Here is a 338,041-nt window from a genome sequence, read left to right on the forward strand (position 1 = left end):
ATTGTCGCATGCACGACCCTGGGTAAAGCCATAAGCATATCCCTGCCCCAGTTTGCATGATTCTGCATAATACCGTATTCCTCTGGCGTCAGGCTTCCCGGTTTTTGCAGTATCTCGTCGGGTATTTTAGCTTTCCCGATATCATGCAAAAGGCCACAGAGACCCAACGTTTTTATCTCCTCTTCAAGCAGACCAAGTCTCTTACCGAACGCAGCGGAGAGAATGGAAACATTCAAGCAATGCTCAGCGGTGTATTCATCTTTGTGCTTCAGCTTGGTCAGCAGAAGCAGGGCATCGTCATTCCTGAGGATACTTTCAACGCATCGATCAACCACTTCCCTTGCTTTGTTGACGTCCAGGGTCCGCCCGACACGCATCCCATTCATAATGTTCTGGGCGACGGATTTCGCGTCGCTGTAATGGCCCGTCGCCCTGGTAATCTCGTGACCCACATCCACTTTGTTTATGTAGGTGACTTTTCTCCGCCGCGCGACCTCGCTCGTCTGCCGATTTTCACGATTGCGCGAGGCTCCGGCTTGATCTCTGGCTCGCGATGCTTTTGAAAATATCGAAAATTTGGATGACGGTTTCGGAGTCGATGCAGGCAGGGACGGCGTTGCCTGGCCCTCGATCTTTCTTTTCCCCTCAATGACGACGCGGTCACATTGCTGCTGCAGGGCGTCCACATCCTCCTGTTTCTGGACAATAAATCCCTGCAACAGAAAGGTTGTTTCTTCCCAAGGCCTATCAAGTCGCACAACGTGCATGCCGATTCTGAGTTCGGTTACAGGAATTTCCAGTTCGACACGTTCATATCTCATCGAGGACCCAGCCATTACGTCAGGTTAACACCTAGTATACGGTTAGATTCCAACGAATGACGTAAAACATTGTGAACAGATCAGCACCATTGGCAAGACCAAAAATCAGATGAAAGTAGAGCTGTTTGCCCCACCCGATTTGCAGACGATGCAGTTGGTTTGGTGGCAGGTTTTAGGGTGCTCCCAAATCTGGCCACAACGCTTAATCAACACACCCGGCCCGAATCCTCTCACACTGCTGCCACCCACCATTTCGATCCGGATACGCCCGGGCGGAATCATAATGAAAACTCATCCTGTCCACGCCACCCACTCGCGCGTCATCAATCAGCCGTTCATCCGCATCTGCGAAGCCAGACTCACCCGGAACCTTTAACCAACGATCAAACCAAGCGACGGTATAGTGGGTAATAGAAGGTCTGCCCCACCCGCCCGAGCATGCATTGCGGGACACATCCGGGCACCAGGAAGTAGCCGGAAATTGCGGTAACAGGGAGAAATCGAAGTGTGTGGTGCCCTGGAAACCGAGCGTGTAAACCGGCACATCGGCGGCTTTCCAGGCCTCGAACGCGACCTTGGTGCCAGCTGGATCCGGCGGCACCAGATAAGGAAGCGGCGCGAATCCGTAATCCGCAAAGAATGACATGGCCGGTGCCCTGGGTGCGAATTCCGGGAGAACGCCTTGGGTGATGGCCAGCAGCAGGACGTCGTAAAGCGGAGCCGGCAGCTGCAGATTCGAAGCGGTTGTCAGGCCCTCTCCTGTGGGGGTGATTAGACTGTCCCAGGCGACTACCGCATCCACCGGGTTATTCTCATCCATCAGCCCGGGCCAGGGCTCTGCGCCTGGCGCGCCATAGCCCTGAACCACAGATACGCCGATAGCGCCGAGTGAGTGCCCCGCAATACCAAGACGCGTGTGGTCCAGCCGCGACCATTCCGGGTTATGGTCAAATACCTCGGTGGGCATTGCGTCCTTGCAGGCTTGCGAATGGGGATAACGCTGACTGGGCGTGGAGCGAAAGAAATCGATGGCATCCACCTGCCCTTCCCAAAAAACTTTGGGGTTCAGGTTGCCGCCCTGCTCCAGCAGCGGTGTCTGAAAATCGGACCTGCCTTGGCCCCTCGGGTCGTAGGTGAGCACGGCATAACCGGCCCGAACCAACGCCTGTGTTGCCCAACTGTAGGCGGTTTGCGGTGCCTGCACCGAGCCGTTGGTGATGACGATGGTCGGCACCGGGTTGTCCGCAGCCGCGTGTTTTGGCACCCAGACCGTGCCGGACAACCGGGCGCATTCCCGGTCATAAAATACCACATCGGTAACGTCCGCTTCGTTCTGGTAGAAACCCTTCCCATCTGGCCCGTTGGCTTCGGGGTACCGATACGGATCGCCCGCACAGGGCAAGCCATAGGTCGCGCACAAGGGTGAAAGCGGGGTGTTGAGAGACAGGGACAGCAGCCACGACGGGTCCAGGATGGAGCGCTGCACCAGATCCTCAACGTTGAACAGGGTTTGTTCCAGATACCGGCGCTGGAACGGGATGGAGACCTGTTCCGTTAGTGCCTCCAGGGTTTTTGCGTAGTTGGTGGCCTCACAATCGCCCCAAGCGGCACTTGGGGCGCTGGCGTCATCACAACGCGTGTCGAGGTTTTCCGGTTGAGTGGGCACCAGTCGCTGGGGTCTGGGTGAATCATCCGGCGCAACGGCTTCTTCTCCCATGACTGCCTGCGGCGGGCTCGGAGCCTCTGCCGTGGACGAAGAGGACGAGCCGCCACACCCCGCCAAAGCCAACGCTGACAGTAATAAAGCCGTCTGTTTCATATCTACACCCCGTGAATCCCTATCATCAAATCCTGCGCATAGGATAAAGCTCTTGGAGCGGGCGGCCTTTGTCCCAAGTGGTCAGTGTGATCATTATTTGGGTCAAGTGGCATCAGATAACCGGGTGCAGCACCTGGGGTTGTCACTGAAACACACTCAGTTAAGCTGGTTGGAATTCACCCAGAAAGGTAACTCGCAACCATGGGACAACTATCCGAAACAGTCAGAAGTAGCCAACCAAGCATTCCTTCACTCGACGCTGAACGCGTCTCGTTGATCGAGCGAGCGGGGTTAACGGTCAAACAGCTGGAACCTCTTGGCGTTGAAGTCTACGGGGCCGATGTTCGCGCCGGGCTTCCCAAGCCTGTGATAGAGGCGCTGGAAGTGGAGATGGCGAATCGGGGATTCATCGTCTTCAAGCAGCAAACCGATCTTGCCGCCGAGGAGCTGGTTGAAGTCAGCAAATGGTGGGGCGCTCACGAGATCCACTCAACCCACGGCGTCCACCCTGCAACACCCGGTCGAAACAGGCACATCTTCCGCTGCTCCAATGACAGCCGCCACGGAATTCTGGGTGTGGGTCCCCAATGGCATAACGATGGCAGTTTTGAGGCGGCCACATTCTCGCACTCCGCGTACTACATGGCTCGCGCGCCGGAACAGGGCGGCGGTACGCACTTCGCGCACCAGGGCGCCGCCTTTGATGCGCTTCCGAAGGAAAAGCAGGCCTTCTGGGAGCGTCTTGTGTCGGTGAATTCAGCGTCCAGCGTGACGCATCCCGTCGTCCACACGCACCCGGTGTCCGGAAGGAAGAGCGTGTGGCTTCACCTTGGGATGACCGGTGCCGTTATCGAGCGGCTGCCGGAGGACGGTGTCACGATTGATGAGCTGAAACAGCAGCCCGCGAGCGTCGACCAGTTTCGTTTGTTGACGGAGGGCGAAATGAAGACGCTTTTCAATGACTACAACGATCTGATGAATGCGTCGTTCGAGCGGGGGTACGGGATACGCTACCACTACGACACGGGTGACCTGCTCTACATCGATAACTGGGCGGTGGCCCACAGAGCCGCGCCGGAAGCGCACATGCCGGCTGAACAGCAGGGGTTGCGGATCATGGACCGTGTCACGATCAAATCAAAACAGGACCTGGCGCCACACTTTGGTTTGCCGCAATACATCAATATCAACGGGCCTCACCCGTTCAACAAGGATGGCGTCTGGCAGGCCGGTGGCGTCGGGTTCCTGTGGAAAGACGACATCCGCCTGCAAAACTGACACGGTTGGCCGAAATTCGGTATGCACTCGCCAGGCATGACGACGACAAGCCCGCAACACGAGAGCCGACCTGCCTAGCGCTCTCTGTTTGATGGTTCCTCGTTCAAATACTGCAATTGCGAGTCATACGCTGCCTGAAGCCCGGTTTCCGGCTCCTCGTCATCATCCTGTGCCTCGGCAATGGAGCGCGGATACAGCGGCGACAGGATCGATACCAGAATCCCGACCATGGCGAACAGGGCAAACCCGTTTTCGTAGCCGACTTCCTTCACCAGCATACCGACGATGGGCGATCCGGTGGCCTGTCCCAGCGAGACCGCCATGAACGGCAACACCGGACCCATGGACAGCCGCCCCGGCAACAAACGGATACTGGTCATCAGATACAGCCCGGTCAGGCTCATGTAGGCAAGACCGAAAACCAGGGCAGAAAATGCCGCAATCATCAGCTCACCGGGGCTGGCCGCGATCAATGCCAGGCTCGCGGCCAGCATCATCAGCATCAGCGCCTGGGTAATGGCCGGGTTATTGCGATCGGCCAGGTCGGCCACGGCCGCACCGCCCAGCCCTGCGATGCCAACCGCCAGCCACAACCAGCCCGTGGCGCTGGATGGCAATTCACCAACCGTAACCACAAGATCCGGCGCGAAGATCCAGTAGGCCGCAGAGACAAACCCCATAGCGAAGGCAAACAGCGCAAGCCGGAACAGCCGCGACCACTGCAACAGGCTGATGGCGGGCGCCGGTGCCGTTCTGGTGGGCGACACCCTCGACACCGACGGAATCACGACCAGTGCGGCCAACAACCCGACGATTGCCAGGCCAGCAAAGGCGCCGTAGGCAAAACGCCAGGCATCGGTCAGAAACAGCACTGCCGGCACCGCCAAAGCGATACCGATGCTGGTGCCGGCGTTCATGGAGGCGCTCACGCGACCGTGCAACGACCGTTTTACCTTCGCCTGCATGGCGGCTGTTAAGGCCGGCATCATCAGGCCCGTGCAGATACCACAGGCGAACACGCCAACGCCAAGCGACAAGGCTCCAGACGCCTGGCTGATCAACGCCAGACCGCCGGCACCAAAGCCACAGGAAAGCACTGCCGTTCTGCGGGCGCCAAGACGGTCAGCCGCCAGCGGAGCGACCAGGGTGGCCAGCAGGAAACTGACCAGTGGCAACGCACCAATAAGGCCGATCAGATCTGCAGTGAGTTCCAGTTCCTCCCGTATCGGTGGCACAAAGAGCCCGAAGGCAAAGCGGGCAAGCCCATAACTGATGGCGATCAGCGCTGCGCCGAAGATCGCAAATTTTGTGCTTGAGAGTGAGGTCATGCCGCCTCCGTCGGTTCCGTCGCAACGTCTGGCCAGGTAGGTAAGTATAGAACCAATAAACCAGAGTTTACTTACCGTGAGGGAATCCATGGGGTGATTCAATTTCGGTTTCCCGCAGGCCCACCGAGATCAGGTACTATCTGTTTTTTTATTCGGCACCGATTCCGCTTTCATTGACCACAAGAGAACTTGATGACCTATTCCATTGCAATAATCGGCAGCGGTATGGCGGGCCTGGCGGCTGCCTATCGGGCGCGCCGCGCTGGCCACCACGTTACCGTGTTCGAAGCCCGCAACAGCCATGGCATGGATGCCCATGCCCTCAGGGTGGATGGCGGCCTGGTGGATGTGCCCCTGAGGGTGATGAGTCCCGACGCCTGGCCCAGTGTGCTTCAGCTTGCTGCCGAGGTGGGTGTGGGCACCTTCCAGGTGGACGTTCATGCGTCGTGCAGTTGGACAAGTCGGCACACCTGGTTCCGCAGTGGCGAGGTACCGATCCTGGGCTGGCCCTTTCTGGGCTCCTGGCGCTACCTGAACACGCGCGCATTGGGCATGGCCAGCGGCATCTGGCAACTGAGCCGTCTGACCCGGAAACTGGCGCGGGCTGACACCGACGCCACCCTTGGCGAAGTCCTGCAGCAACAGCGCTTTGACCCGTTATTCTGGCGTGGGTTGGTGTTGCCCCTGCTCTCCACCATCTGCACCTGTGACGAGAAACATCTGCTGAACTGGCCCGCGGCGCAATTGCTCTCGGCTCTGCACGGCATTCTCTACGGTTCCGAACTCTATCGTCTCAAGGGCGGGACCGGGGCGTTGGTCGAGGGTCTGGCCCGCGACCTGCCCCTGCATTGTGGCAGCCCGGTGGCACAGGTCGAGATCAGCGACGCCGGCGTCAAAGTCTATAACCAGCGGGGCGACGGCGGTGTGTTTGACCGGGTCATTGTTGCCACCCAGGCCAATCAGCTGAGTTTTCTGAATGACAGCCAGTTTGATGACGAGCGGAGAATGCTGGAAGACATCGGCTTCGATGCCGGCGAGCTCTGGGTGCATCAGGACCCGCGCTTTATGCCCGCGAAACAGGAAGACTGGACCGCGCTGAATTTTCAGATGGACGAGGCGTTGGAGAAGCCCATGTTTACGGTATGGGTCAACAAGGTGGAACCCACACTGGCGAACAGCGCACCGGTTTTCCAGACCTGGAACCCGCTGTTCGAGCCGGACCCGGACACGGTACTGGCACGGGTGCCGCTGGAGCGCGCCGTGGTCCACTCCGGCACCGCCCGGGTCCACGACGCCCTCAACCAATGGCACCGTCAGCCCGGGCGCAAAGTGTTTTTCTGCGGTTCCTGGGCCTACGAGGGCGTGCCGCTGCTGGAATCCGCCGTGCGTTCGGCCAATGCGGTGGTGGATGCGATCATGACAAACACAAACGACGTGTTATAGCGTCGCCGTGGGCAGTTCACCACCCAGCATGTTCTCGACCACGGCCGCGTTGTAGAAGGTTTCAACGGTCTGGATCTTGTCGTCCCGCACCCGGAACCAGACCGCGAGCCGCACGTCTCCGATCGGTTCAAAGTGGGTGCGGTAGTCCAGAATGGCAAACACGTGCTCGCCGTCGGCACTGAGCTGACGGACGACGAGATCTTTCTGGATGGCCGCCATGCCGAACTGGTAGGCCAGCATGTCATCCGGGCGAAGGAAGCGCATATTCGGCCCCACGTATTCAAACCCGTCAGTCACCAGCAAGGCCTTGGCCTCTTCAAAACGCTGGGCGTGAATATCACCGATGAATTGCGCCACGATGTCTTTTGGCTGCATGTGCAGACTCCGTTTCTACGATGGGGACGATCCAGTCTTCCGGGATCCTGCTCCCGCCATGGTAGCAAAAAGTACAACGGGACCCGCAGTGCATTTTCCAAGCCGCTTGCTACCAGGGCAGCTCCTCGCCGTTGCTGTGCCAGAAAGAACCGGTATTCTCCAGATTGAGCGCTTCAATGCGCTCGGCGAGGCCTTTGGCAGACTCTTGCGGGCTAATCAGCCCACCGAAATTCACCATGCGGGTCTGTACATAGCCAGGGTGAAGCTGGGCCACGGCAATGCCTCTGGGCTGCAGATCCATCGCCAGAGATTTTCCGAAGGCGTTCAGCGCTGCCTTGGACGCACGATACCCGTATCGACCGCCGGAATCGTTGTCAGCGATGGAACCCATGCGGCTGGTGATGTTGGCAATCTTGCCGCCGGACGGAATCTGTGACACCAGCGCCTCAGTCACCCGCAACGGTGCGTAAGCGTTGATCTCCATCTGGGTGCGGATCGAATCGAAGTCGATGCTGCCGAGCTTTTCATCCTGCAGCAGGCCGGCGTTGTTGATCAGCAGATCGATGGACTGGCCTTTCAGTTCAGTGGTGAGCGTCTGGATACCGCTGTCGGTGGTGACGTCCACCCCCTCAACAACGCGGGTCGCGATGGCATTCAGTTCGTCGGATGTGTGCCGGCACACACCGATAACAGCGCAACCTTCATCCGCGTAATGACGTGCAAGCTCGAGACCGATGCCACGATTGGCACCGGTGATGACGACGGTTCTGCGATTGGCCATGGGAATCTCCTCAACGGTGAAAACGTTCATTCAAACAGAAAAGGGACGCCCTCAGGAACCCCGTTTCTCCACGTGGTCGATCCAACTTTCCGACACCCAACTGCGTAACTGGTTACCTCCCAACAAAAAAGACCGCTACTATGGGTAGCTTTGTTTTCCGTAAAACAGGTGAGCGGTGACAGCACGAAGGCACAAGCAATGGCCCGCATGGATAGCGCTGTTATCCATGGTGCTGATCTATGTGGGGCCTTTGATTACCCAGGCGCAGCTGAACCCCGAAGCCGGGCCAGCCGCCCTGAACAGCCACCACAGTGATCACCACAGCCGCGAGCACAGCCCTGCACCTTCATCCGGGCAAACGGACCATTCCGATCCACTGCAGCATCTGGCCCATGGCGAATGCGGCTACTGCGTGCTGCTCAGCAAATTGCCGGTTCTTTCCTCCCAGGGCACGGCCGTTCCATCCAGCGCGCCCGCCGTCAGCGGCACCGGCCTTCCCGGTTTGCTGTCGCCCCCCCGCGCAATAACCCGCTTTTTGAATGCGCCTGTGCGCGCACCACCGGTCATGGTCTGACTCTCTCCCTTACCCTTTTTAGTCTGTATTGAGGAAGACCATGAACGAAATCCACAATTCCAGCGCTCCGCGCTGGGGCTATGCTTTGCTTGTACGCCTGCATTTTTATGCTGGCCTGTTTGTCGGACCCTTTATTTTTGTGGCGGCGCTATCCGGCGCCCTGTTCGCCCTGACGCCGCAAATCGAAAACTGGCTCTATTACAGCGAACTGACCACCGAGACCACTGGCACGGCGAAGCCGCTGGCTGACCAGATCCTGACGGCCCGCAGCCATATCGGCGACGCAGCCACCCTCGCCGCCGTCCGTCCTGCCCCAGAGCCAGGTGAAACCACCCGGGTCATGTTTGCAGTGGACGGTTTGCAACCTTTCGAACACCAGGCGGTGTTTGTCGATCCGGTGTCTCTGGACGTCCGCGGCGAACTGGTGGTGTACGGGACCAGCGGCACCCTGCCATTCCGCATCTGGATCGATTATGTTCACCGCCACCTGCATCTGGGCGAGGTAGGGCGCTATTACAGCGAACTGGCCGCCTCCTGGCTCTGGCTGGTGGCCCTTGGCGGCCTTGCACTGTGGTGGCGCCGACGGCGCTCGAACCTTACCCCTCAGGTGGCCAACGAGCGCGGCACGCTGCGCCAGTGGCACAGCGGTATGGGCGTGGTGCTGTTGCTGGCATTCCTGTTCTTCTCAGTCACCGGTTTGACCTGGTCAAAATGGGCAGGCGCCAACATTGCCGAATTACGCGCCCAACTGGACTGGGGCACACCCGGGCTGAACACCGAGCTGATCGGCTCCACGCCTCAGCAACATCAGCACGGAGCACACGCCGGTCACGGTATGTCCCCGGTAATCACCGCAGGCGAGGATAATGCCGCCGCGTACGATGCAGTGCTGCAACAGGCACGGGCGGCCGGTATTGATGCCGGCATGGTGGAAATCAAGCCCGCCACAAACGTATCCCGCGCTTGGGTAGTGCGTGAAATCGACCGCAGCTGGCCGACCCAGGTCGACATGGTAGCCGTTGACGCCCGAACCCTGACCATCACCGATCGGGTGGATTTCGAGACTTTTCCCCTCGCCGCCAAACTCACCCGTTGGGGCATCGATGCCCACATGGGCATCCTGTTCGGCCTGGCCAACCAGCTGTTCGTGGCTGCCTGCGCGCTGGGACTGTGCGTGATGATTGTGCTGGGGTATCGAATGTGGTGGTTACGCCGGCCAATCCGCTCTGACCAACAGCGCCATCGCCCGCAACGGGTCTGGACCGAATTGAAAAAGGCACCGGCGATGGCACTGGTGGTGATGACGTTTGTTGCCTTGGGCCTGGGACTCTTCGCCCCGGCGATGGGCGTCAGCCTGGCGGTCTTTCTGGCACTGGATGCGGCCCTGGCGTTGCGGGATTCTAGGCGCTTAAAAGTGCCTTGACCTGAGCGAGCCAAAACCGGCAATCTTCAGGTTCCCGGCCACTGCGCCAGCGACTACCCAGGCGACGTATGGATTCTGAATCTCGACACCCTTCCGATGAACATCACACCCCCCCGGGTAACCCCGGGGTGGTGCCCACGGCAACATCCTCTGACATCGGCCAATTGATCCAGCGGGTGGTTCGGCGGGATCGTTCCGCCTTTGCCCAGCTCTATGAAGCCACCGCCCCGAAACTTCTGGGTACCGTGATGCGTATCGTAAGAGACAGGGCTTGGGCAGACGACGTGATTCAGGACGCCTACATCAAGGTATGGCAGAAAGCCGGGCAGTACGACGCGGCCAAAGCTTCACCGATTGCCTGGATGGCCTCCATTGCCCGCAACAGCGCCATCGACGAGCTGCGGAAGCAACCGGCACGGCGCTCCATGGGGGATGAGGAGATTGACGAAATCGCGAGTGTCCAACCGACAGCTCAAGCCGAGCTTGAAGAGCAGCAGGCGGTTAACAGCCTGAACAGCTGCATCGACGAACTCGAGAAAGACCGCCAGGACATGGTTCGCCTGGCTTATCTGAATGGCTGGTCCCGTGACGAACTGGCTGCCCACTTTGATCAACCGGTAAATACCGTGAAAACCTGGCTGCACCGTGCATTGAAACAACTGAAAAGGTGTCTGGCACCATGACCGACCATGACAATCTCGATACGCTGGCGGCGGAGTTCGTGCTGGGAACGCTGCCCCCGGAAGAGCGGGCCTCCGTGATTGCCCGCCGCGAGGATGACCAGGCGTTCGATGACCTGATTCTCGCCTGGGAAGAGCGTCTGGTGCCTTTGCTGAATGAGGTGACGCCCATTCAGCCCGGTCCGGACCTGCTTGCCCGCGTCGAAAAGCGCCTGGACGAGCTTGAGGCCACAGCGCCCGTGTCTCTTCGGAGACCGCCAACCGCAACCGTTACTGCGCTGCAACAACGGGTACGCCGGTGGCAGTGGAGTACCGCCGTGACGTCTGCCGCTGCGCTGGTCCTGGTGGCCGTGCTGGCCTTCCAGCCAGCGGAACAACCACAATCTTTCGTGGCGGTGTTCCAGCACGATGACCAGCAACCGGCCTTTATGCTGACGGTGGATCTGGACAACCGCCAGTTGAACATTCGCCCGGTCACCGCCGAGCCGGTGCAGAACAGGTCCTATCAGCTATGGATCAAGGCCGATGAGCTGGGGCCAGACCCACGCTCGGTAGGTGTACTGACCAACAACATGACCATCGACCAGTCGGCACTCAGCCAGTATGACCCGCAGCTTCTGAAAGAGGCCACCTTCGGCATCAGTGTCGAACCTGCAGGCGGTTCACCGACGGGCAAGCCGACCGGGCCGGCGATTCATGGCTACCTGTACCCCACCGCCGAAGGCAATTCGGGTCAGCGGTTCTAAAAAAAACCGGGGCAAATGCAACTTTTGAATTATCCATGCGTATCTTTCGGTACGCCCATCCGATAACAAACCAATGATGGGGATAATTGAAAATGAGGAGAACGCAATGAGCACGCACTTCAAAAAGAGCACATTTCTCACTGCAGCCCTGCTGTCCACAGCACTGACTTCCGGCGCAGCACTGGCCATGGATCACGGGAAAGTAGGCGTGAAGGCTAGCGATCAAGACGTCAGCGGTGGCACTGTTACCGCCAAGAAAGTGATGGCCGAGAAAAACGGCTGGCTGGTTGTGCACCGCACCGACGAAGCCATGAAGCCGGGCCCGGTGGTTGGCCACGCTCCCATCAAAATGGGCAAGAACATGGACGTAGCAGCGATTCTGACCGAGGAAGTAGAGTCCGGTGAGATGCTGATGCTGATGGTTCACAGCGAGGACGGTGGCAGCAAGACCGGCATCTTCGAATACACTCTCGGCGCCAAGGAAGACGGCCCGATCCGTAAAGACGGCAATCTGGTCATGAAGACCGTCACCGCGAAATAAGACTTTTCGCGACAACCCGGCGGGCTCTGGCCTGCCGGGTTGGTCATTACCGCTTTGCCGCTCCTTCCACACTGACTCTATCCCGTACCGACTGAATCCACTTGTAGAAGACGGGCACCAGTAGCGTACCAAGAATGGTCGCCGCCACCATACCACTCAATACTGTGACACCCAGGCTGACCCGGCTGGCCGCACCGGCACCGCTGGCGAAGACCAGTGGCAACACGCCAAGCACGAACGACAGCGCCGTCATCAACACCGCCCGGAACCTCAACACCGCCGCCTTTTGCGCCGCTTCAACAGTGCTCATCCCGGACTGCCTCAGCTGCATGGCAAATTCCACGATCAGGATGGCAGTTTTGGTCGATAGCCCGACCAACAGCACCAACCCCACCTGGGCGTAGACGTTATTGGCCAGCCCCAGTAACCAGAGCCCGCCCATAGCACCGAACATCGCAAGGGGTACCGCCCCGATGACCGCCAGCGGCAACGTCCAGCTCTCGTACTGGGCCACGAGAAACAGGTACACAAACACAATGGCCAACAGGAAGATCACGGTGGCGAGACTGCCCGCCTGTATTTCCTGCAGGCTCTGCCCTGCCCAGCTGAACTCATAACCCTGTGGCAATTTCTCTGCCAGGGTTGCCATGGTGGTCAACGCATCGCCACTGGCGAAGCCCGGGGCCGCCTCCCCCGATATCGTGACCGATCGCTTGAGATTGAAATGCTGGATGCTGGACGGACCGAGCACCGGCTCCAGCGATGCCAGAGTGGTCAGCGGCACCATGTCACCCTGTTGATTGCGCACCTGGTAATAGGACAGGTCCTCCGGCTTTTGGCGGAAACTCCCTTCCGCCTGCAGCAACACCCGGTAGTTCTTACCAAAGCGGGTGAAATCGTTGACGTACAGCGAGCCCAGTTGCGTTTGCAGCGTGGAGAAAATATCCGATAGCTGAATACCGAGCGCCTTGGCTTTGTTGCGATCCACCTGCAACAGATACTGGGGGATGTTGGCGCGGTAGGTGCTGTAGACCCGGGTCAGCGCCTCCTGCTGGTTGGCCTCGTAGATCAGGCCGTTCATAACCTGCGAGAGCTCGGCCACATCCCGGCCCAGATTATCCTGAAGGCGGAAATCGAATCCCGAAGACGTACCCAGCCCGGGAATGGGCGGCGCATTGAACACCATCACCTGGGCCTCCGGAACGGTCCAGAGCCTGGATGACAGCCGCGGGATCACCTGCTGCAGTCCCAGGGCCGGATCTTCACGCTCCTCCCAGTCTTTCAGCATGATAATGCCCAGACCGTTGTTGGAATTGGTCCCACCCAGCAACGAGAAGCCCGATACGGTAATGAAATCGGTCACTGCCGGATCTTCCAGTACCATGTCTGTCACTTTCTTCAGCACCACGTCGGTTCGCTCCAGCGCGGCGGCGTCCGGCAACTGCACATCCACAAACAGGAAACCCTGATCCTCCGGTGGCACAAACGCTGTGGGCACGGCCTTGAACAACCCGGCACTGGCGACCAGAACCGCCACCAATCCCACCGCCACTAGCGCGCCTTTGCGCAACAGCCGGCTCACCACACCGTCGTAACCGTTGGTTCCGCTGACGATCATACGTTCGAACGGCCTTAACCAGCGAACCGGCTGGTTTCCGCCACGCCCCAGCAAGGCAACGCACAGGGCCGGACTCAGGGTGAGCGCGTTGATCGAGGAAATGACGACAGCCACCGAGATGGTGACGGAGAACTGCTTGTACAACTCACCGGTGATACCCGGCATGAACCCCACCGGCACGAACACCGCCAGCAACACCAATGTGGTGGCGATCACCGGGCCGGAGACCTCCGCCATGGCCTTGGCCACCGCGTCGCGAATGGGCAGTTGCTCTTCCTGCAGGATTCGCTCTACGTTCTCGATCACCACGATGGCATCGTCCACCACAATACCGATGGCAAGCACCAGGCCGAACAGGGTGATGGTGTTGATGGAATAGCCCAGCACCGCCATCACCGCGAAGGTACCGATCAGCGATACCGGAATGGCGATGCTGGGGATCAGCGTGGCACGCCAGTTCTGCAGAAACAGGAACACCACCAGGATCACCAGGGCAATGGCCTGAAACAGGGTGACGATTACCTCGTCAATGGAGCGGCTGATAAATTCGGTGGTGTCGTAGAGAATGCTATAACCAACACCGTCGGGAAAACCCGGCTCGGCATCCGCCACCACCTTTTTCACCCGCTCTGCCACCTCAAGGGCGTTGGCATTCGGCAGCTGGTAGATCACCAGAAACGCCGTGTCCCGATTATTGAGCCGGGCGGTGGAGGCGTACGACCGGGACCCGAGCTCGATCCGCCCGACATCCCGCAACCGGACAAACCCACCATCGGATCTGGCGCGGAGAATGGTCTGGGCGAACTCGTCCGGGTCGGATAAGCGCTCGCGGCTCTGGATGCTGTAAACGAATTGCTGCCCCGCCGGCACCGGCGATTGTCCCAGCTTGCCAGCCGCTACGATCTGGTTCTGCTCTCTGAGCGCTGCAGCCACTTCGGCAACGGTGATGTCGAGGGATGACATGCGCTGGGGATCCAGCCAGATCCGCATGCTGTAATCCTTGGCGCCCATCACTTCCGCCGAGCCCACACCCGGCACGCGGCCCAGAGCTTCCACCAGGTTGTTGGAGGCGTAGTTGCTGAGGAAAACGCCGTCCAGGTCTGGTCTGTCAGAGGTCAGGTTGATACCCATCAACATGTTGCCGGCCTGTTTGCTGACCACCACCCCCTGTCGTCTCACCTCGTCCGGCAGGAACGGCTCGGCCAGGGCAACGCGGTTTTGCACATTGACCTGTGCAATGTCGGTATCGGTACCGCTTTCAAACGTCAGGGTGATCTTGGCCGCGCCATCACTGGATGCCGTTGATTCGATGTAGATCATCCCCTCTACCCCGTTGAGCTGCTGCTCAATCGGGCGAATGACCGCTTCCTCCACCACCTGTGAACTGGCGCCGGGCAGGGTTGCGGACACCTGAACCTGAGGCGGAGCCATATCGGGGTACATGTTGACAGGCAGCCCCCGAAGGGCCAGCAGTCCGGCCAGGGTAATCAGGATGGAAATAACAAACGCGAATTTCGGCCGCCGAATGAAGACGCTGCTGATCATTGGCTAACCTCGCCTGCAGCGGTGAGGGCACCGGTGTCCGGATCAATCCGCTTTGATACAGGGTTGACGGCAACCCCGGCGCGGACTTTCTGCAAACCTTCCACTATCACCTGCTCGCCAGCCTCCAGCCCGGTCTCGGCCACCACCATAGCACCGCGGCGGGGCCCTGTTGTGAAGAACCGCTGGGCCACCTTTTGCTGGTCGTCCACCACCAGCACGAACTTGCCTTCAATGGTTTCCTGCACCGCCACCTGTGGCACCAGGATGCGCGCCTCACCCGCCTGCCCTTCCACGTGCAGAGTCACATACAATCCGGGCAGCAGCACCGCGTTGGAATTGGGGAACACGGCTCTCATTGCAACAGTACCGGTACTGGCGTCGGTGCGGACACCCGCGAAGTCCAGCGTACCGCCCTGGTCGTAGCGCTTACCATCCGGCAGGGTGAGATACAGAGACAGGTTATTGACGATCGTCTCGGCTTGCTCACGTCCCGCCCGGCGAAATGCCACGTAGTCTGCCTCGTTGAGCTGAAATTCCACGTAGATGGGGTCGGTAACAAGAATTTCAGCAATGGCGCCACTGGCGGGGCTGACAACTGCCCCCACATCAAAATTCAACTTGCCGATCCAGCCGTCAAAGGGCGCTTTTATTTCGGTGTAACCCAGATTGTTGGCCGCCTTTTCCACGGCTGCTTCGGCTGCCTGCAACCGCCCCTGTGCCGCGCTGAAACGGTCCTTTAATTTGTCCAGATCGGACGCGGACAGGTAGCCTTTGCCTGCCACGTCCTGGCCTCGCTGGAGGTTGGTGCTGGCCGACTGCAGCTCAGCCCGGGAGGCGATCAGTTCCGCCTCGGCCTGCCTGAGATCGGCCCCAGCGTTGGTGTTCTCGAGGCGAACCAGTAGCTGCCCCTGCTCGACCCGAGAGCCTTCCTTGAACTGGATCTCCCGGATTTCCGCCTCGATGCGGGCGGATACATCCGCTTTAGCCGACGCCGCGGTTCTGGCGACAAACTCCCGCGAGGGCCTCACCTCGGCGTTCTCCAGCACCACCACCGACACAGACACCGGGGCCGCCTGCGGCGGCTCAGTGGATTCCGAGCACCCAGTAAATAAAGCAAGGGCGGCGAGAGTGAGCAGAAAAACAGATGGCTTTGATTGGACAAGCGGGCGCAAATACAGAAATCTGGACATCAAATACTTCCCTGATTTAATGGGCGGGACAGAAATGGGTGTACTGTGTTGATATAAATCATAGCCAACCCCTTAACAGCTGACCACGTTTCCGTTACGAATTCGGTCGTCAATCGATTTCAGGGACGGCGCCCTCGCCGATTACGCACAACACCACAAGGACCGCACACTATGAGCAGCCCCAAACCCAGTACCATCCGTGTCGGCCGTCGCTACCGCGCCAATCGCCTCGACGGCCCTTACGACGCTGTTGTGATCGGCTCCGGCATTGGCGGGCTAACCACCGCCGCCTGCATGAGCAAGCTGGGCAAGAAAGTAGCGGTGTTCGAGCAGCATTACACTGCCGGCGGCTTCACCCATAGCTATGACCGCAATGGCTATGAATGGGACGTGGGCGTGCACTACATCGGCGATGTGGGGGCAGACCACACCCTGACCAAGCGACTGTTCGACCACATCACCGACGGGCAACTGAAATGGGCTCCGATGGACAGTCACTTCGACCGGATTTTCATCGGCGATCGCCATGTGGATCTTGTGGCCGGCCCTGATCAGTTCAAAGCAGAACTGCTCAAAGCCTTTCCGAATGAAGAGCAGGCCATCGACACCTATCTGATCTATCTTAAAAAGGTGGCCAAGGCGATGCCGGGACTGGTCATCGGAAAGGTGCTGCCGGATCTGGCCGCTGGCCCCCTGCGCAAGCTGGTGAACCGGGCCGCGCCGTCATTCCTCAACCGCCCCACCCGTGAGGTGCTGGAGGGGCTGACCAGCAATCAGGACCTGATCGCCGTGCTGACCGGCCAATGGGGTGACAACGGCCTGCCACCGGCGGAATCCAGCTTTATCATCCACGCCCTGATCGCACGCCATTACCTTTACGGCGGGTATTACCCCATCGGAGGGGCTTCGGAGATGGCCAAGACCATCATTCCGGTAGTCCAGCAGAGCGGCGGCGAGGTGTTTACCTACGCCGACGTCACCGGAATCCTGATCGAGAAAGGCAAGGCGGTCGGCGTGCGCATGGCGGACGGCGAAGAAGTCCGCGCCCCGCTGGTGATCAGCAATGCCGGCGTGTTCAACACCTTCAACAAGTTGTTGCCGGACTCCGCGCCACACCGGGACTATTACCAGCAAAAGCTGACCACCGTGGAACGCTCCATGGCCAGCAACTGCTTGTATATCGGGCTGCAGGATACCGCTGAGAACCTCAAACTGCCGAAGACCAATTACTGGATCTACCCGGGCCCCGACTACGAGAAGCACGTCAGCGATTTCATGGTGAAGCCGGAAGATACCGACATTCCGCTGACCTACATCTCCTTTCCGTCTGCCAAAGACCCGAGCTTTGCCGAGCGCTATCCGGGTCGGGCAACGATTGAGATTGTCGCTCCGGGGCCTTACGAATGGTATGAAAGCTGGGCGGACAAAACCTGGGGCAAGCGGGGCGAAGATTACGAAGCGCTGAAAGAAGCTTACGCGCAGCGACTGCTGGCCAAGCTTTACGAGAAGTTCCCGCACCTGGAGGGCAAGGTGGATTATTACGAGCTGTCTACGCCGCTGTCCACCGACTATTTCTGCCGTTACAGCAAAGGCGAGATTTACGGCCTGAACCACACCCCGAGCCGCTTCGAGCAGGACTGGCTAAAGCCCAAAACCCGAATTCCCGGCCTGTACCTGACGGGCCAGGACGTGATGACCTGTGGCGTGGCCGGGGCGATGATCGGTGGGCTGCTGGCCACCGTTGCGGTCAGTGGCCTCAAGGGATTGCCGTTGGCGAAGAAGATGTTCGTGGGCTGACCCCGGTTACTCGTCGCCTTCTTCGGCATCACGGCGGCGCTCCTGGCGCTCCCACTCTTCCTCTTTGGCGGCGTCGATGATTTCCATCAGTTCATCGACGTTTGCCGCTACGTCACTGTGCTCGAAGCGCCCCGTCAGTTTGCTGTCCGGGTGCAACCGGCCGGCCTCATAGAGCGCCCAGATTTCCTTGCCGTAATCGGTCTTGAGCAGTTCCGGCGCAAAGCGCCCAAAGTAGCGGCGCATGTTATCAACGTCTCGCTCCAGCATGCGCTCCGCGTTGTTATTGCCGGCGGCATTCACCGCCTGTGGCAGATCGATGATCACCGGGCCGTTGCGATCCACCAGCACATTGAATTCCGACAGATCGCCGTGGATAAGTCCGGCGGACAGCATGCGGACCACCTCAGCAACAATCTGGGCGTGATAATCCCGGGCCTGCTCCGGCAACAGGGTCACGTCGTCCAGTCGCGGTGCCGCCTTGCCTTCTTCGTCCGCCACCAACTCCATCAGCAGCACGCCGTCTACAAACCCCAGGGGCTCCGGCACCCTCACGCCCGCCGACGCCAACCGGTATAGCGCGTCGACTTCGGCATTGAGCCAGGCGTCTTCCTGCTCCTTCTGGCCGTAGCGGGTTTTCTTGCTCATGGCCCGTGCCCGCCGACTGTTGCGCACCTTGCGGCCTTCCTGATATTCCACAGCCTGTTTGAAGCTGCGCTTCTGCGCCTCCTTGAACACCTTGGCGCACCTCAGGATATCGCCACAACGCACAACGTACACCTGCGCTTCCTTGCCACTCATCAACTGGTAGAGCACTTCGTCCACCATGCCATCATCGACAAGGGGCTGTAATCGCTTCGGTACTTTCATAACACTCGCTTAGACACACCATAGATTGCGGTGATCATAGCATTCCCGCTTCACAATGCCGACAGCAGGTCCGCCCGTTGCCCACTCACACCCCGAGCCGGTCCCGCAGCGCGTAATACCATGCGCCAATCGCGGTAAACGGCACCCGCAATGCCCGCCCGCCGGGGAACGGGTAATGGGGCAGGCTGGCGAAGGCATCGAAGCGCTCGGCCTGGCCCTGAATGGCCAACGCCAGAGTTTTGCCCGCTACGTGGGTGAAGGTCACGCCATGGCCGGAGCAGCCCTGTGAGTAGAAGACGTTGTCGTTCAGACGACCCATTTGCGGCAGGCGTGACAGCGTCAGCAGGAAATTACCGGTCCAGGCGTAGTCGATCTTGACACGGCCGAGCTCCGGGAACGTTTTCAGCATGTTGGGGCGCACCAGCCGCTCGACGTTGGCCGGGTCGCGGGCGCCGTACACCACACCGCCGCCGTAGATCAGTCGCCTGTCGCCGGAGAGACGATAGTAGTCGAGCAAATAGTTGCAGTCCTCCACACAGTTGTCTGCGGGGAGCAGCCGATTAGCGAGATCGTCGTCCAGTGGCGCGGTCGCGATGATCTGCGAACCGCAGGGCATGGATTTGGCCCCCAGTTCCGGCACCAGCCCGCCCAGGTAGGCATTGCCCGCCAGCACCACGAACTGTGCCCTGACCTCACCGTCCCGGGTTTTCACCGTGGCCGGCTCGCCAGGGATAATCCTGATCACTTCCGAATGCTCATGAATGACACCACCCCGGGATTCCAGCGCAGCCGCCTCGCCCAACGCCAGATTCAGGGGGTGGATATGCCCGCCCGTATGGTCAATGGCACCCCCTTCATAGCGATCGGTGCCGATACGGTCGCGGATGGCTTTCCGATCCAGCAGCTCAAGCTTGTCATAGCCGAACCGACGCCACAGCGCCTGCTGGGATTCGAGGTGCCCCAGCTGGCGCGAATTCAGTGCAGCAAAAATACCGCCTTCTTTCAGATCACAGCGAATGCCGTAATCCTTCACCCGCTGCCGGATGATCCGGCTGCCTTCAAAGGCCATCTCTGCCAGCAAGCGCAGGTGATCCGGGGCGGACTGGCGTTCGATGGTATCCAGGTCCCGGCTGAAACTGTTGACGATCTGACCGCCATTGCGCCCAGACGCACCCCAGCCTACCGTCACCGCCTCCAGCACGACTACCCGGAAACCTGCCTCTGCCAGAAACAGTGCGGTCGACAAGCCGGTGTAACCGGCACCTACCACACAGACGTCGGCCTCAATGCTGCCCTGCAGGGCCGGGCGTATCGGTGCCCGATTCGCCGAGGCGGCATAGTAGGACGGAACCGGTGGATGCTGGGTCATTTGGATGGCGCCATAGAGGATCAGGAGAGGTTCGTGAGGCGGCCGGAAACAGCGGCCGCCGACGCCAGTTTATGCCAGGCCCGAACATTCGGGAAGACACGTTCTTCTACCTATATCAGAGACCGGGATTGGCCCCGCAAGTGCTGCTATGATGGCTCAATTCCCTTGCCTGCGAGGCAGCCATGACCCAGACCAACCCTTCCGCCTCCCCCGCCGACCTGGCCGGGTGGCAAGCCCTGGCAAACCAGCTTGCGTTCGAGAATCGCGCCTATCTCAACGGTGATTACCAACCAGCGAGCGGAGGCGAAACCTTCCCGTGCATCAGCCCGCTGGACGGCCGCGAACTGACCCGGGTGGCCAGCTGCAATCAGGCCGATGCCGACCTTGCCGTTGCTGCCGCCAGAGAGGCCTTCGACAGCGGCGTGTGGAGCCGGTTGGCCCCGACCCAACGCAAGGCTGTGCTGCAGCGTTTCGCCGACCTGATCGACGCCCACGGCGACGAACTGGCCCTGCTGGAAACCCTGGACATGGGCAAGCCCATTGCCCACGCCCGCACGGTGGATGTGCCGGCCACCGCACGGGCCATCCGCTGGACCGCGGAAGCCATCGACAAGGTGTACGGCGAACTCGCTGCTACCCCCCATGACCAGATCGGCATGATTTCCCGCGAACCCATCGGCGTGGTTGCCGCTATCGTGCCCTGGAATTTCCCGATGATCATGGCCGCGTGGAAGATTGCCCCGGCCCTGGCCACAGGTAATTCGGTGGTCCTCAAGCCCTCGGAAAAGTCGCCGCTCAGCGCTATTCGACTCGCGGCACTGGCTCACGAGGCCGGTATCCCCGCCGGGGTATTCAACGTGCTGCCGGGCTTTGGCCACACCGTGGGCAAGGCGCTGGCCCTGCACATGGACGTGGACTGCCTGGTGTTCACCGGCTCCACCAACGTGGCCAAACAGCTGATGATCTACGCCGGCCAGTCCAACATGAAGCGGGTGTGGCTGGAAGCCGGCGGCAAAAGCCCGAACATTGTTTTCGCCGATGCCCCGGACCTGAAAAAAGCCGCCGCTGAAGCCGCCAGTGCCATCGCTTTCAACCAGGGAGAGGTCTGTACCGCAGGCAGCCGGTTGCTGGTGGAAAACAGCATTCGCGCCGAGTTCATCGGTCTGATCCGTGAGGCCCTGACCACCTGGCGACCCGGCCATCCCCTGGATCCGGGCACGACCTGTGGCGCCATCGTCGATCAGGCCCAGCTGGATCGCATCATCGAGTACATCGGCATCGGCCAGGCTGAGGGCGCCACGCTGGTGGAAGGCGGCCAGCGGGTGATGCAGGACACCGGTGGCCTGTTTGTTCAGCCAACGGTGTTTGACGGCGTCAGCAACGGCATGCGCATCGCCTCCGAGGAAATCTTTGGACCGGTGCTGTCGGTGATCGGATTCGACACCGCCGAGGAAGCCGTGGCCATCGCCAACGATTCCATCTATGGCCTGGCGGCCGCGGTGTGGACGTCAAATATCAACACCGCCCACAAGGTGGCCAAGGCACTGCGCGCCGGCAGCGTGTGGATCAACCATTACGACGGTGGCGACATGACCGCCCCGTTCGGTGGCTTCAAGCAATCGGGCAACGGCCGTGACAAGTCCCTGCACGCCTTCGACAAGTACACCGAGCTCAAGGCCACCTGGCTGCTCATTGAGTAGCCGATACTTACACGGTGTGCAGGTACCAGAGGTATTCAAGATCCGAGATAGTCATCTCGAACTCGTTCAGTTCGTGTTCCTTACAGGCCACGAATACATCCAGGAACGGACTACCGAGATACTCGGCCATCACGGGCGACTGCCCCAGCTCCCGCAAGGCATCCCGCAGGTTGTTCACCAACGTGGCTTCGTGCTGCTCGTGGGCATTACCCACGGTGACCGGCGGCGGCTCAATCCGGTTGGTAATGCCGTAGTGCATACCCGCCAGTACAGCGGCCATCAACAGATAGGGGTTGGCATCGGCGCCCGCTACCCGATGCTCGATACGCAGAGCCTCCGGATCGCCGCCTGGCAGGCGTAAGGATGCCGTGCGGTTGTCCACGCCCCAAGTGGCGGCACTGGGCACGTAGTATTCCGGGCTGAAACGGCGGTACGAATTGATGTTCGGGCAAAACAGCGCCATGGCGTCGTTCATGGTGGCCACCAGCCCGCCGATGGCCCAACGCAGCATGTCATTGGGCTGCTCCGCATCCCCGGCGAACACGTTGCGACCGTCCCCGTCGACCAGGCTCACATGCAAGTGCATGCCGCTACCGGCCTGGTTGTGGTAAGGCTTGGCCATGAACGTGGTGTCCATTTCGTGGTCGTACGCCATATTCTTGATCAGACGCTTGAGCAGGGTGGCGTGGTCGCAGGCCTGCACGGCATCATCCACGTAATGCAGATTCACCTCGAACTGACCGGGCGCGGATTCCGCCACCAGGGCGTCGGCCGGCAGCTCCTGTTCGTGAGCGGCATCCAGAACATCCGCCAGGAATTCCGCGTATTCGTCCAGGTCGTCAATGGAATAAGCCTGGGTACCCGCCGGGCGTTTACCGGAAATAGGCGACTTCGGCGGCTGGGGGCGACCGGCCAGGTTTTCCTGATCAATCAGGTAAAACTCAAGCTCAAAGGCGGCCACCGGGGTCAGCCCCAGATCTGTAAATCGCCTGACGATGTTCTGCAGCACCACGCGCGGGTCCGCAAAAAACGGCGTATCCCGGTCCAGCTCGTACATGGTGAGCAGTAACTGGGCAGTGGGTCGCTTCTGCCAGGGTTCCATGGTGAGGGTGTCGGCGATCGGCAGGCACACGCGATCGGCCTCGCCGATGTCCAGGCCCAACCCGGTTTCCTCAACCGTGGTGCCCTGAATATTGAGCGCAAAGATCGACGCCGGCATGGCCACACCCCGCTCGAACACCTTGGCCAGCGCCGACGGGTCCACCCGTTTGCCCCGAACAATGCCATTCATATCCGGAATCAGCAGGTCAACAAACTGCAGTTCGGGGTGCGCCTGAAGGAACGCGGCGGCGCTCGCAAAACCAGAACCCATAAGAAAAGCCTTCCACAACTCAAACAGGCCTGTGGCGAGGAGCCGGCACAGGGGTGTTCAACGCTTCTTTATCCTGTTTTCCGGGGCAATTTGCAAGATAGGGATATACCACAAGCGCAGGCAACGGCAGGGTTTCCACGTACCAAACCGTTACCCGGTCGGGGCCTCTCGTCACCAAACGGTCACGGCAACGTAACGCCCTGCTCTGATAGTGAGCATGCAGTACACTTCATCGCATAGGGAGCTTGTTATGAAATTACATGCGTTACTGACACTGGCACTGCTGGCCGTGACCTTCTCCGCCGCCGGGGCTGCCCCGGGCGGGCACGACAAGGGCAAGAGCTGGACCCCACCGGGCCTGGAGAACTGGCAGAACAAGTGGCCAGACCTCGACGGCAAACCCCACCGCGGCAAACGCCAGGTCCACTTGGGCCCACGGCCCCTGTGGCTGGTGAGCGATATGGACGAGGGCCCATTGAAAGAGACACTGCAGTCCTGCCAGGGCAAAAAATTCAAACCCACGGATTTCTCCATTGGTCACCGGGGCGCGCCGCTGCAGTTTCCCGAGCACACCCTTGAGTCCTACGTGGCGGCAGCACAGATGGGCGCGGGCATTCTTGAGTGCGACGTAGCCTTCACCAAAGACCGTGAACTGGTCTGTCGCCACGCCCAGAACGACCTTCACACCACCACCAATATCGTCGCGATTCCGGCACTGAACGCCAAGTGCACCCAGCCGTTTGTGCCGGCGGATCCGGACACCGGGACCGAAGCACAGGCCGAATGCCGCACCAGCGATCTCACGCTTGAGGAGTTCAAATCTCTGGAGGGCAAGATGGATGCCTTCAACCCGATGGCCACCACGCCCGAGGACTACCTCAGGGGCATCGCCGACTGGCGCACCGAGCTGTACAGCAGCCGCGGCACCTTGCTGACCCACCGGGAGAGCATCGAGTTGTTCAAGGCGCTGGGCGTGAAGTTCACCCCGGAGCTGAAAACGCCGGTCGTGGAGATGCCCTTTGAGGGAGATTACAGCCAGCAGGATTACGCCCGCCAGATGATCCAGGACTACATCGATGCCGGCGTGAATCCCCGGGACGTCTGGCCCCAGTCATTTCTGCTCGATGACGTACTGTTCTGGGTCAACGAGACTCCCCGTTTTGGCGCGCAGGCGGTGTTTCTGGACCAGGCGCCGCTGACGCCGGAGAACGCATCTCTGGCATGGATGGAAAACCTCTCTGCCCGTGGGGTGAAGGTGCTGGCACCGGCGCTGTGGAAAATGCTGACCCTGAACAGTCACCAGGAAATCGTTGCCTCGGAGTACGCCAGGAACGCCTCAGCCGCAGGCCTGGATCTGATTGCCTGGACAGTTGAGCGCAGCGGCCCGCTGGCCGCCGGAGGTGGCTGGTACCACCAGACCATCACCGACGCCATCAACAACGACGGTGATGTTTACACGGTGATTGATGTACTGGCCCGTGAAGTCGGTGTTATCGGCATTTTCTCGGACTGGCCGGCAACCACCACCTTCTACGCCAACTGCATGGGGCTTGCCGATCGGGGTCGCTGACCGACGATCACCCTCGCCGCTCGGTGCGGCAGCGCACCGACACCGCAGTTACCACTGTGTGACTCTGACCAACACGCATGTCAGAAATGATTCGTGAGGAGTCACCGGTGGATCTCAAAAACGAACCCCGTCCTGGGCGTTTCTCCGGCACAGGAGGGCCGCGGAGATGGAAATACGGTTAGCAGAATTTATCCGGGCACACATTGAACCGATCCTTCAGGACTGGGAGGCGTTCGCCAGAACCATCCTCCATGCCAGACGGATGGACAAATCCGGGCTGCGGGACCACGCCAGGCTGATGCTCCTGGAGGTTGCTGACGATCTCGATTCACATCAGAGTGAGCGTGAACAGGCCGCCAAATCAAAAGGTCAAGGCCCTGTTAAAGAAACGGAGACCTGGGCCGAGGTGCATGGTGGAGACCGGCACACCAGCGGTTTCAGTGTGATGGAGACCGTTTCAGAGTTTCGCGCCCTGCGCGCGAGCGTAGTGGCACACTGGACCAGAGCATATCCGACCGTTGCAGGCCAACAGCTTGAGGACCTCACCCGCTTTCATGAAGCCATAGATCAGGCCGTTGCCGAATCACTGGAGCATTACACCACCGCAAAAGAGATGGAAACCCGGTTGTTCGGTGCCGTGCTGGTGGCATCACCTGATCCGATCTGTGTGCTGAATGCAGAGGGCACATTCATTTATGCCAACGACGCCACCACTGATCTTTTGGCCCTGGAGCCCGGGGCCATCATCGGAAAATCTGTCTTCGACCTCGGCTTTTCATTCGCCGCACAGTTCCAGCGCCGGCTACAGAAAGTGACTTCTGGCAAGTCCACCTATCGCGGCAAACTGGTCCACACGTTTGCGTCTGGCCAGGGTGAACGATTCGAGTACCTGCTGGCGCCCGTGCTGGACGATGATGGCAACACGGAGGCCACCGTATGCATGTTCCGCGACATTACCGAACAGGCCCTGGCGGAAGAGAAAATCTGGCACAACGCCCATCATGACCTGCTGACCGGCCTGCCCAACCGACGGCTGTTTCTGGACCGGCTGGAACAGGAGGTCAAACACGCGAAGCGCAGCGGCCTGCCGCTCGCGGTGCTTTTTATGGATCTTGATGGCTTCAAGGACGTCAACGACTCGCTCGGCCATGAAGCGGGTGACCGCGTGCTCTGTGACGTGGCGGGACGGCTGTCCGGCTGTGTGCGAGAGGACGACACCGTCGCCCGGCTGGGGGGCGATGAATTCACCATGATTCTCACGGGTGCCCGACATCAGAGCGATGTCTCCCACGTTGCCCGCCTGATTTTCGATGCGCTCGCCCTGCCCTTCCGCACGGGACCGCGCCCGGTTCATATCTCCCTCAGCATTGGGGTGTCGTTCTATCCCGGAGACGCTGACACTCCGGTGGCCCTGCTGGAAGCCGCGGATCAGGCCATGTACAGGGCCAAACAGTCCGGGCCCAACCAGACGTGTTTTTACCAGGCAGCGGCGAGGGCGGTCGTTTAGGGCGACTACGCACAACCCCCGACCTCCTGCCCTGAAATTTGTGTAGCGCACAGGGCATTCTCGTGATACATATCGCGCGAATACGGTGGGTTCTCTCTGTTCTTCACCGCCGTTTCCAGGACAAGCCTCAAAGGAGCCGCACTGCGGCCACCCTCAGCAGACCTGCACAACACCGCGTGCGTCCTGCACGCTTTGTATCCATCCCTTTTCAGTGAGGGACAACACCGATGTTGAAGTTGTGTAAGCCTAAGGCGCTCGCCGCCGCTATTGCTGTGTCACTGGGTGCGTCTTCTGCCGTCGCGGCGGAAGAAGTGCGTGTGTACAACTGGTCCGATTACATTGCCGAAGACACGCTGGAGAAATTCACCGCGGAAACCGGCATCAAGGTAATCTACGACGTTTACGACAGTAACGAGATACTGGAAGCGGCTCTGCTCTCCGGGCGCTCCGGTTATGACCTGGTGGTGCCCTCGAACCACTATGTGGCCAAGCAGATTTCGGCTCAGGCGTTCGAGAAACTGGACCCCACCAAACTGCCCAACATGGCTAACCTGAACCCGGACCTGATGGACGACCTGGAAAAAGTCGACCCGGGCAGCCAGTTTTCCCTGCCTTACCTGTGGGGCACCAACGGCTACGGCTACAACGAAGGCCGGATTCAGGAGGTTCTGGGTGACGACGCGCCGACCGATTCCTGGGCCCTGGTCTTCGATCCGGAAGTGACCGGCAAGCTGGCCGCCGGCGGCTGCGGCATCGCCATGCTGGATTCCGGCGAAGAAATGGTGCGCGCGGCCATGGCCTACATTGGCCTGGACCCGAACAGCGTCAACGCCGACGACATCAAGAAAGGCGGTGAGGTGATCAAGGCCATTCGCCCGAACATTACCTACTTCCACTCGTCCCGCTACATTGGTGATCTGGCCAACGGCGACCTGTGCGTGGCCGCCGGTTATTCCGGCGACATCCTGCAGGCCGCTGCCCGCGCTGAAGAAGCGGAAAATGGCAACGTAATCCGCTACACCATTCCGAAGGAAGGTGCGGTGCTGTGGTTTGACATGATGACCATTCCGGCCGGTGCGCCGAACGTGGAAAACGCCCACAAGCTGATGAACTTCCTGATGCGCCCGGACATCATCGCGGACGTGACCAACTATGTCTGGTACGCCAACCCCAACAAGCCCGCCAACGAGTTTGTGGATCCGGAGATCCTCAGCGACACCAGCATCTACCCCACCGATGAGGTGATGAAGAAGCTGTACATCATGGAAGGTCGGCCCCAGGGCGTTCAGCGCCTGATGACCCGCACCTGGACCAACGTCAAGTCGGGTCGTTAAGGGGTGGATAACGGCCACAACACCTCCGCGCAAGCGGAGGTGTTACTCAGCATTCAGGGCATTTCCAAGAGCTTTGACGGCACGCTGGCCGTGGACAATGTGAGCCTGGACATCCACAAGGGCGAGATTTTCGCCCTGCTGGGTGGTTCCGGCTCCGGTAAATCCACGTTGCTGCGCATGCTGGCAGGCTTTGAGGCGCCCAACGCCGGGCATGTGGTACTGGACGGCCAGGACATTACCGCCCTGCCCCCGTACCTGCGACCCACCAACATGATGTTCCAGTCCTACGCACTGTTCCCCCACATGACGGTGGAGCAGAACATTGCCATGGGGCTGAAGCAGGACAAACTCCCCAAAAGCGAGATTCGCGACCGGGTCGAAGCCATGCTGAAACTGGTCAAGATGGAGTCCTTTGCCCGGCGCAAGCCCCAGCAGTTGTCCGGTGGCCAGCAGCAGCGCGTGGCACTGGCCCGATCCCTGGCCAAGCGCCCGAAATTGCTGTTGCTGGACGAGCCCATGGGCGCGCTGGACAAAAAACTGCGCACCGAGATGCAGTTGGAGCTGGTGGAGATTCTGGAGCAGGTGGGCGCCACCTGCCTGATGGTCACCCACGATCAGGAAGAGGCCATGACCATGGCCAGTCGCATCGCCATCATGGCCCAGGGCCGTATTGCCCAGGTGGGATCGCCAATCGATATCTACGAAAGCCCGAACAGCCGCATGACGGCGGAGTTCATTGGCTCAGTCAATATCTTCGAGGCGCACATCCGGGAAGACGAAGCGGACAGCATCACGCTGACCAGTAACGCACTGGATGCACCGGTGTTCATCGACCGGGGTGTGACCACGCCCGCCGAAACCACCAGCACGCTGGTGGCCCTGCGACCGGAGAAGATCTACCTCACCTCCGACAAGCCCGAGGGCGACACCAACTGGAGCCAGGGCACGGTGGATAACATCGCCTACCTGGGCGATATCACCTCCTACTACGTCAAACTGGCCAGCGGTCAACGGGTGCAGGCCACCATGGCCAACGTGGAGCGCCGCGGTGAACGGCCGACCTGGGGCGACACAGTGTTTGTGTCCTGGGAAGCCTCCAGCCCTATCCTGCTGTGGAACTGACGCCGTGATCAACAAGCTGATGTCCACTCCATTCATGGAGCGGGTGCGTGCCCTGCTGTTCCACCGGCGCGTGGTGTTCGGTATACCGTTCCTGTGGCTGTTGCTGTTCTTCCTGCTGCCGTTTGCGCTGGTATTAAAGATCAGCTTCTCCTCGGCGGTGATGGCCATTCCGCCCTACCAGCCGGTGTTCTCTTTCGTCGACAACACTGTGTCGGTGGTGGTGAACTTCAGCAATTATCTCTTCCTGCTGTCCGACAGCCTGTACATCGCAGCATACTGGGGCTCGGTCAAGATCGCGTTTATCGCCACCCTGGTGTGTTTGCTGATTGGCTACCCGATGGCGTATGCCATGGCCCGGGCCTCGGCCCGCATGCAGCTGGTGCTGCTGTTGATGGTGATGCTGCCGTCGTGGACCTCGTTCCTGATCCGCGTGTACGCGTGGATGGGCATCCTCGGCAACCAGGGGCTGCTGAATAATCTGCTGTTGTGGCTGGGGGTGATCAGCGAGCCGCTCAAAATGCTCAACACCAACTTTGCGGTGGTGCTGGGCATTGCCTACGCCTACCTGCCCTTCATGGTGTTGCCCATCTACACCAACCTGGTCAAGCTGGACGTGCGCCTTCTGGAAGCGGCCTCCGATCTGGGCTGTCGCAGCCTGACCACGTTCTGGGCGATCACCCTGCCGCTGTCCAAGGCAGGCATCATCGCCGGTTCCATGCTGGTGTTCATCCCGGCGGTGGGCGAGTTCGTGATCCCGGAACTGCTGGGCGGGCCCGATACGCTGATGATCGGCAAGGTGCTGTGGGAAGAATTCTTCAATAACCGTGACTGGCCGGTGGCCTCATCGCTCGCCATTGTCATGCTGGCGCTGTTGTTGGTACCGATCATCCTGTTCCACCGTTTCCAGGCCCGGGAGATGGAAAAACATGGTTAAGTCACGGACCTTCAGTTTTTCCAAAGTGATGCTGGTGCTGGGGCTGTTGTTCCTGTATCTGCCGATGCTGGTGTTGATCGTTTATTCGTTCAACGCCTCGCGGCTGGTGTCGGTGTGGGCCGGGTTTTCCACCCACTGGTACGGCGAACTGTTCCGCGACCAGCAGATTCTCTCGGCGGTGTGGATGAGCCTGCAGATTGCGTTTTATTCCGCGAGCATGGCGGTTTGCCTGGGCACCCTGTGTGCGTTCGTGATGGCCCGCTTCCAGCGTATGCCCGGGCGCACTTTGCTCTCCAGCATGATCACCGCGCCGCTGGTGATGCCGGAGGTGATTACCGGGCTGTCGCTGCTGTTGTTGTTCGTGCAGATGGCACAAACCATTGGCTGGCCGGCAGACCGGGGCATGGCCACCATCTGGATTGCTCACACCACCTTCTGCAGCGCCTATGTGGCGGTGGTGGTCAGTGCTCGTCTGCGCGAGGTGGACCGCTCGATTGAGGAAGCGGCCATGGATCTGGGCTGCACACCCCTGAAAACGTTCTTTGTGATCACCCTGCCGGTCATTGCGCCGGCGCTGGTATCCGGCTGGCTGCTGGCGTTCACCCTGTCACTGGATGACCTGGTGATTGCCAGCTTCGTGTCTGGCCCCGGCGCCACCACGCTGCCGATGGTGGTGTTCTCGTCGGTACGCATGGGGGTGTCACCCAAAATCAACGCACTGGCGGCACTGATCATTCTGGCGGTATCGCTGATCGCGTTTATTGCGTGGTATCTGATGCGCCGCAGGGAAAAACGACAAATGTCAGGGAGCTGAGCATTGAAACTGGCAGCCAGTCGGCTGCCAGTCTCTACGTGGCAAATCGCATCACCCGAGATTCTTTTTCACAAATTTCTGCACCTCACCCACGATGCCAGACCGGAAAGCAATCACGGTGATCACGAAAATCGCGCCCAGAATCGGATCTACCCAGTCTCCCAGCGGCCCCTGAGACAGCTGATACTCAAGATTCACCACAAAGGTTGCACCGACCACCGGCCCCAGCAGGGTGCCGGTTCCGCCGAGGAGGGTCATCAGGATGACCTCGCCGGACATATGCCAGTGGGCGTCGTTCAGGGAAGCCAGTTGGAAGACCACGGTTTTCATGGAGCCGGCCAGGCCCGCAAGGCCTGCGGAGATCACGAACGCGATGATCTTGTAGCGGTCAACGTTGTACCCCAGCGACACGGCGCGGGGCTCGTTCTGCTTGATGGCGTTAAGCACCTGGCCATAGGGCGAATTCACGATGCGCCGGACCAGCAGGTAACCGCCAAGGAACACGGCCAGCACAAAGTAGTACATGGCAACGTTGTTCTCCAGATCGATGAGGCCGAACAGGTGGCCACGGGGTACCCCGTGCAACCCATCCTCACCGCCGGTGAACGGCGCCTGAACAAACACGAAGTACAGCAACTGCGCCAACGCCAGGGTGATCATCGCAAAGTAGATGCCCTGCCTGCGAATCGCCACGATGGCAAACAGGAACCCCAGCACGGTGGCTGCCGCTGTACCGGCGATGATGCCCATTTCCGTGGTAAGCCCTGAATAGCTCGACAGCAGGTAACCGGTGGTATAGCCACCGGCAGCCAGGAAGGCTGCATGGCCGAAGGACAACAGGCCGGTGAACCCGAGCAGCAGGTTAAAGGCGACCGCAAACAGGGCAAAACACAGGATCTTCATCAGGAAGGTGGCGTAAATCACCGCAGGGGCGAATATCAGCAACGCCAGCACCACCAGATTAAGGATCATTTTTTTGCGTTGGTTGGCCTTGAGCTGACCCAGCATGGTTTTCTGAAGTTCAGTCTGGTTCTTGGAATTGCTCATGATTACGCCTCCGTCCCGAACAGGCCCGAAGGGCGAATCAGCAGTACAATCACCATGACCAGAAAGATCACTGCAGAGGAGAATTCCGGGTACACCACTTTGGTCAGACCCTCGATGACACCCATCAGCAGCCCGCTGATGATGGCACCGGCAATCGAGCCCATGCCGCCAATCACCACCACGGCGAACACCACGATGAGAATGTTGGAACCCATCACAGGGTTAACCGAGTAGATAGGCGCAGCCAGTACGCCGGCAAAGGCGGCCAGCATGACACCGAAACCGTAGGTGAGACTGATCAGCAACGGAACGTTGATACCGAAGCCCTGCATCAGCTGTGAATCCTCGGTACCTGCCCGCAGATACGCACCCAGTTTGGTTTTCTCGATGACAAACCAGGTACCGAAACAGACCACAAGGGCAACACAGATGACCCAGGCCCGGTAATAGGGAAGGTACATGAAATCCAGCCGGAACCCGCCTCTGAACACTTCCGGCATGGCGTAGCGCATGCCGGACACGCCGTAGATGTTGGTGAGGATGCCCTGGATCATCAGAGCCACACCAAAGGTCAGCAACAGGCTGTATATGTGATCCTGACCGCCGATTCGCCGCAGCAAGAAATACTCGATGGCCATACCGAAGCAACCAACGATCAGGGGAGCGACGAACAGCGCCACCCAATAATTAACGCCCATGACATCGAACATGATGACAGTGACCATGGCGCCCAGCATGTACATGGCGCCATGGGCAAAATTGATAATCTTGAGCAGGCCGAAGATCACCGCCAGCCCAAGGCTCAAAAGCGCGTAGAACGAGCCGTTGATGATCCCGAGCAGTAACTGGCCAGACAGCACGGCCGTGGGGATTCCAAGAATCTCGGTCATGTTACAAACTCCAAAAGCAGCGCAGCCACGAGCAGCGGTTTGCGTTTCTGCAGGTCAGGGGTCGCCTCGCCGGGACTGCGAGGCGACCCTTCAGTCAGTGCCTCAGTTACCGGACACGAGTTTGCACTTGCTCTCGGACAAGGGGCGGAACGCCTCATCGGCCGGAATAGTGCGAAGAATCTTGTACAGGTCCCACTCGTTTTCTGATTCTTCCGGAGTTTTTACCTCGGCAAGGTACATATCATGCACCATTCGACCGTCCTCACGGATCCTGCCATTGCTTGCAAACATGTCATTGATTGGCGTGTCCACCATGCGTTTGCGGACAACATCGGCGCTATCGGAGCCGGTTTCCTGAACGGCAGTCAGATACTGGATAGCGCTGGAGTAGATCCCGGCATGAACCATGGTAGGGCGAACGCCAGCCCTCTCCATGTAACGATCGGACCAGGCGCGGGCTTCCTCATTCATATCCCAATACCATCCTGTGGTGAGCTGGATACCCTGAGCAGTCCGCGCGCCAAGCGCATGTACATCGGTCAGGAACAACAGCAAGGCCGCAATGGTCTGGCCGCTTTGCGTAACGCCGAACTCGCCGGCAGTGGTAATTGCATTCGTGGTGTCGGCACCGGCATTCGCAAGCGCAACCACATCAGCCCCAGAGGATTGAGCTTGCAGGATATAGGACGAGAAATCCGATGTCGGGAACGGATGACGGCTGGTGCCGATAACCTCCCCACCGTTCTCTTCGACCACCCGGGTAACATCGCCCTCCAATGCGTGGCCGAAGGCGTAGTCAGCCGTCAGGATATACCAGCTTTTTCCGCCCTCCTGCACAACCGCCTTGGCGGTTCCATTGGCCAGCGGGTAGGTGTCATACACATAATGTATGTGGTTTGGCGTGCAATGTTCGTTACTGATACTGGATGCCGCAGAACCCGAAACCAGGCCGAGCGCGTTACTGCCATCCAGAAGTTTGGTGACCGCAATTGTGACCGATGAGGCAACCAGTCCCGCCACCATGTCGACCTTGTCATCCTCCAGCCAGCGTCGAACCGTGCTGGACGACGAGTCCGGGTTGTTGCGATCGTCGGCGCTGAGCACCTCAATGTTCGCGCCGTTAACTTTACCTCCGAAATCCTCAATAGCCATCTCGAGTGCGATCTGGCCGGTAGGACCGGCGATGTCCCGGTATGTCCCGGACATGTCCGCCAGATAACCGATCTTGACGGTGTTATCGGATATTTCAGCCTGGGCACCGCCCACAAGCAAGGCCGATGCGATGGCAGATGTCAGAAGCTTTTTTGTCATTGTCATTGTTGTGTCTCCGCTACTGTCGTTCTGTTGATGTTCAGGATTCGTTCTTGTTGCTTTTTTACATCTGTTGCACTCGTTTCTTTCTGAGCCCGGGGTTAAACCCCCAGGTACTTGTCCAGCGTCGATTGCTTGCTCTCAAGCTGTTCGGCGCTGATCTCCTCCACAATCTGGCCGTGCTCCATCACGTAGTGACGGTCTGCCAGGGGTGCGGCGAAATGAAAATTCTGTTCCACCAGGACAATGGTCAGGCCCTTGCTTTTAAGCTTGACCAGTACCTCGCCAAGCTTCTCCACGATGACCGGTGCCAGGCCCTCGGTAATCTCATCCAGCAGCAACATGTTGGCGCCGGTTCTCAGGATCCGCGCCATGGCCAACATCTGCTGCTCGCCGCCTGAGAGCTTGGAGCCCTGACTGGTGCGGCGCTCGTAGAGGTTCGGGAACATAGAAAAAATCTCCTCCAGCCCCATGCCACCGCTTCTCACCACCGGCGGCAGCGTGAGGTTTTCCATCACATTCAGGCCGGAAAAAATGCCCCGGTGTTCGGGGCAATACCCCACGCCCAGCCTCGCAATGTGGTGAGGCGCGCAGGACATGGTCTCCTCCCCGTTGATCATGATCGACCCGGTGCGGCGACCCACCATGTTCATGATGGCTTTCAGCGTTGTGCTACGGCCGGCTCCGTTGCGGCCCAGCAGAGTAACCAACTCTCCTCGTTTAACTTCCATGTCGATGCCATGGAGTATGTGAGATTCGCCGTAGAATGCATGCAACCCCGAGATGCGAAGCTGCTCATAGTCCCTGCGGGAAGCCTGGCTCATTCCGCTGTCTCCTGTTTTGTGGTCGCGGTGCCACCCATGTAGACCTCACGCACTCGTGGATCGTCGGAGACTTGCTGGTAATCGCCTTCGGTCAGGACAGCCCCCTGCGCCAGCACGGTGATCCGGTCGCACAGCTTGCTGACCACGCTCAGGTTGTGTTCCACCATCAGTACCGTGCGACCTTCCGCCGCCTTGCGTACCAGCTCCACCACCTGATCCACGTCTTCGCTGCCCATGCCCTGGGTGGGCTCATCCAGCAGCATCAGTTCCGGCTCCATCGCCAGCGTGGTGGCAAGCTCCAGAGCCCGCTTGCGCCCGTAAGCCAATTCCACGGTGATTGTGTCGGCAAAATCGGCAAGGCCGACGCTGTCCAGCAGCTCCATACAGCGTTCATTGAGCTTGTTGAGGCTGGCACCGGATTTCCAGAACTGAAAGCTGTTGCCCTCGAAGCTCTGCAGGGCCACGCGAATATTCTCAAGCGCCGTCATGTGGGGAAAAACGGCGGAAATCTGAAAGGAGCGAACAATGCCCCTGCGTGCGATGGCGGCAGATTTGAGTGAGGTGATGTCTTTACCGTTGAACAGGATCTTGCCACGGGTCGGAGGGAGGAATTTGGTCAGCAGGTTGAAAACGGTGGTCTTGCCCGCGCCGTTAGGCCCGATCAAGGCATGAATGTGGCCACGCTGAATTTTGAGATTCACGTCGTTTACGGCGACGAAACCCTTGAACTCTTTGACTAGGCCGCGGGTTTCGAGAACGAACTGGTCACTCATCGTGTCTTGCATCAGACTAGCGCTCCGGCGGAATGGAATAAGTCATGGTGGAGTGGGCCACGGGCTCCTCAATGCCCTCGGAATAAACAAACACCTCACCCACGCCCATAGTGCGCCCCACTTTCAACATGGTGGCCCGGGCCCAGATCGGGCTGTGGGCTGCCGGCTTGCGCAGAAAGTTGATGTTGAGGTTGGTGGTCACCGCCAAGGGCACCAGACCAATTCTGCTCAACAGCGCCGCGTAGAGCGTCAGGTCCGCGAGCCCCATCATGGCCGGGCCGGCAACGGTGCCACCAGGGCGCAAGTGGCCGTCGTCCACATCCAGTTTCATTTCCGCCCAGCCGTCTCCAAGCTTTTGCAGAGTGCCGTAGGCGGCTCCCTGGGGAAACTGCTGATCCAGAAAGGCCTTCAACTCCTCGAATGTGATCCTCATGCGTCGGTTTCATCCCTGGCAAGGTTGCGCAAAACGAAGCGCTGAATCTTGCCGCTGGGCGTCTTGGGCAACTCGTCGACAAACTCGATTTCCCGGGGGTAGGCGTGGGTGGACAATCTGCGCCGCACCAGTTCCTGAAGCTCGTCTTTCAGCGCCTGATCATCGGCCGGCTCCTGCCCCGCTTTGATGACAACGTACGCCTTGATGATCGACCCGCGCTTCTCATCGGGTTTGGCAACCACACCGGACTCGGCCACCGCGGCATGCTCCAGCAGCGTGCTTTCCACATCCGCGGGGCCGACCCGATAACCGGCGGTGGTAATGATGTCGTCATCCCGCCCGCTGAAGGAGAAGCTGCCGTCACCGTGGCAGATCACCATATCCCCGGTGAGGTAATAGCCTTTTACAAACGGGTCTTTTTCACCCCAGGTGTAGCCATCGAAGTGGAACAGCGGGGAGGCGTTCACATCGACCGCCAGTTGACCGATCTCGCCCTCACCCACTTCCTCGTTTTTCTCGTTCAGCGCCACCACCTTGTGGCCCGGCGACGAGTACCCCATGGAGCCCTGGCGCACCGGGTGCTCCAGACCATGGAAGTTGCAACAGGTCATGCCGGTCTCGGTCTGGCCGTAATGATCTTTGACCGGGCAGAAATGCCGGTTCCTGATCCAGTTGACCACTTCCGGATTCAGCGGCTCACCGGCGCTGCTGGCCACCCGCAGGCCGAGGTTTTCCCCTTCGGGCAACACCTGATCATTGGCTTTCAACAGCCGATAGGCGGTGGGCGCCGCGGCAAGGTTGGTGATCTTGTATTTGCGGATCATGTCGTACGTAGACTCGGGCGTGAACGCGCCCGGGTTGAAATGGGTGGCATGCCCCATCATCAGCGGGCCGACAACAGCGTAGTAGAGACCGTAGGCCCAGCCCGGGTCCGCCACGTTCCAGTATGTGTCGTTATCCCGCAGGTCGATGGCGAATCTCATATAGACGTAGAACGCCATCAGCGCCCGGGCAGGCACGGCAACACCCTTGGCCTTGCCCACCGTGCCGGAGGTGAACATCTGCAGGAACGGATCGGTGCCTTTGATCATCACCGGTTCGAACTCCGCTGGCTGTTCCGCCAGGGTTGCGGCGAAATCCGGAATGTCCGGGGCCGCTTCGGCTGCGCTGGTACAGATAACCGGAGGGCAGTTCTGCACGTCCGTCAGCTTCGGGTAATTTACCGGATCGGTCACCACCAGTTTGGTGCCGGCACGCTCCAGACGGTATTCAATGGCACCGGAACCGAATGCCGTGAACAGTGGCTGATACACAGCGCCGGCACGCAGTGCGCCGGCAATGACCACCAGCAGCTCCGGACTGCGGGGCAGCAGGCCCGCAACCCGATCACCTTTTCCGATGCCGCGGGACTTGAGGTAGTTGGCAAAGCGGGCAGATCGGGCTTTCAGCTCGGCAAAGGTGAGAACACCGTCGCCACCGCCGTCTTTCTCGTAGTAGAGCGCAACCCGCTGGGGATCATCCGCCCATTTGTCGCAGATTTCGTGGCACACGTTGAGCCCGGATTCCAGGCTTCCGTCCAGGATTTCCGCTTCCAGAGCGGCAGCGTCGGAGTTGCTGTAAACCGTTGCGTATTCCGGGAGGCTCATGACCAGCTCCTGTTGTTGTTATCATTGAATGCTGGCAGTAGGTTTAGCATAGGGTTATGTTTACGTAAAGGTAAACTTTAGGCTATACCGGCAGCCCAATAATCCCTCCCGATACGGGTCCCGAAAAGCTCAGATCCGCGCCATAACTAGGCGTCGCCGCCGGAGAGAATGTGTGTAAGGGAACCGCATTCGACCATCGGATCATCGCAATTAACGACGATGTCCGAGTGCGCGATGACATACCCCTTTCCCGTGATGTTATTGTTCACCACCTGATGATTACCCGCCTGCCCAACGGAGGTCAGCTCACCGATAAAACCGGTTTCTCGAAGGGAGACGGTTTCCAGTTTGTCCCCCGGTTGTATGCGCCCTTCATGGTTCATCAGAGCGAGTCGGGCCGACGTTCCCGTGCCGGTGGTGCTGCGGCAAATCACTCCGGGGTGTACATAGGTCGCCGAGCGGGAGCGATAATAGCCGTCTGCCACCCGCTCCACGGGCCCCATGAAATGCAGGAAGGGCAAGGGTCCGACATCGCCGAGGGTGTAGTGGGAAAACCCCCGGTCTGCCTGAATTGCCTCCACAATGGCGTGAGCGGTTTCCGCCAGCTTGCGCTCTTCATTCCGGGTCAGACTGAACCCGAGACCGGCGGCGTCAACCAGCGCGTAAAACCCGCCACTGTAGGCCACGCTGTAGGTCACCGGCCCCAGCGAGGGCACGTCGATAGACGCCTGGTAGGTATCAATATAGCTGGGCAGGCCTTCACAGGTGATGGCCTCCACCACGCCATTGTGTACTGTCGCTTCAATCTGGACGAGGCCCGCCGGGGATTCCAGCATGAAACGTTGCCGGCCTTCCCGCTTGGGTACGATGCCCGCTTCCAGCACCGCGGTTGCTGTACAGATGGTGTTAGAACCGGAGTAGATGGGATACCCCATCACCTCCATGATGATGTAACCGGCGGCCGCGCGTGGGTCCGAGGCTGGCACCAGCAGGTCCACGGACATTTCCGGGATACCGTAGGGCTCCTCCAGTAACAAGCGCCGCAAGCCGTCCGCATGGTCACGCAGGTACTCCATGCGGGCACGCACGGTATCGCCGGGCAGCTCCGCAATACCGCCGGTGACAATGCGGCTGACGTCTCCGCCTGCGTGGGTGTCCATTAACTGCAGGGTCAGTTCCGGTTTCATCATGGCCTCTCCACTGCGAATAATTTGCCGTGCTCTTGCCACTGACTGTCGGGAACAATCACGATCTTGCCAAGAAAATTGCTCGCCCGGTTCATAAAGTACTCCTCCGCACGGTGCAGATCGGACAACGCGAACGCGCCGTGCAGCACGGGCTTCAGTTGCCCTTCACGAATCCACGCCACCAGTTGCTCGGCTTCTTCACGGGTGCCATGGGACACCCCGAAAATCTGTACCTGGTAAAGGTAGATGCGGGTCCACAGGATTTCACTGATGTTGCCGCCACTGGCGCCGGCGATGCTTAACCGGGGGTAGGAGCTGCGGGCGTTCATGTCGAAGATCATGGCGTCGATGAAGATATCGGTCATCTCACCACCGACCAGGTCCATCACCGCATCAAAAGGCTTACCACCAGTTTCGGCCTTGACCCGGTCCACGAACGTGGCCATATCCGCACGGTCGAGCACGGCCTCTGCACCCAGCGTCAGCAACGCATCGGACTTGTCCTGCTGGCTCAGCGCATAGGGAATCGCTCCCAGAATGCGGCATAACTGGATCAGCGCGGTGCCCACGCCACCGCTGGCGCCGGTGACCAGCACCCGCTCACCCGCGGTGATACCCGCTGAGGTCAACATATGCATGGCGGTCTGGTAGGAACACATGCCCATGGCGGCCACTTCAGCGTCCGACAGCTCAGAGTTGGGTATGTGATGAAACTGCTCTGCGGGTAACGCGGCGTACTCGGCGTAGCCGCCGTCGGCGCCATGGCCGTAGTAGTCCGGCGTCAGGTTGATGTCGCGGCGTTCGTTGGCGTAGATGTTGAAGTCCAGCAGCCCCCGCTCGCCGAGGCGGCTCTCACTCACCCCCTCACCCACCGCCACCACACGGCCCGCGATATCGGCTCCCTGAATGCGGGGAAAACGCAGCGTGGGCTCTCCGCCCATCTGGAAAGACTGCATTTCGCCTTTTTTGGTGGGGTACAACCCTTCCCGGGCTTTGCGATCGGTGTTGTTCTTGGCGGTTGCGGTCACCTGAACCAACACCTCGCCAGGGCCGGGTGATGGCGTGGCCACGTCCCGGTACTGCAGCCGGTCGATACCACCATAACCGGTGAGCACCATGGCTTTCATGGTCGTCGGGATCATGGGCGGTGATCCTCCGTAATCGCTGAGTGAGAGGTATCACGTCAGCATAGGAAAGAATACCGCCACTGTCAGGGAATGCCGTTGGGGCCGGGCCACGCCTCAGCGGGCGATGACCCGATACACCGGCTGCAATCGGGGAATCTGTTTCAGAACCACCTGAATCACCGTCATCAGAGGCACCGCCAACAGCACGCCAACCGGGCCCCACAGCCAGCCCCAGAAAAAGATGGACACAAAAATCACCACCGGATTGATGGCCATGCGGAAGCCGTGAATCCAGGGCTCAATGAAGAAACCGACGAGCGTAGTCAGCGCCAGATAACCGAGGGGCGCGATGGCCATCATCCACAGCGCATCCAGACTGATGGCAGACACCACCGCCAGCAAGGCAATGGTGAGAATCACCCCGAGATAGGGAATAAAGCGCGCCAGGGCAGCCACGATACCCCATACCGCCGGGTCCGGAAGCCCCACCGCCCAGCTCATCAGACCGGTGGTGACACCGACCACCAGATTGCTCAAGCCCAGTACCCCAAGGTATTGCGCGATCTGGCTCTGGGAATCGCGGGTGATGCGCAGCGCAGTTTTTCGCTGGGAGCGGGGTAACTGCTTGACCAGGTTGCGGATCAGCCGGTCGCCCCCCACCAGCAGGAAATAGGTCAGGGCAAGGGCAAGCGCCAACCCGGCCACACCATTGCGGGCCTTGCTCATCAGCTGGCTTCGCCAGGATTCGGTTTGCATTACAACGGTGGTGGGTTTTTCCGCCTCTTCTTCGTCCGACAGATCCTCAACAGACTTTTCCACTTCCTTGGCGGATTCCGTCACCCGGTCGATCTGTTGCTTGAAACTGCTCTCCCCCACCAGCAACCGTGAGATTCCCTGGGGCGCTTTCTCCGCCCATTCAATGGCCGGCATGGCAACGGCAACGCCCACCCCCACGATACCGGCCAACACCATCAGCACCAGAAAAAGCGAGCTGACCATGCGCGGCACGCGCCATTTGAGGTAAGCCTTTTTGACCAGCGGTGCCAGCAGCAGACTGGTCAACACAGCAAGGATGATTGGCAGAACGATCTGATGAGCCAGGTAGAGAGTGTAAAGCACACCCAGCACGAACAACCCATGGATAGGCGTCGACAAGTCGGAAGAGAACAGGGGGCGTTGGGTCTCTGCTGCCGGATTGTGCTGGCTGGAGTGGTCGTCCATGATAGGCCCTGGTTACGTGTCAGAAAGCCGACCCGGACAATCCCGGGCCTGCAAATAAAGCGACCAGTCTACCCTGCCCAATGCGGGGCTGCACTACCACGCGAATTACGGGGGCTTAACGCCCGGTGTTCTGTCCGACGCGCTGGTACCCGCCCTGCACCAGTTGCCCGGATTGAACCAGCGTTTCTGCTTTACCGTTTCTGAGTGCCGGCACCACAAACATACCCGCGCCAACCGGGAAAAAGACGGCCCCGATGCCACCGACAATGAGTGCAATACCCCACAGCGAGAAAAAGCCATCGATACGGGCCGACTCCAGCTCACCGGGCGTGAACAGCACGCGAACGCTCTAGCCACGAGCATAACTGGCGGGATTACTGCCGCTGGAGGACTGAAACTCCACTGATCTTCCCTGCTCATCCTCAAATCGGACCACCGGATAATAGGTACCGGAGTCGCTGGATCGGGAATAGATCAGATCTGTGACAACGCCAGGCTTGGCGGTTGCCGTTTCGAGAAACGTCGAGGTGCTTTGAAAGGAGAAAAAGGCGCCAGCGAGCATGCCGAGGCCAATCAGCGTAAAGATCACCCGCAGGGTGTTGAACGTTTTCATATCAGTTCCTTTGATGGTTGTTTCCGTACCCGAGAACGGCCTGTTTTCGGGAAGTGGGGAATATACGTGGACTTGCCTACCGAAGCGCAGTGGGAATATGCCGCACGGTAGGGTGGCAGACCGTTGCGTCACGCAACCAATAACGGAGAGCTCGAGCCAGGGCGCAACATAAGTAGCGCCAATGGCCCTGCCTGGTCACTGGACGGAGATTCCCGGGAACTTCCTGACCCTCCCGGCCGTTACCAGCCTAGCCCCATCGGATTGTACGATATGTCTGGTAATGTTGCTGGATGGGTAAATGACTACTATCACGCGGACTACTACCAGAATTCAGAGAGAACCAATCCTGTGGGCCCAGCGGCCGGCAAAGCTGTTACCGTTGGCCCTGGCCTCAAAGGACCTGAGAGAGTCATGCGTGGCGGGGACTATCACGGCCAAATCATCAACAGCTCGACTGTTTCCCGACGAGTCGTGCCTGAATCGAGTGTACCTTTGAGTGGGGGGTCTCGTTGTGCGAGTATCTAATCGTGCATCACACAACAATCTTTGCTAAGTCTATTGGGCACATACACCGAAGTCGTTTATTCAGTTCCACACATAGACGCATGAGTTTTGGCACCGGCCAGGTTGCGCTTCATCAGAAAACGCACAGCATTACCAGTGATCCAGAACGAGCGCCATTGAATAGCCCCATTCCTGCGTTAGAAGGGCAAACGCCATCCGCGCGCGCGCACGCTTAAAAAAGCCGCATGCTCAAGTGTTACTCAATTGGTTCTGAGCTATTGACAACACAACGGAAGCCCTGTCTAGGCGAGTCTAACGATACGCCCGATCTTCCAAAAACCGTATCTTGCCCTCCAACTGTGTCTCCATGACCTGCCCAATCTCTTACGGTTCTCTCTCCCTTGCTTCCCGCCGGTCGTTCCGATGCGTGCGGGTTATCTCGCTCAGCAAATTGATAGAAGTCTTCGTAATACCAATCGCGGGTCCACTCCGGAACATTTCCCGTCATATCGTGAATACCCAGGGGGTTTGGGGGATAGCTTCCTACTGGCCTTCGTTCTAGCTCTACACTTGAATACACTAAACTGTTGCCCGACACAGGCGTTGATAGATCGACATACTGACTCGGCCGCCGCAAGTAAGGATCGTTCTCTAAACTACCAGTCTCAGTTGCATAAGGAACGGCATCGCCCCTGCTCCGGGCGGCATACTCCCATTGAGCCTCCGTTGGTAACGCGAACTCAAGGCCAGTCCGCTCTGCCAACCATGCGCAATAGCCCTCAGCCTCACTGAAATTCGGGCTCCGCGCTGGCTTGTGTCGGTAATTAGGTGACAAAGGGTCTGCATTGGCCGTGACCGGCAAAATCGCAGCTCTCGTAAATCCATTCTCGCTTGTGTACTGGCCAGCTCTGCCCTTGGCCCGAAGGTAAGTCATAAGTTCACCCCATGTCGTCTCATACTTGGAGATTGAATACCCATCGAGCTTGACCTTTATTGCAGGCTTATTGTTGTCCAGCAAAGAGTTAAATGGCTCACCGTCGTCGTTCCCTACGTCTCCAAAGTAGAATTCGCCACCTTCGACGTAGACGAGATTCTGTTGTGCCCGAGTGATCAAAGACTCAATCTCATCTGGGGAAGAAACATTCTCTTCAACTTGGTCTGAGCAACCGTAAACCGTAGAGAAAGCACAAACAGAAAACAAAAATGAATACCCATTAAACTTCATCAAAGACACCACTCCTTAAATCATGCAATACCGCAATTACGGCATGCAGCATGCGGATCTTGGCGCACCGGACCAACCAAATTCGCGGCTTTGCCCATCAAAATTTTTCTGAACAGATTGTAGTGCTGAGCGTTTTTTCCAATGAATGTGAACAAAGAAACGACGTTGGTATCGAAGCTATCTGGTCGAGACTCTCCGTCGGGGTTCATCCGCTTGATACTTTCCTCAAAATCTCTCCAACTCTGAAAAGATTCAAGAATTAAACCAATCGCACGGACTTTGGCTCTAGTTCCGTCCATCAGTTTCGGTGTGAGTCCGAAGTCATGAATCAACAATTCGAGGATCTGGCCCTTCACTTCTGGGGGGGAATGAAGAATGACGCTGGACTCACCTGCCGTGATATCCGTGATCAAGTTATTTGCGACAGTGGCTCCAAGCTGCTCCCTTCTCCTGGAGGTCTGAAAGGAGCCCAAAAACTCTCCATAAAATCCGTCAATCAGCTCAACGCCAGATTCCAGCATCCGAGTTGCGGCAATGGTGAACGAGACCCCCGTCCCCAGGGCATACAAAGCCAAACGACGATACCAAGTGAAAGACCTGGTTTCAGAATCGAACAGATCCAGATAACGATAATCGACATCACCAAGAGCCTTGTAAACAAAGTGAATCATTTCAAGTATGTTAGCGGGATCCACTTCCAGCGTAAAACTTCCAGACGCACCGACACCAACGACGAGGCCGGCATGAAAATTGAAGTAAAACTTTCCGGTCACCTCACTGAATCTCAGCTGAAGCTGAACCTCTCCCCCAATTCCAACTGCCCCCTCAACCTTCTTTCCTATTTCACAAAGCGTTTTCCAGTCTGACTGAGCTGAAAGAACGTCTGCCCATAGCAGTGCGCCAGCAATCTCACAGCCAGCACGGATGCCAGCAAATACACCCCCGTCAATCGATGCTCCTTGCCCACGTTCTCTGGCTGCAATGCCTTTCAGATTTGGAATGCCATCGCTGGAATCTACTTTCACATTTGCGGCGATCAGCGCAGATGCACCCGCAAACCCTGTCAACGATGCCCGCAGTCTTGCTTGAAAGTGCCCCAAAGAAATTTCTTTCCGTTCACCATCCCAGCCACCAACTCGGTAGAAAACTTTGACCTCAGACCGATTATTAACCGGGTAAGACTGTTCAACACCCACTTTGCCCTGAGCCAGAGAGTACTGCCCCTCCAGCTTAGCCTGTAGATGAACTTTACCTTTCCTCGGATCAAACTCGCCGGAAGCACTCGCGCCTGCCGCAAAGCGCATGAACTGAGCTTCCGCTGAGGCGTCAAATCCGGTTTCGTCTATCGCTTGCTGTCGAGCCTGTGCATCGCCCCAGATAGACCAGGATGCTTCATCGTAGAATTTGTTCAATGTCGTCATGAGCGCACCATTCTGATCTGGCTCCCACAACGTTGTATTGAATTTAACGTTCAATTCACTTCGAATTGCATCCCGGAGCTTTGCAGGATCCAAGCCGTTTTCGGTCAACCAACCCTGACTACGAGCTCGATCCCTCGCTGCGATGGAGTACCGACGCGGATGGTTCTTCAGCTTATCCGAGCGAACAAAAGTGACGTGTTTGTTTCCGGCCAGCCGTTTGATCTCAGTGATCGGAGGTATTGTCTGCATATCTCCAGTCAGCACCGACCGGGCTTCCAACTCCTCCGCCAGCCGCCCTTTCTCTTTCTGGACGTCAGACATAAGCTGGCCCTCACCCTCGGTAGGGCTAACTTCCGAATCCCGAGCGCCGTCATCGAGCTCCTCCAACCTTTCGTAAAATTCCCTGATTGGGGTGCACACGAACTCCTCTTCTTCGATCCACTCGGCGAGTTCTTCCTCTGTCAGCAAGATCAGTTCATCCGATCCGGTGACGTGAACCACATCCGCGATTTCCTCGCTACAGGCGGGCTCCTGAGTGACTTGGCCCACCTCGCAACTGGAGAAGTTCGCATCGTTCGCGGCAGGCAACTTCAGCGACTGCCCCGGGAATATTCTGTCCGGATTCTCAATGTCTGGATTCAACCTTAACAGGCTACTCAGTGTGGTTTGGTGACGCTGGGCGATTGCACCAAGGGTATCCCCCGATCGAACGACGTACTCAGAACTCATGAGGCAACTCCGTATGCCAAACGTTTATCCATTTCACTTAACCGCGCACTCGCCAACGTATTGGACTTCGACAGAATCTCCTCAATCTCTGCGCTATTGAGCCGCTCTCCATGGACCAGAGAGAGCTCCGCGTAGCGGCTAACATCCTTTTCAGTCCGAAAACCATGAGCATTGGCCTCGCGTATCAGACCGTCGAGGAGTGCCCGATCATCGACTCCAAGGTACTTGCCCAATCTACCCGTAAATTCATCTTTCGCGCCGATTGATAACGCCTCAATGTGCTGTTCAGCCAGCACGAACCAACCTTCGTCGGATGATTCTCGGTATTCGCCGGGACCATCTGTCGCAAATCGATGTAAGCATCCATCAAGATCGAAAGCCAGCCACTCCCCCACTGGACCACTAAAACGGGTGAGTTCCAGGTCACTAAACGCGCCCATCAGGCGTTGCAGCTGCTTGGGTGAGTAGAACCTCAAATAAGAAAACGCCCCGTCAGGCAGTTGAACACTCAATAAACTCCGCAAATGGCCAGCCACCACATCGAGCTCTGCCCCGGAGATCAGAGCGACAGCATGCCCTTGCCACTGTGCCTGCTCTTGCCATATTCGGGATGAGAGCGATGGTTTCACAAGGCAAGGACTTACCTCGATAGCGCCGTGGTGGGGCGTGCCCAGGTACAAATACTCCACTTCCGGCTGATCATCGTGCTCGTAAACAAACCTCGGTGCATCAAGAGCCGCGCCATCAAGCAGTAAGTAAGCATCTTGAATGGTGGTGTGATCGAGATCCGTCATGCAGGGCTTTCCTCGCAGGCACATTCTGCCATAGCGCAGGAACCATCAGACTGACGGCCGCATTGCTTCACCAACGCAACATCTTTCTTGGCTGCAGCCCTTAACGATGGCACAGAGCTAGCGACCGGTCCTGCGGTAGCCCTGGTATCGACCTCTGCCAGTTCCACATGGTCAGAGTTATTGCATCCCTCAACAAAGCTCGTTGGTAAAACCGTTGCCTCTGCTGCCGCGCCGGTTCCACTCCCTGGCCCACCCCCCGAATTCATCCTCACCAACGGCCCGGACACTGTCACCCCACTCGGATCCACCTTCACAAAACTGCCACCGGCCTTCAGCGTCACTTCGGCACCTGCTTCGATGACGATCTTCATGCCGGCTTTATGGTGAATTTCGCTGCCGGCTTCGATGAGCTGGTTTTTGCCCTGCTTGCTGTGGTGGCTGCCATTGGCCGTAAGGCTGTAATCGCCGCCAATGTGGTCGCGGCGTTCGCCGTCGACGGTGGAATGGTCGCTTCCTTTAATCTGAGCAAAGCGGTTGTTGTCGACGGTCAGATGGCTGTCGTTCTTGATGACTTCCCGGCGGTTGTTTTCGGTCAGCAGGTCCAGGTCTTTCTGGACGTGAACGTAGATCTGTTCTTTGTCGGCTTCGTCTTCAAACCGCAGTTCGTTGCTGCCCTCGCCCTTGTGGGTCTGGGTTTTTAATGTGGTGCGGGTTTTGTGTTCCGGCAGCGCGTACGGCGGTGTGTTGGTGGCGTGGTAGGTGCGGCCGGTGATGATGGGCTGATCCGGGTCGCCGTCCAGGAAGCTGACTATGACTTCGTGGCCGATTCTGGGCAGCGCCATAAAGCCGTATTGGCCGCCGGCCCAGCCCTGGCTAACACGCAGCCAGGCGCTTGAGTGTTCATCGTTCTTTGCGTAGCGATCCCACGGGAACCTTACCTTGACCCGGCCGTGTTCATCACAGTGGACCTCTTCGCCTTCGGGACCGGTGACAATAGCCATTTGCGGGCCATCCATCAGCGGGCGATGTTCGATCTGCGGTCGCCAGTTGCAGTCCGCGGGCACGGCCTTGAAACGGTTGCTGTAGCTGGTGGGGTCGGAACCGCCCTCTTCTTCCAGCGCTTGAGGCTGTTTGCCGGTGTGGACAATGCCGGTCAGCAGCCATTCCCGGTTCAGGGGCTCACTGTCGTGGTCGGTCAGGGTGACTTTGGCACCGGGGGTGAAATCGGCACGGTTGCTTTCACCGCTGGCGGTGCTGGCGTCGTTGCGCAGGGCATCCAGTCTCGCTTCGGTGAAGGGCTGGCCGCTGGCGTCGGCCTTGAAGCGGCCGGGGTATTGATAGCTCTGGTAATCCTCGCGGTGATTGAGGTCTGCACCGGCATTTTCGTGCATCAGCGCATAGGCGGGGTTCTTGAAGGTGTAGTCCTTCATGGCCACGGAGCTGGCGCGGACCCGTTCCTGACAGGCGAAGCGGAATATGCAGGGAGTCTTGGCACTGCCGCCGGCTGTGCCGTTGTATTCCACAGCGTCCAGTTTCGGGGCGTCGCCGTGGTGGTCGGCGATGATCAGGGCGGGTTGTTCACTGCCATCCACGGAACCGTGCTGGTAGCGGTAGTGCCAGCCTTCCTCGGCGGCCAGGCGCTCGACAAAGGCCAGGTCGCTTTCCCGGTGCTGCACGCAGTATTCCCGCTCTTCGGGCGTGCGCTTCAGATCAAACACGGTGTCGACGATGCCGCGCTCTTCCAGCAAGGTGCGCACAATGGTATCGGTGGTCTGAGTCTGGAAAATGCGGCTGTTGTGCATCAGTCCCAGGCGCCACAAGGGGGGCTGGAACACGACTTCGTAGCGGGTGCGGCGGTGGCCGCTGTCGCCGCGGGCGAATTCGTTGGCTACGCCGGTGAAGCGCCGAAACGGGACGCCGTCCTGCCACACCACCAGTTCTACGGTCTGCTCCAGCACGTCGGCGGCGGCGACCGAGGGGTCAGTGCTGGCCAGCTCAAGGTTGCCAGTGAATAATTCGGAGAGATGCTCCGTCACTCTGAAACCAACGACGGCGAAAACATCCGGGGGGAAATTGCCAATAACGGCGGTATACTGCAGTCCGCTTGCCTGAGGCATATCTTCAATCCTTGAAGGTATGTAGAGATCCTGAATCAGCCCGTCCTAGATAGCCCTGCTCCGGAGCCGGCCAGACTGATTTTACGTGCGGGAAAATTACCAGCACTGACACTGAAAATCTAGTCGCCAGTGCTGGAATTGAGGAGGGCATCCTCTCCGGACCGGGGGTTATTCCGGCGTGTAGAGCCGCTGTATGCTTGAGAAGTCCAGCGTTCCATTGCCCTGCCCGGCGTGCAGCTCGAACAGGTTGCGTGCCAGGGAGCCCATGGGGATGGCTGCATGATTCTTGACGGCATTGTCAAACGCCAGCCCCAGGTCCTTGTTCATCAGATTGACCAGGAACCCGCCCTCATAGCCCCGGGAAGCCGGAACACCCTCCATCACGCCGGGCCAAGGGTTGTAAACGTTCAACGCCCAGTTGCCGCCGGAGCTCTGCTTCATGATTTCGGACAAGACGGCGGGATCGAGCCCGTTCTTGACGCCCAGCGCCAGCGCTTCACTGGTGCCCGCCATCAGAATAGCCAGCATCATGTTGTTGCAGATCTTGGCCACCTGACCGGAGCCGTGTTCGCCGGCGTGGAATATGTTCTTGCCCATGCCTTCAAGAATGGGCTTTGCCTTGGTGAAGGTTGCTTCCGCACCACCGCAAATGAACGTCAGGGTGCCTGCCTTAGCGCCACCAACGCCGCCGGACACCGGGGCGTCGAGGAACGGAATATCCCGCGCTTTTGCGACCTCGGCAACACCGCGTGCGGTCTCGGGCGCAATGGTTGATGAATCGATCACCAGAGTGCCGGCCGGCAGGCTGGCCAGCAGGCCATCGTCACCCAGGTAGACCGCTTCCACGTGCTGACCGGCGGGGAGCATGGTAATCACACACTCTGCGCCAGCCGCTGCTTCGTGGGCCGTGTTTGCGGATTTCGCACCCTCGGATACCAGCGTTGCGACGGCGTCCTTGGACAGGTCAAACACGGTGACGTCATGGCCGGCTTTGACCAGATTGCTGGCCATGGGGCCGCCCATATTGCCAAGCCCGATGAAGGTAATTGTTGCCATAGTTCTTCCCCTTTCTTGTTGTATTCGAATGAGTGGGCCGGCTTGCGTTATTGAGTGAAAAAGTCGTCGATCCAGGCCGGGTCCATTTCCGCCAGAGAGGCATAGCGCCAGCGTGGCTGCTGATCCTTGTCAATTAGCAGCGCACGGATACCTTCGGCGAATTCGCCTTTCGTCAGGCACTTGCTGGAAAGCGTCAGTTCTTTATCCAGCACTTCCTGCAGGCTGTCGTGGCGGACGTTGTTGAGGTGCCGCCAGCACAGCGCCAGGGAAGTGGGTGAGGCCGTGGCCAGGGATCGGGTTGCTTTGGCCAGCCAGCCTTCACCGCTCGAGAGTTCGTGCAACTGGGCCACAATGTCTTCCAGCGTGTCGGCATCCGTCACCCGGTTGATGTCGTCAAAGTGGGTGCGCACCGGTGACTCCGGCAGCGCATCGGCGCTTTGTTGCTCGAACTGGCGCAGTACGCTGCTGACCACGGCATGGCTGTTCTCATCCAGCCAGTTCCGTTGTGTCAGGGCGGCCACGACTGACGCTTTCAGATCATGACGGATGAACCGGTCCGCCAGGCCCACATACAACGCGTCTGTGCCGTTCATGCGGGCGCCGGTCAGGCCCAGAAACAGCCCCGTGCGTCCCGGTGCGCGGTTCAGGAACCAGCCTGCGGCGACGTCGGGATACAGGCCAATGCTGCTCTCGGGCATCGCCAGTTTGGAGCCCTCGGTGACCACCCGGTGAGACGCCCCCGCCATAATGCCCATACCGCCACCCATGACGATGCCATGGCCCCAGCACACGATGGGCTTGGGGAAGGTATGGATGAGGTAGTCCATCTCGTATTCTTCTTCGAAAAAAGTGACTCCCTCACCCGCTCCGCTACCCGCTCCACGGGGCTCAGTCATGCTGCGATACAGGGCCACGATGTCGCCGCCGGCACAGAACGCCTTGTCGCCCTCGGCCTCCAGCCACACCGCGCACACGCTGCTGTCGTCTGCCCAACGCTTCAGTTGCGGCGTCAGCAGGCGGATCATTTCCAGAGACAGTGAGTTGAGGGCTTTTGGCATGTTCAGCCGGGCCACGGCAATGTATCCGCCGTCGGCGGTGGGCCACTCCTCGAAAACCATGGGTTGGGCAGTCATATCAACGGTTCTTCCATTCCGGTTTGCGCTTGTCCAGAAAAGCGTTGACGCCTTCCTTCTGATCCTCGGTGGAAAACAGCTCAATGAACAGTTCGCGCTCCATGCGCCAACCGTCCTCATGGCTGCGGCCGTCCCGGGCACTCATGACCAGCGTCTTGCAGCGGGCCGTTGACGACGGGCTCTGCTTGCACGCCATCTCAGCCAGTTCCAGGGCTTTCTCCAGACTCTTACCGGTGGCAACCACTTCTTCCACCAACCCGATCTGCAGGGCCTTGTCCGCCTTGACGCGCTCGCCGCACAGGATCATGCGCTTGGCCCAGCCCTCACCCACCAGCCACGGCAGGTTCTGGGTGCCACCGGCGCAGGGCAACAGGCCAACGCCGGCTTCCGGCAGCGCCATCTGGGCGTGCTCCTCGGCAATTCGGATGTCACAGGCCATGGCACACTCCAGCCCGCCGCCCATGGCATAACCGTTGACGGCAGCAATGGATACCCCGCGAAATCCGCTCAGTGCGGCGAAGGCTTCACCGAAGGCCTGGGCCATCCGGTTGGCTCGGGCTATGTCACCGTCGGCGAACGACTTCAGGTCGGCGCCGGCAGAGAAGAACTTTTCACCCTGACCGGTCACCACCAGGGCGAAAATGTCACGGTCTTCATTCAGTTCCCGGATGGTCGCCGTCAGAGCGGACAGGGAATCCCCGGTCCAGGTATTGGCCGGTGGGTTGTTGATGGTCAGTATGGCAATGTGCCCGCGTTTCTCGAGCTGAATCAGATCGCTCATGGAACTCTCCTTCTATCTGGTTTCCACGACTGCTTGAATGGTTTCGGCCCCGGTTACTGAATGGCTTCCGCCACGCCGTCATCCAGCAGTCGGCGGGCCACAATCAGGCGCATGATTTCGTTGGTGCCTTCCAGAATCTGGTGCACCCGCAGGTCCCGCAGGAAGCGCTCCAGCGGATATTCCCGGATATAACCGTAGCCACCGTGCAACTGCAGAGCGTCGTTCACCACGTCAAAACAGGCGTCGGTGGCAAACCGCTTGGCCATGGCACAATGCAGCGTGGCCTCGGGATCGCCATTGTCGAGCTTGAAGGCACCCAGGCGCACCATCTGCCGTGAGGCCACCAGGTTGGTGGCCATGTCGGCCAATTTGAATTGCAGCGCCTGGAACGCCGCCAGCGGCTTGCCGAACTGTTCGCGCTCATGCATGTAATTGCGGGCGCGCACCAAGGCCGCCTGGGCGCCACCCAGTGAGCAGGTGGCAATGTTCAGGCGCCCACCGTCGAGGCCTTTCATGGCGATGGCGAAGCCGTCCCCCTCATCGCCCACCCGGTTACTGGCGGGAATGCGAACGTTCTCCAGGCTGATCATGCGGGTGGGCTGACTGTGCCAGCCCATCTTCTCTTCGTTCTTGCCGTAGGCAATGCCCTCAGCATCGGCCGGAATGACAAAGGTGGATATGCCTCTGGCGCCGGAATCCGCTGCACCGGTGCGGGCCATCAGCACCAGCAGGTCGGTGGCACCGGCGCCGGAGATGAACACCTTACTGCCATTGATCACATAACTGTCACCCTCCCGCACGGCCTTGGTCCTCAGACTGGCAGCATCGGAGCCGGCACCCGGCTCGGTCAGGCAGTAAGAGGCCAGCCACTCACCGCTGGCCAGTTTCGGCACGATTTCCTGCTTGAGATCGTCCGAGGCGAAGCTGGCCACCATCCAGGTCGCCATGTTGTGAATGGTGATAAACGCCGCTGTGGAAGGACAGGCCGCAGCCAGCTCTTCCACAATCACCGAGGTGTCCAGCCTGGACAGGCCCATGCCACCAAGGGCTTCCGGGGTGTACATGCCCATAAAGCCCATGTCACCGGCTTCCCTGAGCACGTCTTTCGGGAAAATATGTTCTTCGTCCCAGCGCGCGGCGTGAGGCGCCATGGATTTCTCCGCAAACGCCCGGGCAGCCTCACGAAACGCCAGCTGGTCTTCTGTCAGGTTAAAGTCCATCGCTCATCTCCACTGTCCAGTCCGAAGGGCCCCCTCGGTCAGGAAGGCCCCGATCCCGTTAACGCAACTGAATGGAGAAATTGGCTTCTGTGGACGTGGCCTCACTGGAGAACCAGCGCGAGGTGACCGTCTTGGTTTCGGTGTAGAAACGCACGGCTTGCTTACCATAGGCGTGCTGGTCACCGTAGAAGGACCCCTTCCAGCCGGTGAACGAAAAGAACGGCAGGGGTACCGGGATGGGGATGTTCACACCCACCTGGCCCACATCAATCTCGTGCTGGAAGCGACGTGCACAACCACCGGAACTGGTGAAGATGGACACACCGTTGCCGTATGGGCTGCTGTTGATCAGTTCAATGGCGTCACCAAGGCTGTCCAGCTCCACGCAGGACAGCACGGGGCCGAAAATTTCCTCGTTGTAAATATCCATTTCCGTGGTCACACCGGAGAACAGCGTGGGCCCAACCCAGTTACCATCGGGCAGACCCTCCACGGTGCAGCCGCGGCCGTCCAGCAGCAGCCTGGCGCCCTGGGCTTCACCGGTGGCAATCAGTGATTCGATACGATCCTTGGCTTTGCAAGAAATAACCGGGCCATAACTGGCACCGGAGTCGCTCCAGGCACCCGGGCGCACCTTGGCCATGGCTTCTTTCAGCTCGGGGATCCACTGCTGGGCCTCACCTACAAACACCGCCACAGAGATCGCCATGCAACGCTGACCCGCGGCACCAACAGACGCGCCGACCAGGGCATTGATCACCTGTTGCTTGTCAGCATCCGGCAGGATGACCATGTGATTCTTGGCGCCAGCGAAACTTTGTACTCGCTTCATATTGCGGGTACCGGTTTCGTAAATATAACGGCCCACAGGCACGGAACCGACAAACGAAACGGCCTTGATGGCCGGATCAGTCAGCAGCACGTCCACTTGCTCCTTGCCACCATGCACCACCTGAAGAACACCTTTAGGCGCACCGGCTTCCTCGAACAGCTCCGCCAGACGCATCGGCGTTAGCGGGTCCTGCTCGGACGGCTTGAGAATAAAGGTGTTACCGCAGGCAATGGCCATCGGAAACATCCACAGCGGGATCATGGCCGGGAAATTGAACGGGGTAATACCGGCACACACGCCCAGCGGCTGAATCCAGGAGTGGGTATCCACTTCCCGGGCCACGTTCTCAACCGTCTCGCCCATCATCATGGAGGCCACGTTGGCGGCGTGCTCAACCACTTCAATACCACGCCAGACGTCGCCCTTGGCATCATCAAACGTCTTACCGGTTTCCTGTGACAGGATTTCGGCAATCTCGTCATGGTGTTCTTTCAACAATGCCTGGTAGCGCAGCATAACGCGGGCACGTTCGGACACTGGGACTTCTTTCCAGGACTTGAACATCTCGCTGGCACTGTCGATGGCCTTGCGCATTTCGCTATCGGTGGTGCACGGCGCTTTGGCGATGACCTCGTTGGTGGCCGGGTCGGTCACATCAATCCATTCACTGGCCTGGCTCTGAACAAATTCGCCGGCGAGATACAGAGGTACGTTCTTCATCATTTGTTCCCTGCTTGTTGTTGTACGGGGAAGTCGCCCGAACTGCCGCGGGACGACCACGTTTGAATTGATGCTAGCACAGGAATTCCGTACGCACCGATTGACTAAATTTCGCCCGTGATGGACTATCTTTCGATCAGAGGCCAAACAGTCGATTGATTCATGACCCAGACTTCCCAATGGCCAGTGCCGCCAGACAGCATTCGCTATGTGGTGCCTGCCCCCATTATCAGACTAATGTCGACCTACCCTCTCACCCGGGACCTGTTCCCGCTGGCATTTGGCCATTACCGCCGGGCCGCGGGCCATCACATGCACCGCGAGCACCACCACGACAATCTTTTGATTTACTGTACCGAGGGCAAAGCCTTCCTGAACGTCGAGGGTGAACCCCTCACGGTGGAGGCCGGCGATTTGCTATTGCTGCCTGCGGGCGCGACGCACCGCTATACCGCTGACCCGGACAATCCATGGACCATTCACTGGGTGCACTATACGGGACCGCTGACCGAGGACTTCCGCCATTACATGGGCTTCGACAACACCCGCATTCGACACCTTGGTCGTCAGCCCCGCCTTTTGGTGGACTTCAACGGCCTGCTGTCGGTGCGGCAGACCGGCTTTCGCACCCGCGGCCTGATCCACGCCGCCAATCGCCTGCGCCAGTTGCTGGCCGCCGTGCCCCTGAATGCGGATGAAACCAGCCACGAGCGGAAAACCGAGCTGGACACCATCCACAATTACATGAGGGAGCATCTGGATGAACGGGTATCACTGGAGCAACTGGCAGACCTGGCCGGGTTGTCGCCGGCGCATTTCGCCACCCGTTACCGTGAGCAGACCGGTACCCCGCCCATTGCCCACTTCCTGCACCTGAAGGTGGAGCGGGCTTGCCAGATGCTCGACACCACCAGCCTGAGCTTTGCCGACGTCAGCCGACGCCTGGGTTATGACGACGCTTACTACTTCTCGCGATTGTTCAAGAAAGTGATGGGGCAATCGCCGACAGATTACCGCCACACCAGCCGCCACTGAATGTAGATCGATCGGAAAAGGCGGTTCGGGCCAAGGTTGGGTCTGCCGCTATCTGCGGCTTTTGTTGCGCCCGCTGGAACGATACTCTAGGCCTTCACCTTGTATCCGTCCGCGGGACTGTCACCAAAACACGAGTAACACCATGGCTATGTACACCATTGAAATTGACGAAACCTTCAACGTACCGCGCAACCGGGTTTTCGCCCTGTTTGCCGACCACGAGCGCTTTGGCAAGCTGCTTGGCGCACCGGTAAAGCGTATCCATGACAGCGACCAGGCTGACCCCAATGGCCTGGGCTCTGTGCGCAAGATCGGCATCGGTCCCATCGGGCTGGAAGAGACGGTGATCGGATTCGAGCCGGATTCGCTGATCGAATACACCATCACCAGCTCCAGCCCGATTCGCAACCACCTTGGTCGCATCCGCTTCGAGGATTCCGGTGAGGGTCAGACCCGGGTGAACTACACCATCACTTTCGAAGATATCGTGCCGTTTACCGGAAAGGTGGTGAGCGCAGCCCTTGAGCAGGGCATCCGCAAGGGCATCAAGCGGGTACCGAAGCTGGCCTGAACCCTCGCTTTCCGCGCGATACGCATCGACCGGCTTCTGAGGGCCGGTCGGCTGTTCTGCTGCCAATGCCGGCCCGTTATAAGCACTTCCCCTATTGTCATAATGGGCCTTCGGACGAATACCTGCTGTTCTTTTCATACCAATCATGTGTACAGTCGTACACACAATAGAGTGAGGTCAGGATGACCCCTAACAAAAAACAGCCGTAGGGTTTCGTTTTTGTTTCTTTCTCTAAAAGGAGGCTCTGATATGAGCTTGCATACAAATCGTTTGATTGGTTTGACCCAGGAACGGGCGATGGAAGTAAAAACCGGCGTCACCGACCTGCACATTGGCTGGCAGAACGAGTTCGAGCAGCAACAGCAGAAGGACCCATCCGGACATAACCACCGCGCGCCGGTGGTAACCTGGAAGCGCGACGGCGTCACTTACCAGTTCGTACCGACGCTTGAATTCCGGGTGAATGTCACGGAAACGCTGTGGATTCGCCGCATTCTCGGCCTGACCGACGATCCCGACTTTTTGGTAGACAGCGAGAGCCTTGCTGCTGCCATCGAGGCCCAACTGACAAGTCGGGGCGTTACCCAACCACAGGGTCAGAGCACGGCTAGCGCCTGATCTCCCTGAAAACAGAACAGCAGCCCATCGCTGCTGTTCTGTTGCTTTCCTCTACTGATGTACTCCACTCGGCAGAATGTCCTTAACGGATACTGAGGCTGAAGGCACCGAAGGCAGGACCGCAACGGAAACGGTCATTATCCGTTAACCCTTCATGACTCAAACCTACCTTTTCACTATACATCCGATACCCGCATGTACCCGCAGACGCTGGGAAAACCGTCGTGGATCAAATGTCATCCGGAAAAGGCGGCAATTAAGCCTGTAATCCGAACGTTTTGTTCAGTAAAATCCGCCTCTTTCAGATTGATTCATGAGGCAGCGCAATGGGCAGAGCCTATCAGAACCGTAAAGAATCCATGGCCAAAACGGCCGCGGCAAAAACCAAGGTCTACAGCAAGTATGGCCGCGAGATCTACATGGCGGCCAAGTCCGGCGGTACCGACCCGGACGGTAACCTCTCGCTGCGCGGACTGATCGAGCGGGCCAAAAAAGACCAGGTTCCGTCCCACGTTATCGAGAAAGCCATCGACAAGGCCAAGGGCGGCGCCGGTGAAGATTATTCCACCGCTCGCTATGAGGGTTACGGCCCGGGCAACTGCATGGTGATCGTGGACTGCCTGACAGACAATCCCAACCGCACCTTTGGTGATGTGCGTCTGGCCTTCACAAAGACCAAGTGCAAAATCGGCACACCGGGCGCTGTCGCCCATATGTTCGACCATTGCGCCATCTTCGCGTTCAAGGGCGAAGATGAAGAGGCGGTGCTGGAAGCGTTGATGGAAGCCGATGTGGATGTAACGGACATCGAGAACGAGAACGGACTGATCACCGTGTTCACCCCGAATACCGAATACGCCAAGGCGCGGCAAGCGCTGGTGGATGCTATTGAGGGCATCGACTTCGACGCGGACGAGATTCAGTTTCTGCCCAAGACGTCAACGCCGGTGGAAGGGGATGACATCCCAATGTTCGAGAAATTTCTGGACATGCTCAACGAACTGGACGACGTCCAGAACGTGTTCCACAACGCCGAGCTGCCTGAGTAAGAGCATTCGCCGGTGTAAACACAAAAGCCCCGCTGCCTTCTCAGGCAGCGGGGCTTTTTACTGGCATTTTGGTATTACTGCGGCGTGGCGAACACTTGAGTCCAGTAGTTCTCGTAATCCACGTTAATGGCGTCCACGCGCGTCACGGCGAACTCGGTAAACCTCGGATCCATGATATTACGACAATGGCCCGGGCTTTCCAGCCAGGCGTCCATCACCGTCTCCACCTCGTCATATCCTGCTGCGATGTTCTCACCAACCACCGACCAATCGTACTCTGTTGCCGTGGCACGGGCGCCGACCCGCAAACCGTCCGATCCTATGTGACTGAAAAAGTTGTTGGTGGCCATATCCTGGCTGTGTGCCGTTGCTGCGGCTTCGATCGGGCAGTTGTAAGTCAGCGGCTGTGCCGCCGCAAACGATTCCGTACCGCAGCTGCGCGCAGTGGCACGGGCCGCATTAACCTGCTCCAGCATGGCGGCCTGGTAAATATCCACCTCGCAACCCTCGATCATCACCGTTTCGCTCTGGGTGGACTCCGTCGCGGTCGCAGAGGTCTCGGAACTGTCGGCAACGGCAGACGCTCGGCCGCTGTCGGTGCTGCTGCTGTCGCTTCCACCACCCCCCCCGCCGCATCCGACCAGCAGGAGTGCAGAGAAAGCCAAGGCTGGAACCGTCAATTTTATGGTCATATTACACCGTAATCCGCGTCAATTTGTAAGCAATGCTACGGTGTCTTTTCGGCGAAAAATGTGAGCACTTCAGCGGAACTACATTAAATTACAGAGACTTACTTTAAAGTAACGCGTCACTGCCACCGCGCTTACCCATGACACTTAAAGACAAGAATTTTCGGGGGCCACCAATGCGTTTGAGGCGGGTTGTCCAGTATGATTGTGACTTTGCGTGACACCCGAGGAGCGCCACCATGAGCCGTACCCCCGAAACCGCCCGAACGCCAAAACTGGTTATTCTGAAAACCGGCTCTACCTACCCGTCGCTCAAGGCGCAATTTGGCGACTTCGATCGCTGGTTTATGCGCGGCCTGGGCGGGGGGCTGGACATTACCGTGGTCAACGTGGCTGCTGGCGAGTCACCGGGTCACCCGGAACAGTGGGACGGTATTGTCGTGACGGGGTCGCCCGCAATGGTCACCGAGCAGGCACCCTGGAGCGAACTGACCGGGACCTGGCTCGCCCAGGCGGTTGATCAGAGGGTTCCGCTGCTGGGCGTCTGTTACGGGCACCAGCTGCTGGCTCATGCACTGGGCGGCGAAGTTGGGTATCACCCCAGGGGACGTGAGAGCGGCACCTATCAGGTGGAGCGGCTGGAGGCTGCGGAAACCGACCCGCTATTCAGGCACCTGCCCGAGCGCTTCAACGCTCAGCTCACCCATCGCCAATCCGTTCTGACATTGCCGGAAACCGCAGTGCTACTTGCCCGCAATAGTTTTGAACCACATCAGGCCTTCCGGGTTGGCCCCTGCGCCTGGGGGGTGCAGTTCCACCCCGAATTCACCGATGAGGTAATGGCGGCCTATCTGGACGTTCAGGCACCGGATCTGGAGAAAGAGCAATTGGATCCCCGGGCTTTGCGAGCGGCAGTAGCTGCGGCACCGGAAGCGAGCAGTCTGCTCGAACGCTTCGCCGAGCTGGTCCGCCAAAAGCAGTAGCACCACTCGACCTGTCAGACGACCCTCTCGCGAGAGAAATAGGCAGTCAGTGCGCGTGTGCAGTATAGTCTTCGGGGTTATGACTCAGGAGCCAGGAAGCTTGCCCATGACAGTGAAGTTCGTGATTGCCGCGTTGTTATTGCTGGTCGCCGGAACCGGCCTTTACCACACCCTGAAACCCCTCCCGAATGGCATCAGTTACAGCGGGCCCCTGGCACCGCTGGTAAACCCGACACTGCTGACCGACGTCACGGTGCACCAGGCCGACGGCAGTACCCGGCTGGAGCACACCATTTTTGACGAAGTTCTGCGCCAGATTGCCAACGCCGAACGATTTATCCTGGTCGATATGTTTCTGTTCAACGACAGCAAACCCGAGGGGGCCTCCGGCTACCGCCCCCTCGCCCGGCAGTTGACTGAGGCCCTGATCCAGCGCAAGCAAGCGCTTCCGGACATCCACATTGTGGTGATCTCCGACCCCATCAATACCTTTTATGGCGGCACCCGCTCGCCCTGGTTCGAAGCACTCAGCGAGGCCGGCATTTCCGTTGTGGAGACGAATCTCACCCGACTCAGGGACAGCAACCCCGCGTGGTCAGGGTTGTGGCGGGTGTGCTGCCAGTGGCTGGGGAATTCCCCGGATGGGGGCTGGCTACCCAATGCCCTGCAAGGCCAGCCGGTCACTCTGCGGAGCTACCTTGCCCTCCCCAACTTCAAGGCCAACCACCGAAAACTGATGGTCACGGATGACGGTGACGCGATGCGGGCGCTGGTGACGTCCGCCAACCCCCATGACGGCAGCAGCCGCCACAGCAACATCGGCCTCAGCTTCAGCGGCCCCGCCGTTGCGGATTTGCTGGCAAGCGAACGGGCGGTGCTGGAAATGTCGGGCATCGACACCGCCCTGATCAGCCGCACAATCGCTGACATTCCTGCCAGAGCTGGTGCCGCACCGGCCATGGGCGATACCGTCCAGGTGGTTACTGAATCCGCCATACTGTCCAGCGCGCTGGGCATGATCGCGTCCGCCGGCGCCGGCGATCGGGTGGATCTGGCGGTGTTCTATCTGTCCCATCGCCAGGTCGTTCAGGCACTGATTCAGGCGCATCAGCGCAAAGCCCGCGTCCGCATACTCCTGGACGCCAATAACGACGCCTTTGGCCACGAAAAGAACGGCATTCCCAACCGTCAGGTGGCGGCGGAACTGACTCGCGCCGGGATACCGGTACGTTGGTGCAATACCCGCGGTGAGCAGTGCCACAGTAAGCTACTGATAACCCGTGACAGCAGCGGCAATGCGGAAATCCTGCTTGGCTCGGCTAACCTGACCCGGCGTAATCTGGATGATCTCAACCTGGAGACCAATATCCACCTGCGGTTATCCGCTTCCTCTGCCGTCGCCACCGAAGCGATCGTTTTTTTCGAGCGCCAATGGCAGCAGGGCCCCGGTTCGACGCCGGTGATGAGCCAGCCCTATGAAATCTGGGCAGACGGGTCCGGACTCAAGTACTGGCGCTATCGGCTGATGGAAGCCACCGGGCTGTCCACTTTCTGAGGCACGAGGCCAACGTTCACATTCATGGCAGATTTTGCCGCGAACGTGATTGAAACGGCGGTTCAGGAACTTGCTGAAAAAATGGTAACCCCCTCTGCACTCCTTAACTGGCCTGAGCTCAAGCCGGATGTGCAACCTGCCTGCCCCCTCCGCCGGTTGCCATGCGGAAACCAACTGCTCTATCGTGGTCAACGGTCTATCACCAAAAAGAACAGGAGTTAGGGATGCAGGCAATTCGCAAAAACCTGAGACATGTGTCGTTCTTTCTGGCCATCCTGATGGCCATGACCACGGTCTGGTCATCCGCCGCAACAGCCGATGTGATAGGAACCGGCGAGTTGCTGACGGAACAACGGGCCGACATTGACCGCGAGTCGCTGCTCAGCATGCTTGAGCAGCAAGAGGTCAAGGACAAACTGGCCGATATGGGCGTCAGTCAGGAGGTGGTGGAAGAGCGTATCCAGAACCTGACACCGGCCGAGCTGGCCGAATTCGAGCAACAGCTGGCCCAGGCTGAAGTCGGTGAGGGCGTGGTGGGCATTATCGTGCTCTTCCTGTTGGTGTTCATCATCACAGACATGCTGTGTGCGACCAACATCTTCTCCTTCATCAACTGCATTCGCTGAGTCTACCGTGAGACTGTCAGACGGTATCCAGTGATCGCGCAACTCGCCTCAAACCTCGCCAGAACCTTCATCAGCCTTGTGCTGGTAACGGTTCTGGCCGGCTGCGCCAGCCGCCCGCAATGGCCGGCGCAACCCGCCGGCGACAGCCAGGCCAATCTTCAGCAGCGTTGGGTGCTCGATTCCGTACCCTTCTATCCTCAGGAAAAATATCAGTGCGGACCGGCCTCGCTGGCCATGATGCTGAATACCCGCGGCTTCAACACCAACCCGGACGTTCTCAAAGAGCTGGTCTACCTGCCCGAACGTGAAGGCAGCCTGAGGGTCGAGCTGGTCGCGGGAGCCCGAAGCCATGGCCTACTGGTGTATGAGCTTGATGGCAGCCTGGCCGCTCTGTTGTCAGAAGTCGCTGCTGGCAACCCGGTGCTGGTGATGCAGAATCTGGGACTGAGCTGGTGGCCGCAATGGCATTTTGCGGTGGTGATCGGCTTTGACCGGGACGAACGCAACATCATCCTGCACACCGATACCCGGGAACAACACGCCGAAAGCCTGGAGGTGTTCACTGCCACCTGGAACCGTGCCGACAACTGGGGAGCCGTCATGATGGCCCCGGACCAGCTGCCTGTCACCGCAGACCCTATTTCCTATCTGATGGCGGCCAACGACCTTGAAACCACCGGACGCACCCTGACCGCGATGACCGCCTATCAGACCGCAGAGGCTGAGTGGCCGGAACAGCCCGCCGCCATTATGGGCCAGGGCAACATTGCCTACGCCCGCTCGGACTGGCCGCAGGCCATAGGGCATTATCTGCGCATGACGGAACGATTTCCCACACTGGCACCCGGCTGGCATAATTTATCCCAGGCCCTCGGCAAGGCCGGCTGCGCCAAACAGGCCAACAAGGCGGCCAATTGTGCCGCACAGCTGACCCCGGACCGATTTCAGCCCACTGCCGGCAACAACGCGGTGGCATCTGGCGCCAGCAACACCCTATGCCCGGTCATCCAGTGCCCGGCCCCGGCCTCACCCTGAGCGGTCAGGCTTTGCGGAACAGGGCAACATCCTTCGCCGGCACCTCAAGTTGCCAGCCATGCACCCGCGCCAGCCATGCCAGAGTGGCCTCCCGGTAAAATACCACGTGGGTGGGATCCCGGCGGTAATGCCAGTTGGCAAACTGCCGGTCGTCGGTCTGGAAACAGGTCATCACGGCCAACCAGCCACAAGGCCTCACCAGCGAATCCAGTTGGCGAAAAACCTTCGCCGGCTGATGCAGGTGCTCCACCACTTCGGTGCAGGTCACAAAATCGTAGGTGTGATTCAGCGCCGACGGATCAGCATGGAAGAACGGGTCGTAGAGGCTTATCTTCATCCCGGCCTGTTCGAGCATCAACGCCAGCGCCGGGCCGGGGCCGCAGCCAAAATCCAGCCCCTGCGCACCCACTTCAAGACGCTCCAGCAGGGGCGTGGTCAGCTTTGACAGGAAGCGGCGGTAACCCGGATCGTGCGGATCGTTGTCATGCAGATCGTAGACGTCACGTTCCCGATGCGCCGTAAGCCAGTGGGCTGGGTCCATCACCGTGGCTTCACACCACGGGCAGCGATGATACGCCGTGCCTTGCACCTGCTGAAAAGGCTTTAGCCGGCCGGTTTCACACACCGGGCAGGTTTGCGGTTCGATCAAAGACGCTCCTGATAATCTGAACAAAGTTTCATTGTGATATTCGGTCATGACCCGGCAACCGTGAATCGCTCGGGATCCGGTGCCCGCTATGAGCGTGTTGAACTTACCCTGGACAATGGCGACTCCGCCTGGGTCTAACGGCTGATGGAACCGGTATTGCAGGAATTGTCGGAAGAGCTCGATGACTAGTCCGCAAGGCCTGCCGCCGCGCGCAATTGCCGATCCAGAACCTGTGCATCCAGTGCCCCGGCAGCAATCACTTCAACCCGCGACATGTCACGTGCCTCGGTGGCGATCACCGACAATGCGCCGTCAGCCACATTGACCGCCCGCCAGCCTTCCAGGCAATGCACCACGGCTTTGAAGCGCGCCAGTCGGTCGTCCATCGCCATGGCCATGAGGGTGTTTTCGTCCAGCCGCAATTCGGGATGGATCTTCCACCCGACACTGACATGGCCCTGGCCCTGGTTGGTCACCTGCTGCCAGGGCTGTTCGTTGATATCCACCGGCGTTTCTGCATCCGCACGCTGCCCGTGATGGTGGTGTGCGTGAGGGGTGGTTACCTGCGGCAAATCGGTGTTGCCCTCAAGCCACTGCGGAGCTAGCCGCCCGAAACGGGTATGAAACACCGCCCGCCGCGCCGGCTCCAGCGCTTCTGCCCACTGATCAAAGGCGGCAATCTGCTCAGCTGTGCAGACATCGGTTTTATTGGCCACCAGAATGTCACTTGCTGCCACCTGATCACGGAACTGCACATTCTCGCGCACCCGGGCGTCCTCAAGCCGCCGGGGATCCACCAGACAAATGACCGGCCCCAGAGCCAGCACGTCCCGGTAGTGCTCACTGGTCAGGGTATCAAGGATCTGGGACGGGTGGCCCAGCCCGGTGGGCTCGATCAAAAGGCGGTCGGGCTTCGACTTGTGGATCAGTTGATTCAAACCGATCTGCATCGGCAGGCCGGCGACACAGCACATGCAACCGCCGGGAATCTCCCGCACAAACGCCCCCTCCCGTTCCAACAGCGCGCCATCGATGCCGACCTCACCAAATTCGTTAACCAGCACTGCCCAGACTTCGCCCTCGGGCCGCTGGCTGAGCAAGTCCAGTATCGCGGTGGTTTTCCCGACCCCGAGGAACCCCAGGATCAAATTGGTTGGAATAGGCTGTTTCATGGGCAGTCCGCAGGCAGAGAGACGTTTTAGAATGTTATACTATAACACCTTGAGACAGTATGGGCATTCACAATTTGTGAGCCTGGCCAGCCTCAGATCTGCACCTTGCCTCGCAGAGCCTTGGTTTTACCCTTTCGGGTTTTCTTGTCAACGCGTTTGCGCTGCGACGACCTGGTCGGGCGGGTTGCACGGCGGGCCTTCTGCTGTTTGACCGCCTCCAGTATCAGTTCTTTGAGTCGCTCAAGGGCATCCTCTTTGTTCAGTTCAAGGGTCCGGAACGACTGGGCCTTGATGATAACGATGCCCTCCTTGCTGATGCGCTGATCCGATAGTTGCATCAGCCGCTCTTTGTAGAACGGCGGCAAGGTCGACCGGAGAATGTCGAAACGAAGGTGCACAGCAGAGGCCACCTTGTTCACATTCTGCCCGCCGGCACCCTGGGCGCGAATCTGGGTTATTTCAATTTCCCAGTCGGCAAGTTCTACGGCGCTGGAAATTTTCAACATGACGGCATCACGGCTTCACATAGACTTTAGAAGGCATCGGCGGCAATCCTTCACTGGAACTGGATCAGGAAGGATGGAGTATCCCCTTCCCGCGTGCCACTAACTTAAAGAATACCGGCGGATAACACAATTTTGGCGGCGCTCTCCCCGCTGCCCTGTGACTGACGCCTTACCGTGACCCTGCTATCATCCGCTGAACATCAGACACGCCTCACCGTTTAACCGTTACAGGACACCCATGGCCACCGGAACCTCCACCCGTCTCAACAAATACATCAGTGAAAGCGGTATGTGCTCGCGACGGGAAGCAGACCGGTACATCGAGCAGGGCAATGTCTACATCAACGGCAAGCGCGCCACGGTGGGCGGTCAGGTGTTGCCGGGCGATACTGTCAAGGTCAACGGCCAGGTTATCGAGCCGCGGTCTGAGGACGAACTGGTGTTCATCGCAGTCAACAAGCCCGTGGGTATTGTCAGCACCACTGACAGTGCGGAAAAACACAATATCCAGCGGTTTGTGGGACATGGTGAGCGGATTTTCCCGATCGGGCGGCTGGACAAAGACTCCCAGGGGCTTATTTTCATGACCAGCAATGGGGATCTGGTCAACAAGATTCTGCGGGCGGGCAACAATCACGAAAAGGAATACCTGGTCACCGTCGATAAACCAGTCACCAAAGCCTTTATTGAGGGCATGGCAAACGGAGTGCCGATCCTGGGCACCGTCACCAAAAAGTGCAAGGTTCACCAGGAATCGCGGTTTGTTTTCCGCATCACGCTGATTCAGGGGCTGAACCGCCAGATTCGCCGGATGTGCGAGCACTTCGGCTACGAGGTGACCCGACTGGAGCGCGTCCGCATCATGAACGTCAGCCTGAAGGGGCTGCCGGTCGGCCAATGGCGGGATCTGACCCAGAAAGAGCTGGCGGAATTGTTCGACGCCATCCGCGATTCGTCCTCGGAAGCGCCGCCCGCCGCAAACAAGACCGCCTCCCGACCGGACAAGGGCGCCACCCGGAGATCCCCCGGGAAGAGCGCCGGCGCAACGTCGAAACCCTCCAGACACAAAAAACCCGGCAACAGAGACGCGGCAAGGCCCGGAAAACGCTCAAAACAGGCCAAACCCAAACAGCGCAGCGTCAAGCGTTGATCTGGAACAGAGAAAAACCCGTCCTTAAAGACTACACTGTTGGAGTATGCTAAAGGCCAGGATTAATTCGCCGAGCCAGGCCCATCTGAGTCGGTCAATTTCCTGCTGTAAACACAGTGATGAGGATGCACCGGTGAATGATCATACCCATGGCCTGAGTGAGTGGTTCGACCTGACCTTTATGGGGCATGGCCATTGTTACTTGTGGCGTCCCGATCTCGTTTTGCTCCATTCGATTTCCGATACGTTGATCGCTGCAGCCTACTTCACCATTCCGGTTGCTCTGTATGTTCTGATGGCCAAACGAAAAGATCTGGAATATCAGTGGATGTTCGTTCTGTTTGCCCTGTTCATCTTCGCCTGTGGCACCACACATCTTCTGTCTGTTTGGAACATCTGGCATGGCGATTACTACATTTCCGGCGCCGTAAAGGCCCTGACCGCCATTGTTTCCATTCTTACTGCCATTCTGATCTGGCCGCTGATTCCCAAGGCACTCGCCCTGCCCCGCCCAATGCAACTCCAGCAGGCAAACTTCGACCTGCAGTCTGAAGTCAATCTGCGGAAAATATCTGAAGGCAACCTTCTTACCGCACGCAATGAGCTCCAGAACCACGTCAAGCAGCTGCTTGAAACCAAGAAGCAACTCGAAACAGAAATTGCCTACCGCCGCGCCGCGGAGGAGAAAGAAAAAGCCAAATCCCTTGCCCTGGAGCGGTCAAATGAGGATCTGGAACAGTTTGCTTTCATCGCCTCCCACGACCTCAGGGAACCATTGAGAAAGCTCATGTCGTTTACCCAGCTGCTTTCGTCCGGCCGCTACGGCAGCTTCGACGAAAAAGGCCAGCAGTTTGTGGCGTACATCCGGGACGCGGCCGAGCGTATGGAAGCCCTGATCAACAGCTTGCTTGCCTATAGCCAGGTCACCACACAGAACAGTGAACTCGAAGAAGTCTCTTTTGCAGAACTGACCCGGGAAACCGAGCGAGACCTACAACTCAGAATTGAAGAGTGCGACGCCCGGATCGAAAAGAACATCGAGGGCTCGGTGATGGGCAACCGTTCCCAACTTCGACAGGTGATGCAGAACCTCATTGGCAATGCGATCAAATACCGGGCTCCGGACAAAGCGCCGGTCATCCGGATTACCGGCGCCCCGGTCTCGGAGCAGACCTACCGGTTGACCGTGGCCGATAACGGCATCGGTTTTGATCCGCAGTACAAGGACCAGATATTCGAGGTTTTCAAACGTCTCCATGGGCGGGACGAGTACGAGGGTACCGGCATGGGGCTGGCTATCTGCAAGAAGGTTATTGAACGGCATGGAGGCTCCATCACCGCAACAAGCAAGGTCGGCGAAGGATCAACGTTCCAGATCGATCTTCCCGTCCATCACATGAGGCAGTTCTCCGCATGAGACCCATCACGATTCTAATGGCCGATGACGATCCTCTGGATCGCATGCTGACCCAGGAAGCCTTCGAGGAGAGCAAATCCATTAATCCACTGTATTTCGTGGAGAATGGCGAGGAGCTGCTGAAATACCTGCGCCGCCATCCGCCCTACAACGCAGAAGAACACCCGTTTCCCGATCTGATTCTGCTTGATCTGAACATGCCGAAAATGGACGGCAGGGACTGCCTGGTCGCCATCAAGAAAGACCCGACGCTGAAGCATGTGCCGGTCATTGTTCTGACCACCTCGAACCGCGAAGAAGAAGTGTTCCGTAGCTACGACCTCGGCGCCAGTTCCTTCATCTCGAAGCCGGTCGATTTTGAAAAACTGGTCAGCCAGATACGAATCTTCAACAGTTACTGGTGTTCCATCGTGGAGTTGCCTGATGCCAGCGAACACTGAATTCCACGTTGTCGTCATCGAGGATGACAGTGCCGACTTCCTCATTCTGGAAAGCCTGCTGCTGGCTTCCCAACGCTTCCGTTTTCGGCTCACCCATGTGAAAAGCTTTCAGGAAGCCCAGCAGTACCTGACCAATCCCGCTCACGACATTTTCCTGCTGGACTATTTTCTCGGGGCGGATACCGCCATCGACTTCCTGAAAGAGGCGTCGCTGCTGCACATTTCGCAGCCGGTTGTGGTGCTGACCGGTGCTGATTCCGGACGCATTGACGACGAAGTGATCAACCTGGGCGCGGCCGACTTTTTGCCCAAGAATGAGCTGTCCACCCCACTGCTGGAACGCACCATTCACCATGCCATCGAACACAAACGCGCGGAAATCAATCTGGAGCGACTGGCCAAACGCGACCCCCTGACCGGGCTTGGCAACCGCCTGCTGTTCGAGGAAATGCTGGAGGCCTCTCTGGCCCGGGCCAAACGCAAAAAGGGCAAGCTGGCGGTACTGTTCCTCGATCTTGATCGTTTCAAGGAAATCAACGATTCCCTTGGCCACCCGACCGGTGACCTTTTGCTTACCCTGATTGCCGACCGCATCCGCAAGGTGATCCGCAGCTCGGATTTTGCCGCCAGAATTGGCGGCGACGAATTCACCATCCTGGTCGACGAAATCCACGACTACGAGGACGCGGCCCTGGTGGCCACCAAGCTGCTTGAGGCCATCGCGCCCCCCACGGCGATCCGCGGACACGAGATCAACATCTCCGCCAGTATCGGCATTGCGCTGTACCCGGAAAACGGGAAAACGCCGATCAAGCTGATGCAGAAGGCCGACATTGCGCTGTATGAGGCCAAACGGCACGGCATCAACCGGCTACAGTGTTTTACGGCGCGGCTGCAAACCGAGCTTGAGAAAAACATCAAACTTGAGAAAGGGTTGCGGCGGGCACTGGAGCACAACGAATTCGAGCTCTATCTGCAGCCCAAGTGGAACCTCGCCGACCGGACCATTATCGGATTCGAAGCCCTGTTGCGCTGGATCGAGGACGAAGGTGGCGTAAAACGCTTCGTATCCCCGGCCGAGTTCATTCCCATCGCCGAGAAAACCGGCCTGATCATCCCGCTCGGAGCCTGGGTGATCGAGCAAACCTGCCAGTTGCTGAAAGATTGGGAAGCGCGCGGCATTACCCAGTTTCCGATTGCCATCAACGTATCCCCGGTGCAGCTCAAGCCCGGCAACTTCGGTGCGTCGGTCAAGGCCGTGCTCGACAGGGAGGGCATACCGTCAAGATTGCTTGAAATCGAGCTGACCGAAGAAACCATGGTGGACATCAATTCGGAAGACGATAACGCCTTGGAAGAGCTCGATCAGATCCGATCAACCGGTGCCAAGATCTACATAGACGATTTCGGCACCGGGTATTCGTCGCTGAAATACCTGAAGCATTTCCCGGCCGATTACCTGAAAATCGACAAGAGCTTTGTCTCCGTCGATGGCATGGACTCTCTGGCTGAACCGGCCATTTGCCGCGCCATTGTGACCATGGCCGAATCCTTGGGGATGCAGGTGATTGCAGAAGGCATCGAAACTGAGGAGCAACTGGCGGCCCTGACCGCAATCCAGTGTAGCATGGGGCAAGGTTACCTGATTGCCAAGCCCATGCCGGCAGAGCAGGCTCTGCAGCTGGCACTGGGCCAGCAGGGCCGGAGCTCCGAACTCTCCGGGCAGCTGTCGTCGTCAGGGGGGCGGAATCGCCAATGAACATGCCCGCTGATCCGCAAAATGAGAGACAGATTGAACCCTGCTCGCCATCGAGACCGTTCAGGATCGCGCTTCTGGCGCCCCGGGAGGAAGAACGGGAGGAACTCTGCGACGCGCTGCAGGTCAACGGCATGGGCCACGAACTCATGGTTTTCAATGACGCAGACCAGTTGTTCGAGGTCATTGAAGCGGCCAGCATTAGCCGGGGTACCCGAAACGGCGGCCTCCCGAACCTGCTGATGATCGCCGCGGCGACCGGCACCCGCTCAACCACCGACATCCTTTCGCGCATCAAGGCCACGGCGACCATCAAGGCCATTCCGGTGATCGTCTTCTGTCCTCGCGATGTGGCGTCAAGCACACCACAGCTTTACCAGCTGGGCGCAGCGTCGGTGATTCGCATGCCGCTTCAGTTCAACGGCCTGATCGAAATCATCCGCGTTATGGAAGACTACTGGTTCAAGGTCGCACTACCACCCCCGGTCTGACCGAAGGGCCGGGGGTGGTGGATGCAATCCGTGCTATTTCTTTACCCACTGACCGTCGATCAGCACGAACTGACCCGGGGGCGTTTTCTCGATTGCTTTCTTGCCGGCCACGGTTTCTACCTGGGTGACCGGGATGTTGTGTTTCTCGGCAATGCGGGTGTATTCGTCTCTGCGGGCGCTGTTGATGGCCTGCGCCACCTCACGGGCCTCGCCACCGGCCTTGACCACGTCCAGGTAACCCGCTGGCGTCTCACCCACCGCCCCCTGCTGCTTTGCGGATTCCAGCTTCTGTTTAGCCTCGTCGAGGCTCATGGCAAATGCCGGCAGAGCCAGGCTCAATGCCAGAATTACCGCACCCAGTTGCATCAATCGTTTCATTATCAACTCCTTGCAAGCGCCGGCTTCGATTAGAACAGACCCTGTTCACTGAACAGCTCGTCCACCTCTTTGTCGACCTTGACGTAGATTTCATGCTGGATCTTGACGTTAAGGTTCACCGTAATGGGCTCTTTCGGTGCAGCCATCTGCACCGTGGGCGTGCACCCGTACATCGCCAACGGCAACATCATGATCATCAACATACGCACTGCGCGCGGCCGGAACGACCGCAATCCATTCATCATGGCACTGTCTCCTGCCCGGACTACTGCCCGGATTGTTGCAGGCGTTCCCGAACCCTCTCGGTCACCGCCTCATTTACCCTGCCGCTCAGCTGCAGGCTGGTTAACAGGGCCGGAATGTCTTCTTCAAGATTAATGTTCAGCACCACCGGTTGCCCGCCGCGGACGTCGGGGTTTTCACCCTCCAGCCGCAAACCGAGCACCAGCTTACCGGTGTTATCGTAGTCTATCGTGCTATCGAGCACCGAATAGTGAAAGTTTTGCAAAGCCTCCACCACCAGCTCCATGGCCTGGCTGCTTCCCAGCATGGCCTGCAGCCGCTCAGCGGGCAGTCTCAGTAATCCGCCCGGTGCCATGGCAGACACCCGGCCCTGCTCCACCTCAACACCGGACCCGCTGACCTTCAACGGAACGCGGCCGCTGAGCGTACCGGAGCCCGCCAGCCCCTCCGTCGGGTACACCTGCAAAAGCTTCGCCAGTGACACCTCGTACACATCAATGGGCAGCCGCCAGGGTTGTCGGGCAAGGTCAAACGAGCCGGGCGCCACTCGCAAACGGCCATCCAGAAACCCGGCCGTCGCCTGCTGAATGTCCAGAACGCCGGCGGCAAGCTCAGTCCGGGGCGCCCGGTATACTGCGAGCACACGCACCGGGCCGATACCAATACCGGAGTTGATCTGGCCGATCTCCATATCCCGGACACGGGCCACCAGCGCGTCCTGTTCCAGGCTGACCAGCAGGCGCCCATTCAGGCCGGAGACAGCGGTGCGGTCAATCAGGCCGCCCACCCCGTCGAAGTCCAGTTGGCCGTGCACCGCCAAGGGCTGGCCGGGGGCCTGGTGCACCCGAGCTTCCAACTGTATCTGTCCGGCACTCAATTCCAGCGACCCGGGCCAGTCCACAAATGTGGCCGCCATCGCCTTTGTGCCCTGCCCTCCACCGAGGGCCATCATCGCATTGGCCATCAGGAACGTCCCCATCCGATGTCTCGCAGCGACCTCTGCGGTCAGACCGGAATCGGCCCTTAGTTGCCCCGCGACCCTCACGTCGCTCAAGGGCCCCCTCACCGTGCCGTCGAATTGCCAGCCCAGGGCGTTCAGGGTTGGGTGGTGCAGCGCGCCAATATTCACTGCCACTTGACCGGTTATCGAACTGCGCTCAGGCAAGGTACCCGGAGTGTCCAGGTCCACGGTGAGGGTGACATCCGTCAGGTCCACGCGCACATCATTCAGTTGCAGTCCATTACCGGCTATGTTCTGAACGATCCGTGCCGCCCGCAGGCGGGAACCGGGCTTGAAGCGGATCCGGGCCACGTTATTATCCGCGTCAACGGCGGTGACCACATCGGCATGAAGGCCGGTAAATGACCAGCCTCCGGAGTGAATATCCGGTAGCGCCAGGTCAAATTGGCCCTGCTGCAGCACCAGCGACCAGCTCATGGCAAAGACAGGCTGAGTGAGCACGAGGCACATCGCCAGAACTGCCAGGTGGACCCGGGGCTTCCATGGCGAGAGGCCATCACAAGACAACATAGTGCTCCTGTCGATCAGGGCGATGACCCCTGGCGGGTTTTCATCAAACCGAAGCGCTCCACCACGGAATAAACGGATCCCTGATCGCCCCTTTTGCTTTCAAACAGGACAAAATCGGAGACAGTAAAGCTTCCGAACGAACAGCTCTGGTATTCGTCCAGCAACGCTGCCACGGAACCCGGCTGTTTGCCAAATCTCGCCAATGTCACATGGGGGCGAAAGCCCCGTTTCTCTGGCGTGAATCCGAGGCCTGTGATGCGGGCGGCCAGCGCTTCATGCATCACTGCAATCGGATTCAGCGGCTGCACGCCAGCCCACACATGGCGAGGATTGTGTGGCGGACCAAAGCTGCCAAGGCCGTGGACGTCCAGTTCGAAGGGCTCAAGCGGGAGATCCCTGGCAGCGGCCCGGGCATTCACCGCCCTGCCAGACTCCACATCCCCAAGAAACAACAGGGTGATGTGGAACTGATCATCGCGCTGCCAGCGCGCGCCGGCAACCGGCGTAGGCACCTGCAGCAGCCGTTGCCGGATAGCGGCGGGAATCTCGAGCCCGAAAAACAGCCGGTGCATTACGCTCCTCAATCTACCCGGGTGATGTTCTGACAGGAACTCGCCATCTTGAGCCTGCACAAGTGTACGCTTTAGAGTGCCAGCAGAACGAGGCCGAGAATCGCCAGCGCCAGCAGGAACCCGCGCGCGTAGAAATCCGGTCGGCGGTCGTCATCGCCGGTCACGACAGCCTCGGGCGCCGATGCTTCGTATTCCGACACCACCTGTCTGGCGCGGTACAGGTCCTCATCCGCCACATGAACGTTGCTGAAACCGGCTGCGCCGATTTCACCCATCGCCCCCTGCAGATACAGGCCGCCAACGTACGTCTCAATGCCGTTCGCCTCGATCAGACCGGCCACAATGTGCGCCTCGGTGATATCACGGGCTCTGTAGGCTATTTGCAACGCCTTGCTCCTTCTGTGATGGTTCCGGTAGGCATCCGCCGCACCGGGCGAGTATTATCTGAAGCATAGTTGAAGAGTCGTCGAAGCATAGTTTTCCGGGGGTTACCGGATTCATCTGGATACGGGCTGCGCCATGTTATGGATTGTGATTACCATCATCGGGCTGATCATTGCGATTACGCTGGTCCTGTTTCGGGTAGAGGACTTTTCTCATTTTGATCAGGACGAGCATTCCGTGCGCGAATCGCTGCCAAGCGAGGCCCACGAACAGGTGCTCGGGCGCATCCGCGACATGGGCAATGCATCGCGTGGGTTGAGGGGCAAAGCGCGGCTGGTGGCATTGCGCCAGCATATGGACGGCCTCAGCGAAGGTCTGGCGCTTGTCTCGGAGTTCCGTTTCAACGACCAACCCCGCGGCGAGTGGGTACTGGCGCCGGGAGCGGATAGCCAACGGCGGATTCTCTACATTCACGGTGGCGCGTGGGCCGCAGGCAGCCCCCGCAGTCATCGCGCCATTACTGACCGGCTCTCTCACATCGCTAACGCAGCGGTCTTCGCACTCGACTACCGCCTGATGCCGGAGAACCGCTTCCTGGACGGCGTAAGAGATTGCCGCAAAGCCTATGCATGGCTTCTCGACCACGGCCCTGATGGCGAAGCCGCTGCTGATTTCATGGTCGTTGCCGGCGATTCCGCAGGTGGCAGCCATGCCCTTGCCCTGATTGCCTGGATTCGGGATAGCGGCCTGCCGCAGGCCGACGCGGCCATCGCCCTGTCTCCCTCGACCGACCTGACTCTGACCGCACCCAGTAATCGCACCAACATCAACAGCGACCCACTGTTGGGACCGGTATTCGGCGGTTTGTCCAAGATCCCACTGCCAGTGATCTGGTGGGCCACGCTGGCCGCCTTTCGCGTGTCACCTACCAGTCCGGTGGCGTCGCCCCTGAGAGGCAACCTGGCCAATCTTCCGCCCACCCTGATCCACGCCAGCGATACCGAGATGCTGCTGGACAACGCCCGCCGGTACGCAGCCAAAGCGCGATCCATGGCATCCCCGGTTGAGCTGCACACCTGGCCCGGCATGGTGCACGTCTGGCAGATTTTTACGCCATTGCTGCCAGAGGCCAACGATGCCTTCGACGACATCGCCGAGTTTCTGGCGCACCTGGAAGCAGCACAGGATCACAAATCGTAACCTGACATCCCGGCGAAACCATAATAATCTGACGTGATGATCAGGCAGTCAGGACTCCAGCATGGGTAGGTCGTTGCGATACATAGTGATTGTGTGCCTTTCAGCGTTAGCACTTGGCGGCTGTGCCAGTAACCAGGCTGTGCAGAAGGGATCGCCTGACGGCTACGCCCACGCACCAGAGCCGCCGCCACAGCACTCCGCCAAAGCACAGAAACTCTGGCAGGTGTTCGAGCGCTATCAGGGCACGCCGTACCATTACGGGGGCACCTCGGCCCGCGGCTTTGATTGTTCCGGTTTTATTCTCACGGCCTACCGGGAGGGCCTGGGCAAGCAACTTCCACGCACCACGTCACAGATGCTCGCTTACGGAGATGCCGTGCACCCGGGAGACATCGAGCCCGGTGATCTTGTGTTCTTTCGCATCGGCGGAAAAGAGCAACACGCCGGCATCTACATGGGCGGAGACCGGTTTATTCACGCATCGACGTCGTCCGGTGTCACCCAGTCATCGCTGAACGGGTATTACTGGAAAGGCCGCCTTACCGAAGCCCGGCGCTTTGACTGATGCCGGGGATATCCGATTAATGCGCCCTTGCCACACCTGTCTCGGGTTGATCGCCACGCTGCTCTTAAGCCTGCCTGCTACCGCAGAGGTTGAACTCACCCCCGTTGCCGGCTATCGCATGGGCGGCGAGTTCGACGTCAACAACCGGACTGACAACGAAGACCGCCGCGTGGATCTTGAAGACAGCGTAAGCCAGGGGCTGTTGCTGAATGTAGACCTGAGCGAACCCGGCAAACAGCTGGAGTTCTATCTGGGAAGGCAGGAAACAACGGCAAGAAGTTCCGAGGGTTTACTGACACCGACCAGGACCAGCGTGGACCTCACGATTACCCAGTTGCAGTTCGGCGGTCTCTATTTTCCCGGCGGCACCACCACAGGCGGGTTCGTTTCAGGTGTGGCCGGCGTCACCCGACTGGACCCGAAACCCTCAGGCCTGGACACCCATCACCGCGCCTCACTGTCACTGGGCGGTGGTTACAAGTGGCCGTTGAACGACCACCTGCGGCTGAGACTGGACTTGAGGGGGCTTTACACCGTGCTGGATAGTGGTGGCGCGGTGTTCTGTTCCGGAGGCTGCAATGTCCGCTTCGAAAGTAACGGCTTTTTTCAGGTAGAGGCGTCCGCCGGGCTCGTCGTCCGCTTCTGATCAGGCCTTCTTGCGTCTCACGTACAACACCTTGTGCACCCGTGCGACGCACACCCCGGCCTCATCAACAATATCCACATCCCACTCCGGCAACATTTTTTCGCCACTGGCAGTGGCCTCTCGGATGGCCGCCACGCGCTCTTCGGTCAGCTCGAAACGGGCCGTTACCGTACCCTTGCCCGGGCGAATGAAGTCGATGCTGGCCGACTTGTCCCATACGATGTAGTCGTCCCCCAGCTTGCGCATCAGCAGCAACATGTACATGGGATCCACCATGCTGTAGAGCGAGCCGCCAAAATGGGTACCCACGTAATTGGTGTTGTACCAGTGCTGGCGCATCTCTACCGTGGCGGAGCTGAAGTCATCAGCGAGCTGTGTCACCTTGACCCCGGCGCCCAGATACGGTGCAAAGGTAGACAGAAAACGGCGCAGGGCGCCGGCGCTGGTAAACCAGCGTCGAAGAGTGGAATTCATCAGCAAACCTCGGTGGTCGGTCGGTTTCGGAAATACTGGATAGCCGGCCATCTTCAAGACAGCTGCCAGCCATTGCAAGCCATTTCATACGACCGTTTGAATGCTAGAGACCATTTCCCAGCGCAAGGTGCAGCGCAATCGCGGTCATCATCAGGCCGATCAAGCCATCGATGATCCGCCAGGCCAGCGGCCGCGCGAGAATCGGCGCCATGGCAGACCCGCACCAGGCCAGCAATCCGAACCACAGCACGGAGGCACTGCTGGCCCCGGCGACGAAGGTGGTGGCATCCGGCTGCTGGGCACCCACTGCAGGAATCAGCAACAGAGTGTCCAGATAAACCTGCGGGTTCAGCAAGGTCACAGCCAGGGTCGTAGACACCACCGCTTTCAGGCTTCGTTTGGTCGCTTCGCCGGTTTCCAGGGCAGCCCGGCCACGAGCAGCTCGCATAAATGCCTGAGCCCCGAGCCAGCCAAGAAACACCACCCCAAGCCAGCGCAGAATGTCCAGGGCCTGGGGCATCGCCATTAATGCTGCACTGACACCGAACATCCCCAACGTAAACAGGGTGACATCCGCCACCATGCAAACACCGGCTGACCACCAGTGATGCTCCCGGCGGATGGCCTGGCTCAGCACATACGCATTCTGCGCACCAATGGCGACGATGATTCCGCCGCAGACAATCAAACCTGTCAGGTAACTCTCCAGCACGCTCTACCCCCTTATCCAGTTGCGCAAGGCTGCCGCTCTGCGACTATACTCGGACGCTCGGCCTGACGATCGGACACTTCTCAGCCACAAGGACAAACGATTGGATCTGACCACACCCGCACTCCTGTTTCCTGCCATCTCGCTGCTGTTACTGGCGTACACCAACCGGTTCCTCGTTCTGGCGCAACTGATTCGCCAGCTCAAACAGATGGACACCGAGGAGGACCATGCGTTGATTGCGCGGCAGATCGGCATGCTGCGTAAGCGCATTGTGCTGACCAAGCGCATGCAGACCTACGGGGTGCTCAGCTTTTTCCTGTGCACGGTGTCGATGTTCCTGCTGTTTCTCGGCTCTGACCTGCCGGGCGTGGTGGCGTTCGGCGCCAGTCTGGTGCTGCTGTCGTTATCACTGCTCTACTCCCTTTATGAGATACAGATTTCGACCAACGCCATCAACGTTGAACTGGCCAGCTTCGAAGCGCGGAAAAGCTCCGGCAAGGGGGGTACCGACTACTCCTGACGCCCGGGACCGCCGCGGCGAATCCGCCTGACCCCGAACCAGTGCGGAAAGCGCAGCAGGCAGAACAGGGCGATCACGTCGTAAACCGCGTGCCAGAGCATCACCAGCACGATACTCTCAGACAGCAGGTAGGCCACCCCCAGAATCAGACCCAGCCCGGTGGCGATCAGGAAGTAGGTGAACGACACCCAGTGCACCAGCCCGAACAGCACGGACGCGCCCAGCACCGCCACCGCGGCAGGGGTGTGCATCAGCAACCCGCCCTGAACCGCGCCGCGGAACAGCAGCTCCTCGCCGATACCCGCCAGCAGTGACAGGCACACCAGCACCGCGGGCGAATAGCTGACCGCGAAGTCATACAACCCCTGCATCTGCCGCTCAAGGGTGTCCGGCAGCAATCCGGGAATGCGGGTACACCAAAGCAGACCGGCATAGGTCAGCGCCGCACCGATCGCCCCCCATAACAGGCTGTGCCAGAGGCCGTGACCCAGCAGCGGAACCGGGATATCGAGCAGCACAATGACCACCAGACCGACCACACCAATGGCGCTCTGAAAAGCCAGGGCGGTCAGCGCGGGTATTCCGGGTGGACGCCGGTTGCTCATCTGCAACTACTGATCGAACAGCGGCTTCACCGGGAACAGGTCATCGTATTGCGGCGCCTGTTTCTGTGCCTTGGCCTGGAAGGTTTTCATCATGTCGGTGGGGCGGAACATGCCGGCCTGCCACGTGGCCATGTACTTCAGGCTGTCTTCCACGCTGTGGTCGCGGCTGTAATTGAGCATTTCCTTGCAACCGGTCACCGCCAGCGGCGAATTGGCGGCAATCTGCTCTGCTACCGCCATCACCGCCACCAGCAGGGCTTGATGATCCGGGTACACCGAATTTACAAAACCCAGACGATGGGCCTCCTCGGCAGCACACTTGCGCCCGGTGTAGGCGAGTTCACGCACCACACCCTCAGGCATCAGTTTTGGCAGACGCTGAAGCGTGCCCACGTCCGCGGTCATGCCCAGCTCGGTTTCCTTGATAGTGAAGTAGGCATCCTCGGTGCAGTAACGGCTGTCTGCCGCGCAGACCAGATCCAGCGCACCGCCAATACAGCCACCGTGGATAGCAGCCAGTACCGGTAGACGGATCTGCTCCAGCGACGTCAGCGTGTCCTGCAACTGCAGCACCACGCGGCGCAGATTTTCCGCCATGCGGCCCGGATCACCGCTCATGGGCACCGATTTCGGGTCACTGAACACGCTCAGATCCATGCCCGCGGAAAAATGCTTACCGGTGGATGAGAGCACGATGACCCGGGCATCGGAATTGGCTTCAATGTCCTGCATGCAGCGGGGCAGTTCCAGCCAAAACGTCTTGTTCATGGTGTTCAGCGCGTCCGGGCGACTGAACTGCACATGGGCAATGTGGTTGGACACCTCAATGGAAAAACTCTCATAAGTTGCAAGTTCTGGCACGCGGCACTCCTTTTTTACGCAGATCGGATTCGGGTCAGCGCCGATTAAACCATGTTCCCGGGTACAGCGCCCACCCCCGGCCCGTCGTGAGCGCGCTATTGGCGCCCGGAACCTTTGCCGGGTGGAAATTTCCACCAGGCGAAGAGCACGGCCAATCCGAACAGGGAATACGCGACGATGAAAACCCAGGGTGGCGCCTCGTAGTACAGCAAACGCTGCAACCAGTGCTGTACAAAGCTGCCGGTGTACCCTGCTTCGCCGGCCTCGGCGCGCAGCCACATCTCCAGTGTGGTCAGGGGGCACAACACTCCCAGCCATGCCTGCAACACCACGACCCCGATCGCCAACAGGTGGAGGTAGCGAAACCCACGCCGGTTCACCCAATGCCAGCCCAGCCGATTGCCGACCAGAATCAGCACCAGCCCGCCGACCACGAACACCACGATCGCGACGTGAACGGCCAGCACCGCATCCGCCAGAATCTGATAAGGCATGGTTCGTGTCCTGCTATGACCGCCCGGACGGCATCACCACCCACTCCGGATCCTCGAACTCCCCGAGCGGATGGATTTCGACAAACGGCGCGGCGTTGCGGATGATCTCAGCAATGCGAGGATTCTTCCCGGATTCCATCGCACCCCGGGCCGCCTTGCTTTCCCAGGTGGCGATGGCGATCAAAGCGCGGGGGTCACCGATCTTCCGGTGCAGTTCCGTTCCACGTGCGCCCGGCGCCTGTTGTATCAACTCGCTGGCCCGCACCCAGGCGTCGGCGTATTCCTCTGCGGTGTGTCCTTCGCGGATACGAACTTCAAAGATAAATTTCATCATCCCTCCCCTGTGGATCGTGCTGTTCAGCCACACGTTGCACTCAATCACTGAGCCTGCTGGTTAATGCTTATGAGAAATACCTTTGCATTCCGCTCAGTCAGGAGTATGGTGACTCTCGTTGGAAAGATTTAGCAAAGCATTTCATCAATAAGACGCTTCTCTGTAGTTCATTCGTAGTGCAACGTCCTGTTTTTGACCACGCCAGTTTTTTGTTTCCCGCACAACGCTGATCTGACGTCATCGCGACGGTCAGGCGGCACACAAAATTTAGAATTCAGGATAGTTAAACTATGTCTACTGTTACCGGTACTGTTAAGTTCTTCAACGAATCAAAAGGTTTTGGCTTCATTACTCGTGAAGGCGGCCCCGACGTATTCGTTCACTACAGCGCCATTCAGGGCGGCGGTTTCAAGACTCTGGCAGAAGGCCAGCAGGTTGATTTCACCGTGACTCAGGGCCAGAAAGGTCCTCAGGCGGAAAATGTTGTTGGTCTGTAAATAACAGTCCACGCATTAAAAAAAGGCAGCTTCGGCTGCCTTTTTTCGTTTCCCTTGCCCCGCCCTCTCCGGCAGTCTCGCCTCACCGTTACTTGCCCAGCAACTCCCCGACCGGCCGCAAATCGACAACGTGATCGCACAAGGATTTTACGATCATCAGAATCGGTGTCGCGACGATCAGCCCGATTGGCCCCCAGATCCAACCCCAGAACAGCAAGCCGATAAAAATAGATACGGTGTTCAGACTCGATACATGACTGGTCATCCAGGGCGTCATCAGATATCCCTGAATGCTGGTGATCACCAGCGACACCAGGCCCACCACGAGCACCATGTCCACCGTCCCGAACTGTAAAAACGCCGCCAGACAGACGCCAATAAACACGAGAAACGGGCCAAGGTAGGGGATTCCGCTGGCGATACCCGCCGCAACCCCCCACAAACCCGCTTCCTCCACACCGATGGCGAGGAAGGCAAGCCAGGTGGCTATGCCCACAAACAAAGCCCCGACGAGCATCACAAACAGGAACTGCCGTACCTGGTGATGAAAATCGTTCATCAGCCGGGCCGCATTGCGCATTCGTTGGAAGGATGGACCGGACAATCGAATGACCTTTCGGCGATACAGTTTGCCGATGGAAAGCATGAAAAACACCAGAAACACAACGGAGAACAATTGCGAAAACAGCAACAATGCCGCGGACGAGCCGCGCATCAGGTAGTTCCGCAAATTGAAGGAATCATCCACGATACGTACCGGCGTTACGCCAGGATCGGAGTCTTCCTCGTCGTTCTTTTTGGCTGTTGACTCAATTTCCTTTACCGCTTTCTCCGCCTTTTCCAGCAAGTCCTCTTCCCCGCCCACCGGTGTCTGGGCGCGTATACGCTCGATTTGCTTCGCGGCCAGCGGGATCTTGTCCAGCATGGCCATGGCTTCACGCTGCAGAGGGATACTGGCCGCCGCGGCCAGAGCAATCAGCGACAGGATAACGATCCCCGCGCCAATGGCACGTGGAATCCGCAACCGTCCAAAAGCAGATACCAGAGGGTCCAGCGCATAAGACACCAGAACCGCCACGACCAGAGGCAACAGAATGGCTTCGGCCCAGTCGATGAAAAATACAGTGGCGATCGTGGCCAGCACAACCAGCGCCGCATCCCTCACCTTGACCGGACTTTTCCACACCGGTTCCGCCTGATCCGATTGTACATTTCGATCCTCGTCTTCCATGGGAGTCATCCTTATTGCTCTTACCACGCCAGCCAGATTACATGGCGGGCGCCTTTGCCCGGACGGTGAGCCCGCACGGTGACCGGATCCACTGAGAGCCCGGCGCGCTTCAGCCGCTCGGTAAAGGCCGGGTCCTGCCCTGCAGACCAGTACGCCAGAATGCCGTCCGGCCGCAACGCCGCCTGGGCCGCTTCGATGCCTGCCGTGGTGTACAGCCAGTCATTTTCCTTGCGGGTCAGCCCCTCGGGGCCGTTATCAATATCCAGAAGTATCGCATCGAAGGCGCTGACTGAATCCCGGATCAGCTGCACCACATCCCCCACATGTACCCGCGCCCGCGGATCATGCAATGGATAGCCAGCGGCCGATCCCAGGTGCCCACGATTCCAGGCCTCCACTTCCGGAACCAGTTCGGCGACCGTCACTTCCGCGTTGTCGCCCAGTGACTGCAACGCCGCCGCCAGGGTAAAGCCCATACCCAGACCACCTATCAGCACCCGCGGCGCCGGGTGATCCGCAAGACGCTCGCAGGCGAGCGTGGCCAGCGCATCCTCCGACCCATGCAGACGACTGTTCATCAGTTCACCGGTGGTGCCGGCGATTTTGATGGAAAACTCGTCATTGCGCTGCAGCAGCCTCAACTGGGTTCCCTTACCCGGGATGGTCGCGATGCCGAGTAGTTCAAAACGAGCCATAAAGTGTGTCATCCTAATGATTAGAGAGCGCCTATCATACTTCACGTTCCGGCTTCAGGAGTATGGCACCGCTGCAGCAGGCGGGCCAAAAGAGCGGCGTCTGACTTCAACAAAAACAAACTGATCTGGATAAGGCGAACTCTGTGACGGAATCCTCTGTGCGAATTGTGATTTTCGGCGCCGGCAGCATCGGCTGCTACCTCGGCGGCCGACTGCTGTCTGCAGGCGCCGATGTGGTGATGATCGGTCGGCCACGATTGCAGGAAACGCTCAAACAGGTCCCCCTGGTAGTCACCGACTATCAGGGCTTCAGCGCCCGCAGCCAACTCACCAACGACCAGTACCTCTGTGAGGCTGAAGCTGCCCGGGGCGCCGATCTGGTTCTGGTTACCGTAAAATCCGCCGCCACGGTTGAAGCGGGCAAACAACTGGCACCCTGGATTCCCGCCGGCACGCCGGTCGTCAGTCTGCAGAACGGCATTTCCAACGCCGAGCATTTGCAGGCGGCCATGCCGGAGGCCAACGTGCTGGCCGGCATGGTGCCCTTCAATGTGCTGCAACAGGAACCCGGTCATTTCCATCAGGGCACTGAGGGTCATCTGGTGGCCGAGCAACACTCGTCACTCGAAGCGTTTTTGCCCTGGTTTGAAACAGCGGGACTGCCGCTGGAGCTGAGATCGGATATCGAGTCAGTGATGTGGTCGAAACTGCTGCTGAACCTGAACAACCCGATCAATGCCCTGTCCGGCGTGCCTCTGCTGGAGGAATTGTCACAGCGGGGGTATCGCCGTTGCCTGGCCATGGCTCAACGAGAGACCATGCAGCTACTGAAGGAGGCGGAGATTCCCACCGTCAAACTGACCGGTCTACCCATGCGTCTTATTCCGCCGCTGATGTCTTCCCCGGACTGGCTGTTCACCCGGCTGGCGCAGAAAATGCTCACCATTGATCCGGTGGCACGGTCGTCCATGTGGGAAGACCTGCAAGCCGGCCGGCCGACGGAAGTGGACTGGATCAATGGCGAAGTCGTGAAGCTGGCAAACAAACTGGGGCGGCAAGCCCCGGTGAACCAGAAGCTGGTGGACCTTATCCATCAATGTGAAACACAAAGGCAGACATGGCGCGCGGACCAGCTGCTCTCGGCACTGCAACACCCCTGAAACGGAGTTGAGCCGGTATGTCCTCTGTCGTGATCTTCGCCATCTTCGCCCTGACCGTGATCGGTCTGAGCGTCTTTCGCTTGTTCTTTTACCGTCGATGGCGTCGTGATCGCGAGTTGAGAAAGGCGTTTCCGGACCACTGGCGAACGCTGCTAGGCGCGAACGTGCCGTTCTACTTGCAACTGCCCGAACCTGCCCGCCGCCATCTGGAACAGCGCGTGCAACTCTTCCTCGCCGAGAAAACATTCTATGGCTGTGACGGGTTTACGGTGGATGACAGAGTGCGGGTGACCATCGCCGGCCACGCCTGCCTGCTGATTCTGGCGCGCGCCTACTCCGATTTCGATGAGGTTCGCAGCATTCTGGTGTATCCCGGCAGTTACCGGGTTGAGCACGAAGAGGACGACGGCACCGTGGTCAGCGTGCGCGAAGAAATTCGCGCCGGCGAAGCTTCCGGCTATGGCCAGGTGGTGCTGGCCTGGGAGGAGTGTCTGGAGGGCGCAGTCCATCCCGAGGGCGACCACAATGTAATTCTCCACGAATTTGCCCATCAGCTGGATTACCTTGATGGCAGTGCCGATGGTGCCCCACCGCTCCGCGGCGAGCAGGCCCGCTATTGGCAGCGCACCATGTCGCAGGCGTACGAAAATCTGCGCACTTCACTCGCGCACCACCATTCGTCCTGGCTGGATCCGTATGGCGCGACCGAGCCCGCCGAATTCTTCGCGGTGCTCACCGAAGCCTTCTACCAGCAGCCGCAACATCTCAAGAGTGAACAGCCGGAGGTTTACGCGGCATTGTGTGGTTTCTATCGCCTCGACCCGCTGCGGCCCGACCTTCCGGAAACCTCCGGCACACCGTAAAAATCGTGTAAACATCAACCAATCGTGCCTACGAATAGTAAAGTAGAGATCAAGGCATCATCGAACGGTACCGTCTAATGACCCGATACCTGCTATGGCTATCGCTGATCACGCTCAGCACCGTCGCCCAACACACACAGGGCGCCCTGCGTTGCGGCTCTTCGCTGGTCAGCGAAGGTGACTGGCCGCTGGAAGTGGAAGAGCGCTGTGGCACACCGGACTACGTGGCAGAATACCCCACGGCGACCCTTCCGGGGCTCGGCGTTGTGCAAACCGAGGAGCACTGGTACTACAACCGTGGGCCGCAACGGTTCGTGCAACGACTGGTGTTTCGCAATGGCAAACTGACCGGTGTCGAGAGCCTCGGGTATGGATTCCATACCTCCGACAACGCCCGCTGCAGTTCACGGGCTTTACGACAGGCCTCGAATGAGTACGAGCTGGTGGCCCGCTGCGGCGAACCCATCTCGAAAAACATCGAATGGCGGTTTCCACAGCAGCATCGGCACGCCAACCGCTGGCAAAGTGCGCAACCGGTTCTGGTGCAGGAGTGGCTGTACGACTTATCGCGCAATCAGTTCCGGCAGGTGGTCACCCTGCGCAACGGCAAGGTCTCCAACGTGGAATCCCGTTCTGGCAGCCACTGAGTGCCGGGTCTGGCACCCCTTCAACGACCATCCCCCTTCACGCCCAGCCGGTCCAGATACAGGTGCAGTTCCTGCTCACTGAGATCTACATACTCCAGAACCCGGCCGTACAGCATCACGGTCGGCACATTGCGGCCATCCAGCTCCCGCTGGGTCTCCTGAAGCACATACAGAATGATGCGTTCGGTCCGGGTGAGGCCGTCCCGCACATCAGGAATGGTTTCCAGCAGGGTGTTCAGCTCGTCCGGACTCAAGGTGTGCTCAGTCTCAATTCAGATGGCTTCAGTCGCCGACGGTGTAGGAGAGTATGCGGGACAGGTGGCTGTAGGGCAGCCCGGTTTCCTCATGCCAGCGAGTAAACGCCTGTTGTGCCTGAACCAGCGCTTTCTTGCTGCCCGGGGTAGCATCCAGCAACTCTTCCCGCCGCAATCCGGCGACCACGTCAGGAGACAGTATAAAACCGTCCCAGCCCACCCGGCGCAAGAAATACTGAGCCGAGTTTCCGCCCAGACGCGCTCCGTTGCGTTTCAGCCAGAGCAGCAGGCCTACCTGATCTGCAGAGGGCCAGCTGGCCAGGAACTGACCAAAACTGCCGTGCTCGCGAGCGGTATCAACGATCAGCCGGGCATTTTCAGGCACTGTGCGGATTTTCTGCATATTACGGACAATGCGTTGATCCTGTGCGAGCGCCTCAAGCACTTCCGGCGGTACCTGCTGCCAGTAAAGCGGCACGAAGCCCTGAAACGCGGCTTCAAAGTCAGGCCACTTGCGCTCGATCACCCGCCAGACGAAACCGGCCTTGAAAATGCAGCGGGTTATCTCGGACAGGTAGCGGTCATCCCCCAGTAATTCCAGTTCACCGGGCTCAGCAACCTTGGGCAGCATGGCGCGCAGCGCCACTTCTCCACCTTTGCGAGCGGACGCCTGATCGTATATGCGGGAAAAAGACATAGAGTAGTTTCCGGAATTCTGGTTGTGGTTTGCTGAACGTGTGGTCCACTATAAAGGAAACCCCACGGATCAGGGAGACACGCATATGCCGCTTATCGGATGGGTATTCATTCTGCTGGCCATCGGCCTGGTGCTCGGCAGTCTGTTCATGCTGAGAGACAGCGCCGGGAAATTCCGCATCTCGGATGACAAGATGAAGAAGATCCAGGAACGCAAAGCCGAGCTGGAGGCCGAGGAAAGCGCCGAAGACAAGGAAAACTGAGCCGGTCAGTGGTGACCGTGCCCATGCATCCCGTTCTTTTCCTGCGGTTTCAGTGGTTTGCCATCGAGGGATCGCACAGTCAGCTCCACCTTCAGGCTGTCTGCACCGTCAAAACTCAGTGTCATCGGGACCGCCTCGCCCGCTTTCAGGGGGCCTTCGAGTTGCTCCAACATCAGGTGATAACCGTGGGGTTTGAGCTCAACGGTCTCCCCGCCAGGAATCGTCAGCCCGTTTTTCAGCGGCTGCATGCTCATGACTCCGTCGTTCATGATGCTTTGATGAATGGAGACATTGGCGGCCCTCGGTGTTTCAGCCGCGGTGAAGGTGATCTCGCTGTCACCGGTGTTGGTGAGGGTCATGTAGCCAACGCCCATGGGGGATCCCGGCGGCGTGGGGCGACTCCAGGGATTCTCAATGACGACCGTACCATGGCTGTGGTGATCGGCGGTGACGTACGGTGTTGTCATTGTGGTGCAGGCCAGTAGCAGACCGGCAGCCAGGTGTTTGCGACGTGTCATAGAAGCTCTCAGTGAGTTTGTCAGGTTGTCTCGTTCTTGGATTTTGTCAGGGTTTTCCCAAAGCTTCCACCAGAGCCCCAAGAAATCGGGAAGCCTCGCCACCAGTCGCAGCGCGGTGATCAAAGGTCACCGAAAGCGGCAAGATGCGCCGTACGGTCGCTGCCCCCTTGAAGGGCACCACTTTCTCCCGGATGGTGCCCGCGGCGACGATCGCTACCTGCGGCGGTGTCACGATCGGGTTGGCATACTGGCCGGTCATGGTGCCGAAATTGGACAAGGTAATGGTGGCCCCCTGCATTTCTCCGGGGGGAATCTTGCGGGTGGCTACCGCATCGCGCAGGTTCTCGAGGCCTTGACGCAGATCTTTCAGAGACCGGTGGTTCACGTCCCGCAACACTGGCACAAACAGTCCATCCGGGGTATCCACGGCAATGCCTATGTGCACCTCATCCAGCAACTGCCGGCTGAGGTTATCGCCGTCAAACCAGCAGTTCATCGCCGGCGAGGTTTCACAGGCGTTGGCGATGGCCCGCACCAGGCGCATGGTGATGTCCGTCCCCTTTTTCCAGTCGCCAATGTCCACGTCCTCGTAGATGGACACCGGCACTACCTGCGCGTGGGACAACGCCATGTTCCTGGCCATGGTGCGGCGGGTGCCCCGCAGCGGTTCGGAATCCCCCAGCTGCTTCTGGTGACTGGCGTGTTTGTGCACGTCGTCGTTGGTGACCAGGCCGCCCGGGCCGCTGCCCTTGATCTGCTCCAGGCTCACGCCCAGACGTTCGGCCAGGGCACGTACCCCCGGTGTCGCCCGGTTCGAGCGCGCACGTTTGCTGGAGGGCGCGGCACCAACAATGAACTGATCCTGACGGGAACCGGCTTCGGCCTTTTTCAGCTCACCCACCACGGTGCCGCCGTCATCGCCTTCGCCTTCGTAGGCTAGCAACGGCTCACCGGTGTGGATGATGTCGCCCGGTTCACCGTACAGCTTGGCGACGACACCCGCCTCCGGTGACGGCACCTCGACAATGGCCTTGGCGGTCTCCACGCTGACCAGCGCCTGGTCCACGGCCACGGTGTCGCCCACTTTTACATGCCATTCCACAATTTCCGCTTCAGGCAGGCCTTCGCCCAGATCCGGCAGTTTGAAGTTCTTCATAACGCGATCACCTGTTCCACGGCCTCCACAATGTCATCCACCTGGGGCAGATAGGCTTGCTCGTTGCGGTAGTAAGGCATGATGGTGTCGTAACCGGTCACCCTCACCACCGGTGCCTGCAGGTCCAGAAACGCCGCTTCGGCAATGGACGCGGCAATCTCCGCCCCGACACCACCACTGCGACAAGCCTCATGGACGATCACAGCTCGGCCGGTTTTGGCCACCGAGCACAGCAGGGTTTCACGATCCAGTGGGCTGACCGTAGCCACATCAATGACTTCGGCCGAGATGCCCTGCTCAGTGAGTTTGTCTGCCGCCTGCAGGGTTTCCATAATGGACGCACCCCAACTGATCAGGGTGACGTCGTCGCCCTCCCGCAGTGTGAAACAGGTGTCCAGGGGCAGCGCGTCACCGTTGTCAGTGACGCTCTGGGTTACCGCACGATAGATACGCTTGGGCTCCAGGAACACCACCGGATCCGGGTTGCGAATCGCCGCCAGCAGCAGCCCATAGGCGCGCTGTGGCGAACTGGGAATCACCACGCGCAAGCCGGGCACATGGGCGAACAGCGCCTCGGTACTTTCCGAATGATGCTCCGGCGCGTGAATGCCGCCACCGAACGGCGCGCGATACACCAACGGGCAATGCAACCGGCCACGGGTGCGGTTGCGCATACGCGCAGCGTGGCTGACCATCTGCTCCATACCGGCGTAGATGAAGCCCATGAACTGGAATTCCGCCACCGGTTTCAGACCCTGGACGGCCATCCCGATGGCGGCACCGGCAATCAGGTTTTCCGCCAGCGGCGTGTCCATCACCCGCTTGTATCCGAAGCGCTCCTTGAGGCCCACCGTCGCCCGGAACACACCGCCGTTGGTGGCGATATCCTCACCCAGCACCACCACGCTTTCATCGTGGGCCATCTCCCAGGCCAGGGCCATGTTCACGGCCTCGACCAGAGTGATGTCCTTCACTTCGCTGGCACTGGACCGGGCAACGGCTTTCTGCGCAGACGCGTTCATGCGGCACCTCCCTGCCCGGTGCGGGCACGATACTTGTCAGCAATCCGTTCGCGTTGGGCCTGCAGCGCCATCGGCACAGTTTCAAACAGGTAGTCCACCATCGCGGTCGGTGGCTCAGGCTCGGTCGCCAGATAGGCCTCAACCGCCCTGTCGACCGCCTCTTTGCATTCGGATTGCAATCGTTTTTCTTGCTCCGGATCCCAGAGGCCGGTGTTGTGGAGGTAATTCTGCAGGCGTTTGAGGCCGTCTCTTTCCCAGGCCTTTTTCAGTTCCTCGGCACTGCGATACCGGGTGGCGTCATCGGCGGTGGTGTGATCCCCGAGCCGGTACGTCACCGCCTCGATGACCGACGCACCTTTACCGCCATGGGCACGCGCCAGTGCCTGATCCATGGTTTCGGTCACCGCAAAGTAATCGTTGCCATCCACCACATGCCCGGGCAGTCCGGCCCCGATCGCTTTCTGTGCAATGGTCTCGGCACTGCTCTGAACTGTGCGAGGGGTGGAAATCGCCCATTGGTTGTTGATCACCACGAACACCACCGGCAAATGCCAGGCCCCGGCCAGGTTGATGCTTTCCAGGAAATCCCCTTTCGACGTCCCTCCATCCCCGACGCAGCAGACTACGGCACGGGCTTCACCGCGAATCCGGAAAGCGGAGGCCACACCCACCGCATGACAGCACTGGGTGGCAATGGGTACCGAGATGGGCAGGTCTTCGGGGCAGTGTTTCCAGGCACTGCCACGTTCATCGCCCCCCCAGTACAGCAGCAATTCCGTGAGGCTGACGCCACGCAGGATGTGCGTTGCCTGATCCCGGTAGTAGGGTACGAACACATCGGTACTGGCCAGGCTCTGGCCGATCGCGGTGCCAATCACCTCATGCCCGAGAACCGACGGGTAGGTCCCGCATTTGCCGGTGCGCTGCAAGGCGATGGTTTTGGTGTCAAAGGCGCGGGTCAGCACCATGTTGCGGTAGGCGGCCAGGGTACGTTCGGTCTGTTCGGCCTGAGGTGGCAGCTCGCCAAGTGGCTTGCCGTGATCATCCAGGTAACGGGTGCTGTCCACGTGAAATTCGTGGCGTTGTCTCATCCCATCCTCCTCTCCCCTGCCTTTTGGTGAAGGCGCTGACTGCGAAGAAAGCCTGCTTGTGGCGGGCCGGCCGGCAGTTCTGGGGTGGCTGTTTTGTTGGAACGCGGGTTTCGCGTTGCTGGGACTTGCGCAGAGGCCCCGAAGGCGCTCTGTTTAATATTTAGACGATGACCACGAATAGTTCAATACACCCGCGCGGGGAACCGCCTGCCAGAAGCTAACAACAGCTTAATGAAAAAGGAAAAATAGCCAGTCTAGAATAAAGCGACGTATCCCATCGTGAGGAGCACCACCATGAACGTGATGAACGTGTTGAACCAGATCATGCAACAGGCCTCAGGTAGTCCCTCTGGCGGCGGATCACAGAGCGGCATGGACCTGAACAAAGTGGTTCAGAACGTTGGCACGCAGTTCCGCGGCGGACAAGGAGGCAGCCGCGGCGTGGACGTCAAGAGCCTGCTTGGCGGCGGTGCACTGGGCCTGATGCTGGGATCGAAACGCGGGCGCAAGATGGGTGGCACGGCACTGAAATACGGCGCTCTGGCGGGCGTGGGCGTGCTCGCCTGGAAGGCCTATCAGAATTACCAGGACAACGCCCGGGGCGGCCCGCAACCCATGGCCACTCACAACCAGGGACAGCCGATCGAACAACTGCAGGGGCAGGCCCAGGAGCGTCGTGGACTGGAAATACTGCAAGCCATGATCATGGCCGCACGGGCCGACGGCCACATTGATGCCAACGAGCGCACGATACTGACCCAGGAAATTGAAAAGCTGGGACCAGACGACGAACTGCATGCGTGGATTCAACAGCAATTTGATGCCCCGCTGGATGCGGCGGAGCTGGCACGCAATGCCGACTCTCCCCAGGCAAGCCGTGAAATCTATCTGGTCAGCGCGATCATGATCGACAACCAGAACCCCATGGAACGGGCATGGCTGGATCAACTGGCAAACGCGTTAAAACTGGAACCGGAACTGGCCCGGCAGCTTGACCATCAAGTCCAGAGCGCCGCCTGACCGCGGCGCTGTTCAAGTCGGTCTCAGGCTTTTTTCACAAATTCCGATTTCAGCTTCATGGCGCCAATACCTTCGATCTTGCAGTCGATGTCATGATCACCGTCCACCAGACGGATGTTTTTCACTTTGGTGCCCACTTTCACCACCAAACTGGAGCCTTTCACCTTCAGATCCTTGATCACCGTAACGGTATCGCCGTCCTGCAGCTCGTTACCGTTGGCGTCGCGGATAGTATTGCTCGCTTCGGCGGCCGCGGCTTCCGCCTCTGTCCATTCATGGCCACACTCCGGGCACACCAGCTGTTCTCCATCTGTGTAGGCGTATTCGGACTGACATTGGGGGCAAGGCGGTAGCTGGGACATGCGCTGATTCCTGTAGCGGTAAAAAAGTACGCAGTTTACCAGAAACCGCCGACACCGGTTGCAAGGCCCATCAGGTTTCGGGCGAAACCCGCGCCAGAATGGTCGGGGCCTCAGACAATGGCAGAGCAATGATGACCCCCTCGTTGGACGCCGGAAACACCCCTGCGAGCCGGGTGATATTGACCTGATGAGACACCAGCACAACCGGCAGCCCCTCACCCAGCTCGTTGACCCGCGCGATGGTCTGCTTCGTTGCCATACCGCCATCCGCCCGATTGCGGAAGAATGAATTCAGCGACGGCCACTCCGTCACCTCCCCCACATCCATCCCGCGGGCCGTTTCCAGGCAGCGGCACCACTGGCTGGTGAACACCCGGGCCTCATCAATGCCCTGATCCCGCAAAAACGGCTTCCAGGCCTTCGCCTGCGCCCGCCCCTGATCATTCAGATTGCGCTGGGTGCTGCAGTCATCCACATCGAAGTTGGCCGGATCACCGGTGCCGGGCGCCAGGGCATGACGCAGCATCAGCACGGCCCGGCCTTCTCGCAGGGCTTCCCAGGCCTCCGACTCGTCGGCATTCACGGTTTGCGGTGCCCCAATTAGCGCCATCAACACAAAAACGAAAGCAAATCGTGCCATTCCTCAGACTCCCCTGAGCTGCTGTTTAACACGGCTCGGTCGCGGAGTTTTCCGTGAAGCCGGACGGCGCTCCTGCGGATCACGTTCCAAAAATGTCGGAGGCCATGGATGGCCGGAGATCAAGCGCACACGGATGTGCTCGTAGCATTTTTTGGAAAGTGATCTGCAAGAGCGCCCCGCGCCCAACTCGCAGGCCTGATCATAAATACGCGGACCAGAACTACCAGGCTCACAACAACAAACGGTAAACTCCTCCCCAAGAGCCAAACCGACAAAGGAACCAACCATGCCAATCTGGGTCGACGCCGACGCCTGCCCCGTACCCATCCGGGAAATCCTCTGCCGTGCCGCCACCCGCTGGCAAATCCAGACCACCTTTATCGCCAACCACGCCATCACCCTGCCTCCGAGCCCCTACATCAGCCGCCGGCAGGTCCCCCAGGGCTTCGACGTCGCCGACAACGAAATTATGGACCAGATGCACAAAGGCGACCTGGTCATAACCCAGGACATCCCGCTGGCCGCCGAAGCCATCGAAAAAGGCGCAGACGTCTTCAACCCTCGGGGCCAGGCGTTCACCAAAGAAAATATCCGCCAGCGCCTCGCCATGCGTAACTTCATGGAAGAGATGCGAAACGCCGGGCAGGTTACCGGGGGCCCCGCGCCGTTCAACCAGGGCGATCGCAAGGAATTCGCAGACAAACTGGACCGCTGGTTGCAACAGAACACCCGCAAGTGATAATGATTCTCTTTTAAACGATCAGTGAATCCGCTACCCTTGCCGCCTTTACACTTGCAGGCCGCTCATTGCCCGCGCGTTTCACAGGAGAGAAGCGGAGTATGTCTTCAACCAGCCACAACACCACCAGTAGCTTTGCCGCCCTGGCACGCCTGCTCAGGTATGCCCGGGGTTACCGCCGCCAGATCATCGCGGCCGCCACCTGCTCGGTCATCAACAAGCTGTTCGACATTGCGCCGGAAATTCTCATCGGCGTGGCCATTGATGTGGTGGTCAACAAGGAAGAGAGCTTTGTGGCCGGCCTCGGGTTTGAGACCGCGCAAGAACAGATCACCATTCTGGCCATCCTGACCTTCTTCATCTGGGCCGGTGAGTCCCTGTTCGAATACCTGTTTCAGATCCTCTGGCGCAATCTGGCCCAGCGGCTGCAGTCGGATCTGCGACAGGATGCCTATGAGCATGCCCAGCGCCTGGACATGAGCTTTTTCGAGGCCCGCAGCTCCGGTCAGTTAGTGGCCACCATGAACGACGACGTAAACCAGCTGGAACGCTTCCTCGACGGCGGTGCCAACGCCATGATCCAGGTGGTGGTCACCGTGATCGCTGTGGGCGCGGTCTTCTTTGTGCTGTCTCCACTGATTGCGCTGCTCGCCTTCACGCCGATCCCGCTGATCATCTGGGGCGCGTTCTATTTCCAGCGCAAGGCCGGCCCCTTGTACGCCGACGTGCGTGAAAAGGTGGGGGATCTGTCCAGCCGCCTCGCCAACAACCTCGGCGGCATTGCCACCATCAAGAGCTTCACCGCTGAAACCCGGGAAGCCCGGCGCCTGAAAGAAAGTAGCGAAGCTTACGTGGAGGCCAATCGCCGCGCCATTCGCATCAGCTCGGCGTTTATCCCGATCATCCGCATGGCCATTCTCGCCGGCTTCCTCGCGACATTCACCGTGGGTGGCATGATGGCCCTGAGTGGCGACCTGAACGTGGGCGCCTACGGCGTGCTGGTGTTCCTCACCCAGCGCTTGCTCTGGCCGCTGACCGGACTGGCGGAAGTGATTGACCTGTTCGAGCGCGCCATGGCCAGCACCCGACGCATCCTCGACCTGCTGTCGGAACCGGTCCACGTGCGGGACGCAGCCGGCAAGGCGCTCAGCGAGCCGGTTCAGGGCGAGGTCACCCTGAACAAAGTAAGCTTTCACTATCCCAGCAGTGGCGCCGGCATTTGCGATATCGACCTGCATGTACCGGCGGGCAATACCCTGGCGCTGGTGGGCGCAACCGGCTCCGGCAAGTCGACGCTGATCAAACTGCTGCTGAGATTCTACGACCCCAGCCACGGCGATATCCGCATCGATGGCCAACCCATTCAGGGCATCAGCCTGAAATCCCTGCGTAACGCCATCGGGCTGGTGAGCCAGGATGTGTACCTGTTCGAGGGCAGCATTCGCGACAACCTGACCTACGGCAAGCCAGATGCGTCAGACAGCGAGATCATCGACGCCGCGAAGACCGCCGAAGCCTGGTCTTTTATCGAAGCCCTGCCCGATGGCCTCGATACCCCGGTGGGGGAGCGTGGCATTCGCCTTTCCGGTGGCCAGCGACAGCGCCTTTCCCTGGCCCGCGCGCTGCTCAAGAATCCGCCCATTCTGGTTCTGGACGAAGCCACCAGTGCCGTAGACAACGAAACCGAAGCCGCCATCCAGCGCTCCCTCAAGCGCATTGGCCATAACCGCACGGTGATCATGATTGCCCACCGCCTGTCCACCATCGTCGATGCGGACACCATCGCCGTTGTGGATGCCGGCACGGTGGTGGAAAGCGGCACGCATCAACAGCTGCTGGACCACGATGGCGCCTACGCGGCCCAATGGCGGGTGCAGACCGGCCAGGTCTGAACCACCGGAGCTCTGTCTTAAATTATATTGATAGTAATTCGCATTTAGATTATTCTGCAGGCCCTCGGAGCTTATCCCTCTGAAACGTCCCACAAATCCGGGAGCCTGCATGTCTGCGTTCTTCAAAGTATCCGGCCTGGGTGTGCGCATCGGTGACGCCGCCATCCTTCGCAATGTCACTCTGGACTTTCGCGAAGGTGAAGTGACGGCACTGCTCGGTCACAATGGCTCCGGCAAGTCCACGCTGTTGAAAATCCTGGCGCGTCAGATGGCGCCGTCTGCTGGCGACGTCCGTGTGCTGGGCACCTCTTTCCAACGCACCGGTGCCCGCGAGTTTGCGCGTACGGTGGGCTACCTGCCCCAGCACCCGCCGGGAACCGACGGACTGACCGTGCGCGAACTGGTTGCTCTGGGTCGCTACCCCTGGCGGGGGCCACTCGGGCGTTACAACGCCGAAGACCATCGGTTGATCGACCAGGCCATCAAGGATACCGGGCTTACCCGGTTCCAGCATCGCTCGGTGGATACCCTGTCGGGCGGCGAACGGCAGCGCGCGTGGATCGCCCTGTTGCTGGCCCAGCAGACCCGTTGTCTGCTGCTGGACGAGCCCATCTCCGCCCTCGACGTGAAACACCAGGTCGAGACCCTGCGGCTGGTGCATCGCCTCGCAGAGGAACGGGAACTCACGGTGGTGGTGGTGCTGCACGATGTGGACCTCGCGGCCCGTTTCTGCGACCGACTGGTGGCACTGAAGTCCGGGGCGTTGGTCGCCGACGGCAGCCCCCGCAACATCATGGACTCCGGCATCCTCGAGTCTATTTACGGCGTGCCCATGGGCGTGCTCGAACGCGCACCGGGCCAGTGGGTGTCCTATGTTCACTGAACACCGGCCGGTTCACCTGGTTATGGCACTGCTGTTGAGCCTGGCCCCCATGCTGGCGGGTGCGGCTACATGGCAACATGAGTACGGCACGGTCAGCCTGGATGAACCGCCAGCGCGGGTGGTAACCCTCAACTGGGCGGCCACGGAAGCGTTGCTGCTCCTAGGTGTGACGCCGATCGGCATGGCGGATCGTGACGGCTATTCCGTCTGGGTCAAGGAGCCGGAACTCCCGGAGGGTGTGCACAATATCGGCACCCGCGTGGCCCCCAGCCTTGAGGCCATTGCCGAGCTGAAACCGGACCTGATTGTCACCAGTGCCGAAATGGCACCGGCCGCAGAACTGCTGGAGCGGATCGCCCCCACCTACGTCATCAGCGTGTACCGGGAAGGCAGCCGACCACGGGAGAAATCTCGTGAAATGCTGGTGACACTGGGGCAGATGCTGGGTCGCGAAGACCGCGCAGACGCCGTGATTGCCGATATCGAGGAAACCCTGGCGATCCAACGGCAACGACTGGAAACCGCAGACCTGAGCGACCGCCCGGTGGCTCTGGTGAATTTTCTGGACGACCGCCATGTGCGGATCTACGCCCCCAACGGCCTCTACCAGACCGTTCTGGACGGCCTCGGCCTGAGCAACGCCTGGCCGCGGAAGGGCAATTTCTGGGGATTTTCCGTGGTCGGTCTGGAAGCGCTTGCGCCTTATGGGAACAGTCGCATCGTGGTGATTTCCCCCCTGCCGCCGGGGCTCGCGGACACGCTGGCGATGAGCCCGTTCTGGACCTATTTGCCACCGGTAAAACAGCAGCAGATCTATCCGGTCGATACCACCTGGCCTTTCGGCGGCCTGTTCCAGATCAAACGGCTGGCGGTTCAGCTCACCGACAGCCTGTTGGCCGGAGGCCACGACAATGTACGCTGAGTCCGCCCGCCTGCCATCGGCGCGCCCGACCATCCCGGCCACGCTGCCCTTCGCGGCGGTTGTCCTCTGGCTGGGTGCCCTGGCCGCCAGTGCCATGCCCTGGCTCAACCAGCTGCAGCCCGCTGCCCTGGTTGCCGCCTTCTGGACCTTCGATCCGGATCAGTATTCCTCGGTGCTGGCGCACTACAGCTGGGCGCCGCGGGTGTCGATCGCCGTACTGATTGGCTGCGGCCTGGGCCTGGCCGGCGCCGTGACCCAGCAGATTCTCGGCAATCCACTGGCGTCGCCCACCACACTCGGGGTGGAAGCCGGCGGGCAATTCGGGGTCACGGTGGCCACCCTGTTCGCTCCAGGCCTGCTGGCCTTTAGCCCGGATCTGGCGGCACTGGCCGGCGGGCTGCTGGCCATCGGGCTGGTGATCGCGCTGACATGGCGCCTGGGCTTTTCGCCGGTCACCGTGATTCTGGCCGGGCTGGTGATCACCTTTTTCCTCGGTGCCATGAACATGGCCTTCCTGCTGCTGAAAGGCGAGTGGCTCGGCAACCTGTTTATCTGGGGTGCCGGCTCTCTGGTTCAGAACAACTGGGGGCCGTTCATGGATCTCTGGCCGCGGGTGCTGGTGCTGGCCATGCTGATGCTGGCACTGATTCGGCCCTTGCAGTTGCTGCAGCTGGGGCAGGCCTCCGCCAGCTCGCTGGGGGCAAAAGTCGCCCTGGTCCGGATGCTGGCCCTGCTTCTGGTGGTGGTCATGAGCACGACCGTGGTCAGTCGGGTCGGTGTCGTGGCGTTTATCGGGTTGGCCGCTCCGGTGCTGGCGCGCCTGCTCGGCGCCCGCACCCTCGGCAGCCGGCTGCTGTGGAGCACCTTGCTGGGCGGCGGCCTGTTGCTGCTGGCCGACACATTGGCGCACTGGGCCTCGACCTGGGGTGACGGCTCACTGGTGCCCACCGGTACGACCACCGCATTGATCGGCGGACCGGTTATCCTGCTGGCTCTGCAGGGCTTCAGAGACACCCACCGTATGCCGGGTCAGGAATCAGGCCCCGCCAGGTTCCTGCCGCAACGCCGGTCCCCCGTGCTGATTGGGGGTGCACTGGTCACCCTGCTGCTGGCCACCATCGTGATCTCCATGGGCTGGTCACCAGGCCTGGAAGGCTGGAACTGGACCCCGATCAGCCAGTGGCACGAGGCCTGGGTCTGGCGGGGGCCGAGATTGCTGGCAGCCATGCTGGCCGGAGTCGCGCTGGGGCTGGCCGGCACGCTGATACAACGGATGACCGGCAACCCCATGGGCAGCCCAGAAATGCTGGGCATCAGCGGGGGCGCGGCACTGGTGATGGTGGTGATCGTGCTTTCCGGACTGGAGGTGGGTCGGGTGGGTCAGCTGGGCGCGGCCACACTCGGTGCCGCCGCGGCCCTGGGCCTGCTGATCCTGCTGGCCCGCAAACACCGCTTTGCCGGCAACCAGCTTCTGCTTGGTGGCCTGGCACTGTACGTGTTCATGGACGCCGGCCTGCGACTGGTGATGGCCTCCGGCGGCCCCGTTGCGGCCCCGTTGCTGAACTGGATGTACGGCTCCACCTGGCTGATTTCGGAACATGAAGCGTTCGGCCTGATGGCCTTTGTGTTGCTGATCTGCGGGCTGTTGGGCCTGGGGGTGCGTCCGCTCACCCTGCTTCCTCTTGGCGACACCTCGGCCTCATCGCTGGGGTTGCCGGTGGCTCGGGCCCGACTGTTGCTGCTGTTGGTAGCGGCGGTGCTGACGGCTTCCGCCACGGTGGTGATCGGGCCGCTGAGTTTTGCCGGCCTGATCGCGCCCCATCTGGCCCGTGTGCTGGGACAGCAAACTGTTGGCCGCCAGATGATTGTGGCGGGTCTGGTGGGCGGGCTGCTGCTTGCCGTTGCCGATTACCTGTCCCGCATCGTGGTGTTCCCGGCTCAACTTCCGGCCGGGTTGTTGGCAGCGCTGGTTGGCGGCGTTTACTTCCTGTGGGGATTAAGCCGACATGGCCGCGCCTGACACCGACAACCGGCAATGGCCGCAACGCTACCACGACCTGCTGGCAAAGGCCGGGCTGGACCGGGATGCCGAACTGGGGGTAGCGCTGAAGGGAGCAATTAAGGGAGCGCTGCAACCACAGGAGCCCCGGCAGCCTGCCCTGATGTCTCTGGCACAATGCCTCAGCGAACCGGAACGGCTGACACGACAGATCCGCGATGACTATGCAGACGCGCAAACCGCCAGAGCCGTCACCGCGCGGTTATCGGTATTGCAGCAGGATCTCGCACTCAACATTATTGCGCCGCTGACCCTGCGGCTGTTTCTGCAGGGTGAAACGCCACTGCCCGATCCGGATCGCATCTTTTTCACAATGCTCCCGACGCGCACGGCGTTCGATGCTGTGGACACGCCCCCGACACGCTGGGGGATGACAAGCAGCGGGCCCCCGGTGTCGGTGCCCGGGTTTGTCAGCGGCATGGCAGCCCTCGCCAACGACTGGTATCCGATGTTCCGCAAGGTATTGGGGATCAGCCCGGGGGCCTACTGGAGCAGCATCGGTCTCGGGCTGGGCGCCCCTTTCTCGGTGGTCTGGAACCGGGCCGAACCCACGGCCCTGTGCCAGCTGGCGCAGGCCTGGCTCAAGCAGTTCGAGTGCGATGCCAATCGTTTTATCGACTGGATTCCCACCGAGTTCAGCCAGCAGCCCTGTGCGATTCCGCAGCGCAGAGGCTGCTGCCTGAAGTATCTGCTGCCGGATGGCGGCTACTGTGGCACTTGCGGCATCTACCGCAAGGACCGTATCGCCGCGGCTAGACGCCAGCCAGTGCCGAGCCAAGCAGCAGGATACTGGCCAGCACCAGAATAGACAGGCCGCAGCTTGCGGCCAGTTTCAGTCCTTCGATGGCTTCCTCTTCCGGTGTCATTGCGCCCTCCCTAATCGCTACCTGACGTCACCCCACCAATTTACATCACAACATTGCAAATGTTAATCGTTATCATTATTATTAGCGCCGAATTAAAACCCGGCAATGTTACTTGTTCGTCGGCGAGCATCTTCCATACAGACCAAAGGTAAGCTGTCCATGTTGTCTGAAAAATGCACCCGTGCACCCCGTGTTTCCTCTTTAACTGCGTCCGCCTGGCTCACGTCCGGCCTGTTGTTGACACCGCTTCTCGCTCCCGCTGCCCAGGCCGAAACCGCCACGCTGGGCGCCATCGAAGTGACCGGCGAGCGCCTGGAAGATCCCCGGGCACCGGTCGACGGCTACCGCGCAAAAACGGCGTTGAGCGCCACCAAAACCAGCACGCCGATTGCAGAAACCCCGCAGGCCATTTCGGTCGTCACCCGTCAACAGATGGAAGATCAGGGCGTCACCAGTGTGCAGGAAGCCCTGCGTTATTCCGCCGGTGTCGGCGCTGAACAGTTCGGCCTGGACAGCCGGGGCGACTGGCAGTCCATCCGCGGTGGGGATCCGGTGATTTTCCTTGATGGCATGAAGAAGGGCTTCGGTTTCTATAACCGCCCCCGCACCGAGCCCTACACTCTGGAACGCATTGAAATCGTAAGGGGGCCTTCGTCGGTGATGTTCGGGCAGGGCAATGTCGGCGGCATCATTAACCTGGCCTCCAAACGCCCGCTCGCGGAGCAACAGAGCGAACTGAGCCTGCAGGTTGGCAACAACGGCCGCAAACAGGCCGCCATCGACACCACCGGCCCGCTCAATGCCGACGGCACCCTGCTCTATCGCCTGGTAGCGCTGGGCCGGGACAGCGACACCCAGGTCAAACAGGTGGAAGACAACCGCGTGGTCATTGCCCCGTCCATTACCTGGCGCCCGAGCGACCGCACCGACTGGACCCTGATGGCGTTGCACCAGGAGGACCGCGGTGGCTCCACCACCCAGTTCCTGCCCCACGCCGGAACCGTGAAACCGGCGCCCAATGGCCTGCCGGACATTCCCATCGACGTCTTCATGAGTGAGCCGGATTTCGACCGCTATGACACCAAGGAAGATGCGGTAACGTCCCTGTTCAGCCACCGCTTCAACGACACCTGGGCCGTTCGCCAGAACCTGCGCTACTCGGAAAGCGAAGTGACCTACCAGTCAATCTACCCGTCTTTCCCGCCCACTCTGCGGGACAACGGCGATATTTCACGGGTGGCCTACGCCAATGAACCCAACCTGAAATCGCTGACAGTGGACAACCAGGTGGAGGCGGTCTTCGGCCCCGACAACTTCACCCACACCGTCATTGCCGGGCTGGATTACCAGCGGGCCGAGAGCGACGGTCGCACCGCGTTTCTGGCGGACATCGGTGATTTGAACCTGTACAACCCGGTGTACGGTAATGACACGCGCATCACCGATGCCGATTACAGCGACATTCCGGAAAACACCGTGCGTCAGACCGGCGCGTACCTGCAGGATCAGGTGGCCATCAACGAGCGCTGGATTGCCGTGCTGGGACTGCGCTACGACAACGCCCGTAACAAGACCGAAGGCGGGGAAAGCTTTGAGGACAACGAAGTTACCACCCGCGCCGGGTTGATGTACAAGACCGGCTTCGGGCTGTCGCCTTACATCAGTTACTCCGAATCGTTCGAACCTATCAACGCGCTCGACGCCTTCAACCAGCCCTTCAAGCCGCTGGAAGGTGAACAGATCGAGCTGGGCGCCAAGTATCAGCCAAGGGGATCCGCCAGCTTCTTCACGGCAACCGTTTACGACCTGCAGGAGAAGAACCGCCGCGCGCCTGATCCGGCCAACCCCAATAATCAGATCCAGAACGGGAAAACCGAGGCCCGGGGTGTGGAACTGGAGGCCTACATGGCGCTCAATCCGGGATGGAATGTTCTGGCCAGCTACGCCTACACCGACACAGAAGTGAAAGAAGGCGCCAATGAAGGCGCACGCCTGGCCAGTATTCCCGAGCACACCGCGTCTGCCTGGAGCCAGCACGACTTCGCCATCGCCGGTATTCCGGGATTCCGTGCCGGGGCGGGCGTACGCTATGTCGGTAGCAGCTGGGACGGTGCCGATGAGCTCAAGACCCCCGCCGTAACGCTGTTTGATGCCATGATTGGCTACGGCCGGGGCAACTGGGATCTGAGCCTGAACGTTAACAACATCGAGAACGAAACCTACTTCTCCACCTGCCTGGCCCGGGGCGACTGCTTCGTTGGCACCAAGCGGACGGTGATCGGCTCTGTGACCTACAAATTCTGATACCTGCAGCGTCTCCCTTCGTATCCGATGCTAGACTGCATTCATAATGGATGTTCCGGCAGACACGAACGAAGGGAGACGGGTACATGAACCTGGCCGCTCGAATCGCAACCGCACTGACGCTCACCGGTATTGCCACTGTCAGCCACGGTGCCGCGCAAACCTTCACTTCCGACAAAGCCACGTTCCAGCTGGAAACCATCGCGGAGGGCCTTGCCCACCCGTGGGCACTGGCCTTTCTGCCGGACGGCTCGCAACTGGTTACCGAGCGTAACGGTCAACTGCGACGCATCCGCGACGGAAAACTCCAGAAAGTCCCCATCGAGGGCCTGCCCGATCTGGTGGTATCCGGCCAGGGTGGGCTGCTGGACGTCATCCTGCACCCGGATTTCGAGAACAACCAAACTCTGTTTCTCAGCTACGCCCACAAAGTCAGCCGCGAGGGTATGACCACCCGCGTCGCCCGGGCAACCCTGCAGGGAGACCGGCTTGAGGATGTGGAGGTGATTTTCGAAGCCATGCCACGGGGTGACACCAGCCGGCACTTCGCCGGCCGCATGGAGTTTGATGCCGAGGGCCGCCTCTATGTAGCCGTGGGCGACCGCGGCAAGATGGACCGGGCCCAGCTAACCGACGACGACGCCGGTGGGGTTCACCGCATTACCATTGAAGGCGACCCCGCCCCGGGCAACCCGTTCCTCGACGATTCGGCGGTAAACGATTCTTTCTTCACCTATGGCAACCGCAATATCCAGGGTATGACCATTCATCCGGAAACTGGCGAGATCTGGAGCAACGAACACGGTCCCAGAGGCGGCGACGAGATCAACATCATCCGCGCCGGCAACAACTACGGCTGGCCGACGGTGACCTACGGCATTGACTACTCCGGCGCTACCATCTCCAACAAGACCACCATGGAGGGCGTTACCGATCCCCTGCACTACTGGGATCCGTCCATCGCTCCATCCGGCATGGCGTTCTATACCGGGGAACAGTTTCCGGAATGGCAGGGCGACCTGTTCGTGGGCGCTTTGAAAATGCGCAAACTGGTGCGTTTGCGCATTGAAGACGAAAAAGTGATCGAAGAGGAGGATTTGCTGACCGACCTCGGTGAGCGCATCCGCGACGTACGGATGGGACCGGACGGCGCCTTGTGGCTGCTGACCGACTCTTCCGACGGCAAGGTCTATCGCATCAGACCCGCGAAGTAGCGGCCTGCGGGACGCTTCACCACCGGGTATCAGTTCGGGTCGTTGGTTCTTGAGGTTTTCTCGAACTGGGGAATGGCATCGGTGATCTCGAACCAGTCAGATCTGGAACCCACGTAGACGTGCTGGGCGGGTGATTTACCCAGGGGTTCGTTGATCACACCAACACGCAGGCGCAGGACACCCGGGATGGCGTCAAGGCGGCTGTAAAGATGGCTGCCACAGCGACTGCAGAACGCTCGATACTTGCCGGGGCGGGACTCGTATTCCTGTATCCGGTCCTCGCCGCTCAGAAAACGGAAGCGAACTTTCTGGACCGGAGCGCTGGCGGAAAACGCACTGCCGTGGGCGCGGCGACACTGGCTGCAATGACACAGAGCGATAGGACCCAACGGGCCTTCGTATTCAAAGGTGATGTCGCCGCAGAGACACTGGCCGGTCAGCATGATTTACCCCTTCGTTTCGCGCCGCCGTGATGGCGGGCCCGGTTGAACGGTCGCCATGATACCTGCGGCCCACTTGAAGAACCAGCACGCGGACACCACATTACAACCACAGATTTCGCACAGGAGGACATCATGTCATTCAATGCACTTCCGAAAATCGGCATGGGCACCTTTCGCCTGAAAGGCAACGACGCCAGAGACGCTGTAAAAAGTGCCTTGTCCCTCGGTTACCGTCACATTGATACCGCCCAGATGTACGAGAACGAAGCAGAGGTGGGTGACGGCATTGTGTCCAGCGGCATTCCCCGCCGCGAAGTCTTTCTGACCACCAAGATCTGGCACGACAAACTGCACGCCAGCGATCTGATCAACAGCCTCCACAGTAGCCTGGCAAGGCTGAAAACCGATCATGTGGACCTTGCCCTGATCCACTGGCCGTCGCCGGACGATCAGGTGCCCATGGCCGAATACCTTGGCGCGCTGCGAGACGCCCAGCGCGAGGGGCTGGCGGAGCACATCGGTATTTCCAACTTCACCTGCGCGCAAATGGATCAGGCCAGGGACATTCTGGGCGACGGCGCCCTGTTTACCAACCAGGTGGAGGTGCACCCGTTTCTGAGCAACCGTAAAGTGGTGGATCACGCCCGGGAGCTGGGCATTCCGGTCACCGGCTACATGCCACTGGCCGTGGGCAAAGTGATGGAAGATGAAACCCTGATCCGTATCGGCAGGGATCACAATGCGTCGCCGGCGCAGATTGCCATCGCCTGGGTTGCTGCCCGGGGTGTGGTGCCCATTCCCTCCTCAACCCGCTCCAATCACCAGAAAGCCAATCTGGACGCACTGAACATCAGTCTGAGCACCGAGGACATGGCAGCCATTGATGCCCTGAACCGGGGTGAGCGGATCGCCAATCCGGGCTTTGCACCGCACTGGGACTGAGCGCCTGCGAGCAGGCCGCCCGGCCCCTTTGTGGCAGGCCGAGCGGCCATGGGCTCAGCCCGCGTAGGTGCGGTCCAGATAGTCAAGAATGCGTGACGACTCGAACAGGCTCGCGTCGGTATTGGGATCTTCCAGGTACGGAACCTGCACTCGTTGATGCTGCTGAAAGAAGACATCCCGCTTGCCACCGGGAATCGGCCGGTAGGGTCCGGGCTTGATCCGTTGTTTGGCGGGACCGATTTCTGTCCAGTGCTCTTTGCCCAGATTGTGCAGCGTGTAGGGTATCTCCAACTCGCACAGCTTTTCCCGCACCAAGCGTGAAAAGGGGCTGCCCTCGAAGCTCCACAGGTGCAGCGGCTGCGCCGGCGCCCGGGCGGCCTCTGCCCTCAAACCGCGAAGCCCACTGGTGGCCGAGGCGATCGATCCAAGAGCGCCCTGATGGGCCCTGGCACTGTAGAAGCGCGGCACTGGCCGGCCGGCGTATTCACGGAACAGGTATTCCACAATGGCGGTCGATTCGTACAGAACCTTGCCGGTGTTGTTGTCCACCAGCAGGGGGTACTGCTGCTTACCACCCATCGCCTCGGCTTCCGGGCGGAACCGGCGACCTCCCTTCGGGCAGGGACGAATGTCCACGTCGAGATTCAACGCCGTCAGCGCCTCCCGCACCCGGCGGCAATAGGGGCAGGCTTCCATGTCGTAGAGCACCAGGGGCTTTTCCGGCTGAGCAACAGACCGGACCACCAGACATCCGCGCCAGGCGGTGAGCGAGGAGGTGGCAACCGAGCCGAGAACATTCACATTGTGAAGCAACATATTGGGCATGAAACAACCTTACTGACGATGAAACAAAGTGGCCCTCTTATTACGCAGGCCTGCGATTCTGCATGGGCTCACGGGTGCCCATCAGGTGATCAAACCAGGGTTTTGTCACGCACCAGTTGGCGTTGGGATTCGGGCCCATGTGATGATCGTAATGCCAGGGCAGATGATCACGAGCCCACTCCGGATCCAGGTGGGATTTCTTGTGCACACGGTAGTAGTTCCAGGCACAATAATACAGAGTCCCCACAAAGAATGGCGCAACCGGCATCAGGGGCGTGACCGCCGCCGCACCGGCAAACAGGGCCGCTACCTCTTTGGTCTGGGCGTTCCAGGTGAGTGGCGGTTGCCGGTAATCCTCATCCAGAAACCCGTTCTTGCGAACGCTGCGGTGGTGGTCGTGCCAGTGAAACGCCCAGAAACTGTTGCGATCCCGCCCCATATCGTGAAGCACGTGCTTGTGAAACACCCACTCAACGGCATTGGCGGTGATCAAACCCAGCGGTATTCCTATCATGGCAGCCTCCCATCTCATTGTTTTCAGGAACCATTGATGGCCATAGTTCTAGGAGACGCGTTTTGACGACCGGATTCCATGACCCCACAGCCGGTGAAAGCCGCTTAAAATTGAACGCAGAGTCATTGACAGCACCCTGATTACGTTTGGCTCACCTAACTTGCTGATTCCAAACACTACTTACATGGGGTCACAAAAGTGCTGTATAAACAATGACACTACTGGCATTTATTAACGTCATGTAGAGCTTTTCCACATAGTACACACGACGAATTTGGGCTATTGTAATGGCATAACTCATAACGGGTCCGGCCATGCGACGTTCGGCGACTTTCCACTTCCAAAAATCAGTCTCTCGTTTTCCGCTGGCAGGTGCCCTCGCCCTTGCCCTGGTGGGTAATCCGTTGTCTGCCACGGGTGATGACTCAAACACCGCCAGCGCCAAAACCTGGAGCAATCAGGTACGGGATTTCGCCTCTGAATCACTCCGCAATGACGAAGCGTTGAGTGTCGCGGCTGTTCCCCTCAATGGCCCCGGTATCGACCAGTACATCAACGCCGATGCCCTGATGAGTCCCGGCTCCATTATGAAGCTGGTCACAACCTACGCCAGCCTGGAAATTCTCGGGCCGACCCATCACTGGAATACCGACTTCTACACCGACGGTGTCCTGTCGGGCAACACCCTGGACGGGAATTTCTACGTCAAGTTCGGCGGCGACCCGAAGCTTACCATCGAGCGATTATGGAGCACCCTGCGCGAGCTTCGTGGCATGGGTGTCACCGAAATAGATGGCAACCTTGTACTCGATGGCAGGTACTTCGAAATCGCCGGCGGGCTGCCGGCCTTTGATGACAACGGCAACAACCCCTATGCGCCCTTTCTGGTGGAGCCGTCAGCCTTCCTGACCAACCTGAACCTGCTGCACTTCCAGGTTCGTGCGGACGAACGCGGCACCCAGGCCTGGAGTACGCCCGCGCTCCCGGACGTGGTGATTGATAACCGTGTCACCGCCGTTGCCGAAGGGCCCTGCCCGTCCCGCCGCGGGTTCACCTGGGAGCCGGTGTTCCATGCCGATCAGCGCGTCACCGTGCGGGTCACCGGGGAGCTGCCACAGGGCTGCCGTACCACCGCCTACTTCTCGCTGCTGCCCCATGAGCAATATTCAGCATCTCTGGTACGCTCGCTGCTGTCGGAAATGGGCATCTCGGTGTCGGGTGACAACCTCAGCGGCCAGACGCCCGAGGATGCCCGTTTGATGTTACGCACCACCTCTCCCGATCTGGTCACCATGGTGCGGGATATCAACAAGTGGAGCAGTAACGTCATGGCCCGTCAGTTACTGCTGACCCTGGGCGCCGAACATCGGGCGGAAGGCGAAAATGATGACCGCGCCGCCGGCATCCGCGTGATCTACGACTGGCTGGAGAACAAAGGCGTTAACACCGCCGGCATGGTCATCGATAACGGCGCGGGCCTGACCCGCCACGGTCGCATCACCGCTCGCCAGGGCGCCCAGATTCTGCAGCATGCGTGGAACAGCCCGTTCTCCGCCGACCTGATGGCGTCAATGCCGTTGATCGCGATGGATGGCACCATGGCGCGGCGGCTGCGCAATGTCGGTATGGATGGCCAGGGGCGAATCAAGACTGGCTATCTCGAAAATGTCCGTTCCATTGCCGGCTTCACCCGCGACGCCAGCAACACCACCTGGGCTGTCGTTGGCATTGTCAATACCGACCCGGCATGGAATGGCCAGGCCGTTCTTGATCGCGTTCTGTACTCTCTGCATCACCGTCCGCCGGTCGGCACTACCCTGTCCCGCGCCAAAGGCAACACCAACATTCAATAAGCCCGGCGCAACCGCCGGGTTCCTTTCAATTTTCTTGCCAATCCTTCATGTGCGTTACGAAACCGGGTGCTACGCTTATTCGTAGCGCGCTCCTGTGAAGTAAGTCATCTGAGTCACCCGTCGATTCTGGATCGTGGCTGTACCAGAGGGTGGCTACCGTTCGGGCAGCGCTCAGTCACTGCCCATCACTGGAAGGAGATAGTGCATGAACAAGCATACTTCGAAGGCAGGCACCGCCGGTGTCCTGTGCGCCATGATTGTGCTGGGCGGCTGCGCCAGCTCAGGCGAGCCACCCGAAAGTGAATTGCGGGCTGCTGAAACCTCGGTGCAACAGGCTGTGTCCTCGGACGCCCGGGATTACGAACCGGTGCTGCTTAACCAGGCCCAGAACAAGATCGCAGACGCGGAAGAGCTGATTGAGCGCGAGGAATATCTGGACGCGGAGCGACTTCTGGAACAGGCCGATGTGGATGCCCAACTGGCGGGCGCCCGTGCCAACACTGCCAAGGCAGAACAGGCGGTGGAAGAGATCAACCGGAATATTGATGCACTCCGCCAGCGCATCGAAGACCGCCAGTAAAGGCCGCACCGGATAAAGGAGATTGTTATGAACAAGCGCAACATGACTCTCAGTATGGCTGTGGGCTTTTCTGTCTTCATGGCCGGCTGCGCAAGCACACCGCCGGAGAATGACAAGGTGAGCGAGGCTCGCGGCATCTACGAGGAAATTCGCAACGACCCCAATGTCGCTCGCAGCGGCGACCGCCAGCTCAGGAACGCAAGAGATCAACTGGCCCGCGCCGAGAATCTTCTGGAAGAGGGTGAAGAGACCATTGCGGTGGAACACGCGGCATACCTTGCCAAGCGGCACGGCGAGATCGCCCGTGAGCAGGGCCGTCGCGCACAACTGCAGGAAGAGATTCAATCAGCCGAGGCGCGCCGCAAGGAGCTGGAACTGGAGATGAGTTCCACAGCGGCTGAACAGGCAAGGCGGGAAGCAGAAATGCTTCGTGCCCGCATGGAGGAAATGGAAGCGGAGCAGACAGACCGTGGCATGGTCCTGACCCTCGGGGACGTGCTGTTTGACCTCAACAAGGCCGACCTCAAGCCGGCCGGCGAGCAGACCATTTCGCGCCTGGCAGACTTTATGTCGGAGTATGAAGAGCGTCGCGTTCGCGTAGAAGGCTACACCGACAGCACGGGCGAAGCGTCCTACAACCAGGGACTGTCCGAGCGCAGAGCCGAAGCGGTCCGTGATGCTCTGGTGGACATGGGGATCAGCCGCAACCGGGTGGAAACGCACGGTTACGGCGAAGAATACCCGGTCGCCAGCAACGACACGTCCTCCGGGCGCCAACAGAACCGCCGTGTGGAAATCGTGATTTCCGACGAAAACGGTAACATCGAAGATCGAATGTAAAGGCTGATCACAGGCTCACGGTTCAGGACCGTGGGCCTGCCCGCCGACACGGTCGAGTCGCCGTGTACTGAGTGCCGTCAGCTTGGCTGCCACTGGCGCGATAAAGGTCACCAGCGGAAAGGCAACGGCCCATGCGACAAGAAAGGCCGCAGCCCAGCGCCCGGCAAAGCCGGCGTCGACACCGGTGTTGATAAAGGTGATGACGGCAGACATCAGCAGTGACATCATGCCAGACATATAAAAGCCGAAGACAAGCTGGCGGATACGGGCAGGTTTAACACGAGGCATGATGGCTCCTGGGAAAGCCTGCGATCACATCTGTTAACGCCGGCATATCGTAAATAAAGAAAGTACGACCTCACATACTAGTGAGCTTGCAATCTTTATTCGATACGACTTTTTACCGACCCAGGCATGCTATGAACTTCCGACACCTGACCCTTCCCAGCGTGCAGCGCATCTTCCAGTGTTCCCTCACAACACGCACTTTACTGGCGCTTCTGGTCGTTATTTTGATCGCCGGCTGCAGCTCCACCAAACTGGCTTACCGCTACGCCGACTGGGGCATCGTCTGGTGGGTGGAAGACTACGTTACCCTCACCGGCGACCAGAAGCAGCAGCTCAACCGCGATATCGAGACCCTGAGGCAATGGCACTGCCGTGCAGAACTGCCCCGCTACCGCGCCTGGCTCGACGAGCTGGAGGCGGATGTCTCCGACGGCCCACCGAGCGAGACCACCGTGACCTACCACCAGAACCAGTTATTCGATTTCTTCCCCAGCCTGCTGGAGCAGGCCACGCCGGTGGCCGTCAACTTGCTTTCGAGCCTGAGCGATGAACAGGTCCGGGAGCTTGCCGCCAATATGCAAGAGAGTCAGCAGGACATGGAGCAGGAGTTTCTTGCCGATTCCCCACAGGCTACCGCCGCAGCTCGGGCGAAACGGACCGCCGAACGGGTGGAACGGTGGCTGGGCGACCTGAATGAAGAACAGCACAACATCGTGCGGGACTGGTCCGCCAGCCGGGGAGCACAAACCGAGATCTGGCTGCAGGGCCGCCGGAACTGGCAACTCGCGCTGCTGGACTTGCTGGAGGATCGGTCTGAACCGACATTTCCACAGCAACTGGAAGTACTGATTCTGAATTCAGAGGAGGTACGGGGCGAGGCCTACCAAACCATGATGCGTGAGAGCCGTGTCGCCATGGCAGACCTGATGCATGAGCTGATCCAGGCCGGCGACCGCACGACCCTTGCTCACCTGCAGGGCCGCGCAGAGGAACTGAACGGCGACTTCGAAATCCTGAGCTGTGCGCCGGAACCCGAAGTCGCCGGAAGCTGACCGGTTAAATGGTCAGATAACCGCCGTCAGCGTTGATGCACGCACCGGTGGTGTAGCTGGATGCGCCGGACGCCAGATACAGCACGGTACCGGCCATTTCACTGGGATCGGCCACCCGCTTCATGGGAATATGGGCCATGGCCTGCTTCTTGATGGCGTCGTTGGTGGTCAGGGCGCTGGCGAATTTGGTGTCGGTCAGGCCGGGCAGCAACGCATTGACGCGGATTTTCTGCTGCCCCAACTCCATCGCGAACGACTTGGTCATGGAAATCACGGCGGCCTTGGTCACTGAGTAGATCCCCTGGAAATGGCCCGGGTTAACGCCATTGACCGACGCCACGTTAACGATGGAACCCCCGCCGTTTTTCTTCATCAGTTGCGCGCCACGGGCACACATGAAGAAATAGCCGCGAATGTTGACGTCCACGGTTTTGTGGAAAGCCCCAATATCGGTGTCTTCTACCGGGCCGAAATAGGGGTTAGCGGCAGCGTTATTGACGAGAACGTCCAGCTTGCCATGGGCTTTCTCGATGTGTGCCCAGATCTCTTCAATCTGATCCATCTCACCGATGTGGCAAGCATAGGCTTCGGCACTGCCACCGGCCGCGCGGATACTGCTGGCGACGGCTTCACAGCCGTCAATCTTGCGGCTGCTGCAGATGACGTGGGCGCCGTATGCCGCCAGGGTGCGGGCAATGCTTTCGCCAATGCCGCGGCTGGCACCGGTAATCAGCGCCACTTTGCCGCTCAGGTCAAACAGGTCTTGGTTGCTCATAGTCACCTCAATACGTTATCGGAAGGTCACCAGGGCGGGGTCTTCCGCTTCCAGGTGGCTGTAGTTGTTGAACACCGCCAGATTGCGACGAGGACCGGAGTGCAGAACCCGGGACACGCTGGTATTGGCGATGACGTTGTTCATCTCCAGCGCTTTCTGGTCGCTCAGTTCAAGCAGGTGCTGGGCAATCACCGCGATGGGGCCGCCGGACGTGGAGACCAGCGTATCGCCACCATCGGCGTATTCGATCAGCGCGTCCAGGGCGGCAATCACCCGCGCACGGAACGCCGGCCAGGTTTCGGTGTAATCGCTGTCAAACTCACCGCCGACCCATCGCGCCATGGCTTTCTCGAAGGCCTGCTGGAACGCCCGCGCCGGTTTCGGGAACGCCGCCAGGTCTGAAGCCATGCGCTGGCGGTCCGCCCACTCCGGGCGAAGACGCTCAACCACCTGCATGTGATCGAACTCGTTCAGACCCTCAACAGCCTGCATATCGGGCAGCGCGTCACCGAAACCGCTGGCGATGGCCTCTACCGTTTCCCGGTGGCGCTCCATGTTGCCGCCAAACACTGCATTGGGCTGTACCTTGCCTGCCAGCCAGCGGCCCAGCACCCGCCCCTGCTCCCATCCGCGGGGCGAAAGCTGGTCGTAATTCTCCTTACCGAAACTGGCCTGGCCGTGACGAATCAGATAAATCGTCGCCATTAAAGAGAGCTCTCTGTGATCAGACGCTGGCAGCGTTTTTCCAGGTAATTGACGGCGTGACCGAACGCGGCAAAGCGCTTGTCTTTGGTCTGGCCGTGAAAGAAGCGGTAATAGATCTGCTGGACGATCACCGCGAGACGGAACAGGCCGTAGATCTCATAGAAGTCGAAGTTGTCGACCCGGAAGCCGGACTTGTCCATGTAGTACTCCACCACCTCCTTGCGGGTCAGCATGCCTGGCCGGTGGGTGGGTTGGCGCCGCAGCATCTGGAACGGGCCATCGTCGTCCGCCTCGATCCAGTAGGCCAGGCTGTTACCCAGATCCATCAACGGGTCACCAATGGTGGCCATTTCCCAATCCAGTACGCCGATCACTTCAAACGGGTTGTCCGGGTTCAGCACCACGTTGTCGAAACGGAAGTCGTTGTGGATGACCACCTGGGCGATATCTTGCGGCATCTTGTCATTGAGCCAGCTCATCACCGCTTCGAAATCCCCGACATCGTCGGTGCGGGCCTTGCGGAAGCGGTCGCTCCAGCCGACGATCTGGCGCTGGACATAACCGGCGCCCTTGCCAAGCTTGTCGAGGCCCGCCGCGGCGGCGTCCACGGTGTGCAGGTCAACCAGTTTGTCGATCACGTTCAGACAAAGCTTGCGAGTGTCTGCCTCACTGAGCTCGAAATCCTTGGGGAAATCCTGGCGCAGAATAATGCCCTTGAGCCGTTCCATCACGTAGAAATCGCAGCCCAGCACAGCGTGGTCATCACAGATGGCGATGATGTCGGGCACATATGGGTAGACCGGCTTCAGCGCTCGCATCACCTTGGCTTCGCGGAGCATGTCGTGGGCGGACTTGGCGATCTTGCCAAACGGCGGCCGCCGCAGCACAAAGGAACGGTCACCGTAATCCACCTGATAGGTCAGGTTGGAGGCGCCACCGGGGTACTGGCGGATAGCGGGCTCACCCTGCAGATCCGGAATGGCCTGCTTCATGAAGCGGTCAACAACGCTGGCGTCCAGTTCCTCGCCTTCGCGAATGTCCACGGCCTGGTCAATCTGGGTCATTCAGGATTCTCCTGTCAGCTTTTCAATCTCGGTCAGCGGCAGCACGATCAGGCTTTTCCGCCACCCATCTTGTTCATCCAGCGCTTGCTTTCCTGGTGCATCAGCCAGTCAAAGGCCCAGGGCGCGTGGCGTTTAACCATCCACATGCGACGTTCCTTGGCGTGGGGCAGCACCCAGAAATTCTTGTCTTTAACGGCGCGAAAAATATCCTCGGCAACATCTTCAGCCGTGATCGTGGAGCGCTTCATCAGCTTGTTCACGTTCTGCTGAATGCCGGGGATATCTGAGCGCATGCTGCTGGTCAGATTGGTCTGGAAGAATGCCGGGCACACACAGCTCACATGAATCCCGGCGTCCCGCAGCTCCTGGCTCAGGGTCTCGGACAAAGCGATGACGCCAGCCTTGGTCACATTGTAGCTGTCCATCAACGGCGCCAGCATCAGCCCCGCCATCGACGCCACGTTCACAAACGCGCCGGAACCCTGCTGCTTGAACTGGGGCGTGAACGCCTTGCAGCCACGCACCACGCCCAGCACGTTGATATCGAGGATCCATTCCCAGTCCGCCATGGTGGTGTCTTCAATCGACCCCGCCGATGCCACGCCGGCGTTATTCACGACCACATCGACACCGCCCCACTTCTTGACCAGATCATCCCGGACTTTCTCGAAATCGGTCAGCCTGCGGACATCACACTCCACAAAGTAGCCTTCGCCGCCAGCCGCGTTTATCTCTTTCTCAACGCCAACGCCCTGCTCCGGGTTAATGTCGCCGATGCAGACCTTGGCGCCTTCTTTGGCGTAACGCAGTGCGATGGCACGGCCCAGCCCGCTCGCGCCACCCGTGATAAATACTCTTTGTGTCATGGTGATTCCCGTTGTATTGGATGTTTAGTCAGCTTAACTCGGAGGTATACGAGAGTGGGCGGGGCTGGCCTTCTGAAACTGTGCGGAGCCATGGATGGCGAAGCCAAGCGTACATGGACGTATTCACAGCGTGTTTCAGAAGGCCAGCGCCGCCCGCTCTGCCACCGAACTATCAGTTCTTATACTTTCTCAATTCGAGCCTGGCCACCATCGCCCGGTGTACCTCGTCAGGCCCGTCAGCCAGGCGTAACACACGAGCATAGGCGAACAACTGCGTCAGCGGGAAGTCGTCATCACTGACCCCGGCCCCACCGTGAATCTGAATGGCCTGATCCACAATCGTTTGCAGCATGGACGGAATCACCGCCTTGATCATGGAGACTTCCTGAAGCGCCCCCATGATACCCTTGGTATCCAGTGCCCAAGCGCATTTCAGAGTCAGCAGGCGGGCCTGCTCAATAGCCATACGGGCATTGGCGATGATATCCGGATTGCCGCCCAGCTTGGCGATTGGCCGCCCGAAGGCCTCACGAGTAGTGGCCCGCTTGATCAGCAACTCCAGTGTGCGCTCTGCCGCACCGATGGCCCGCATGCAATGGTGCACGCGGCCGGGCCCCAGGCGTCCCTGGGCGATCTCAAAACCACGGCCGGGGCCGGCGATGAAGGCGCTCTTCGGCAGGCGCACGTTTTCGAACGCGACAACGCCGTGGCCATAGGGCTCATCGTAGGCACCAAACACCGGCAACATGCGTTCGATGTTCACTCCCGGGGTATCCAGCGGCACCAGCACCATGGAATGGCGGCGGTGCTTGTGGGCATCCGGGTCGGTCAGCCCCATGAAGATCGCGACTTTGCAGTCGGGGTGGCCGGTGCCCGTGCTCCACCATTTGCGGCCATTGAGCACGACTTCGTCGCCCTCCACCACCGCGGTGGCTTCCATATTCGTGGCGTCAGACGAGGCCACGGCCGGCTCGGTCATACAGAATGCGGAACGGATCTCGCCGCTTTGCAGGCGCGGCAGCCACTCAGCTTTCTGTTCCTCGGAACCGTAGTGGATCAGTACTTCCATATTGCCGGTGTCCGGCGCGTTGCAGTTGAAGATTTCCGGCGCGATGAAGCTGCGCCCGGTTTCCTCGGCAATCAGGGCGTAGTCGGAGTTGAGCAGGCCACAGCCATTTTTCTCGTCCGGGAAGAACATGTTCCACAAGCCCTGGGCTTTGGCCTTTGCCTTCAGTTCCTTGATCACCGGCAACACAACCCAGCGGTTATCCAGGGCTGCCAGTTCCCGGTGGTACTGTTCCTCAATCGGGAAAATCTCATCCTTCATGAACTGCTTCACGCGGTTGAGATAATCCTGACCTTTCTCGGAAATGTTGAAATCCATAACCCTGCCCTCGTCGTTTTTGCACCGATGCGCGTCACCGGTCATTTGCCATTGACCCAGTCTAGGGGCCACATCACTATTACGCGACTGAATTATTCTTATCGTTTATCATAAGCAGTACTTATTCAAGCAGCGGAACCTTCGGCATGGCACTGAACCGGCTGGACCTTAATCTCCTGAACGTTTTTGACACCATCTATCGGGAGGGTAGCCTGACACGGGCAGCGCGGGCATTGCACCTGACGCAGCCTGCCGTCAGCCACTCCTTGTCACGCTTGCGGGATCATTTTGACGACCCACTGTTCACTCGTCAGGGCAACCAGATGATTCCCACGCCCCTGGCGCGGCGCTTTCTGGAGTCCATGCGCCCGGGCCTGACGCAGATCCAGAGCGCGGTTAATCAGTTTCACGCCTTCGACCCTGCCAGCCAGCGCAAAACGTACTCTCTCGCGCTACGGGATATCCTGGAATCAACCTTCCTGCCGCAACTGATGCAGCGGCTGGCCGACTATCCGGAACTGGAAATTGTCAGCCAGCGCATACCGAGGCGGGATATGGAAACCCAACTGGCCGCAGGGAAACTGGATTTTGCGGTGGATGTGCTGTTACCCGTGAGTAACCAGACCGCCCACGAACGCCTTCGCAAGGATCGGCTGGTGGTTCTGGCACGAAAGGATCATCCGTTGGCGGAGGAGGCGATGACTATGGAGCGGTACATTGCCGCCCGCCATGTGCTGGTATCGTCACGCGCGGAGGGGCCGGGCATCGAGGATTTTGAGCTGTCCCGGCTGGGTGTTCAGCGTCACATACGCCTGCGCTGCCAGCATTATTACGCGGCCTGCCGCGTGGTTGAGAGCACAGATCTGCTGTTAACCATGCCCGAGACCTATGCGCGCATCATTGCGGAGCGGGCCAACATCCGCATTCTGACGCCACCGGCGGACTTGCCGGATCTGGACGTGCATCTTTACTGGCACAAGGCCTACGAGCGGGAGCCTGCACTGATCTGGTTCCGTGAGCAGCTGAGCCAGATCGCGTAGGCGATGACTCAGTAGGCGCCGACCAGAGCCAGAAACCCGAGGAAACCGGCAGCGGTGATGCCCAGGGACAGGGCCACAATACCAAAGCCCCACCAGATAGCCGCGCCACCGGACACCGTAACATCCTGCCCCTGAAGCGTTCGGTAGAAAGCAAAAGGCCCAAGCACGAACGCCCCCACCACCGCGAAGATCATGCCGACACTGATACCGGCGAATGTCCAGGTGGCCAGCACGGTGGCCCGGTCAGATGTACCCTCATTCACGCCCTGACGCAGCAGAAACTGCTTACAGAAAAACCAGATCAGACCAAACAGGACGATAACAAAGACAAGTCCGCCAACGACGGTGATTACACGATAGAGCAAGATGAGACCTCGATGTCAGTCAATCCGGAAAATAAGGTTCTGGAAGGGCTTCGAATGCCGGGCGGGCAAACAGATACCCCTGAAACAGCGCAATACCCTGAGACCGCAGCCAGGCGTATTCGTTCTCGGTTTCCACACCTTCCGCAATGATTCTACCACCGAGCATGCTCATCATGGTGATGATGCCGGCCACGACAGCCTGTTTATTCGGTTCGCGATCAACGTCACGCACCAGGGCCATATCCAGTTTCAACAGATCCGGGGGACTGGCCATCATGATGTTGTATCGGGAGTAGCCGGCACCGAAGTCGTCAATGGCCGTGCTGAACCCCATCTTCTTGTACGCCGCGATGATGGAGGCGAGATGCTCGACCGAGACCAGTTCCTCGTCCTCGATCACTTCAAATATGATCTTGGAGGTGTCGAAGTTGTAGGTTTCTGCCGCAGCCAGCGTGGTCCTGATGCAATACTCCGCCTGATAGACCGCATTGGGCATGAAATTGATACTGAGCTTCGGCTCCATGCCGAGCTTGGCCGCCAGCTTGACCGCTTTGACGCGGCAAATCTGATCAAACGAATAGCGGTTCTGCTCATTGACCCGTTGCAGTACGCTCAGAGCTCCCTCGCCCTGGCGCCCCCGCACCAGCGCCTCATAGGCAAAGACCGCTCTGGTGGTGACATCCACAATGGGCTGGAAGGCGAACGAGAAGGAGAAGTCCAACCCTTCGCCGCACGCACATTGCTCACAATGGGACTCATCAAACAGGACGGCTGGCTGATTCACTGACACTCCTCCGTTACCCATAGTCGGGCAAACTGCATTTGGAAACGCTACCCCGTTTTCACTATAGCTGCGCAGCTCGTCCCGGTAAAAGATCGATGACGTAAAGCTCTGGCATCCGCAACCCACATGACTACACTGACACATACAGTGCACGACGATGATCACGCCAACAGGAGTTTTTGAATGGCTCAGAAATCGCGAATCGCAGTCACCCCCGGGGACGGTATCGGCCCGGAAGTGGTCGCCGAGGCAGTGCGCTGCCTGGAAACCCTTCGGGCCAGGCACAACCTCGCCCTGGAGTGGACACGCTTTCCCTGGCCCTCCCACGCCTGGCATGAAGAACATGGCGAGTCCATGCCGGAAGATGCGCTGGACCAGCTCAAGGCGTTCGATGCCATCCTTCTCGGCGCCCTCGGCGATCCGGGGCCGCTGGATGACCCGCAACGCTACCTGCTGCCGGACAGCATCTCGCTTGCACCGCTGCTGGACATGCGCAAGGGTTTTGATCAGTGGGTCTGCGAGCGACCCGCGCGCTTGCTGCCTGGCGCACGGCAGTATCTCGCCGATAAGCGCGCCAAAGACATCGACATGCTGGTCATTCGCGAAAACAGTGAGGGCGAATACGTCAGCCAGGGTGGTCGCCTGCGCAAAGGCACGCCGGACGAAGTCGCAACGCAGATGGAGGTGTTTACCCGCCGCGCCACCGACCGCATTATCCGTTATGGCTTCGAGCAGGCGCGCCAGCGTGCCGGGGAGCGCTCACAGCAGGACCGCCCTCGCCAGTTCCGGACCCTCGACGGCCGCACCTGCAACAGCCAGGTGTGCCTGGTCACCAAGCGCAATGCGCTGCGTTACTGGGGGGACATGTACAGCGAGGCGTTTGAGCAGATCAGTCGGGAATATCCGGACGTGGCCACCCACCACGAACTGGTGGATGCGGCCTGCATGAAGTTTGTGCAAAGCCCCTGGGCTTTTGATGTGGTGGTGGCCAGCAACCTGCACGGCGACATCCTGACCGACCTGGCGGCAGTGCTGTCCGGTGGGATGGGCGTTGCACCCTCATGCAACCTGAACCCGACCGATCCGGACATGCCCTCGATGTTCGAGCCCACCCACGGCAGCGCGCCGGATATTGCCGGCCAGGGTCTGGCGGATCCCACCGCCATGCTGTTCACCACCGCCCGTATGCTGGACTGGCTGGGCCGCAGGGACCCGGCCGTGGACGCCGCTGGCAAGGCACTGTTTGAAGCGGTGGCCGCCGATCTGGCAGAGAATGCCGGCGCCCAGCGAGGAACCCGTGAGATCGGCGACGCAATCTGCCGTCGCCTGGCCTGACCCACATACCCCCGGGCCAGGTGGCACGGGGACTATTCAGACATCACAAATTCCAGTCGCCCGGGGGCGACCCGCACATCCATCGGTACCATGCCGAACATCCGCTGGGCGAAATCCGTCTCGTCGAGACGGTACACCGGCATGGTCTCCAGCATTTGCGCCACCGCCCGCATCACCGTGTCGGTGACCGGCTTGAGATCACCCTTGAAGAACGGCGAGTCGATGCTGCTATCCAGCAGCTGCAGGCGACGAATGTATACGGCCTTTTCCTTGGCGTCATAGACCGGCGCACCCTCGACTTTCAGGGAAATATCGACCGGGAGCCTGGTCATCAGCGCATTGAGTGCCACCTGCCCGCCAAGGTCGATCACAGCAACGTCACGACCGTCCGGTCCGAGAGTGATATCCGCATTACTGAGACTGAGGCTCAGAGGTGAACCGCTCTGCAACTGATCCCGGTCAAAGGTAGCCACAGCATCCTGAAGGTGCCGTTCCAGCTCACCCTCCGAGATGGAATACGGGGACAATGTGGCACAGCCACTGATCAGGGTGACGGCCAGTATCATCAAGGCCGATAAAACAGAGGACCGCTTGGCGAACATGCACATTTCTCCGGAGTGAACACGAATTCAAGAGGGGTAGACTATGCCATCCCGACGATCGGGAAGGTTAAGGATTTGTCAGGAAGCCCCTAACTGTTTTCCGCACAGGCTTCCACGTGAGGTGTCAGGTCATCGTCCATCCACACCTTCAACAAAATAGGCTGACAGCAGACCTGGCAATCTTCCACGTATTCCTGTTCCGCCTGTACTGAGGGATCGACGCTGATATCCAGCATCTCCCAGCAGTACGGGCATTGAATCAGAACCGAGTCCAGGGCTGACATGTCTACCTCAGAACTGTTGTTTGGCCATCCATGGAATCACCCGGTCAAACGCTGCTTCAAGCTTCTCACAGGTGGTGGAAAAACTGATGCGCACGGCGTTGGTGCAGTGTTCACCGAAGGCATCCCCCGGCACCATGCACACCCCGGTTTCCTTGAGCATGCGCAATGCCAGATCGGAACCGTCGACATGGCGCGGCAGATCCGGGAACGCAAAAAAGGCACCGCCAGGCTTATATCCGGTCAGGTGCGGTGTCTGTTCGATCAGTTCAACCACCTTGTCGCGACGTTCCCGGTAGATGTCGACCATATCTTTGACGCATTGCTGATCACCGGTCAGTGCTGCCACGCCGGCAAACTGCGAGGGCGTATTGGCCACCGAGGTAGTGAACATGTGAAAGCGCCGCAAGGACTTGATGGCGGCCTGACTGGCGATCACCCAGCCGACTCTTAGTCCGGCCATGCTGTAGGTTTTTGAAAAACTGCTGATGCACATGATGTTATCCAGGTCCATCGAGCAGTTGAGGACACTGGCAAAGTCCTCGTCATCAAAAATCAGGTGGTCGTAGACTTCGTCCGCATACACCTGGATGCCACGGTACGCACATTCTTCGAGAATGGTCTCCACCGTGCTGCGGGGGTAAACCGCACCGGTCGGATTGTTGGGGTTGTTCAGAATCAGCGCGAAGGTGCGCGGGCCCATGGCCCGGATCACTTCGTCCGGATCGAGCTGATGGTTATTCTCGGCGTGGGTGGGCACGAACTTGACCTCGCCACCGTTCATCCGGATCAGCGGTGCGTAAAGCAGGAAAGAAGGATCGGTCACGATAAACTGACGGCCCGGCGCCGACGTGGCGGAGATCGCCAGATACATGGCCTCGGTCGCACCGCTGGTGATCAGAATATTGTCGCGGGTCAGCTTGCGGTTATAGCGCTTGCCGTAGTAATCCCGCAGCGCCACCAGCAGCTCCGGCAGCCCGGCGTCCATGGTGTAGCCTGTCTGCCCGGCATGCAGGGCATCAACATAGGCATCTATGACATGCCTGGGTGTCGGCAGGTCTGGCTGACCAATGGAAAGATGAATCACATCCTTCATGGTCGCCGCCATATTCACCATGCGACGAATGCCGGGCACCGGCACGGCTTGCATGGCAGGGTTCCAACTGGCCTTGGAGTTACGGTATTTCACCTTTCTCGGCTTGGACTGGCCAGTGTCGTTGTTGGCGGCTTCTGCCATAAATCTACCTCCTGCGAACAGCGCAAAAAAGAAGCTACTCCTGCAGGTTAGCCAGTATGGAGGGGGCGTACAAGACATAACCTCAGAAAGATTCCACGCCGCCTGACATTGCCTGTTTGCAGCGCTCATATCCCTTTGTCTGACGAACTCAGGTTGACCGCCCGCGCCCCGCAAACCAGACTGTGACAGACAGGGTTACACCGCCAGGCAACCAGCCACCGGCACCCCGATTCCAGGTAACAGGTCCGCGGAGGAAAGATGACTCAACACAGCAAACCGGTCGTAACCGTTCTGACAGCACCGGGGGAACAGGAACCCCCGGGCATGGACGCACTGCGGGCAAGGGCCACGGTACGGTTTGCCTATGACGAACCGACTCTGAAAGACACCCTGCCCGGCACCGATGTGATGATGGTGACCGACTTCCGCACCGAAGCCCTGGAAGCGGCCTGGCCCGCCGCCGACAAGCTGCAATGGATTCACGCCACCAGTGCCGGGGTAGACGCGCTGATGTTCCCGGCCCTGACCAAAGGCCAGGTAACGGTGACCAATGCTCGCGGCATTTTCGACCGCACCATTGCCGAGTACGTGCTCTGCACCATTCTGATGTTCGCCAAGGACTTCCCCCGCTCAATCCGCCTGCAGCTGGACCACAAATGGCAGCACCGGGACACCGAACGGGCGCAGGGCAATCAGGTGCTGGTGGTAGGCGCCGGCTCCATCGGCCGCCAGATCGGCCGCCTGGTCAGCGCCATCGGCATGAAACCCCACGGCATTGCCCGCAAGGCCCGCCGTGACGACCCGGACTTTATTGCCGTACACAGCAACGAGGAGTTGTTCGAGCAGCTGGCGCTGGCTGACTACGTGGTCATCGCCGCGCCGTTAACGCCCCAGACCGAAGGGCTGTTTGACCGCAAGGCCTTCAAGGCCATGCGCCCCCACGCCCGTCTCATCAACATTGGCCGCGGCCCCATCGTCAAAACCGATGATCTGATTGAAGCATTGCGCAGTGGCGAGATCGCCGGTGCTGGCCTCGATGTGTTCGAGGAAGAACCCCTGGCCGAAGATCACCCATTGTGGGACATGGACAATGTCATCATGACCGCCCATATGGCCGGCGATTTCATCGGCTGGAAACGTGCCCTCACCGACCAGTTCCTGGAGAACTTTGACCGCTGGCATGGTGGCGAGGAGCTGTTCAATCTGGTGGACAAGGAACTGGGGTATGCCGGGAGCAAGCCGGATTAGCCTCCGGCGTAATCCGACACCCCCTGATTAACGACGATTACTCGCCGCAAACTCTCGCTGCAACGGCAACAAATCAAATACCCGCTCCGGATGATTCGGATCCACCAACTCGGTGGACGACTTGTAAACCCGTGGCGTCGTATGCAGCAGCTTCAGCGCCGTGCCATGGGGCATGGCCATGTAACGTTCGCCATGATTGTCCTCGAGCCACTTACGCACCCTGGGTGCCATGTTATGCCCCATCTTCGGGAAGAAATGGTGCTCCACATGGTGGCTGAAGCGAAAATGCAGGCGATCCAGAAGCGCATTACTGCGCAGGCTCATGGAGTTGTCCAGCGGGTTATTGGTTGCGGTCTGCGGACGCAGGAAATGGTTGGTGAGGATGTACCCCTGCCCCAGCGCATTGGCGACCATGAACGGAATCAACACGGTAAACAACGCCAACGGCCCCGAGATCACCGCCAGTACCGCCCACGCGGCCATACAGTAGAACGTCTGGCGAATCGCTTTGCCGCGGTCCAGCCCCTGAAACTGCTTACGCCGCTTGGCCTGGAACCACAGCACCAGTTGCGCGTGGAACGTGAACGAGTAAGTCAGGAACAGATAGCTGTACCAGGTGCCTGACCCTGGCGCCAGTTTGGTGAACTTCTTCTGTTTGGGATCGGTCTTGTAACGGCGCAGCGTACCAAAGCTGTCAGGATCGGAGTCACCGGTGTTGGTGTTACCGTGATGCACCACGTTGTGCCACTTGCGCCAGAACTCCGGGGGCACAATCATCGGGCCGAAACCCAGCCAGCCGAAGACATTCTGCCAACGTTTGCTCATGCCCAGGGCACCGTGCAGTACCTCGTGCGCCAGCAATGCCTGAGCACCGATGGTGTGCCCCACCAACAAACCCAGCCCCAGATTGGCATACCACGGCAAGCCCGCCAGCAGAATCGCCGCGATGCCTCCCCAGATAATCAACTGCAACGGGAGAAACCAGATCACCCGCCAGGTCTGCGCCTGGAAAGTATCCGCCGGCAGCTCCTTTTTCATTCTGTCCCGCAGCTCACGCTCATCGGGTTGTCCAAACACGGCATTACCCATCGATTCGGGTTTCACAGCAGCGTTCATTCGTCACCTTTCATTCTGAAAATAAAATTGTCCGTTACGCCGTTATTAATTTGAGCGTACATGTGTGAGCCGAATTTACAGAATGAAAGAGCCAATAACAATGGCAGATAGATTAATTTTTAATGACTTCTGAAAAATACGCGTACAGATGTACCGAAATAAATGAAAAACCTTCGCAGACGTTCAAGGCGTCGGGCGGGTCTGGCCCGACCGGCGCTGACTCCAGCGCACGAGCGCTATTCAAGGGCATAAAAAAAGGGAGCCCGAAGGCTCCCCGTTTCATAATCCCAAACCAGGTCAGCTCAACTGCCAGACAACGACTGATCCGATGGATCGATCTCCATCTGCTGAATCGCGATCACCGCCTGGGTCCGGTTCCGCACCCCGAGCTTCCGGAACACCGCCGTAATGTGCGCCTTAATGGTCGCCTCCGACACATCCAGATCATACGCAATCTGCTTGTTCAGAAGCCCCTCAGCGAGCATACCCAGCACCCGGAACTGCTGCGGCGTCAGCGAGGCCAGCTTCTCGGAGAAATCCGTCATGTCCGAATGCATCCGCTCGATCTTGTCCGCCACCCCTGCTGGCAACCAGACATCCCCCTCCAGGACCGCCTGAATCGCCTCGGTGATGGTCGGCAGCGGCGCCGACTTAGGAATGAAACCCGACGCCCCGTAATCGATCGAACGGCGCATCACCTGCATCTCCTCCGAGCCTGACACAATCACCACCGGCAACCCCGGGTACTGCCCGCGCATGAACACGAGCCCCGAGAAGCCGTGGGCACCCGGCATATTCAGATCCAGCAACACCAGATCCGCATCCGGGTGTGACTCCACCGCCGCCTGCAGCGCCTTGATGCTGTCAACCTCAACCGTTTGCGCATCAGGAACCGCCTGATTGACCGCCTGCTTCAGAGCTGCACGAAACAGCGGGTGATCATCAGCGACGATAATTGTTTGTGCCATTCAACCGATTCCTCACAGATTTCTGGCCTGCTGACAGACCTTATTTGAACGCACGACTGCTGATCAGATCGTCCACCACGCCCGGGTCTGCCAGAGTGGAGGTATCGCCCAGCTGGTCGTGCTCGTTAGCTGCAATCTTACGCAAAATGCGGCGCATAATCTTGCCGGAGCGCGTCTTCGGCAATCCCGGCGCCCACTGGATCACATCCGGAGAGGCGATCGGACCGATCTCCTTGCGCACCCACTGAACCAGCTCTTTCTTGAGCGCGTCAGATGGCTCCTGCCCCTGCACCAGAGTGACATAGACATAGATGCCCTGGCCCTTGATCTCGTGGGGGTAGCCAACCACAGCCGCCTCGGCCACCTTCTCGTGGGAAACCAGCGCGCTCTCGACCTCAGCGGTACCAAGGCGGTGGCCTGACACGTTCAACACGTCGTCCACACGGCCGGTAATCCAGTAGTATCCGTCCTCATCGCGACGGGCACCGTCGCCGGTGAAGTACATACCCTTGTAGGCGCTGAAGTAGGTTTGCTTGAAGCGTTCGTGGTCGCCGTAGATGGTGCGCATCTGGCCCGGCCAGCTGTCTAGAATCACCAGGTTACCCTCGGCCTTGCCCTGCAGGATCTCACCATTGCTGTCTACCAGCGCCGGTTTCACACCAAAGAAGGGCACGGTCGCCGAGCCCGGCTTGAGGTCAATGGCGCCGGGCAGGGGCGAAATCAGGATGCCGCCGGTCTCGGTCTGCCACCAGGTATCCACGATCGGGCACTGGCTGTTGCCGATCACCCGGTGATACCACTCCCAGGCTTCCGGGTTGATCGGCTCACCCACCGAGCCCAGCAGGCGCAGGCTGTTACGGTTGGTGCCGTTCATGCAGGAATCGCCTTCGGCCATCAGCGCCCGGATCGCGGTCGGCGCGGTGTACAGAATATTGACCTTGTGCTTGTCCACCACCTGACCCATACGGGAGCTGTCCGGGTAATTAGGCACGCCCTCGAACAACACGGTAACGGCACCGTTAGCCAGCGGGCCATACAGGATGTAGCTGTGGCCGGTCACCCAACCGAAGTCCGCCGTGCACCAGTAAACATCGCCATCATGGTAGTCAAACACGTACTGGTGGGTCATGGAGGCATACACCATGTAGCCACCAGTGGTGTGCAGGACACCCTTGGGCGCGCCAGTCGACCCCGAGGTGTACAGCATGAACAGCGGGTCTTCCGCGTTCATGGGCTCTGGCTTGCAGTCCGCCGATGCGGTCTTCATCAGGTCTTCGTAACGCTCGTCACGGCTGTCGTTCCAGGGCACATCGCCACCGGTACGGCTGACCACGACCACTTTCTCGACCTTGGCGGCGTCGTCATTCTTCAGGGCAGCATCAACGTTTTTCTTGAGCGGGATCTTGCGACCACCCCGAACACCTTCATCGGCGGTCACCACAAAGCGGGATTTGCCGTTGGCAATACGGGCACCCAGCGCCTCTGGCGAGAAGCCACCGAACACCACCGAGTGAATCGCGCCGATACGAGCACAGGCCAGCATCGCCACAGCGGTTTCCACAATCATCGGCATGTAGATGGTGACCACATCGCCTTTCTTGACGCCCAGGCCTTTCAGGGCGTTGGCGAACTTACTGGTTTCTTCGTGCAACTCGCGATAGCTGACATGACGGGAATCAGCAGGGTCGTCACCTTCAAAAATGATCGCGGTCTGGTCACCACGGGCGTCAAGGTGGCGGTCAAGGCAGTTGGCGGAGGCGTTCAGCTCGCCATCCTCGAACCACTTGATCGAGAGATTGTCGTAATCGTACGTGGTGTTCTTCACCTTGCTGAACGGCTTGATCCACTCCAGCCGCTTACCGTGCTCGGCCCAGAACGCGTCGGGATCTTCAATGGATTGCCGATACATCTGCTCGTATTGGTCACGGTTCAGCAGCGCGTGCTTGGCAACGTCCGGACTCACCGGATAGACCTGTTTCTCAGTCATTGTGCTCCCCCTATGGTTTAGAGTCTTTTGTCATTGTGATTTTGCTGGTAGTTCAACATGTGTGCCACCACACAATGAATTAGACTAACGTCCTAATGAGACTGAACTTTTCTACGAGACAGCCACTAAAGCCACACAAAAACAACGGCTAATCACGTTGTGTGGGAGTCTGAACATAGGATAGCTGCGGCAACACGAACCGCAAGGCGGGGCACCCGGGAGGAGCAGAAAGGCAAGAGAGAGCCGCGAGCCCGGCTTACAGACCGGGCCCGCGGACCGGATCAGGCGGCTTTTTGGCGAGTTTTGGCGGAACGCAGGCTGTAGAGCTTGCGTTCCGTAAGCGCGTACTGATTCAACCCTGCCAGGTGGATCTTGCGCAGGTAGACGGCCCAGTCGATCTGCCGTGCGTCCACGGGAAACAACATCCGGTCCAGCTCGCCCATGCGAGACGCCAGCGCCTGCAGCGCATCGTTACGGAAGATGTAATCCGGAGCGGTATAGAACCCGAAAATGGTGGCCAGGGAGCGGCTGGTATCCAGATTCCGCAGCATTTTCAGCTCACGGTTCTGACCCAGCAACTTCATCACCTGCCCGGTCACACTCAGTGGTATCCGCATTCCGCCGACCACCACATCAAACAGCTTGCGGTTAACGGCGATGAACGGCTTAGTGGGCCGACGATAGAAGAGTTGATCATAGGCGGCATGATTAGACCGGGATTCGGCCATCAGGTGATCGATGAATTCGCCCAGGGTGATCGGATTGCTGCTTCCGCTGCAGCACTGGTAGATGCGCCGCTGCGCCGTCTCGGCAAGCGCTTCCGCCAGCGAGAGGATAATGGCGTTGGCCACCATATCCACCGGAATAACGTCAATCACGCCGCTGCGCTTGCCCGGGAACAGAGTGACCTTCTCGCGGGCGTAGGCCAGAATGATGGCGTCGGCCACCTTCACACCTTCAATCCAGCCCGGCGCCGGTTCCTCCAGTGCACTTTCAATAATCGACGGCCGGACAATGGTCAGCGCGCGCTCATCCAGAGCCTTCATCAGCAGCTGCTCACCCAGCCATTTGGTGAAGGTGTAGGTATCACTCCAGCCGTAGCGGTTGGCTTCCTGAATGCCCAGATCCACCAGCTTCTTTTCCAGTACCTTGCCCGAATAACGGGAGCGGACGTCGGCAATCTTGTCGTCCAGCAGACGCACCAGCTCCTCGATCTCGTAATAGCCGGCATTGCTGCGGGGGATGTCCTCACCCGCTGGCTTGATGGTCGACTCGGTGACCTGTCCGGAATTCTTGCCATTCACATAACACGTGGACACCTGGATAACCGCCATTTTCCGGTTCAGCCGGGCCAGCTGTACCACGTTATTCAGACACAGGGTATTGATGGTCAGGGCCTTGTCCAGTTCCTCCCGGAAATTCACACTGGCGGCAGAATTGATGAACGCATCCACCCGGTTAGCGAGCGCGGTAAAGCGCTCTGCCGGCAACCCGAAACGGGGTTGGGTCACCTCACCGGTGATGCAATGCACCCGCTCCTCGAGAAAGGTTTCGAACGCATCGTTGTCTTGCTTGCGAAGGTGCTCGAACACCGAGGAGGTAGCGATCTCGTGGACAAAACGATCGCGGGCGTTAGGGTGGCGCTTGTTGCCCCGGATCAGCAGGTGAATGCCGCCGATATCCGGTACTGCGCGAATGAGTTTCTCCAGCACCACCTTACCAAGAAAGCCGGTGGTACCGGTCACCAGAACGTGTTTGCCACGCAGCTGCTCAAGAACGGTGGATGATGATGCTGAAGTTTGATGCTGATCTGCCATGCCGGGAACTCCTTCTCTTAACAATCTATGGCCACGAATGCACTTGTCCGGCCCCGAGCCACCTGGTATCTCTCCATCAGAGACACTGGTTAATGCACTGCATTAAGCGGGCCATCATTCGAAATAATGAGGTTAATATTTGCACGACTTCCATGACGATGCGGTGACACAGAGCAAAGTTACGCTACATAAAGAGTAAATAAAATGACGAAAAAATAAGGATCATTCCGGCCGGAATGGGAAGAGAATGGAACGAGGAATGCAGAAGATTTGACGTCAGGAGTCGTCGGCGTCCGAACCTGACAGCGCCCCCGACAACTGCTCCACAAAAACATCAGGGAGCGGCGCGAGTGATGCACGGCGCGCGCCCCATCAGTGCACATTTCCGATTGAGCGCCTCATAACGTAGCAGCGATGTATCACCGTTGCTGCCAGTAACATGCCAGTCCCAGCACGCAGGCTGACGTGATTGAAAAACCTGGCCACCTGACCGCCAAAGTCGCACCTTCTTGCGCCCGACCTTACCCGATAATCCGATTACCCTTTTCTGACGATACATTGTCGGACAGTCTGATTATAAATGTTGACTTGGTTTGCAAAGTATTTCTTTGCGTTACTTTGTGTATCCGGAAATGCGCGGTGCTGCACATATTTGCCCAAACGCCTTCACTAGAGTGAGTTCACGAACAGAGTGAAAGCACGCAGGCGTTGTCACCGGAAAGCCGACAGGCAGTCGAGCCAACAATCACAACAACGGTGACAGCAAACCACAGGATCTGAACAGGCAGCAGTCACCATGCGCGACAAGTACAAATACATCGGCCCGGTTTACGACTTCCTCAGCAACCTCTACAGCGGCAAGAACATTCACCGCTGCAAAACCGCCATGCTCGACGTGGAAACCATTCGCCCGGGCGCCCGCATTCTTTTTGCCGGCGTGGGTCATGGCCGCGATGCCATCCGTGCCGCGGAACTGGGCGCCGACGTCACCGTGGTTGATCTGTCGGAAACCATGTTGCGCAAGTTTGGTGGGGCGCAGGAGAAAGAGGCGCCGCACCTGACCATTCGTCGCATCCACAGCGACATCATGAAAGTGGATGAGTTCGAGCAATACGACATGGTGGTGGCCAACTTCTTCCTCAATGTCTTTGACGAAACCATGATGGTACGGGTACTGGAGCACCTCATCCGTCTCGGCAAAGCCGACGCCAAAGTGGTCGTGGGCGACTTCTGCTACCCCACCGGCAACCTGATCGCCCGGCTGTTCAAGAAAATGTACTGGTACATGGCGGTCTTCATCTTCTGGCTGTTTGCCAACAACGCATTCCACAAGATCTACAACTACCCCGAGCACATGCAGCGTCTGGGGCTTCAGGTCACCGAGAAGAAGCACTTCAAGCTTCTGAATATGAACTGCTACTGGTCAATCCTTGGGCAGAAGCAGGCATAACCGGCACCCGCAAACCATGCTCTGAACAAAAACACATCGGGGAGCATCACCATGTCAGACCAGATTCTTCCACTGGACGGAATCCGCGCGCTCGATGCAGGCGCTCTCAGCTTTGCTGAGCGTGTCGGCTATCTGAAACAGTACGGCGTGCACTCGCAGTCTTTCTCCACTCTTCAGCCTGGTATGAAGTACTTTGATGTGCCGGGCATCGGTTATGTTGCCTACATGCGCAAGTGGGGGGGCACCTTCGTGCTGTCGGACCCGGTCTGCGCCCCGGAAAATTTTGCGGTGATCCTGGAACAGTTCCATACCCGTTTTCCGAACGCCTGTTATATCCAGGTGTCCAAGGCCGTGGTGGATTTCCTTCATCTGCGCTTTGGTCTGTTCGGTACCCAGTTTGGCAGCGAGTCACGGATCCGTCTGCAGGACTGGTCAGTGAGCGGCAAGAAAAAGCAGATTCTGCGCACCGCCCTGAACCAGGCCGAGAAGAACGGCATCAGTGTCAAGGAACGGTTCAGCGATGATCACACTCGGGAGATCTCCGACGCGTGGATTCGCACCCGGAAGTGCAAGAGCAAGGAAATTCGCTTTCTGATTCGCCCGATGGAAATGGACTACCGTGAAAACGAGCGCCACTTTTATGCTTACCAGGATGGCAGGGCCGTGGGCTTTATCTATTTTGATCCGATCTACCGCAACAACGAGATCATCAGTTATGTGCCCAACATTTCACGGGCCAACGCGGATTTCCGGCAGGGCATTTTCTACACGCTGATGGCACACGCCATGGACGTGTTCAAGGCAGAGGGCGTGCCCTATCTGGATCTGGGACTGATTCCCCTGTCACTGGACCCGGCCACCGAGCATCAGGAAAGCCGGCCGCTCAAACGTCTTCTCCATGGCCTCTACGAAAAAGGGAACTCCCTATACAATTTCAAAGGACTGGAATTCACCAAGTCGCGCTTTCGCGGTGACAACTTCAAGACCTACTGCTGCCACCGCAGGACCATCCCTGCGCTGGAGTTCCTCGCCATGTTCAGACTGACCCGGTTGCTGTAATACCCTGCGCGCCGGGCCATGGGCCACAAACCTCCGCCGGGGCCAGCCCCATATTGGTCATATACGCCGTCAACCCGCTGGGCACGGGCCCGGAAAACAGCACCGCCCTGACTGGCGGCCCGGCACCGGGCGATGACGACACCAGAGCTCCCTGTTGCTCCAGCAGCGATTCCGAACGACGGGCAATAGCGTCGCCCGAATCCACCCAGAAACGCACATCGGGCAGGCAGGCCTCAAGCTGTGGGCGAATCAACGGATAATGGGTGCATCCCAGCACCACCGTATCCACCCCGCTGTCGCGGAACGGCTGCAATGCGTCACTTAATGCCGGCTGCGAAATTGCCTTGCCGGTTACCGCACCTTCAATCCAGTGAACCAGAGATGGGTGACCGATGCGCTCGACCCGGCAGTCACTGGCGAATTCCCGGATCAGACCATCCAGGTAAGGCCGGCGTACGGTCGCCGGTGTGGCCAGCACGCCAATGCGGCGATTAAGGCTGCACGCCGCGGCCGGTTTCACCGCGGGCACCACGCCCACCACCGGAATCCGGGTCATGGCCCGCAGCTCGGGCAGCACAACGGTACTGGCGGTGTTGCAGGCAACCACGATCAGATCACAGGGAAAAGCCTGTAACGCCGCAGCGATCAGTGTTCGGCAGCGCCCGATAACCGTCGGCTCTGGCTGATCACCATAGGGGAAGCCAGCGTTGTCCGCCACGTACACCAGCTCCACCGAAGGAAGCCGCTGACGGATACAGGCGGCCACACTCAGCCCGCCGATACCGGAATCAAAAACCAGAATGCGCGGCATGATCAGCGGCCCCGGCCCGGCAGTTTCATTGGCCGGGCTCCTGCAATGCCTCGACCATGTCGCGTATCAGGCGTCCGGCAATGGTAGTCACCGGTGGCACGGGCGGCATGTCACTCGGCAGGAACCAGTCAGCATGGGCCAGTTCGTCCTCCTGTAAGACCAGTTCCCCGCCACAGTAATCCGCAAAAAAGCCCATCATCAACTGATGCGGGAAGGGCCAGGGCTGAGACGTACTGTAGCGAATGTTGTTCACGTCCAGGCCGGTTTCTTCCTTCACTTCCCGCACCACGGCCTGCTCAAGCGTCTCGCCTGGTTCCACAAAGCCGGCAATCAGACTGTAAAAATGCCGCTTTACCCGGGACGATCGGGCCAAAAGCATGCGATCGTCCCGTCGAATCATCACGATGACGCAAGGCGCCACACGGGGATACCAGGGAATGCCGCAAGGCTCACACCAGCGGGCTCGCTCCAGCGCATGCAGGCCGGTAACACCACCACAACGGCCGCAGTAGCGGTGATCCCGCCACCACTGCCAGACCTGGAAGGCGGTGCTCAGCATTTCGGTGGGTGCGCCCGGCATGCCGAGGATGGCGTCTCGCAGCGGGACCTCTTCCTGGTCGCCCTCGAAACCGGAATCCGCCTCTACCACAAAGCACGGCTGGCCTCCCCACTGCCCCAGGTTAACCGGCTCCACAGCCCCGGAGACCAACGGCCGCACCTGCTGCCACGGGCTCAACCAGTCGCCGTTGATCCGCAACACAGCGCTACCCCGGATGGCGAGCACCGGGCTATCCGGCTCCGGAGCACGGGTGGACCAGCCGGGTATCCAGGTTGTCATAGAGCGTATCCTGCAGCAGTGGGTGGAGAGGCCCCGGGTTCGGGACGATGCTTATCGCCGAAAATGTATCACACCAGACCGGCTGGCAGAACGCCGGGATGGCTTTGCGCTGTGACTACAACCAAGTAAACTTAGCGCCTGTTTTGGAAACCGGAGCAACACCTTATGCGAATTTTCCAGGCCCTTCGCAGCCTGATCCTCACTGTTTTCCGCAAGATTCTGTTTTTGTGGGTTCGAACGGATGTCAGTGGTAACCGGCGCGAAGCACTCGGGCTCGATCCCGACACGCCTGTTTGCTATGTGTTGCAATACAGCTCCATGTCCAGCCGCCTGGTCCTTGAGCAGGAGGTGCTCAGGGCCGATTTGCCCGGGGCAGAGTCCAGCCTGCCGGTCAAGAATGGCCCGGCACACTCCTTCTTTTTCCTCTACCGCCGCATTGGCGGAATGTTCCAGTCGCGGCAAACGCCGGTCCCCACCGCCCAGTTTCAGGCACTGGTGCGCTATGGCCTGGAACACCCGGAAAAGGATGTGCAGATCGTACCGGTATCGTTGTTCTGGGGCCGATCCCCGGACAAGGAGAAATCACTGGTCAAGCTGCTGCTGTCCGACACCTGGTCGGTGGCTGGCCGGCTGCAGAAATTCCTGATCATCATGCTGCACGGGCGCAACACCTACGTTCAGTTCAACCAGCCACTGTCGCTCAAGCAGGTCATCGACGAGTACCGTCACAGTGAGGAGCGCGCCAACCGTAAGCTGGCGCGCATTCTGCGCACTCATTTCCGGCGTGTGCGCCAGGCGGTCCTGGGGCCGGACCTGTCCCACCGGCGCACGCTGGTTGAGGGTCTGGTGCGAACCCAGGCGGTCAAGGAAGCCATCCGTGAAACCGCCCGCAAGGACGATATCCCGCCGGAAAAAGTGCGGGCCAAGGCGTACAAGTACGCCGACGAAATCGCCGCCAGCATGTCCATCGTCACCATCCGCTTTCTGGAGGTGGTGCTGGCCTGGTTATGGAACCGGATCTACAACGGCATTGCCGTTAACAACATCAACGTGGCCAAGGAAGTAGCCCAGGATAACGCAGTAGTCTATGTACCCTGCCATCGCTCTCACATCGATTACCTGCTGCTGTCCTATGTGCTGTACAAGAATGGTCTGATGCCGCCGCACATCGCTGCCGGCATCAACCTGAACATGCCCGTGGTCGGGCCTATTCTGCGGCGCGGCGGGGCCTTCTTCATGCGCCGCAGCTTCAAGGACAACCCGCTCTACGCCACGGTGTTCAATGAATACATGCACGTGATGTTCACCCGCGGCTATTCGGTGGAATACTTTGTGGAGGGTGGGCGCAGCCGCACCGGGCGCATGCTGCAGCCCCGTCCCGGCATGCTGGCAATGACCGTGCGCAGCTTCCTGCGCAATCACCGCAAGCCGATCGTGTTTGTTCCGGTCTATGTCGGCTATGAGAAGGTGATGGAAGGCCGCTCATACCTGGGTGAGCTGCGCGGCAAGAAAAAACAGAAAGAGAGTGTGTTCGGGCTGGCCAAGACCGTGCGCAAGCTGAGCAATTCCTTTGGCCGGGTGGCTGTGAACTTTGGCGAAGCCATTCCGCTGGCCGAGGTGCTGAGCGAAGTGCATCCGACCTGGCGTGACGAGGCCTATGACACAGAATACCGTCCGGCATGGCTGCCCGATGCCGTGGAAGCACTGGCCCTGAGAGTGGCGTCCAATATCAACGCTTCGGTGGCGGTCAACCCCATCGGCATGACCGCCACCGTGCTGTTGGGTGCGGAGCGCATGGCGATGGATGAAAGTCAGCTGATCCGCCTGATGGATCAGTACGCTGACCTGCTCAGGGCCTTCCCTTACGCCGACACGGTGACTCTGCCCGAAGGCAGTGGCAAAGACTGGGTGGCTTACTGTGAAAACATGGGGTTGATCTCCCGCCAGCCGCAGAAACTGGGTGACATCATCGCGTTGCAGGGCAGCAACGCCACCTTGATGACCTATTACCGGAACAACATTCAGCACCTGTTTGCGCTGCCTTCGCTGATTGCCAGTCTGTTCGAGAACAAAAACTCGCTGCAGCGGGAGAAAATCGTGTTTCTGGCCAACGTGGCCTACCCCTATCTGCAATCTGAGCTGTTTCTCAAATACCAGCCGGACGAAGTGGAAGGCGTCGTCAATCAGTGGATTGATCTGTTGATCGAGAAAGGTCTGATCTTTGAGAGGGAGGGACGGATCTGCCGTCCTGAGGAAGGCACCGACGCCATGTTGCGGCTGCGGGTGTTGTCGCGGTTCATCATCCAGACATTGGAGCGTTACCACATCGCCATCGGCATTCTGCGCAAGTACGGGTCGGGGCGAATCAGCGCGGCCGAACTGGAGGAACAGAGCACCCTGCTGGCCGAGCGGATGTCGATCCTGTTCGGCCTGAATGCGCCGGAATTCTTCGACAAATCCCTGTTCCGCAACTTCATTGCCAACATGCAGAAAAACGGCGTCATCACGACCGACGACGACGGCCTGCTGTGCTATACCGAGGGCCTGAATGAGGTGGCGGAGGATGCCCGCCTGGTGCTCAGTGTGGAAAAACGCCAGGCCATCCAGCAGGTCACCATGCTCGGCGCCTGATCAGCTGGCGCCGGGCAAGGCCCTTACCGGATAGAGGTCATAGCGGCTGCTTTTGCCCTCAATGCGGGTGGCCGGCTCCGGGCCTGCGATGGCCGCTGCCTTACGGGGCCGCTTGACCACCACACGATAGGTGACCGCCCTCAGGGCCGCCGCCAGCAGTGCTTCGGCGTCATCGTCGTCGCCAACGACGGCGCGAAACACCTGCATTTCCTTTTTCACCAGCGCCGATTTGTCCCGATGCGGAAACATCGGGTCCAGGTAGACGATGTCCGCAGCGCCCTCCGGTGCCTGCGACAACCAGTCAACACTGCTGCCCTCTTGCAGGGTCATGCGCGCGATGATCGGCGCCACCTCGGTATTCAGCGCCGCCCGTGCCAGCCCGTCGGCCAGCAACGCATGAATAAACGGATTCCGCTCAAACAGCGTGACCCGACATCCCAGTCCGGCAAGCACAAACGCGTCCTGCCCGAGGCCGGCGGTGGCATCCACGACGTGCAGGGGCGCGCGAGTCTTCTGCAGGCCGATGGCCTTGGCCACCAGTTGCCCTGTGCCACCGCCATGCTCGCGGCGATAACCCGCCTTACCGGACACGAATTCTGCTCTCACAGGCCCCGGCGCACCCTTGCCGGTCATCTGCAGGCACAGGCCCTGCTCGTCAGACAGCAGCAGCACGGCGACGTCAGCCATTTGCCGGGGTTTCACAACCCCGAGAAAAGGTACCGCGAGGCGATCCGCCAGCGCGCGCGCCTCTGCCGCATTGCCCAGAGGGCTGCAGGCCACGGCAACGGAGGCTTTGACAGGATTGGGATCAGACAACATCAGACCAGTATATCAATACCAGCCAGACTGTTTTCGCCAGACTCACCTCGGGTGGCTATGTCTGCAAAGGTCGACAGAGCCCGGGATGTGGCAAGGGGGAGCTCGTCTGCGCGGAAGCGCTCCAGGCGAGCGTCTTCGGCGGCACGGCGCGCCTCCACGCGACGCTCAAGGCTTTCGGTGTCAAGGCGGGGGGCGGCGGTTTCGTCACGACCGGCGGCCAGATCCCGGCGCACGCCGTCGGCGTTTTTTTCCGGCGCAGAGGCCGGGGCGCGGGCCACATCACTGCGCTCCCTGACCGGGCTGTTATTACCAGCCTGGAAGGCAGCGTTATTGTTCGGGTTGATACCACCGATCATGGGTTAAAACCGGAAAGAGTTAGAGTCATCGAGTATGGAACAACCTCGCCAGGATTTAAAGCCCGTTGCACAGTTCTTAACCAATCTACCACAACATAACAAACAGCAGCACACCTAACAGCAGGCGATAGATCACAAACGGCATCATCCCCAGACGCTCAAGAAATTTGAGAAACAGGTGAATACACACCACCGCACTGACAAACGACACCAGCGTACCCAGCAGAATCGCTGTCCAGTCGGTTGCGCCACCCTGCTCGGTCAGTTCCAGCGTTTTCAGCAGGCCCGCCGCCAGAATCAGTGGAATAGACAACAGAAAGGAAAAACGTGCCGCCGCTTCCCGCTTCAGCCCGAGGAACAGCGCGGCGGTGATAGTGATGCCAGAGCGGGAGGTGCCCGGAATCAGAGCCAGCGCCTGGGCCAGGCCCACCACAATGGCGTCTTTCATGGTCAGAGCCGGCAGGTCGCGAGTCTGACGGCCCACGACATCGGACCACCACAGAACCAGTCCAAAACCGATGGTCGATACGGCGATCACCAGCCCCGAGCGCAGCTCGGTTTCGATAAAGTCGTTCAACAACAGGCCCGCCAGCCCTGCGGGGATCGTACCCGCGATCACCGCCCAGGCGAGACCGCTGTCACCACCAACGCGACCCCGAACCGTGTCGCTACACCAGGCCAGGGTCAGGCGATAGACTTCCCGGCGGAAATACCACATGACCGCGGTCAGCGTTCCCACGTGCACGGCCACATCGAACGCCAACCCCTGGTCGGGCCAACCGAGCACCTGTGATGGCAGAATAAGATGGGCAGAACTGCTGATCGGCAGGAATTCCGTCAGCCCCTGGACCACGGCCAGAGCAATGATATGCCACAGTTCCATCGGCAAGATTTCCACAAAGGAGTGAGGGTTTGATCAGCGACCGGGAAGCTTTTTCCAGGTCACTTCGTCCCGGATATAAACCGGCTGAGCCTGGGCCGCGGACACCCCGCCACCCTTCGCCAGCTCGTCGCTGGCCAGGCGGGCCACGCAGCTGGCGCGGGGCACCAGCGTGTCGTCCACCACCACGGCGGCAGTCACAACACCTGACGGCATCTGATTCTTCAGGCGCCAGCCCTGTCCGGCTCCGGCCCAGTGGCCGGAGACCGGCGGCAGGCTTACAGCCTCGGGCGCACATACCTGTTCAGTACCCAGTAACCTCGGGCGACCGGCCTGGGCCTGGAAGCAGCCCCAGTAAACTTCGCTCATGCGCGCGTCGAAAGCCACGGCAACACCATCGCCGTCTTTCATGTCCAGCGTATCCATCGCCCCGAGCGCAACGGCCGCCAGTGAGGATACCGGCAGAACCGGCAGATCCAGCCCCCACGCCAGGCCCTGCACCACGCCCGTGGCAATCCGCAGCCCGGTGAACGAACCGGGGCCGCAGGCAAACGCCAGTGCATCCAGGTCCGCCGGCACCAGATTCTGTTCGCTCAGCAGCTCACGAATCATCGGCATCAACAGCCGGGTATGGCCTCGCGGCGCGAGATCGAAGCGTTCAGACACACGGCCGTCGACCAGCAGCGCGGCCGAACAGCCTTCCGAAGAGGTATCCAGGGCCAGTAACTTCACGAATGCTGCGGTTGCCTCACGCTGACGGGTTGATAACAGTGGAACCGTTACTTCAGTTTCTGAAGAATCTGATCGCGGATAGAGTCCAGGCTGCCCACACCCTCCACCCGCACATATTTCGGCGCGGCGGTTGCGTCGCGGGAGGCCCAGTCCTGGTAATAGTCAATCAGCGGCGCGGTTTGTTCATGGTAGATTTTCAGACGCTTGCGTACGGTTTCTTCCTTGTCGTCCTCACGCTGAACCAGTGATTCACCGGTTTCATCGTCCTTGCCTTCCGTTTTGGGGGGATCGAATTTCACATGATAGATGCGGCCACTGCCTTCGTGAACGCGGCGACCGGACAGACGGCTGACAATTTCTTCGTCGTCCACGGCTATTTCGACGACGTAATCGATCACGATACCCTGGTCTTTCAGGGCTTCCGCCTGGGGAATGGTGCGGGGAAAGCCATCCAGCAAAAAGCCGTTCTTGCAATCCGGCTGCTGGATGCGCTCTTCGATCAGCGCGATGATGATATCGTCAGACACAAGACCGCCGGTTGCCATGACTTCTTTGACCTGCTTGCCCAGCTCGGATTCCGCTTTCACCGCAGCGCGCAGCATGTCGCCCGTGGAAATCTGGGGAATGCCGAAGCGCTCGGTAATGAACTGGGCCTGGGTGCCCTTACCCGCGCCTGGTGCGCCTAACATGATGATTCGCATACCGCTGTGCTCCCATAGTATTTAGTCATTATCGTTTGAAAAGCTATGGCAAAAACATCTGCCTTTGCGACAGCCTCTCTGCCCTCTCCGGGGCACGGCCAAAAAATGGCGAACGCGCATTATACGAAGTCAGCCGGCTCAGAGAAAGTCGACCTCCGTATCATGCAACAGTGTGGATCAATCAGGGTCCCGCCCGAAAACGTGGCGGTCAGGATGACAGGGATGCGGCCAGGGCGTCCAGTTCTCCGGCAACCCCGTCTATATCAGCGCCAAGGGCTGCCAACGCGGCGTCATCCAGTCCCAGCGCTGCTGCCAGCGCGGGCAGATCATCGGGGTTGAATTCGTCCCCGATACCACGCTCTTTCAACAGGCCGTTGGCAAGCTGCACCATCAATACATACTGATCGTGCTCACCATGATAACCGGATTGCTGGTGCATACCGGCCGCCTTCACCACCGGATCGGGCAATTGCCAGAGGCGGTGGAGAATACCGCCGATGGCACCGTGCCCGACCGCGAGGATGTCCTGATCGTTTCCGGCACCGAATACCTGCACCTCCAGCGAGTGCATGCTGGCTTCCGGATTGGCTTCCCGCAACTTGTTGAGCTCATCAAACTCCGCCGGGAACAGGTGACCCACCAGCAGCAGGCCGAAGTTGTGCAGAAGCCCACAAAGGTACGACAACCCCTTGTCGGCATCGCACCAGGTGGCCATGCGCTGACACAGAAACGCGCAGTACAGGGAATGCCGCCAGAAACTGTCCATGCCCAGCATGCCGTGGCGCGGAACATCAAAGGCGCGAACCGAGGCAATGCCGAGGGCAATGTGGGCGACACGATCAAAGCCCAGCACGCGGGTAACCGCCTCCTGAACGGACGTGATCTGGCCGGGATAATTGAACAGCGCGGAACGCGCATACCGCATGATCTGGGCCGTCAGACTGGGGTCGAACTCAATCAGTTCGGCCAGCTCCCGGGCCGTAGCCTCGGTATTGGCCGTCAGTTTGAGAATACGAAGAGCCAGTGCCGGCATCGGGGGCAGCCGGTAAAGCTTCTGCAGTTTATCGGCCACTTCTTCCAGCGTCAGCGACTCCCGCTTATCGTTACCCTGACCACGAATAACCAGATGCCCACCCCGCGCGCCGGCCAGCGCCAGACGCAGCGCGCGACCCTCCAGTTCTATCAGGGTATGGTCGTTGCCGGCGGTCATCAGGGCGCGACCGACCTGCAGCACATCTTCATCAACCAGCACCGGAATGTCGTAGGCAGCGCCGATCGGCGGCTGGAACCCCGGGTCGCAGTCTGCGAACAGGCGGCCGCCCTGGCGGGCGGTCAACGGTTGCAGGCGACGGCCGGTGAGCTGCTGCACCGCATCCAGATCCAGAGAGCTGTCAAAACCGTGAACAGCCATCACCACGCCATTGATGTCGATCAACAGCGTGCCCCGGATAAAGTCCTCCGGGGGCAGCCCCGAAGCCATCACCGAGGCATCCTCATTGAGTGCCTGATCGATGGGCAGCTCCCGGTATGAAATGCCCTTGCGGGTTAAAAACCCTGCCAGCCGCGCCGCTACCGCCACCTGATTACTCCTGTCCTGAACACTGGTCCGTCAGCCGGTGTTGCGCATGCCGGCCGCAATCCCTGCCATGGTCACTTTCAGAGCCCGCTCCACCATCTCCGGGACCTCGCCCTTGCCCTCACCTTCCCGATCACGCCGGAGAAGCTCCGCCTGCAAGTAATGAAGTGGGTCAGTATACGGGTTCCTCACCCGCATGGAATGGGCGAACACCGGTTCGCCTTCCAGCAGGGTCTGCTGTTCCTTGAGTTCCAGCAGCCGTTCGATGCAACCGGCCAGGCGGGATCGCAGGCTTTCTCCCAGCGTACGCAACTCGTCATCATTCAGAAGGGTCTGCTCATAATAGCTGGCGATACGCAGATCTGCCTTGGCCAGTACCATCTCCAGCATATCCACGTAGGTACGGAAAAAGGGCCAGCCTTTCATCATGTCCCGCAACGCGGGCAGTCGGTCACTTCTCGCCGCCTCTTCCAGCGCGACGTCACTGCCCAGCCAGCTGGGCAGCATCAACCGCATTTGTGTCCACGCGAAGATCCACGGAATCGCGCGCAGGCTCTCCACGCCACCACTGGCCTTGCGGCGTGCCGGGCGACTACCCAGCGCCAGCTTGCCCAGCGCCTGCTCCGGCGTCACCTGCCGGAAATAGGGTACAAAATCCGGGTCTTCCCGCACCACATCGCGGTAGGCTTTCAGCGAGCGTTGCGTCAACCAATCCATAGTTTCCCGCCATGCCGGTTCCGGCTCAGGGGGCGGCGCCAACGTCGCCTCAATGACCGCCGTGGTATACAGGGTCAGGCTCTGCTCCGCCAGCCGGGGCAGGCCGAACTTGAAACGAATCATCTCGCCCTGCTCGGTGATGCGGAAACTGCCGTTCACCGATCCCGGGGGTTGCGACAAAATCGCGCGGTTGGCAGGACCACCGCCCCGACCCACCGTGCCGCCACGGCCGTGGAACAGGGTCAGATGAACGCCGTACTGATTGGCCACCGCGGTGAGCTTTTCCTGGGCCTGGTACTGGGCCCAGGCGGCCATCAACTGGCCGGCATCCTTGGAGGAATCGGAATAGCCGATCATCACTTCCTGTCGGCCCTGACAGTATTCGCGGTACCACTCCACCTCATACAGCGCTGCCATACTGTCCGGTGCTCCGGTGAGGTCATCGAGAGTCTCGAACAGCGGTACCACGCGCATCGGGAAGGTCATCCCGGATTCCCGCAGCAACAGAATCACGCTGAGCACGTCAGAAGGCTTGCTGGCCATCGAAATCACGTAGGACCCGAGCGCTTCCGGGGTTTGGCGGGCAACCACCTCGCAGGTCGCCAACACTTCCCTCACGGGCTCGGACGGCTGCCAGTTCCGCGGTACCAGGGGGCGACGCCCCTGTAGTTCCTCAAGCAGGAAACGCTGCCGCTCCTCCTCCGGCCAGGAGAGGTAGTCGCCCAGACCGAGAAAGTCGACCATTTCCGCCACGGCCTCGGCGTGGCGGGCCGCCTCCTGACGGATGTCCAGACGGATCAACGGCAGGCCGAAGGTGTGCGCACGGCGAATGGTATCCAGCAGCGGGCCGTTGGCGATGTGTTCCAGTCCGCACGCCACCAGCGAGCGGTAGCAGACCTCCAGTGGCGCGATAAAATCCTCGTTCTCGAACAGGATATCGCTGTCATCCGCAGGCTCGCCGTTCACCGCGGCCTCGGCCCAGTCACGGGTTTTGACCAGACGCTCCCGCAACCCGGCCAACACATGCCGATAGGGTTCACGGCTGTCGCCGACCAGAGCCTTGAGCTCGTCACTGGCCTGCCACATGGAGAGCTCGGCACGCAGGGCCTGGATATCCCGCAGGTAGAGATCCGCCGCCATCCAGCGCCCCAACAAGAATACCTTGCGGGTCACCTGGTGGGTCACGTTGGGGTTACCGTCGCGGTCACCGCCCATCCAGGAGGCGATGCGGATCGGTGCAACAGCCAGAGGCAACCCGTTCCCGGTGGCCTCCGACAACGACAGATCGAGACTTCTCAGGAACCGCGGCAGCGCCTGCCACAGACTGTTTTCGATCACTGCAAAGCCCCACTTTGCCTCGTCCACCGCGGTGGGGCGCTCGTGGCGAATTTCATCCGTGTGCCAGGCCTCGGCAATCAATTGCTCCAGGCGGTAGACGACTTCCTCCCGCTCCGCCGGCATCAGATCATCATGATCCAGGCGCGCCAGGCAATCGGACATTTCGTCGTATTTCATGATCAGGGTGCGACGGGCCACTTCGGTGGGGTGCGCGGTCATCACGAACTCAATACGCAGGTCCGCGACCCGTTGATGCAGCTCCGCCGCACTGATGCCCGAGGCCTTCAGGCGTTCGAACACCTCACCGAATGACTCCACCATCAGGTCTGACTGATGACCGCGCTTGCGGCGTATACCGTGATACTGTTCCGCCAGATTAGCCAGATTGAGGAACTGGTTGAAGGCGCGGGTGACCGGCAACAACTCGTCATCACCAAGCTTGCCGAGCAGACTGACCAGGCGCTGACCGGATCCGCTTTCCTGGCGCCGATCGGCTTTCGCAGCGGCGCGAATTTCCTCAATGCGGTCGAAACATTCCTGCCCCGGGTAGCGCCGGATGCTCTGGCCCAGCAATTCGCCCAGCATGCGCACGTTTTCTCGAAGATCGGGATGTAGCTCTGTCACATTGGCGTCCTTTTAAATTGACGGAGGCGAAGTAAACTAACGATACTAATAACGATTAACGCCCGTAGTCGCAAGGAGAATTCATGAAAGTTACCGATCTGCCCAAGCACTGGGAAAGCAAGAAAGAAAACGTCGAGCGGACCCACGACTACAACCTGCGACTGCCGCTGGAGGACGCCGCGCGTGTTGCTGCCCTGGCGGACCTTTACCCGGACAGAACCGAGAGTGACATTCTCAACGACATGATCGGAGCCGCCCTGGATGATCTGGTCAGACAGACCCCGTTAAAGGGAAAACTGGAAGGGAAGGATAAGTAACGCAGGCAAGTCCGTCACAGGGTGGCAACGCCACCCTGTGACCTGTCTTTACAGCGGTTGGCGTCAGCGCTTTTAGGCGACTGACTCCAACTGACGGGCTTTGAGACGCTGGATATGCTTCTGACTCAGGCTGACGAAGCGCGGTGTCATGCCCTGGTCCTCATAGATCTCGAAGCCATCCTCGTCATACGCCACGACCTTGGTGCCCTGGACGTAAGGGAAGCTGGTTTCCAGCTCGTCCAGGGACGCGGAAATCAGGTCCCGCATCAGGTCCTGCGGCGATTTCATCGGGTAAAGAGCGGCCAGTTTTTCCAGTCGCTTGTGATGCTGGTCAGACAACTCCGTAAAATAGGCATCCCGGGTCAACCGTCCCCGTGCGTGCTTATCCCAGTAATTGACCAGATCTTTTATCTTCATGGTGCCTTCACTCCTGCATCTTCTCGACGGCATACGGCGCACTGCTTCAGTGCAGCCGTTTAGGAAAGTGTAGTCGAAGGAAGCGGGGTCCGGTGCAACAAATTGGTAACGGATTGTACTTACCGAAGTCCCGCCTCAGCCCTTGTTTTCATTGCTTTTCGACGCCTTTCACCTGTTGCCAGATGGCATCCAGGGCCTCCAGGGACTGGTCATCGAATTGGCGACCCTCGTCGTTGAGGCGCTGCTCGATCGCCCGGAATCGCGCCTCGAATTTGTGGTTGGTGCGGTTCAGCGCCTGCTCTGGATTCACCCTGGTGAAACGCCCCAGATTCACACAGACAAACAGCAGATCGCCGAGCTCGTCTTCCACCGCATCGGCAGGACCGGTGCCCGCCTGCGCCGCATGCCAGGCTTCCTTGAGTTCGTCGATTTCCTCATGCAGCTTGTCAAAAACCGGCTCGATATCGGGCCAGTCAAAACCGTGGTTGGAGGCGCGCTTCTGCAGCTTTTCGGCACGCGCCATGGCCGGCAGGGTCCTGGCAATGCCATCCAGCAGGCTGGCTTGTGCGGCCTCCGGCTTGGGGGCCAGGGCCCGCTCCTCGGCTTTGATGCGCTCCCAACTGGCTTTGATCCACGCCTCATCCGGGCGGTTATCCGGATCAATCCGACTTTCCAGGGTGCCGTTGGGGAACACATGGGGATGACGACGGATCAGTTTGCGGACCAGGTTGTCCACCACGGAATCGAAATCAAAGTGCCCCTGCTCCTGCCCCATCCGGGCGTAGAAAATCACCTGAAACAGCAAGTCGCCCAGCTCATCCTCGAGGTGCGGGAAATCGGCCCGATCAATGGCATCGGCCACCTCATACGCCTCCTCCAGCGTATGGGGCACGATGCTGCCGAAGGTCTGTTTGATGTCCCAGGGGCACCCGGTGTCCGGATCCCGCAGCCGGGCCATCAGTTGCTTGAGGTGCTCGATGGAGTAGCTCATCCGCGCTTGCGCCTTACATCAATGATGTTGGGGAGATTACGAATCTGGGCCAGCAGCCGGGCCAGCTGTTCCAGGCTCGAGATTTCCACGGTTACCGTCATGGTGGCCGTATTCTCGTCCTTGTTGCTGAGCGTGTTCAGCGACAGCACATCGCTTTTGGACGAGGACAGCACCTGGGTGATATCCCGCAGCAGCCCGGAGCGATCATAGGCTTCAATTTCCACATCCACGGGATACACCGAGGCTGGCCGGCCACCCCAGCTTACCTCGATAATCCGGTTCGGTTCGAACTCCCGCAGGTTCAGGAAGGTAATGCAGTCCTGCCGGTGCACTGTCACACCCCGCCCTACGGTGATGTAGCCGCCGATCTCATCCCCCGGCAACGGCTTACAGCACTTCGCCACCTGAGTTTTGAGTTTGCCAACGCCCACAATCTGGATATCCGATTCGGTGTCGTACGGTTTGCGGCGCTGGGCGGTGAGCTTCAGGTCCAGCTGCTCGGACTTGGGCTCCAGCATCTGCTGGGCAACATTGGCCACGTGGGTCGGGCGCAGATCCCCGGCTCCGACCGCCGCGAACATATCCTCTGCATCCTGATAGTTGACCTTGCGGGCAAGATCGCCAAGGTCGACGTCGTACAGGGATAGCCGCCGGAACTCGTCTTCCAGGATGGCCCGACCATCGATGATGTTGCGGCCGCGATCCTGCTGCTTGAACCAGTGGGTCACCTTGGCCCGCGCCCGCGAGGTCTGGATATACCCCAGACTGGGGTTGAGCCAGTCGCGACTGGGTGCGGGGTTGTTGGAGGTCAGGATAAAGATCTGGTCCCCGGTCTTGAGGGGATAGATCAGTGGCACGATGCGGGCATTGACCCGCGCACCCCGGCAGGCATGGCCGACCTCAGTGTGTACCCGGTAGGCGAAATCCACCGGGGTGGCGCCCTGGGGTAAATCCACCACATGACCCTCCGGCGTGAACACGTACACCCGGTCCGATGCCACATCGCTCTTCAGGTGATCCGCCAGGCCGGACAGATCGCCCAGCTCTTCCTGCCATTCCAGCACCTGGCGCAGCCAGTTGATCTTGGCGTCGTACCCGGTCGAGCGGTTGCCCTTGTCGGTGCCCTTATACAGCCAGTGGGCACAGACCCCCAGCTCGGCTTCCTCGTGCATCTTGTGGGTGCGGATCTGCACCTCCATCACCTTGCCTTCCGGGCCAATCACCGCCGTGTGCAGGGACTGGTAGCCGTTCTCCTTGGGGTTGGCGATGTAATCGTCAAATTCATTGGGAATGTGGCGCCACAGGGTGTGGACAATGCCCAGCGCGGCGTAGCAGTCCCGCACCTCCGGCACCAGTACCCGCACCGCACGGACATCATAGACCTGGGAGAAATCGATGCCCTTGCGGCGCATTTTCCGCCAGATACTGTAGATGTGCTTGGCCCGCCCGGACAGCTCGCCTTCAATGCCGAAGTTCTTGAGTTCGGTTTTCAGGGTGTCGATCACCCGCCGGATGTAGCTCTCGCGGTCCAGGCGCTTTTCATCCAGCAGCTTGGCGATTTTTTTGTACGCGGAACCGTGCAGGTAGCGGAAAGACAGGTCTTCCAGCTCCCACTTGATGTGACCGATGCCCAGCCGATGGGCCAGAGGCGCATAGATATCGAACACCTCCCGTGCCACCCGCATGCGCTTTTCTTCTGAGCCATCCTTGACTGCCCGGATCGCGCAGGTACGTTCCGCCAGTTTGATCAACGCCACGCGAACGTCGTCGATCATGGTCACCAGCATCTTGCGGACATTGTCGAGCTGGCCCTCGCTCTGCCCCAGCACATTGCCCTTGAGCGGGTGGTGGATGGAGGAAATCGCCGCCATCTGCTGAACACCGTTGATCAGCTCGGCGACCTCGTCCCCGAACTCCTTGCGGATCGTCTCCAGGGGCACGCGCTCCTCACGCACCGCGCGATACAGTATGGCCGCCACCAGGCTGGCCTGATCCATGTGCAGTTCCGCCAGCACCTGAGCCATTTCGATCCCGGTGCGGAAACTGCTGGCGCCCTCGGCCCACAGGCGGTCTTCGCGGAACGCCTGCAGGTCAATCTCGGCGGCCGTCTCGCAGGCGCGACGGAACTGATCAACGTTCTCCAGGTGGATTTGCGACTCGATCTGCCGCACCCACCGCTCGATGTCGATCTGGCCGTCTCCTGTGACGGCGTAGTCTTCCCGAACTTTTACCATATCGGCTTTGTTATTCCCGGTTATTGATCCGGCCATCCCTGACCGGATTATCGGTTACTTGTCCACGCGCTCGAACAGCGCGATGGACTCAACGTGGGTGGTGTGCGGGAACATGTCCATCACACCGGCCCTGACCAGACGGTAGCCGTTTCGCACCATCACCCCTGCGTCCCGGGCCAGCGTGGCCGGATTGCAGGATACGTAGACAATTCGTCCGGCACCGAACCGGGTCAGGTATTCGCACACCTCCAGCGCACCGGATCTGGGGGGATCGATCAGTATTTTGTCGAAGCCTTCCCCGGCCCAGGGCTGGACGGTAAAATCCGCCTGCAGATCGGCGCCGTGGAAAGTGACATTCTCGAGGCCATTGAGTTCCGCATTTTCGCGCCCGCGAACCACCATGGCTTCATCGCCCTCCACGCCGACGACCTGCCCGGCACGACGCGCCAGCGGCAACGTAAAGTTGCCAAGCCCACAGAACAGGTCCAGCACCCGCTCGCCCGGCTGGATATCCAGCCAGTCCACCGCCCTGTGTACCATGGTGCTGTTGATGCCCGCATTGACCTGGGTAAAGTCCATGGGATGAAACTTCATGGTCAGGTCAAATTCTTCCAGCCGATAGCTGAGGCGCTCATCCTGGTTGCTGCCATCCGTTTCCGGCAGCGGCCAGATCCGGTGCACAGTGTCCGGGCCCTTGGGCTGGAGATAGATATGCAATTCATGGGCCTGACCGAAGGCAATCAGCTTCGCCCGATCCGCGTCGCTGAGTGCATCCATATTCCGGAACACCATCACCGCCACATCGTCCCCACAGGCAATTTCCACCTGTGGAATGCGGTTGAAGGCTTCCAGCCCATGCAGCAACTCCCGCAGCGGGGTGATGCGCTCACCAATACGCGGGTCCATCACCACACAGCGGTCGATGTCGGTCAGGAAGCTGTTGCGCTTCTCGCGGAAACCCACCAGTACCGACTCTCGGGCCGGCACATAACGCACCCCCATGCGCGCCTTACGGCGATAGCTGAGGGTGTCAGGGGAGCGCATCGGGGCCACCCACTGGTCCGGCTCGATGCCCCCGAAATGGGCAAAGTGTTCCCGCAGAGTGTCCTCCTTGAACCGGATCTGGGCATCCGCCTCCATATGCTGGAGACTGCAGCCACCGCACAGGTCGGCATAGTCGCACGGCGGCGTTACCCGTTCCGGGGCCGCCTCCAGCACCTCCAGGGTGCGCAGCTCATCAAACTTGCTGCGCGAGCCCACCACCTTGGCCATCACCGTCTCGCCCGGCAGCGCTCCGTCGACAAACTGGATCTTGCCGTCCTGACGGGCAATGCCCCGGCCGTCATGACTCAGGGTCTCAACCACACAACGGACCGGTTCCTTGGGAAGAACCTTCCTGCGTCTTCTGCTCATACTTAATTCTCTTGCTGCGGTTCAGGCGCCGGGGAAGACGCCGGTGGACAGGTAGCGATCGCCCCGGTCACAGATAATGGCCACGATGACTGCGTTTTCAACCTGAGCGGACAGCTGCAGGGCCGCAGCAATTGAGCCTCCGGAGGAAACACCGCAGAAAATGCCCTCTTCCCGGGCCAGGGCCCGCATGGTGTCCTCGGCTTCCTGCTGGCCAATGTCCAGCACCTGATCGACCCGTGCAGCATCGTAGATCCTGGGCAGGTAGGGCTCCGGCCATCGACGGATGCCCGGTATCGCTGCCCCTTCTTTTGGCTGCAGACCGATAATGCGGATATCGGGATTGCGCTCCTTGAGGTAGCGAGACACCCCCATGATGGTGCCGGTGGTGCCCATGGAGCTGATGAAATGGGTCACCCGGCCGCCGGTCTGCTCCCAGATTTCCGGACCGGTGGTGCGGTAGTGCGCCAGCGGGTTGTCCTGATTGGCAAACTGATCAAGCACCTTGCCCTTGCCCTCGGCTTCCATCTTCTGCGCCAGGTCACGGGCGGTCTCCATGCCTTCCTCTTTGGACACCGTCACTATCTCCGCGCCATAGGCACGCATGGAGGCACGGCGCTCTTCACTCATGTTCGCCGGCATGATCAGCACCATCCGGTAACCCTTGATGGCGGCCGCCATGGCCAGGGCGATGCCGGTGTTGCCACTGGTGGCCTCAATGAGTGTGTCGCCGGGCTTGATATCACCCCGGCGCTCGGCCTCCTGAATCATACTGATCGCCGGGCGGTCCTTGACCGAACCGGCGGGATTATTGCCTTCCAGTTTGGCCAGAATGACATTGCTGGTTTCGCCCGGCAGGCGTTGCAGGCGAACCAGGGGCGTGTGCCCGACATAATCTTCTATGGTGGGGAAATTCATACCGAAACCTTCCTCAAATCTGCCGTCACCCGACAGGCCGGGCAACCAGACCGGCCATCGCCTGTGATACACTTTCCGGTCGCATGATACGCGTTATGGTCGCCGTCTCCCAATACAGCTTGTCGCTATATCCATGACCGGCGGCTATATCCGGATCAGAGCCGCGCTGCTAACGCTGCACCGGTCTCCCGGATCATCTATTCTGACAGGGACGTACAGCCGTTGATCCGGCTGTAAACGAGACAACAGGAACACTCTATGCGGCGTTGGGGCATTCGCAAAAAAGTTCTCGTGGTGACACTCGTCCCCACGCTTCTGACCACTCTGGTTCTGGGCCTGTTCTTTACTTACAGCTGGGTCACCAATATTGAAAGCCTGCTCCAGGACCGGGGCCAGTCGCTGTCCCGCCAGCTGGCCGCCGGCTCCGAGTATGGTCTGTTCACTGCCAACCGCAGCCTGCTGAACAGCCTTTCGAACGCCCTGCTGGAAGAGCAGGATGTGCGCTCGATCACCTTTTTTGACAGCGAGCGCAAACGCCTGCTTCACACTGGCCCCGGCAGCGCCGACATCATTCCTGAAAGCGAGTTGACTCCCGAACGACCGAAACGGATTTTCCGCGCGGACAGCACGCTGTTCGTCACCCCGGTATTTCTTCAGGACCTGATGATCGAGAACATGCTGGAGCCGACCGGCAGCCAGCCACCGAACAGCCAGGGCATGCCGCTGGGCTGGGCCGCGGTGGAGATGTCACACATCCGCACCGAGAAGGAAACCTACAAAGCCCTGCTGATATCACTGATGCTGGTGCTCGGCGGCGTATTGCTCAGCCTGATCATCGCCCTGCGCCTGAGCCGCGCCTTCACCGACCCGGTATTCGAGCTCAACGCGGCAGTCGCCCGCCTCAAGGAAGGCAAGCTCGATACCCGGGTGCACACCGGCGCCGGGCCGGAGTTCGAGCAGCTGGAGTCAGGCCTCAATGCCATGGCCGAAGAGCTCAGCAAGGCCCAGGCCGAGATGCAGCAGAACATTGACCAGGCCACCGAAGATCTGCGGGAAACCCTGGAAACTATCGAGATCCAGAACATCGAGCTGGATTTCGCCCGTAAGGAGGCGCTGGAAGCCAGTCGCATCAAGTCGGAATTCCTGGCCAACATGTCCCACGAAATCCGTACGCCCCTGAACGGCATCATCGGTTTCACCGAGTTGTTGCTGAAAAGCCCGCTGCCCCGTCAGCAACGGGACCACCTGAGCACCATCCGCAAGTCTTCGGAAATCCTGCTGACCATCATCAACGACATCCTCGACTTCTCCAAGATAGAAGCCGGCAAGCTGATCCTCGACCGGGTTCCCTTCCCGCTGCGGGACATCGTCGAGGATGTCATGGTGATGCTCGCGCCGGCGGCCCACAGCAAGAATCTCGACCTTGTGCCCCTGGTCTACAACGATGTACCGGACAACATCATGGGGGACCCGCTGCGGGTCAAACAGGTTATTACCAATCTGGTGAATAACGCCATCAAGTTCACCCAGACCGGTGAAGTGGTTCTGCGGGCCAGCCTCGAGGACGAAGACAAAGAAAGCAACCGGGTTACGCTGCGCATCAGCATTACTGATTCCGGCGTGGGGCTGTCACGCGCCCAGCAGCAATCGCTATTCAATGCGTTCAGCCAGGCGGATGCCTCCACCGCCCGTCAATACGGCGGCACCGGTCTGGGCCTGGCGATCTCCAAGCGACTGGTGGAGGAAATGGGCGGCAAGATCGGGCTCCAGAGCGAGCTCGGCAAAGGCTCCACCTTCTGGTTCACGCTGACCTCGGAGTTGTCCGGCGCAGCCGATGGCAGCGCACCCCGGGACGCCCTGCGGGGCGAGCGCGTGATCTATCTCGAGCAACAGAAAACCTCCGGCCTTGCCGTGGAACACCTGCTGCGGGAATGGGGCATGGAAGTGGATACCGTGGCATCGACCGGCGCCATGCAGGAGCAGGTTGAGGAGGCCCAGCGCAACCAGTCAGGATACGCGCTTGCCATCGTCGGCATCACCCGGCATCTACTCAATTCCAGCCAGTACTGTGGCCTGGTGCGCAACCTGGAGCTGGAGCGGGACTGCCGCACCCTGCTACTGACCCCTACCCTCGACACCCACGACACGCCGCTGTCCGGTCTTGCCAGCGGGCACCTGACCAAGCCCATCTGCCGCGACGCGTTGTATGACGAAATGCTGTTGCTGGTTCACGGCATCAACTCCGGTCAGAAGACACTGATCGAGTACCCGAGCCAACCCGCGTGGCAACCGGCCGGTGATATGCCACGGATACTTGCGGTGGATGACAACGACGCCAACCTGAAACTGGTGATGACCCTGCTGCAGGACTGCAAGGTTAATGCCGAAGGCGCCTCAAGCGGTTTCGAGGCCATCAGTAAAGCCCGGAACAAGCCCTTCGATCTGGTGTTCATGGATTTGCAGATGCCCGGCATGGACGGCGTGGAGACGACCGCCCGGCTGCGCGCGATGGATACCAAAACCCACCGCACGCCGGTGATCGCGCTCACCGCCCATGCCCTGGCCGACGAGCAGGATCGCCTCGCGCGCCAGGGATTCGACGGCTATCTTGCCAAGCCGATCAGCAGCAGCCAGCTGATCGAGACCATTCGTGAGTACACCGGATATGCGTGCGAGACATTGCCTACCCACCATCGCGAAGTGGTACCGGAGGTTCGGGATACCCGCCGGGCGCTGCGCCCGTCCACCCGCAAGCTTCAGCACGACTGCGTGAGTGTTGAAGAGAGCATTCAACTGGCCGCCGGCAAAGCCGACCTGGCGGAAGAGCTGTTCAGTATGTTGCTGGAACAGCTACCGGCAGACGTGGAGAAAATTCATCAGCAGTGGGCTAAAGGCGACCTGGAACAGGTACTGGAGTGCGTTCACAAACTGCATGGCGCCACCCGATATTGTGGTGTGCCGGAACTGAGAGCGGCAGCCAATCAGCTTGAAACCGGTCTGAAATGCTCCTCTCCGGGGCTGGCCTATGAGAAGGACCAGTTGCTCGGCGCGATCGAGCGCCTGCAGATATGGAGTGAGCAAACCGACTGGCAGGCGATGTTCCGCGGGCAGACAGGCACCGATGAAAACAGCCCCGCCAACACGGACAGTCTGACCTGAGGCCTCTGTCAGGTACGTCCGCGGGCGCTTTCGAGAATCGCTTTCATTTCACGCACGGCGTCTTTCAGGCCGGTAAACACCGCGCGGGCGATGATCGCATGGCCGATATTCAGCTCGTTGATGCCGGAAATGGCCGCGACACGCTCGGTGTTGTGGTAATGCAGGCCATGGCCGGCGTTTACAATCAGGCCTTTTTTACGGGCGTAGGCGACCGCATCCGCCAGCACCCGGAACGCGGCGTCCGCCGCTTGCGGCGTTTCTGCTTCGGCATATTCGCCGGTGTGTAGCTCGATCACCGGCGCACCGCAACGAATGGCGGCGTCTATCTGGGCAGCGTCCGGGTCGATAAACAGCGACACTTCCGCACCGATTCGGGCCAGCCGCTCGCAGGCTTTGGCGACCCGAGCTTCCTGACCCTCCACGTCCAGCCCACCCTCGGTGGTCAGCTCCTCGCGCTTTTCCGGTACCAGACAGACGCATTCGGGGCGAACCTGCTCGGCAAAGGCAAGCATGGCATCGGTCACCGCCATTTCCAGGTTCATCTTGGTCTGCAACACTTCCTTGAGCATCAGTACATCCCGATCCTGGATGTGCCGCCGGTCTTCCCTGGGGTGTATGGTGATACCGTCGGCACCGGCCTCTTCGGCCAGCAGCGCGGCCTGTACCGGATCCGGATAACGGGTCCCCCTGGCCTGCCGCAGGGTGGCCACGTGGTCGATGTTCACACCGAGTAAGACTCTGGGATTCATTGGTTTCTCTCCGTCGGTTCTTTCCGACCGTGGCTGAATAGGGTTCTGCTGTGCAGGGGTTTGCCCTGCAGCAGGTAGTCCACCAGCACCCGCATGACCCGCTTGGCGGTGCGCCGGCACTCCAGTGATACGAAGTCGCCCTCTGCCAGGGCCAGTAATGCATCACCCGGCAGGTTGCGAAGACGCACTTGCTGGCTCGGCACCTGCACGATGCCCTGCTCCGGATCATAACAATAGCGCTGGCCGGGCTCGACCTCTGCACCGGTGTCACGGGCCAGATCCCACGCAAAACTGTAGCCCAGGGCTTCGACAAAGGAGCGTTCGAAACGGCGCAGAACCGGCTCTACATCGTCGTTGCCGGCCAGTTCCGCGAGCACGTCGATGTAGGCAGCAAACAGGGTGGGATGGGGGTCGGCGGCGGGCAGAATCCGTTGCAGCAGTTCGTTGATGTACAAGCCGCTGTACAGCGGCGTGGTGCCCCGCAGCACCGGGCCGCTGCGCACTTCGGTCTGGGTCAGGGTTTTCAGATCGCCGCGCCCGGTCCAGTCCAGCAGCAGGGGCTGGAACGGTTGCAACTGGGCTTTGAGCGGACTGCGGGCGCTGTTGGCACCGCGAGCAATCAGGGACATCCGGCCGGCATTCAGGCTGAACACGTCGACCTGAAGGCTGGTTTCCCGCCAGGGCCGGCGATGAAGAACATACGCCGGTTCCTGTTGCACAGCCGTCGCCATTGGCGGGCTCAGAAGTCGTTCATGCCCAGGCTTTTCAGAGCCCGGTCACTGTCGGCCCAGCCGCGCTTAACCTTCACCCAGAGGCGCAACATGACCTTGCTGTCGAACAACCGCTCCATGTCAGCCCGGGCATCCTGACCAATGCTGCGCAAACGGTCGCCCTTGTCCCCGATCATGATCTTTTTCTGGCCTTCCCGTTCCACCAGAATCAGCGCCGAAATGTGCAGGGTTTTTCCGTCGCGGCGGAACTCTTCAATTTCCACTGCCACCGAGTACGGCAGCTCCGCACCGAGCTGACGGGTAATCTTCTCCCGCACCATTTCCGACGCCATGAACCGCTCGCTGCGATCGGTGATCTGGTCATCCGGGTAAAAATGCACACTCTGCGGCAGATAACTGTAGACGGATTTCTCCAGGGGCTCGAGATTGGTCTCCTTCAGCGCCGACAGCGGAATAATTTCGGCAAACTCCCGCTTCTTCGACAACATGTCCAGATGCGGCAGCAGGGACTCCCGCTTTTCGATCTTGTCCACCTTGTTCACCGCAAGAATCACCGGACACTTCAGAGACGACAGCTTCTCAAGCACCAGCTCATCGGCGGTAGTCCACGTCAGCTGATCCACCACGAACACCACCACATCCACATCGATCAACGCCGAGGTGGCTGCCTTGTTCATATAGCGATTCAGCGCGCGCGGCTCTTCCTCGTGCATGCCTGGAGTATCGACATAGATGGCCTGCACCGACCCCAGGGTCTTGATCCCCAGCACCTGATGCCGGGTGGTTTGTGGCTTTCGCGAGGTAATGCTCAGTTTCTGGCCGAGAATGTGGTTCAGCAGGGTCGACTTGCCGACGTTAGGCCGGCCGACAATGGCCACAAAACCGCAGCGACTGTCCGGATTTTCCGGACGGGTAATATCATTCATCAATCGTTCTCCACGCCCAATTCCTTCAGGGCATTACGGGCGGCCTGCTGCTCGGCAATACGGCGACTGCTGCCAATTCCGGAGGTCTTGCGATCCAGAGACGGCAAAGCGCAGGAAACATGAAACGTCTGGGCATGAGCCTCGCCATCCACCGAGATCACATCGTATCGGGGCAATGGAAACTGACGGGACTGCAGGTATTCCTGAAGGCGTGTTTTCGGATCTTTCTGGGTGTCCTGAAGATCGAGATTTTCAAGGCGCTGCTCAAACCAGCGCAGCACCTGCTGCCGGCAGGTTTCGAAATCGCTGTCCAGATAGATGGCGCCAATGATGGATTCCACCGCGTCCGCGAGGATCGACTCGCGACGGAAGCCACCGCTTTTGAGTTCGCCGGACCCCAGGCGCAGATATTTGCCAAGCTCGAATTCGCGGCCGATTTCCGCCAGGGTCACGCCCTTGACCATGCGAGCGCGCAGGCGGCTTAACTGACCCTCACGGGCTTTCTCGAAATGCAGGTAAAGGTATTCCGCGATGACCATATTGACGATGGAATCCCCCAGGAACTCCAACCGCTCGTTGTTCTGGTTGCCAAAACTGCGGTGAGTCAGCGCCAGCAGCAAACGCTCGGGCGCTTCGAACTGATAACCGATTCGACGCTGTAACTGTTCCAGATCCGGTTGCGAACTCACTGGCCCTGCATCTCGTATTCGTGCTTGAAGTGAATAACGGTGTCCACATTGCGGAACAGGTTGTTGCGCACTTCGTAATCCACCTTGATCAACACCAGCTCGCCATCTTTTTCGACCGTAATATCCTTGGCATCAAAGCCGCGCACGTTGTTTACGCTCAGGCGTTTGTTGATCAGGCCACGAACCTCTGCCGGGCCCATCCGGGAGAGCCCCTCGGTACCGTCAAGGCCTTCAAGAGCCTCCTGAATGGTGATGTCATCCAGGTAGACCGGGCCCAACTTGATCACCAGTGTCAGCAGGCTGCCAAAAAACAGCACCATGACCAGCATTGTCAGTGCCGAAGCACCACCTTGACGCCCCATACAAGACAGGTTGTTGTTCTTCATTCCGACTGCGCTCCTTGAATGGAAACCCGCTTAATCAATTGCACCCACACGATCAAAGGATGGCAGACTGGTGAGTGATTTCCAGTGCATCCAGATGGCAAAGGCTTTCCCTACGATCATTTCGTCCGGCACCGTACCCCAATAACGGCTGTCGTTACTGTTGTCCCGGTTATCCCCCATAACGAAATAGTGTCCCTCAGGCACGGTCCACTCACCCTCACCGGAGCCTGCCGGGCGCCCCAGGGTGAGGAAGATGTCGTGCACGTTCTCGCCCAGCGTTTCGCGGCGAAGTTCCATGGGCGGCAAACGCGCTACAAAGCGGGAGTCCACCTTTTCACCGTTGATGAGCAATTCCTTACCGCGATAGCGCACATGATCGCCGGGCAAGCCCACCACCCGCTTGATGTAATTGGTACGGCCGTCTTCGGGGTAGCGGAACACCACCACATCACCGCGACCGGGATCGTCCACGTCAAGGATCTTGGTGCCGGCCACCGGCAGCCGCAGGCCGTAGGCGTACTTGTTCACCAGAATGAAATCGCCGACTTCGAGGGTGGGCAACATGGACCCGGAAGGAATCTGGAACGGTTCCACCAGAAAGGACCGCAGCACGAGAACGATCGCCAGCACCGGAAAAAAGGAGCGGCTCAGGTCTACCAGATAGGGCTCTTTAGGCGGCTCCGCCGCCTCTGCGGCCTGTTCTTGCCCGGCCTGCGCACCGGCCTCCCGGCGTTGACGCAGAAACAGCGTGTCTGCCAGCCAGATAAGCCCCGTCGCGAACGTCAATACAACCAGAACAAGAGGGAAATCAATATCCATTCAGGTGCCTTTTATTTGTCCACTTTCAGTACGGCAAGGAACGCTTCCTGAGGCACCTCGACATTACCCAGCTGCTTCATGCGTTTTTTACCTTCTTTCTGCTTCTGCAGCAGTTTTTTCTTACGGCTGACGTCACCGCCATAGCACTTGGCAGTCACGTTCTTCCGCAACGCCTTGACCGTCACCCGGGACACCACCTGGTTACCGATGGCTGCCTGAATCGCGATATCAAACATCTGCCGCGGAATCAGCTCTTTCATTTTCTCGACCAGCTGGCGCCCTTTGTAGTGCGCCACATCTTTGTGGACGATCAGCGCCAGGGCATCAATGCGCTCACCGTTGATCAGCACGTCGAGGCGCACCAGATTGGCGGTCTGGAACCGCGTAAAGTGGTAGTCCAGCGACGCAAAACCGCGACTGGCGGATTTGATCCGGTCAAAAAAGTCCATCACCACTTCTGCCATCGGCAGCTCGTAGGTGAGCTGCACCTGGGTCGACATAAAGTGCATGTTCTTCTGCACGCCACGCTTTTCCTCACACAGAGCAATGACGTTACCCAGATGCTCCTGTGGCACCAGGATGCTGGCCTCGACAATGGGCTCACGCATTTCTTCAATAGAGCCAATATCCGGAAGCCGCGATGGGTTGTCTACCGACACGGTCTCACCCTGTCGGGTAACCACTTCATAGATTACCGTGGGCGCGGTGGTGATCAGATCGATGTCGTACTCGCGCTCGAGACGCTCCTGGATGATCTCCATGTGCAGCATGCCCAGGAAACCACAACGGAAGCCGAAGCCCAGCGCATCAGAGTTCTCCGGTTCGAAGAACAGCGAGGCGTCGTTCAGGGTCAGCTTTTCCAGCGCGTCGCGGAAATCGTCGTAGTCATCGGCACTGACCGGGAACAGGCCGGCATAGACCTGCGGCTTGACCTTCTTGAAGCCCGGCAGCATCGGCGTGGTATCGGAAAACTTCTGGTGCACGATGGTGTCGCCCACCGGCGCACCATGAATGTCCTTGATGCCGGCAACCACAAAGCCCACATCGCCCGCTTCGAGAATCTGGGTGTCGGTCGGTTTGGGATTGAAAATACCCACTTTATCGGCGTTCCAGGCCTTGCCGGTAGACTTGATCACGATCTTGTCACCCTTTTTCAGAGTGCCCTCGGTAACCCGCACCAGGGAGACCACGCCCAGATAGTTGTCGAACCAGGAGTCAATAATCAACGCTTGCAGAGGCGCGCTGCGATCGCCTTTGGGCGGCGGTATCCGCTTGATCAGATCTTCCAGCACGTCGTCCACGCCCATGCCACTCTTGGCGCTGCAACGCACGGCATCGGACGCCTCGATACCGATAATGTCTTCAATTTCTGCCGCTACCCGCTCCGGCTCGGCCTGGGGCAGGTCCATCTTGTTGAGAACCGGCACAACCTCCAGCCCCTGCTCCAGCGCGGTGTAGCAGTTGGCCACAGACTGGGCTTCAACGCCCTGCCCCGCGTCCACCACCAGTAATGCGCCCTCACAGGCATAGAGCGAGCGCGACACCTCGTAGGAAAAATCCACGTGGCCCGGCGTATCGATGAAGTTGAGCTTGTATTGTTCGCCATCCTTCGCGGTGTAGTTCAGCGTCACACTCTGAGCCTTGATGGTGATCCCCCGCTCACGCTCCAGATCCATGGAATCCAGGACCTGCTCGGCCATTTCACGATCGGTCAGGCCACCACAGACCTGAATAAAACGGTCAGCAAGGGTGGATTTGCCATGGTCGATGTGGGCAATGATGGAAAAGTTACGGATTCGGCTCAGTTCAGTCACAGACGATGATTACTCATATAAGACGAAGGATTGAGCCCGGAGGGGCCGCTACCGCGATCCGGGAACGGCGTGATTTTACCGGTTAAGAGCCGCCATTGCCATGATCAGGAGATCAGCGGTCGCTCATATTGTCGGATCAGGAAGCCGATGAGGGCATCTTCGTCCAATGGGTAACTGAACAGGTTGCCCTGACACTGGGCACAGCCTGCGGTCTTGAGAAAGCTGAGCTGCTGAGGCGTCTCCACGCCCTCTGCCACCACCGTCAGGTGCAGCTTGCGGGCCAATGCTATAACCGCCGAAGCGACGTCGGTGGCACTGACGTTGTAGGGAATGTCCCGAATGAAGCGATGGTCGATCTTGATCACGTCCAGTGGCAGCTGCTGCAGCGACACCAGCGAGCACGATCCGGTGCCGAAATCATCCAGGATCAGACACACCCCGAGATCGTGGAGCGACACCAGCAGCTCCCGCAGCATTCTCGGGTCCTCATTGAGCAGTTCGGCGGGCATTTCCAGCTCCAGCCGCTCCGGCGCGACGCCGGTTTCGGTGATCACCTGGCGGATCATGTCGAGGAAGCCGGAGTCTGTTAACTGGCAAACCGACAGATTGACGGCCATATTGAGGGACTCGAAACCTGCGCGCTCCAGGGCCTGTACCTGAATACAGGCCTGTCGCAGTGCCAGTTCGCCAAGCCGTATGATCAGACCTGTTTCTTCGGCGAGGCCAATGAACTGCTGGGCGGAAACCAACCCTTTCTCTGGATGGTGCCAGCGCAGGAAGGCCTCAACGCCGATCACCCGCTCGGTCTTCAGATCCACCTTCGGCTGGTAATGCAGAACAAAGCGGTCGCCATCCAGCGCGGTGGCCAGCTCTTCCTGCTGCAACAGCCGCCGGGCGGCCTGGATGTTCATCGCCGGCGTGAAGAACTGGTAGGTATTGCGCCCCATCTCCTTGGCCCGGTACATGGCGAGATCCGCATACTTCATCAGCGTGCCGGAATCCTCACTGTCGTGGGGCACCATGGTGATACCGATACTGACGGTAATGCCCACCTCATGATCGTTCAGGCGAATGCGCTGGCATAGGCGGCGCAGAATGGTCTCCGCCACCTTGCCTGCGGCGTCCGGGCCACTGATCCGCGACAGCAGCACCACAAATTCATCGCCGCCGAGACGGGCAACGGAGTCTTCCTCGCGCACACAACCTGACAGCCACTGCGCCACCTGCTGCAGCAGTTCATCACCGGCATCGTGGCCGAGGGTATCGTTGATGCGCTTGAAGCCGTCCAGATCGAGGAACATGAGTGCCGCTGGCTCGCCGCTGCGGCGGCTTCGGCGCACCACATGGCTGAGCCGGTCCCGGAACAGCTGCCGGTTGGCCAGGCCTGTCAGCGGATCATAGAACGCCAAGCGGTGCAGCTCGGACTGGGCCGCTTTCAGCTGAGTCAGGTCCCGTAGACTCAACACCACACCGTTGACCCCCGGGACGCTCAGCATTGCCGTGTAGGTGCCTTCCATGTCACGCCAGTGCCCCTCAGCATCGCGGATGCGGGCACGGATTACCGGCATCTGCTTGCCCGGCGCATCAACGGCGTCATCAAAACCCGCCATCAACAACGACCAGTCATCCCCATGCACAATGGTTTTGAAATCCAGTGACTGCAGCTTGTTCGGGTCAAAGCCCAGTATGTCCAGGCTGGAGGGGCTGGCGTACAGCGGTTTGCCCTTACGGCTCAATACCAGAGTGACGTTGGCCGCTCCCTCGGTGATGGCCCGGTAACGCCCGGCACTGACCTGCGCCATGATGCGGGAGCGAATCAACGTGAGAACGAACAGGAACATCAGCAGGCTGATCACAATACCACTGCCCAGCACAATGGGTGGCCGCGGATCAGAGGCAAGGAAATCAAAAGCGGGCGTTGAGCGAGTCTGCAGCAGCCAGTTGCGGCCACCGTGACGAATGGTCTGACTCATCTCGAAACTGAAATCGTTGTCCAGTGAGCCGAGATTCGAGCCATACATCAGGCCATCACGGCTCACCCGTTCACCGTCGTAGATACGTACATCCAGAAACGGCGAAATCAACCCAACGATACCGTCGATCAGGTTGTTCATGCGGAACGCACTGAAAACATAACCGGCCAGCATCATTCGGCGTTCGGCACGAATGTCGGGCACCGCCCCACCCTGATAAACCGGGTAATACATCAGGAAGCTGGCCTGATCCTCGGCCACTTCCTCCTGCACCAGAATAACCTTCCCTGTGACGGTTGGCGTCGCATCATCACGGGCCTCCTCCATGGCACGCCGGTGCACGGGATCGCTGAACGCATCGTATCCGAGCGCGCGACGATTGCGCTCGGTGCCGGGCTCCAGATAGACCATGGGGTAGTAATCCGGGCCAGATCCCAGAGGGGTGACCAGATAATTCCGAACGCCCTCGGCCCGCACAGACGAAATATGATCTGCCATCCGCCGAACACCAATACGCTCGACGTAACCGATACCCTGAATGCCGGGGTAGTAACGGTCGATGTCCACTTTATCGACGTATTCACGCCACTGCTCCCGGGACACACTGCCAGCAACCGCAAACAGACCGGCACTGCCGGCCAGTACCTGTTCGTAATTCAGCAGGCGTTCTTCGATGGCGGTTTTCAGCTGCAAGGACTGGGTGCGGAAGCGGGCTTCAGTGCGGTCGTCCACCAACCGGATGGACACCTGCCAGAGCAGAAGGGTGACGGCGATACAACCGGCCAGTAACAGCCAGGCAACCCAGGCGTGTCGGAATTGCAAAAGCGTCCGGAGGGGAAATTCCTTTTTGTTCATCATTCGGGCGGGTCCGATCCTTGGCCAACATTCTTTTTTGGTCGAAGGAGTATATCAAAAGGCCCGGACCCTGTCCTGACCGGACAGGATCCCGGGACCAGACCCGAGACGGGTCAGGGTTTCATGACCAGATAGATGGCGCGTCCCTGGCGCACGATGCGAACGGAGACGGCGCGGTCCGCCGGCAGTTCGTCGATCACCCGGCCGAAGGCGGCCACGGAATCCACCGGCTTGCGGTGAATCTCGGTGATGACATCCTGTGGACGAATACCAGCCTCGCGCGCGGGACCCGGGCCCACCTCGGACACCAGCACACCGGCCTTGAGATCGGTGGAACCCGCGAGCTCTGCCGGCAGGGGTTCAACCCGCAGCCCCAAAGGTGCAGAAGCCGGCCCGTTGGTTGACCCAGACGGCGCGTTGGCGAGCTGCTCACCCGGCTCCGGCAACTTGCCGATTTCCACATCCAGGGTCATTTCCCGACCTTCCCGCAATACCGTCAGCTCAGCGGTGTCTCCCACTGGCGTGCGACCGACCATGGGCGGCAAATCCGATGACAGTTCAACCGGGTCCTCATCATACGCCAACACGATATCCCCCGACTGCAGCCCGGCGGCCTCCGCCGGCGATCCGGACATCACTTCAGCGATCAACGCGCCCCGCGGCCGCTTGAGGCCAAACGACTCGGCCAGGTCACGGTTCACTTCCTGAATCAGCACGCCCAACCAGCCGCGCGCCACCGATCCCTGGTCACGAATCTGGCGGAACACGTTCATCGCGTCATCGATGGGAATGGCAAAGGAAACGCCCATGAAACCGCCGGAGCGGGTATAAATCTGGGAGTTGATACCGATCACTTCGCCGTCGAGATTGAACAGCGGGCCACCGGAGTTGCCCGGATTGATGGCAACGTCGGTCTGGATGAATGGCACGTAGTTCTCGGTCGGCAATGAGCGGCCGAGCGCACTGACAATGCCGGCGGTCACGGTGTAGTCAAACCCGAAAGGCGAACCGATCGCCAAGACCCACTCACCCACTTTCAGGTTTTGCGAGCGCCCCACCTTCACAACCGGAAGGTCGTCGCCGTCCTCGATTTTCAACACCGCCATGTCGGATCGGGGGTCGGTGCCTACCAGTCTGGCCGGCAGTTCCCGGCGGTCGCTGAGGCGCACGACAATTTCATCTGCGCCTTCAATTACGTGGTTGTTGGTGAGGACATAGCCGTCGCTGGACACAATGAACCCCGACCCCATGGAGCGGCGAGGTTCGGAGCGCCCCGGGCTGTTACCAAAAGGTGACTGGGGACCCCGGAAAAAATCCTGGAAAAACTCCGGCAACTGCTCGAACTGGCGTTCATCAAAAGGCAGTCCCGGATAAGCGCCACCCGAGCCCCGCGTCGGCGCACTCGTGGTACTGATGTTGACCACGGCGCCGGAATTGTCCTCCACCAGTTCGGTAAAATCGGGAAGGCTGCGGGCCTGTGCCGACTGAGACCACAGCAGCGACATGACCAGGCTTAACACGAGTGCCAGGGCGGTGAGAGCACTGGCACCACTCCACATCGGCATTGCACGCTCTTTACTTCTTGTTAACATCTAACGACCCCCTGCTTATCAGAACGTTACCGTCATTTTGTGGTCACACCAACGATTTTCAACTTAAAAAACAGTAGGATTGGCCGGCGCCTCCAGCACGGTGGCGGACACAATCCGGGTCATGCGGGGCTCATATTGATCCGCTGACCTGCGCTGGGCACGCCGCGCCAGTAAAAAACCGGCGCCAAGGCCCACCCCCGCACCCACCATGGCGATGAGATCCTCACCGCCAGACAGCTGATGCCCGATCATGGCGCCGGCCACCATCAACAACAAGGGCATGGCGTAAACCAGAAGCGACGCCCTCAGCAACGCGGTCTCCTCGATGGCGAGCGTGACATCATCACCGACCTGCGCATTGAGGCGATTCAACACCCGGATCTGGTTAGCCCGGCCACCGGTCGCGCTGGCCAGAACGCGCTGACCACAACCCTGTCGGGCCGAGCAACTCTGGCAGGCGCTGTTGCGAATGGTTTGCACCCAGACCCGGTCACCATCAACCCCCACCACTTTTCCCGATTCGCTAATCATCGTTCTGCTGTCTCAAAGGCCAGGGCATCATCAATCTCCACCGATTCCGCCACGCGTTTTGCGGTAGTCGGAGGCACCTCACCCACCACCGTCACCATGAACGGCTGATCACCAGCCTGAAGCTGGTTGATATAGACGGTGGTCGCGCCGATCCTGGAGGCGCCGGTGGGCATGGAAATACGTCCTGCGGGCTCCACAAATACCGAAAATGCCGCCAGACCGTCGGAAAACGCCACCGCCTGCCCCTTGCCGGAGCGGGGGGCCGCCGCTGCAATGAAACCTTCGGGTTGCCAGCGCAGCACCCAACCGTCCATTCTGGGCGCCGGCGAAGTCACCGGTTCTTTTGCCAGATCCCGCTCGATTTCGAGCCCTCGGGTTTGCACCTCCAGCTCAGAATCAAGAATATTTTTGGTGATTTCCAGGCTGGTGAACTGGAAGTGCTCCAGCACATCGTCATGAACTGACCGCACATGACTCTTGACCAGCAGGCCACTGGATTTCTCAAGCCAGAGGCGATGACTATAACGATGCTCGTCGCGGGCTTTCAGGCCAATCTTCACCACGTCATAGCCCGCCACACGGTCTTCGCCAATCAGCTCGGGAGTGTACCAGCGGATGACCGGCGTCACCTGACTGGAAAATGCGTCCGCAAAGGGCCCGGAAGGAATCACCTGATCCAGCTGAACACGGCCCTGATCGGGCAGCACACACACCACCCGCATGCCTTTGCGCACAATCTCACCGCTGCCCCCGTCCTGCAGCACCAGGCGCTCTTCCACCATGCCATCACGGTACCGGTGCGCAATCTGAAGCGAACTGACCTGGTCGCCGCGGGCGTAAACAAACACCCCGCGGTACGACGTCATGTTCAGGGCCGGCCCCAGGCGTTCCAGCCATTGCTCGGCCGTCCGGGGCTCAGCGTCTGCGAGTTCTTCGGCCTGCACGACGGCCGAAAAACACACCACCACCAGAACCAAAGGGCGGAAGCTGATACCTCCGAAACACCGGAAAACAGACTGCCAGCTCAACATCAATCAATGCACTCCTGAATACTCACTAGTAGGCCGTTGCGGAGGCACTCGCCAATCGCGCATATCCGACCGAGCCACGCCCGGCGCCGACACTGTTGTGCTGGGCATGCTCGAGCAGATAGCGGCTCAGATGCTCCCATTGCTCCTCGTCAAGACCCTGCAGCGCGACTTCCTGCACAGGGTCGGCAGGCGCGCTGTCAGACACCGTTGTTCCGGCACTGGCAAACCCGGCAACCTCACGGTCCGGCACGGAGGATTCCCAGCCAGCGCCCGCGCCAAACCCGACAATCAGAGCGAGACTGACCATCGCCACCGCCGGCCAACGCCAGCGCCGGGAAACCGAATCAGTGCGCGTGTTGGATTCCGCGACCTCGTCCCGCCGGCCGGCCAGAGTTCGCCTGACGCCGGCACTGACATCAACCGTATCGGTGGGCACATGCCCCAGGTGCATGAGATCCCGTACCTGTTGCCAGCGTTGCCACTGGGCGCGGACATCGCTCTGTTCATCATGGGACAACAAACGCCGAACCGACAGCTCATCAGCTTCGTCATCCATCATGGCAGAGAGTGTTTCTTTGAGACGATCATCCATCGGATGCAACCTCATTCACGTCAGGGAATTATTGAGTAATGGGCCCAGCTGCTTGTCAACAGCGTCCCGGGCTCGGAATATCCGCGACCGCACAGTACCTATCGGGCATTCCAGAATTCGTGCAATGTCCTCATAACTCAGGCCATCATATTCTCTGAGCAGGAAAGCCGAGCGGAGTTCCTCCGGCAAACCCGAGATGGCCCGCCCCAGCGCCTGCTGCAACTGCTCCCGTTGCAGCAGCTTCTCCGGTGAGGCGTTATCCCGCAGGCGTGAACCATCCTCGTAGTTTTCTGCTTCGGCGGAATCGGCACTACCCTGGGGGCGGCGGCCCCGGGATTCCAGAAAATTCTTCGCCGTGTTGACCGCGATCCGGTAAAGCCAGGTGTAAAAGGCGCTGTCACCGCGGAAGCGGTCGATGGCGCGGAACGCTTTCACGAAGGTTTCCTGGGTCAGGTCCAGCACTTCCTGGCTGTCGTAAACATACCGGCTGATGATCGATGCCACCCGTGACTGATATTTGACCACGAGCAGGTCAAAGGCAGAGCGATCGCCGTGGCGTACTTTGCGTACGAGCTGGAGGTCGGTCTGACTGTCGGGCGTATCGCCGTTTTGCTGATCAGTATCCGGAGTCATGGACGGGGTGCCGGGGCGCTCTTTGTGGATGGCCAACTGGCCTGCCTGCCTGGAATTGGTTTGCGTCATGGTGCTGTCCGGCGTCCGCTCAGTGAACGGGCATAAGCCCTGCAGGGGCAAGCCCTCGTCAGGGCAAATAGACAGCAAGCGTAAAGTTTAGTTCAATACACGTCCACATTATGGCCCGCGATAACGACCCAATGCCACAGTCTCACGAATTCGATGTTCTGATCATCGGCAGCGGCGCTGCCGGCCTGACGGTTGCACTCAATCTGCCGGAGCACCTCAGTGTCTGCGTAGTCAGCAAGGCCGACATCAGCAGTGGTGCTACCCTTTGGGCACAGGGCGGCATTGCCGCGGTGCTCGACGACGAGGATTCCCTGGAAAACCACATCCGGGACACGCTGGACGCCGGCGCCGGACTGTGCCACGAAGACGCGGTGAGATTCACCGTCGAAAATGGCAAGAAAAGCATCAACTGGCTGATCGATTCCGGGGTCGATTTCACCCGCGACGAACACGCCCAATACCATCTGACCCGGGAGGGCGGTCACAGCCACCGGCGCATCATTCACGCCGCGGATGCAACCGGCCACGCGGTGTCCACCACACTGGCGGCCCAGGCCCAGGCGAAAGCCAACATTACTCTGTTTTCCGGTCGCGTGGCGGTGGATCTCATCACCAACCGCAAACTCTCATTGCCGGGCAATCGTTGCGTGGGCGCCTACATTCTGAATCTGACAGACAACCACGTGGAGCTGGTGCGCGCGCGGTTTACGGTAGTCGCTACCGGGGGCGCCAGCAAGGCCTATCGCTACACCACGAACCCTGACGGCGCTTCCGGCGATGGCATTGCCATGGCGTGGCGGGCCGGGTGCCGGGTCGCCAACATGGAATTCAACCAGTTCCATCCGACCTGTCTGTATCATCCCCATGCCAAGTCGTTCCTGATCACCGAGGCCGTGCGGGGTGAAGGCGGGGTTCTGAGGCTGCCCGACGGCACCCGCTTCATGGACCGATTCGACAAACGCGGCGAGTTGGCGCCGCGGGACATCGTGGCCCGCGCCATTGACCATGAAATGAAACGCCTCGGTGCAGACCACCTGTACCTGGACATCAGCCACAAACCCGCCGACTTCATCAAGCATCACTTTCCGACCATCTTTGAGAAGTGCCTGGAATTCGGCATTGATGTCACCCGCGAACCGATTCCCGTGGTACCGGCGGCACACTACACCTGTGGCGGCATCGTCAGTGACGAACGCGCCCGCACCGACATCAATCAGTTATATGCGGTCGGAGAAGCGGCATTCACCGGCCTGCACGGCGCCAATCGCATGGCCAGCAACTCCCTGCTGGAATGCCTGGTATACGGCCAGGCAGCCGCCGCGGACATTGCCCGCCGCGAAGCTGACATTCCACCTCCGCCCCCCGTGCCGGACTGGGACGAAAGTCAGGTGCGGGATTCTGACGAAGACGTGGTAATCTCCCACAACTGGGACGAACTGCGCCATTTCATGTGGGATTACGTAGGTATCGTGCGTACCACCAAGCGCTTGCAGCGGGCCAAACACCGGGTGGATCTGCTGTCGCGGGAGATTGGCGAGTTCTACAGCAACTACCGGGTCACCAATGACCTCCTTGAGCTCCGCAACCTGGTGACGGTATCGGACCTGATCATCTGCTCCGCCCTCCAGCGTAGTGAGAGCCGTGGGCTTCATTACACACTGGACTTCCCCGGATTGCAGAATGAGCCCCAGGACACGGTGCTGTTCCCCACAACCTACAGAACACCATCACCCTGACACAGCCGATCCGTGTCACAATCGCCGACTGAAACGAGAAGCCGAATGTCTGAAAACACCGAGTACAAACGCCTGTGGTGGCATAGCCGCCGGGGAATGCTGGAACTGGATGTACTGTTGGTTCCTTTCGTGGAGGAGGTCTATCGCGATTTACCCGCGGACGATCAGGCTCGCTATGAAAAGCTGCTGACTTGCGAAGACACCGACATGTTCGAGTGGTTCATGCAACGCAGCCGTCCTGAAGACCCGGATCTTCAGCGCATCGTGGATATGATCGTCAATCGTGTCCAGCCGGATTGACCTGCACCTCCGGCCCGAAAGTGCCAGCCCCTGGTTCTCACGGATCTTGTGCGCCTGCAATGCGGTCACCCGGCTGAAGGTCGAACAGGGTCAGTTATATGCCGGCGTCCGGGCCGGAGAGCCAAAGCCGGTGTCCGTTGCCAATGAAAGTCGCATCGGCAGGCACCTCACCCTCTTGAAAATTCGTAGTCGGGACGCCAGATCCCAGTCACATCTGGTGGTTCTGGTCGACTTTGGCCCCCATTTCCGCAATGTCGCCAGTGACGAATTCCGTCGCCTGCGGATGTGGCTACGGCTGGGCCAGACCAGACGTACACCCGCCAGCACCACCTGAACCGGGAGTGTTTTATGACAGACTCAACCAGCCAGGTCGCGAGTCAGCCGCTGCCAGCCTCGGCCTGGGCCGTTGCGGACGATCAACGACTGATCCGCATCTCCGGCCCCGGCACGGACAAGTTCCTGCAGGGACAGTTCAGCCAGAATCTGGCGGACGTCACCGCGACCTTCTCTCCCCGGGCCGCCGCCTGCACCCCGAAAGGTCGGGCCTACTGCCTGACCAGACTGGTGCGCGATGGCGACGACGTCCTGATGGCAGTACCGGACGTTCTCGTCGACACCATCAGTGCCCAGCTGCGCAAGTATCTGATGCTGTTCCGTGGCACCGAGATGCGGGTGCTCGACGACGCCCGCATCCTTGGCATTATGGGGCACGGGCTCGCCGAGCAGCTCTGCCCGGACCGGATCAGCGAGCTGGACCAACCTGGTGCCAGCCTGACGCTTGATGCCGAGCACCTGATCCGCACCGAGGACACCGCCGAAGGGCTGCTACGTTACGAGCTCTGGCAGCCGGCTGACCCTGCCATTGCCCAGCTGTCCACCGAGCAGCAGACTTCGCCTGTCAACTGGCGCGCCGCTGAAATTGCCGCCGGCATCGCCACGTTGACCCCGGACACTCTGGAAACCTATGTTCCGCAAATGCTCAACTGGCAACACGTGGGCGGCGTTCACTTCAAGAAGGGCTGTTACACCGGGCAGGAGGTTATTGCCCGCATGCACTTTCTCGGTCAGTTGAAAAAAAGCCTGTTCCGTTTTTCAGCTGAAGGCCTGGAAACCCCACCCGCGCCCGGAACGGCTGTCCTTGCTGACGGCAAGTCGGTGGGCGAAGTGATCAGCAGCGTAGTTCTTGCAGACGACTCCGCGCAATGTCTTGCGGTGATTCGCCACGATGCCGCCGAGGGGTCTCTTCACCTTGAATCCACCTCGGGGCCCTCCCTGCGCCGTCTCGGACTGCCCTACCCGGTGCCGGAGCAGAACGCCGCAAACAAATCAGATACATAAGTTGACAGGCAAGCGGTCGGGTTTTTGCTATAAGGTACTTCATATATCTGACTATTTTCGTGCCCGCCCGGCCTCCGGACGGACAGCTGGATTCCAAACGACGGACCTCAACTGACCATGTCGAATATTGTTGAAACCATCAAGAATGATCTGATCAGTGCGATCGACAACGACAAGCTGGTGCTTCCCACGCTGCCGGAAGTTGCCCTACAGGTGCGGGAGATCGCCGAGTCCGAGGACTCGGCGATTATGGATCTGGTCAAAGTGATCAGCAACGATACCGCACTCTCTGCCCGCATCATTCGCGTGTGCAACAGCCCCCTGTTCCGCGGGAGCCGAGCTATTGAGAATCTCAATATGGCGGTGAGCCGGCTGGGCATGGCCTACACCAGCAACCTGGCCATGGGGCTGGCGATGGAGCAGATGTTCCAGGCCACCTCCGACATGATCGACAAGCGCCTGCGGGCCACCTGGCAGACCAGCACAGAAGTGGCTGGTGTGTGCCACGTGCTCGCCCAGCATTACACCCGGTTGAAACCCGATCAGGCCACGCTCGCCGGGCTGGTTCACCTGATCGGCGTGTTACCGATCCTGCGCTATGTGGAAGATCAGGACATTCAGATCAGCAGCATCATGCTGGACAACGTGGTGGATGAGCTGCACCCACGCCTGGGTGCGGCAATCCTGAAGAAGTGGGATTTCCCGAAGGAGCTCCAGAACGTACCGCTGGAGTACGCCAGTTTCCAGCGTGAAGTTCCGGCTGCGGATTTCGCTGACCTGGTGATGGTGGCCAACCTGCAACTGGTGGCCGGCTCGGCGCATCCGTGGACGGAGATGGATTGGCATACCGTGACGGCATTCGGGCGGCTGGGTATTGATCCGGACACCAACATGAATGAGGAAGAGGATCTGAACGCTCAGATGGAAGCGGCTATGGCGTTGCTTCAGTAACTTTTCGGAGTGGGCTTATAGCGCCCGAATAACTCAGACCGGGTTGGAAGTGACCAATCTACAGGCTCCAGCCCCTCTTGCCTGAGCCAGTCATTGGCGCGAGAAAAATGCTTACAACCGAAAAACCCCCGGTAAGCGCTCAGCGGTGACGGGTGCGAGCCTTCCAGAACATGATGACGGCTACGGTCAATGTGCTGGCCCTTCTTTTTGGCGTAGCTGCCCCAGAGCAAAAACACCACCCCCTGCCGTTCCCGGTTGACGGTTTCAATCACCCTGTCGGTAAACGTTTCCCAGCCTTTGCCCTGATGGGCACCGGCCTGCCCCTGCACCACGGTCAGTACGCTGTTGAGCAGCAACACGCCTTGCTCTGCCCAGGGTTGCAGGCAGCCATGGTCCGGCGGCTCGATGCCCAGGTCCTCGCGAATTTCCTTGAAGATATTCACCAGTGACGGCGGCGGCGGGACGTCCGGGCGGACGGAGAAACACAGGCCGTGAGCCTGACCGGGGCCGTGGTAGGGGTCCTGCCCCAGGATCACGACGCGGACCTGGTCCAGCGGTGTGCTGTTCAGGGCATTAAAACAGTGGTGGCTGGCCGGGAACAGGGTTTTACCGGCCTGTTCCTCGGCGGCCAGGAAATCCGCCAGCGCCTGCATATAGGGCTGGCGGAACTCCGCTTCGAGATGCTCGCTCCAGCCGCGGTCGGGCCTGAGCTGACTGGCCAGCACCTCAACCAGGGCCATGGATCAGCCCTCGTCTTTGCGGGCGTCTGCCTTGTGTTCCGGACGCATGGCCGGGAACAGGATGACGTCGCGAATGGACTGAGAATTGGTCAGCAGCATCGCCAGGCGGTCAATGCCGATGCCTTCACCGGCGGTGGGCGGCAGGCCGTACTCCAGCGCCATGACGTAGTCTTCGTCGTAAAACATGGCCTCGTCGTCGCCGGCGTCTTTCTCGGCCACCTGGGCCTGGAAGCGTTCGGCCTGATCTTCGGCGTCGTTCAGCTCCGAGAAGCCGTTGGCGATCTCGCGTCCACCGACAAAGAATTCAAAACGCTCGGTAACGAACAGATCGTTATCCTTGCAGCGGGCCAGTGGCGACACTTCTTTCGGGTAGTCGGTAATAAAGGTTGGCTGTACCAGACGATGCTCCGCCGTGGCTTCGAAGATCTCGATCTGCACCTTGCCCAGGCCCCAGCCATTCTTGATGTGAATGCCCAGGTCTTTCGCTACCTGGCGCGCACCTGCTTCATCTGCGATCTGTTCCGCCGTCACGTCCGGGTTGTGACGCAGGATGGCATCAACCACGGTCAGGCGCTCGAACGGCTTGCCGAAATCGTACTCGACGGCCTCTTCTTCGCCGTCCTTGAGGGTGCGGGTGTTCACCACGGTGGTGGTACCCAGCACTTTCTGGGCGATGGTCCGCAACATATCCTCGGTCAGGTCCATCAGGTCGTTGTAGTCTGCGTACGCCTGATAGAACTCCACCATGGTGAATTCCGGGTTGTGACGGGTGGAAAGCCCTTCATTACGGAAGTTGCGGTTGATCTCGAACACCCGCTCAAAACCACCCACCACCAGGCGCTTGAGGAACAGCTCCGGCGCGATCCGCAGGTACATGTCGATGCCCAGGGCGTTGTGATGGGTCACGAAGGGTCTTGCCGTCGCGCCACCGGGGATCACCTGCAACATCGGTGTTTCCACTTCCATGAAATCCCGTTCGGTGAAGTACTGGCGCATCACGCTGATGATCTTCGAGCGCGCGTAAAACACCCGGCGGCTGTCCTCGTTGACCATCAGATCGACGTAGCGATGGCGGTAACGGGCTTCGGTATCGGTCAGGCCCTTGTGCTTTTCCGGCAACGGCCGCAGGGATTTGGTAAGCAGGGTGTACTCGTCCATGCTCACATACAGATCGCCCTTTCCGGATTTGCACAGAATACCGCGCACGCCAACAATATCGCCCAGATCCCAGTGTTTGGTGTCTTTCTGGACCTCTTTCGGCGCGTAGATCTGAATGCGGCCGGTCATGTCCTGAACCACCTTGAACGCTTTGCGATCGAGCATCATGCGGCCGGCAATGGCCACGGTGATGCCGAGGGACTCAAGCTCTTCCTTGCTTTTGTCACCGTATTTGGCCTGCAGCTCGGCAGCGGTGGCGTCGCGACGGAAGTCATTGGGGAAGGCATTGCCCTGCTCGCGCATCTCTGACAGCTTGGCGCGACGCTCGGCAATGAGCTTGTTGTCCTCGTGCAGTGCGTTCTGGGTTTGTTCAGTCATGTTGGCTCACTAAAAATCGCGAATTGTCCGGGTTAGCGTGGCGAAGGCGCCAGGTTACAGCGCCATCTTCAGGCTGGCTTCGATGAACTTGTCGATATCACCATCCAGCACCGACTGGGTATTGCTGGTCTCCACCTTGGTGCGCAAGTCCTTGATGCGGCTGTCGTCCAGCACGTAGGAACGAATCTGGCTGCCCCATCCGATATCGGCCTTGGCGTCCTCGGCTTTCTGTTTCTCCGCATTGCGCTCCTGCATCTCGCGCTCAAACAGCTTGGCTTTCAGCTGCTTCATGGCCTGGTCTTTGTTCTGGTGCTGGCTTCGGCCAGCCTGACAGGCCACCACGATACCCGTGGGGTTGTGGGTCAGCCGCACGGCGGACTCGGTCCGGTTGACGTGCTGACCGCCGGCGCCGGAGGCCCGGTAAACATCCACCCGCAGGTCAGACGGGTTGATTTCGATTACGAAGCTGTCGTCCACTTCCGGCGATACAAAGACCGATGAGAACGAGGTGTGGCGGCGGTTGCCGGAATCGAATGGAGACTTCCGTACCAGACGGTGAACACCGGTCTCGGTCCGCAGCCAGCCGTAGGCATAGTCGCCCTGAATGTGGACCGTGGCGCTCTTGATACCGGCCACTTCCCCTTCCTGTAATTCGACAATTTCAGCCTTGAATCCGCGACGCTCTGCCCAGCGCAGGTACATGCGCAGCAGCATGTTGCCCCAGTCCTGGGCTTCGGTGCCGCCGGAGCCGGCCTGGATGTCCAGGTAGGCGTTGTTGGCGTCCATCTCGCCGGAGAACATGCGGCGGAACTCGAGCTTTTCCAGTTCCTTGTCGAGGCCTTCCAGGTCGGCTTCAATTTCCGCCACGGTGCCCTCGTCCTCTTCCTCGGCGGCAATCTCCAGCAGCCCATCGGCGTCTTCGAGACCGGAGGTGAGGTTGTCGATGGTGCGCACAATCAGCTCAAGGTCCGAACGCTCCTTGCCCAGGGCCTGGGCGCGCTCGGGATCGTCCCACACCTTGGGCATTTCCAGTTCCCGTTCTACTTCGACCAGTCGTTCACTGCGCTGATCGTAGTCAAAGATACCCCCTGAGCGCTTCAGTGCGCTCACGAAGGTCTTTAATCTTCGTCACAATGGGATTAATTTCCATGAAACCCTTACTCGCTCTTGAAAATGGAGAGTAAAATCAGAGGCGGAATTCTACCGGAATTCTGTGGGTAAATCAGCAGGTCAGCGGTTCCAGATAATCTACCAGCAGCTGCAGGTTGGTTCGACCTCTGAACGTATTCGAGTCCGGCTTATAAACCACTCTGGCCCCGGTTCTGGTGTAGTCCGGCACTTCGGGACCAGTATTAAAGGCGATGGCATCGACGATGCCGTTGCCGTCCACGGGCTGGAGCACCAGTTTCAGGTGGTTTTCACCCACGATGCGCTGGCTGACCACACGGAATTCGCCATCGAACAGTGGCTCCGGGAAATGTTGTCCCCAGGGGCCCGCACGCTTGAGCAGGGTGGCGGTGTCGAGGTTCAGCTCCTGGCTGGTCAACGGACCGTCGGTGACGATGGTGGCTTCCAGGTCTTCCGCGGTAAGGGTATCCCGTACGGCTTTGTCGAAGGCTTCGCAGAAGGTATCCAGGTCTGCCCGGGCCAGCGTCATGCCAGCGGCCATGGCGTGGCCACCGAATTTTTTCATCAGGCCGGGATGCCTGGCATCCACCACCGCGAGTGCGTCACGGATATGCAGTCCGGGGATGGAGCGGGCCGAGCCTTTAATGTCTTTACCGTTGTCATCGGCAGCAAACGCTACCGTCGGGCGATGGGTCTGTTCGCGGATGCGGGCGGCGAGAATACCGATCACGCCCTGATGCCAGTCGGGATCAAACAGCGCCAGGCCCCAGGGCAGGCCCTCCAGATCCAGGGACATGGAGGCCAGCAGATCCTGGGCCTGAGCTTTCATGTCCTTCTCGATGGTGCGGCGTTCGCGGTTAAAGCTGTCCAGTTCTGCCGCCAGACGGCGCGCCTCATCCGGGCTGTCGGCCAGCAGGCAGGCAATGCCGATGCTCATGTCGTCCAATCGGCCGGCGGCGTTGAGGCGCGGCCCCACCACGAATCCCAGGTCGGTAGAGCTGATGGCCGTGTGATCGCGCCCCGCTACTTCCAGCAGTGCCAGAATACCGGGGCGGGCTTCGCCCTGACGTATGCGGCGCAGCCCCTGCTCAACAAAAATACGGTTGTTGTGATCCAGCGGCACTACGTCGGCCACGGTCCCCAACGCCACCAGATCCAGCAGTGTACCGAGGTTAGGCTGCGGTTCCGGCAACCTGCCCTGCTCTCGCAGGTGCTTGCGCAGGGCAGTCAGCACATAGAACATCACGCCAACGCCGGCGGCATGTTTGCTGAGGAACGGGCAGCCCGGCTGGTTGGGGTTCACGATGGCGTCTGCCTCCGGCAGCGTGTCGCCCGCCAGGTGGTGATCAGTAACCACCACACGAATGCCAAGCTCTTTCGCCGCGCGAACACCTTCCACGGCGGCAATGCCGTTATCCACCGTCACCATCAGATCGGGCAGTTCGCCTTCGTCCTGCAGACGATGGATGATGCCCGGCGTCAGACCGTAGCCGTCGGAGAACCGGCTCGGCACGCGGAAATCAATGCTTTTCAGGCCAAGCATCGACAGCCCGAGCATGGCGACCGCGGTGCTGGTGGCACCGTCCGCGTCGAAATCGCCCAGAATCATGACCCGTTGCTGGCCGGCAATGGCTTGCGCCAGCAGTTCGACCGCGCGATCAATACCACGCAACGCCAGCGGCGAAGCCAGGTGCTTCAAGGTGTAGCTGAGCTGATCGTCAGAGATGACGCCCCGAGCAGCGTAGAGCCGGCGAAGCAGCGGAGGCAGGTTTTGCCCCCAGCCGTTAAGAAGCTCAGGCTGGGGGCGACGCAGGATCTTTTTGGGGGTCATACCGGGTCAGGTATTCTTCCAGTTCTTGGCGATGAATTCCTGAACACCCGCGATGTTGTTGTCCAACACCGTGTAGCGCTCTTCCCGCTCGAACAGGTCCGCCATGTGGGCCGGCAATTCGGGCGTCACGCTCAGTCCGGATTCGGCAATGGCATCCGGGAACTTGGCCGGATGTGCGGTGCCGAGGGTGATCATCGGCACGGCCTGGTCACGGCGACAGTTGCGCGCTGCGCGCACACCGATGGCGGTGTGAGGGTCAAGCAGGTATTCGTTGCGATCAAAGATCTCGCGAATGGTATCGCAAGTGGCCTTGTCGTCCACCGCATCACTGTCAAACAGCTTGCGGGCATGACGCCAGCGATAGTCTTCGATGCTGACCGGGCCCTTGGTGGCGTTCTCCAGCAACAGCTTGACAGCAGCGCCATCGCGGCCGTGCAGATCGAAAAGCAGGCGCTCGAAATTGCTCGACACCATGATGTCCATGCTCGGCGACAGGGTTTGCTCAAGCTGGTGCTGCTCGTATTTGTTGCCACTCATGAAGCGATGAAGAATGTCATTGCGGTTGGTGGCGATCACCAGCTGGGAAATCGGCAGCCCCATTTTCCTGGCGAGATAGCCGGCAAAAATGTCACCGAAATTGCCTGTCGGAACCGAGAACGCCATGCTGCGATCTGGCCCACCCAGCGCCAGTGACGCCTGAAAGTAATAGACGATCTGGGCCATGATCCGCGCCCAGTTGATGGAGTTCACCGCCGCCAACTGGGTCTTGCCACCGAGGAACGACTGGTTGCCGAAGCTCTCTTTGACCATGCGCTGGCAGTCGTCAAAATTGCCGCGCACCGCGATGTTATGGATGTTGTCACCCTTGACCGTGGTCATCTGGCGACGCTGCACCTCGGACACCCGCTCGTGGGGGTGAAGAATGAAGATGTCTACGTGTTCACAACGACGGCAGCCCTCGATCGCGGCGGAGCCGGTGTCGCCGGACGTCGCCCCCATGATGACCACGTGTTGCTGGCGCTTTTCCAGCACGTAGTCCAGCAGACGACCCAGCAGCTGCAGCGCAAAATCCTTGAACGCCAGGGTCGGGCCGCGGAACAGTTCCATAACCCATTCGTTGCTGTCGAGCTGAACCAGCGGCGCCACTGCCTGATGGGCAAACACGCTGTAGGTTTCGTCCAGCATCGTGCGGAAATCATCGGCGGGGATGGCGTCGTCCACAAACGGGTACATGACATTGAACGCCAGTTCGCTGTAGGACAAGCCACGCCAGCTGCGAATTTCTTCCAGACTGAAATGCGGCAGCGACTCCGGCACATACAGGCCGCCATCGGTCGCCAGCCCCGTCAGCAGAACCTCTTCAAAGCCCAGTGCGGGTGCTTCGCCCCGTGTACTGATGTATCTCACGTGCGTACCTGTCAGTTAAAGTTTTCAGCGCGGATGCGTACCACCTGACCGTCGATGTCGGTCAGTGCTTCCAGTTCCTCAATGGCGCGGTTGATCTGCCGCTCCTGAACCGTATGAGTCAGGATAATGACCGGGATGCGGCCGTCTTTCAGCTCCGACTCTTTCTGCATGATCGATTCGATGTTGATGCCATGCTCGCTCAGGATGGACGCCACCTTGGCCAGCACACCGGGACGATCCAGCGCGGTGATACGCAGGTAGTAGGCAGACTGCACGTCTTCCATGGACAGCACGTCAAGATTTTCCAGCGCTGACGGATCGAAGCCGAGATACGGCACCCGCTGGCTGCTCTGGGCAGCCACGGTACGGGCCACATCAACAATATCGGCAATCACCGCGGACGCGGTAGCCTCGTCGCCGGCGCCCGGCCCGTAGTACATGGTCTGGCCGACAGCATCGCCGTCCACCAGTACCGCGTTGAGAACGCCGTCTACCTGAGCGATCAGGTGGCTTCGCGGCACCAGAGTGGGATGGACCCGCAACTCGATGCCATCGTCACGACGCCGGGCGATGCCCAGGTGCTTGATGCGATAGCCCAGCAGTTCAGCATGGGCAATATCGTAGGGTGTGATCTGTGAGATCCCCTCAGTGTAAGCTTTCTCGAACTGCAGCGGCACGCCGAAACCTGCTGACGCCAGAATGGTCAGCTTGTGTGCAGCGTCGATGCCTTCCACATCGAAGGTGGGGTCTGCCTCGGCGTAGCCCAGGTCCTGGGCCTCCTTCAGCACCTCGGCGAATTCGCGGCCGGCGCGCATTTCGGTGAGGATGTAGTTGCCGGTGCCATTGATAATCCCGGCGATCCAGTCAATACGGTTGGCGGCCATGCCCTCGCGCACCGCCTTGATCACCGGGATGCCACCGGCCACACCGGCTTCGTAGGCGACAATAACACCTGCTTTCTCGGCGGCGTCGAATATCTCGTTACCGTGCACCGCGATCAGTGCCTTGTTGGCCGTCACCACGTGCTTACCGTTGCGAATGGCGGCAAGCACCAGTTCGCGAGCGGTTTCATACCCACCAATCAGCTCCACCACGACGTCAATGGCGGGATCGTTGACCACGTCAAAAATGTCGGTACTGAACGGCGTGTCGCCCAGATCGATATCATCACGACGGGTTCGACTGGCAACCCGGCTGATCCGGATGTTGCAGCCGGCCCGGCCGGCAATGAGCGTGGCATTGCGGGTCAGCACGTTGAACGTACCGCCGCCGACGGTTCCCAATCCGCAGATTCCGACACTGACGTCTTTCAAACTTTCACCTCTGGTCCCGCTTGGGGGTGCTGATGGGTTTTCTTGGGCTTGTTTCAAGGGGCGATAGTATACCGGTTAAGAGCACACTGAATAAGCCCCGAATTACAGGAGACCGAGGCCCTCGGCCAGTTGCTTCGCCGGAACGTAACCACGCACCATGTTACCGTCCTCCAGGACGATGGCCGGGGTGCCGGTGACACCTACCTGGCCGCCGAGATTATACTGCTCACGCACCGGGTTGTCGCAGCTGGCGCCCTCAATCCTCTTGCCCGCCTTGGCGTCGTCCATGGCTCCCCGCTGATCCTGATTGCACCATACCGAGACGTATTTGTTGAACGATGAGGTGTTGGGACCGGAACGCGGAAAACCATAGTAGTGCACGGTGATACCATAGCGGTTCAGCTCCGGCACCTCGTCGTGCATTTTCCGGCAGTAGGGGCAGTCGATATCGGTGAACACGGCAATTTCCGCTTTTTCCTCGCCGTCCGCAGGAAAGCTGATCAAGCCCTTGTTGCCGAACGCCGCCATCTGCTTTTTGCGCTGATCGGCGCGATTCCGTTCGGACACGTTGGCGATGCCGCTCTCGGTAATCTGCAGAAGATCACCGGTCAGCAGGTAGCCACCGTCTTTGGTGGTGTAAATGGTGTCACCGTTGTTGCTCTCGACTTCGTACAGACCCGGCGCCTCAGACTCGCGCACTTCCGAAATGCGGAGGCCCGGAACGGCCTTGGTCAGCCGTTCCGCAATGGCATCCTCGGTTTCACCGGCAGTGGCAGCGGGCACGCCAATCAGACCGGCCATCAGCAACAGAATGGACAGTGTGGATTTGATCAGATTTCTGGCAAACATAGGGACTTCCGCTCTCAGTTAACAAATGCACCCGGCCAACAGACCGTGCGCCGTGACAGTCTATTGCGACACGCTGACGCCGCCAAAGTTCAGACCCCGAACCCGGGCTACCAACCTTACCCGAAAGCGGCCACTTCAGCCACGGGGATGATGAGCCTGATGCAGGGACTGTAAACGCTGACGGGCAACGTGGGTATAGATTTGCGTGGTGGAGAGGTCCGAGTGGCCGAGCAACATCTGCACCACCCGCAGATCCGCCCCGTGATTCAACAGGTGCGTTGCAAAAGCATGCCGTAACGTATGCGGAGACAGGTGCTTGCGAATACCGGCCCGCAGGGCGTAATGGCGAATCCGGTGCCAGAACGTCTGGCGCGTCATCGCCACCGGTCGGTTACCCGGAAACAGCGCGTCAGAAGGCCGACCCTTCAGTAACTCACCCCGGCCTTGCTTCATATACTGAACCAGCCAGTCGATGGCCTCCTCGCCGAGCGGCACCAGTCGCTCCTTGCCACCCTTGCCGGTGATGCGCACCACACCCTGGCGCAAATTCACCTGATCTACCCGTAACTCCGTCAACTCCGACACTCGCAAACCACAGCCGTAGAGGATTTCCAGCATGGCCTTGTCTCGCAGCTCGATGGGCTTGTCCAAATCAGGCTCCGCCAACAAGGCATCCACATCCTCCTCGGACAGGGAGTCGGGCAACCGCCTGGGCAGGCGAGGGCTGTCGATCTGCAGCGTCGGGTCTTCACGCACCACCCCCTCGCGCAGAAGGTAGCGGTAAAAACGGCGCAACCCGGACAGCCGACGAGCCGCCGTGGACGTCTTGGCACCGTCCGCCAGACCGCGGGAGATCCAGGCGAGCAAATCGAGACGACGAACAGCCGTCAGCAGAGGCTGGCCCGGCTGCTCCGCCAGCCAGGCCGCAAGACGCTCAAGATCACTGCGGTAAGCCATACGGGTTTTCTCACCCAGCCCGTCCTCCAGCCAGATGGCATCGGTGAAACGGCTGATAACGGCCTCGTCTTCGGGCCGGAGCTCTGGGCGGATTCTGCGCTTCACTACCATGGGAACACCCGGACATCGGATAAGCGATCCACTGTTTTATAACAGCCAGACGCGAAAAAGGCAGCCAGTGGCTGCCTTTTTCTCAAGCTATCTGCCCAGCGTACGCTGATCAGCCCAGCTTTTCCTTGATACGAGCTGCCTTACCAGACAGGTCGCGCAAGTAGTAAAGCTTGGCCTGACGCACGTCACCGCGACGCTTCACGCTGATGCTATCGATCAGCTTGGAGTGAGTCTGGAACGTACGCTCAACACCTACGCCATAAGAAATCTTACGCACAGTGAAGGAAGAGTTCATGCCGCGGTTACGCTTACCGATAACAACACCTTCGAACGCCTGCAGACGCTCACGGTTGCCTTCAGTTACGCGAACCTGGATAACCACGGTATCACCCGGCGCGAACGCAGGGATTTCCTTGGTCATCTGTTCTGCTTCAAGTTGACTGATGATGTTGTTCTTGCCGCTCATCGTTTGCTCCTGATACCCAATCTTTTAATGCCCTGATGATTCAGAGGCACCCGGTTCGTTTAAAATTTCTTCCAGCAGCTCACGCTCTTCGTCCGTAAACACCCGCTGTTCCAGCAGGTCGGGGCGTCGCTCCCGGGTTCGCCTCAGCGACTGCTTGAGCCGCCAACGCCGGATCTGATCATGGTGACCGCCTAACAAAACATCCGGCACCGCCTGACCTTCGTAAACCTCGGGCCGAGTGTAGTGCGGACAATCCAGCAAACCGTCGGCGAACGAGTCCTGTTCGGCCGACTGCGCATGACCCAGCGCTCCGGGGATGAGGCGTGTAACCGCATCAATCACAGCCATGGCTGCCAGTTCGCCGCCAGACAGAACAAAGTCCCCCAGCGACACTTCCCGATCGACTTCCGCCGATATCAGGCGCTCATCGACACCCTCATAGCGCCCCGCCACCAAAATCAGATGCTCTTGCGCCGCAAGCGACTCAACCACCGACTGGTTCAGGGTTTCGCCCTGCGGCGAGAGATACACCACACAGGCTTCGCCAGGTGCCGACTCCCGGGCCGCATGGATTGCATCCCGCAGCGGCTGAATTTTCATCAGCATGCCCGGGCCGCCGCCATAGGGCCGGTCATCCACTGTACGATGGCGATCGTGGGTAAAGTCCCGGGGATTCCAGCTCTTGAAGGTCAGAAGACCATCACGTGCTGCCCTGCCGGTAATACCGAACTCCGTCACCGCACCGAACATCTCCGGGAACAGACTGACTGCGCCAATCCACACCCGTCAGAACTCCGGGTCCCAGTCTACGACCATGCGCCGGGAGGCCAGATCCACGTCCCGGACCACTTGGTCCGGAAGGTAAGGAATCAGCCGCTCGCGCTGGTCGATGGAAGCCGCACTGGACTTCACGACCAGAACATCGTTGGAGCCTGTTTCGATCAGATGATGTACCGCGCCCAGACACTCGTCGTCGACGGTAAACACGTCGAGACCTTCCAGCTGATGCCAGTAATACTCCCCTTCGGGCAGCGCCGGCAGTTCAGCGGTTGGCACTCTGATCTCCGCGCCACAATATCGGTGGGCGACATCACGATCACTAATATCTTTGAGCCTGACGACGATCCCCTGCCCTTGGCGACGACCTTCCTCAAGCGTGGCCGGAATTCGCTTACCGTCCAGATCCAGCGTCCAGTCGCGGTAATTGAGAATTCCTTCCCTGGGGTCGGTGAACGAGAAGACTTTCAGCCATCCCTTGACCCCAAACACCGAGGTTATCCGGCCGATCACAGTTTCCTGCGAATGCTGTGTCATGCCTTGAACCCCGGAACAAATACGAACTTACTCAGCGCCTTTAAGCAGCTGGGCAACGCGATCGCTGGTCTGTGCACCCTGGCCGAGCCAGAATTCAACGCGATCACGGTCTACACGCAGACGCTCTTCCTGACCACGGGCAATCGGGTTGAAGAAACCAACACGCTCAATAAAACGACCGTCGCGGGATTTGCGGCTGTCGGTGACTGTCAGGTGATAGAACGGGCGCTTCTTGGAGCCGCCGCGAGCCAAACGGATTGTTACCATTTAACCAATATCCTGTTCTGTTGTACGAACTTTGTACGATTCACACTGGCCATACAGTGGCCGGCGTGAAGACCCATACTCGAAAGGGGCGCTATTCTATGCTAAAAAAGCGCCGATGAAAACAGGGAAACTCAGTGAAACCCGGTTTTCTGTGTACGGCTTTCTACATACGACCAAATGGCGGCATACCACCGCCTCCGCCACCGGGAGGCATCATGCCACCCAGGCCGCGCATCATGTTGGCCATACCGCCCTTCTTGCCGAATTTCTTCATCATTTTCTGCATCTGCTTGTGCTGCTTGAGCAGACGATTCACATCCTGAATCTGGGTACCGGAACCGGAGGCGATGCGGCGCTTGCGCGAATTGTTGATCACATCCGGATAGCGGCGCTCCTTGGGCGTCATCGAGCAGATAATCGCTTCCATCTGCCCCATGGACTTGTCATTGACCTGTTTCTGCGCCACCTGCGCCATCTGGCCCATGCCCGGCAGCTTGTCCATCAATCCGGCGATGCCGCCCATACTTTTCATCTGCTGCAACTGGTCGCGGAAGTCCTCCAGATCAAAACTCTTGCCCTTCTTGATCTTGGTCGTGAGCTTCTGAGCTTTCTTCTGATCCAGCTTGCGCTCGGCTTCCTCGATCAGTGACAGCACATCGCCCATGCCGAGAATGCGCGACGCAACCCGGTCAGGATAAAACGGCTCCAGTGCGTCGGACTTCTCACCCACCCCCAGGAACTTGATGGGCTTACCGGTGATGTGACGGACAGACAGCGCAGCACCGCCACGGGCGTCACCGTCCGTCTTGGTCAGCACCACGCCGGTCAACGGCAACGCGTCATTGAACGCCTTGGCGGTGTTGGCAGCATCCTGGCCGGTCATGGCGTCAACCACAAACAGGGTCTCCACCGGATTGACCGCCTTATGCAGGCGACCGATCTCGCCCATCATCTGCTCGTCGACATGCAAACGACCGGCGGTATCGAGAATGACCACATCGATGTGCTTCTTGCGGGCCGCTGCAATGGCGCCCTCGGCAATATCGACCGGGTCCTGGTCCGCCGAGCTTGGGAAAAACTCGACGCCCACCTCTCCGGCCAGCGTTTCCAACTGGCGGATCGCCGCCGGGCGATAAATATCGGCGCTAACCACCATGACGGATTTTTTGTGGCGCTCTTTCAGCAATCGCGACAGCTTGGCGACGGTGGTGGTCTTACCCGCACCCTGCAGGCCCGCCATCATGATCACCGCGGGGGGCTGCACTGCCAGGTTGAGGGATTCGTTCCCCTCTCCCATGACCCGCTCGAGCTCCTGCTGGACAACCTTCACAAACACCTGACCCGGCGTCAGGCTGCGCTGTACTTCCTGGCCCACGGCGCGCTCACGGACACCTTCGATAAAGGCTTTGACCACCGGCAGGGCGACATCCGCCTCCAGCAGCGCCATGCGCACCTCGCGCAGCGTGTCCTTTATATTGTCGTCGGTAAGCCGCGCCTGACCGGAAATCTTGCGCAAGCTGCCGGAAAGTCGGTCTTGAAGGTTCTCAAACATGTGGCTCTTCCGTACCCCGGATAAATTGAGTGCATGAACCCAGGAGCCGCCCCGGCTCCTTGATTCCTGTTGCATAATCGCGACATTATAACCAGACTATCGCCCTGAAACGACCAGCCCGGTCAAATCGGTGACTTGATACGCCGATCCCCAGTCAGACAGTGGTTAAAGGAAGTCATGGGAACGCTGATTCTCGCGGTCACCTCTCTTTTTCTGTACAGCATTGGCACCGCCCTGCAGGCCCTGAGCTTTAGAGGCCGCGTACACACTAATCTGGCCATCACCACGCTGATCGGCATTCTGGCCCTGACCGGGCACGGTTTGCTGATCGCCCAGACCGTGCACCGGGAAGCCAGCTTCGACTTCGGCTTTTTCCAGAGTTCGGTACTGATCTCCTGGTTGATCGTGTTTCTGCTGCTCGGCCTCAATCTTCGCAAACCGGTGCAGTCGCTGTTTCTGGTGGCCTACCCCATGGCCGGACTGGCCATCATCGTGTCGCTGGTGACGCATTCACCGTCGCGACTGGTCTCCGAAGACAGCTACGGCATGCTCTCACACATCGCCCTGTCGGTCACCGCCTACAGCCTTTTTACCCTGGCCGCGATTCAGGCCACACTGCTCTATTTCCAGAACCGCCAGCTGAAGCACAATTACAACAGTGTGCTGGTGCGCAACCTGCCACCGCTGCAAACCATGGAGTCCCTGCTGTTCGAGATGGTGTGGGCGGGGGTGGTGATGCTGGTACTGGCCATTGTCACCGGCGCTCTCTTCATAGAGGACCTGTTTGCCCAGGACCTGGCCCACAAAACCGCGTTCTCCCTGCTGTCACTGGTGGTTTTTGTGGCGCTACTGGTCGGCCGCTACACCAAAGGCTGGCGTGGCATTACAGCCAGCCGCTGGACTCTTGCCGGCTGCGCCTTGCTGATGCTGGCGTTTTACGGCAGCAAATTCGTTCTTGAGCTGGTGTTCCACCGATGAATGAAACCTCACTGACGGTGCTGTTCAGCATTCTGGTCGGCCTGATCGTATTGTCTGCGTTTTTCTCGAGCTCAGAAACCGGCATGATGTCGCTGAATCGGTATCGGCTCAAGCATATGGCGAAAACCGGCCACAAGGGCGCCAAACGCGCACAGGGCCTGTTGCAGCGCACCGACCAGTTGATCGGCGTTATCCTGATCGGCAATAACTTCGTCAACATTCTTGCCTCGTCCATTGCCACCGTTATTGCCATTCGTGTGTGGGGGGACGCGGGTATTGCCATCGCCACCCTACTGCTGACACTGGTGATCCTGATTTTCGCCGAGGTCACCCCGAAAACCCTGGCAGCGCTGTTCCCGGAAAAAATCGCGTTTCCAGCCAGCCATATCCTCGGCCCCCTGCTGAAAATCCTGTACCCCCTCGTATGGGCGGTGAACCTGTTTACCGGCGCCATTCTCAAGGTATTGGGCATTTCTCCGGACGATGCCGCCAATGATCACCTCAGCCGCGAGGAACTCCGCACCGTGGTTAATGAGGCAGGCGCCCTGATCCCGGCCAAGCACAAGGATATGCTGGTGGGCATCCTTGATCTGGAGAGCGTTACGGTCAACGACATCATGGTGCCCCGCAACGATGTCGTCGGCATCGACCTGGATGACGACCTGGACACTATTCTGCGCCAGCTTCGCAGCAGTCAGCACACGCGCTTGCCGGTTTTTCGTGGCGACATCAACAGCATTCAGGGCATTCTTCACTTGCGCAGCGCCTCCAAGCTGCTGCTGCAGGAGGACATCAACAAGGACATGATCCTGCAACTGTGCCAGGAGCCGTACTTCGTTCCCGAAAGCACACCACTGAACACCCAGCTGATCAATTTCCAGAAAGGCAAGCGCCGGTTCGGCATCGTTGTCGATGAGTACGGCGACGTGCTGGGCCTGGCCACCCTTGAGGACATCCTTGAAGAGATCGTTGGCGAATTCACCACCGATTACGCGGCCACCAGCCCGGACATCATCCCCCAGGACAACGGCACCTTTATCATCGACGGTGCCACCGCCCTGCGCACCATCAACAAAACCCTGGGATGGAAGATGCCCACGGACGGGCCAAAAACCCTGAACGGCCTGATCACCGAAACCCTGGAGAACATCCCGGAAACCAACGTGTGCCTGAAGGTCGCCGGACACCGCATCGAAGTACTGCAAATCAAGGACAACGTGGTCAAGGCGGCAATTGTCCATCCCGGCCGCCGCAAGAAGCGCGGCCGACTGTAACCCCACGCCCGGCATAGATCGTTTGGTTATATTCCGGGCCGGGTTAGAAGATCAAAATTTAACCATCTCCTTGACCGCCACCCCCATTACACCAAGACTGAGGTGGCGTGCGACATAACAACAATCACAAGGAGTCTATCCATGAGCCTGACACACACTGTTGGTCTGCTCACCCACCCTGATCGTGAATGGGAAGCCATTCGCCAGGATTCCGAGTCCGTCAGTAAACTCTATATCGGTCACATACTTATTCTTGCGCTAATACCGGCAGTAGCCGGTTTTATCGGCACCACCCAGGTGGGCTGGCAGATCGGTGATGGCGCCGTTACCCGCCTTACGGTGGCCAGCGGACTGCAACTCTCCGTGCTGTTTTACGCGGCCATGCTATCCGGCATCTATGTGCTCGGTAAATTCATCGACTTCTTTGCAGCCACCTACGAAGTCAAAGACCGCACGCCCCGAGGCGTAACCCTGGCCGCCTATACCGCCACCCCCATGTTCCTGCTCGGCGTGATCGCGGCCTACCCCAACGTCTGGGTGAACATGGCCGTGGGCCTGGTTGCAGTGAGCTATGCCGTCTACCTGCTGTATGAGGGCCTGCCGATCCTGATGAAAATTCCGGAAGACAGGGGCTTCATGTTTGCCTCATCCGTGCTGACGGTGGGCCTCGTCATGCTGGTTGCCCTGCTCGCAATCAGCGTGGTGATCTGGAGCGTTGGTCTCGGGCCGGTGTACATCAGCTGATCTCCGGCACAGCCGGCAGAGAGCATTCGACATCGGGGGACCCTTCAGGGTGCCCCTGATTTTTTTATGCAAAACGTTTTTGTGATCAATTAGTCGTGTTACCAACTGTAAAAATGCGGTAGATTTAACCGATAATGAGAATATGAGTCAGTAAGCTCGGTCATGTATCCGGTTGAGGCGCACACAGGAGTCGGCCATGAATAAGCAGTCCGGCATACATTATCTCCGCGAGCACAGGGAGGCAGGGAGTTCCCAGCCTGTCCCGGCCGAGGTCACCCGTATCCGAGACACCGTTGTCGCGGGACTGGGAGATCTGCTGCAAGGCGCATTTGACGCGGTGGATGACTCGTTGTTCGAGCTGGCCAACAACGCCCGCAGTAACAATGAACAGAACCGGTATTTTGAAGCGATGCGGGAAATCCGCATCAAGCGGAAGGGCGTTGAACGCCACTTCCAGAATGCCGTTGCCCAGATTTTTTCCAACCCACCCCGCAGCGGCAGTGTTTCCATTGACGATGGCCAGCAGGCCAACCAGCCCTCAGCGGATAATCTCGCGCTGGTGGGTAATGACGATCTTGAGGAGCAGGTTGCCCTCAATGCGATGATCACCAAGGCCAAGGCGCATTTTCAGGGCCCCCTGTTACAGCTCCAGACCCGGTTCAGCACCGTGTATCCGGGCGCCAGTGACGAGTCCCCGGTAAACCCCATGGCGCCGGAACACCTGTGCAGTGCGTTCACTGAAGTCATCCAGGCCCTGGAAATCCAGATCCGTGAACGGCTGATCCTGCTGAAACAGTTCGATCGCTACGTGGTGTCCAACCTGGGCATGCTGCTGGACGAAGCCAATCGGATTCTGATCCAGGCCGGTGTGATTCCCAATTTCCGCTACCACGGTAAGTCCGGGCAACAGCAAAGCCGCCCCCCGGAACCCTCGGTCGGCGGTGACACCAAGACCGAACAGCGGGCCGTGCAGGCCGAGCCGGAAGCTTCCGGAGGCGACAGCGGCATCTTCGAGCAGATCCGCCAGATGCTGTCATTGCAACGTGCCAACGCCGGCATGCCATCCCGGGCATCCGACCCCAACGTCCAAGTTATCGGAGGCCCCGAATTGTTCGGTTTGCTCAGCGCCCTACCCCAACAGTCCACCATGCAAGCCGGAGAGAATCTGAGCGCCGGCGAACCGGTGACGGTTGATCTGCGCCAGGTGGTGGAGCAGTTGCTGGCGCACAATGCACCGAAGGATGGAAAGACACCGGCGCTGAATGAAATGGACGAGGATCTCATCAACCTTGTGTCCATGCTGTTCGAATTCATTCTGGACGATTACAACCTCTCGGCGCCGATTCAGGTCCTGATCAGCCGCTTGCAGATCCCCGTCCTCAAGGTGGTCATCAAAGACAAGAGCTTTTTCAGCCGAGCCACCCATCCGGCACGTCGCCTGCTCAACTCCCTGGCTCGTGCCGGCATTGGCTGGAGTGACAGCGACGAAAAAACCCGCGACAAACTTTACGACCAGATCCACACCATCGTGCAACGGATTCTCAATGAGTTTGATGGCGACGTGACGCTGTTCGAAACCCTCGGGGAAGAGTTCGAGCAATATCTGGCGAGAGAGAATCGCAAGGCTTCGCTGGTCGAACAGAGAACCCGGGAATCCGAGCGCGGCCGCATCAAATCCCAAAAAGCCCAGGAGATGGTCGACCAGGTACTGAAGCAGAAAGTCGGACGCTACCGGCTGCCGGAGTCCATTCGCAACATACTGGTCAATGGCTGGAGTCGAGTAATGTTTCTCGCCTACCTGCGGGACGATGTGGAACACCGTTGGCTGGAATCGGTGCGGCTGGTGGACGATCTTATCTGGTGCCTTCATCCCCATGAAGAGGACGATGAGCGGGATCAATGGGTCCGTGTGGTTCCCGGGCTGATCAAATCGCTGCGCGCCGGGCTCGAAGAGGTGTCCTACAACTCCTCGAAACTTGACGAGATGATGGCAGACCTCAAGCATGAACTGACCCAGGCCTTCCGTGCCAACGCGCTGGTGGAAGCCCGTGAGGATGAGTCGGAAACTGAAGAGTCGGCTGACAACCCGCCCAAGACCGCGGTGGAACGTGAGCAACTCCTGGAAGAGGCGGTCATCGCGGAGTTCGTGACCCAGATCGATGCCATTGAAATCGGCAATTGGGTCGAGTTCAATCTGGTGAACGGTGCCAGCTTCCGCTGCAAGCTCTCGGCCATCATCGACGAAGCGGACTGCTTTGTGTTCGTCAATCGGATGGGTTTAAAGGTTATCGAGAAAAGCCGTACAGAGCTTGCCCATGAAATGCGCCGCGGGCGCCTGACCGTGCTGGAACAGGGAGCCCTGATTGACCGCGCCCTGGACGCCGTGGTCGGCAGCCTCCGGAGCAAGGCTGGCTAGCCTTGCTCCGAACACCCTCTGGAGTAACCGACGGCTCATGCTGGACTCTGGCAGCACCGCAAGCCCTCCGGCGCAGTATCGGATAGCGCTGGCCGTTTCGCTGGCGCTGCTGTTCCACACGCTTGTTCTCTCTGCGTTGCCCCTGCTGTTCGACAGCTCCGAACGAATCGATTCGACTCTCACGTTTGAACTGGTTGTGCCGGGCAGTCAACCTGCCCGACAAACCACCGCCAGCAGCGCGGGCCAGCCGGCAAGCCCGGTAGAGGACCGCAATCCGGATTTCCAGATCCCGCCACTTGACCCCATTCCGGTGGCCATTACGCCAGCCCGGAAAACAGCGCCACCCCCGAAAGCCGCTGCGTCAGCATCACCGCAATCGGCCCCGGCCGATGCAGAGTCAGCACCCGCTGCGGCAGGAGCACCTGCCGAGAGCCGACCTTACACAGCGACCGCGGACATTAACCGGATCACCGAAACGCCAGAAGAAACCGACGCCTACATCGTGCAACTGGCCACCCGCATTGCCGGCGAACTCAGGCGCCGCCAGATTCGCGGCATTCGTGCCTTGTCACAACCCGTGGCCATGGAAATTGAGCTGCAGTTACTGAAGAGCGGGGCGCTCACGCGGGCCCGCGTGGCCCGTTCGAGCGGTGTAGAGGAAATTGATGCAGAGACGTACAGGGCGACCCTTGCGGCCAGCCCCTATCCTGAGATACCGGAAAACGATGGTCGGAGCCGCTTCCGGGTCGAACTGATTTTCTCCCCGGAGCGTGTGGCCAATCCGTAGATCAGGCTTCTGCCTGTTTGACGGCGTCCTGAACGGACTTGGTGAGTTCACCGCTTTCGGACATTTCCAGAACAATGTCGCAACCGCCCACCAGCTCACCGCCGATGTACAGCTGCGGGTAGGTCGGCCAGCTGGAGTAAACCTTCAGGGCTTCCCGCAGCTCCTGGTTGTCCAGAATGTTTACAAACGCAAAGCGCTCACCGCAGGCCATCAGGGCCTGAACAGTCTTTGCGGAGAAACCGCACTGGGGAGCCTGGGGCGTACCCTTCATGTACAGAATGACCGGGTTTTCCTCAAGTTGGCTCTTGATGGTTTCGTTAATGTCCATGAACACTCACCTCTGATTGGAAACGGGATTGCCTGCCGGCAATGTGCCTGAACCCTATTGTACACGGGGCAGAACAACCGCACCAAACTCCCGGCTTGACCCGTCGCAAGCCGCGGCAGTGACGCCGTTGTCTTAACCCCCCCGAAGGGCTAGACTTGACCCCCTGTTTTCCAGGCAGCCAGCACAGCCCCCATCACGCTCACTCGTCGGTGCGGTTATACCGCAGTCCGGGGCGTTGTTTTTTTTCGGTGCGGCAGGTTTTCCGTATGACAAAGGGCCAGAACATGGCAGCAAGACACTTTCTGACATTGAACGACTTGGCATCCGGCGAGCTGGAAAGCCTGCTGGATCATGCCAGCAAACTGCGCATAGAGTGGCGTAGCGGCGTCACCCGGGACACCCTGAAAAACCGGGTTCTGGCCATGATTTTCGAAAAGTCATCAACCCGAACCCGGGTTTCCTTTGAAGCGGGCATGACCCAGCTTGGCGGTGCCGCCCTGTTCCTGTCACCCCGTGACACCCAACTGGGCCGTGGCGAACCCATCGAGGATTCTGCCGTGGTGATCTCGAGCATGGTCGACGCCGTCATGATCCGCACCTTTGCCCATGACACCGTGGAGCGGTTTGCCGCCGCATCGCGGGTTCCGGTCATCAATGCCCTGACAGACGATTTCCATCCCTGCCAGTTGCTGGCCGACATGCAGACCTACCGTGAGCATCGCGGCAGTATTCGCGGCGCCACCGTGACCTGGGTAGGCGACGGCAACAACATGTGCCACTCCTACATCAACGCGGCGACGCAGTTCGGCTTCAATCTTCGGGTGGCCTGCCCCGAAGGCTACGAGCCCAGTGACGCGCTGATGCAGGAGCACGGTGACCGGGTAACGATCGTTCGTGATCCGGCCGAAGCGGCTCGTGGTGCACACCTTCTGGTCACCGATGTCTGGGCGTCCATGGGGCAGGAAGACGAACAGAAAGCCCGCGAAAAAGCCTTCCGCGGTTATCAGATCAACCCCGGGCTTTTGGCCGTGGCCGACAAGGACGCCTTGTTCATGCATTGTTTGCCGGCCCATCGTGGCGAAGAGATTTCCGTCGATATGATGGAGCACCCCAGCTCTGTGGTCTGGGACGAGGCCGAAAATCGCCTGCATGCCCAGAAGGCACTGCTTGAGTTCCTGATTCTCAATAAGCTGGACTGATCCCATGAACCCACACGTGCCCCCAACCACTGACTGGCTGCTGGAAGTCAACAACCTGTCCTGCGGCTACGGTGATGGCTCGGTCATCAAGGACGTCAGCTTCGCCCTGAGCCACGGGGATATCGGTTGTCTTCTGGGCCCCAGTGGTTGTGGCAAAAGCACGGTATTGCGGTCGCTGGCCGGCTTTCTGCCACTCAATGGTGGCGAAATCAGCCTGCAGTCCCAGTCGATCAGCCTGCCGGGACGCACCCTCGCGCCGGAAAAGCGGCGGATTGGCATGGTGTTTCAGGATTATGCGCTGTTTCCCCACCTGACCATCGCTGACAACGTGGGCTTCGGCCTGCACAGGGAAAGCCGTCAGGAACGGCGGCAGAAAGTGATGGAACTGCTTACCCTGGTGCATCTGCAGGATCTGGCAGACAACTACCCCCACGAACTGTCCGGTGGTCAGCAACAACGGGTCGCTCTGGCCCGGGCGCTGGCTCCCGAACCAACGCTGATCCTGCTGGATGAGCCTTTTTCCAACCTGGACACAGATCTGCGCCGCCGGCTCAGCCTGGATGTACGGGAGATTCTCAAGACCCTGGGTATCAGTGCCATTCTTGTGACCCACGATCAGCAGGAAGCGTTCGCCATGTGTGACCAGGTGGCGGTGCTCAAGGACGGCCGCATCCAGCAGTGGGATGTGCCCTACAATCTCTACCACGAGCCCGCCAACCGATTTGTTGCCAGCTTTGTGGGCCAGGGCGGCTTTATCCCGGGCAAGACCCTGGGACCGGACACCATCGAATCGGAGCTCGGAACGATTCACGGCAACCGCGCCTACAACTGGACACCTGGCACCCTGGTAGACGTGCTGATACGGCCGGACGACATTGTGTTTGACGCAGAGTCCGACCTGAGGCCCAAGGTGGTGGAAAAAACCTTTGCCGGCACCTCAACCCTGTACCGTTTCCGCTGCTCGGAAGACACCGAGTTTGAAGCCCTGTTCCGCAGCCATCTGGATTTCCATCTTGGTGAGCATGTGCCGGTGCGGGTCGAAGCTGACCACCTGATCGCCTTCGAACGCGCCGGCTGAGCCGACGCTCAGTTGTTGCAGACCCGCTCCACCGCATCCAGCCAACCGGCGTATAACGACTCCCTCAGCGCCGGCTTCATGTCCGGGGTGAAGCGCCGCTCACGCTCCCACAATCCCGAGATCTCTTCCAGGCTCTGGAACACGCCGGTTTGCAGGCCCGCCAGGTAGGCTGCGCCCAATGCTGTGGTTTCCGTCACCCTGGGACGGTCAACGGTCACGTTCACGATGTCCGCCAGAAACTGCATGACCCAGTCATTCACTGCCATGCCGCCATCCACCCTCAAGGCCTGCAGCCTCGCTCCATCATTCTGGACGGCCCGAATCAGATCTTTAGTCTGGTAGCACACCGACTGCAATCCGGCGGTTACGATTTCCGCTATCCCGGTATCTCGGGTCAGCCCCATGATGGCACCGCGGGCGTGGGGGTCCCAGTGCGGAGCACCCAGTCCGGTGAACGCCGGCACCAGATACACCGGATTGTCCACGCCAACCTTCTCGGCATGGGCGGTGGATTCGCTGGCGTGCCGGATCAGCCGCAAACCGTCCCGTAACCACTGCATTGCGGCCCCCGCCACGAAAATACTGCCTTCCATGGCGTAACAGGGTTTACCTTTCAGGCGATAGGCCATGGTGGTCAGCAGCCGGTTTTCCGACCGCAGTGCCTGATCTCCGGTATTGAGCATCAGAAAGCAGCCGGTGCCGTAGGTGCTTTTTGCCATACCCGGCTCGAAACAGGCCTGACCAATCAGCGCCGCGTGCTGGTCACCGGCAATACCGGCCACCGGCACAGGCGCCCCCAACCATTGAGCATCGGTATAACCAAAATCAGCGGCACAGTCCATGACGTCGGGAAGCAGCGCCCTCGGCACCCTGAACAGGGCCAGGAGCTCGTCGTCCCACTGCTGCTGGTGGATATTGAATAGCGCCGTGCGGGAAGCGTTGGTGGCGTCGGTCAAATGAGACTGACCGCCGGTGAGATTCCACAACAGCCAGCTGTCAATCGTGCCGAACGCAAGCTCGCCGGCTTCCGCCCGGGCTCTCGCGCCGTCCGTGTTGTCCAGTATCCAGGCGATCTTGGTGGCGGAGAAATAGGGGTCGATCAGCAGGCCGGTGCGCTCGACCACCGCGTCTTCGTGGCCATCGGTCTTCAGCTTGGTGCACACCGAAGCGGTACGGCGATCCTGCCAGACGATGGCGTGGTGGATGGGCGCACCGGAGGCCCTGTCCCAGATCACCGTGGTCTCACGCTGGTTGGTGATACCGATGCCGGCCAGACGAGCCGCATCGACCTGCGCTTCTTCCAGGGCCTCACGGCAGACCGCCAGCGTGCTCTCCCAGATTTCAACGGCATCATGCTCCACCCAGCCGTCACGGGGGAAATATTGGTGAAATTCCTGCTGGGCGACCGCCACGCTGTTCCCACTCCCATCGAATACGATGGCGCGGGAGCTGGTGGTTCCCTGGTCTATGGCGAGGATGAAATCGGGCATGATGGTGAAAACTCCGTTGTTTTTTTGTGATTCTAACAGCGGAGAATGTTGGGGGTCTGGATGGACTGCAAAAAAGCATAAAAAAAGGGCCGGAAAAACCGGCCCTCAAATGACGAATGAAACAAGGAAAGTTCGTAAGAACTACAACCTCAAAAGTCATCCCTTACGCTTTAAATTATGCTCAACCCCACTGAGGCATTCAGTTGCGGTTGTGTATGTCGATTGTTACATCAGGTGAGGTAGTGAGCACTGGTTCACACTATGGCGTCTTCCGGTTTTTTACGGGGCCACACCAGACTGAAGCGGGCACCGCCGAGAGTCTCACTGCGACTGACAAAGGCTTGCCCACCATGCCAGTACAGAATCCGCCTGACGATCGACAAGCCAAGGCCATAGCCACCCGATGTACGGGTGCGGCTGTCATCCAGCCTGGCAAACGCCGTGAACACTTTCTCCCAGTCCTCTTCCGGAATGCCTGGGCCATCATCTTCCACATCAACGCGGCAATTGTCCTCGTCGAACTGGCAGTTCACCACCACCCGGGTGTTGGCGTAGCGGCCCGCATTGCCCACCAGATTCTGGATAGCCCGGTGTATGTAGCGGGGCTCCACATCAGACAACCCCCAGCGTTCCGATTCACTGTCGATATGGGCTGTAAACTCCAGCTCGGGGCGCACCAGTTGCTGCTCACCCATGACCTGCCGAACGATATCCGTGACCGAGGTCTCCTGCAGGGCAAACACCGGCCCCCCCTGCTCCAGCCGGGCATAGGTCAGTATCTCGTCGATCAGCTCGTCGAGCTCCTGGATATCGCCGTCAATGCCATCGAGTTGTTTCTGCAGGGCTTCCGGGGTGGTCGCGCTTTCGATCATCTGGACACCGAAGCGGATTCGGGCCACCGGCGTTCTCAACTCATGGGAAACCGCGTGGATCATTTCCCGCTGCACGCCCACCAGCCGCTGGATATGTTCCGCCATACCGTTAAAAGCCGCGGCCAGTCGGGTGACCAGCTTGCTGTCGCCCGCTTCTACCCTTGCGCCCATTTCCCCCCGGGCAATGCGTACCGCCACCGACTCCACCGCCCGCAGGTTACTGTCCACCTCTCGCAGCGCCAGGTAGAGCGCTAACGCCAGCACGCCGCCACTCACCACCAGGAGCAGCAGCACAACCGGCCACGCCCAGCTCCGGAAAGGCTCCGGCATCGTCAGTTTTACCAGGGATCCGTCATTGAGCCGGATCAGCACACTGGCGCTGTCTCCCGCATCCTGCTGGTACAACGACAACCCACGCTCCGAGACACGATTCAACACTTCAGCGTCCGGAACGGTATCCGGGTCCTGCACCATCTCCAGCGACACGCCCAGTGACGCCTCCAGTTGCACCCGGGCCGGCTCCTGACCACCCTCACCTAACCTTTCCGCGTCATCAAGATGCCAGCGGGCTATCAGCGCCGTGGCTTCCGCGACGTCCCGGTAGGTATCACGAAACCGGATGTCCAGAATGGCGCCGTCCGTCCGCTGAATCAGGAGCTGGTGTCCGATGGCCGAATTCCGCGCCACCACCTGACCGTACCCCAGGCGCTCCCGCACGACCGGGGACAGAGCAAGGTCTTCCGGTGAAGAAACGCGAAAATCGTAGAGGGAGGTGAGCCAGTGATAATGTTGCTCGGGTGCGGGCGCAGAGGCCAGCCAGCGCATCAGTGGTTCCGGATACCGCTCGCTCCAGAATTGCTCCCGCACCGAATTGATGCCGGTGAACAGGGCGGCACAGAGCAGCATAACCAGAAAGGTCAGGCCGATCAGGCGAAGGTACAGCTTGAGGAAGAACTTGAAGGGCATTGCACTAACCCTGGCAACGAACGCTGGCCCTACCTTCATCGCAGGAAAGCCAGCGCCAGAGGCTGATGGTTCAGGCTTCTTTCACAAACAGGTAGCCTTTGCTGCGAACCGTCTTGATGCGCCGGGGATGAATCGGATCGTCACCGATCTTGGGACGGATGCGAGACACACGGACATCAATGGAGCGGTCCTGCCCGTCGTACTCGATGCCGCGCAAGGCAGTGAAGATTTCCTCGCGGCTGAGCACGCGCCCGGCATTGCTGGCCAGCAGCCAGAGCAGATCGAATTCCGCACTGGTGAGATCGATACTCTGATCGTTCAGCCAGGCTTCCCGCATCGACCGGTCCACCACCAGATCGTTGAACTGCAATCGGACGGGTTCCTCGCCGTTGGCAGCATCCCCATCGCCCTGGGATCCTTCGGTGATACGCCGAAGCATGGCACGGATGCGGGCCAGGAGCACCCGCGGCTTGACCGGCTTGCCGATGTAATCATCCGCGCCCATCTCCAGGCCGAGCACCTGGTCCAGGTCATCGGTGCGAGCGGTCAGCATGATGATGGGCCCCTGGTAAAACGGCCTTACCCGACGACAAATCGATAATCCATCCTCTCCGGGAAGCATGAGGTCAAGAACAACCAGGTCAGGCTGCTCGTTGCGAATGCGCTCGACTGCATGACCGCCGTGAGTTTCCAGAGACACGGTCAGACCGTTGCTCTCCAGATATTCCCGCGTCAGTTCCGCCAGCCGTTCATCATCCTCTACAATGAGAATTCGCCAACTTTCGTTTGTTTGTTCCACGCCGTCCATCTCTGGTTTTGTTATTCCGGTTTCAGAAGAAGCATTCCGCCTCTGACAATACAGGCAACCTGCTGTTACAGCAATTATACATGCTATTCAGAAATATACATGGAACCGTCATTCCGTTACAGCCTGTGACACAGTTCCGAATCCCGATTCCGGGGAGCTCACTGTCACAGAGTCGTCACCGCAGAGTCATTCCCCTGTCACACCGGGTTCATAGCCTTGTCTGTAAACGGCAACAATGAGACGAGCTCATGAGTGCACACTCCGTTCCAGTAACGCGCCCGGCCCGCAAGCTGAAAGCCGGCATCACCAACCACCCGGCAACCGTCGAGGCGGCACAGCGCCTGCGCTACCGGGTGTTTTCCGAGGAATATGGCTCGGACCTCGGCGCCGACATTCCCGGCATCGACGCGGACAGTTTCGACCGTCACTGCGACCATCTGGTCGTAACAGACGAGACCACCGGTGAACTGGTGGCCACCACACGGATTCTCCATCAGGAAAAGATGCCGGCCGCCGGCGGCTTCTACTCAGAGGGTGAATTCGAGCTCGGCGCCTTCCACCAGCTGGAGGGAAATGTCGCCGAACTGGGGCGCACCTGTGTCCATCCGGCATACCGCAACGGCGCCACCATAACCTTACTGTGGGCATCACTGGCCGAATACATGGTGAAGCACAACGTCAGATACCTGATTGGCTGTGCCAGCATCAGCATGGCCGACGGCGGTGCCAAAGCATGGAATATCGCCCGTTACCTGCAACGCGAATTCATGGCCGATGAGGCCTTTCGCGTCACGCCGCTGCGGGAACTGCCCCACCTGGCCCACCCGGTCTCTGGCGATAAGCCGGTTGACGTGCCGGCACTGATCAAGGCGTACATGCGACTGGGCGCACGGGTCTGCGGCGCGCCCTGCTGGGACCCGGATTTCCGCTGCGCCGATGTGCTGGTGGTGCTGGAGGTAAGCCGGTTGGCAGCACGATACAGCCGGCATTTCCTGGGCCGGGTCTGACTCCGGAAACACGCTGAGCAGAGGACCTGAAGATGAGCACACTTCGTCTCGGATGGCGGCTGACACTGTTTTCCGGCTTTCTTGTGGCCACCGGCCTGATCGCAACGGTGTGCCTGCTGACTGAGGCCGTGTCTCGCCGCCGCCTCAATCGCGCCCCTATTGCCCGTTTCTGTTTTGACGGTGCCACTCGCTGCCTGGGCTTCCGCCTGAAGGTGGAGGGCGAACCGGCAGACGCGACGGTGCTGTATGTGAGTAACCACGTTTCCTGGTCAGACATACCCATACTCGGAGGTCGCGTGCCTTTGCGCTTCCTGTCCAAGGCCGAGGTGGGAACATGGCCCATCATTGGCTGGCTTGCAAGCCAGGCGGGCACTCTGTTCATCGTCCGGGGTGGTGGTCGCGCAGGCGCGGCGCGGACAGACATCGCGTCAGCACTGGCCGCCGGGCAGTCGGTCCTGGTGTTCCCTGAGGGTACCACCACCAGCGGCCTTACCGTGCTGCCCTTCCATAGCCGACTGCTGCACGCCGCCGCCGACGCCGGGGTGGACATCCAGCCCATCAGCATTGCCTACACGCGCAACGGCCAACCGGATCACTTGGTGCCGTTTATCGGCGAGGACGAGTTCCAGCAACACCTGCCCCGGCTGTTGAGGCGACCGGCGGTGGACGTGACGGTGAGATTTCATCCACCACGGACGGTTTACGCCGACCTGGCGTGGAACGATCTGGCAGCAGAGCTGAGGGACACGGTTGCACAGGGCGTGCAACAGATCTATCAGGAACAGGACAGCAGGCTCAATACAACGGCCGGCCCTGAGCGACTTCGTCCTCGGTGGCTTCGCGCTTACCGACGATCTCCAGATCGAAGTAAAGCGTGAAACCGGCCAGCGGGTGGTTGGCATCCACCTTCACCAGGTTGCCATCCATGCCCACCACCTGGACAACCGAGGCAGTGTCACCGGTATTGGTCTGGAACTTCATACCCACTTGCAAATCCTCGATGCCTTCGAACATCGAACGGGGTACCTTGCGAATCAGTTCGGGGTTGTGTTCTCCGTATGCCATGGACGGCGGCACGGTGACCTCCAGGCAGTCCCCCACGTTACGGTCCTTTACCGCTTCCTGAATGCCGGCAATGATCGCCGGGCTGCCATACAGGAAATGCAGCGGCTCGCTGCCCTCCGAGGTATCGACCAGTTCGCCGATCTTGTTCTTCAGGACATAATGGACGGTAAACACGTCTGGTTTTTGCATCAGGTTTCCTGGTTTCCTGTATCCGGTTGGGTGTCAGTTTTGCGCAGGCCGTGGATCACCAACCGCTGATCAAGCTTTGCTTTCAGACCACCGGGACGGGTCAAGCCCATCCGCTCCAGAAACGAAGCGTATCGACCCTCCTCGTCTTTCTCGCGGAGTGCCTGCCACAGGGTAGACAGTTTACCACGCCGGGTTGCGGTTGCGGTCTTCAGGGCCTTGAGGGCCTTGCCCAAGGTCAGCTCCTCATCGGTAAAGTCACAACCGAAAGGAAATGCCGGGAACGCATCGCGATCACCGGCCGCCCCGAGGGCTTCGCGCACGGCTTCCGGAGTATTGTTGCACCAGTGGGCCGGCAGCCTGAAATCCCGGGATACCTTGCCCGCCTTCTTGGCCTGCTCCAGCAGCTCCGGCTGGAAGCGGGAATCGGCGATACGAATCAGCCGCAGGTACACCTGTTCGTCGGGCTGGCCGCGGAGGTCCGCGATGCCGTATTCGGTGATGACAATGTCCCGCAGGTGTCGGGGGATCGTGCAGTGGCCGTAATTGAACACAATATTCGACACCGCCTTACCGCCGGACACGCGACGACTGCGGAGAGTCAGGATGGATCGTGCGCCCGGCAGCTCATGGGCCATGGCAACGAAGTTGTATTGCCCACCGACGCCACTGACCACGCGGCCGTCGTCCAGGCCGTCGGAAACGGCGGCGCCGCTGAGGGTATACATCATGGCCGAGTTGATAAACCGGCCGTGCACCCGCTGGGCAGCTTTCAGGCGCTGGTTGCCGAATTCATGATCGTAGAGGTGATTGATGTAATTCACACTGGTCATGCAGATACGGTCGCGATCCTTCGCAGGGAGTTCCCGCAACGCCTGATAGAATTTTTCCGGCCCGACATAGAAACCGCCGTGCATGACGATGCCACCGGTCAGCCGATCGCCCAGCGCCAGCACCCGAATGGCCTCCCTGGATTCGTCGTTGGCCAGATCCGTGTCGAGGGATTGCTCGCCCACCGTCAGACGACCACCCTTGAATTCCACATCGGCCTTGAAGATACCCAGACGACTCAGCCAGCGCACGTCCCGGGCCCGCAATGGCGAGTCAATCAGTTTCTCGCGGTGCAGCACATCGAGGGTATCCAGGGTGACACGTTGGGTAATCTCGCCCCGGTTGATCAACCCCTGCAAGCCGGCGTGATCATAGACCTCCCGGGTCAGTACGCCCGCTTCCAACAGGTAGTAGAAGCCGTCAACCATCATCTCACTGCAGCCGTACAGTCCTTTACTGAACGGCTCCGCACCACCCTCGGTGGTCACCAGCGGGAAGTTTTCCGCCACATTGAGGTGATTGAACACCGATTTCCAGCTCGCGTTGTGCCTGTGCCGCAGGATCGTGCTGTGAACCAGTGCCGCGCCCAGCGAGCCGATCCCCACCTGCAGGGTGCCACCGTCTTTGAGCAGAGCGCTGGCGTAAAATCCGATCAGGTGATCCTCAGGGCTGATAGCCATCTGCGGTGCCGAGAATAACGGGTAATCCGACGCCCGATGCTCCAGCACAATATCAAATCGCTGATCCGCAATCGCCGCATGCTGGCCCATGAACGGCATCTGCCCGTTGAGTTCCGCTACCATCGCCACGGGGGTGCCCTCCGCCTCACGCTGGCGCATCAGTGGCAGCAGGTCCAGCGACAAATCCGGGTTCGAGCTGAGGCTGACCTGGCCGGGCTGGCCATGCTCGGCACCGGGCGACACCATCTGGCCAACGACGTTGACACCCAGGGCCATCAGATCCCGCACCGCATGGGTGTAGTTGGTGCAGACGTAGTTGCGTTGCTGTTCGGTATTATTCAGGTAGGAGCCTGCCTTGAAGAAAAACTCAGACACCTTGACGTTGTCGGGCAACCGGTTGGCACTGACATCCCGGGCGTAGGTCAACTCGGGAATCCGGCCATAAAGTCGCTCGGTGAACGGCCCCATGAAGCGCTTTTCGAGAGAGGAGGCACCCAATGGAGCAAGCAGGGACAGCGCGGTCACAATGTGAAGGTTGATGGTGGGATCGTCTTTGGCACGCTGGTACAACGCATTCACGAAGCGAACCGGCTTACCAAGCCCCAGGGGCAACCCGAGAGTGATGCTCTTGCCGACCCGCTCTATGACGGCGTCCACACAGGCTTGGGTATCACTCAGGCGAAGCGGCGCATCTGCGGCCATATCCTTACTCCTTTTTAACCTTCAATGAGGGTTCCGGAGGGGATGATCACATGACGGGTCACGACAGGCAATGCGCCAGATCAGGCCGGGGTCAGAAATTCCACTTGAGGTTCAGCGCGGCACCTTCATCAAGCAGGGCCACACCGTGGTCGGGGCGGGCGGGATCGGAAGCGTAGCGTTTCTTGCCCTGATAGGAACGGACCAGACCAAGACTCAGCAGGCGAGAGCCGATTTCAGCGAAGGCTTCCCGGGCGTCTTCGTTATCGAAGTCGCCCGCCATCTGCTCCTGGAGCTGGTATACGTTTTCGGACGGCGCTTCATCGATGACAAGCTCGCCGGCTTCGGCGCGGACGACAAAGGCAACCATGTTGAGAGCAAGTAGCGCGACGAAAATTCGGATAATCATGAGACTTCTGACGACCTTTATTATTTGCGCGAAATTCTACGTTCGAGTAAGGCTTAAGTCTAATGATTGACGAACGGAAAGATGTGAATCTGCACACAATAAAGTCGACTTTTTGTCACCGGAGCGGCGCATTTTTGTCAACAAATAGTTCCCTTTGTTTCACTGTGTTATGCACCCGGGCAACCGAAGCCTGCGCCACCGCCGCACCAGTCGCCAACGGCTGACGCGGCAACACGTCTGCGACCGATTTTCACGTCATGGGCAGGGGAACGTGAAGTCGCAATGAATGGTCTCAATTGCATGGATCGCATCCGTACCGAGGCTGACACCAACCGAGCCGATATTCTCCTCCAGTTGCGGCAGCGTGGTCGCACCAATGATGTTGCTGGTGACGAACGCCCGGCTGTTCACCCATGCCAATGCCAGCTGAGCCGGCGATAACCCGAGCTCGCGGGCAAGTTCGGCATAGGCCCGGGTTGCCGCCTCACCCTGCCCGCCACTGTAACGGCTGAAACGCTCGTATAGCGTCAGCCGGCCTTTCGCCGGCCGCTGGCCGTCCAGATACTTTCCGGTCAACATGCCGAAGGCGAGCGGCGAGTAGGCCAGCAAGCCCGCCTGCTCGCGGTGGGAGACCTCGGCCATGCCCACCTCGTAGGAGCGGTTGAGCAGATTGTAGGGATTCTGGATGCTCACCGGGCGCGGCCAGCCTTTCTCCCGAGACAGCCTGAAGTATTCCATGGAACCCCACGGGGTCTCGTTGGAGAGCCCGATGTGCCGCACCTTGCCTTCCCTGACCAGCTCATCCAGAGCCGCCAGGGTCTCTTCAATCGGCGTTGACTGTTCGTCGGGATCGTGCGCGTAACTCAGCTGGCCAAAAAAATTGGTGCTCCGGTCCGGCCAGTGCACCTGGTAAAGATCGATGTAGTCCGTTTGCAGCCGTCTCAGGCTCTGCTCACAGGCCTGGCGAATGTGATCACGAGTCAGGCGCGGACCGTTGCGCAGGTAGGACAAGCCGTTGCCGGGTCCTGCCACCTTGGAGGCGATGACCAGATCGCTCCGACACCCCCGCTTTGCCAGCCAGTTGCCCAGATATTGTTCGGTCAGACCCTGGGTTTCTGCCCGCGGTGGCACCGGATACATCTCTGCAGCATCAATAAAGTTCACGCCATGATCGATAGCCATGTCCAATTGCTGGAAAGCTTCCTGCTCCGTATTTTGCTCCCCCCAGGTCATGGTGCCGAGGCAGATCAGGCTGACATCGATATCGCTGTGTCCGAGCTTGCGCTTTTCCATGGGATCTCCGGTTGAACTGATCAAAAGGTAAACAGATTGTCATGGGGCTGTCGCAGAACTGTCACAAGGACTTCCCATAGTGGAAGCATGACTCAGGGACACACAGGAAGCACCGTGACCACAGCACCCACAGCCGTCAGGCGGAACAGCCACATTACCATCGTTTCGGAAACCTTTCCTCCGGAAATCAACGGCGTGGCGAACACCTTGAGACACCTCTGCCAGGGGTTGCTGCAGCGAGGGCATCAGGTCACCGTCATCCGCCCGCGCCAGCGCCACGAACGCAAAGGAGCGTGCGCCCAGGTTGGTGACCAGCTGTTTTCCGCCGAACAGGTGGTCAGCGGCTTGCCACTGCCCGGCTACCCGGATCTTCGCTTCGGGCTTGCCAGCGCCGGCTCGCTGACCCGGCGCTGGCGGCGGCAACGACCGGACGCCCTGTATGTGGCAACCCAGGGCCCGCTCGGCGTGGCGGCTGTCACCGCCGCCCGACGCCTGGGCATTCCCGTGAGTTCGGGCTTTCACACCAACTTTCACGCCTACAGCCGCTACTACGGTGCCGGTTGGTTGGAAAAACTGCTGTGCGCCTACGGTCGGTGGTTCCACAATCGTACCGCCATTACCCTGGTGCCAACGCAGAAAATGCAACAAGTAGTCAGTGGCATGGGCATTAAGCCCACCGGCCTCTGGAGCCGGGGCGTCGACTGCCACCGCTTCACCCCTCACAAACGGGACGACGCCCTACGCGAGCAATGGGGCCTCAAGGGCAATGACCGGGCGGTGCTCTACGTCGGCCGGCTGGCATCAGAAAAAAATCTTCAGATGGCCGCCGCCTGTTTCGAGCGCATCCGCAGCCTGCACCCCCAGGCGAAATTCATCCTGGTGGGTGATGGTCCGCTGCGCAAGCAGCTCACCGCACGCCACCCGGATTACGTGTTCTGCGGCACCCGTCGGGGCGAGGATCTGGCACGCCACTACGCCTCAGGGGACATCTTTCTGTTCCCCAGCAAAACCGACACCTTCGGCAATGTGGTGACCGAAGCCATGGCCAGCGGTCTTGGTGTGGTGGCCTTCGACGACGCTGCCGCCAGCGAACACATCCGCCAGGAGGTGAACGGCATGAAGGCTCCACTGCACGACGACGAAGCGTTCGTGGACAACGCACTGCGCCTGGCCGACCAGCCCACATTGCTGAATCGTATTCGCGCCCAGGCCCGTCTGGACGCCCTGGAACTGAACTGGGCCAGCCAGATCGAGCAGTTCGAACAACTGGTATTCAATCAGCCAACAAAGGCCAACTGCCATGCCATCGACAACCAGAGCGTCTCGCTTCTTTAACCTAATCGATCAGCGTGAATACGCGCTGTGCCAGGCGATCAACCGTAGCCTGAGATTCCGGCCGGTGCAGGGGTATTTCCAGCTGGTCAGCCGCCTGGGTGACGGCTGGTTATGGTACGCGCTGATCCTCGCCATGCCCGTGCTCCGCCCCGACGACGGGCTGGCCATGGCATTGCTGATGGTGGCCACGGGACTGATCTGTACCATCACTTACAAACTGCTCAAACGCTGGCTGATCCGCGAGCGCCCTTTCATCTCATTCCCGACCATCAACTGCGGTACACCGCCTCTGGACCGGTACAGTTTTCCATCAGGCCACACCCTGCACGCGGTGTGCTTCACCACCTTGCTGGCACTGATGGCACCAGGCCTGTTCTGGCTGGTCTTGCCGTTCACCCTCAGTGTTGCGGCATCACGGGTTATTCTTGGCCTGCACTACCCCAGTGATGTGGCAGCCGGCGCGCTCATCGGCGGGTGTCTTGGGGCACTGGCGGTGGCCGGATTCGCACCCGCTGTCCTCGCCCTGTTTGCCCACTGACCTGATTCAGTCAAAAAGCCTTAATTGGGTGATTGGGGACTCATCGTTGCGGAACCTCACCCCCAGTCCCAGCAACCTTACCGGCCGCTCGGTGTCTGTGACCAGTTCGTCCAGCAAAGGGCGGAAGTCTTCCATGGCGGGCTGCTGCACCTGCTCCCTCACCCGCTCCAGCGTGTGGGTGGAAAAGTCGCTGTAGCGAATCTTGATGAACAGCTTGTGAATCGGCTTGTTGCGGGCCTTGCGACCCAGCCGCAGATTCAGATCCGCCACCAGCGACGCCATCACCGTTTCACAGGCGGCCTTGTCCGGCAGGTCCTGGGAGAAGGTGCGCTCCACGCTCAGGGACTTGGCGATGCGGGACACCACCACCGGGCGCTCATCCCGACCGAACGCCATCTCGTGCAACCGGTAACCCTGCTTGCCAAAACGGTCCATCAACACGTCCGCGCCAATGGCCTGCAGGTCGCCACAGGTCGCCACCCCCAGACCGTGCAGCTTGCCCGCCGTGACCTGCCCCACGCCGAACAGCTTTTCCACCGGCAGCTGGGCCACAAAGCCATCCACATCCTGAGGGCGAATCACGAACAGGCCGTCCGGTTTTTCCCAGTCGCTGGCGATCTTCGCCAAAAATTTATTGGGGGCCACACCGGCAGAAATGGTGATACCGACTTCCTCCCGCACCCGCCGGCGCAGGTACCGTGCCATCAGGGTAGCGCTGCCCTGATGATCGGCGACATCGCTGACATCCAGAAACGCCTCGTCGAGCGACAAGGGCTCAACCAGGTCGGTCAGCTCCCGCAGAATGGCCATGACCTGTTGCGACACAGCCCGGTACCGTGCCATGTCCGGTGGCACGGTAACCAGGCCGGGGCAGAGCCGGCGCGCCTCACCGCCGGGCATGGCGGAACGCACACCGAATGCCCGGGCCCGGTAATTGCACGTGGTCACCACCCCGCGACCGCCCTCGCCACCCACAGCGAGGGGAACCTCCCTCAGCGAGGGGTCGTCCCGCATCTCCACGGCAGCGTAAAAGCAGTCGCAATCCACATGTATGATCTTGCGCTGGCGCATTGGCAACAACTCGGGTCCACAATCTGTACATATATACAGCCTTGTATCTTACGGTAACATGCCGAGAATGTCAGGATCTCCGAAGCCAACGAGCGAGTGACTATGACACATCCTATCCCCGAACCATCCCAGACCGAAATCGAGGCCGCCGCCTTCCGCCGCCTGGTTAATCACCTGCGCGATCACACCGAGGTGCAGAACCTCGACCTGATGAACCTGGCCGGATTCTGTCGTAACTGCCTGTCCAAGTGGTATCGGGCCGAGGCTGAGGAGCGGGGTTTTGAACTGTCCGATCCTCAGGCCCGCGAGCTGATTTACGGCATGCCCTATGAAGAGTGGAAAGCGCTGTATCAGAAAGGCCCCAAACAGGACCACAAATAATGAACGCAAACGAGGCGGTGAGGATTCACCTGGCGTCACTGGCGGCGGGCCATGCCGATTTCGACGATACCCTGGCCCTGATCGAGCGCCATTTCGACTATCAGCCGGTCGGCTTTCACAACGGGCCGCTGTTTAACGCAGCGGGCGAAAACGCCGGTTCGTGCCGGGTATTTGCCCTCGGGCAGTATTGCAACCTGAATGAGGCCGATACCCTGAGCCTGTTCTCGCAACATTACCAACAGGTACTGAACGACCCCACCGGCGACAGTCATGGTAACATTCGCCAGTTCATCAGCACCGGTTGGTCCGGCATCCGCTTTGAAGGCGCTCCCCTTCGCGCACATCCTGCCGGCGCCCGGAACGATCCCAAGGAAGAGAACCATTCATGAGCGATACCGCCACCTCAGGGGTACAACACTGCTTTCAACTGAAAAGCGCCAGCGTGTCCATGACAGCCCTGGAGCTCTATTATTTCGAGAACGACGAATTCGAGGACACCCTGCGGGACAAGATCAGCCAGGCCCCGGGGTTCTTCAAAGACATCCCGCTGATCATCAGCCTGGAAAAGTACGAGGGCCTGAGCAGCGAGCTGGACTTCTTCAAGATCATTGGTACCTGCCGCCGCCACAACATCCATGTGATCGGCGTGCGAGGTGGCAATGACGACCAGCGCCGGATGGCGCGGGGCGCAGCACTGGCTCTGCTGCCCGGCGGCAGCCAGAGAGACCGTCAGGTGGACACTGCGGACAGCAACGCCACCGCCGCCAACGAACCCACCGAGTCCGAAGTCGCCGCCCCGGTTGCAGCGGCGCCTGCCGAGCCGGCACCCGCCCGCATCATCAGCCAGCCGGTGCGCTCGGGCCAGCAGGTTTACGCCCCGGAAGGCGATCTGATCATTCTGGCCCCGGTTCAGGCTGGTGCCGAAGTGTTGGCGGCGGGTAATATCCACGTCTATGGTCCGCTGCGAGGCCGTGCTCTGGCAGGCATTCACGGTGCACAGTCAGCGCGGGTTTTCTGTCACTCACTGGAGGCGGAGCTTGTGTCCATCGCCGGACACTATAAAATCTCCGAGGATCTTCAGGATCACGGCTGGAAAACTGCCGTACAGATCCAGCTCAGGGATGATCTGCTGGTGGTTACACCACTGGAACGGGCCTGATCACACTATAACGACCGGATGTTTTCGGCATAAACGACGAATCCACTGCGAAACAGGAATGTAACCTTGGCTAGAATCATTGTCGTTACCTCAGGAAAGGGTGGCGTAGGCAAAACTACCACCAGCGCTTCAATCAGCACGGGTCTGGCCAAGCGCGGCCATAAAACCGTGGTTATCGATTTTGACGTGGGCCTGCGCAACCTTGATCTCATCATGAACTGCGAGCGCCGGGTGGTGTATGACTTCGTCAACGTCATCCAGGGCGAAGCCTCTCTCAACCAGGCGCTGATCCGCGACAAACGCGTGGACACCCTCTACATTCTGCCGGCGTCCCAGACCCGTGAGAAAGAGGCACTGACCCGGGAAGGCGTCGAAAAAGTCATCAATGAACTGTCGGAAACGTTCGACTACATCGTCTGTGACTCGCCCGCTGGCATCGAGCATGGCGCTCTGATGGCACTGTACTATGCCGACGAGGCCATCGTGGTCACTAACCCCGAAGTCTCCTCGGTGCGGGACTCCGACCGCATCCTGGGCATTCTGCAGAGCAAATCCCGGCGCGCGGAGATGGGCCAGGACCCGGTCAAAGAAAATCTGCTGCTGACCCGCTACAACCCGTCACGGGTGGAGAAAGGCGAAATGCTGTCGGTGGCTGACGTGGAAGAGATCCTCGCCATTCCGCTGCTGGGCGTGATCCCGGAAAGCCAGATCGTGCTGAACGCCTCGAACCAGGGGCTGCCGGTGATTCTGGAAGCCGAAAGCGACGCCGGCCAGGCCTACGATGACGCGGTTGCACGCCTGCTGGGTGAGGAGCGGGAACACCGCTTCATGAGCGCCCAGAAGAAAGGTTTCTTCTCACGGATGTTCAAGGGGGACTAAGGAATGAGGCTCCTCGATTACTTCAAGAGCAAGAAAAGCAACAACACCGCCAGCGTTGCCAAAGAACGCCTGCAGATCATTGTCGCCCATGAGCGGGGCCAGCGTGACCAGCCGGACTACCTGCCCCAGTTGCAGCAGGAGCTGCTGGCGGTCATTCGAAAATACGTGCAGATCAGTGATGACATGGTCCAGGTGGAAGTAGACCGCAACGACAGCTGTTCGGTGCTGGAACTGAACGTCACGCTGCCGGAGAGCTGACCACCCTCATCTCACCCGCTGGCTACCAGCGGGCGAAATGGTCCTCCATCAATCCCCGTAGCCCGGCTACGGGGATTTTTTTGCCACTGTTGTCCACCAAAACCCCTTCGAACGTACCGGCATACTGGCGAAAGTTGGACGCCAGCACCCAGGCATTCAGCCGTTCCTTGCGGACACCGGAGGGCACAAATCGCAGATCCACCCGGCCATCGCTGGTCGCAACCCGCCAGGTGGCCGTGGGGTCATAACGGTCGAACTCGAAACGGGCAAAATCCAGCTTGATGCATTCACCGTTCAGCCACAGGGCGTTCTCGGTCATGCCCGATTCGTTCACCCCGGTGGCCAGATTCAACCCCACCGGTGTGCCGTCAGCCAGACAGCCGGCAAGGCACGCCCAGTTCCAGGCGGTTTCACGGCGCATGAACCCGCAACTCCAGTCGACAGTGCCGCGAGTACGCTCGTCGCAGCGCCAGATACGGTCGCCCCAGCGTATCTGGCCACTGGCCAACAACCCGGCAGACTTGCGGGTGAACACCCAACCGCTATAACCGGCCGGACTGGCAAGCCTGAGAGGGTCATGGTCGCCGTTAAGTTCAATGTCGGCTTGCACGGTGTCACCGGCGGAAACACGGATGTTGCGCCCACCCACATATGGCAGGATGCGCAGACTCGTGCCCCTGGCGGCGAAACCGGCCTCACCCCGCTCCGGATATGGCGCCATGACCGTGCCCCGGGCAAGGGGCTGGGTCAGGGATTGCTCGAACATGTCGCCGGTTTCAAAGTCGTAGAGATAGAAAAACCCGGTGCTGACCAGCTTGAGATCCACAATGGCGAGACCAAACAGCCAGTTGTCGGACATCACACTGACAAACTGGAACTGATTGAAGCGCCAGCGCCGGGCCAGCCCCGAGCGCGGCTTGTCCATGGTGGTGCGCAAATCGTAATCCCGGTAATTGATGTGATCCACCGGCTCGGCGAACACCCCCGTGCGGACACGCCCCCGGTCATCAATCAACTTGGTTTCGGTCGTTTTCATCGTCAATTCAGGCCAATTTCAAGCCGTGGATTTACAGGCAGCTACCCAGTTCACAAACCCTGGATCCGGCAGCACGCCCCTGTAAATGCCCATGATAGACTCAGGGCACCCTCTTCAAGGAAGTGTACTCTATGCGTAACCTGAGAGCCCAAGGCAATTCGGGCTGGGCCACCCGCTTTGGCGCGCTGCTTACCGGCATGACCCTCTGCGTTGTTGCACCGGCGGCAGTGCGGGCTGACCTGCCCGCGGAGGATGCCGACGGCTGGACCCTGCGCAAAGAAACCGACAACATCCGCGTTTACACCATCGAGCAGAGCGACTCCAGCTTCGAGGCATTCAAAGCTGAGGCCGTGATGGACACACCCATCGAAAACCTGATGGCAGTAATGGTGAACCCCGAATCCTGCGTGGAGTGGGTGCACAACTGCACGGAATCCGGGGCCTTCGGGGATGGCGACTTTCATGACCGCTACGCTTACTCCGTGAACAACATGCCCTGGCCGGTGACCGATCGGGATTACGTCCTGCGCATCCGCACCCACGGTAATCAGGCCAGTGGTGAAATCGTCATGGACCTCAATGCCATTCCCGATCGCCGGGATGAGGTAGACGGCCATGTTCGCGTGGACCGCTCCGACACCCTGTATCGGTTTGTTCCGGAAAACGACAAGACCCGCATGGTCTGGGTGCAGCACACCGACCCCAATGGTGCCATTCCCGGATGGCTGGTCAATAGCCTGCTGGTGGACATTCCCGTGCGCTCGATGGAACAACTGGAGCGGGTGACCCGCAAGGAGCGCTATCAGGGCTTCTCCCTGGTGTATGACGACAACGGCGAGTTAACCGGCGTGGCCCCCCCGAAGCAATCGGGGGATGACTAGCCGCAACGGACAGGATAAGCTCTGTTGAAATGGACCCTTTAACAGAACAGGACCCGGTAAATGACTGTTCTCGCTTACGAGATCATGACTCCCAGCATCAAGGCCGTACCGCAATCATGGACGATGGACAAACTGGCCCGCTTCCTCACCGACAACGAGATCACCGGCAGCCCGGTGACAGATGACACCGGCGAAATTGTCGGCATCGCGACCCTGAAGGACATCACCGAATTTCGCTGGAACGCCAGTCGTCAGGACACCGATCAAGGCTCCAAGCCCCACCTGACAGCCGACGAACAGCAGGAGGCCCGCCGCCTGCGCATGGCAATCTTCGAGGAAATGGGCAAGGTCCCGGTGGAGGTGCGCGACATCATGACCCCCAGCGTGCTGTCCGTTGATGAGCAAACGCCGGTGCGAGAGATTGCTGATATCATGATGCGCGAACACCTGCATCGGATTTTCGTTACAAAAGACGACAAAATCACTGGTATCATAACCACTTACGACATGTTAAAACTGATATCCGATAAGGAATTCACCAGCCGCTGTGCCTGAAACGATCGAGCCACCAGAGAGGTAACGCACCTTATGCCAGGAGCATCGCAAGCTCGCCGAAAGATGTACGTTCTCGACACCAACGTCCTGATTCACGATCCGAATGCCCTCCTGAATTTTGAAGAACACGATGTCATCATCCCGATGACGGTCCTCGAAGAGCTCGACAGCCTGAAATCCGGCAAACAGGCGGTAGCGGCCGACTGTCGCCAGGCCATCCGTAACATCGACAAATTGCTTGGCGACGCCAGCCCGAAAGACATCGAGAAAGGCGTTCCCATTGTCCGCGGCAAGAAAGCAACGCCGCTGGGAGCGCTTTCCATCCTGATGAGCACCGAGCAGCAGGGCAATCATGCACTGCCCGAACACCTCAACGACAACAAGATCATCAACACGCTTGCGGCGCTTCAGAACCGGCACAAATCCCGCGACATCATCCTGGTCAGTAAAGACATCAACATGCGCCTGAAAGCCCGCGGCTTCGGCGTGGAGGCCCAGGATTATCATAACGATCAACTCCTCGACGATATTGATCTGCTACCCAAGGGCTACAAGGAGTTCGCCAACTCGTTCTGGGACACCATTGAAAAGGTGGAAACCATCCAGCGCGAAGGCGTCACCGAGCACATCCTCAAGCGCGAGGGTGATCTGGCCAAACTTAACATCAACGAGTTTGTGGTGGATGAGCTGGGGTTTGTCGGCAAAGTCTCGGATCTCTCGGACACCCAGATTGTGATTCGCGACCTGCATCAGCATGACCTGATGAACGAGGAGGTCTGGGGGCTGGTGCCCCGGGACATCTACCAGGCCCTGGCCCTGAATCTGCTACTGGACCCGGACATCCATCTGGTAAACCTGACCGGGTCCGCCGGCTCCGGCAAGACCATCCTGGCGCTGGCGGCGTGTATTGAAATGACCGTCGCCAGCAAGCTCTACAAACGCATCATTGCCACCCGCAGCACCCAGGGTCTGGATGAGGACATCGGCTTCCTGCCGGGCACCGAAGCTGAAAAAATGGAGCCGTGGCTGGGTGCCATCGTCGACAACCTCGAGGCGCTCCACGAGGACGACGAGAACATGACCGCCAGCGTGGACTACATTCTCAGCAAGGTGCCGCTGCACTTCAAATCCATGAACTACATTCGCGGGCGCAGCTTCCAGCACAGCCTGATCATTATTGACGAATCCCAGAACCTGACCCCGCATCAGATCAAGACCATCATCACCCGTGCCGGCAACGGCTCCAAGGTCATCTGTCTGGGCAACCTCGCGCAGATCGACACGCCCTACCTGAGCGCGCTCAGTTCGGGACTGACCTACATGACCGAGCGCTTCAAGGGATTCCGCCACGGCGGTCACATCCACCTTCAGGGCGTACCCCGTTCGGTGTTGGCGGAATACGCCGAAGCCAATCTCTAGATCACGTGCCCGGCCGGGGTAACACCCGGCCACACGCCTCCCCCACGGAATTGCTTGGCCTTTCGGCCATACCCCGCAGGCATCTTGGCCATCGCCCATTTCCCACCGCCACCGTATTGTGACGTTTGTCACATTATGTAAGCACGACGAACAAAAACAACCAAAGGCGGGACTATGAACAAGTTGACCAGACACCTGTTGATTGGCACTGGTGCCTTATTATTGTCTGCCTGCGGTGGCGGCGGCGAAAGCAGCCCGGAACCGACGCCTGGCAGCAGCGTGCAGGGCGAATCCGACAGTCGTGCCAGCAATCCCGAGCCGACCACACGAACCATCAGCCGGCCGCTGACCGCGAGCCAGAGCGAACTCGACCATGCCTCCTGTGACCAGCAACGGGATCTCAACGGCGGGCGCAGTTACCGAGTAGAAATGCCCTCACGGGTTGACGGCGCGGCCATCGTGTTCCAGGTCTTCGAACCTGCCCAGTTTGATTGCCGTACCGAACATCCGCTGATCCTTGAGGGTCACGGCTTCAGCGGCACGCGCACCACCGAAGCGGGGGATGACCCGCTCGCACCGATTGCACCACTGGTCAATGCGGGCTTCACCGTCATCAGTATTGACCAGCGCGGTCATGGCGAAAGCGGCGGTACTATCCGGGTCATGGATCCGGATTTCGAGGGTGAGGATCTTGTCCAGATCGTCGACTGGGCAGAGACCCATCTCGATTACCTTAAGTACCGTGATGACAACCTCCTTCTCGGGAGCATCGGCGGCAGCTATGGTGGCGGCTTCCAATACCTGCTGTACAACGTCGACCCGGACCAGCGGATGGACGCCATGGTGCCCCACATCACCTGGCACGACCTGACCTACAGCCTGTACCCGGGCGATGTCACCAAGAACTACTGGCTGGCGTTCCTGTCGGTAGCGGGCGATGCCGGCAGTAGCGGATCCATGGATCCGCTACTGCGATCGTCGCTACTGGAGGGTATCGTGCAAGGCCGTTTCCCGGAACCGGCACTGGACTTCGTCCACTACCACAGCCCCAGCTATTTCTGGGAAAACGAGCGTGGCCTGGTCCTGTTCGACAGTGGCAACACCCAGGAATACCTGCTGAACCCGATCACCGGCCAGATCCCGATCACCAGCGACGGCCGCTACGTCATCAAAACCCCGCAGAAACCACCCTATCCGGTCGACGTGCTGATGTTCCAGGGCATGCGTGACAGCCTGTTTCCGTTCAACGAAGCCTGGGAGAACTACAAGGAACTGAAGGCCGCGGGGGGCGACGTGCGCCTGCTCACCTATCCGTTCAGCCACCACTATCTCGCACCGAATGCGGGCCTGATCCAGGAAACCCTGGCCAACCTCGGTTTCTATGGCGAGGCACTGCCGGAGTTGCCCAACGCGGGCCTTAACACACTGACCAATTGTGGCGACGTCAGCGCCAACCAGGCCGCCGTGGCCTGGTTCAATGAAAAGCTTTTAGGGCGCGGTGATGCCGATAATGTCATCACCACGGGCGATCAGATCTGTTATACCCTTGCGCCGGGTGATGCGGTATCCGCTCCTGAGGTGACCGTGGGCGGCACGCGCTTCCCGATCAGCTTCGATATACTCGGTGAGGCCATCGAAGTCACAACATTGACCGGTGTCGCGGGCCTGTTGCCCACCCTTGTGCCCCTGACAACACTGGAGAATGACGGTGTCATCGCAGGCATTCCCACCGCCACCCTCAAAGTCGGAGCTCCACTGTCTGATCTTGAGGCGCGTTGCATGGAGGAATCCGATCCGGTGTTTGCGACCGGCACCTGTGATGCCATTCTATTCGTCGGCGTGGGTGTGATCAGACAGGGCATGAGCCTCCCGGAACTGATCGACGAACAGGTTCAGCCCGTTCGCGGCTTCGGAGAACATGACGTTGAATTGACAGGGATTGCGGAGCGACTGAACAGTGGCGATCAACTGGTGCTGATGCTGTATGGCCAGCACCCGACGTTTGCCGGGGCATTTTCCCGGGATCTGACGGTCACGGTCGTCACTGTCGGGGGTGAGGTGTCCTTGCCGCTGCTAACATCCGACGGGCAGCAGACGCTGGCGGTGTCGTCACCGGACTGATCCGGCGCGCCATCACCATCGGCCCTGCAACGTAGCCACAATGCGCCGACCACCGGCGTGTTCACGGTGCTCGCACAGATAAATGCCCTGCCAGGTTCCGAGAGCGAGGTGGCCGTTGGCCACCGGAATCGTCAGTGAGGGGCCGATCAGTACGCCTTTTATATGGGCCGGCATGTCGTCCGGCCCCTCCTGGGTATGGACATAATGGGGCGCCCGCTCCGGTACCATCACATTGAAATGCCGCTCCAGATCCCCACGCACATCCGGATCGGCGTTTTCATTGATCGCCAAGGAGGCGGAGGTGTGCTGGATAAACAGCTGCAGTAGCCCGACCTCGCAATTGCGCAGATCCGGAGCCTGGGCCAGCACCTCGTTGGTTACCAGGTGAAAGCCCCGGGGCAAGGGCGCCAGTTCAATAAAGGTCTGATCCCAGATCATGATGTGCCTCGTGGTTACTTCTGACGATCGTCCCAGGGATGCACCGGGACCACGTCGTCCCCCACGTCACCCTCGTAGCTGCTGCGGAAATAATCCATGGCCTTCTCCGCCTCACTGAGCTCATCAAAACGGGCAACGTGGTAGATGGCCTCCCCCTCGTTCACCAGTGGCAGGTTGTTCACACAGATCACAATGCCCGAACAGGGTGACAGCACCGCCGTCTCTGACTCGCCAAACGGGTCCGCCACCATGGCCAGCTTCTGCCCCTTGCGAACCTTCTGGCCGAGGCTCGCCACCGGGCGCATGATGCCGTCGATGTCGGTGCGCACCCATTGCGAATTGGCGGCGGTTTCCGAACGTTTTCTGGGCGCTTTCGGCCCCTTCTTGGCGGGGATCATTTCCAGCTCGCGCATCACCCGGATCACCCCTTTCACGCCGCTGGAGATCACCACGTCGTCAAATCGCAGCGCTTCACCGCCCTCGAACGTCACCACCGGAATGTCCTGGGAGTCGGCGTAGGCCCGCAGGCTGCCCTCCCGCAGGCCGGCATTGAGAATGATCGGCGCTCCGAAGGCCTCGGCCATGCGGATGGTTTCCGGATTTTTCAGCTCGGCACGGATCTGTGGCAAGTTGAAACGGTGAATCGCGCCGGTGTGCAGGTCAATTATGTGAGAGACATTCTCCATAATCTGGGTGCGCAGCAGGTACGCGATACGACCGCCCAGAGAACCGGTTTCACTGCCGGGGAAGCAGCGGTTGAGATCACGCCGGTCCGGCAGATAGCGAGTACGCTGTACAAAACCGAAAATATTGACGATGGGCACCGCCACCAGGGTGCCGCGCAGATGCCGCAGCGCCGAATTGGTCAACACCCGGCGGACAATCTCCACGCCGTTAATTTCGTCACCGTGGATCGCTCCACACACCATCAGCACCGGGCCAGCCCGGCGGCCGTGCACTACTTCGACCGGAATGTGCAGCGGCGTGTGGGTGTACAACTTGGCTACCGGCACTTCCACCGTCTGGCGTGTACCGGCCTTGATTTCTGTACCGGCAATCACGAAGGGGGCACGCGCCACGTTAACCTCTCCCTTTGGTGCGGGTCTTCCAGGGCTGCTGGTTCTTCTCGATCCAGCTCACGATCATGCCCGCCACGTTCTTGCCGGTGGCCTTTTCGATGCCTTCCAGGCCCGGTGAGGAGTTCACCTCCATCACCAGCGGGCCGCGGCTGGAGCGCAGCAGATCCACCCCCGCAACGTTCAACCCCATCGCTTTTGCCGCTGTGATGGCGGTGCGACGCTCTTCCGGGGTAATGCGCACCAGCGAGGCCGTGCCGCCCCGGTGCAGGTTGGACCGGAACTCGCCCTCTCCACCCTGGCGTTTCATGGCAGCGATCACCTTGTCGCCGATAACGAAACAGCGAATGTCCGCACCACCGGCTTCCTTGATGAATTCCTGCACCAGAATGTCTGCTTTCAGCCCCATGAAGGCCTCGATCACACTTTCCGCGGCCTTGCGGGTTTCGGCCAGCACCACACCGATACCCTGAGTGCCTTGCAACAGCTTGATGACCACCGGCGCGCCACCCACCATTTTCAGCAGCTCCGGCACGTTATCCGGCTTGTTGGCAAAACCGGTCACCGGCATACCCACGCCTTTACGCGCCAGCAATTGCAGCGAACGCAGCTTGTCCCGGGAGCGGGTAATCGCCACGGATTCGTTAACGGGAAACACGCCCATCATCTCGAACTGTCGCAACACCGCCGTGCCGTAGAAAGTGACCGAGGCACCGATCCGCGGCACCACCACATCAAAATTCTCCAGTACCTCTTCGTGGTAATGAATCAGCGGGTTGGACGAGGTGATGTTCATGGAGCAGTGCAGGCAGTCAATCACGCGCACTTCGTGGCCCCGGTTAACCCCCTCCTCGACCAGGCGGCGGGTGGAGTAGAGATGTCGGTTGCGCGACAGAATCGCAATTTTCATTTGGTCGTCCTTAAGGCCGGCTCGCCGGCGAGATAGGAAGCTTCGGGATACACCAGGGAGCGCCCTGCCATGGCAGTGCGCCCCAGCAACATCCGGAATCGCATGGAATCCCGGTTGGTCAATGTCATTTCAATGGGCCAGACGGCTTCTCCGATCACCAGCCGGGTTTCAATCACCAGGCGCAGCTCCCGATGACCGCCGGAATCCGACACATTGCGCTCATCCAGCACCGCGGCGTCACACTCCACCACGTGGTGGAGATCGTTCTGCACCGGGTGGACCCAGAACCGCACCCGGCGCTCACCGTCCAGGCTGTAGGGCTCGGTACGAAAGGTGTGCAGGCACGAGGTACGTGCCCCGGTATCCACCTTGGCCTTGACCCTGCCAATATCCAGATCCGGCAATGCCACCCATTCCCGCCAGCCAAGGTTGATCTTGCCCTCCAGCGTCGGGTAGGCGGACGGCGTTGCAGGCTTATCCGTTTTCGTTGGCATCCGGCAGTTCCTTTTCGGTAGAGCTTTGCGGCCGAAGCAGTTCGACCCTGAATGGCGCGGAATGGCTTCCGGCATAAATACTGGTGTGAGGGAAAGGAATTTCGATCCCTTTCTGATCCAGCATTTTCTTGATGTCCACCATCATATTGCTGCGCCCTTCGAGAATACGCTCTCTCGGGACCCAGAACGAAAACTGCAAATCCACCGAAGAGGGTCCGAACGACGTCACCAGCACAAAAGGCCGTGGCTCCTCGAGACAGGCCGGATTTTGTTCGGCCAGCTCCAGGAGCAGTTTCTCGACTTTTTCCACATCTTCAGCGTAGGCAATCCCCACCGTCAGGTCGAGACGACGGATCGGAAAGCGGGAGCGGTTCACCACCGGCGTCTTGATCAGGGTTTCGTTGGGAATCCGCACATAGAGGTTGTCGGTGGTGCGCAATTTCACACTGAGCATATCAATACCAATAACCTCCCCCACCGTGGCCTCAACCTCGATAAAGTCGCCGATCTCGAACGGACGCTCCACCAGCAGGAACAAACCGCTGATCATGTTTGAGGCCGAGGTCTGGGACGCAAAGCCGATGGCCACCGTCAGGATACCGGCTGCGCCCAGCACCACGTCCAGTGAAAAACCCGCCTCTCGCAAAGCGGCCATGGCGAAGACCGCCACCACCACATAGAACACCAGGCGCCGGAACATCACCGTATGGTGCCGCGACGCCCGCGCCTGCATGACCCGAGACAGGCTGCGGGCGGCAAACGACCCGAGAATAATGCCCAGAACCAACAGGAACGCGGCGCTCAACCACTGCATCCAGGGTAAGGCACTGGCGACCTGAATCAGGCTGTTTTCGATGTTCTCAATCAAACTACGAGCTCCGTTGTCCGCCGCCACCGTTAACCGAACATCCGATCGAATGCCCGCACCAGCCTGCCGCGACTGCCTGTCTCACGCGCCGGCGTTATCAGCCGGCAGTCACCGGCCGCCTTGAACAGGGTCTGATCCACGTTCAGGCTGGCCGAATTCATGTCGGTCTCGCAGACCACCGTTACGCCCGGTGTCCAGAGCTGACCTTTTTCATTCATGTGAAGCGACAGCAGCGGCGTTGGCAGGCTGAACCGCTCCAGCAAAAGCGGCTCGGTGCGGCTATTCATGATGGTGACTGGCGTCACTGCCCGCCAGGGTCGCTTCGGCACCGCCTCCAGCACCAGACGCGCGTAACTGGGGGCGGAGTAGCACAACTCACCCTCCATGGTATTTTTGCCCACCCAGGTCTGGGAAGGCTCAGCCAGCGCCAGTTCCGTCAATTGCGTGCGATGGGTGCCAACGCAAATGCGCAACCACACCACCGTGCCCACGTAAATAACGCATGTCCCGCCCGCGGGAATGGTCAAAGGTTGGTAAGGGCGAATCACCGTCGGCAAACCGGCCAACGCGGGCAGAAACACCACCTCATTGCTGTCATCGGGTCGGACGAATCGCTGCAGGGGCACGTCACTGCCCGGCAGGACATGGCTGGTCTGCTCGGTCCAGCGCATGGGGTCGACCGCCGGTGCCGATGTTGCAGCACGAATCTGCCATTCCAGATCCAGCCGGGTCACCCAGAGACGCGTATGACTGAGTTCGTGAAACTGTGTCTGCCCGGATCCCAAGCTATAGGCCTGCCCCCAGACGCCATCCCGCGGCAGCGCGGGCTCCTCATTTTTGTCGACCATTTGCGTCCTGAACGTTCTGACGGTAAAACAGTGTTAACTATAATCCAATCAATGCTTTCCAGCGAATATCCCGGTTAATGAATTTACCGCCCGGGGCGTGGTAATTACCCTTACGATGCCCGCCCGGTTCTCTGCAAAGGAAGCTCAATGACCCAACTCGTCTGGTTCCGCAACGACCTCCGCCTCGCCGACAACGCCGCCCTCACTGCTGCCTGCAAGGCCGAGGGACCGGTACTGGCGTGCTTTATCGTGACGCCGGAACAGTGGCAGGAACACGACTGGTCGCCGGCGCGGGTCCACTTCACCCTGGCCCATGCCAACAGCCTGGCCCGGGAACTGGCCAGGCTGGGTATCCCCCTGAGCTTTCTGGAAGCCCGGCGCTTCAGCGACAGCATTGACGCACTGGCCGACCATTGCCGCGAGCACAACATCGAAGCCGTGCATTTCAACGAAGAATACGGCATCAACGAACGTCGGCGTGACAAGACCGTCCGGCAACAACTGGCGGCCAGTGACATTCAGGTCAACAAATACCGCGACCAGACCGTGGCGCCGGTCGGTACCATCCTGACGCAGCAGCAGGAACCCTATTCGGTGTTCACCCCTTTCTCCCGCCGCTGGCGCAGCTGGATTGATGAAACCCAGCCCACGCTGTTCGCAGCTCCCTCGCCCCGGGGTGATGCAGTCGAGCCACAGCAATACGACCGCATCCCGACCGGTTTCGAGGACGCGCCACCGGCGCTTGTGGAAACCGGTGAACACGCTGCGCACGATCAGCTCGAGGCGTTTCTCAACGAGCGTGGCGGCAACTACCGGGAAGATCGCGACTTTCCGGCTGTCGACGGCACCAGCCAACTGTCCCCTTACCTGGCCGCCGGCATCCTGTCCGGCCGCCAATGCCTGATCACGGCCCGCCAGGCCCAGGGCGCCGGCGGCAATCAGGAAGGCCTGAGCACCTGGGTCAACGAAATCGCGTGGCGCGACTTCTACATTCACATCCTCTACCACTACCCCCGCGTCAGCATGCACCGGGCCTTCAAGCCCGAAACCGAGCAACTGGCCTGGAACACCCCCGGCGAGCACTTCGAAGCCTGGAAAACCGGCCACACCGGCATCCCCATCGTCGACGCCGCCATGCGCCAACTCAACCAGACCGGCTGGATGCACAACCGCCTGCGCATGATCACCGCGATGTTCCTGACCAAGAACCTGTTCATCGACTGGCGCCTGGGCGAAGCCTGCTTTATGTCAAAACTGGTCGATGGCTTCCTCGCCTCCAACAACGGTGGCTGGCAGTGGAGTGCCTCCACCGGCACCGATGCCGCTCCCTATTTCCGGGTCTTCAACCCGGTGACTCAAAGTGAGCGATTTGATCCGAAAGGCGAGTTCATCCGGCACTGGGTGCCAGAATTGCAGAAACTGGACAACAAACGCATCCACGATCCCGGCAAAGGCGGAGTGATTCCGAGAGGGTATCCGAGGCCGATTGTGGATCTGAAAGAGAGCAGGAAAGAGGCGATCGCCAAGTTTCAGGCACTGAAGGACTGACACTGAAGTTGAGAGGAGCCGTCAGCTGACGGCGACGGCCTGCTCCAGAGTTGAAGCCTCAGTGGCCAGAACAAACAGGGCACCCTGGATCACGGGCCAGCTTCATCTCCCGCCACTCCATCCGCCAGGCATCCAGAATCAGCAACCGCCCCACCAGCGGCCGCCCCACTCCGGAGATCACCTTGACCGCCTCCATCGCCTGACTGGCCCCGATCATCCCCACCAAAGGCCCGATCACACCGGCCTCCGAACACGACAGATCCTCATTGCCCTGCTCCGGATACAGACAGTGATAGCAGGGACTGTCCGGGTTGCGGGCATCGTAAACCGACAACTGTCCCTCACCGCGAATCGCGGCACCGGACACCAGTGGTACCCTGGCGGCAACGCAGGCCCGATTCAGGGCAAAACGGGTGGCGAAGTTATCCGTGCAGTCCAACACCAGACTCGCCTCACTCACCTGACGGACCAATGCGTCACTTTCCAGACGCCGGGCAACAACCGCCACCGACACCAGAGGATTGATCCGGCGCACGCGATCCGCCAGGCTCTCCGCCTTACCGGATCCAAGCTGCTCGTGACTGAAAGCCACCTGGCGCTGCAGGTTGGCCAACTCGATAGCGTCATCGTCCACCAACGTGAGATGACCCACACCCGCGGCACCCAGGTACAGGGCTACCGGGCAGCCCAGCCCGCCGGCACCCACCACCAGTACGCGGGCGGATTTCAGCTTTTCCTGACCGGCAACATCAAATGCCGGCATCAGAATCTGCCGGCTATAGCGCATCAGTTCCTCATCGCTGAGCATCGACCACCTCTCTGTACTGAAAATGCGAGCTTGCTGAAACCCCGACGCCCCCCGACCCGGCGCCACTCGGGCTCAGCCCCGACCCGGCCACTGCCCCAGCGTCAGCCGGTCGCACTGACCGTAGTCCTTTCGTGTCTCGACGGCAGCCAGGCCCGCTTGCAGAAACAGATCGCGTACCGCCTCACCCTGATCGTAGCCGTGCTCGATGACCAGCCAGCCGTTATCACTCAACCACTCCGGGCTGGCCGTGACAATGGTACGGATATCATCCAGACCATCATCACCGGCAATCAGTGCCGTCGCCGGCTCAAACCGCACGTCACCCTCGCCCAGATGATGATCACTGCTGGCTATGTACGGAGGATTCGACACGATCAGGTCAAAGCGCCCCGGCGGCAGGCTCTCGAACCAGTGGCTCCACACCACTGCGACGGGCAAGCCCAGTCGTCCGGCGTTGACAGTGGCAAGCTCGACTGCTGCCGCCACCGCATCGCACGCCAACACCTGCCAGCCCGGGCGCTCACTGGCCAGCGCCAGCGCGATGGCGCCGGTTCCTGTTCCCAGGTCCAGCATCCGTGCCGATGGCGGGAGCGACAACCCCAGCGCAGCCTCCACCAGGCATTCGGTGTCCGGACGGGGAATCAGGGTAGAAGCATTGACCTTCAGGGGCAGCGACCAGAACTCCTGCTCGCCCAGCAGGTGGGCCACCGGATGACCGCAGGCTCGCTGGTGAACCAGCGCCTCAAAGCGCCGGGCCTCACTCGCGGTTACCTGACGCTCCGGCCAGGCCCGAAAGCCGGTACGGGACAGCCCGGTCACGAAACACAGCAGCAACTCCGCATCCAGTCGCGGGGATTCACCGGCAATAGCCACGGTTGCCCTGCGGAGCAATGCGTCACAGGTGAGCGATGGCTCACTCATCAGACAAGGATGCCAGCAGCTCGGCCTGATGCTCCTGTTGCAGGGGTACCACGACCGCGTCCAGATCACCGGAAACCACCTCATCCAGCTTGTACAGCGTGAGGTTGATACGATGGTCGGTTACCCGCCCCTGGGGAAAATTGTAGGTGCGGATGCGTTCGGACCGGTCGCCACTGCCCACCAGACTCTTGCGGGTTTCCGCCATGGATTTCTGCTGGCGTTCGGTTTCAGCGTTCTGCAGGCGAGACGCCAGCAGGCTCAGGGCCTTGGCGCGATTCTTGTGCTGGGAACGCTCCTCCTGGCATTCCACCACGATGCCCGTGGGCAGATGCGTAATGCGGATGGCGGAATCGGTCTTGTTGACATGCTGACCACCGGCGCCGGAGGAACGGAAGGTGTCGACTCTCAGATCGGCCTTGTTGATATCAATCGCCTCGGCCTCATCCGCTTCCGGCATGACCGCCACGGTGCAGGCCGAGGTGTGGATACGACCCTGGGACTCGGTTTCGGGCACCCGCTGCACCCGGTGCGCACCCGACTCGAACTTCAGTGTGCCGTACACCCCCGCGCCGGCCACCCGAGCGATCACTTCCTTAAAGCCACCGTGCTCACCGGCGCTCTCGCTGAGCACCTCCACCTGCCAGCGGTGGCGCTCGGCGTAGCGTAGGTACATCTTGAACAGATCACCGGCAAAAATCGCAGCTTCGTCACCGCCGGTGCCGGCCCGGATCTCCAGAAACACGTTCTTGCCGTCGTTGGGGTCTTTCGGCAGCATCAGGCGTTGCAGCTCTTCGTCCAGCTCATCGGTTTTCCGCTCCGCCAGCGCCAGCTCTTCCTCGGCCATTTCACGCATGTCAACGTCGCCGTCACGGGCGAGTTCACGGGCTTCCTCGATGTCCGCCAGTGACGACTTCCAGGCCAGGAAGCACTGCACGATCGGTTCGATCTCGGCAAATTCCTTGGACAGCTCGCGGAACTTGTCCTGGTTGGAGATAACACCGGCATCGCTCAATAACGCGCTGACTTCCTCGAAGCGGTCTGACAGATGCTCAAGGCGGTTCTGGATCGATGGTTTCATAGTTTTTCCGGGGTGGTGGCGTCGGCGTCCTGGGCATCCAGCTGATGCAACTCTCTCAGCCACTCGGTCACTTCGCTGCGACCTTCGGTTGTTGCCTTGCGAACCTGAATCGACGGTTCGTGGAGGAATTTGTTGGTGAGACCGCGGGCAAGCCCGCGCAACGCGGTCTCCGGATCGGTGCCGTTGCGCAGCGCTCGCAGCGCTTTCTCGGTTTCCAGGTCACGCAGGGATTCCGCGCGCTGACGGAACTGTTTGAGCGTGGAGACCGAATCCAGAGCCCGCAACTGGCTCAGAAAATCCTGAACGCCGTCAGTCACCAGGTTCTCGGCCTCTCTCGCGGCACCCTCGCGGGAGCGGATGTTTTCTTCGATCACCTGGCGCAGGTCATCCACGGTGTAGAGATACACATCCGCCAGAGACGCCACTTCCGGCTCGATATCCCGTGGCACGGCAATATCCACCATGAAATAGGGCCGGTGTTTACGCTTCTTCAGCGCCCGCTCGACCGCGCCCTTGCCGAGAATGGGCAGCGGGCTCGCCGTGGAGGAAATGATGATATCCACATCCTTCAGGTGATCGGGGATTTCCGACAGCAGAATACCCTTGCCCCCCCGGGACTCGGCAAGAGCCTGGGCCCGCTCCAGCGTGCGGTTGGCAACCAGAAAATCTTTCACGCCGGCGTCCGCCAGATGACGGGCAACCAGCTCGATGGTCTTGCCGGCGCCAATCAGCAATGCCTTGTTGCGGGACATGTCGGCGAATATATGATGCGCCATGCTCACCGCGGCATAGGCCACCGACACCGGATTTTCACCGATGGCGGTCTGGGTACGAACCCGCTTGGCCACCGAGAACGTGTGCTCAAACAGACGAGAGAGGAAACCCCCGCTGGCACCGTGCTCACGGGAAAGCGAGTAGGCATCTTTCAACTGCCCCAGGATCTGAGGCTCACCGAGCACCATGGAATCCAACCCGGCCGCCACCCGCATCATGTGGCGAACAGCATCACCATCACGGTGCAGATAGAGCGCCTGCTCAAGCTCGGAGACCTCCATGTCGTGGAAGCCGGCCAGCCAGCGCAGAATCACCGGCGCGCACTCGTCATCACCGGCGATGTAGAGCTCGGTGCGGTTGCAGGTGGACAGGATTGCCGCTTCGCTGGCCCCGCACATGGCACGGAGTTCCGAGAATGCTTCCGCCATTCGCTCCGGGGTGAACGCTACGCGCTCACGCAATTCCACCGGAGCGGTGCGATGATTGATTCCCAGCGTTACCAGAGCCATGTCAGGTATGAGTAGCCTTTTGCCAGTGTGTGAACATTTACCGCATTTTACCGAGCCGGCGTCACCGTCGCCACCCAAAACCCCCGCCAGTTCGGGAAGTGCTGACAGGTTGGGCAATATCAGGTGCTTGTGCCATCATAGGGCCTTGGCACTGCATGGTCGCCGGTACAGGAGGCTGACCGTCTCAGATGCGTTGTTTACAGGATACGGGATGTTGCATGCATAGATCTGCACGGATTTATCTTTCCTGCCTTTTCGGGCTGTCTCTCACCGGTTGCGCAGCCCTGAGCGGGGCGCCGGACGAACCCGCGGTCAGCGAGAAAGACACCCCGACGGACGCCGCCTCAATCGAGCCCGAAATCCGCTACGCCGATTTTGAGCCAGAGGTGCTTTATCTGCTTTTGTCCGGCGAAATCGCGGCCCAGCGCGGACGCTACGACGTCACCCTGGTGAACTACCTTAATGCCGCCAAGCAATCCCGTGACAAGGCGGTGATCGAGCGCGCCATGCGAATCGCTCAGTCGCTGAACGGTGACAACGCTCAGCGCCAACTCGCCAACCTGTGGCTGGACGTGGAGCCGGACAACCTGCAAGCGCAGCGGGTTGCCGCCATTCAGGCCATCAAGCAAAACGATCTGCAAACGGCCATCGGGCACATGGAGCGGATCATGGACCTGGGCGGAGACGCAGATTTTGACAGCCTCGCTGCCATGGCCACCAACCTGCCCCCGGAGCAGCAGCAGGAGCTGCTGGCACTCTATGAGCAGATGGCAGAGCGCCACCCGGAAACCCCGGAACTGGAATACAGCACTGCGCTTCTGCTGAAAGTCACCAACCAGCCAAAACGGGCGCTGGCAAGGATTGAGACCCTGCTGGAGCGCGAACCCAACTTCCAGCCTGCAATCATTCTGAAGGGCGACCTGCTGTACCAGGTGGGCGACCAGCGTGATGCCCTGGACCACCTGCTGGTCAACACCCGGCGCTTCCCGGAAAACCGCCAGATGGGCACGCTGTACGGCCGCATGCTGATCGGCGAGGGTGAGTTGCAGGCGGCGCAGGACGAATTCAACCGATTGATGAAACGCTTCCCCAACGCACCCGGTCTGCGCCTGTCCCATGCGCTGGTCGCGCTGGAGAACGGCCAGACCGAGCTGGCACGCACGGACCTGACCCGATTGATTGAGCAGGGCCACCACACCAGTGAAGCCAACTATTACCTGGGGCGGATCGCCGACGAGGACAACCAGCCGCAGCAGGCCATCGGCTACTACCGCAGCGTGGAAGAAGGCAACTACTACTTTCCGGCACTGGCCCGGGCCAGTGCGTTGCTGGCCGAGCAGGGCGAGCTGGACTCGGCGCTGGAGGACATCCGCACACTGCGCCAGTCCAACCCCGGACAAGCCGAGAATTTCTGGCTGCTGGAGGTCAACCTCCTGCTGGACCAGGAACAGCAGGCCGCGGCCCTCGACAGTGCCACCGATGCGCTGAACTCTTATCCGGACAACGTCAGAATCCGCTACGCCCGCGCCATGCTGTTCGACAGCCTGGACTCACCGGACAAAGCCGAGGAAGATCTGCGCCGGATCATCGAGGATGAACCCGACAACGCGGTTGCCCTCAACGCCCTCGGCTACATCCTTACCACCCGCACCGACCGTGTCGACGAGGCCCGTACGTTCATTGAGCGCGCCCTGACCCTGGATCCGGAAAACCCCGCCATACTCGACAGCATGGGCTGGGTGCTGTTTCTGCAGGGGCAACAACGGGAAGCGCTGGCGTACCTGTCCGAGGCCTGGGCAGCCTATCCGGATCCGGAAGTGTCCGCCCACTATGGCGAAGTCCTCTGGACCACCGGTGCCGAGGACCAGGCCCGGATCATCTGGAAGGAAGGCATCGATGTGGACCCGGATCATCCGGTACTGATTGAAACCATTCAGCGCCTGACCGGAGAGCAACAACCGTGAGCCTGCTCAGACCACGACTGCTTCTGCTGGTGGCCAGCGCACTGATGCTGGGTGCCTGTACCACCATTCAGCTGGAACCCCTGCCCGAGGGCCTGACCGACCAGCCCCCCGCTGACTGGAGCGAGCGCAGCGAACGGCTCAAACGCTTCAACGCCTGGCAACTGAGCGGCAAACTGGCGGTGAAACAGCCGTCAGACAGCGGCACGGCCATTATTAACCACTGGATCCAGAAGCAGGATGCCTACGATCTGGAACTGTCCTCGTCTTTTCTCGGTATGGGCCGAACCAGCCTGCAAGGGGTTCCGGGCTTCATCTCCCTGACCCTGCCGGATGGCGAAACCTACCGCTCCGGCGACCCGGAAGCGCTGATCCAGGCGGCGACCGGCTGGCAATTGCCGATCGACAGCCTGGTGTGGTGGATTCGCGGCCTGCCCGGTCCCGATGGCGACTTCCGCCTGCTGTTTGACGACAGCAGTCAGCTCGCCATGATTCGCCAGCAAGGCTGGGAAATCCGTTACGATCGCTGGCAAGCCTTCATCACCGGCTACCCCGAACTGCCCGCCCGCATTACTGCGGCCAAGGACGACAAGCGCGTCAGAATGGTGGTGACGCGCTGGCAAGAGACCACGGAACAAAACCGGTGAAACCGTTTACCCTGCCCTCTCCGGCAAAGCTCAACCTCTGCCTGCACATCGTTGGGCAGCGCCCCGACGGTTACCATGAGCTGCAGACTCTGTTCCAGTTCCTTGATTACGGTGACCACATCACCTTTGAACCGGCTGCAGGCGGTGCCCCGGGGATACGGCTGAAAACGCCCATACCCGGCGTTGCCGACGACGCCAATCTGATCCTGCGAGCCGCTCGTCTGCTGGCCGGAAACCGCGAACCCGAGCTGCCCGGCATTACCCTATCGGTCCGCAAGCGCCTGCCCATGGGCGGCGGCCTCGGCGGCGGCAGCTCCAATGCCGCCACGGTGCTGCTGGGACTGAACCACTACTGGCAACTGGGACGCAGCCTCGACCAACTGGCCGACCTCGGCCTGCAGCTGGGCGCAGACGTGCCGGTGTTCGTGCGGGGCCACGCCGCCTGGGGAGAAGGCGTGGGTGAACAGCTGACTCCGGCCAAGCCACCGGAAGACTGGTTTCTGGTTCTTAAACCCGCCTGCGATATAAACACCGGTAAGATTTTTTCCGAGCAAGGGTTGACAAGGAACACCCCTAGAATCAAAATAGCGCCCGCTTTTGAGGGAGACGCCTCGAGGTACCGAAATGACTGTGAGGATGTGGTTTGCGAACTGTATCCGGAGGTTAACCAGAGCCTGAAATGGCTTTCACAATTCGGACCTGCAAGATTAACCGGAACCGGGGCTTGCATATTCGGACGTTTCCCGACAGAATCCGCAGCCCGGATTATCTGGGAAAGCAAACCCTCCGGCATCACGGGGTTCGTCGCTCAAGGGGTGAATATTTCACCACTTCACACAAAGCTGACAGAGCTGGAATGATGCCAAAAAAGCACGATACTGGGGTGTCGCCAAGTGGTAAGGCAACGGGTTTTGATCCCGTCATGCGCAGGTTCGAATCCTGCCACCCCAGCCACCTTTCTCCTGCTTCTTCTGAATCAAACGCTGATACCGCGAAGGATGCCGTCGTGTCCAAACTGATGATTTTCGCTGGCAATGCCAATCCTGACCTTGCCAAAGCTATTGCCCAGAAACTCCACATTCCCATGGGTCAGGCCACCGTAGGCCGGTTCAGCGACGGTGAAACCACTGTCGAGATCGATGAGAATGTCCGTGGCCATGATGTTTTCATCATCCAGCCCACCTGCTACCCCACCAACGATAACCTGATGGAATTGATCGTGATGGCCGACGCACTTCGCCGTGCATCCGCGACACGCATCACCGCCGTAATTCCCTATTACGGATACGCTCGTCAGGACCGTCGCGTTCGCTCAACGCGGGTAGCCATCAGTGCCAAGGTCGTGGCCGATATGATTTCCAGCATCGGCGTGGACCGCGTGCTGACACTCGACCTGCACGCTGACCAGATACAAGGCTTCTTCGACATCCCGGTAGACAACATCTACGCCACCCCGGTGTTGCTTGAAGACATCGAGAAGCAGCGCTTCGAGAACTTCGTTGTGGTCTCCCCTGACGTTGGCGGCGTGGTTCGTGCGCGGGCTATCGCCAAGCGCCTGGACGACGCCGACCTTGCCATCATCGACAAGCGCCGCCCGCGGGCCAACGTGTCCCAGGTCATGCACATCATCGGCGATGTAAAAGATAAGACCTGCATCCTGGTGGATGACATTATCGATACCGCCGGCACCCTGTGCAAAGCCGCCAATGCGCTCAAAGAGCACGGCGCTGCAAGGGTTGTGGCCTATATTACCCACCCGGTGCTTTCCGGTCCGGCGATCGAGAACATCAATTCCTCCGAACTGGACGAGCTGGTGGTCTGCGACACTATTCCACTGGGTGACAAAGCGAAGAATTGTGATAGAATCCGCGTCCTCAGTATGGCGGGTCTGCTCGCGGAATCCATTCGCCGCGTCAGCAACGAAGAATCCATCAGCGCCATGTTTGAGAACGTCTGAGCAGGATCTTTCTGTTTACTCAGACAAAACAAGCAGATACAGAATCGGGAGCCTGAACAGGCTCCCGATTCTTTTAGTCAGCCGAAGAAAATATTCCGAGGCTATTCAAAAATATCACCTGTCCAAACGCCTGGTCGCGGGCAGTTCAGGTGACGATCGAGGTACATATCATGTCCCAGGAATTTGTTATTGAAGCATTTCCTCGTGGCGATCAGGGGAGAGGTGCGAGCCGCCGCCTGCGTCGTGAGGAACGGAAAATCCCGGCCATCGTCTATGGCGGTGATAAAGAAGCTGTGTCCATCTCCATCTGGCACAACGAGCTGAAAAAGGCTCTGGAGAACGAAGCGTTCTTCTCCCACGTTCTGACCATTGAACTGGACGGCAAGAAAGAAAGCGTGATCCTGAAGGATCTGCAGCGTCACCCCTATAAGCCGCTGCTGACCCACGCCGACTTCCTGCGCGTTGACAAGGATCATGAGATCCACGTTAACGTACCGCTGCACTTCCTTAACGAAGACAGCGCACCGGCCATCAAGCTTCAGGGCGGCGTTGCCAACCACCAGATCAACGAAGTAGAAGTGATCTGTCTGCCGCAGAACCTGCCTGAGTTCATCGAAGTGGACATGACCACTGTCGAGATGGATCAGGTTGTTCACCTGAGCGACCTGAAACTGCCGAAAGGCGTCAAGGTTGCGGCTCTGCTGCAGGGTGAAGATCACGACCTGCCAGTTGTGGCGATCCACAAGCCGCGCGGCGCCAAGGCTGATGATGCCGAAGACGCTGCAGAAGGCGAAGAAGGCGAAGACAAGGAGTAATCGCTCCGGGTCTGAGGAGGGCAACGGCGAATGGCTCAGGATATTGTCATGGTGGTCGGCCTGGGGAATCCCGGAGCCGACTATGAGAATACCCGCCATAACGCCGGCGCCCTGTTCGTCGAAGCTCTGGCCCGCACTGCGGGCCAGACGCTCCGCCCCGAACGCAAGTATCACGGGCTCTATGCCCGCATTCAGTGGCAGGGTCTCGACCTGCACTTGCTGAACCCCTCCACGTTCATGAATCGCTCCGGCCTCGCCATCAAGGCACTGGCGGATTTCTTCAAGATTCAGCCCGAACAGATTCTAATTGCCCACGACGAACTCGATATCCCCCCCGGTACCGCCAAACTGAAAAAGGGCGGAGGGCACGGCGGGCACAACGGCCTGCGAGACACCATTGCCCACCTGGGCAGCAACGATTTCCAGAGACTGCGCATTGGCATTGGCCACCCCGGCGACAGCCGCAAGGTCACCGGCTATGTGCTGGGCCGCCTCGGCAAACAGGAAAGCGAAGAGCTCACCGCGGTGATTGACGAGATCCTGCGTGTTCTCCCGGATGCCGCCAGCGGCAAACTGGCCGCCGCGATGAACCGGCTGCACAGCTTCAAGCCGACCCCCTGACATATCCCCCTACTCGCTTACGCCCATCGACACCGGTATAATCCGGCCAAATTTTCCAGTACCAGCAGAGGCACTCCATGGGATTTAACTGCGGCATCGTCGGCCTTCCCAACGTCGGCAAATCCACCCTGTTCAACGCACTGACCAAATCCGGCATCGGCGCGGAAAATTTCCCGTTCTGCACCATTGAGCCCAATGCCGGTGTGGTGGCCATGCCCGACCCGCGCCTTGCCAAGCTGACCGAGATTGTAAAGCCTCAGCGAGTGGTGCCCACCACCATGGAGTTTGTCGACATTGCCGGCCTGGTTGCCGGCGCCTCCAAGGGCGAAGGCCTGGGCAACCAGTTTCTGGCCAACATCCGACAGACCGATGCCATTGCCCACGTGGTGCGCTGTTTTGAAGACGGCAACGTGATCCACGTCGCCAACAAGGTGGATCCCGCCTCCGATATCGAGGTGATCAACACCGAGCTCGCCCTCGCTGACCTGGACACCGTAGAGAAAGCCATCAAGCGGGTACAGCGCGTGGCCAAGAGTGGTGACAAGGACGCCAAGGCCCAGCTCGAGATGTTCGAAAAGCTGCTGCCGGTGCTGAACGAGGGTAAACCCGTCCGCAGCATGAACCTCGACAAGGACCAGATGGCCCTGGTGCGCGAGCTGTGTCTGTTGACCGTAAAGCCCACCATGTACATTGCCAACGTCAATGAAGAAGGCTTCGAGAACAACCCGCATCTGGATACCGTGAGAAAGATCGCCGAATCCGAGAACGCCGTGGTGGTACCCATCTGCAACAAGATGGAAGCCGAAATCTCCGAACTGGAAGACGAAGAGAAAGCCATGTTCCTGGATGAAATGGGCATGGAAGAGCCCGGGCTGGATCGGGTGATTCGTGCCGGGTATGGCCTTCTGGGCCTGCAGACCTACTTCACGGCAGGGGTAAAGGAAGTGCGCGCCTGGACCGTCCGGATTGGCGCTACGGCACCCCAGGGCGCCGGTGTGATCCACACTGATTTCGAGCGTGGTTTCATCCGCGCGGAAGTGGTCAGCTACGATGACTTCGTGCAGTACAACGGCGAGGCCGGTGCCAAGGATGCCGGCAAGTGGCGCCTGGAAGGCAAGGAATACATCATCAAGGATGGCGACGTCATCCACTTCCGCTTCAACGTGTAACTTTTCAGGAAAAAACGGCCCCCAAGCCTTGACAGGAAGGGCCCAAATACTGAAAATACGCGCCTCGTTCAGGGCGATGCCCAAAGCGAAATGGCAAGGTAGCTCAGTTGGTTAGAGCACAGCACTCATAATGCTGGGGTCGGCGGTTCGACTCCGCCCCTTGCTACCAGTATTGCTAAAAGCCCGACTCGCAAGAGCCGGGCTTTTTTTGTCGATTCAGTCCCAGAGATTCCACCAGGCCTTGGCGTTTTCCTGTTTTTTAGCCTGCCCCTGCTCACTGCCTTTTGACGCCGCATCCACCTTGCGGTTTTCGTTATCCCGGTTGGCGGCCTGAGCCTGCTCCCGCTCGCTCTCACCCCGTTCTCGGATTCATGGAGACTCTCTCTTCAATGAGTTAACACCGGTATCATCCCCGGCAGGTTCAACCGCACGCAATGATAAGGATGAATGAAATATCCGGGGTACTCATTTCACGCCAGAAGCCGTGCCGTGGTTCCAATCGGTATGGCATACTCCGCTAACGAAACCGACAAACCCCATACAACAGCAAGGATCGTTGCTATGAGACCCGAAACTCTGGCTCTGCACGCAGGCTTCAAAAGCGACCCCACCACCCGGGCCGCCACCACGCCCATCTACCAGACCACGTCCTACACCTTCGATGACACCCAGCACGGTGCCGACCTGTTTGACCTCAAGGTGCAGGGTAATATCTACACCCGCATCATGAACCCCACCAACGCGGTGCTCGAAGAGCGGATGGCCGAGCTGGAAGGCGGCGTGGGCGCCCTGGCCGTGGCTTCCGGCATGGCCGCCATTACCTACGCCCTGCAAACCATCTGCAGGGTGGGCAACAACATTGTCAGCACCAGTCAGCTTTATGGTGGCACCTATAATCTGTTTGCCCACTCGTTGCCGAACCAGGGCATCGAATGCCGCATGGTGCCCCACGACGATTTCGACGCCGTCGAGAACGCCATCGACGACAACACCCGGGCACTGTTCTGTGAATCCATCGGCAATCCGGCGGGCAACGTGGTGGATATTCAGCGCTGGGCCGACATTGCCCACAAGCACGGCATCCCCCTGATGGTGGACAACACCGTCGCCACGCCGTTCCTGTGCCGCCCGTTCGAGCACGGCGCTGACATCGTCATTCACTCCCTCACCAAGTACATCGGTGGCCATGGCACCACCGTGGCCGGCGTGGTGGTGGATTCCGGCAATTTCGACTGGAAAGCCAGCGCCGCCAAATTCCCGATGCTGAATGAACCCGACCCGTCCTACCACGGCGTGGTCTACACCGAGGCCCTCGGCCCGGCCGCCTTCATCGGACGCTGCCGTGTGGTGCCGCTGCGCAATACCGGCGCCGCGCTGGCCCCGTTCAATGCCTTCCTGATCATGCAGGGCCTGGAAACCCTTGCCCTGCGCATGGAGCGCCATTGCGAGAACGCCGAGAAAGTCGCCCACTTCCTGCAGAACCACCCGTCCGTGGAATGGGTCAACTATGCCGCGCTGGCCAACAGCCCCTACAAAGCTACCTGTGACAAGATCTGCGGCGGCAAGGCCTCCGGTATTCTGAGTTTCGGCATCAAAGGCGGCCGTGATGCCGGTGCCCGCTTCATTGATGCCCTGAACCTGATTCTGCGGCTGGTCAACATTGGCGATGCCAAATCCCTGGCCTGTCACCCGGCTACCACCACCCATCGCCAGCTCAACCCGGACGAGCTGAAAAGTGCCGGAGTCAGCGAAGATCTGGTGCGGCTGTCGATTGGCATCGAGCACGTCGATGACATCCTTGCCGACATCACTCAGGCCCTCAACGCCGCCACGCCCTGACTCTACTTTGACGGAGATCAACGGGTACGACGAAAGTCGTGCCCGTTATCCCTCTTTACCCCTCTATAACCCCGTGATTGCCCTTACTCGTCTTGTAACTACCCCGCCGCCGTTTTACTCTTTAAAGCTCCCCAACGTCTTTACGAGAGTCCGGTTGTAATGAGCGACACCGCAAAGCCCCGCGTCACCAGTGGTTCCAAATTCCGCAACGAGCATGGTTTTTCAGCCATCAAGGATGGCGTCAAGCGCACATCCAGCCCGGAAGCCACGCCGTTACAGCGCAAGCCAAAATGGCTGAGGGCCCGCATGCCCGGTGGTGAGCGCTACGAAGCGGTACGCAGGAACGTCAGTGAGCATCGCCTGAGCACCGTCTGCCAGGAATCCCACTGCCCCAACATCGGGGAATGCTGGACCAACGGCACCGCCACCATCATGGTCATGGGTTCCGTATGCACCCGCGCCTGCAAGTTCTGTGCGGTCGACACTGGCAACCCCAGGGGCTGGCTGGATCCGGAAGAGCCGGAGAACACCGCCAAATCCGTGAAACTGATGGGGCTGCGCTACATCGTTCTGACATCGGTAGACCGGGACGATCTTGACGATGGCGGCGCGGCTCACTACGCCGCCTGTGTGGCAGCCATCAAACAGCGCACGCCCGAGGTGGCCGTGGAGGCGCTGACCCCGGATTTCGACGCGGTGATGACCGATGTGGAGAAAGTAGTGGATTCCGGCCTTGATGTGTTTGCCCAGAATGTCGAAACCGTGGAACGCTTGACCAGCCGCGTGCGTGACCCGCGGGCGGGCTATCGGAAAACACTGGATGTGCTGGCCCACGCCAAGACGCATCGCCCGGATGTCATCACCAAGACCAGCCTGATGCTGGGGCTGGGCGAGACCGAGGCAGAAGTTCTGGCGACCATGGACGACCTGCGCGCCATCGGTGTGGATATCCTTACCCTCGGTCAGTACCTGCGCCCCACGCCCAACCATCTTCCGGTTGAGCGCTACGTGACCCCGGAAGAATTCAATCGTTACCGTGATATCGGCCTTGAAAAGGGCTTTATGGAAGTGCCCTCCGGCCCCATGGTGCGCTCCAGCTACCGGGCCGATCGCGTATTCGACAAGAACAACCTCGGGCTTGCTGTCCCGGAAGTGCCTGTGGCTGGCGCCCAGCAAATTCCGGTCAAGGCCTTGGATTAAGACCACCGTCCGGACCGGGAATTCCATGTTAACCCTGCTCAAAAACGCCCGCCTGAAATACAAGTTCTGGCTGCTCAACATCCTGGTGTTTGCGGTGATGTGCCTGCTGGTGCTTTACGCCATCGACACCATTGCCGACATCACCGGACAAAGTTTTGCGGCCACGTTTTCAAAGGCGGCCCCGGGCTTTGCCCTGGTGGTCGCCGTGCTCATGGCACTGGAAATGGCTGGATCCCAGTTACTGATCTCCTTTATTGAGCGCCACGTTCACCGCCTCAAAGGTACCATGGTAGACGTTCAGGCCTCCGGCAATCTGAGTAAACGGGCGCAGGTGGATTCCACCGATGAAATCGGCGAGATGGGCGACGCATTCAATGCCATGCAGGACCGCACCATGGCCGTGGTCAAAAGCATGAAAGCGGCCATCGACCGGTTGCACAGCGAAGTGCGAGAACTGACCGCCGCAGCGGAGAGCCGCCGCGACGATCTGGCGCGCCAGCAATCCGGGGCCGACCGCTCCGCGGAAGTGATCGCGACCATGCTCCAGAGTTTTGGTGGTATCGCGGAACAGGCCGGCATTGCCAAAACCCTGTCCCACGAGGCGCGCAGCACGGCATTGGACGGCGGTGAACGGGTCTCCCGCAGCGCCGACTCCATTCGCCGCCTGGAGGACGTTATCCGCCATTCCGCCGCCAGTGTGGAATCCCTGGCCGAGAACAGTCATGAAATCAGCAAGGCGGTCACGGAAATCAAGGGCATTGCCGAGCAAACCAACCTGCTGGCATTGAACGCCGCCATTGAGGCCGCACGCGCCGGCGAGCAGGGCCGTGGATTTGCCGTTGTTGCCGACGAAGTGCGCAACCTGGCCCAGCGTGTTCAGGACTCCACCGGGCACATCCAGACCATCATCGACCGTCTGCTGCAGGCGATGGATACGGCTGTCCGCCAGATGACGGAAAGCTCCGCTGACGCCAGCCGCTGCGTGGATGAGTCCGAGCAGGGCCGCAAGGCGCTGGACGCCATCAACTCGGTGGTCAGTCGCATCGACGATACCAACGAGGAGATCGCCGCCATGTCTGCCCACCAGACCGCCTCCACCGGCGACGTGCTGGCCAACGTGCAGGGCATCCGCGACACCACGCAGAGTATGGTGACTCAGCTGGCGGAAAGCGCCGATATGACCCGGCGGCTGAAAAATCTGATTGATTCCCTCGAAGAGGCCTCAAACAGAGTCACAGTCAGCTAGGGGTTTGTGGCACACTCTGCACTCGTTTTTTCGCAGCGTGGACAATGTGCCGATGACCCCGATCCGCTCCCTTTATGACCGTTGGATTCTCCCCCACCCGGTCGCCGTTCTTGTGGTGTTTGCTCTCATCCTTGTTGTCGCCAGCCTGAGGCTGGACCAGTTCCGGCTCGACGCCTCTGCCGAGTCCCTGGTGCTGGAGAATGACCGCTCCCTGGAGCAGTATCGCGAGGTGAATCGCCGCTTCACCACCTCTGACGATTTTCTGATCGTTACCTATACGCCGGCAAATGATCTGTTCAGCTCCGACACACTGGATACCCTGCGGCAGCTCCGCGACGAGCTGGAAGCCCTGGAGGCTGTCAGCTCCACCAACAGCATTCTCAACGTGCCGCTGCTGCACAGCCCGGACCTGACCCTTGACACGGTGGATTCGGAGATCAAGACCATGGACGGCGATGACGTGGCCCCCGACACCGCCCGGGAAGCCCTGCTCAGCAACCCCCTGTATCCGAACCTGTTGATCAGCAAAGACGCTGGCACCACCGCCATCCAGGTCAACCTGCCGACACCGGAACGGTATTTCGAGCTGCTCAATGAGCGCGAGCGGCTGCGCGAGGCGGTGGCCGGTGACGACGCCAATGCCGACGACCAGCAGGCGCTGGAACGGGTGAGCGACGACTTCATCCGCTTCACCGAACAGCTCGGGGCAGAGCGGGAACAGACCATCAGTGAGGTGCGCAGCATTCTGGACACCTACCGGGATAGTGCCGAGATCTACCTCGGTGGTTTACCGATGATCGTTGCCGATATGATCCAGTTCATCCAGAACGACCTGTCAACCTTCGGCATCGGCGTGCTGATCTTCCTGCTGCTGACTCTCGCTCTCATCTTCCGCCAGTGGCGCTGGGTGCTCGTGCCGTTGCTGTGCTGCAGTGTCACGGTGTGGCTGGTGATCGGGTACCTGTCCTGGGCCCAGTGGCCGGTTACGGTGATCTCGTCCAATTTCGTTTCGCTGCTGCTGATCATGACCCTGTCGCTGACCATCCACCTCATCGTCCGTTACCGGGAGTTCCAGCACGACGATCCCGGAGCAGCGCCCCGGGACACTCTTCGCCAGACGGTGCTGGCGATGATCAAACCCTGCTTCTATATGGCCATCACCACCATCGTGGCATTCGGCTCGCTGACCTTCAGTGGTATCCGCCCGGTGATCGATTTCGGCTGGATGATGACCATCGGCCTCTCCGTAGCCTTTCTGGTCACCTTTATCCTGTTCCCTGCGCTGCTGGCACTGTTGCCCCCGCCGGTTGATCGCTTCGTCAGTTCGGACCACGTGCCCTTCACGGACGCCTTTGCGCGCTTCACAGAACACCAAGGCAAACTGGTGCTGGGTGGTTCTGCCGTCATCGCTGTGCTCTGCGTGATTGGCCTGAGCCGGTTGACGGTGGAGAACAGCTTTATCGATTACTTCAAATCCAGCACCGAAATCTATCAGGGTATGATCACCATCGACGACCGCCTCGGCGGAACCACACCGCTGGATGTGGTGATCACCGACGACCCGGCACCGGAAAACAGTGGCTCCGACGATCCGTTTGCCAGTGACTGCGATCCGTTCGTCGACGACTGTGGCGATGAGGCCGAATACCGGGACACCTGGTACACCTACCAGAAAATGGACCGCCTGCGGGGCGTGCACGACTATCTGGACAGCCTCGAGGAAACCGGCAAGGTACTGTCCATCAGCACGACCCTGGATCTGCTGGCCCAGGTCAACGGTGACGAACCGCTGAATGCCCTCGAGCTGGCGTTCGTGCCCTCCGCTGTGCCGGCAGACCTGCAGGACATCCTGCTGACGCCCTATATTTCGGAGGAGCACGATCAGGCCCGCTTTAGCATCCGCATTCTGGAAACCCTGCCGGAGCTACGTCGTCAGGAACTGCTGGATACCATTCACGGCCACCTCACCGGTGAGCTGGGTTTTGATGAGGACCAGGTGCTGTTTACCGGCATGACGGTGATGTACAACAACATGCTGCAAAGCCTGTTCGACTCCCAGATCAAGACCCTGGGCGTGGTGTTCCTTGCCATCATGGCCATGTTCCTGATTCTTTTCCGCTCGCTTCTGATCGCAGTGATCGGCATGGCGCCGAACCTGATTGCCGCCGGCTCAGTGCTGGGTTTGATGGGCTGGCTGAACATACCTCTGGACATGATGACTATCACCGTCGCGGCCATCACCGTCGGTATCGCCGTGGACGACACCATCCACTACATCCACCGATTCAAGACCGAGTTCGCCAAAGACGGCAATTACATTGCCACGATGCACCGCTGCCACCGCAGCATCGGTCGGGCCATGTTCTACACGTCGCTGACGATCATTACCGGCTTCTCGATTCTGGTACTGTCGAACTTCATCCCCACCATCTACTTTGGCCTGTTCACCGGCTTCGCCATGTTCATGGCCTTGGCTGGCGCTCTCACCCTGTTGCCCCGGCTGATCATTCTGATCAAGCCGTTCGGCGCAGGCTCGCCGAGTTAACCGGCCTTCTGGCGTGAGGGCCGGAACGCTTACGTCTCCCGGACCCGGAAAACCCGACGGACACAAAAAAGCCGCCAACGGCCAGAGCCGTGGCGGCTTTTCTTCAGGGCCGACGCTTACTGCATTTGCTGCTGCATCTGACGCTGTTGCTGCATCTGCTGCTGCATCTGCTGCATGCGCTTGTCGAGCTCATTGCGCTGCTCTTCAGTGAACACCGCATCGACCTTGGCCTGCATAAGCGTGGACAACGCGGTCATCTCACCGGTCAGGTCACCCAGTTTTTCTGCATTGTCGCGGATTTTTCCTTCGTCGTAGTCCGGCTTGATCTCGGCCTGGATGGACTGCTGCAATTGTCGCGCCTCAGCCTGGAGCCCCTGGATCTCGCTCTGCATTTCTTCGATGATGCCGCGGATTTCTGTTTGCTGCTCATCGCTCAGCCCGACCAGTTCCGCCAGTTGGTCTACCTGATCACCTTGTGGGGCCTGCTGGCTCATATCTTGCGCCAGGGCGGGAGTGGTCAGGCCAAAGGTCAACATGGCAATGCCGAACAGTTTTACAAGCTTCATAAATATCTCCGTTGTGTATTGCGGTTAAGAGCGTCAGACCCCACACCCTAAAACAAAACATCCCCCGCTTTCACCCCGATACCCCCTCTTTTTATACACATTTATTAATCCGGTCATCGGAATCCCGCAGCAGCAGCGGCCTCAATCAAATGTGAAAATTTAGTCATTCCGGTCCATAATGGCGCCGTTCAGCCAACACTGGAGTCACACCATGGCGATTAACTGGTTTCCCGGGCACATGCACAAGGCCCGCAAGGAGATCAAAAAAGTAATGCCACAGATGGACCTGATTATCGAGGTTCTTGATGCCCGCATTCCGTTCAGCAGTGAAAACCCGCTGGTTCCCAACCTGCGTGGCGATACTCCGCTGATCAAGGTGCTCAACAAGCGTGACCTGGCAGACCCGGACATCACCGCCCAGTGGCAGACGTGGCTGGAGAAGGAGCGGGGCGTGCGAACCATCACCCTGACCCACAACCAACGCAGCGAAGCGCTGGACATTCTCCGGCTTGCCACAGAGATGACCCCCAACCACGACCGGCAGAAGAGCGCACTGCGGGTGATGATTCTGGGCATTCCCAACGTTGGCAAATCGACCCTGATCAATACGCTCGCCGGACGGCCGGCGGCCAAGACCGGCAACGAGCCCGCAGTGACCCGCGCCCAGCAGGCCATCAAACTGCCCGACAACGTGTTGCTGTATGACACTCCCGGTTTTCTGTGGCCGAAGCTGTCGCCGGAAGCCTGCGGTTATCGCCTCGCCATCACCGGCGCCATCCGCAGCGCCGTGCTGGATTTCGAGGACATAGCCCTGTTCGAAGCGGACTACCTGCTACAGGCCTACCGGGACCTGGTCATGAAACGCTACGGATTGGATGAGACGCCGGTGGATGGCCTGGCGCTGATGGATGCCATCGCCGCCAAACGCCGGTTCTTCGCCCGCGGCGGCATACCGGACCTGCACAAGGTGTCGGAAGTGCTGCTGAACGAACTGCGGGCCGGCACCCTCGGGCGTATTTCCCTTGAAACGCCGGTCATGGTTGAGCAGGAAACCCGGGAGGCGGAAGCCGCCAGAGCCGCCAAGGAAGCGGAGCAGTCACGCTGACGGGCAACGGCACACCCGCAGCCAGCCTTTGGCAATGACCTCCGACGGCAGGGCATCAAACATCTCCCTGGCAGTCCTTACGAGGTGGGGCTGATCGTAGAATCCGGCCTCTGCGGCCACATGGGATACCGGCTTGCCCGGCGTCCAGAAGCTCAGAGCCCGGGTCATTTTCAGGTGCAGCAGGAACCGCCGCAGTGGCACGCCCGTCTGCTGGCGAAACAGGTGGCTCAGGCGCGAGTTAGACAGCCCGACCCCGGCAGCCAGCGCACTTACATCCAGTTTATCCGGTAGGTCACGCCGCAGCGACTCACAGACCCGGGACACCCGGTCATCCAGTGCCGCGGGTGGATGCCCTACCCTCCTCACCAAGCCGCTCAGGTGGTTCCTCATCGCGGCGCAGCCGGTCTCGCCTGTTGGCAGTCGCATCTCCTTACTGAATGCGATGTCGACCGAGCGGTCATCGCCCACCAGTGGCGCCAGTGCGCGCCAGAACGGGCTATCGGGGTCGAGCTGGGCAATCCACATGGCAGCGCACCCCGGGTCCAGCGCCTGGGGCACGTCGGGCGCGACAACCGCCGCCCGGGTGCGCCGCCACTGTCCATCAACCTGTAACCTGAACGACTGATCCAGACCCACCAACAACGAGGCACTGATGTGGCGGTGCGCCCGGTTCGGCATCAACTGCCCGAGCACCTGCCAGTGATCCGGCCACAGAAATAACGTGCCCCTCCCGGCTCCCATGCTGTGGGTGTCTTGCGCGGATTTCACAACCATAGCCATGACCTGACGAATTCGGAGCTGCCAAGCATAGCCCAATCCGCGGTATTCAGTGACCCCCTGAGGAATTCTCCGGCTGTGAGCCCAGTGCATGCGGAACCGGAATGCCCAACTTGGCGGCAAACTCGACACTGACGAAAATCGGCCCGATCAGCAGAAATACCAGGTCTTCAACAAACGAGGGTTTCTTGCCCTCTACTTTGTGGCCATAGACCTGCAAGGCCCAGGCCGCGATCCAGACCACCAGACTGGTCCAGAACAGCGACCAGCCGGCGGCCACCACGCTCTGAATAGCCCATACCGACAGCGCGAACCAGCCCGCCATCAGCACGAACACGGCCAGCGAGAGCTTCAGGTACACCATGCCGGACACGGCCGCCAGCAGGGTTGCACCGTTCACCCATTCCGCGGCCGCGTCAGAAAGCCCGAGCCAGTGGCCCACCGGAATCAGCCAGAACAGACCAAGGGTGGATACCAGAATGGCAGGCACACACACGAAGTGTATCCACTGGTTCAGGGGGTTCTGATGGCTGTCACCATAATCGTGAAGAAACCGGGACAGAGTGCGCACGAAAGTCTCCTTTTTGTCGTCATTGAGACCGCCCAGGGTATCAGCGGCGTGGTCCACTGCCTTGTACGTAACGGCTATTGCCGGCGACTGCCCCTTACCAAGGTCAAATATCACCACCGCGGCAAACCCCTTACACTGCCAAACAATGTCATCGATTCAATGGCGTCGCCCCAAGGGGCGATCCGTTCCAGGAGGAGCATATGAGACGCGTTGTCGTCACCGGTATGGGCATTGTGTCATGCCTGGGCAATTCCACCGCTGCGGTGCTGGAAAGCCTGAAGGGCGGGCGCTCCGGCATCCGCTTCAATCAGACCTACAAAGACATGGGCTTTCGCAGCCAGATTTCCGGATCTGTGAACGTGGACACCAGTGTGATCGACCGCAAGCTGCGCCGTTTCATGGGTCAATCCGCCATGTACAGCTACCTGGCCATGGAGCAGGCTGTGGCCTCCGCCCAACTGAGCGAGGACCTGGTATCCAGTGATCGCACCGGACTCATTGCAGGCTCTGGTGGCGCCTCCAGTGCCAGCCAGGTGGAGGCGGTGGATCTGATGCGGGAGAAAGGTGTCAAACGCATCGGCCCCTACATGGTGCCCCGCATCATGACCAGCACCGTCTCGGCGTGCCTGGCCACCGCCTTCCGCATTCGTGGGGTGAACTACTCGATGTCCTCAGCCTGCGCCACCAGCGCACACTGCATTGGCCACGCCATGGAGCAGATCCAGTCCGGCAAACAGGACATTGTCTTCGCCGGTGGCGGAGAAGAAGAAGACTGGAGCCTGACCATGCTGTTTGACGCCATGGGCGCCCTGTCCACCAAGTATAACGATGAGCCGGCGACCGCCTCGCGCCCTTTCGACAGCGGCCGTGATGGTTTCGTGATTGCCGGTGGTGGTGGCATGCTGGTGATGGAAGAGCTGGAACATGCCCGCCGCCGAGGCGCACCCATCATCGCCGAGCTCACCGGTTACGGCGCCACGTCTGACGGACACGACATGGTGGCGCCCTCCGGTGAGGGCGCCATGCGCTGCATGAAACAGGCGTTGGCCACAGTGAGCCGCCCCGTGGATTACATCAATGCCCACGGCACCAGCACGCCTGTGGGTGATGTGGCCGAGCTGGGCGCGGTGCGCAGCGTGTTCGGTGACACCCTGCCGCCGATTTCCTCCACCAAGTCCCTTTCCGGACATTCCCTGGGGGCATCCGGCGTCCACGAGGCCATCTACTCGCTGCTGATGCTGCAGCACAGGTTTATTGCCGGTACCGCCAATTTGAACAATCCGGACGAAAAGGTCGGCGACATGCCCCTGGTTGGCCCGCAAGCCCGCGACACCGGGCTGACCACTGTCATGTCCAACAGCTTCGGCTTCGGCGGCACCAACGCGTCATTGATTTTCCAGAGGGTCTGATTCGGGCACGGAGCCGCCGGCAACCATGCGGCGGCTTTCTCCGGGAATTACCTACCCCGTCGACAGCATCTATCATTGGCAAAGCAGGCCATCCGTATTAAGGTACGGTTTTGATATGAATCAATCTGGATGGTTCATCCGCCATGGCACAAGTAATCCGAATCAAGCAAGCCTCGCCGCTCAAGGCGTCCTGTCACAAGTGCAGTCTCAGCAATCTCTGCCTGCCGCTTGCGATTGAGGAAAACGACCTTGATCGGCTCGAGGACATCGTGCAGCAGGGACGCATCTTTACTCGTGGCGAACACATTTTCGAGCAGAGTACACCTTTCCGATCCTGTTTCGCGGTGCGTAGCGGTGCGGTGAAAACCTCGATCATCACCGAGGGGGGCGAAGAGCAGGTCACCGGTTTCTTCATGCCCGGCGAGCTGGTTGGTCTCGACAGCATGAGCGGCGAGAGCTATGCCAGTACCGCCAAAGCCCTGGAGCGCACCAGTGTGTGTGAATTCCCGGTAGAGAAACTCGAAGAGTTGACCGGCAAATTGCCGGATCTTCAGCACCACATGTATCACCTGATGAGTCAGGAGATACAGAACAGCCATCAACTGGCAATGTTGCTGAGCAAGAATACCGCCGAGGAGCGCATCGCCGCGCTGCTACTGTCATTATCCAGCCGCTTCCAGCGTCGACGCATGTCGCCTACCAATTTCAGCCTGCCCATGGCACGTAATGACATTGCCAACTTCCTGGGACTGGCGGTGGAAACCGTCAGCCGGGTGTTCACCCGCTTCCAGAACCAGGGCATTATCCGCGCCCGCGGGCGGGAAGTGGAGCTGTTGGATGTGGAAGCACTGCAGCTGGCGACCCGGGACTCGGCACGCCAGGGCGGCTAGTCCCTGGCAAGTACCTCCAGCTCGGCTGTCAGCCCTGATCGCCAGGGCTGCTGCTTGATGCCGAAGGTGTTGCGAATCTTGGTACAGATCAGGGTGGCGTTGGCAGGTTCCAGCGTTGCCCATTCCGGCACATCGTCCACCACGCGAATACCCGCCGGAATGCCCGGTAAGCCGGCGATGGCCAGGCCCAGCTCATACAGAGTGATTTCTTCCGCACCTGCGTACTGATAAGTGCCCCACACTTCCGCACCGCAATCCAGCTGCAGGATCACCGCCGTCATTACCCTCGCCAGGTCCCGCACCGTCACCGGCTGACCGCGGCAACGGCCCGGCAACCGCAGGGTCTCGCCGCCATAGGTGCTTTTCTGCACCTTGCGGATAAAACGCCCCAGACTCCAGCCGGTCCGCAGAATAATGTGCCGGGGCAGTAACGTCCGTAACGCCTGCTCACACTCCCACTGCCAGTTACCCAGTTCATTGCTGGGCTGCCCGGGATTAGAGGCGATGTAAGCGCTCTGTTTGCGACCATCAAACACATAACAGGAAGACAATTGCAGCAGCGCCATGTGGCGCTCACCGGCGAACTCCGCCAGCGCAACCGGCAGGGAAAAAGCGGCCAGGTGAACGCGCTCGGGGTCCCGCTCGGCCACTTCCGGGTCGGTCAGCCAGAGGGCGTTGACGATCAGATCCGTGTCCTCGGGAATCCATTCCTCCAGCGCTGACAGGTCTGCCCTGTCAGGATCACTGACCAGCAAGGGCGTGACCAGCAGCGGCGTTTCACGCAGCCGCTCCAGCAGCACCTTGCCCAACGGGCCGTAATCATGAACCACTACAACATGCACAAGCGTCCAACGCCTCCCGGAATATCACTGATGTGACGGACACCCCATTACGCTCAAGCCAATGGCACACGAGGTAACCGCCATACAATACTATGGAAATGACCAATCAGAACCCGCTGAGCATACAACAACAGGAACCGACATGCTGAAACAACAAAGCCATATCGTCGCCCCCATCTCCGATGAGCTGAGAACCCGTGCCCTCTACACCGTGGGTGAACTGCGGGAGCGAGGCAAGGCCGACAAGGAAGCCATCGATAAACTCTTCAACCTGATCGTCGAAATGACCGACGACGGCCTGGATTTCTTCTTTCTGGAGCCACTGCGCCGGCTGAATGCCAGCAGCATGATGATGGGGATGGCCAGAGTGGGCATCAGCAGCATGCTCAAAGGCAGCAAGATGGTGGTTCACAAGGTGCTGAAAAAACTGGACGATCGCAGCCTCGGCGCCATTCTCGACTTCATCGAGGAAATCATTCACGAGCCTGAGCCCGCGGCCTGACCCCCGCTGCCGGCTATCAGTACAGCCTGGGCACCCGGGCTGTAACCCCCGTCAGCAATTCATAGCCGATTGTACCTGCGTGGGCCGCCACTTCATCGACACTGACCTGCGGTCCCCACAGCTCGACCGCATCCCCCTCTCGGGCGTCCGGAGCGGACGACAGATCCACTGCCAGCATATCCATGGATACCCGGCCAATCAGACGTATGCGTTTGCCTCTGATGGCCGCAGGCGTGCCCGTGCCGGCATGCCGCGGGTAGCCATCGCCGTAGCCCACGGCCACCATTCCCATCCGGGTATCCCGGTCGGCAACCCAGGTAGCGCCGTAACCCACGCAATCGCCCGCCTGCAGCAGGCGTGTGGCTATCAACGGTGCTTCCAGTGTCATCGCGGCTTTCAAACCCAGCTCAGACCCGGTCTGACCGATCATCGGCGAACCACCGTACAACATGATGCCGGGCCGGCTCCAGTCGAACAGCGCCTGACCCTCAAGAAAATGCGCAGCGGAATTGCCCACACTCTTTTCCAGATGCGGCCACGGGGCCACGGCACGGGAAAACCGCCGGGTCTGCTCCGCCGTGACCTGACTGGCCGGGTCATCGGCACAAGCGAAATGGGTAACGAACCCTTGCAAGGCACTTTGCAGCGCCGGTTTGGCGCTAAGCGCATCCACCCGCGCCGCGAGACTCTCCGCAGGGAACCCGAGTCGGTTCATCCCGGTGTTGACCTTCAGCCAGAAGGCCGGAATCTCCGCAGCAGCGCCCAGCCAGTCCAGTTGATAATCGCTGTGAAGCACCGGATGAAATCCCCGGCGCGCGCATTCCGCCATGTCGTCGCGTTGGTGAATCCCCTGTAACAGCACCACCGGCTGGGACAATCCCGCCTCGCGAATCGCGAGCGCCTCTTCCAGACACGCCACCGCATAGCGCGGCGCCTCATCAGCCAGCGCCCGCGCGACGGCGGCGATGCCATGGCCGTAGCCATCGGCCTTGATCACCGCCATGACCCTGGCCGAGCCCGCACGCTCACAAGCCATCCGGTAGTTATGGCGGATGGCACTGGTATCAATGCGCGCGACGGTACTGCGGGGCATCAGTAATCCCCACCGTAATCGCCATAGTCCCCGTGCGCCAGATCTTCAAATTTGGTGTATTTTCCGATAAAAGCCAGACGGAGCGTGCCAATCGGGCCGTTTCGCTGTTTACCAATGATGATTTCGGCAATGCCCTTGTCGGGGGTATCCTCGTTGTAGACTTCATCCCGGTACACAAACATGATGACGTCGGCGTCCTGCTCGATGGCACCGGATTCCCGCAGGTCGGAATTCACCGGGCGTTTGTTGGGGCGCTGCTCGAGGCTCCGGTTCAACTGGGACAGCGCCACCACCGGGCAGCTCAGCTCTTTCGCAAGACCTTTGAGAGAACGGGAAATTTCGGAAATCTCCGCCGTTCTGCCCTCGGTATTGCCCGGCACCCGCATCAGCTGCAGATAATCCACCATGATCAGACCGATCTTGCCACCGTTCTCCCGTGCGATACGACGGGCGCGGGAGCGCATTTCGGTCGGGCTCAGGCCGGGGGTGTCGTCAATGTAGAGGGGCTTGTCCTTGAGCAGACTCACCGCAGACGTCAGCCGCGGCCAGTCATCCTCTTCCAGCTTGCCGCCGCGGACCTTGGTCTGGTCGATCCGGCCCAGCGAGGACAGCATACGCATCGCCAGGGCATCGGCCGGCATCTCCATACTGAACACCAGCACCGGAGTGCCGGTGCTGATCAGCGCGTTCTCCACAATGTTCATGGCAAAGGTGGTCTTACCCATGGACGGTCGCCCCGCCACGATGATCAGGTCGGCCGGCTGCATCCCGGAGGTCTGATCATCCAGATCCCGGAAGCCGGTGGTCAGACCGGTGGTTTGCTCGCCGGACTCGAACAGTTCTTCAATCCGGCTCAGCGCCTTGGTCAGGATGGGATTGATGGCCTGGGGACCGGATCCCTCCTTGGCACGGGATTCAGCAATCTTGAAAACGCTGCGCTCTGCCTCATCCAGCACTTCCGCACTGGTCCGGCCAAGGGGATTGAACGCCGAATCGGCGATCTTTCCGGACACCTCAACCAGACTGCGCAGGATCGAGCGCTCCTTGACGATGTCGGCGTAGGCACGGATGTTCGCCGCGCCTGGTGTTTTCTCCGCCAGCTCCGCCAGGTATGACAGACCGCCGGCGTCTTCGATGTCGCCGGCGCGCTCCAGAAACTCCGCCAGCGTGACCACATCGAGAGGCTCGCTCTCGCTGGACAGACGCTCTGCGGCCGCGAAAATCAGGCGATGATCCTGGCGGTAGAAATCGGCTGCGGAAATCACTTCGCTGACTTCATCAAACCGGCGGTTATCCAGCATCAGACCACCCAGTACCGCCTGCTCGGCTTCGACCGAATGAGGTGGCACCTTGATGCGGCTGGTTTCCAGGTCGGTTTTCGCAGGTTTGAGATTGGGATTGGCCATGAACACATCTTCAGTTAGGGATCGCTTCCGCGACAGTTTAAGCCCATTGCGTGCCAGATGGGAGGGGCTGTCGAAACCTGAAGCATATCAGAAAGCAACAGGCCCGGAACCCGCATCTGCGGGGCCGGGCCTGTGGCGCCATTACCGTTCGGTATTACGAACGGTAATGGCCTTTGTCACTGGTTGTGGACTCGCCCCGGCGTTGCCACCGCGACAGGAGCCCACAGCAACCGATTACTCGGCTACCACAACCAGCTTGATCTGGACGGTCACGTCGGAGTGCAGCTGCAGCTCGATGTCGTACTCGCCGATCGCGCGAAGCGGACCTTCGGGCAGACGAACTTCGCTCTTCTCGACTTCGGTGCCACCGGCGGTCACGGCATCAGCGATGTCGCGAACACCAATAGAACCGAACAGCTTGCCTTCATCACCGGCCTTGGAGCTGATGGTGAAAGACGCACCTTCCAGCGCTTCGGCGCGAGCGGTCGCTGTCGCCAGCTTGTCGGCAGCGGCTTTTTCCAGCTCTGCGCGGCGCTCTTCAAAGGCCTTCAGGTTATCAGCTGTTGCTGCAACCGCTTTGCCGTAAGGCAGCAGAAAATTACGACCGTAACCGGCCTTTACCTTGACCTTGTCACCGAGTGAACCAAGGTTTGCTACTTTCTCGAGCAGAATAACTTCCATCTCGTTAACCTCTTCGTGCTTTATTCAGCCGGCCCGGCGGGTTTGATTCGCCCCCGGATATCCAGCCAGCTATCCACAAACGCCAGAACTACCAACAGAATCATCAGGCTTGGGCCCAACAGCACCAATGCTATATAAAACAGCACCAGCCACTGGCCATTCAGATTTTTACGACCTACCACACCGTGGACCAGCGCCAGGCTTGCCAGGAACAGCGGCATACCGGCAGCCCAACCCAGCAACATGGAGTTCAGCCCCAGAAGAGGCCCCGCCACCATGGTCACTGCACAAAGCACAGCCACCACCGGAGACAGCCGGAAAGCATGAAACTCTTTCCGGAACCCGCCCGGGTTGTACAACCCAGCCTGCCAGGCGCGCGCCAACATGGTCATCGCCACCCCTGTTACCAGGTAGGTGCCTGCCATGCTGGCATTCATGGTGTCCCGAATCACAGTCTCAAGTTCATCACCCAGACTACGGGCCACCTCGGCGTTGTATTGTTCGTAAAAACTGACCCCGGTACGGACCAGATCGTCCAGCAGACCGGGGTATATCACGGGCAACATCAGCCCGATGACAATCGCCAGAAAACTCCCCGCAAGGAGTGCTTTCTCCCAGGACAGGGAAAGTCTGAGAACCGACGCCATCAGCATCACTTCCAGCAACACCGCCAGGGCCGTCGGGTCTTGCCCGAACCAGCTCCAGCCCAGTGCCGGCAATAATGCCCAGAGGCCAATTTGCAGCCCCTGACCGATACCCAGCCTGAGAATCACCAGGCCAATAACGGCAGCGCCAATCCAGAACAACAGGGGTATGGCCGATGCAACCGCCGCAACCCCGCCTGCCTGCAGGGGACCGCGCATTACAAACTGTGCCAGTGCACGCATGGTCCCAAGTCCTGTTTATCTGTTAATTAGTTATCGTGGCTGTCCGAATACGGCAGCAGTGCCAGGTAGCGGGCACGCTTGATAGCGGTAGCCAGCTGACGCTGATAACGTGCTTTGGTGCCGGTGATGCGGCTGGGCACGATTTTGCCGGTTTCAGTGATATAACCTTTCAGAGTGTCCAGATCTTTGTAATCGATCTCTTTCACACCCTCTGCCGTGAAGCGGCAGAACTTACGACGTCTGAAAAAACGAGCCATAACTTAACTCCTCAACTCCGGTTAATTACTCTTCTTCGTCCTGGGTTTCAGCCTGACGACTTTCGTCAGAATCGGCCGAACGACGGGGACGATCTTCGCCACTGGGACGACGGTCCTCGCGGGACTCAGCGGCTTTCAACGGAGACAGATCGGTAACAGCCTCATCGCGACGCAAAATCAGGTCACGGATAATGGCATCGTTGAACCGGAAGTTGTGGGTCAGCTCGTCCATAGCGGCCTGTGAACATTCAGCGTTCATCAGCACGTAGTGAGCTTTGTGAATCTTGTTGATCGGGTAAGCCAGGTGACGACGGCCCCAATCTTCCAGGCGATGTACCTTGCCGCCATCTTCAGTGATGACGCTGGTATAACGCTCGATCATAGCGGGCACCTGCTCGCTCTGATCCGGGTGTACCATAAATACGATTTCGTAGTGACGCATGAGTTCTCCCTACGGTTTGAACAGCTTCCTTTTCAGCGGGCGGCATAAAGCGCCGGAATCCGATAAATATGAAAGCAAGGAGGTGGCAGTCAAGCTGCCGGTTTCTTTTGCTTTATCAATAAGGCATGTCAGACAGACCTGATCAAAAGCGTCGCGTTGCGGCCCGGAATTCAGGCAATACAACACCGCCCCTATAAAAAGGGGTCACGTATTCTAGGCGTGTGGGTGGTTCTATGCAAGCCTCTGACGCAGAGCTTCGTAGAGACAGACGCCGGTGGCCACCGACACATTGAGGCTGTCGACGTGCCCGAGCATGGGGATATTGATCAACGCGTCGCAGTGCTCGCGGGTCAGCCGGCGCATACCCTTACCTTCCGCGCCCATAACCAGCGCCACAGGACCGGTGAAGTTTGCCTGGTACAGTGTGCTGCCTGCCTCGCCGGCGGTGCCGACCAGCCACACACCCTGCTCCTGGAGCGCGCGCAGGCAGCGCGCCAGATTGGTCACCCGCACAAAAGGCACGGTCTCCGCCGCGCCGCACGCCACCTTACGGGCAACCGGCGTCAACGTGGCAGACTTATCCTTGGGCACAATCACCGCCTGCACACCCACCGCGTCCGCCGTGCGCATACAGGCCCCAAGATTGTGGGGGTCGGTCACACCATCAAGTACCAGCAGGAACGGTGGCTCGCTGGCAGCGGCCAGCATGGCCATGAGATCGTCTTCACCCCATTCCCGGCTTTCCGATACCGCCGCCACCACACCCTGGTGCACGCCGGCGACTTTCTCATCCAGCGTCTTGCGATGCACCACGCTCCAGCGCACCCCGAGGGTGTCCAGACCATCGGTGATGGTTTTGACCCGGCGATCCTGGCGCCCGGTCTGAATCCAGACCTGCTGCAACCGCTCCGGCTCGCGTTTGAGGACGGCCTCAACCGCATGCCAACCAAATATGAACTCTCCGGACACTGATTATTTTCCTGACTTACGGGGTTTCCGTTTCTTGTCCTTGCCCAACGCCAGCTTGGCCGCCTGAGCGATCAGCTCATCCCGCGCCGACAACGGCTCGTTCGCGGAACCCGGCTCTTTTGCCGCAGGTTTGTCACGGGAGGCGTCTCTGGACTTGCCTTTGGGCTTGTCGCCCGCACTTTTCGCAGGACGCTTTTTCGCGGCGGGCCGCTCACCGGTGGCCGGCTTGTCACGGTTATCCGCGCGCCCCCGGGGCTTACCGTCGCGGGCGCCGCCCTTGCCACGCCCCTTGGTGTTGCCACGAGGCTCCTTGCGAGTCACTACCAGCGCATCACGATCGGCCTGGCGATGGCGCGGCTCACTGATCAGCTCCAGGTCGATCTTGCGATCTTCCATGCCGACACGCACCACCTTCACCCGCACCTCATCGCCAAGCCGGAAACTCTGAGCCGTGCGCTCGCCAATCAGCCGGTGTTTGGCGGCGTCGTGATGGAAAAAGTCACCATTGAGGGTGGATACGTGCACCAGGCCCTCGATGTAGACACCCGACAGCTCCACAAAGAAACCGAAAGGCACCACGGCGGCGATCACGCCGTCAAACTCTTCACCCACATGATCGCTGAGGTACTCGCACTTGAGCCAGGCCATCACGTCACGGGTGGCATCATCGGCACGGCGCTCGGCCATGGAGGTGTGCTCACCGAGCCGCTCCATCCGCGCGAAGTCGTAGGGGTAATTGGACAGCTCCGGATCACGCTTCGGCGGCTTGACCACATCCTTGGCCTGACTCTCGCCGTGAATGACGGACTTGATGGCCCGGTGGGCAATCAGGTCAGGGTAGCGTCGAATGGGCGATGTAAAGTGAGCATAGCCCGCGAAACCGAGACCGAAGTGCCCGCCCTCTTCCGGGCTGTAGACCGCCTGACTCAGAGACCGCAACATCACCGTCTGGATCACGTTGGCATCCGAGCGATCGGAAATGTGGGACAGCAATTCCTGGTAATCAGCCGAGGTGGGGCTGTCGCCACCACCGAGCTGCAACCCCAATTCGCTCAAGAACAGCCGAACCGCATTCAGCCGCTCTTCCGAGGGGCCGTCGTGAACCCGGTACAGGGCCGGCAGCTTGTATTTCTTGAGGAAGCGCGCGGTAGCCACGTTGGCGCACAGCATGCACTCCTCGATGATCTTGTGAGCGTCATTACGCTGTACCGGCACGATTTCTTCAATCTTGCGGTTGGCGTCAAACACGATTTTGGTTTCGGTGGTTTCGAAATCAATCGCGCCGCGCTCGGTGCGGGCCTTGCGTAATAGCTGATACAGACCATAGAGATTATGCAGCTGCGGCAGCACATGGGCGTACTGCTCACACAGCTTGTAGCCTTGCTCCGTATCCGGCTGCTCCAGCATGGCGCTGACCTTGTTGTAGGTCAGTCGCGCGTGGCTGTACATCACCGCCTGGTAGAAGCTGTAGCTGCTGATATTACCTGCGGCACTGATGGTCATGTCTGCCACCATGCACAGCCGGTCAACGCCTGGGTTCAGGGAGCACAGGCCGTTGGACAGCTTTTCCGGCAGCATCGGCACAACATGATCGGGGAAATAGACGGACGTACTGCGGTTGACGGCCTCATCATCCAGCGGCGTGCCCGGACGGACGTAATGAGACACGTCCGCGATCGCAACCAGCAGGCGGTAACCGCCCCGTGGGCGGGGCTCACAGTAGACCGCGTCATCGAAGTCCCGCGCGGTTTCGTCATCGATGGTGACCAGGCGAAGGTTACGGATATCCACCCGGTTCGCCTTGTCTTTCTCTTCCACTTCTTCGGCAATCTTCGCCGTCTGCTCGCCAACCGCCGGCGGCCAGCTGTGGGGAATGTCATAGGAGCGGATGGCAACGTCGATTTCCATACCCGGCGCCATGTGCTCACCGAGGATTTCCACTACTTTGCCCAGCGGCTGGGTGCGCACAGTGGGCTGACGAATGATATCGACCACCACGTACTGGCCGTGACGTGCTTCACCACAGTTCTCCTGGGGCACCAGCACCTCATGGTTGATGCGAGCATTTTCCGGCACCACAAAACAGATGCCACTCTCCTGGAAGAAACGGCCAACGGTCTGGCTGGTACGATGCTCCAGCACTTCAACAATCACGCCCTCGCGGCGCCCCTTGTCGTCAACCCGATCGACCCTTGCAGCAACACGATCGCCGTGAAATACCTGGCGCATCTGGCGCGCGGTCAGGAACAGATCGCTACCGCCGTCGTCAGGAATCAGGAAGCCGAAGCCATCCTTGTGACCTACCACGCGGCCGGTCACAAGGTCCGCCTCTTCGATGGGGAGGTAGGCGCCACGGCGGTTACAGATCAGCTGGCCGTCACGGCACATGGCAATCAGCCTGCGTCGCAAGGCCTCAATGCCCTCTTCGGATTCCTGCCCCAGTTCGTCGCAGAGCGTCTCGTGAGTTGCGGGTGCACCGCGCTCCTTGAGGTGCTCGAGAATGAATTCTCTGCTCTGGATGGGGTTGTCGTAATTTTGCGCCTCACGACTGGCGTGCGGATCTCTGTCCGTCTTTTTTCTGGAAACCATTCGGATCCTTGTCCTGTCCGCACCGAAGATGGTGCGGTTATATTGCGTGTGTTCGGGAGTATAACGCCGGATAGGTCGGCCTGCCTAACCGGCGGCGAAATAAAGCAATTAAATTCGGGAAAATAATCTTCAAAAAAATGTTTGACAGCTTTTTATCGAATCATTAAAGTACGCGCCATCGGTTGAGGCACACACCTCAACGCTGGCAGAACCGTCCGGTCCAACGACCCGCGACGTGACTGCAAATCACCTGCCGAGGTGGTGAAATTGGTAGACACGCTAGCTTCAGGTGCTAGTGGGGGCAACCCCGTGGAGGTTCAAGTCCTCTCCTCGGCACCATTTCCTTCCCCAGGAAATGAAGAACAAATTCCCGATTCAAACACAGTCCGATAATGCTCCGAGCATCCATGCGTCCGGCATATTCGATCGTGCTTTCCAGACATGATGGACCAGCGCCCGAAGGCGCCTACTCCACCAGCCCTGTCAGATACTCCGACAATCGTTGGTAGCCATAATCCACACGCCCGAAAATCGACGACGGCACGTCCTCGAATTCGCGCCCACAGGACGCCAGTGTTCTGACCTTGGTCAGATAGGCATCGGTAATCAGATCCGGCTGTTCACCCACGTAGTCGGGCGCCCCTTGCGGAGCGTAGTAAAGGGTCCAGTCGAACCCACCATTGGCGGTGACATGATCAAGGCCGGCACTCACCGGGTCGGCAAAGGTGTAGCGCAACAGTCGGAAGAAATCACCGCGGGTATCCATCTCCAACTGCAGCGACTCAAAACCGGCCGGTGCGCCGGGGGCATCAAAGCTGTAAGGCTGAATAGCCGATACTGCATGGTTTGCCGCTTTCACCCCTTCGTCCAGGACACAGGTACTGACACCACCGGAGGGTGACAGCACGACCTCCTCTACGCCGTTTACCTGCAGGCGGTAGCCGTTGAACACCGGGGACGGATCCGTTGCATCCGGATCCACGGCACTGTTGGTGTAATCCGGCGCCAGTGTGCGGGTTTCCAGTCCGGACACCGCCGACAACTCGCTGACCTGACCGTCCGTCATGACCCAGGCGTAGGTGATTTCGGCCGGCCCACCCAGCGCACTGCCATCGGCTAGACCTTCCTGACAGGACGTCGCCGTCTCGAAGTAGGCTCTCTGCTCCTCCCAGTCGAAGGTCAGGCGCTCATCCACGGCACTGCCCTCCTCTTCATAGGCGGTGCGGCTGTGCAACGACAGTGAAATGGAAGGCAACCACTGCACACCGAGCGCGGCCATTTGCCCACCGACATTGATCAATCGCGCCATTTCCGGCATCGCGGGCATCATGCAGCCGTTGGCAGAGACCGACATCAGCCGTCCGTCGGGGCTGTAGTCGAAATGCAGTTCCGCGGACACCTGAAGATTGGAGCGGTTCTCGGGCAACCCGCCATTTTCCGGGTGGGCATACACCTGCTGCACTGTCAGCAACAGCGGATCCGCCAGCTCCAGCGGCACCTCGGGAAAATCGAGGGCGGCCACATCCACATTCTCATAGCCACCCTGCGAAGCCGCGTCATCCACAAGTCCCACAAGCTCGCCCGCGTTCTGAACCAATGACAGCCCTAACAGGTAGGCCGCCCGCGGGCTCAGAATCCGTTCGGTGCCGTCGGCATCGCTGGCGGCTAACGCCTCGCTGAACGGGAACTGGCTGGCCATGAAGCGGGCAAACGCCCGCGCGTAGGCATGGGCCCGCTCATCACCAGCGAGAATGTAATCCGACAGCAGGTTGATGCTGCCAAGCGAGTCGTTGGCACTGCCGGTACCCGAAACCAGTGGACTGGCCCCCGCGAGCCGCCGATAACGCACCAGCGTGCTCAACGGCGTGATATTTCTCACCCCCGGAGGAGCCGACATCATATAGGCATCCTCAATGGTTTGATCGCCGTTGCGCCGCTGCTCGACGGTCTTGCCCGGCAACGCCATGGCGAACAGCGGGTAATCCCGCGGGTCCAGATCCGGCGCCTCTGCCGGGTCACTCAGCAGCTCACCGATATCCAGCACAAATACGCCATCCTCACCGGACAAGGCCGTCGGTTCGCCCGAGGCCAGCGTCACCAGGGTGCCGGACTCCAGCTCAACCGTCAGTGGTCCGGGGGTGAATTGGCTGTCGCCATCAAGATCTAGCCAGACCCTGGCATTGCTCAGGTAACCGTCGATGACCCGTCCGGTGTAGGGTGCGGGATCGCTGTAGCTCACGCCGTCAAAGTCACGACCGTCGACGGGCAGATCATCAGACTCTTCGCCACAACCGACGAGGGCCAGGGCAAACAGCGAAAGGAACAGGGGGAAGGAACGTTTCATGGCAGCAACCGGTTATCCTTGTTGGAGGTTGTGCCGCTACTGTAGGAGATGTGGGGAGGAGGAACCTTGATAGGTTTGGCAATTTGTAAAGTTTGGTAACCAATGGTCCCGGCAGCCATCAGCCACCGGGACCCGGATCCGGTCAGAAGGAGCGGGCAACGATCTCTTTCATGATTTCGTTGGTGCCGGCGTAGATCTTCTGCACACGGGAATCCGCCCACGCCCGGGCGATCGGGTATTCCCACATGTAACCGTAACCACCGTGCAGCTGCACGCACTCGTCCATCACCTTGCACTGGATGTCCGTGGTCCACTGCTTGAGCATGGCCGCGGTGGGGATGTCCAGCTTCTTCTCGAGGTGAAGCTCCAGGCACCGGTCACAAAACACCCGCGCGGCAGTAATCTCTGCTTTCATCTCGGCCATCTTGAAACGGGTGTTCTGGAAAGCGATCACCGGCTTACCGAAGGCTTTGCGCTCCTTGACGTAGTCCAGCGTCCACTTCCAGGCTGCTTCGGCGGCGGCAACCGCCGCCAGCGCCACTTGCAGACGCTCGGCCGGCAATTCCTGCATCAGCTGGAAAAAGCCCTGCCCTTCCATGGTACCCAGCAGGTTCTCGACCGGCACCTTCACGTCCTGGAAAAACAGTTCGGAGGTGTCTTGGGCCTTCATGCCAACCTTGTTCAGGTTCTGGCCTTTTTCAAACCCTTCCCAGGCGGTCTCGACCAGCAGCAGACTGATGCCCTTCGCCCCTTCCTTCGGGTCGGTTTTGGCAACCACAATCACCAGATCCGCAAGCTGACCATTGGTGATGAAGGTTTTCGATCCGTTCAGGACGTAGTGGTCACCATTCTTGACCGCGGTAGTTTTTACCCCCTGCAGATCAGAGCCGGCACCCGGCTCGCTCATGGCGATGGCGGTGATCATTTCACCGGAAGCCATCTTGGGCAGATAGTATTCTTTCTGCGCCTGGGAACCGTAGCTGAGGATGTAGGGTGCGACGATGTCAGAGTGCAGCGCCCAGCCGATGCCGGAGAGGCCAGCATAGGACACTTCTTCCATGATTACGGCGCTGTAACGGAAATCCGCACCTGCGCCGCCAAATTCTTCCGGAATGGCCGGGCACAGGAAGCCCAGCTCGCCACCCTTACGCCACAATTCCCGGCTGACCTGGCCGTCTTTCTCCCATTGTTCGTGGTAAGGCGTGGCTTCCTGTTCCAGGAATTTACGAACGGAATCGCGGAAGCCTTCAAGATCGGCGTCAAAGAGTGTGCGTGGAATCATGGTAAACCTCGGTGAATGACCAATGTTGTGATTGTCGTTCACCAAGTCTCTGCTGACTGGTCATTTCGCTCAATGGTGAAAACCATCAATCGGGCTGACCAAAACCATCGCTCCCGGCGCTTACTGACGCTGGTCATCGCGTTTGCCGTCAGCGCGTTCCTCGCCCCAACGCGGCATCAGATCCTGGGGCAGGTCCAGATGGTCGAGAATACGGGCCACGATGAAGTCCACCAGGTCGTTTACCGACTGCGGGTTATGATAGAAGCCCGGGCTGGCCGGCATGATCACGGCGCCCATGCGGGTCAGTTTCAGCATGTTATCGAGATGCACCTCGGAATACGGCGCTTCCCGCGGCACCAGAATCAGCTGCCGCCGCTCTTTCAGGGCGACATCGCCGGCCCGCTCGATCAGGTTGTTGCTGGCCCCGGTGGCCAGCGCCGACAAGGTGCCGGTGCTGCAGGGACAGACCACCAGCGGCGCTTTTTCCCCGGAGCCTGATGCCGGCGGGGCAAACCAGTCTTCCCGCCCGAACACCAGCAACTGGCCCGGCGCGGCGCCGGTAAACCCTGCCAGTGCAGCCTGCATGGCCGGCGGCGAGCCCGGCAGTTTGAGGTCGGTTTCCGTCGCCATCACCACCTGCGCAGCGCGGCTGACCATCACATTCACGGTGCAGCCGGCTGCGACCAGGCACTGCAGCAGACGCAGCCCATACTGGGCGCCGGAAGCGCCTGTGAAGGCCAGGTTGATGGTTCGTGGTGAGCTGCTTTGCTGCGCTGTTGTCTCTGTCATGCCGGATATTTACGCTCAAGTTCGGCAATCAGTTTCTGGTGGATGCCACCAAAACCGCCGTTGCTCATGATCACAATGTGGCAGGGACCAGAAATCTTTGCCAGCGTCTGCTCAATCAGCGCCTCCACCGTGTCCTCCACCTGGTGCTGAACCGTTTGTCCCGGGTCGGCCGACCAGGCATTCACCAGCGCCGGCAACCACGTCAGTTGATTCAGATTGGCCCAGATAACGTGGTCGGCAGCGGCAGCACTGGGCAGCAGGGCCTGCTGATGCACCCCCTGCTGCATGGTGTTCGAGCGGGGCTCGATAAGCGCCAGCACCGGCTCGTCCCCCACCTTGTGGCGCAACCCCTCCAGGGTGGTGGCAATGGCGGTGGGGTGATGGGCAAAATCGTCGTACACACTGACGCCGTTGATTTTCGCCAGCAACTCCATGCGGCGCTTGACCCCGGAGAAACGGCACAGAGCAGCCACCGCGTGGTCCGGCGTCACCCCTACATGGCGCGCGGCAGCGATGGCGGCCAGCGCGTTGCGGACGTTGTGCAGCCCGGTCTGGGACCAGGTCACCGTTGCTACCGGCTGCTCATGGTGCACCACCATGAAGCGGCTGCCATCCTCCGCCAGCAATTCCGCGCGCCAGTCGGTGGTGTGCGCCACCTCGCTGCCGATGGCGGTGCTTTGCACCCCGCTCCAGCACCCCATTGCCAGAGCGCGATCCAGGTGCACATCGCGGGCGGGGCGAACAATCAGACCGCTGGACGGCACGGTGCGCACCAGATGATGAAATTGCCGTTCGATCGCTTCAACATCGTCGAAAATATCCGCGTGATCGAATTCGAGGTTGTTCATGATCAGCGTATGGGGACGGTAGTGCACGAACTTCGAGCGCTTGTCGAAAAACGCGCTGTCGTATTCGTCCGCTTCGATCACGAAGAAGTCACTGGAACCAAGGCGGGCCGACACCGGAAAATCCTGCGGCACGCCACCCACCAGATACCCGGCGTCAAAACCGGCCTGATCCAGAATCCACAGCAGCATGGAGGTGGTAGTGGTTTTGCCATGGGTGCCGGCAACCGCAAGAACCCAGCGGTGGCGCAGCACTTCCCGCGCCAGCCACTCCGGCCCGGACATGTAGTCGATGTTGCGATTGAGCACCGCCTCCACTTCCGGATTGCCACGGGACATGGCGTTGCCAATCAGTACCAGGTCCGGCTTCGGCTCAAGATTCTCAGCGCGATACCCGTCCATCAGGCCAATGCCCTGGGCTTCCAGTTGGGTACTCATGGGCGGGTACACCCCCTGGTCCGAGCCGGTCACCGTGTAGCCCAGCTCCCGGGCCAAGACCGCCAGGCTGCCCATGAATGTGCCGCAAATCCCCAGGATATGAATGTGCATGACCGGTCTGACCCCTTACTTGGTCCAAAATAGAACGTGCCAAGCCTCCCGTATAGATCACGAGCCGTCAAGCGCTTCGTTATCCGCAATCCTGCTCATGAAAAAAACCGGCAATTGGCGTATCATCGGCGGCATTTACTGAACCAGCAGGAGGCACCAGCCCGAGATGGCCACCAAGAACGCTTTTTATGCTCAATCCGGCGGTGTGACCGCAGTCATTAACGCCAGCGCCTGCGGGGTCATCCAGACCGCGCGTAAATACCCGGATCGCATTGGCAAGGTGTATGCCGGCCGCAACGGGATTCTCGGCGCACTCAAGGAAGAGCTGATTGACACCAGCCTGGAAAGCGACGAGGCCATTCAGGCGCTGATACACACCCCCGGGGGCGCTTTCGGCTCCTGCCGGCACAAACTCAAGAACATTTCCGAGAACCGGCGCGAGTATGAACGCCTGATCGAGGTATTCCGCGCACACGATATCGGCTACTTCTTCTACAACGGCGGTGGCGACTCCCAGGACACCGCCTACAAAGTGTCCCAGCTGGCCGACAAAATGGGGTATCCGATCACCTGCATCGGCGTACCCAAGACCGTTGACAACGATCTGCCCTTCACCGACTGCTGCCCCGGTTTCGGCTCCGTTGCCAAATACATCGCCACTTCCACGCTCGAAGCCAGCCTAGACATCAAATCCATGTGTGAGACCTCGACCAAGGTGTTCATCCTTGAGGTGATGGGCCGTCACGCCGGCTGGATCGCCGCAGCCGGCGGACTGGCCGGCCAGGGCGAAGGCCAGCCTCCGCACATCATTCTGTTCCCGGAAATTCCGTTTGACCGTGAGGCGTTCCTGGCGCGCGTGGAATTCTGTGTGAAGGAATACGGCTACTGCGTCATTGTTGCCTCGGAAGGCGCCCAGTACGAAGACGGTCGCTTCCTGGCGGATGCCGGCGCCAAGGATGCCTTTGGTCATACCCAACTGGGCGGTGTGGCACCGGCGCTGGCCAACATGGTCAAGCAGGCCCTGGGCCACAAATACCACTGGGCAGTGGCGGATTACCTGCAACGCAGTGCCCGCCACATTGCCTCGGCCACCGACGTGGAGCAGGCCTATGCGGTGGGCAAGGCCGCGGTAGAAATGGCCATGGAGGGCAAGCAGGCCCTGATGCCAACCATCGTTCGCGAACAGTCAAAGCCGTATCGCTGGCACATCGGCGAGGCGCCCCTGAGCGAGGTGGCCAACCAGGAGAAGAAAATGCCGATCCACTACATCACCGATGACGGCTTTGGCATCACTCAGGATTGCCGGGATTACCTTGAGCCACTGATCTACGGCGAGAGCTTCCCGCCGTTTGACAACGGTCTGCCGCGGGTGGCAAAACTGCAGAATACCCTGATCGAAAAGAAGCTGAAGACAGGTTTCGAGCTCTGATCTCCGGTTGGGGTGCCCGGTAACAGCGACACAACCGGAGCGAAAGAAAAAAGGCGCTTGTGATTACCTCACAAGCGCCTTTTTTTCAGCAAACGATCACCCGTTTGCGTTCGCCGTTTCCTGTTCGCGTAAGTAGCGGATGAACTCGTCTGACCCTCCGATGTAGCGCTGCCCGACCAGAATCTGCGGCACAGTGTGAACCGGACGACCAATCCGATCAGCAATGTCTTCCTTGCTCAGCCTCTCCGCCACCATGTCTACCCAGGTGAAAGGAATACCTCTGGACTCACACAACTGTTTGGCACGCACACAGAAACCGCAAGATGTACGGCCGTAAATGGTCACATGCTCCATAACCTACTCCTCATTTGGCAACGTTCCGGCGGGGGCCCTCGCCACGCACTCAACAAGCTCCAATGATGACACGCCGTCATGGGATCGCAAAATTGACGCAATGAATCGCCGCCATAGCGGTGCACCATCCCCGCATCGGCCTGCGCTCAGACCCGCCGTCAGGTTTTCAGTCGGCCCAGCTCGGAATCCAGCACATCCACCTGCTGATCCAGCGCATCGCCGCTGCTGCGGACACGCTGGGCCAGTTCGCGCAGGTCGTTGGCGGCATCCCCGATGTGCGTCAGGTTACGGTTGATCTCTTCGCTGACCGAACTTTGCTCCTCGGCGGCAGTAGCAACCTGGGTGACGTGCTCGACAATGGTGCCAATCCGTTCCACAACTGCCGCCAGGGAGTGGTCGGCTTCGCGGGTGCCCTCCACCGCCAGGGTGGCACGATCCACTCCCGAACGAATGACCGACACCGCGCCGTCCACATCGCTCTGTAAAGCTTCGATCATGGTGCTGATTTCATCCGTGGATTCGCGGGTGCGTGACGCCAGCGTGCGCACCTCGTCCGCCACCACCGCAAAACCGCGCCCCTGCTCTCCGGCACGGGCAGCTTCAATGGCGGCATTCAGGGCCAGCAGATTGGTTTGCTCGGCAATACCCCGGATCACGTCGAGTATCCGGTTGATATCCTCGCTGCGCCCGGCCACCTGAGTAATCGCGGTGCTTGCCTCGCCCATGTCGCCGGACAGCGCACTGACACCATTGACGGCGGTGGTCAGGGTGTCCTGGGTGAAACGCACGCCGTCCTGGGCTTGGCGGGCGTTATCCGCGGCCTCACCGGCAAAACCGGCGACTTCTCCGGCCGCTGCCGACATCTCATTCATCGCGGCAACCACACTCTCAATGTCCTGATGCTGGCGTTCAGTCTGGGCATCGGTCTCCCGTGCGATGCCACCCACATCGGAGGCCTGTTGTCGAACCTGGCCATTCACGCTCTTGAGATCGTTGATCATGTCCCGCAGCCGCGCCAGGAAAGCATTGAAGCCACCGGCCAGTTCGATCAGCTCGGCATGGGTATCAATACTCAGCTCACGGGTCAGGTCGCCCTCGGCGCTCGCGAGGCTTTTCATGCGATCACGGATCTCATTCAATGGACGGGTGACCGAGCGCACCAGCAGCACCAGTACCAGGATCGACAGCACAGAGACCACCATACCCACCAGCGTCTGACGCCCGGCGGTAGCATCCACTTCCTCGGACAACAGACGGGTAATCTGCGCTACCTCGGCCAGCGCGGTATCTCGCGGTAACTGGATCAACAGCGACCATTGCGTGCCCGGCAAGGCAATGTCCACCGGGTAGGACACCGCCAGTGTCTCGCCGTCATCGTAGGTACCCTCACCCCGGTGCAATCGGGTAAAGTCTTCGGCAAGCTTGGGCAGCGCTTCCTGGAGCGGGCGCCCGAGATAGTCCTTGTAGTGGCTGGAGGCGGCAATGAGGCCTTTGTTGCTGAGCAGTGTCACCCGGGATTCACCGCCATACAGCTGTTGGCTGACCTCGCCGATGGTGCGTTGCAGCGTTGACAGATTGATGTCGACACCGACAACCCCCGCAAACCGCCCGCCATCCATGATGGGTACCACCAGGCTGGTCATCAGTTCGGAGTAGCCCTCTTCAATCTCGTAGTCATAGGGTTCCATAATGCACGGCTTCTTACTGTCCCTGGAGCACAAATACCACTCCGCCTCACGAATGCCGAATTCGTTGCGGGTGTCCAGGTACTTGGTGGCGGGGTCCTCGGTTCTGCTGAACACCACCTCACCCTCCGGCGAACGGTAATAATAGATTTCCAGGGTTCCCTCGTCGCTGCTGTGTTCTTCCACACCGCCGGTGAAATAGCGATCCTGGCCGTCGTAGCCATCCGGCTCGAACTGGGCATACACCGAGCTCAGACTTTTCTGCTCCTCCAGAACCGCGCCGATGGTTTCCTGCAGGTCGATGCGGCTGATGCGCCCGGAGCTGTCCGCCTGGATGTTGCGAATAATGACGTTGCGCACCACCTCCGGTGTCCGGTAGGCGGTTGCAAACAGCCCGCTGACCAGTTCTCCGTATTGCCCGGCGGTTGCGCTCAGACGCTCCATCACAATACCCTGCACGGTATCCCGGGTTTCGGTGGTGATCCTGTGCTCCATGTCGCTGAGCGACAACTGGGCGGTAACCACAATACTGATCCCCATCACGAGGAGCAGCGAGATCACCAGGGCGTAGAGTTTCAGGCGTAACGAAAGCTTTTTCATGGTGCGGGAACCTGTACGGTAACGATGTTTAAAACGAGGTAACAACGTGGCATACCTGACCCTGTTTCTGACCGCATTCGCGGCCGCCACGCTGCTCCCGGCGTACTCAGAAGTACTGCTGGGCACGCTGGTAACGCAGGGTTATTCCCTGTGGTGGCTGTGGGTATGGGCAACCGCAGGCAACACGCTGGGCTCCGTTGTTAACGGGGTTATCGGCCGGCAAGTGGATCGCTTTAAGAACAAACGCTGGTTTCCGGTATCGGAGCGTCATTTGGAGAGAGCCCGGGAGCGGTTCAATCGCTACGGGCAATGGTCATTATTGCTGGGCTGGCTGCCCTTAGGAGGCGACGCGCTGACGCTGGTAGGCGGCATCATGCGCGTGCCTTGGCTCAATTTCGTGGTGCTGGTTGCCATTGGCAAAGGCCTGCGTTACGCCTTCGTGTTGTGGCTGGTCATGGAAGCTGCTGGCGTTCCCTCCGAATCGGTACCCTGACCGTACAGATAGGCCCTCAGCAGATCTTCACCGTTGAATTCAGCGTTGAGCACCGCGATAAACGTATAGACCCCGATCAGCTTGCGATTGAGGAACACAAACTCCTTCGGTGGTACCCGAAAATACCGACTGATGGCGGAGCGCGCGGCCTGGCGCGCCACCCTGGACGGCAGATCACTCTGTTTCCAGCGGTACTGCCCCTGTTCGTTCACCGCCTGCTCGGGCCACTGGCTGCGGTCCCGGGACAGAGGTTCCAGTACCGACATGCAGACCGAACCGAACTTCTCGAGCACATCCTCGGGCCAGTCACGGCTCATAAATCGCAGCGTCACACCGCCTTCAATCACCGCTGGCAGGTCGCCCTCGTAGGAGGCGCGGATCATCTGAATTACCGGATCGAGAAACGACCGTGAGTAGGACTGCACAGCGCCAAAGTCCAGCAGCACGATCTGATCATAACCCGGATCTGCGCCCTGCTCACCGGCAATGCGGATACGGTAATTGCCGAAATTGGGGTCGGTCTGGATTTCTCCCCAGACAAACAGTTCACGGAAAAACAGCTCCAGCGCCGCCTCTCCCAGCGTGGTTCGCCGCTCCAGCGGCAGTTGCCGTACCGCCACCGAGCTTACCGAGTGGCCATGCTCGTAGGTGGAGGCAATGACGTGGGTGGTGGAAAACTCTTCAAGAACCCGAGGCACAACAAACCGCGGGTCCGCGGTCAGCATCTTGCGGAACTTTTCTGTGGTTCGGGCCTCGAGGCGGTAGTCGACCTCCCGGTGCATCATTTCCCGCACTTCTTCCAGCCAGTCATTGAACTCCGGACCGAAGGACACCAGCCGCGCTATTTTCAACAATTGCGCCACCGCGTTGAGGTCGCTGTCCACCGCGTCGGCAACGCCGGGGTACTGCACCTTCAACACCAGTTCGAGGCCATCGCTCTTGCGCCGTGCTCTGTGCACCTGGCCCAGCGAGGCGGCACCAATGGGCTCGGGATCCACCTCCAGTTGTGCCAGCCGCTCGGGGCCCAGTTCATCCTTGAGCACCCGCTCGATCGCCCCCCACTCCAGAGACGTGGTCTGATCCTCGAGGGTATGCAGGGCTTCGGTCACTTCCTCCGGCAGGAAATGCTCACCGTAAAGGGCCATGACCTGCCCGATCTTGACCACACTGCCCTTGAGCTTACCCAGCTCATCCACCAGAAACTCCGCCTGGCTGGACAGCATGGCACGATGGCGCTGATCGCGGGTCTCGCGACTGCTGAACCAGTTGGTTGCCATGTGGGATGCCATTCGCGTGCCCGCGAACAATCCGGCCCTGGTCAGCGTCAGGCGCCGCTCGAAGCTTCCGGTTTTGATTCGTGAAACCGACGTTCCCCGTTTCTTGGATACCATCAAATACCTGCGCGGTTCAGAAATTTCAGCCCCGGGGCCACTCACCACCATTATACGGACAGGAACGACAACGAGCCTCACTGGCGTGCCGCACGCCGCACGCCCTTACGGCCAATGCCTCGCATCTTGTCACCGTATATCGGTGAAATCCTTGCAACTCTTTACGTTTCTAAACAATCAGCCGCATAATTTCCGACTAGTATGGAGATGCGGCTTTTGCCATGGCCCAACAATAACACCAGAACAACAAGACCTGAAAATGACACTAGAACCCATAAAACGCGCAGACAGCGAGTTATCCCAGTATCGGGTACAGGGGGAAATTCCCGTGCCCACCCTGATCGGCTGGCTGACCCTGGCCGCCGTGCCCTTACTGATCTTTTTCGCCTACCGCTCCTCGCTGCGCGGAGATCCGCTGACGCCGGCGCTACTGCTGGCGTTTGCCGGGCTGCTCGCCGCCAACGGCCTGGTGTATCTGGGCATCCGTCACAGCATGCTCCAGCGCCGGGGATTTATTACCATCATCTCCGCCCTGTTCACTTATCTGGCGGTTCAGGCGGTCGAAGACGGCTCCGCCATCATCTGGCTGTTTGCCTATCCGCCCATCATTTTCTACATCAGCCAGGCGAGAGTGGGCGTTATCGCCTGCAGTGGCGGGCTGGCGGCAGTCGCGTTACTATTCAGTCCGCTGGGGGACCTGGTCTTCGACTCGCCCTACAGCACCAGTTTCCGGCTGACCATGCTGGCGGTGCTGGCGTTCGAGATGTCCACCTGTTACGTGCTCGACCAGAGTCGACGACGCAGCAAGCTCAGCCTGCTGAAGCTGGCCAAGGAATTCGAATACGCGGCCAAACATGATGCACTGACCGGCCTGGCCAACCGGCGGGAAGTCATGATCCAGCTGGATGGCGAATATCAGCGCTACCTGCGGAATTCGCGGGTGTTTTCGGTGCTGCTGATGGACATCGACCTGTTCAAGAGTGTTAACGACAACTACGGCCACCATGTGGGTGACGAAATGATCGTACTGGTGGCAACAACATTGCGCGAACAGTGCCGAAAAGTCGATACACTGGCACGCTGGGGGGGAGAGGAATACCTGGTCTTGCTGCCGGAAACCGGAATCGCGGATGCGGTGCATACCGCCAACCGCATCCGCGAGGCCGTTGGCAGCAAATCGGTACAGGCCGACAATCGGGCCATCGCCGCCACCATCAGCGTTGGCGTGGCCACCATCAGCGGTTCCGAATCGGTGGACCGCCTGTTGCAACGGGCCGATGAAGCGCTCTACCGGGCCAAGACCCAGGGCCGTAATACCGTCTGCGATTCAGGCAGCGCCGCGGCCTGAAGCCCCGCCCGGCTACCAGCCGCGGCGGCGCTCCACCTGATCGTGCCCTAGCCCGACCACCAGTTCGTCTGCCAGTTTGGCGGCAAAGTCCGCGACGGTGGCTCCGGGCACAAAATCCCGTACCTGACACATGGGCATGCCGGCAAACCCACAGGGATTGATACGGCGAAAAGGCTCCATATCCATGGCCACATTCAGCGCCAGGCCATGAAAGGAACAACCGCGACGAACCCGCAACCCCAACGATGCGATCTTGGCCCCATCGACATAGACACCCGGCGCATCGGGCCGTGGCGCCGCCTGAATACCCACCTCCGCCAATACCCGCACGATAGCCTGCTCAATCTCGTCCACCAGGGTCCGCACCGCGAACTGCAGCCGCGGCAGATTGATCAGCAGATAGATCACCAGTTGGCCCGGCCCGTGATAGGTCACCTGACCGCCCCGATCCACCTGAATCACCGGAATGTCGCCCGGCGCCAGGATGTGTTCGGCCTTGCCGGCCTGGCCCTGGGTATAGACCCGCGGATGTTCCAGGCACCAGATTTCGTCCGCCGTCGCCTCGTCGCGCTCGGCGGTGAAGGCCTTCATGGCATCCCAGGTTTCCAGGTACGGCTGCTCACCCAGGGAGCGAACAATCAGTTGTGGCATCGGATCACAGCACCATATGGACTCGGCCACTGGCTTTCAGCTCTTCGAACAACGCTTTGAGCTGCTCCTCGCCGGTGGCAACGATCCTCAATTGCACCGAGGAGAACCTCCCTCCACTGCTGCTGTTCACCGAGACGTCCGCCTCGGTGATGCCCGGCGCGTGCTGCTCCACCACGTCGACGACAAAGTCCGTGAAGTCCGGCGCGGCATTGCCGATAACCTTGATAACGTAGTCGCAGGGAAACTCGATTTTTGGTGCTTTCGGCTCACTCATGCCGGCGGACTCCTGAAGCCTCTCAGGCCTTGATTAGAACAACTGGATAAAGAACAGCTTGATGGCATCCCACAGACGCTTGAACAAGCCGCCCTCGGGCACGTCTGTCAGGGCCAGCACCGGTTGGTCCACAATCACCTCATCCCCCAGTCTGACCTGTACGCGACCCAGCTCATCACCCACTTTGATAGGGGCCTTGATGACCGAATCCAGATCCACGGTCGATTCCAGGGAATTACGGGAGCCACGGGGAATGGTGACGTTGACATTCTGGGTCACGCCAACCGACAACTGGTCATCACGACCACCCCAGATGCGGGCCTCGATCAGCTCCTGACCGGCGCTGAACAGGGTTTCACTCTGGTAGTAGCGGAACCCGTAGTTGAGCATCTTCTGGACTTCCTGCGCTCGCGCGCCGGTGCTGTTGGTGCCCATGACCACGGCAATCAGGCGGGTATCGTTGCGCTCGGCGGACGCCACCAGGCAATAGCCCGCTTCTTCAGTGTGGCCGGTTTTCAGACCGTCAACGCTGTCGTCACGCCACAACAGGCTGTTGCGGTTGGGCTGGCGGATGTTGTTGTAGGTGAAATGCTTCACGGCGTACAACGGGTAGTTTTCCGGGTAATCGTTGATGATCGCCTTGGCCAGCAACGCCAGGTCGTGTGCCGTGGAAAAATGATCCTGAGAAGGCAGACCGGTGGCGTTTTCAAAACGGGTATCCCGCATACCCAGCAACTGGGCCTGCTGGTTCATGATGTCGACAAAAGCGCCCTCACTGCCGGCCACGAACTCGGCCAGCGCAACCGAGGCGTCGTTGCCGGACTGAATGATCACACCTTTGAGCAGATCCTCCACCGACACTTCCGTGCCTTCCTGCACGAACGTCCGCGAGCCCTCAGTGCGCCAGGCGTTTACGCTGATGGGCACCATGTCGGGCATGGAAATACGGCCCTCATCCAGCTCCCGCTCGACGATGTATGCAGTCATCATTTTGGTCAGGCTCGCCGGAGGCAGACGCTCGTTACTGTTCTCATCCATCAGGATCTTGCCGCTCAGCGGGTCCATGAGGATATAGGAGCTGGCGGCCACCTGGGGCGGAGACGGGATCAACACCGATTGGGCGTTCGCCTGCCCGAAAGGCATCAACACCAGAAGCAGGGCTACAATGAGTACGCGGAAAACAGAATTTATCGCCATGGGTCCATTCATTCGTCGTTAAGGGTGTAATTGCTTTTTTAGTGGGAATCGGTCAGCAGTATGGTCTGGCCGAACCCCCGGTTTTCAAGCCTCATCTGGGCTTTTCGTGCGTCATCCGGATTGCTGAACGGGCCAACCTGAACGCGGTGGAACCGTCCGGATGCCGTGTCCACCTCACGGACCCGCATGGGGTCCGGAGTGGCATCGCGGGCTTTGATCAACAGGCTTTGCGCCGGGCTGCGGCTGCTGAAAGAGCCAAGCTGAACGAACATCGCCGAGCGACTGCCGTCGGGCGCCGGCTGTTCCGCCACCCGCTCGACCGGAACCGGGTCACCGCCCCCCGGGAACGGCTGACCGGCGAGTGTCATGGTACCGTCTTTCGCCACCGTAATGGCAGCGACTTCCACCCGGGCAGTGCCTTTGCTCTGGTAGCCCAGCTTCTTTGCAGCGGCGTAGGACAGGTCGATCAACCGGTCACCGTGGAAGGGACCACGATCGTTCACCCGAACCACCACCGAGCGGCCGTTGTCCAGATTGGTCACCCGTGCGTAGCTGGGGATCCGCAGGCTCTTGTGGGCAGCCGTCATGGTGTACATGTCAAATACCTCGCCATTGGACGTCTTGTGGCCATGGAATTTTTCCCCGTACCAGCTGGCAATGCCTCGCTGGACATAGCCATCGTTACTGGCAATAACCGAGTACTGTTTACCCCAGACGGTATAGGAGGATTTGTTGCCGGCCGATCGCGGCGCCTCGTATCTGGGTTTCGCATCCACCAGCCCAGAGGCGTCGAAATTTCCGTCCGGCGCCCGATCCTGACTCAGGGTGTATCTTGAAGAATGGTCTGTCTCCGGCGCGGAAGACGATGCGCATCCGGACAGAATCAGCGCTGACGCAGCCAACCACATCATCACTACTGGACACTTGATTACCACCGGTCAGGATTCCTTTGTTTTGCTGGTTTTGTCATCATCCGCGGCCAGTCCCCGGGCAAGCTCGGAGGCCAGTTCGAACACGGCCATTGCGTACAGGTGACTGTGATTGTAGCGGGTTATGACATAAAAGTTGTGGTACGTCAGCCAGAGCTCCTCACCACCCGGCCCATCCAGCAGCATGGCCCGGGCCGTGGCTTCATCCGCCACCGCCACTTCTGGCTCCAGCCCCGCGCTCCGATAGTCACTGACCGTCAGACGGGGCTTCAGTTCCCGGGTCAAAAGGGGTGAGTCGGCCGCAAGCCTGGCATCGACAGGTTCGGCAACCGGTTCACCCTTGCGCCAATGGTGTGCACCGAAGTAATTGGCCACGCTACCGATAGCATCCACCGGATTGGTCAGCAGATCGACGATGCCGTCGTCGTCAAAATCAATGGCGTAATGGCGATAGCTACTGGAGATAAACTGACCATAGCCCATAGCGCCGGCATAAGAGCCTTTCACCTCCAGCGGATCGAAACGCTGCTCCCGCGTCATCAACAGGTATTGCACCAGCTCACTGCGAAAGAAACGGCTTCGGGGCGGGTAATCGAAGGCGAGGGTCGCCAGCGCGTCCAGCACCCGGTAGTTGCCCAGATAGTTTCCATACCAGGTTTCCACGCCAATGATGGCTGCGATGATGGTGGCCGGAACGCCAAATTCCGCCTCCGCCCGGGCAAAGGCGTCTTCATGCTCGCGCAGAAACGCCAGGCCCTGCTCGATACGTGCCGGTTTGATAAAAATCTTTCGGTATTGGGCCCAGCTCAGGGTGCGTTCCGCCGGACGACTGATCGATTCCAGAATTTTGTCAACGCGTTCGGCCTCGGCCAACACCGACGCCACCCGATCCCCATCGAAGCCGTACTTCGTGACCATCTCATCGATCAACGCCCGACCGTCAGGCGTGGCCTCATAACCGGTGGCCTGCGCCTGGGGCGCAACCATCAGCATGACGGCAATCATCCACAGGAGCGGACGACGAAAACCCGGAGTTGAAACAGCTGTCATGACTTTCCCGTGAAGTAATGGCGGATCGTTAAGGCCTTTCCAGCGGGCCTTGCACGCCTGCCGGTTCGCCGCCGGGGCTACATTACCACGGAGCCCGGGAGGGGAACCATTACCCACCGTCCATGGTCAGGCGCTGATCATGCGCCGGTGCGTGTGAATCGACATCAACACGCCAAAGGCCGCCATCAGCGTGACTCCGGACGTGCCCCCGTAGCTGATCAGAGGCAGCGGCACCCCCACCACCGGGAGCAATCCGCTCACCATACCCACATTCACGAAAATGTAGATGAAAAACGTCATGGTCAGGGCGCCGGCAAGCAAGCGACTGAAGGAATCCTGAGCGGTGGCGGAGATGTACAGGCAACGCAGGATGATCAGGAGATACAGGGTCAACAGCGCCAGAATACCGACAAAGCCGAATTCCTCGGCCAACACGGCGACAATAAAATCGGTGTGACTTTCAGGCAGGAATTCCAGGTGAGACTGGGTGCCCTGCAACCAGCCCTTGCCATCCACCCCACCAGACCCTATGGCGGTTTTGGACTGAATGATGTTCCAGCCGGCGCCCAGTGGATCGCTTTGCGGATCCAGCAGCGTCAACACCCGCTGTTTCTGGTAGTCGCGCATCACAAAGAACCACATCAGCGGCGCAGCGACCGAGACCATGGCCACGAACGCCCCGATCAGCCGCCAGCTCATGCCGCCAAAGAACACCACGAACAGACCCGCGGCGCCGACCAGCAATGACGTGCCCAGATCCGGCTGCATGACAATCATGGCCATGGGCACCAGAACGATAGCCAGCGCCACGGCAACGCGCGACAATCGCGGAGGCAGGAAATGACGGGAGAGGTACCAGGCGGTCATCATGGGCACTACCAGCTTCATCAGCTCTGAGGGCTGGAAGCGCGGCAGCCCCGGAATCGCCAGCCAGCGTTGCGCCCCCTTGGCACCCACACCGACCAACAACACCGCGACCAGCGCGGCAACGCCGGCCAGGTAGAGCCAGGGCGCCCAGCGCCGGAATACCGCCGGATCCAGCTGGGCGAACACTGTCATCACCACCAGCGCCACCGCCATACGGATACCCTGGGCCTTCACCACTTCGATGTTGCGGTCGGCACCGCTGTAGAGAACGACCAGGCCACCACCAATCAGCAACAGCAGAAGGCCCAGCAGAATCGGGTCAATGTGAAAGGCCGACCACAGGCTTCGCGGCCGCGATAACGGGTGATGTGCCGGTTGTCCCAGTGCTTTGCCCAGCATCAGCGTGCGCCCTCCGTCGCGGCACCGGTCACCAGGGCCTTACTTTCATCAGGAAAGCCCAGCAACCAGGCATCAAACAATGCCCGCCCCACCGGCGCGGCCGTGCCGCTGCCACTGCCACCATTTTCAACAATGATGGCAACGGCGATCTGTGGGTCATCAATAGGCGCAAATCCGACGAACAGCGCATGGTCGCGCAGGCGTTCACGCACTTCTTCTTCCTCGTATTCCTCGTCTTCTGCCAGGCTGAAGACCTGCGCCGTGCCGGTTTTCCCGGCCATCCGGTAAGGCGCGCCGCGGGCTGCACCGCGAGCGGTGCCCTTGGTGCCATGCATGACTTCAGCCATGGAGTCGACAACGAACTCCCAGTCATCGGGGTTTTTCAGAATCAGCGGATCGTGATCGGGTGGTGGCAGAAACTCGTCTGCCGAGCGATCCCCCTTGATGTCCCTGAGCAATCGGGGTTCAACCCAGCGCCCACGATTGGCAATCAGCGCGGTCGCGGTGGCCAGCTGTAACGGCGTGGCCAGCATGAAGCCCTGACCAATCCCCATGTTGACGGAATCACCCGGGTACCAGGGTTCGTTGCGCACCGCCCGTTTCCAGTCCCGCGACGGCAGCAGCCCACTGAGGGCGCCGGAGACATCCAGTGTGGCGTCTTCCCCAAAGCCGAACTGGGCGAGGTACTCGTACATGGTGTCTACGCCCATTTCCACCGCGATCTCGTAGAAGTAGATGTCGCAGGACTCGGCCACGGCATCGGTCAGATCGACCCAGCCATGACCACTGCGCTTCCAGTCCCGATAACGACGCCCGCCGGATTGCAGCTGAAAGTAGCCGGGATCCCAGATGGTCCGGTCACGGGTGGTGGCGCCGCTGTCCAGCGCGGCCACCGCCAGCATGGGCTTGAGCGTCGACCCCGGCGGGTACTGGCCACGGAGGGCACGGTTGAACAGGGGCTTGTCGAGGTCTTCGCTGAGGGCCCGGTAATTATCGACACTGATGCCGGTCACGAACTGGTTGGCGTCGAATCCAGGCACGCTGGCGAGAGCCAGCAGACCGCCGGTGTCCGGCTCCACCGCCACAATGGCGCCACGGCGACCGTCGAGCAACTCGTGGGCCAGGCGCTGGAGCCGCAAATCCAGGTGCAGCTGAATGTCCTCCCCCGGGACCGGATTCTGGCGCTCCAACACTCTCAGGGTGCGGCCACGGGCATTGGTCTCCACGTGCTGATAACCCACCTGCCCGTGCAGAAGCGCCTCGTAAAAGCGTTCAATACCGGATTTGCCGATGTAGTTGGTACCGGCGTAATTGACGGGGTCGATCCGCTGCAGCTCGTCACGATTGATTCGCCCGACGAAGCCCAGCGCGTGGGCGGTCAGCTCGCTGTGGGGGTAATAGCGCACCAGTTCAGCCGACACTTCCACCCCCGGTAGCTCGTGGCGATGCACCGCCAGACTGGCGATTTCCTGTTCGTTGAGGTCGTATCTCAGTGGCAGAGGCTGGAACGGTCTTCGGGGCTCCCGTAACCGGCGCTGGAAGCGTTCCATGTCCTCCTCGGAAATCGAGAGAATAGAGGAAAGCTTGCCCAGGGTGTTTTCCATGCCGTCAACCCGCTCCGGTACCAGGGTAACACCGAATACCGGGCGGTTCTCCGCCAGCAGCTCTTCATTGCGGTCATAGACCAGGCCACGGGGCGGCGCCACGGATTGCACCTGGACCCGGTTCTTGTCGGAGAGCGTGGTGTAGATATCGTGCTCGACAATCTGCAACTGGTACATGCGGGCGACAAGAATGGCGAGCATGAACAGAACGAAGCCCAGCATGACGGTGGTGCGTCGCTGAAACAGCCGGCGTTCCGCGGCAACGTCTTTGAATTCTCCCCAGGGCATGACGCGTCCTAAGCCCGATGGTACGGATGGTTACGGGTGATTGACCAGGCCCGATACAACTGCTCGGCCAACAGGATTCTCACCAGCGGATGGGGCAATGTCAGGGCTGACAACGACCAGAGCTGATCGGCACGCTGTCGGCAGGGGTCTGCAAGACCGTCCGGCCCGCCGACCAGGAAGCTGACATCGCGGCCGTCCTGCTGCCAGTTTTCCAGCTGGCTGGCGAGCTTTTCCGTCGACCAGGGGCGGCCTCCCACCTCCAGAGCGACGACACGATCCCGGGGCCCGGTGGCCGCCAGAATCGAATCGCTCTCTTTTTGCATCAGCCGGGGAATGTCAGGATTCTTGCCGCGATGAGCCATGGGGATCTCTACCAGTTCCAGCGGCAGCTCCGGCGGCATTCGGCGGGCGTAATCGTTATAGCCCTGGCTGACCCAGTCGGGCATCTTCTGCCCTACACAGATCAGTCGCAACCGCATGCTTATTCGCTACCTGCAACACCCAGATCCGGCGCATCGCGCCAGAGGCGCTCGAGATCGTAGAACTCACGGGTGGCCGGCATCATGACGTGAACCACCACGTCACCCAGGTCCACCAGAATCCAGTCGCTGACGTTACTGCCTTCGACATTGCCAGCACGGACGCCCTGCTCTTTCGCTTCGGAGACAACAGACTCCGCCAGTGATTTCACATGGCGATTGGACGTTCCCGAGGCGAGAACCATGTAGTCGGTCACGCTGGTACGATTTCGAACATCAATCACACTCACATCCTGTGCTTTAACATCCTCGAGTGCACTTATCACCAGATCTTTCAGTTGCTCAGCCTGCATAATCACCCTGTCGGACGGGTGGCGGCGTCGGCGGCCACCCGAAAAGTCATATTCAAATGCAATTGTAGCACTAAAAGTTCCCGTCAGGGCATGCACCGTAAAGCCCGAGCCGGCAAATTTCCCGCCATACGGGGTCGGGCAAAAGGTAGCGCGGCGATCGCCCGCTTCCGATACGCTCACGGATGCCGGTAGCCGAGATATCGAGAAGTGGCGGGTCCAGCTCCAGAAAGTAGCCGTGGGGCGCTTCATGAAGGGCTTCCGCCCCGCCCACGCGACGCTCGCGAAGCAGCTTTGCCGGCGCTCCCCGCGGGTCGGGCAGCGGCCCCGGGCGCCGCACCACCACCACGTGGGCAAGCTGCGGAATCTGCTCCCATTCCCGCCAGCGATCAAACCCGGCGAACGCATCGGTACCGACCACCATCACCAGCGGCTCCTGGTCACCCAACTGACTGCGTAGCTGGCGCAGGGTGTCGGCAGTGTAGGAGGCGCCCTCCCGCTGCAGCTCCCGGTCATCCACCAGCAGCCCTGGCTCGCCCTCGACAGCCATGGCCAGCAGGCGCAGGCGCAGGCCACTGCCGGCACCGGGATCCTCGCGATGGGGGGGCATATGACAAGGCACCAGGGAAATCTCACCCACGCCCAGCCGCTCTTTCAGTTCAATGGCAAGACGCAGGTGGCCGTTGTGGATCGGATCGAAAGTGCCGCCATAGATAACATGCATGGGCAATCAGGTCCGGATGTGGCCGTCGCCGAACACCACATACTTCTGCGACGTCAACCCTTCGAGGCCGACGGGGCCCCGGGCATGAATCTTGTCCGTGGATATGCCGATCTCCGCACCCAGCCCATACTCGAAACCATCCGCGAAACGAGTCGAGGCGTTCACCATCACCGAACTGGAATCCACTTCAGTGATGAACCGGCGGGCGCGGGTGTAGTTTTCGGTAATGATGCTGTCTGTGTGCTGGGAACTGTAACGGTTGATGTGGGCAATCGCCCCGTCGAGGCCGTCCACCACCCTGACCGCGAGGATCGGTGCGAGGTATTCCGCTTCCCAGTCGGCCTCCGTTGCTGCATGGGCCGACGACACCAGGGCACAGGTGCGCTCACAGCCCCGCAGTTCTACACTTTTTTCCACAAAGGCGCCCGCCAACAGAGGCAGCATGTCGTCCGCAACTTCGGCGTCCACCAGCAGGGTTTCCATGGTGTTGCAGGTGCCGTAGCGATGGGTCTTGGCATTCACTGCCACATTCAACGCTTTCTCCGGATCGGCGTGACTGTCGATGTACACATGGCAAACGCCGTCCAGATGCTTGATCACCGGCACCCGCGCGTCCCGACTGATGCGCTCGATAAGGCCCTTGCCACCCCGGGGCACGATCACGTCTACGTACTCGGGCATGGTGATCAGCTCACCCACGGCGGCCCGGTCAGTGGTATTGATGACCTGCACCGCGGTTTCCGGCAGCCCGGCGGCCGCCAGCCCGGACGCCACGCAGGCAGCAATCGCCTGATTGGAGTGGATCGATTCCGACCCGCCCCGAAGAATGGTGGCATTGCCGGATTTCAGGCACAGACTTGCGGCCTCCACCGTCACATTGGGTCTCGATTCGTAAATAATGCCGATCACGCCCAGTGGCACCCGCATTTTGCCCACCTGGATGCCGGAGGGCCGATAGGTCATATCGGTAATCGCGCCGATCGGATCGGGCAGCGACGCCACTTGCCGCAGCCCCTCGATCATCCCGTCAATGCGCTCGGCGGTGAGCTCCAGACGATCCAGCATGGCCGCGTCAAGACCGTTGTCACGGCCCTGGGCCAGATCACGGGCATTGGCCGCGGTCAGCTTGCTGCGGGCCGCGTCCAGCGCTTCGGCCGTCGCCAGCAGGGCCTGATTGCGCACGGCCGTGGTTGAGCGGGCCACGGCGGTTGCTGCTGTACGTGCCTGTTGCCCGACGCCAGCCATGTAAGCTGCAATATCCATTCGATTACCTTTCGTTTTGGTGGCCAGAATTGCAATTCAGGGACTAACTTTACCTTTCCCGTTTCAAGTACGCATCCCAAACGATTATTATACCGCTGCTAACGGGCCTGCTGGCCATTCAAAGAGCACCGAAGGATGCAGGCTATTCCATGCGACCTGCGGTATGCTGACACAAACGGATGTCCGGGAGAGGATGGATACTATGGCCCAGATGGCCGAAAAATTCCTGTTGAGCCGCCTGTCGAGAGTCGGGTTCGTCGCTCTGGCCATCGTTGCCGCACTGGCCGCCTTCTCCGGAGACTCCCTCACCGCGCTCACCGCTGTGACGGCAGCGGCACTGGTGTTTACCGGCAGTACCTTCCATCCCCGCCGGGCCGAAGCGCCCTGGCCTGCCGTCAACCGTCTGATTCTTTGCGGCTTCCTTGCCTTGCTGCTCAGCAGCCTGTGGGCCGGACCCTGGAGCCTGGTGCACTGGCTCTATCTGGCGCCGCTGGTGGCGTTTGCCCTGCTCCCGCTGAGCTGGGCGGCACTGGTCACCGTGGTCTGCGCATTTTTTGCGATGATCGCTACCCACTGGTCCGCCGGCCTGCCGGAGCGCCACCAGATGATCAGCGCCTTCTTGCTGACGATCATGCTGTCTGCCCTGCTTGTGTTTCTGCGGGAGTACAAATCACGCCAGCTGGCCCCCCTGCGCCGCACCGACGAACTGACACAGGCCGCCAGCCGCGAGTACCTGTCGGCCGACCTGCACAAGGAAATCCAGCGTAGCGAGCGGGAGGGTACAGACATGTCGCTGATCATGATTGGCCTCGACACCCATCTGAGCGACAGCGACCCCGATGCTGACATCCGTTCCATTCTCCCCCGGATCGGACGCTACCTGCACTCCCAGTTGCGGGACTTCGACACCTACTACCGGGTCGCTGATCTGCAATTCCTGATCATTCTGCCCGGCATTTCCACCGCAGAGGCCGCCGTGCGCGCCGATACCATCCGCAAGGGCCTGCGAGCGCTGCTGGCCTCCCATGGACTGGAACTCACCGTCAGCGCCGGCATCTCCGGACTCAACATCGGTGACGACGCCAACAGCATGCAGCAATCGGCCGCCAATGCATTGCGGCGGGCTCAACTGCAGGGGGGCAACCGGGCGCAGTCCTACAGCACCCGGTCACAGACTGCGCCTACCCCCACTGAGCCCGAAACCGGAGGGCCTGCCGCATGACCGAAACTCGCCTGCGCACATACACCCACCTGGCCGGTTACTGCCTGGCCAGTCTGTTCATTGCCAGCCTGGCGTTCCAGAACCTGCGCTACGGCTTCTACGGGCTGTTCTACCTGGCAGCGGGCATGGCGATACTGACGGTGGCCGGTGCCGGCTACACCATTCTGTGCCGCCGCCACCAATTGTCAGCCCCCGGTCATCTGATCATTCTGACCGCGCTCAACAGCGGCCTGGTGACCGCCACCTTCGCGATGAGTGCCCCGGGCATCAGCCACTGGAGCATGCCGCTGATCTTGCTGAATCTGTTGATCCTGCCTCTGCGCCAGGCCGTCATCCTGTCAATCGCGCTGCTGCTTGCCCTCGGCACCTTTCTGCTGTTCAGCCAGCCACTGCAAACTGCCGCAACAGTACTGGCCGGTGGCCTGGCACTGATTACCATCGGCGCCCTCTACGTCTGGCACTACGATCACATGGCCCAGTCTGCGGAGGATCTCGCCATCACCGATCCGGTCACCGGCGCCCACAATGCCCGTTTTCTGGACGAAACCCTGCAAAAGGAGATCAGTCGGGCCATCGCAACCGGGCACTGCCTGTCGGTCATCACGCTGGCCATTGATTACGCAGACGAGGTGGAGGATCTGCACGGCAAGACCGGGATGCAGACACTGTTCCGCAATGTCACCCAGCATCTGTTCGGAGTAATCCGTGCCGGCGATACCCTGTACACCCTCAATAACTCCGAATTTTTCCTGATCCTGCCGTTCACGCCCGAGGAAGGCGTGCGAGTCATTGCAGAGCGCATACGTCGGACCATTGCAGAGCAGAACTGGGCGGGCGTCGGTAAAGCAACCATCAGCCTCGGCTGCACCACCCGCGGCTCCGGAGACACCCGCACCGACACCTTGCGTAAGCGCACGCACCAGGCCATGGAAGAGGCCCGCAAGCGCGGGGCGGACTCGGTGTGGTTCCTGCCGGGAGACGCCGCCGGGTCATGAGCAGTGACTGGCTGACCAGCCTATCCGCCTGGCTGTCCATCAACCCGGATTGGTTGTCCGTGGCGATGTTTGCCACCGCCTTTGCCGAGTCCCTCGCCATCGCTGGCATCCTGATACCCGGGGTAGCCATCATTTTTGCGATTACCGTCCTGGCCGGTCAGATCGGCATGCCGCTGGTGGATCTGCTGCTGTGGGCCGCCCTCGGCGCCATTCTCGGGGACAGCATCAGCTTCGCTCTGGGCAGACTCTGCCAGGGCAGACTGGACCGGATCTGGCCGTTGAGCCGATACCCGAAGATGATTGCCAAGGGCGAGCATTTCTTTTACCGGTACGGCGGCGTCAGTGTGGTGATCGGACGGTTTGTTGGGCCGGTCCGCCCTGTCATCCCCCTGATTGCCGGCGCCCTGCTGATGCCCTGGCGTCGGTTCCTACTGTTTAACCTGACCTCCGCCGTGGGCTGGGCACCCGCCTATGTGTTACCGGGGTATATGGTGGGCAGCGCGCTAACAGCGGATCTTCGTCCGCCCGTCCATTTCTATCCGGTGATCGGCGTGAGTCTGGGCGCCCTGCTGCTAATCTATCTGACCGTTTTCCGCTTCCAACTGGGGCTCGGCCACGACAGTCGCCTCTATCAATGGCTCGCCGGGAAAATGGCCGGGTACGAGGCCCCCCATCGGTTCTGGCGCCTTTACTCCAGCGAGCGACCGGCCCAGGCCGGCGAATTCCCGCTGTCATCACTGTCTCTGGCGGTAAGCTGCACCGCTCTGTTTCTGATCTGCAGTCAGCTCACCACCGGTACCCACCTGCTGACCCCCTTTGACCAGGCGGTGGCGGAATGGTTCTCCTCTCTGCGATTACCGCTGTTCGATCCGGCCATGATTTTCCTGACGGTTATGGCCGATGGTCCGGTGCTGATCGCAGCCGCTGCGTTTCTGTGCCTGGGACTGACATTTCGGGGTTTCTACGGCGCGGCCGTGCACATCGGTGCCGCGGCGGTGATTACGTTTGCGGTGGTCTGGGCGCTCAAATCCGCCACCGCCATTCCTCGACCGGAGCAGGTGCTGGCACCTCCGGTCTCCGCCGCTTTCCCCAGTGGCCACACCGCCGGCATCACCGTATTGAGCACCCTGATCGCCAACTTTATTGCCCGGGAGAATCGCCACTACCAGCGCTGGCGCATTTACCTGCTGTTCAGCGTCCCCGTTGTACTGGTCGCCCTCAGCCGTCTGTATCTCGGGGTGCATTGGTTCACAGATGTCGTGGGCGGGCTGTTGCTGGGGCTGGCGATTACCGGCTACATTCGCGCCAGCTACAGCCGCTATGACCAGGTGCCGCTGGCGCCGGATGCGTCGCTGGTAGCAACCACGCTGGCCTGGGGAGGCTTTGCTGCGATATACACCTGGCACCGCTGGCCGGAGGCGGTGCAGTTCTACGCTCCGCTCTGAGCCGATTGCGGGAGCGCGGTGCCGTTATCAGTCCTGCTCGAGGGCTTCCAGCAGGGTTTGCAGACGGCTCAGCCGCTCCAGCGGATCCTGAAGCTCGACCAGGCGCTGTTTTTCCTGCTTGTCCAGGGGCAACAGCTCAGTCAGCCGCCACCCCACATCGCGGGCGTCCTCGTAATCCACTGCCATATCCAGATCCCGGATCACCGGGTGACGGAACAGCGCCCGAAGAACCGAAGGCAGCTCGGTATAACGCTCAGGCACTTTGCAATCGGCCTCATCCATCAGGCACTCCACGTCACCCAGGTTCAGGCCATCCTCTTCCTGCCAGCTCCTGACCACGGACACCTTGCCCTGCCCTTCAACGGTGATACCCAACAAGCCGTTATCCAGTTGCTGGAAATCAATGATGCGAACGTAGGTGCCAATATCGTAGAACGCGGCTTCTTTCCTGGTTTCTACCCCTTCGCGGAGCAGCACCACCACAAAGCCGCGATCCTCCTTCAGGCAGCGCGTCAGCATATCGATGTAGCGAGGCTCGAAGAGCTGAAGGGGAATACGCCCCCGCGGCAGCACGATCGAGTTCAGCGGAAAAAGAGGTACGTTCATCTGGGCAACGGCCACCTTTGGGTTAACTCAGAATTAATCATCACGCAACGTCAGTGAATCGACAGCAACCGGTGGACCTCGTCCACCCGTGCCCGCGCTTCGGTCAGCAGTTGCAGGCTGCGCGACGCATTCAGTTCCAACTCGCCGAGCCGCCGGTAGGCCGGTACCTGGTCAAATGCCGGCAGGCTGGCATTCTGACTGGAACCGATCATCGAGTGCAACTGGGCAACAATCACCACATCCACCAACTGGGGTTCGGGCGCACGGCACTCATGGGCCCAGTCCTCGGCATGGCGCACGGCCTCGGTAAACGCCGGAGGAAACGACCAGTTCTCCAGCATCGCCGTACCCACATCGGCGCGGAGCTCCGACACAGCATGGGCAAGGTTGGCCGGATCAGCGAACAGGTTCACATGATGCTCGGCCTGAACCAGTACCGGCACCACTCCGATATCATGCAGCAGGCCAGCCAGCATGGCTTCTTCCGGGTTCAGACGGGTGGCGCTGTCGGCGAGAACCCAGCACAGGGCGGCAACCTCACGGGAATGCCGCCACAACCGGACCATTTCTTTCTGCAACGCCGGTTGCCGCGTCTTGAACACCTCCCGCATGGCAAACACGGTGACCAGCTGACGGGTGGTTCTCATGCCCAAGCGCACCACCGCTTCACGCACATTGCGGACATCGCTGAAGCCACGGTAGAGCGGACTGTTACTGGCACGAACCAGTTTCGCCGCCATCGCCGGATCGGCCGATACCGCCAGCGCTACCTGTTCGGCACTGGTGTCGTCCCGGTCCACAATTCGCCGAACTTTCCAGGCCACGTCCGACACGCTGGGCAGGTTGATCTGGTTGGACCGCAATTCCGAGTAGAACTCCATCAGCAGATGATGCTCTTCACTCTCGTCGTTGCCGAAGGCGTCCCCGGATTCCATTTCCACCTGCTTCACCGGTGCAGAGCGCAGCAATTGATTGAGAATGTCCTGCTCCACCACGAGAAACTCGCAATTGCGCACCGCCGTGACGTCGTATATCCGCGGTTGCAGCCGGGCGATCGGGTTCAGGGCTTTCTCGCTCTGGGAATCAATGGTGGCCCTGCGGCCATCCGCCGATTCCAGCTCGATCACTCCGTCAATCAGAAACAGCTCCAGACCATCGCGCACACCACGCTCCGCCACTCGCTGGCCGGGCCCGTGCACGCGTCGCTCTGCACGACTGGCCAGCACAACAAGCTGTTCATCCGTTAACCGGTTCAGCGGCTGGAACTGTTTCAGACGACTCAGCGGCAGGCTTTCCCGGCCAGCCATAGGCTTTCTCCCGATCAGGCAATCACTCCCGTACCCGAAGGCGACGGTTTCAGACATCGTTACTTATTGTAAACACGGACCCGCAAAACAACCATGCGAACAGGGTCGAATCTGGTATCCTCTGCCTTTTCAAATCTGAACACAGGCAACCAGAGAGACCAGAAACCCATGCCCCAGTATCGTTCGCGGACTTCCACTGCCGGCCGTAACATGGCCGGTGCCCGTGCGCTTTGGCGCGCCACCGGTATGAAAGATGGCGATTTCGGCAAGCCGATCATTGCGGTTGCCAACTCCTTTACCCAATTCGTGCCCGGCCACGTTCACCTGAAGGATCTGGGCCAGCTGGTCTGCCGCGAAATCGAGGCCTCCGGCGGCGTCGCCAAGGAATTCAACACCATCGCCGTGGATGACGGCATCGCCATGGGCCACGACGGCATGCTGTACTCGCTGCCGTCCCGGGAAATCATCGCCGACTCCGTGGAGTACATGGTCAACGCCCACTGCGCCGATGCGCTGGTGTGCATTTCCAATTGCGACAAGATTACTCCTGGCATGCTGATGGCCGCCATGCGCCTCAACATCCCGACCATATTTGTTTCCGGCGGTCCAATGGAGGCTGGCAAGACCAAATTGTCCGAGCACAAGCTCGATCTGGTGGACGCCATGGTCATTGCCGCTGACCCCAATGCCGATGATGAAACCGTGGCCGAGTACGAACGCAGCGCTTGCCCCACCTGCGGCTCCTGCTCCGGCATGTTCACCGCCAATTCCATGAACTGCCTCACCGAGGCTATTGGCCTGGCCCTACCCGGCAACGGCTCACTGCTGGCCACCCATGCCGACCGGGAACAGCTGTTTCTGAAGGCCGGACGCCAGATTGTGGAGAATGCGCGACGCTATTACGAGGAGGACGACGCCAGCGTCTTACCTCTGAGTATCGCCTCCATGGCCGCGTTCGAGAATGCCATGGTGATGGACGTTGCCATGGGTGGCTCCACCAACACCATTCTGCACTTGCTGGCAGCCGCCCAGGAAGGCGGCGTCCCGTTCACCCTGAACGAGATTGACCGGCTCTCCCGCAAGGTGCCGCAACTATGCAAGGTGGCGCCCAACTCGCCTAAATATCACATGGAAGACGTTCACCGTGCCGGCGGTATCATGGGCATTCTCGGCGAACTGGAACGCGGCGGGCTGATTAACACCGACCTGCCGACAGTGCACAGCAAGACCATGCACGAGGCCCTGGAAACCTGGGACATCATGCGCAAACCGCCGGCGGAGGTGGTAGAGCTCTATAAGGCAGGCCCTGCCGGCATCCCCACACAAACCGCGTTCAGCCAGAGCACGCGTTGGCCCTCCCTCGACGGTGACCGCGAAACCGGGTGCATCCGCTCGGTCGAACACGCCTACTCGGCTGAGGGCGGCCTGGCGGTGCTGTACGGCAACATCGCCCTGGACGGCTGCGTGGTCAAAACCGCCGGGGTGGACGAGAGCATCTACGTGTTTGAAGGCAAGGCGCGGGTGTTCGAGAGCCAGGATTCCGCCGTCGCCGGCATCCTCAGTGACGAGGTCAAAGAAGGCGAAGTGGTGATCATCCGCTACGAAGGCCCCAAGGGCGGACCCGGCATGCAGGAAATGCTCTACCCCACCAGCTACCTGAAATCCAAGGGCCTCGGCAAATCCTGCGCCCTGCTGACCGATGGTCGCTTTTCAGGGGGCACTTCCGGCCTGTCGATCGGCCACGCTTCACCGGAAGCCGCAGCAGGGGGGGCCATTGGCCTGATCGAAAACGGCGACCTGATCCGCATCGATATTCCCAACCGCAGCATCAATGTGGAACTGGATCAGCACGAGCTGGACCGCCGCCGCGCTGAGCGCGATGCGAAAGGCTGGAAGCCTGAGCTGTCCAGGGACCGCAAGGTCTCTGCTGCGCTCAAGGCCTACGCCCTGCTGGCGACCAGCGCCGACAAGGGTGCGGTCAGGGATCTCAGCAAGCTCGACTGATCGGGCCCGGCGGCGCTGCGGCGCCGACCATAAAAAAGCCCGCTCAGGTCACTGGCCTGGCGGGCTTTTTTATGCCGTCGGGGTCAGAACAACGACCAGCCGCCGTCATCGTCCTCTTCCACCGCGTCGTCTTCACCCGCGCCGTCATCTGACGGCGTTGCGGTGTCGTTGGCCTTCATGGCGCCCGCCTCCGAAGTCTGGGCCGACTGGGCAGCAGCAATGTCTACCGGCACCATGCCCAGTGCCGACTTGGTCGCCTCATCCAGTTCCCCGGTTACATCCAGCCCCTGATCGGTCTGGAAAGCACGAAGTGCCGCGCGGGTGCCCTTATCCATGGACCGGTTCACGTTACTGACGTCATAGCCTGCGCCATAAAGGGCGTTTTTCAGTGCGACGGTGTCGTCGGCCAGGGCGGCGGGTACGGCAGTCAGGGTCAGGGCAGTGGCCAAGGCAGCAGTGGCCAGTTGATGTCGTGTCAATGTTGTAAAGCGCATGGAATTCTCCTGGAACTCGCCTGATACCGTCCGGGGTACCAGTTCTTCTTTTTATGGGTTTGTGGAGCCCGTCCCTACAGATCAGGCTTCCACCGCAAAGCCTATCACATTTTTCGCGGCAACCGGCTTAACCGGCCCCAGGCCCGGACGTCTCCTGCACAGGTTCAGGATCGCCGGCTTCCTCGGGGTTCTCACTGAACTCGCGTATGAAAATACCCCAGAACGCCATGAACAGGGCCGCCACCAGCGGCCCCATCACGAATCCGTTGATGCCGAACATGACAATGCCACCCAGGGTCGACAGCAGCACGATGTAATCCGGCAGCTTGGTATCCCGGCCCACAAAAATGGGGCGTAACACGTTGTCGGCCAGGCCAATCACAATGGCGCCGTAGGCCGTCAGCACCGCGGCCGGCACCAGATCGCCCACCGCTGCCAGATAAATCGCCACCGGCACCCACACCAGCGATGCGCCGATCGCGGGTATCAACGATACGATAGCCATGACCACCCCCCACAGCAAGGCGCCGGTAATGCCCAGAATCCAGAAAATCAGGCCGCCCAGGGCACCCTGGATAATGGCGATGAGTAAATTGCCCTTCACGGTGGCCCGGGTAACCTCCGCGAACTTGGCAAACAGCAGCCGCTCGCGGGCATCCCCCAACGGCAGCGCACGGATCAGCAACTCCACCAACTTCCTGCCGTCCCGCAGCAGGAAGAACGCCAGGTACACCATCAGCGCCAGGCCCAGAAAAAATTGGAAAGTATTCTGCCCGAGCCCGAGAGCCTGCTTGGCGAGAAACTGACTGCCCCCGAGAAACGCGCTGACCGCACGGTCGCGCATCTCGCTGAAATCGATGCCGAACTGGGCCAGAAACGCCTCAATGGCCGGAAACGACTGGTTCACCCGATCAATGTATTCTCCGGGTCGTATCTCCCCGTTCTGGATTTTCTGGTAAAGACCGAGCCCCTCCGCAACCAGCGAGGTCACCAGCAGAACCACGGGTATGACCACAATCACCATGCAGATGGACAGCGTCAGCAGCGCCACGGAGTTGGGACGATCCCCCAGCTTACGCGCCACAGCCTCCCGCACCGGGTGGAAGATCAGGGCAATGGCAACGGCCCAGAAAATGGGTCCGAAAAAGGGTTTCATGAGCAGAAAGAAGGCCAGGGACACGCCCACCAGCAGAGCAAGAAAAGTCCGTGTTTCCAGTTTTGCGTACATATCTGAAGGGTTCCCGATTGAGATGTCCGGTTAGCTGACCACAGCCTAACACGGCCCGTGGCCACTGCCGCCTTTTTCAGGGTATAGTGGTTGGTTATTGATCAGTAATAAAACAGGTCAAGTCCTTGGAATACGAAGAATTCAGCATTGAAACCGCACTGGACGCCGCAGGCGCCCTGCACCGCGTCCTGGCGGCCCGCACCCATCGCCGCAAGGTGATGGGACAAGAAGTGTGGGTGCCCGGCCAGCTTGGTGAAGCGCTGCACCTGCCGCGCATTATGCGCCGGCTGCAGAGCAAGCAACAGAAACAGCGGGAACAGGGCCTGGACGAGTTTCATGAGCTCTGGCCCACGCTGTCACCAGCCACCCGGGAAAAGGTGCTGCACCGGATCGGCTGGTACAACCCCAAGGAGCTTGACTGGGAAGACAAACGCTCCAATCGCCGACCGATTCCGGATGCCGACGCCTGATCCCTGACCTATAGTGAACGTAAGCGGATGCCGGCACGTACCTGTTACCTGCAAAAACGGGGTCCGCCGTCTTCGAGCTGTCATATTGGACCCTTATGTTAGGGACACTGAGGAGGTCTGAAATGAGTGAACATCAACATTACAACGCGATTGCCGCGGAAGGGAGCGCAGTACCCATGCTGCTCTGCGGACATTGCCATTCCACCCTGCCCCGCGCACGCCTGTTCCGCAACGGAGGCGAACGTTTCCTGGATTTTTGTTGCCAGACCATCGGCCTCTGCTCGGCCGACGATTGTGGCGCGGTTAACTGCTGCGACGAGGCGCTGGCCACACTGGACGACGCAGAATTACTGTTCCGGATCGCATCCTGATTCAATCGGGCAACGCTCTGTTACCGAAACCAAACACAGAAAATTTCCATCTGATTTATCCTTGTCTGAGTTAAGGCTGGCACATTCCTAGCCACGCAACCACTCAGTCAGGACAGTCGATGGGCATGCGTATTCTGCGAACCGACGAGACCCGTTTCGAGGGTCTCCCGGATTACCCCTTTGCACCTCACTACCTGGATGTCGAACCAGGACTGCGGATGCATTACGTGGATGAGGGTCCGGCCTCCGCCTCACCGGTGGTGATGCTCCATGGAGAGCCATCCTGGTCCTACCTCTACCGGCACATGATTCCCGCGGTCGCTGCGGCGGGCCACCGGGTACTCGCTCCGGATCTGATCGGCTTTGGTAAGTCCGACAAACCCGCCGCTGTTGGCGATTACAGCTATCAGGGGCACATCGCCTGGCTGACCCGCTGGCTGGAGGCACTCGATCTCAGCAACATCACGCTGGTCTGTCAGAACTGGGGATCCCTGCTGGGTTTGCGGCTGGCGGCGGAAAATCCGCAGCGGTTCCAGCGCATCATTGTCGGCAATGGCATGCTGCCCACCGGCGACACCTCGGTACCGCCGATTTTTGCACTGTGGAAAGCCTTTGCCACACACAGCCCATGGTTTCCGGTGGCGCGGATTGTGCAATTGGGTACCGAACGCACCTTGACCAAGGCTGAGCTGGCGGCGTACGAAGCGCCGTTCCCGGACGCGGAATATAAGGCTGGAGCACGGGCGTTTCCAAAATTGGTTCCCGTCTCACCGGACGACCCGGCCAGTGACGCCAACAAGGCTGCATGGCGGGTCCTGGAGAAGTGGCGCAAACCGTTCATCACCTGCTTCAGCAGCGGCGACCCGATCACCCGCGGTGGCGACCGGCATATGCAACGGCGCATTCCCGGTGCCTATGGCCAACCCCACATCACCCTCAGAGGCGGGCATTTCCTGCAGGAAGATTCTCCCGATGACTTTGCCCGCATCATCATTGATGCACTGAAGTCGGAGCTGGCGGCCTGAGCGCGCCAGCTCACGCGACCGGTGGTGTCAGCCAAACACCGTGACGGTCTGGCGGCTGAGCGCCACCAATTCACCCTTTTCGGTCCAGATCCCCGCCTGAGTGTGCCCGTAACCTGACCCGGCCTGATCAATACTCGCCCGATACAGTAACCAGTCGCCCGGCTTGATGGCTGGCCGCGGATGCATGATATCCAGCGCCCAGTTCAGCGAACTGGCCGGCACGGGGCCTTTGAGGTGCGGTAAAACCGCCGGCGGCCAGGCGTCGACCAGGGCCACGATGTGGGCGTCGGTAATCTCGGCCGGGGTTTCGCGGAATTGCATCCAGCCGCCCATATCACGCCCGCCCCTGCCACTGAACGGGAAAGCACCGAAGGCCCAGCGCATATCGATGTGCTGGGTGAATTCCGGTGTCATGCCTTTGATGTAGGGCAGGCCCTGACACTCGCTCACCGGAGCCGCATCGGGAGCCGGAAGCGGGCTGACCGCAACCACCGATTCCCGGTCACCACCGAAACTGGCCAGGCACACCAGCTTCACCTCGCCCTCCTGGACGATGCGGCCCTGCACCTGACTGACGGCTTTGCCTTCCCGCAGAATGTCGGCCTCAATCTCCACCGGCACATCCGGTGTCACCGGCCCGACGAAGGAAACCTGCATGGATCGCATGGCGCGCCCGGGCGCGACCACCTTCTCCATCTTGTCGAACACGAGGGCCGCAATAATGCCGCCAAAGGTTGCCCGCCCCTGCGCCCAGTCCGGCGTAAACATCAGCTCTGTTCCGGCCTTGCCGGCCGCCAGCACATCATCAAAATTCATCGGATTGCCCTGTTAGCTTGCTATTGGAAACCCTGTGAAGATTGCCCAATTGTTCCGCAAGGCGCAATGGGCCGCACCGGCAACTACCTACGGCAGGTCCGTTATTATGCGTATTAAAGCCGCGCCAAACCGGCTATAATGCGCGCACATCATGCATTGCAATGCAATGCTTTACCCTCCGAATTCCGAGTACATTAATGTCAGAATTGTCTTTTGCCGAACTTGGTCTGGACTCAGCCGTTCTTGAAGCTGTGACCACCGTCGGTTATGAAACTCCGTCTCCGATTCAGGCCCAGGCCATCCCCGCGCTGCTTGCTGGCAAACACCTTCTTGGCGTTGCACAGACCGGCACGGGCAAAACCGCAGCGTTTGCGCTGCCGCTCCTGAGCCGGATCGACGCCTCCTCAATGGAGCCCCAGATTCTGGTGCTGGCCCCCACGCGAGAGCTGGCCATCCAGGTAGCCGAGGCGTTTACCACCTACGCCAGCAAATTCAGCCGCTTCCATGTGTTGCCCATCTACGGCGGTCAGGATTTTTACCCCCAGCTGAAAGCACTCAAGCGCGGCGCCCAGGTCATTGTGGGCACCCCGGGTCGCTTGCTGGATCACCTGCGCCGCGGCACCCTCAAGCTGGATGCCCTGAAGGCCCTGGTGCTGGATGAGGCCGATGAAATGCTGCGCATGGGCTTTATCGACGATGTCGAGGCGATTCTCGCCAAGACACCGGAGAACTGCCAGCGCGCCCTGTTCTCGGCCACCATGCCGCCGCAGATCAAGAAAGTGGCCCAAACCTACCTGCGCGATGCCGTGGAAGTCCGGATCGAGAGCGAAACCCGCACGGTCGAGCGGATTTCCCAGTTCGTGCTGCCGGTCTACGCCGAGCGCAAACTCGATGCCCTGACGCGCATTCTCGAGGTTGAGCCCTTTGATGCCTCGATCATTTTCGTGCGCACCAAGGCCGAAACCACCCTGCTGGCCGAGAAGCTCTCTGCCCGCGGCCACGCAGTAGCGCCGCTGAACGGTGATCTTAACCAGCGTCAGCGTGAGCAGACGGTTGAAGACCTCAAGCGCGGCAAGAAAGACATTATTGTGGCGACGGACGTAGCGGCCAGGGGCCTGGATGTCCCGCGGATTACCCACGTCATCAACTACGATGTGCCCTACGACACCGAGGCGTATATTCACCGCGTCGGTCGTACCGGCCGCGCCGGCCGCGACGGCAAGGCGATTCTGCTGGTGACTCCGCGGGAGCGCAGCTGGCTGCGCACCCTGGAGCGCGCCACTAACTCGCCCATGGAAGCCTATGAGCTGCCCTCGCCCACGGATCTGAAAAAGATGCGTGAGCAGCAATTCGAGCAACAGTTGCTGGGCTTTGCCGAGGACCGCAAGCTGGCCAAATCGATGGCGCTGCTGGACGAGATTGCCGAACGCAACGAAATGGACATGGCGATGGTCGCCGGCGCCCTGGCGTGCTGGATGGAGGCCATGCAACCCGGCTCCATGCCGCTGGAACAGCCGGAAGCTATCCCGGTGGTGTCAGCGTCAGCCCCGCACCGTGACCGCAAGGGTGGCGGCGGTGGCCGCCCCGGAGGCAAGCCTGGCTATAAGCCCGGCTTCAAGAAAGGCCCGAAGGGTCGTGGCGGCCCTGGCCCGAAGGGCAAGCCCCCGGGCAAAGGCGGCAAGCCCGCCGGTAAGCGCCCGCCCCGTCAGGCTGACGCCAAGCGCTGATAGACGACGAAACTGTAGTCATATGGGTTGTTATCGGACGCGGAGAAATCCTCCCGTCCGATTTCTTCCCAGCCATCCCAGTTCACTTCCGGAAAGAATGCATCCCCTTCGACGTCCGCATGCACCTGGGTGATGTAGATCCGATTCACCATCGGCAAAGCTTCGGCGTAGATCTGCCCGCCTCCGATAATCATCACTTCGTCCCCACCCTCGATTTCAGCCTGTGCCTCGGCTTTAACCAACGCTTCCTCCAGTGACGCTGCCGCTACGGTACCCGCGGGCGCTTCCCATTGCGGATTCCGTGAAATAACCACGTTCATCCGTCCCGGCAACGGCCGGCCGATGGAATCCCAGGTTTTCCGCCCCATGATGATGGGTTTGCCCATGGTAGCCTGCTTGAAGTACCGCAAATCACCCGGCAGATACCAGGGTAGCTTGTTGTTACGACCGATGACCCGGTTACGGGACATAGCGACGATGAGTGCCTTGCGCATTTCGATTCCTCTGGAACTTGGGTGACTGCACGGCTCAGATGGCAATGGGTGCCTTGATTCCCGGATAGGGGTCATAACCCTCGAATTCGAAATCGTCCAGCTCGTACTCGAAAATTGATTCCGGTTTCCGCTTGATCACCAGCTTCGGCAACGCCCGCGGCTCCCGCTTCAACTGCTCGAAGACGATGTCGTCGGTCAGGTGATTCTGATACAGATGGCAATCGCCGAAGGTATGCACGAACTCGCCGACACCCAGATCGCACTGCTGGGCAATCATGTGGGTCAGCAGCGCGTAGGAGGCGATGTTGAACGGCACGCCGAGGAACAGGTCCGCGCTGCGCTGATACAGCTGGCAGGAGAGCTTGCCGTCGGCAACGTAGAACTGGAACAGGCAGTGGCACGGTGCCAGTGCCATGCGACCCTCGCGGACGTTATCCTGGGGACCGATGGATTCGTCCGGCAGCTCCGCCGGGTTCCAGGCAGAGACAATCAGCCGGCGGGAGTTGGGCTTGTGGCGGATCTGCTCAATCAGCTCACTGATCTGATCAACAGTACGGCCGTCCGGGCAGTGCCAGCTGCGCCATTGTTTGCCGTAGATCGGCCCCAGGTCGCCGTTGTCCAGCGCCCATTCGTTCCAGATGGAGACGTTGCGCTCTTTCAACCAGTTGTTGTCGGTGGAGCCCTGCAAAAACCACAGCAGTTCCTGAATGATGCTGCGCAGGTGGACTTTCTTGGTGGTCACCAGCGGGAAACCGTCCTGCAGATCAAAGCGGATCTGGCGGCCAAAGACCGAACGGGTGCCCACGCCGGTGCGGTCGCCCCGGTCGAGACCGTTATCGACCACGTCTTTCATCAGGTCAAGATAGGCTTTCATTCAACACCTCTGCGGTAAGCAATCAACATCAGGCCGGCACCGGCCAGTATCATCGGGAACGACAGTACCTGGCCCATGGTGAGCCAGTCGAAGGCCAGGTAGCCCAGCTGTGGGTCCGGCTGCCGCACGAATTCGACCAGGAAGCGGAATACGCCATAGCACACCAGAAACAGGCCGGAAACCGCCATCCTTGGGCGTGGTTTGGCGGAAAACCACCACAAAATGACAAAGAACAGCACACCTTCCAGCGCAAACTGATAGAGCTGAGACGGGTGACGTGTCAGGGCGTCCGGCGCCTGAGGGAACACCATACCCCAGGGCACGTCCGTCGGCTTGCCCCAGAGTTCGCCATTAATAAAGTTGCCAATGCGGCCGGCACCAAGACCAACAGGCACCAGCGGGGCGACAAAATCCGCTATTCGCCAGAATCCACTGCCCACCTTGCGGCCATACCACCACATGGCAAGCATCACTCCCAGCAGTCCGCCATGGAACGACATCCCGCCTTCCCAGACCCGCAGCAACCACAGCGGATCCGCGATAAAGGCGTCGAAGTTGTAGAACACCACATAGCCGAAACGGCCGCCAAGGATGACGCCGAGGGCGATGTAGAACAGCAGATCACCCACCTGGTCCTCGTTCAGCGGTGACCAGGGTTTGCGGGCCCGCAGCCGGCCCAGCCACCAGCCGGCAACGAAGCCCACGAGGTAGGTCAGGCCGTACCAGTGAATTTTCAGCGGCCCCAGGGAAATGGCCACGGGATCAATCTGCGGATGCTGCAGCATCAGTAACCTCTCAGCTCAGAAGAAAGCGGATGCCGATCAGAATCAGCATGATGGCAAAAACTCGTTTCAGAAGACGGGCGTTCAGCCGGTGCGCCAGATTGGCGCCCACCCTGGCAAACCATACGCTGGTCAGGATAATTCCCAGCAGCGCCGGCAAATAGATGAACCCGACACTCAGCTCCGGCAGGTGTTCGTTACCCCACCCGGTCGCCATATTGCCCAGGGCTCCGGCGGCGGCGATGGGCAGCCCGCAGGCTGCCGAGGTACCCACCGCCTGCTGCATCCTGACGTTGCACCAGCTCAGGTACGGCACCGTCAGCGTGCCACCGCCGATGCCAAAAATGGCGGAAGCCCAGCCGATGCCGGCGCCGGCAACGCCCAGACCGGTCGCACCCGGCACCATGCGTCCGGGTTTCGGATTGACTTCAAGAAGCATCTTGATGGCCACCACAATGACAAACACACCGATGACAAGTTCCAATGCCGGGCCGCTGAGCAGGGAGGCTGTCCAGGCACCCACCAGCGCGCCGACGATAATTCCGCCGGTCATGGGCCTGAATATCTCCCAGCGCACCGCTGCGTGCAGGTGGTGGGACCGGATCGAGCTGAGCGACGTAAACACAATGGTGGCCAGAGAGGTGCCCACTGCCATATGGGCGGCCACCTCGGAACTGATACCCTGAAGCCCGAAACTGAAAATCAGCACCGGGACGATCACCAGGCCACCGCCAATTCCGAAAAGCCCGGCCAAGGTTCCGGCGAACGCACCCAGTGCGAGATACAGGCCAATTACACTCAACAGGGTCATGCTACCGTCACACCCGGACAATTAGTGAGGCTGGTATGATACACACCGACGCAGCCGAGATCATTATGAGAGCGCCCCGAAACCTATGTGCCTGATTGCCTTTTCCGTGGGACAACATCCGGACTATCCGCTGGTGGTTGCCGCCAACCGCGACGAGTTTTTCCGTCGACCCACCGCTGCCATGACATGGTGGTCGAGCGGCGACACGCCGTCGGTACTGGCGGGCCGCGATCTGCTTTCCGGCGGCACCTGGCTGGCCGTCACCCGACGTGGCGAGGTGGCCGCCGTTACCAACGTGCGCGAAGGCAGCGCCGAAACCGGTCGAATCAGTCGCGGCGAGCTGCCGCTGCGGGCGCTGGCCGAGCCCGAACACCCGCTTCAAAAGCGTCTGACGGAACAACAGGCGGACTACTCCGGATTCAACCTGATCCGCCTGAACCCTGACGATGGCTGGTATTTCAGTAATCGCGACGCCCATCCCGGCCGTCACCTGCACCGGGGCACCTATGGACTCAGCAATCATCTGTTGCAGAGCCCGTGGCCGAAACTGCTCAGGTTGCGCAACGCCGTGGCGGATACTCTGGCGGCGACACCGCCCGGTGCGTCCGAGGGCCTGCACCAGGCGCTGATCCCGCTGCTGAAAGACACCGCTCCGGCGCCGGACCCGGACCTGCCGGATACCGGCGTGGGACTGGAAACCGAACGTTTTCTGTCCTCCCCATTCATCGTCGGCAGCGATTATGGCACCCGTGCGACCACGGTTGTGTCGGTCAGCCGCAGCGGGGAAATCCGCGTCACCGAGCAAAGTTGGGGACCGATGGGCCAGGCCGGCGAACAACGTCAGTTCTGTTGGCAGCGATAGCGCCGAACCTTTGTTATAATCCCGCGGAAACCCGCGAAGCAACCGGAGGCCCTGATGGCCGGTGAACAAGGCGCAACATCCATCGCCGACTTTGAAAAATCCCTTGATGAGCTGGAAAAACTGGTTCGCGACCTCGAACAGGGTGAACTCTCTCTCGAGCAGTCACTGGCGGCATTCGAGCGCGGCGTGAAGCTGACCCGCGAATGTCAGCAGGCGCTCAAATCCGCTGAGCAGCGGGTTGAGCAGCTGGTTCAGAACAGCGATGGCACCCTCGAGACCCGACCGTTCACGCCGGATGACCCTGCCTGATGACCGCACAGCCCTTCCTTGCGGAAAGCTTTCTGGAAACCGCCCGCGCGCGGGTCGATGCCGAACTGGAACGGCGAATCGAAGCTGACGGCCATCCCTCCGACCGGCTGCAGCAGGCCATGCGGTATGGCGTTCTGGGCGGCGGCAAACGCATTCGCCCTGCGTTGTGCCTCGCAGCGGCAGTGGCGGTGGGTGAGCCCGCGGACAACGCACTGGTTCCGGCCTGCGCACTGGAGCTGATACATGCGTACTCACTGATACATGACGATCTGCCAGCCATGGACAACGACGAATTGCGTCGCGGCCGCCCCACCGCTCACATTGCCTTTGATGAAGCCACCGCCATCCTCGCCGGCGACGCCCTGCAGGCTATGGCCTTCGACTGGCTGGCCGCGGCACCGGGTCTGAATGACACCGTACGACTGTCCATGGTCCGCGAACTGGCCCGGGCAAGTGGTCATGGCGGCATGGTGGGCGGCCAGGCCATCGATCTCGCATCGGTGGGCAAGGCCCTGTCGATCACCGAACTCGAAACCATGCATCGCCACAAGACCGGCGCACTGATTGAGGCCAGCGTACGCATGGGCGCGTTGACAGCAGCGCACGTAACAAAGCAGCAGCTGGCCGATCTGGGCCAGTATGCCCGCGCACTCGGGCTGGCGTTCCAGGTGCAGGACGACCTGCTGGACGTCGAGGGGGACACGTCGGTCATCGGCAAGCCCCAGGGCTCCGACGTTGCCCGCGGCAAGCCGACCTTCCCGGCACTCCTCGGCATTCAGGGTGCTCGGGATCACCTGTCGCAACAGAAAAAACTGGCCCACGACAGCCTCGCCGGTTTCGGCTCCGAGGCAGATCCTTTGCGGGCCATTGCGGATTATGTCGTTGCCCGCACCCATTGATTGATCCAGTGCCGGAAGCGCACACTATCATTCTCTGACTAGCCACACACAGACCGGAATAGACCCGAGCAAATGCAGGACACATATATTTTCAAGGAAATCCCGCCCCAGCGGCCCCATACGCCGCTACTGGACAGGATAGAGACTCCGGACCAGTTGCGGATATTGCCGGCGGAGCAATTAACCCGCCTCGCCCGGGAGCTGCGGGCATTTCTGTTGTGGTCGGTTGGCCAGACCGGGGGCCACTTCGGTGCCGGTCTTGGGGTCCTCGAGCTCACCGTCGCTCTACATTATGTGTTCAACACGCCACGGGACCGCCTGGTGTGGGACGTGGGGCATCAGGCCTATCCGCACAAGATTCTGACCGGGCGTCGTGAGCAGATGGGCACGATTCGCCGTAAAGGCGGCCTTGCCGGCTTCCCCAAGCGCGCGGAGAGCGACTACGATACCTTCGGCGTTGGCCACTCCAGCACCTCGATCAGTGCCGCGCTGGGCATGGCGCTGGCGGCCCGCATGCAGAACACCGGGCGCAAGAGCATCGCTGTCATCGGCGATGGTGCAATGACCGCCGGCATGGCGTTCGAGGCGCTCAACCACGCCGGTCACCTGCACGCCGACATGCTGGTGGTGCTGAACGACAACGACATGTCCATTTCCCGAAACGTCGGCGGCCTATCCAACTATTTCGCCAAACTGCTGGCGAGCCGCACTTACAATCAGGTGCGGGACAGCAGCAAGAAGGTTCTGCAGGGCGCACCCAACCTGAGGGCGCTGGCAAAGAAGACCGAAGAGCATTTCAAGGGCATGATCGCCCCCGGCACCCTGTTCGAGGAGCTGGGCTTCAACTACATTGGCCCCATCGATGGCCATGACCTGCCTCTGCTGGTCGAGACCCTGGAAAACATTCGCGAGCTGGACGGCCCGCAGTTCCTCCACGTGGTCACCACCAAAGGCAAGGGCTTTGCCCCGGCTGAGGCCGACCCGATTGGCTATCACGCCATCAACAAGATCGAGCCAGTACCGCCCAGCAAACCGGAACCGGTCAAACCCAAGGCCTCGAAACCCAAATACGCCAACGTTTTTGGCCAGTGGCTGTGTGACGCCGCCGAACAGGATCATCGCGTGGTGGGCATTACCCCGGCAATGTGCGAAGGATCGGACCTGCTGGCGTTTTCCGAACGTTTTCCGGACCGCTACCACGATGTTGCTATTGCCGAGCAGCACGCGGTGACGCTTGCGGCGGGACTTGCCTGCGACGGTACCAAACCGGTGGTGGCGATCTATTCCACGTTTCTACAGCGGGCATACGACCAGCTGATCCACGACGTGGCCATCCAGAACCTGGATGTACTGTTTGCCATCGACCGTGCCGGTCTGGTGGGCGAGGATGGGCCAACTCACGCCGGGGCATTCGATATCAGCTATCTGCGCTGCATCCCCAACATGGTGGTAATGACTCCGTCTGATGAGAACGAGACCCGACAGCTGCTGCACACCGGACTGATGTTCGACGGCCCGGCCGCGGTCCGCTACCCCAGGGGCACCGGCCCGGGCGCGGTCATTGCGCAGGAACTGACGCCACTGCCCATCGGTAAGGGACGCGTTGTCAGGGAGGGGCGCGAGGTGGCGATACTGAATTTCGGTACCCTGCTGGCACCGGCGCTGGACGCCGCCGTGGCACTCGGGGCTACCGTGGTGGACATGCGCTTTGTCAAACCGCTGGACGAAGAGCTGGTGCTCTCATTGGCCGCTCGACACAACCTGCTGGTAACACTGGAAGAAAATGCAATCGCGGGTGGCGCCGGCAGTGCTGTGACCGAATGCCTCAACCACCGCGAGGTGTGTCTGCCGGTGTTGCAACTGGGGCTTCCGGACACCTTCATAGATCATGGCAAGCATGGCGAGCTGTTGCAGAACTGCGGGCTGGATGCCGAGGGCATTGGTCGTGCCATTAGCGCGAGGCTGGAGCGCTTGCGCCACCAGACACTGAAAGCCGTCCGGTAGTCATTCACCCATCCGGCTGTCCGACAGCGGGATGGGTGAAGGGCTCAGCCTTCGGGGTCGTCGTCCTGGTGAGTTTCAAGCCAGTGGCCCAGCTTGCTTTGCTTGGTATCGAGATAATGCTCGTTGTGAGGATTGCGGCCAACGTGCAGTTGTACCCGCTCGGTTATCGCGATGCCGTAGGACGTCAATGCATCCACCTTGCGCGGGTTGTTGGTCATCAGGCGCAGGCTTGAGATACCAAGATGCTCGAGCATGTCCTTGCACATGCTGTAGTCACGCAGATCCGCTGCAAAACCCAACTTCTCGTTCGCTTCAACGGTGTCAGCACCCTGATCCTGCAAATTGTAGGCGCGGATCTTGTTCAGCAGGCCGATACCACGACCCTCCTGGCGGAGGTACATCAGGATACCGCGACCCTCCCGGGCGATGCTTCGCAGTGCTTCCTCCAACTGGTAACCACAATCACAGCGCATGCTGTACAGCGCGTCGCCGGTCAGGCACTCAGAGTGGGTACGCGCCAGCATGGGCTCACTGCTGCTCAGGTCACCCAGCGTCAGAGCGACGTGCTCCTTACCGGTATCCGGCTCTTCGAAGCCGTGCATATCGAATACCCCGAACGGCGTGGGCAACCGGCAAGTCTGGATGTAACGAACAGCCACAGTGTTTCCTCGTGGTTCAATCAATCGGGCCGCACATTCTATCATGGGGCTGCCTTCTTGGCGTAGTCTCTGCACTGTCGCTTCTCCAGCTGTTTTGGTTCATACAGCTTTACGATGCAGGACCCGAAGCAGACCAGTGGCCGCTGCGCCCCCCTTTCTTTTCCAGCAGCCGCACGCCGTCGATTACCATGCCGCGATCGACCGCTTTGCACATATCATACAGTGTCAGCGCTGCCACACTCGCTGCCGTTAATGCCTCCATCTCAACACCAGTCTGTGCCGACAGTTTGCAAAGGGTGAGGATATGCACCGAAGCACCGTCCTCGCCCGGGCTCAGCTCCACTTTCACCGAGCTCAGATTCAGCGAATGGCACAGCGGGATCAGTTCGTGGGTTTTCTTGGCCGCCATGATGCCGGCAATCCTGGCCACCGCCAGTACGTCGCCTTTCGGATGCTGGCCGCCCACGATCATTTCGAGGGTGCCTGGTGCCATACGGATCCAGGCTTCAGCCCGCGCCTCGCGTTCAGTGACTTCCTTTGAGGTCACATCCACCATGCGGGCTTCGCCCTTGTCATCGAGGTGCGTCAGTTTGCTCACGGGCTCTCCTGTGCCCGGTTCACCGGGGCTGATTGAACGAAATTCATGACCTGTCGGGTCCTCATGGTATCAGACTCGACCGCGCGGAAGACGGCCCTGCTGCGGTCTAGACTCCAGGCCACCAGAGACCGATACCCGCAACGCCCTGCCCGCCATTGCGGATGGCGGCATCCCGATCCGCTGGCGTCAGCCCGCCCAGACCATAGACCGGCATGGCCGCCGCCGCGACCTGCTGGCGAAACGCCTCCCACCCCATCACCTCTGCTCCCGGATGGGTGGGCGTTGGCGCGACCGGGCCCAGGGTGACGTAGTCGGCATTCAATGCACGGGCATGGTCAATCTCCGCGGCGTTGTGGCACGACACACCCAGCCATTTCCCGTCCGGGACCGGGCGGGCATGGCACGTCTGCGCCGCCCGCCAGGGCAGATGCAACCCGGCCGCTTCCGGCACGGCGTCGAGACGCTCGCCCCCTCCGTGCAGCAGAACGCCGGTGCCACGATCCCGGCCAATCATCACCAGATCACGCGCGACGGCCTGATATTCAGCAAACTTCAGCCCGGGTGCGCGCAATACCACCAGAGCGGGGCGGGCGAGGTTGACGCGCTCCTCGAATTGGTTGACCAGATCCGCCGAGGTTCGGTAATCGCCCGTAATCGCAAGCCAGGAGGGCAGTCTCAGTGCCCGGATAATCGGCCGGTTGGCAGCGGGAAAATCGCCATCGTGCAATGCCGACAACGGCAACCACTGCACCGGCTGCCCTTCGCGGCCGACCGCATCGCCCGTGGCGTCGTCGGTGCGCCAGACATCAAGAAAGACGCGCTTGTCGCCGTAGTCATGACGGATGCCGATGACCGGGCGCAGCGATGACATGGGAACCTGAAGACCGGTCTCTTCATGGATCTCACGCACCAACGCCTGCTGTACCGTTTCGCCGGCTTCCACCTTGCCACCGGGAAACTCCAGCAAGCCGCCCTGATGGGCATGATCCGGCCGCCGTGCAATCAGCACCCGCCCCTCACGGATGATCACCCCGACCGCCACATGGACTTCCCTACAGACCATGATCAGGTACGGTATTCGGCGTTGATGGTCACATAATCGTGGGAGAAGTCACAGGTCCACACCCGTTCCTGAACTTCGCCCCGTTTGAGATCAATGGCGATGGTAATCTCTTCGCGATCCATCACCGCCTGACCACGGGCCTCGGAGTAATCATCGGCACGACCGCCGTTGCGCACCAGGCAGACATCGCCGAGGTGAATTTCAAGGGCGTTGAGATCGAGGTTGTCGACGCCGGCCCGGCCAACGGCCGCCAGAATCCTGCCCCAGTTAGGATCCGAGGCAAACAGCGCGGTTTTCACCAGCGGTGAATGGGCCACGGTGTAGGCAACATCCAGCGCTTCCTGCTGGCTGTGAGCATGACTGACCTCAATGGTGACAAATTTGGTGGCACCTTCGCCGTCGCGGACGATGGCGTGAGCCAGATCCAGATAAATCTGCTGCAATGCCGCTCGGAGCTTGGGCAACAGCGGGCTGTCGCGGGTAATCTCGGGCCCGCCGTAGCGGCCACTGGCAACCAGCATACATGCGTCGTTGGTGGAGGTGTCACCATCGATGGTGATGCGGTTGAACGATTGCTCTCCCAGCTCGGACGCCAGCGTGGCCAGAGCGTCCGGCGCGATGCTTGCGTCCGTGGCGATAAACCCGAGCATGGTCGCCATGTTCGGGCGAATCATGCCCGCCCCCTTGCTGATGCCGGAAATGGACACCGTGTGGCCATCAAGATCCAGCTGGCAGGACGCTCCCTTGGGGCGGGTGTCGGTCGTCATGATCCCCGAGGCCGCCTCGGCCCAGCGGTTCTCGGCAGTATTTGCCAGTACCGCTGGCAGGGCCGTGATGATCTTTTCCACCGGCAATGGCTCACCGATCACGCCGGTGGAGAACGGCAGCACTGCTGACGGTGACACGCCCGCGGCATCAGCCAGTGCCTGGCAACAGGTCTGGGCATCGTTCATGCCCCGCTCACCGGTACCCGCATTAGCATTGCCGGTATTGATCAGCAGGTATCGTGGCTCGCCCTCGGCCAGATGACGACGGCTGAGTATCACCGGCGCGGCACAGAACTGGTTGCGGGTGAAAATGCCCGCCACCCGACTTCCCGGCTCGAGCTCAAAGATCACCAGATCTTTACGACCGGGCTTCTTGATTCCGGCACTGCCGATACCCAGCCGAACGCCGGCAATCGGAAAAAACTCGGGCAAGGTTCCTGGACCTACTGCCATGGTGACTCTCCTGATGTCTTCGTGAAATCTCTGTCGCGGTAACGAAAAACCCGCAGCCTGACGGGATCAGAGTGCGGGTCATCGGGTGTTTGCCAAGATGCGGAGTTAGCTGACCTTACCGCAACACTGCTTGTACTTCTTGCCGGACCCACAGGGACAGGGCTCATTTCGGCCCACTTTGCGCTCCTGTCGAACAAACGTTTCCGGCGCACCCTGCTGGCTGTCGCTGTCGCCATCCTCCGCCTGTCTCTGGGCCGTGGCACTGGTTTCATCGTGACGCAGCTTGGCCCGGGCCAGCTCACGCTCCAGTTCATCCTTGCGCCGACGCTCAACCTCTTCCATTTCCTCGCGGCTCTGCACCCGCACGTGACTCAACACCCGCGTTACGTCCCGCTTCATGGTCTCAAGCATGGTTTCAAACAGGTTGAAGGCTTCGCGCTTGTATTCCTGCTTCGGGTTTTTCTGGGCATAGCCCCGCAAATGAATACCCCGGCGCAGATGATCCATGTTGGAAAGATGCTCTTTCCACAGGGTATCCATCACCTGCAGGAAGACCTGCTTTTCAAACTTGCGCATGGAGTCTGCGCCGGCCACGGCTTCCTTGGCCTGATACTCGCTGACGATTGCCTCCAGAATCTTCTGGCGCAGGCTCTCCTCGTACAGCTTGTTGTCCTCATCAAGCCACTTCTGCACCGGCAGATCGATGGCCATTTCAGACTGCAACTGGGATTCAAGGCCTGCCACGTCCCACTGCTCCGGCATGCTCTGGGGCGGAATATATTCGCTGACCAGCGCCTCCACCACGTCCTCACGGATGGTGGTCACCATCTCGGAAATATCGTCCGATGACATCACCTCGTTGCGTTGCTCGTAAATCACCGTACGCTGGTCATTGGCCACGTCATCGTATTCCAGCAGGGTTTTCCGCATGTCGAAGTTGCGGCCTTCCACCTTGCGCTGGGATTTTTCGATGGCATTGGTCACCATGCGGTGCTCAATGGCCTCACCCTTCTTCATGCCCATGGCCTGCATCAGGCTCTTGACGCGATCCGGTGCAAAAATACGCATCAGGTTATCTTCCAGCGACAGGAAGAAACGGGAGGAGCCCGGATCACCCTGGCGTCCGGCACGACCGCGCAACTGATTGTCGATGCGGCGGGATTCGTGGCGTTCTGTACCGATGATGTGCAGACCACCGGCGTCCAGTACCTGATTGTGACGCCCGGTCCACTCCGCCTTGATACGCGCGGCCTCTTCTTCGGTCGGGTTTTCTATGTCCGCCACCTCGAACTCCCAGTTACCGCCCAGCACGATGTCGGTACCCCGGCCGGCCATGTTGGTGGCAATGGTCACAGCACCCGGGCGACCAGCCTGGGCAATGATCTGGGCCTCACTTTCGTGCTGCTTGGCGTTCAGGATCTTGTGATCAATCCGCGCCTTTTTCAGCAGCATGGACAGCAGCTCGGACGCCTCGATGGATGCGGTACCCACCAGAATGGGACGACCCTCGGCGGTCACGTCCTTGATTTCATCAATGATGGCGTGAAACTTTTCTTCCTGCGTCAGGTAGATCAGATCGTTGTAATCGATCCGCTGAATCGGCTTGTTGGGCGGAATCACCACCACGTCCAGACCGTAGATCTGGCGGAATTCGAACGCCTCGGTATCGGCGGTGCCGGTCATACCGGCAAGCTTGTCGTAGAGCCGGAAGTAGTTCTGGAAGGTCGTCGAGGCCAGGGTCTGGCTTTCGGCCTGGATCCGTACCCCTTCTTTGGCCTCGATGGCCTGATGCAGGCCTTCACTCCAGCGACGCCCGGGCATGGTGCGACCGGTGTGTTCGTCGACAATCACCACCTGATCGCCCTGAACAATGTAGTCCACATCCTTCTGGAACAGGTGGTGCGCTCGCAGGGCGGAATGCACGTGGTGCAAAAGGCTCAGGTTGGCGGCTGAGTAAAGGCTTTCACCCTCTTTCAGCAGGCCGCGCTCCAGCAGCAGTTCCTCGACCTTTTCGTGGCCGCCCTCGGTAAGTTCCGCCTGACGGGATTTTTCGTCAATGGTGAAGTCGCCGCTGGGCTCGCCCTCCTCGCTGACCTCCCCTTTCTCCAGGTTCGGAATCAGGGTATTGATGGCCTGATAGAGCTTGGAGCTGTCCTCGGCGGCACCGGAGATGATGAGCGGAGTACGGGCCTCGTCAATAAGAATGGAGTCGACCTCGTCGACGATCGCGTAGTGCAGACCGCGCTGGACCTTGTCCTCGGTGCTGAACGCCATATTGTCGCGCAGGTAATCGAAACCGAATTCGTTGTTGGTGCCATAACAGATATCGGCCTGGTAGGCGGCACGCTTTTCCTCCGGTGCCTGGCCGGCCACCACAACGCCTACCTGAAGCCCGAGGAACCGGTACAGCTTACCCATCCAATCGGCATCACGGCGGGCCAGATAGTCGTTAACCGTGACGACATGCACGCCCTTTCCGGGCAACGCATTCAGATACACCGCAGCCGTCGCCACCAGGGTTTTACCCTCGCCGGTCTTCATCTCGGCGATGTGCCCCTCGTGCAGAGTAATACCACCCACCAGCTGGACATCGTAATGACGCATGCCCATGACCCTGCGACTGGCCTCGCGCACGGTGGCAAAGGCCTCCGGCAGAATCGCATCGAGCTTTTCGCCTTCATCAAGCCGGCGGCGGAACTCGGCGGTCTTGCCTTGCAACTCGGTATCGGACAGGTTGCCAAACTGCTCCTCAAGTTCGCTAACGCGCAGCACCGTCTTGCGCATTCTCTTGATTTCTCTGGCGTTTTTACTGCCGAACATCTTCGTTGCAAGCTTTGTGAACATAGACCACTGCTTCTTTGATTAATCGGAGGAAGCCGGCATTCTACCCTTATTTGCCGGCAGTACAAAAGACAGGGCTCACACCGGCGCCATTTGCACGGGTGGCATCACGCTGTCCAAGGTAAGGTCCTGATATTACGGGAGTGGTTATCAAAGGGAAAGGCGCGGGAGCAGGATCAGCTCCCGACTGACGAGATCAGCGGCTGGCGCGCTGGATGTAGGTTTCCGGGTTTTCGGACCTGCCGTTACGAATCACTTCAAAATGCACGTGCGGGCCGGTGGACCGGCCGGTGCTGCCCATCAGAGCAACAACCTGCCCTTTCTGAACCAGGTCCCCGACATTGACCGCTACCGATTTGGCGTGGGCGTACCGAGTGACCAGTCCGTCACCGTGATCGACCTCGACCAGGTTGCCGTAGCCATAGCGCTCGTCCGCGTAGGTCACCACACCGCCAGCCACAGCAATGATGTCACTGCCCTCTTTGCCCGCAAGATCAACACCGGCATGCCAGGTGCGCTTGCCGGTGAAAGGATCCGACCGGTAACCGTAGCGGGAAGACAGCCATCCCCAGGTGATCGGGCGCCCGGCAACGAACAGCTCATCTTCCAGCTTCATGCGGGATGCCAACTGATCCAGCAACCGGAGCTGCTGCTCGCGATCCTCAATACGCCTCGCCAACTGGTCAATCATCGAAGTCAGTTCCGGGGCTGTAAACGAGTCCCCGGAAAGGCCGGCATCTTCCGGGCCACCCACGGCAGCGGGCTGATCAAAATCAAATTCGTCACTGGCCACGAGGCCAGACTCCACAAAGCGCTGACCCAGGGCATCCAGCCTCAGCAAACGCCCCTGCATTTCACCCAGGCGAAGCGTCAGTGCATCAATCTGTTGCTGAACGTTCAGCTCGATCTCCGCCAGCTCGGATTTCTGGGTGTTCAGCTTGGCCTTCCACTCGATCACCAGTTCCGATGGCGTGGGTTCTGCCGCGTCGGCCTGACTCACGGCCACGCGGTAACCTGACCAGCTCGCCACAGCCAGCAGCACGAGGAGAACCACAACCAGTGCAGCAGCAACAGGCGCATTTACTGCGACCACTCGAGATTTGCCGTGGCGCTTGCCAACGAAAATAATATTCATACCGTCTTCTGTTTTCATAGAAGAGCCGCAACCCGATCCTGTAGTGTTGCGCCTCAGAAGTTCTGAGTGGGCCTGCCATCCTTAGCAACAACTACGTTCTTGAAATTATCGCAGTCGCCCGTGGACACTCATGCACAAGACAATGTAAAAAGAGTGTAATACACGGACTGCCGCCAAACTGTACTGAAGTGTAACCAATCGTAACCGGAGTCGTCGAGAGAAAACGCGGCCATGAAAAAGCGATCAGACCTCAAATTGACCCAAGACACCTTTCGTCGTGCCCCGGTGCTTCGCGAATTAATGAACAAAGCGGAACTGCATCAGCAAGCTGAAGCTGTTGTGCTGTCCGCCCTGCCCGATCACCTCGCACTCGGTGCGCGCTTCGTGGCATGTCACGAAGGTGAAATGGTGCTGTCGGCAGAAACTTCCGGCGCCGCCAGCCAGATCCGCTTTCGCCAACACGAGATTATGGAACGTTTACGTAACGAAGAGCTGTTCCGATTTGTCTGGAAACTGAAGGTGAAAGTGGCGCCGGCGCGGTTCCGCAACAAACCAAAATTCAAGAAGGCACCGCTCAGTAACGAAAATGCCCGGCTCCTCAAAGAGGAAGCCGGGCACACGAAGGACAAACAATTACGCGAGGTTCTCGAAAAACTCGCAAACCACGTCCGGGATTAAAGCATCCAGCCTTAAGCCTGGGCCGCCAGCACAGGTTTCATGTAGGAAATCGGAGCCGTGGCCTCGTCGTCAAAGGTTACCACTTCCCACGCATCCTCTTCAGCCCTGAGCTTACGCAGCAGCTTGTTGTTCAGGTCGTGACCGGATTTGATGCCGCGAAATTCGCCAATCAGGCTGTTGCCCAGCAGGTACAGGTCGCCGATAGCATCCAGCACTTTGTGCTTGACGAATTCATCTTCGTAACGGAGACCGTCTTCGTTAAGAATCTTGTAGTCGTCCACCACAATGGCGTTATCCACACTGCCACCCAGGGCCAGGTTCATGGCACGCAGCTTCTCGATATCACGCATGAAACCGAAAGTACGGGCCCGGCTGACCTCTTTCACGAACGACGTGCTGGAGAAGTCAACAGTGGCAGTCTGGGCGCGCCCCTTGAATACTGGGTGATCGAAGTCGATCCCGAAGCTGACCTTGAAGCCTTCAAACGGCAGGAAGGTCGCCTTCTTGTCGTCCTCTTCAATGGTCACTTCGCGCTTGATGCGAATGAAACGCTTGGCAGCGTCCTGCTCGGCGATGCCGGCAGACTGCAGCAGGAACACAAACGGACCGGCTGAACCGTCCATAATGGGCACCTCGGCAGCACTGAGCTCCACAAAGCAGTTATCGATACCGAGACCAGCCATGGCGGACAGCAGATGCTCTACTGTGGCCACACGGACACCGTCTTTCACCAGCGTCGTGGACAGCATGGTCTCACCAACATTTTCGGCGCAGGCGCGAATCTCGACCATCGGGTCCAGATCGGTTCTGCGGAAAATGATCCCTGAATCAACGGGTGCGGGCTTCAGGGTCAGGTAAACCTTTTCCCCCGAGTGCAACCCCACACCGGTTGCACGGATAGTGTTTTTAAGTGTCCGTTGTCTGATCATCGGTTCATCATTCCGTCACAAATTGGCGATATTCTGGGCAAAATTATGCTCGGAGAATATCAGAAAGTCAGACTGAGTACCATTTAACCAATCTGGCTTTGCCTGAAATTTACAATAAGCCCACACACGGCAATCCAATGCACGCTTAACCCGGCATTGTGGCTCTCTGGTTCGTCAGAAAACCGGGACCGGATCACACCTGCACTAGATTATCAATCAGCCTGACGGCGAAGGAATGCGGGAATATCGAGATAGTCGACTCCCTGCTCTTCGCTTTCCGTGCTCTGATCGATTGCCACATTACCATGAGCCACCGCACGACGACGCAGCACTGCAGGCCGATCCAGCTGGTTGTAATCGGTCTTGCCGTCCAGGGAGCGGGTATTATCCACCACCTTGGTCGGTTTTTCGCGATCACCGCCGAGGCCGGTCGCGACCACAGTCACTTTCAGCTCGTCTGTCATTTCCGGATCAATAACAGTACCCACGACCACGGTCGCGGAATCCGACGCGAACTCACGCACAATGTCGCCAACCTCGGAGAACTCGCCCAGATTGAGGTCCATGCCGGCAGTGATGTTGACCAGAATACCCTTCGCGCCCTGCAGGTTGATATCTTCCAGCAGCGGGCTGCGGATGGCCGCCTCGGCCGCTTCGCGGGCACGGTTTTCGCCGGTTGCGCGGGCGGTGCCCATCATCGCCATGCCCATTTCGGACATTACGGTTTTCACGTCGGCAAAGTCGACGTTGATCATGCCGTTGCGGGTAATCAGGTCGGCAATGCCCTGAACCGCACCCAGCAGCACGTCGTTGGCCGCGGCAAAGGCGTCCAGCAGGCTGGTCTTCTTGCCCATGACCGCCAACAGCTTCTCGTTGGGAATGGTGATCAAGGAGTCAACGCTCTCTTCCAGCTCCTTCAGACCGGACTCCGCCACGCTCATGCGCTTGCCGCCTTCAAACTGGAACGGCTTGGTCACCACGGCCACGGTCAGAATGCCCAGCTCGCGAGCCACCTCGGCCACCACAGGCGCTGCGCCGGTGCCGGTGCCGCCGCCCATGCCGGCGGTAATAAAGACCATATCGGCGCCCTTGATGGCCTCGGCAATACGGTCACGGTCTTCCAGGGCCGACTGGCGCCCCACTTCCGGGTTTGCACCTGCGCCCAGGCCCTTGGTGATGTTGCCACCCAGCTGGATGATCTGGCGGGCGTCCATATCAAACAGAGCCTGCGCATCGGTATTGGCGCAGATGAATTCCACACCTTCAATGTCACTGTTAAGCATGTGACGAACGGCGTTGCCGCCACCGCCACCTACACCCACTACTTTAATGACAGCGTTTTGCTGGACATTATCGACGAGTTCAAACATTCCCCTACTCCTTCGTGCTGTTTTCAGCCTTGTGCCAGGCCGTTTGTTCGAGATTGTGTTTTCGAGATACCTTCGTTTCTTTCTTTACTGCCACCCGGCGCCGTCAGAAATGACCGGTAAACCAGGCTTTCATGCGCTCCAACAGCGAGGGTGCTTCTTCACCCTTGAGCACCGGTGTCCGTCCCAGATCCATCTGGCGGAAACCATGAATCAACAGCCCCACGCCGGTAGCGTAGATCGGGTTGTTGACCACTTCCGTCATGCCGGAGACCCTCTGTGGACAGGCGAGCCTGACCGGCATATGGAAGATTTCCTCAGCCAGCTCCACCACCCCTTCCATGGTAGAGGAACCACCTGTGATCACGATGCCTGCGGGGATGAGGTCCTCGAATCCGGACCGGCGCAGCTCCGACTGCACGAGGGTAAACAACTCCTCGTAGCGAGGCTCCACCACCTCGGCCAGGGCCTGGCGCGAAAGATCCCGCGGCGCGCGATCTCCGACGCTGGGCACTTTGATGGTCTCATCCGCGCCGGCCAGTTGAGTCAGCGCACAGGCATACTTGATCTTGATCTCTTCGGCGTTCTGCGTGGGCGTGCGCAACGCCATGGCAATGTCATTGGTGACCTGGTCGCCGGCGATGGGGATCACCGCGGTGTGACGGATCGCACCACCGGTGAACACTGCGATGTCGGTGGTACCGCCACCGATATCCACCACACACACGCCCAGCTCTTTTTCGTCCTCGGTGAGAATCGCGTGGCTGGAGGCCAACTGCTCGAGGATGATGTCATCCACTTCGAGGCCGCAGCGCTTGACGCACTTCTCGATGTTCTGGGCGGCGTTGACGGCACAGGTCACCAGATGCACCTTGGCTTCCAGACGCACGCCGGACATGCCCATGGGCTCTTTGATGCCTTCCTGGCTGTCGATGACGAACTCCTGAGGCAGAATGTGGAGGATCTTCTGGTCCGCCGGAATCGCCACCGCCTGGGCAGCGTCAATCACCCGGTCGATATCCGCCTGGGTCACTTCCCGGTCACGGATGGCGACAATGCCATGGGAGTTCAGACTCTTGATGTGACTGCCGGCGATGCCGGCGTACACCGAATGGATCCGGCACCCCGCCATGAGCTCGGCCTCTTCGACAGCGCGCTGGATGGCCTGCACGGTGGTTTCGATATTCACCACCACACCACGCTTCAGCCCCCGTGACGGGTGCGAGCCAATGCCCACCACCTCAATGGTCCCGTCCATTTTGCGCTTGCCGACAATCGCAACCACCTTGGAGGTTCCGATATCGAGGCCGACAATCATGTTTTCCGTTTCAACCGATGACATGTGTTTCACCAAACCGTAGGTCTGAATTTGACGTTGCTATAATTTTTTTCCGGAGCCGGACACCACGTCCGACTTCCACTTAACCGCCACCCCATTGGTGTAGCGGGCATCCACCTGGCTGACTTCATCCTCTCGGGAGATCAGCCGGTTTTCGTACACGGTAATAAAGCGCGCGAAGCGCTCCTCAACCTGATCGCGTCCCAGCACCACTTCAATGCCGTTAGCCAGGGTCAGGGTCCAGGCGCCCCGCTGCTCAAGGGTCAGACCGGCAAAGCCCAGACCGTGCCCCCCCAGAGTTTCACTCATGGTGCGGGCCATACGAATCACATCCTTGACCCGCTCATCCGGCCCCGCCAGTCTCGGCAGGCGCCCGGCAACCTCGGGATTCCCGGGCGAAAACAGCTCGCCGGCACGGCTCACCAACCGGTCACCGTTCCAGTAGGCCAGCGGCTTTTTCTCACGAATCTCGATTTCCAGCCGGTCGGGCCAGACCCGTCTGACCGCCGCCGATTCCACCCAGGGACGCAGCTCCAGTTCAGTCTTGATATCGGACAGATCGGTGGCGAAGAAGCTCTTGCCAATCCAGTCGCCGGCTTTCCGCTCCAGATCCGTCCGGCTTTCTCCGACCAGTGTGCCTTTCACGTCAATCGCCATGATCTGACGATCCATGGCATTGAGGACCTGCCCGGTCCCCCAGGGCACCATCGCCGCCAGCAGAACAATCGCGGCACCCATGCCCACCTGCAGCCAGGGCACTGCCGCCAGGACCGCTTTCAACAATCCGAACCGGTTCCTCTCGGGACCGAGGGTGGTTGCCCCCCGTCGCCGCGGGGGATCGGACGGTACCGCCCGACTCCGGATCAGAAGGTTTTCAAGCATCGCCGTCCTCCAGGGTGTCCTTGAGAATCCGCACCACCAGTTCCTCAAAACTGATACCGGCCGCGCGAGCGGCCATGGGCACGAGACTGTGGTCGGTCATGCCCGGGACCGTATTGACTTCCAGCAACCAGAAACCGCCATCGCGATCCTGCATGATGTCGACCCGCCCCCAGGTGCGGCATCCAATGACCCGGAACGCATCCAGAGCGAGGTGCTGTAACTCAAGCTCGGTTTCCGGATCCAGGCCACAGGGAATCCGGTAACGGGTGTCGTCTGCCAGGTACTTGGCGTCGTAATCGTAAAACACATGGTCAGTGCTCAGCCCGATGGCAGGAAGCGCCTTGTCCTGCAGCAGGCTGACGGTAAATTCCGGCCCCTCAACCCACTCCTCTACCAACACCAGTGAATCGAGGGCACTGGCCTCAAGGTAGGCGTCGGCGAGCTCGCCGCGACTGGTCACCTTGCGAATGCCGATGCTCGACCCCTCGCGGGACGGCTTGACACTCAGGGGCAGCGATAAATCACGGAGAATGTCGTCAACCTCGCTCACGGCGCCCATGGCGCGGAACTTCGGGGTGGGCAGACCGCAGCCTTCGAACACATACTTGGTGCGCAACTTGTCCATCGCCAGGGCCGACGCCAGCATTTCGCTACCGGTGTACGGAATCCCGGCCTGGGACAGGATGGCCTGCAGCGTGCCGTCTTCCCCGCCACGGCCGTGGAGTGCAATGAACACGCGGTCAAACTCGGGGCTGTCCACGGTGCGCAGCAGGCAGCCTTGAACATCCACGCCGTAAGCGTCTACCCCGGCAGACTGCAGCGCAGCGAGTACCGCGTTGCCACTTTTCAGCGACACCGCCCGTTCCGCTGAGTCCCCCCCCATGAAAACCGCCACGCGCCCCAGAGCGCGCACCGTTTCCGGAGAAGCCTGATAACCCTGTGTATCCACGCGCTTCGCATCACTCACTGGCAATCACTCCTGCCGCCGCAAGGCGTGCAGCAACACCACCAATATCGCCGGCGCCCTGGGTAATCAGCAGATCACCGTCCTGCAGGGCATTGGCCAGCAGCTGTTCGATTTCGTTGTTGTCTTCCACAAACACCGGTTCCACATTCCCGCGCTGGCGGATGCTGCGGCACAGTGCGCGGCCGTCGGCGCCGGGAATCGCCGGTTCGCCGGCAGAGTACACGTCCATCAGCAGCAATCCGTCCACCTCGGAGAGTACCTTGACGAAGTCTTCGTACAGGTCGCGGGTGCGGGAGAATCGGTGCGGCTGGTACAGCATGACGATGCGGCGGCCCGGCCAGGCGTCCCGGGCGGCACGAATCACTGCGTCCACTTCCGTCGGGTGATGGCCATAGTCGTCCACCAGCGTGACGTTACCGTTGGGCGTCTGGTAGTCGCCATACACCTGGAACCGGCGCCCGACCCCGGCAAAACCGGCCAGCCCGCGGCAGATGGCGGCGTCATCAACCCCTTCATCGGTGGCCACGGCAATGGCCGCCAGGGCATTCGCGACATTGTGGCGGCCCGGCATTTTCAGTTCGACCTGAAGATCCGCACGACCGCCGGGGCGACGCACCACAAAGTGAGTCCGCAAGCCGTCGGAGGTAATCTGCTCGGCACGGTAATCGGCATCGGGATTGTCGATGCCGTAAGTAATGATGGCCCGGGAAATGCGCGGGATGATTTCCCGCACGTAGGCGTCATCCACACACATCACCGCGATGCCGTAAAACGGCAGGTTGTGCAGGAAGTCCACAAAGGTCTGTTTCAGGCGCTCGACATCGCCACCATAGGTGTCCATGTGATCGGCTTCGATGTTGGTAACGACAGAAATGACCGGTGTCAGGTGCAGAAACGATGCGTCACTCTCGTCCGCTTCCGCGACCAGATACCGTGAGCCACCCAGTTGCGCATTGGTGCCGGCGCTGTTGAGCTTGCCACCGATCACAAACGTCGGGTCCAGCCCGGCCTCACCCAGGACCGAGGCGATCAGGCTGGTGGTGGTGGTTTTACCGTGGGTACCGGCCACGGCAATGCCGTGACGGTAGCGCATGATTTCCGCCAGCATCTCGGCACGGGGCACAATCGGCACCCGCCGACTGCGCGCCGCAACCACTTCCGGGTTGTCGGCTGCCACTGCAGTAGACACCACCACCACATCGGCACTGGCACTGTTCTCTTCCTGATGGCCGATGTACACGTCGACGCCCATGGCTTTCAGGCGATCCGTCACCGCCCCCTCGCGGATGTCCGAGCCGGACACGTCGTAACCCTGGTTTTTAAGCACCTCAGCAATACCGCTCATGCCGGCGCCGCCAATGCCCACAAAGTGAATGCGGCGAATACGGCGCATTTCAGGCACCTGATAGACCAGTGGCGTATTCATTGCGTCAGCCATTGGCGGCCTCCAGACAGTAATTCACGACTCTCTCCGTTGCATCGGGGCGCGCCAGCGATTTTGCCGCTTTCGCCATATTCATTACCCGGGACCGGTCATTGGCCAAGTCCCTCAGCGTTTCAGCCAGCGCCTCAGGAGCAAGCCGGGGCTGGGGAATCAACACCGCTGCCTTCGCACTCACCATTTGCTGGCCGTTTTTTGTCTGATGGTCATCCACGGCATGGGGGAATGGCACCAGGATCGCACCCACGCCGGCGACGCACAGCTCAGACACCGTCAGCGCGCCCGACCGGCACAAGACCAGATCGGCCCAGGCATAGGCTTCCGCCATATCCTTGATAAACGGCTCCACCGTTGCTGCCACTCCATGATGCTCATAGGCAGCGCGTGCTGCTTCCGCATGCTTTTCGCCACATTGGTGACGCACCTCAGGACGCTCGGCTCCGGCCATTTGCGCCAGGGCTTCGGGCACTTGCTGGTTGAACACCTGAGCACCCAGGCTGCCGCCAACCACCAGCAACCGCAGTGGCCCCTGGCGGTCCGCCAGACGCTCCTCCGGCATGGGCAACCCAGCCAGATCCTTGCGCACCGGATTTCCCGTGCAGCGGGTGACCACACCTGCTCCGAAACTGCCGGGAAACGCCTCCAGTACGGTTTCCGCAAAGCGCACCAGGATCCGGTTAGTCATACCGGCTACGGCGTTCTGCTCGTGGATGACCAGCGGAATCCTGCTGAGCCAGGCCGCGACGCCACCGGGACCGGTGACAAAACCGCCCATACCCACCACACAATCGGGCCGAATTTTCCGCACCACAGTAAAGGCCTCACCCAACGCGCGCATCAGCCGGAAGGGTGCTGTCAGCAGCGCCAGCTTGCCCTTGCCGCGCAATCCGGACACATGAATCAGCGACAGGGGAATGCCGGTGTCACCGATCAGGCGCTCTTCCATGCCGCCGGAAGAGCCCAGCCAGAAAACTTCGTGGCCCCGCTCCTGCAGCGTGCGGGCGGTGGCCAGTGCGGGGAAAACATGCCCGCCGGTGCCACCAGCCATCATCAGAAACCGGCGCGAATCAGTCATAAACCGCGCCTCCCCTGACCCGCTTGCCAGGCGTCTTCTCATTGGCCAGGCGCTGCTGATCCAAACGCTCCATTTCAACCCGCGCCAGGATGCCGAGGGAAATACAGGTAATCATCAGGCTGGAACCGCCGTAACTCACCAACGGCAGCGTCAGCCCCTTGGTGGGCAGCAACCCGGTGCTTACCGCCATGTTGATGCCGGCCTGCAGACCGATCAGCAGGGTGATGCCGTAGGAGAAACAGGCCGCAAACGGCATGTCTGCCAACTCGGCTCGGCGGGCGATAACGAAGCCGGTGACCACCAGTACGGCGAACAGGGCCAGCACCACCAGCGACCCCATCAGGCCGAACTCCTCGGCAATGATGGCGAAGATGAAATCGGTGTGGGCTTCCGGCAGATAGAACAGTTTCTGAATCGAATTGCCCAGCCCGACACCGGCCCACTCGCCGCGGCCGAAGGCAATCAATGACTGGGTAAGCTGGTAACCGGTGTCAAACTGGTCTTTCCAGGGATCCAGGTAACTGACAACCCGTTTGAGCCGGTAGGGCTGCGTCACAACCAGCACAATCCCCAGCGCAACCAGAATGCCAATCAGCGGCATAAAACGGCTGAGACGCACGCCACTGAGAAAAATCATGCCTGCCGCGGCCGTCACCAGAACCACCGTGGCACCAAAGTCTGGCTGAATGACCAGAAGAATGGAGGCGACACCCAGCACCACCAGCGGCTTCAGAAAACCGGCCCACGTGTTGAGCAACTCGTCCCGGCGGCGGACCACATAGCCGGCCAGGTAGGCGATCAGACACAGCTTGGCGACTTCCGAGACCTGAACGTTGAACAGACCGAACGGAATCCAGCGCGTAGAACCATTAACGGTGCGTCCCAACGGCGTCAATACCAGCACCAGTACCAGCATGCCAACACCCAGCAACAGCCAGCCACTGCGCTCCCACCAGGCAACAGGCACATTGACCGCCACCAGCGCGAGGAAACAACCAATTCCCGCAAATATCAGCTGACGAATCACGTAGTGATAGCTGTTACCCGCGGTTTCCGCCGCCATGTCCATCGAGGCCGAGGAAATCATCACCACGCCCATGACCATCAGGGCAACAGAACTGATGATCAGCAGCGGCAGTGGCCGCAGATCACTGAACAGCTGCTGGCGATCGGGAAGTGAGAGGCTGCCGTGCATCATAGCGCCCCCTCCACCGCGCGACGGAACTGATCACCGCGATCACCATAATCACGGAACATGTCAAAACTCGCACAGGCCGGTGACAGCAACACCCGGTCACCGGCCTGTGCCAGCTCCGCCGCCACGCCAACTGCTTCGGCCATGGTCCGGGCATAGGCCACATTCACCGCAGCACCGACGCTGTCGGCAATCAAACTGGCATCGCGACCGATTAACACCAACGCCCGACAATGCAGGGTGACCGACGCCTCCAGCGGTGAGAAATCCGCGCCCTTACCGTCACCGCCGGCGATCAGCACGACCTTTCCGTTCTCCGGTACCAGGCTGTCGATTGCGGCCACGGTAGCGCCAACGTTGGTTCCTTTGGAATCGTTGATGTAATCGACACCGTTGACCCGCGCCACGAATTCACAGCGATGCGGCAGACCGCGGAACTCGCGGACAACCGCCAGCATGGTGTCCATTGGAAGCCCTGCGGCATGCCCGAGCGCCAGCGCCGCCATGACATTGCTGATGTTGTGGCGTCCCATCAGCCTCAACTCGTTTGCCAGCAGCAGGTTATCGAAACCCAATGTGATCCAGGTGCCCTGTTCGTCGTCGCGGGTGCTGAAGGTTTCCGGATTGACCCGGTGGAACCCGAAACACAGAAAGCGCAAATTGTCACGGGCCATGGGCGTGCTCAAGGCATCGTCCAGATTGACGATGGCGTTCTTGCAGCCGCGGAAGATCCGTTGCTTGGCCTGGAAATAGGCCATCTTGGACGGATAGCGGTCCATATGATCATCGCTGACGTTCAGCACCGTGGCCGCCAGTGCATTCAGTTCTGCCGTGGTCTCAAGCTGGAAGCTCGACAGCTCGAGCACATACAGGTCGGCACCACGCCCGAGCAGATCCAGCGCCGGGGTGCCAATGTTGCCACCGACCTCTACGCGCCGGCCGGCAGCGGCGGCCATTTCACCCACCAACGTGGTAACCGTGGTTTTGCCATTGGATCCGGTGATCGCGACGATGGGCGCGTCGGCCGCCTCTGCAAACAGATCGATGTCGCCGCGGATGCGGGCACCGTTGGCGTGGGCCGCACGAATTGCGGGAGCCTCAACACTGATGCCGGGGCTGACTACCAGCTCATTGAAGGTGCTGAACAGCTCGGCGTCGAACGGGCCGGTGTGCACCGGCACTTCCGGCCAACCGGCTTGCAGGGCTTCCAGACCAGGCGGATGCTGACGGCTGTCAGCCACCGCCACGTCCCGCCCCTGATCGCACAGATAGCGCACGCAGGAAAGCCCGGTGATACCGAGCCCTACGACCAATGTGCGACGATCTGAAACGATGACACTCATAGAGACGTCATTCCCCTATCGCAGTTTCAGACTGGCAATGCCAATCAGAACCAGAACCACAGTTACAACCCAGAAGCGCACGATCACCCGTGGCTCAGGCCAGCCTTTCAATTCGAAGTGGTGGTGCAACGGCGCCATGCGGAAGATTCTCCGACCGGTCAGACGGTAGGAGGCGACCTGAAGAATCACCGAAACCGTCTCCATGACGAACACACCACCCATGATGAACAGCACAATTTCCTGCCGGACGATCACCGCAACCACACCCAGCGCAGCTCCCAGTGCCAGCGCGCCCACATCCCCCATGAACACCTGTGCCGGGTAGGTGTTGAACCAGAGAAAACCAAGGCCCGCACCCACCAGAGCCCCGCAAAACACGATCAGTTCGCCGGTGCCTGGCAAGTGCGGTATCAGTAGGTAATCGGCGAACTGGGCATGGCCCGAGAGATAGGCAAAGAGCCCCAGGGCACCGGCCACCATGACCGTGGGCATGATCGCCAGCCCATCAAGGCCGTCGGTCAGATTAACCGCATTGCTGCTGCCGACGATGACGAAATAGGTCAGCAGGATGAACAGCACCGGTCCCAGGGTCAGCGACACGTTCTTGAAGAAAGGCACGTACAGCGATGTTTCCTGCGGCAGCGTCGAGCTGAAGAACAGCACAATCGCCGCCGTGGCACCGATCAGCGACTGCCAGAAATATTTCCAGCGAGCCGGCAGGCCCCGTGGGTTACGTTCGACAACCTTGCGATAATCATCCACCCAGCCAATGGCACCGAACAGCAGGGTGACCAGAATAGTGACCCACACGTAGCGGTTGCTGAGATCTGCCCACAACAGCGTGCTCACGCCAATCGCCACCAGGATCAGCGCGCCACCCATGGTCGGCGTGCCGGCCTTGCTCAGGTGGGTCTGGGGACCGTCATCACGAACCGCCTGGCCAATCTGGTACTGGCTGAGTTTACGAATCATGACCGGACCAATCAGCAGTGAAATGGCCAATGCCGTCAGCGTGCCGAGAATGCCCCGCAGTGTCAGATACTGAAACACCGTCAGGGACGTGAAATATTGTGATAAAACCTCTGTCAGCCAGAGCAGCATTATGTAGTCACCTTTTCTTTCATTCCCTCTACCACGCGATCCATGGCAGAACTGCGAGAACCTTTGACCAACACGGTCATGGCCGGCTGTGGGTCCGCCAACAGGCGATTCACAGCGTCATCATGGATCTGACAGATTTCGGCCTGATTGCCGAAACCCTCTACATATCCTTCACAACCCGGCCCCACCACGAGCAGGCGATCGATACCCTGTGCTTTTGCAAACGCACCTACCTCCCGATGCAGGCTATGGCTGTCTGGCCCCAGCTCTGCCATGGTGCCCAGGACCACTACGCGGGCTCCGGCGCGGGACGCCAGCACACTGATGGCCGCTTTGATTGAGGCCGGATTGGCGTTGTAGCTGTCATCAATCAGCGTCAGTTGCGGCGCCAGCTCGATCATCTGCAGGCGCCCTTTGACCACCTTCAGCCGCTGGAGCCCATCCTGCACAGCCTGATCCGACACACTCAGGTCCCGAACGGCGGCAATAGCGAGCAACGCATTGGTGATATTGTGATCGCCCTGCAGCGCCAGAGTGACGCTACACTGCCAGCCATCGCGGTGGTGTGCGATGAAACTTTGTCCATGGATGTCGGCCGTCACCGCCGACGGGTAATAATCCGCCAGCTCGCTGGCAGAACGGCAGACAACAGAGATTCGACGCGCCGCCGCCCTGCGTTTCCAGACCGCGAGTGCCGGGTCGTCACCGTTGAGTACCACCAGACCGTCCGCGCTGACGCCGTCGATGATTTCGCCCTTGGCCTCCACAATGTTCTCGTAACTCCCGAAACCCTCGAGGTGCGCCTGCCCCGCGTTGGTCAGGATGGCCACATGCGGGCGCGTGATCGCAACCGTATGGGCAATTTCGCCCAGGCCGCTGGCGCCCAGCTCGATGGCACCGAATTGGTGTTCGGGCGCCAGACGAAACAGCGTCAGCGGCACGCCGATGTGGTTATTGAGATTGCCCTCAGTTGCCAGGGTTGCACCGGCCTCGGAAAGTATCGATGCCACCATCTCCCGCACCGTGGTTTTACCACTGCTGCCTGTCACCGCCACGATGTGCGCTGAGCTCTCACTGCGGTTACCGGCCGCAAGCTTTGCCAGCGCATCTACCGTATCCGTCACCAGGATCTGGGGCAGCGCCACATCGGCCTGTTCGGTATCAACCACCGCAGCAATGGCGCCGGCCGCACGGGCCGCATCCAGAAACCGGTGGCCATCAAAATTCTCACCACGCAGGGCGACAAACAGGTCGCCCGGCTGTATGCCCCGGGTGTCAGTGGACACACCGGAGTAGAGCACCCCCTCCGCAGCAGTGTCATGGCACTGACCCGCGGTCATCCGGGCCGCCTCCGCCAGCGAAAAAGCGCGCATCATGCCACACCCCCGTTAAGCTGCAGCGCGTGGCGCACCTGCTCCGCATCACTGAAATGCGCGCGTTGACCGGCAATTTCCTGATAGGTCTCATGTCCCTTGCCGGCGATCAGTACCACATCGCCCTCGCTGGCCTGGCGAATCGTTCGGGCAATAGCCTCGGCCCGGTCGTGAATCACAGTGACCGATTCCGGGTAGGTAAAGCCTTTGAGAATATCCCGGGTGATGGCATCAGGATGCTCTGTGCGTGGGTTGTCGTCGGTGACGACAACCACATCGGCGCCTTTCTCGGCCTCAGCCGCCATTTCCGGTCGCTTGCCGCTGTCGCGGTCGCCGCCGCAGCCAAACACGCAGTACAGCCGACCGCTGACGTGGGGGCGCAATGCCGCCAGAGCGTTGGCCAATGCATCCGGTGTGTGAGCGTAATCGACCACAACGCGAACGCCATTCTCCCCGGCAAAGGGCTCAAGGCGCCCGGGAGGCGGCTGCAGAGTACTGACCGCTTTCTGCACTCGGTCCACCGGAACCCCGAGGGAAAGCACCGCGGCCATGGCCGCCAGCACGTTGCTGGCATTGAAGCTGCCCATCAGCGGCACGGCAATGTCAAAGGCGCCCCATTGACCGTCCACTGAACCCGCAAAACCCTGGAGAGTGGGTTCAAAAGCGGTCAGCCACAATTCCGTCTGGGCTTCATGCAGACTGTAACGTACCCGGTCGCATTCGCCCGCGAGCTGGTTATACAGCTGCCGCCCGAACGGGTCGTCAAAATTCACCACAGCAAAGTGCAGCTCTTCGCGCTCGAACAGTTTGGCCTTGGCAGCGCCGTATGCCGCCATGTCGCCGTGATAATCCAGGTGATCCCGGGTGAGATTGGTGAATACCGCTCCGGTCATGGTCACGTGGTCAATGCGACCCTGGTCCAGCGCGTGTGAGGACACTTCCATCGCCGCGGCCCGCCCTCCCTGGGCGAGCACGTGGGACAAGACCCGGTTGACCTGCACCACGTCCGGCGTGGTGTGGGACGCCACCTGCAACGCACCCGGCATGCCGTAGCCCAGCGTGCCAAGCACCCCGCAGGGTGTTCCGGTCTGCTGCAGAAGCTGCGCGATGTACTGACCAACCGATGTTTTACCGTTGGTCCCGGTTACGCCGATCAGCCGCAGCCGCTGCGACGGGTGCTCGAAGAACCGATCGGCAAGGCGGCCAATTTTCGCGCGCAACTCTGTAACAGGCACCACCAGGGCGCCGTGGTATTCACGGCACTCTCCTGGCTGATCCGCCTCGAGAATGATGACCGAGGCGCCGGCCTTGACGGCCTGATCCACGTAATGATCCGCCGGCGTTCGCTGGCCAGCCAGGGCAATAAAGGCATCTCCCGACGTCACCAGACGGCTGTCGGTTTGCAGGCCATGTATGGTGACATCGAACACCGACGGCACCGGCGCAATCCCCTGCATTAATGTGCTGAGTGATGTGATACACATACCTTTACCCCCGCTCCCCGGGTGTTTTCTGGCTTACTGAGGCGTCGCCGACATCGAGCTCCGGCTTCACATTCAGCAGACGTAAGGCATCGCTCATTACCCGGGCGAATACCGGGGCAGCCACTTCGCCACCGTAGTATTCTCCGGATTGAGGCGCGTCCACCGCCACAACGGTCACGATCCTCGGATGATCAATGGGCGCCATTCCGGCAAAGATGGCCTTGTACTGGCTGTCCTCGTAACCGCCTTTGCCCACCAGATGGACGGTGCCGGTCTTGCCACCGGCGGAATAGAACCCCGGCTGGGCCCGCTTGCCCGTGCCGTTCTCGACGGCCTCGCGCAACATGTTCCGCACCTGAAATGAGACATCTTCTGACAACACCCGTTCCCCCGGCGGCCGCTCATCGACCTTCAGCAGACTCAGGGGGTACCGAATACCGCCATTGGCCAGCACCATGTAGGCCTGCGCCAACTGGAGCGCATTCACGCTCATGCCGTAGCCATAGGAGAGCGTGGCCTCCTCAACGGGGCGCCATTTCGGCGGTGCTGGCAGCACCCCAACGGCCTCTCCCGGAAAGCCAATACCGGTGGGCTGACCAATACCAAGACGCGCGTAAAGATCTCGAATAACATCACCGCCCAGATCGGTGGCAATCCGGCTGATGCCGACGTTGCTGGATTTCGCGATGATATCGGTCAGCCCCATCACGCCGTAGTTGCGGCTGTCACGAATGGTAAAACGACCAAAGCGCCGATAACCCGGCGCTGTATCAATGGTGCTGTTGTGACTGTATTTGCCCGATTCCAGCGCTGCCGCCATGGTGACGGGCTTCATGGTGGACCCGGGCTCAAAGAGGTCGGTTATCGCCTTGTTCCGGAGACGGTCCGAGCTCAATTGGCTGCGGTCGTTGGGGTTATAGGATTCCTGATTGACCATGGCGAGCACTTCGCCGGTATCCACATCCAGCATCACCAGCGTTCCGCCGCGCGCACCGTGGGCGCCAACAACCGCTTTCAGTTCCCGGTAGGCCAGGTACTGCAGGCGGAGATCGATGCTCAGAGCCAGGTCACCGCCGGGGCGGGCCTCGCGGATCAGCGTCAGATCCTTGATCACACGACCACGGTTATCCTTGAGAACCCGCTTACGACCGCTCTCACCGCTGAGCCAGGCGTTGTAGGCCAACTCAATGCCTTCCTGACCATTCTCATCGATGTTGGTAAACCCCACCACGTGGGCCGTCACCTCACCCGCCGGGTAGTATCGACGGTACTCCTGACGGCTGTAGATGCCCGGAAGCTCCATACCCAGCGCGCGTTCGGCCAGGTCCGGCTGCACCTTGCGGCGCAAATAGATGAATTCCCGGCTGGCGTAGGTTCTGAGCCGCTGGCGCAAGCGTGCTTCACTGATATCCAGCAAGCGGGCGAGGTGCGTCAGGCGCGGATCGTCCGGGTCCATTTCCGAGGGGTTCGCCCACAAGGTGTGCACGGGGGTACTCACAGCCAGCGATTCGCCATGACGATCGGTGACCACGCCGCGGTGGGCATCAATGGATTCGACCCGAATGGTCCGCACGTCGCCTTGCTGGCGCAGAAACTCGTTATCAACAACATGCAGATCCACGAGACGCCAACCCAGCGCAGCAACCACGATCAGAAACACGCCCAGCACGGAGCCGTAGCGCCAGGCTGCTAGCCCGGCTGCTACCCGCTGACCCCATGTTGTGCGCTTTCCCTGATCGGACAAAACAGTCACCCTGCGTTTGTTGTTTTCGCGGCTCAGAGACCGGCTACCGGTGTCATCAATGGCACCAGCACAATATCCTCATGCCCCGGCACGACCATGCCGAATCGCTGGGCTGCCAGACTCTCAACGCGGCTGTGGGCGCTCAGTGCACTCTGCTCAAGCAACAGCTGACTCCACTCCCGCTGGTACAGGTCCCGCTCCGCATGCAGCTGAGACAGCGTATTGAACAGTTTGCGGTTCTCATAGGAACTGACCACCACACCGATGGAAGAGGCAATCAGCAGCCCCACCAGCGCCATGGAAATCACCACGCGCTTCTGTTGCAGCGCCTCGAAAACCTGCTGGGACACCCGAATGGCACTGGCCAGGCCGTCCTTCACTTTCTGCCGATTCAGCCCCGCATTCCTGACTGTTGGTTCAATCGCTACCGCGCCCATGGTCATGCGCTCCCCTGCTTGTCCTGATTGTTTTGAACACGTTCAAGCACGCGCATGACTGCGCTGCGAGCTCTCACGTTGTCGCTGATTTCTTCCGTATTGGCCTTGCTGGCCTTGCCTACGAGGCGAAACTCCGGGGCCTCCTGGGCGGCAGTGACCGGCACGCCTTTGGGCAACCGCGGCCCGCGCGCCAGATCCCGCATGAAGCGCTTGACCACCCGGTCCTCGAGCGAATGAAAACTGATCACCACCAGGCGACCACCCGGCGCCAGCCGGTCCACCGCCGCGGCAAGCCCGGCCTCAAGATCCTCAAGCTCCCGATTAATAAAGATCCGGATTGCCTGGAAGGTCCGGGTAGCGGGATGCTTGTGCTTTTCTTTTTTAGGGACGGCTTTGCTCACCAGCTCTGCCAACTCCCGGGTGGTGCTGATGGGCGACTCCTGCCGCTGCTCCACCACCAGACGCGCGATACGGCGAGAGAACCGCTCCTCGCCGTATCGGAAAATCACGTCAGCAATGTCTTTTTCATCCGCCTCTGCCAGCCATTGCGCGGCACTGGGGGCCTGCTGCGGATTCATCCGCATGTCCAGCGGTCCATCCCGCATGAAACTGAAGCCTCGCGATGCGTCATCAAGCTGGGGAGAAGACACCCCCAGGTCCAGCAGCACGCCGTTGACGGTGCCCCAGCCCTGACCGGCGATCGCTTCGTTCAGGTCAGCGAAGGAGCCGTGGTAACAGGAAAACCGCTGATCCTGATCCGCCAGCTCACAGGCCACCCGGATCGCTTCGGGATCCTTGTCGATCCCCAACAGGTGGCCAGAATCTCCCAACTTTCCCAGCACAAGACGACTGTGACCACCCCGGCCAAAGGTGCCATCCACGTACAAACCATCGGGGTCGTTAACCAGATAATCGACCGCCGAATCCAGGAGCACGGAGCGATGCGAGAACGACTGGCCCGCTAGCCCGTGCTTGCGTTCGGAGGTCATAGGGACAATGCCTCCATTTCCGGCGGCATGTCATCGTCGTCGGTGGACTCATCCAGCCAGGCCAGCCAGCGCTCCTCACTCCAGAGCTCCAGCTTCTTACCCTGGCCGATCAGCATCAGCTTTTTCTCCAGGTGGGCGTAGGAGCGCAGCGTCGGCGGCACCAGAATGCGACCAGCACCGTCCAGCTCCATGGGTGCCGCATTACCGAGAATGAGGCGCTGAAGCCTGCGGGCAGCCTTGTTCATATTGGGCAGCGCTTCGATCTTCGGGCGCAGAATCTCCCATTCCGGTTCCGGGTAAAGCAGAAGACAGCGCTCTTCATCGGCGTTGGCCGTCAATACAATGCGGCCACCACAGGCTTGCGCGAGCTCTTCGCGCACCTTGGCGGGGATCGCTAAGCGACCCTTCGCATCCATATTGATGGCATGACTGCCGAGAAAATTGCTCATTCGCACCGACTCTGGGGTTCAGAAACCTAAAAAAACCACTAAAAACCACTTTTTCCCACTCCTGCACACTATAGAAACACGCAATACACAATGCAAGCGCCGTTAACGGCGTCGCACCTGTAAAAGTTCCTTTTATGACAAGAGGTTAGAGGCGAGGACTCGCCAGATATCGGAGATTAACAAAAAGAAACGGAGAAAAATCATAGACCTGCAAAAAGGTCTGAAGATAGCAAGTGAGGTTTAAGATTTTTTGGCTATAAAGGACGCTGCCTCAGAATGACAAGCATCACAAAGGCAGGTTAAGAAAAAACGAGCTCGCCGGTAAGCCGGGTTCTGTCGTGGACAGTCATTCATCTAGGGCCTGCGTCACCACAGGCCTCAAGCAACCTACCCGAATCCAGCGCGGGCCACGCCATTGGATTCCTATTTGGTCTTGCTCCAGGTGGGGTTTACCATCGCCGTGAACTGTTGCCAGTCACGCGGTGCGCTCTTACCGCACCGTTTCACCCTTACCGGCGCCCGAAGGCGCTTAGGCGGTCTGCTTTCTGTTGCACTTTCCGTCGGCTCACGCCGCCCAGGCGTTACCTGGCACCTTGCCCTGTGGAGCCCGGACTTTCCTCCCCCAGCGGACTGGCGGCGACTGTCTGGCGAGCTCGGGCACGAAGATACCCTTGCGACCGGGGAGGCGCAAGAAAAACCATACCCAGACTACGTTTTTCGCTCATCGGGCTTCAGCGCCAACGCCCGCTGATACAGCTCGTTCTTCGGCCGCCCGGTCAACTCGGACACCATTCGGGCCACCTTCTTTACCGGCAGTTCGGCCAGCAGCAGGCTGAGAAGCTGATCTGTATTCACCTCACCGGCATCGCCGGGAACTTCATTCTGTGGAGCACCGGCCACCATCACAACAAACTCGCCCCGGGCGCCATTGGGATCCTGCTCAAGGGTGTCGCAGACCGCCCCCGCCGGACCCGCATAAAAAGTCTCGAAGGTTTTCGTCAACTCTCGACCCAGCACCAGCTCTCTTTCCGCGCCCATCACATCGCGGATTTCGGCCACGGTTTCCAGAATCCGGTGCGGTGACTCGTAGAAAACCAGCGTCGCCCGTTCGGCCGCCAGCAGCTCCAGCTCTGCGCGGCGTGCGCCGCGCTTGGCCGGCAAAAACCCGGCGTACAGAAAACGGTCCGTCGGCAGCCCAGCAGCACACAGCCCCGCAATCAGAGCGCAAGGCCCGGGCACGGGGCTGACCCGGAGACCCCGCTCGCGGGCCTGATGAACCAGCACATACCCGGGATCGGAAATCAGTGGTGTGCCCGCATCGGAGACCAATGCGACATCCTCCCCCGCCTCCAAACGGTCCAGCACCTGGCCGGCACGATCCCGCTCGTTGTGGTCGTGTAGAGCCAGCAACGGCTTCTGAATACCGAGATGCTGCAACAGACGGCCACTGTGGCGGGTATCCTCGGCGGCAATCACTGCGACACCCGCCAGCACCGACGCTGCCCGGGGCGACAGATCGTCGAGATTACCAATGGGTGTGGCCACGATATACAGGGTGCCCGCGCCGGAACCGGGAGCTGATTTCACAACATTGCCTCTCTTTGCCAGGGGTCCATGACACCTACGTCATGTGAAATGAGCCGGGAGCTGTTAAACTTGCCAGCCTGAGAACGATACAGGAAAGCCCGGAAATGCCCGAGCTTTCGGCATGATGCCGCCGTTTATCCGGCGTCACAAGCGTATTTACCCGGAGTTCGTGAGCCTGCCATGACCAAACACCGTTTGAACCTGAAAACGTTCGTCACTCTTCTGATGCTGGCCGTGCTGGCCGCCGGATGTGCCAGCGTCAATCTGGAATCCCACACCGCGGAAACTGCTGAACAGGCATTGCAAACGGCCAGCAGCCAAAGCGACCGCCAGGAGGCCCAAAGGTATCTGTTGAGGTCGGCCGACCAGTTCCAGAACCGCGACGATCACGCCGCAGCGCGCCGCATCCTGAGGAGCGATCAGCTCTCACCGGTGGCGGCGGAATTGGAAGATCAGTATCTGCTGCTGTCCATGGCAAGCGCCACAGCACTTGAGGACCGCGATTGGGCCACTCAGCTGGCCGACGAGCTTCCCCGCGATCAGTTTCTCCGCTACGAGCGCGGCATCATGTCGCGTGCGGCCAACCTGCAGGCGGACACGCTTCAACTGGCTGGCAATCACCTGGGTGCCGCCGCTACGCTGATCACTCTGGCGCAGTCAGATTCGCGTCAGGATGTGCAGGCGATCCACGATCGCATCTGGCTCGCTCTGAAAGCCACATCCAACGCCCAACTGTCCAAAGAGAGCGGAACGATCATCGGCTACGAGGCCCAGGGCTGGATTGAACTGGCGGGCATTCTCCGCGAGCCCGGCATGAAACTCGATGATCAGGGTCGCCTGGTCCGCGAATGGCAGAACAACTGGCCCGGTCACCCGGCAGCAAGCGCCCTGCCCTCGGAACTCGGGTTGATTGCCAGTCTCGCCGAGTCCCGACCGGAGCAGATCACGCTGGCATTACCCCTGGACGGACCTCTGGCCAGTGCCGGCAAGGCCATCCGAGACGGTTTTTTTGCCGCCTACTACAGCGACGAGTCTGCCGACCGCAGCACAACCAGCATTCGCGTGGTCAACTCGGCCGATTCGAACTTCGATGAGCTCTATCGTGAGCTGTCGGCGGACGGTCAGGATCTGATTGTCGGCCCTCTCGAAAAAGACGCTCTGGCCGCACTGGCCCGCCTGAAGACGCTACCGGTACCGGTACTCGGCCTGAACTACCTGCCCGACGACGCCGACATCCCGACGGGTCTTTACCAATTCGGCCTGTCAGCGGAAGACGAAGCCCGCCAGATTGCCAACCGCCTCGCCCTGGAAAACAACGATCAGGTTCTGGTTCTGATTCCTCAGGGGGAATGGGGCGACCGGTTAGAGAGCGCCCTGCTCCAACGTATGGCCGAAAATGGCAGCCTTGCACTGGATATTGAACGCTACTTCCGGGAAGACAATCTCCGCGCCGTTACCGCCGATCTGCTGGGCATCACGGTGTCCCGGGAGCGCGCCATAGACGTCGAACGCACGGCCGGTATCAACGTGGAGTTCGAGCCCCGTCGCCGCCAGGACGCCGACGCGGTTGTCATGGTCGCCGAGCCCACCATTGCCCGCCAGTTCAAGCCCCTGTTTGCCTTTTACTTCGGAGGTGACCTGCCGGTCTATTCAACCTCCATGGTTTATGAGGGCAACAAGGACCCCGGGCGGGACCGGGACCTCAACAACGTCATTTTTACCGACATACCCTGGGTACTGGACGATGAGAACAGCTTCCGACGCACCGCTACCGAGGCGCTTCCGGATATGAGAGGACAACTAGGCCGCCTGTTTGCCATGGGTGCTGACGCCTGGGACCTCAGCAAACGACTGCCGCTGCTGCGCCAGGTTAAGGGCGCGTCCCTCAACGGTCAGACCGGCATTCTCACCATGACTCCGCAAGGCAGCATTCATCGTGAACAGCTGTGGGCGCGGTTCCGCAGCGGTACACCGGAATTGCTGACCACCATGCCCGAGGAGGATACCTCCGGCACGGAGTAATCGTTTACCGACACAGCTAGGCTTGACCGCAGGATTTTTCCGCCATGGATGGCAAACCCGACAGCAACACCATTGGCGCCCACACCGAGGCGGTGGCTGCCCGCTACCTCAAGAGTCGCGGGGTCACCATTATCGAGCGCAATGTTTTCAACCGCGGCGGAGAGATCGACCTGATCGGCCGTGACGGGGACACTCTGGTGTTTTTCGAGGTCCGTTTTCGAGGCGCCGGCAGCCTGACCAGTGGTGCGGAGTCCATCACCTATGGCAAACAGCGAAAACTGGTTAAAGCGGCCTCGTTCTACCTTCATCGTCACGGGTTATGGCACAGCCCGAGTCGCATCGACGTCGTTGCAATCGCACCGGGTGATGTTAAAAAATACCGGATACAATGGATCAAAAATGCTATTCAGGCGTGAACATGACCGACACTGAACAAGAAATCAATCAATGGTTTGCCGCTCACATGGAGCTCACAGCCCAGGCTGCCAGCACAACCGCGCCGGCCATTGAACACGCCGCCACAGCCTTCGTGAACACCCTGCTCAACGATGGCAAGATCATCACCTGCGCCAATGGCAGCGCCAACATCCTGGCCCAGTACTTCTGTACTGCACTGCTCAACCGCTTTGACCACGACCGACCAGCACTTCCGGCCATTAACCTGGGCGCAGACGCAACCACTTACTCCGCCATCTGCCGCGACAACCGTTTCAACGATACCTTTTCACGACCGGTTCGCGCCATTGGCAAGCCTGGCGACCTGTTGTTCGTGATTGTCGACGACGGCCACAAGGCCAATCTGATCCAGGCCATCCAGGCCGCTCATGATCGTGAAATGAGCGTGGTTGTGCTGAGCGCCAAGGAAAAGTCCGACATCACCTCATTGTTGCATCCGGAAGATCATGAGATCGCTTTGGACAACCTGGCACCCACAGCAGCCACCCCGCTGATGCTGGTCATCATCAATGCGCTGTGCGGTCTGATTGACAGCACGCTGTTTGGCGGATAATAAAAAAGCCAGCGTATCGCTGGCTTTTGCTACTGCATCCGGGGCTCACCGGTCGCTCATTTAACGACCTTGAGCGTCGGTCGGCCGGAGGGGCGCTCCCCCTGAGCCTGACTACTGCCCGCATCCTTGCTGCCATCGTCGTCGGGATCCGGAGAGCCGGGCTCACTGCCGAACACCATACCTTCGCCATTTTCCTTGGCATAGATCGCCATCACCGCCTGCAGAGGTATAAAAACCTGCATGGGGACGCCGCCGAAGCGCGCGCTGAACTCCAGCGCGCCGTTTCCAATCACCAGGCTTCGAACCGCTCCCGGACTGATGTTAAGCACGATCTGGCCGTTGGCAACGTGCTCGGTGGGCACTTGAACGCCCTGTACGCCCGCATCAACCACAATGTACGGCGTGCAGTCGTTGTCGAGAACCCACTCGTTGAACGCCCTGACCAGATAGGGACGACTGGATGTCATGGTCACTTTACTATCAGGCACTGACTCTCTCCTGACCCGCGCTCAGACCCTGCATGGCTGCCTCAGCTACGGATATCTTCTTCGAGATCGGAAAGGCTCGCTTTGAAACCGTCCCGACTGAAAATGCTGTCCATGTACTTCTGCAGCGGCTTGGCCTGCTTGTCATCCAGATCGATGCCCAGGGCCGGCAAACGCCAAAGAATGGGCGCAATGCAGCAGTCCACGATGGTGAATTCCTCTGACAGGAAGAACGGCATTTCACCGAACAGAGGCGCCGTGGCCAGCAGACTTTCCCGCAGCTCCTTACGCGCCGTGTCGGACGCCTTGGCATTCGGTTGGGCCAGAATCTGGTCAACCAGACCGCACCAGTCTTTCTGAATACGATGAATCATCAGGCGACTGTTCGCCCGGGCCACCGGGTACACTGGCAACAGCGGGGGATGAGGAAACCGCTCGTCCAGGTATTCCATCATGATGTTGGGCTCGTACAGCACCAGATCACGATCCACCAGAGTGGGAAGGGCATTGTAGGGGTTCAGATCGGCCAACTCGGCCGGCGGGTTATCCGGATCAACATCAACGATATCAACCGTCACACCCTTTTCCGCAAGCACAATACGCACACGATGGCTGTAATGACTGGCCGGGTCCGAGAAAAACGTCATTGATGACCGCTTGGTCACAACGCCCATAGAACTACCTCACGAGTAAACAAAACAGAATGATCCTGAAAACGCAAAAATCCAGCGGGCCGGTGATAACCCGCTGGAACTCAGGACCGAAGATTATACCTGAAATCTCAGTGTACGTCCTTCCAGTACTCACGATTGAGCAGGTAGGCGAAGATGAAGAAGATTGCGACAAAGATCAAAGCAAAGACCCCCAGCCGCTCCCGCTCCACTTTTACCGGATCGCCCATGTAGGACAGGAAATTTGTCAGGTCATACATGGACCGGTCAAACTCCGCAGCCGACATGCTGCCCTCGATCGCGTACTCAGGGCAGGCATCCGCGTTGTTGATGTTGCCACTGAGTGGGTCGACACTGGCACCTTTGCCGATTCGCGGCTCGACAGCGCACAAGCCCTGCATATCGACCAGCACATGGGGCATACCCACATTGGCGAAAACCACGTTGTTGACGCCCAGCGGGCGGGTGTCGTCCTTGTAGAAGCCGCGCAGATAGGAATAAATCCAGCTTTCGCCACGCAGACGAGACTCGAGGGTCAGGTCTGGTGGTGGCGCGCCGAACCAGCCCGCAGACTGCTCCTTGCTCATGGACACCTTCATCAGCTCACCGATTTTTGCACCGGTAAAGATCAGGTTCTCTTCATAGAGCGACGCCGGAATTTCCAGATCTTCGGATACGCGCTTGTACCGCGCGTATTCCATCGAGTGGCAACCCATGCAGTAATTGGTGAACAGGGCCGCGCCACGCTGCAGCGAAGCCTTGTTGGTGTGATCCGGCTCCATGATATCCAGCGGGACCGCGGCACCGGCTGCCAGCCCTAGGGCCGGCAGGATTGCGATGAAAAGACCAAAAATCAGCTTTCTCATTATCCCGTGACCCTCTCTGGAACTGGCTTGGTTTTCTCCATACGCGTGTAAAACGGCATGAGAATGAAGTAGAGGAAGTACAGCGTCGTCAGAATCTGCGCGACGATGGTACGGCCTTCAGTCGCCGGAACAATACCCAGGTAACCGAGGACCACAAAGCTCACCACGAAGATGGCCAGTGCGATCCTGCTGATCCAGCCCTTGTAGCGCATGGAGCGCACCGGGCTCTTGTCGAGCCAGGGCAGCACGAACAGGATCGCAATGGCGCCGCCCATGACGACCACACCCCAGAACTTCGCATCAAGCCCGAACAGGTCGACGGTGACCGCGCGCAACATGGCATAGAACGGTGTGAAGTACCAAACCGGCGCAATGTGGTCAGGGGTCTTCAGAGCATTCGCAGGCTCAAAGTTGGGCGCCTCAATGAACAAGCCACCGCCTTCCGGGAAGAAGAACACAACAATAAAGAAGATGAAGAAAAACACGCCTACACCCATCAGATCATGCACGGTGTAGTAGGGATGGAACGGAATGCCATCTTTTGGAATGCCGTTTTCATCCTTGTTTTTCTTGATATCGATACCGTCAGGGTTGTTGGAACCCACTTCGTGCAGGGCAAGAATGTGGAGTACCACCAAACCAAGCAGCACGATTGGCAACGCGACCACATGCAGGGCAAAGAAGCGGTTCAGGGTGATACCGGAGATCAGGTAATCACCACGGATCCACAGTGAGAGGTCTTCACCAATCACCGGAATCGCGCCAAACAGGTTCACAATAACCTGAGCACCCCAGTAGGACATCTGGCCCCATGGCAGCAGGTAGCCCATAAAGGCCTCCGCCATCAGGATCAGGTAGATCAACATGCCAAAGATCCAGATCAGTTCACGGGGCTTCTGATACGAGCCGTACATCAGACCGCGGAACATGTGCAGATACACCACCACGAAAAATGCAGAGGCACCCGTGGAATGCAGATACCGCAGCAACCACCCCCACTCCACATCACGCATGATGTATTCCACCGATGCGAAGGCACCCTCGGCAGTCGGGTTGTAGCTCATGGTCAGCCAGATACCGGTAATCAGCTGATTCACCAGTACCAACATGGCCAGTGAGCCGAAGAAGTACCACATATTGAAGTTTTTCGGCGCGTAGTACTTGCCGATGTGCTTGTTCCAGGCGTCGACAATAGGAAGACGCTCGTCAATCCAGGATACTAACTTTTGCATTATGCTGCCCCCTCCGGATCAAGACCGATGGTCAGAGTGCTCTCGTCATCGAAACGATACGGAGGAATCTCCAGATTCTGTGGCGCCGGCTGGTTCGCGTAAACGCGCCCAGACAGGTCATAGCGGGAGCCGTGGCAGGCACAGTAAAAGCCACCGAGCCAGCTGTCACCCAGATCAGCAGGAGACACTTCCGGACGGAACTGAGGCGAACAGCCAAGGTGTGTGCAGATACCTACAAGCACCACATACTCCTCCTTCACTGCGCGATAAATGCCGTCAATGTAGGTGGGCTGGTTAGCCTCTTCTGACTGAGGATCTTTGACCTGCTCGTTCAATTCCTCGATATTCTCAAGCATTTCCGGTGTACGACGGACAACCCAAACAGGCTTGCCTCGCCACTCGACAGTCATCTGCTGACCCGGCTCCAGTTTGCTGACATTAGCGGTAACCGGCGCACCAGCTGCTTCCGCCTTGGCGCTGGGATTCCAGGACGCCACGAAAGGAACTGCCGCACCGACGACGCCGACTCCACCTACCACCGACGTAGCACCGATCAGAAACCGGCGCCGGCCTTGGCTCACGTCGCCATTACTCATTATGGTCTTCTCCCATCAGGCGAGGCGCAGAGCACCGCGAATCGGCGCTGCCACACTTCAAAAAGGACTTCACAACCCAAAATTATAAGCGCACAAATGGTAATGAAATTACCCGTGCCTTACAAGTCGGAAAGGCGCGGCCAACGGACGCCCCCTGTTTCAGATCCGCTCGTTGCCCGTTTACCAGACAATAAAAAACCCGGCCAGAGACCGGGTTTTCGGGGGCAACGCTCCAGCGAGATTAACGCTTGGAGAACTGAGGACGCTTACGCGCCTTCCGCAGACCCACTTTCTTACGCTCGACTTCACGCGCATCACGGGTTACATAACCCGCTTTACGCAGCGCCGGACGCAGAGTCTCGTCGTAATCCATCAGGGCACGGGTCAGACCGTGGCGAATCGCGCCGGCCTGACCACTGATACCACCACCCTTGACAGTGATATTGATGTCGAAACGATCGCTGGACTCCGCAACTACCAGCGGCTGACGAACGATCATGCGCAACGTTTCGCGACCGAAGAAATCTTCGATGGTGCGACCGTTGATAGAGATGTTACCGCTTCCCGGCTTGATGAAAACCCGAGCCGTGGATGTCTTGCGGCGACCAGTACCGTAATTTTGTGCTACAGACATATCCGCCTTCCGTTAAATGTCGAGTTCTTTGGGCTGCTGGGCTGCATGAGGATGCTCAGCGCCGGCATAGATTTTAAGCTTCTTGAACATGGCACGGCCGAGTGGGCCATTCGGAAGCATGCCTTTTACAGACTTCTGAATAATTTGCTCAGGTGCCTTGTCGACCAGCTTCTCGAAACTGATGGACTTGATTCCACCCGGAAAGCCGGTGTGACTGTAGTACATCTTGTCAGATGCTTTTTTGCCCGTAACCCGGACCTGGCTTGCGTTGATCACAACGATGTAATCGCCAGTGTCTACATGAGGGGTATACTCAGGCTTATGCTTGCCCCGCAGACGACGGGCGATTTCGGTTGACAGACGACCCAGCGTCTTGCCGGCTGCGTCTACAACGTACCAGTCACGTGTTACTGTTTCTGGTTTCGCACTCAGAGTCTTCATTGATTCCGCCTTGAACGCTATATAAGAAACGTTAAAAACCGCCACCGGTAAATGCTTGGCATCCGGAGGAGGTTCTGTACCTGTAATGTTCGGCAGTGACATCATTCGGGGCTGAGATGACGGCATCGCCTTGAAAAGCCAGGGCGCGAAGTATATCCAAACCACACAGGAAAGCCAACCCCATTGCACGCTGTTTCGCTAATCCCCTACACGGGGACCGGCCAGTCGTAAAGCTGGCAGCTATTCCGCAACAGCTGGCTAGCCAACTCCTCCCGCTTTGCCGCTTTCAACGAGACCAGTGCGTCGAAGATCATTGGTAAGTATTCCGGAGAGTTACAGCCTTTGGCAACGCCTTCGGGCGCCATATCCGGCGCATCGGTTTCCAGCACCAGAGCGTCAACCGGCAGCCGGGCAATGGCGTCGCGGGTTTTCTTCGCCCTGCCATGGGTGATCACACCACCAACGCCGATATAGCAGCCCAGATCCACCAACTGGCGCGCCTGCTCATAACTGCCGGAAAACCCATGAATCAGCGCCCTGCCCGCAAACGCCTGCGCCCGCAATATGCGGTGAATTTCATCATGGGTTCGAACCGAATGGATAACCAGGGGGCGCATCAGGCGCGCCGCGAGCTCAACTTGTGCCTCGAACCAGGGAATCTGATCCGCCAACTCGCCCCTGAGGCGATCAAGCCCGCATTCGCCCAGCCCGACACACTGCCTGTCGGCGCCGGAAAGGCGACGCTCGAGCACAGCCAGATCACCCTCCTCATGTTCCCCGACATACCAGGGGTGGATGCCGAGGCAGTAATACACCCCGGACATTCCGGACGCGACCCTCACCACCCGGTCCCAGTGCTGTCGCCGGACCCCGGGTATCACAATGCGCGACACCCCTGCTGCTGCGGCGACGGCCAGCACCCGTTCCCGATAGTCCGCAAACTCGGGAAAATCCAGGTGACAATGTGCGTCGGTGAGCTCCATAGCGTTTCGCCGCGGTTAATGCTCCCGGGTTTTTTGGAAGCGGATGTCTGGATAGCGCTCGTGGGCCAACTGGAGATTGACCATGGTCGGTGCGATGTAGGCCAACTGATCGCTGCCATCGAGGGCCAGATAATCGTTGTTCTTACGCTGGAACTCGTCCAGCTTGCGTTCGTCGTCCGAGCCGACCCAGCGGGCCGTTGCCACGTTGATCGGCTCGTACAGTGCCTCGACCTTGTATTCGCTTTTCAGCCGGCTCACGACCACATCAAACTGCAGCACACCCACGGCGCCAACAATCAGGTCGTTGTTCTTCAGGGGCCGGAAGACCTGGACCGCTCCTTCTTCAGACAACTGGATCAGGCCTTTCTGCAGCTGTTTGGATTTCAGCGGGTCTTTCAGACGAATGCGACGGAACATCTCGGGAGCAAAGTTCGGGATACCGGTGAATTTCATGTCCTCACCCGCAGTGAAGGTATCACCGAGCTGGATGGTGCCATGATTGTGAAGCCCGATGATATCACCGGCGAACGCTTCCTCGGCATGCTCCCGGTCGCCGGCCATGAAGGTCAGGGCGTCGGAGAAGCGCACATCCTTGCCGATACGGACATGGCGCGCCTTCATGCCCTGACTGTAGCGACCGGAGACAATGCGCATGAACGCAACCCGGTCACGATGCTGAGGGTCCATATTGGCCTGGATCTTAAAAACGAAGCCCGAGAAACCGTCCTCATCCGGCTGCACCAGCCGCTGATCGGTGTCCCTGGGCTGGGGCGCTGGCGCCCATTCGATGAGGCCATCCAGCATGTGATCAACACCGAAGTTCCCCAGGGCCGTGCCGAAGAACACCGGCGTCAGCTCGCCTTTGAGGAACGCATCGTGATCGAACTCGTGAGAAGCACCCTTGACCAGCTCAATCTCGTCACGCAGTTCGGACGCGTACGCACCCAGCACTCCGTCCAACTCTGGATTATCAAGGCCGGAAATAACCCGACGCTCCTGGATCATGTGACCCTGCCCGGACTGATACAGAATCACCTCGTCCCTGAGCAGGTGGTACACGCCCTTGAAGTTCTTGCCCATGCCGATGGGCCAGGTCACCGGAGAACAGGCAATTTTCAGGATATCCTCGACCTCATCCATGAGCTCCACCGGATCCCGGGTATCCCGATCCAGCTTATTCATAAAGGTCAGAATGGGGGTATCCCGCAGGCGCGTGACCTCCATCAACTTGATGGTGCGCTCCTCGACACCCTTGGCGCTGTCAATCACCATCAGGCAGGAATCGACCGCCGTCAGCGTACGATAGGTGTCTTCGGAGAAATCCTCGTGGCCCGGGGTGTCCAGCAGGTTCACCAGGCGATTGCCGTAAGGAAACTGCATGACCGATGTGGTCACAGAAATGCCCCGCTCTTTCTCCATCTCCATCCAGTCCGACTTGGCGTGCTGCCCGGACTTCTTGCCTTTCACGGTACCGGCTTTCTGGATCGCCTGACCAAACAGCAGCACCTTCTCGGTAATGGTGGTCTTACCAGCATCCGGGTGCGAGATGATCGCAAAGGTACGACGATTGGACACTTCTTTTGCAAGGGTGGACATAATGGACAACAACCTGATTCAAATACGCTGAAAAGGCCGCCATTATAGGGGGAATAGCACCGAGACGCGAACAGTGTCCGCGCAGAAAAAAGCGCACGGAATCCGGATACAAGTCAGTCTGCGGTGAGGTCGAGCGCCATGACCGAGGCGTCCTCCCGCCCTTTAACGGCAGGGTAGTAATCGGGGCGCTGACCAATCACACGGAACCCCTCGGAGGCATAAAGCGCCATAGCGCCGGGATTGGACACGCGAACCTCCAGAAGTGTCTGCTTCATGCCATCATGAGCCGCCTGTGCAACCAGATGGCGCAGCAATTGCCGGCCGGCACCCTGCCGTCGGAACCCCGGTGCCACACAAAGATTCAGCAGGTGGGCCTCGTCAAAAAGATAGGCAACCACCGCATAACCGCCCAGCTCGCCCCCGCTAACGTAGCCCCAGAGACGGTAATCCGGACGAAAACAATCGCGAAACACAGCTTCGCTCCAGGGATGAGAGTAACTGCACAGCTCAATGTCCAGGACTCCGGGCAGATCCGCCGGCTCGAGGGGCCGGATCGCCGCATCGGTCTGACGAACCGGGGGGCAGAAATCCTGACTCACTCCGCACTCCGCAGCAGCGGTTTGAGGGCTTGCCAAAGCGACCGTTTATGCGCCGGAACGGCGGCGAGCTCGGCGAGAGACTGGCGGAAGTCTACCGCCGGACGCCCCAGCGTTTGCGCCAGCCAGGGTTCACGCTCTTCATCCGGCAACTCCGGCAGAACGCCCAGCAGTATCAGCTGACGCCCCTCGGATTCACCGGCCATGGAGGCCAGAAGGCGGGAGAAATCCGCGAAGCCGTTCCCGGGAACCAGCGGGTTGGCGAACACCGGCCATCTCAGGTAATCGGGCTCAACGGGCTGACTGGCTCCCATCACCGCCAGAATATTGTTAGCCAGCGTATCCTGAAGCCCCTCACTGGCGTCTTCCGACACCCGCCCCACCAGAATTCTGCTATTCGCCACCCACAACCCCATCGTTACCCGTAAATTCGATACCGTGAGACGATCATCGGGCACTGCCTCGGATACGGGCGCATCGCCGGCGGCGTCAATGGCGGGGGTTTCAGAATCGACCGCTACCTCCACCTCGGGTGAAGCCGGAGGCGGATGGTCTGAAACCGATGGGGCATTCGACATCAACGCCTGCAGGTTTGCAATACGCTGTCCCGCCTGGCCGGCATTGTCGCCTGACCGAGCTCGATTGCCGACAGGCGACGGCGCTGGTGGTACAGGCGGCGCCAGGTCAGCAGGCTCAGCGGTAACCGGGGTCTCGGGGAAGCTGAATTCCGCGCTCGGCGCCGCGCCAGACAGGGGCTCACGGGCATACCATAGCTGGATGCCCGCCATAGCAAGATAGTACTGCCTGTCGGCCTCGGAATAGGTCATCTCTGCACCCCCGGTGTTTCAGACCTATCAGACATCGGCCACCTGTGGGTGTTGACGAATACCACCGCGGCTGATCAGATTCAGCGCTTCGATATAGGCTTTCGCCGATGCGATAATAATGTCCGTGTCTGCACCGACCCCGTTGACGATTCGCCCTCCCCGCTCAAGCCGGACCGTTACTTCACCCTGAGCGTCGGTTCCGCTGGTGATATTGTTCACCGAATACAGCTGGAGGTTGCTGCCTGAGTCCACCAGGGATTCAATGGCCTTAAAAGTGGCATCCACCGGCCCGCTGCCCTCGGCCTCGACGTTATGCTCCTTGCCATCCATCAACAGAGTGAGATGAGCCCTGGGCACCACGCCGGTTTCAGAGCACACCTGCAGGCACACCAGGCCGAACCGACCCTCCTCTTCTTTCTGTCGGGTGTCGCTGGCAATGGCTTGCAGATCCTCGTCAAAGATTTCGTGCTTCAGGTCGGCCAGAGCCTTGAAGCGGGTAAAGGCTTCGTTAAGCTCGGTTTCCGTTTCGAACTGAATGCCCAGCTCCAGCAATCGGGTACGAAACGCGTTGCGCCCGGAATGCTTGCCCAGCACCAGACTGTTGGTGTGCCAGCCGACGTCTTCTGCCCGCATGATTTCGTAGGTTTCGCGATGCTTCAGCACGCCATCCTGATGGATCCCGGATTCATGAGCAAAAGCATTGGCGCCAACGATGGCCTTGTTGGGCTGCACTGGAAAGCCCGTGATGGTCGACACCAGCCGCGATGCCGGTACAATGTGGCGGGCATCCACGCGGGTGTCGAGAGAGAACAGATCCTGGCGGGTGCGAACAGCCATGACAATTTCTTCCAGTGACGCGTTGCCCGCGCGCTCGCCGAGGCCGTTGATGGTGCACTCCACCTGCCGAGCCCCCTGACTCACCGCCGCAAGCGAATTGGCAACCGCAAGGCCAAGGTCGTTATGGCAATGTACCGAGAAGATGGCCTTGTCTGCGTTTGGCACCCGGTTCAATAACTGCCGGATGGTCTCACCGAACTGCTCCGGTATGGCGTAACCAACGGTATCCGGAATGTTGATGGTTCGCGCGCCGGCGTCGATGGCGGCCTCGATAATACGGCAGAGAAAATCCAGCTCTGAGCGGCCGGCGTCTTCGCAGGAAAACTCCACATCGTCGGTGTGGCCGCGCGCCCTCTTGACCGCACGCACGGCCTGCTCGACGACCTCATCCGGCTGCATCTGCAGCTTGTGCTTCATGTGGATGGGAGAGGTAGCGATAAAAGTATGAATCCGTCCACTCTGGGCCGGTCGAATCGCTTCTGCCGCACGATCGATATCGCCATCAAGGGCCCGCGCGAGACTGCAGACCGTGGAGTCCTTGATGTTCTCGGCAATGGATTTGACCGCCTCAAAATCGCCTTGGCTGGCAATCGCGAAGCCAGCCTCGATCACATCCACTCGCAATTTTTCCAGCACCTTGGCAATACGCAGCTTTTCCGCCTTGGTCATGGTAGCGCCGGGGCTCTGTTCACCGTCGCGAAGCGTGGTATCAAAGATAACCAGGTGATCGGTTGCGGGCATCGGGGTACTCCCTCGGGAAGGTTCGGTTCTTTATGGCAGGAAGTATATCATCCGACCGCTTTTTTCGCGGCTGAAATAAAAAACCCCAGCATCAAGGATGCTGGGGTTTGGGTATTAAGAGCCTGACGATGACCTACTCTCACATGGGCGAACCACACTACCATCGGCGCTGGTCTGTTTCACTTCTGAGTTCGGGA

Annotated in this window: 328 protein-coding genes, 3 tRNA genes and 1 other RNA gene (1 of these 332 running past the window's edge); 123 read left to right on the top strand and 209 right to left on the bottom strand. The window is 59.9% G+C overall.

Features of this window, described 5'->3' with window-relative positions; genetic code table 11:
- Both R0125_RS13610 and R0125_RS13615 read right to left on the bottom strand, forming a co-directional pair.
- A protein-coding gene (locus R0125_RS13610; protein WP_248182693.1) for an HD-GYP domain-containing protein crosses the window boundary here: on the bottom strand, positions 1–821 show its 5' portion. It extends 508 nt beyond the left edge of the window; only the first 821 of its 1,329 coding nucleotides appear in the window; the start codon lies at positions 819–821; its stop codon lies off the left edge, out of view.
- A 202-nt stretch (positions 822–1,023) separates the two neighbouring features.
- Positions 1,024–2,640: a hypothetical protein gene (locus R0125_RS13615; RefSeq protein WP_317238543.1), complete on the bottom strand. Its 1,617-nt coding sequence runs from the start codon at positions 2,638–2,640 to the stop codon at positions 1,024–1,026.
- Positions 2,641–2,841: 201 nt separating this feature from the next.
- Here R0125_RS13615 and R0125_RS13620 point away from each other — a divergent pair, with 201 nt between their 5' ends.
- Positions 2,842–3,918: a TauD/TfdA dioxygenase family protein gene (locus tag R0125_RS13620; RefSeq protein ID WP_317238544.1), complete on the top strand. Its 1,077-nt coding sequence runs from the start codon at positions 2,842–2,844 to the stop codon at positions 3,916–3,918.
- A gap of 74 nt (positions 3,919–3,992) precedes the next feature.
- Here R0125_RS13620 and R0125_RS13625 read toward each other — a convergent pair whose 3' ends face one another.
- A complete protein-coding gene (locus tag R0125_RS13625) occupies positions 3,993–5,246 on the bottom strand; it encodes an MFS transporter (protein ID WP_248182686.1) in 1,254 nt (417 codons plus the stop codon).
- 192 nt (positions 5,247–5,438) lie between these two features.
- On the opposite strand from R0125_RS13625, the gene R0125_RS13630 reads away from it, so the two are divergent.
- Positions 5,439–6,689 (top strand): FAD-dependent oxidoreductase, encoded by a 1,251-nt coding sequence (locus tag R0125_RS13630; protein ID WP_317238545.1) that lies wholly within the window; start codon positions 5,439–5,441, stop codon positions 6,687–6,689.
- On the opposite strand, the gene R0125_RS13635 is transcribed toward R0125_RS13630, so the two are convergent.
- Positions 6,684–7,064: a nuclear transport factor 2 family protein gene (locus R0125_RS13635; protein ID WP_317238546.1), complete on the bottom strand. Its 381-nt coding sequence runs from the start codon at positions 7,062–7,064 to the stop codon at positions 6,684–6,686. The two genes, R0125_RS13630 and R0125_RS13635, sit on opposite strands and share 6 nt — an antisense overlap.
- Before the next feature lie 109 nt (positions 7,065–7,173).
- The gene (locus tag R0125_RS13640; protein ID WP_317238547.1) at positions 7,174–7,845 is read right to left on the bottom strand and encodes an SDR family oxidoreductase; all 672 of its coding nucleotides are present in this window, start codon (positions 7,843–7,845) and stop codon (positions 7,174–7,176) included.
- A 175-nt stretch (positions 7,846–8,020) separates the two neighbouring features.
- Here R0125_RS13640 and R0125_RS13645 point away from each other — a divergent pair, with 175 nt between their 5' ends.
- The 5 genes from R0125_RS13645 to R0125_RS13665 all read left to right on the top strand — a co-directional run bounded on the left by R0125_RS13645 (position 8,021) and on the right by R0125_RS13665 (position 11,809).
- Entirely contained in the window at positions 8,021–8,419 is a 399-nt protein-coding gene (locus R0125_RS13645) for a DUF2946 domain-containing protein (RefSeq protein WP_248182673.1), read from the top strand.
- A gap of 40 nt (positions 8,420–8,459) precedes the next feature.
- On the top strand, positions 8,460–9,842 hold the full coding sequence (locus tag R0125_RS13650) for a PepSY-associated TM helix domain-containing protein (protein ID WP_317238548.1): 1,383 nt from the start codon (positions 8,460–8,462) through the stop codon (positions 9,840–9,842).
- 68 nt (positions 9,843–9,910) lie between these two features.
- Positions 9,911–10,525, top strand: coding sequence for a sigma-70 family RNA polymerase sigma factor (locus R0125_RS13655; protein WP_248182670.1), 615 nt, complete (start codon positions 9,911–9,913; stop codon positions 10,523–10,525).
- On the top strand, positions 10,522–11,268 hold the full coding sequence (locus R0125_RS13660) for an anti-sigma factor domain-containing protein (protein WP_317238549.1): 747 nt from the start codon (positions 10,522–10,524) through the stop codon (positions 11,266–11,268). Before R0125_RS13655 ends, R0125_RS13660 begins: the two co-directional genes overlap by 4 nt.
- Before the next feature lie 106 nt (positions 11,269–11,374).
- The gene (locus tag R0125_RS13665; RefSeq protein ID WP_317238550.1) at positions 11,375–11,809 is read left to right on the top strand and encodes a hypothetical protein; all 435 of its coding nucleotides are present in this window, start codon (positions 11,375–11,377) and stop codon (positions 11,807–11,809) included.
- A gap of 46 nt (positions 11,810–11,855) precedes the next feature.
- On the opposite strand, the gene R0125_RS13670 is transcribed toward R0125_RS13665, so the two are convergent.
- Together R0125_RS13670 and R0125_RS13675 are read right to left on the bottom strand one after the other, a co-directional pair.
- On the bottom strand, positions 11,856–14,972 hold the full coding sequence (locus tag R0125_RS13670; protein ID WP_317238551.1) for a multidrug efflux RND transporter permease subunit: 3,117 nt from the start codon (positions 14,970–14,972) through the stop codon (positions 11,856–11,858).
- Complete coding sequence (locus R0125_RS13675) at positions 14,969–16,036, bottom strand: efflux RND transporter periplasmic adaptor subunit (protein ID WP_317238552.1); 1,068 nt, start codon at positions 16,034–16,036, stop codon at positions 14,969–14,971. The genes R0125_RS13670 and R0125_RS13675 overlap by 4 nt, the downstream gene beginning before the upstream one ends.
- Positions 16,037–16,333: 297 nt before the next feature.
- On the opposite strand from R0125_RS13675, the gene R0125_RS13680 reads away from it, so the two are divergent.
- Positions 16,334–17,959 (top strand): phytoene desaturase family protein, encoded by a 1,626-nt coding sequence (locus tag R0125_RS13680; RefSeq protein ID WP_248182662.1) that lies wholly within the window; start codon positions 16,334–16,336, stop codon positions 17,957–17,959.
- A 6-nt stretch (positions 17,960–17,965) separates the two neighbouring features.
- Here R0125_RS13680 and R0125_RS13685 read toward each other — a convergent pair whose 3' ends face one another.
- Complete coding sequence (locus R0125_RS13685; RefSeq protein ID WP_248182661.1) at positions 17,966–18,826, bottom strand: PA4780 family RIO1-like protein kinase; 861 nt, start codon at positions 18,824–18,826, stop codon at positions 17,966–17,968.
- 85 nt (positions 18,827–18,911) lie between these two features.
- Positions 18,912–20,195: an FAD-binding oxidoreductase gene (locus R0125_RS13690; protein ID WP_317238553.1), complete on the bottom strand. Its 1,284-nt coding sequence runs from the start codon at positions 20,193–20,195 to the stop codon at positions 18,912–18,914.
- Between the two features lie 182 nt (positions 20,196–20,377).
- Between R0125_RS13690 and R0125_RS13695 the strand changes: the two genes are divergently transcribed.
- Positions 20,378–21,895, top strand: coding sequence for an aldehyde dehydrogenase (locus R0125_RS13695; RefSeq protein ID WP_317238554.1), 1,518 nt, complete (start codon positions 20,378–20,380; stop codon positions 21,893–21,895).
- A 7-nt stretch (positions 21,896–21,902) separates the two neighbouring features.
- Here R0125_RS13695 and R0125_RS13700 read toward each other — a convergent pair whose 3' ends face one another.
- Positions 21,903–23,267 carry a glutamine synthetase family protein gene (locus R0125_RS13700; protein WP_317238555.1) on the bottom strand — a complete coding sequence of 455 codons (1,365 nt, stop codon included), beginning with the start codon at positions 23,265–23,267 and terminating at the stop codon, positions 21,903–21,905.
- 250 nt (positions 23,268–23,517) lie between these two features.
- Here R0125_RS13700 and R0125_RS13705 point away from each other — a divergent pair, with 250 nt between their 5' ends.
- The 6 genes from R0125_RS13705 (at position 23,518) to R0125_RS13730 (ending at position 30,548) form a co-directional block, all read left to right on the top strand.
- Positions 23,518–24,837: a glycerophosphodiester phosphodiesterase family protein gene (locus tag R0125_RS13705; protein WP_317238556.1), complete on the top strand. Its 1,320-nt coding sequence runs from the start codon at positions 23,518–23,520 to the stop codon at positions 24,835–24,837.
- Between the two features lie 166 nt (positions 24,838–25,003).
- A complete protein-coding gene (locus R0125_RS13710) occupies positions 25,004–26,344 on the top strand; it encodes a diguanylate cyclase domain-containing protein (RefSeq protein ID WP_317238557.1) in 1,341 nt (446 codons plus the stop codon).
- Between the two features lie 227 nt (positions 26,345–26,571).
- Positions 26,572–27,678 carry a polyamine ABC transporter substrate-binding protein gene (locus R0125_RS13715; protein ID WP_317238558.1) on the top strand — a complete coding sequence of 369 codons (1,107 nt, stop codon included), beginning with the start codon at positions 26,572–26,574 and terminating at the stop codon, positions 27,676–27,678.
- A gap of 3 nt (positions 27,679–27,681) precedes the next feature.
- Positions 27,682–28,800 carry a polyamine ABC transporter ATP-binding protein gene (potA, locus tag R0125_RS13720; RefSeq protein ID WP_317238559.1) on the top strand — a complete coding sequence of 373 codons (1,119 nt, stop codon included), beginning with the start codon at positions 27,682–27,684 and terminating at the stop codon, positions 28,798–28,800.
- 34 nt (positions 28,801–28,834) lie between these two features.
- Positions 28,835–29,734 carry an ABC transporter permease subunit gene (locus R0125_RS13725; protein ID WP_248182746.1) on the top strand — a complete coding sequence of 300 codons (900 nt, stop codon included), beginning with the start codon at positions 28,835–28,837 and terminating at the stop codon, positions 29,732–29,734.
- Complete coding sequence (locus R0125_RS13730) at positions 29,727–30,548, top strand: ABC transporter permease subunit (RefSeq protein WP_248182650.1); 822 nt, start codon at positions 29,727–29,729, stop codon at positions 30,546–30,548. The genes R0125_RS13725 and R0125_RS13730 overlap by 8 nt, the downstream gene beginning before the upstream one ends.
- A gap of 51 nt (positions 30,549–30,599) precedes the next feature.
- On the opposite strand, the gene R0125_RS13735 is transcribed toward R0125_RS13730, so the two are convergent.
- The 12 genes from R0125_RS13735 to R0125_RS13790 form a co-directional block, all read right to left on the bottom strand.
- Entirely contained in the window at positions 30,600–31,595 is a 996-nt protein-coding gene (locus R0125_RS13735) for a branched-chain amino acid ABC transporter permease (protein WP_248182649.1), read from the bottom strand.
- A 2-nt stretch (positions 31,596–31,597) separates the two neighbouring features.
- A complete protein-coding gene (locus R0125_RS13740; RefSeq protein WP_317238560.1) occupies positions 31,598–32,485 on the bottom strand; it encodes a branched-chain amino acid ABC transporter permease in 888 nt (295 codons plus the stop codon).
- Between the two features lie 102 nt (positions 32,486–32,587).
- Positions 32,588–33,802 (bottom strand): ABC transporter substrate-binding protein, encoded by a 1,215-nt coding sequence (locus R0125_RS13745; protein ID WP_248182646.1) that lies wholly within the window; start codon positions 33,800–33,802, stop codon positions 32,588–32,590.
- 95 nt (positions 33,803–33,897) lie between these two features.
- Positions 33,898–34,620, bottom strand: a complete 723-nt coding sequence (locus R0125_RS13750) for an ABC transporter ATP-binding protein (RefSeq protein WP_248182644.1) — start codon at positions 34,618–34,620, stop codon at positions 33,898–33,900.
- Complete coding sequence (locus tag R0125_RS13755) at positions 34,617–35,393, bottom strand: ABC transporter ATP-binding protein (RefSeq protein WP_317238722.1); 777 nt, start codon at positions 35,391–35,393, stop codon at positions 34,617–34,619. Before R0125_RS13755 ends, R0125_RS13750 begins: the two co-directional genes overlap by 4 nt.
- Before the next feature lie 16 nt (positions 35,394–35,409).
- Entirely contained in the window at positions 35,410–35,826 is a 417-nt protein-coding gene (locus R0125_RS13760) for a PaaI family thioesterase (RefSeq protein WP_248182643.1), read from the bottom strand.
- Positions 35,823–37,472 (bottom strand): AMP-binding protein, encoded by a 1,650-nt coding sequence (locus R0125_RS13765; RefSeq protein WP_317238561.1) that lies wholly within the window; start codon positions 37,470–37,472, stop codon positions 35,823–35,825. The genes R0125_RS13760 and R0125_RS13765 overlap by 4 nt, the downstream gene beginning before the upstream one ends.
- 146 nt (positions 37,473–37,618) lie before the next feature.
- On the bottom strand, positions 37,619–38,659 hold the full coding sequence (locus R0125_RS13770) for a proline racemase family protein (protein ID WP_317238723.1): 1,041 nt from the start codon (positions 38,657–38,659) through the stop codon (positions 37,619–37,621).
- Positions 38,659–39,801, bottom strand: coding sequence for an alcohol dehydrogenase catalytic domain-containing protein (locus tag R0125_RS13775; RefSeq protein WP_317238562.1), 1,143 nt, complete (start codon positions 39,799–39,801; stop codon positions 38,659–38,661). The genes R0125_RS13770 and R0125_RS13775 overlap by 1 nt, the downstream gene beginning before the upstream one ends.
- 99 nt (positions 39,802–39,900) lie before the next feature.
- Entirely contained in the window at positions 39,901–41,007 is a 1,107-nt protein-coding gene (locus R0125_RS13780; RefSeq protein WP_248182640.1) for an AI-2E family transporter, read from the bottom strand.
- Positions 41,008–41,122: 115 nt separating this feature from the next.
- Entirely contained in the window at positions 41,123–41,347 is a 225-nt protein-coding gene (locus R0125_RS13785) for a hypothetical protein (RefSeq protein WP_317238563.1), read from the bottom strand.
- A gap of 9 nt (positions 41,348–41,356) precedes the next feature.
- Positions 41,357–41,620: a DUF3592 domain-containing protein gene (locus R0125_RS13790; RefSeq protein WP_317238564.1), complete on the bottom strand. Its 264-nt coding sequence runs from the start codon at positions 41,618–41,620 to the stop codon at positions 41,357–41,359.
- Between the two features lie 123 nt (positions 41,621–41,743).
- On the opposite strand from R0125_RS13790, the gene R0125_RS16635 reads away from it, so the two are divergent.
- Positions 41,744–42,145, top strand: a complete 402-nt coding sequence (locus R0125_RS16635; RefSeq protein ID WP_410797673.1) for a formylglycine-generating enzyme family protein — start codon at positions 41,744–41,746, stop codon at positions 42,143–42,145.
- Between the two features lie 235 nt (positions 42,146–42,380).
- Here the strand turns inward: R0125_RS16635 and R0125_RS13795 are convergent, their stop codons facing one another.
- The 9 genes from R0125_RS13795 to R0125_RS13835 form a co-directional block, all read right to left on the bottom strand.
- Positions 42,381–43,349, bottom strand: coding sequence for a formylglycine-generating enzyme family protein (locus R0125_RS13795; RefSeq protein ID WP_317238724.1), 969 nt, complete (start codon positions 43,347–43,349; stop codon positions 42,381–42,383).
- 20 nt (positions 43,350–43,369) lie between these two features.
- A complete protein-coding gene (locus R0125_RS13800; RefSeq protein WP_317238565.1) occupies positions 43,370–45,499 on the bottom strand; it encodes a LysM domain-containing protein in 2,130 nt (709 codons plus the stop codon).
- The gene (locus R0125_RS13805; RefSeq protein WP_317238566.1) at positions 45,496–46,293 is read right to left on the bottom strand and encodes a DUF4123 domain-containing protein; all 798 of its coding nucleotides are present in this window, start codon (positions 46,291–46,293) and stop codon (positions 45,496–45,498) included. Before R0125_RS13805 ends, R0125_RS13800 begins: the two co-directional genes overlap by 4 nt.
- Complete coding sequence (locus R0125_RS13810) at positions 46,290–48,410, bottom strand: type VI secretion system Vgr family protein (protein ID WP_317238567.1); 2,121 nt, start codon at positions 48,408–48,410, stop codon at positions 46,290–46,292. The genes R0125_RS13805 and R0125_RS13810 overlap by 4 nt, the downstream gene beginning before the upstream one ends.
- A 168-nt stretch (positions 48,411–48,578) precedes the next feature.
- Entirely contained in the window at positions 48,579–49,466 is an 888-nt protein-coding gene (gene mmsB, locus R0125_RS13815; RefSeq protein WP_248182630.1) for a 3-hydroxyisobutyrate dehydrogenase, read from the bottom strand.
- A 47-nt stretch (positions 49,467–49,513) separates the two neighbouring features.
- On the bottom strand, positions 49,514–50,599 hold the full coding sequence (locus R0125_RS13820) for an enoyl-CoA hydratase/isomerase family protein (RefSeq protein ID WP_317238568.1): 1,086 nt from the start codon (positions 50,597–50,599) through the stop codon (positions 49,514–49,516).
- A 1-nt stretch (position 50,600) separates the two neighbouring features.
- Positions 50,601–51,380 (bottom strand): enoyl-CoA hydratase, encoded by a 780-nt coding sequence (locus R0125_RS13825; RefSeq protein WP_248182627.1) that lies wholly within the window; start codon positions 51,378–51,380, stop codon positions 50,601–50,603.
- A 53-nt stretch (positions 51,381–51,433) separates the two neighbouring features.
- Complete coding sequence (locus R0125_RS13830; RefSeq protein ID WP_317238569.1) at positions 51,434–52,600, bottom strand: acyl-CoA dehydrogenase family protein; 1,167 nt, start codon at positions 52,598–52,600, stop codon at positions 51,434–51,436.
- 58 nt (positions 52,601–52,658) lie between these two features.
- Positions 52,659–54,155 (bottom strand): CoA-acylating methylmalonate-semialdehyde dehydrogenase, encoded by a 1,497-nt coding sequence (locus tag R0125_RS13835; protein WP_317238570.1) that lies wholly within the window; start codon positions 54,153–54,155, stop codon positions 52,659–52,661.
- Between the two features lie 159 nt (positions 54,156–54,314).
- Between R0125_RS13835 and R0125_RS13840 the strand changes: the two genes are divergently transcribed.
- The 4 genes from R0125_RS13840 (at position 54,315) to R0125_RS13855 (ending at position 57,425) form a co-directional block, all read left to right on the top strand.
- Positions 54,315–55,187, top strand: a complete 873-nt coding sequence (locus R0125_RS13840) for an AraC family transcriptional regulator (RefSeq protein ID WP_317238571.1) — start codon at positions 54,315–54,317, stop codon at positions 55,185–55,187.
- 142 nt (positions 55,188–55,329) lie between these two features.
- Complete coding sequence (locus tag R0125_RS13845; RefSeq protein WP_317238572.1) at positions 55,330–55,758, top strand: SRPBCC family protein; 429 nt, start codon at positions 55,330–55,332, stop codon at positions 55,756–55,758.
- Positions 55,759–56,007: 249 nt separating this feature from the next.
- Positions 56,008–56,376 (top strand): hypothetical protein, encoded by a 369-nt coding sequence (locus tag R0125_RS13850; protein ID WP_248182621.1) that lies wholly within the window; start codon positions 56,008–56,010, stop codon positions 56,374–56,376.
- A gap of 326 nt (positions 56,377–56,702) precedes the next feature.
- Positions 56,703–57,425: a YebC/PmpR family DNA-binding transcriptional regulator gene (locus R0125_RS13855; protein ID WP_248182619.1), complete on the top strand. Its 723-nt coding sequence runs from the start codon at positions 56,703–56,705 to the stop codon at positions 57,423–57,425.
- Between the two features lie 74 nt (positions 57,426–57,499).
- On the opposite strand, the gene R0125_RS13860 is transcribed toward R0125_RS13855, so the two are convergent.
- Complete coding sequence (locus tag R0125_RS13860; RefSeq protein ID WP_317238573.1) at positions 57,500–58,090, bottom strand: CAP domain-containing protein; 591 nt, start codon at positions 58,088–58,090, stop codon at positions 57,500–57,502.
- A gap of 263 nt (positions 58,091–58,353) precedes the next feature.
- Between R0125_RS13860 and R0125_RS13865 the strand changes: the two genes are divergently transcribed.
- From R0125_RS13865 to R0125_RS13880, 4 genes are all read left to right on the top strand, one after another.
- Positions 58,354–59,097 (top strand): glutamine amidotransferase, encoded by a 744-nt coding sequence (locus tag R0125_RS13865; RefSeq protein WP_248182615.1) that lies wholly within the window; start codon positions 58,354–58,356, stop codon positions 59,095–59,097.
- 106 nt (positions 59,098–59,203) lie between these two features.
- The gene (locus R0125_RS13870; protein ID WP_317238574.1) at positions 59,204–60,652 is read left to right on the top strand and encodes a phospholipase D family protein; all 1,449 of its coding nucleotides are present in this window, start codon (positions 59,204–59,206) and stop codon (positions 60,650–60,652) included.
- A gap of 224 nt (positions 60,653–60,876) precedes the next feature.
- Complete coding sequence (locus tag R0125_RS13875) at positions 60,877–61,278, top strand: PA2779 family protein (protein ID WP_248182612.1); 402 nt, start codon at positions 60,877–60,879, stop codon at positions 61,276–61,278.
- Between the two features lie 30 nt (positions 61,279–61,308).
- Entirely contained in the window at positions 61,309–62,313 is a 1,005-nt protein-coding gene (locus tag R0125_RS13880; RefSeq protein ID WP_317238575.1) for a PA2778 family cysteine peptidase, read from the top strand.
- A gap of 4 nt (positions 62,314–62,317) precedes the next feature.
- On the opposite strand, the gene R0125_RS13885 is transcribed toward R0125_RS13880, so the two are convergent.
- The 3 genes from R0125_RS13885 to arfB form a co-directional block, all read right to left on the bottom strand.
- Positions 62,318–62,854 (bottom strand): class I SAM-dependent methyltransferase, encoded by a 537-nt coding sequence (locus R0125_RS13885; RefSeq protein WP_410797710.1) that lies wholly within the window; start codon positions 62,852–62,854, stop codon positions 62,318–62,320.
- Between the two features lie 293 nt (positions 62,855–63,147).
- On the bottom strand, positions 63,148–64,134 hold the full coding sequence (locus R0125_RS13890; RefSeq protein WP_317238577.1) for a GTP-binding protein: 987 nt from the start codon (positions 64,132–64,134) through the stop codon (positions 63,148–63,150).
- Positions 64,135–64,226: 92 nt separating this feature from the next.
- The gene (gene arfB / locus R0125_RS13895) at positions 64,227–64,640 is read right to left on the bottom strand and encodes an alternative ribosome rescue aminoacyl-tRNA hydrolase ArfB (protein WP_317238578.1); all 414 of its coding nucleotides are present in this window, start codon (positions 64,638–64,640) and stop codon (positions 64,227–64,229) included.
- Between the two features lie 238 nt (positions 64,641–64,878).
- Here arfB and rluF point away from each other — a divergent pair, with 238 nt between their 5' ends.
- From rluF to R0125_RS13920, 5 genes are all read left to right on the top strand, one after another.
- Positions 64,879–65,790: a 23S rRNA pseudouridine(2604) synthase RluF gene (rluF, locus tag R0125_RS13900; RefSeq protein ID WP_317238579.1), complete on the top strand. Its 912-nt coding sequence runs from the start codon at positions 64,879–64,881 to the stop codon at positions 65,788–65,790.
- 133 nt (positions 65,791–65,923) lie between these two features.
- Positions 65,924–67,207, top strand: a complete 1,284-nt coding sequence (locus tag R0125_RS13905; RefSeq protein ID WP_317238580.1) for a sensor histidine kinase — start codon at positions 65,924–65,926, stop codon at positions 67,205–67,207.
- Positions 67,204–67,647, top strand: coding sequence for a response regulator (locus tag R0125_RS13910; protein WP_317238581.1), 444 nt, complete (start codon positions 67,204–67,206; stop codon positions 67,645–67,647). Before R0125_RS13905 ends, R0125_RS13910 begins: the two co-directional genes overlap by 4 nt.
- Positions 67,631–69,406 (top strand): putative bifunctional diguanylate cyclase/phosphodiesterase, encoded by a 1,776-nt coding sequence (locus R0125_RS13915; protein WP_317238582.1) that lies wholly within the window; start codon positions 67,631–67,633, stop codon positions 69,404–69,406. Before R0125_RS13910 ends, R0125_RS13915 begins: the two co-directional genes overlap by 17 nt.
- Positions 69,403–69,894, top strand: coding sequence for a hypothetical protein (locus R0125_RS13920; RefSeq protein ID WP_317238583.1), 492 nt, complete (start codon positions 69,403–69,405; stop codon positions 69,892–69,894). Before R0125_RS13915 ends, R0125_RS13920 begins: the two co-directional genes overlap by 4 nt.
- 33 nt (positions 69,895–69,927) lie before the next feature.
- On the opposite strand, the gene R0125_RS13925 is transcribed toward R0125_RS13920, so the two are convergent.
- The 5 genes from R0125_RS13925 to R0125_RS13945 form a co-directional block, all read right to left on the bottom strand.
- Positions 69,928–70,272 carry a YdbL family protein gene (locus R0125_RS13925; protein ID WP_317238584.1) on the bottom strand — a complete coding sequence of 115 codons (345 nt, stop codon included), beginning with the start codon at positions 70,270–70,272 and terminating at the stop codon, positions 69,928–69,930.
- Positions 70,273–70,301: 29 nt separating this feature from the next.
- Positions 70,302–70,517 (bottom strand): YnbE family lipoprotein, encoded by a 216-nt coding sequence (locus tag R0125_RS13930; RefSeq protein WP_317238585.1) that lies wholly within the window; start codon positions 70,515–70,517, stop codon positions 70,302–70,304.
- 20 nt (positions 70,518–70,537) lie between these two features.
- Positions 70,538–72,046 carry a YdbH domain-containing protein gene (locus tag R0125_RS13935; RefSeq protein WP_317238586.1) on the bottom strand — a complete coding sequence of 503 codons (1,509 nt, stop codon included), beginning with the start codon at positions 72,044–72,046 and terminating at the stop codon, positions 70,538–70,540.
- 14 nt (positions 72,047–72,060) lie between these two features.
- Positions 72,061–72,618: an RNA 2',3'-cyclic phosphodiesterase gene (thpR, locus tag R0125_RS13940; RefSeq protein ID WP_248182595.1), complete on the bottom strand. Its 558-nt coding sequence runs from the start codon at positions 72,616–72,618 to the stop codon at positions 72,061–72,063.
- A 71-nt stretch (positions 72,619–72,689) separates the two neighbouring features.
- Complete coding sequence (locus R0125_RS13945; protein ID WP_248182594.1) at positions 72,690–73,004, bottom strand: DUF2007 domain-containing protein; 315 nt, start codon at positions 73,002–73,004, stop codon at positions 72,690–72,692.
- A 133-nt stretch (positions 73,005–73,137) separates the two neighbouring features.
- On the opposite strand from R0125_RS13945, the gene R0125_RS13950 reads away from it, so the two are divergent.
- The 3 genes from R0125_RS13950 (at position 73,138) to R0125_RS13960 (ending at position 75,413) form a co-directional block, all read left to right on the top strand.
- A complete protein-coding gene (locus R0125_RS13950) occupies positions 73,138–74,202 on the top strand; it encodes an alpha/beta hydrolase (protein ID WP_317238587.1) in 1,065 nt (354 codons plus the stop codon).
- Between the two features lie 61 nt (positions 74,203–74,263).
- The gene (locus R0125_RS13955) at positions 74,264–74,767 is read left to right on the top strand and encodes a C40 family peptidase (protein WP_317238588.1); all 504 of its coding nucleotides are present in this window, start codon (positions 74,264–74,266) and stop codon (positions 74,765–74,767) included.
- Between the two features lie 19 nt (positions 74,768–74,786).
- On the top strand, positions 74,787–75,413 hold the full coding sequence (locus tag R0125_RS13960; RefSeq protein ID WP_317238589.1) for a hypothetical protein: 627 nt from the start codon (positions 74,787–74,789) through the stop codon (positions 75,411–75,413).
- Here R0125_RS13960 and R0125_RS13965 read toward each other — a convergent pair whose 3' ends face one another.
- Complete coding sequence (locus R0125_RS13965) at positions 75,414–75,887, bottom strand: DUF4442 domain-containing protein (protein WP_317238590.1); 474 nt, start codon at positions 75,885–75,887, stop codon at positions 75,414–75,416. It abuts the gene before it with no gap.
- A gap of 103 nt (positions 75,888–75,990) precedes the next feature.
- Positions 75,991–76,599: a LysE/ArgO family amino acid transporter gene (locus R0125_RS13970; protein ID WP_248182587.1), complete on the bottom strand. Its 609-nt coding sequence runs from the start codon at positions 76,597–76,599 to the stop codon at positions 75,991–75,993.
- Between the two features lie 100 nt (positions 76,600–76,699).
- Here R0125_RS13970 and R0125_RS13975 point away from each other — a divergent pair, with 100 nt between their 5' ends.
- Complete coding sequence (locus R0125_RS13975; protein ID WP_317238591.1) at positions 76,700–77,119, top strand: DUF2721 domain-containing protein; 420 nt, start codon at positions 76,700–76,702, stop codon at positions 77,117–77,119.
- Here R0125_RS13975 and R0125_RS13980 read toward each other — a convergent pair.
- The 4 genes from R0125_RS13980 to R0125_RS13995 all read right to left on the bottom strand — a co-directional run bounded on the left by R0125_RS13980 (position 77,110) and on the right by R0125_RS13995 (position 79,410).
- Positions 77,110–77,724, bottom strand: a complete 615-nt coding sequence (locus R0125_RS13980) for a CPBP family intramembrane glutamic endopeptidase (RefSeq protein WP_317238592.1) — start codon at positions 77,722–77,724, stop codon at positions 77,110–77,112. The genes R0125_RS13975 and R0125_RS13980 overlap by 10 nt on opposite strands.
- Before the next feature lie 6 nt (positions 77,725–77,730).
- Positions 77,731–78,585, bottom strand: coding sequence for a crotonase/enoyl-CoA hydratase family protein (locus tag R0125_RS13985; RefSeq protein WP_317238593.1), 855 nt, complete (start codon positions 78,583–78,585; stop codon positions 77,731–77,733).
- A 95-nt stretch (positions 78,586–78,680) separates the two neighbouring features.
- A complete protein-coding gene (locus R0125_RS13990) occupies positions 78,681–79,079 on the bottom strand; it encodes a DUF2784 domain-containing protein (protein WP_317238594.1) in 399 nt (132 codons plus the stop codon).
- 13 nt (positions 79,080–79,092) lie between these two features.
- Entirely contained in the window at positions 79,093–79,410 is a 318-nt protein-coding gene (locus tag R0125_RS13995; RefSeq protein WP_317238595.1) for an antibiotic biosynthesis monooxygenase family protein, read from the bottom strand.
- Between the two features lie 293 nt (positions 79,411–79,703).
- Here R0125_RS13995 and R0125_RS14000 point away from each other — a divergent pair, with 293 nt between their 5' ends.
- The gene (locus tag R0125_RS14000) at positions 79,704–79,910 is read left to right on the top strand and encodes a cold-shock protein (RefSeq protein WP_248182581.1); all 207 of its coding nucleotides are present in this window, start codon (positions 79,704–79,706) and stop codon (positions 79,908–79,910) included.
- 88 nt (positions 79,911–79,998) lie between these two features.
- On the opposite strand, the gene R0125_RS14005 is transcribed toward R0125_RS14000, so the two are convergent.
- Both R0125_RS14005 and R0125_RS14010 read right to left on the bottom strand, forming a co-directional pair.
- Positions 79,999–81,141: an AI-2E family transporter gene (locus R0125_RS14005; RefSeq protein WP_317238596.1), complete on the bottom strand. Its 1,143-nt coding sequence runs from the start codon at positions 81,139–81,141 to the stop codon at positions 79,999–80,001.
- A 20-nt stretch (positions 81,142–81,161) separates the two neighbouring features.
- The gene (locus tag R0125_RS14010) at positions 81,162–81,836 is read right to left on the bottom strand and encodes a hypothetical protein (RefSeq protein WP_317238597.1); all 675 of its coding nucleotides are present in this window, start codon (positions 81,834–81,836) and stop codon (positions 81,162–81,164) included.
- Between the two features lie 158 nt (positions 81,837–81,994).
- Here R0125_RS14010 and R0125_RS14015 point away from each other — a divergent pair, with 158 nt between their 5' ends.
- The 3 genes from R0125_RS14015 (at position 81,995) to R0125_RS14025 (ending at position 84,506) form a co-directional block, all read left to right on the top strand.
- Positions 81,995–82,996 (top strand): 2-dehydropantoate 2-reductase, encoded by a 1,002-nt coding sequence (locus R0125_RS14015; RefSeq protein ID WP_282448368.1) that lies wholly within the window; start codon positions 81,995–81,997, stop codon positions 82,994–82,996.
- A 17-nt stretch (positions 82,997–83,013) separates the two neighbouring features.
- A complete protein-coding gene (locus tag R0125_RS14020) occupies positions 83,014–83,859 on the top strand; it encodes a zinc-dependent peptidase (RefSeq protein WP_317238598.1) in 846 nt (281 codons plus the stop codon).
- Between the two features lie 77 nt (positions 83,860–83,936).
- The gene (locus R0125_RS14025; RefSeq protein WP_248182574.1) at positions 83,937–84,506 is read left to right on the top strand and encodes a DUF2845 domain-containing protein; all 570 of its coding nucleotides are present in this window, start codon (positions 83,937–83,939) and stop codon (positions 84,504–84,506) included.
- 20 nt (positions 84,507–84,526) lie between these two features.
- Here R0125_RS14025 and R0125_RS14030 read toward each other — a convergent pair whose 3' ends face one another.
- Positions 84,527–84,760, bottom strand: coding sequence for a hypothetical protein (locus R0125_RS14030; RefSeq protein WP_317238599.1), 234 nt, complete (start codon positions 84,758–84,760; stop codon positions 84,527–84,529).
- Between the two features lie 28 nt (positions 84,761–84,788).
- Positions 84,789–85,457, bottom strand: coding sequence for a DNA-3-methyladenine glycosylase I (locus tag R0125_RS14035; protein ID WP_317238600.1), 669 nt, complete (start codon positions 85,455–85,457; stop codon positions 84,789–84,791).
- An 85-nt stretch (positions 85,458–85,542) separates the two neighbouring features.
- Here R0125_RS14035 and R0125_RS14040 point away from each other — a divergent pair, with 85 nt between their 5' ends.
- Positions 85,543–85,719 (top strand): DUF2897 family protein, encoded by a 177-nt coding sequence (locus R0125_RS14040; RefSeq protein ID WP_248182571.1) that lies wholly within the window; start codon positions 85,543–85,545, stop codon positions 85,717–85,719.
- Positions 85,720–85,724: 5 nt separating this feature from the next.
- On the opposite strand, the gene R0125_RS14045 is transcribed toward R0125_RS14040, so the two are convergent.
- The 4 genes from R0125_RS14045 to pdhA are packed head-to-tail and all read right to left on the bottom strand — an operon-like array spanning position 85,725 to position 89,506.
- Complete coding sequence (locus R0125_RS14045) at positions 85,725–86,237, bottom strand: copper chaperone PCu(A)C (protein ID WP_317238601.1); 513 nt, start codon at positions 86,235–86,237, stop codon at positions 85,725–85,727.
- Between the two features lie 46 nt (positions 86,238–86,283).
- Positions 86,284–87,393: a dihydrolipoamide acetyltransferase family protein gene (locus tag R0125_RS14050; protein WP_317238602.1), complete on the bottom strand. Its 1,110-nt coding sequence runs from the start codon at positions 87,391–87,393 to the stop codon at positions 86,284–86,286.
- Positions 87,390–88,415 carry an alpha-ketoacid dehydrogenase subunit beta gene (locus R0125_RS14055; RefSeq protein ID WP_317238603.1) on the bottom strand — a complete coding sequence of 342 codons (1,026 nt, stop codon included), beginning with the start codon at positions 88,413–88,415 and terminating at the stop codon, positions 87,390–87,392. Before R0125_RS14055 ends, R0125_RS14050 begins: the two co-directional genes overlap by 4 nt.
- Positions 88,412–89,506: a pyruvate dehydrogenase (acetyl-transferring) E1 component subunit alpha gene (pdhA, locus tag R0125_RS14060; RefSeq protein ID WP_248182565.1), complete on the bottom strand. Its 1,095-nt coding sequence runs from the start codon at positions 89,504–89,506 to the stop codon at positions 88,412–88,414. The genes R0125_RS14055 and pdhA overlap by 4 nt, the downstream gene beginning before the upstream one ends.
- Before the next feature lie 294 nt (positions 89,507–89,800).
- Between pdhA and R0125_RS14065 the strand changes: the two genes are divergently transcribed.
- The gene (locus R0125_RS14065) at positions 89,801–90,526 is read left to right on the top strand and encodes a tellurite resistance TerB family protein (RefSeq protein WP_317238604.1); all 726 of its coding nucleotides are present in this window, start codon (positions 89,801–89,803) and stop codon (positions 90,524–90,526) included.
- 23 nt (positions 90,527–90,549) lie between these two features.
- Here the strand turns inward: R0125_RS14065 and R0125_RS14070 are convergent, their stop codons facing one another.
- Positions 90,550–90,888, bottom strand: a complete 339-nt coding sequence (locus R0125_RS14070; protein WP_317238605.1) for a zinc ribbon domain-containing protein YjdM — start codon at positions 90,886–90,888, stop codon at positions 90,550–90,552.
- Between the two features lie 70 nt (positions 90,889–90,958).
- On the bottom strand, positions 90,959–91,528 hold the full coding sequence (locus R0125_RS14075) for a histidine phosphatase family protein (protein ID WP_410797683.1): 570 nt from the start codon (positions 91,526–91,528) through the stop codon (positions 90,959–90,961).
- 286 nt (positions 91,529–91,814) lie between these two features.
- Here R0125_RS14075 and R0125_RS14080 point away from each other — a divergent pair, with 286 nt between their 5' ends.
- From R0125_RS14080 to R0125_RS14115, 8 genes are all read left to right on the top strand, one after another.
- Entirely contained in the window at positions 91,815–92,267 is a 453-nt protein-coding gene (locus R0125_RS14080) for a YaiI/YqxD family protein (protein WP_317238606.1), read from the top strand.
- 101 nt (positions 92,268–92,368) lie between these two features.
- Complete coding sequence (locus R0125_RS14085; RefSeq protein ID WP_317238607.1) at positions 92,369–94,159, top strand: ABC transporter ATP-binding protein; 1,791 nt, start codon at positions 92,369–92,371, stop codon at positions 94,157–94,159.
- Positions 94,160–94,268: 109 nt separating this feature from the next.
- Positions 94,269–95,042 (top strand): ABC transporter ATP-binding protein, encoded by a 774-nt coding sequence (locus R0125_RS14090; RefSeq protein ID WP_317238608.1) that lies wholly within the window; start codon positions 94,269–94,271, stop codon positions 95,040–95,042.
- Positions 95,032–95,964 (top strand): iron-siderophore ABC transporter substrate-binding protein, encoded by a 933-nt coding sequence (locus R0125_RS14095; protein ID WP_317238609.1) that lies wholly within the window; start codon positions 95,032–95,034, stop codon positions 95,962–95,964. Before R0125_RS14090 ends, R0125_RS14095 begins: the two co-directional genes overlap by 11 nt.
- The gene (gene fhuB, locus R0125_RS14100) at positions 95,954–97,984 is read left to right on the top strand and encodes a Fe(3+)-hydroxamate ABC transporter permease FhuB (RefSeq protein WP_317238610.1); all 2,031 of its coding nucleotides are present in this window, start codon (positions 95,954–95,956) and stop codon (positions 97,982–97,984) included. The genes R0125_RS14095 and fhuB overlap by 11 nt, the downstream gene beginning before the upstream one ends.
- Positions 97,971–98,831: a (2Fe-2S)-binding protein gene (locus R0125_RS14105; RefSeq protein ID WP_317238611.1), complete on the top strand. Its 861-nt coding sequence runs from the start codon at positions 97,971–97,973 to the stop codon at positions 98,829–98,831. Before fhuB ends, R0125_RS14105 begins: the two co-directional genes overlap by 14 nt.
- A 217-nt stretch (positions 98,832–99,048) precedes the next feature.
- Positions 99,049–101,193 (top strand): TonB-dependent siderophore receptor, encoded by a 2,145-nt coding sequence (locus R0125_RS14110; RefSeq protein ID WP_317238612.1) that lies wholly within the window; start codon positions 99,049–99,051, stop codon positions 101,191–101,193.
- Positions 101,194–101,279: 86 nt separating this feature from the next.
- Positions 101,280–102,407: a PQQ-dependent sugar dehydrogenase gene (locus R0125_RS14115; protein ID WP_317238613.1), complete on the top strand. Its 1,128-nt coding sequence runs from the start codon at positions 101,280–101,282 to the stop codon at positions 102,405–102,407.
- A gap of 29 nt (positions 102,408–102,436) precedes the next feature.
- On the opposite strand, the gene R0125_RS14120 is transcribed toward R0125_RS14115, so the two are convergent.
- The gene (locus R0125_RS14120) at positions 102,437–102,850 is read right to left on the bottom strand and encodes a GFA family protein (protein ID WP_248182545.1); all 414 of its coding nucleotides are present in this window, start codon (positions 102,848–102,850) and stop codon (positions 102,437–102,439) included.
- A 132-nt stretch (positions 102,851–102,982) separates the two neighbouring features.
- Between R0125_RS14120 and dkgB the strand changes: the two genes are divergently transcribed.
- Positions 102,983–103,792, top strand: a complete 810-nt coding sequence (gene dkgB / locus R0125_RS14125) for a 2,5-didehydrogluconate reductase DkgB (RefSeq protein WP_317238614.1) — start codon at positions 102,983–102,985, stop codon at positions 103,790–103,792.
- Between the two features lie 54 nt (positions 103,793–103,846).
- On the opposite strand, the gene R0125_RS14130 is transcribed toward dkgB, so the two are convergent.
- Positions 103,847–104,617, bottom strand: coding sequence for a glutathione S-transferase N-terminal domain-containing protein (locus R0125_RS14130; RefSeq protein WP_317238615.1), 771 nt, complete (start codon positions 104,615–104,617; stop codon positions 103,847–103,849).
- A 40-nt stretch (positions 104,618–104,657) separates the two neighbouring features.
- Positions 104,658–105,131, bottom strand: coding sequence for a sterol desaturase family protein (locus R0125_RS14135; RefSeq protein ID WP_248182538.1), 474 nt, complete (start codon positions 105,129–105,131; stop codon positions 104,658–104,660).
- Positions 105,132–105,445: 314 nt separating this feature from the next.
- On the opposite strand from R0125_RS14135, the gene dacB reads away from it, so the two are divergent.
- The 3 genes from dacB (at position 105,446) to R0125_RS14150 (ending at position 108,404) form a co-directional block, all read left to right on the top strand.
- A complete protein-coding gene (dacB, locus tag R0125_RS14140) occupies positions 105,446–106,984 on the top strand; it encodes a D-alanyl-D-alanine carboxypeptidase/D-alanyl-D-alanine-endopeptidase (protein ID WP_317238616.1) in 1,539 nt (512 codons plus the stop codon).
- 205 nt (positions 106,985–107,189) lie between these two features.
- A complete protein-coding gene (locus R0125_RS14145) occupies positions 107,190–107,564 on the top strand; it encodes a DUF4398 domain-containing protein (protein WP_317238617.1) in 375 nt (124 codons plus the stop codon).
- Between the two features lie 27 nt (positions 107,565–107,591).
- Entirely contained in the window at positions 107,592–108,404 is an 813-nt protein-coding gene (locus R0125_RS14150; RefSeq protein WP_317238618.1) for an OmpA family protein, read from the top strand.
- 15 nt (positions 108,405–108,419) lie between these two features.
- Here R0125_RS14150 and R0125_RS14155 read toward each other — a convergent pair whose 3' ends face one another.
- Positions 108,420–108,692, bottom strand: a complete 273-nt coding sequence (locus R0125_RS14155) for a DUF2798 domain-containing protein (RefSeq protein WP_248182531.1) — start codon at positions 108,690–108,692, stop codon at positions 108,420–108,422.
- 131 nt (positions 108,693–108,823) lie between these two features.
- Between R0125_RS14155 and R0125_RS14160 the strand changes: the two genes are divergently transcribed.
- Positions 108,824–109,744, top strand: a complete 921-nt coding sequence (locus tag R0125_RS14160; RefSeq protein WP_317238619.1) for a DUF6279 family lipoprotein — start codon at positions 108,824–108,826, stop codon at positions 109,742–109,744.
- 4 nt (positions 109,745–109,748) lie between these two features.
- Here the strand turns inward: R0125_RS14160 and R0125_RS14165 are convergent, their stop codons facing one another.
- The 5 genes from R0125_RS14165 to R0125_RS14185 all read right to left on the bottom strand — a co-directional run bounded on the left by R0125_RS14165 (position 109,749) and on the right by R0125_RS14185 (position 114,538).
- A complete protein-coding gene (locus R0125_RS14165) occupies positions 109,749–110,519 on the bottom strand; it encodes an SDR family oxidoreductase (protein WP_248182529.1) in 771 nt (256 codons plus the stop codon).
- 15 nt (positions 110,520–110,534) lie between these two features.
- Positions 110,535–111,224 carry a histidine phosphatase family protein gene (locus R0125_RS14170; protein ID WP_248182528.1) on the bottom strand — a complete coding sequence of 230 codons (690 nt, stop codon included), beginning with the start codon at positions 111,222–111,224 and terminating at the stop codon, positions 110,535–110,537.
- Positions 111,224–112,288, bottom strand: coding sequence for a phosphotransferase family protein (locus tag R0125_RS14175; protein WP_317238620.1), 1,065 nt, complete (start codon positions 112,286–112,288; stop codon positions 111,224–111,226). The genes R0125_RS14170 and R0125_RS14175 overlap by 1 nt, the downstream gene beginning before the upstream one ends.
- 47 nt (positions 112,289–112,335) lie before the next feature.
- The gene (locus R0125_RS14180; RefSeq protein WP_248182526.1) at positions 112,336–113,154 is read right to left on the bottom strand and encodes an SDR family oxidoreductase; all 819 of its coding nucleotides are present in this window, start codon (positions 113,152–113,154) and stop codon (positions 112,336–112,338) included.
- 172 nt (positions 113,155–113,326) lie between these two features.
- Entirely contained in the window at positions 113,327–114,538 is a 1,212-nt protein-coding gene (locus R0125_RS14185) for an acyl-CoA dehydrogenase family protein (RefSeq protein ID WP_317238621.1), read from the bottom strand.
- A 146-nt stretch (positions 114,539–114,684) separates the two neighbouring features.
- On the opposite strand from R0125_RS14185, the gene R0125_RS14190 reads away from it, so the two are divergent.
- A complete protein-coding gene (locus tag R0125_RS14190) occupies positions 114,685–115,578 on the top strand; it encodes a LysR family transcriptional regulator (RefSeq protein WP_248182522.1) in 894 nt (297 codons plus the stop codon).
- 8 nt (positions 115,579–115,586) lie between these two features.
- Here R0125_RS14190 and R0125_RS14195 read toward each other — a convergent pair whose 3' ends face one another.
- Both R0125_RS14195 and R0125_RS14200 read right to left on the bottom strand, forming a co-directional pair.
- Positions 115,587–115,943 carry a hypothetical protein gene (locus R0125_RS14195; RefSeq protein ID WP_248182519.1) on the bottom strand — a complete coding sequence of 119 codons (357 nt, stop codon included), beginning with the start codon at positions 115,941–115,943 and terminating at the stop codon, positions 115,587–115,589.
- Between the two features lie 19 nt (positions 115,944–115,962).
- Positions 115,963–116,727, bottom strand: coding sequence for an EAL domain-containing protein (locus tag R0125_RS14200; protein WP_317238622.1), 765 nt, complete (start codon positions 116,725–116,727; stop codon positions 115,963–115,965).
- A gap of 183 nt (positions 116,728–116,910) precedes the next feature.
- Here R0125_RS14200 and R0125_RS14205 point away from each other — a divergent pair, with 183 nt between their 5' ends.
- Positions 116,911–118,062: an isocitrate/isopropylmalate dehydrogenase family protein gene (locus R0125_RS14205; protein ID WP_317238623.1), complete on the top strand. Its 1,152-nt coding sequence runs from the start codon at positions 116,911–116,913 to the stop codon at positions 118,060–118,062.
- A 32-nt stretch (positions 118,063–118,094) separates the two neighbouring features.
- On the opposite strand, the gene R0125_RS14210 is transcribed toward R0125_RS14205, so the two are convergent.
- From R0125_RS14210 to R0125_RS14220, 3 genes are all read right to left on the bottom strand, one after another.
- Positions 118,095–118,664, bottom strand: a complete 570-nt coding sequence (locus R0125_RS14210; protein WP_248182513.1) for a DUF1439 domain-containing protein — start codon at positions 118,662–118,664, stop codon at positions 118,095–118,097.
- Between the two features lie 89 nt (positions 118,665–118,753).
- Entirely contained in the window at positions 118,754–118,948 is a 195-nt protein-coding gene (locus R0125_RS14215; protein WP_248182512.1) for a CPXCG motif-containing cysteine-rich protein, read from the bottom strand.
- 7 nt (positions 118,949–118,955) lie between these two features.
- On the bottom strand, positions 118,956–120,182 hold the full coding sequence (locus R0125_RS14220; RefSeq protein ID WP_317238624.1) for a pyridoxal phosphate-dependent aminotransferase: 1,227 nt from the start codon (positions 120,180–120,182) through the stop codon (positions 118,956–118,958).
- A 258-nt stretch (positions 120,183–120,440) separates the two neighbouring features.
- On the opposite strand from R0125_RS14220, the gene R0125_RS14225 reads away from it, so the two are divergent.
- Positions 120,441–121,430, top strand: coding sequence for a D-2-hydroxyacid dehydrogenase (locus R0125_RS14225; protein ID WP_317238625.1), 990 nt, complete (start codon positions 120,441–120,443; stop codon positions 121,428–121,430).
- Between the two features lie 27 nt (positions 121,431–121,457).
- Here the strand turns inward: R0125_RS14225 and R0125_RS14230 are convergent, their stop codons facing one another.
- The 4 genes from R0125_RS14230 to R0125_RS14245 form a co-directional block, all read right to left on the bottom strand.
- Positions 121,458–122,546 carry a fatty acid desaturase family protein gene (locus R0125_RS14230; RefSeq protein ID WP_248182508.1) on the bottom strand — a complete coding sequence of 363 codons (1,089 nt, stop codon included), beginning with the start codon at positions 122,544–122,546 and terminating at the stop codon, positions 121,458–121,460.
- A 302-nt stretch (positions 122,547–122,848) separates the two neighbouring features.
- Positions 122,849–123,514, bottom strand: coding sequence for a response regulator transcription factor (locus R0125_RS14235; RefSeq protein ID WP_248182507.1), 666 nt, complete (start codon positions 123,512–123,514; stop codon positions 122,849–122,851).
- Positions 123,515–123,554: 40 nt separating this feature from the next.
- Entirely contained in the window at positions 123,555–125,501 is a 1,947-nt protein-coding gene (gene acs / locus R0125_RS14240; protein ID WP_317238626.1) for an acetate--CoA ligase, read from the bottom strand.
- Positions 125,502–125,782: 281 nt separating this feature from the next.
- A complete protein-coding gene (locus R0125_RS14245; protein WP_317238627.1) occupies positions 125,783–127,318 on the bottom strand; it encodes a fatty acyl-CoA reductase in 1,536 nt (511 codons plus the stop codon).
- A 796-nt stretch (positions 127,319–128,114) separates the two neighbouring features.
- Between R0125_RS14245 and R0125_RS14250 the strand changes: the two genes are divergently transcribed.
- Positions 128,115–128,768 (top strand): class I SAM-dependent methyltransferase, encoded by a 654-nt coding sequence (locus R0125_RS14250; protein ID WP_248182504.1) that lies wholly within the window; start codon positions 128,115–128,117, stop codon positions 128,766–128,768.
- A 51-nt stretch (positions 128,769–128,819) separates the two neighbouring features.
- Positions 128,820–129,827: a DUF2156 domain-containing protein gene (locus tag R0125_RS14255; protein WP_317238628.1), complete on the top strand. Its 1,008-nt coding sequence runs from the start codon at positions 128,820–128,822 to the stop codon at positions 129,825–129,827.
- Here R0125_RS14255 and murI read toward each other — a convergent pair.
- Together murI and nudC are read right to left on the bottom strand one after the other, a co-directional pair.
- Positions 129,805–130,638 (bottom strand): glutamate racemase, encoded by an 834-nt coding sequence (murI, locus tag R0125_RS14260; RefSeq protein ID WP_317238629.1) that lies wholly within the window; start codon positions 130,636–130,638, stop codon positions 129,805–129,807. The genes R0125_RS14255 and murI overlap by 23 nt on opposite strands.
- Positions 130,639–130,663: 25 nt before the next feature.
- Entirely contained in the window at positions 130,664–131,476 is an 813-nt protein-coding gene (gene nudC / locus R0125_RS14265; protein ID WP_248182499.1) for an NAD(+) diphosphatase, read from the bottom strand.
- A 165-nt stretch (positions 131,477–131,641) separates the two neighbouring features.
- Between nudC and plsB the strand changes: the two genes are divergently transcribed.
- Positions 131,642–134,107, top strand: coding sequence for a glycerol-3-phosphate 1-O-acyltransferase PlsB (gene plsB / locus R0125_RS14270; RefSeq protein WP_248182497.1), 2,466 nt, complete (start codon positions 131,642–131,644; stop codon positions 134,105–134,107).
- On the opposite strand, the gene R0125_RS14275 is transcribed toward plsB, so the two are convergent.
- The 7 genes from R0125_RS14275 to ppc all read right to left on the bottom strand — a co-directional run bounded on the left by R0125_RS14275 (position 134,108) and on the right by ppc (position 141,850).
- Entirely contained in the window at positions 134,108–134,926 is an 819-nt protein-coding gene (locus R0125_RS14275; protein WP_248182495.1) for a class I SAM-dependent methyltransferase, read from the bottom strand. It abuts the gene before it with no gap.
- A complete protein-coding gene (locus R0125_RS14280) occupies positions 134,926–135,282 on the bottom strand; it encodes a UDP pyrophosphate phosphatase (RefSeq protein WP_317238630.1) in 357 nt (118 codons plus the stop codon). Before R0125_RS14280 ends, R0125_RS14275 begins: the two co-directional genes overlap by 1 nt.
- A gap of 85 nt (positions 135,283–135,367) precedes the next feature.
- On the bottom strand, positions 135,368–136,165 hold the full coding sequence (locus R0125_RS14285) for an undecaprenyl-diphosphate phosphatase (protein WP_248182491.1): 798 nt from the start codon (positions 136,163–136,165) through the stop codon (positions 135,368–135,370).
- A gap of 33 nt (positions 136,166–136,198) precedes the next feature.
- Positions 136,199–136,894, bottom strand: a complete 696-nt coding sequence (gene tsaB, locus R0125_RS14290; RefSeq protein WP_248182490.1) for a tRNA (adenosine(37)-N6)-threonylcarbamoyltransferase complex dimerization subunit type 1 TsaB — start codon at positions 136,892–136,894, stop codon at positions 136,199–136,201.
- A 47-nt stretch (positions 136,895–136,941) separates the two neighbouring features.
- Positions 136,942–137,595: an adenylate kinase gene (gene adk, locus R0125_RS14295; protein ID WP_317238631.1), complete on the bottom strand. Its 654-nt coding sequence runs from the start codon at positions 137,593–137,595 to the stop codon at positions 136,942–136,944.
- 208 nt (positions 137,596–137,803) lie between these two features.
- Positions 137,804–139,174 (bottom strand): HDOD domain-containing protein, encoded by a 1,371-nt coding sequence (locus R0125_RS14300; RefSeq protein WP_317238632.1) that lies wholly within the window; start codon positions 139,172–139,174, stop codon positions 137,804–137,806.
- A gap of 30 nt (positions 139,175–139,204) precedes the next feature.
- Entirely contained in the window at positions 139,205–141,850 is a 2,646-nt protein-coding gene (ppc, locus tag R0125_RS14305) for a phosphoenolpyruvate carboxylase (RefSeq protein WP_317238633.1), read from the bottom strand.
- A gap of 83 nt (positions 141,851–141,933) precedes the next feature.
- Between ppc and R0125_RS14310 the strand changes: the two genes are divergently transcribed.
- Positions 141,934–142,167, top strand: coding sequence for a hypothetical protein (locus tag R0125_RS14310; RefSeq protein ID WP_248182485.1), 234 nt, complete (start codon positions 141,934–141,936; stop codon positions 142,165–142,167).
- 72 nt (positions 142,168–142,239) lie between these two features.
- Here the strand turns inward: R0125_RS14310 and R0125_RS14315 are convergent, their stop codons facing one another.
- From R0125_RS14315 to cysM, 5 genes are all read right to left on the bottom strand, one after another.
- A complete protein-coding gene (locus R0125_RS14315) occupies positions 142,240–142,584 on the bottom strand; it encodes a pilin assembly protein (RefSeq protein WP_248182484.1) in 345 nt (114 codons plus the stop codon).
- Between the two features lie 148 nt (positions 142,585–142,732).
- Positions 142,733–143,575: a nucleoside triphosphate pyrophosphohydrolase gene (mazG, locus tag R0125_RS14320; protein ID WP_248182482.1), complete on the bottom strand. Its 843-nt coding sequence runs from the start codon at positions 143,573–143,575 to the stop codon at positions 142,733–142,735.
- The gene (gene relA, locus R0125_RS14325) at positions 143,572–145,809 is read right to left on the bottom strand and encodes a GTP diphosphokinase (protein WP_248182480.1); all 2,238 of its coding nucleotides are present in this window, start codon (positions 145,807–145,809) and stop codon (positions 143,572–143,574) included. The genes mazG and relA overlap by 4 nt, the downstream gene beginning before the upstream one ends.
- 54 nt (positions 145,810–145,863) lie before the next feature.
- Entirely contained in the window at positions 145,864–147,222 is a 1,359-nt protein-coding gene (gene rlmD, locus R0125_RS14330) for a 23S rRNA (uracil(1939)-C(5))-methyltransferase RlmD (protein ID WP_317238634.1), read from the bottom strand.
- A 21-nt stretch (positions 147,223–147,243) separates the two neighbouring features.
- Positions 147,244–148,137, bottom strand: a complete 894-nt coding sequence (gene cysM, locus R0125_RS14335) for a cysteine synthase CysM (protein ID WP_248182475.1) — start codon at positions 148,135–148,137, stop codon at positions 147,244–147,246.
- Positions 148,138–148,395: 258 nt separating this feature from the next.
- Between cysM and R0125_RS14340 the strand changes: the two genes are divergently transcribed.
- A complete protein-coding gene (locus R0125_RS14340; protein ID WP_317238635.1) occupies positions 148,396–151,296 on the top strand; it encodes an ATP-binding protein in 2,901 nt (966 codons plus the stop codon).
- Positions 151,297–151,304: 8 nt separating this feature from the next.
- Here R0125_RS14340 and pdxJ read toward each other — a convergent pair whose 3' ends face one another.
- The 13 genes from pdxJ to rpoE all read right to left on the bottom strand — a co-directional run bounded on the left by pdxJ (position 151,305) and on the right by rpoE (position 164,686).
- Positions 151,305–152,045 (bottom strand): pyridoxine 5'-phosphate synthase, encoded by a 741-nt coding sequence (gene pdxJ, locus R0125_RS14345; protein ID WP_317238636.1) that lies wholly within the window; start codon positions 152,043–152,045, stop codon positions 151,305–151,307.
- Positions 152,042–152,776 (bottom strand): DNA repair protein RecO, encoded by a 735-nt coding sequence (recO, locus tag R0125_RS14350; RefSeq protein ID WP_317238637.1) that lies wholly within the window; start codon positions 152,774–152,776, stop codon positions 152,042–152,044. Before recO ends, pdxJ begins: the two co-directional genes overlap by 4 nt.
- Positions 152,777–152,784: 8 nt before the next feature.
- Positions 152,785–153,702 (bottom strand): GTPase Era, encoded by a 918-nt coding sequence (era, locus tag R0125_RS14355; RefSeq protein WP_317238638.1) that lies wholly within the window; start codon positions 153,700–153,702, stop codon positions 152,785–152,787.
- Entirely contained in the window at positions 153,702–154,391 is a 690-nt protein-coding gene (rnc, locus tag R0125_RS14360) for a ribonuclease III (protein WP_248182469.1), read from the bottom strand. Before rnc ends, era begins: the two co-directional genes overlap by 1 nt.
- Positions 154,388–154,777, bottom strand: a complete 390-nt coding sequence (locus R0125_RS14365; RefSeq protein ID WP_248182467.1) for a DUF4845 domain-containing protein — start codon at positions 154,775–154,777, stop codon at positions 154,388–154,390. Before R0125_RS14365 ends, rnc begins: the two co-directional genes overlap by 4 nt.
- 30 nt (positions 154,778–154,807) lie before the next feature.
- A complete protein-coding gene (gene lepB, locus R0125_RS14370) occupies positions 154,808–155,596 on the bottom strand; it encodes a signal peptidase I (protein WP_317238639.1) in 789 nt (262 codons plus the stop codon).
- 11 nt (positions 155,597–155,607) lie between these two features.
- Positions 155,608–157,410 carry a translation elongation factor 4 gene (lepA, locus tag R0125_RS14375; RefSeq protein WP_248182463.1) on the bottom strand — a complete coding sequence of 601 codons (1,803 nt, stop codon included), beginning with the start codon at positions 157,408–157,410 and terminating at the stop codon, positions 155,608–155,610.
- Positions 157,411–157,514: 104 nt separating this feature from the next.
- Positions 157,515–160,241, bottom strand: a complete 2,727-nt coding sequence (locus tag R0125_RS14380) for an EAL domain-containing protein (RefSeq protein ID WP_317238640.1) — start codon at positions 160,239–160,241, stop codon at positions 157,515–157,517.
- Positions 160,242–160,351: 110 nt separating this feature from the next.
- The gene (locus R0125_RS14385; RefSeq protein WP_317238726.1) at positions 160,352–161,803 is read right to left on the bottom strand and encodes a DegQ family serine endoprotease; all 1,452 of its coding nucleotides are present in this window, start codon (positions 161,801–161,803) and stop codon (positions 160,352–160,354) included.
- Between the two features lie 90 nt (positions 161,804–161,893).
- Positions 161,894–162,361: a SoxR reducing system RseC family protein gene (locus R0125_RS14390; RefSeq protein ID WP_317238641.1), complete on the bottom strand. Its 468-nt coding sequence runs from the start codon at positions 162,359–162,361 to the stop codon at positions 161,894–161,896.
- Entirely contained in the window at positions 162,358–163,392 is a 1,035-nt protein-coding gene (locus tag R0125_RS14395; RefSeq protein WP_317238642.1) for a MucB/RseB C-terminal domain-containing protein, read from the bottom strand. Before R0125_RS14395 ends, R0125_RS14390 begins: the two co-directional genes overlap by 4 nt.
- A 25-nt stretch (positions 163,393–163,417) precedes the next feature.
- On the bottom strand, positions 163,418–163,984 hold the full coding sequence (locus tag R0125_RS14400) for a sigma-E factor negative regulatory protein (RefSeq protein ID WP_317238643.1): 567 nt from the start codon (positions 163,982–163,984) through the stop codon (positions 163,418–163,420).
- Between the two features lie 15 nt (positions 163,985–163,999).
- Complete coding sequence (rpoE, locus tag R0125_RS14405; RefSeq protein ID WP_282448356.1) at positions 164,000–164,686, bottom strand: RNA polymerase sigma factor RpoE; 687 nt, start codon at positions 164,684–164,686, stop codon at positions 164,000–164,002.
- Between the two features lie 131 nt (positions 164,687–164,817).
- Here rpoE and nadB point away from each other — a divergent pair, with 131 nt between their 5' ends.
- The 5 genes from nadB to R0125_RS14430 all read left to right on the top strand — a co-directional run bounded on the left by nadB (position 164,818) and on the right by R0125_RS14430 (position 169,011).
- On the top strand, positions 164,818–166,422 hold the full coding sequence (gene nadB, locus R0125_RS14410) for an L-aspartate oxidase (protein ID WP_248182457.1): 1,605 nt from the start codon (positions 164,818–164,820) through the stop codon (positions 166,420–166,422).
- Positions 166,423–166,467: 45 nt separating this feature from the next.
- Positions 166,468–166,722, top strand: a complete 255-nt coding sequence (locus R0125_RS14415; protein WP_248182456.1) for a succinate dehydrogenase assembly factor 2 — start codon at positions 166,468–166,470, stop codon at positions 166,720–166,722.
- Positions 166,706–167,056, top strand: coding sequence for a hypothetical protein (locus R0125_RS14420; protein ID WP_317238644.1), 351 nt, complete (start codon positions 166,706–166,708; stop codon positions 167,054–167,056). Before R0125_RS14415 ends, R0125_RS14420 begins: the two co-directional genes overlap by 17 nt.
- 14 nt (positions 167,057–167,070) lie before the next feature.
- Complete coding sequence (locus R0125_RS14425) at positions 167,071–168,060, top strand: folate-binding protein (RefSeq protein ID WP_317238645.1); 990 nt, start codon at positions 167,071–167,073, stop codon at positions 168,058–168,060.
- 117 nt (positions 168,061–168,177) lie between these two features.
- A complete protein-coding gene (locus R0125_RS14430; protein ID WP_248182452.1) occupies positions 168,178–169,011 on the top strand; it encodes an HDOD domain-containing protein in 834 nt (277 codons plus the stop codon).
- Here the strand turns inward: R0125_RS14430 and ung are convergent.
- From ung to ffh, 13 genes are all read right to left on the bottom strand, one after another.
- Complete coding sequence (gene ung / locus R0125_RS14435) at positions 169,005–169,751, bottom strand: uracil-DNA glycosylase (protein ID WP_317238646.1); 747 nt, start codon at positions 169,749–169,751, stop codon at positions 169,005–169,007. The two genes, R0125_RS14430 and ung, sit on opposite strands and share 7 nt — an antisense overlap.
- Before the next feature lie 3 nt (positions 169,752–169,754).
- Entirely contained in the window at positions 169,755–171,287 is a 1,533-nt protein-coding gene (gene lysS / locus R0125_RS14440) for a lysine--tRNA ligase (RefSeq protein ID WP_317238647.1), read from the bottom strand.
- 54 nt (positions 171,288–171,341) lie between these two features.
- Positions 171,342–172,437, bottom strand: a protein-coding gene (gene prfB, locus R0125_RS14445; RefSeq protein ID WP_248182449.1) for a peptide chain release factor 2 whose coding sequence is annotated in 2 segments (ribosomal slippage) — positions 171,342–172,364 and positions 172,366–172,437 — 1,095 coding nt in all. Because the reading frame shifts where the segments join, the coding sequence is not laid out codon by codon here.
- A 72-nt stretch (positions 172,438–172,509) separates the two neighbouring features.
- Complete coding sequence (recJ, locus tag R0125_RS14450) at positions 172,510–174,246, bottom strand: single-stranded-DNA-specific exonuclease RecJ (protein WP_317238648.1); 1,737 nt, start codon at positions 174,244–174,246, stop codon at positions 172,510–172,512.
- Between the two features lie 6 nt (positions 174,247–174,252).
- Positions 174,253–175,653, bottom strand: a complete 1,401-nt coding sequence (gene thrC / locus R0125_RS14455; protein ID WP_248182447.1) for a threonine synthase — start codon at positions 175,651–175,653, stop codon at positions 174,253–174,255.
- Positions 175,654–175,664: 11 nt separating this feature from the next.
- Positions 175,665–176,966, bottom strand: a complete 1,302-nt coding sequence (locus tag R0125_RS14460; RefSeq protein ID WP_248182446.1) for a homoserine dehydrogenase — start codon at positions 176,964–176,966, stop codon at positions 175,665–175,667.
- 102 nt (positions 176,967–177,068) lie between these two features.
- Positions 177,069–177,815 (bottom strand): DsbC family protein, encoded by a 747-nt coding sequence (locus R0125_RS14465; RefSeq protein ID WP_317238649.1) that lies wholly within the window; start codon positions 177,813–177,815, stop codon positions 177,069–177,071.
- A gap of 135 nt (positions 177,816–177,950) precedes the next feature.
- Positions 177,951–178,883 carry a site-specific tyrosine recombinase XerD gene (gene xerD / locus R0125_RS14470; RefSeq protein ID WP_317238650.1) on the bottom strand — a complete coding sequence of 311 codons (933 nt, stop codon included), beginning with the start codon at positions 178,881–178,883 and terminating at the stop codon, positions 177,951–177,953.
- A gap of 109 nt (positions 178,884–178,992) precedes the next feature.
- Complete coding sequence (gene rplS / locus R0125_RS14475) at positions 178,993–179,349, bottom strand: 50S ribosomal protein L19 (protein WP_127330945.1); 357 nt, start codon at positions 179,347–179,349, stop codon at positions 178,993–178,995.
- Between the two features lie 24 nt (positions 179,350–179,373).
- Positions 179,374–180,132, bottom strand: coding sequence for a tRNA (guanosine(37)-N1)-methyltransferase TrmD (trmD, locus tag R0125_RS14480; RefSeq protein WP_248182443.1), 759 nt, complete (start codon positions 180,130–180,132; stop codon positions 179,374–179,376).
- Between the two features lie 3 nt (positions 180,133–180,135).
- A complete protein-coding gene (rimM, locus tag R0125_RS14485; protein ID WP_248182442.1) occupies positions 180,136–180,663 on the bottom strand; it encodes a ribosome maturation factor RimM in 528 nt (175 codons plus the stop codon).
- A 27-nt stretch (positions 180,664–180,690) separates the two neighbouring features.
- On the bottom strand, positions 180,691–180,930 hold the full coding sequence (rpsP, locus tag R0125_RS14490) for a 30S ribosomal protein S16 (RefSeq protein WP_215983574.1): 240 nt from the start codon (positions 180,928–180,930) through the stop codon (positions 180,691–180,693).
- Positions 180,931–181,093: 163 nt separating this feature from the next.
- Complete coding sequence (gene ffh / locus R0125_RS14495; protein WP_248182441.1) at positions 181,094–182,482, bottom strand: signal recognition particle protein; 1,389 nt, start codon at positions 182,480–182,482, stop codon at positions 181,094–181,096.
- 177 nt (positions 182,483–182,659) lie between these two features.
- On the opposite strand from ffh, the gene R0125_RS14500 reads away from it, so the two are divergent.
- From R0125_RS14500 to R0125_RS14520, 5 genes are all read left to right on the top strand, one after another.
- A complete protein-coding gene (locus R0125_RS14500) occupies positions 182,660–183,460 on the top strand; it encodes an inner membrane protein YpjD (protein ID WP_248182440.1) in 801 nt (266 codons plus the stop codon).
- The gene (locus R0125_RS14505) at positions 183,457–184,734 is read left to right on the top strand and encodes an HlyC/CorC family transporter (protein WP_248182439.1); all 1,278 of its coding nucleotides are present in this window, start codon (positions 183,457–183,459) and stop codon (positions 184,732–184,734) included. Before R0125_RS14500 ends, R0125_RS14505 begins: the two co-directional genes overlap by 4 nt.
- Before the next feature lie 141 nt (positions 184,735–184,875).
- Positions 184,876–185,478 carry a Yip1 family protein gene (locus R0125_RS14510; protein ID WP_248182438.1) on the top strand — a complete coding sequence of 201 codons (603 nt, stop codon included), beginning with the start codon at positions 184,876–184,878 and terminating at the stop codon, positions 185,476–185,478.
- A gap of 196 nt (positions 185,479–185,674) precedes the next feature.
- Positions 185,675–187,894, top strand: coding sequence for a DUF1631 domain-containing protein (locus R0125_RS14515; RefSeq protein WP_317238651.1), 2,220 nt, complete (start codon positions 185,675–185,677; stop codon positions 187,892–187,894).
- Between the two features lie 37 nt (positions 187,895–187,931).
- Positions 187,932–188,681, top strand: coding sequence for an energy transducer TonB (locus tag R0125_RS14520; RefSeq protein ID WP_317238652.1), 750 nt, complete (start codon positions 187,932–187,934; stop codon positions 188,679–188,681).
- A gap of 1 nt (position 188,682) precedes the next feature.
- On the opposite strand, the gene grxD is transcribed toward R0125_RS14520, so the two are convergent.
- The gene (gene grxD, locus R0125_RS14525; RefSeq protein ID WP_248182435.1) at positions 188,683–189,009 is read right to left on the bottom strand and encodes a Grx4 family monothiol glutaredoxin; all 327 of its coding nucleotides are present in this window, start codon (positions 189,007–189,009) and stop codon (positions 188,683–188,685) included.
- Positions 189,010–189,293: 284 nt separating this feature from the next.
- On the opposite strand from grxD, the gene argF reads away from it, so the two are divergent.
- Both argF and R0125_RS14535 read left to right on the top strand, forming a co-directional pair.
- Positions 189,294–190,208, top strand: a complete 915-nt coding sequence (gene argF, locus R0125_RS14530) for an ornithine carbamoyltransferase (RefSeq protein ID WP_317238653.1) — start codon at positions 189,294–189,296, stop codon at positions 190,206–190,208.
- Between the two features lie 4 nt (positions 190,209–190,212).
- A complete protein-coding gene (locus tag R0125_RS14535; RefSeq protein ID WP_248182433.1) occupies positions 190,213–191,286 on the top strand; it encodes an ABC transporter ATP-binding protein in 1,074 nt (357 codons plus the stop codon).
- Between the two features lie 8 nt (positions 191,287–191,294).
- On the opposite strand, the gene glpK is transcribed toward R0125_RS14535, so the two are convergent.
- The 3 genes from glpK to R0125_RS14550 form a co-directional block, all read right to left on the bottom strand.
- Positions 191,295–192,776 (bottom strand): glycerol kinase GlpK, encoded by a 1,482-nt coding sequence (gene glpK, locus R0125_RS14540; protein WP_248182430.1) that lies wholly within the window; start codon positions 192,774–192,776, stop codon positions 191,295–191,297.
- A gap of 254 nt (positions 192,777–193,030) precedes the next feature.
- Positions 193,031–194,614 carry an ATP-binding protein gene (locus R0125_RS14545; protein ID WP_248182427.1) on the bottom strand — a complete coding sequence of 528 codons (1,584 nt, stop codon included), beginning with the start codon at positions 194,612–194,614 and terminating at the stop codon, positions 193,031–193,033.
- A 70-nt stretch (positions 194,615–194,684) separates the two neighbouring features.
- Positions 194,685–195,422, bottom strand: coding sequence for a response regulator (locus tag R0125_RS14550; RefSeq protein WP_248182426.1), 738 nt, complete (start codon positions 195,420–195,422; stop codon positions 194,685–194,687).
- Between the two features lie 248 nt (positions 195,423–195,670).
- On the opposite strand from R0125_RS14550, the gene R0125_RS14555 reads away from it, so the two are divergent.
- On the top strand, positions 195,671–196,429 hold the full coding sequence (locus R0125_RS14555; RefSeq protein WP_248182424.1) for a GNAT family N-acetyltransferase: 759 nt from the start codon (positions 195,671–195,673) through the stop codon (positions 196,427–196,429).
- A gap of 32 nt (positions 196,430–196,461) precedes the next feature.
- Positions 196,462–197,307 carry a lysophospholipid acyltransferase family protein gene (locus tag R0125_RS14560; RefSeq protein ID WP_248182423.1) on the top strand — a complete coding sequence of 282 codons (846 nt, stop codon included), beginning with the start codon at positions 196,462–196,464 and terminating at the stop codon, positions 197,305–197,307.
- Here R0125_RS14560 and R0125_RS14565 read toward each other — a convergent pair.
- The 4 genes from R0125_RS14565 to R0125_RS14580 all read right to left on the bottom strand — a co-directional run bounded on the left by R0125_RS14565 (position 197,225) and on the right by R0125_RS14580 (position 201,592).
- Entirely contained in the window at positions 197,225–197,683 is a 459-nt protein-coding gene (locus tag R0125_RS14565) for a peptidylprolyl isomerase (RefSeq protein ID WP_248182421.1), read from the bottom strand. The two genes, R0125_RS14560 and R0125_RS14565, sit on opposite strands and share 83 nt — an antisense overlap.
- Positions 197,683–199,893, bottom strand: a complete 2,211-nt coding sequence (locus R0125_RS14570) for an acetyl-CoA hydrolase/transferase C-terminal domain-containing protein (protein WP_317238654.1) — start codon at positions 199,891–199,893, stop codon at positions 197,683–197,685. Before R0125_RS14570 ends, R0125_RS14565 begins: the two co-directional genes overlap by 1 nt.
- Before the next feature lie 91 nt (positions 199,894–199,984).
- Positions 199,985–200,299, bottom strand: coding sequence for a hypothetical protein (locus tag R0125_RS14575; protein WP_248182417.1), 315 nt, complete (start codon positions 200,297–200,299; stop codon positions 199,985–199,987).
- 255 nt (positions 200,300–200,554) lie between these two features.
- A complete protein-coding gene (locus tag R0125_RS14580; protein WP_317238655.1) occupies positions 200,555–201,592 on the bottom strand; it encodes an NADP(H)-dependent aldo-keto reductase in 1,038 nt (345 codons plus the stop codon).
- An 87-nt stretch (positions 201,593–201,679) separates the two neighbouring features.
- Between R0125_RS14580 and R0125_RS14585 the strand changes: the two genes are divergently transcribed.
- Positions 201,680–202,927: a glycosyltransferase family 1 protein gene (locus tag R0125_RS14585; RefSeq protein ID WP_317238656.1), complete on the top strand. Its 1,248-nt coding sequence runs from the start codon at positions 201,680–201,682 to the stop codon at positions 202,925–202,927.
- Complete coding sequence (locus R0125_RS14590; protein WP_317238657.1) at positions 202,893–203,465, top strand: phosphatase PAP2 family protein; 573 nt, start codon at positions 202,893–202,895, stop codon at positions 203,463–203,465. Before R0125_RS14585 ends, R0125_RS14590 begins: the two co-directional genes overlap by 35 nt.
- Positions 203,466–203,471: 6 nt before the next feature.
- On the opposite strand, the gene dinB is transcribed toward R0125_RS14590, so the two are convergent.
- Positions 203,472–204,536 (bottom strand): DNA polymerase IV, encoded by a 1,065-nt coding sequence (dinB, locus tag R0125_RS14595; RefSeq protein ID WP_317238658.1) that lies wholly within the window; start codon positions 204,534–204,536, stop codon positions 203,472–203,474.
- A gap of 102 nt (positions 204,537–204,638) precedes the next feature.
- On the opposite strand from dinB, the gene R0125_RS14600 reads away from it, so the two are divergent.
- The 5 genes from R0125_RS14600 (at position 204,639) to minE (ending at position 207,213) form a co-directional block, all read left to right on the top strand.
- A complete protein-coding gene (locus R0125_RS14600; protein WP_248184266.1) occupies positions 204,639–204,917 on the top strand; it encodes a DUF1244 domain-containing protein in 279 nt (92 codons plus the stop codon).
- A complete protein-coding gene (locus tag R0125_RS14605) occupies positions 204,917–205,306 on the top strand; it encodes a HopJ type III effector protein (protein WP_317238659.1) in 390 nt (129 codons plus the stop codon). The genes R0125_RS14600 and R0125_RS14605 overlap by 1 nt, the downstream gene beginning before the upstream one ends.
- Positions 205,303–206,076, top strand: coding sequence for a septum site-determining protein MinC (gene minC / locus R0125_RS14610; protein WP_317238660.1), 774 nt, complete (start codon positions 205,303–205,305; stop codon positions 206,074–206,076). Before R0125_RS14605 ends, minC begins: the two co-directional genes overlap by 4 nt.
- A gap of 66 nt (positions 206,077–206,142) precedes the next feature.
- Complete coding sequence (gene minD / locus R0125_RS14615) at positions 206,143–206,955, top strand: septum site-determining protein MinD (RefSeq protein WP_248184259.1); 813 nt, start codon at positions 206,143–206,145, stop codon at positions 206,953–206,955.
- Positions 206,956–206,958: 3 nt separating this feature from the next.
- Positions 206,959–207,213, top strand: coding sequence for a cell division topological specificity factor MinE (gene minE / locus R0125_RS14620; protein ID WP_248184256.1), 255 nt, complete (start codon positions 206,959–206,961; stop codon positions 207,211–207,213).
- 22 nt (positions 207,214–207,235) lie between these two features.
- On the opposite strand, the gene R0125_RS14625 is transcribed toward minE, so the two are convergent.
- Entirely contained in the window at positions 207,236–208,249 is a 1,014-nt protein-coding gene (locus R0125_RS14625; RefSeq protein ID WP_317238661.1) for a DUF2804 domain-containing protein, read from the bottom strand.
- A gap of 131 nt (positions 208,250–208,380) precedes the next feature.
- Here R0125_RS14625 and R0125_RS14630 point away from each other — a divergent pair, with 131 nt between their 5' ends.
- From R0125_RS14630 to R0125_RS14645, 4 genes are all read left to right on the top strand, one after another.
- On the top strand, positions 208,381–209,130 hold the full coding sequence (locus R0125_RS14630) for an START domain-containing protein (protein WP_248184254.1): 750 nt from the start codon (positions 208,381–208,383) through the stop codon (positions 209,128–209,130).
- Between the two features lie 60 nt (positions 209,131–209,190).
- Positions 209,191–209,685 carry an HPP family protein gene (locus tag R0125_RS14635; protein ID WP_248184253.1) on the top strand — a complete coding sequence of 165 codons (495 nt, stop codon included), beginning with the start codon at positions 209,191–209,193 and terminating at the stop codon, positions 209,683–209,685.
- A gap of 63 nt (positions 209,686–209,748) precedes the next feature.
- Positions 209,749–211,104: a PhoH family protein gene (locus R0125_RS14640; RefSeq protein ID WP_248184292.1), complete on the top strand. Its 1,356-nt coding sequence runs from the start codon at positions 209,749–209,751 to the stop codon at positions 211,102–211,104.
- Between the two features lie 174 nt (positions 211,105–211,278).
- Positions 211,279–213,225, top strand: coding sequence for an alpha/beta fold hydrolase (locus R0125_RS14645; protein ID WP_317238662.1), 1,947 nt, complete (start codon positions 211,279–211,281; stop codon positions 213,223–213,225).
- A gap of 12 nt (positions 213,226–213,237) precedes the next feature.
- On the opposite strand, the gene R0125_RS14650 is transcribed toward R0125_RS14645, so the two are convergent.
- From R0125_RS14650 to R0125_RS14675, 6 genes are read right to left on the bottom strand one after another with little or no spacing between them, the layout of a single operon-like run.
- Positions 213,238–213,663: a secondary thiamine-phosphate synthase enzyme YjbQ gene (locus R0125_RS14650; RefSeq protein ID WP_248184249.1), complete on the bottom strand. Its 426-nt coding sequence runs from the start codon at positions 213,661–213,663 to the stop codon at positions 213,238–213,240.
- Positions 213,664–213,677: 14 nt separating this feature from the next.
- Positions 213,678–214,742: a succinylglutamate desuccinylase/aspartoacylase family protein gene (locus tag R0125_RS14655; RefSeq protein ID WP_248184245.1), complete on the bottom strand. Its 1,065-nt coding sequence runs from the start codon at positions 214,740–214,742 to the stop codon at positions 213,678–213,680.
- 1 nt (position 214,743) lies between these two features.
- Entirely contained in the window at positions 214,744–215,649 is a 906-nt protein-coding gene (gene rimK / locus R0125_RS14660) for a 30S ribosomal protein S6--L-glutamate ligase (protein ID WP_248184244.1), read from the bottom strand.
- A complete protein-coding gene (locus R0125_RS14665) occupies positions 215,646–216,143 on the bottom strand; it encodes an ATP-dependent zinc protease (protein ID WP_317238663.1) in 498 nt (165 codons plus the stop codon). Before R0125_RS14665 ends, rimK begins: the two co-directional genes overlap by 4 nt.
- Complete coding sequence (locus tag R0125_RS14670; protein ID WP_248184241.1) at positions 216,124–217,011, bottom strand: mechanosensitive ion channel family protein; 888 nt, start codon at positions 217,009–217,011, stop codon at positions 216,124–216,126. Before R0125_RS14670 ends, R0125_RS14665 begins: the two co-directional genes overlap by 20 nt.
- Before the next feature lie 29 nt (positions 217,012–217,040).
- Positions 217,041–217,859 carry a hypothetical protein gene (locus R0125_RS14675; RefSeq protein WP_248184239.1) on the bottom strand — a complete coding sequence of 273 codons (819 nt, stop codon included), beginning with the start codon at positions 217,857–217,859 and terminating at the stop codon, positions 217,041–217,043.
- 147 nt (positions 217,860–218,006) lie between these two features.
- Between R0125_RS14675 and phrB the strand changes: the two genes are divergently transcribed.
- Positions 218,007–219,407, top strand: a complete 1,401-nt coding sequence (phrB, locus tag R0125_RS14680) for a deoxyribodipyrimidine photo-lyase (protein ID WP_317238664.1) — start codon at positions 218,007–218,009, stop codon at positions 219,405–219,407.
- Between the two features lie 58 nt (positions 219,408–219,465).
- Here phrB and R0125_RS14685 read toward each other — a convergent pair whose 3' ends face one another.
- From R0125_RS14685 to hemA, 4 genes are all read right to left on the bottom strand, one after another.
- A complete protein-coding gene (locus R0125_RS14685; RefSeq protein WP_317238665.1) occupies positions 219,466–220,215 on the bottom strand; it encodes a molybdopterin-synthase adenylyltransferase MoeB in 750 nt (249 codons plus the stop codon).
- A 72-nt stretch (positions 220,216–220,287) separates the two neighbouring features.
- On the bottom strand, positions 220,288–221,136 hold the full coding sequence (gene prmC, locus R0125_RS14690) for a peptide chain release factor N(5)-glutamine methyltransferase (protein ID WP_317238666.1): 849 nt from the start codon (positions 221,134–221,136) through the stop codon (positions 220,288–220,290).
- Positions 221,129–222,214: a peptide chain release factor 1 gene (gene prfA, locus R0125_RS14695; RefSeq protein ID WP_317238667.1), complete on the bottom strand. Its 1,086-nt coding sequence runs from the start codon at positions 222,212–222,214 to the stop codon at positions 221,129–221,131. The genes prmC and prfA overlap by 8 nt, the downstream gene beginning before the upstream one ends.
- Positions 222,211–223,497 carry a glutamyl-tRNA reductase gene (gene hemA, locus R0125_RS14700; protein WP_248184233.1) on the bottom strand — a complete coding sequence of 429 codons (1,287 nt, stop codon included), beginning with the start codon at positions 223,495–223,497 and terminating at the stop codon, positions 222,211–222,213. The genes prfA and hemA overlap by 4 nt, the downstream gene beginning before the upstream one ends.
- 218 nt (positions 223,498–223,715) lie before the next feature.
- Here hemA and R0125_RS14705 point away from each other — a divergent pair, with 218 nt between their 5' ends.
- The 13 genes from R0125_RS14705 to R0125_RS14765 all read left to right on the top strand — a co-directional run bounded on the left by R0125_RS14705 (position 223,716) and on the right by R0125_RS14765 (position 237,497).
- The gene (locus tag R0125_RS14705; RefSeq protein WP_317238668.1) at positions 223,716–225,461 is read left to right on the top strand and encodes a tetratricopeptide repeat protein; all 1,746 of its coding nucleotides are present in this window, start codon (positions 223,716–223,718) and stop codon (positions 225,459–225,461) included.
- A gap of 2 nt (positions 225,462–225,463) precedes the next feature.
- A complete protein-coding gene (gene lolB / locus R0125_RS14710) occupies positions 225,464–226,105 on the top strand; it encodes a lipoprotein insertase outer membrane protein LolB (protein WP_317238727.1) in 642 nt (213 codons plus the stop codon).
- Positions 226,102–226,965: a 4-(cytidine 5'-diphospho)-2-C-methyl-D-erythritol kinase gene (gene ispE, locus R0125_RS14715; RefSeq protein WP_248184229.1), complete on the top strand. Its 864-nt coding sequence runs from the start codon at positions 226,102–226,104 to the stop codon at positions 226,963–226,965. The genes lolB and ispE overlap by 4 nt, the downstream gene beginning before the upstream one ends.
- 19 nt (positions 226,966–226,984) lie before the next feature.
- A tRNA-Gln gene (locus tag R0125_RS14720) sits at positions 226,985–227,059 on the top strand.
- A 52-nt stretch (positions 227,060–227,111) separates the two neighbouring features.
- Positions 227,112–228,062, top strand: coding sequence for a ribose-phosphate diphosphokinase (locus tag R0125_RS14725; RefSeq protein ID WP_248184227.1), 951 nt, complete (start codon positions 227,112–227,114; stop codon positions 228,060–228,062).
- A 170-nt stretch (positions 228,063–228,232) separates the two neighbouring features.
- Entirely contained in the window at positions 228,233–228,877 is a 645-nt protein-coding gene (locus R0125_RS14730) for a 50S ribosomal protein L25/general stress protein Ctc (protein ID WP_248184226.1), read from the top strand.
- A gap of 30 nt (positions 228,878–228,907) precedes the next feature.
- A complete protein-coding gene (gene pth / locus R0125_RS14735; protein ID WP_248184224.1) occupies positions 228,908–229,498 on the top strand; it encodes an aminoacyl-tRNA hydrolase in 591 nt (196 codons plus the stop codon).
- Positions 229,499–229,575: 77 nt separating this feature from the next.
- Entirely contained in the window at positions 229,576–230,667 is a 1,092-nt protein-coding gene (gene ychF, locus R0125_RS14740) for a redox-regulated ATPase YchF (RefSeq protein ID WP_317238669.1), read from the top strand.
- Positions 230,668–230,759: 92 nt separating this feature from the next.
- A tRNA-Met gene (locus R0125_RS14745) sits at positions 230,760–230,836 on the top strand.
- Between the two features lie 392 nt (positions 230,837–231,228).
- A complete protein-coding gene (locus R0125_RS14750) occupies positions 231,229–232,506 on the top strand; it encodes an O-acetylhomoserine aminocarboxypropyltransferase/cysteine synthase family protein (protein ID WP_317238670.1) in 1,278 nt (425 codons plus the stop codon).
- Positions 232,507–232,665: 159 nt separating this feature from the next.
- Positions 232,666–233,706 (top strand): lipoyl synthase, encoded by a 1,041-nt coding sequence (lipA, locus tag R0125_RS14755; protein ID WP_317238671.1) that lies wholly within the window; start codon positions 232,666–232,668, stop codon positions 233,704–233,706.
- A 25-nt stretch (positions 233,707–233,731) separates the two neighbouring features.
- The gene (locus tag R0125_RS14760) at positions 233,732–234,952 is read left to right on the top strand and encodes a methyl-accepting chemotaxis protein (RefSeq protein ID WP_248184215.1); all 1,221 of its coding nucleotides are present in this window, start codon (positions 233,732–233,734) and stop codon (positions 234,950–234,952) included.
- A gap of 52 nt (positions 234,953–235,004) precedes the next feature.
- Positions 235,005–237,497 carry an efflux RND transporter permease subunit gene (locus tag R0125_RS14765; protein WP_317238672.1) on the top strand — a complete coding sequence of 831 codons (2,493 nt, stop codon included), beginning with the start codon at positions 235,005–235,007 and terminating at the stop codon, positions 237,495–237,497.
- A 116-nt stretch (positions 237,498–237,613) separates the two neighbouring features.
- Here R0125_RS14765 and R0125_RS14770 read toward each other — a convergent pair whose 3' ends face one another.
- Positions 237,614–238,063, bottom strand: a complete 450-nt coding sequence (locus R0125_RS14770) for a Spy/CpxP family protein refolding chaperone (protein WP_248184206.1) — start codon at positions 238,061–238,063, stop codon at positions 237,614–237,616.
- Positions 238,064–238,274: 211 nt separating this feature from the next.
- Here R0125_RS14770 and ylqF point away from each other — a divergent pair, with 211 nt between their 5' ends.
- Positions 238,275–239,168, top strand: coding sequence for a ribosome biogenesis GTPase YlqF (ylqF, locus tag R0125_RS14775; RefSeq protein ID WP_248184204.1), 894 nt, complete (start codon positions 238,275–238,277; stop codon positions 239,166–239,168).
- Here the strand turns inward: ylqF and R0125_RS14780 are convergent.
- Both R0125_RS14780 and R0125_RS14785 read right to left on the bottom strand, forming a co-directional pair.
- A complete protein-coding gene (locus tag R0125_RS14780) occupies positions 239,160–239,942 on the bottom strand; it encodes an AraC family transcriptional regulator (RefSeq protein ID WP_317238673.1) in 783 nt (260 codons plus the stop codon). The genes ylqF and R0125_RS14780 overlap by 9 nt on opposite strands.
- A 52-nt stretch (positions 239,943–239,994) precedes the next feature.
- Positions 239,995–240,633 (bottom strand): DUF962 domain-containing protein, encoded by a 639-nt coding sequence (locus R0125_RS14785; protein ID WP_317238674.1) that lies wholly within the window; start codon positions 240,631–240,633, stop codon positions 239,995–239,997.
- An 83-nt stretch (positions 240,634–240,716) separates the two neighbouring features.
- Between R0125_RS14785 and fabB the strand changes: the two genes are divergently transcribed.
- Complete coding sequence (gene fabB, locus R0125_RS14790; RefSeq protein WP_317238675.1) at positions 240,717–241,925, top strand: beta-ketoacyl-ACP synthase I; 1,209 nt, start codon at positions 240,717–240,719, stop codon at positions 241,923–241,925.
- Between the two features lie 143 nt (positions 241,926–242,068).
- A complete protein-coding gene (gene fnr, locus R0125_RS14795) occupies positions 242,069–242,815 on the top strand; it encodes a fumarate/nitrate reduction transcriptional regulator Fnr (RefSeq protein WP_317238676.1) in 747 nt (248 codons plus the stop codon).
- Here fnr and R0125_RS14800 read toward each other — a convergent pair.
- The gene (locus tag R0125_RS14800; protein WP_317238677.1) at positions 242,812–243,657 is read right to left on the bottom strand and encodes a sugar nucleotide-binding protein; all 846 of its coding nucleotides are present in this window, start codon (positions 243,655–243,657) and stop codon (positions 242,812–242,814) included. The two genes, fnr and R0125_RS14800, sit on opposite strands and share 4 nt — an antisense overlap.
- A 142-nt stretch (positions 243,658–243,799) precedes the next feature.
- On the opposite strand from R0125_RS14800, the gene R0125_RS14805 reads away from it, so the two are divergent.
- Positions 243,800–244,159, top strand: coding sequence for a hypothetical protein (locus R0125_RS14805; RefSeq protein ID WP_248184189.1), 360 nt, complete (start codon positions 243,800–243,802; stop codon positions 244,157–244,159).
- A 16-nt stretch (positions 244,160–244,175) separates the two neighbouring features.
- Here R0125_RS14805 and alr read toward each other — a convergent pair whose 3' ends face one another.
- The 8 genes from alr to rnr all read right to left on the bottom strand — a co-directional run bounded on the left by alr (position 244,176) and on the right by rnr (position 252,483).
- On the bottom strand, positions 244,176–245,252 hold the full coding sequence (alr, locus tag R0125_RS14810; RefSeq protein ID WP_317238678.1) for an alanine racemase: 1,077 nt from the start codon (positions 245,250–245,252) through the stop codon (positions 244,176–244,178).
- Positions 245,252–246,658: a replicative DNA helicase gene (gene dnaB, locus R0125_RS14815; RefSeq protein WP_317238679.1), complete on the bottom strand. Its 1,407-nt coding sequence runs from the start codon at positions 246,656–246,658 to the stop codon at positions 245,252–245,254. Before dnaB ends, alr begins: the two co-directional genes overlap by 1 nt.
- Positions 246,659–246,892: 234 nt before the next feature.
- Positions 246,893–247,339, bottom strand: coding sequence for a 50S ribosomal protein L9 (gene rplI, locus R0125_RS14820; protein ID WP_248184182.1), 447 nt, complete (start codon positions 247,337–247,339; stop codon positions 246,893–246,895).
- Positions 247,340–247,359: 20 nt separating this feature from the next.
- Complete coding sequence (locus R0125_RS14825) at positions 247,360–248,226, bottom strand: hypothetical protein (protein ID WP_248184181.1); 867 nt, start codon at positions 248,224–248,226, stop codon at positions 247,360–247,362.
- 26 nt (positions 248,227–248,252) lie between these two features.
- Positions 248,253–248,483, bottom strand: a complete 231-nt coding sequence (rpsR, locus tag R0125_RS14830; protein ID WP_007154918.1) for a 30S ribosomal protein S18 — start codon at positions 248,481–248,483, stop codon at positions 248,253–248,255.
- A gap of 25 nt (positions 248,484–248,508) precedes the next feature.
- Positions 248,509–248,925: a 30S ribosomal protein S6 gene (gene rpsF / locus R0125_RS14835; RefSeq protein WP_248184179.1), complete on the bottom strand. Its 417-nt coding sequence runs from the start codon at positions 248,923–248,925 to the stop codon at positions 248,509–248,511.
- A gap of 231 nt (positions 248,926–249,156) precedes the next feature.
- Complete coding sequence (gene rlmB / locus R0125_RS14840; protein ID WP_248184177.1) at positions 249,157–249,894, bottom strand: 23S rRNA (guanosine(2251)-2'-O)-methyltransferase RlmB; 738 nt, start codon at positions 249,892–249,894, stop codon at positions 249,157–249,159.
- A gap of 3 nt (positions 249,895–249,897) precedes the next feature.
- Positions 249,898–252,483 carry a ribonuclease R gene (gene rnr, locus R0125_RS14845; RefSeq protein WP_317238680.1) on the bottom strand — a complete coding sequence of 862 codons (2,586 nt, stop codon included), beginning with the start codon at positions 252,481–252,483 and terminating at the stop codon, positions 249,898–249,900.
- Positions 252,484–252,735: 252 nt separating this feature from the next.
- On the opposite strand from rnr, the gene R0125_RS14850 reads away from it, so the two are divergent.
- A tRNA-Leu gene (locus R0125_RS14850) sits at positions 252,736–252,822 on the top strand.
- Positions 252,823–252,949: 127 nt separating this feature from the next.
- On the opposite strand, the gene R0125_RS14855 is transcribed toward R0125_RS14850, so the two are convergent.
- The 4 genes from R0125_RS14855 to mpl all read right to left on the bottom strand — a co-directional run bounded on the left by R0125_RS14855 (position 252,950) and on the right by mpl (position 258,292).
- Positions 252,950–254,827, bottom strand: coding sequence for a hypothetical protein (locus tag R0125_RS14855; RefSeq protein ID WP_317238681.1), 1,878 nt, complete (start codon positions 254,825–254,827; stop codon positions 252,950–252,952).
- A 142-nt stretch (positions 254,828–254,969) separates the two neighbouring features.
- Entirely contained in the window at positions 254,970–256,109 is a 1,140-nt protein-coding gene (locus R0125_RS14860) for an acyl-CoA dehydrogenase family protein (RefSeq protein WP_248184172.1), read from the bottom strand.
- A gap of 120 nt (positions 256,110–256,229) precedes the next feature.
- Positions 256,230–256,898: a flavin prenyltransferase UbiX gene (locus R0125_RS14865; protein ID WP_317238682.1), complete on the bottom strand. Its 669-nt coding sequence runs from the start codon at positions 256,896–256,898 to the stop codon at positions 256,230–256,232.
- Positions 256,895–258,292 carry a UDP-N-acetylmuramate:L-alanyl-gamma-D-glutamyl-meso-diaminopimelate ligase gene (mpl, locus tag R0125_RS14870; RefSeq protein WP_317238683.1) on the bottom strand — a complete coding sequence of 466 codons (1,398 nt, stop codon included), beginning with the start codon at positions 258,290–258,292 and terminating at the stop codon, positions 256,895–256,897. The genes R0125_RS14865 and mpl overlap by 4 nt, the downstream gene beginning before the upstream one ends.
- Positions 258,293–258,458: 166 nt before the next feature.
- Here mpl and R0125_RS14875 point away from each other — a divergent pair, with 166 nt between their 5' ends.
- Positions 258,459–259,721, top strand: coding sequence for a 6-phosphofructokinase (locus tag R0125_RS14875; RefSeq protein ID WP_248184164.1), 1,263 nt, complete (start codon positions 258,459–258,461; stop codon positions 259,719–259,721).
- A 96-nt stretch (positions 259,722–259,817) separates the two neighbouring features.
- On the opposite strand, the gene R0125_RS14880 is transcribed toward R0125_RS14875, so the two are convergent.
- Both R0125_RS14880 and R0125_RS14885 read right to left on the bottom strand, forming a co-directional pair.
- Positions 259,818–260,075 (bottom strand): GrxA family glutaredoxin, encoded by a 258-nt coding sequence (locus R0125_RS14880; RefSeq protein WP_248184162.1) that lies wholly within the window; start codon positions 260,073–260,075, stop codon positions 259,818–259,820.
- Positions 260,076–260,233: 158 nt separating this feature from the next.
- Entirely contained in the window at positions 260,234–262,360 is a 2,127-nt protein-coding gene (locus R0125_RS14885; protein WP_317238684.1) for a methyl-accepting chemotaxis protein, read from the bottom strand.
- Positions 262,361–262,406: 46 nt separating this feature from the next.
- On the opposite strand from R0125_RS14885, the gene R0125_RS14890 reads away from it, so the two are divergent.
- The gene (locus R0125_RS14890) at positions 262,407–262,853 is read left to right on the top strand and encodes a YqaA family protein (protein ID WP_248184159.1); all 447 of its coding nucleotides are present in this window, start codon (positions 262,407–262,409) and stop codon (positions 262,851–262,853) included.
- On the opposite strand, the gene R0125_RS14895 is transcribed toward R0125_RS14890, so the two are convergent.
- Entirely contained in the window at positions 262,790–264,244 is a 1,455-nt protein-coding gene (locus tag R0125_RS14895; RefSeq protein WP_317238685.1) for an AarF/ABC1/UbiB kinase family protein, read from the bottom strand. The two genes, R0125_RS14890 and R0125_RS14895, sit on opposite strands and share 64 nt — an antisense overlap.
- A 259-nt stretch (positions 264,245–264,503) precedes the next feature.
- Here R0125_RS14895 and R0125_RS14900 point away from each other — a divergent pair, with 259 nt between their 5' ends.
- The gene (locus R0125_RS14900) at positions 264,504–265,592 is read left to right on the top strand and encodes a GGDEF domain-containing protein (protein WP_317238686.1); all 1,089 of its coding nucleotides are present in this window, start codon (positions 264,504–264,506) and stop codon (positions 265,590–265,592) included.
- Between the two features lie 12 nt (positions 265,593–265,604).
- Here the strand turns inward: R0125_RS14900 and lipB are convergent, their stop codons facing one another.
- The 11 genes from lipB to R0125_RS14955 all read right to left on the bottom strand — a co-directional run bounded on the left by lipB (position 265,605) and on the right by R0125_RS14955 (position 275,667).
- Entirely contained in the window at positions 265,605–266,243 is a 639-nt protein-coding gene (gene lipB / locus R0125_RS14905; RefSeq protein WP_317238687.1) for a lipoyl(octanoyl) transferase LipB, read from the bottom strand.
- A gap of 4 nt (positions 266,244–266,247) precedes the next feature.
- A complete protein-coding gene (locus R0125_RS14910) occupies positions 266,248–266,517 on the bottom strand; it encodes a YbeD family protein (protein WP_248184153.1) in 270 nt (89 codons plus the stop codon).
- A gap of 33 nt (positions 266,518–266,550) precedes the next feature.
- On the bottom strand, positions 266,551–267,714 hold the full coding sequence (locus tag R0125_RS14915; RefSeq protein ID WP_248184152.1) for a D-alanyl-D-alanine carboxypeptidase family protein: 1,164 nt from the start codon (positions 267,712–267,714) through the stop codon (positions 266,551–266,553).
- Between the two features lie 38 nt (positions 267,715–267,752).
- Complete coding sequence (locus tag R0125_RS14920) at positions 267,753–268,625, bottom strand: septal ring lytic transglycosylase RlpA family protein (protein ID WP_248184287.1); 873 nt, start codon at positions 268,623–268,625, stop codon at positions 267,753–267,755.
- 27 nt (positions 268,626–268,652) lie between these two features.
- The gene (mltB, locus tag R0125_RS14925) at positions 268,653–269,693 is read right to left on the bottom strand and encodes a lytic murein transglycosylase B (protein ID WP_317238688.1); all 1,041 of its coding nucleotides are present in this window, start codon (positions 269,691–269,693) and stop codon (positions 268,653–268,655) included.
- A gap of 126 nt (positions 269,694–269,819) precedes the next feature.
- Positions 269,820–270,959 carry a rod shape-determining protein RodA gene (gene rodA, locus R0125_RS14930; RefSeq protein ID WP_248184149.1) on the bottom strand — a complete coding sequence of 380 codons (1,140 nt, stop codon included), beginning with the start codon at positions 270,957–270,959 and terminating at the stop codon, positions 269,820–269,822.
- Positions 270,959–272,851 (bottom strand): penicillin-binding protein 2, encoded by a 1,893-nt coding sequence (gene mrdA / locus R0125_RS14935; protein WP_317238689.1) that lies wholly within the window; start codon positions 272,849–272,851, stop codon positions 270,959–270,961. Before mrdA ends, rodA begins: the two co-directional genes overlap by 1 nt.
- An 8-nt stretch (positions 272,852–272,859) precedes the next feature.
- The gene (gene rlmH / locus R0125_RS14940) at positions 272,860–273,330 is read right to left on the bottom strand and encodes a 23S rRNA (pseudouridine(1915)-N(3))-methyltransferase RlmH (protein ID WP_248184143.1); all 471 of its coding nucleotides are present in this window, start codon (positions 273,328–273,330) and stop codon (positions 272,860–272,862) included.
- A gap of 2 nt (positions 273,331–273,332) precedes the next feature.
- A complete protein-coding gene (gene rsfS / locus R0125_RS14945; protein WP_248184141.1) occupies positions 273,333–273,683 on the bottom strand; it encodes a ribosome silencing factor in 351 nt (116 codons plus the stop codon).
- A gap of 70 nt (positions 273,684–273,753) precedes the next feature.
- On the bottom strand, positions 273,754–274,404 hold the full coding sequence (gene nadD / locus R0125_RS14950; protein WP_248184139.1) for a nicotinate-nucleotide adenylyltransferase: 651 nt from the start codon (positions 274,402–274,404) through the stop codon (positions 273,754–273,756).
- 6 nt (positions 274,405–274,410) lie between these two features.
- Positions 274,411–275,667, bottom strand: a complete 1,257-nt coding sequence (locus R0125_RS14955) for a glutamate-5-semialdehyde dehydrogenase (protein WP_317238690.1) — start codon at positions 275,665–275,667, stop codon at positions 274,411–274,413.
- A gap of 202 nt (positions 275,668–275,869) precedes the next feature.
- Between R0125_RS14955 and R0125_RS14960 the strand changes: the two genes are divergently transcribed.
- The 3 genes from R0125_RS14960 to R0125_RS14970 are packed head-to-tail and all read left to right on the top strand — an operon-like array spanning position 275,870 to position 279,329.
- On the top strand, positions 275,870–276,889 hold the full coding sequence (locus R0125_RS14960; RefSeq protein ID WP_317238691.1) for a GGDEF domain-containing protein: 1,020 nt from the start codon (positions 275,870–275,872) through the stop codon (positions 276,887–276,889).
- The gene (locus R0125_RS14965) at positions 276,886–277,884 is read left to right on the top strand and encodes a GGDEF domain-containing protein (protein ID WP_248184133.1); all 999 of its coding nucleotides are present in this window, start codon (positions 276,886–276,888) and stop codon (positions 277,882–277,884) included. Before R0125_RS14960 ends, R0125_RS14965 begins: the two co-directional genes overlap by 4 nt.
- Positions 277,881–279,329, top strand: a complete 1,449-nt coding sequence (locus R0125_RS14970; protein WP_317238692.1) for a bifunctional DedA family/phosphatase PAP2 family protein — start codon at positions 277,881–277,883, stop codon at positions 279,327–279,329. Before R0125_RS14965 ends, R0125_RS14970 begins: the two co-directional genes overlap by 4 nt.
- Before the next feature lie 27 nt (positions 279,330–279,356).
- On the opposite strand, the gene R0125_RS14975 is transcribed toward R0125_RS14970, so the two are convergent.
- Entirely contained in the window at positions 279,357–279,935 is a 579-nt protein-coding gene (locus tag R0125_RS14975; RefSeq protein ID WP_248184129.1) for an LON peptidase substrate-binding domain-containing protein, read from the bottom strand.
- A gap of 50 nt (positions 279,936–279,985) precedes the next feature.
- A complete protein-coding gene (locus tag R0125_RS14980; RefSeq protein ID WP_317238693.1) occupies positions 279,986–281,242 on the bottom strand; it encodes an HDOD domain-containing protein in 1,257 nt (418 codons plus the stop codon).
- Positions 281,243–281,410: 168 nt separating this feature from the next.
- Between R0125_RS14980 and ilvD the strand changes: the two genes are divergently transcribed.
- Positions 281,411–283,246, top strand: coding sequence for a dihydroxy-acid dehydratase (gene ilvD / locus R0125_RS14985; RefSeq protein ID WP_317238694.1), 1,836 nt, complete (start codon positions 281,411–281,413; stop codon positions 283,244–283,246).
- An 83-nt stretch (positions 283,247–283,329) separates the two neighbouring features.
- Here the strand turns inward: ilvD and R0125_RS14990 are convergent, their stop codons facing one another.
- Both R0125_RS14990 and R0125_RS14995 read right to left on the bottom strand, forming a co-directional pair.
- Entirely contained in the window at positions 283,330–283,740 is a 411-nt protein-coding gene (locus R0125_RS14990; RefSeq protein ID WP_248184120.1) for a peptidoglycan-binding domain-containing protein, read from the bottom strand.
- Between the two features lie 127 nt (positions 283,741–283,867).
- Positions 283,868–284,968: an AI-2E family transporter gene (locus R0125_RS14995; RefSeq protein WP_248184118.1), complete on the bottom strand. Its 1,101-nt coding sequence runs from the start codon at positions 284,966–284,968 to the stop codon at positions 283,868–283,870.
- Positions 284,969–285,093: 125 nt separating this feature from the next.
- On the opposite strand from R0125_RS14995, the gene R0125_RS15000 reads away from it, so the two are divergent.
- From R0125_RS15000 to R0125_RS15010, 3 genes are all read left to right on the top strand, one after another.
- Positions 285,094–285,438, top strand: coding sequence for a hypothetical protein (locus R0125_RS15000; RefSeq protein WP_248184117.1), 345 nt, complete (start codon positions 285,094–285,096; stop codon positions 285,436–285,438).
- Positions 285,439–285,560: 122 nt separating this feature from the next.
- The gene (locus tag R0125_RS15005) at positions 285,561–285,809 is read left to right on the top strand and encodes a hypothetical protein (RefSeq protein ID WP_317238695.1); all 249 of its coding nucleotides are present in this window, start codon (positions 285,561–285,563) and stop codon (positions 285,807–285,809) included.
- 125 nt (positions 285,810–285,934) lie between these two features.
- The gene (locus R0125_RS15010) at positions 285,935–286,834 is read left to right on the top strand and encodes a haloalkane dehalogenase (RefSeq protein ID WP_248184113.1); all 900 of its coding nucleotides are present in this window, start codon (positions 285,935–285,937) and stop codon (positions 286,832–286,834) included.
- A 27-nt stretch (positions 286,835–286,861) separates the two neighbouring features.
- Here the strand turns inward: R0125_RS15010 and R0125_RS15015 are convergent, their stop codons facing one another.
- Complete coding sequence (locus R0125_RS15015; RefSeq protein WP_248184111.1) at positions 286,862–287,650, bottom strand: acyl-CoA thioesterase; 789 nt, start codon at positions 287,648–287,650, stop codon at positions 286,862–286,864.
- 197 nt (positions 287,651–287,847) lie between these two features.
- Here R0125_RS15015 and R0125_RS15020 point away from each other — a divergent pair, with 197 nt between their 5' ends.
- Positions 287,848–289,377: a DEAD/DEAH box helicase gene (locus tag R0125_RS15020; RefSeq protein ID WP_317238696.1), complete on the top strand. Its 1,530-nt coding sequence runs from the start codon at positions 287,848–287,850 to the stop codon at positions 289,375–289,377.
- On the opposite strand, the gene R0125_RS15025 is transcribed toward R0125_RS15020, so the two are convergent.
- From R0125_RS15025 to R0125_RS15040, 4 genes are read right to left on the bottom strand one after another with little or no spacing between them, the layout of a single operon-like run.
- A complete protein-coding gene (locus R0125_RS15025) occupies positions 289,356–289,871 on the bottom strand; it encodes a dihydrofolate reductase (protein ID WP_317238697.1) in 516 nt (171 codons plus the stop codon). The genes R0125_RS15020 and R0125_RS15025 overlap by 22 nt on opposite strands.
- A 34-nt stretch (positions 289,872–289,905) precedes the next feature.
- A complete protein-coding gene (locus tag R0125_RS15030; RefSeq protein WP_248184105.1) occupies positions 289,906–290,745 on the bottom strand; it encodes a thymidylate synthase in 840 nt (279 codons plus the stop codon).
- On the bottom strand, positions 290,742–291,530 hold the full coding sequence (gene lgt / locus R0125_RS15035) for a prolipoprotein diacylglyceryl transferase (protein WP_248184104.1): 789 nt from the start codon (positions 291,528–291,530) through the stop codon (positions 290,742–290,744). The genes R0125_RS15030 and lgt overlap by 4 nt, the downstream gene beginning before the upstream one ends.
- A gap of 10 nt (positions 291,531–291,540) precedes the next feature.
- Positions 291,541–292,338 (bottom strand): sulfite exporter TauE/SafE family protein, encoded by a 798-nt coding sequence (locus tag R0125_RS15040; RefSeq protein ID WP_248184103.1) that lies wholly within the window; start codon positions 292,336–292,338, stop codon positions 291,541–291,543.
- Positions 292,339–292,423: 85 nt separating this feature from the next.
- Between R0125_RS15040 and R0125_RS15045 the strand changes: the two genes are divergently transcribed.
- The 4 genes from R0125_RS15045 to dxs all read left to right on the top strand — a co-directional run bounded on the left by R0125_RS15045 (position 292,424) and on the right by dxs (position 296,412).
- Positions 292,424–293,200 (top strand): NRDE family protein, encoded by a 777-nt coding sequence (locus tag R0125_RS15045; RefSeq protein ID WP_248184102.1) that lies wholly within the window; start codon positions 292,424–292,426, stop codon positions 293,198–293,200.
- 54 nt (positions 293,201–293,254) lie between these two features.
- Positions 293,255–293,509: an exodeoxyribonuclease VII small subunit gene (locus R0125_RS15050; protein ID WP_248184100.1), complete on the top strand. Its 255-nt coding sequence runs from the start codon at positions 293,255–293,257 to the stop codon at positions 293,507–293,509.
- The gene (locus R0125_RS15055) at positions 293,509–294,408 is read left to right on the top strand and encodes a farnesyl diphosphate synthase (RefSeq protein WP_317238698.1); all 900 of its coding nucleotides are present in this window, start codon (positions 293,509–293,511) and stop codon (positions 294,406–294,408) included. The genes R0125_RS15050 and R0125_RS15055 overlap by 1 nt, the downstream gene beginning before the upstream one ends.
- Before the next feature lie 72 nt (positions 294,409–294,480).
- Positions 294,481–296,412: a 1-deoxy-D-xylulose-5-phosphate synthase gene (gene dxs, locus R0125_RS15060; RefSeq protein ID WP_317238699.1), complete on the top strand. Its 1,932-nt coding sequence runs from the start codon at positions 294,481–294,483 to the stop codon at positions 296,410–296,412.
- A gap of 44 nt (positions 296,413–296,456) precedes the next feature.
- Here dxs and ribA read toward each other — a convergent pair whose 3' ends face one another.
- The 6 genes from ribA to R0125_RS15090 form a co-directional block, all read right to left on the bottom strand.
- A complete protein-coding gene (ribA, locus tag R0125_RS15065) occupies positions 296,457–297,071 on the bottom strand; it encodes a GTP cyclohydrolase II (protein ID WP_248184096.1) in 615 nt (204 codons plus the stop codon).
- A 109-nt stretch (positions 297,072–297,180) separates the two neighbouring features.
- A complete protein-coding gene (moaC, locus tag R0125_RS15070; RefSeq protein ID WP_317238700.1) occupies positions 297,181–297,669 on the bottom strand; it encodes a cyclic pyranopterin monophosphate synthase MoaC in 489 nt (162 codons plus the stop codon).
- Positions 297,670–297,775: 106 nt separating this feature from the next.
- Positions 297,776–298,732, bottom strand: coding sequence for a Nudix family hydrolase (locus R0125_RS15075; RefSeq protein ID WP_317238701.1), 957 nt, complete (start codon positions 298,730–298,732; stop codon positions 297,776–297,778).
- Positions 298,733–298,734: 2 nt separating this feature from the next.
- The gene (argJ, locus tag R0125_RS15080; protein ID WP_248184094.1) at positions 298,735–299,952 is read right to left on the bottom strand and encodes a bifunctional glutamate N-acetyltransferase/amino-acid acetyltransferase ArgJ; all 1,218 of its coding nucleotides are present in this window, start codon (positions 299,950–299,952) and stop codon (positions 298,735–298,737) included.
- A gap of 105 nt (positions 299,953–300,057) precedes the next feature.
- The gene (secA, locus tag R0125_RS15085) at positions 300,058–302,796 is read right to left on the bottom strand and encodes a preprotein translocase subunit SecA (RefSeq protein WP_317238702.1); all 2,739 of its coding nucleotides are present in this window, start codon (positions 302,794–302,796) and stop codon (positions 300,058–300,060) included.
- A gap of 193 nt (positions 302,797–302,989) precedes the next feature.
- Positions 302,990–303,946 carry a M23 family metallopeptidase gene (locus R0125_RS15090; protein ID WP_317238703.1) on the bottom strand — a complete coding sequence of 319 codons (957 nt, stop codon included), beginning with the start codon at positions 303,944–303,946 and terminating at the stop codon, positions 302,990–302,992.
- 213 nt (positions 303,947–304,159) lie between these two features.
- On the opposite strand from R0125_RS15090, the gene R0125_RS15095 reads away from it, so the two are divergent.
- On the top strand, positions 304,160–304,606 hold the full coding sequence (locus tag R0125_RS15095; protein ID WP_317238704.1) for a DciA family protein: 447 nt from the start codon (positions 304,160–304,162) through the stop codon (positions 304,604–304,606).
- Positions 304,607–304,617: 11 nt separating this feature from the next.
- Here R0125_RS15095 and lpxC read toward each other — a convergent pair whose 3' ends face one another.
- The 18 genes from lpxC to rsmI all read right to left on the bottom strand — a co-directional run bounded on the left by lpxC (position 304,618) and on the right by rsmI (position 324,308).
- Positions 304,618–305,535 (bottom strand): UDP-3-O-acyl-N-acetylglucosamine deacetylase, encoded by a 918-nt coding sequence (gene lpxC / locus R0125_RS15100; protein WP_248184087.1) that lies wholly within the window; start codon positions 305,533–305,535, stop codon positions 304,618–304,620.
- 212 nt (positions 305,536–305,747) lie between these two features.
- A complete protein-coding gene (gene ftsZ, locus R0125_RS15105) occupies positions 305,748–306,905 on the bottom strand; it encodes a cell division protein FtsZ (RefSeq protein WP_317238705.1) in 1,158 nt (385 codons plus the stop codon).
- A gap of 103 nt (positions 306,906–307,008) precedes the next feature.
- Positions 307,009–308,244 carry a cell division protein FtsA gene (gene ftsA / locus R0125_RS15110; RefSeq protein ID WP_248184083.1) on the bottom strand — a complete coding sequence of 412 codons (1,236 nt, stop codon included), beginning with the start codon at positions 308,242–308,244 and terminating at the stop codon, positions 307,009–307,011.
- A gap of 36 nt (positions 308,245–308,280) precedes the next feature.
- Entirely contained in the window at positions 308,281–309,123 is an 843-nt protein-coding gene (locus tag R0125_RS15115) for a cell division protein FtsQ/DivIB (RefSeq protein ID WP_317238706.1), read from the bottom strand.
- On the bottom strand, positions 309,116–310,090 hold the full coding sequence (locus R0125_RS15120) for a D-alanine--D-alanine ligase (RefSeq protein ID WP_317238707.1): 975 nt from the start codon (positions 310,088–310,090) through the stop codon (positions 309,116–309,118). The genes R0125_RS15115 and R0125_RS15120 overlap by 8 nt, the downstream gene beginning before the upstream one ends.
- A complete protein-coding gene (gene murC / locus R0125_RS15125) occupies positions 310,083–311,528 on the bottom strand; it encodes a UDP-N-acetylmuramate--L-alanine ligase (protein ID WP_248184079.1) in 1,446 nt (481 codons plus the stop codon). Before murC ends, R0125_RS15120 begins: the two co-directional genes overlap by 8 nt.
- Positions 311,521–312,606 carry an undecaprenyldiphospho-muramoylpentapeptide beta-N-acetylglucosaminyltransferase gene (gene murG / locus R0125_RS15130; protein ID WP_248184077.1) on the bottom strand — a complete coding sequence of 362 codons (1,086 nt, stop codon included), beginning with the start codon at positions 312,604–312,606 and terminating at the stop codon, positions 311,521–311,523. The genes murC and murG overlap by 8 nt, the downstream gene beginning before the upstream one ends.
- Entirely contained in the window at positions 312,599–313,801 is a 1,203-nt protein-coding gene (gene ftsW / locus R0125_RS15135; protein WP_248184280.1) for a putative lipid II flippase FtsW, read from the bottom strand. The genes murG and ftsW overlap by 8 nt, the downstream gene beginning before the upstream one ends.
- On the bottom strand, positions 313,801–315,144 hold the full coding sequence (gene murD, locus R0125_RS15140; protein WP_248184074.1) for a UDP-N-acetylmuramoyl-L-alanine--D-glutamate ligase: 1,344 nt from the start codon (positions 315,142–315,144) through the stop codon (positions 313,801–313,803). Before murD ends, ftsW begins: the two co-directional genes overlap by 1 nt.
- Before the next feature lie 15 nt (positions 315,145–315,159).
- Positions 315,160–316,245, bottom strand: a complete 1,086-nt coding sequence (gene mraY / locus R0125_RS15145) for a phospho-N-acetylmuramoyl-pentapeptide-transferase (RefSeq protein WP_248184072.1) — start codon at positions 316,243–316,245, stop codon at positions 315,160–315,162.
- Positions 316,245–317,621: a UDP-N-acetylmuramoyl-tripeptide--D-alanyl-D-alanine ligase gene (locus R0125_RS15150; protein ID WP_317238708.1), complete on the bottom strand. Its 1,377-nt coding sequence runs from the start codon at positions 317,619–317,621 to the stop codon at positions 316,245–316,247. Before R0125_RS15150 ends, mraY begins: the two co-directional genes overlap by 1 nt.
- Entirely contained in the window at positions 317,618–319,102 is a 1,485-nt protein-coding gene (locus R0125_RS15155) for a UDP-N-acetylmuramoyl-L-alanyl-D-glutamate--2,6-diaminopimelate ligase (RefSeq protein WP_317238709.1), read from the bottom strand. The genes R0125_RS15150 and R0125_RS15155 overlap by 4 nt, the downstream gene beginning before the upstream one ends.
- Before the next feature lie 4 nt (positions 319,103–319,106).
- On the bottom strand, positions 319,107–320,846 hold the full coding sequence (locus tag R0125_RS15160) for a peptidoglycan D,D-transpeptidase FtsI family protein (protein WP_317238710.1): 1,740 nt from the start codon (positions 320,844–320,846) through the stop codon (positions 319,107–319,109).
- 32 nt (positions 320,847–320,878) lie between these two features.
- Positions 320,879–321,283, bottom strand: a complete 405-nt coding sequence (ftsL, locus tag R0125_RS15165) for a cell division protein FtsL (RefSeq protein ID WP_248184279.1) — start codon at positions 321,281–321,283, stop codon at positions 320,879–320,881.
- 2 nt (positions 321,284–321,285) lie between these two features.
- Entirely contained in the window at positions 321,286–322,272 is a 987-nt protein-coding gene (gene rsmH, locus R0125_RS15170; RefSeq protein WP_317238711.1) for a 16S rRNA (cytosine(1402)-N(4))-methyltransferase RsmH, read from the bottom strand.
- Complete coding sequence (gene mraZ, locus R0125_RS15175; protein ID WP_248184066.1) at positions 322,269–322,721, bottom strand: division/cell wall cluster transcriptional repressor MraZ; 453 nt, start codon at positions 322,719–322,721, stop codon at positions 322,269–322,271. Before mraZ ends, rsmH begins: the two co-directional genes overlap by 4 nt.
- A gap of 306 nt (positions 322,722–323,027) precedes the next feature.
- Positions 323,028–323,377, bottom strand: an RNA gene (rnpB, locus tag R0125_RS15180) — RNase P RNA component class A.
- A gap of 52 nt (positions 323,378–323,429) precedes the next feature.
- Positions 323,430–324,308: a 16S rRNA (cytidine(1402)-2'-O)-methyltransferase gene (rsmI, locus tag R0125_RS15185; RefSeq protein ID WP_248184065.1), complete on the bottom strand. Its 879-nt coding sequence runs from the start codon at positions 324,306–324,308 to the stop codon at positions 323,430–323,432.
- Positions 324,309–324,488: 180 nt separating this feature from the next.
- On the opposite strand from rsmI, the gene R0125_RS15190 reads away from it, so the two are divergent.
- Genes R0125_RS15190 through R0125_RS15200 form a run of 3 tightly spaced genes read left to right on the top strand, consistent with a single transcriptional unit; the run spans position 324,489 to position 327,339 of the window.
- Positions 324,489–326,330, top strand: coding sequence for a penicillin-binding protein activator (locus tag R0125_RS15190; RefSeq protein ID WP_317238712.1), 1,842 nt, complete (start codon positions 324,489–324,491; stop codon positions 326,328–326,330).
- A gap of 44 nt (positions 326,331–326,374) precedes the next feature.
- Positions 326,375–326,746 (top strand): YraN family protein, encoded by a 372-nt coding sequence (locus R0125_RS15195; RefSeq protein ID WP_317238713.1) that lies wholly within the window; start codon positions 326,375–326,377, stop codon positions 326,744–326,746.
- A 2-nt stretch (positions 326,747–326,748) separates the two neighbouring features.
- Positions 326,749–327,339: an SIS domain-containing protein gene (locus R0125_RS15200; protein WP_248184060.1), complete on the top strand. Its 591-nt coding sequence runs from the start codon at positions 326,749–326,751 to the stop codon at positions 327,337–327,339.
- Positions 327,340–327,395: 56 nt separating this feature from the next.
- Here the strand turns inward: R0125_RS15200 and R0125_RS15205 are convergent, their stop codons facing one another.
- The 12 genes from R0125_RS15205 to R0125_RS15260 form a co-directional block, all read right to left on the bottom strand.
- On the bottom strand, positions 327,396–327,806 hold the full coding sequence (locus tag R0125_RS15205) for a ClpXP protease specificity-enhancing factor (protein ID WP_317238728.1): 411 nt from the start codon (positions 327,804–327,806) through the stop codon (positions 327,396–327,398).
- Positions 327,807–327,868: 62 nt separating this feature from the next.
- Positions 327,869–328,498, bottom strand: a complete 630-nt coding sequence (locus R0125_RS15210) for a glutathione S-transferase N-terminal domain-containing protein (RefSeq protein WP_248184059.1) — start codon at positions 328,496–328,498, stop codon at positions 327,869–327,871.
- 107 nt (positions 328,499–328,605) lie between these two features.
- Positions 328,606–329,361 carry a cytochrome c1 gene (locus R0125_RS15215; RefSeq protein WP_248184057.1) on the bottom strand — a complete coding sequence of 252 codons (756 nt, stop codon included), beginning with the start codon at positions 329,359–329,361 and terminating at the stop codon, positions 328,606–328,608.
- Entirely contained in the window at positions 329,361–330,593 is a 1,233-nt protein-coding gene (locus R0125_RS15220) for a cytochrome bc complex cytochrome b subunit (protein ID WP_317238714.1), read from the bottom strand. Before R0125_RS15220 ends, R0125_RS15215 begins: the two co-directional genes overlap by 1 nt.
- The gene (petA, locus tag R0125_RS15225; protein WP_248184054.1) at positions 330,593–331,189 is read right to left on the bottom strand and encodes a ubiquinol-cytochrome c reductase iron-sulfur subunit; all 597 of its coding nucleotides are present in this window, start codon (positions 331,187–331,189) and stop codon (positions 330,593–330,595) included. The genes R0125_RS15220 and petA overlap by 1 nt, the downstream gene beginning before the upstream one ends.
- Before the next feature lie 241 nt (positions 331,190–331,430).
- The gene (gene rpsI / locus R0125_RS15230) at positions 331,431–331,823 is read right to left on the bottom strand and encodes a 30S ribosomal protein S9 (RefSeq protein ID WP_248184053.1); all 393 of its coding nucleotides are present in this window, start codon (positions 331,821–331,823) and stop codon (positions 331,431–331,433) included.
- Between the two features lie 12 nt (positions 331,824–331,835).
- The gene (rplM, locus tag R0125_RS15235; RefSeq protein WP_248184052.1) at positions 331,836–332,264 is read right to left on the bottom strand and encodes a 50S ribosomal protein L13; all 429 of its coding nucleotides are present in this window, start codon (positions 332,262–332,264) and stop codon (positions 331,836–331,838) included.
- Between the two features lie 206 nt (positions 332,265–332,470).
- Entirely contained in the window at positions 332,471–333,247 is a 777-nt protein-coding gene (locus R0125_RS15240) for a TatD family hydrolase (RefSeq protein ID WP_317238715.1), read from the bottom strand.
- Between the two features lie 15 nt (positions 333,248–333,262).
- Positions 333,263–334,843 carry a peptide chain release factor 3 gene (gene prfC, locus R0125_RS15245; protein WP_317238716.1) on the bottom strand — a complete coding sequence of 527 codons (1,581 nt, stop codon included), beginning with the start codon at positions 334,841–334,843 and terminating at the stop codon, positions 333,263–333,265.
- Between the two features lie 113 nt (positions 334,844–334,956).
- Positions 334,957–335,442, bottom strand: coding sequence for a ribosomal protein S18-alanine N-acetyltransferase (rimI, locus tag R0125_RS15250; protein ID WP_317238717.1), 486 nt, complete (start codon positions 335,440–335,442; stop codon positions 334,957–334,959).
- Positions 335,439–336,266, bottom strand: coding sequence for a 2-isopropylmalate synthase (locus R0125_RS15255; RefSeq protein ID WP_317238718.1), 828 nt, complete (start codon positions 336,264–336,266; stop codon positions 335,439–335,441). The genes rimI and R0125_RS15255 overlap by 4 nt, the downstream gene beginning before the upstream one ends.
- 27 nt (positions 336,267–336,293) lie before the next feature.
- On the bottom strand, positions 336,294–337,844 hold the full coding sequence (locus R0125_RS15260) for a 2-isopropylmalate synthase (protein WP_317238719.1): 1,551 nt from the start codon (positions 337,842–337,844) through the stop codon (positions 336,294–336,296).
- Positions 337,845–338,041: the final 197 nt, after the last annotated feature.

Source organism: Marinobacter sp. M-5 (assembly GCF_032911545.1).
Lineage (GTDB): Bacteria > Pseudomonadota > Gammaproteobacteria > Pseudomonadales > Oleiphilaceae > Marinobacter > Marinobacter goseongensis.

Excerpts from the sequence above, each read along its gene's own strand:
- R0125_RS13615 (WP_317238543.1), bottom strand. The coding sequence starts at position 2,640 with ATGAAACAGACGGCTTTATTACTGTCAGCGTTGGCTTTGGCGGGGTGT.
- R0125_RS13620 (WP_317238544.1), top strand. The coding sequence starts at position 2,842 with ATGGGACAACTATCCGAAACAGTCAGAAGTAGCCAACCAAGCATTCCT.
- R0125_RS13625 (WP_248182686.1), bottom strand. The coding sequence starts at position 5,246 with ATGACCTCACTCTCAAGCACAAAATTTGCGATCTTCGGCGCAGCGCTG.
- R0125_RS13630 (WP_317238545.1), top strand. The coding sequence starts at position 5,439 with ATGACCTATTCCATTGCAATAATCGGCAGCGGTATGGCGGGCCTGGCG.
- R0125_RS13635 (WP_317238546.1), bottom strand. The coding sequence starts at position 7,064 with ATGCAGCCAAAAGACATCGTGGCGCAATTCATCGGTGATATTCACGCC.
- R0125_RS13640 (WP_317238547.1), bottom strand. The coding sequence starts at position 7,845 with ATGGCCAATCGCAGAACCGTCGTCATCACCGGTGCCAATCGTGGCATC.
- R0125_RS13650 (WP_317238548.1), top strand. The coding sequence starts at position 8,460 with ATGAACGAAATCCACAATTCCAGCGCTCCGCGCTGGGGCTATGCTTTG.
- R0125_RS13655 (WP_248182670.1), top strand. The coding sequence starts at position 9,911 with ATGGATTCTGAATCTCGACACCCTTCCGATGAACATCACACCCCCCCG.
- R0125_RS13660 (WP_317238549.1), top strand. The coding sequence starts at position 10,522 with ATGACCGACCATGACAATCTCGATACGCTGGCGGCGGAGTTCGTGCTG.
- R0125_RS13665 (WP_317238550.1), top strand. The coding sequence starts at position 11,375 with ATGAGCACGCACTTCAAAAAGAGCACATTTCTCACTGCAGCCCTGCTG.
- R0125_RS13670 (WP_317238551.1), bottom strand. The coding sequence starts at position 14,972 with ATGATCAGCAGCGTCTTCATTCGGCGGCCGAAATTCGCGTTTGTTATT.
- R0125_RS13680 (WP_248182662.1), top strand. The coding sequence starts at position 16,334 with ATGAGCAGCCCCAAACCCAGTACCATCCGTGTCGGCCGTCGCTACCGC.
- R0125_RS13685 (WP_248182661.1), bottom strand. The coding sequence starts at position 18,826 with ATGAAAGTACCGAAGCGATTACAGCCCCTTGTCGATGATGGCATGGTG.
- R0125_RS13690 (WP_317238553.1), bottom strand. The coding sequence starts at position 20,195 with ATGACCCAGCATCCACCGGTTCCGTCCTACTATGCCGCCTCGGCGAAT.
- R0125_RS13695 (WP_317238554.1), top strand. The coding sequence starts at position 20,378 with ATGACCCAGACCAACCCTTCCGCCTCCCCCGCCGACCTGGCCGGGTGG.
- R0125_RS13700 (WP_317238555.1), bottom strand. The coding sequence starts at position 23,267 with ATGGGTTCTGGTTTTGCGAGCGCCGCCGCGTTCCTTCAGGCGCACCCC.
- R0125_RS13705 (WP_317238556.1), top strand. The coding sequence starts at position 23,518 with ATGAAATTACATGCGTTACTGACACTGGCACTGCTGGCCGTGACCTTC.
- R0125_RS13710 (WP_317238557.1), top strand. The coding sequence starts at position 25,004 with ATGGAAATACGGTTAGCAGAATTTATCCGGGCACACATTGAACCGATC.
- R0125_RS13715 (WP_317238558.1), top strand. The coding sequence starts at position 26,572 with ATGTTGAAGTTGTGTAAGCCTAAGGCGCTCGCCGCCGCTATTGCTGTG.
- R0125_RS13725 (WP_248182746.1), top strand. The coding sequence starts at position 28,835 with ATGGAGCGGGTGCGTGCCCTGCTGTTCCACCGGCGCGTGGTGTTCGGT.
- R0125_RS13730 (WP_248182650.1), top strand. The coding sequence starts at position 29,727 with ATGGTTAAGTCACGGACCTTCAGTTTTTCCAAAGTGATGCTGGTGCTG.
- R0125_RS13735 (WP_248182649.1), bottom strand. The coding sequence starts at position 31,595 with ATGAGCAATTCCAAGAACCAGACTGAACTTCAGAAAACCATGCTGGGT.
- R0125_RS13740 (WP_317238560.1), bottom strand. The coding sequence starts at position 32,485 with ATGACCGAGATTCTTGGAATCCCCACGGCCGTGCTGTCTGGCCAGTTA.
- R0125_RS13745 (WP_248182646.1), bottom strand. The coding sequence starts at position 33,802 with ATGACAATGACAAAAAAGCTTCTGACATCTGCCATCGCATCGGCCTTG.
- R0125_RS13750 (WP_248182644.1), bottom strand. The coding sequence starts at position 34,620 with ATGAGCCAGGCTTCCCGCAGGGACTATGAGCAGCTTCGCATCTCGGGG.
- R0125_RS13755 (WP_317238722.1), bottom strand. The coding sequence starts at position 35,393 with ATGAGTGACCAGTTCGTTCTCGAAACCCGCGGCCTAGTCAAAGAGTTC.
- R0125_RS13760 (WP_248182643.1), bottom strand. The coding sequence starts at position 35,826 with ATGAGGATCACATTCGAGGAGTTGAAGGCCTTTCTGGATCAGCAGTTT.
- R0125_RS13765 (WP_317238561.1), bottom strand. The coding sequence starts at position 37,472 with ATGAGCCTCCCGGAATACGCAACGGTTTACAGCAACTCCGACGCTGCC.
- R0125_RS13770 (WP_317238723.1), bottom strand. The coding sequence starts at position 38,659 with ATGAAACCGGAACTGACCCTGCAGTTAATGGACACCCACGCAGGCGGA.
- R0125_RS13775 (WP_317238562.1), bottom strand. The coding sequence starts at position 39,801 with ATGATCCCGACGACCATGAAAGCCATGGTGCTCACCGGTTATGGTGGT.
- R0125_RS13780 (WP_248182640.1), bottom strand. The coding sequence starts at position 41,007 with ATGGACGACCACTCCAGCCAGCACAATCCGGCAGCAGAGACCCAACGC.
- R0125_RS13790 (WP_317238564.1), bottom strand. The coding sequence starts at position 41,620 with ATGAAAACGTTCAACACCCTGCGGGTGATCTTTACGCTGATTGGCCTC.
- R0125_RS13795 (WP_317238724.1), bottom strand. The coding sequence starts at position 43,349 with ATGAAGTTTAATGGGTATTCATTTTTGTTTTCTGTTTGTGCTTTCTCT.
- R0125_RS13800 (WP_317238565.1), bottom strand. The coding sequence starts at position 45,499 with ATGAGTTCTGAGTACGTCGTTCGATCGGGGGATACCCTTGGTGCAATC.
- R0125_RS13805 (WP_317238566.1), bottom strand. The coding sequence starts at position 46,293 with ATGACGGATCTCGATCACACCACCATTCAAGATGCTTACTTACTGCTT.
- R0125_RS13810 (WP_317238567.1), bottom strand. The coding sequence starts at position 48,410 with ATGCCTCAGGCAAGCGGACTGCAGTATACCGCCGTTATTGGCAATTTC.
- mmsB (WP_248182630.1), bottom strand. The coding sequence starts at position 49,466 with ATGGCAACAATTACCTTCATCGGGCTTGGCAATATGGGCGGCCCCATG.
- R0125_RS13820 (WP_317238568.1), bottom strand. The coding sequence starts at position 50,599 with ATGACTGCCCAACCCATGGTTTTCGAGGAGTGGCCCACCGCCGACGGC.
- R0125_RS13825 (WP_248182627.1), bottom strand. The coding sequence starts at position 51,380 with ATGAGCGATCTGATTCAGCTCGAGAAACGCGGGCACATTGCCATACTG.
- R0125_RS13830 (WP_317238569.1), bottom strand. The coding sequence starts at position 52,600 with ATGGACTTTAACCTGACAGAAGACCAGCTGGCGTTTCGTGAGGCTGCC.
- R0125_RS13835 (WP_317238570.1), bottom strand. The coding sequence starts at position 54,155 with ATGATGAAGAACGTACCTCTGTATCTCGCCGGCGAATTTGTTCAGAGC.
- R0125_RS13840 (WP_317238571.1), top strand. The coding sequence starts at position 54,315 with ATGACCCAGACTTCCCAATGGCCAGTGCCGCCAGACAGCATTCGCTAT.
- R0125_RS13845 (WP_317238572.1), top strand. The coding sequence starts at position 55,330 with ATGGCTATGTACACCATTGAAATTGACGAAACCTTCAACGTACCGCGC.
- R0125_RS13850 (WP_248182621.1), top strand. The coding sequence starts at position 56,008 with ATGAGCTTGCATACAAATCGTTTGATTGGTTTGACCCAGGAACGGGCG.
- R0125_RS13855 (WP_248182619.1), top strand. The coding sequence starts at position 56,703 with ATGGGCAGAGCCTATCAGAACCGTAAAGAATCCATGGCCAAAACGGCC.
- R0125_RS13865 (WP_248182615.1), top strand. The coding sequence starts at position 58,354 with ATGAGCCGTACCCCCGAAACCGCCCGAACGCCAAAACTGGTTATTCTG.
- R0125_RS13870 (WP_317238574.1), top strand. The coding sequence starts at position 59,204 with ATGACAGTGAAGTTCGTGATTGCCGCGTTGTTATTGCTGGTCGCCGGA.
- R0125_RS13875 (WP_248182612.1), top strand. The coding sequence starts at position 60,877 with ATGCAGGCAATTCGCAAAAACCTGAGACATGTGTCGTTCTTTCTGGCC.
- R0125_RS13885 (WP_410797710.1), bottom strand. The coding sequence starts at position 62,854 with ATGGACCCAGCCCACTGGCTTACGGCGCATCGGGAACGTGACGTCTAC.
- R0125_RS13890 (WP_317238577.1), bottom strand. The coding sequence starts at position 64,134 with ATGAAACAGCCTATTCCAACCAATTTGATCCTGGGGTTCCTCGGGGTC.
- arfB (WP_317238578.1), bottom strand. The coding sequence starts at position 64,640 with ATGTTGAAAATTTCCAGCGCCGTAGAACTTGCCGACTGGGAAATTGAA.
- rluF (WP_317238579.1), top strand. The coding sequence starts at position 64,879 with ATGGCCACCGGAACCTCCACCCGTCTCAACAAATACATCAGTGAAAGC.
- R0125_RS13910 (WP_317238581.1), top strand. The coding sequence starts at position 67,204 with ATGAGACCCATCACGATTCTAATGGCCGATGACGATCCTCTGGATCGC.
- R0125_RS13915 (WP_317238582.1), top strand. The coding sequence starts at position 67,631 with ATGCCAGCGAACACTGAATTCCACGTTGTCGTCATCGAGGATGACAGT.
- R0125_RS13920 (WP_317238583.1), top strand. The coding sequence starts at position 69,403 with ATGAACATGCCCGCTGATCCGCAAAATGAGAGACAGATTGAACCCTGC.
- R0125_RS13925 (WP_317238584.1), bottom strand. The coding sequence starts at position 70,272 with ATGAAACGATTGATGCAACTGGGTGCGGTAATTCTGGCATTGAGCCTG.
- R0125_RS13930 (WP_317238585.1), bottom strand. The coding sequence starts at position 70,517 with ATGATGAATGGATTGCGGTCGTTCCGGCCGCGCGCAGTGCGTATGTTG.
- R0125_RS13935 (WP_317238586.1), bottom strand. The coding sequence starts at position 72,046 with ATGTTGTCTTGTGATGGCCTCTCGCCATGGAAGCCCCGGGTCCACCTG.
- thpR (WP_248182595.1), bottom strand. The coding sequence starts at position 72,618 with ATGCACCGGCTGTTTTTCGGGCTCGAGATTCCCGCCGCTATCCGGCAA.
- R0125_RS13950 (WP_317238587.1), top strand. The coding sequence starts at position 73,138 with ATGTTATGGATTGTGATTACCATCATCGGGCTGATCATTGCGATTACG.
- R0125_RS13955 (WP_317238588.1), top strand. The coding sequence starts at position 74,264 with ATGGGTAGGTCGTTGCGATACATAGTGATTGTGTGCCTTTCAGCGTTA.
- R0125_RS13960 (WP_317238589.1), top strand. The coding sequence starts at position 74,787 with ATGCGCCCTTGCCACACCTGTCTCGGGTTGATCGCCACGCTGCTCTTA.
- R0125_RS13965 (WP_317238590.1), bottom strand. The coding sequence starts at position 75,887 with ATGAATTCCACTCTTCGACGCTGGTTTACCAGCGCCGGCGCCCTGCGC.
- R0125_RS13980 (WP_317238592.1), bottom strand. The coding sequence starts at position 77,724 with ATGAGCAACCGGCGTCCACCCGGAATACCCGCGCTGACCGCCCTGGCT.
- R0125_RS13990 (WP_317238594.1), bottom strand. The coding sequence starts at position 79,079 with ATGCCTTATCAGATTCTGGCGGATGCGGTGCTGGCCGTTCACGTCGCG.
- R0125_RS13995 (WP_317238595.1), bottom strand. The coding sequence starts at position 79,410 with ATGAAATTTATCTTTGAAGTTCGTATCCGCGAAGGACACACCGCAGAG.
- R0125_RS14000 (WP_248182581.1), top strand. The coding sequence starts at position 79,704 with ATGTCTACTGTTACCGGTACTGTTAAGTTCTTCAACGAATCAAAAGGT.
- R0125_RS14005 (WP_317238596.1), bottom strand. The coding sequence starts at position 81,141 with ATGGAAGACGAGGATCGAAATGTACAATCGGATCAGGCGGAACCGGTG.
- R0125_RS14010 (WP_317238597.1), bottom strand. The coding sequence starts at position 81,836 with ATGGCTCGTTTTGAACTACTCGGCATCGCGACCATCCCGGGTAAGGGA.
- R0125_RS14020 (WP_317238598.1), top strand. The coding sequence starts at position 83,014 with ATGTCCTCTGTCGTGATCTTCGCCATCTTCGCCCTGACCGTGATCGGT.
- R0125_RS14025 (WP_248182574.1), top strand. The coding sequence starts at position 83,937 with ATGACCCGATACCTGCTATGGCTATCGCTGATCACGCTCAGCACCGTC.
- R0125_RS14035 (WP_317238600.1), bottom strand. The coding sequence starts at position 85,457 with ATGTCTTTTTCCCGCATATACGATCAGGCGTCCGCTCGCAAAGGTGGA.
- R0125_RS14040 (WP_248182571.1), top strand. The coding sequence starts at position 85,543 with ATGCCGCTTATCGGATGGGTATTCATTCTGCTGGCCATCGGCCTGGTG.
- R0125_RS14045 (WP_317238601.1), bottom strand. The coding sequence starts at position 86,237 with ATGACACGTCGCAAACACCTGGCTGCCGGTCTGCTACTGGCCTGCACC.
- R0125_RS14050 (WP_317238602.1), bottom strand. The coding sequence starts at position 87,393 with ATGAAGAACTTCAAACTGCCGGATCTGGGCGAAGGCCTGCCTGAAGCG.
- R0125_RS14055 (WP_317238603.1), bottom strand. The coding sequence starts at position 88,415 with ATGAACGCGTCTGCGCAGAAAGCCGTTGCCCGGTCCAGTGCCAGCGAA.
- pdhA (WP_248182565.1), bottom strand. The coding sequence starts at position 89,506 with ATGAGACAACGCCACGAATTTCACGTGGACAGCACCCGTTACCTGGAT.
- R0125_RS14065 (WP_317238604.1), top strand. The coding sequence starts at position 89,801 with ATGAACGTGATGAACGTGTTGAACCAGATCATGCAACAGGCCTCAGGT.
- R0125_RS14070 (WP_317238605.1), bottom strand. The coding sequence starts at position 90,888 with ATGTCCCAGCTACCGCCTTGCCCCCAATGTCAGTCCGAATACGCCTAC.
- R0125_RS14075 (WP_410797683.1), bottom strand. The coding sequence starts at position 91,528 with ATGGCACGATTTGCTTTCGTTTTTGTGTTGATGGCGCTAATTGGGGCA.
- R0125_RS14080 (WP_317238606.1), top strand. The coding sequence starts at position 91,815 with ATGCCAATCTGGGTCGACGCCGACGCCTGCCCCGTACCCATCCGGGAA.
- R0125_RS14085 (WP_317238607.1), top strand. The coding sequence starts at position 92,369 with ATGTCTTCAACCAGCCACAACACCACCAGTAGCTTTGCCGCCCTGGCA.
- R0125_RS14090 (WP_317238608.1), top strand. The coding sequence starts at position 94,269 with ATGTCTGCGTTCTTCAAAGTATCCGGCCTGGGTGTGCGCATCGGTGAC.
- R0125_RS14095 (WP_317238609.1), top strand. The coding sequence starts at position 95,032 with ATGTTCACTGAACACCGGCCGGTTCACCTGGTTATGGCACTGCTGTTG.
- fhuB (WP_317238610.1), top strand. The coding sequence starts at position 95,954 with ATGTACGCTGAGTCCGCCCGCCTGCCATCGGCGCGCCCGACCATCCCG.
- R0125_RS14105 (WP_317238611.1), top strand. The coding sequence starts at position 97,971 with ATGGCCGCGCCTGACACCGACAACCGGCAATGGCCGCAACGCTACCAC.
- R0125_RS14110 (WP_317238612.1), top strand. The coding sequence starts at position 99,049 with ATGTTGTCTGAAAAATGCACCCGTGCACCCCGTGTTTCCTCTTTAACT.
- R0125_RS14115 (WP_317238613.1), top strand. The coding sequence starts at position 101,280 with ATGAACCTGGCCGCTCGAATCGCAACCGCACTGACGCTCACCGGTATT.
- R0125_RS14120 (WP_248182545.1), bottom strand. The coding sequence starts at position 102,850 with ATGCTGACCGGCCAGTGTCTCTGCGGCGACATCACCTTTGAATACGAA.
- dkgB (WP_317238614.1), top strand. The coding sequence starts at position 102,983 with ATGTCATTCAATGCACTTCCGAAAATCGGCATGGGCACCTTTCGCCTG.
- R0125_RS14130 (WP_317238615.1), bottom strand. The coding sequence starts at position 104,617 with ATGCCCAATATGTTGCTTCACAATGTGAATGTTCTCGGCTCGGTTGCC.
- R0125_RS14135 (WP_248182538.1), bottom strand. The coding sequence starts at position 105,131 with ATGATAGGAATACCGCTGGGTTTGATCACCGCCAATGCCGTTGAGTGG.
- dacB (WP_317238616.1), top strand. The coding sequence starts at position 105,446 with ATGCGACGTTCGGCGACTTTCCACTTCCAAAAATCAGTCTCTCGTTTT.
- R0125_RS14145 (WP_317238617.1), top strand. The coding sequence starts at position 107,190 with ATGAACAAGCATACTTCGAAGGCAGGCACCGCCGGTGTCCTGTGCGCC.
- R0125_RS14150 (WP_317238618.1), top strand. The coding sequence starts at position 107,592 with ATGAACAAGCGCAACATGACTCTCAGTATGGCTGTGGGCTTTTCTGTC.
- R0125_RS14155 (WP_248182531.1), bottom strand. The coding sequence starts at position 108,692 with ATGCCTCGTGTTAAACCTGCCCGTATCCGCCAGCTTGTCTTCGGCTTT.
- R0125_RS14160 (WP_317238619.1), top strand. The coding sequence starts at position 108,824 with ATGAACTTCCGACACCTGACCCTTCCCAGCGTGCAGCGCATCTTCCAG.
- R0125_RS14165 (WP_248182529.1), bottom strand. The coding sequence starts at position 110,519 with ATGAGCAACCAAGACCTGTTTGACCTGAGCGGCAAAGTGGCGCTGATT.
- R0125_RS14170 (WP_248182528.1), bottom strand. The coding sequence starts at position 111,224 with ATGGCGACGATTTATCTGATTCGTCACGGCCAGGCCAGTTTCGGTAAG.
- R0125_RS14175 (WP_317238620.1), bottom strand. The coding sequence starts at position 112,288 with ATGACCCAGATTGACCAGGCCGTGGACATTCGCGAAGGCGAGGAACTG.
- R0125_RS14180 (WP_248182526.1), bottom strand. The coding sequence starts at position 113,154 with ATGACACAAAGAGTATTTATCACGGGTGGCGCGAGCGGGCTGGGCCGT.
- R0125_RS14185 (WP_317238621.1), bottom strand. The coding sequence starts at position 114,538 with ATGGATTTCAACATTTCCGAGAAAGGTCAGGATTATCTCAACCGCGTG.
- R0125_RS14190 (WP_248182522.1), top strand. The coding sequence starts at position 114,685 with ATGGCACTGAACCGGCTGGACCTTAATCTCCTGAACGTTTTTGACACC.
- R0125_RS14205 (WP_317238623.1), top strand. The coding sequence starts at position 116,911 with ATGGCTCAGAAATCGCGAATCGCAGTCACCCCCGGGGACGGTATCGGC.
- R0125_RS14210 (WP_248182513.1), bottom strand. The coding sequence starts at position 118,664 with ATGTTCGCCAAGCGGTCCTCTGTTTTATCGGCCTTGATGATACTGGCC.
- R0125_RS14215 (WP_248182512.1), bottom strand. The coding sequence starts at position 118,948 with ATGTCAGCCCTGGACTCGGTTCTGATTCAATGCCCGTACTGCTGGGAG.
- R0125_RS14220 (WP_317238624.1), bottom strand. The coding sequence starts at position 120,182 with ATGGCAGAAGCCGCCAACAACGACACTGGCCAGTCCAAGCCGAGAAAG.
- R0125_RS14225 (WP_317238625.1), top strand. The coding sequence starts at position 120,441 with ATGACTCAACACAGCAAACCGGTCGTAACCGTTCTGACAGCACCGGGG.
- R0125_RS14230 (WP_248182508.1), bottom strand. The coding sequence starts at position 122,546 with ATGAACGCTGCTGTGAAACCCGAATCGATGGGTAATGCCGTGTTTGGA.
- R0125_RS14235 (WP_248182507.1), bottom strand. The coding sequence starts at position 123,514 with ATGGCACAAACAATTATCGTCGCTGATGATCACCCGCTGTTTCGTGCA.
- acs (WP_317238626.1), bottom strand. The coding sequence starts at position 125,501 with ATGACTGAGAAACAGGTCTATCCGGTGAGTCCGGACGTTGCCAAGCAC.
- R0125_RS14245 (WP_317238627.1), bottom strand. The coding sequence starts at position 127,318 with ATGGCAGATCAGCATCAAACTTCAGCATCATCATCCACCGTTCTTGAG.
- R0125_RS14250 (WP_248182504.1), top strand. The coding sequence starts at position 128,115 with ATGCGCGACAAGTACAAATACATCGGCCCGGTTTACGACTTCCTCAGC.
- R0125_RS14255 (WP_317238628.1), top strand. The coding sequence starts at position 128,820 with ATGTCAGACCAGATTCTTCCACTGGACGGAATCCGCGCGCTCGATGCA.
- murI (WP_317238629.1), bottom strand. The coding sequence starts at position 130,638 with ATGCCGCGCATTCTGGTTTTTGATTCCGGTATCGGCGGGCTGAGTGTG.
- nudC (WP_248182499.1), bottom strand. The coding sequence starts at position 131,476 with ATGACAACCTGGATACCCGGCTGGTCCACCCGTGCTCCGGAGCCGGAT.
- plsB (WP_248182497.1), top strand. The coding sequence starts at position 131,642 with ATGCGAATTTTCCAGGCCCTTCGCAGCCTGATCCTCACTGTTTTCCGC.
- R0125_RS14275 (WP_248182495.1), bottom strand. The coding sequence starts at position 134,926 with ATGTTGTCTGATCCCAATCCTGTCAAAGCCTCCGTTGCCGTGGCCTGC.
- R0125_RS14280 (WP_317238630.1), bottom strand. The coding sequence starts at position 135,282 with ATGATCGGTGGTATCAACCCGAACAATAACGCTGCCTTCCAGGCTGGT.
- R0125_RS14285 (WP_248182491.1), bottom strand. The coding sequence starts at position 136,165 with ATGGAACTGTGGCATATCATTGCTCTGGCCGTGGTCCAGGGGCTGACG.
- adk (WP_317238631.1), bottom strand. The coding sequence starts at position 137,595 with ATGCGAATCATCATGTTAGGCGCACCAGGCGCGGGTAAGGGCACCCAG.
- R0125_RS14310 (WP_248182485.1), top strand. The coding sequence starts at position 141,934 with ATGAAAGTTACCGATCTGCCCAAGCACTGGGAAAGCAAGAAAGAAAAC.
- R0125_RS14315 (WP_248182484.1), bottom strand. The coding sequence starts at position 142,584 with ATGAAGATAAAAGATCTGGTCAATTACTGGGATAAGCACGCACGGGGA.
- mazG (WP_248182482.1), bottom strand. The coding sequence starts at position 143,575 with ATGAGCTACTCCATCGAGCACCTCAAGCAACTGATGGCCCGGCTGCGG.
- relA (WP_248182480.1), bottom strand. The coding sequence starts at position 145,809 with ATGGTAAAAGTTCGGGAAGACTACGCCGTCACAGGAGACGGCCAGATC.
- rlmD (WP_317238634.1), bottom strand. The coding sequence starts at position 147,222 with ATGAGCAGAAGACGCAGGAAGGTTCTTCCCAAGGAACCGGTCCGTTGT.
- cysM (WP_248182475.1), bottom strand. The coding sequence starts at position 148,137 with ATGAATTTCCCCACCATAGAAGATTATGTCGGGCACACGCCCCTGGTT.
- R0125_RS14340 (WP_317238635.1), top strand. The coding sequence starts at position 148,396 with ATGCGGCGTTGGGGCATTCGCAAAAAAGTTCTCGTGGTGACACTCGTC.
- pdxJ (WP_317238636.1), bottom strand. The coding sequence starts at position 152,045 with ATGAATCCCAGAGTCTTACTCGGTGTGAACATCGACCACGTGGCCACC.
- recO (WP_317238637.1), bottom strand. The coding sequence starts at position 152,776 with ATGGCGACGGCTGTGCAACAGGAACCGGCGTATGTTCTTCATCGCCGG.
- era (WP_317238638.1), bottom strand. The coding sequence starts at position 153,702 with ATGAATGATATTACCCGTCCGGAAAATCCGGACAGTCGCTGCGGTTTT.
- R0125_RS14365 (WP_248182467.1), bottom strand. The coding sequence starts at position 154,777 with ATGAAGAACAACAACCTGTCTTGTATGGGGCGTCAAGGTGGTGCTTCG.
- lepB (WP_317238639.1), bottom strand. The coding sequence starts at position 155,596 with ATGGATATTGATTTCCCTCTTGTTCTGGTTGTATTGACGTTCGCGACG.
- R0125_RS14380 (WP_317238640.1), bottom strand. The coding sequence starts at position 160,241 with ATGATGAACAAAAAGGAATTTCCCCTCCGGACGCTTTTGCAATTCCGA.
- R0125_RS14385 (WP_317238726.1), bottom strand. The coding sequence starts at position 161,803 with ATGCCGATGTGGAGTGGTGCCAGTGCTCTCACCGCCCTGGCACTCGTG.
- R0125_RS14390 (WP_317238641.1), bottom strand. The coding sequence starts at position 162,361 with ATGATTAGCGAATCGGGAAAAGTGGTGGGGGTTGATGGTGACCGGGTC.
- R0125_RS14395 (WP_317238642.1), bottom strand. The coding sequence starts at position 163,392 with ATGTTGAGCTGGCAGTCTGTTTTCCGGTGTTTCGGAGGTATCAGCTTC.
- R0125_RS14400 (WP_317238643.1), bottom strand. The coding sequence starts at position 163,984 with ATGGATGATCGTCTCAAAGAAACACTCTCTGCCATGATGGATGACGAA.
- rpoE (WP_282448356.1), bottom strand. The coding sequence starts at position 164,686 with ATGACGCAAACCAATTCCAGGCAGGCAGGCCAGTTGGCCATCCACAAA.
- nadB (WP_248182457.1), top strand. The coding sequence starts at position 164,818 with ATGCCACAGTCTCACGAATTCGATGTTCTGATCATCGGCAGCGGCGCT.
- R0125_RS14415 (WP_248182456.1), top strand. The coding sequence starts at position 166,468 with ATGTCTGAAAACACCGAGTACAAACGCCTGTGGTGGCATAGCCGCCGG.
- R0125_RS14425 (WP_317238645.1), top strand. The coding sequence starts at position 167,071 with ATGACAGACTCAACCAGCCAGGTCGCGAGTCAGCCGCTGCCAGCCTCG.
- R0125_RS14430 (WP_248182452.1), top strand. The coding sequence starts at position 168,178 with ATGTCGAATATTGTTGAAACCATCAAGAATGATCTGATCAGTGCGATC.
- ung (WP_317238646.1), bottom strand. The coding sequence starts at position 169,751 with ATGGCCCTGGTTGAGGTGCTGGCCAGTCAGCTCAGGCCCGACCGCGGC.
- lysS (WP_317238647.1), bottom strand. The coding sequence starts at position 171,287 with ATGACTGAACAAACCCAGAACGCACTGCACGAGGACAACAAGCTCATT.
- recJ (WP_317238648.1), bottom strand. The coding sequence starts at position 174,246 with ATGACCCCCAAAAAGATCCTGCGTCGCCCCCAGCCTGAGCTTCTTAAC.
- R0125_RS14465 (WP_317238649.1), bottom strand. The coding sequence starts at position 177,815 with ATGTTTGCCAGAAATCTGATCAAATCCACACTGTCCATTCTGTTGCTG.
- xerD (WP_317238650.1), bottom strand. The coding sequence starts at position 178,883 with ATGGTAGTGAAGCGCAGAATCCGCCCAGAGCTCCGGCCCGAAGACGAG.
- rplS (WP_127330945.1), bottom strand. The coding sequence starts at position 179,349 with ATGAGCGGCAAGAACAACATCATCAGTCAACTTGAAGCAGAACAGATG.
- rimM (WP_248182442.1), bottom strand. The coding sequence starts at position 180,663 with ATGACACAGCATTCGCAGGAAACTGTGATCGGCCGGATAACCTCGGTG.
- rpsP (WP_215983574.1), bottom strand. The coding sequence starts at position 180,930 with ATGGTAACAATCCGTTTGGCTCGCGGCGGCTCCAAGAAGCGCCCGTTC.
- ffh (WP_248182441.1), bottom strand. The coding sequence starts at position 182,482 with ATGTTTGAGAACCTTCAAGACCGACTTTCCGGCAGCTTGCGCAAGATT.
- R0125_RS14500 (WP_248182440.1), top strand. The coding sequence starts at position 182,660 with ATGGGAACGCTGATTCTCGCGGTCACCTCTCTTTTTCTGTACAGCATT.
- R0125_RS14505 (WP_248182439.1), top strand. The coding sequence starts at position 183,457 with ATGAATGAAACCTCACTGACGGTGCTGTTCAGCATTCTGGTCGGCCTG.
- R0125_RS14510 (WP_248182438.1), top strand. The coding sequence starts at position 184,876 with ATGAGCCTGACACACACTGTTGGTCTGCTCACCCACCCTGATCGTGAA.
- R0125_RS14515 (WP_317238651.1), top strand. The coding sequence starts at position 185,675 with ATGAATAAGCAGTCCGGCATACATTATCTCCGCGAGCACAGGGAGGCA.
- R0125_RS14520 (WP_317238652.1), top strand. The coding sequence starts at position 187,932 with ATGCTGGACTCTGGCAGCACCGCAAGCCCTCCGGCGCAGTATCGGATA.
- grxD (WP_248182435.1), bottom strand. The coding sequence starts at position 189,009 with ATGGACATTAACGAAACCATCAAGAGCCAACTTGAGGAAAACCCGGTC.
- argF (WP_317238653.1), top strand. The coding sequence starts at position 189,294 with ATGGCAGCAAGACACTTTCTGACATTGAACGACTTGGCATCCGGCGAG.
- R0125_RS14535 (WP_248182433.1), top strand. The coding sequence starts at position 190,213 with ATGAACCCACACGTGCCCCCAACCACTGACTGGCTGCTGGAAGTCAAC.
- glpK (WP_248182430.1), bottom strand. The coding sequence starts at position 192,776 with ATGCCCGATTTCATCCTCGCCATAGACCAGGGAACCACCAGCTCCCGC.
- R0125_RS14545 (WP_248182427.1), bottom strand. The coding sequence starts at position 194,614 with ATGCCCTTCAAGTTCTTCCTCAAGCTGTACCTTCGCCTGATCGGCCTG.
- R0125_RS14550 (WP_248182426.1), bottom strand. The coding sequence starts at position 195,422 with ATGGACGGCGTGGAACAAACAAACGAAAGTTGGCGAATTCTCATTGTA.
- R0125_RS14555 (WP_248182424.1), top strand. The coding sequence starts at position 195,671 with ATGAGTGCACACTCCGTTCCAGTAACGCGCCCGGCCCGCAAGCTGAAA.
- R0125_RS14560 (WP_248182423.1), top strand. The coding sequence starts at position 196,462 with ATGAGCACACTTCGTCTCGGATGGCGGCTGACACTGTTTTCCGGCTTT.
- R0125_RS14565 (WP_248182421.1), bottom strand. The coding sequence starts at position 197,683 with ATGCAAAAACCAGACGTGTTTACCGTCCATTATGTCCTGAAGAACAAG.
- R0125_RS14570 (WP_317238654.1), bottom strand. The coding sequence starts at position 199,893 with ATGGCCGCAGATGCGCCGCTTCGCCTGAGTGATACCCAAGCCTGTGTG.
- R0125_RS14575 (WP_248182417.1), bottom strand. The coding sequence starts at position 200,299 with ATGATTATCCGAATTTTCGTCGCGCTACTTGCTCTCAACATGGTTGCC.
- R0125_RS14580 (WP_317238655.1), bottom strand. The coding sequence starts at position 201,592 with ATGGAAAAGCGCAAGCTCGGACACAGCGATATCGATGTCAGCCTGATC.
- R0125_RS14585 (WP_317238656.1), top strand. The coding sequence starts at position 201,680 with ATGACTCAGGGACACACAGGAAGCACCGTGACCACAGCACCCACAGCC.
- R0125_RS14590 (WP_317238657.1), top strand. The coding sequence starts at position 202,893 with ATGCCATCGACAACCAGAGCGTCTCGCTTCTTTAACCTAATCGATCAG.
- dinB (WP_317238658.1), bottom strand. The coding sequence starts at position 204,536 with ATGCGCCAGCGCAAGATCATACATGTGGATTGCGACTGCTTTTACGCT.
- R0125_RS14600 (WP_248184266.1), top strand. The coding sequence starts at position 204,639 with ATGACACATCCTATCCCCGAACCATCCCAGACCGAAATCGAGGCCGCC.
- R0125_RS14605 (WP_317238659.1), top strand. The coding sequence starts at position 204,917 with ATGAACGCAAACGAGGCGGTGAGGATTCACCTGGCGTCACTGGCGGCG.
- minC (WP_317238660.1), top strand. The coding sequence starts at position 205,303 with ATGAGCGATACCGCCACCTCAGGGGTACAACACTGCTTTCAACTGAAA.
- minE (WP_248184256.1), top strand. The coding sequence starts at position 206,959 with ATGAGGCTCCTCGATTACTTCAAGAGCAAGAAAAGCAACAACACCGCC.
- R0125_RS14625 (WP_317238661.1), bottom strand. The coding sequence starts at position 208,249 with ATGAAAACGACCGAAACCAAGTTGATTGATGACCGGGGGCGTGTCCGC.
- R0125_RS14630 (WP_248184254.1), top strand. The coding sequence starts at position 208,381 with ATGCGTAACCTGAGAGCCCAAGGCAATTCGGGCTGGGCCACCCGCTTT.
- R0125_RS14635 (WP_248184253.1), top strand. The coding sequence starts at position 209,191 with ATGACTGTTCTCGCTTACGAGATCATGACTCCCAGCATCAAGGCCGTA.
- R0125_RS14640 (WP_248184292.1), top strand. The coding sequence starts at position 209,749 with ATGTACGTTCTCGACACCAACGTCCTGATTCACGATCCGAATGCCCTC.
- R0125_RS14645 (WP_317238662.1), top strand. The coding sequence starts at position 211,279 with ATGAACAAGTTGACCAGACACCTGTTGATTGGCACTGGTGCCTTATTA.
- R0125_RS14650 (WP_248184249.1), bottom strand. The coding sequence starts at position 213,663 with ATGATCTGGGATCAGACCTTTATTGAACTGGCGCCCTTGCCCCGGGGC.
- rimK (WP_248184244.1), bottom strand. The coding sequence starts at position 215,649 with ATGAAAATTGCGATTCTGTCGCGCAACCGACATCTCTACTCCACCCGC.
- R0125_RS14665 (WP_317238663.1), bottom strand. The coding sequence starts at position 216,143 with ATGCCAACGAAAACGGATAAGCCTGCAACGCCGTCCGCCTACCCGACG.
- R0125_RS14675 (WP_248184239.1), bottom strand. The coding sequence starts at position 217,859 with ATGGTCGACAAAAATGAGGAGCCCGCGCTGCCGCGGGATGGCGTCTGG.
- phrB (WP_317238664.1), top strand. The coding sequence starts at position 218,007 with ATGACCCAACTCGTCTGGTTCCGCAACGACCTCCGCCTCGCCGACAAC.
- R0125_RS14685 (WP_317238665.1), bottom strand. The coding sequence starts at position 220,215 with ATGCTCAGCGATGAGGAACTGATGCGCTATAGCCGGCAGATTCTGATG.
- prmC (WP_317238666.1), bottom strand. The coding sequence starts at position 221,136 with ATGAGTGAGCCATCGCTCACCTGTGACGCATTGCTCCGCAGGGCAACC.
- prfA (WP_317238667.1), bottom strand. The coding sequence starts at position 222,214 with ATGAAACCATCGATCCAGAACCGCCTTGAGCATCTGTCAGACCGCTTC.
- hemA (WP_248184233.1), bottom strand. The coding sequence starts at position 223,497 with ATGGCTCTGGTAACGCTGGGAATCAATCATCGCACCGCTCCGGTGGAA.
- R0125_RS14705 (WP_317238668.1), top strand. The coding sequence starts at position 223,716 with ATGCATAGATCTGCACGGATTTATCTTTCCTGCCTTTTCGGGCTGTCT.
- R0125_RS14730 (WP_248184226.1), top strand. The coding sequence starts at position 228,233 with ATGTCCCAGGAATTTGTTATTGAAGCATTTCCTCGTGGCGATCAGGGG.
- pth (WP_248184224.1), top strand. The coding sequence starts at position 228,908 with ATGGCTCAGGATATTGTCATGGTGGTCGGCCTGGGGAATCCCGGAGCC.
- ychF (WP_317238669.1), top strand. The coding sequence starts at position 229,576 with ATGGGATTTAACTGCGGCATCGTCGGCCTTCCCAACGTCGGCAAATCC.
- R0125_RS14750 (WP_317238670.1), top strand. The coding sequence starts at position 231,229 with ATGAGACCCGAAACTCTGGCTCTGCACGCAGGCTTCAAAAGCGACCCC.
- lipA (WP_317238671.1), top strand. The coding sequence starts at position 232,666 with ATGAGCGACACCGCAAAGCCCCGCGTCACCAGTGGTTCCAAATTCCGC.
- R0125_RS14760 (WP_248184215.1), top strand. The coding sequence starts at position 233,732 with ATGTTAACCCTGCTCAAAAACGCCCGCCTGAAATACAAGTTCTGGCTG.
- R0125_RS14765 (WP_317238672.1), top strand. The coding sequence starts at position 235,005 with ATGACCCCGATCCGCTCCCTTTATGACCGTTGGATTCTCCCCCACCCG.
- R0125_RS14770 (WP_248184206.1), bottom strand. The coding sequence starts at position 238,063 with ATGAAGCTTGTAAAACTGTTCGGCATTGCCATGTTGACCTTTGGCCTG.
- ylqF (WP_248184204.1), top strand. The coding sequence starts at position 238,275 with ATGGCGATTAACTGGTTTCCCGGGCACATGCACAAGGCCCGCAAGGAG.
- R0125_RS14780 (WP_317238673.1), bottom strand. The coding sequence starts at position 239,942 with ATGGTTGTGAAATCCGCGCAAGACACCCACAGCATGGGAGCCGGGAGG.
- fabB (WP_317238675.1), top strand. The coding sequence starts at position 240,717 with ATGAGACGCGTTGTCGTCACCGGTATGGGCATTGTGTCATGCCTGGGC.
- fnr (WP_317238676.1), top strand. The coding sequence starts at position 242,069 with ATGGCACAAGTAATCCGAATCAAGCAAGCCTCGCCGCTCAAGGCGTCC.
- R0125_RS14805 (WP_248184189.1), top strand. The coding sequence starts at position 243,800 with ATGCTGAAACAACAAAGCCATATCGTCGCCCCCATCTCCGATGAGCTG.
- alr (WP_317238678.1), bottom strand. The coding sequence starts at position 245,252 with ATGCCCCGCAGTACCGTCGCGCGCATTGATACCAGTGCCATCCGCCAT.
- dnaB (WP_317238679.1), bottom strand. The coding sequence starts at position 246,658 with ATGGCCAATCCCAATCTCAAACCTGCGAAAACCGACCTGGAAACCAGC.
- rplI (WP_248184182.1), bottom strand. The coding sequence starts at position 247,339 with ATGGAAGTTATTCTGCTCGAGAAAGTAGCAAACCTTGGTTCACTCGGT.
- R0125_RS14825 (WP_248184181.1), bottom strand. The coding sequence starts at position 248,226 with ATGCGTGCACTGGCACAGTTTGTAATGCGCGGTCCCCTGCAGGCAGGC.
- rpsR (WP_007154918.1), bottom strand. The coding sequence starts at position 248,483 with ATGGCTCGTTTTTTCAGACGTCGTAAGTTCTGCCGCTTCACGGCAGAG.
- rpsF (WP_248184179.1), bottom strand. The coding sequence starts at position 248,925 with ATGCGTCACTACGAAATCGTATTTATGGTACACCCGGATCAGAGCGAG.
- rnr (WP_317238680.1), bottom strand. The coding sequence starts at position 252,483 with ATGGTTTCCAGAAAAAAGACGGACAGAGATCCGCACGCCAGTCGTGAG.
- R0125_RS14855 (WP_317238681.1), bottom strand. The coding sequence starts at position 254,827 with ATGAAACGTTCCTTCCCCCTGTTCCTTTCGCTGTTTGCCCTGGCCCTC.
- R0125_RS14860 (WP_248184172.1), bottom strand. The coding sequence starts at position 256,109 with ATGATTCCACGCACACTCTTTGACGCCGATCTTGAAGGCTTCCGCGAT.
- R0125_RS14865 (WP_317238682.1), bottom strand. The coding sequence starts at position 256,898 with ATGACAGAGACAACAGCGCAGCAAAGCAGCTCACCACGAACCATCAAC.
- mpl (WP_317238683.1), bottom strand. The coding sequence starts at position 258,292 with ATGCACATTCATATCCTGGGGATTTGCGGCACATTCATGGGCAGCCTG.
- R0125_RS14875 (WP_248184164.1), top strand. The coding sequence starts at position 258,459 with ATGGCCACCAAGAACGCTTTTTATGCTCAATCCGGCGGTGTGACCGCA.
- R0125_RS14880 (WP_248184162.1), bottom strand. The coding sequence starts at position 260,075 with ATGGAGCATGTGACCATTTACGGCCGTACATCTTGCGGTTTCTGTGTG.
- R0125_RS14885 (WP_317238684.1), bottom strand. The coding sequence starts at position 262,360 with ATGAAAAAGCTTTCGTTACGCCTGAAACTCTACGCCCTGGTGATCTCG.
- R0125_RS14895 (WP_317238685.1), bottom strand. The coding sequence starts at position 264,244 with ATGGTATCCAAGAAACGGGGAACGTCGGTTTCACGAATCAAAACCGGA.
- R0125_RS14900 (WP_317238686.1), top strand. The coding sequence starts at position 264,504 with ATGACACTAGAACCCATAAAACGCGCAGACAGCGAGTTATCCCAGTAT.
- lipB (WP_317238687.1), bottom strand. The coding sequence starts at position 266,243 with ATGCCACAACTGATTGTTCGCTCCCTGGGTGAGCAGCCGTACCTGGAA.
- R0125_RS14910 (WP_248184153.1), bottom strand. The coding sequence starts at position 266,517 with ATGAGTGAGCCGAAAGCACCAAAAATCGAGTTTCCCTGCGACTACGTT.
- R0125_RS14915 (WP_248184152.1), bottom strand. The coding sequence starts at position 267,714 with ATGGCGATAAATTCTGTTTTCCGCGTACTCATTGTAGCCCTGCTTCTG.
- R0125_RS14920 (WP_248184287.1), bottom strand. The coding sequence starts at position 268,625 with ATGATGTGGTTGGCTGCGTCAGCGCTGATTCTGTCCGGATGCGCATCG.
- mltB (WP_317238688.1), bottom strand. The coding sequence starts at position 269,693 with ATGACAGCTGTTTCAACTCCGGGTTTTCGTCGTCCGCTCCTGTGGATG.
- rodA (WP_248184149.1), bottom strand. The coding sequence starts at position 270,959 with ATGCTGGGCAAAGCACTGGGACAACCGGCACATCACCCGTTATCGCGG.
- mrdA (WP_317238689.1), bottom strand. The coding sequence starts at position 272,851 with ATGCCCTGGGGAGAATTCAAAGACGTTGCCGCGGAACGCCGGCTGTTT.
- rlmH (WP_248184143.1), bottom strand. The coding sequence starts at position 273,330 with ATGCGGTTGCGACTGATCTGTGTAGGGCAGAAGATGCCCGACTGGGTC.
- rsfS (WP_248184141.1), bottom strand. The coding sequence starts at position 273,683 with ATGCAGGCTGAGCAACTGAAAGATCTGGTGATAAGTGCACTCGAGGAT.
- nadD (WP_248184139.1), bottom strand. The coding sequence starts at position 274,404 with ATGCATGTTATCTATGGCGGCACTTTCGATCCGATCCACAACGGCCAC.
- R0125_RS14955 (WP_317238690.1), bottom strand. The coding sequence starts at position 275,667 with ATGGATATTGCAGCTTACATGGCTGGCGTCGGGCAACAGGCACGTACA.
- R0125_RS14960 (WP_317238691.1), top strand. The coding sequence starts at position 275,870 with ATGGCCCAGATGGCCGAAAAATTCCTGTTGAGCCGCCTGTCGAGAGTC.
- R0125_RS14965 (WP_248184133.1), top strand. The coding sequence starts at position 276,886 with ATGACCGAAACTCGCCTGCGCACATACACCCACCTGGCCGGTTACTGC.
- R0125_RS14970 (WP_317238692.1), top strand. The coding sequence starts at position 277,881 with ATGAGCAGTGACTGGCTGACCAGCCTATCCGCCTGGCTGTCCATCAAC.
- R0125_RS14975 (WP_248184129.1), bottom strand. The coding sequence starts at position 279,935 with ATGAACGTACCTCTTTTTCCGCTGAACTCGATCGTGCTGCCGCGGGGG.
- R0125_RS14980 (WP_317238693.1), bottom strand. The coding sequence starts at position 281,242 with ATGGCTGGCCGGGAAAGCCTGCCGCTGAGTCGTCTGAAACAGTTCCAG.
- ilvD (WP_317238694.1), top strand. The coding sequence starts at position 281,411 with ATGCCCCAGTATCGTTCGCGGACTTCCACTGCCGGCCGTAACATGGCC.
- R0125_RS14990 (WP_248184120.1), bottom strand. The coding sequence starts at position 283,740 with ATGCGCTTTACAACATTGACACGACATCAACTGGCCACTGCTGCCTTG.
- R0125_RS14995 (WP_248184118.1), bottom strand. The coding sequence starts at position 284,968 with ATGTACGCAAAACTGGAAACACGGACTTTTCTTGCTCTGCTGGTGGGC.
- R0125_RS15005 (WP_317238695.1), top strand. The coding sequence starts at position 285,561 with ATGAGTGAACATCAACATTACAACGCGATTGCCGCGGAAGGGAGCGCA.
- R0125_RS15010 (WP_248184113.1), top strand. The coding sequence starts at position 285,935 with ATGCGTATTCTGCGAACCGACGAGACCCGTTTCGAGGGTCTCCCGGAT.
- R0125_RS15015 (WP_248184111.1), bottom strand. The coding sequence starts at position 287,650 with ATGAATTTTGATGATGTGCTGGCGGCCGGCAAGGCCGGAACAGAGCTG.
- R0125_RS15020 (WP_317238696.1), top strand. The coding sequence starts at position 287,848 with ATGTCAGAATTGTCTTTTGCCGAACTTGGTCTGGACTCAGCCGTTCTT.
- R0125_RS15025 (WP_317238697.1), bottom strand. The coding sequence starts at position 289,871 with ATGCGCAAGGCACTCATCGTCGCTATGTCCCGTAACCGGGTCATCGGT.
- R0125_RS15030 (WP_248184105.1), bottom strand. The coding sequence starts at position 290,745 with ATGAAAGCCTATCTTGACCTGATGAAAGACGTGGTCGATAACGGTCTC.
- lgt (WP_248184104.1), bottom strand. The coding sequence starts at position 291,530 with ATGCTGCAGCATCCGCAGATTGATCCCGTGGCCATTTCCCTGGGGCCG.
- R0125_RS15040 (WP_248184103.1), bottom strand. The coding sequence starts at position 292,338 with ATGACCCTGTTGAGTGTAATTGGCCTGTATCTCGCACTGGGTGCGTTC.
- R0125_RS15045 (WP_248184102.1), top strand. The coding sequence starts at position 292,424 with ATGTGCCTGATTGCCTTTTCCGTGGGACAACATCCGGACTATCCGCTG.
- R0125_RS15050 (WP_248184100.1), top strand. The coding sequence starts at position 293,255 with ATGGCCGGTGAACAAGGCGCAACATCCATCGCCGACTTTGAAAAATCC.
- R0125_RS15055 (WP_317238698.1), top strand. The coding sequence starts at position 293,509 with ATGACCGCACAGCCCTTCCTTGCGGAAAGCTTTCTGGAAACCGCCCGC.
- dxs (WP_317238699.1), top strand. The coding sequence starts at position 294,481 with ATGCAGGACACATATATTTTCAAGGAAATCCCGCCCCAGCGGCCCCAT.
- R0125_RS15075 (WP_317238701.1), bottom strand. The coding sequence starts at position 298,732 with ATGGTCTGTAGGGAAGTCCATGTGGCGGTCGGGGTGATCATCCGTGAG.
- argJ (WP_248184094.1), bottom strand. The coding sequence starts at position 299,952 with ATGGCAGTAGGTCCAGGAACCTTGCCCGAGTTTTTTCCGATTGCCGGC.
- secA (WP_317238702.1), bottom strand. The coding sequence starts at position 302,796 with ATGTTCACAAAGCTTGCAACGAAGATGTTCGGCAGTAAAAACGCCAGA.
- R0125_RS15090 (WP_317238703.1), bottom strand. The coding sequence starts at position 303,946 with ATGAAAACAGAAGACGGTATGAATATTATTTTCGTTGGCAAGCGCCAC.
- R0125_RS15095 (WP_317238704.1), top strand. The coding sequence starts at position 304,160 with ATGAAAAAGCGATCAGACCTCAAATTGACCCAAGACACCTTTCGTCGT.
- lpxC (WP_248184087.1), bottom strand. The coding sequence starts at position 305,535 with ATGATCAGACAACGGACACTTAAAAACACTATCCGTGCAACCGGTGTG.
- ftsZ (WP_317238705.1), bottom strand. The coding sequence starts at position 306,905 with ATGTTTGAACTCGTCGATAATGTCCAGCAAAACGCTGTCATTAAAGTA.
- ftsA (WP_248184083.1), bottom strand. The coding sequence starts at position 308,244 with ATGTCATCGGTTGAAACGGAAAACATGATTGTCGGCCTCGATATCGGA.
- R0125_RS15115 (WP_317238706.1), bottom strand. The coding sequence starts at position 309,123 with ATGCTTGAAAACCTTCTGATCCGGAGTCGGGCGGTACCGTCCGATCCC.
- murC (WP_248184079.1), bottom strand. The coding sequence starts at position 311,528 with ATGGCTGACGCAATGAATACGCCACTGGTCTATCAGGTGCCTGAAATG.
- murG (WP_248184077.1), bottom strand. The coding sequence starts at position 312,606 with ATGACTGATTCGCGCCGGTTTCTGATGATGGCTGGTGGCACCGGCGGG.
- ftsW (WP_248184280.1), bottom strand. The coding sequence starts at position 313,801 with ATGCACGGCAGCCTCTCACTTCCCGATCGCCAGCAGCTGTTCAGTGAT.
- murD (WP_248184074.1), bottom strand. The coding sequence starts at position 315,144 with ATGAGTGTCATCGTTTCAGATCGTCGCACATTGGTCGTAGGGCTCGGT.
- mraY (WP_248184072.1), bottom strand. The coding sequence starts at position 316,245 with ATGCTGCTCTGGCTGACAGAGGTTTTATCACAATATTTCACGTCCCTG.
- R0125_RS15150 (WP_317238708.1), bottom strand. The coding sequence starts at position 317,621 with ATGATGCGCGCTTTTTCGCTGGCGGAGGCGGCCCGGATGACCGCGGGT.
- R0125_RS15155 (WP_317238709.1), bottom strand. The coding sequence starts at position 319,102 with ATGTGTATCACATCACTCAGCACATTAATGCAGGGGATTGCGCCGGTG.
- ftsL (WP_248184279.1), bottom strand. The coding sequence starts at position 321,283 with ATGGGCGCGGTAGCGATTGAACCAACAGTCAGGAATGCGGGGCTGAAT.
- rsmH (WP_317238711.1), bottom strand. The coding sequence starts at position 322,272 with ATGACCTCCGAACGCAAGCACGGGCTAGCGGGCCAGTCGTTCTCGCAT.
- mraZ (WP_248184066.1), bottom strand. The coding sequence starts at position 322,721 with ATGAGCAATTTTCTCGGCAGTCATGCCATCAATATGGATGCGAAGGGT.
- R0125_RS15190 (WP_317238712.1), top strand. The coding sequence starts at position 324,489 with ATGACCAAACACCGTTTGAACCTGAAAACGTTCGTCACTCTTCTGATG.
- R0125_RS15195 (WP_317238713.1), top strand. The coding sequence starts at position 326,375 with ATGGATGGCAAACCCGACAGCAACACCATTGGCGCCCACACCGAGGCG.
- R0125_RS15200 (WP_248184060.1), top strand. The coding sequence starts at position 326,749 with ATGACCGACACTGAACAAGAAATCAATCAATGGTTTGCCGCTCACATG.
- R0125_RS15205 (WP_317238728.1), bottom strand. The coding sequence starts at position 327,806 with ATGACATCCAGTCGTCCCTATCTGGTCAGGGCGTTCAACGAGTGGGTT.
- R0125_RS15210 (WP_248184059.1), bottom strand. The coding sequence starts at position 328,498 with ATGGGCGTTGTGACCAAGCGGTCATCAATGACGTTTTTCTCGGACCCG.
- R0125_RS15215 (WP_248184057.1), bottom strand. The coding sequence starts at position 329,361 with ATGAGAAAGCTGATTTTTGGTCTTTTCATCGCAATCCTGCCGGCCCTA.
- R0125_RS15220 (WP_317238714.1), bottom strand. The coding sequence starts at position 330,593 with ATGCAAAAGTTAGTATCCTGGATTGACGAGCGTCTTCCTATTGTCGAC.
- petA (WP_248184054.1), bottom strand. The coding sequence starts at position 331,189 with ATGAGTAATGGCGACGTGAGCCAAGGCCGGCGCCGGTTTCTGATCGGT.
- rpsI (WP_248184053.1), bottom strand. The coding sequence starts at position 331,823 with ATGTCTGTAGCACAAAATTACGGTACTGGTCGCCGCAAGACATCCACG.
- rplM (WP_248184052.1), bottom strand. The coding sequence starts at position 332,264 with ATGAAGACTCTGAGTGCGAAACCAGAAACAGTAACACGTGACTGGTAC.
- R0125_RS15240 (WP_317238715.1), bottom strand. The coding sequence starts at position 333,247 with ATGGAGCTCACCGACGCACATTGTCACCTGGATTTTCCCGAGTTTGCG.
- prfC (WP_317238716.1), bottom strand. The coding sequence starts at position 334,843 with ATGTCCACCCTTGCAAAAGAAGTGTCCAATCGTCGTACCTTTGCGATC.
- R0125_RS15255 (WP_317238718.1), bottom strand. The coding sequence starts at position 336,266 with ATGACCTATTCCGAGGCCGACAGGCAGTACTATCTTGCTATGGCGGGC.
- R0125_RS15260 (WP_317238719.1), bottom strand. The coding sequence starts at position 337,844 with ATGCCCGCAACCGATCACCTGGTTATCTTTGATACCACGCTTCGCGAC.